Genomic DNA, 454,535 nt, shown 5'->3' with positions numbered 1-454,535 from the left:
ACAACGCCGAGCTGCACGCCGCGATCATCGCCGCGGCCCGGCACGAGACCGCGGCCCGGCTGATCGCCGGACTCCGCGCCCAACTGGTCAGATACCAGTTCCGCACCATCCTGGTGCCCGGGCGGGCGGCCCGGTCCCTCGCGGAGCACACCGCCATCGTCGAGGCCATCGCCGACGGCGATCCGGACGCCGCCGAAACGGCCATGCGCCGGCATCTCGGCAGCGTCGAGACCAACCTCGCCAACACCGCCACCATGGCCGGAGCCCGAAGGACCGAGAATGTCTGACCACCCCGTCCCCTCCGCCCGCGCCCGCGCCCTGGTCCGCGGCGCCTACGACACCCACGTACACGTGGCGCCCGACGTGATGGAGCGCCGGATCGACGACCTCGACCTGGCCCGGCGCTGCGCCGAGGTCGGCATCGCCGGCTTCGTCCTCAAGTCGCACTACGTGGCGACCGCCGAGCGGGCGGCGGTGGTCCGCAAGGTCGTCCCCGCGGTCGACGTGCTCGGCGCAATCACGCTCAACGGCTCGATGGGCGGGATGAACCCGACGGCCGTCGAGATCGCCGGCCGGCAGGGCGCCCGGATCGTCTGGATGCCCACCGTGGACTCGGGTAACCAGCGCCGCAGCAGCGCCCAGGACCTGCCCGGTTCGAAGCCGGCGATGTGGGGGGCGCTCCAGGCCGACCTGCACGCCCAGCAGATCGTGCCGGCGCCCGTCGAGGTCGTCGACCCCGACGGGCAGGTGCTCGACGAGGTACGGAAGGTCCTGCGGGTGATGGCCCGGCACGACCTCGTGCTCGCCACCGGACACCTCGCCGGCGCCGAGATCCTCGCCGTCGTCCGGGCCGCCCGCCAGGAGGGCGTACGCCGGATCGTCGTCACCCACCCCGAGTTCACCTCGCAGCGGCTGCCGGTGGCCCAGCAGCGGGAACTGGCCGACGCCGGTGCCCTACTGGAACGCTGCTTCACCACCCCGCACAGCGGCAAGGTCTCCTGGGCCGACCTCTTCGCCAACATCCGGGCGGTCGGCCCGGAAAACTCGATTCTCTCCAGCGACCTGGGGCAACCCTTCAACCCGCCGGTCGAGGACGGTCTGGCGCTCTTCGCCGATCGGCTCCTCGACGCCGGCTTCACCGAGCAGGAGGTACATACCATGGCGGTGGTCAACTCACGGCGGATCGCGGCGGCGAGGGCGGAGGTGCCGGCGTGACCGGGCGCAGGATGCTCGTCGTCGGCGCCCACAGCGCCGACTTCGTCTGGCGGGCCGCCGGGGCGGTGGCCGCCCACACCGCCGCCGGGGGCGAGGCGCTCGTGCTGGCCCTGTCGTACGGCGAACGCGGCGAATCCGGCGAGCTGTGGAAGGACCCGAACCAGACCATCGAGAACGTCAAGCGGATCAGGCACGCCGAGGCGGAGCAGGCGGCAGCCGCGGTCGGCGCGAAGTTCGAGTCGTTCGACCTGGGCGACTATCCGCTGCGGGTCGGTGACGAGCAGGTCGAACGGTTGGCCAGCCTGCTGCGGACGTTCGCCCCGCAGGTGGTCCTCACCCACCCCGATCGCGATCCGTTCAACCCGGACCATCCGGCCGCGCACGCCGCGGTCGCCCTGGCCCGGCAACTCTCCGCCGGTGCCGGCGTGGCCAGCGGCTTCGCCACCGCACCGCCGTCGGAGTTTCTGGCCTTCGAGCCGCACCAACCCGAACTGTGTGGCTTCGTGCCGACCGTCTTCGTCGACATCACCGCGGTGATGCCGGCCAAGCGGGAGGCGATGGCGGCGATGTCCGCCCAGGGCTACCTGCGGGAATACTACGACCAGCGCGCGGACCACCGCGGCAATCACGCCCGCCGGGTCAGCGGCAACGCCGCCATCCGGCAGGCCGAGGCGTTCCAACGTCTGATCCCGAACGTGGTGGGTGCCCTGTGAACTCCGGGGCGGGCGCGCTGCTGGCAGACGCCGGGGTGGCCACCGTGTACGAGGCGGCGGGACGGCGTGGTCTGATCGACGTGGAGCTGACGCAGGTGGTGCCGGGCAGTCGGGCCGGCGGCCCGGCCCGCACCGTCCGCTGCGGGCAGGACGACAACCGCGCGGTACACGAGGCGATGACCCGGCTCCGTCCGGGCGAGGTGCTGGTGCTGACCATGCCCGAGCCCACCCCGGTGGCGCTGATCGGTGAGCTGCTGGCGACCCAGGCCAAGGTGGCCGGGGCGGTCGGGGTACTCGTCGACGCGGCGATCCGGGACTTCGACGAACTGCGCGAACTCGGCCTGCCGGTCTGGTCCCGCTGGCGCCGGGTACGCGGCGCGACGAAGCGGGTTCGGGGTTCGCTGGATGTGCCGGTGACGGTGGGCGGGGCGGCCATCAGCCCCGGGGACCATGTCGTACTCGACGCCGACGGTGCCGTGGTCGTCGGCCGGGACGACGTCGACACCGTCGCGGCCGCCTGCACGGCCCGGCTGGAGAAGGAGGCCGGTCTGCGGGGCCGGTTGCTGGCGGGTGCCTTCAGCTACGACCTGCACGGCCTGCGGGCAGCCGACGAACAGGACGGTTGAACCTGGACGGAGGCCGGTCGCGCCGGTCCCGCCCGCCGGGGGATGTCCGCGATCGACCCGGTCAGCCGACCGGCGTCGGGTACCCCCGGCCGTGCTCGGCCTGCAGCATCGCCATCGCATGCTGCACGACGTTCACCAGCACCTGCTTGACCGACTCCCGGTTGCGGGCGTCGCACATCACCAGCGGGATGTGCGGCGCGATCGCCAGCGCCTCGCGGATCTCCTCCGCCTCGTACCGGGGGGCGTCGTCGAAGCAGTTCAGCGCCACCAGGTACGGCAGGTTCCGGTTCTCGAAGTAGTCCAGCGGGGCGAACGCGTCGGTGATCCGCCGGGTGTCGACAAGCACGGCCGCGCCGACCGCACCCCGGATGATCTCGTCCCACATGAACCAGAACCGGGTCTGCCCTGGGGTGCCGAAGAGATAGAGGATCAGATCCTCCGCCATCGTGATCCGGCCGAAGTCCATGGCGACCGTGGTGGTCTCCTTGCCGGGCACCTTGGACGGATCGTCGATGCCGACCCCCGCGGAGGTCATCACCGCCTCGGTGGTCAGCGGGGTGATTTCGGAGACGGCGCCGACAAGCGTCGTCTTACCCACTCCGAAGCCACCCGCGATCACGATCTTCGCGGAGGTAATCTCCCCACCGCTCCGGCGCGCCCTGGCCGGGTCATAGCCTGCGAAGTCCACTTAGCACCCTCTCAAGCAGTTCCATCCGCTCCTCGTACGCTTCAACGGGAGCGGCACTGTGCAGCGTCAACAGGCTGTCCGCCACCATATCGGCGACGAGCACCCTCGTCACACCCAACGGCAGCCGAGCGTACGCGGCGATCTCCGCCAGCGACTGGGCTCGGCCATCGCAGATGATGGCGATCCGGTGCTTGTCGTGCCCGGCGAACCGCGACTCGGCGACCGCCGCCGGGGTGGCCACGAGCACCGCTTCGAGGGCGATGTCCCGGCGTGGCTCGGTTCGACCGCGGGTGACCGCGTACGGCCGAACGAGGGCACCACGCGGATCCTCACGGCGCGGATCCATGCTGCGGTCACCTCCTTCGGGTCAGTTCGCGGTGGCACCGATATCCAATCCTTTGCGATCCCGCCCGCTACGGGCGCGACGCGGCCTCACGTGGCAGTGGGACGAGAGCCGCGCCGACGCGCTCCACGAGCAGCGCCATCTCGTACCCCACCTGCCCGACGTCGCAGCTCCGGGCGGCCAGCACCGCCATCGAGGAGCCGTCGCTGATGGACATCAGGAACAGGTAGCCGCTGTCCATCTCGATCACCGTCTGCAGGACCCCACCGGCACTGAACATCCGGGACGCGCCGTCGGTCAGGCTGACCACGCCCGAGGTGATCGCCGCGAGCTGGTCCGCCCGATCCTGCGGAAGGTCGCGCGACGAGGCGAGCAGCAACCCGTCGGCCGAGACTGCCACCACGTGCGCGATGCCAGCCACGCTGTCCGCGAAGTTGCTGAGTAGCCAACCCATGTCCTGCATAGCCGCCGGCCGGTTCATCCGCTGGTCTCCTTGGTTGAGGTGGTGCCGTGCTGTTCGACGCCGGCCGATCGGCCGCGCTGGACCCCACGGTGGTAGGCCGACAACAGGCCCCGCACCTCGTCCGGCGTCCGGCGGCTCGTCTCCCGGGCCTTGGTCTCCACGCCGCCCGGGACCAACTGGGCCTGCGGCACCCGCTTCGGCAGGCCGGAACGGGTGGTCCCGGCGGCGGTCGGTTCCGCCGCCCGGGTGGCGCGCGCCCAGCCCTCGTCGGCCGCGGTGCGCCACACGTCGCCGCCGCTGGACGGTCCGCGGGCGGCCGGCTGTCGAGCCGGCGGGACATCCGAGGGCGGGGCGGCCGGCGGCGGGGCGGTCGCGGGCGGGGCGGTCCGGGGCGGGGCGTAGGCCGTCGGCGGCGGGGCGTAGGCCGCGGGCGGTGGGGCGTACGCCGCCGGTGGCTGGGCCGGCGCCGACGACATGGCCGCGCTCTGCGGGGTCCGGACCGGCAGTGCGGTACGCCCGGCGGTCGGTGCCCGGTCCGGTGCCGCGGCGGCCGGTGCCATCGACTGGGCCGGCGGCGCCGAGCTGGCCGGTGGCGGGTATCCCGCCGTCGGCATGGTGAAGATCTCGGTCGAGTCGGAACCGTGCGAGCGGAACCAGACCGCCTCCATCTCCCGGAAGATCGGCGCCTCCCGGGGGTCCTCGGCGCGGGGCGCCGGGGTGGCCGGTGGCGCGCTCACGGCGCCGTGACCGGCGACCGGACCGGCGGGCAGCCCGCTGCCGGGCTGCTGCTGCCCGGCCAGCGACGCGGGGGCGGTCTCCCCCAGCCGCTCGCCCAGCGGCCGGACCGTCGGGTACGCCATGGTCGGCGCGCCGGCGCTGGCCTCGGTCTGGAAACCGGGGCTCTGCTGCGCGTGACCGGCCGACTGGTGGGCCGCGGTCACCGGCTGCCGCAGCGCCGAGGGGAAGCCGCCGGTCTGCTGCACCGGCGCCGGGAACCCGGTGCCCCGCTGCGGTGGCAGCTGCTGCTGGGCCGCGCTGGCCTGCTGCCCGGCGCCGACCGGCTCGGCGGTGTTCGCCCATTGCGGGGGCGCGGTGCTGCGCAACTGGCTGGCCAGGGTGGCCGCGGAGTTGCGCGGGATAACCGGCGCCGACTGGTCCGACCAGCCGTTGTGGCCGACCGGAGCCGGCGACTGCGGACCGGACTCCACGGCCAGCGGCTGACTCGGCCGCCGCAGCGACTGGCCACGGCCGCGGGTCATCGGCAGGACCACGATGTGGCTGGGCAGGGTCACCTGGGCGACCGTGCCGCCGTCCACGTTCCGCCGCAGGTCCACCCGGATGTCGTAGCGCGCGGCGAGCCGGCTGACCACGGCCAGACCCATCAGCCGGAAGGCGGCCACGTCGACGGTGGGTGGGGCGGAGAGCCGGCGGTTCAGGGCGTCGAGCTGGTCGTCGGCCAGGCCCAGGCCCCGGTCCTCGACCTGGACCAGCACGTAGTCACGGATCCGGCGGGCGTCGGCCACCACCACGGTGTTCGGCGGCGAGAACCGGGTCGCGTTGTCCAGCAGCTCCGCGATCAGTCGTACCACGTCGTTGACCGCGGCCGCGGCCACCGAGATGTCGGTGTCGACCGTGCCGAACTCGATCCGGTTGTACGCCTCGACCTCGGACTGGGCGGCGCGCAGCACGTCCACCAGGAGGGCGTCCTCGCGCCTCGGCGCGGTGGAGTCCGCACCCGCGAGCACCAGCAGGTTCTCGTCGTTGCGGCGCATCCGGGTCGCCAGGTGGTCCAGCTCGAAGAGCTGCGCCAGCCGCTTCGGGTCCTCCTCGCCCCGCTCGATGGCGTCCAGCTCGCCGATCATCCGGTCGACGAGTGCCTGACTGCGGCGGGCCAGGTTGAGGAACATCGCCGAGATGCTGGTCCGCAGGGCCGCCTGCTCGGCCGCGACCCGGACGGCTTCCCGGTGGACCACGTTGAACGCGGCCGCGACCTCGCCGACCTCGTCCCGGTTGGTCATCCGGATCGGGTCTCGAACCTCCCGGACGATCTCCTCCACCGCACCGTCGCCGACGTTCCCGACGTCGCGCAGCCGGCGGACCGCCTCCGGCAGGTCGTGGTTGGCCACCGAGAGGGCGCCCAGCCGCAGCCGGCGCAGCGAGTGGTTGAGGGAGCGGGCCAGCACGACCGCGAGCACGACCGCGACGATCAGGGTGATCAGCAGCAGGACGGATTCGAGGATCGCCTGCTCGACGACGTCGGACCTGGCCTGCTCGGCGAGGGTGAGAAGGTCGCTCTCCAACTGCAGTTCGGCGATGCGCATCAGGTCGTTCACCGCACCCACCGGCCGGGCGCCGGTGGCCGCGGTCAGCCCGGAGGGTTGGCCGACGGAGCGGGTGACGTCGGCTGCGACCTGGTCCGCGAGCACCACCGCGTCACCGGCCACCAGCCGATCCACCACGGCCTCCTGGGCGGAGGAGGCGGCCAGGGAGAAGCCGAGCAGCGCCTCCTGCTGGCTGGTCAGGGTGGCCAGGAACGAGGAGAACTGTTCTTCGTCGAGTTGCCCCGCGGTGAGCGCGGAGAAGATCACCGCCTCCTCCTCGGCGGTGGCGGCCTTGGCCTTGGCGAAGGCGGCGACCGCCCGCAGGCTCTCCGCGGTGGCGCCCTCACCGGCGATCTGGCCGAGCGTCTCGCCGTAGGAGACCAGGTCGGCCAGGACGACTCCGTAGCGCAGCACGGCTTCGGCGACCGGCATCCGGTTCCGGTCCAGGATCTGCTGGCGGGTGCTGTTCAGGGTGGCCAGGTGGTCGTCGATCACGTCGAGTCGGCTCTGGACGGACTCGGGGACCTCACCGACGTCGCCGAGCCGGCTGTCGTACGCCGCGATCCGTTCGTCGGTGCGCCGGACGTGCAGGTTGTAGGTGTCGGCCTTGGACGCCGGATCGGCCAGGTAGGCCGCCGCCGCCATCCGCTCCCGGTGCAGGTCCTGGGTGAGTGCCGACACGTCCGTGGAGAGCTGGGTCAGCGAGCGGATCGTGGTCGCCTGGTAGGCGCTCTGGCCGATGTCGACCAACCGGGCCGTCGCCAGCGCGATCACCGCCGCGACCGGAACGACAAGGATCAGCGCAAGTTTCGACCGGATCCGGGCGTCCCCCAACCGCGGCAGCCAGCGCCGGGCTTTGCCGTGCTCCGGCACGCCGCTCTCGGGCAGGGTCGTAGGTCCGGTGCTCACGACATCGCCTCCGTCGTCTTCTCCACATGTGACCTGCCGGGGCCGTTGCCTGTTGCAGCGGACAGCGGCCGCATGCGGCACGGCCGCGATTTCATCAGAGAAAGGGCTCTTTGGGAAGCTGCCCAAGGAACCAATCTGTCCGGAATATCGGGCAATCACTTGCCGAACCCCGGAGATCGATAGTGGAACACGGCCCTGATCAGGGGAATTCTGGGGGGTGACCGAACGCGCCCGACCAGCTAAAGTTTCTCGATGCGTCACCTGATCAACATGTGGGATGGCGGCCCGTACGCCCCGCTTGACCGGAGGCGCCCACCGTTGGCAGGGTCTTGCCCGGGTTCGCGGCGTCCCGCGACCGCCCATCCTGACCGGACGCCACCGCTGGCTTGGCGACGATCCGGCCGCCGGACCGACCAGGCAGGTCCGCCCGGGGCCGCACATATGGAGGACTGAGTTGAGGCGCATCCGCTCCACAACCATCGGGGTACTCGCTTCGGCCCTGCTGGCGACGTCCCTCGCGGGCTGCCAGTTCGGCGACTCGGCGGACGGCGAGGCAGTGGCCGGCGAGATCGTCATCGCCGCTGACCTGGAACTCTCGGGTGCCCTGGCTCCGGTGGGCACCGCCTACCAGCGGGCGCTGGAGCTCAAGGCCGAGCAGATCAACCTCTCCGGGGTGCTCGGTGACCGCCGGGTCCGCCTCGACGTCAAGGACAACCGTTCGGACCCCAGCGAGTCCTCGCGCAACATCAGCGACTTCACCAGCAACCCGTCGGTGAGCGCGGTCATCATGGGCAGCTGCAACGAGTGCGCGATAAACGCGGCCAAGACGATCGACGAGCGCCGGGTTCCGGCCATCGCGCTGGCCCCGGCCAGCCAGGGCGCGACCCCGGCCGACCAGCGGCGCTACATGTTCAAGCTCGCACCGAACGCCGAGGACAGCGCCGCCGCGCTCGTCGCCGAGCTGCGCGATCTCAAGATCAAGCGCGTCGCGCTCCTGCACACCGACGACGCGTACGGCCTGGAGGGGGTGGCCGCGATGACCAGCCAGCTCGAGAAGGCGAACATCCAGCTCAGGCAGGTCGAGTCGGTGAAGGTCACGGACACCGATCTCGGGCAGGCCGTCGCCTCGGCGACGGAGATCCGGACCGATGCGCTGATCCTCTGGACCTCGGCCGAGCAGGCCATGTCCGCCGCGGAGAACGCCCGGGAGGCCGAGTACACCGGCCGGATCTACTTCGACGCGGCAGCCGCCGGGGACCTCTTCCTGGAGGGGGCCCGATCCTCCGACAACCTCCACCTGCTCTTCACCCAGACGATGGTCATCGACGACGTGATCGCCACCAACCCCGCCAAGGCCGCGCGGAAGCAGTGGTTCCGCGACTACACCGCCCGGTACGGCGGCTACTACGGGTTCTCCTCCTTCGCCGCGGACGCCCTTCAACTCCTCGTCAATGCCGCCACCGGTTCCGCCACCGTGGACGAGCCCACCAATCGCGACGGGCTCCGCGATCTATTGGAGACCTCTCAGATGGACGGCCTCTCCGGACCGATTCGCATGACGCCCGACAACCATTCCGGACTGATGCCGCAGGCGTTGACCATGCTGGTTTCGCGGGGCGGTCGGTGGCGGCTCGCGGGCTGACCGGCGTCGCAACCGGCCGGTCGGCGCGACACCGAGCGACAAAGACAGTGATAAATGTCACTTTATCGCCAGTGGCGCCTATCGGCCGGCCGGCGCCGAGCCGCGCACCGAACCACGTCGATGGCCGGCCCGTCCACCCCGGCCCGGCTCGGCTTTCCGGCTGGGCAGGGCCTCCAGGCAGGGCAGACAGGCGGCGACCGAGGCCGCGCCGACCGGCGCTCGGGCGTCCGCCGCAGGCGACCGGACAACGGTACGGGTGATTCGCGCGGCACCGGCACGGACGGCCCTCGCCTGCCGCCGGTCGGCGGGAAACAGGGACAGAACGCCAGAGAAGCCTCCGCCTGCTCAGGGGGTGACCCGGCGCCCGCTTCCGGATAGCCTGGCTCGGTCTGCAGGTCAGCGCGAACAGGGGGTCCGTTGGATGATCCGACTGTCTGGGGTGTCCCGCACCTTCACCGGGCGATCCGGCTCCGTCGAGGCGCTGCGCGGTATCGATCTACACGTCGGAGACGGCGAGTTCGTCGCGGTCGTGGGCCGCTCCGGTTGCGGAAAGTCCACCCTCCTGCGCCTCGTCGCCGGCCTGATGCAACCCACCAAGGGCGAGATCACCGTCGCGGGTGAGCGGGTCACCAAGGCCCGCCGGGACATCGCCATGCTGTTCCAGCGGCCGGCGCTGCTGCCGTGGCGGTCGGTCCTCGACAACGTCCTCCTACCCACCGAGATCTTCGGCTGGCCCAAGTCGAAGCACCGGCAGCGGGCCCGGCAGCTGCTGGAGATGGTCGGCCTCGACGGATTCGAGGAGCGGCTGCCACACGAGCTCTCCGGCGGCATGCAGCAGCGGGTGTCCCTGTGCCGCTCGCTGATCAGCGAGCCCCGGGTGATGCTCATGGACGAGCCGTTCTCCGCGCTGGACGCCCTCACCCGCGAGGAGCTGTCGGTGGAGCTGCAGCGCGTACACATGGAGAACTCCGCGACGATCGTCTTCGTCACCCACTCGATCGACGAGGCCGTGCTGCTCGCGGACCGGGTGGTGGTGCTCAGCCCGCGGCCCGGTCAGATCCGCCAGATCGTCGAGATCGACATCCCGCGCCCGCGCAGCCTCGGCCGCAACGCGCACGCCGAAGAGGTTGCCCGATGCAGCGCCGAACTGCACGAACTGCTGATGGAGCGGGAAGCTCCGGTACCCGCCGGGGGCGGCGGACACTAGCTTGGGCGACCCGCACCGGCCGGAGCCGGCGCGGTCGACCGCACGAAGGGTGGCGGGGGTCCGCACCGGGCCGTAACGTGCCCCGCATGGCCTTTCGGACCTTGGGCAGGGCGCTCGGGATCGCGCTCGGTGTCGGGGCGCTGGCCGGCGCGGCCCAGCTGGGCATCGCGTACGGGCTCGACATCCTGCGCTTCGGCCGGGACTTCGAGGCGGCCACCGTGAACGAGTGGCCCGCCCACCTCGCCTGGGTGGGCTGGTTCGCCATGGTGGCCGCGGTGACCGGCGCGCTGGTCGGGGAGCAGACCGCCCACCGGGGCGGCCACCGCCCGACCCTCGGTGGCCGGCTCGCGCTGGCCACCGCCGCCGGGCTGGGCGGCTCGGTGGTGGCGCCGCTGACAATGCTGCCGGCTCGGGCCGCCGAGGTCCCCGGCGTCGAGGCGGTCCCCATCGTCGGCCTGCTGGGCGGTCTCGGCGCGCTGATCGGAGTCCTCGCGGCGCTGGCCGCGCTCACCCTGCGGCCGGTCGTGTGGAACCTGGCGGCGGTCATCGGCGCGGTGTGGCTGCTGGCACTCATCTCGGTGCTCCCGTCGCTGGGTCCGGCCGACCCGCCGCCGATGGTCCGCCTCGGCGTACTCGACCCGGTCTGGATCGACGGCGGGGCCGCACAGCGACTTGCCGTGGTCACCATGGCTGCCCTGGCCCTGATCGCGGGCGCCGCCACCGGTGCCCTGGCCCGCTGGCTGGACCGGCCGAAGCCGGTGGTGGCCACCACCGGGCTCGCCGGGCCGCTGCTGCTGGCCCTCTCCTATCTACTGGCCGGCCCGGGCGATCCGGTCGACCGCTTCCAGGCCGCCCCGTACTGGGGCGCGTTGCTCGCGACCGCCACCGGGGCGCTCGGCTCGGTGCTCGCCGCCACCCTGCGCTGGCCGTCCCCGACGGCCGACCCCGGGTCCGGGTCGGCGACACCGGCCCCGGCCGACGCCCCCACCGAGCAGATCCCCCTGACCGAGCCCGGCGCCCGCGCCGAACCGGAGGCCCTACCCGACTCCGACTCGTCCTGGTCGGCCACCCCATCCGGATCGGGCACCGCATACGGGCCGGACACCTCGTACGGGCCGAGCACCTACGACTCGGACAGCTCGTACGGATCGGACACCTCGTACGGATCGGACACCGCGTACCGGTCGAGCGGCTCGGACGCCTCGGAAGGGTTCGGATCGGAGGGCAGGTCCTGGACCTCGGCCGAGCCCGGCCACGGGGCCGGCGGCAGATCCTCCGCCGTTCCCGGGCGCCCGGCCCCGGGCGGGTACGCCGCCTACCCGCCGGACAACTGGACGACCGCGTCGGCTACGCCCGACCCGGCTGCGCGCCCCGTCCCGACCACCGAGGACTTCTGGCCCTCCACCCCGGCACCCGTATCACCGGCACAGACACCGCAGGCACCGGCACCGGCACCGGCACCGGCACCGAGTGTGCGGGAGCGGGCCTGGAACGCCTTGAAGCCGCTTCGCCGTGCCAAGCGGCGCACCGATGCCGAACCACAGCCGGCACCGGATCCGAAGACCGAACCAGATTCGTCAGCCAAGCCCAGCCCGACCACCCCCGAGCCGTCCCTGCCCGAGTCCGACATCCGCAAGCCCGACACCAACCGGCCCGACACCAACCGGCCCGACACCAACCGGCCCGACACCAACCGGCTCGGAACCAGCCGGCCTGGGATCAGCCAGCCCGGGATCAGCCAGCCCGGGACCGGGCAGTCTGCCGGCACCAGCGAGGTCGATCGCACCTGGTCCACACCCGCCAGCGCCAGCGCCGGTGCCACCGGGACCGATACGGGACACAGCCGGTCCACCAGTGGCAGCCCGGCCGGATCGGAGCACACCCGGTCGACGAGGCACAGCCCGATCGGATCCGACCCAGCCGAATCCACCGCCGCCAAGCCCAGCCGAGGCAAGCCCACCCCGAGCGCAGCCAGCCCGGGCACAGCCACCCCGAGCACGCCCGCCCCCAGCTCAGCCAGCCCGGGCACAGCCAGCCCGGGCACAGCCAGCCCGGGCACAGCCAGCCCGAGCACGCCCGAGCCGGTGAAGTTCAACCGGTTCCGGCCCCGAGCGGTCAAGCCCGCACCGGTCACACCCAGCCCGACCCAGCCGGACCCGGTCGCACCTGCGCCGGTGGCACCGGCACCGGTCGCCCCGCTGCCGGTCACTCCCGGGCTGGCCCTGCCGGATTCGATCAAGCCCGGACCAGCCGCTCCAGGCACGCCCAGTTCTGGCACCACCCGGACGACCGACGACCAGGGCCACGACCGGCCCGCCCACAACAGTCCCGCCCACAACAGTCCCGCCTACGACAAGCCGGCCGACGACAAGCTCACCGACGATGGAACGGGTGATGCCAGAGAGTCCGGCGATAGAAGCAGAGGCGACAGGAATCCTGACGGCAGGCCCACCGGAACCAGGAACCCTGACCGAAAGTCCCGGGGCGACGGGAACCCAGAAAACAAGACCTCTGGCCGTAAGACCTCCGGCGCCAGGACCAGCAGCGGCAAGAACAGCACCAGCAGGGACACCGGATACCAGGACAGCAGGACCACCGGCGACCGGGACACCGACAGTCGGACCACCGCCAGCAAGCCCACCCGCAGTGAGGCCCCCGACAGCGAAACCAGCGGCAGTGGACCTACGGACAGCGGACCCACCGGCAGCGCTTCCACCGACGGTGGGGCCACCGACGACGCGGCGACCGGGAGCCGGTCGGGCGCGGACGGCGTACCGGAGTCGGATGGTCGTGGTGAACGGCCCCGGCGGCGACTCTTCCGCCGGAACCGGTCGGCCGACCAGGAGGCGGAGCCGAAGACGGCCGTTCCTCGTCAGCGCACGCCGGAGCGCGGCCAGGGTGCCATCCCGGCCAAGGACGAGGAGTACGTCGACTGGGTCACCGGGCTGGCCAAGCCGGCACCGCCGCAGAGCCGGCCGGTCAGCGACGAACCCCTGCGCTCACTGCGCTCCCCCGGCCGCCCCGAAAACTCCTGAGCAGCCACCCACCCGACCATGCCGGCGCACGGTGATCGTGGCGCACTCAGCCGTTCCAGAACCGCCATTTTCAACGGCTGAGTGCGCCACGATCTTGGAGAAAGAGGGGCAGCGGGGGTGGTCAGGCGAGGGGTAGGTAGACGCGGGCGCCTGACTCGACGAACTCGGCGGACTTGTCCCGCATACCGCGCTCCGCGTACTCCTTGAGTTCCTGGCTGATCTTCATGGAGCAGAACTTGGGGCCGCACATCGAGCAGAAGTGGGCGGTCTTGGCGGGGGCGGCGGGCAGGGTGGCGTCGTGGTAGGAGCGGGCGGTCTCCGGGTCCAGCGACAGGTTGAACTGGTCCTCCCAGCGGAACTCGAACCGGGCCTTGGAGAGCGCGTCGTCCCACGCCTGGGCACCGGGGTGCCCCTTGGCCAGGTCGGCGGCGTGCGCCGCGATCTTGTACGCGATGACCCCGGCCTTGACGTCGTCGCGGTCCGGCAGCCCCAGGTGCTCCTTCGGGGTGACGTAGCAGAGCATCGCGGTACCGAACATGCCGATCATGGCGGCGCCGATGGCCGAGGTGATGTGGTCGTACGCGGGCGCGATGTCGGTGGTCAGCGGGCCGAGGGTGTAGAACGGCGCCTCGTGGCACAGCTCCCGCTGCAGGTCCACGTTCTCCTTGATCTTGTGCATGGGCACGTGTCCCGGTCCCTCGATCATCACCTGCACGTCGTGCTCCCATGCCACCGAGGTCAGCTCGCCGAGGGTGCGCAGCTCGGCGAACTGGGCCTCGTCGTTCGCGTCGGCGATCGACCCCGGACGCAGGCCGTCGCCGAGGGAGAACGTGACGTCGTAGCGGGCCAGGATCTCGCACAGCTCGGCGAAGTTGGTGTAGAGGAAGTTCTCCTCGTGGTGGGCCAGGCACCAGGCGGCCATGATGGAGCCGCCCCGGGAGACGATCCCGGTGACCCGGTCCACCGCCAGCGGCACGTACGGCAGCAGCACCCCGGCGTGCACGGTCATGTAGTCGACGCCCTGTTCGGCCTGCTCGATGACGGTCTCCCGGAACACCTCCCAGGACAGCTTCGTCGGGTCCCCGTCGACCTTCTCCAGCGCCTGGTAGATCGGCACCGTCCCGATCGGCACCGCCGAGTTGCGGATGATCGCCTCCCGGGTCTCGTGGATGCGCCGCCCGGTGGAGAGGTCCATCACGGTGTCCGCGCCCCAGCGGGTGGCCCAGGTCAGCTTCTCCACCTCCTCGGCGATCGAGGAGGTCACCGCCGAGGTGCCGATGTTGGCGTTGACCTTCACCAGGAACCGGCTGCCGATGATCATCGGCTCGGTTTCGGGGTGGTTGACGTTGGCGGGCAGCACCGCCCGGCCGGCGGCGATCTCGTCGCGTACCAGCTCGGCCGGGAGCCCTTCGCGGACCGCCACGAACTCCATCTCGGGGGTGATCATTCCGGCCCGGGCGTAACCGAGCTGGGTCGGCCGGCGACCGGCCAGCGGGGTCCCGGCGCCGCGCACCGGCGCGACATCGCCGCGTTCGGCGATCCAGGCACCGCGCAGCGGCGGCAGCCCCACCTCCGGGTCGGACCCCGGACCGGAGGTGTCGTAGAGCCGGACCGGCGGGTTGTCACCGGCCAGCCGGACCTCCGCGAAGGGCACCCGGACGTCGGGACGCGTCCCTTCGACGTACACCTTGCGACGAGCCTCCATCAGCAACCTCCTGGGTTTCGGTCCGACCACCCGAAGTGGTCGAGCGGGCCATGGCCGGTGCCCAACCGCCAGCCGCTGCCACCGGCGAGCGCGCGACCGACGTACTCCTTCGCCGCCCGCACGGCCGCCGGCACGTCGTCGCCGAGCGCGAGCCGGGCGGCGATCGCGGCCGACAGCGAGCAGCCGGTGCCGTGGGTGTTGCGGGTGGCGATCCACGGACCCCGCAGCAGGATGCTCCGGGTCCCGGTCCAGAACGCGTCGACGGCCTCACCGGGGGTGGTCCCGTCGGCCCCCGCGTCGCCGCCGGTGACCAGCACGAACCTCGGTCCGCCCGCGGCCAGGTCGCGGGCGGCGGCGGCCATCTCGTCGGGGGTGTCCACCGGGCGTCCGAGGAGCGCCGCGGCCTCCGCGCGGTTCGGCGTCGAGATCAGCGCGTACGGCAGCAGCCGCTGCACCGCCGTGGCCGCGCCGAGCCGGTGTCCGCTGGTGGAGACGAGTACCGGGTCGACGACCAGCGCCGGCAGCTGCCCGGCCCGGACGCGGGCGGCGACGGCCGTGGCGATCCGCTGTGAGCCGAGCATGCCGGTCTTGGCCGCCCGGACCGGAAGGTCGTCCAGGACGGTGTCGAGCTGCCCGGCGACCATGGTGGACGGGACCGCGTGCACACCGGTGACGGCCCGGGTGTTCTGCGCGGTGACGGCGGTGATGACCGAGGTGCCGTAGACGCCGAGCGCGGCGAAGACCTTCAGGTCGGCCTGGATCCCGGCGCCGCCGCCGGAGTCGGAGCCGGCGATGGTGAGCGCGACCGCCGGGGTCACCGGTCCCCCTCCCCACCCTGGCCACCCACCGACCGCCCGGCCGCCAACGGGCTGGCCGCTGCCAGACCGGCCGCCAACGGGCTGGCCGCTGCCAGACCGGCCGCCAACGGGCTGGCCGCTGCCGGTCGACGCCGCCGGCTGGGGCGGGCCTGGTCGGCAGCGGCCAGCAGGGTACGGGCGAGTCCGCCGGGGTCGTCGGCGCGCATCAGCGCACCCATCACCGCCACCCCGGCCGCCCCGGCGGCGACGCAGGCGGCGACCCGCTCGGGCGTCTCGACGCCGCCCAGCGCGAGCACCGGCACCCGGCTGCGCCCGCTCAGTTCGGCCAGCCCGGCCGGGCCGAGTGCCGGACCGTAGCCCGGCTTCGACCGGCTGGCGAAGACCGGTGACAGCGTCACGTAGTCCTCGGTGGTGACCCGGGCCAGCTCCGTCGCGTCGTGGCAGGACCGCCCGACGAGCAGGCCGCCTCCCAGACCAGGCTGGCCGGCCAGAGCCGGCGGGCCGCCCAGGGCCGGTGCCGGCAGGTGTACGGCGGTGCCGCCCAACGGGTCGGGGCCGGCCACGATCAGCCGGCCGCCGACCGGATCGAGGATCGTCCGTAGCCGGTCGGCGAGGGCCCGCCGCCGGTCACCCGGCAGGTCGCGTTCCCGCAGCAGCACCCACCGGACACCGGCCCGCACCACCGCCGCGACCTGCGATGTCAGCGACCGGCGGGCCTGGCTCCGGTCGGTGACCAGCAGCAACCCGGTCGGCACCGGCCCGGTCACAGGTCCGGCCGCCCGTCGTCCGGGGTGGAGGCGAGCGCGTGGAAGCGGCGCGGGATGCGCCCGGCCCGCGCCGCCAGCCGGCCCGCCTCGACCGCGTACCGCATCGCGGTGGCCATCCGGGCCGGCTCGGTGGCCCGGGTCACGGCGCTGGCCAGCAGCACCCCGTCGCAGCCGAGCTCCATCGCCAGCGCCGCGTCCGAGGCGGTGCCGATCCCGGCGTCCAGGATCACCGGCACCGACACGCTCTGCCGGAGCAGCCGGATCTGGTGTGGATTGTTGATGCCGAGGCCGGATCCGATCGGCGCGCCGGCCGGCATCACGGCCGCGCAGCCGAGGTCGGCCAGTCGCCGGGCGAGCACCGGGTCGTCGGTCGTGTACGGCAGCACGGTGAACCCGTCGGCGACCAGCTCCTCGGCGGCCCGGACCAGCTCGACGGCGTCCGGCAGCAGGGTGCGCTCGTCGCCGATCACCTCCAGCTTGATCCAGTCCGTCTCGAAGGCGTCCCGGGCCAGCCGGGCCACCTTCACCGCCTCGGTCGCCGTGTAGCAGCCGGCGGTGTTGGGCAGCAGCTTCACCCCGCACCGGTCCAGCACGTCCAGCAGCCCGCCGGGGGTGCCGGCCGAGTCCACCCGGCGCAGGGCGACGGTCACCAGCGCCGCACCGGAGGCGCGGATCGAGTCCTCGATGGCCCGCATGCTCGACGCGCCGCCGGTGCCGAGGATCAGCCGGGAGCCCAGCACCTCGCCGCCGAGCAGGAACGGATCGTCAGCCCCGGGGGCGTCGGCTGCCGCGACGGCGGGACCGCTGTCGGCGGCCGGCGTGGGTGTCGACATCGACCTCACCCGCCCTGCGCCGCGGTCAGCACCTCGACCCGGTCGCCGTCGCGCAGCGCCGTCGCCGGCCATCCGGCCCGCGGGACCACCTCACCGTTGACTGCCACCGCGACGCCGCGGACCTGCGCGGTCACCTCGACGACCAGCTCCGCCACCGTCAGCGCGCCGGGCAACCGGCGTTGTTCACCGTTCACGATCAGCTCCACCACCGCTCCCTCCGTCGGTCGGTCCGGTCCGCGTGGCCGCGCGGCCGGTCAGCTCAGGGTCGGGTGAACCGGTCGGGCGCGAACGGCGCCAGTGCCGGATCCGGTACGCCGGTGGCCACCAGGTCGGCGACCAGCTCCGCGGTCACCGGGGTGAGCAGGACCCCGTGCCGGTGGTGACCGGTCGCCACCACCAGGGCGGCGGCCCCCTCGGGCCGGTCGGGCAGCGCACCGATGATCGGGGCGTTGTCCGGCGTACCCGGTCGCAGCCCGGCGCCCGCCTCGACCAGGTCGTACTCGGCGAGCTCCGGCAGCAGGTCGGTGGCGGCGCGGAGCAGACCCAGCACTCCGCCCGCGGTGACCGCCTGGTCGGACCGTTCCTCGACGGTGGCGCCGACCACCACCTCACCGTCCCGCCTCGGCACCAGGTAGACCGACCGGCCGTCGGCGTACCCCCGGATCACGTGCCGGAAGCCCGGCGCGGCGCCATCGGGCGCCCGGAGCCGGAGGATCTGGCCCTTCACCGGCCGGACCGGCAGCCCGGTCAGCTGGCCCGCCGCGTACCCGGCCGCCACCACCACCGTGCCGGCGTCCAGGCTCGCCAGGTCCGTCACCGGGGCCGGCACGAACCCGACCCCGGCGGACTCGGCGGCGGCCCGCAGCGCGGCCGACAGCCGGCGGGGGTCGACCTGGTGGTCGTCGGGCGCGTAGCCGCCGCCGGCCAGCCGCGGCGCCAGCAGCGGCTCGCGGTCCCGCAGCTCCGCCGGCGTCTGCCGGGTGATCGGCAGTCCCAACTCCCGCTGGTACGCGACCAGCCGCCGCGCCTCGGCGATGTCGTCGGCGGTGAGCGCCACCACGAGCGTGCCGTCGGTCCGGTAGCCGATGTCCTGCCCGGTGCGGGCGGACAGCTCCTCGGCGAACGCGGGCCACCGGGCGGCCGAGTCGAGCATCAGCCGGGTCAGTTCGGCCTCGCCGAAGTGCGACTCGGCGACCGGCGAGAGCATCCCGGCAGCGACCGCCACCGCGCCGGAGCCGGGCGCCGGGTCGTGCACGGTCACCCGCAGCCCCCGGGCCGCGCACCGCCAGGCGGTCGCCAGCCCGATCGGCCCGCCACCGACCACCAGCACATCCGGCCGGCCAACCGACCCCGCCCCAGGCCCGGTCGCAGACCCCGGCGCACGCCCGGACCCCGGCGCAGGTCCCGGGCCGGTCAGCATTGCAGTGCTTTCAGCAGGTCGGCGACCGCGGCCGCCGGGTCGGCGGCGGCGGAGACCGCGCTGATCACCGCGACGCCGTGGGCGCCGGCCGCGGTCAGGGCGGGCACCGTGGCCAGGGTGACCCCGCCGATGGCGACCACCGGGAGGTCGACCGTGCCGGCGACCCGCCGGACGCCGTCCGGCCCGATCGGCGGGGGCAGTCCCGACTTGGTGTCGGTGGCGAAGCAGGGGCCGACGCCGACGTAGTCCGCGCCGGCCGACGCGGCGGCGACGGCGTCGGCGGGGGTGCGGGCGGTGGCACCGAGCACCGCCTCCGGGCCGAGGACCCGACGGGCCACCGCGACCGGCAGGTCGTCGGCCCCGACGTGGCCGCCGGCCGCGCCGGCCGCGAGCGCGACGTGCAGCCGGTCGTTGACCAGGCACCGGGTGCCGGTGCCGGCGAACAGGGCGACGACCCGGGTGGTCAGCGCGTATGCCTGCCGGTCGGTGGCGGTGTCCGGGACCCGGACCTGGATGACGAGGTCCGGGCCGGCGAGTGGGCGGACGGCGCGGAGCAGGGTGAGCGGATCGTGGCCCGGCCGGCCGTCGGTGATCAGGTGCAGTCGTCCCAGAGTTGGCACGGTGGCACTCCTCCCTGCGCCGGCATTACCCGGATCAGGTTCGACGGTCGGAGGCCGTGTCAGCCTCCCTCTCAGCCCGGTGCGCCGGGCTCCCGTGGGTTACTCGTACCGCCGAGGGTACGGGGCGGGTCACGGTTCCGTAAAGGGCCGCGCCCGCTGGCGTCCCTCGGGTCAGAGGATGGTCCGCAGCTCGGCCAGGTCCGCCGGGGTCGGCTGCCAGCGGCCGGCGGCCGCGTTCGCCCGGACCTGCTCCGGGGTGGTCGCACCGGCGATCACGGAGGTCACGGCCGGCTGGGCGGCGAGCCCGCCGATCGCCACGTCCAGCATGCTGAGCTCCCGCTCGGCGGCGTACTTCCGCAGCGCCTCGATGGTGTCCCAGGGCGCGGCGGCGAGCCGTTCGGCGTACCGTCCGCCGCCGGCCAGCCGGCTGCCGGCCGGCGGCGTCTCGCCCCGCCGGTACTTCCCGGTGAGCAGGCCGTTGGCGAGCGGGAAGAACGGCAGCAGGCCGAGCCCGAACCGCTCACAGGCCGGCACCACCTCGGCCTCGACGTCTCGTTGCAGCAGGCTGTAGTGGTTCTGGGCGCTGATGAACGGGGTACGCCCGGTGGTCCGGGCCCGCCAGTCGGCGTCGGCGATCTGCCAGCCGGCGAAGTTCGAGTTGCCCAGGTAGCGGACCTTGCCGGCCCGGACCAGGTCGTCCAGCGCGGCCAGCGTCTCCTCGATCGGGGTGCCCGGGTCGGGCTGGTGGAACTGATAGAGGTCGATGTGGTCGGTGCCGAGCCGGCGCAGGGACGCCTCGACCGCCCGGGCGATGTACCGGCGGGATCCGCGGGCGCCGTGGTCCGGGCCGTTCATCCCGGACATGTCCATGCCGAACTTGGTCGCCACCACCACGTCGTCCCGGCGGCCCCGCAGGGCCACGCCCAACTGCTCCTCGGAGCCGCCGTGCGGCTCGCCGTAGATGTCGGCGGTGTCGAAGAAGTTGATCCCGGCGTCCAGGGCCGCGTCGACGACCGCGGTGGTGCCGTCCTGGTCGAGCTTGCGGCCGAAGTTGTTGCAGCCGATTCCCACCACTGACACCACGAGTCCCGAATCGCCCAGCCGGCGATAGATCATCTCAGTCACCGGTTTACCCTATGCCGGCACCGCGCCGGCCGGCGCTGCAACCGGGCGTCAGAAGCGGGCGCGCGAGGCGGGCGGCGGGATGTCGGAGACGACACGAGACTGCTATATGGTGGGCACGATTCCGGCGGCTCCTTACGTTACCCCAATCCGCCGGCTACTCCAGGAGTGTGGGTGAAATGACAGTGACAGGCCATGTCGACGGACCCGGCGCTGCGGTGGCGACGGTACCGGCCCAGGCCTCCAGGGACGACGACGCGCGCTTGGACGTGACGGTCGTGCTGCCCTGCTACAACGAGCAGGATCACCTCCTGAAGGAGATCGAACGGATCTCCGAGTCGATGGACCGCAGCGGCTACCGCTACGAGCTGCTCGCCATCGACGACAAGTCCACCGACAACACCCTGCAGATCCTGCAGGAGGCGTCGCTGCGCTTCCCGCACCTGCGGGTGCTCCCGTTCGCCCGCAACGGTGGTTCGGGCACGGCCCGCCGGATCGGCACCCAGCAGGCCCGCGGCGAGATCGTGGTGTGGACCGACGCGGACATGACCTACCCGAACGAGCGGATCCCCGAGTTCGTGCAGCTGCTGGAGAAGGACCAGTCCATCGACCAGGTGGTCGGGGCCCGGACCAGCGAGCAGGGTACGCACAAGATGCTGCGGGTGCCGGCGAAGTGGCTGATCCGCAAGATCGCCGAGCGGCTGGCCGGGACCAAGATCCCCGACCTGAACTCCGGTCTGCGGGCGTTCCGCCGCGAGGTGTCGCTGCCGTACCTGCGGCTGCTGCCCCCCGGATTCTCCTGCGTCACCACGATCACGATGGCGTTCCTGCACAACCAGCACACCGTGCAGTACGTGCCGATCACCTACTCGAAGCGCTCCGGCTCCTCGAAGTTCCATTTCGTCTCGGACGCCTACCGCTACATCCTGCAGGTGCTGCGGATGGTGATGTACTTCAACCCGCTCAAGGTGCTGATGCCGCTCGCCCTCTGGCTGCTGGCCATCGGCGGCGGCAAGGTGATCTACGACGTGATCGCCAACCCGGTGCGGATCGCCACCAACACCATCATGATCGTGATGACCGGCCTGATGATCGGCGCGGTCGCGCTGCTCGCAGACCTCATCGTGCGCTCCCGGGCCGACTAGCACCCGCTCCTTACGGATCGCGCTCCAACCCGGTACGACCTGCCTGGAACTAGCCAGAGAGATCGCCCATGAGCGGCCAGCTTTCCTCTGCACCGGACACCCGGCACACGCCCGACGCGGACTCCGCGTCGGGCGTGGCCCCGGTCGACCCGAACCCGGACGCGGCCGGCACGGGGAACGGCCCGGACCGCGCCGACCGCTGGGGATGGCTGTCGGTCGGCGCGATCACGGCCGTGATCGCGGTGAGCTGGCTGCCGCTGATCACCGCCCCGTTCGGCGACAACCACCTCGGCCGGATCATCGGGCGGTACGCCCTGCACCTGCGCAACCTGCAGGAAGACGGGCTGGTCGGTTCGTCGTTCAGCGCCGACTGGCTGCCGTACGCCTCGGCGTCGTACGCGCACCACCCGCCGCTGCTCAACGCGCTCACCGCCCTGTTCGGGCTGTTGCCCGGCGACAGCGAGGCCGAGGTGTGGCTCGCGCCGTACCTGTTGGCGCTGCTGGTCATCCCCGCCGCCGCCGCGCTGCTGCGGGGCTTCGGGATCAGCTGGACCAGCACCCTGTTGTCGATCGGGCTGACCGTGGCGACCACCTTCTTCTGGGTGTACAGCCCGTTGATGTTCGACCTCGGCCCGATCCTGGCGCTCTCGGCCGCCGTGGTGCACCTGCGGCGCCGGCCGGATCCGCCCCGCTGGCTGGTGCTGTCGGCCTGCGCGGCGGCCCTGCTCGCCTGCCTGGTCTCCTGGCCGGGCATCGCCCTGTCGGCGGTGCTCGGGCTGTGGCTGTTCGCGGCCCGCAGGCTGGACCGGGTGACGGTGGCGGTCGGCGCCTCGATGGTGCTCGGGGTGGCGCTCAGCCTCACCTTCGTCGTCGGCATCAGCGGCATCAGCAACCTCAGCAACCAGACCGACACCCGGACGGCGGGTGGCGACTACACGGCACTGGAGTTCCTCCGCCGGCAGTGGCAGTACGCCGACCTGATGCTGCCCAAGTGGTACCTGTTGCTGCTGCCGATCGGGGTGGTGATGGGGTTGCTGGTCCGGCGCACCCGGTTCTACGTCGCGGTGGCGACGGCCTTCACGCTGGGCTGGATGCTGGTGCTCAACAACGGGGCGTTCATCCACTCGTACTGGTCCTACCCGGCGCTGATCCTGGGGCTGGTCGGCATCGGCGTTCTGCTGGACTGGGCCGCCGCCCGGGTGCCGACCGCGTTGACCGCCCGGTCGGTCGCGGCCGGGGTGCTGCTTGTCGCGTACCTCGCCTTCCTGATCTTCGGGCCGACGGAGCGCAAGCACGTCGCCGAGCCGATCGACGCGGGTCGGCTGGTCGCCGAGCACGGCCCGGCCAGCGGCCAGCGCTCCGCCTGGACCGTCGGCGGCGGCCTGAGTACGCCCCGCTGGCTGGCCTACTACTGGGACCTGACGCCGCGGGCGCTCAACGAGGAGCTGGTGCTGGGCACCGATCCGGCGGCGGTGCACCAGCCCCGCCCGGAGGATCTGGTCCTGATGAACATGAACCGCAAGCCGGAGTGGCTACCCGAGTCGATCAAGCAGCAGGCGGTCGCCGAGGAGGGCTACTACGGACTGTTCCGGGTGGCCGACCTGCGGGCCGCCGCCCAGGGTTGATCCGGCCACCCACACAGAACCGCGCCCGCCCGTACCGGAGATCCTCCGGCCCGGGCGGGCGCGTCGTCGTTTCGGTCCGGCCCGGTCGATCAGGCCGTCGGGCGGGCGGCCAGGGCGACCAGGCCCGGCCCGCGGCTGGGGCGCATCCGCTGCAGCGCGACGAACGGCGAGACCGCAAGCTTGATCATGCCGCCGGCCAGCGCCCCGGTCGGCTGCAGGATCCGGCCGGAACCGGAGGTGCGCTCCTCGGCGGTCTCGGCCGCGCCGTCCTCCCGCTTGCCGGCCATCTTGTCCCGGACCGAGTCGAGCAGGTAGCCGAGCGGCCAGCCGTAGTGCACCAGGCGCGGCTCGGCGGTGCCCGCCTCGACCAGCCGTTCCCGCAGCTGCTCGGCCGAGTAGCGCCGGTAGTGCCCGACCAGGGTGTCCCAGGCGTTGAACCGCTCCGGGTCGGACGGCACCGACAGCAGCAGGTGACCGCCGGGCTTGACCAGCGGCAGCCAGTCGGCCAGCGCGGCGGCGTCGTCGGCGATGTGCTCCAGCACCTCGAACGCGCAGACCAGGTCGTACTGGGTGCCGGTCGGGACCTTGTTGTGGTCGCCGTGGATGACCGTGCCGCCGACCGACTCGATCCGCTGGCGGGCCGTCTCGAAGCTGCCGTCGTCCGGTTCCACGGCCGTGTAGCCGCCCGGGGCGAGTTGCGCCAGCCGCATCCCGAAGCCGCCCATGCCGCAGCCGAGTTCGAGGATGCTGTGCGGGCGGATCTCCGCCACGGTCCGGCGGACCACGTTCCAGCGCAGCGCCGCCCTGGGGGCGAGCGGCGGATCGGACTGCTTGCTCATCGGGCTGAGGTCCTCGCTTCCGGCGATACGGAGGGTTCTGCGCCTGGGGGCGGCGCGGTCGGTGGTGCGGCGGCGGCCGCCGGGGATGACGCGGCCAGCCGGTCGCGGACCGGGGCGACCACGGTGGCGGGCGCGAACCGTTCGGCGGCCCGGGCCGCCGCGGCGGTCTTGAGCTGGGCCAGCCGGGCCGGGTCCGCGGCCAGTTCACGCAGGGCGTCCGCCAGCGCGTCGGCGTCCCCGGGGGGTACGAAGAGCGCCGCGTCGCCGAGCAGCTGGCGCTGCGGCGGGGTGTCCGAGGTGACGATCGCGCAGCCGGCGGCGGCTCCCTGGAAGACCTTCGTCGGCACCACGTTGCGCGCCTTGGCGGTGGTGCCGAAGATCCCGAGCGACACGTCGTGGCCGGCGACCAGGGCGGGCAGCTCCCCGCCGGTCACCCAGTCGATCCAGGTGATCCGGGGGTTCGCGGCGGCCAGCGTCCGGCATCCCGCGTGGTCCTGCCCGGTGCCGACCATGGTGATCTCGATCCGCTCGTCGCCGGTCAGCTGGGCCAGCGCCGCGCCGAGGGTGGTCGTACCGTGCAGCGGGGTGAAGAGCCCCACGAAGATCACCCGGAGTGGGCCGTCGGCGCGTTCGCCGGCGGACCGGGCGGCGGCGTACCATTCGGCGCCGGCGCCGACCGGCGCGATCACTCCCCGGTCGGCGGCGTTGGCGGGCAGCGCGGCCAGGTGCTCGGCGGTGTCCACCACGATGAGGTCGGCGCTGCGCAGTGCCCCGTCGTCGATGGCCCGCATCAACCTGCCCTTGATTCCGCCGCCGTCGGCCAGGCCGCGGTCCCGCGCGGTGCCGGCGGCGGAGATCAGATGATCGAGCACGATCGGGGTGCGCCGGAACAGTCGCCGGGCCAGCCGGACGTCGAAGTGCCCGAGGTAGCCGACCAGGACGGCGTCCACCGGCTCGTCCCGTCGCCGCCGCGCCTGGCGGATCAGCGAGGTCCAGCAGGCCGCCAGCTTCCAGGCCAGCACCGGCAGCCGCCAGGGCTGCTTGAGCATGGCGACCCGGGCCGCGGTGTCCAAGGGCAGCGGGGCGTTGACCTCGACGACGTCGTCACCGCTGTCCCGAAGACCTTCGATGAGTACGCCGACGCGGGGGTGCCGCCGAACGTCATAGGTGCCAAAAGCCAGCCAGCGCACCGCAGCACTGTAGCGCAGCGTAGAACCGCGTCAGGCTGAGGCGGGGGTCTGCGAGGTCTCTGCCGTGGCGGCGGGATCGGGATGGTTTGCCGGTTCCTCGGCGGTGTCGGCCGCGCGGCGTTGGCGGCGGCGTTCGGCGAGCACGGCGACCGCCGGCCAGACCAGGTCGGCGACGGTCATCAGCAGCCGGGACACCACCACCGCGACGAGCGCGGCGGGCTCGCTGACGGTGGCGCCGAGCAGCACGGTCAGCGCCGCCTCCCGGGGGCCGAGCCCGGCCGGCGCGACCGAGAGCAGGAACCCGATCGCCCACGACCCGGCGAACGCCCCGATCGACCGCAGCAACAGGTCTCCGCCACTCCCCCCGAGATCCAAAAGCAAGGCCCACAGGTGTACGCCGTAGCAGAGCCAGGTCGCCACCGCCCAGCCGACCGACCGCCCGATCCCGCCCAGGGTCAGCGGTCGGGGCATCGGCTCGCGTCGGGCCAGCTTCATCGCGTACCCGAGGGCGCGGTTGAGCACCGGCGGCCAGAGCGCGACGGCGGCCAGCGGCAGCGCCAGCAGGACCCACCAGTACTGGTCGAGGGCCCGGCCGCCGAGCACCGGCAGTGTGACGGCGGTCAGCAGCAGCCCGGTGCCGAGGGTGATCGCCATGGTCAGCAGCACGGCGGCGGCCGACGACCGCCCCGGCACCTGGTAAGCCTTGCCGAGCCGGGCCTGGGTGACGATCGGCCACACCTTGCCGGGCAGGTACTTGCCGAGCTGCCCGACGAAGAAGATCTTCATCCCGCCCCGGACCGGCACCTGGCTGCCGAAGTCGGCCAGGATCGCCCGCCAGCTCAGGAAGCTGCACCAGATCGCGGCGAGCGCGGCCACCCCCGACAGCGCCAGCGCCGGGACGGACAGGTCGCCGATGACCCCGGTGACCTCCGACCAGCGGCCGGCCACGGACCAGACGATGAAGCCGACGAACGCGGCGGTGATGACGATCTCGGCGACCCGGCGGACGATCGACTTGGCGGACTTGGACACGCCACGCACCCTACTCGGCGACCATCCTCAGCCGACGTCCCAGACCGGTTCCGGGGTCTCGACCACCTCGCCGTCGCCGCGGAACAGGACGAACCGGCCGAACGACCGGGTGAACCAGCGGTCGTGGGTGACCGCGATCACCGTGCCCTGGAAGGCGTGCAGCCCCTGTTCGAGGGCTTCGGCCGAGGCCAGGTCGAGGTTGTCGGTGGGCTCGTCGAGCAGCAGCAGGGTGGCGCCGGAGAGTTCCAGCAGCAGCACCAGGAACCGGGCCTGCTGCCCGCCGGAGAGGGTGCCGAACCGCTGGTCGCCCTGGCCGGCCAGCTCGTACCGGTTGAGCACCTTCATGGCCGCGTGCCGGTCCATCCCGGCCCGGTGGTCGTCGCCCCGCCAGAGCACGTCGACGAGGGTCTTGTCCATCAGTTCGGGCCGGTCGTGGGTCTGTGAGAAGTGGCCGGGCCGGACCCGGGCGCCGAGCCGGGCGGTGCCACCGTGCTTCACCGGGGCGAGCGCGGCCAGCCCGTCGACCGGCAGCTCGGCCGGGTCGGGGTCGGTGCCGCCCCGGGCCAGCAGCCGCAGAAAGTGCGACTTGCCGGTGCCGTTGGCGCCGAGCACCGCCACCCGGTCGCCGTACCAGATCTCCAGGTCGAACGGGAACGTCAGGTTCTCCAGCTCCAGTCCTTCGCAGATCACCGCCCGTTTGCCGGTCCGGCCGCCGTCGAGCCGCATCCGGATGTCCTGGTCGGGCGGCGGCACCGGCGGCGGCCCGGCCTCCTCGAACTTGCGCAGTCGGGTCTGCGCGGCCTGGTAGCGGGAGGCCATCCCCGAGTTGTACGCCGCCTTCTGCTTGTACATCAGCATCAGCTCGCGCAGTTTCTGGTGCTCCTCGTCCCAGCGGCGCCGCTGCTCGTCGAGCCGGTCGTGCCGGGCCACCCGGGCCGCGTGCCAGCTGGCGAATCCGCCCGGGTGCACCCAGGCGCCGCCGCCCTCGACGGTCACCACCCGGTCGGCGGTCTGGGCCAGCAGCTCACGGTCGTGCGAGACGTAGAGGACGGACTTCACCGATTCGCGCAGCCGCCCCTCCAGCCACCGTTTGCCGGGCACGTCGAGGAAGTTGTCGGGTTCGTCGAGCAGCAGCACCTCGTCGCTGCCGCGCAGCAGCAACTCCAGGGCGAACCGTTTCTGCTGCCCGCCGGAGAGGGTGCGCACCGGCCGTTCCCGGCTGGTCTCCCAGGGCAGGTCGAGCACGATCGTCGAGACGGTGTCGAAGAGGACCTCCGCCTCGTACCCGCCGGCTTCACCCCAGGCGGCGAGCGCGTCCGCGTACGCCAGTTGGGCCTTGCCGGCGGCGGTGCTGAACTTGCCACGGGCCTCGACCGCCCGCAGCGCCGTCTCCGCCCGGGCGAGTCGTTCACCGGCGGCCCGCACCGGCGGCGGCGCCAGCGAGAGTACGAGGTCGGCAAGCGTCGACTCGTCGCCGATCATCCCGATGAACTGGCGCATCACGCCGAGGCCGCCGGAGCGGGCGATCCCGCCGACCTTGGTGGGCAGGTCCCCGGCGACCATCCGCAGCAGCGTCGTCTTGCCGGCCCCGTTCGGCCCGACCAGGGCGATCTTCTTGCCCTCGCCGACCCGGAACGAGACGTCGGCGAAGAGCTGCCGCCCGTCCGGCAGGGTGTACCCCACCCCGGCCACGTCCACGTATCCCACGCCGGCATCCTCCCCGACCGACGCCGCCGCTGAACAGCCGATTTCGCCGTTACCGGGTCCTGGCGAGGTCGACGAAGGCCCGCCAGGCAGCCGGCTCGAAGGTCAGCGTGCCACCGTCCCGGTCCTTCGAGTCGCGAATCAGCACCCGCCCCGGCACATTGTCGGCAACCTCGACACAACTGTTGCCGCCGTTCTGGCTCCGGCTCGACTTGCGGAACCTCGGTAAATCGACGGTCATAGCTCGTCCACCAGCTTCAGAATGAGGTCTCGGGACAGGTCGCGCGGCAGCGCGACCGCTCTCACAGCGTCCCACTTGCGGTTCAGGCTGGCAACGCTCTTCGGATCCACGACCGCCCGGCCTTGGAGCTGATCGTCCACATAGCCGACATCGTCCCCATCGTGGAAGCTGGCCAACGCGAATGCGCCAGCCTGTCCGAGGTAGAGCCCGGTGCCGTCTGGCACCACCTGCACAGAGACCCGCAGTTGATCGCTCAGCTTGGCGATGTGTTGCAACTGCTCGCGCATCACTTCGGACGGTCCCCTGAGCAGCGCGTTCTGGTCGATGACGAACATGCACAGCGGCGGGCGGTCGCGGTGCAGCACGGCGACCTGGCGGCCCATCCGAATAGCGAGCCACTCTTCGATCTCCACGTCGTCGAGCAGCGCGCTGGCCAGAAGATGGCGGGCGTAGTGCTCGGTTTGGAGTAGGCCGGGAACTACGGCGAATTCGACCGAGCGCAGGGCGGTGGCCCGCTTCTCGTAGTCGAGCCAGGGCAGCAGCCAGACCGGGGTCGGATCGTCCTTGACGCATTCCAGGTAGTAGTCGACGAGATCGGTGCCGAACTCCCGGTCGACGGCCTCCAGGTAGTCCGGCAGCGCCGGACGTTTCCCCAGCTCGACCGCGCTGACGTGCTGGCCCGTGTAGTGGAGCCGGGAACCCCATTCGTCCTGGGTCAGCCGGAGCCGTTCCCGGCGGCGGCGCAACTGACGGGCCAGGTACTCCGACGGCGACATGGCCATGGTTTCGCGTCCTCCCGTTCTCACCAACCATTCACCAAACTCCGGACGGCAATCATTCACTTACGCTGAGCAGCCAACCGGACTGCCGAACATCTTCCACCCGCCGGCCTCCACAGTCCAGGGTGGATTGCAGCGCGATGCCCGGGAGGTATCCCATCCGTGCGGTTCCATCGGCATCCCGGGCGTCGCGCGCCAACCGCCCGCCGGGGAATTCCCGATCTGGCCGGGGCCCCGGCGGGCCCTCAATCCCGGTGTCCGGGGCGTGATCCAAGGGGTGGTCCGCGCCCCGGGCACCGGCCGACCCAGGACAGGCGGCCCGACATGCGCAGACGCCCGAAGCCGGTTCCCTACGCTCCCCGCCACTGCCGCGACTGGCGCCGACTCTGGCGCTACTGCCGGTGCGGCCTGCGGTGGCCCTGCCCCGACACCCTGCCCACCATCCCGATGCCCTACCCACCCATCCTCTACCGACACGAGTCGAATCAAGCTCGTCCGATGAACCGGGGGCCGCGTTATCCGGATCGGATTCACGGATCAACCGAGCCGGCGGCCAGCAATCGGGTCCGGGTCCGGCCGTGGAAACGCTGAGCCACCAGCCGAGGCGGCCGCTCTGGCTCTGCCGCGACTGCTCGGCCGACTGGCCCTGCGGGCCTGCCCGCCTCGCCCTACTTCGCGAGCATGCGGACGACCTGACCTGGCTGCGGGTCTACCTGGCCGGCCTGATGCATGAGGCGCTCCGCGACCTGATCAGGCTGAACCCGCACACCCCGCCCGCCCCTGCGGAGATCTGGTCCCGCTTCCTCGCCTGGGCCGCCCCACCCACCGCCCACCACCCAGAACACATATAACCAAGCGGCAATATACAACCGAGTCATAATTATGCCTCTGAGTCATATCGAAAAAGGGCTTTGTGTCTTCCAGATGGTCCCGAAGGGCTGAGACGGCCTAGGCGGCAGTGGCAGGCGACCCGCCGTGAGCCAAGTCAGACCACACTGGGCCGGCAAACCAGACCGGGCCACACCGGGCCAGGCAAACCAGACCGGGCCGGGCCGGGCAGACCGGGCCGGGCCGGGCCGATACGGGCCGGGCCGGGCCGATACGGGCCGGGCCGATACGGGCCGGGCCGATACGGGCCGGGCCGAGACGGGCCGGGCTGAAGGCCGGCGCCCGCAGAGCCGGTGCCGGCGGAACCGGTCGCCTAGGCGGTGGCCCGGGGGGCGGCCGTCACCCGCAGGACCCGGTAGCCCTTCTGGCTGGCATGGCGCTCGACCTGCCAGCCGGACTCGGTCAGCCACCGCTGCAGCGAGTCGCCGCCTAGGTGGCGGGCCACCACCAGCCAGCCGACCCCGTCGGGGGCGAGCCGAGCCAACCAGCGCCCCAGCATCTCGTGCAGCTCGGCCTTGCCGATCCGGATCGGCGGGTTGGACCAGATCTGCGCGAACGTCATCTCCGCCGGCACCTCGTCGGGCGCCGCCACCCGGATCCGGTCGGCCGCCCCCACCCGGGTCGCGTTCTCCTCGGTCAGTTCCCGGGCGCGGGCATTGACGTCGACCGCCCACACGTTCGCGGTCGGGGCGACGGTGGCCAGCACGCAGGCGATCGGCCCGTACCCGCAGCCCAGATCCAGCAGCGGGCCGGCGCTGGCCGGGCCGGGCAGCTCCGCCTTGCGCAGTAGGACGGCGGTGCCGGCGTCCAGCCGGTCCGACGAGAAGACCCCGGCCGCCGACGCGAGCGAGAATTCCCGGCCGGCGACGGTGAATGCGACGTCCCGACGATGGCCGGCGCTGCCGGGCTGGACGCTGAAGTAGTGGTCACCGGTCACGCCTGGCATTGTCGCCCACGCCCGACGGCCGGCCGCCAGCCGGACCCGACAGTCGCGGTTGGAGGATCTTGTACTAACTCGGCATGGTGAACGGGTAATTATCCGCAATGTCCGTTAGCCTCACCGCCATGGGGTATGTGGAGCCTCCCGGACCACCACCGACCCCGCGCGCCGTCATCCCGGTCGGCGACGCTCCCACCCGACGCCGCCACAACCCCAGACCGGGGTACGACGAACCAGCCGGACCGGCACGCCGCTCCCGCAACTCCGGCCGGCACGCCGCACCCGATCTACCCGTCCTACCTCCCCGGCCTACCCAACTCGCCCCGCCCACTCCCGCCACCACAGCCAGCGCTACCCACGCCAACCTCCCCACCCACGCCCACCGCAGCCCTCACGCCGACCGCACTCCCCGGGCCGACCGCACCGACTTGGACGCAGACCGAACCTCCCGCGCCAACCGCGACGCAGACTGCGCCAAGCGCCGCAATCGCGCCACCCGACCCCGCCGAACCGCCCGGGTCGACCGCACGGCCCGCACAGGACATACCTCCAGGACCGTCGGGGACGACTCAGCCGGCAGGGAAGGCACCACCCGCGCGGAGCGCCGCGGCCGGGTGCGGTGGATCGGGTGGGGGTTGCTTGGGCGTAACGCCGGGCTCCCGTGGCTACGGGCCGGTCGGCTCCGGCTGCCGACCGGTGCCCGCTGGCGCTCGGCGGGTCGGCGACGGCGTCGCCCGGCGACTCCCCGGTGGCCGGAAGCTCCCCGTCGCCCGGCGGCTCTCCGGTGGCCGGTGCCGCAGGTCGGTGCCTGGGGCAGGGCGGTGTGGAGTTGGCGGCCGCTGCGCCTGCAGTCCTGGCAGTGGCTGGTGGGGGCGTTCGGCACCGTGACCCTGCTCGCCGTCTGCGGGCTCAGCTCCTTCTTCATCCTGGTCGACGAGCGACGCGGCCAGGGGGCGACGGCGACCGAGGTGGCGCCCACCCCGACCGCGCTGCCGCGCGACATCAGCTCCCGGCTCGTCGATCCACTACCGCTCACCCCGGCGGAGGTGTTCCCCGAGCCGCAGATCACCATCAACTCCGGCGAGGCGCCCTATCGGGTGCTCAAGACGCAGGAATCCCCCGACTGCCGGACGGCCGCCGCCGGCGAACTCGGCCGGCTCCTGCACGGGTTGGGCTGTGACCAGGTGGTACGCGGCACCCTGCGGTCTCCCAACGATGCGTACCTGGTCACCGCCGGCATTTTCAACCTGGCCGACGCGGACGGGGCGGACCGGGCGCACCGGGAGATCAAGTCGATGATGCCGGACGGGCGGGGCAGGTTCCAGGGGATGGCCGCCGGCGCCGGCACCGAACCGGTGGTGCTCGCCTCCGCCCAGGTCGGCTGGCATGTCCGGGGGCACTTCCTGGCGTACTGCGTGATCGCCCGGGCCGACGGCGGTGAGATCGCGGCCGACGACCCGTTCGCCCGGCAGATCCTCTACGACATGGTCGAGCTACACCTGCGGAACGGGATCCTCGGCCGGCGGGCCATCGTGGCGGTGGACGATCCTGCCGTGATGACCGCCGCTCCGGCGGTCAGGACGACGAGCTGACCCGCAACCGGCGGGTCAGCTCGGCCCGCCGGGCGAACTCGGCCGGGTCGGCCGGATAGCCCACCTCCACCAGGGTCAGCCCGTGGGCCGGCGCCACCGTCACCGCGCTCGACCGTTCCCGCAGCGACAACAGCCCCGCCGGCCAGTCCGCCGGCCGGCGCCCGTCACCGACAAACAGCATCGCGCCGACCAGACTGCGCACCATCGCCTGGCAGAACGCATCGGCCTGCACGGTCGCCACCAGCACCCCACCGCCGGTCCTCGCCGGATCTCCGTCGTCAGACAGGCGGCGCCAGTCCAGGCGGGTGATCGCCCGCAGGGTGGTGGCGTTCTCCTTGCGGCGGCAGAACGCGGCGAAGTCGTGCTCTCCGACCAGTCCGGCCGCGGCCGCGTTGAGCGCGGCCAGGTCCAGCGGCCGGGGCCAGGCCAGGGTGTCGTGCCGGCGCAACGGATCGGCGCCGTACGGGGCATCGGTGACCCGGTATTCGTACCGGCGGAACGTCGCCGAGAACCGGGCGTCGAACTCCGGCGGGACCGGCGTCGCCGCGCGGACCCGCACGTCCGGCGGCAGCACCCCGGCCAGCCGGCGAATCAGGCTGCCGGCCAGCTCCGCCCAACCGTCCGCGGCCAGCTCGACGTGGCAGACCTGGCCGGTGGCGTGCACCCCGGCGTCGGTTCTGCCGGCGACGGTGAGGCCGGTCGCCCCGGCCGGGCCGAACAACCGGGCCAGCCCCTCGGCCAGCACCCCGGCCACGGTACGGCGACCGGGCTGCACGGCCCACCCGGAGAAGGCGCTGCCGTCGTACCCCAGATCGAGTTTGACCCGGACGGTCGGCCGCGCCGCCTCCCGCTGCTGCACGTGGTCCTCCCGGATGCGGGTCGGGCCCGGCACCCCGTGGGGTGCCGGGCCCGACACTGTCTGACCTTCCGCCGTACGGCGGAACCCGCTCAGCGGGTCTCGGTGCTCTCGTCGCTGTCCGCGCGGGCAGCCGCGGTGTCACCCGAGGCCGACTCGGGCGCGCCCGCGTCCTGGTCGGCGTCGCTCGACCGGGGAGCCGGCTCGTCGTCGCGGGCGAGCGCCTCGACCTTGTCCTGCTGGGCGGCCTTGCGGGCGGCCTTCTTGGCCGGCGGCGCCGCCGGTGCCGCGACCGCCAACTCCTCGACCAGCTCGATGATCGCCATCGGGGCGGCGTCGCCCTTGCGCGGACCCTTCTTCACGATCCGGGTGTAGCCGCCGTTGCGGGTGGCGAACCGGGGCGCGATCTGGTCGAACAGGGTGTAGACCACGTCCTTGTCCCGCACGACGGTCAGCACCCGACGCCGCGCGGCGAGGTCGCCCCGCTTGGCCTTGGTGATCAGCTGCTCCGCGAACGGGCGCAGCCGCTTGGCCTTCGACTCGGTGGTGGTGATCCGGCCGTGCTGGAACAGCGAGGTGGCCAGGTTGGCCAGCATCAGCCGCTCGTGCGCGGGGCTGCCGCCGAGGCGGGGGCCCTTGGTGGGCGTGGGCATGGTTGGTGCTCCTCGATTCTTCTGCGCGGACTACAGTTGTTCGGTCTCGCGGTAGTCGTCGATGTCGTAGTCCGCCTCACCGAAGGAGTCCACGACGTGGGCGGGGTCGAAGTTGGGCGCCGAGTCCTTCAGACCCAGGCCCATCCCGGCCAGCTTCATCTTGACCTCGTCGATGGACTTCTGACCGAAATTCCTTATATCGAGGAGGTCGGCCTCGGTGCGCCCGATCAGCTCGCCGACGCTGTTGATGCCCTCGCGCTTGAGGCAGTTGTAGGACCGGACCGTCAGGTCCAGCTCCTCGATCGGCAGGGCCAGATCGGCGGCGAGCTGGGCGTCCTGCGGCGACGGGCCGATGTCGATGCCCTCGGCGCTCTCGTCCAGCTCCCGGGCCAGCCCGAAGAGCTCGACCAGGGTGGAGCCGGCCGAGGCGAGCGCGGTCCGCGGGCCGATCGACGCCTTGGTCTCGACGTCGATGATCAGCCGGTCGAAGTCGGTCCGCTGCTCGACCCGGGTCGCCTCGACCCGGTAGGTCACCTTCAGCACCGGCGAGTAGATCGAGTCGACCGGGATCCGACCGATCTCGGCGCCGGACTGCTTGTTCTGCGCGGCGGTCACGTAACCGCGACCCCGCTCGACGGTCAGCTCCATGTCGAGCCGACCCTTGCCGTTGAGGGTGGCCAGCTTCAGGTCGGCGTTGTGCACCGACACGCCGGCCGGTGGCTGGATGTCACCGGCGGTGACGTCGCCGGGGCCCTGCTTGCGCAGGTACATGCTGACCGGCTCGTCGTGGTCGGAGCTGACGCAGAGCTCCTTGACGTTCATGACGAGCTCGACCACGTCCTCCTTGACACCGGGGATCGTGGTGAACTCGTGCAGCACGCCGTCGACCTTGATCGAGGTGACCGCCGCGCCCGGGATGGACGACAGCAGGGTCCGCCGCAGCGAGTTGCCCAGGGTGTAACCGAAACCCGGCTCAAGCGGTTCGATGGTGAACCGGGAGCGGGTCTCGCTGATCGACTCCTCGGAGAGGGTCGGCCGCTGGGTGATGAGCACTTCAGTTCTCCTTGTGTTGGGGCGCCCGCTATATGACGCCCAAACGGGTACGACTACTACTTCGAGTAGAGCTCGACGATCAACTGCTCCTGGACCTGGGTGTCGATCACCTGGCGGGCCGGCAGCGAGTGCACCAGCACCTTCATCTGGCTCGGGATCGCCTCCAGCCAGGCCGGCACCGTCTTCGAACCGGCCTCGGCCTGCGCCACGATGAACGGCGTCAGCTCCTTGGACTTGGTCCGGACCTCGACGATGTCGTGCTCCTTGACCCGGTACGACGGGATGTCGACCTTCCGGCCGTTGACCATGAAGTGCCCGTGCTTGACGAGCTGCCGGGCGTGGTCGCGGGACTTGGCCAGGCCGGCCCGGTAGACCACGTTGTCCAGCCGCGACTCGAGGATCTGCAGGAGGACCTCACCGGTCTTCGCCTGCTTGGCCACCGCTTCCTCGTAGTACCCGCGGAACTGCTTCTCCAGCACGCCGTACACCCGGCGGGCCTTCTGCTTCTCGCGGAGCTGGAGCAGGTACTCGGTCTCCTTGGTCCGACCACGGCCGTGCTGGCCGGGCGGGAAGGGCCGGGACTCGAACGGGCACTTCGGCCCATCGCACTTGCTGCCCTTGAGGAACAGCTTCATCTTCTCCCGACGGCAGCGACGGCAGTCGGGACCGGTGTAACGAGCCATCTCTTTCCTCTACCTCTCAGACCCGACGACGCTTCGGCGGACGGCACCCGTTGTGCGGCTGCGGGGTGACGTCGGAGATCTGCCCGACCTCCAGCCCGACGGCCTGCAGCGAACGGATGGCGGTCTCCCGGCCGGAGCCGGGGCCCTTGACGAACACGTCGACCTTGCGCATGCCGTGCTCCATCGCCCGGCGCGCGGCGGCCTCGGCGGCCAGCTGCGCGGCGAACGGAGTCGACTTGCGGGAGCCCTTGAAGCCAACCTGGCCGGCCGAGGCCCAGGAGATGACCGCACCGGTCGGGTCCGTGATGGACACGATGGTGTTGTTGAAGGTGCTCTTGATGTGCGCCTGCCCGTGGGCGACGTTCTTGCGTTCCTTGCGCCGGACCTTCTTGACGGCGGCCCCAGCGCGAGCCTTCGGTGGCATAAGTCTTCTGCGCTCCTAGTTACTTCTTGCCGGGCTTCTTCTTGCCGGCGACGGTCCGCTTCGGGCCCTTCCGGGTGCGTGCGTTGGTCCGGGTCCGCTGTCCCCGGACGGGCAGCCCCCGGCGGTGCCGGATGCCCTCGTAGCAGCCGATCTCGACCTTGCGGCGGATGTCAGCGGCGACCTCGCGGCGCAGGTCGCCCTCAACCTTGTAGTTGGCCTCGATGTGGTTCCGGAGCTGCAGCAGCTCCTCGTCCGTGAGGTCCTTGGCGCGCTTGTCCGGGGAGATGCCGGTGGCGGTGAGTGTCTCGACCGCCCGGGTCCGACCGACCCCGAAGATGTAGGTGAGCGCGATCTCCAACCGCTTGTCGCGGGGGAGATCAACGCCGGCTAGACGTGCCATCTGTGGGCGTACTCCTCATGCTGGTGTCGCGGAGGTCTGTACCCGCCCCACCCCGTCTGCCCAAAACCACGACGGGCCCCGGCCTCCGACCGGGGGTCAGCCACGATAGGCGTACGCGCTGCGCGCCTCGCCGCTCGTGGCTGGGACGAGCTTGTTCTGGATGGAGCGGTTCAGCCCTGGCGCTGCTTGTGGCGCGGGTCGGTGCAGATCACCATGACCCGGCCGTGCCGGCGGATCACCCGGCACTTGTTGCAGATCCGCTTGACGCTCGGCTTGACCTTCACGGTTGCCTTACTTCCCATCTGGGTCCGCCCGCCGCGCCTCGGCACGACCGGCGAACTATGAAGACGGACACGGGATTTCCCGGCCGCCGTCAGGCGACTACTTGTAGCGGTAGACGATGCGCCCGCGGGTCAGGTCGTACGGCGAGAGTTCGACGACGACCCGGTCCTCGGGCAGGATGCGGATGTAGTGCTGCCGCATCTTGCCGCTGATGTGAGCCAGCACCTTGTGGCCGTTGGCGAGCTCCACCCGGAACATGGCGTTCGGCAGTGGCTCGATGACCCGACCCTCGATCTCGATGGCTCCGTCTTTTTTCGGCATGTCCTCCGCTGTCCTGACGTCGGTTACTCCGGACGGCCCACAACGTCTTACACCGGATGGAGGACCATCCGGGCCAGCCGCGGCTCCGGCCCCACCGAAGCGCAGGGTGGGCATGCCGGAGTGGACGCTGTGCGCCGATCTGCCAGTGTACGCGCGCACGCGTACCGACGCCAAACCGAGGTCCCGTCGGCATGTTGGATCGGGCGAAGTGGTGGAAACAGGCGAAATTTCTTCCGTAGGACGAAGACAGCATAGCCGACACCGCCGGCCCGCCGCCCTCAGTTCACGACGACTCCCCGCCGCGCTCCAGGCGGCGGCGTTCCCGCCGCTCGAGCTTCTCCCGCTCCCGGTGCGCCCGCTTGGCCGCCCACTTCTGCGGCTCCCCGTTGAACAGGCCGCTCACCGTGAGCACCACCAGCACCGCGCCCCACGGCCCGGCCACCCAACCCGGCCAGAAGTAGATCAGATCCTGGACCATGATGCAGATCACCGCCCAGATGGCCACCGTGATCCCGACCGCCCCGAAGTAACCGTCCCAGGTGTCGGCCAGCCAGGCCCGGGTCGCCCCCGGGTACTTCCCGTCCGGGCCGGGTCGCCACTTCGCGGCGGGAGCCGCCGGGTCGAGCGGCGCCAGCTGCGCCTGGCCGGGCGGCACGGTGCCGGGCAGGTCGTCCAGCAGGCCCTTCAGGTCGGCGTAGGTGCGGGCCGCGTAGGTCCGCTGCAGCCGCTCGTCGTACTCGCCGAGATCGAGCCGCCCCTCGTTCAACGCCGCCCGGAGCTGATCGGCCACCGCCTCGCGATCGGCGTCGGCCGCCCGCATCTCGTCCCGCCGGTCCATGGCTAAGAGCATGCCACCGCGACGCCAGAGCGGCGAGGGGTCACCGGTCAGCGCGGCGTCGAGGTGGCCGGCTGGCGGGCGGTGACCAGGTCACCGAGTCGGCTCCGGCCGCCGTCCTCGGCGGTCAGCACCCAGACCCCGTCCGGCAGCAGGGCCATCGAGTGCTCGACGTGCGCGGCGACCGACCGGTCCCGGGTCACCACGGTCCAGCCGTCGGCCAGCTCCTCGGTCCGCGGCGAGCCGAGGGTGATCATCGGCTCGATCGCCAGCGCCAGCCCCGGCACCAGCTTCGGCCCCCGGCCCGGCCGGCCGTGGTTGAGCACGTGCGGGTCCTGGTGCATCTCGGTGCCGATGCCGTGCCCGCCGTACCCGTCGACGATGCCGTACCGGCCGCCGCGCCGGACCGCCCGCTCGATCGCGTACGAGATGTCGGTGAGCTTGCCGCGTCCGGTGGCCGCGCCGCGGGCGGCGGCCGCGATCCCGGCCCACATCGCGTCCTCGGCGACCTGCGCCATCCGGAGCAGTTCCGGGCGCACCTCGCCGACCCCGACGGTGATCGCCGCGTCGCCGTGCCAGCCGTCCAGCACCGCGCCGCAGTCGATCGAGATCAGGTCACCCGCGCGGAGCACCTGGTCGGCGGCGGGGATGGCGTGCACCACCTGCTCGTTGACCGAGGAACAGATCGACGCCGGGAAACCGTGGTAGCCCTTGAACGACGGCACCGCGCCGGCATCCCGGATCACCGACTCGGCGATCGCGTCCAGGTCGGCGGTGGAGACGCCCGGGGCGACCGCCGCCCGCATCTGGGCGAGCGCGGCGGCGACGACCAGCCCGGCGGCCCGCATCCGGTCGATCTGGTCAGGGGTCTTCAGCTGGATGTCCAGCTGGTGACGGCGCATGAACCGAGCCTATCCGCCGTACGAGCGCAGCGCGTCGATGGCCCGGACCGTGACGTCCTCCACCGGCCCGGTGGCGTCGATGCCGACCAGCTTGCCCTGGGCGCCGTAGTAGTCGACGAGCGGCGCGGTCTTGTCGGCGTACTCCCGGAGCCGCTCGGCGATCGTCTCGGCCTTGTCGTCGTCGCGCTGGAACAGGTCTGCCCCGCACCGGTCGCAGACACCCTCGGTGCTGGGGGCGTCGAACTCGACGTGCCAGATCTTGCCGCAGCCCCGGCAGGTCCGCCGGCCGGAGAGCCGGCGAATCACCTCGTCGTCGTCGACCACCAGCTCCAGCACCAGGTCGAGTGCGGTGCCCAGGTCAGCCAGGAGCTTGTCCAGGGCAGCCGCCTGCGGGGTGGTACGCGGGAAGCCGTCCAGCAGGAAGCCCTCGCCGGCGTCCGGCTCGGCGAGCCGGCTGCGGACCATGTTGATGGTGACCTCGTCGGGCACCAGCTTGCCGGCGTCCATGTAGCGCTTGGCCTCGACTCCCAGCGGCGTGCCCTGGGAGACGTTGGCCCGGAAGATGTCCCCGGTCGAGATTTTGGGCACGGCCAGGTGGGCGGCGATGAACTCGGCCTGGGTCCCCTTTCCCGCCCCGGGGGGACCGACCAGAACCAGTCGCATCTACCGCAGGAACCCTTCGTAGTTCCGCTGCATGAGTTGGCTCTCGATCTGCTTCACCGTCTCCAGACCGACGCCGACCATGATGAGCACCGCGGTGCCGCCGAAGGGGAAGTTCACGTACTGGTCGCTGTCCAGCCAGATGAAGAAGAAGTTCGGCAGGATCGAGACCAGGCCCAGGTAGAAGGCGCCGGGGAGGGTGATCCGGCTGAGGATGAAGTCGAGGTAGTCCGCGGTCGGCTTGCCCGGCCGGATGCCCGGTACGAAACCGCCGTACTTCTTCATGTTGTCCGCGACCTCGGTCGGGTTGAACGTGATCGACACGTAGAAGTACGTGAAGAAAATGATCATGAGGAAGTAGACGACGATGTAGATCGGGCTGCGCGGGTCGGCGAGGTTGTTCTGCACCCAGGCCTGCACGTCGCCCGGGTCGTTCGGGTCGAAGAACTGCAGCGCCAACTGCGGCAGGTAGAGCAGCGAGGAGGCGAAGATGACCGGGATCACACCCGCCTGGTTGACCTTCAGCGGGATGTAGGTGGAGGTGCCGCCGTACATCCGCCGGCCGATCATCCGCTTCGCGTACTGGACCGGGATCCGGCGCTGCGACTGCTCGATGAAGACCACCAGGGTGATGACGACCAGCACCAGCACGATCACCAGGCCGAACATGTCCCAGCCGTGGGTGGTCTTGATCGACCAGCCCTCGCTGGGGAGCCGGGCCGCGATCGAGGTGAAGATCAGCACGGACATGCCGTTGCCGACGCCGCGGTCGGTGATCAGCTCGCCGAGCCACATCACCATGCCGGTGCCGGCGGTCATGGTGACCACCAGGATCGACACCGTCAGCCACATCGGCAGCCCGGTGCCCTCGGGGATGATCGGGAACTCGTCGCACTGGCCGTTGAAGAGCTGGCCGGACCGAGCCAGCGCCACGAACGCCGACGCCTGCAGCACACCGAGGCCCAGCGTCAGGTAGCGGGTGTACTGGGTGATCTTCGCCTGGCCGGACTGGCCCTCCTTGCGGAGCTGCTCCAACCGCGGGATGACCACGGTGAGCAGTTGCAGGATGATCGACGCGGTGATGTAGGGCATGATGCCCAGCGCGAAGACCGACAGCGACAGCAGCGCACCACCGGAGAAGAGGTTCAGCAGCGTGAACACGCCCTGGGTCTCGACGGTGTCGATGCATCGCTGCACGTTGCCGTAGGAGACGCCCGGGCTGGGCAGCGTCGCGCCGAGCCGGTAGACCGCGATGATGCCTACTGTGAACAGCAGCTTCTTGCGCAGGTCAGGCGTGCGGAACGCACTGAGAAAGGCGGAGAGCAACTTCTTCCTCCTGCGCGAAGCGGGCCGCCGGTGGTTCGTGGCGGGGTGGGGTGGTTGTCGGGCGGTGAACCCGATATCCCTAGCTGGGATCGGACTCTAACAGTCCGGCGCGTTCCGGGGCAGGTGCGCCCGGAGAACATACACCGGCTCCGATGTTACCGATACCGCAGGGCCGCTGCGTAGGCCGTGGCGCCCGCCGATCGAGACCGGCCGAGCGCCACGGACCCACGTGAGACCTAAAGCTCGGTGGCGGAGCCACCGGCTGCGGCGATCTTCTCCTTCGCCGACGCGCTGAACGCGTGCGCCGACACCTGGAGCGTCACACCACCGAGGTCACCGGTGCCGAGGACCTTGACCGGCTGGCCCTTGCGGACCGCGCCGGCGTCGACCATCTCCCGGGGACCGACCTGTCCGCCGTCGGGGAAGAGCTCGGCGAGCCGGTCCAGGTTGACCACCTGGTAGACGACCTTGAACCGGTTCTTGAAGCCCTTCAGCTTCGGCAGCCGCATGTGCAGCGGCATCTGACCACCCTCGAAGGCCGCGGAGATGTTCTTGCGGGCCTTCGAGCCCTTGGTACCCCGGCCGGCGGTCTTGCCCTTGGAGCCCTCACCACGACCGACCCGCGTCTTCGGGGTCTTCGCCCCGGGCGCCGGACGGAGATGGTGCACCTTGATCGTCATCAGTCGACCTCCTCGACCGTCACGAGGTGGTTCACCTTGAAGATCATGCCCCGGATCTCGGGACGGTCCTCCTTGACCACCACGTCATTGATCCGCTTGAGCCCGAGCGAACGCAGCGACTCCCGCTGGTTGTGCTTGGTCCCGATGTTGGATCGGACCTGCGTGACCTTGAGCCGTGCCATCAGGACGTCACCCCCGCCCGGGCCGCCAGCATCGCGGCCGGCGCCACGTCCTCGACCGGCAGGCCACGACGGGTGGCCACCGCCTCCGGCGACTCGAGGCTCTTCAGGGCCGCGACGGTCGCGTGCACGATGTTGATCGCGTTCGACGACCCGAGGCTCTTGGAGAGCACGTCGTGAATTCCGGCACACTCCAGCACGGCGCGCACCGGACCACCGGCGATCACACCGGTACCGGCGCTGGCCGGCTTGAGCAGTACCACTCCGGCGGCGTCCTCGCCGAGCACCGGGTGCGGGATCGACGCGGCGATCCGCGGCACCTTGAAGAAGTGCTTCTTGGCCTCCTCGACGCCCTTGGCGATCGCCGCCGGCACCTCCTTGGCCTTTCCGTAGCCCACGCCGACCGTGCCGTCGCCGTCGCCCACGATCACCAGGGCGGTGAAGCTGAAGCGACGACCACCCTTCACGACCTTGGCAACTCGGTTGATCGCGACGACCCGCTCAAGGTGCGGGGTCTTCTCGACGGGCGCGTTTCCGCGGCCGCCCTCACGGCGGTTGTCGCGGCGACCACCCTCGTTGCCACCGGACCCGCCGCCACGGCGCTGTTGACCTGGCATCAGCAGCCTTCCTTCTCTCTCGTGACGGGGTTACTAGAACTCGAGGCCGGCTTCGCGGGCGGCGTCCGCCAGGGCGGCGAGCCGCCCACCGTACCGGTTGCCGCCGCGGTCGAAGACGACCTTGCCGACGCCGGCGGCCTTGGCCCGCTCGGCGACCAGCGCACCGACCTTGCCGGCCAGGGCACTCTTGTCGCCCTCGGTGCCGCGGATCGACGCGTCCAGGGTCGACGCCGACGCCAGGGTGTGCCCCTTGGTGTCGTCGACGATCTGGGCGGTGATGTGCCGCAGCGAGCGGGTGACGACCAGACGGGGCCGCTCCGCGGTGCCGCTGACGTTCTTGCGGACGCGGAAGTGCCGACGCGCCCGCCCGATGGCGCGCTTGGCGGCGACGCCGCGGCGGCGCTTGAGCAGCGTGGCGGTCACTTCTTACCTGCCTTTCCAGCCTTGCGGCGGATGACCTCGCCCTGGTACTTGACACCCTTGCCCTTGTAGGGCTCCGGCGGGCGGATCTTCCGGATGTTGGCGGCCACCTCGCCGACCAACTGCTTGTCGATGCCGGCCACGTGGAACAGCGTCGGCCGCTCCACCGTGAAGGTGATGCCGGCCGGCGCGGGCACCTGCACCGGGTGCGAGAAGCCGAGCGCGAACTCCAGGTCGCTGCCCTTGGCGGTGACCCGGTAGCCGGTGCCGGCGATCTCCAGGGTCTTGCGGTACCCCTCGGTCACTCCGACGATCATGTTGGCGACCAGGGTCCGGCTCAGCCCGTGCAGCTCCTTGGCCCGGCGCTCGTCGTTCGGGCGGTTGACGTGCACGTGCCCGTCGTCACCGCGCTCGACCGTGATCGGCTCGGAGAGCGTCTGGGAGAGCTCGCCCTTCGGGCCCTTGACCTTGACGGTCCGCCCGTCGATGGTGACGTCGACACCGGAGGGCACCGGGATCGACTTGCGTCCAATTCGCGACATTATCGATTCTCCGTTACCAGACGAAGGCGAGGACTTCCCCGCCAACGCTCCGCTTGCGGGCCTGCCGATCGGTGAGCAGCCCCTGGGACGTCGAAATGATCGCCACGCCGAGCCCGCCGAGCACCCGCGGGAGCCCGTCCGACTTCGCGTACACCCGCAGGCCGGGCTTGGACACCCGCTTGATGCCGGCCAGGCTCCGCTCCCGGTTCTGGCCGTACTTCAGCTCGACCACCAGCCGCTTGCCGACGACACCCTCCTCGGGCTCCTCGACCGACCAGGTGGCGATGTAACCCTCGGTCTTGAGGACCTCGGCGATGTTCGCCTTGATCTTCGAGTAGGGCATCGTCACCTGGTCGTGGTACGCCTGGTTGGCGTTACGCAGACGGGTGAGCATGTCTGCGATCGGATCGGTCATAGTCATGGGTTCTTCGTCAGCCTTTCTCGCCGGGGTTCCCGGGGCGCGCGGCCCGGGGCCTACGGCGTTGCGATCCTCGTTCCGACCCGCGGCCGGAACGCAGCTGGGCCTCAACCGGGTTACGATCCCCGCCCCGCCGGTTGCCGGGGCACGCCCTCACCAGGAGGCCTTGGACACGCCGGGCAGCTCGCCGCGGTGGGCCATCTCCCGGATGCACACCCGGCAGAGGCCGAACTTGCGGTAGACCGCCTTCGGACGTCCGCACCGCTGGCAGCGGGTGTAGGCGCGAACCGAGAACTTCGGCTTCGCGGCCGCCTTGAGGATCAGCGCCTTCTTCGCCATTGCTCAGTTCTCCTTGCTCGGGTCCGCTTTGAACGGGAAGCCGAGAAGCTTGAGCAGCGCCCGACCCTCGTCGTCCGTCTTGGCGGTGGTGACCACCGTGATGTCCATGCCCCGCTGCCGATCGATCCGGTCCTGGTCGATCTCGTGGAACACCGACTGCTCGGTCAGACCGAACGTGTAGTTGCCGTGCCCGTCGAGCTTGCGCCCGTCCAGACCGCGGAAGTCGCGGATCCGGGGCAGCGCGATCGACAGCAGCCGGTCCAGGAACTCCCACATCCGGTCGCCCCGCAGGGTGACCTTCGCGCCGATCGGCATCCCCTCGCGGAGCTTGAACTGCGCGATGGACTTGGTCGCCCGCCGCACCTGCGGCTTCTGGCCGGTGATCGTGGTGAGGTCGCGGACCGCACCCTCGATCAACTTGGCGTCCCGAGCGGCCTCGCCGACGCCCATGTTGACGACGATCTTGACCAGGCCGGGGACCTGCATCGGGTTGCCGTACTCGAACTGCTCGCGCAGCTTCGCCACGACCTCGTTGCGGTACCGCTCCTTGAGGCGCGGCAGGGTCTTCGTTTCGGTTGCCGTCGTCATCACAGGTCCTTACCGGTGCTGCGCGCGATGCGGACCTTCTGGCCGCTGTCGTCGATCCGGTACCCGACCCTGGTCGGGTTGCCGTCGGAGTCCAGGACCTGCACGTTCGAGACGTGGATCGGGGCCTCCTGGGTGACGATGCCGCCGGTCTTGGCACCGCGCTGGGTGGTGCTGATGCGGGTGTGCTTCTTGACCCGGTTCACGCCCTCGACCAGGACCTTGTCCTGCCGCGGGTAGGCCGCGATGACCTTACCCTTGGCACCCTTGTCCTTACCGGCGATGACGACAACCGTGTCACCTTTCTTGACCTTCACGGTTACAACACCTCCGGCGCGAGAGAAATGATCTTCATGAACCGCTTGTCCCGCAGCTCCCGCCCGACCGGGCCGAAGATACGGGTGCCGCGCGGGTCCCCGCCGTCCTTGATGATGACGGCGGCGTTCTCGTCGAAGCGGATGTACGAGCCGTCCGGGCGCCGCTTCTCCTTGGCGGTGCGGACGATGACGGCCTTGACCACATCGCCCTTCTTCACACCTGCGCCGGGAATGGCGTCCTTGACCGTGGCCACGATGACATCGCCGATGCTCGCGTAGCGCCGACCGGAACCGCCGAGAACCCGGATGCACAGGATCTCCCGGGCACCCGTGTTGTCGGCGACGCGCAGTCGCGACTCCTGCTGAATCACGTCTATCTCCTATGTCTGCCAGTTCTCGGAGGGCATCCGAGCTTGGCGGAACCCCATCCGAGCTTGGCGGAACCCTGAGCCTTCTGGTTCGGCGAGGTGTCTTACTTGGCCTTCTCGAGGATCTCCACTACCCGCCACCGCTTGGTGGCCGACAGCGGACGGGTCTCCATCAGCAGCACCCGGTCGCCGATGCCGCACGCGTTCTGCTCGTCGTGCGCCTTCAGCTTGCTGGTGCGCCGTAGGACCTTGCCGTACAGCGCGTGCTTGACCCGGTCCTCGACCTCGACCACCACGGTCTTTTCCATCTTGTCGCTGACCACCAGGCCCTCGCGCACCTTGCGCTGGGCCCGTGGCTTGGCAGCAGTGTTCTCGCTCATCACGCAGTCACCTCAGTCGGCGCGGCCGAGAGCCCCAGCTCACGCTCACGCATGATCGTGTAGATCCGGGCGATCTCCCGACGGATGACCTGCAGCCGACGGTTGTTGTCGAGCTGGCCGGTCGCGGCCTGCACGCGGAGGTTGAACAGCTCCGCCTTGGCCTCCCGCAGCTTCGTGACCAGCTCCTCCTCGGAGAGCTCACGCAGCTCGGAGGCGGCAACGCCCGCCGCCATCAGCTTTCACCCACTTCGCGCGTCACAATGCGGCATTTCATCGGGAGCTTGTGGATCGCGCGGCGCATCGCCTCACGCGCGATCTGCTCGTTGGGGAAGGACATCTCGAAGAGCACCCGCCCCGGCTTGACGTTCGCGACCCACCATTCCGGTGAGCCCTTGCCGGAACCCATCCGGGTCTCGGCCGGCTTCTTGGTGAGGGCCTGGTCCGGGAAGATCGTGATCCAGACCTTGCCACCACGCTTGATGTGCCGGGTCATCGCGATACGCGCCGACTCGATCTGCCGGTTCGTCACGTACGCGGGCTCAAGCGCCTGGATTCCGAACTCGCCGAACACCACCCGGTTACCGCCCTTCGACGCGCCACTGCGGTCGGGGTGGTGCGGCTTGCGGAAGCCCTTCGGGGGCTTGCGCGGCATCAGCATCTGTCAGCCCTCCTGCGCTGAGCTGTCCGTACCGGCGGCGTCCGCCGCGGGGGCGGGCGCGGCCGGACTGGCCTGGTTCGCCGGCGCGGCAGCGGCCGGCGCGGCGGTCTCGGTGGGGGCGTCGGCCGGGCCGCTGGAGATCCCCGCCGCCGCGGCCCGACCGGCCTCGGTGCCGCCGGCCGTGGTGCCCGACGAACCGGACCGACCACGACGCGGACGCTCCGGACGGTCGCCCCGCTCGCGACGCGGCCGGGCCGGGCCCGTGTCGGCCGGGGTCTCCCGACCGGGTACGGCGTCACCCTTGTAGATCCACACCTTCACGCCGATCCGGCCGAACGTGGTACGCGCCTCGAAGAAGCCGTACTCGATGTTGGCCCGCAGCGTGTGCAGCGGAACGCGACCCTCGCGGTAGAACTCGGTACGGCTCATCTCGGCGCCGCCGAGGCGGCCGGAGACCTGCACCCGGATGCCCTTGACGATCGGGTTCTTCATCGCCGACTGCATGGCCTTACGCATCGCCCGCCGGAAGCTGACCCGGCTGGAGAGCTGCTCGGCCACGCCCTGGGCGACGAGCTGGGCGTCCGACTCGGGGCTCTTCACCTCGAGGATGTTGAGCTGCACCTGCTTGCCGGTCAGCTTCTCCAGCTCGCCGCGGATCCGGTCGGCCTCCGCACCCTTACGGCCGATCACGATGCCCGGCCGGGCGGTGTGGATGTCGACCCGGACCCGGTCCCGGGTCCGCTCGATGTCGACCTTGGAGATGCCGGCCCGCTCCAGCCCCTTGGACATCATCCGGCGGATCTTGACGTCCTCGCCGATGTAGTCCTTGTAGAGCTTGTCCGCGAACCAGCGCGACTTCCAATCGGTCGAGATGCCGAGCCGGAACCCGTGCGGGTGAACCTTCTGCCCCATTACTCGGCACCCTCCGTCTTGCTCTTGCTCTGCGTGTCGGTCTCGGCGGCGTCGGGCGTCTCGGTCGCCGTGGCGTCCGACTCGGTCGCCTCCGACGCCTTCGCGTCCGACGCGGTGGCCTCCGACGCCTTGGCGTCCGCCGGCGCGGCGGCCTTCTTGGCCGGCGACGCCTTCTTGGCGGCCGCCTTGCGCGGCTGCGTGGCCGGCGCGACGGCCTCCACCACCACGGTGATGTGGCAGGTGCGCTTGCGGATCCGGTACGCCCGGCCCTGCGCCCGCGGCCGGAACCGCTTCATCGTCGGGCCCTCGTCGACGAACGCCTCGGCGACGAGCAACGCGTCGGGGTCCAGCCGCTCGTTGTTCTCCGCGTTGGCGATCGCGCTGGCGAGCACCTTGTAGACCTGCTCGCTCGCCGCCTGCGGCGCGAACTGCAGCACCGTGAGCGCCTCCTTCGCGGGCAGACCGCGGACGAGGTTGACCACCCGGCGCGCCTTGGTCGGCGAGATGCGCACGTGTCGCGCAATCGCCCGCGCGCCCGGAAGCACCGGAGCGTCGCCCTTTACTGGCATCGCTGTAACCCCTTGATCCTTATCCGTACGACTTTGTTCGGCCGGCTTCGTCTGGCAGTCAGCCCGCCGGCTGGCGGGCCGAACAAGAGTCGGCCACTAGCGGCGGCGGCTCTTCCGATCGTCCTTCTCGTGACCCTTGAAGGTGCGGGTCAGCGCGAACTCGCCGAGCTTGTGCCCGACCATCGCCTCGGTGACGAACACCGGGACGTGCTTGCGTCCGTCGTGCACCGCGATCGTGTGCCCGAGCATCTCCGGGATGATCGTCGAGCGCCGCGACCAGGTCTTGATCACGTTCTTCGAGCCCTTGTCGTTCTGCGTCTCCACCTTCTTGAGCAGGTGGTCGTCGATGAACGGGCCCTTCTTCAGGCTACGAGGCATCTCAGTTTCTCCCTCAGCCGCGCTTACGCGTGGCGTAGCGGCGGCGCACGATCAGCCGGTCACTCGGCTGGCCCTTACGACGGGTCCGCCCCTCGGGCTTACCCTGCGGGTTGACCGGGTGGCGACCACCGGAGGTCTTACCCTCACCACCACCGTGCGGGTGGTCGACCGGGTTCATGGCCACGCCGCGGACGGTCGGGCGCTTGCCCTTCCACCGCATCCGGCCGGCCTTGCCCCAGTTGATGTTTGACTGGTCGGCGTTGCCGATCTCACCGATGGTGGCCCGGCACCGCACGTCGACCCGCCGGATCTCGCCGGACGGCATCCGCAGCGTGGCGTACGCGCCCTCCCGGCCGAGCAGCTGGATGCCGACGCCGGCCGAGCGGGCCAGCTTGGCGCCGCCCCCCGGCCGCAGCTCCACCCCGTGGATCGTGGAACCGACCGGGATGTTGCGCAGCGGCAGGTTGTTGCCCGGCTTGATGTCCGCGCTCGGCCCGGACTCGACCGCGTCGCCCTGCTTGAGGTCCTTCGGCGCGAGGATGTAGCGCTTCTCGCCGTCGGCGTAGTGCAGCAGTGCGATCCGCGCGGTGCGGTTCGGGTCGTACTCGATGTGGGCGACCTTCGCCGGTACGCCGTCCTTGTCGACCCGCTTGAAGTCGATCAGACGGTACTGGCGCTTGTGCCCGCCGCCGTGGTGCCGCGTGGTGATCCGGCCGTGCGCGTTGCGCCCGCCCTTCTTCGGCAGCGGAGCCAGCAGCGACTTCTCCGGCGTCGACCGGGTGATCTCGGCGAAGTCGGCGACGCTGGAGCCACGGCGGCCCGGCGTCGTCGGCTTGTACTTACGGATAGCCATTGTCTATACCCCTCAGCTGACCGGGCCGCCGAAGGCCTCGATACGGTCTCCGTCAGCCAGCTTCACCATCGCCCGCTTGGTGGCCTTGCGCTGGCCGAACCCGGTCCGGGTCCGCTTGCGCTTGCCCTCGCGGTTGAGGGTGTTCACCGTCAGGACGCGGACGTTGAAGATCTGCTGGATCGCGATCTTGATCTCGGTCTTGTTGGCGTCCGGGTGCACCAGGAAGGTGTACCAGTTCCGGTTCAGCTCGCTGTAGCTCTTCTCCGAGACGACCGGCGCCACGATGATGTCGCGCGGATCGGCGACGGTGCTCATTCCCCACCCTCCTCGGCGGTCTCGGCAGGCTCGGTGGCCCGGCCGAGGAACTCGTCCAGCGCCGCCCGGCTGAACACCACCGCGTCGGACACCAGCACGTCGTACGTGTTGAGCTGGTTGGACTTGATCAGGTGCACGCTCGGCTCGTTGCGCAGCGACACCCAGCTCAGCTCGGTCGGGCTGGAGAGCACGACCAGCACCCGGGTGGCGTCGGTGACCTTGCGCAGCGCGGCGATGGCGGCCTTGGTCGACGGCTTCTCGCCCTCGACGAACGCCTCGACCACGTGCACCCGGCCGGCGCGGGCCCGGTCGGAGAGGGCACCGCGCAGCGCGGCCGCCTTCATCTTCTTGGGGGTCCGCTGGCTGTAGTCGCGCGGGACCGGGCCGTGCACCACGCCGCCGCCGGCGAACTGCGGAGCGCGGATCGAGCCCTGCCGGGCCCGGCCGGTGCCCTTCTGCTTGTACGGCTTCTTGCCGCCACCGGCGACCTCGCCGCGGGTCTTCACCTTGTGGGTGCCGCTGCGCGCAGCCGCGAGCTGCGCCACCACGACCTGGTGCATCAGCGAGAGGTTCGCCTGCACGTCGAAGACGTTGTCCGGCAGCTCGACCGAGCCGGCCTTGGCGCCTTCGACGTTCAACACGTCAACCGTGGTCACTTGGCTGCACCGCCCCTCTTCACCTGGGCCTTGGCGGCGGTCCGGACCAGTACCAGCGCGCCCTTGGGGCCGGGGATGGCGCCCTTGACCAGCAGCAGGTTGTTCTCGGTGTCGACCGCCTGGACCGTCAGGTTCTGCACGGTGAAGCGCACGCCACCCATCCGGCCGGCCATCTTGACGCCCTTGAAGACGCGACCCGGGGTCGCGCAGGCGCCGATCGAGCCGGGCGAGCGGTGCTTGCGCTCGACACCGTGGCTGGCGCGCAGGCCGTGGAAGCCGTGCCGCTTCATGACGCCGGCGAAGCCCTTGCCCTTGGTCCGGCCGGTCACGTCGATCGCCGCACCGGGCGCGAACGCCTCGACGGTGACCTCCTGGCCGAGTTCGTAGTCGGTCGCGTCGGTGGTGCGCAGCTCGACGATGTGCCGCCGCGGCGCCGCGCCAGACTTCGCGAAGTGCCCGGATTTCGGCTTGTTGACCTTCCGCGGGTCGATCGCGCCGTACGCCAACTGGACCGCGGCGTAGCCGTCCGTGTCGGCGGTACGGACCTGGGTCACGACACACGGGCCGGCCTGCACCACGGTTACCGGGACAACGCGGTTGTTGTCCCAGAGCTGGGTCATGCCGAGCTTGGCGCCCAGGATGCCCTTCACTTGCCTGTCCATTCGTCCGGTCCCTAACTCTCTATAGACCGCCCGCTTGACCGCGGACTTCATCGCTTCCGTCCGCAGGCGGTCGGGCTACAGCTTGATCTCGATGTCGACGCCAGCCGGCAGGTCGAGGCGCATGAGCGAGTCGACCGTCTTGGGGGTCGGGTCGATGATGTCGATCAGACGCTTGTGGGTGCGCATCTCGAAGTGCTCGCGCGAGTCCTTGTACTTGTGCGGCGAACGGATCACGCAGAAACGGTTGATCTCCGTGGGCAGCGGCACCGGGCCCGCGACCTGCGCCCCGGTTCGCGTCACCGTCTCGACGATCTTGCGCGCCGAGGAGTCAACGACCTCGTGGTCATAGGCCTTGAGCCGGATGCGGATCTTCTGTCCCGCCATGGTGCCCTCTGTTCCCTCTCTCGCCTTGCGCTTCTTCTTCTCTGCTCCGTCGGAGTGAGCCTCCAGCGGGCTGTTCCAGGCCGGGCACCGGCACCGCCGGATTCCGCGCTGCCGACCCCCGCGGTCGGGCGTGTCGCGATGTCGAGCCAGGCTCCGCCCCGAGAGATTCTGGCGGGTCCGGCCCTGCGAACGGGGGTCCGGGCACCGGGCCCGCGCTCAACGCGGCTCCGGACGCCCTGCGAGGGTGGCTGGCTCACGAGCAGCCAGCCACCCCGCCGGTACGCAACCTGACTAGTATGCCGTACTAGCGCACGGCAACGCTAATCGGGGTCACCTGTCTACTTGAGGATCTTGCTCACGAAGCCCGCGCCGACGGTCCGGCCGCCCTCGCGGATGGCGAACTTGAGGTTCTCCTCCATCGCGATCGGCTGGATCAGCTTCACGGTCATCGCGGTGTTGTCGCCCGGCATGACCATCTCGGTGCCCTCGGGCAGCGTGACGACGCCGGTGACGTCCGTGGTGCGGAAGTAGAACTGCGGACGGTAGTTCTGGAAGAACGGGGTGTGCCGGCCGCCCTCCTCCTTGGAGAGGATGTAGACCGTCGCCTCGAACTCCGTGTGCGGGGTGGTGGTGCCGGGCTTGACGACCACCATGCCGCGCTCGACGTCCTCGCGCTTGATACCGCGCAGCAGCAGGCCGACGTTCTCACCCGCGCGGGCCTCGTCCAGCACCTTGCGGAACATCTCGATGGCGGTGCAGACCGTCCGCTGCGACTTCTCGCGGATACCGACGATCTCCACCTCCTCGTTCGGCTTGAGCACGCCACGCTCGGCGCGACCGGTCACCACGGTGCCCCGACCGGTGATCGTGAAGACGTCCTCGATCGGCATCAGGAACGGCCGCTCGGTCTCGCGCTCCGGCTGCGGGATGGCGGTGTCGACCGCGCTCATCAGATCCATGAGCTTGTCGGTCCACTCCGGGTCGCCCTCCAGCGCCTTCAGCGCCGAGACGCGGACCACCGGCAGGTCGTCGCCCGGGTACTCCTGGTTCGACAGCAGCTCCCGAACCTCCAGCTCGACCAGCTCCAGCAGCTCCTCGTCATCGACCATGTCGCTCTTGTTGAGCGCCACCACGATGTAGGGAACGCCGACCTGCCGGGCCAGCAGCACGTGCTCACGGGTCTGCGGCATCGGACCGTCGGTCGCCGCGACCACCAGGATCGCGCCGTCCATCTGCGCCGCACCGGTGATCATGTTCTTGATGTAGTCGGCGTGCCCGGGGCAGTCGACGTGCGCGTAGTGCCGCGCCTCGGTCTGGTACTCGACGTGCGCGATCGAGATCGTGATGCCGCGGGCCTTCTCCTCCGGCGCCTTGTCGATCTCGTCGAACGGCGTGTACGGGTTGAGGTCCGGCATCCTGTCGTGCAGGACCTTCGTGATGGCCGCCGTCAGCGTCGTCTTACCGTGGTCGATGTGACCAATGGTGCCGATGTTGACGTGCGGCTTAGTCCGCTCGAACTTCGCCTTCGCCACTGGTGTCCTCCTGTGGACTTCTTGGTTCGTACGCCCGGCGCGCCATCTGACGCTTAGGACTCTGTCGACAGCCTTTCCGGCCCGTGGAGACCGGGAAGCTCTTGTGCCTCTGCCGGCCTGCACAATCCAGGCCGACGGAAGCTCTTGGGTCTTGCGGCGGTGAAACCTTCAGGCCCGGTCGTGCAGCCCGGCCCGTGACGGCCGCGGGGCGAGATTACTCGCCCGCGGCCCTCGCGATATCACCGACCCGGCACCGGGTGAGCTTCGCGTTTCCGCTCACTCACCCGTCGCCTTCGCGATGATCTCCTTCGCCACGCTCTGCGGAACCTCGGCGTAGGAGTCGAACTGCATGCTGTAGCTAGCCCGGCCCTGAGTCTTCGACCGCAGGTCGCCGACGTAGCCGAACATCTCCGACAGCGGCACCAGAGCCTTGACGACGCGAGAGCCGCTGCGCTCCTCCATCGCCTGGATGATCCCGCGCCGCGAGTTGAGGTCGCCGATCACGTCGCCCATGTTCTCCTCGGGCGTCGTGACCTCGACGGCCATCATCGGCTCGAGCAGTGCCGGGTCGGCCTTGCGGGCCGCCTCCTTGAGCACCATCGAACCGGCGATCTTGAAGGCCATTTCCGACGAGTCGACCTCGTGGTACTGGCCGTCCAGCAGGGTCAGCTTGAGACCGACCAGCGGGAAGCCCGCCAGGATGCCGTACTGCATGGCGTCCTGAGCGCCGGCGTCCACCGACGGGATGAACTCCCGCGGCACCCGGCCACCGGTGACCGAGTTGGCGAACTCGTACGTCGCCGACTCGTTGTCCAGCGGCAGCGGCTCCAGGCTCACGATCACCCGGGCGTACTGACCCGAGCCACCGGTCTGCTTCTTGTGGGTGTACTCGATCTTGTCCACCTTGCGGCGGATTGTCTCGCGGTACGCCACCTGCGGCTTACCGAAGTTCGCCTCGACGTTGAACTCGCGGCGCATCCGGTCGACCATGATGTCCAGGTGCAGCTCGCCCATGCCGGAGATGACCGTCTGACCGGTCTGGTCGTCGAGCTTGACCCGGAACGTCGGGTCCTCCTCGGCGAGCCGCTGGATGGCGGTGCTGAGCTTCTCCTGGTCGGCCTTGGTCTTGGGCTCGATCGCGACCTCGATGACCGGCTCGGGGAAGGTCATCGACTCCAGGATCACCGGGCTCGCCGGGTCGCAGAGGGTGTCGCCGGTGGTGGTCTGCTTCAGACCCTGCACCGCGATGATGTCGCCGGCCTGGGCGGAGCCGCGCTCCTCCCGCTTGTTGGCGTGCATCTGGTAGATCTTGCCGATCCGCTCCTTGCGGTCCTTGGTGGAGTTGATCACCTGGGACCCGGTCTCCACCACGCCGGAGTAGACCCGGACGTAGGTGAGCTTACCGAGGTGCCGGTCGGTCTGGATCTTGAAGGCGAGGCCCGAGAACGGCTCCGACTTCGACGGCTTCCGCAGCATCGGGGTCTCGCCGTCGGTGGCCGTACCCTCGATCGCCGGAACGTCCAGCGGCGAGGGCAGGAAGTCGACCACCGCGTCCAGCATCGGCTGCACGCCCTTGTTCTTGAACGCCGAACCGCAGAGCACCGGGTTGGCCTTGCCGGCGATGGTGGCCCGCCGGATCGCCGCCCGCAGCTCCTCGACCGGGACTTCCTCACCCTCGAGGTACTTCTCCATGATCGAGTCGTCCACGTCGGCGAGCGTCTCCACCAGCTTGTCGCGCCAGAGCGCGGCGTCGTCGGCGAGCTCGGCCGGGATCTCCTCCAGGGTGAAGTCCTCACCCTTCTGGGTCTCGCCGCGCCAGGTCAGCGCGCGCATCCCGATCAGGTCGACGACGCCGATGAAGTCGGCCTCCGACCCGATCGGGAGCTGCAGGACCAGCGGCGTGGCGTTCAGCCGGTCGATCATCATCTGGACGCAGCGGAAGAAGTCCGCCCCGGTGCGGTCCAGCTTGTTGACGAAACACATCCGGGGGACGTTGTACTTGTCCGCCTGGCGCCAGACGTTCTCGGTCTGCGGCTCCACGCCGGCGACCCCGTCGTAGACCGCGACGGCGCCGTCGAGCACCCGCAGCGACCGCTCGACCTCGACGGTGAAGTCGACGTGACCGGGCGTGTCGATGATCTGGATCGTGTGATCCTTCCACTCGCACTTGGTGGCGGCGGAAGTGATCGTGATGCCCCGCTCCTGCTCCTGCTCCATCCAGTCCATGACGGCACCGCCGTCGTGGACCTCACCGATCTTGTACGTGATGCCGGTGTAGAACAGGATCCGCTCGGTGGTCGTGGTCTTACCAGCGTCGATGTGCGCCATGATGCCGATGTTGCGTACGTTGGCGAGCGCGTCTGCGGCGGCCACTTCAATCCCTACTTATCGTCGTCTCGACAGCCCGGTCACGCCGTCAACCCCGGCGCGGGCCACATCTTCGAATTACCAGCGGTAGTGCGCGAAGGCCTTGTTGGACTCGGCCATCTTGTGGGTGTCCTCACGCCGCTTGACGGCGGCGCCGAGGCCGTTGCTCGCGTCGAGCAGCTCGTTCATGAGCCGCTCGATCATGGTCTTCTCGCGGCGGGCCTTCGAGTACGTGACCAGCCACCGCAGCCCGAGCGTGGTGGCCCGGGCCGGCCGGACCTCGACCGGCACCTGGTAGGTGGCGCCACCGACCCGGCGGCTGCGCACCTCCAGCGTCGGCTTGACGTTGTCCATCGCCCGCTTGAGGGTGACGACCGGGTCGGTGCCCGACTTCTCCCGGCAGCCCTCCAGGGCGCCGTACACGATGCGCTCGGCGAGCTGGCGCTTGCCACGCAGCAGGATCTTGTTCACCAGCTGGGTGACCAACGGCGAGTTGTACACCGGGTCGGCGACCAGCGGCCGACGCGGAGCGGGACCCTTACGCGGCATGTCAGCTCTTCTCCTTCTTCGCGCCGTAACGGCTGCGCGCCTGCTTGCGGTTGCGGACGCCCTGGGTGTCCAGCGAACCGCGGACGATCTTGTAACGCACGCCGGGGAGGTCCTTCACCCGGCCGCCGCGGACGAGCACGATCGAGTGCTCCTGCAGGTTGTGGCCGACACCGGGGATGTAGGCGGTCACCTCGATCTGGCTGCTCAGCTTCACACGAGCGACCTTGCGCAGCGCCGAGTTGGGCTTCTTGGGGGTGGTGGTGTACACGCGCGTGCACACGCCGCGCCGCTGAGGACTCCCCTTCAGCGCCGGCGTCTTGGTCTTGCTCGTCTTCGCCTGGCGGCCCTTGCGGACCAACTGCTGGATCGTGGGCACCGGGTTTCTCCGCTCCCTTTCCCGTCCGGACCCGACCTGCGGTCCGAAGCCATCTCCGGGGCCGCCACTTGCGGCCGGCCGTGTCGCCATAGCCACCCTGGTGGGCGGCTCTCCTACATTCCAACCAGGGCCACCTTGCGGTGGTCCCGGCACCCGCGGTCGGGCGTGTCGCCCTCCCCCGGTCCGGTCGCACGAGCTCGCACGCTCCCGGATTCCCGCCGCTGGCGGGACCTGCCACCCGGCGGGCGTGTGCACACCGGGCCCTGTTCGACTTTGTCGCGACGGCGCTCGAACACCGGACACCGGCTCGGGCGCACGCACGAGTTGCCCGGGCATGCCCGGGCACGAGGGGAAAGACTACCCACCCTGAGCGCGCTGGTCAAAACGGGTCTTCCAGAGGCCCCGCCGCACCCTCCGGCGTTCGGCCCCTCTTCCGTCCCGGCGCCCCAGTTCACTCGCGGCTAGCAGCTCCGATGCTCCAGTGTACCGGCTCGACCGCGAAACGGCTCGGCGGCCCGGAACACCCACCCCGGACCACCCGGGTGCCGCTGCCCGCTGGTGCCGCCGCTCGGGTGGAGTCGCCCGGACGCCGGCGCCGGGTGCCGGCGGCTCGTCAGGAGATCTGGAGCAGGAGGGCGGTGCCGAATCCGATGATCGTGAGCACCAGCCCGACCGCGGCGCAGATCAGCCCGGACAGGGCCATCCCCCGGCCGGTGAAGCGGACCGCCGGCGGCGGCGCGGTCCGGCGGATCTGGCGCCGCCCCAACTCGCCCAGAATCACCCCGGCCCCACCGGCGACGCCGGCCAGCAGCGCGAACGCCCCGGCCGCCCAGCCACCCCAGCCGCCCTGGGCACCGGCCACGCCGAAGCAGATCACCAGCAGCGAGACGATCAGCGAGGCGATCCCGGCGGCCAACGCCCCGACCGCCAGGCCGGAGGTGACCGGTTGAACGTCGAGATAGACCACTCCGAACGGCGTACCGGTGACCCGCTCCACCCGCCGCGGCGGCCGCCAGCTCTCGCGCGGCGGTGGCGGCACCCCTACGGTCACGGACCCTCCCTGAATCGCCTGCGGCCAGGCTACCGTCGAGTGGCCAACCGCCGGGTTGCGCGGCCAGAGCCGGCTAGTTGACGCCCGGGGCGAAGTCCTGGCCCGGAGCGCCGGCGAGGTGGCGGATGCCGATGATCAGCGCCAGCACCAGCACGGCGGCGGCGAGCAGCAGGCCGACCCGGGCCAGCCGAACGCCGCGGCCGATCCAGACCGCGCCGGTCAGATAACCGCCCGAGGCGTACGCCTCCCGGCGGGCCTGCCGGGCGAGCAGCAGCGCGACGGTGGCCGGCACCACCCCGCCGACGAGTGGGCCGGTCAGCACGGCCACCAGTCCGAGCGCGAACACCGTGCCGGCCTTGCTGGACCGGACCGCGTCCGGATCCTGCGGGTGCCGGTGCGCCGGGCCGGCTCCGGTGACCGACGTCGTTTCCACGATTCCACCCTACAAAGCGCCGGGGGCGCCCCGCTCGTCGCTGCCGCGACGGGTGGGGCGCCCCCGGGTCGAACGTGACCGCGACTACCGGTACGAGCCGAAGTCGAAGTCGTCCAGCGGAACCGCCTGGCCGCTGGCCGGGCCGAAGCCGTAGTCGGTCTCCGGGTATCCGGTCATCGAGTAGACCTTTGCCTTCGCCTCCTCGGTCGGCTCCACCCGGACGTTGCGGTACTTGCTGATGCCGGTACCCGCCGGGATGAGCTTTCCGATGATGACGTTCTCCTTCAGGCCGATCAGCGAGTCGCTGCGGGCGTGGATCGCCGCGTCCGTCAGCACCCGGGTGGTCTCCTGGAAGGAGGCCGCCGACAGCCACGAGTCGGTGGCCAACGACGCCTTGGTGATACCCATCAGCACCGGACGTCCGGCGGCGGGCTCACCACCCTCGGAGACGAGCCGGCGGTTCTCCGACTCGAACAGCGCCCGGTCGACGAGCACCCCCGGCAGGAACTCGGTGGCCCCGGAGTCGATCACCGTGACCCGCTTCAGCATCTGCCGGATGATGATCTCGATGTGCTTGTCGTGGATCAGCACACCCTGCGACCGGTAGACCTCCTGGACCTCCTGGGTCAGGTGGACCTGGACCGCCCGCGGGCCGAGGATCCGCAGCAGCTCGTGCGGGTCGATGGTGCCCTCGGTGAGCTTCTCGCCGACCTCGACGTGATCGCCGTCGTGGGCCCGCAGCCGGACCCGCTTGGAGATCTTGTCGTGGACGATCTCGTCGCTGCCGTCGTCCGGCACGATGATGATCTTCCGCGACCGCTCGCCGTCCTCGATCCGGACCCGGCCGGGGGTGTCGGCGATCGGCGCCTTGCCCTTCGGCACCCGGGCCTCGAAGATCTCCTGGACCCGGGGCAGACCCTGGGTGATGTCCTCACCCGCGACACCACCGGTGTGGAAGGTCCGCATCGTCAGCTGGGTACCCGGCTCACCGATCGACTGGGCGGCGATGATGCCGACCGCCTCGCCGATGTCCACGGTCTTGCCGGTCGGCAGCGAGCGGCCGTAGCACGCACCGCAGACGCCCAGCTTCGACTCGCAGGTCAGCACGCTGCGTACCCGGACGTTCTCGACGCCCGCGGCGACCAGCTTGTCGACCAGGATCGAGTTGAGGTCCGCGCCGCGCTCCACGACCAGGTTGCCGTCCGGCCCCTTGATGTCGTCGGCCAGGGTGCGGGCGTGCACGCCGGTCTCGGCGTGCTCGTGCACCACCAGCTTGCCGTCGAGGGTCTCGCCGACCTGCATCGGGATGGCCCGGTCGGTGCCGCAGTCCTCCTCGCGGATGATCACGTCCTGGGAGACGTCCACCAGACGCCGGGTCAGGTAACCCGAGTCGGCGGTCCGCAGGGCGGTGTCCGCGAGGCCCTTGCGGGCGCCGTGCGTGGAGATGAAGTACTCCAGTACGGACAGACCCTCCCGGTAGCTCGACTTGATCGGCCGCGGGATGATCTCACCCTTGGGGTTGGCCACCAGGCCACGGATCGCGGCGATCTGGCGCAGCTGCAGCAGGTTACCGCGGGCGCCCGAGTGGATCATCTTCCACAGCGGGTTCTCCTGCGGCAGGGACTGCTCCAGGTCCTTGGCGACCTCGTTCGTCGCCTTGGTCCAGATCTCGATCAGCTCGCCCCGGCGCTCCTCACCGGTCATCAGACCGCGCTGGTACTGCTTGTCGATCCGGTCGGCTTCCTTCTCGTACCGCTCAAGGGTTTCCTGCTTGTTCGGCGGTGCGACAACGTCTTCCATCCCGATCGTCACGCCGGACCAGGTGGCCCAGTGGTAGCCGGCCTCCTTGAGCCCGTCCAGGGTGGCGGCGAGCGCCACCTTCGGGAACCGCTCGGCGAGGTCGTTGACGATCGCCGAGAGCTGCCCCTTGCGGATCTCGTAGTTCACGAAGCGGTAGCCGACCGGCATCGCCTCGTTGAACAGCACCCGACCCAGGGTGGTCTCGACGGTCAGCGGCTGACCGGGCGCCCAGCCCTCCGGCTCGGTCCACGGTGCGCCGCCGGCGCCGTTGTCCACCTCGGTGACGCCGTGCAGCCGGATCCGCACCGGCGTCTGCAGGTGCAGCTCACCGTTGTCGAAGGCCATCCGCGCCTCGGCGTCCGAGCTGAACGCCCGGCCCTCGCCGATCCCTCCCTTGGTCAGGTGGGTGAGGTGGTACAGCCCGATGATCATGTCCTGGGTGGGCATGGTCACCGGCTTGCCGTCGGACGGCTTGAGGATGTTGTTCGACGACAGCATCAGGATCCGCGCCTCGGCCTGCGCCTCGGCCGACAGCGGCACGTGCACCGCCATCTGGTCACCGTCGAAGTCGGCGTTGAACGCGGTGCAGACCAGCGGGTGGATCTGGATCGCCTTGCCCTCGACCAGCTGCGGCTCGAAGGCCTGGATGCCGAGGCGGTGCAGCGTCGGTGCCCGGTTGAGCAGCACCGGGTGCTCCGCGATGACCTCCTCCAGCACGTCCCAGACGACCGGCCGCTGCCGCTCCACCATCCGCTTGGCGGACTTGATGTTCTGCGCGTGGTTCAGGTCGACCAGGCGCTTCATCACGAACGGCTTGAACAGCTCCAGCGCCATCTGCTTGGGCAGGCCGCACTGGTGCAGCTTGAGCTGCGGGCCGACCACGATGACCGACCGGCCGGAGTAGTCGACGCGCTTGCCGAGCAGGTTCTGCCGGAACCGGCCCTGCTTGCCCTTGAGCATGTCCGACAGCGACTTCAACGGGCGGTTACCCGGGCCGGTGACCGGCCGGCCACGGCGGCCGTTGTCGAACAGCGCGTCGACGGCCTCCTGCAGCATCCGCTTCTCGTTGTTGACGATGATCTCGGGCGCGCCCAGGTCGATCAGCCGCTTGAGCCGGTTGTTCCGGTTGATCACGCGGCGGTAGAGGTCGTTCAGGTCCGAGGTCGCGAACCGGCCACCGTCGAGCTGCACCATCGGGCGCAGGTCCGGCGGGATCACCGGTACGCAGTCGAGCACCATGCCCAGCGGCGAGTTGCGGGTGTTCAGGAACGCCGCCACGACCTTCAGCCGCTTGAGCGCCCGGATCTTCCGCTGCCCCTTGCCGGACCGGATGATCTCGCGCAGGTTCTCGGCCTCGCCGTCCAGGTCCATGTTCTGGACCAGGGCCTTGATCGCCTCGGCACCCATCCCACCGGTGAAGTACTCACCGAACCGGTCGCGCAGCTCCCGGTAGAGCAGTTCGTCGGTGACGAGCTGCTTCGGCTCCAGCTTGCGGAAGGTGTCGAGCACCTCGTCGAGGCGGTCGATCTCGCGCTGCGCCCGGTCGCGGATCTGGCGCATCTCGCGCTCGCCGCCCTCTTTGACCTTGCGACGCACGTCGGCCTTGGCGCCCTCCGCCTCCAGCTCGGCCAGGTCGGCCTCCAGCTTGGCGGCCCGCTTCTCGATCTCCGAGTCACGGCTGTTCTCGGCCTGGCGCTTCTCGGCGAGGATCTCGTTCTCGACCGTGGAGAGGTCGCGGTGACGCGCCTCGGCGTCCACGCTGGTGACCACGTACGAGGCGAAGTAGATGATCTTCTCAAGGTCCTTGGGGGCCAGGTCGAGCAGGTAGCCCAGCCGACTCGGGACGCCCTTGAAGTACCAGATGTGGGTGACGGACGCGGCCAGCTCGATGTGGCCCATCCGCTCCCGGCGCACCTTGGACCGGGTCACCTCGACGCCGCAGCGCTCGCAGATGATGCCCTTGAAGCGGACCCGCTTGTACTTACCGCAGTAGCACTCCCAGTCCCGCTGCGGACCGAAGATCTTCTCGCAGAAGAGCCCGTCCTTCTCCGGCTTCAGGGTGCGGTAGTTGATCGTCTCGGGCTTCTTGACCTCGCCGTGCGACCACTGACGGATGTCGTCGGCGGTCGCCAGGCCAATGCGCAACTCGTCGAAGAAGTTGACGTCGAGCACGTTAAATGTCCCCTATGTCGTCGTCCACACTGCTAATTCCCTGGCCGGGGGGTCGGGGCGGGGCTGAGCCGCCCCAACCCCTATCCCAGCCTCATACTTCCTCGACCGAGCTCGGCTCCCGCCGGGACAGGTCGATACCGAGTTCCTCCGCGGCCCGGAAGACCTCGTCGTCCGTCTCGCGCATCTCCAGGGCCACGCCGTCGCTGGAGAGCACCTCGACGTTGAGGCACAGCGACTGCAGCTCCTTGAGCAGCACCTTGAACGACTCCGGAATACCGGGCTCGGGGATGTTCTCGCCCTTGACGATCGCCTCGTAGACCTTGACCCGACCGAGCACGTCGTCGGACTTGATCGTCAACAGCTCCTGCAGGGCGTACGCGGCGCCGTACGCCTGCATCGCCCAGCACTCCATCTCGCCGAACCGCTGGCCACCGAACTGCGCCTTACCACCCAGCGGCTGCTGCGTGATCATCGAGTACGGACCGGTGGAGCGGGCGTGGATCTTGTCGTCGACCAGGTGGTTGAGCTTGAGGATGTAGATGTAGCCGACCGCGATCGGGTCGGGCAGCGGCTCGCCGGAACGTCCGTCGAACAACTGCGCCTTGCCCGAGCCGCCGATCAACTGCACCCCGTCCCGGTTCGGCAGGGTGCTGCTGAGCAGGCCGGCGACCTCCTCCTCCTTCACCCCGTCGAAGACCGGCGTGGCCACGTTGGTGTTCGGCTCCGCCTCGTCGGCGTCGATCGAACGCAGCGCGGCGCGCCACTCCTCGCCCTGTCCGTCGGCGTCGGTGTCGACCTTCCAGCCGGTCTTGGCCACCCACCCGAGGTGGGTCTCCAGCACCTGGCCGATGTTCATCCGGCCCGGCACACCCAGCGGGTTCAGCACGATGTCGACGGGCGTCCCGTCGGACAGGAACGGCATGTCCTCGACCGGAAGGATCTTGGAGATGACGCCCTTGTTGCCGTGCCGGCCGGCGAGCTTGTCGCCGTCCTGGATCTTCCGCTTCTGGGCGACGTAGACCCGGACCAGCTCGTTGACGCCCGGCGGCAGCTCGTCGCCGTCCTCGCGGGAGAAGGTCCGCACCCCGATGACCGTGCCGGTCTCGCCGTGCGGCACCTTCAGCGAGGTGTCCCGGACCTCCCGCGCCTTCTCACCGAAGATCGCCCGGAGCAGTCGCTCCTCCGGGGTCAGCTCGGTCTCGCCCTTCGGCGTGACCTTGCCGACCAGGATGTCGCCCGGCACCACCTCGGCGCCGATCCGGATGATCCCCCGCTCGTCCAGGTCGGCGAGCATCTCCTCGCTGACGTTGGGGATGTCGCGGGTGATCTCCTCCGGGCCGAGCTTGGTGTCCCGGGCGTCCACCTCGTGCTCCTCGATGTGGATCGAGGTGAGGGCGTCCTGCTGGACCAGGCGCTGCGACAGGATGATCGCGTCCTCGTAGTTGTAGCCCTCCCACGGCATGAACGCCACGAGCAGGTTGCGCCCGAGCGCCATCTCGCCCTCGTCGGTGCAGGGACCGTCGGCGATGACCTGGCCGGCCTCGACCCGGTCCCCCTCGAAGACGACCGGCTTCTGGTTGACGCAGGAGCCGGCGTTGGAGCGGCGGAACTTGTGCAGCAGGTAGGTACGCCGGTGGCCGTCGTCCTGGTGCACGGTCACGTAGTCGGCGCAGAGGTCCTCGACCACGCCGCCGACCTCGGCCACCACCACGTCCCCGGCGTCGACCGCGGCGCGGTACTCCATGCCGGTGCCGACCAGCGGCGCCTCCGCCTTGACCAGCGGCACGGCCTGACGCTGCATGTTCGCGCCCATCAGGGCGCGGTTGGCGTCGTCGTGCTCCAGGAACGGGATCATCGCGGTCGCGACCGAGACCATCTGCCGCGGCGAGACGTCCATGTAGTCGACCGCCGACGGGCCGACGTAGTCGACCTCGCCGCCCTTCCGGCGGACCAGGACCCGGTCCTCGGCGAAGGTGCCGTCGGCCATCAGCGGCGCGTTGGCCTGCGCCTTGACGAACCGGTCCTCCTCGTCCGCGGTCAGGTAGTCGATCTGGTCGGTGACCCGGCCGTCGACGACCTTGCGGTACGGCGTCTCGATGAACCCGAACGGGTTGACCCGCCCGAAGGTGGAGAGCGCGCCGATCAGGCCGATGTTCGGGCCCTCCGGCGTCTCGATCGGGCACATCCGGCCGTAGTGGGACGGGTGCACGTCGCGGACCTCGAAGCCGGCCCGCTCCCGGGACAGACCACCCGGGCCGAGCGCGCTCAGCCGGCGCCGGTGGGTCAGGCCCGCCAGCGGGTTGGTCTGGTCCATGAACTGGGAGAGCTGCGAGGTGCCGAAGAACTCCTTGATCGCCGCCACCACCGGGCGGATGTTGATCAGGGTCTGCGGCGTGATCGCCTCGACGTCCTGGGTGGTCATCCGCTCGCGGACGACCCGCTCCATCCGGGACAGGCCGACCCGGACCTGGTTCTGGATCAGCTCGCCGACGGTACGCAGCCGCCGGTTGCCGAAGTGGTCGATGTCGTCGGCCTCGTAGACCCGGCCGTCGGTGCCCTCCTCGCCGGCGTGCAGCCGGCAGAGGTACTCGACGGTTGCGACGATGTCCTCTTCGGTGAGCGTGCCCTTGTTGATCGGCACGTCGAGCTGGAGCTTCTTGTTGAACTTGTATCGACCGACCTTGGCGACGTCGTACCGCTTCGGGTTGAAGAAGAGGTTGTCGAGCAGGGTCTGCGCGTTCTCCCGGGTCGGCGGCTCACCCGGCCGCAGCTTCCGGTAGATGTCCAGCAGCGCCTCGTCCACCCCGGCGATGTGGTCCTTCTCCAGGGTGGTCATCATCAGCTCGGACCAGCCGAACCGCTCGCGGATCTGCTCGGCGCTCCAACCGATCGCCTTGAGCAGGACGGTGACCGCCTGGCGGCGCTTGCGGTCGATGCGGACACCGACGGTGTCGCGCTTGTCGATGTCGAACTCCAGCCAGGCACCCCGGCTCGGGATGACCTTGACGCTGGACAGGTCGCGGTCGGACGTCTTGTCCGGCTGCTTGTCGAAGTAGACGCCCGGGGACCGGACGAGTTGGCTGACCACGACGCGCTCGGTGCCGTTGATGATGAAGGTGCCCTTCGGCGTCATCATCGGGAAGTCCCCCATGAACACCGTCTGGCTCTTGATCTCGCCAGTGGTGTTGTTGGTGAACTCCGCGGTCACGAAGAGCGGCGCGCAGTAGGTCAGGTCCTTCTCCTTGCACTCCTCGATCGAGGCCTTGACCTCGTCGAAGCGGGGCGCGGAGAAGGACAGGGACATGGTGCCGGAGAAGTCCTCAATGGGACTGATCTCTTCAAGGATCTCGGCGAGACCCGATCGGGCGTGCGGGTCGCCAGCCGACCGGCCCTGCCAAGCCTCGTTGCCGACCAGCCAGTCAAAGGACTCGTTCTGGATGGCGAGGAGGTTGGGGACCTCGAGGTGTTCGGTGATCCGGCCGAATGAGATTCGACGGGGCGCGAAAGCGCTCGACGTACGACTGGTCTTCGCAGGGCGGGAAGCTGCCAAGATGCGTCCTTCCGAGGACCGGTGCTGCAGAACGGCTGTTACGCGTGCACTCCAATGGCCCCACTCCAAATATCCATAATCGGACATTCCGAGCAGGGGTCAAGTCGGAAGGCAGCGCAAACTAGCAGTGTAGCCGAGCGGCTAACCGCTGTCCAGCCCATCCAGGCAGGGCGCTGCAGAACGTGTCGCGGACCAGAGCCGCCGCGCGTAGAACCGCGCTCCCACGTCCTCGCACGCATCCCGCTGGGGCCACCTCGGCTCCGGCGGCGGGTGGTGCTGTTGCCGCCAATACCCAGGTGATGGCCGTCGCAAGCGCGGAAGGTCTTGCAGAACCCAGCGTGCCTGTACGTGCCGGGCCACGTCAAGACTTGACGGCCGGGTCAGCCAACGACTTGTCCGTTCGCGGGGCGTACTCGACGCGTCGCAGCGCGCTCCCGGCCGTCCGGACGGCCGGGCCAACCGCCTGGTCACCCCGAGTTAGCCCTGATCACGGCGTGTCGCGCCGGGACACGACGCGAGCGGGCGGGAATCCGGTTGTCGGATCCCCGCCCGCTCGGCGGAACTGTGCCGCAGCTCACTCCGGAACCCGGAGTCGGCCGCTTCACCGGGTCGCCGGCAAGACCGGCGACCGGCACTACTTCAGGGTGACCTTGGCGCCCTCGCCCTCGAGCTTGGCCTTGGCCTTCTCGGCGGTCTCCTTGTTGGCCTTCTCCAGGACGGCCTTCGGCGCGGCCTCGACCAGGTCCTTGGCCTCCTTGAGGCCCAGGCCGGTCAGCTCGCGGACGACCTTGATGACCTGGATCTTCTTGCCGCCGTCGGCGTCCAGGATGACGTCGAACTCGTCCTGCTCCGGCTCGGCCTCGGCCGGCGCGGCCGCGCCACCGGGCGCCGCCATCGCGACCGGCGCGGCGGCGGTGACGTCGAAGGTCTCCTCGAACTGCTTCACGAACTCCGACAGCTCGATCAGCGTCATCTCCTTGAACGCGTCGAGCAGCTCGTCGGTGCTGAGCTTCGCCATGGCTGGCGTCCTTCCTTCTTACTTACGTGGGTCTGGGGATGTATCGGGGATGTTCGGGGTGGGCCGGCCGTCAGGCCTGCCCCTCCTGCTCGCGCTTGTCCTGCAGAGCGGCCGCGAGGCGGGCGGTCTTCGACAGCGGCGCCTGGAACAGGGCCGCGGCCTTGCTCAGGCTCGCCTTCATCCCGCCGGCCAGCTTGGCCAGCAGAACCTCGCGCGACTCCAGGTCGGCCAACCGGCTGACCTCTTTGGCCGTGATCGCCTTGCCCTCGAAGACGCCGCCCTTGATGACGAGCTTCGGGTTGGCCTTAGCGAACTCGCGCAGACCCTTCGCCGCCTCGACGACGTCGCCGGAGACGAAGGTCAGCGCGGTAGGACCGGTGAACAGCTCGTCGAGGCCCTGGATGCCCGCGTCCGTCGCGGCGCGCTTGGCCAGCGTGTTCTTGGCCACCGCGTAGGTGGTCTCCTGGCCGAGTGAACGCCGCAGCTGGGTGAGCTGGGCGACCGTGAGGCCACGGTACTCGGTCAGCACGGTCGCTCCCGCGTTGCGGAAGTGCTCGGTGAGCTCGGCGACGGCCGTGGCCTTGTCGGCCCGAACCGGCTTGTCCGCCATGTCCCTCCTCTCTCATTGCTGCAGGCTGGCCACCGTCGAGGCCGGAGCCTTGCGGACGGGTGGTGAAGGAGCGCGACAACGAGAAAGCCCCGGCGCAGGGCGCACGGGGCGAGCACAGCTCAATGATCACGGCCCGGGGGCCGGTAGCACTGCCGGGTTTCGCTTACCGCCCTGCGCGGGCCGCCCCGTCGAAACGGAACCTTCGACCGTGCCGGAGCACGGTGACCAGCGGTCTCTGGGTGGAACTTCGACCAAGAGTACGCGACCGGCCAACCGACCGCCAACTCGCCCCGGAACGACCGGGGCGCCGCCACCTCGCGGTGACAGCGCCCCGATCGGACCGTTCAGGCAGTTCAGGAGTCCGCGGACTCCTCGGTGAAGTTCTTGATCACGTTCGGGTCGACCGGGACACCCGGACCCATGGTCGTGGTGAGGGTGACCTTCTTGAGGTACTTGCCCTTGGCCGCCGACGGCTTCGCCCGCAGCACCTCGTCCAGCACCGCCGCGTAGTTGTCGACCAGCTGCGACTCGGAGAAGGACGCCTTACCGATGATCAGGTGCAGGTTGGAGTGCTTGTCGACGCGGAAGGTGATCTTTCCGCCCTTGATGTCGGTGACGGCCTTTGTCACGTCCATCGTCACGGTGCCGGTCTTCGGGTTCGGCATCAGGCCGCGCGGGCCCAGGATCCGCGCGATCCGACCGATCTTCGCCATCTGGTCCGGGGTGGCGATGGCGGCGTCGAAGTCCAGCCAACCCTCCTGGATCCGGGCGACCAGCTCGTCGCTGCCCACCTCGTCGGCACCGGCGGCGACGGCCTCCTCGGCCATGGCGCCGGTCGCGAAGACGATCACCCGGGCCGTCTTGCCGGTCCCGTGGGGCAGGTTCACCGTGCCGCGCACCATCTGGTCCGCCTTACGCGGGTCGACGCCGAGGCGCATCGCGACCTCGACCGTGGCGTCGAACTTGACGGTGCTGGTGTCCTTGGCGAGCTTGACCGCCTCGGCCGGACCGTACAGCTTGTTCCGGTCGATAGCCTCGGAGGCCTTGCGGTAGCTCTTGCTGCGCTGCATGTCTGAGTTCTCCTGTGGTGTCTGGCGGGGCGCGCCGCGCCCCTCCCACGACGGCGGTCCGGCCGGACCGCCGCGGTTGTCATTCCTTGATCGTGATCCCCATCGACCGGGCGGTGCCGGCGATGATCTTCTCGGCCTGGTCCAGGTCGTTGGCGTTCAGGTCGGTCATCTTCTTCTCGGCGATCTCCCGCAACTGGGCGCGGGTCACCGAGCCGACCTTGTCCTGGTGCGGAACGCCGGAACCCTTCGGCACCCCGGCGGCCTTGATCAGCAGACGGGCGGCCGGCGGCGTCTTCAGCACGAAGGTGAAGGTCCGGTCCTCGTAGACGCTGATCTCGGCGGGAACGATGTCGCCCCGCTGCGACTCGGTCTGCGCGTTGTAGGACTTGCAGAACTCCATGATGTTGACGCCGTGCTGGCCCAGCGCCGGACCGACCGGCGGCGCCGGCGTGGCCTGGCCCGCCGGCAACTGGAGCGTGAAGGTCTTGACGAGCTTCTTCTTCGGAGGCATGTCTCTTCCTGGGGCTTGATCCGGTGAGGTGCGGCCGACCCGATGCGGCGCACCCGAGGTGACCCGCGGAGCGCGCACGGTCAAGCGCGACCCGCGGGGGTCGACGTTCTAGGCTAGCGCAGGGCCGGATCCGGCAATCGAGCGGGCGACGCTAGATCTTGGCAACCTGGTTGAAGTTGAGCTCGACCGGCGTCTCCCGGCCGAAGATCGACACCAGTACCTTGAGCTTCTGCTGGTCGGCGTTGATCTCACTGATCGTCGCCGGCAGCGACGCGAACGCGCCGTCGGTCACGGTGACCGAATCGCCGACCTCGAAGTCCAGGACCTTGACCTCGGGCTTCGCCTTCTTCTGCTCGGTCTCCACCGCCGGGGCCAGCCACTTCAGCACCTCGTCGAGGGAGAGCGGCGCCGGCCGGTCGGCCCGGTCGGTGGCGCCGACGAAGCCGGTCACCCCGGGGGTGTTCCGGACGCAGGAGTACGACTCGGGCGTCAGCTCCATCCGGACCAGGATGTAGCCCGGGAAGACCTTGTTCTGGACCTGCAGGCGCTTGCCGTTCTTGACCTCGACCTCTTCCCGGGTCGGCACCTCGACCTGGTAGATGAACTCTTCCATGTCGAGGCTGGTGATCCGGGTCTCGAGGTTGGTCTTGACCTTGTTCTCGTAGCCGGCGTAGGAGTGCACCACGTACCAGTCGCCCGGCGCGTAGCGCAGCTTCTGCCGCAGCTCCGCGACCGGGTCGAAGTTCTCGTCGGGCGCCGAACCGTTGGTGGCCTCGAACTCCGGCTCGCTGGCGGCCTCGACCGACTCGTCACCCGCCGCCGTCGCGACCGCGGACTGCTCGTCCGCGGTACCGGCGGTCTCGTCGTACTCAGGCACGCTCGCTCACTTCCGTCACTATCAGCTGATCACGTCGTCAGCTCGGATTGCCGAAGACCCACAGCATGGCCCGCGCGAACCCGTAGTCGAGCAGGACGACGATCGACGTCATCACGGCGATGAACACGACCACGACCGTGGTGTAGGTCAACAGCTCCTTGCGGGTCGGCCAGATGACCTTACGCAGTTCCGCCACTACCTCGCGGAAGAACCGTCCGACGCGCCCGAATATTCCGACCCGCCCGGTTTCCGACTTCGACTTCGGCTGGCTCTCGGTGGACTCCGCCTTCTTGCGGGTGGCGGTGCCGCCCCGGGAGAGCTCCCGGTCGTCGTCCTCGACGACGTCGTCGTCCGCCGGGTCGTCGAGGCGGTCGTCGACAGCCTCGTCGTCCAGGCGGTCGTTCGCGTCGTCCTCACCGCGCCGATTCTTGTCGGCCACTTCGACCTCCGTCGCCAATTGGTTCGCACGTCGGTGGACGCACGCTCGCTGGTCACGCCGGCCGAATCCGACCCCCCTTGGAACGGTCAGGCCTCAGGCGCAGGGGTGACAGGACTTGAACCTGCAGCCTGCGGTTTTGGAGACCGCTGCTCTGCCAATTGAGCTACACCCCTAGGTAGGACAGCCGAACCCACTCCGGCACGCAGGCCAAAGCAGGGCCACTTGCCCCACGGCGGACCAGTGTACGGGTACCGGCCCGAGTTTCCCAACCGGACCGCCCCGGTACGCCGGCCACGGCTCAGCCCGGTGTCGGCCGCGCCGTCCGGATCGTCGCCCGAGCCTGGGACAGCACCCGCTCGCCGGCACAGGTCGCAGTCAGATCGAGCTGCGTCGAACCGTCGTCGGCCACCGCCCGCACCTTGGCGCGTACCTCGATCTCGGTTCCGGTGTCGTCGTCGGGTACCACCACCGGCCGGGCGAACCGGACCCCGTACTCGATCACCGCGTCCGGCGAGCCGGCCCACCCGGTGACCGCCCGACCGACGAGCGCCATCGTCAGCATGCCGTGCGCGATGACGCCCGGCAGCCCGACCTTCGTCGCGATCCGGTCGCTCCAGTGGATCGGGTTGAAGTCACCCGAGGCGCCCGCGTAGCGGACCAGGTCCGCCCGGGTCACCCGGAACGTCTGGACCGGCAGCTCCTGTCCGACCGTCAGCGTGCTCTGGGTCTCCAACCGGATCAGCCCTCCCCCCTGATGACCAGCCTCGACCAGACGCTCACCACCGGCTCACCGGCCACGGTCGCCACGTCGGTCCGGAAGGTCACGAAGTCGTGCCCGCCCCTGGAGATGATCTCCTCGATGCTGCTGGCGCAGGTCAACTCGTCCCCGGCCACCACCGGCCGGGTGTACGCGAACCGCTGGTCACCGTGCACCAGCCGCTCGGCGTCGGCGCCCAACGCCGGATCCTCGATGATCTGCTGGATCGCGGGAATTGTCAGCACCACCGGGAAGGTGACCGGCGCCACCACGTCCGGATGCCCCATCGAGCGGGCTGCGGCCGGATCGTTGTGCGCCGGATCGCCGGCCCCGATCGCCGCGGCGAACTCACGGATCTTTTCCCGGCCCACGAGGTACGGCGGCGTCGGGGCGAAACTGCGCCCGACGAAGGAGGAGTCCATCGGCATGCCGAGAAACTACACGCCCGCCACCCGGCCCGGAACCGACGGCCGGTCGGGACGGTGCACCCGTCCCGACCGGCCGTGGTCCGCAAGCTCAGCGGGTCTCGCGGTGCAGGGTGTGCTTGCCGTCCCGGGGGCAGAACTTCTTCAGCTCGATGCGGTCCGGGTCGTTACGGCGGTTCTTACGCGTGATGTAGTTGCGCTCCTTGCACTCCACACACGCCAAGGTGATCTTCGGACGGACATCGGTCGCCTTAGCCACGGCGGAGTGCCTTCCTCGATAACGGATCAACTACGACGTACCAGCGTAGACGCCCGGAGGGCGGACACGCAAAGTGGGCGCCTGCCGGCGCCCATCCGATCGGGTCCCCGGGACCGACCCGGCGACCGGAAGTAGCGGTGGCCGGACTTGAACCGGCGACACAGCGATTATGAGCCGCTTGCTCTGCCATCTGAGCTACACCGCCGTGGGCGGGTCACAAGAACCCTCTGAGCCCCCTTACGGAATCGAACCGTAGACCTTCTCCTTACCATGGAGACGCTCTGCCGACTGAGCTAAGGGGGCGCACGCGATCTTTCCTGCGGACGCGCAGGGGTAAGAGTACACGGGCGCGCGCGCGAGGTGAAATCAGATCCCCGCCGGCCGCCTGACCCCGCTGGGCCAGTTCTCGGCGCCCGTCGCCGGGACCGCCCGCAGCCGGCGTACGTCCGGCGCCAACGGCGTCTCGGACTCCGCCTGGGCACCGAACCAGGCCTCCAGCCGCTCGTACGGCAGCGGCCGGCTGAACAGGAACCCCTGGCCGATCTCGCAGCCGATGTCCTGCAGCAGCTCCAGGGTCAGCTCGCTCTCCACCCCCTCGGCCACCACCGCGAGGCCGAACTGCTGGGAGAGGGTCACCACCGCGTTCACGATGGCCAGGTCCACCGGGTCGGTCGCCATCCCCTGGACGAACGACTGATCGACCTTCACCTCGTTGACCGGCAGCCGCCGCAGGTGGGACAGGGACGAGTAGCCGGTGCCGAAGTCGTCCACGGAGAGGCGTACGCCGATGTCCCGCAGCCGGCGCAGGATCGGCACCGGCCGGTCCGTGCCGTCCAGGACGCCGGCCTCCTTGATCTCGAAGGTGACCAGCTCGGGCGCCACGCCGTACTCGGTGAGCAGCTCCTGGACCCGGGCGGGGAAGTGCGGGTCGGTGAGCGTACGCGAGGAGAGATTGACCGCGACGGCGAGCGGGTGCTCGGCGTCGGTCCAGTCCCGGCTGCGCCGCAGCCCCTCCCGCAGCACCGCCTCGGTGAGTCGGCTGAGCTGGCCGGTGTGCTCGGCGACCGCGACGAAGTCCTCTGGCGCGACCGCGCCGTGGGCGGGGTGTTCCCAGCGGGCCAGGCACTCGACGCCGACCAGCCGTCGTTCGCCGAGGGTGACCTTGGGCTGGAAGTAGACCTCCAGCTCGCCGTTGTCGAGCGCGTTGCGCAGGTCACCGGCGAGCCCCAACCGGTGCATTGACCGGGATTCCAGCGCCGGGTTGAACAGTTGGATGCCGTCCGGGGTGGACTTCGCCGCGGTGGCCGCCAGGTCGACCCGCTGCAGCAACGTCGCCGGGTCGCTGCCGTGGTCGGGATGCACCACCACGCCGACGACCGTGTCGACGTCCAGGACCAGGGAGTCGAAGACCATCTGGTCGCGGATCTGCTCGCGCAGCTGCGCGGCCAACTCCAGGGCCGCGTCCGCGCTCTCCACCCGCAGGGTGACCGCGAACTCGTCGCCGCCGAGCCGGCCGACAAGGGCGGCGGCCGGGGCCGAGTCGCGCAGCCGGGTCGCCACCTCGGTCAGCACCTTGTCGCCGGCGGCGTGCCCGAGCGACTCGTTCACCTGCCGGAGCGCGTCCACATCGAACAGCAGTACGGCGATCACCTCGCCAGGGGCGCGGACCCGGACCGCCTCCTCCAGCGCCGCGGTGATCCGGCGCCGGTTCGGCAGGTTGGTGAGGCCGTCGTGGTGGGCGTCGTGGCGCAGCCGGTCGACCAACCGGGAGTTCTCCAGGGCCACCGCGACGTGCGCCGCGATCGTCTCGAAGATCTGCACGTCGCTCGGGAGGAAGTGGCTGCTGTCGCTCAGCCGGTTGACCACCTCCAGGGAGCCGATGACGGCCTGCCCGGAGCGGAGCGGAACGGCGATCACATCCTTGGCGGAGCCGGCCCGCAACGCGACCCGCAGGCTCTCCTCGCCACCGAGGCGGTTACCTGCGGCGATGGTCCGTCGTTGGCCGACGGCCCGTTCCCGGACCAGCGACGGGGTACGGGCGAAGTCCAACAGGCCGGGATCGTCGACCCGGGCGGTGAGCAGCACCTCGGGGTGCCGGCCCTGGGCGGGCAGCCAGAGGGTGGCGTACTCGGCCTGCATGAGCGCCCGGACCCGGCCCAGCATGGCATCGGCGATGGCGCCGTCCTGACTCTCGGACATCGCCCGGGTCAGGTCGTACATGCCGGCCAGTGACCGGTGTTGCCGGAAGAACTGGGCATAGGAGCGGTAGACGAAGAGCAGCCCACCCACGAGCGCCCCGATCAGCACCACGGACCACCAGGTGGTGACGAGCGCGATCAACACGATCAGGCCCACCGACACGTTGACCGCGGCAGTGATCAAGTTGGGGGCGGCGGTGCGGATCATCTCCCTGCCGGCCTGCCAGCCATGCACGAGGGTGATCACCCCGGCCACCGCGGCGAGGGTGGCGAGGGTGATCGTGCTCACCGCAGCGAAAAGGATGCCCCAGGTGCCGGGTCCCACCCCCTCCATCGGTGGGAGCCCCAGCAGCAGCATGCAGGCCAACGAGGTCGCCGCGCCGGTCTTGGCGACGTTGAACCAGAACTTCGCCGGGCTGAGCTTGCGACGGACCTGGGTGATCAGCGAGGCGAGCGTGTAGACCACCACCACCATCAGGGGCGGAAGGTAGAACAGCGCCAGGACCAGCGGAATCTCGGTGATGGTGACGCCGAACGACTGGCGGCGGATCACGAAGTGAAGCATCGACCCTTCGGTCACGACCATGACCAACAGGAGGATGGCAGCGATCAGCCACTCGCCGACGGGTTCGTCGATGAGGATGCTCAGTGCCGTCGACCAGATGACCGTCACCAGCGCCAACGGCGCAGTGATGAACCAGGCGAGGTCGGCAGATCTGCGCGGCGAGCGTTGCCGCCTGGCCATACCGCTCCCTCGGGTCGCGTGCCTAGACGGAAGCGCCGTCCACCGTGCCGGCGATCTCGTCGAGCTGCCCCGGCACGGTCAGCCCGTCCACGGATCCGCCGAAGATGTCGGCCGTCCATTCGAAGGTCAGGGGGGTGAAGAGTAGGGGCTCGTCGGCGATGACGGCTCCCGCGGCCAGCGCGGTGAGCGCCACGACCGAGCCAAGCAGCCGGCCCAGCCGTCGTGCAGACATCGTTGGCTCCTGTCGGGAGGATGACGAAGAGAGGTGGAGGTTCCATGATGGTGCCACAGTCTTGGGAACGAGCAAAGCGTTACCTCCCCGCCTGGGCCATCGTTCAGGTCAAGTCCAACCGTTCGGCAGGAACAGGTCCGCCGGCCGGTGGCTAAGTGATCCCCACAGACCATCGATTTCATTCGCAAATCGTCGATTGGACGGGCGCCGCAAGTGACGTCACGCTGCTAAACACTGCTATCCCCAGTTGTCCGAAAATGCGCTACATATAACCTTCTTCTTCTCATTTCGGACGTAGCCGGGCACTGCCCGGCGACGGGATGGCCTGCGCAGCGGGCACGTCCGAGCGGCGGGCCGATACCCTGACCCACCGCTCGCCTGGAGCGCTCGGCCGGCCAGCCACGCCGCGCCGACTCGCCGTAGCACCGAATCCTTTTTCGTCAGGCTTAGCTGCACGTGCAAATGCAAGCCTCAGTTTCTAAACGACGATCACGTTCGGTGAACGGTGGCTCCGGAAAGTAGTAATTAATCGCATCGAGCGGGGCGCAATCCGCACACCGCGCGACTCGACTTGTTACCTGCACTCTCATTCGTATTCGCCGGGGCGGCGACACCCGCAACGAGGCACCCGGTTTAGCGGCCTATGCCGTATTAGAGAGATATGCCGCTTTCAGCGCCTTCGGCTGCTCGGTCGCGCCACTCGCGTCTGACCGAACTGTGTCGAATCCAGGTTCGCAGGCAGAGCGGCTTCCTTGATCGTGGCGCACCCAGCCGTGCTCAAACCGGCCTATCCGAACGGCTTACTGCGCCAGGATGGGGCCAATGTGGAACGCCATCGCTCGCGGGTACGGGTCATGACCGCCACTGCCCTGTCCGCCCTGGTCGACCGCGCCCGGTTCCTGCTGCTCGACTTCGACGGCCCGGTCTGCGCGGTCTTCGCCAACCACCCCGCCCCCACGATCGCGGCCGAGCTGCGCCGGCTCCTGGTCGACCAGGGCGTGCCCCTGCCCGAGCACATCCGCGCCGAAGCCGACCCGCTCGCCGTGCTGCGCTTCACCGCCACCCTGGGCAAGCGGCAGCTCGTTCACCGGGTCGATGACGCCTTGCGGTCGGCCGAACTCACCGCGGCCCGGACCGCCGAACCGACACCGCACGCGCGTGAGGTCATCGTCGCGGCCCAGCACAGCGGCCGACGCGTCGCGATCGTGTCGAACAACTCCGCCGAAGCCGTCCGCGCCTACCTCCTCGCGCACCGCCTCGACGGCTACCTACACCCAATCATCGGCCGCGCCTATGCCGACCCGGCCCAGATGAAGCCCAACCCGGCCCCGGTGCTGGCCGCCGTCGCCGAGTTGCACGCCGACCCCGGGACCTGCCTCATGATCGGCGACTCCGCCAGCGACATCACCGCTGCCCACACCGCCCGGGTCCCCGCTATCGGATACGCCAACAAGCCAGGCAAGGCCACCCACCTGGACACGGCCGACGCAGTCATCACCTGCATGGCCGACCTGGTCACCGTGCTCGCACCCGATGGGCCGTAGTCCAGCGCCACCCCGCACAACGCCCCGGCCCCGCATCCGGATCCGAGGCGGATCGAACCGGAAGAGGTGGACCTACAAGTCGGCCCCCGACCAACTTTGGTTTGGTCAGGGGCCGCTCTCGCACTGTGGCGGGTAGAGGATTCGAACCTCTGTAGCTTTCGCGACGGATTTACAGTCCGCTCCCATTGGCCGCTCGGGCAACCCGCCATGGCGCACCACCACGTCGCGACGCGGCGGCGGAAGCAAGGATAGCGGTCGCACGGGCCTGCCCCGCAACCGGGTACGGTCGGCATGTCGTACCGCTGACCGGCGGTGCTGGAGACCCACGTAGTCACACAGCAGGAGCGGATTTCATGGCAGCCAACCCGTCGTTCGACATCGTCAGCAAGGTCGACCGGCAGGAGGTCGACAACGCTCTGCGCCAGGCCGAGAAGGAGATGTCGACCCGCTTCGACTTCCGCGGCACCGGTGCGGAGATCTCCTGGGCCGGCGAGGAGGCGGTCACCCTCAAGGCCGAGACCGAGGAGCGGGTCAAGGCGGCGCTGGACGTCTTCAAGGAGAAGCTGGTGAAGCGCAGCGTGTCGTTGAAGGCACTGGATGCTGGCGACCCGCGCGCCTCCGGCAAGATCCACCGGATCGACTGCAAGATCATCCAGGGTATCGAGATCGACAAGGCCAAGGCGATCAGCAAGAAGATCCGGGACGAGGGGCCGAAGGGCGTCCAGGCGCAGATCCAGGGCGACCAGCTCCGGGTGACCGCCAAGAAGAAGGATGACCTGCAAGCGGTGATCGCACTGCTCAAGGCCGAGGACTTCGGCATCGCCCTGCAGTTCATCAACTACCGCTGACCGCAGCCGAAGGGCCGCGCGGACACCACCGCGCGGCCCTTCGTCGTTGTCAGGACTGCGGGCGGACGTACGTGCCGCGCTGCGGGATCGTCACGACCAGCCCGCGATCCACCAACTGGGCGACCGCTCGGCGCGCGGTCCCGCGCGCGACGCCGTACTCCTGCTGGATGCGCGACTCGCTCGGGATCAACGTCTCCGGCGCCAGCTCTCCGGATGCGATCCGCTCCGCGATGAGATCTGCCACCTGCACGTACAGCGGTGTGGGTGAATATGGGTTGACCATTGGGGCGGCCCTAGGTCTGGCGCCGGACGTAGGTTCCCTTGCCCTGCACGACGTAGGCCAGTCCTTCCTCGACCAGCACCCGCACGGCGTGCAGGGCGGTGCCGCGGGCGATCCCGTGCTCCTGCTGCAGCCGGGCCACGCTGGGGATCGGCCGGTCCGGCGGCAGCTCACCAGCCGCGATCCGCTGGCGCAGTATCGCGGCGACCTGCTCGTAGAGCGGCACCGGGCCGTCAGCATCGATGACCATTGGCAGACCGTAGGCTTCCCCGATTTCCCGTGATCAACCATGGCAGACCATGGACTGCCATGTACCAGTTGAGCTAGCGTGACCTCACCATCACTCGCAGCCGCTGGAGGTGCCGCTGTGCGCGTTCCGCCCTGGCTACCCGTTGCCGTACCGCCGACGCTGCCGCCGCCTGACCAGCCGGTCACCGTCTGGGTCGACACCGGCAGCTCGGGTGGGTTGGAGCTGCGGGTGCCGCCCGAGGAGCGGTGGCGGGTCTGGGATGCGGGCGGCCGGTACTGCCTGTTCCTCGGGCCCACCGCACCCGAGGACGCCAGCGCCGCCGCCATCATCGCGGCGGTGCGTTCGATCTGGGGTCGCGCGCACGCTGACCCGGACGAGCACGACCAGCCGTGACCGACAACCCCGGCCAACGGAAGGAACTCTGGGCACGGGCAACCGAGACGGCTGAGCGGACGCGCGCGGAGACGATCCGGCGACTGCGGCGGCGGGGGCTGCTGCCACCCGATCCCGTCGAGGCGGAAGTCGAGGCGGAACGGGTGGGATCAGGCCGGGCCGGGGGCCAATGAGCCTTCGGCGCGGGCGATCGGACCTGCCGGCAGCGCCGCCACCGTCGCCGAAACGGCCACCGCCGCGCCGCCGAACAAAAACGCCCACGGTACGCCGACATGGTCGACAAGCAGCCCGGCGACCGCCCCGCCGGCCGCGCTGGCGGCCACCGCGACGGTCACCATCCAGGTGTACGCCTCGTTCAGCATCCCGCCCGGAGCGATCCGGCCCACCATGACGTTCTGCAGGGTCAGCGCCGGAGCGATGGCGATTCCGCCGACCAGCAGGGCGGCGCCGAGGGCAGCCGGGGCGGGCATCACCGCGTACACCAGGAAGCTGGCAGCGACCGCGGCCAGGAAGCCGGCGAACTGGCGGGTGGCGGTGCGGGCCGGCGGGCGGGTGCCGAACCAGATGCCGCCGGCGGCGCTGCCGAGTCCCCAGACCGCCAGCAGCACCCCGGCCAGGGTGCCCGGGTCAGCGGCGCCGTGCGCGGTCGCGTACGCCGGCACGGTGACGCCGGCGGTGCCGAAGGCCAGGCCGAGTCCGGCCACGCAGAGCAGCAGGGTGGGGATGCCGGCCACCCGCAGCGGTCCGAGTCCCCGGGCGGGGGTCTGATCGGGGTGCGGGCGCCAGTTGCGGATCACCGTGCCGAGTGCGACGGCGGTGGTGCCGACCAGGGTGGCCGCCGCCGCGCCGAGTAGCGCGGCGGCGGCGTCGGCGACCAGCACGAACCCGGCGACCAGCAGCGGGCCGAGCACGAAGACCAGTTCGAAGAGCGTGGTCTCGGCGGCCAGGGCGGTGTTGCGCAGCGGGTACCGGCCGGAGTCGGGGGCGGTGAGCCAGTTCCAGGCGCCCCGCAGCGCTGCGGTCAGCGGCGGGTAGCTGGCACCGGCCAGGCCAGCGGTCAGATAGATCGCGGGCAGCGCGTCGGCGCCGCCCCGGCTGACCAGCAGTAGGCCGACCAGGGCGAGCGGGTGCGCCACGGCGGTCACCAGCAGCACCGGTCCCGGACCGGCGCGGTCGGCGAACCGGCCGGCGATCGGGCTGAGCGCGGCGCCGCTGAGGGCGTAGACGCCGCCGGCGATGGCGGCGGGGGCGTACCGGCCGGTGGCCTGCTCGACCAGGAGCAGCAGGGCCAGCGGGGTCATTCCGATGCTGAGCCGGCCGATGATGCCGGCCAGCAGCAGCGTGGGTGCCCCGGGGATCCGCCAGACCGCCAGATACTGGCCCAGGGCGGCCATCGCCGAACCCCCGTTCCGGTAATGGGTGGTAAGCCTGTCGACCCTAACGCTGAGGGCGGACAGACGGCGAGGGCCGCCCGAAGGCGGCCCTCGCGCGATTCAGTGGGACGGGGTCAGCGCTGGAACTGGACCGGGCCGCTGTTGGCGGCCATCTGCTCCAGGCGCCGGACCCGCTCCTGCATCGGCGGGTGGGTGGAGAAGAGGTTCGCCATCCCCCGGCCCCGGAACGGATTGTCGATCATCAGGTGGGCGGTGCTGGTGAGCCGGTTGTCGGCCGGCAACGGCAGCGACTGGGTGCCGGCGTGGATCTTCCGCAGCGCGCTGGCCAGGGCCAGCGGGTCGCGGGTCAGCGACGCGCCGGACGCGTCCGCCTGGTACTCCCGGTTGCGGCTGATCGCGAGCTGGATCACGCTGGCGGCCAGCGGGCCGAGGATCAGCATCAGCAGCAGCGAGGCCGGGTTCGGCCCGTCGTCGTCGCTGCTTCCCATCGGGAGGAAGAACGCCAGGTAGGCCAGCGACGTGATGATGCCGGCGAGCGCGGCGGCGACGCTGGAGATGAGAATGTCCCGGTTGTAGACGTGGGACAGCTCGTGGCCGATCACGCCGCGCAGCTCGCGGTAGTCGAGGATCTGGGTGATCCCCTCGGTCACGCAGACCGCCGCGTTCTGCGGGTTGCGGCCGGTCGCGAACGCGTTCGGCTGGCTGGTCGGGCTGACGTAGAGCCGGGGCATCGGCTGCCCGGCCTCGGTCGCCAGCTCGCGGACCATCTGGTAGAGCGCCGGGAACTGGGCCTCGCTGACCGGTTGCGCCCGCATCGAGCGCAGCGCCAGCTTGTCCGACCAGAAGTAGGTCGCGCCGTTCATGGCCAGCGAGAAGAACACGGCGATCACCAGACCGCCGCTGCCGCCGAACCAGTACCCGATGGCGAGAATCATCGCGGTGAGCAGCCCCAGCAGGGCGGCCGTCTTGAGGCGGTTGTGTTGGCTGTGCACGATCACTCCTTCGGTGCACGGGTGTGTCGACCCGCTGACCGGTTCAACACCGTGGTACCCCTCAACAATCCAGATATTGCTGAGAATCGCCTGGGAGCGGGCCACCGGCGGGGCTGGAGTGACAGCTGGTGCGTGGGGGCTACCAGCCGGCGGCGTCCAACACGAGCTGCGGGGCGAACCCGACCAGCACCGCGATTCCGGTCGCCACCGCCAGCGCGACCGGCACCGGCCACGGCGACCGCCCGGCACCCTCCGCGTCCGCGTCCGGAGACGCAGGCACAGCCGCGGGCGCGTACAGGGTCGCGGCGACCCGGACGTAGTAGGCCAGGCCGATCACCGCGTTGATCGCCACCACCAGGGCCAGCCAGCCGGCCCCGCCGACCAGCAGCGACCGGACCACGGCCGCCTTCGCGAACAGCCCGGCCAGGCCCGGCGGCAGGCCGGCGAGCCCGATCAGGGCGAGCACGAACGCGGCGCCCACCCACGGCCGGCGCCGGGCCGCGCCCCGGTAGTCGTCGAGGTCGCCGCCGTCGGCGCCGGCCGGCCGCAGCGCCACCACCGCGCCGAACGCCGCGAACTCCATCACCACGAAGAAGATCGCGTACGCGACGGTCGCCGCCACCGCCGCCGCGCGGGCGTCCGGGGTCCGCCCGGCGGCCAGCGCCAGCGCCCCGAGCGGGGCGAGCAGGTAGCCGGCCTGGGCCACCGACGACCAGGCGAGCAGCCGGATCATGCCGGTCTGCCGGAGCGCGACCAGATTCCCCACGGTCATGGTGAGCGCGGCCAGGATGGCCAGCACCGGCCCGGTGACGGTGGCCGGCAGCGCCGCCGAGGTCACCGCCAGCAGCGCCACCACACCGCCCAGCTTCGAGGCGGTCGACAGGTACGCCGCCACCGGCACCGGCGCGCCGTCGTAGGTGGCCGGCGCCCAGGCGTGGAACGGCACCGCCGCCACCTTGAACGCCAGCCCGAGCACCACCAACCCGACCGCGGCGGCGGTGAGCGGCACCTCCAGCAGCCCCGGGTCAGCTCCGAACGCGTCGGCCAGGGCGGTCAGGTGCACGGTGCCGGTGACCGCATAGAGCAGCGCGGCGCCGAGCAGGGTCAGCGCGGTCGCCACCACGCTGACCACGAAGAACGTCATCGCCGCCTCGGCGCTGGCCACTGACCTCCGGCGCAGCCCGACCAGCACGTACAGCGGCAGGGTGAGGGTCTCCAGGGCGACGATCAGGGTGATCAGGTCGCCGGCCGCGCCGAGCACCACACCGCCGGTCATCGAGCAGGCGAGCAGGAAGCAGTACTCCCCCACCGGCACTTGCCCGTTGCGCAGGATCGCCGCCGACAGGGCCAGCACGCCGACGGTGAGCAGCGCGAACAGGACGGCGACCAGGGCCGACCGTCCGGTCGCCAGATAGGAGCAGGCATCGGCGACGCAGAACGTGCGCCGCTCGCCGCCGCGACCGACCACGATCGCGCCGATCCCGGTGGCGGCGGCGCCGGTGACCAGCGCGGCCACCGTCGCGCCGCGCCGGCCGACCAGCAGGTCGGCCAACAGCACGAGTACGGCGGTCCCGGCCGCCAGGTACGCCGGCAGCAACGCGAGGTTGTCCACCGACTGGGTCAGGCTCTGCTCGGTCACCGGACCACCTCCAGCAGCGCCCGGACCGGCTCCTCGGCCATCCCCAGCACCAGGGTCGGCAGCAGCCCGACGGCGAGCGCCAGCAGCACCAGCGGCGACCAGGCGGCCAGTTCGGCGCCGGCCAGCCCGGCCGGGACCGGCTCGACGGCGGCGCTCGGCGGACCGTGGGTGACCCGGCGCAGCAGCCGCAGCAGGTAGCCGGCGGTGAGCGCCCCGCCGACCGCGGCCAGCACCCCGAGGGTGGTCCAGAACGCCCCGCCGACCTGCACCGCCGCGACGACCGCGAACGCCTCGCCCCAGAAGCCGGCCAGCCCGGGCAGGCCCAGCGACGCGATGGCGGCGAAGGCGAGCAGCCCGGACAGTCTCGGGGCGCGCTCGCGCAACCCGCCCAGCTCGGCCAGCGAGCCGGTGTGGGTCCGGTCCTTGACCGCGCCGGCCAGGAAGAAGAGCAGCCCGGTGATGACGCCGTGCGCGACGTTGCCGATCAGCGCGGCCTGGATCCCGGTCGCGGTGAGCGTGGCCACCCCGAGCAGCACGAACCCCATGTGCCCGACGCTTGAGTACGCGATGAGCCGTTTCAGCTCGGTCTGGGCCAGGCAGACGAGCGACCCGACGATGATCGCGGCCACCGCGAGCGCGCCGAGCACCGGCGCGGCCCACCGGGCGCCCTCGGGCGCCACCCCGACGGCGACCCGGATCAGGCCGTAGGTGCCCATCTTCAGCAGCACCCCGGCCAGGATGACGCTGCCCACGGTGGGCGCCTGGGTGTGCGCGTCGGGCAGCCAGCTGTGCAGCGGCCAGAGCGGGCTCTTCACCGCGAACGCGACGGCGAAGAGGGTGAACGCCGCGAGCTGGGTCCCCCGGGACAGGCCGGTGCCGCCGGTGAGGGCGACGAGGTCGGCGGTGCCGGCGGCGGCGACCACGGTGAAGACGCCGACCAGCAGCAGCACCGAGCCGAACAGGGTGTAGAGGGCGAACTTGCGGGCCGCCGCCCGGTGCGCGCCGCTGGGCCGGCCGGCGTCACCACCCCAGACCGCGATGACCGCGTACATGGGCAGCAGGACGACCTCGAAGAAGAGGAAGAACAGCACCAGGTCCAGGGCGAGGAAGGTGCCGAGGATGCCGACCTCGATCACCAGCAGCAGCGCCACCAGGGTCCGGCCCCGGCCGGGCGACGGCACGTGCCAGAGCGTGTACCCGCAGCAGAGCAGGGTGAGCAGCGCGGTCAGCACCACGAGCGGGTAGGAGACCCCGTCCACTCCGAGGTGGAACCGCAGCTCCAGACCCGGCACCCAGGGCAGGTCCAGGTCGTGCCAGGGGCGCACCGCCGCCACGCCGCCGGGTTGGTGGTCGAACCAGCCGCCGCCGTCCGGCACCGCGAGCAGGACGGCCGCCAGCAGGGCCGCCGCGGCGCACCCGACGCCGACCGTCCGGGCGGCCCGGTCGAGGCGGGCGGGCAGGGCGGCGACCACGACGGCGCCGACCGCCGGCACCGCCAGCGTGGCCATCAGGGCGAGCTGCCCCCCGGTCATCGCGACCCCCCAACCTGGTCCGCGCGCGGGCCGGTCTCCACGCCGCCGGTCACCGGCTGGTCCACACGCAGGCCGTTCCCCACGCAGCCGGTCACCGTGGGACTCCGATCAGGACGGCGGCGAGGCCGAGCAGGAGCGCGCCGGCCAGCACCGCGGCGGCGGCCCGGGGCAGCGCGGCCCGGTGCAGGAGCGACAGCAGCCCGCCGAGCCCGAAGGTGCCGCGACCGGTGCCCTCGACTGCCCCGTCGATCACGGTCCGGTCCGCGTCGCTGGTGGCGGTCGCGAGCGCGCGCACCGGGCGTACCACGAGATTGTGCTGGAGGTCGTCGAGCCAGAACGCGCGGGCGAAGGCCGGCCGCAGCGGACCCAGCGCGGCGGCCGGATCGGCCGCCGGGTCGCGGCGCCAGCCGGCCAGCACCGCGCCCGCGCCCACCGCCAGCGCGGCCAGCGGCAACAGGGTGGCCGGGCCGAGATGCACCAGCTCGGCGCCGGGCAGCAGCCGGTCGGCGAAGCCGTCCCAGAACGCGGCCAGCCCCAGCAGCGCGCTCGGCACGGCCAACAGCAACACCGGCACCGCCATCATGGCGGGCGGCTCGTGCGCCGCTTCCGCCGCCGCACCGCGCGGCGCCCCGAAGAAGGTACGCAGCCAGAGCCGGGTGGCGTACCAGGCGGTGATCGCCACGGTCAGCAGGCCGACCCCGTAGACCAGCCAGGGCAGCCAGCCGGAGTCGGCGGCCTCGGCGGCGTGCAGCACCGCCTCCTTGCTCCAGAAGCCGGCCAGCGGCGGCAGCCCGACCAGCGCGCCCAGGCCGATGGTCATGCACCAGAAGGTGACCGGCATCCGGTGCCGCAGGCCACCCAGGTCGGCCATCGAGTTGCTGCCGACGGCATGGATCACCGAGCCGGCGCAGAGGAAGAGCAGCGCCTTGAACGCGGCGTGGGTGAGCAGGTGGAACAGCGCCACCTCGGGGGCGCCGACCGCGAGCGCGCCGGCCATGAAGCCGATCTGGGAGACGGTGGACCAGGCGAGCACCCGCTTGATGTCGTCCTGGGCGGTGGCCGCCAGCCCGCCGAGCAGGATCGTCGCGGCGGCCAGCAGGCCGAGCACCAGCAGCGCCGGGTCACCGGCGGCGAAGACCGGGTCGAGCCGGGTGACCACGTAGACACCGGCGGCGACCATGGTGGCGGCGTGGATCAGCGCGGAGATCGGGGTGGGGCCGGCCATCGCGTCCGGCAGCCAGGTGTGCAGCGGGAACAGCGCGCTCTTGCCGGCCACCCCGGCGAGCAGCAGCAGGGCGGCGGCGGTCAGCGTCGGGCCGGAGAGTTCACCGGCGGTGACCGCGTCCAGCACGTCGGCGATCCGGAAGCTGCCGGCGCCGACGCCGAGCAGCGCGATGCCGAGCAGGAAGCCGATGTCGCCGACCCGGGTCACCAGGAACGCCTTGACCGCGGCGGCCGGCGCCTCGGGCAGCCGTCGGTCGTGGCCGATCAGCAGGTACGAGCAGATGCCCATCACCTCCCAGCCGACCAGCAGGGCGATCAGGTCACCGGCGACCACGACCAGCAGCATCGCGGCGGTGAAGAGGCTGACCTGGGCGGCGTACGGGGCGTAGCGGTCGTCGTCGGCGAGGTAGCCGACCGAGTAGACCTGCACGGCCAACGCGACCGCGGTGACGGCGACCGCGACCAGGGCGGCGGCCGGGTCGACCCGGATGCCGGCGGTGACCGTGATCCCGCCGAAGTCGATCCAGGTGCGGGCGGTGTCGGTGGATCCGCTGCCGACCTCCACCATGGTCAGCAGCGCCACCGCCAGGACCAGCGCCGCGCCGGCCCCGGCGATGCCGAGGGCGGCGGCGACCGCCCGGGACCGCTGCGGCAGCAGCAGCCCGACCAGCGCGACCCCGAAGGGTACGGCCGGCAGCAGCACCGCCGTCGACGCGACCGCGCTCACCGGGCACCCCCACCGGCCGGCGCCGCCGGTCCGGGACCGGCCGGGCCGGTGGCCCCCCGGTCCGGAACGGCCGCCGGGTCAACAGCCGCGCCTGGCACAGCGGCCGGGTCGACGGCGGGATCCGGGGCGGCGTCGGGCGGGTGCCGGTCCAGGGGCACCTCGTCCACGCCGACGCTGCCGCGCAGCCGGTAGAGCTGCAGCACGATGGCCAGCCCGACGCCGATCTCGGCGGCCGCGATCACGATGATGAACAACGCGAACACCTGCCCGGTGTGGGGCAGCAGCGCCGCCGCCGTGCTGTCGGCCGTGATCAGGATCAGGTTTACCGCGTTGAGCATCAGCTCGACCGCCATCAGCACCAGCACCGCGTTGCGCCGGCGCAGTACGCCGTAGACGCCGAGGCCGAACAGCAGCGCGGCGGTGACGTACGGGATGACCGGCCTCACGAGCGCCGTCCCGGGATCCGCACGCTGATCACGATCGCGCCGACCAGCGCCGACAGCAGCAGCACGGAGAGCACCTCGAACGGCAGCACCCAGGCGCCGAAGATCTGCGCCCCGATCCGGTCGGCGGTGCCGGCCTCCGGAAGGTCCACTTTGGACCAGCGGAACGCGTCGACAAGCAGGGCGGACAGCCCCAGGCCGGTGCCGGCGCCGATCAGCGCGGCCGGCCAGCCGGGCCGGTCCAGGTCGTCGGAGGCGCCGATCGGGGCGCGGGTCAGCATCACCGCGAAGAGCAGCAGCACGACCACCGCGCCGACGTAGATCAGCACCTGCACCCAGGCCACCAGTTCGGCGGCGAGCACCAGGTAGCTGCCGGCCACCGCCCCGAGGCAGACCACCAGATAGAGGCCGGCCCGGACCAGGTGCCGGGTGGCCACCACGAGCGCGCCGGAGCCGACCGCGACCGCGCCGAGCGCCAGCAGCAGCACGTCCGCAGCGGTCACCGCGGCTCCTCGGGCGACGGCGAAGGGGGGCCGGCGTCCGGGGCGGGGCCGGCGTCCGGGGCGGGGCCGGCGTCCGGGGCGGGGCCGGCGTCGCGAGCAGGGTCGGCATCCGGGGCGGGGCCGGCGTCGCGAGCAGGCCTGGTCGGCCGAGTGGGACCGGCCGCGCGGGCGGGTCGGGCCGGGCGGGTTGTCGGGCGGGCCGCCGGGTCGGCGGGGGTGGCGGCCTTGCGGGCGGCCGCGGTCTCCTCCTTGGCCGGCTCGCCCATCGGGTCGTGCGCGGGCGGCGGCGGGACGGTGGCCATCCACTGCCCGAGGTGGTCCTTGTCGTGCAGCAGGTCGCGGATGTCGTACTCGGCGTACTCGAACTCGGGCGACCAGTAGAGCGCGTCGAACGGGCAGACCTCGATGCAGATGCCGCAGTACATGCAGAGCGAGAAGTCGATGTCGAACCGGTCCAGCACGTTGCGCTGCCGGGGCCGGGCGGCACCCGGGACGACGACCTCCTCCTTGTGCGAGTCGATGTAGATGCACCAGTCCGGGCACTCGCGGGAGCAGAGCATGCAGACAGTGCAGTTCTCGGCCAGCAGGGCGATCACGCCGCGCGAGCGGGGCGGCAACTCGGGTGCGACATCCGGGTACTGCTGGGTGGTGGAGCGGCTCACCATCGTCTTGAGGGTGACCGCCAGCCCCTTCGCCAGCCCTTCGCCGGGAACGTTCATCGCGCCGGCCCGCCGCGCTCGGTCATCCGCCCATCCTGCCCTGTCGGCCCGCCGCGCGCGACCACCCCCCGACACTTCGTCACCTCGCTACCATCCGGAGCGTTCAACACCGGACGGAGGTGAGGTCCGATGACTGCCGCGCTCAGCGACGACTTTCCGGCGGCTGGCAGCTGGACCACGGACGACCTGGAGTCCCTGCCCACAGATGGCCAACGCCGCGAGTTGATCGACGGAGTCCTGATCGTCTCCCCCTCCCCCTCCCGGCCGCACCAGACCATCGCGGGCCTGCTGATGGCCGCACTCCGCGAAGACTGCCCGGCCACCTACGACGCCACCCAGGCCATCGAGATCCGGATGAGCCAGCGTCGCTCGTTCATCCCGGACGTACTCGTCACCACAGCCGAGGCCGCCGAGCGCAGCGGTGGATGGTGCCGACCGCATGAGGTCGTGCTGGCGGTGGAGATCGTTTCGCCGAGCTCCGAGGCGATGGACCAGATCATGAAACCGGCGCTGTACGCGAAGGCCGGCATCCCGCACTACTGGCGGATCGAGATCGACGACGGGCTCACCGTGCACACCCACCGGATCGACCCGCTGGCCGAGGTCTACACCGAGACCGGCCAGTGGACGAAGTTCGTCGACGTCGGCGAACCGTGGCCGATCAACCTGCCGCTCGACCGGATCACGCCGAGATTCCTGTGGCCCGTGTCATCCGCGCGGGCCGGTCGTTTCCCACGGTGGTAGTCGGGAGCGACCCCCACGGCCGGGAGGAGACCGGGCGATGACATCCGCCCTCAGCCACCATGTCCCGCCGCCCGACGGGTGGAGCACCGAGGACCTCGACGCCATGCCCGAGGACGGGCGTCGCCGCGAACTGCTCGACGGAGTTCTCATCATGCCCCCCTCCCCGACCGTCGCCCATCAGACCATCACGATGCGGCTCGCCGCCGCGCTGGCGGACGGCTGCCCGGACGGGTACGACGTGACCCACGGCGTCGAGATCCGCTTCGATCAGCACCGGGCGCTGATCCCGGACGTGCTCGTCACCACCTTCGAGGCGGCGAAGCGGCAGCCGCACTGGTACCACCCGCACGAGGTGGTGCTGGCCGTCGAGGTGGTCTCGCCGGGCACCCGGGTCATGGACCGGATCACCAAGCCGGCGATCTACGCCCAGGCGGGGATCCCCTTCCACTGGCGGATCGAGACCCACGAGGCCTTGGTCGCGTACACCCATCAGCTTGATTCGGTGACCGAGGAGTACGTCCCGACCGGCCGGTGGACGAAGGTGATCGAGGTGCCGGAGCCGTGGCTGATCACCCTGCCGCTGGCCCGGATCACCCCGCGCTATCTCTGACCGGTCAGGCGATCGCCAGTTTGATGGCGGCGGTCAGCACCAGCTGGCCGAGCGCGATCGGGACCAGCACCAGCCAGCAGATCCGTTGCAGCTGGTCCTCGCGCAGCCGGGGGTAGCTGACCCGGAACCAGATGATCACGAACGACACGGCGAAGACCTTGACCAGGGTCCAGAGCCAGCCGAGCTGGTCGTCGCCGAACGGCCCCTGCCAACCGCCGAGGAAGAGCACCGTGGTCAGGGCGGCGATCACCACGATGCCGACGTACTCGGCGAGCAGGAAGAAGGCGAACCGCAGGCCGGTGTATTCGGTCAGGTAGCCGAAGACCAGTTCGGAGTCGGCGATCGGCATGTCGAAGGGTGGCCGGCGGATCTCGGCCAGCCCGGCGACGAAGAAGACGATCATCGCGGGTGCCTGCCAGAGCAGCCACCAGGGCTCCCACGCCTCGACGATGCCGGGCAGGCTGAGCGTGCCGGCGGCCATCGCGACGCTGGCCGCCGCGAGCACCAGCGGCAGCTCGTAGCCGAGCAGTTGGGCGGCGCCGCGCAATCCGCCGAGCAGGCTATATTTGTTCGCCGACGCCCAGGCCGACATCAGCACCGCGACCACCCCGACCCCGACCACCGCGAGGACGAAGAAGAGCCCGATGTCCAGCGGCTGCCCGACCAGGTCGTTGGGGCCGAGCGGGATGACCAGCAGGACCAGCAGGTACGGCACCAGCGCGACGGCCGGCGCGAGCCGGAACACCGACCGGTCGGCCTCGCGCGGGGTGATGTCCTCCTTCTGCACGAACTTGACCCCGTCGGCGATGAGCTGCGCCCAGCCGTGGAAGCCGCCGGCGTACATCGGGCCTAGCCGGCCCTGCATGTGCGCCATCACCTTGTGTTCGACCTGGCCGACGATCAGCGGCAGGGTGAGGAAGGCGACCACCACCCCGCCGATCCGGATGACAAGTTCCAGCCAGAGCGGCATCAGGCGCCACCCGCGTCGGGCTCGCCGTCCGCCGGCCGCCGCGCGGCCGGACCCCATTCACCAGGCGCGGGTACGCCGGGCGGCCGCATCGCCTGCCGCCGGGTGCCGCCGCCCTCGGACTCGCCGGGCTCCTTGGCGCCGGGCCACGGCTTGGCGACCCGGGAGGCGAGCACGAACTCCTTGCGCAGCGGGTGTCCCTCGAACTCGGGCGGCAGCAGCAGCGGGGCGAGGTTGGGGTGGCCGTCGAAGTCGATGCCGAACATCTCGTGGGTCTCCCGTTCGTGCCAGCCGGCCCCGGGATACAGGTCCACCACGGACGGTACGGTCGCCGCCGCGCGCGGCACCCGGGTGCGCAGCAGCACCCCGTGCCGGTGGGTGGTCGACCAGAGGTGGGCGACCACGTCGAAGCCGTCGTCCTGCTCGTCCACGGCGGAGAGCCAGTCGAAGAAGTCGCAGGCCAGGTCGGTGTCGTCGCGGGCGGCCCGGAGCGCGGCCCGCCACTGCGACAGGGGCACGTCGACGGTGGCCCGGGCGTACGCCTGGCCGCCGGAGATCCCGGCGGTGACCTCGGTCGGGGTCAGCAGCGCGCCGAGCCGGGCGCCGATCTCGTCCGGCGTCATGTCTGGTCCGGTGTGATGGTCCGCGCCTCCGGGCTCATGACCGCGATCCTATGGCCTCGCGGACCCCGCCGGCCGGCCCGGCGGGGTCGCCGCCAGTTCGAGCGCCCAGTTCTGCTCGACGACGTCGTGGCCGTACGCCCTGGTGGGGTGCTCGTCGACGAGCTGGAACCCGGCCCGCTGGTAGATCCGCCGGGCGCCGGCGAGCACCTCGCAGGTGAAGAGCACGATCCGCTGGTATCCGGCGTGCCGGGCGAATCGCAGGCACTGATCGACCAGCTGGGCGCCGACGCCCATTCCGCGGGCGGCCGGCTCGACCAGCAGCACCCGCAGCCGCGCGGTCCGATCGTCCTCCCGGGTGCAGAGCACCGACCCGACCGGCTCTCCGCCGAGGTCGGCGATCCAGGCCGCCTCCCGCCGGGGGTCGTGGTCGGTGGCGTAGTCGGCCACGATCCGGGCGACGAAGGCTTCGAAGGTCTGGTCCCAGCCGTACTCGCGGGCGTAGAGGACGCCGTGCCGTTGCACGATCCAGCCGAAGTCGCCCGGGGCCGGTGGGCGCAGCACCACCTGGTCCGCCCGGTCGCGGTCGGCGTCGAGCATCCTGCGGATGCTGCTCATGGCGCTGAGCAGCCGTCGCTGGCCGTCTTCATCGAGCCGGCCGAGCAGGGCGGCGACCTCGGCGGCGGACCGCTCGTCCAGGCTCCGCCAGGTCCGCCGGCCGGCGTCGGTGAGGGTGATCACCTGACGGCGGGCGTCGGAGGCCGAGCGGGTCCGGGCGATGAGCCCGTCAGCCTCGAAGCGGGCCAGGATGCGACTGAGGTAGCCGGCGTCAAGGTCGAGGCCGCGGCGTAGCCGGACCACCTCGGTGGCCGGCTGCTGGGCCAACTCGAAGATCACCCTCGCCTCGGTGAGGGTGTACGCGGTGTGCAGCATCCGTTCGTCCAGCACGCCGATGACGGCGGTGTAGAAGCGGTTGAAGGCCCGCACCGCGGCCACCCGGTCCGGTCGGGTCACCGGAGCTGTCACGTCGATCGTCCGCGTCATCTCGTCCCCCGAGCATTTGTTGACTGAGTCAAAGTATCGTCGGGCGCCGGCGGCTCGCGCAAGGCATCGGGCGAACCCGATTTGCGGGCCGATGACGAAGGGAAGGCGGAAGAATACCCAGCGTGCGCGCCATCACCGTCGTTCCCGGCCGGCCCGACTCGCTGCGACTGGTGCCCGACTTCCCCGAGCCCGCCAACGACGAGGGCGCGATCCTGGTCGAGGCGCTGGCGGTCGGCATCTGCGGCACCGACCACGAAATCATCGGCGGGGGACACGGCGAACCGCCGCCGGGCTGCCACACCCTGGTCCTCGGGCACGAGTCCCTCGGCCGGGTGATCGCCGACCCGAGCGGCACCCTGCACCCCGGCGACCTGGTCGCCGGCATCGTCCGGCACCCCGACCCGGTGCCCTGCGCCAACTGCGCGATGGACGAGTGGGACATGTGCCGCAACGAGCGGTACACCGAGCACGGCATCAAGGGGCTGCCCGGCTTCGCCCGGGACCGCTGGCGGATCGGCCCCAAGTTCGCGATCGGCCTCGACCCGGCCCTGGAGCGGGTCGGTGTCCTGGTCGAGCCGACAAGCGTGCTGGCCAAGGCGTGGGACCACATCGACCGGATCGGCGCCCGGGCGGTCTGGCAGCCACAGACCGTGCTGGTCACCGGCGCCGGACCGATCGGCCTGCTCGCCGCGCTGCTGGCCACCCAGCGCGGCCACACCGTACACGTGCTGGACCGGGCCGTCGGCGGTCGGAAGCCGGCGCTGGCCGGGGCGCTCGGCGCCGCGTACCACACCGGGTCGGTGAGCGAGCTCGACTTCGCCCCGGACGTGATCCTGGAGTGCACCGGCGCCCCGGCGGTCGTCCTGGAGGTGATGTGCAAGGTCGCCCCGACCGGCATCGTCTGCCTGGCCGGGGTCTCCACCGGCGGCCGGACCATCGACTTCGACGCCGGCGCGCTCAACCGTGACCTGGTGCTGGAGAACAACGTGGTCTTCGGTTCGGTGAACGCCAACCGGCGGCACTGGGACCTGGCCGCGGAGGCGCTGACCACCGCCGACCCGGGCTGGCTCGACTCGCTGATCACCCGCCGGGTGCCGGTCGGCTCGTACGCCGAGGCGTACACCTCGGCCGACGACGACATCAAGGTGGTGCTCGAATTCGGCGACTGACCGGCCACGCCGGTGCCGGACCGGCGACGGCCGGGCAGCTCACCGACCGGGGACGGCCGGGCCGCTCCAGGCCGGCGGCCGGGCCGCTTACAGGCCGGGGAGTCGGCCGTTGCGGAACAGGTCGACGAAGGTCTGGTGGTCCTGCCGGGCCCGCGCGCCGTAGGCGTGCGCGAACTCCACCAGGTGCACCGCGAAGCCCGACTCGTCCGCGCCCACCGCCGCGACGATCGCCTCCTCGGTCGAGTAGTCGACCAGGTCGTGGCTGGACTCGTCGTCGGCCACCGAGTGCATCCGGGCCACCGCCCGACCGAGGTCACCCACCACCCCGGCCAGCTCCTCCGGCTCGTTCACGTCCGCCCAGTCCAGATCAGCCGCGTACGGGGAGACCTCGGCGACGAGCTGACCGACCCCGGCCAGCTCGGTGAAGCCCAGCCACGGGTCGGCGTGCGCCTGCAGGGCGCGCTGCGATTCCACCGTACGGTGGCCCTGGTGCTGGAAGTAGTCGCGGACGCCCTCGTCCGCGACGTGCCGGGCCACCGCGGGCACCTGGGCCTGTTTCATGTAGATCACCACGTCGTTCTCCAGCGCCTGGGTGTTCCCCTCCAGCAGCAGGTTGTACGACGGCAGCCCGGCCGAGCCGATGCCCACCCCCTTGCGCAGCACCACGTCCTTGATCTGCGCCGCGACCTCCCGCTCGCCGCCCGACGCGCCCGGCAGCGTGGCCAGGTACCGGTGGAAGGCGTCGATCACCTCGGCCCGGGTCGCCTCGTCGACCGGGTAGACGCCGTCGCTCACCGAGAACCGGCGCTCGTACCGGTCGATGGTGGTCTGCGCGGCGAGCAGGTCCACCCGGGTGTTCAGCCGGGCCTGCTGGAGCACCCGCAGCAGCACCCCGTCCGCGTTGTCCAGGGTGATCGAGCCGATCGCGTCGTCGCCGCCGGCCGCGATGGCCCGCAGCTCGGTCAGGTACGCCGTCGCGAACCGCCCCACCAGGTCGCCGATCACCCGGTCGGAGAGCGCCTTGCCGTACCCGATCAGGGCCACGCTGGCCGCGAACCGCTTCAGATCCCAGGAGAACGGCCCGACGTACGCCTCGTCGAAGTCGTTGACGTTGAAGACGAGCTGCCCGGAACCGTTCATGTAGGTGCCGAAGTTCTCCGCGTGCAGGTCACCGTGGATCCAGACCCGGCTGGTCTGCTCGTCCAGGAACCGGTCGTCGGCGAAGTCGCCGGTCACGTCGTGGTAGAAGAGCGCCGCGCTGCCCCGGTAGAAGGCGAACGGGGAGGCGGCCATCTTCCGGAACTTGCGGCGGAACGCGGCCGGGTCCAGCGCCATCAGCTCACCGAACTCGGCGAGCAGGACGTCGACTATCTGGTTCGCACGCTGTTCGTCGTTCATGGCCGGCAGGCTAGCCACCCCCGACCACCATGATCGAACGTCCATGCCCAGCTCACCGAGGTGGCGGACGGGCCGGTCCGGTCGGTGCGACCGACCCGGCCGTTCGGTCGGCGTCAGTCGGGGCGGCGGCCGACCGGCCGGCGCGGGCGAACGATCAGGAGTCCGCCCGGGCCGGCGGGTGGACCAGTGGGGCGGTCAGCGACTCGACGGATCGGGTCCCGGCCGGGTCGTCGGCCGGCGGCGCCAGCGGGTCCACCCGGGACACCCCGCCGAGGCCGGACTGCTCGGCGGCGATCTTCTCCTGCAGCCGCAGGATGCCGTGCAGCAGTGCCTCCGGCCGGGGCGGGCAGCCCGGCACGTAAACGTCGACCGGGATGATCTGGTCGACGCCCTTCGTCACCGAGTAGGAATCCCAGTACGGGCCGCCGCAGTTCGAGCAGGCGCCGAACGAGATGACGTACTTCGGCTCCGGCATCTGGTCGTAGAGCCGCTTGATCGCCGGGGCCATCTTGTCGGTCACCGTGCCGGAGACCACCATCAGATCGGCCTGGCGCGGCCCGTGCGCGAACGGGATCACGCCGAGCCGGATGAAGTCGTGCCGTCCCATGCTGGTCGCGATGAACTCGATCGCGCAGCAGGCCAGGCCGAAGTTGAACACCCAGAGCGAGTAGCGCCGCCCCCAGTTGAGCACGAACCGGATGGGTTCCCCCAGCACCGCCGGCACCTGCACGGTCGTCCCCCTTCCCGGGTCGCTGCCCGCACCACCAGACAGTCAACCACAGCCTCAGTGGTAGCTCGGGCGCTGCAACAGGCTCAGGAACTCGGTCAACAGCGCCGCCCGCAGCTCCGGCGGTACGGCGTTGAGCAGCGTGTTCACCGTCGCCAACCGGTCCGGCAACGGCCCCGCCCCAGCCGAGCCGCCGGCAGAGTCACTGCCGCCCGCCGGACCGTCGCTCGCGGCCAGGCCGAGGCCGGCGGCGAGGCCGGCGACCAGCTCCGGAGTCAGCGCGGCCGGGGTCAGCCCGGCGGCCACCGCCAGCAGTTCGGCGGGCAGCCGCACCGGCCCGAGCGCCCGCGCGGCCCGGGCCGCCGCGGCGAGGTCGGGGCCGAACTCCGCCACCCTCGGCGCCACCGCGGCGGTCACCGTCAGGTGGATGCTGGCCGGCAGTTCGGCGTACGCCATCTGGGGTTGGGTGTGCCACCCCCGCGCGGTCAGCTCGTCGGCGAGGACGAACAGGTCCAGGTCGGGGTCGTCGGAGGCGAGGCAGACCACCGTCGTCTCCGGCTCGGCCAGCAGCCGCAGCCCGTCGACCGCCGTGACGGCGGCGGCCAGCCCGGCGACCGCCTCCCGGGTGCGGGCGGCCAACGCCAGGTAGCCGGCGTCGCCGAGGTGCCGCAGCGTCGCCACGGCGGCGGCGATCGGCCCACCCGAGCGGGTCGACGAGAGCACCGGGTTGACAAGCGGATAACCGGGCCAGTCGGCGTACGCGAAGTACTGCGGCCGGCGCAGCGCGGGATCGCGGTGCAGCAGCACCGACACCCCCTTCGGGGCGTACGCGTACTTGTGCAGGTCGACCGAGATGGAGGTGACGCCCGGCACGGCGAAGTCGAACGGCGGCAGGTCGGCGCCGAGCCGGCGCAGGTAGGGCAGCGTCCAACCGCCGAAGCAGGCGTCCACGTGGCAGCGCGTCCCGGCCGCCGCGGCGAGCGCGGCGATCTCGGTGACCGGGTCGACCACCCCGTGCGCGTACGACGGCGCGGAGCAGGCCACCAGCACGGTGTCCGGCCCGATGGCGGCGCCGATGTCGGCGGCGGCCGGGCGCAGCGTCTTCGGCGACACCGGCACCAGGTCCAGCCCGACGCCGAGCAGGTGCGCGGCCTTGGCGAACGCGGCGTGCGCGGTGACCGGGGCGACCAACCGGGGCGCGGTCACCTCGGGCCGGGCGTTGCGGGCCGCCTGCACGGCCAGGATCAGCGACTCGGTGCCACCACCGGTGACGCTGCCGACCGCCGCCGGCGCGGCGCTGCCCGGTCCGCCGCCGAGCAGCCGGGCCGCGGCGGCGACCAGCGCGTTCTCCATTGCCAGCAGGGATGGGAACGCGGTCGGGTCGAGCCCGTTGACGGCCGCCGAGATCGCGTACGCCGAGCCGGCCAGCTCGTCCAGCCCCGGCACCGCCGGGTCGTAGACGTAGGCGAAGAGCCGCCCGCCGTGGGTCGGCCGGTCCGCGCCGCGCAGGGCGCGCAGCTCGCCGAGAACCTGCTCGGCCGGTACGCCCTCGGGCGGCAACGCGTCGATCATTCCGGTCACGCTATCCCCTCCGCCGATGCCTCGGCTTCGGCCAGCCGGTCGGCGGTGAGGTCGTAGCCGCGCAGCAGCAGCACCGCCAGTCCGACCAGTGCGGCCGGCAGCACCGTGAAGCCGAGCAGCACGCCGAGCCGGGCGCTGGCCGGCTGGTCGGCCGCCGAGCCGGTCGACGACGAGACATAACCGGAGACCTGCAGCACCAGCCCGTAGAGGCCGGGGCCCAGCGCCAGCCCGAGGGTCTCCCCCGCGGTCCAGACGCCGGTGAAGACGCCGGCCTGCCGCCGGCCGGTGCGGGCGGTGTCGTACGCGATGCAGTCGGGGAGCATGGCCAGCGCGAACACCTGCTGTCCGGCGTAGCCGCAGCCGATCACGGCCACCACCAGGTAGACCACGACGGCGGGTACGGCGGGCGCCACCACCAGGGCCAGCGCCCCGGCGGCGAAGAGCAGTGACGCCGCCACGAAGGCCCGCAGCTTGCCGAGCCGGGCGCCGACCCGGCTCCAGAGCGGCATCACCAGCAGCGCCGGCCCGACGAAGCAGGCGAAGAGCAGCGTCGGCCCGGCGTCCGGGCTGGCCAGGATCTGCTCGGCGAAGTACTGCACGCCGGCCAGCACGGTGGCGACACCGGCCGACTGGATGACGAAGCAGATCAGCAGCACCCGGAACGGCCGGTTCCGGGCGGCGACGGCGAGCTGCGCCCGCAATGTCGGCTCGCTCTCGCCGACCGTGCCGGTGGGGGCGTCCCGGGTGCCGACGAAGGCGCCCACCGCGCCGACGACGATCAGCGCGGCGACGAAGAGCCCCATCCAGCGGTGCCCGGCGATGCCGTCGCCGCCGACCGTGACGACCAGCGGGGCCAGCGCGCCGGAGACCAGGATGGCCAGCGCGAGGACCGCGATCCGCCAGGTCATCAGGCGGGTGCGTTCCTGGTAGTCGGCGGTCAGTTCGGCCGGCATCGCCACGTAGGGCACCTGGAAGAAGGCGAACGCGCTGGCGGTGGCGAGGAAGGCGACCGCGACGTAGGCGGCGGCGCCCGGCCCGGTGCCGAACGGCGCCGCGAAGATGGCGGCGAAGAGCACCGCCATCGCCAGCCCGCCGGCCAGCAGGTACGGCCGGCGGGCGCCCCAGCGCGACCGGGTGCGGTCGGAGATCCGGCCGGCGACCGGGTTGAGCAGCACGTCCCACGCCTTCGGCAGCAGCACCAGCAGCGCGGCGACTCCGGCGGCCACCCCCAGGCTGTCGGTCAGGTACGGCAGGAGCAGCAGCCCGGGCACGGTGCCGAACGCCCCGGTGGCCAACGACCCGAGCGCGTACCCGACGTGCACCTTCCGAGGCAGCGCGACAGCCGACGGCACGGTCATGAACATGAACCATATCCGCGTTCCCCGCCCGCCAAAGCCACCCGTTCCGGTGAGTTCCGGCCCGCTCCCGCGAGCACCCAGGATCGTGGCGCGCTCAGCGGTGCTGAGAGGCCGAATCCAACGGACAGCTGCGCCACGATCATGGCCCGACGGCTCCGCGAACTGGACGGCGACGCTGCTCAGGGATCGTCGGGGGACCAGTGGGCGGCGGGGAGGTCGACACCGTCGCCGCGCAGCGGGGCGCCCTCGGCGCGCAGTCGGGCGCGGGCTTCCCGCTCGTGGCCGGGCGGGAGGCGACCGGCGGCGTTCACCACCCGGTGCCACGGGACGCCGCCGCCGTGCCGGGCCATGATCGAGCCGACCAGCCGCGGCGACGCCCGGCCGGAGCGCTCGGCCAGGTGATCCGCGATCGCCCCGTACGACATCACCCGCCCCGGCGGGATGCGCTCGACGAGCGCCAGCACCTCTTCGACGTACTCCTCGGGTGTCATCGGACCTCAAGATATGGGATCTCAGCGTGATCTTGGGAAGCCGACCGCGCAGAATGGGCGGGTGCGTGAAGCAGTCACCGCAGCGCGACGGATCGTCGTCAAGATCGGGTCGTCGTCGCTGACCACCGCCGCCGGCGGGCTCGACCCGGCCCGGGTCGACGCCCTCACCGACGCCATCGCCGCCTGGCTACCAGCCGGCGGGACCGGCGGACAGCCGACCGGCGGGAGCGGGCGGCAGCCGGCGGGTCGGGAGATCGTGCTCGTCTCCTCCGGGGCGATCGCGGCCGGGCTGGCCCCGCTCGGACTCCCCCGCCGCCCCCGCGACCTGGCCACCCAGCAGGCCGCCGCGAGCGTCGGGCAGGGGCTGCTGATCGGCCACTACGCGACCAGCTTCGGCCGGCACGGCCGCACCGTCGGGCAGGTGCTGCTCACCGTCGACGACGTCACCCGCCGGGTGCACTACCGCAACGCGTACCGGACGCTGCGCAAACTGCTCGACCTGCAGGCGGTGCCGATCGTCAACGAGAACGACACGGTCGCCACCGAGGAGATCCGGTTCGGCGACAACGACCGGCTCGGCGCGCTTGTCGCCGCCCTGGTCCACGCCGACCTGCTGGTGCTCCTCTCCGACGTGGACGCCCTCTACACCGGCGACCCGGCCCGCCCCGGCACCACCCGGATCACCGACGTACGCGGCACGGACGACCTGGCCGGGGTGGCGATCGGCCGGGCCGGCCGGGCCGGCGTCGGCACCGGCGGCATGGTCACCAAGATCGAGGCGGCCCGGATCGCCACCGGCTTCGGCATCCCGGTGGTGCTCACCGCCGCGCCGCTGGCCGCCCTGGCGCTGGCCGGCGCCGAGGTGGGCACCCTGTTCCACCCGGTCCGCCAGCGACCCGCCGCCCGGCTCTTCTGGCTGGCCCACGCCACCGCACCGCGCGGCCGGCTGCACCTGGACCCGGGCGCGGTGCAGGCCGTCGTCGGGCGGCGCAAGTCGCTGCTGCCGGCCGGCATCACCGCCGTGGACGGCGCCTTCACCGCCGGTGACCCGGTGGACCTGGTCGACGTCTCCGGCGCCCCGGTGGCCCGCGGCCTGGTCAACTACGACGCGGTCGAGCTGCCCGGCCTGCTCGGCCGCTCCACCGGCGAGCTGGCCGCCGCGCTCGGCCCCGGCTACGAACGCGAGGTCGTGCACCGCGACGACCTGGTACTGCTGTGAACCCCACCACCACCCGCTGAGGAGTTGACTGATGAGCGTCACCGAACAGGCGCAGCGGGCCCGCGCGGCGGCCGAGGTGCTGGCCACCGCCACCCGGGCCGCCAAGGACGCCGCGCTGCACGCGATGGCCGACGCGCTTGTCGCGCGTACCCCGGAGATTCTGGAAGGCAATGCGGCGGACCTGGCGGCCGGGCGCGAAGCCGGCCTGTCCGCGGCGATCCTCGACCGGCTCACCCTCACCGACGCCCGGATCGCCGGCATCGCCGACGCGCTGCGGCAGATGGCCGCCCTGGCCGACCCGGTCGGCGAGGTGCTGCGCGGCTCCACCCTGCCCAACGGGCTGGAGCTGCGGCAGATCCGGGTGCCGTTCGGGGTGGTCGGGATCATCTACGAGGCCCGGCCGAACGTGACCGCCGACGCGGCCGGCATCTGCCTCAAGTCCGGCAACGCCGCCCTGCTGCGCGGCTCCTCGTCGGCCGCCCGATCCAACGCGGCGATCGTCGCAGTACTGCGGGACGCCGTCGCCGCCGCCGGGCTGCCCGCCGACGCCGTGCAGCTGCTCGACGCCACCAGCCGCGACTCGGTCAAGGAGCTGATGCGCGCCCGGGGCCTGGTCGACGTGCTGATCCCGCGCGGCGGGGCGTCGCTGATCAGGACGGTGGTGGAGGAGTCCACGGTGCCGGTGATCGAAACCGGGGTCGGCAACTGCCACGTCTACGTCGACGCCGCCGCCGACCTGGACAAGGCGGTGGCGATCGTCCTGAACTCCAAGACCCAGCGGCTGTCGACCTGCAACACCGCCGAGTCGCTGCTGGTGCACGCCGACATCGCGGACGCCTTCCTGCCCCGGGTGCTGGACGCGCTCGCCGAGGCCGGGGTGACCGTGCACGGCTCCCCCGAGGTGGCCGCGTACTCGCCGGCCGTGCAGCCGGCCACCGACGCCGACCACGGCACCGAGTACCTCTCCGCGGACATCTCGGCCGCCGTCGTCGACTCGCTCGCCGCCGCGGTCGAGCACATCCGCCGGTACGGCTCCGGACACACCGAGGCGATCGTCACCGACTCGGTCGCCGCGGCCCGGGAGTTCGTCGCCCGGGTCGACTCGGCGGCGGTGATGGTGAACGCCTCCACCCGGTTCACCGACGGCGGCGAGTTCGGCTTCGGCGCCGAGATCGGCATCTCGACGCAGAAACTGCACGCCCGGGGGCCGATGGGCCTGCCGGAGCTGACCTCCACCAAGTACGTCGTGACCGGCGACGGCCACCTGCGGAGCTGACCGCCGGCTACCGGGCGGCGCGGATCGCGGCGAGGGTGGTGTGCACGTCGAAGGCATCGCCGTCGTCACTGGGCCACCCGCCGTCGCTGCGCTGGGTCTCGGCCAGCCGGCGGCGGGCAGCGACCAACAGCCAGTCGTCGGCCTTGACGCCGACCCGGCGCAGCGCCGACCCCATGGCGGCGACGTTGGCCGGCGACATCTCCGGCAGCCGGTCGGTGAGCACACCCTGGATCCGGGCCGACTCGTAGAACATCTCCCGCCGGTAGAGCATCGCCGCGCCGAGCCAGCCGGCGGCCAGGTACGACGGCCAGGTGCCGTCCGGCCGCACCTGGGCCGCGACCGCCTGCGCCGCCGCGTGCACCACACCCGCGTACGCGCCGCCGACCCGCTCGTCGCGCGGGCCGGCGGAGCGGGCGTCCAGGCCGGCGACGGTGAGCCAGAACCCGGCGCAGGCGGTCAGGTAGAGCACCGCCTCCGGGTCGCCCGGCTTCGCCCAGGCCGGCGCGTCGCCGGCCAGCGACGCGTCCTCCTCCCAGGTGCCGTCCGGCCGCTGCCGGCTGGCCAGCCAGTCCAGCGCCTTGCGGGCCGCCGGGCGGCCGAGCGCGCCGAGGTCGTCCAGCTCGGCCAGCCGGAAGCAGGTGGCGTCCACCGAGGCGACGTCGCCGCCCCAGAAGGCCGGCCAGCCGCCGTCCGGGGCCTGCCCGATCTCCGCGTTTGCCAGGATCTCCGCCGGCGGCAGCGCCCCGGTACGCAGCCAGGAGAGCCGCGCACGATCCACCGTGTCGCCGTGCGCGACGACGAACCCGATCGCACCGTCCATGTCGACCACCTGCGAGACGCTACCGGCGCGGCCGGGGTTACGCCTCGGTAGGTCAGCCAAGGTCAACTGTCCGGCCGGTGACCGGACCGGCGGCTGGTCCGGTCAGTACGCGGGCAGCGACGGGTCGACCTGCTTCACCCAGGCGAGCACCCCGCCCTGCACGTGTACGGCGTTGGCGAACCCGGCCGCCTTGATCGCCGCCAGCGCCTCGGCCGACCGGACGCCGGACTTGCAGTGCAGCACGATCTGCCGGTCCTGCGGCAGCCGGGCCAGCGCGTCGCCGGAGATGATGTCGCCCTTGGGGATCAGCGTCGCGCCCGGGATGCTGACGATCTCGTACTCGGCCGGCTCCCGGACGTCGACCAGGAAGAAGTCCTTCCCGGCGTCCTGCCACTCCTTGAGCTCGCGGGCGGTGATGGTGGCGTCCAGGGTGGCCGCCTCGGCCTCCGGCGAGACCGCGCCGCAGAAGTCCTCGTAGTCCTCCAGCAGGTCGGTGACCGTCGGGTTCTCGCCGCAGAGCGCGCAGCCCGGGTCCTTGCGGACCTTGATCTTCCGGTACGTCATGTCCAGCGCGTCGTAGACGGTCAGGGCGCCGACCAGCGGCTCCCCGATGCCGGTGAGCAGCTTGATCGCCTCGGTGACCTGGATCGAGCCGATCGAGGCGCAGAGCACCCCGAGCACCCCGCCCTCGGCGCAGGACGGCACCATGCCGGGCGGCGGCGGCTCCGGGTAGAGGCAGCGGTAGCAGGGGCCGTGCTCGGCCCAGAAGACCGACGCCTGCCCGTCGAAGCGGTAGATCGAACCCCAGACGTACGGCTTGCCGAGCAGCACCGCCGCGTCGTTGACCATGTACCGGGTGGCGAAGTTGTCGGTGCCGTCGACGATCAGGTCGTACTGGCTGAACAGCTCCCGGACGTTGTCCCGGTCCAGGGCGGTGTTGTGGATCTCCACGTTGACCAGCGGGTTGATCTCCCGGACGCTGGCGGCGGCCGACTCGGCCTTCGACCGGCCGATGTCGGACTGGCCGTGGATGATCTGCCGCTGCAGGTTCGACTCGTCGACCGTGTCGAAGTCGACGATGCCGAGCGTGCCGACGCCGGCCGCGGCCAGGTACATCAGCGCCGGCGAGCCGAGTCCGCCGGCGCCCACGCAGAGCACCCGCGCGTTCTTCAGCCGCTTCTGCCCGGTCACCCCGACGTCGGGAATGATCAGGTGGCGCGAGTAGCGGCGGATCTCGTCGACGGTCAGCTCGGCGGCGGGCTCCACGAGCGGGGGCAGCGACACGGTGAACTCCCGGTGCGATCCTCGTCCAGCCGGCCGGCTGGACGTCACGGCGAAACATGCCGTGCCATTGTTGCTCGACGATCGGCCCGCCGGCCATGAGGTGGAACACCAGCCCGTCATGCGGGAGCGGGAATACCCGCCGGCCGGTGGCACCGGTCACCCGACAGCGGGGCCGGCGTAGCGGCGGCCGGCCCGGTACGGCCAGGCGTATGCCCGGCAGCCGTGCAGCCCGTAGGTCTGCTGCTGCATCACGGGCGCGGGCCGGCCCGCACCGGGGCACGCCTCGTGCCCGTGGCCGAGCTGGTGCCCGACCTCGTGGTTTATCGCGTACGCCTGATAGACCTCGACCGGCGCGCCGTAGCCGGGCACCGCGCCGAACCAGCGGGCGGCGTTGATGATCACCTGGCCGGGCAGCCGGCAGTTGGTGAAACGTTCGGTGCGCAGCCCGCCGGTCGCGCAGATCCGCTCGGAAGTGCCCGGGGTGGCCAGGAAGACGGTGAACTCGGCGCTGGCGACCCTCGGCACCCGGCGCAGCCGCAGCTCGCCGCTGGCGGTCCAGCCGTCGGGGTGGCCGAGGATGCCGTCCACGGTGCCGGCGAAGCCGGCCGGGTCCTGGTCGATGCCCCGCTCCACCGCCACCCGGTACCGGCGCAGGGTGCCGGCGCGGCCCAGCACGGCGCTCTGGCCGGTCGCGTACCCGAAGTCGCCGGCGCCGGTCTCCGGGTAGGTCGGCGGCGGCCGGTCGGCGGGCGCCGGCCGCTGGGCGGCCTGACCCGACGTCGGCACCGCCGGTGGGGCAACCGACGGCGGCTCGGCGGCCGGGGCGATTGCCGGCGTGGTGGCGCCCCGCTCCGGCGTGGGGTGGGCCACCCGGTCCGGTTGCTGCCGGGCCTCGGAGTGGCCGACCAGGTCGAGCGCGACCAGGCCGGCCGAGGCGAGCAGCAGGCAGGCCATCAGGGCCCGCTGGCGGCGGCGCCGGCGCCGGGTCGACAGGGTCATCGGCTGAGGTTTGCACGCGCGGCGGGGGAACCCTAGCCGGCGCGCCGATGCCCATATTTCGGACTATAAGCCCCGGGTCGCCGCCCGTTGCCCCGGGGCGGCGGTCAGAGCGCCGGCCCGGTGTACCGGCGGCCGTCCAGATACGGCCACGGGTTCGCGACGCAGCCGTCGAGAAAGAGCGTCTGCTGCATCATCACCGGCGCCGGCCGGCCGCGGCCGGGACAGCGCTCGTGGCCGTTGCCCAGCTCGTGGCCGACCTCGTGATTGATCACATAATCCCGGTAGGTGTCCAGCGGCACCCGGGCCTCGACGAAGTGGTCGACCGACCGGCGCCACCGCTCCAGGTTGATGATCACCTTTCCGGTCGCCCGGCAGGACGTGTACGGCCGGCCGTCGATCCGGATGTTCACCCCGCCGGCCGCGCACATCTCACCCGCCGTCCCGGCGGTGGCGAGATAGATCGTGAAGTCGTGGCCGGCACCGTCCGGCACCCGCTGCAGCCGCAGCCGCCGGGACGCCGGCCAACTTCCCGGATCACCCAACGCCCGCTCCACGGCGGCGACGAACCCGGCCACCTCCTCCCCCGCGCCCTTCTCCACCGCCACCCGGTACCGGCGCAGCGGCCCGGCCCGGCCGGCGACCCGCCCCTGGCCGGCGGCGAACGCGAAGCTGCCCGACCCGGTCGCCGGGAACGACCCGGTCAACCGCAGCGGCGGCGGCCCGGGGGTCGGCGTACCGGTCGGGGTGGGGGTGGGCGCGGCGGTCGGCGTCGGATCCGGGCTGGCGACGGCACCGGCCCCGGACAGTCGGGCACCGTCGGGATCGGCCGGCCCGAACCTGGGCGGCAGGATGGCGGCGGCCAGGCCGAGCAGGCCGGCCGCGGCCACCGACAGGACGGCCAGGGTGGCCCGGCGCCGGGCCCGACGGCGACGGGCGCGGGCGGCGCGGTAGGGGCGCGGTGACCGGCGGGCCGGGCCGGCCCGGCCGGCGGCGAAGTCTGAAGATGGCATCGCCAACTAAGTACGCCCGACAGCCGGATTCCGTTGCTCCATCGCGGAGCCGGAATACTCGGCGCCGGCCACCTCGTCGAGCAGCGCCAGGGTGGCGCGGGCCACCGTCCGCGGCACCTCCAGTTGGGCGACGTGCCCGACGTCCGGCAACATCAGCAGCCGGCTGTCCGAGAGCACCTTCGCGACCTGCGGCGACACCCGGGGGTCGACCAACCGGTCCCGCCGGCCGCCGATCACCAGGCTCGGCGCGGTCACCAGCCGGGCGATCCGCCACAGCGAGTTCGACCCGGGCAGGTACGCGCGCAGGAAGCTGCCCACCAGGCCGCGCAGCGTACGCAGGTAGGCGGTGGCGTAGTGGTCGAGCGTGTACCGCAGCCGGATCTCCTCGATCGCCTCCTGCCGGCGCTGGTCGCAGATCCGGGTGATGTCCGCCACACACGCCTCCAACACCTGGCTGGCCATCTCCTCGGGGGCCAGTCGGGTCAGCAGCCGGCCGGCCAGCAGCTCCGCCCGGGGGATGGCCAGCAGCGGCAGCATCCGGCCCTGCAGCGAGCGGCGCGGGTCCAGGAACGGCATGGCCGGCGAGATCAGGGTCAGGGTCCGGACCAGGTCCGGCCGCAGGGCCGCGATCCGTATCGAGATCGCCCCGCCGAGCGAGTTGCCGATCAGGTGCACCGGTCCCCGGTCGCTGTGCTCCAGGTACCGCACCACCCGGTCGGCGAACGCCCGGATGGTGTAGCTGACCCCGGGGTCGCTACGGCCGAAGCCGGGCAGGTCGATGGCGTGGGCGGCCAGCCGGCCGGAGAGCAGGCCGGCCAGGTCGGTCCAGTTCTGCGAGGAGCCACCGAGGCCGTGTACGAACAGCGCCGGCTCGGCGTTCGGACCGGTGGCGGGGGTCTCGCGCACGTACGTCACGGTGCCGTCGAGGGTGACCGGTCGACCCGGCCAGGGCGGTGGCACCGCACCTCCGGTGAGCAGCTCCTCGGGGCCCAGCATCGCGCGCTTCATCAGTCCAGTGTCACCGATCCGGGCCGCGCGTCACCGGGTAATCGACCCGGGCTCAGGCCAGCAGGGCCTCCAGCCGGCGGTTGACGGCCGCCAGCGTGGCGCGTACCACAGCCTGGCGCGGGTCGCCGGCGACCAGCGCGGAGCCGGCGAGCTGCTCCACCCAGCCGTCGCAGACCAGCAGCACCACGACGGTGGCCACCTCGCAGCTGCCGAACGGCACCACCGCGGCGTGCTCCACGAAGCAACGTCCCCGCCCGGTGACCTGCGCCGAGGACCGGAGCAGTTCGTCGACGGCGGCGGCGGCCGAGACCGCGCAGAGGCGCAGCACGTAGCCGTCCACCGCCGGGCCGGTGGCCAACCCGGTGGCCTGCTGCTCACCGGCGGCGAGCCGGACCTCGACGGTGGCGTCCAGCCCGAACGTGCTCACCTGTACGTGGTCGATGAGCACCCGCGGCCCGGGTGTCTGGCCGGCGGGCAACGGCCGGGACGGCGCCGCCTCCGTCGTGGTGATCTGCCCACCCGAGTACGACGTACCGGTCGTCTGCGGACCCGGCCCGGACGGCAGCGCGGTGAGCACCGCCGGATCGCCGAGCCGCTCGTCGACGGCGGCCCGGCCCTGCGGCCCGGCACCGCGGCGCCGACGCGGCGTTTCGTCCGGCGCCTCGGTGGGCTCCTCGTCCGCTGCTGCGGCCGAGGGCTCGGCGGCGGGCGCCGGCTTGGTGGCCGACCGCTGCTGGGGGGCCGTCTCGAACGGCCGCGGTCCCCGGCCGACCGATCCGGCCCGTTCGCTGCGTTCGGTCCGCGCGACACTTTCCGGCAATTCGTCCTTCTTGGACAACTTGTCGGCGTCGGTTCGGGACTCCACCGGGGCGGCGGCCGCCGGCGCCGCACCGGGAGCCGACGGCATCGCGGCCGCGACCCGGCCGGGCGACTGCGGCTGGCCGCCGGACGGCTGGGAAGGAGCGGAGGTCGGCTGCGAGCCGGGCGACTGCGGCTGGTCGTCGGAGGCCGGCGCGGACGAAGCGGGTGCCGGGCCGGGCAGGTTCTGCGGTGCCGCGGCCAGACCCATCCGATCCTGCAACAGTCGGGCGACCTGCCGGCTCACCTCCGCCGGGTCCGCCCCGTCGGCGAGATCCAACCGGAGGCTGTGGGCACCGGCCGGCGTGGTCCGCAGGGACGCCTCCCGCACCCCGTCGACCCCGTGCACAGCCGCCAGGATCGCGTTGACGTCGAAGCCCTCCGGGCGCTCCTGCACCTCGGCGGCGTCGTCGTCCCGGCGCAGGTGAGTGGCGATCCGGGCCAGTTCTGGCGTCTCGGCGGGTGGATCCACGGCTGGCGGCTCCGGCACGGTCGGCACGTCCGGCGCGGCGGGGACGCGCTGGGGCAGTGCCTCGGTAAGCGGATCGGCCGCACGGCTCGCCGAGATGGGGTCCGCTGGGGCCGGTTCGTCGGGCCGGTACGGGTATCCGGATTGTGACGGGTTGGGCGGGTTCGCCCGGGAGAGCTCCGCGGGCTGGTACGCCGGAAGCTCGTTACCCGTAGCGTACGTCGGCGCGATGGGTTGCCACGGTGGCCGGGCCGCCGCCGGGTCCTCGATCCTTGCCCGGCCGGACCGGCTGTACGGCGCCGGGGCGTCGGCCCAGGCCGGCCGGACGGGCCGGTCGTCGAGCGGCGCGGTCGGGCGGTCGGCCGACTGATCGGCCAGCTCGGACGGCTCGGACGACTCCTCGGCGGTCGACCGGTCGGCCGCCGGCGAACTGGACCAGCTCGGCGACCAGTCGTCCCGCAGGCGATCGGGACCAGGGCTGTTGCCGGTGTCCGGGCCGGGTTCGGCGAGGCTGGCCCACGGCGGTGCCCAGCCGGACGACCAGGCGCTCGGCCCGGGTGGCGACGGCGCGCCGAGCTCCGGCTCGGTCTCCGCCGGCTCGCCCGACCGCGGGTCGGCTCCGGTGGACGGCGGGTCGGCGTCGCGATCCTGGCGGGGGCGACCCGGCCGGGGCGGCTCCGCCGACATCCGCTCGGGCGGCCGGTAGCTGCTCGGCAGCGCCCGGAAGTTGGGCGGGGTCTCGACGCCCCCGGAGCCCGCCGGTGGCGCCGACCGGGGACGCGCCGAGGTGGGCGGCGCGGAGATCGGGTCGAGCCGGCCCCGGTCCTGCCATCTGGGCGGCTGGGTCGGCGGGACGGGCGGATCGTCGTACGAGTGGCGGGCCGAGCCGAACGGGTCGGCTTCCAGGTCGGACGCCGGACCGGCCGGTTGGGCGGACGACGGGTACGGCGCGGACGCGTACGGCGACTGGTAGGCACCGGCCGAGGAGTACGGGGCGGCGGACGACACCGGCGGGGCGGAGGTCGGATAGGGCGACGGCTGGTCCAGCGGCACCGGCTGGTCGGCGAACCGGGGTTGCACCCGCTCCGCCGTCGGCACCGGTCGGGGCGCCGGCACGACCAGCCGCTGCCCGTCGGCGCTCTCCGCCAGGTCGTCGTCGTTCTCGTTGCCGACCTCGTCGTGGCCGGCGGCCGACCGGCCGGTGGTCGGCTCCGGGTAGCTGGCCCCGTTCGTCACCGGGCGACCCGGCCGGGCGGCACCGGGGAAGGCGACCGGGCGGGTGCCGTACCGGGGCAACGGGTCGGTCCAGGTCCGCACGCCGACCGGCTCGACCGGTGGCCCCCACTGCCGCGGGGTCGGATCGGGCCCGGCCTCGGCACCGGGGGTGGCGGCACCGGACCAGGCGGCATCCGCCGTGGCCCAGCCGCTGTCCGGACGGACGATCTCCCCCTCGGTACCTGCCCCGTTGCCGTTCTCACCCGGTGCGGCGGCCCCGGGTTGCCCTGTTTCGTCCACCGTGCGCTCCTTGGTCGCCCCCGCTGAGGCTACCGTGTGGTGTGGGTGGCGATAAGTTACAGCGGCGGGCTAATTCGACGACCAGGTCAGGTGCACACCGCTCGGTTCCGATTCGAGGTCGATAGCGTGCAAGCGAAAACGGAGGTCACGATGACCGCTGCGGGCAGTGGAGTGCCGACGGCGGGTCGGCCGACCCGGCTGCCCCGCTCGGCCCGGCGCAAGCAGTTGCTTGCCGCCGCGCAGGAGGTCTTCGTGGCTCAGGGTTACCACTCGGCCGCGATGGACGACATCGCGGAGCGGGCCGGCGTCTCCAAGCCGGTCCTCTACCAGCACTTTCCCGGCAAGCTGGAGCTCTACCTGGCGCTGCTCGACCGGCACTGCGACGCGATCGTGGCGAAGGTGCACGAGGCGATGCAGGCCACCACGGACAACAAGGAGCGGGTCAGCGGCGCGGTCCGGGCGTACTTCGACTTCGTCGACCACGAGAGCGAGGCGTTCCGGCTGGTCTTCGAGTCGGACCTGCGCAACGATCCGGCGGTCCGGGAGCGGGTGGAGCGGGTCGAGAAGGGCTGTGTGGCGGCGATCACCGACACCATCATCTCGGACACCGGGGTGAGTCGGGCGCACGCCGAACTGCTGGCCTCCGGCCTGGTCGGGGCGGCCGAGACGGCGGCCCAGTTCTGGCTGGCCAGTGGCCGGACGGTGCCGAAGGCCGAGGCGGAGGCGCTGCTGGCCAGCCTCTCCTGGCGGGGCATCGCCAGCTTCCCGTTGCAGGGTGAGTCGCAGGGCGAGTCGGCCTGACGACGCTGCGCGCCGATCGGATAGCCTTCCAACGGCGCAGTTTTCGCGCGGATTGAGGAGGCCACGTGGAGGTCAAGATCGGCGTGCAGTACGCGCCGCGGGAACTGGTGCTGGAGAGCTCGCAGACGCCGGCCGAGATCGAGCAGATCGTCACCGACGCCATCGCCGGAGACGGGACGCTCTCCCTGACCGACGAGCGGGGTCGGCGGGTGATCGTGCCGGTCAGCAAGGTCGCCTACGTGGAGATCGCCGAGGCGTCCCCCCGGGCGGTCGGCTTCATCGCCCGCTGACCGGCGGGCCGGCCCGGTCCGCTTCCAGGTGCTCAGTTGTTCAGGCCGACGGCGGCCATCCGTCCGGTGTGCGCCGCCGTCAGCCGCTTGAACAGGGCCTGGGCCGCGCCGGGGTCGCCGGTCGGGGCGACCAGCAGGGTGGTCAGCGCGGCCCGCTCCGCGGCCACCCGCCCGGCGTGCGAGAGCGCCTCGCCGACCAGCCGGCGGGCCCACATCGAAAGCCGGTTGGCGAGCCTCGGGTCGGCGACGATCGCCGCTCTGATCTCCCGGCCGGCGAACTCGTCGTACCGGGAGTCGTGCAGCACATCCAGGACCAGTTGCCGGTCCGGTTCGGCCAGCTGCCCGGCGATCTCCCGCAGGAAGTCGTCCGCGACGGCATCGCCGACGTACGCCTTCGTCAGCGCCTCCAGCCAGTCCTTCGGCTGGGTCGAGTCGTGGTACGACTGCAGCGCCGTCACGTACGGCCGCATCGCCTCTTCGGGCCGCATCCCCAGTTCGGTCAACCGGTCCGCGAGCCGCCGATAGTGGGTGATTTCGCGCGCCGCCATCTCGCTGAGCAGCGCGCGGCGGGTCAGGTCGGGGGCGAGCCGGGCGTCGGCCGCCATCCGGTCGAAGGCGACGAGTTCGCCGTACGCGACCAGGCCGAGCAGGTCGGTGAGGGCAGCGGGGTCGGACACGGGGGCAGGCTACCGCCCCCAGGCCCGATAACGGACGCCGTTCCGACCCGAGACGACATTTGCCCGGGTCAGGTAGCATAGAGCAGTTGCCACAGGCCATGGGGTCATCAATTCGATTCCGGGAGCCGCCTGCGGCGCGCGTGTGCGGCCCGGTTCGCTCCCCGGCGGTAAGCCGACGAACCGTGTGGCCCGCGCCATACCGACACCGCGCCCTACGACCGACGGGGCGCACCCACGAGAGGGCACCCCCACAATCACATGAGCGATTACATCGAAGAAGCACTGGCTGGCCAGGAGCTGGCGGCCGACGCACCCGTGCGCCCGGAGGCACCCACCTTCGCCGATCTGGGCGCCCGACAGGAGACCGTGGATGCGCTCGCCGCCGTCGGCATCACCCGCGCGTTCGCCATTCAGGAGTACGCGCTGCCGATCGGCCTGCGCGGCACGGACATGATCGGCCAGGCGCCGACCGGCACCGGCAAGACCCTCGGCTTCGGCGTACCGCTGCTGGAGCGGGTCTTCGACCAGAGCGAGGGCAGCGACGGGGTGCCGCAGGCACTTGTCGTGGTCCCCACCCGGGAGCTGGGCCTGCAGGTCGCCAAGGACCTCGCCGCCGCCGGTAAGACCCGGGGCATCCGGGTGCTGCCGATCTACGGCGGGGTGGCGTACGAGCCGCAGATCGACGCGCTGCGCAAGGGCGTCGAGATCCTGGTCGGCACCCCCGGCCGGCTGATGGACCTGGCCAAGCAGAAGCATCTGCGGCTGGACCGGGTCCGGGCGCTGGTGCTGGACGAGGCCGACCGGATGCTCGACCTGGGCTTCCTCGACGACGTCGAGAAGATCCTGGCGATGCTGCCGGAGGACCGGCAGACGATGCTCTTCTCGGCCACCATGCCGGACCCGATCGTGGCGCTGTCCCGGCGGTTCCTGCGCCATCCGGTGACCATCCACGCCGGGCACACCGCCGAGACCGGGCCGTCGCCGCAGACCCAGCAGCTCGTCTACCGCACCCACTCGATGAACAAGGTCGAGATCGTCGCCCGCATCATGCAGGCACAGGGCCGCGGCCTGACCATGATCTTCACGCGTACGAAGCGGGCCGCCGACCGGGTCGCCGAGGATCTCGACTTCCGTGGTTTCGCCGTGGCCGCCGTACACGGGGATCTGGGCCAGGGTGCCCGGGAGCGCGCGTTGCGCGCGTTCCGGACCGGCAAGATCGACGTGCTGGTCGCCACCGACGTCGCGGCCCGCGGCCTGGACGTCACCGGCGTCACCCACGTGATCAACTACGACTGTCCGGAGGACCAGGACACCTACACCCACCGGATCGGCCGGACCGGCCGGGCCGGCGCGACCGGCGTGGCGGTGACCTTCGTGGACTGGGACGACATGCCGCGCTGGCGGATCATCGACAAGACCCTCGGGCTGGAGATGCCGGAGCCGCCGGAGACCTACCACACCTCCCCGCACCTCTACACCGACCTGGAGATCCCCACCGACGCGCCGGGCACCCTGCCGACCGCCTCGCGTACCCGGGCGGGCCTGTCGGCCGAGGTCGAGGAGGACCTGGGCGGCCGGTCCCGCACCGGTGGCCGGCGCGGCGGCGAACGCGGCGGCGGCGACCGGGGAGGTCGGGGTGGCCGGTCGCGTGGCCGGCGGGGCGGCTCCGACCGGTCCGCACCACCCGCCGACTCCCCGGTGGGGTCCGAGGACGCCGGGTCCGAACAACCCAGGCGCGATCGGGTACGCCGGCGGCGCCGGGCCGGTGAGCTGGTGGCCGGCGAGTCCGGTGCGGTCGAGCAGACCACGCCGACCGAGGGCGGATCCGGGCGGACCCCGTCGACCGGCGGCGGCACCGGGCAGGCCCCGTCGACCGGGGGTGCCGGGCAGGCCCCGGCGACTGGCGGCGGCGCCGGGCAGTCCCCGGCGAGGGCCAGCGGGTCCCGGCAGCCGGTCTTCATGACCGGTGTGGCCGGTGGCGACGAGTCGGCGGCGGAGCAGTCGTCCGGGCGCCCCCGGCGGCGGCGCCGGCGGCGCGGGTCGGGTGGCGGTGCGGGTGCCGGCGGCGGGGCCGCTGGTGGCGACGGCGCCGCGTCAGCCGACTGACTCTGACAGACAGCGGAACCCCTCCGCCGACGGCGTGGTCGGCGGAGGGGTGTGCGCGCCCCGGTTGTGGAGGCAGGGGGCCGGAGCGCGCTGACCGGTTCTACCGGCGGGTGCCGGTCAGCTGGCGGAGCTGACCGCGCAGGTGCCGAGGCCGTCCAAACCGGACACCACCACACCCTGCCGGTTGAACGCGATCCGAATCCGGTCGATGGTCGCGTCCCGCTTGCTCTTCAGTGGACCGAGGATGGCGTTCTGCACGAAGTTCGGGCCGCCCTGGCCGACGGTGCTGACGAGCCGGTTGTTCGCCTCGCCGATCTGGGTGTCGAGCAGCGCCAGGTTCCGGGTCACCTCGGCCTGGGCCGCAGCCGGTGCGGCCGGCAGCTTGTCGGCAACACTCGGGCAGCTGATCGTGCCGACCGCGGCGGCGCCACCGTCGGCGTTGCCCCCGTCGGCGTTTCCACCGTTGCCGTTGCCGCCGGCAGCCGGCGGCACGTCGGTCGGTTCGGCCGGTGCCGCGGCACCGCCGCCGCTGGCGAGCGAGCAGGTGTCCAGGCCGTCCAGGCCGGAAACCACGACGCCCTGGCGGTTGAAGGCGATCCGGATCCGGTCGATGGTGGCGGCCCGCTTGTCGGCCAGCGGGCCGAGAATGGCGTTCTGCACGAAGTTCGGGCCGCCCTGGCCGACACTGTTGGCGATCCGGTTGTTCGCCTCGGCGATCTGGGTGTTCAGCTGTGCCAGGTTCCGGGTCACCTCCGCCTGGGCGGCGGCCGGCGCGGCCGGCAGCTTGTCGGCGACGGTCGGGCAGGAGACCGTACCGGCCGAGGCCGACGAACCCGACTCACTGGTGGTCGCCGCCGCGACGCCGAGGCCGCCACCGACGATGACCGCCGCGGCGGCCACGATGCCGACGACCTTCCACCTACCGCTGCCGCCGGCCGGTTCGCCGCCGTACATGCGGCGACGACGCATCGAGGACTTCGAGATGAATGACATGCGCTGACAACCCAACCCTTCTCGGGAAGCTGGTGGCCGGTTTGCCGCGCGCTCGATCGCAGGCTGGCCGGTGGGTCCGGGTGACCCACATCCATGGAGGCGCCCGAGCGTGGCCCCTCCCCGGATGCTCCGGAGACTTCGTTGTGAGGCGGTGGTGGCGACGGGAGCCGCCGGCCTCGACCGTGCATACGGGTAGCGCTCCCACGTGGTTCAACCAGATTTTCCGCCGGTTTCGGCGACGCCGGGCGTGGTGACGGATCGGGCCGGCCACCGGGCGGTATACCCTTCCCGCGGTCTGACGGAGGGCGCGACCGGAGGAGTCGAGCGAGGATGACGGCAAGGCCGCCGATGCCCAGACAGGACGACGTGCTCGGCTACTTCGACACACTGTCGAACTGGGGGCGGTGGGGTGACGACGACGAGCTCGGCACCCTGAACCACATAACCGACGAGGTACGGGTGGCGGCGGCGCGGGCCGTGCGGCACGGCCGGAGCGTGTCGTGCGGGTGGGAGGTCGCCGCTCCGGCGGAGCTGGAGCGGTCGACGACGACCTGCCCGTGCGCCGCTGACATGCCGGGGGCCGAGAACATGCCGTTGCCCGGGTTCCGAGCCGACCGGCGCTGGGGCTTCTCGACCGAACGGATCGGCCTCACCTTCCACGGCAACACCGTCACGCATCTCGACTCGCCGTGCCACATCTTCTGGGAGGGCACGATGTACAACGGGCGGCCGCACTCGTTCGTCGACGCCGAGACGGGGTCTGCCTGGGCGGCCGTCACGGCGGCGGCGGACGGGATCGTCACCCGCGGTGTCCTGCTGGACATCGCGGCGGTCCGGGACGTGCCGTGGTTGGAGCCGGGGCAGGGCGTGTTCCCCGACGACCTGGAAGCGGCCGAACACCGCCAGGGTGTACGGGTAGGGACCGGCGACGCGGTGCTGCTGCGTACCGGCAACGGCCGGCGCCGGCACGAGACCGGTCCGGCCGGCGGCGCCGAGCAGGCGGGCTGGCACGCGTCCTGCCTGCCGTGGCTGCGGGAGCGGGAGGTCGCGCTGATCGGTGCCGACACCCCGCAGGAGGTTCAACCGTCGGGGTACGACGAGGTGCTGATGCCGGTGCACGCCGTCGGCCTGGTCGCGATGGGGCTGTGGCTGCTGGACAACTGCGACCTGGAAGCGTGCGCGGCCACAGCGGCCGAACTCGGCCAGTGGGACTTCCAACTCGCCGTCGCGCCGGTCCGCCTGGCCGGCACGTCCGGCAGCCCGGTCAACCCGATCGCCACCTTCTGACCAGTGCTGTCACCCCGGGTAACCTCGCCCACCACACACATAACCAGTTGGCGATATACCACCGAGTCATTTTCATGCCTGAGAGTCATAACGCACTTTGAGATCCTGTCGCCTACGCCGCGTCAAACGCCCGGTATGGACCGATCAGGACGGATCGAGATGGTCGGCGGGCGCCGCGTTCAACAGCCATTCGAGCGGAAGCTTGCGGACCACGTCGTACTCGTCGGCGGGTCGAGATGGCGCAGAGTGACGGTCTGTGCCTGACGCTGCGCGGTTGCGGCCGGGACGAGGGGGGGGTCGGGTCCGGAATCCCGCCGCCGTCACCCCGGCCGCCGGCCTAGCTCTCGGCGATCTTCCGCTCCAGTTCGGCGCGGAAGCGCTCAATCAGGAGGCGCTTCGGGTCCGTGCCGGGTGGATGGCCGGATGAGCCCTCACCGACCGGCGACCGTGAGGACGGCTGACACGGGAAGGTGGTCGGAGGCCGCAACTGCGGCCGGGTCGTTGTGAACCCTCGCCGTGCGGACCCGGACGGTCGGTGAGGCGAGGACGTAGTCGATCCGCACGGTCGGCAGGTCACTCGGGTACGTGTGGCCGGCGCCAGTGCCGGCAGCAGCCCAGGCGTCCGGCAGCAGCGCCGTGAGGGTGGTCATCTCCGGCGTCTCGGGGGTCGCGTTGAGGTCACCAAGCAGCACTGCCGGGCCTCGCCACCCGCCCACCAACTCCCGGATCGCCTCGGCCTGCAGCAGCCGCTCAGCGGCGTCGTTGTGCTGCAGATGCGTCGTATACACCTGAACCGGCACCCGACCGACGACGATCCGGGCGCGCAGCAACCCACGCTGCTCGTGCCCCGCCACCTTCGGCAACAGGGTGTTGTCCCAGTCCAGAATCCGGTAACGCGACAGCAGCGCGGTGCCGTACTGCCGGCGCGGCGCTCCCGGTGTGAGCGGGTCGAGGTCCAGGTTGGCGCCGTAGACCAGGTGCATCTTCAGCCGCCGAGCCAGCTCGGTCGCCTGGTCGGCGAAGCCGCTCCGCTCACTCCAATGCCGGTCGACCTCCTGAAGACCGACCACGTCGGCACCGGTCGACCGCACCACCCGGGCGATCCGGTCCAGGTCGACGAGACCGTCGGCCCCCGCCCCATGGTGGATGTTGAACGTCAACGCCCGGAACGAGTTCTTCGGCGCGGCGGCGGCCGGTGCCGTGGCCAGCACCGCGCCGATGACGAGGCCCAGGCAGGTCAGCGCCCGTATGGTCCGCATGGGACGGAGCTTCGCAAGGCAGGATGGCCGGAACGCGAACCATCGACGACGATCACATGGCCGGATGACGCGGCCGGGCTCACCCCTCGCCGTCACTCCCGGCGGAGCGGTCGAGCATCGCCTCGTACAGCCGTTTCTGGGCTTGGCGGCCGTAGTAGCAGAGGCCGGTCTCCTCGCCGAGCGGCTGGCCGCACCGGCAGACGTACTCGTCGGACGGTTCGTGCCGGGCGAGCAGCATCCGCAGCGTGTCCAGCTCGACGTGGCTGGGGATGGCGTCCGGGACCACCGCCTTGCCCGCCGCGCCGGAGAGGGTGCCGGTCGGGAACGGCGGCACCGGGATGCGGTTCGGCGGCTGCGCCTCGGGAAGCCGGCCGCCGATCCGCCGCTCGTTGATGGGCCGCCATCGACGTGCGGGGGGTCGTCCCTCCGGCTCGTCGGCCGCACCTTTGTCGTTCATCACGCCTCCAGTCCTGTCATCGGTTGGGACCGGCGCCCGGGGTACGCGTCGGGGCAGCACCCCGGACACCGGATTTCGGAATCCCGCCGTCGCCACCAGGGGAGGGCGAGGCTCGGGCGGGCACTCCGCCCCAACTCCACCCCGTCCAGGATTGGCACATCCCACCCGGGGCGAAGTCAGTACGCGAATCCCAGAAATGCAATCCCTGCTCATTCAGACCGCCACTCTGACGGCCCCTAGATCGCGCTTAATCCACTCTGGACCACGCCGCCGAAACGGTGCAATATAAGCACACGGCAACACGGTCCGAATCAGTCGAGAAAGCTCGGGGAAGGATCAGGAATGTCGAGTCATGTTGGTGGTCTCGGAAGAATTCTCAAGTTTGCCCGCGCCAAGTCCGGGCTCACCCAGGATCAGCTCGCCGAGCGCATGCACGTGTCGACGTCGTTGATCGCCAAGTTCGAGACCAACCGGCTCCTCCCACAGCCAGACACCGCCCGCCGCCTCGACGCCGTGCTCGAAGCCGGCACCCTCTTCCAGGAGTTGACCGCAGAAGGCCGCGCCTTCGTCGGCCACCCCCTCTGGATCCGCCCCTGGCTGGAACTCGAAAGCAACGCCACCATGGTCCGAAGCTTCGAGCCCCTGATCGTGCCCGGCCTGTTGCAGACTCCCGAGTACGCCCGGGCCATTCTCACCGATGGAAACACCCGGCTCCGCAACATCGACGACGCGGTCGCGGAGCGCCTGGGCAGGGCCGACATCCTGCACCGACCCGAGGACGAATGCCGGCTCGCCGCCATCGTCGACGAGGCGGTGCTGCGGCGGCCGGTCGGTGGCCCGAAGGTCATGGCCGATCAGCTACACGCGATCGCCCGGGCCTGCGCGCTGCCGAATGTCGGCGTCGCCGTGGTGCCCTCGTCGGTGGGCGCCTATCCGGGCGTCAACGGGCCACTGGCCATCGCGACAGTCGGCGGGCGCAATGTGGCGTTCATGGATGGCCCCCTCGGTGGCGAGGTGACCGAGGACCCCGAGCGGGTTGCCGCGCTGGAAGAGGTCTGGGAGTTGATCCGCGAGTACGCTCTACCCAGGACGCAATCCCTCGAACTCGTCATGGAGGTAGCGGAATCATGGAGCTGACCGACACTCCGCGTTGGCGCAAGTCCTCCCGCAGCAACGGGCAGGGCGGCAACTGCGTCGAGGTCGCCGACAACCTCCCCGGCCGAGTGCTCGTCCGAGACTCCAAGGACCAGGCCGGCCCCTCCCTCAGCTTCACCCCCACCGCTTGGCGGCACTTCCTCCACACCGCCAAACGCTGATCGGCACCAGCCGAACCGCGATTCGAAACGCCCCGTTGCCGCTCAGCGCAACGGGGCGTTTCATTCCCAGTACCCATGATCATGGCGCGCTGAGCCGTCGAAAACGACGGCAAATCAACGGCTGACTGCGCCAGGATCATGGACACGGCACTTTGCGGGTACGGCTTTCGGTTGTGGCAGGCGATTGAGCAGGGTCGGGCGGGTGGTGAGGGCTGGTTAGGGTGGGCCGGTGGTGATCCAGAACGAACCTGAACCCGTTGTGCCCGGATGGGTGCGGTGGCCGGTGCGGGTGGTCGCGCTCGTCTTCGTGGTGCCGGTCCAACTGGGCTGGACGGCTCTGGCCGCGTTCGGCAGGTACGTGCTCGCTCCGATCGGCCGGTTCCTCCACCGGTATCTGCTGCGGCCGGTCGGCTGGTTCATCGATCGGTGCCTGCTGCGGCCGGTGCGCTGGTTCCTGGACCGGGTCGTCTGGCAACCGGTGCGCTGGTTGTTCATACACCTGCTGTGGCGGCCACTCGGCTGGCTCGGGCACCACCTGCTGGTCGTACCCGTGGGGTGGCTGTTTCGCGTCTGCCGGCCGGTGTTGCGGGCGGTCGGCGTGGGTCTGCTCGTCGCGCTCGGTTGGGCCGCCACCGGCCTGCTGGCGGTGGCGTACTGGATCGGTCGGGTGCTGCGGGCCGGTTGGGAGGCGGTGCGACCCGGTGTCGTACTGGTCGGCCGGGTGCTCTGGGCGGCGGTGCGGTGGGCCTGGCGAGTGGTCGAACTGGGGCTCGGCTACGTCTACCGGCTGCTGCTGCGCCCGGTCGGGCGCGCGCTGCGTTGGCTGTGGCGGCACACGGCAGTGCCGATCGGCCGGGCGGTGCGCTGGGGCTGGCGGGCGACGGTCGCACCGGCCAGCCGATGGATCCGCGACGCGATCTGGCAACCAACCGCCGCCACCACCCGGAGCGTCCTGATAACCCTCGGCCTACGCCACCCCGGCCGCCCGGCACAACCGCAGCCTCCCACCCGACAGCCATAGACGTCAGTCGCTGAGCAGTGGAAATCGACCGGGTTCCCACTGCTCAGCAACTAACGATCTTGATGCCCCAGCTCCGGCCACAGGTCGGGTCGGTGTGCGGCGACCGCGGCGGCCATCCGTTCCACCACCTCGCCGGCCGGCGCGGGAGCGATCCGGCGACCGTCGCGCAACCGCAGTGCCACGGCGCCGGTCGCCGCCTCCCGCCCGCCAACCACCACCTGGTACGGCACGAGCCGCGCCGCCCTGATCCGGGCGCCCAACGAGCCACCGTCCGACGGCCCGTGCACCTCAACTCGCAGCCCGGCCTCCACACACCGTGCGGCCACCGCCGACGCCGCCGGCAGCTCAGCGTCGGAGATCGGCAGCACCACCACCTGCACCGGCGCCAACCAGGGCGGAAACGCCCCGCCGTGCGCCTCGATCAGGTGCGCGACGGCCCGCTCGACGCTGCCGACGATGCTGCGGTGCACCATCACCGGCCGGTGTTTCGCACCGTCCGCACCCACATAGGACAGGTTGAACCGCTCCGACTGGTAGAAGTCGACCTGGACGGTGGAGAGGGTGGACTCCCGGCCGGCACCGTCCACCACCTGCACGTCGATCTTCGGGCCGTAGAACGCCGCCTCCCCCTCGACCGCCTCGTAGGCCAACCCGGCGGCGTCCAACACCTCCCGGAGCAGCGCGGTCGAACGCCGCCACAAATCCGGGTCGGCGACGTACTTGCCGCCCGCCCCGGGCAGCGAGAGCCGGTAGCGCGCCGGGCTGATCCCCATCGCCCGGTACGCCCGCCCGATCAGCTCCAGCGCTCCCCGCGCCTCCTCGGCAACCTGGTCCAGGGTGCAGAAGATGTGCGCGTCGTTGAGCTGGATGGCCCGGACCCGGGTCAGCCCGCCGAGCACCCCGGACAGCTCGGCGCGGAACATCCCGCCCAGCTCCGCCATCCGCAGCGGCAGCTCCCGGTAGCTGTGCGCCCGGGACCGGAAGATCACCGCGTGGTGCGGGCAGAGGCTCGGCCGCAGCACCACCTGCTCACCACCCTCGCCGTCCAGCTCCATCGGCGGGTACATGTCGTCGGCGTAGTGCGACCAGTGCCCGGAGATCTCGTAGAGCTGCCGCTTGCCGAGCACCGGGGAGTAGACGTGCCGGTAGCCGGCCCGCCGCTCCTGCGCCCGGACGTAATCCTCCAGTGCCTGCCGCACCGCCGCGCCGGCCGGCAGCCAGTACGGCAGACCCGAGCCGATCAGCGGGTCGGTGTCGAACAGATCCAGCTCGCGGCCGAGCCGGCGGTGGTCGTACTCCATGGGGGTCTCCTCGCGGGATCAGGGCGAGCGACCGCAAGCCGAAGCCCCGGGGCACTCGCCCCGGGGCTTCCGATGACAACTGTCAGCGCGCCGGGACACTCTCCGGCGTCGTCGTGCTGACGGCGTGCGACATGCCAACGACCATACCGCCGGCACCCCGGTGCCCGCCCGCATTTACCGGCCGGCGCCGGGGCAGAATGGGCCCATGCCGGAACAGCTCGACCTGGCGCTCGCCCAGCTCCGGGAGCTGCTCCTCGACCCGGGTCTGACCAGGGCGGTGGCCGCCGGCCGCCGCCGAGGGCAGGCCCCGTCCGTGGTACGCGCGGAGCTGCGCCCGGTCGCGCTGAAGTCCGGGTCCCGCCTGCAGATCGTCACCTTCGACGGCGCCCGGCCGTACACCCGGAACGTGGCGCCCGGTCCGGAGGCCGGCGGCGCGGTCGACGCGCTGCTGGCCCAGCCGTTCGGCAACTGGCACGTGCAGACCGCCTCGACGACCGTGCAGCTGCGGGTGACCAAGAAGGGCGAGGCACAGGTGCACCGGACCGACACCCCGGGCGGCCCTCCCGGCGGGCCAGGAACCGGCAACGGGCCAGGAACCGGCGGTGGCTCGGGCGCTGCGGGCGGGCACGACCGGGAGAAGGAGCATCTGCTCGATCCCGGTGATCCGCTCTTCACCGCGATCGGGGCGAACGCGGCCAAGCGCCGGCAGGTGGACGCGTTCCTGCGGTCGCTGGCCGCCACCCTGCCGGCCGAGCTGCCGCAGCCGCTGCGGATCGCCGATCTCGGCTGCGGCAACGCCTATCTGACCTTCGCCTCGTACCGGTATCTCGCCGCCCGGGGGATCGACGCCGAGCTGACCGGGGTGGACGTCCGCGAAGACCAGCGGGAGCGCAACACCGAGCTGGCCGGGCGGCTGGGCTGCGCCGACCGGGTCCGGTTCGTGGCCGGCACGATCGCCGAGGTCACCGTCGAGCCCGCACCCGACCTGGTGCTCGCCCTGCACGCCTGCGACACCGCCACCGACGAGGCGCTGGCCCGGGGGGTGCGCTGGGGCGCCCGGTGGATTCTCGCCGCGCCGTGCTGCCACCACGACCTCGCCGCGCAGCTGCGCACGAGTCCCGCCCCGGAGCCGTACGAGCTGCTCACCCGGCAGGGCATTCTGCGGGAGCGGTTCGCCGATGTGCTCACCGACGCGCTGCGGGCGGCGCTGCTGCGGCTGCACGGCTACCAGGTCGAGGTGGTGGAGTTCGTCGACTCCCGGCACACCCCGCGTAACCTGCTGCTGCGCGCCCGACGCACCGGCGCCGCCCCGACCGACGAGCAGCGGACCGGGTACCACCAACTGCTGGCGCAGTGGCGGGTCACCCCACGGCTGCGGGCTCTGCTCGGCGACCCGCACTCCTGACCGGCTCCGACCGGCGGCCCGCTACCGGCGGCGGTCGCGGTCGCCGTGGTCGCCGGTCAGCCGGCCCAGGTCGCCCGGCAGCCGGCCGATCGGGTGGTCGTGGCCGGTGCTCGGGAACGGGACGACGTTCGACCGGCCCTCCGGTTCGCCCGCGTTGCCGGCGGCCGTGAACGCGTTCCAGGAGATGTCCACCAGCAGCCGCTTGAGGTCGGCGTGCCGGTCGGCGGCGTTGCGCTGCAGGGCCAACCGGGCGCCGAGCAGCACCGACACCAGGGTGGTGGTGATCGCGCCCGCGGCGGCCACCAGGTGTGCGCCGGAGACCGGGTCGGCCTGGATCGCCAGCACCAGCAGCCAGGCCCAGAAGCCGGCCGCGAAGACGGCTGCCTTCGCGACGAAGAAGAGGCTTACCGGTCCGGGCCGGTGCGCGGGTGGTGGGACGGCTGGTGTCGCCATGATCGCCCTGTCGCTCGTGATGGTCGGAGTCTGCCTTGATCGGATCGGTCCCCGACTCAAGCTTAGGCCCCTTGACCTGGGATTTCAGGCACCGTGACGGCCACCTTACCCGGCTGCGGCAGGGTCCGCCCGAGGGACCGACGGGGAGGGGTCCTGGGCGAGGGCATCGGTCCCACGGGGTTGACTCAACGGTAAGGAGTCCCGTCGATGAGACTGAATCGGTCGATCGGGCAACTTGCGTCGAGCCGCCTCCGTATTACTCTCAGGAGAGCACTCTGGACTACTCACAGGGCAGCGCCCGGTCCGGAGGCGGGGCGAAAGGGCCAACCCTGACCATGGGCGCCGCACCGGACACGCCGCAGGCGGCATTCGCCCGCTTCGTGCGGCGTGCCATCGACGACGCACGGGACCAGCGCGGCTGGACCGTAACCGATCTTGCCACCCACACCGGAGTCGGCCGCTCCACGGTCTTCCGCTGGCTCGCCGGCGACTGGCAGGACTACCCCGAGCTGGCCAAGGTACGCGGCTTCTGCGCCGCGCTCGACGTACCGGTGACGGCGGCCTTCCGGGCGCTCGGCCTGCCCAACGGCGAGGCCGGGCCGGGCGGGACGACAAGCGACGACCAGGTGGACGCCGACATCCGGGTGATCCTCGGCCGGCTCGCCGATCCCGGGGTGCCGGTCGAGGAGAAGAAGCTCATCCGTGACCTGCTGAGCTACCTCGCCAGCCGCCCGGTCCGTCGCCAGGATCAGCCGTCCCGCCGGATCACCCGCCGCGCCGGCTGAGCCCCGCCGGCCCGGGGCTCACGTCACGGCACGATCAACGTGAACTCCGCGGTCCGGACCACCCCGGCCACCTGGAAGTCGAAGAAGAGCCGGTAGCTGCCGGGGCTGGGCGCGGCGACCCAGAACTTGACCGCCCCACCCGGATCACGCGCCTCCTCCGGATGCACGTGCAGATAGCCCAGGTCCCCGGCCCGCACCGCCACCAGGTGCCCGTACGCCCCGAGGTAGGGCTGCAGGTCGGTGACCGGGCTGCCGTTGGCGAACACCCGGAACACCAGCGGCGAGGTCGCACCCACCTGAGGGGTGCCCTGGTAGGCGACCGTGAACCCGCCGTCGACGGTGGCCTCCCGGGCGGCCGCCGGCAGCGGGCGCGGCCGGTAGTCGCCGGCCACCACCAGATCCACCCCGAGGGTCGCCGGGATCTGGCCGCCGTCGGCGTCCAGGGCGGCGAAATCGGCGTACGCCCGCCAGATGCCCGGCTCGGACAGGGACACCGGCACGCGCCAGGTGCCGTCCGGCGCCATCGTCGGGTGCAGGTGCTGATAGCCGGAGAGATCCCGGCGGACCACGATCAGGTGCATCGGCTTGTCGTGCACCACGGCGTACCGGGTCACCGGCTGGCGTTGCGGGTCGAGCACCCGGAAGGCGAACTCCTGGCCGGTGCCGACCGGGAACGACGAGGTGACCGGCACCAGCGTGTGGCCGGCGGCGCTCAGCGAGAGCCCGCCGACGGCCCCGGCCGCCGCGGGCTCGGCGCCGTGGGCGTGCCCGTCGTCCGCGGCGGCCGGATCGTCGCCGCCCGGTTCGTGCCCGGCCGCGTCGTGGCCCGGCGAGCCGGCGCTCGGCCCGTGGTCGTGCGGGCCGACGCCCGGCTCGTGGGTGTGGTCGGCGACCGCCGCGCCCGTCAGGGTCTGGTCGTCCTCGCCGACCAGCCGGCCGATGCCGAACCCGGCGATCAGCGTCGCCGCCAGCGCGCCGATGAACAGGCCCAGCCGCAGGGTGCTCCGATCCGGGCCGCCGGACAGGGTGCTCCGGTCGGGGCCGCCGGGCAGGGCGCTCCCGTGGCGGCCACCAGACATGGCGCTCCGGTCCGGTTCGTCAGGCATCGGCATCGGCGAGCTGGTAGCCCGCCTCGTCCACGGCGGCCCGGACCTCGTCGAGCGGCAGCGGGGCGTCGCTGGTGACGGTGACGGCGCCGGTCGGCAGGTCGATCCGGACGTCCCGGACGCCGGTCAGCGCGGTCAACTCGCCGGTCACCGCCTGCACGCAGTGGGAACAGGTCATACCGGACACGGTATAGGTGTTGCTGACGGACATACTGGTGAACTCCTATGAGCGGACGAGACGGGCGATGGCGTCGGACGCCTCTTTGACCTTGGCGGACGGGTCGCTGCCGTCCCGGCCGGCCTCCATCACGCAGTGCGCGATGTGCCCTTCGAGCAGCCCGACCGCGACCGCCTGCAGCGCGCGGGTGGCGGCCGAGATCTGGGTGAGCACGTCGATGCAGTAGGTGTCCTGCTCGACCATCCGGTGCAGGCCGCGTACCTGGCCCTCGATCCGGCGCAGGCGACCGAGCAGCGCCTGCTTGTCCGCCGCGTACCAGTAGGGGCCGGCCTCGTCGGCGGTGGCCGGCGCCGGTGGCTGCTCTGTGGTCATGCCGCCAAGGATACCCCCCTGCCGTATCCAGGGCCGGTGCCCCGCGGCCGGCGTCGCCTTCCGGCGGCTCGCTCGTTGAAAACGTCGTGCCGACCTCCACCCTGCCGCGCCTGGTCGCGGCCGTCGCCGCCGGGGTGACCGCCGGGCTCGCCCTGACCGGAACCCCCAGCCGCGCCCAGCCGTCGGACGATCCGATCGCCCGACAGATCGCCGCCGCCGAGGAGCAGCTCGAAGTCGTCATCGAGGACTACAACGACCTGCGCGAGGAGCTGCGCGCCAACCTGCGCCGGGCCGACGAGCTGGGCGTCGAGATGGCCGAGCTGGAACGCGCGATGGACCGGCACCGCCAGGAACTCGGCGCCATGATGGCCACCGCGTACCGGACCAGCAACACCCAGTCGTTGGTCACCGTCGCCGCCCTGCTCGAGGTCGCCTCGACCGACGGACTCGTCGACTCACTGCTGCTGCTCAGCCGGCTCAGTCGGGAGCAGCAGAAGGTGATCGGCCAGCTCACCGACTCGCGGGACCGGCTGGCCGCCGCCCGACAGAGCGCCCGGCAGCTCGCCGACCAGCAGCGCGGTCACCAACGGCAGCTCGGCAACCGGAAGCAGCAGATCGAGGCCGAACTCAGCCGGCTGATCCGGCTCCGGGACGCCACCGGTGACCGCGACGACGCTCCCACCGTCGCCCCCGGCGACCTGCCCAAGCCGCCACCCGGCGCCGCCGGGACCGCGGTCCGGTTCGCCGTCGCGCAGCTCGGCAAGCCGTACCAGTGGGGTGGTTCCGGACCGGGCGGGTACGACTGCTCCGGGCTGACCTCGGCCGCGTGGGCGGCGGCCGGCGTGCAGCTCCCGCACAACGCGGCCCGGCAGTGGAGCGTGGTCAACAAGATCAGCCGTGCCGACCGGCGCCCCGGCGACCTGGTCTTCTACTACGCCGACATTCACCACGTCGCCATCTACGTCGGTGCCGACCGGATCGTGCACGCCCCCCGCCCCGGCAAACGCATCCGGATGGACCGCTTCGACTACCAACCGATCCACAGCCTCGGCCGCCCCGGCTGACCCATTCCGGCTCAGCCGGCGACCGCGAGCGCGAGCGGGAGTACGGCGGGGGCGTCGGCCCGGCGCAGCAGGCGGGCCACCATCGTCATCGTCCAGCCCGAGTCGACCAGATCGTCGACAAGCAGCACCGGACCCGCCAGGCCGGGCAGCGCCGCCGCCAGCTCCGCCGGGACGACGAACGCGTCGTGCAGCGCGCGTACCCGTTGGGCGCTGTTGCCGCGCGCCCCGCCGTCACCCGACCCGGCTGACCCACCCGACCGGGCCGGCACCGTGCCGAGCAGCGGCAGGCGCCCGACCTCGGCGATCCGCTCGGCCAGCTCCCGAACCAGGCGCGGACGGCGGTGCGACCCGACGGCGACCACGCCGACCGGCCGGGCCGACCACGGGTCGTCGCCGTGCGCCCAGGACTTGAGCACCTCGATCACCGCGCCGGCCACGTCGTCGGGCAGCGGCCCGTCCGGGGCGTCCGGGCCGGTCAGGTCCCGCAGCCGGCCGCCCCAGCCGAGGTCCGACAGCCGCCCCACGGCCCGGCCCGGCAGCGCCGTCTCGTCCGCGCCGAGCTTGCCGCGCAGCGGCACCCCGACCGCCTCCAGGCCGGTCGGCCAGAGCTTCTTCGGCGCGATCTCGACCCCGGGGCGGCCGAGGAAGGCGTGCGCGGCGGCGAGCGCCGGGGCCGACACGTCGGCGGTGTAGCGGGGCTCGGCGCACCGGTCACAGCGCCCGCAGGCGGTCGCCGCCTCGTCGTCCAGGCAGCGGCGCAGGAACTCCATCCGACAGCCGACGGTGGTCGCGTACTCGCGCATGGCCCGCTGCTCGGCTGTCCGCGCGGTGGCAACCCGCTCCAGCCGGGCGGTGTCGTAGCTCCACGGTTCGCCGGTGGCCAGCCAACCGCCGCGCACCCGGCGGACCGCGCCGTCCACGTCGAGCACCTTGAGCATCATCTCCAGCCGGGCCCGGCGCAGGTCGACCACCGGTTCGAGCGCCGCGGTGGAGATCGGCCGGTCCGGGCGCAACGCCGCGAGCACGGCCCGGACCTGCTCCTCCGGCGGGAAGGCCAGCGAGGCGAAGTACCGCCAGATCGCCTGGTCCTCGGCGCCGGGCAGGAGCAGCACCTCGGCCTGCCGGACCGCCCGCCCGGCCCGGCCGACCTGCTGGTAGTAGGCGATCGGGGACGGCGGGGCGCCCAGGTGCACCACGAAGCCCAGATCCGGCTTGTCGAACCCCATCCCCAGCGCCGAGGTCGCCACCAGCGCCTTGACCTTGTTGTCGAGCAGGGCCTGCTCGGCGGCCCGCCGGTCGGCGTCCTCGACCTGCCCGGTGTACGCGGCCACCTGATAACCCCGGCCGCGCAGGAACTCGGCGGTCTCGCCGGCCGCCGCCACGGTCAACGTGTAGATGATGCCGGAACCGGGCAGCCCGTCCAGGTGGTCGGCTAGCCAGCCGAGTCGGTGGGCCGGGCTCTCCAGCTCCAGCACCGCCAGCCGCAGCGACTCGCGGTCCAGCGAACCGCGCAGCACCAGCGCCTCACCGGCCGCCGGTCCGCCGGCCGCCGCCCCACCGGCCGCGCCGCCGGTGACCGCGCCGCCAAGGGCTGGGCCACCAAGGGCTGGCGGGCCGGCTTCGGGGGCCGGGGTGCTGAGCTGCTCGGCGACGTCGGCGGTCACCCGGCTGTTGGCGGTCGCCGTGGTGGCCAGCACCGGGGTGCGCTCCGGCAGCCCGGCCAGGAAGGTACGCAGCCGCCGGTAGTCGGGGCGGAAGTCGTGCCCCCAGTCCGAGACGCAGTGCGCCTCGTCCACCACCAGCAGCCCGGTGGTGGCGGCCAGCCGGGGCAGCACCGAGTCCCGGAAGTCCGGGTTGTTCAGCCGCTCCGGGCTGATCAGCAGCACGTCCACCGCCCCGGCGTGGATCTCGGCGGCGATCTGCTCCCACTCGTCGAGGTTTGCCGAGTTGATGGTGCGGGCCCGGATGCCGGCCCGGCCGGCGGCCTCCACCTGGTTGCGCATCAACGCCAGCAGCGGCGACACGATCACGGTCGGCCCGGGCTGCCCGACCGGCTCGGTGTCCCGGCCCGCCGCACCGTCCAGGCCCGCCGCACCGTCCAGGCCCGCCGCATCGTCCCGCCCTCGCAACAGCGCAGTGGCGACGAAGTAGACCGCAGACTTGCCCCAGCCGGTCCGCTGCACGCAGAGCACCCGACGGCGATCGACCACCAGCGCCTCGATCGCCGCCCACTGGTCCTCCCGCAGCCGGGCCTGCTCGCCGGCGAGCCGACGCAGCACCGCCTCGGCCCGCCGGCGTACCCCGTCCCGGTCGCCGGCCTCCGCACTGCCGGCCGCCGCGCCACTGGCCGCCGCGTCGTCGGCCGGCCGGTTGGCGGTCACCCCGTAGCTGTCCATCCGGCCTTTCTACCAGCGGACGCTGACCGCCACCGGGCGCGGACCGCCGGGGTCAGCCCAGGCCGAGTCGGGCGGCGACGGCGGTGTCCGGGTGGTCGCTGAAGACGCCATCCAGGCCGAGACCGTAGAAGAGTTCATATTCGGCCTGGATGGCGCCCCGGGCGTTGGGATCGGTACCGATCCGGAAGTCGGCCGGCAGGAACTGGTTCTCCGCCCGGAACGTCCAGGCGTGCACGATCAGCCCGGCCCGGTGGGCGTCCCGGACCACGGTCGACGGGGCGCGCAGATTCCCGGCCGCGTCCCGGGGCACCAGCAGGTTCTTGTTCGTCCCGATCCCGTCCGCGTAGGTGCTGATCCACTTCAGGCCGGCGGGCCGGGCCAGGTCGGCATAGCTGCGCGGGTCCCCGGCAACGGTGAAGTCGTACGGGCGGCCGGCGGCGTCGAGCAACTGCACCAGCCGGACGTCGGTCAGCCGGCTGAGCCGGCGCAGGTTCGCGGTCTCGAACGACTGGATGATCACCGCGTCCCGGCGGCTGGTCAGCCCGTTGCGCCGCAGCACCGCCACCAGCGGCTCCTCCAGCGGCAGGCCGATCGACCGGAAGTAGGTGGGGTGCTTGGTCTCCGGGTAGATGCCGATGGTGCGGCCCAGCCGCCGGCTCTCGGCCCGGGCCAGCTCGATCACCTCCTGCAGGGTGGGCACCTGGAACTGGCCGTCGAACGCGGTGTTCGTCGGCCGGACCTGCGGCAGCCGCTCCTTGGCCCGCAGCGTCTTCAGTTCGGCCAGGGTGAAGTCCTCGGTGAACCAGCCGGTCACCGAGACCCCGTCGATGCTGCGGGTGGACCGGCGGTCGACGAACTCCGGGCGGTCGGCCACGTCGGTGGTGCCGGAGATCTCGTTCTCGTGCCGGGCGACCAGCACCCCGTCCCGGGTGGCGACCAGGTCGGGCTCGATGAAGTCGGCCCCCATCCGGATCGCCAACCGGTACGCCTCCAGGGTGTGCTCCGGGCGGTAGCCGCTGGCGCCCCGGTGCGCGATCACGATCGGCCGATCGGTGGCGCGCGGACGGTCCCGGGCCGCCTCGCCCCGGGCGGAGGCGGGGGTGGTGGGGGCCGACGCGACCGTCGCCAGCAGCACGCCGGCCAGGCCGAGGGTGGAGAGGGTACGTCGCAGCGTCATCTCCGGTCGTCTCCTTCTGTTGGTGCGGACCTGTCGGTCGGGATCTGTTCGCCAAGATCGACCGCAGCGGTCGGGATCGGTCCGAGCCAACCGGGGGTCGGCGACGGGCGGTGGGGCGGCGGCTGTCCGTCCGGTGAATGTCTCGGTAGTGGCGAATGACCACGCGACATCGGGCAACAGCCAGAAAATGGGGCAATGCGACTGCGACTGCGCCAGCCCGAGCGGGCCATCCCGCTGGCGTTCCTGGGCGCCATCGCGGTCGGCACGGTGCTGCTGCTCCTGCCGGTCTCCCGGCAGGACCCGGACTCGGCCCCGGTGGTGGTGGCGCTCTTCACCGCCACCTCGGCGGTCTGCGTGACCGGCCTGACCGTGGTCGACACCCCGAGCTACTGGTCCACCACCGGGCTGGTCCTGATCACGCTGCTCACCCAGCTCGGCGGCTACGGCATCATGGCGATGGCGACGCTGCTCAGCCTGTTGGTCTCGCAGCGGCTCGGGATCCGCGGCCGGCTCATCGCCCAGGCCGAGAGCAGCGCGGTCGGGATCGCCAACCCACGCCGACTGCTGATCCGCATCGCGGTGACCATGCTGGGCTGCGAGGTGGTGATCGCCGTCTTCCTGGCGGCCCGCTACTGGGCGGCGTACGACTATCCGGTCGGCCGGGCGATCTGGTACGCGATCTTCCACGCCATCCAGGCGTTCAACAACGCCGGCTTCGCGCTCTACCGCACCAGCATGACCGAGTTCGTCGGGGACTGGTGGATCTGCGTACCGCTGATCCTCGGGGTCTTCGCCGGCAGCCTGGGATTCCCGGTTCTGTTCGAGCTGCAGCACCGGTTCCGCCAGCCGTTGCGCTGGTCGACGCATACCCGGCTCACCGTCTGGGGCTCGCTCGGGCTGCTGGTCTTCGGCTCGCTGTTCATCCTGCTCTTCGAGTGGACCAACCCGCACACGCTCGGCGCGCTGGGCACCCAGGAGAAGCTGCTGGCGGCGGTCTTCCAGGACGTGATGAGTCGGTCCGGCGGACTGAACAGTGTCGACATCGCCGCGATGAACAGCGAGACGCTCACCATCATGACCGCGCTGATGTACATCGGCGGCGGCAGTGCCAGCACCGCCGGCGGCATCAAGGTCACCACCTTCCTGATCCTGGCCTTCGTGATCTGGGCGGAGGTCCGCGGCGAGCCCGATGTGGTGGTACGTGAGCGGCGGATCGCGGAGAGCACCCAGCGCCAGGCGACCACGGTGGCGCTGCTCGCCACCGCGGTGATCGGCACCGGAGCGCTAGCCCTGGTCGCCCTGACGGACGACGTGATCTTCTACCGGGTTCTGTTCGAGGCCACCTCGGCCTTCGCCACCACGGGGCTGACCAGCCTGCCGACGTCGACGCTGCCGGAGTCGGCGCAGCTGGTGCTGGTCGTGCTGATGTTCGTCGGCCGGGTCGGCATCATCACGGTCGCCTCCGGCATCGCGCTGAACACCCGGCGCCGTCGGTACCGCTACCCGGAAGAGAGGCCCATCGTTGGCTGACCAGCGACGAAGACGCGAGCCGAGCGGCAATCGGGCGCAGGCCCAACTCGACGGCAACACCCGGCAGCCCGGCCCGGTGTCCCGGGCCCCCACCGCGGGCGAGAACGTCGCCGTGATCGGGCTCGGCCGGTTCGGGGGGCAGGTGGCCGAGTCGCTGCTGCGGCTCGGCCACGAGGTGCTCGGCATCGACCAGGACCCGCACACCGTCCAGTTCTGGGCCGACCGGCTGACCCACGTGGTGCAGACCGACTCGACCGACAACGAGTCACTGCAGCAACTCGGGCTGGCCGAGTTCGGCCGGGCCGTGGTCGGCATCGGCACCGACCTGGAGGCGAGCGTGCTGACCGTACTCACCCTGACCGAGGTGGGGGTGCAGGAGATCTGGGCGAAGGCGATAAGCGTCAAGCACGGGAAGATCCTGGCCTCGGTCGGCGCCGATCACGTCATCTATCCCGAGGCGGCGATGGGTGACCGGGTGGCGCACCTGATCACCACGAAGATGCTCGACTTCATCGAACTCGACGAGGGGTTCGCGATCGCGAAGACCTGCCTGCCGGCCGAGCTGACCGGCCAGACCATCGGGCAGTTCGCCATGAGGAACCGGTACGACGTGACGGTGGTCGGGATCAAGAGCCCGACGGGCGAGTTCCTGCGCCCCGACCCGGAGACCGTGCTGACCGGCGACGCCATCCTGATCGTGGCCGGTGCCACCGACCAGGTGCAGCGGTTCGCCACCGAAACCTGACGGCCCCGCCCATCAGCGGTGTTTGGCGGGCTTGCCGGGCTTCGGTGGCTTGCCGGGCTTGGGCGGCTTGGCCTCACCCTTCGCCTTCGGTGCGGCCGGACCGGCCCGTTCCGGCCGGACGGCCGGGGCGCCGGCGCCCGACGCCTTCGCCGACGAGCGCGTCACCGCCACCGCGCCGTCGGGCGTGGCGGCGGCCATTCCCGGTACGCCGGTCACCCGCGCCTGGCAGGCCAGCCCGCCGAGCCGGAACTCGGTGGGCAGCGCGTTCGTCGTACGGTACTGCCCGGCCAGCGCGATGGTGGCCGCAGCACCGGAGGCCAGCGCGGTCGGACCGCCGTCGGCGGGCTCGATGGTCAACTTCCGGCCCTGCTGCCGCCAGCCGACCCCGGCCGCATCGGCCGCGGCGTGGGCCACCGTCTGGTCACCCGGTAGCGCGAACGTCAACGCCCAGTCGGCAACGGGGTCGGGGCCGGTGTTGGTGACTGTCACCCCGGCCTCGAAGTCGCTGCCGGTGTCCCGGCGCAGCGCGTACTCGACCTGGCAGCCGGCCGGTGAGCCGACGCCGGCCGTCACCTCGGTGAGCCCGTCGGTGCCGTCCGCCGGGGCGGCGCTGACGCCGGCCCAGACCGCGCCGGTGAGCGCGACCAGCCCGAGGCCGACCGCCGCCACCTCGACCCTGCGCCGCCGCTCCCCGGTTGCGCGCAGCCGCCCGGCCGTCGCGCGCAGCCGCCCGGCGCGACCGGCCGGGGCCGGGCCGCCCGGGTGACCGCCGCTGCGCCGGCTGCCTGCCCGGCTGCCGCCACCGGTCGAGCGGACCGACAGCGACAATGCGTCGGTCTCCACCGACCACGGCAGGATCACGGTGCCGGCGTCGGCGTAGTGATCGGCGTCGGACGGGAGGGGCCGGTCGACGGCGGACGGGAGGGGCCGGTCGACGGCGGGCCGCCCGGTCCGGCCGGGGGCGGCGGCGTGGGCCAGGCCACGGGCGAGCTCGGCGCTGGAGGGCCGGCGGGCCGGGTCCTTGGCCAGGCACCGGGCGCATAGCTCGACCACCTCGGCCGGCAACCCGGGAATCGACGGCAGCGCATCCGGCTCGGTGAACATGTGGGCCCGGAGAAACTCGGTCGTGGTCTTCGCCGCCCACGGATACCGCCCGGTCAGAGCGCGGTAGAGCAGCAGGCCGAGCGCGTAGACGTCGGCCGGCGCGGCGACCGAGCCGCCGTCGAGCCGCTCCGGCGCGAGATAGGCGGGGGTGCCGAGCAGCTGTCCGTCCGGCCCTACCTCGCGCTGCCCGACCAGGGCCGAGATCCCGAAATCGACGACCTTCGCCCCGTTCGCGGTGAGCATCACGTTGCCCGGGTGGACGTCCCGGTGCACGATCCCTCGCGCGTGGGCGGTGGCGAGCGCGGCGGCCACCTCGGCACCGACCGTCACGGCCCGCCGCCAGGGCAACCGCCCGGACCGGGCCAGTCGGGCCGCCAGGGATTCGCCGTCGACCAGCTCCATCACCACGTACGGCACCGGGCTGCCGGCCAGCGACGCCTCGCCGTAGTCGTACACGTTCGTGATGTTGGGGTGGCAGAGCCGGGCGGCGGCCTGGGCCTCGATTCGGATCCGGTGCCGGAACACCCGGTCGCCGGCCAGCCGGGGCGCGAGGACCTTCACCGCCACCTGCCGGCCGAGCACCTCGTCGTAGCCGCGCCAGACCACCGACATGCCACCGGCACCGAGCTGTTCGATCAACCGGTACCGGCCGCCGAGCGGACCGTCCGAGTCCACCGACCCGGGCAGCGCCCGCCCGGCCGTCGCCTCCCCACCCATGGCCCGGTTACTTGCCCAACCCGGGTCGGGCTACACCCGAAATGGCGAAATCGGTCAGCAGACGAAACCCCGGTCAGCCGGTGGCGAGGAGCTGGTCGACCGGGGCGTACTCGTCGGTGAGCACGAGGGCGTCGTCGACGAACTCGGCCAGCTCGGTGCCGGACAGCAGCGTGACCGGCGCGTCGACCGAGGTGGCCAGCCGGTCGCGCAGGGCGGCCAGCGGCAGCGGCGCCGCGGAGGCGACGATCACGAAGTTCGCCCCCCGCTCGCCGGCCAGACCGTCGGGCGGCGCGATCAGCGCGACGTGGGCGAACTCGGCGGCAACCGTGGCGAGCTCCGCGCGGATGAACCGCAGCGGCGGATAGTCGATCACGTTCTGGGCGTAGACGCCGGTGGGCCGGACGATCCGGTGCACCTCGGCGGCCATCTCACGGGTGGCCAGGTGCCAGGGCACCACCAGGTGGCCGAACGCGTCGCCGACCACCAGGTCGGCCCGGTCGTCGGGCAACCGGCCGATGAGCATCCGGGCGTCGCCGATCTGCGGTCGCAGGTCCGGGCCGGGCCGGACGTCCAGCTCCCGGCGACCCAGGTCGACAAGTTGGCCGTCGATCTCGTACACCAGGTTGTCGGTGCCGGGCCGGGTCGCGGTGAGGTAGCGCGGCATGGTGAAGCCGCCGCCACCGAGGTGTACGGCGTCCAGCCGCTCGCCGGCCGGTGCCATCACGTCGGCCACCGCGCCGATCCACTGGGTGTACTCGAACTCCAGGTGGGTCGGGTCGGCGAGGTCCACGTAGGAGTGCCGGGCCGAGTTGAGCACCAGCGTCCGACCGGTCGAGTTGTCGGGATCGGTCACGATCGACGCGCAGTGGTACTCGGTCTCCACGTCGCACGGGTTCGGGGCGACCACGGTGAGGGCGGCCCCGGCCAGCGCCAGCACGGCGACCGCGGCCTTCACCTTCGGCCGGCCCGGCACCGCCGTGTGGTCGCGGCGGCGCAGGTAGACCCCGAGGGCGATCCCGGTGCCGCCCAGCAGCACCGCCAGTCCGGCGATGATCACGCTGCTGGGCAGGGTGGCGACCAGCACGAAGCCGGTGCCGAAGGTGGCGGTGATGGCGCCCAGGGTGCCGATGCTGGAGAGTTTGCCGACCACCTGCCCGGTCCGTCGCAGGTCGGCGAGCTGCAGCTTCACCACCAGCGGGGTGACCGCGGCGAGCAGCGCGGCCGGCAGGAAGATCGCCAGCGCGGTGAGCAGCACGATGCCGGCGGCGGCCCCGCCGCGCAGCACCTCACCGGCGTACCGGACGATCGGCAGCGTGATGGCGGTGGTGACACCGGCCAGCACCAGCGCCGGGGCCAGCAGGGTACGCGGGTCACGTCGATCGGCGATCCAGCCGCCGAACCACGCACCGTAGGCGATCGCGGCCAGCGCCACCCCGATCACCGAGCTGGTCACCTGCAGGGTCACCCCGACGTACGGGCCGACGAGCCGCAGCGAGGCGGTCTCCAGTACCAACACCGCGCCGCTGGCCAGGAAGACCAGCGCGGCGGCGAGCCCGTTCGGCAGTGCGTGCGGCACCACGACGGCCTCGTCGGTCGGCTCGGTCGGCGGTGGGCCGCCGGTCACGTCGGGTGCGGGAGATTCCATCGCCGCAATGGTACGCAACCGGCGGACCGGACCTGCCTAGATCATGGAGAGATGAACGTGGTTCGTGTGCGCCCCGGCCGGACTGCTGCCGCCGCTGTATGACCGCCAGCCGGTGCCGGGCATCCAGATCTGCCGGTACCAGATCACGTACAGCACACCGAGTCGGTTGGCGTTCTTGATGTAGAACGAGGCCAGGTTGTTGCCGTAGGTGCGGTCGCCGCCGGTGGCGTGGGAGTTCTTGAAGCCCTCCGCCCCGGAGGAGAAGTCGCAGGCCTGCCCCTTCGGATGCTCACCGCCGCCGCCGCTGCGGTGACAGGAGGTGTGCCGCTTGAAACCGGCCGCCCTGGCCTGGTTGTACGCGTGCAGCGTCCGCGGGGTGATGCAGCCGCCGGTGGTCGGGTCGTCGATGGTGCAGGACTCGTTCGGCCAGGAACCGTCGGAGTTGCGCGGCGCCGGCTTGGCCAGCGGCGAGTTGGCGTTGATGAACCCACCACTCGGCGAGCCGCCGACGGTGGCCAGCGCCCGCTCGGCGTCCTGCTTCTTCTTCGCGATGACGGCGAGCTGCTTCTTCTGCTCCTTGACCTCATTGTCGATGGCGGCCTTGGCCCGGTCGGCCTGGTCCCGCGTCTCGATCAGCTCCCGGAGCTTGCGGCCGTCCCGCTGGGCGAGCACGTCCAGCCCGGCGGCCCGCTCCAGGAACGCGTCCGGGGAGGCGCTGTTGAGCAGCATCGACATCGGGGTGAGCCGGCCGAGCCGGTACGACTCGGCGGCCACCGTGCCCAGCTCGGCGCTGAGGCTCTGCACCCGGGCCTCGATGAGTTCCAGCTGCAACCCCAGGTCGGACTGGCGCTTCTTGGATTTCTCCAGTTTGTTCGTGGCCTCGATGTGGCCCTTCGAGGCCGCCTCGAACACCTCACGCAGGCTCTTGCCGCCCTCGTCGCCGGGGGAACTCGGCGCGGCGGCGACGGGGCTGACCGGTACGGCCGCGGGTGCCGCCAACGCGGCGACCAGCGCGACGACCAGCGTCAGGGCCCGCTGTCGGGTGAAGCCCGTCTTGCGCACGTAAAGCCGTCTCCTCTGTCGGCCGCCGACCCCACGCCGAACGTCGTGATCCCCCGCGCCGTACCCGTTCCGGCGACAACCGCATTCTCGGCAGCAGCCCGCGCCGGCGCCCTTCGGACGCCACCCTGGCGTGGACCGCCGGTCAGCCTACCGAATCGGGGGCCGGCCCGTCGCCCCCGACCACGCCGTCGGGCGGAGCCGTCGGGTCCACTCCGGAGAAAAGCGTTTCGCGTACGGTGTGCCAGATCTCCTCATTGGCCGCGACCAGCAGCCCGGCCCGCCCGTCAGCCGGCTGGTACGGGCTGCCGTCGAGCCGGCGGGCCACCCCGCCGGTCTCGCCCACCAGCAGCGCGCCGGGTGCGTGGTCCCAGGGCAGGGTGCGCCAGAAGAGCGCGAAGTGCTGGATCCCGGCGACGATGTCGGGGTACTCCCGGCCGGCGCAGTGGTGGCCGGCGAGCACCTCGCCGAGGCGCGCGGCACGGGCCTGCACGGCGGCCCGGACCGGCGGCGGCAGGAACCGGGTCGGCAGCACGCCGCGCAGCGCCGCCACCGGCGGCGCGCCGGCCGGCGCCCGCAGCTCGACCCCATCGGCGTACGCCCCCACGCCGGCTCGGGCCACGGTCAGCCGGTCGGCCATCGGGTCGAGAATCCAGCTCGCCTCGGTGACCCCGTCCCGGCGCAGCGCCACCATCACCGCGAACGGCTCCCGACCGGAGGCGAAGTTGGCGGTGCCGTCCAGCGGGTCGACGAGCCAGACCGGTCCGGGCAGGTCGAGCCGGGCCAGGGTGGCGGGGTCGTCGGCCACCCCCTCCTCGCCGACCACCTGCGAGTCGGGCAGCAGCCGGGTCAGCCCGTCGGTGAGGATCCGCTCGGCCTGCCGGTCGGCGACCGTCACCACCTCACCGGGCGCCTTCTCGGTCACGTCGTCGGCGCCCAGCCGTCGGTAGGCGGGGAGGATGGCGCGGGCCGCCGCCTCCCGCATCAGTGCCCCGACCTCGTCAATCATGATCAACCGCGCGGCGGGAGTTTCACCACGCTGACGAAGAACTCGTCGATCTGGCGCACCACCGCGATGAACCGCTCGAAGTCGACGGGCTTGGCGACGTACGCGTTGGCGTGCAGTTGGTAGCTGCGCAGGATGTCCTCGTCGGCCTGCGAGGTGGTGAGCACCACCACCGGGATGCGGCAGAGCTGCTCGTCGTTCTTGATCTCGGCGAGCACCTGCCGGCCGTCCCGCTTCGGCAGGTTCAGGTCGAGCAGGATCAGGTCGGGGACCTCGGCGTCGGCGTACTCGCCCTCGCGGCGCAGGTAGGCCAGCGCCTGGGCGCCGTCGGAGACGACGGTGAGGCGGTTGCGGAGCTTGTGCTCCTCGAACGCCTCCTTGGTCATCAGGACGTCGCCCGGGTCGTCCTCGACCAGCAGGACCTCGATCGGACTCTTGCCGTCGGCCGGCGCCGTCATGTCACCGTCTCCTTCACGCCTTCGCTCTCCGGTTGCTGCGACTGCTCCCCGCCGGCCGGCTCCTGATCACTCACCACCGGCAGGGTAAATCGGATCGCCGTACCCTCGCTCGTTTCCTGGTCAACCCAGACCCGACCGCCGTGGTACTCGACGATCTTCTTGACGATCGCCAGGCCGATCCCGGTGCCGGGGTAGGCGTCCTTGGAGTGCAACCGCTGGAAGATGACGAAGATCTTGTCGGCGAACTCGGCCTCGATGCCGATGCCATTGTCCTGGCAGGTGATCTCCCAGTCGTCGTCGACCCGGCGGGCCGAGATCCGCACCACCGGCGCGACGTCCGGGCGGCGGAACTTCAACGAGTTGCTGACCAGGTTGACCAGCAGGTTCGTCAGCAGCGGCTCCTCGCCACGCACCACCGGCAGGTCCGACCAGATCAGCTCGCCCTTGGCGTACTGCCGGGACGCCTCGGTCTGGGTCGCCACGTCCCCCATTACCTTGTTCAGGTCGACGTCGGTGAAGCCGGTGGTGAGTCGACCGATCCGGGAGAAGGCCAGCAGGTCGTTGATGAGCCGCTGCATCCGCTGTGCGCCGTCCACCGCGAAGGCGATGTACTGGTCGGCGCGCTCGTCGAGCTGGCCCGCGTAGCGGCGCTGCAGAAGCTGGCAGAAGCTGGCCACCTTGCGCAGCGGCTCCTGCAGGTCGTGCGAGGCCACGTAGGCGAACTGCTCCAGGTCCCGGTTCGACCGGACCAGCTCCTCGGCCTGCTTCTCCAGCTGGCTGTTCACCCACTCCATCCGGGTCCGGGCCTCGCGTACCTCGGCCAGGTCGGCGGCGATGCGTTGCCGCATCCCGTCCACGTCGCCGGCGAGCTGCGCCAGCTCCGGCGGGCCGACCCGTTCGATCTCCCGCTGGTAGTCGCCGTCGGCCACCGCCCGGACCTGGCCGGCCAGGTTCGTCACCGGCCCGATGACCAGCCGGTTCAGTGAGGTGATCAGGGCCACCCCGGCGACGATCACCACGCCGGCCGCGATGAGCAGCAGCAGCACCAGGGTGTTGCCGGTCTGCCGGGCGTTCTCGGCGAGCTGGTTGCGCAGCGCGAAGATCGACTGCTGTAGCTCGTCGGTGGAGCCGCGCAGCGCGTCAAACTGTCGCCGGGCGGCGTCGTCGAGCAGCGGCTGCGCCGCCTCCGGACCGCCCGCCGCCACCGCCGCGATCACCGGCTCGGCCACCGCCACCCGCCAGGCCGCCGCCTCGTCGGCCACCTCGGCCAGCTCCCGCTGGATCTCCGGCTCCCCGTCGAGCAGACCGGTCATCCGGTCGACCAGTTCGCGCTCCTGCTGCAACCCGGTCTGGTACGGCGCCAGGTCGGCCTGGTCGCCGGTCACCGCGTACCCGCGGACGCCGGTCTCCTGGTTGACGAGCGCGGCGAGCAGGGCCTCCGCGTCGACCCGCAGCGGGCCGGCCGTGGTGAGGATGGCGTCGATGTGGTCGCGGTTGTCGTTCGCCACCACCGCCTCGGCCACCGCGACCAGGGCGAGCATCGAGCCGACCACCGCGCAGAGGATGCCGACCCGCCGCCGCAGGCTCCAGTTCGTCCTCATCGGCCGGCACCCCGGCTGACCAGCAGCATGGCCACGTCATCGGCGAGCGGCCCGCCGTTGACCTCCTCCGCCCGGCCGACCAGCCAGCCGGGCAGGTCACGCAGCGGTACGCCCCGATTCCCCGGATCCGCGACCAGGCCGCGCAGCCCGGAGACGTCGAGCCGCTCGTCGCCGTCGCCGACCCGCCCCTCGATCAGCCCGTCGGTGTACATCAGTAGCGACCAGTCATCAGTGTCGAACTCCAGCTCGAAGGCGGCCGGGGGGCGCGGGCGCACCCCGAGCAGCAGCCCGCCCGGGGCCGCCACCGGCGCGACCCTACCGGCCGAGAGCAACAGCGGCGGCGGATGCCCGGCGAGGCGTACCGTGGCCCGGTTGGCGGCCAGGTCGAGCCGTACGCTCGCCACCGTCGCGAAGATCTCCCGTAGCCGGCGCTCGCTCATCAGCACCTGCTCCAGCGCCGGGAGCACCTCGTTGTCGGGCACCCGGGCCAGCACCAGGGCCCGCCAGGCGACCCGCAGCTCGACCCCGAGCGCGGCCTCGTCCACGCCGTGCCCGCAGACGTCCCCGACGATCAGGTCCACCCGGCCGGGCGCGGTCTGCACCACGTCGTAGAAGTCGCCGCCGATCAGCGCGGCGTGCCGGCCGGGCCGGTAGAACGGGTGCACCTGCACCTGGTCGGTGTCCATCAGCGGCTTCGGCAGCAGCCCCCGCTCCAGCCGGGCCGACTCGGCCTGGCGCAGCTCCACCTCGCGCAGCCGGCGGGCGTTCTCGTCGGCCCGCTTGCGCTCCACCGCGTAGCGCAGCGCCCGGGCCAGCAGCACGCCGTCGACCTGGCCCTTGACCAGGTAGTCCTGGGCGCCCTCCGCGACCGCGGCGATGCCGAGGTGCTCGTCCTGTCGGCCGGTGAGTACACAGACGGCCGCCCCGCTGGCCGCGGCCAGCACCTGGCGCAGCCCGTCGAGCCCCTGCGCGTCGGGCAACCCCAGATCCAGCAGTACGCAGTCCACCCCGGCGAACCGGGTCCGGGCCTGGTTGAGGCTGGTCGCCACCGCCAGGTCGATCGCGGCGTCGGTCTCGGCGAGCAGCTCACCGACGAGGAAGGCGTCCCCCTCGTCGTCCTCGACCAGCAGGACCCGCAGCCGCTCGCCCTGCGGCAGGTTGGGGTGTCGCCCCAGGCCACCGTGCGAGTACGCCGGTAGCGGCGCCACCGAGGAGCCGGTCATACCGATCCTCCCTGACGTCGGGCCCCCACCCAGCTCGGCGCCGGGCTGCTGCCGGCAGGCGCCGTCGCGGTCAACCCGCTGATCCTGTACCAGCGGCCGGCACCGCACAAGATGCCCGCGGCCCGGGCCGGGCCGGTCACTCGACCCCCTCCGACCGGGCGGCCGCGGCCTCGGACCGGACCCGCGCCGCCCGCTGCGCGATCACCTCGCCGAGCACTCCGTGCAGCCGACCGCAGGCGGGGCAGTGCAGGTTGTCGTCCAGCCGGCCGCCGCAGTCGGCGCAGCCGCCCCGATCAGCCGGGTCGCGGTAGCCGGCAAGCGCCCGGACCAGCGCATCGACCAGGTACGGGGTGAGCGTGACCTGGTCCGTGGCGTGGCCGGAGCGGATGCCGACCGTGGCGACCGGCCGGGCGGCCGGGTCGGGGTCGTACGGCGCGACCCGCGACACGAACGCGCGGAGCGCCTCGGCCGGGTCGGGAACGGGGGCGGCGGACATGGCCCTAACGCTAGGCGACGGGCCGGCTGGGCTGGCGGTCGGGCGGGCGGGATGATGGCCTGCACGTCACCACCACCCTGGGAGGCAGACCGTGCGCGTATCCCTGCAACGGCCGGCGGACCGGGCGCTGCTCCGCCCGCGCCACCGCGCCCTGGCCGCCGCCGCGGCGCTCGCCGCGCTGGCGGTGCTGGGGGCGGTGGCGCTGGCCGGTCTGCGCGCGCCCGACCCGCTCGGCCCGGACGCCCCGGCCGACCGGTTCAGCGCCGGCCGGGCGTACCAGCACGTCCGGGCCGTCGCGGGAGCCGGGCCGCACGCCGCCGGCAACCCGGCCAACGACCAGGTCCGGGCGCACCTGGTGGGGGTGCTGCGCGGGCTGGGCCTGGAGACGTCGGTGCAGGACACCGTCGCCAGCGAGGCCGGCCAGCTCAGCGGCGCCGCCGCCGGCGCCACCCTGGCCCGGGTCCGCAACGTGGTGGCCCGGCTGCCCGGCACCGACCCGACCGGCCGGGTCTTCCTGGTGGCGCACTACGACTCCGCGCAGGTCGCCCCGGGCGGCAACGACGACGGCGCGGGCACCTCGACGGTGCTGGAGGTGGCGCGGGCGCTGGCGGACGGGCCACGCCCCCGCAACGACATCGTCTTCGTGCTCACCGACGCGGAGGAGGCGTGTCTCTGCGGCGCTGCCGCGTTCGCGGCCGACCATCCGCTGGCCGCCGACGGCGGGGTGGTGCTCAACCTGGAGGCCCGGGGCAGCACCGGCCCGGTGATCATGTTCGAGACGTCGCCGGCGAACGCCGGGCTGGTGGCGGCGTTCGCGCGGGCCGCGCCGCACCCGCTCGGCACCTCGTTCGCGGTGGAGATCTACCGGCTGCTTCCCAACGACACCGACTTCACCGCGTTCCTCGCGGAGGGGTTCGCCGGGCTCAACGCGGCCTACCTGGACGGCGCGGCCGTCTACCACACCCCGCTGGACACCCCGGAGTCGATGGACCGGGCCAGCCTGCAACACCACGGCGACAACACGCTCGCGATGGCCCGCGAGTTCGGGGCGGTCGACCTGGCCGGGCTGGCCGTCGACGGCGACGCCACCTACTTCCCGGTGCCCGGCGGCCTGGTCCGCTACCCAGGCTGGCTGACCTGGCCGCTGGCCGGGTTGGCGCTCGCCGCGGTCGGCGCGCTGGGTTGGCTGGCCCGCCGCCGGGGCCGGGCCACCGGCCGGCAGTTGGCCGCCGGCTTCGGCCTCGCCCTGCTGCCGGTGCTGGTCGCGCCGGTCGGCGCCCAACTGCTCTGGTGGGGGATCACCGCGGTCCGGCCCGGCTACCACGAGCTGGTCGACCCGTACCGGCCGCAGTGGTACCGGCTGGCCGTGCTGGCGCTGGCCGCCGCCGTCCTGTTCGGCTGGTACGCGCTGACCCGCCGCCGGTTCGGTCCGGCCGCGCTGGCGGTCGCCGGGTTCGGCTGGCTGGCCGTGCTGGGGCTGGTCCTGGCGGCGGTGATGCCCGGCGGCGCGTACCTGGTGACGCTGCCGGCGCTGGGCGGCGCGGTCGGCGGCCTGGTCGCGCTCGCGGTCCGGCCGGACGGCCCCTGGGGCGTGCTGGCGGTGACGGCCGGCGCGGCGGTGGGCCTGGTGATCCTGCTGCCGACGGTGGTGCTGCTCTTCCCCGCGTTGGGGATGGCGATGGGCGGCGCGGCGGCGCTCTTCGCGGTGCTGCTCGGCCTGGCCGCGCTGCCGGTGGTGGATCTGCTGCATCCCGAGGCCGGCGGTCAGCGCGGGCTGGTCGCGCTGCGCGCCCGCCGACTGGGAGCGGTTCCAGTGCTGGCGGCGGCGCTCGCCACCGGGCTCTTCGCCGGGTTGGGGCTGGCGGTGGACCGGTTCGACGCCGAACACCCGGCCCCGACCCACCTGATGTACGCGCTGGACGCCGACTCCGGCTCGGCCCGCTGGCTCAGCCACGAGACGGACCCGCTGCCGTGGACCGCCGGCTACGTCGACGGGGAGGTGTCGGTCCGGGACGACTTCCCGGGGATCGGCACGGCCCGGCTGCGGGCCGGTCCGGCCGAGCCGGCCACCCTGCCGGCCCCGGTGGTGGAGACGGTCGCCGACAACGTCGACGGCGGGACGCGCACCCTGACCGTCCGGCTGGTCCCGCAGCGCCCGGTCCGGTTCGCCTCGCTGCACGTGGCGGCGGCCGACGCGGAACTGCGGGCAGCGGTGGTGGCCGGTAAGCCGGTCACCGTGCCGGACCCGCCGGAGGGCCGGTGGGGCTTCGGGGTGGTCTTCCACGCCCCGCCAGCGGAGGGGGTCGAGATCACCCTGGTGTTCCGGCAGCTCGGTGCGGAGGTTCGGCTGCGGGCGATGGATGCCAGCGACGGTCTGACCGGGCTGCCGGGTTTCCGGCCCCGCCCGCCGGAGGTCGGGGTGGCCGGCACGCACAGCTCGGAGCTGGTGGCGGTCGCCCGGACCTATCCGCTCTGACGGACCGGGGTCCCCGCCCGGGTGGGCGGAGACCCCGGCACGCGGGGTTCGGCTCAGAAGAGGCGACCCCGGGCGTCGCCGTTGTCCTGGTCGGCGATGAACGCCGCGATCCAGGAGAGCGGAGCGTTCCAGTTGATGGTCAGCTCGTTCGTCGCCCACGACTCGATGTCGTCGATGTAGCAGAACTGCGCCACGCAGCCCTGCAGCTTCTGCTGGGCCACCGGGTCCTGGATCGCCGAGTTCGGCCCGCCCGCGAGCGTGCCGACCGGCGGGTTGGGCAGGTCCGGATTGAGCTGCCGGGCGTACCAGCGGCTGTGCTGGTTCTTCGACGCCACCTCGCCGTAGCCGGTCACGTAGGACTGGTTGAGGGCGTTGCGGCCGAAGATGTAGTCCATCGTCTCCAGGACACCGTCGCGGTACTTGTCCTTGCCGGTGATGTCGAAGGCGGTGGCGATCACGATGGCGTTGTTGATGATCCCGCTGTTGGAGCCCCAGTCGAACTGGTTGTTGGCCGGCGCGTACGGGATGCCGTACGGGTGCGCCTTCAGCGTCGCCAGATACCCGTCGGCGCCCTTGACGACCGATGCCCGTACCTTGTCGCGTTCGTGGCGGGGCAGCTTGTTCGGCAGGGTGGCCAGCGCGAGCCGGCCGAGCGCCGCGGTGCCGCCCCAGTACATGCCGCCGGCGGTGAAGATGTCGCCGGTGTGGTGCGGCGAGGCCAGCAGGAAGTCGCGGAACTCCTTCTCACCGGTGGTGATGAAGAGCTCCACGGCGGCCCAGTAGAACTCGTCGGTGACGTCGCTGTCGTCGTACGGCCCGCCGCCGTTGGCGTCGTTCGGGCTGGCGTAGATCTCCGGGTTGGCCTTCGCGGCGGCCCAGGCCCGCTTCGCCGCCGCCAGGTTGCGGGCGGCGAAGTGCCGGTCGTACGGCCGGTAGACCCGTGCCGCCTGGGCGGCCGTGGCGGCCAGGTTCAGGGTGGCGGCGGTGGACGGCGGGTGCAGCTCGCGCCGCTTGTCGTCCAGGTGCGGCAGCAGCGGCAGCCCGGTCCACGACTCGTCGTGGATCTTGTGGTGGGCCATTCCGGCCAGCTCCTCGCCGGCCGGCACCTGCATCTTGAGCATGAACTCCTGCTGCCAGCGGGCCTCGTCGAGGATGTCCGGGACCTTGTTGCCGCTCTCCGGCAGGTTCAGGGTCCGGTCCCACAGCTTCCAGGGCTCGCCGGTGCGGGCCAGCCAGGAGCGCTCGTACTCGCTCATCAGCTGGTGCACCGAGATGCCGCCGTTGACGACGTACTTGCCGTGGTCACCGGCGTCGTACCAGCCGCCGGAGACGTCCAGGGTGTAGTCGCAGACGCCGGGCTGGCACGGTACCTCGGTGTCGCCCTGGTTCGGCGCGACGCCGACGTGGCCGGCCGGGCGGCCGTAGCCGGGGCGCAGGTCGTCGCGAATCTCCACCCCACTGCGCTGGGTGTAGTAGAACTTCAGCGCGTCGGTGCGGAGCTTCTCGTAGAAGTCCGATCCGATGTCGAACGGCCGGCTGGTCTCGCCGTCGGCGACCAGCGTGTAGCCGGTCCCGGACCGGGTGTACGAGCCGAACTCGACCGTGTGCACGTTCTGCCCGGACGAGGCGTCCACCCCGCGCGGCTTGGTCCGGCCGTGGCGTACCACCTTGCCGTTGCGGTCCTTGAGCTGCCACGGCAGGGCGGTGGTGGCCTCGGTGACCACGGTGGCGTTCTTCGGGCCCTTGGGCAGGTAGCCGACCTGGTTGACCCGGACCCGCGGGCCGGTGTCGGGAACGTACTGCTCGGGCTCGGCCCCGCCGCGCAGGGAGACGTTGTCCAGGCAGATCGTCCAGGCGGTGGCGCTGCCGCCGATCTGGAAGGCGACCTGTGCGTTGGGCAGGTCCACCGGGGAGGTGAAGGTGTAGCGGTAGTCGTTGCCGGAGACGCTCAGCTCCGGGTTGGCGGCCAGGTACTGGGTGTACGGGTCGACCGGAAGCTGGATCAGGGCCTTGCCGACCCGGGCCGGGCTGGCGCTGCCGAAGAACCGGAACTCGTACGTCTCGCCGGCGACCAGCGGGATGTTGTCCTGCCCGATGATGGCGTCCCAGGGGTTCACCGTGCCGGCGGGCACGTCGGCGCAGAGCTGGCCGCTGCTGGAGTCCAGGGTCAGGTTGGGGGTGCCCCACCAGGGGGCGTGGCCGTCGTCGAAGCCGCCGTTGACGATCTGCTCCGGAGCTTCCGGCTCCTGCCCGTGGGCGGCGCCGCCGGTCAGGCCGACCGTGGCGGCCAGCGCCGCCGCGGTCACAACGGCGAGCGGGACCGCCCGCCGGGAGAGTGTCGTGGTTGGTGGGAACGGAAGCATGGTGCGTAGTGGGAACACGGAAGTCCTTTCAATGGAGGACACGTGCCGGGTGTGCCGGGCAGCGCGAATGGAAGCGCTCCCACGGGCTAACGCGATATTGACAGCGCGTTTCAGGCGTGTCAATGCGTCGATCACCTGAGGCGGATGTCCGCCCCCCGGGCCGGTGGGGCGCCGACCGAGTCCAGGTACGCCTGCGCGGTCAGCAGCGCCTGGCATCCGGCGAACCGGCAGACCGGACAGCTCCCGTCGACGGTCGGCCGGTGCTCAGCGACGATGTACCGGGCCGCCAGAATCAGGCGGTTACGGACCTGGGTGGGGGACGGGTGCGCCGGCCTCACTGCGCCGCACCGTCCGTCAGCCGCGCCAGGACCCGGTCGGCCCAGTCCACCTGGTTGCAGCCATCCGGCCGGCACTGGGCACACCGGCCGGTCAGTCGCCCGTCGACCGGTGGTTCCCGGTGCTGGGCCAGGATCCGCCGAGCCGTCCAGACCAGCGTCGCCCAACTCGGGGCCCCGTCATCCATGGCCGTCACGAAACTGACGGTAAAGGCTCGCTGACAGGATCGCGGGACTCACGGTGGGTCACTCACGCCGAACCACCAGGCGGCTTGGCGCTACCTGTGCCTGAAGTGGATGAAGAGGCGACCGAAGTTCTTCGAGTCCTTCTCCACCCGGTGGTAGAGCTGCTTGATCTCCTTCTGGTCCAGGAACCGGAGCACCCGCTTCTTGAGCTGACCGGAACCCTTCCCGGGGATGATCTCCACCAGGGTGGCCCTCTTCGCCACCGCCTCGTCGATGATGCCGCGTAGCGCCCGGTCGATGTCGTGGCCCCGGTTGTAGATGTCGTGCAGGTCGAGCTTCAGCTTCACCCTCGCCTCACCGCTGCCCGTTGACCCGGGACTCGACCCGGCGCAGTGCCGTCAGGTAGTCGTCATTCTCCGCCCGCATCGCGGCCGCGATGCGCAGGTACCGCAGCGCGTCGGACGGCCGGTTGAGCCGCTCCAGGGTCCGACCCAGCACGTGGTGGGCGTAGTGGTCGCTCGGATCGCGGTCCACCAGCGCCCGTAGCTGCTCCTCGGCCCGCCCGAGCTGGGCCGACTGGAAATAGGCCCGGGCCAACAACTGCCGTACGGAGGAGTTGTCCGGCTCGGCCTCGACGATGGGCTCCAGCAGCCGCACCGCGCCACCGGGGTCGCCGGCCTCGAAGAACATGACCGCCCGCCGGTATTCGGCCAGAAGATCCATCAGGTCCCTCCTCCTGTCGAAACCGTCCCCAACCGACGCTTCCACAACAACGGCGGTCAGGCGACTCTTCCAGGGCCTGGCCCGGAGTGCCACAGAACGCGACAGGACGCCACCGCGCACGCGGTCCCGTCGGCTTGAGACTGTGGACACAGAGGTGCTTCCCAAATTGGGAGTTCTATTTTAAGGTTACTCCTGCCCGGCTCCGCTGAGGCCGAACGTCTGAGCTCGTCTCGAATGGAGGTCTGCCCGTGTCCACGTTCTTCCTCGCTTTCCTGTTGGCCCTGACCGGCTCGTCGGCCTACGCCGCGGGCCGCATGCACGGCCTGCTCGGCTACCGCAGCGGCTACCGGCAGGGTCACGTGGATGGAGTGAAAGAGCAGTTCCAAGCGGGTGTCCATGCATTACAGGACGCATCCAGAAGAAACCGGGGCCCGGTGTTCGCGCGGACCGGGGTAGCGCGCGCCCGGGTGCCGGTGGGTGCGGGGGTCGGCCGCGACGGGGGGGCACATCGCCGCGGCTGAACCGAGGGATAGGGAGGCCCTCCGGAAATCCATTCCGGGGGGCCTCTCTATCCGTCGTCCCACATCCGCTCCTCGATCCTCGCCAGGCCCGCTTCGATCCTGGTGCGGTAGCGCGGAGAGACCGGCGCCGACAGCCGGCGCGCAACGTACTCCCGGAGCCGGAAGTCAGCGTCCTCGTCACCGCGGAGCAATCGGTCCACCAGTCGGCGTAGCGCCGGATCGTCGGTGAAGCCTCGAATTCGGCTGGACATGGCCGGACTCCAGGCGTGGGTTTCTTGCAGGATGGTGGCCAGCCGGTGTACGGCCATGGCCGACGCCAAACCGCAGTCGTCGGTGCCGTGCTCCCGATCTCCAGCCTCGGACAGGTCCGCCCGCATCTTCTCGATGGCGTCGATGGTCACGTGCATAACCGCGGAAGACGGCGACATCGCTAGGGACCTGACCGGCGTTCCGGACCGGCTGCGGCCAGCCGCGTGAGATCACGCCGTAGGACCCGGCAGGTCCGGAGCGGCTGTCGGTCTCTCATTCTTCCTCCGATCGGGTACCGGCCCGACCATCCGAGGTACGGGTAGCGCCGTCGCGGACTCGACTCACAGATACTGGCCGATGGGCAGGTCTCCCGGGCACGAGCCGTCCGTGCCCTCTGGCATGGACATCGAATCCACGAACGCTTCGGACATCAGACGCGCCCAGGCGGGCCCGAAAACGTCTACGCCCCCCCGCATGAGGTGCAGAATCGTCGCCGTGAGCGCGGGGCCGGTAAAGAGCAGGGTCGCGGCGGACGGCACTCCCGCCCGGAAGTCGCTCCCCTGAAACTCGCCATAGAGATACCGGTCCTCACGCCCGTTCTCGGCGCCACCGACACCAAGCCCGGTTCGGAGGCGGTCGGTGAGGATGACGATCTCGCACTCAGGAACGCCGGACTCGCCCACTGCTGCTTGCTCGGTCGCAGGGATGTTGCCGCTCATCAATGCCCCCAGATCGTCGCGATTGCCGCCCGCCGAGCCCGCGGTCGATCCCGGTCCCACCCGGGCGAGGCCGTCGGCCCGGATGGCCGTCGGTCCCGCCGGGTGCTCGTCACCCGGCAAGAGGCGCTCGGGTCAACTTCGTTCCATAGTGGGAAATACAAACAGCAACTTCCACCCCTGTCACGGAGGCTGGCACAAGTAACGGTATGACGTAGATCACAGTATCTCTCGCGCCCCCGACTCGTTCCTCTAAGCACAAACACGGGCGGACCACTGCAGCCAAGGCGACTCGGTCACCGGAGACCGGCTTTTTCGGGATTCTCAAACTGGTAGTTCTGATATAGTGGGGGCGCAACACCGTCGCGGACCGGCGGCACCCCTCGGTCCCGGACCGCGCGGCGCGGAGCCAGGACCGCCAATCACCATTTTCGGACATCAATTTGATTGGACTTCCACGGAATACCCGAAGCGACGATTCGGTATCGATTAGCGGCCCGGGTTCAATCCGGTCCGGCACCCGGAGCGGCCGTCGCTGATGACACGTCACGGCGCCGGCGAGCAGCCGGCACGACGGCACCGGCCGCGCGCAACGCAGAGTTACCACGAAAGTACCAGTTTGGGAGTTCCTACTTTGCTCGTCAGGCAGGCGTGTCCCCTGCATTAGGCCGTGCCGGACCATGTCAGACTGTCTGCCATGACCCGACCGCCGGTGGCCCTCAAACGCCGCATCGCCACGGAGTTGCGCTCTCTCCGTGAGCAGAAGGGTCTGACCCTTGAGGCGGCCGCGGAGCAGGCGGAGGTGACCAAGTCGTCGCTCTCCAGGTTCGAAAACGGGCATTCTGCCCCAAAGATTCATACAATGCGCGCCTTGATGACCCTCTACGGCGCCTCGGCGGAGAAGCGCGAGGAATTGGAGAGACTCGCCAAGGAGGCCGCCCGGCGAGGGTGGAGCACGTCCATCTTCGGTGAGGGCAGCTCGGTTCCCGACTGGCTACGCACCTACGTCGGCTTGGAGGCGACAGCCACCTCGCTGCACACCTACAGTCTTTTCGTGCCCGGCCTTCTCCAGACCCCCGAGTATGCACGGGCGGTCATATCGGCCGGCGGACGCGAGGGCGATGAACTGGAGCGGCGGGTCCGCCTGCGAATCGCCCGACAGCAGCTGATAACCGACGGGAAATCCGCACCCGCCATTCACGCGGTCCTTGACGAGGGCGTCCTACACAGGCAGATGGGAAGCGCCGACATCACCCAGGAACAGCTTGCTCACCTGGTCGAACTTGCCGACGAGCCCAACGTGACCATCCAGATCCTTCCATGGACGGCCGGCGCGGCGTCGGCCTCCGTCGGCAACGGATTCGTCATCCTCGGGCTCGATCCGGACCCACCGCTGGTTTATCTCGAATCATATGAAGTGGCACACTACATCGAGAGCGAGTCAGAGACGCAGAGATTCAGAGCCGCCTTCGACAGGCTCGCGTCGAGCGCCCTTGACCCGGACGAGACGAGATGCCTACTGGTGGCGGCGAGCAAGACTCCGAGAGGTTGATCAGGCCCATGGAACCGACTGCGGCCAGCTGGCGGAAGAGCGCCCGTAGTGGCGGAGCGGACAACTGCGTCGAAGTCGCCGACGAGCTACCCGGCCTCGTGCAGTTACGGGACAGCAAGGACCGCGAAGGACCGGTGCTGGCATTCGCCCGGCCAGCCTGGCTGGCCTTCCTCAAGGGGCTGCGGACCGGCACTCAGGCGGCGCCCATTGCCCACGCTCGGACGCCACCCACGATGCCCGCCGTGTTCGGCACCACCACCACGTCGTCGCCCATCCGGGCGAGTTGCTCTGGCCGGAGCAGCCGCGCGTTGCCACCGCCCAGGTAGAGCCGGTCCCAGAGGAAGACCGGCCGCAGACCCTCCACCACGCCCCGCACCCGCCGGGACCAGAAGCCATCACCGAGGCGGCGCCGCTCGTGCTCGCCGACATAGGTGTCGTAGCTCATCCGCCATCGCACCGGCGCCTGGGACAGCTCCAGGTGCGGGGCCAACCGCCCACCGTCGAACACGGCACAGCCCAGCCCGGTGCCGAGCGTCAACACCAGCTCCAGCCCGGTGCCGGCCACCACGCCTGCGCCGTGCACCTCGGCGTCGTTGAGCACCAGCGCCGGCAGCCCGAACGCCGTGCTCAGCGCGCTGCAGGCGTCGAAGCCCGTCCACTGGGTGACCAGGTCGGGGTCGACCCGGGTACGTGGACCGCTGCGGGTGACGTAGTGCGGGGTCGCCACCACCACCCCGTGCCGCAGCATGCCCGGCATGCCGACCGTGACCCGGTCGGCCGTCGGGAGTTGTCCCCCGAGTTCCACCAGGGTCTTGACGAACAGCGCCGGCGGGAATGGATACGGCGTCGGCACCCGCAGCGGCCGAGCCCGCATCGTGCCGGCCTCGTCCAGCACCGACGCCTTGATCCCACCACCACCGCAGTCGATCGCGAGAGTCGTTCCCACCCGCCCAGTCTGCCCCGCCCGGCCCGACCGTGCTGGTCGGGCCGACCGGATACCATCGCCTCCTCATGACCGCCACGATGATCGCCAAGGGACTCGCCGCCGGCCACGGTGACCGCGTCCTCTTCACCGGGCTGGAGCTGGTCGTCGCGCCCGGCGACGTGGTCGGGCTGGTCGGCGGGAACGGCGCCGGCAAGTCGACCCTGCTGCGCACGCTGGCCGGCAGCCAGCCCGCCGAGGAGGGCTCGGTGACGCTGACCCCGCCCACCGCGACGGTCGGCTACCTGCCGCAGGAGCCGGACCGGCGGGCCGGGGAGACGATCTCGGCGTTCCTGGAGCGGCGGACCGGGGTGGCGGCCGCCCAGGCGGCGTTGGACGCCGCGACCGAGGCGCTGTCGGTGGGCCGGGCCGGCGCCGACGAGGCGTACTCGGTGGCGTTGGACCGCTGGCTCGGGCTCGGCGGCGCCGACCTGTCCGAACGGGCCGGGCAGGTGGCCGCCGACCTGGGCCTCGCGGTCGACCTGGACCGGCCGATGACCGACCTCTCCGGCGGGCAGGCGGCCCGCGCGGCGATGGCGTCGTTGCTGCTCAGCCGCTACGACATCTTCCTGCTCGACGAGCCCACGAACGATCTCGACCTGGCCGGGCTCCAGCGGCTGGAGGAGTTCGTCGGCGGGCTGCGGGCTGGCACGGTGCTGGTCAGCCACGACCGGGAGTTCCTGACCCGCACGGTCACCCGGATCGTCGAGCTGGACCTGGCCCAGCAGCAGGTCCGCCAGTACGGCGGGGGTTACGCCGCCTACCTGGAGGAGCGGGAGGTGGCCCGCCGGCACGCCCGGGCCGACTACGAGGAGTACGCCGACACCCGCGCCGCGCTGGAGACCCGGGCCCGGACCCAGCGGGCCTGGATGGAGAAGGGGGTCAAGAACGCGCGGCGCAAGGCCACCGACAACGACAAGATCGGCCGGAAGTTCCGGTCCGAGTCGACCGAGAAGCAGGCCGCCAAGGCCCGGCAGACCGAACGGCTGATCGAGCGGCTGGAGGTGGTCGAGGAGCCGCGCAAGGAGTGGGAGCTGCGGATGGAGATCGCCGCCGCGCCGCGCGCCGGGGCCGTCGTCGCGGCGCTGCGCGGCGCCGTCGTACGCCGGGCGGCCTTCACCCTCGGGCCGCTCGACCTGCAGATCGGCTGGGGTGACCGGGTCGCCATCACCGGCGCCAACGGGGCCGGCAAGTCGACGCTGCTGGCGGCCCTGCTCGGCCGGCTGCCGCTGGCCGCCGGGCACGCGTCACTCGGCCCCGGGGTGGTGGTCGGCGAGATCGACCAGGCCCGTGGGTTGTTCCTCGGCGACCAGCCGCTGCTGGACGCGTTCCGGGTGGCGGTCGCGGATCTTCTCTCTCCGGCGGACGCCCGGACGCTGCTGGCGAAGTTCGGCCTCCGCGCGGGGCACGTGCTGCGCCCGGCCGCGACCCTCTCCCCCGGCGAGCGGACCCGGGCGGCGCTCGCCCTGCTGCAGGGTCGGGGGGTCAACCTGCTGGTGCTCGACGAGCCGACCAACCACCTGGACCTGCCGGCGATCGAGCAGTTGGAGTCGGCGCTGGCCGGCTACCCGGGCACCCTGCTGCTGGTCACCCACGACCGGCGGATGCTCGACACGGTGCGCACCACCCGGCGGCTGCGGGTCGACGCCGGCACGGTCCGCGAGGACTGACGTGGGGTGCGCACAGCCGATCGCCGGACCACAATATGTCCATGGTGAACTGGGAGTACGCCCTGCTGGTACGGCGACGGCAGCCGCGACTTGAGGACTCCGGGTGGGAACTGACCTTCACCTGGTACGGGCCGGATGGCGTGGTGCTCGACGTGACGCCGAACGGGGACACCGCCCTGGCCCATCTCAACCTGGCCGGCGCGCAGGGTTGGGAGCTGGTCTCGGTGACCGAGGACTTCACCCAGCAGGGCAGCAGTGAGCTGCACCGCTACCACCTGAAACGACCGTTGGCCGCGCCGGCGCCCCGGCAGCGGGTACGGGCCGTGGGCCGCACCGCCCGCCGCCCACTGCCCCGTTGACGCCGCGCCCGCTGACGCCACGCTCGGCGGCCAGGAATAACCACCCCCGAACCGGGTAGCCCGGCACCCGGAGGTGACCCATGGTCGCGTTGGCACCCACGGCCCTGTCCGGTGACCGGCTCCGGGCGCGGGACGACTTCCTGACCGGGGCGTACGCCGACCTCGCCAAACACGACGACCGGCTGGGCCGGCTGGCCGTCGAGGTCCGGTTCGACCGGGGGGTGGCGCACCTGACCGGCGAGGTCGCCGACCCGGCCGACCTGCGCCTGGTACGGCAACTGGTCGGGCAGCTCGACGGGGTGCTCGCGGTCTGGGCGCGGGTCCGGGTCGGCGGGCTGGCCCCGGTCGTGCTCGACCTGGGCTGCGGCCCGGCCAAGCAGTACCCGGACAACCTCGGCCTGGACCTGCGGCTGGCGCCGGGGGTGGACGCGGTGGCCGACCTGTCCCGGTCGCTGCCGATCGCCGACGACTCGGTCGACGTGATCTTCACGGTGCACATCCTGGAACACCTGATCGACTTCCTGGTCCTGGTCGACGAGTGCCACCGGGTGCTGCGGCCGGGCGGCGTGCTGCACGTGATGAGCCCGTGGTGGGGGCACGTCAACGCGGTCGCCGACCCGACCCACGTCCGGCTGCTGGACGTCCAGACCATCAAGGGCATCTGCCAGCGGCCGCCCGGGACGCCCCGGTGGTATCCGCTGCACGCCGGTTGTGACGGGGCGTCGATCTTCGCCGACCTCACGCCGCTGGGCCCGGACGACCCGGCGCCCGAGGCCAGCCACCTGGCCCGCTTCTTCGACTGACCGCGACGCCCGACCCCCCGGCCGTGCGCGGCCGGGTCGACGTTGCCCGCCTGTGCCAACTGTCGGCTTGGCGCTTGTGACCAAGCATCCCACCGGCGCCCACTCGGTTGGGCGGGGGTGTGAGCTTGGAGGACCTGGCATGAGCAAGTACGACAACGAACCGGCCGCCCTGACCATCGCGCCGACCAGCGGGGAGGGCGTCCCCGCCGCCGAGGCGGAGCGGTTCGGCGAGCCGTACCGCCGGTTGCTGGCCGGCCGCCGAGGGCTGCCGGTGCCGGCCGCCCGGCCGACCGCGATCGTGCCCGGTGGGCTGTACGGCACCGACGGCGCCAACCTCTACCTGATCGACACGGCCAGCGGCACCGCGGCCCTGATCGGCCCGCACGGCCCGGTCGAGGTCTCGATCGGCGCGCTCGCCTTCAGCGACAGCGGCATCCTGTACGGCATCAGCCTGACCTCGGCGGCCCAGCTCTACACGATCGACGTGACGACCGGCGCGGCCACCGCGGTCGGGCCGCTCGGCATCGGTTTCATCTTCGAGGGCGGCCTCACCTTCGACTCCACCGGGCGGCTGGTCGGCGTCGACCAGGGCGACGCGGGGGCCGCGACCACCTTCACGATCGACACCGCGACCGGCGCCGCGACGGTGATCGGCCCACCCAACGGCCAGCCCCGCGATCTCAACGGGCTGACCCGGGCCGGCGACGTCGTCTTCGGCATCGACCGGCCCACCGACAGCCTCGGCCGGCTGGACGTGACGACCGGGAGCTACTCGGTGATCGGGGTGACCGGCGTACCGATCGGTGACACCGGCGGGCTGGCGTACGACCCGGCCGACGGCAGCCTGTACGCGACCTTCCAGGCCGACGGCGGGTTCTACCGGATCGACCCGGCCACCGGGGCGACCACCCTGATCGCCGTCAACCGGGTCGACCATGGACTGGCCTTCGCGCCCGCCGACGAGCCCCGCGAGCTGACCACCTACAGCGTGAAGTTCGTCTGCGGCGTACAGCAGGAGGCCGAGCCGGTGCGCACCGTGCTCCGGCCGGGCGAGTACGCCACCGAGATCAACATCCACAACCCCAACAACCGGCCGGTACGCGTCCGCAAGTACCTGCTGCCGCTGGTGGTGAAGGACACCGTGATCGGCCGGGAGCCGGAGTTCTCGCGGATCTGGGCCAAGGACGAGATCACCCTGCCGCCGGACACCGCCACCCTGGACGACTGCTACCGGATCGGCGAGCTGCTCTACGGCAGCCCGCCCCCGCAGCCACTGCCGCTGACGGTCGGCTTCCTGGAGCTGGTCGCCACCGCGCCGGTGGTGGTGACGGTGGTCTACACCGCGAACGCCGCGGACGGGCGGACCCTGACGATGGACGTCGAGCGGGTGCCGGGACGACCGAAGGTGACCGGCCAGGACTGACCGGCCGCTACCGACCGGCGGGAGCCCGGCCGGTCCGGAAGGGCCGATGCTGGGTCGCACGGGGGAACGCCCAGCATCGGCTGGCAAGATGCTACCGCCCCGGGCCGGTCGGCGCTGCCCCGGCATGGACATCCATAAATTGAATCCGTCTCCGGTCACGGCTTCGCCGCGGACCGGCGGCGAACTCAGCCCGGTGGATCGGCCGGCCGGTGCTCGGCGAGCAGCAGGGCGATGTCGTCCTGCGGCCGGCCGCCGACGTGACCGAGCAGCCGGTCGAGGATGTCGTCCAGGCTCTGCTGCCGGTCCGGCACGGCGAGGCGGGACTGGATGGCCGCGATCGGCAGCACGTTCCCGGTGCCGTCCCGCGCCTCGACCAGGCCGTCGGTGTAGAGCAGCAGCCGGTCCCCCGGCCGCCAGTCGTACTCGACCAGGGCCGGCCGGGCGCCCCGGGACAGCCCCAGCGGCGGGGTGGTCAACGCCGGTTCGAGCGCCTCCACCTCGCCGCCGGCCGGTCGCCGCAGCGGCGCCGGGTGGCCGCAGTTCGCGATCCGCATCCGGTCGCGGTCGGTGCCGACGCCGAACTCGACGAGCACGGCGGTGACGAAGCCGGGCCGGCCGGCGATGCCGAGGTCGCGTTCGACGGCCAGGTCCAGGTCCTCGGCGACGGTGAGCAGGTCCGGCCGGACGAACGCGGACTGCCGGAACGCCCCCATCACCGTCGTCGCCAGCCGCACCGCCTCCAGACCCTTACCGCAGACGTCCCCGACGATCATCCGGACGCCGTACGGCGAGTCGACCACCTCGTACAGGTCCCCGCCGACCTGGGCCGCCTCGTACGCCGAGACGTACCGGGCCGCCAGCGCCACCCCGCCGACCTGCTCCGGCACCTCCCGCAGCACCGCCTGCTGGGTGACCCGGGCGATCTCGGTGACCCGCCGCAACCGCTCCTCCCGCAGCCCACGGGCCCGGGCCACGTAGATCGAAACCACCCCGACCGCGATCACCACGGCGACCCGCAGCAGATGGTCCAGGCTGCCGAACCGGGCGCCGAAGAGCCCCGAACTGAGCGCGGCCAGGGCGGCCAGCGCGGCCACCAGCGCGGTCCGCCGGGCCCGCTCCACGGCCGCCGCCAGCAGCGGCGCCAGCGCGAGGAAACCGATGAGTACGGCACGGGCCTGCGCCGCCACGTCGATCGCCCAGACCAGCGCGATGAACGCGATGGCCAGCGGCAGGCCGCGCCACCGGTGCCGGACCGCGTCGAGGCGGATCATCGCTAAACCCGGTCGACGGCACCGGCCGGACCGGCCGAGCCGGCCGGATAGTCGAGCAGCGGCACGGCGCCGTCCCGCCAGGCGGCCAGCACCGGCTCCACGATCCGCCAGCTCTCCTCGGCCTCCTCGGCCTGCGCGGAGAGCCGGGTGTCGCCCTCGATGATGGCCAGCAGCAGCTGCCCGTACGGGCTGGGGGCCTGGGTGGCGAGCTCGGCGTCCAGCTCGACCGGGTCCAGGTCGAACGGGTCGCCGATCCCGTTCACGTTCAGCTTCAGCGACATCCGGTCCGGGTCGAGCTGCAGCCGCAGTTCGTTGCATTCGCCCCGGTCCGCGAAGACCGGGTGCGGGACGTCGGCGAACCGGATGATGATCTCGCGCCGGTCGCGGGCCAGCGCCTTCCCGGTCCGCAACCGGAACGGCACCCCGGACCAGCGCCAGTTGTCCAGGAAGAGGGTGATCTCGGCGTACGTCTCGGTCTGCCGGGCCGGGTCGACGCCGGGCGCCTCGGCATAGCCGGCGACCGGCCGCTCGCCGTCGCGACCGTGCACCGTGCCGGCGGTGTAGCGGCCCCGGACGGTGCGGGCCGCGACGTCCGTCGGGCTCAGCGGCCGGACCGCCCGCAGCACGTCGACCTTGCGCCGGGCCAGGTCGGTGGGCTGGGTGGTGAGCGGCGGTTCCATGGCGACCAGGGTGAGCAGCTGTAGCAGGTGGTTCTGCACCATGTCGCGCAGCGCACCGGCCCGGTCGTAGTAGCTGGCCCGGGTCTGCGCGTCGACCGTCTCGTCGAAGACGATGTCGACGGCGGCGATGTGCGAGTTGCTCCACAACGGTTCCAGGATCCGGTTGGCGAATCGCAGGCCGATCAGGTTCAATACCGTCTGCTTGGCCAGGAAGTGGTCGACGCGGAAGATCCGGTTCTCCCGGAACACCCGGCCCAGCGCCGCGTTGAGCCGCTGGGCGCCGGCCAGGTCGGAGCCGAACGGCTTCTCCACCACGATCCGCAGGCCGGCGGGTATCTCGCAGCACTGCAGGGCGCCGATGACGTCGGGGAAGAGCACGTGCGGCAGGGCCAGGTAGAGCACCACCGGGTCGTCCGGGCCGGTGCCGAGGTCACCGGCGAGCCGCAGCGCCGAGGCGATGACCTTCGGGTCGGTCACGTCGCCGGTGAGGTAGTGGGCGTCGTCGGCGAGCCGGTCACGGGCCGCCTCGGCCACCTGTCCGGCGCGCTCCCTCAGCGCCGCCCGGACGTGGGTCCGGAAGCCGGCCTCGTCCAGTTCGTCGCGGGCCACCCCGACCAGGCGCAGGCCGCCGGCGGGGGTGCCGAGCTCCAGCAGTTGGGCCAGTCCGGGCAGCAGGTAGCGGCTGGTCAGGTCGCCGGTCGCGCCCAGCACGATCACGGTGGCGGTGGTGGTGGTCATCGCGGTGTCCTCTCCGGTTCCCCGCCCCGGGCCCGGGCGAGGTTGACGGCGCTGCTGATCAGACCGATGTGGCTGAATGCCTGCGGGAAGTTTCCCAGGAATGCCCCGGTCCCCGGGTCGATCTGCTCCGGGAGCAGCCCGACGTGGTTGGCCCGGTCGCAGAGCCGGTCGAACAGTTCCTCGGCCCGCTCCCGGCGGCCGCTGAGCACCAGGTTGTCCACCCACCAGAACGAGCAGAGCAGGAAGGCGCCCTCGTGGCCGGCGAGTCCGTCGGGCGACTCGTCGGGCAGGTAGCGGTAGAGCAGGTCGCCACCGGCGCCGAGCCGGTGGTGCACCGCCTCGACCGTGGCCACCATCCGCGGGTCGCTGGCCTCGATCACCCGGCGCAGCGGCAGCGCGAGCAGGCCGGCGTCCACCGTCCCGGGCTGCCCGAGGTGCTCGGTGAGGTGGCCGGCGGCCGGGTCCCAGGCCTCCGCCAACAGGGCGCCCCGGATGGTCTCCGCCAGCCGTCGCCACCGACCCGCCTCGGCCGCCCGGCCGCGCATGCCGGCCAGCCGGGCCAGCCGGTCGACGGCCACCTGGCACATCGCCACCGAGTAGGTGAACGGCCGCCCCGCCTCGCGGATCTCCCAGATTCCGTGGTCGGGCGTCCGCCAGTTGAGCTCGGCGGCTTCGCCGAGCGTGGTCAGGCTCGCCCAGCGCAGGTCGTCGATCTGGTTGCCGGCCCGGGCCCACTGGTACGCGCAGTCCAGGATCTCGCCGTAGACGTCGTGCTGGATCTGGTCGGCGGCGGCGTTGCCCCACCGGACCGGCGCCGAGCGCCGGTAGCCGGCGAGCTCCGGGTCGATCCGTTCGGGTGCCGGTGGCGTGCCGTCGAGGGTGTAGAGCACCCTCGGCTGCCCGTCCCGGACGCAGGCCCGCAGCACCCAGGAGAGGAACGCGTCCGATTCGGCGACCATGCCGATGCGGCGCAGCGCGTACACGGTGTAGGCGGCGTCCCGGACCCAGGTGAAGCGGTAGTCCCAGTTGCGTTCCCCGCCGATCGCCTCGGGCAGCGAGGAGGTGGGGGCGGCGACCAGCGCGCCGCTGGCGTGGTGGTCGCAGAGCTTCAACGTGATGGCGCTGCGGCGGACGAGTTCCGCCCGGGGGCCGTGGAAGTCGAGCCGGTCGCTCCACTCCCGCCAGGCGGCCGTGGTCCGCTCCAACGCGTCGACGACGTCGTCGACGGTCTGCAGCCGGGTCGGCCCGGCACCCCAGCGCAGCACCAGTCCGAGCCGGTCGCCGGCCCGCAGCCGGATCGTCGCGTCGAGCGCCGTCCGGCCGTCCACCTGCAGCGGACCCCGGCTCGCGCCGGTCAGTCCGTCGACCGGGCCGGTGGTGTGCAGTCGGGCGGTGCCCTGGCGGCCGGTCAGCCCAATCCGCAGGTCGACCTCGCCGTGCACCACCGTGACCAGGCGGACCAGCTCGCCGGTCCCCGATTCCCGACCCGAGTCGAGCGGTCCGTCGACGATCATGGCGTCGATGACGCGTACGACGCCGGCGTCGGCGTGCAGGTCGGTGGCGAGTACGGCGGTGCCCGGCAGGTAGTGCTGCGCGACCTCGCGCAGGCCGGCCGGTCGCAGCAGCCACTGCCCGCCGCGTTCGGCGTCGAGCAGGGCGGCGAAGAGCGCCGGCCCGTCGAACCGGGGCAGGCACAGCCACCGGATCGTGCCGTCGGTGCCGACCAGCGCGGCCGTTCCGCCGTCGCCGATCAGCCCGTGGTCGGCGATCGGCGGATACCCGTCGACGGTCGCCCCGACCGGGACGGACCTGCCTGCCGTCTGCCCACCGAGCACGTACCGCACCTCCCTGACCGGATGACCACCCTCTCCTGCCCCTCCAGGAGGAAGCCCAACCTTCCTCCTGGCAGAAGCCCGACCTTCCGGTCCCGCATCGGGGTCTCCATGATCCCCGGGTTCGCCGGTGATCGGACGGCAACCCGGCGGGTTGGCGGCGAAAGTTTCTCGATCAGTGGGTGGTCGGTTCAGGTGGTGATCTCGCCGTCCGGCACCAGCCCGTGCCACCAGCGGGTCAGGTCCCGTTCGGCGGCGGCGAACTCGGCCGCGGGAAGCCCGTAGGTGTTGACCGTCACGGAGAGCTGGCCGGGCCACCCGGCGGAGAGCGGGATCTCGGCGGCCAGCAGCGCCAGCGCCCCGCCGAACCGGGTGGTGACCAGGCCCCGCTGGTAGCGGGAGGCGTGCCAGGGCCGGCCGGGCAGCTTGCCGGCGAGCGCGGTGGCCACCGCGGCGGGCACGGCGGTGCCGGCGAGGTGGATGGTGCGCCGGTCCACCCCGGGGTGGGCGGCGAGGTAGTAGCGCAGTTGCTGCAGGAAGGCCCGCCAGCCCTCCTCGATCACGTCGTAGCGGTCGTCAGGGACCGGTGGCAGGCGGCCCAGCACGGCCCGGACGACGGTCTGGGTGCCCCGGTCCGCCAGTTCGATGGCGTGGCCCGCACCGCCGGTCAGTTCGATCCGATCCCGGCGCAGGTGGCGGGCGTTGTCGAGGTAGATCTCCTCGATCTCGTGGGTCAGGCCCTTGTAGTCCCAGCCGTGCCAGCGGTGGATCTCGACCGGGTCGGTCAGCGCGGTCCAGACGGCATCCCGGGGAGCGTCGACCGCGACCTCCACCCGGAACGCCTTCTGCTCGATCATGTGTTCTCCGATCCGGGAGCGCTCGGCCCCCATCAATGAATATGACTAATAGTCATACTAGGCGATGCGGCCGGTCCAGCCGGCTGGCAGGTTGTTGCCACTTCAGCCCGGCCGCCGACCGATCCCGGGGCCCAGCGCCCGCAGCGCGTTCAGGATCACCGCGACGTCGATGACCTCCTGGAGGACGGCACCGGCCACCGGCGGCAACAGACCGGCCGCGGCGGCGAGCATGCCGAGCACCGCGAGACCCATCCCGGCCGCGGCGCTCTGCACCGCGATCGCCCGCGACCGGCGGGCGATCTGCACCGCGTCCGCCAGCCGGTCCAGCCGGTCCACCGACAGCACCACGTCGGCCACGTCGGCCGAGGCGGTCGCCCCGGTGGCCCCCATCGCCACCCCGACGTCGGCGGCGGCCAACGCCGGGGCGTCGTTGACGCCGTCGCCGACCATCACGGTCACCGCCCGGTCCGACTCGGCCCGCACCCGGGCGACCTTCTCCGCCGGGGTGCAGCGGGCCAGCACGTCGTCGACGCCGACCGACCGGGCCACCTGGTCCGCGGTCGCCGACCGGTCGCCGGTCACCATCACGATCCGGCCGAAGCCGGCCCGCCGCAGCCGCTGCGCGGTCCGCCGGGCGTCCGGGCGTCCGGGCGTCCGGGCGTCCGGGCGTCCGGGCGTCCGGGCGTCCGGGCGTCCGGGCGTCCGGGCGTCCGGGCGTCCGGGCGCACCGGATCGTCGATCAGCAGTACGCCGGCAAGCATCCCGGGACCCGAAAAGTCCACTCTGGTGACCGTTACGCCGTAAGGGCTTCGAAAGAGATCAACAACTGGTTGGCCGACGCCGCGCACCTAGGCTTGACCACATGTGGACGCGTGCACTCAGATCACCGCTGACCTGGACCTTCGTCGTTGCCCTCGGGATCGCCGGGGCGTTCGGCATGTACTGGTTCCAGCCCTGGAAGCTGGTCACCGACCAGACGGTCACCGAGGCGCTGCCCACCATCGAGACCCCGCCCGCGACCGCCCCACAAGCCGATCCGTCCGCCTCGGGACCGCCCGCCGCCGGTGGACCGGCGACCTCCGCCGCCCCGCCCGCCGGCAACACCCTGCTGGCGAAGGGCGAGTTCATCACCCATGAGCACAAGACCACCGGCACCGCCCAGCTGATCCGGCGACCCGACGGCCGGCACCAGCTCGTGCTGCGGGACCTGGCCACCTCCAACGGACCCGACCTGCGGGTCTGGCTGACCGACCAGCCGGTACTTGAGGGCACGGCCGGGTGGCGGGTGTTCGACGACGGCGAGTGGGTGGAGCTGGACCGGCTCAAGGGCAACCGGGGTGACCAGGTCTACGACCTGCCGTCCTCGGTCGACCCGGCCGACTTCAGCAGCGTCTCGATCTGGTGCAAGCGCTTCTCGGTCTCGTTCGGGGCGGCCGAGCTGACCGCGGCGTGACCGGACCGGGCAGCATGGGCCAGGTGACCACCCCGCGCCGGATCCTCGTCGTCGACGACGATCCCACCGTCAGCGACGTACTGCGCCGATATCTGGAACGGGCCGGCTACGCCGTCGAGCACGCCGCCGACGGACCCGCCGCGCTGGCCAGCTTCGCCGGCACCCGGCCGGACCTGGTGCTGCTCGACCTGATGCTGCCGGGCATCGACGGGTTGGAGGTCTGCCGCCGGCTGCGCGCCGACGCGGAGGCGGTGCCGGTGATCATGTTGACCGCCCTCGGCGACGAGGCGGACCGGATCACCGGGCTGCGGCTCGGCGCCGACGACTACGTGACCAAGCCGTTCTCCCCCCGCGAGCTGGTGCTGCGGGTGCAGTCGGTGCTGCGCCGGGTGACCGGTGCCGGTGGCCCGGCCCGCGCCACCGACCCGCTCGCCGCCGGCGGCCCACCCGCCGGCGGCCCACCCGGCAACGGCGGGCCAGCCGGCAACGGTGGCGGTGGCCTGCTCGTCGACGGTGATCTCGTCGTCGACCGGCAACGGCGGCTGGCCCGCCGCGGCGGCGAGGAGCTGGCGCTGACCGTACGCGAATTCGATCTTCTGGTTTTCTTTCTGCGGCATCCGGGGCGCGCCTTCGGCCGGGCCGAGCTGCTCGCCCAGGTGTGGGGCTGGACCTTCGGCGACCAGGCGACGGTGACCGTGCACGTCCGGCGGCTGCGGGAGAAGATCGAACCCGACCCCGCCGGCCCGCGCCGGATCGTCACCGTCTGGGGTGTGGGCTACCGGTACGAGACCGGCAATGCCTGACCTGCCGCTGCGGGACACCGTCCTGATCCTGGCGGTCGCGCTGGCCGGCGCGGTGGCCATCGGGCTGCCCGGCGCGGTGCTGCTGCGGGCGCTGCGCGGCCGGTCGATCACCGCGCACATCTTCGGGCTGCTGGTGGTCACCGTGACCGCGGTGCTGGCCGGGGTGGTCGGGATCGCGCAGGCCATGTTCATCTCCCCCCACGACCGAGACGTGCTGCTCATCGTGCTGGCCGGCTCGGCGCTGGTGAGCCTCGCGCTGGGCTGGTGGCTGGGGCGCCGGCTGGGTCGGGAGGCGGTCTGGGCCGAGCAGGCGCGGGAGCGGGAACGGCGGTCCGAGGCCAACCGGCGCGAGCTGGTCGCCTGGGTCTCGCACGACCTGCGTACGCCGCTGGCCGGGCTGCGGGCGATGGCCGAGGCGCTGGAGGACCGGGTGGTCGCCGACCCGGCCGGGGTGGCCGACTACCACCGGCGGATCCGCACCGAGGCGGACCGGATGACCGAGCTGGTCGACGACCTGTTCGAGCTGTCCCGGATCAACGCGGGCGCGCTGCGGCTGTCGCTGACCCGGGTGCCGCTCGGCGACGTGGTCTCCGACGCGCTCGCCGCCGCCGAACCGGTCGCCCGGGCGCACCGGATCCGGCTGGTCGCCACCGAGCACGGCTGGCCGGTCGTGTCGGCGAGCGAGCCCGAACTGGCCCGGATCGTGGCCAACCTGCTGCGCAACGCGATCCGGTTCACCCCGTACGACGGCACGGTCGAGATCGTCGGCGGACGGGATCGCGACGGCGCCTGGCTGACCGTCGCCGACTCCTGCGGTGGCATCCCGGAGCCGGACCTGCCCCGGGTCTTCGAGGTGGCGTTCCGGGGCGAACCGGCGCGCAGCCCGGAGCGCGGCCGGCCGCGCGGGTCCACCGGCGGCGGCCTCGGGCTGGCCATCGTGCGCGGCCTGGTCGAGGCGCACGGCGGCCGGGTCGAGGTGGTGAACGCCGGGGCGGGCTGCCGCTTCACCGTCCGGCTTCCGGTCGGCTGACCTGCGCCGGAGAAGTAATCTCGGCCTGGGTGTCGATCCGGGCGCCCCTCGATCGTCGTCATCCCGTACGGCAACGGAACCGGCGACAGGGAGTCCCAGATGAAGTACATGCTGTTGTTCATGAGCCCGCCGACGAGCAACCCGGCCGAGCTGGCCGAGGGGTGCGACTTCGAGGACTGGGTCCGCTTCGACAAGGCGATGAAGGAGGCGGGGATCTGGGTGTCCGGGCACCCGCTGCAGGACCTGACCACGGTCACCACGGTCCGGGTCGACGCGGACGGCGAGCGGACCGTCACCGACGGCCCGTTCGTCGAGACCCGGGAGATCCTCGGCGGCTACGACGTCATCGACGTGCCGAACCTGGATGTCGCGCTGGAGTGGGCCGCCCGCTCCCCGGGCGCCCGGGACGGGTCGGTCCAGGTGCGGCCGATCGCCGACTTCGGGGGCTGACGAGCGGTGGGCGGGGCGGCGGCAGCCGGCGACGCCGGCCGGACGGGGGCCGACCGGGACGATCCGGGAGCCGAGGGGGACGGCTCGGTCGGGGCCTCGGTGGCGGCGGTCTTCCGGGAGGAGCGCGGTCGGCTGCTCGCCGCCCTGGTGCGCCGCTTCGGCGACCTCGACCTGGCCGAGGAGGTGACCGCCGAGGCGATCGAGGCGGCGCTCGTGCACTGGCCGGTCGACGGGGTGCCGACCCGGCCCGGCGCCTGGCTGCTGACCACCGCCCGGCGGCGGGCCGTCGACCGGCTGCGTCGGGACCGGGTGCTCGCCACCCGGCTGGCGATCCTGCAGGCCGAGGCCGACCGGGCCGACCCCGCCCCACCCGCCGACGCCGACCGCGACCTGCCCGACGAGCGGCTCGCGCTCTTCTTCACCTGCGCCCATCCGGCGCTGCCCGCCGACGACCGCGGCGCGTTGACGCTGCGCTTCCTCGCCGGTCTGAGCACCGTCGAGGTGGCCCGGGCGTTCCTGGTGCCGCCGGCGACCATGGCGCAGCGGATCGTCCGGGCGAAACGGAAGATCCGCGACGCCCGCATCCCGTTCCGGGTGCCGGGGGCCGACGAACTCGGCGACCGGTTGCCGGGGGTGCTGCAGGCCGTCTACTCGATCTTCACCGAGGGGTACGCGGCCAGCTCCGGACCGGACCTGCAGCGCCCCGACCTGGCGGCGGAGGCGATCCGGCTGGCCCGGATCCTGCGCCGGCTGCTGCCCCGGCAGCGCGAGGTCGCCGGGCTGCTCGGGCTGCTGCTGCTCACCCACGCCCGCCGGGCGGCGCGGACCGGCCCGGCCGGCGAGGTGGTGCTCCTCGACGACCAGGACCGCGACCGCTGGGACCGGACGATGATCGACGAGGGGCTGGCGCTGGTGCCCGTCGCGCTGACCGGCGGCCCGCCCGGCCCGTACGGCCTGCAGGCCGCGATCGCCGCGCTGCACGCCGAGGCGCCCGATGTGGCCGGCACCGACTGGCCGCAGATCGTGGCGCTCTACGACGTACTGCTGGCGCTGTTGCCGTCGCCGGTGGTGGCGTTGAACCGGGCCGCGGCGGTGGCGATGCGCGACGGTCCGGAGGCGGGCCTGGCGCTGCTCGACGAGCTGGCCGACGAGCCCCGGCTGCGCGGCTACCACCCCTATCCGGCGGCCCGCGCCGACCTGCTCAGCCGGCTGGGCCGGGACCGGGAGGCCGCCGCGGCGTACCGGCAGGCGCTGGAGCTGGTCGGCACCGAACCGGAACGGGCCTGGCTGCGTCGCCGGCTCGCCCTGGTCGAACCGCCCGGCCCGACCACCGGCTGACCGGTCACCCACCGGTCACGAGACCAGCCGACCACGAGGCCAGCCGGTCACCCCGGCCGGCTAGGAGGCCAGTCGCTCGCCCGGGATGGTGAACTCGGGCGCGGCGTCGGCCCGGTCGAGTTCCGACCGCTTGAGCTCGGACCAGACGGCGTCGAGGGAGAGGCCGAGCACGTCGGCGATCGCGGCGATGGTCGGGAAGGCGGGGGTGGCCACCCGACCGGATTCGATCTTCCGGAGGGTCTCCGGCGAGACGCCGGCGCGCAGCGCGGTGCCGAGCATCGACCGGTCTCCCCGGGCGCGCCGGAGGAGGGCGCCGAGGCGCTGCCCGCGTTCGACCTCCGCGGGGGTGAGCGGCAACCTGACCATGCCTGCGATTCTAGTACCGGGATACTATGACCGGGATACTTATTGGTCGTCCGAGTAGGTGCCGCATGATCGAGATCCTCAACCCCGCCCAACTGCTGCGCGCGCGGGACACCGGCGCCCTGGTCGCCGAGATCCTGCAGAGCCTCAAGAGCCGCAGCACGGTCGGCACCAACCTGCTGGAGATCGACGGCTGGGCCCGGCAGATGATCATCGAGGCCGGCGCGGTCTCCTGCTACGTCGACTACGCGCCGTCCTTCGGGCGCGGGCCGTTCGGCCACTACATCTGCACCTCGGTGAACGACGCCGTGCTGCACGGACGGCCGTACGACTACCAGCTCGCCGACGGTGACCTGCTCTCCCTGGATCTCGCGGTCAGTCTGGGCGGGGTGGTCGCCGACTCCGCCATCAGCTTCGTCGTGGGCGGGACGCGGCCCCCCGAGAGCCTCGCGCTCATCGACGCGACCGAACGCGCGCTGGCCGCCGGGATCGCCGCGGCCGGCCCCGACGCCCGCATCGGCGACCTCTCGCACGCCATCGGCTCGGTCCTGCGGGCGGCGGGCTACTCGGTGAACACCGAGTTCGGCGGCCACGGCGTCGGGTCGACGATGCACCAGGACCCGCACGTGTCCAACACCGGGCGCCCCGGCCGCGGCTACCGGCTGCGCCCCGGGCTGCTGCTGGCGCTGGAGCCGTGGGTGATGGCGGACACCGCCACCCTCGTCACCGACGCCGACGGCTGGACCCTGCGCAGCGTGACCGGCTGCCGGACGGCGCACAGTGAACACACGATCGCGATCACCGACGACGGCGCCGAGATCCTCACCCGGCCCGTCGCGGTCGCACCCGTGAACTGAGCCGCCCCCGCCCCTGGTCACAGTCCACTGTCCCGACCGGACGGCTGATGTTGCCGGGCGCCGGCCGGGCTCTAGCGTCTGGGGCTGACCCAAGATCCACGGTCGGCGATGGTCGGTTACCCCGGCCCGGGCGGCGACGTGGTTCACGACGGCGCCCAAGGAGACAACTTGAGGAACCCCCCGACCTCCGCCGGCCGGCCCCGCCGCCGGCGGATGGCCGCCCTGCTCGCCGCCGTACTGGCGGCTGTTCTGTTGCCCGCGCTCCCGCCGACGAACGCCGCCAGCGCGGCCCCGGACGGCCCCTGGCAACTGCTCGAAGACGGCCCGTCGGCGAACCGGTCCGGCCGGCCCGCCGACATCGAGGCCCGCCGGCTGGCGGCGTACACCCTGGACCGGTCGATGATCGCCGGCCAGCTCGACCGGGCCCCGGACGAGTCCGCCCGCCCCCGGTCCACACCGTTGGTGCTCGCGGTGCCCACCCCCGAAGGCGGGTTGCAGCGCTTCGAGGTCGTCGACTCCCCGGTGATGGAATCCGGCCTGGCCGCCGCCCACCCCGAGATCAGGACGTACGCCGGCAAGGGGCTCGACGACCCGACCGCGACGATCCGCGCCGACCTCACCCCGCTCGGCTTCCACGCCTCGGTCCGCTCCACGAACGGCGCCTGGTACGTCGACCCGTACCACCGGGACCAGAGCGTCTACGCCAGCTACTACGCGCACGACCTGGTCAACCGGCACGGTGACCTGATCGAGCGGGAGGACGTCGAGCACGCCGTCGCGGAGCTGGAGGCCGCCCAGCCGGAGGCCGCCGCCGGCCCGGCGGTGCGGCTGCGCACCTACCGGCTGGCCCTGGTCACCGACCCGTCGTACGCGACCTACTTCGGACCGGAGAACGTCACCGCGGCCAAGGTCACGCTCGTCAACCGGGTCACCCAGATCTACGAGGACGAGACCGCGATCCGGCTGGTGCTGGTCAACGACACCGACAAGACCAATCTGAACACCGCCGCCCTGGCCAGCGAGCCGAACGGCCCCTGCGGCGCGTCGCCCTGCTACACCGAGGCCCAGTTGACCGGCTGCACCGGCAGCACGCTGAACCGCAACCGGATCGTCCTCGGCCAGCTCATCGGCGCCTCCGCGTACGACGTCGGGCACATCGGCTTCGGGCTGCCCGGCGGCGGCGTGGCCGGGCTCGGCGTGGTCGGCGGCGACGGCAAGGCGCGCGGCTGCACCGGCCTGCCGAACCCGATCGGCGACTTCTTCGCGGTCGACTACGTGGCGCACGAGATCGGCCACCAGTTCGGCGGCAACCACACCTTCAACGGCACCCAGTGGAACTGCTCCGGCGGCAACCGCAGCGCCGCCAACTCGTACGAGCCGGGCAGCGGCTCGTCGATCATGGCGTACGCGGGCATCTGCCAGCAGGACAACCTGCAGCCACACAGCGACCCGTACTGGTCACAGCGCAGCTACACCGAGATCACCACGGTGGTCAACGCGGTCCGGCCGGCGATCAACGAGGTGCAGACGGTCTCGTTGCGCGACTTCGACACCGACGGCGACGCGTTCGCCGTCCGGTACGCGGGGCAGACCTCGGCGCCGATCGTCCGGGGCGGCAACTACACCACCGACGGCATCAAGGCCGCCATCGAGGGAATCTCCGGCTGGCCGGCCGGCGCCACGGTGACGGTGGCGGCGTTCGGCGGCTCCGGCGCCCTCACCGACGTCGGCTTCCAGGTGACCTTCAACGGCGGCCCGCTGGCCGCCACGAACGTCGGCGCGCTCGGGCTGGCGAACCTGGTCGGCGCGGCCGGTTTCGTCGGTGAGACCGCCAAGGGCGGCCCGGTCGACAACGGTGGCTGGCGGGTCGAGGAGTTGGCCAACCGGGCGCCGGTGGTGGCCGTGCCGGCGGCGTACACGATTCCGGTCCGGACGCCGTTCGCCCTGACGGGCAGCGCCACCGACGCGGACGGCGACCCGCTCACCTACCTGTGGGAGCAGAACGACCGGGGCGGGATCAGCGGCGTCAGCAACGCGGGCACCGCCCTGGTGGACAACGTGAAGACCAACGGCCCGCTGTTCCGGGTCTTCGGGCAGGCCGCGATCGTGGGTCCGGAGGACACCCAGCAGTACTACTCCCCGGGCCTGAACGCGGTCGGCACCGACCCGACCCGGGTCTTCCCGGACACCGCCCAGATCCTGGCCGGCAACACCAACGCCAAGACCGGTACCTGCCCGGCCGCGCCGGCGCCGCCGGCCAGCGGCAGCGCGTCGAACGTGCCACCGGCCGTGGTCGACTGCTATTCGGAGTTCCTGCCGACCGCCGACTGGGTCGGCTACGACAACGACCGCACGATGCACTTCAAGCTGACCGCCCGCGACAGCCGGCCGGGCGGCGGTGGCATCGGCAGCGCCCAGACGGCGCTCACGCTGGCCCCGGAAGCGGGTCCGTTCCTGGTCACCTCGCAGCCGAGGCCGGCGTTCCTGCTCGGCGGCAGCAGCCAGGAGATCACCTGGGACGTGGCGAACACCGACGTCGCCCCGGTGAACGCCGCGCAGGTGAAGATCTCACTGTCGACCGACGGCGCGAAGACCTTCCCGTACGTGCTGGCCGAGGCGGTGCCGAACAACGGCAGCGCCACGGTGGTCCTGCCCAACATCGAGACCACCACCGGTCGGATCAAGATCGAGGCGGTCGGGAACGTCTTCTTCGACCTCAACGACGCCGACATCCGGATCAGCCAGGTCCGGCCGGCGACGGTGGCCTACACCGGCGACACGCAGGCCTTCGCCACCTCGGAGGGCGCGCTGGCGGCGGAGGTTCTGCTGCGCGCCAGCGTGACTGCCGAGGCCGGTGACGTGCGCGGCGTGCAGCTCACCTTCAAGGAGGGCGACACCACGCTCTGCTCGGCCGAGGTGAAGCTGTGGGGTGCGGCCGGCACCGACGGTTCGGCCAGTTGCCGGGCCACCCTGCCGCTCGGGGTGCACCAGGTGGCCGCGGAGGTCACCGGCCGCTACACCGGCAGCGCCACGGCCGAGGTGGTGGTCACCCGGCCGGGCGGGCTCGCCCTGGTTGGCGACGGCTACCTGCGCAGCGACGCCACGGCGGGCGCGTACCCGCTGGATCCGGACCACCGGGTGGAGCTCGACCTGGACGCCCGGGTCAGCCGGGCCGGCGAGCTGCTCGGCAAGGTCAAGGTCGGCTACCGCTCGGGCGACAAACGCTACAAGTTCCAGGGTACGCAGGCAGCGTCCTTCGCCACCTCCGGTTCCCCGGGCAACGGCCAGGCGCAACTGCGCTACCTGGTGACCCTGTACGACATCTCCACCCCGCAGAGCCCGGTGCCGGTGGCGACCGACCTGACCATGCGGGTCACGCTCACCGACCGGGGCGCCGGTCAGCGGGATTCGATCGGGATCACGGTCTGGGAGGGTGACCGGCTGCTCTTCTCGTCCGGCTGGAACGGCTCGGCCACCGAGGAGGTCAACCTCACCGCCTCCGGCGGCAACCTGATCCTCTACTGACACCGCACCTGATCGAGGGGCGCCGGGCCACCAGCCCGGCGCCCCTCGCCATGATCAGAGGCGGCGGATGACCAGACCCGGTTGGATGTCCAGGGCGGCCGACAGCGGGACGCCGTCTTCTTCACTGCCATACGAACACACCATACGTCGAACCGACGGATCCGAGCCGCGTCATCCGCCGACGAGAGGTGACGTTTGGAGCTGGCGGGGTAGGGGGTGGCAGAGGGACGACGAAAGGAGACCTCATGAATGTGGCCTTCCTGCGACCGCTGTTCGACCAGCCCGGCCCGTGGGTGTCGGTCTACCTCGACGCCAGCCGCGACGGCGCGAACGCCGACCACGAGGTGGGGTTGCGCTGGCGCGCGCTGCGTTCGGACCTGGCCGGCCAGGGCGCCGACCCCGCCACCCTGGACGCGCTCGACCAGGCCGTCCGTGACCAGCCGGCCCGACCCGGCCGGCACGGGTTGGTGCTGTTGGCAAGGGCCGGGCGGGTGGCGTTGGCCGAGCCGCTGCCCGCTCCGCCCCCGAGCGACGAGGCGCGGCTCGGGCCGCTGCCGCACGTCATGCCCTTGCTCGCCCACCGTGGTGAGGAGGTCACCCACGTCCGGGTGCTGGCCGACCGCACCGGCGGTGACCTGGACGGGATCACCGCCGACGAGGTGCCCCGACAGCGCACGGTCGACGGCGGCGAGACCTTCCCGCTCCGCAAGGTGCAGGCCGGCGGCTGGTCGCACCGGCGCTACCAGCAGGCGGCCGAGGTGTCCTGGGAACGCAACGCCGGCGACGTGGCCGCCGCCACCGTGGACCTGGCCGAATCAATCGGCGCCGAAGTGATCGTCGTCGGCGGAGACGTCCGTGCGGCGCAACTGTTCACGCAGCGGCTCCCCGCCCGATGGCGGGAACGCACCGTCCGGACCGACCTCGGCTCCCGACACGCCGGCGCCGACAACACCGCGCTGGACGACGCGACCGGGCGGGCGATCGCCGAGGTGACCGGACGCCACACCCGGGAGGTGATCGACCGCTACCAGGCCCAGGCCGGCGAGGGCACGGCGCCGACCGGACTCGCCGAGGTGGTGGCGGCCCTCCAACGTGGCCAGGTCGACACCGTGTTGCTGGTGAACGACAACTCCTCCACCGACACCCTGTGGGTCGGGCCGGACGACCCCACCCACCTCGCGGTCGACGAGGAGTCCCTGACCGCCCTCGGCGTGCGGGACCCGCAACGGGTACGCGCCGACGCCGCCCTGCTGCGCGCCATCGCCGGCACGGACGCCCAACTCGTTCTCGTCGAACCCGACGACGCGCCGCTGGAACACGGCATCGGCGCGGTCCTGCGCTACGCCGACGCCACCACCTCCTGAGCAGACGCGCTGGGCGCCGCCGCCGACCCGGCCGTGTCGTTGCCGGAGCCGGATGAGGGCGGCCCCGGCGCTCGTCGTCACGTGACCGGACGTTTCCGCCGGACCTACCGGGTTACCTCCGGAGGAAGGGGAAACGATCGCAGACCATCGAGGGGACCCGTCATGGCCCGACCGAGGATCGTCATCGTCGGCGCGGGATTCGCCGGTTTCCACGCCGCTCGCCGCCTGGCCAGGAAGGCCCGGGGCGCCGCCGACGTGGTGCTGGTGAACCCGACCGACTACTTCCTGTACCTGCCGCTGCTGCCGGAGGTCTCCGGCGGGGTGCTCGACCCGCGCCGGGTCACCGTGCCGCTGGCCGACACGCTGCCCGGGGTGCGGATCGTGCTCGGCGAGGTCGACGGCATCGACCCCGCCGGCCGGGCCGTCACCTACGTCGATCCGGAGGGGCGGCCCGGCCGGTTGTCCTACCACCGGCTGGTCCTCGCCGCGGGCAGCGTCAACAAGCTGCTGCCGATTCCCGGTGTCGCCGACCACGCGCACGGCTTCCGGGGCATTCCGGAGGCGCTGCACTTGCGCGAGCGGCTGATCCAGCAGATCGAGATGGCCGACGCCGCCGACGATCGGGCCGAGCGGGAGGCCCGCTGCACCTTCGTCGTGGTCGGTGCCGGTTACACCGGCACCGAGGTCGCCGCCCAGGGCCAGCTCTTCACCGACGAGATCGCCCGCCGCCATCCGAGACTCGACGGGATCCGCCCACGCTGGCTCCTGCTGGACGTCGCCGACCGGGTCCTGCCCGGCCTCTCCGACCGGATGTCGAAGGTCGCCGGACGGGTGCTGCGGCAACGGGGGGTCGAGGTGTGTCTGGGCACATCCGTCGCCGAGGCCACGGCCGACGGGGTACGCCTGTCGGACGGACGGTTCGTCCCGTCCCGCACTCTGGTGTGGTGCGTCGGGGTACGACCCGACCCGCTCGTCGAGGCCACCGGGCTGCCCACCACCGCGGGCCGGGTCACGGTCGACGAGTATCTGGCCGTGCCGGGCCACCCGGAGATCCTCGCCTGTGGCGACGCCGCGGCCGTACCGGATCCGACCCGGCCGGGCGAGCTCACCCCGATGACCGCCCAGCACGCCGTACGGCAGGGCCGGCTCGCCGCCGACAACATCGCCGCCTCCTACGGGGTCGGCCGGCGCCGCACCTACCAGCACCGGGACCTGGGCTTCGTGGTCGATCTCGGCGGCTGGCAGGCCACCGCGAACCCGCTGCGGGTCCCGCTGTCGGGGCCGCCCGCCCGGGCCGTGGCCCGCGGCTACCACCTGTGGTCGCTGCCCGCCAACCGCGCCCGTACCGCCGCCGACTGGTTGTTCGCCGCGGTCGGCTCCCGACCGAGCGTGCAACTCGGCCTCGTGCCCGGCGCCGAGGTGCCACTGGACACCGCGGCACCGGAACTCATCCGTCGTTGACCCAGGTGTTGCCGGAGGTGAGAGATGAGAAAGAACTATGTCAGATTCGGCCTGGTCCTGCTGATCAGCCTGGGGGTCATGTTCGTGCTGACCCTTTCCCAGATCCGCAGGTGGTCGGACTTCTACCTGAACCTGAGCAACTTCTACATGTCGGTCATCATGGTGGCGATCATGGGCATCATCATGATGGGCGTCATGCACCAGATGTTCACCGACAGGCGCCTCAACATCGCCCTCTACGCCGTGTTGGGCGCTCTCTTCGTCGGCGGGTTCGCCGCCGTCCGCACCGAACCGCTCGTCGGCAATGAGGACTTTCTCAAATCCATGATCCCCCATCACTCCCGCGCGGTCCTCGTCTGCCAGGAGTCCAACATCACCGATCCGGAGATCGTCGAACTCTGCGACCAGATCGTGGAATCCCAGGAGGAGGAGATCACGCAGATGAAAAGGATTCTTGACGACCGGTACTGATCGACGAGGCCGGACAGCCGCCGGCAAGGACCGTCGACCGACCGAAGGTTCGGCCATTCCAGCATATCCGCCGGATGGTCCGCTTATGGTGATAAATGGGATGGGTCGCGCCGGCGGTAGCGGGTGGTGCCGGCCCGCCGAGGCGAGATGGGTGCGGCGGTAAATGGACCAGATGCTCGAGCTGCTGTGGGACACCGGCAGCGTGGCGGGACGTGCCGCCACCAGCGGCGCCCTGATCGGGCTCGCCGTCCTGGTCGCCATCCTCGGCGGGCGGCTGGTCACCATCCGGGTGGGGGACACCAACAACCGTTACTACCTGCGCAAGGCGTTCCACTACCTGACCGTGCTGGCGCTACTGATCGCGCTCGCCCTGCTCTGGCGGCCGTTCGCCGGCCGGATCGGGGTGGTCTTCGGCCTGCTCGCGGCCGGTCTGGCGCTGGCCTTGCAGGAGGTGATCGGTGCCTTCGCCGGTTGGATCAGCATCCTGACCGGCCGGACGTTCCGGGTCGGAGACCGGATTCAGATCTGCGAGGTACGCGGCGACGTCCTCGACATCACCCCGCTGCGAACCCAGATTCTGGAGAGTGGCTCCTCCTCGGACCCGCAGTCGTGGATCCGGGGCCGGCAGTACACCGGGCGGGTGGTGTCCGTCTCCAACCGGTCGGTCTTCACCTCTCCCGTCTACAACAGCAGCTCGGTCCTTGATCACCTGTGGGAGGAACTCACCCTGCCGGTGCCCTACCACGGCGACTGGCAGCTCGCCGAACGGATCCTGCGCGAGGAGGCCGAGGCCGCCTCGTCCACGGCCGAGGCGGAGCGGGCGATCAACGAGATGCGGCACCGGTATCCGGTGGCGAAGGCAGAGGTCGACCCCCGGGTGTTCGTCCGGGCCACGCCGAACTGGATCGAACTGTCGGCGCGGTTCGTGGTGCCGGTGCGGGCCGCCCGGCAGACCAAGGACCGGGTGACCCGGCGGGTGCTGGAGCGCTTCGCGGAGCACGGGTTGCGGGTGGCGTCGGCGACCCAGGAGATCACCGTGCACCCGGCCGAGCCGGAGCAGACCCGGCGAGAACCGGGTTGACCCGACGCCGCCCAGGCCCCGCCTACCGCCCAACCGCCCGGACGAAGTCCCGCCAGGCCGCCGACCCGAAGGCCAGCGCGGGTCCAGCCGGGTCCTTCGAGTCCCGGACCAACACCCGCCCGGGAAGATTGCCAGCCACCTCGACACAGGTCGTGGAGTCGGTCCGAGTGCTCTTGCGCCAGATCGGCTTGATCGTCGTCAGATCCCCCAGCCCGGCGGTGCAGGACGCTCTCGTCGATCACCGCGACCAGACGGCAGGGGTCCGGCTGCCGACGCAGGATCTCCTGCCGTCCGAGTCGGGTCAGCAGCACAGCGTCCGCCCGATCCCCCGGCAAACCGAATGTCGCGATGACCGCTCGCGCGTACTCCTCGGTCTGCAGTAGGCCGGGGATGACGAGTGGCTGGAACGCGCGAATCAGGGTGGCTTTCGCCTCGTGTTCGATGAAGGGGCGGTACCAGACCGGGGCTGCCTCGCCGACGACGAACTTTCGGTAGAAGGTCATGAGGTTCGTTCCGAAAGCGCGGTCCACCGCTTTGAGATAGTCCGGCAGGGCGGGGCGTTCGCCGCGCTCGATGGCGCCGACGTGCTTGGCCGAGAAGTGGATCCGCTCGGCGAACCCCTCCTGCGTCAGCCCCAGTAGTTCGCGGATCTTGCGGAGATCGCCTATCAGATACTCGCTCGCAGACATAGTGTTTCACGTCCCCCAAATCACTCGACTGTGCCGGGTCGCCGCCGTCCCGGTGCCGATCGCATTCCGTAGCCCTCAGGGCATCTTCCGTCAACCGAAACCGTCAGTCCAGGGTGGATAGCACATCCGATTCATGGCTGTGCCACCTCCGACCGGACGGGAGCGAGAATGGACCGCGACCCCAGCGACAACCGGCGTCCCGGCAGGTGGCGTCCCATCAACGCGCGCCGAATCGGCGGCCACCACAATTCCCCGGGCTGGACCGACACCGGCAGTGGGCCGGGCTATGAGGACCCGAATCGCCTGTCGCCGCCGGACACCATCCCCCTCGGCGTCCAGGCGGACACACTCCGGATGATGCTCGCCCGGCACCAGCCTGGCGACGACCACACCTGCCGCTGCGGACAGCGGCTCGGCGAGGAGATCGGGCTGTGCTGGTACGGCCGGCAGGCCCAACAGCGGCTCTACGAGGTGCTGCTCGACCAGCAGGCGGCCGACGAGCCCCCATGACGGCCGACTGCCCGCGAGCAAACCGCCGGGGTCAGCTCACGAGGTGAACAACAGTTACCCTAAAACTCCGAGGTAGGGTAACTGGCGTTCAACTCGTGAAGCGGCACAGGTATAGCGTGCTCGTATGGCGACGCACTGGACGCTCGGCTGCGACGCGGCCGACCCGCACCGGATCGCCGCGTTCTGGGCACTCGCGCTCGGGTACGTGGCCGAGCCCGGCTACGACGACCCCGACGGCGCTTCGCTCGTCGACCCGGACGGGACCGGACCGGCGATCAGTTTCCTGCGGGTTCCCGAGGGCAAGGCCGCCAAGAACCGGATGCACATCGACATCCGGGTGGCCGGCGAACCACCGTGGGAGCCGGCCGAGCGCGAGCGACTCATCCGCGCCAAGGTGGCCGACCTCGTCGCGGCCGGCGCCACCGCCGTACACGAAGAATCCTATGGCCCACACCTGGGCCATGTGGTGATGTTCGATCCGGAAGGCAACGAATTCTGCGTCGCGTAAGCCGCCATCTCCACCACCGATCCGGCTCTTGGGCGCGGCGCGGGTAGCGTCAAGCCATGCCAGTACTCGATGTCGAGATCGACGCGCTCGCGGGCGGGTCCGCACACCTCACCCAGTACCGTGGCCGCGCGGTGCTCATCGTCAACGTGGCCTCCCGGTGCGGGCTGACCCCGCAGTACGCCGGCCTCCAGGCGCTCGCCGACCGGTACTCCGACCGCGGGCTGACCGTGCTGGGCGTGCCCTGCAACCAGTTCCACGGGCAGGAACCCGGCACCGCCGGGGAGATCGCCGAGTTCTGCTCGACCACCTACGGCGTGACCTTCCCGCTCACCGAGAAGGTCGAGGTGAACGGCTCCCACCGGCACCCGCTCTACCGCAGGCTGGTCGACACCCCCGACGACGACGGATACACCGGTGACATCCGGTGGAACTTCGAGAAGTTCCTCGTCGCGCCGGACGGCACGGTGGCGGCCCGGTTCGGCCCTGAAGTGGAGCCGGAGTCCGCGGACCTGGTCGCGGCCGTGGAAAAGGCGCTGCCACCGGACGCCGGCAGTCCGGGCCAGGGCGGCGGCGCGGCGCGGTAGGGCTGGCCATACCGTCAGGTGTAGCCGCAGACGGCTGGGAGCCGGCCACCGTCGCGCATAGCGTCACCGGCGTGGACATTCAGAACCCGCTACAGGCCATGCGGAGCCGACGATTCCTGCTCGGTAGCTGGCCGTGGCGCTCCGCCGGTTACCTGCTCACCGCCGTACCCGTGATGGGGGTGGCCGGACCGCCGCTGACGCTGCTCGGGCTGCCGTGGCTCTTCGTGCTGGTGCCACACAGCCGCAACGAGCAGTCGCTCGGCACGACCGCGCTGCTGGTGCTGATCGGCGCGCTCCTGGTCGGCGCGTTCGGTCCGCTGGTCGCCGTCCCGCTCGGCGTGGTCGAACGCGCCCGGCTGCGGTTCGCCGACGACCGGCCGGTCAGCTCCGGGCACCGGCCGGCCCGCCTCGGGTCCTGGCTGCGGACCCGCTACACCGAGGAGGCCACCTGGCGGGCGTTGGCGTACGCGCTGCTGCTGGTCACCGTCGGCACGGCGGTGCTGGCGGTGCTGGCCATCCTGGTGCTGACAATCATGGGGCTGGTCGCCGCACCGTGGCTGGTCGGCACCGGGGACGCCATCCAGCTCGGCGTGGTGACGGTCGACGACCCGGCGACCGCGCGCTGGTGGGCGCTGGCCGGCGTGGCGCTGCTGCCCGCCGTACCGTATCTGGTTGGTCTGGTCGCCGGCGGCCACGCGGCGCTGGCCCGGGCGCTGCTGCACCGGCCACCCGACGAGCGGCTGCGGACCGAGCTGGTCGAGGTGACCCGGTCCCGGGCCCGGATGGCCGACACCTTCGAGGCCGAGCGGCGGCGCATCGAACGGGACCTGCACGACGGCGCCCAGCAGCGGCTGGTCAGCCTCACCCTGCAGCTCGGCATGGCGCGGCTCGACCTGCCCGCCGACTCGCCCGCCGCGGCCAGCGTGGATTCCGCCCACGAGCAGGCCAAACAGCTGATGGACGAGCTGCGGGAACTGATCCATGGCATCTATCCGCAGGTGCTGGGCGATCTCGGGCTGCCGACCGCGCTGCGTGAGCTGGCCGAGCGGGCGCCGATCCCCGTCGAGGTCGACACGGACCTGCCCGCCGCACCCGCCCGACCGGCCGAGGTGGCCGCGTACTTCATGGTCGCGGAGGCGCTCACGAATGTGGTCCGGCACAGCGGGGCCACCGAGGCCCGGGTCACCGTGCGACGCTCGGGCGGGACCATCGTGGTCGAGGTCGGCGACGACGGCCGGGGTGGCGCCGATCCGGCGGGCGGCACCGGCCTGACCGGGCTCGCCGACCGGGCCGCCGCGGGCGGCGGGCGGATGCTGCTCTCCAGCCCGCCCGGCGGCCCCACCCTGCTGCGACTGGAGTTGCCATGCGGGTAGTACTGGCCGAGGACGGCATGCTGCTGCGCGAAGGCCTGGCCGGGCTGCTCAACCGGTTCGGCTTCCAGGTGGTGGCGGCCGTCGGCGACGCCGAGGCGCTGCTGGCCGCCGTCGCCGAACACGACCCGGATCTGGTGGTCACCGACATCCGGATGCCGCCGGGCTTCACCGACGAAGGGCTCCGGGCCGCGGTACGACTACGCGCCGACCGCCCCGAACGCCCGGTGGTGGTGCTCAGCCAGTACGTCCGGCAGCGCTACGCCGCCGACCTGCTCGACTCCGGCAGCGGACGCGGGGTCGGCTACCTGCTCAAGGACCGGGTGGTCGACATCGCCGAGTTCGTCGACTCGCTGCGCCAGGTCGCCGCCGGCGGCACGGTGGTCGACCCCCAGGTGGTACGCCAACTGCTGCGCCGCCGCGTCGACCCGCTCGCCCGGCTGACCGCCCGGGAACGCGACGTGCTCGCGTTGATCGCGGAGGGGCACTCGAACGCCGCGATCGCCCGGCGGCTCACCGTCACCGACGCGGCCGTCGGCAAGCACGTCGGCAACATCCTCGCCAAGCTGGACCTGCCGCCGACCGACGACGCCAACCGGCGGGTGCTCGCCGTCCTCGCCTACCTGCGCGGCGGCGACGGCCCGGCCGGGCTCAGCGACGACGGCGGGACCGGATGACGGCCCAGATCACCCCGCCGGTCACCAGCCCGGTCGACAGCAGACAACACATCATCAGGATCAGCGCGTGCCACGGCTTGACGGCTCCCATGTCCGAAGAGGATAGGGGTGGCGGCCACCGGCCCGTCAGCGACCCAGCAGGGTATGGCCGATGCTGTACGCCCCGACGTCCGGGCCGGTCCACCAGGTGACCGGGGTCAGGCCGACGAGGGTCCGGGTCGTCGGCGCACCTCCGACGCCCGGCCGGCGTGGCACGTCGAACCGGGGAGCGATCTGCACCGCTATTCCCCCTTCGCCCTCGAAGCCGCTGGCGGCGAGCATGTCCAGCGGGCCGGTGCCGTCGAGATTGAGAATGGCGGTCGCCTCGCCGAAGTAGTCACCCTCCTGGGCCGGCCCGAAGCTGTGTACCGGCTTGCGCCCGTCGGAGCCCGGCGGTGCCTGGGTCAGCAGCACCGAGCCGGCGCCGGTCAGGCCCTGGGCGGTGCCGGGGATGAGGAACACCGCGCCCGCGTCCCGCACCTCGCCCACGTCGTAGGCCAGCGCCCCGATGAGCACGTCGGCGCGTCCGTCGCCGGTGACGTCTCCGACGGAGAGACTGGACCCGAAGTGCGCGTACGTCCAGCCGTCGACCACCTGGTCGTCCGGATCACCGGGGACTCCCGGGGTCTCCAAGCCGACCACCCTGGCCCGCGCGACGTCCAGACCGGCCGGGGTACCCGGCACGTAGGCCAGGTAGCCGACCCAGCTGCGCGGGGCGGCGGCGACCAGGTCACCGTCCCCGTCGCCGTCGATGTCGGCGATCGCCATGCCCTCGCCGACAGCCGAGATGCCCAGGCTGTCGCCGAGGAAGGAGGTCACGCCGGTGACGGTGACCCCGCCGGGGCCGCCGCGCAGCAGCATCACGAGTCCACCGTCGAACTCGTCGGTCCCCGCACCCTCCGACGGCGCGCTCACCGCCAGGTCGGCGTACCCGTCGCCGGTCATGTCGCCGATTGCGACGTCCGCACCGAAGGTGTCGCTGGGCTCGGCGGTGCCCGGCACGCCGGCCGTGTCCTGGGTCAACAGGTGAACGCCGGTGGTGGTCAGACCGGTCGCGCCACCGTAGAGGACGGTGACCGAGCCGGCGTTGGCGGCGCCGCTCACGGTCTCGCCGGGGGCACCGATCGCCAGATCGTCCCGGCCGTCGCCGTTGAGGTCACCGGCGGCCAGGCCGGAGCCGAAGAACTCGTACTCGGCCATCTCCCCCGGTACCCCGGCGGTGTCCTGGTTGACGTGCTGCAACCGGCTCAGGTCGATCCCCTGCGGGCCGCCGTAGAGGATCCAGACCGCGCCACCGAAGGCGGCCCCGGTCGGGGTGAACTCGCCCTCGTTGGCGACCGCGAGGTCGGCGTACCCGTCCGCGTCGAAGTCGCCGGAGGTCAGCACGTCGCCGAAGTTGGGCCGGGTGGGCGAGGTGATCGGCGCGGTGATGTGATCGCGGTACGGCAGCCCGGAGTAGTCGACGACGATGCCGTAGCCGCCCGGGTGGAACCAGCCTCCGACGACGGTCTCGTCGATGCCGTCGCGGTCCAGGTCCAGAGCGGACGTCGCCGCCGTGGCGGTCAGCTTCGGTGCGGCCGTACCCGAGGAGGTATGGCGCGCGACGACGAGCTCGGCGCCGTCCCGGCTGATCCTGGTCCCGGTCGTGGTTGGTACCGGCTCGGCCGGCGCCGCGGCGGCGGCTCCCGGCAGCAGACCGGCCAGCAGGACCGCACCGGCGGACGCCGCGCACCAACGCGTCAGGACACTCATGCGAACTTCTCCCCCGCACTCGAAGTCGCAACATCATGACAGGCGCATCGGCGCCGCGCCTCGGCCGTCCGGCCGACTCCCGGCAGGCCGGTCACAGGTGACCCAGCGCCACCTCCGGGTCGACGTCCAACGCCAGGGCCTCCAGCACGGTGAGCAGTTGGCGCTCCTCGTACCGGAAGTGCGACTCCATGATGGCCCCGACGCCCGCCAGGTGCCGGGCCAGCTCCTCCGGTGCGGCGGCCCGGTCCACGGCGGCCTGCAGCCCGCCCAGCAGGTGCCCGATCATCGAATGGTCCTGCCGCAGGTAGCGCAGCGTCTCCCGCAGCTGCGGATGCTGCTGCGCGATCGCCGGGAACAGGTCCCGGTCCTCGCCCTCGTGATGGCTGGTGAGCGCCGCGCAGAACCCGTGGCAGAACAACAGCAGTTCCCTGGTCGCCGCCTGGGCCGGCTCACCGGCGGCCACGGCGTCCTGGGTCACCGCCAGCGCTTCGCGCAGCCGGCCATGGACCCGGCGCAGTTCCTGACTCCAGGCGATCAACCTGGACTTCTCGCCCTCACCCACGGGTGACGAGCGAAGGGACGACTGTCACGTCGTGCTCCCTTCGGTCCGACGCCTCCATGTCTGACACGGCCTGCCACCGACACGCGACGCTGCGGCCACCTTATCGCGCCGCCGCGCCCCGCGCTGCTGCCGGCCCGGGTCCCGCGGCGGCGTGTGAATGCGCCGACGGTCAGGTGCTGGTGCTGAAGATGTTGCGGGACGCGGCGAATCCGAGCACGGTCGCGACGACGACGACCACGCCCACCGTGCCGACGCCCGCCAGCGCCACCAGGGCGCCCACCGCGATCGGACCGGTGGTCTGGCCCACGCTGCGGGACAGGCTCTCGGTGGCGGCGGCGGTCGCGCGCAGCTCCGGGTTCCAGTGCACGCTTATCGCCACCGACAGCGGCATCAGGGCGCCCAGGCAGGTGCCGAGGAGAACCAGCGTCAGGGCGACGACCGCGACGTCCAGCCCGGCCAGGGCCACCGCGGCGTAGGCGCTGGCCGCGAGCGGAATGACCAGGTACAGCCGGGTGAAGAGCAGCTCGCGGGTGATCCGCTTCAGGGACAGCCGGTTGATGAAACTGCCGGTGAAGACGCCGCACGGGATCAGGATCGAGATGCCGACCCGGGCCAGCGTGCTCAGGTCGTCGGAGAGCCGGTCGAGCAGCACGCTGACGCCGAAGTGGCTGCCCTGCATGGTCATCCCGATCCCGATGCTGGAGAGGATCAGCCACTGCCGCCGCCGTTCCCGCAGCATCGCGCGGATCGCCGACCCGGTCAGCCGGATCCGCTGCCGGAACGGAACGCCGGGCGCGTGCGCGGCCGGCGGACGTTCCCGTCCCAGCCGGGCGATCACCACGACGCCGAGCAGGATGCTCGCGTAGACCGCCCCGACCGCGAAGACGACGACCGGCCGGTCCAGCGCCGCCGCGAACGCGCCCAGCGCGAGCGCCGAGGCGGCGCCCATGCTGACGAACGTCTGCAGCAGCGAGTAGCCCCGGTCGCGGGCCTTCGGGTCACCGACGGTCAGGTCCGCCACCAGCGCCTGCCCGCAGAGCGCGATGGCGCCGCTGGCGAGGCCGGTGAGCAGCCGCCCGACGGTGAGGACGGCGTAGTTCTGGTACAGGCAGAGCAGGACCGACACGACGGTGTTGACCACCATGCCCGGCACCAGGATCCGGCGGACCGGGACGAGGTCGAGCAGCGGGCCGGCGAACACGCCGGCGGCCGCGGTGGCCACGCTGTGCACGCCGATGGTGATCCCGATCTGGGCGGCGCTGAGGTCGAGGCTGCGGCCCAGCCCCACCGAGATCGGGATGTAGGCGAGCTGGGTGAGCGGGTTGAAGAAGACCAGCAGTCCGGGGACGGCGGTGGCCAGCCGGGGCCGGTGGTCCGCGCCGCCGGTCACCGCCCGCCGCCGATCAGGCGCGGCGGGTACGGCCTCAGTCGGTCGGCCGGTTCTCCAGGAAGGCTTCCATCTCGTCGAAGGCGACGGAAGAGTGGGTCCGGAAGATCGTCTCCGCCGCGTCGAGGTCCCGGTCGCGGCAGGCCTTCAGGAAGCGTCGGTGCTCGTCGAGGCCGTCGAGCCGGCGCTCCTTCGACCGGGTGAACGCGACCGAGAGCATGCCCGGCGTGGCCGACCGCAGGGACAGCAGCATCTGGGTGAGCCGCGGCGACCGGGCGGCCTGGTAGAGCAGCAGGTGGAACGCCCGGTTCAGCTCGACGTACTTGCCGAGGTCCGGATCGCGCTCCATCTCCTCCTGCATCCGTTCGGCCTCGGCCAGTTCCTGGGCGGTGATCCGTTCCGCGCAGAGCCGGGCGGCCAACGCCTCCAGCGTCTCGCGCAGCAGCCGGATGTCGCGCAGTTCGTCGGCGTCGATGGCGGTCACCGTGGCGACCTTGCGGGCATGAACCTTGATCAGACCCTCGGCGGCCAGGTCGCGCATCGCCTCGCGTACCGGGGTGGGGCTGACGCCCAGCATCCGCGCGATGTCGATCTGCACGATCCGCGAGCCGGGCTTGAGCGTGCCGTTGGCGATCGCCGAACGCATCCAGTCCCGAACCCGTTCGTGGACGGTTCCGGAGATCCCGGCGAAGGACGTCACCTCGTGGTCCCCGAACGCCACAGTCCTGCCCTCGATTCTCCTCGCACCGCGGCGCACCCTCCGGAACGCCGGCGAATGCCTCGATTCTACAGAATCGAGTTGACGATGGGTGACCCTTCGATGCGCCGTACGCCACCATCTCAGGCCCGACCCACCCGACGCCCGGCGTCGGCGCCAACATCGGCATCGGCCCCAGCAGCGTCGGCGTCGGCGAGTGTCCAGCGGCGCAGCGCCGTCAACCGCCAGCCCAGGAAGGCCATGATGACCGCGCTGGCCAGACCGCCGGAGACCATCGCGAACGCCGGACTGGTGACGCTCGCCGTCACCCCGGCCCGGGCGTCCCCGAGCAGCGGTCCCCCGGTGACCACCCCGATGTGCACGGCGGAGAGCCGTCCGCGCAGGTGGTCCGGGACGCTGAGCTGCAGGACGGTCTGCCGGAACACCGCCGACACCACGTCCGCGACGCCCGCCACCATCAGCAGCGCGATCGTCAGGGGCAGCCAGTGCGACAGGCCGAAGCCGGCGATCGCCAGCCCCCACACGATTATCGAAATGATCACCGCGCGCCCCTGCCGGGTCACCGAACTGACCCAGCCCGAGGTGAGCGCCCCGATCAGGGCACCCGCACCCGGGGCGGCGTGCAGCAGCCCGACGGTCACCGCGTCGCCGCCGAGCTGGTCGAGGGCGATCGCCGGGAACAGCGCGCGGGGCATGCCGAAGAACATCGCGTTCAGGTCGGCGAGGAAGCACCCCATCACCGCACGCTTGCTCCGCAGATACCGCAGCCCCTCGATCACCGACTGCAGGCCCGGCCTGGTGACCGCGTGGGCGGGCGGCATCGGGCGCATCCGGCTGAGCACCGCGACGGAGAGCGCGAAGGAGAGCACATTCAGGCCGTACGTCATCGACAGCCCGAGCGTCGCGATGATGACGCCCGCGATCGCCGGCCCCACGATCGCGCCGACCTGGGTGAGGGTCTGGTTCAACGCGAACGCGGACGGCAGGATCTGTCGGCGGACCAGACCCGCGACCGAGGCGCTGCGTGCCGGACTGTCCAACGCCGACAACCCGGCCGTGATCGCCACCAGCACGAAGATGGCCCAGATCGGCGGTCGGTCCAGCAGCGCCAGCAGGGCCAGGCCGCCGACCACGGCGGCGAGCAGGCCCTCGGTGACCAGCAGCAGCTTGCGGCGGTCGACGGCGTCCGCTACCGAGCCCCCGAACAGCGAACAGGCCATCAGCGGAAGCAGCTGCGCGAGGCTCGCCAGACCGACCATCAGGGTCGAGTCGGTGAGCACGTAGACCTGGTAGGGCACGGCGACCCGGGTCATCTGGGTGCCGAGGATGGCGATCGCGTGCCCGGTCCAGAGTCGCCGGTAGTCCGGTGACTCGCGCAGCGGGGTGATGTCGATGACCAGGCGGCGCCGGACCGACCCCCGGTCCGGGCGCCCCCGGTTCTCCGTGGCCGTCACGAGGTCAGCCGCACCGGAAGAACGCCCGGGGCACCGCGTGCAGCGATTCCAGACCGGTGGCGGTGACCTGGAACATCTCGCCGTACTGGACGCCGGCCAACCCGTCCGGGGTCACCACGTTCGGCTGCACCACCAGACACATCCCCTCCCGGTAGACGAAGCCCTCCGGCTCACCGCGGTAGGTCTGGTGGGTGCGGACGATGGCGGGCAGCTGCGCGCAGCCGTGCACCAGATCGTCGTAGATCGTGAAGCCCAGCCGGTCGGCGACGTCCGCCGCGTCGAGGATGTCGGAGACCGTCGAGCCGGGTCGGATGACCGCGCGGACGGCGTCGAAGACCTCCAGCGCGGCGTCGTGCATCCGGGCGTACAGCGGGGTCGGGTCGGCCCCGATGGTGTAGCTGCGCAGCACCTGGGCGGAGTAGCCGGCGTAGTTGGTGCTGAGCTCCACCACCAGCGCGTCCCCGGCCTGGAGCCGGCGGTCGGACTGGTGCTGGCACGGGATGCCGCCGCGCGGGTCGGACATCTGGGTGGCGACCATGAAGTGGATGCCGTTGATCCCGCCGTCGGCGAGGTAGCTGTCCTCGACGATCCGGGCGAGTTCGTGCTCGGTCAGCCCCGGCCGGGCCTGTTCGGCGATCGCCAGCGCCGAGGCGTCGCACATCCGGGCCGAGACGGCCAGCCGGGCCAGCTCCTCCGCGCTCTTGACCTGGCGCTGGTCGACCAACTGCCCGCCGAACTCCACCCACTGCACGCCGGGGAGGGCCGCGGTGAGGCGGGCGTGCTCGCGCCAGGTGATGGTCCCGGCCAGCCCCACCCGCCCCGACGAGATGCCGCGTTCCCGGAGACAGTCGATGAGGGTGGGGACGGTGTCGACCGAGCCGGTCGGGGCCGAGCCGCCGAAGCGTACGTCGGGGAACCGGGCCATCCGGCGGGCCAGCGGCAGGTGATTGGAGAGCTGGATCAGCATCGTCGGCTCACCATGGCGCGGATAGAGCACCCACGCCTCGCGGGTCGACCACCAGTCGCTGAGATACAACACGTTCGGGTCCCGCCCGCCGCGCCCGCAGACGACGACGAGTTGCAGGTCGAGGGCGTCCATCCTGGCCCGGACCTCGGCGTCACGGCGGTCGAACTCCGCATCGGAGAAGCGGGGATAGTCGCGGTCGGTGAGCGGCTCCTGGGTGATGGTGGTCATGAAGATCCCAATCTTTCGGGGGTACGGGAGTGGTTCAGAGGCCGCCGTCGAGTCCCATCCGGGCGTTGAGGCGGTTGTAGCCGACGAGGCCCACCAGCAGTACGGCGAAGGTGACGATGCCGAACGCGGCCAGGGTGGAGAACTGTCCGTCGCCGGCCATGTCGAACATGACGACCGCCGCGGTACGGGTCTGCGGACCCGCCAGGTAGAGGGTGGTCTGCAGCTCGCGGAAGCTCATCACCATCGTGATCAGCGCACCCGCGAGCAGGGCCGGCGACAGCAGCGGAACGACGATCGTCCAGATCGCCCGCATGAAGCTCGCCCCGGCCACCTGCGCGGCCTCCTCCAACTCGGAGCTGATCTGCAGCATCCGGGCGCTGACCAGCCGCGACACCACCGCGATGATGAGCGTGATGTACGCGATCACCAGCGCCGAGTGGGTCGCGTAGATCGGCAGCGGCAGGATCAGGAAGATCCACAGGAAGCTGACCCCGACGATCACGTTCGGCAGCGCCATCGGCACCGAGGTCAGCAGATAGAGCAGCCGGCCGCCGGTGACCCGTCGGGCCGAGTACCACGCGGCCAGGGTCGACAGGGTGAGGACCCCGAGGCTCGCGAGCACCCCGACCAACAGGCTGTTGGCGAACCCCTGGGCGATGTTCGGCGCCTGCAGCGCGGACACGTAGGACTGCAGCGAGAGCGACGTGACCGACTCCAGGCTGAACTGCCGGAAGAACGGGTTCAGCGACATCCAGAGCAGCATCAGCAGCGGCAGCAGGATCACCACCGTGAGGACCAGGAAGGCGAGGATCCCGACCGGCACCCGCCACCGACCCAGATCGATGCGTACGGAGGAGAAGTTCTTGCCGCTGATCACCGCGTACCGCTCCCCCGCCTGGTTGAACCGGTCGTACCACCAGATCATCAGCACGGCTCCGGCCAGCATGAAGACCGCGTAGGTGGAGACCAGACCGACGTTGCTCGGCGGTGTACTCGTCCGCAGGTAGATCTCCGAGGCGTACGTGAAGATCCGTTCGTTGACCCCGAGGAACCACGGGATCTCGAACGCCTCCCAGGCCCGCATCAGCGCCATGATCGCGACCGCGGCGATGCCCGGCGCCGCCAGCGGGAGCGAGATGTCCCGCACGGCGCGCAGCTTCGACGACCCCGCCACCTCGGCGGCCTCCTCCAGGGAGGAGTTCATCGACGAGAAGACGGTCACCACGAACAGGTAGACCATCGGCACCATGGTGAGGCCGTTGACGAGGATGAGGCCCTTCATCGAGTAGACGTTGAAGAGGGTGCCGTCGGTGCCGGTGAGGTTGCGCCAGGCCACGTTTATCGCCCCGATGCTCGGGCTGGCCAGGAACGTCCAGGCGATCGGAACGAGAATGCCGGGCACCGCCATCTGGACGATGGTCAGCACCCCCACCAGGTTCCGGAACGGCACGTTGGTCCGCGCGACGATCCAGGCCAGGAACGTGCCCAGCACCAGGGCGACGAGCGTGGAGCCGCCGGCGAACTGGACCGTGGTCCAGGTGACGCTCAGCAGCCGGCCGGAGCTGAGCGCGTCGCGGAAGTTGTCCAGCGTGAAGGTGAGGGAGAAGAAGTCGGCGTCGGTGGGCCGGGCGTCCTTCACGCTGGTGAACAACAGGATGGCGATCGGCAGTGCGACCTGGGCCAGCAGAATGACCAGAACCAGCCCGTACACCGCCCCGCGGAGGGAGAGCACCCCCCGCAGGGCGGCGAACCGGGTGGTCCGGCCGGTGATGCGTCGAGCCCGGCCTTCCACGAGAGCTGTCATGTCGGTCAGCCCGTCACGAAAATCGACTGGTGCTGCTCGACCCGGGTCTCGTAGTCACCGAAGTTGTCGGTGGTCTCGAAGAACAACTCGCTGCTCAGGATGCCCTCCGCCGACGAGGGAATCGGGGCACCCGGCTTGATCGGCACCTTCACGACGGCCTCGCCGACCTTGTTCTGCCAGTCGTCGCTCATCAGCCACTCCAGGTAGAGCCGCGCGGTCGCCGGGTGCGGCGCGTTCCTGAGCGCGAAGTACATGTCCGGCTGGGCGATCGTCACCGGGGTGGTGACGATGTCGACAGGCGCTCCGTCGGCGATCATGTCCCGGATGGTCCGCGTCGCGCTCTGCGGCAGCGCGACGTCGAACTCGCCCGCCGCCAGCTTCTCCAGGCCGTCCGCGCCCGAGTAGACGACCGGCTCGTTGGCGGCGATCGCCTTCATCAGATCCAGGCCCGGCTGCTCACCCCGCTCCGCCAGCATGCCGGCGAACCAGTCGAGCTGATCGATGTTGATGCCGAACCGGCCCTTCCACGTCGGGTCGGTGAGGTCCTCGTACGTCTTCGGCGCCTCCGCTGCGGTGACCTTGTCGGTGTTGTAGACGATGTGGAACGTGAAGAAGTCCGCCACCGAACAGACGCAGTCCGGGTAGGCGCGGTCGGCCGGCAGGCCGGCCTCGCCACGCGGGTCGTACGCCAGGCAGAGGTCCTCGTCCCGGCAGAGGGTGTTGTCCTCCAGCGGGCCGCCCTGGATGATGTCGGCGCTGGCGCGACCGGCGGCGTCCTCGGTGATGATGCGCTCGATGAGTTCGAGCGTGCCGCCGGAGGTGTACTCCAGCTTCACCCACGGGTACTTCTCGATGAAGAGGTCGATCTGCTTCTGGGCGGCGGCGGCTGGGGCGCTGAAGTAGTAGCTGAGCACGCCACCCTCGGCCTTCGACGCCTCCTGAAGCTTGGTGAGGTATTCGGCGTACTCCTCGTCGGTCATGTCGATCGTCGACGCCACGGCGAGTTCCTCGGGCAGCGCCGCCGCCTCGGCCTCGGTGTCGCCGCCGCACGCCGACAGCGCCAGTACCAACGCGGTAAGCGGCGCCGCGATCTTCGCGGCGTTCGGGGTCCCTCTCATGTCGCCACCTCCGTCGACGCGGTCTGCAGCTTGGCCGCGAGTTCCGCCAGGGTGAGCACCCAGCCCTGGCAGCGGCCGAGCTGCTGGAGCCCCAGCTCCTGCAGGTCCTCGCCGAACCAGGTCGCCACGCACTCGCTCACCGTGATCACCTTGTACGCCTTGCAGCTCGCGTCGTAGGCGGTGGACTGGATGTCGGCGTTGGTGTTGGCGCCGGCGAGAATCAGCGTGTCGACGCCGAGCGCCTTGGTGAGCCACTCCAGGTCGGTCTGGTAGAACGCGCTGAGCGACTTCTTGGTCTTGATGATGTAGTCGGTCACGGCGACCGACACCGCGAAGTCCGGCTCGAACGTGCCGTCCTGCACGTCGATCGACTCGTCCGGCACCGGGCCGTACGGGCTCGGCGACTCGCCGACCGCGGCCCACGCCCGGTTGACCCGGGTGTTGGCGCTGGCCTGCGCCTCGACCGGCCGCAGCGCCGACAGCACGTGGATGACCGCCGTGCCGGTCTGGCGGGCCAGCGTCAGCAGCCGCTCGGTGTTGGCGAGCAGCTCGTCGCGTACGCCGGGCGGGAAGGGCGCGGTGGGGGTGAGCCGGCGCTCGGTCATCTCGACCGTCAGCACCGCGGACCTGGCCGGGATGATCGGAACGGCGTCGTTGATGACCTGGAGGAATTCCTGGCGGTCGTAGACGTCGATCGTGGGTCCGGTAAGCATGTGGGGGTGATCCCTTCGCTGGTTGAAGCGGGGTCGGGGGTCAGACGCCCGCCATCGCGGGCGCGGCGGCGGCAGCCTTGGCGGCGGTGAGCCGCTCGACGGACTCGGCGGCGGACATCGCGAAGCCGATGGTGCGGGGGTAGTTCTGCAACGCGAACTCGTGCAGGTCCTTGCCGTGCGTGGAGCCGACGGCGTCGGTGACGATGATCGGCGTCCAGAGCCGGTTGTAGGCGTCGAACGAGAAGTTGGAGACACAGTTGTTGGTGTTGATGCCGACCACGAAGAAGGTGTCGACACCGAGGCAGCGGATCAGGTGCTCCACGTCCGTCGACAGGAAGCTGCTGGTCATCTGCCGCTTGGTGTTGATGATGTAGTCGCCCTTCTTGGGGCCGAGGATGGGCATCACGTCCCACTCGAAGTAGCCCTCGGGGGCGTCCGGGTGATAGCCCGGCCTGGGTGGGGTGCCGTAGGGCGTGCCGGGCCGGCCGGTGCTCTGGACGATCGCGGTGCGCGGCTGCATGCCCCGCTCGACCGGGCGCTGGTAGACCATGACGTGGATGACCGGCAGGCCGAGCTCCCGGCCGGCGTCCAGGAAGGCGGCGGCGTTCGGCAGAATCCGGTCCGCCACGTTCTGCGGGAACGACGACCAGTCCTTGTCGATCTGGCGGACGTGCATGTCGATCTGCACGACGGCGGTCTTGGTGAAATCGAGTTCCAGCGCGTCGTTCATCCTGGCCAGGGTCGCGCCGCGGTCGATGACCTCGACGGCGTGGCTCTTGGGGTGGACCTGGTTGTAGGTCATGCGTTTCTCTCCTCTGATCTGGGTGTTGAGGTCACTGCCCGGCCGTGCGGATCGGGTGCAGGACGACGTGGTCCGGTTCGATCCGCACGTGCACGGGGGCGCCGGGGGTGGCCCCCGCGCTGCCGCTCACCCGGGCCGTCACCAGGTGGCCGGATTCCAGCTCGACGACCAGTTCGGCGAACGGGCCGAGGAAGGACGTCGACTTCACCGAACCGGCGAGGGTCGGCGTCGCCGGGTCGGGATTTCTGAGCTGCAAATGCTCCGGACGGACGGTGAGTACGACGGCTTCGGAGACGCGTACCGTGTCGTGCGGTCGGCGCGCGACGTGCAGCCGCCCGATGTCGGTCTGCACCAGCCAGTGGTCGTCGTCGGCGTTGACGACGGTGCCGTTGAGGGTCTCGCTCTCGCCGACGAAGTTCGCCGCGAAGACGTCGGCGGGCCGCGAATAGACCCGGGCCGGGGTGCCCTGGTCCTTTATCTCGCCGCCCTCGAGCACCAGAATCCGGTCGGAGACCGCCATCGCCTCCTCCTGGTCGTGGGTGACGTAGAGGACGGTGATGCCGAGCCGCTGCTGCAGGTCGCGGATCTCCTGCCGGACCTCCTTGCGCAGCTTCGCGTCGAGGTTCGACAGCGGCTCGTCGAAGAGGATGAGGTCGGAGCGGGACACGAGCGCGCGGGCGACCGCCACCCGCTGCTGTTGGCCGCCGCTGAGCTTGGTGGCCGAGCGCTGCGCCGCGTGGTCGAGGCCGAGCAGCTCCAGCACCTCGGTGGTCCGGGCCTTGATCTCCTGCTTCGACAGCCGGCGACGGCGGAGCGGGTAGGCGACGTTGTCGAAGACGGTCATGTGCGGCCAGATCGCGTACGACTGGAACACCATGCCGATCTGGCGTTGCGCGGGGGTCAGCCGGACCCGCCGCTCGGAGGAGTAGACGACGCGCCCACCGATGGAGATGTCACCGGAGGTTGGGGTTTCCAGCCCGGCGACCGAGCGCAGGATGGTCGTCTTGCCGCAGCCGCTGGGGCCGAGCAGGGTGACGAACTCCCCCTTGGCGATGTCGAAGCTGACCCCGCGTACGGCGTGCACGTCGCCGTCGCTGGTGCGGTAGTGCTTGTGGAGGTCGACGATCGACACCATCGGCGCGGGCTCAGGGGTACTTGGCAGCAGCACCTCGTTGAGGGGTTCGGCTACCTCCACGGGAGGCGCGCTCTGCGTCACGGTCATCTCACTCCCTTCTCTATAGACTAGAGACGACCTTAGGTAGACCTTGTTACGCCAGAGCGGCCCTGAGTGTTGCGGTGCGGTTAGCGAGCCATTGCGGTCCCGCTACACAACGAGGTCAGCGACTCGCCGCCCCTCCCGCGCGACACCTGCCTCCACGGCCGGCCCCGGCCCCCCGCAGCGGGCCTTCCATCGACGGGGTAGCATCCCGCTGTTTGTCTGACACGGGGAGGAAATAGATATGCGTTGGAAGATTCCGGCCGGCATCCTCATGGCGCTGGCCTTCGTCGTTCCGGCGGCACCGGCGGCGGCCCAGCCCGAATCACCCGGGTACGACGAGTCCTGCCAGATCGTCGAACGCAAGGTTTACCAGGACGTCCGCGAGCTCCTGACCCTCGACCTGGACACCGCCGACGACGCTGAGGTCGAGGCGCTGGCCCAACAGCTCCTCGCCATGGCCGAGGCCGACGCGCTGCCCGTCCTGTCGCGCGAGCTGCAGGAGCGGTCGGACAGCGTTGCCGATCTGCGGGAGTTCCTGAGGTCGGACGTGCGGGCCGCCTGGACGGCGGATCTGCGGATCACGGTGACCCGGACGCTGACGGACGCCGGCACCAACGTGCGGGCGGCCGCAGACGAGGCGCTCAGGGCCGGCACCATCGACGCCTACCTGGCCTACCTGAACGACGGCCTGTACGCCGCGCGTGAGCTCGACTGCGCGACCCAGCCCAGTCCGACGCCGGGCGCGACGACCCCCGCGCCGACCCCCACCTCGTCGGCCAGCCCGGGCGCTTCCGACGGCGCGGGCGGCGGCCTCCCCGTGACCGGTGCCGACACCGGGACCGTGGCGGTCATCGGTGCCGTCCTGCTGCTCCTCGGCGGCGCCGGCTACCTGATCGGACGCCGCCGCCGTTCCCGCTTCGTGGCATAGCCCACCCGACGCGCCCGGCCCGATGCTCCATCGGGCCGGGCGCGATCGTCTGCGACCGATCACTGGCACGGTGGCAGGACATCCAGGCGGGCGATTCCGCCGTACGAACTTCGTCTCTTTCCGGACGGGGGTTGTCGTGCCGTTCCTGGTGTTCGTCCTCGGCGTGGTGCTCGCCGTCGTGGGCCTGATCGCCGACAGCAGTGGCGTGGGGTGTCTGGGTGCGGTCGTCGCCGGCCTAGGGGTCCTGTGGTTACGCCGCCGGTATGTCACAGCACGTCCACCGGGCGCGGCCGGATTCGACGCGCTGCGGGCGCAGTCGGTATCGGCCAAACGTCGTGGTGACTTCGCCGAAGCCGAACGGCTGCTGATGCGCGCGGTCGACGCTGGCGATCCGGAGGCGATGTTCGACATGGGGCGCCTGATCGAGGAACGCGACGGGATCGAGGCGTCTGAACGATGGTTCCGAATGGCCGCCGAGCACGGTCACAAGGTTGCCCGCACCGCATTCCAGCCCGGCGCGATGTTCAACCGTGACGGCACGACCCCGCTCGACCACTAGCGAGGTTCTCGCTTGTCAACCGAACTCGTTGACGGCTGTGCAGCGTCGCACGAGCGCAGGGTCACCGAAAACGGTTACGCCGGCGATGCCGTCCCGGCGAGCGTCGAGCACCGCGATGCCGAACGGTTGCCCGCACAGATGGGCGGTGACCCCGGGCTGGCCGTTGACGATCACGCGGTCCATCCGCCAGTCGCCGGGGCGACCAACCGCCATGGCGAACACCCGGGAACAACCAGCCACGCCGGCGAACCACCGGCGGTCAGGCAGCAGCTCCAGCGCGACATCCACCCGCAGGACGGTCATCAGGGCATCGATGTTCGCCGTCTCGAACGCGGTCACGTACGCGTCGAGCAGCCGCCGCGCCTGCGGGGAGGTGGGCTCGACGACGTCGTCGGGATCGAAATCGACCTCGGTCAGCCGGGCACGGGCGCGTTGCAGGCTGCTCTTCACAGCGGCGACCGACATGTCCATCATCTCGGCGACCTGGGCGGCGGGGAACTCCAGCACGTCGCGGAGCAGCAGCACGGCCCGCTGGGCCGGTGGCAGCGTCTGCATCGCGGCGACGAACGCCAGCCGCAGGTCGGCGCGGTCGCCTGGAAGCGGCTCGATCCACGTCTGCGGCGGCAGCACGTCCGGTTGCCCGGCCACGTCGTCGGTGGGCGCACCGATTCCCGATGGCAGGGCGCGCCGGCCACGATCCCGGGCGACGTTGAGGCACACGTTGGTCGCGATGCGGTGCAGCCACGTCCGCACCGACGACCGCTCCTCGAAGCCGCCCCAGGCACGCCAGCCGCGCAGATAGGTCTCCTGGACCGCGTCCTCGGCCTCATGCCAGGACCCGAGCATCCGGTAACTGTGCGCCAGCAACTCGCCGCGCAGCGGGGCCGCCACCTGCTCAAAATCGCTCATTTGACCAGTGTCGACCGCAGCCACGATCCCGCCTCACCAACCGCCTCATCGGCCACCCTCGTGCGACCGGCCGCCATCTGAAATGTGTGCACCTGGCCCGGGAACTCGTCCAGACGGACCTCGACACCAGCGGCCCGCATCCGCCGAACCAGCCGCCTGCTGTCGTCCAGCAGCGCCTCCTCCGCTCCGACCTGAAGATACGTCGGCGGCAACCCGCGCAGATCGGCGTACACCGGCGCCGCCAACGGATCGTGCGGGTCCGCCCCGGCCAGGTAGCCGGCAGCCAGCCCGCGGACCAGTTCCCGGGTGAAGAACGGATCGCTGCCCTTGTCGTACGAGGTGCCGTCGGCGTCGAGATCGGCCCATGCCGACATCAGCATCAACGACGCCGGTATCGGCAGACCCTCCTCCCGGACGCGTACCGCGAGGCCGATCGCCAGCGTCGCACCGCAGGAGTCGCCGGCCACGGCGATCGGACCGACTCCGCTGCCGAGCAGCCACCGGTAGGCCGCCGTCACGGTGTCGAGCTGACTGGGGAACACGTGCTTCGGCACGAGGCCGTACTCAACGGCGAACGTGTTCACCCCGGCCGCCCGCGCGAGGTGACCGAACATCCTGCGATGAGTGGTCCCCGACCCGCTTATGAAGCCGCCGCCGTGGATCGCCAGGATCACCGGCCCGGCCGGGGCATCCGGCGGACGCAGCCACAGTCCGGCCGGCTCGTCGACGCGCACGGTCTCTACGCCATCCGGCTCCGTGGCCAGCGTCTCCCAGGCCGGGGTCTGCTCACCCCGTGCCCACGCCTCCCACAGGGCGCGGTTAGGGTCCCTCGTCGTTGTCGTCATGACGGATAGACCCCGGGCGAGCCGGAAAGGAATCGGTACCGTCGGAAGATGGTCGACGGCGGTGCGGCTGCTGTAGGTGGCTCTTGCCCGGTCGGCCCTGTCGATGTCGTTTCCCGCAGAAGGGACCGAGCCTCCGCAATGAGAGAAATCTGGTCACGCCGCCCGGATCCGGTCGCACGTCCCGGCGCTGACCCGGATGACCCCACCGGCGCACGGAAACCACCGTGACGCACGGACGACGTTCAGGCCAAGGGAGATCCCGCGACCGGATCGAGCAACAGTTCCTCGGCTCCGATGATGTCGTTGAGGTCGAAGCCCTGCATGTCAGCCGCGAACTCCGGGCTCGCCACGAAGGCGGCGGTGAACTCGGCGGGGTCGACGCCCTCCCGGAAGGAGAGCAGGGCGACCAAGCGGTGCGCGTCACGATCGTGAGCGGTCCACAAGCCACGCACGGTGACGCCGAACTGCGGCATGCTGGCGATGTGCCGCGACCAGTACACAGTGGCGTACCTCTCGAGCGCCTCTGTCGTACGCAGGGTATAGATCCTGGTTTGGTACATGGTCAGAACTCCGTTCGAGCGGTGGACCGCCGGCGGACGCCGTGGGGTGGTGTCTACGCGGCGGTGGCGACGGTCTTGGCGGCCTTGATTGCCGACTCGAAGTCGGGGCTGGCACCGATCTGGGCAAGCCACACGTTCGCCGCGTTGTAACAGTTGAAGGTCTCGATCTTTCCCTCACGCAGGTACCAGAAATCCGCCGTCGGAACATCGATTCGGTGACCAGTCGGACCGATCTCCCCGATCGGAGTCGGGAACCCGCCAAGGTGCGTTCCCTGGATCCGCAGCTCGACGGCCACGACGTCACCGATCGCATGCACCGCGAGGAGCTCACGGTGGATGTCGGGAAAGGCGCTGGCGAGGCCAGCCAACGCCTGCGGGATCTCGTTCCCCCGGAAGGTGAGCGCGTTCGGCACATCGTTGAACGTTCCGTCCACGGCGAACAGGGCACGGAAACCCTCGCCGTCCAGGACGCTCCCTTCCGCCAGCCGGTAGGCCTCCCGGACGATTTCTTCGTTGCTCGTCATTTCAGCTCCAGGTCTCGTCGACTCATCTTCACGTCGCAACGGCCGTTGTTGACCGATCCGTCCCTAACGGTAGAGGTTATGGACCGATCCGTCAAGTACCGGTATCCTCGGGATGTGGCCAGGCCGAGGGAGTTCGACGAGAAGGCGGTCCTCGACGCTGCCCGAGAGCAGTTCTGGGCCAAGGGGTACGCAGGAACGAGCATGGACGCCATCGCCGCCGCGACCGGCCTGGGCAAAGGCAGCCTGTACGGCGCCTTCGGCGGCAAGAGGCAGCTGTTCCTGCGGATCTTCGACGCCTACTGCGCGCGCATCGCAGATGCCGTGACGAGTGGGCTGACCGGGCCGGACGACCAGGCCTACGCCCGACTGTGTGCCCACATCCGCGCCGCAGCGGCCGGGGTCGCCGCCGACAGCAGGCATCGCGGATGCCTACTCGCCAAGGGCGCGGCCGAGCTCTCCGAGCACGACCTCGACGTCACCACCCGATCCCGCCGCACACTGGAGGGGATTGCCACGGCCCTGGCCGACGACATTCGCATCGCGCAGCGTCGCAACGACCTCGATCCGGCCGCCGACGCCGACCAACTCGCCGCGCTCGTCGTGGCGGTGCTTCGAGGCATCGAGGCCCTCGGCAAAGCCGGGATCGACGCCGACCGACTGGAGGGCATCGCCGAGACCGCCATCGCCCTCCTCCCGCGGACGGACAAGGAGCGCGAGACAGATGTCCCCACCGGCTCGGTGCTTCGGATGCCACAGGGCGGTCAGGGCTGATGCTGCTGGCGTCTGAGCCCTCGGCTGTGACCCCCGCGGTGACCCCAAACGGTTCCAACGACCCGATAGTTGATCTCTGTTTGTGCTGGTGCCCCCGGCAAGATTCGAACTTGCGACACACGGTTTAGGAATGGAGTACGGCTCAGGTCGCGTACCGGTCTCTGAGCTGCGGCCGCGGGTCACGCGCCGGCATCTGCCGCCCAGATCAGTCCGTACATAGTCCGCGTGGAGGTGACACAGCTTGGGGCCCCGTACGTGAGAGAATGGGAGCCGCTGTGAGCTGGAGGAGGTGAGCCGCGATGTCGAGCAATGCCGAAAGTCTCCCCGAGTGGCCAACCGCTGAGCACGTACCGGCGGCGGAGTTGGCTCGGCGTCAGGGCGTCCGCCCGGTCGCCTCGGTTGACGACCTCGCCCGGCCGGACCTGTTCGAGTCTGACGCCGAGCTGGATGACTTCCTCACCGACCTGTACGCCTCTCGTCGAACCGGCGCCGCGTGAGCCTGGTCGTCCTGGACACCGACGTCGCGTCGGCGATCCTGCGTGGTCGGCTACACGACCGGCTCCGTGCCCGGCTAGCCGGAAAGACCCTGTGCATCACCTTCGTCACGCTCGGGGAGCTGACCAAGTGGACCGCGCTCCGGAGCTGGGGGCCCCGCAAGCTAGCCGACCTCGCCCAGTGGCGGTCCGGTGTCGTGCTGCTGCCCTTCGACGAGGCGGTGGCGACGACCTGGGGGCAGCTCCAGGCACGGGCACAGCATCGCGGGCGGCCCCGACCGACGAACGACTCATGGATCGCGGCCTGCTGCCTGGTCGACCGGCTGCCGTTGGCGACCTTCAACGGCAAGGACTACGCCGACTTCGCCGAGTTCGACGGCCTTCATCTCTTCGACGTCTCGTAGCGCCTGACACACCACCAGTTTGGAAGATCGTTCTCGGCTGCCCTGGTCTGTCCGAAACGCCTTTTCGTCGGCGGTGTCGCGGTGCCCGATCACGACCGCTGGCGACCGCCTACGGCACCGGCTTATGGCACGCGGATGGCACGACCAGGAGGGCGCGGCCGACCGGTGTCGTACGGCTTCCCGCCCCGGCCCTCGGGCCGGGGCGGCTCCCCGTGGCGCCGGCTCACCGCGACCCGGACCACGTTCATCGAGGGCAAGCCGCGCAGCGGCGCGGCAGCCGATCGCCCCGTCCTCGGCGGTGGCTAACCACCTACGCGATCGTCACGGCGTCAGGGAGGTTGGCGCAGCGGTGCGGGCCGTCCGAGGACGGCCGGAGGCCGCCCGCAGCGGCGGCCCGCACCGTCGCGCCAACCCACATCCGAGAGGCGTCCTTTCCGACCCGGCCGCGCGAGTCGGGGATTTGAACCCCTTACACCCACGGTAGCGAGCGAACATCATCAATCGGACCGATCGATGCTCCGACCAGCGCGGGACCTGCTGACGCCTGCCAACGCGTGGCGCCGCTGGTTGCTCTCGGGTGTACCGGATCTGTACCCGACGATCTTGCTGGCCACCTGCCGGTCCGCCACGTTGAACCCCTTCCAGCGGTGTTGATCAAGCTCACGGGGATAGCTGATCAATGCAGACACTGTGCCGTCTGGGCTGCCCGCCCACAGGCCATCGAGCGGCAACGGTGAACTCGCACGGCTGCACCGGGGATCGGGTCAGGTCCCATGTGGCCGGTGCCAATCTCCGCAGCCGTCGGAAAGCCGCTAGTGACCGAGCCCGGATGCACTACACTCCGTGCCTCGCCGACACAGCGGGAGAAGCCAGGTGGCCGAGCTGGAACATGAAGTGCGTAACATCACGCGCTACGTCGAAGGTCAAGCACGCGGTGAAGAGGTAACGCATGCTGAACGGTTGATCAGCACCAAGGTGCTCAGCACATCCCACGAGGTCTGGGACGTCCGCACTACAACCGACCGGTACTGGGTGGTGACGAACCCAACTAACTTGTACTCGCAGGACGAATTCAGATCGGCAGACTACGCTCTCACCTTCCACGTTGGGATACGAGTTCGCTTGTCCGAGCGAAGCCGTTCAGAGCCGCAGGGCGACGAAGAGCAAGAGAGCTACGTAGCCGTCGCCTGGCGCAAGTACAAGCAAGCAGTCGACGCCTACAACGGAGCGGACGAAGCCGAGGCGTACCAAGCGGTCGGGATTCACTGCCGGGAGTCGCTGATCGCGCTGGCGCGGCACGTAGCTGCGGCGCTGCCACCCGAAACAATCGCTGATGCGCCGAAAGCCTCCAATTTCAAAGCATGGTCAGAGCTGGCGGCCGAGCATCTAGCAACCGGACGGCTTCGCTCATACCTCAAGGCCATCTCGGATAAGAGTTGGGACCTAGCCGTCTGGCTGCAGCACTACGAGTCCGCCACGCCCTGGGACGCGGAGTTAGTGCTAGACGCGACCTCCCACACCATCGGCATCTTTGGCATGGCTTTTCACCGTCACCACAAGGGCCAACCGGACCGCTGCCCTCGCTGCGACTCTTACCGGGTCGACTTCGACAACGACATCTTGGACGATAACCCCGACGTTCAGTGGACCCAGCGAATCTGTGCCGCATGTGAACATGAATGGGATTATCAGATCATCCGTTGGGACGATGAGGCCGGCAAGTGGGTCGAGGAGCCGCCAGAGCGCGCTGATGCTCTCAGGCTGCCTCGACATTCAGAATCAGAAGACGCTACCGCCACAACGGAACCGATCGCTTAATACTCCAACGTCACTTGGCTTCGGCGTTGGGCGTGGCGTGGGGATGAGGGCGGCCACCGCGTTGATCATCGATGGTTTGTGAGGACAACCGAAGATCGCGCGATGGCCGTGGGCCACAGCGTAGACCCCGCCCGGTGGCGGGTCATCCTGGATGAGGCGGTGACGCGTGTTGCTGATCGGTTCGTGCGGGCCGAGCCGCGGGCGACGGCCGGGCAGTTCGTGGAAGGGCTGCTGTCAGACACCGAACGGAAGACGTGCTGGTCGCTTGCGGAACGGGCGGGTAACGCTGATCCGCAGGCGATGCAGCGGCTACTGCGCACAGCGGTGTGGGACGCCGACGCCGTCCGCGACGATGTGCGTTCCTGGTTGATCGAACAGCTCGGCCACCCCGACGCGGTGCTGGTCGCCGATGAGACCGGGTTCCTGAAGAAAGGGGTGTGCTCGGTCGGGGTGCAGCGGCAGTACACCGGCACCGCCGGCCGTGTCGAGAACAGTCAGGTCGGGGTGTTCCTGGCCTACGTCACCCCGCGCGGGCGGGCGATGATCGACCGTCGGCTCTACCTGCCGGAGACGACCTGGTGCGACCGTCCCGACCGCCTGGCCCTCGCCGGCGTCCCCGACCAGGTCGGGTTCGCCACGAAGCCTGCCCTGGCCCGGCAGATGATCGTCGCCGCGATCGCCGCTGGTGTCCCATGCGGGTGGGTGACCGGCGACGAGGTCTACGGCGCCGACCCGGGCCTGCGCGCTGAGCTGGAACAACGCGAGATCGGCTACGTCCTGGCGGTCGGCTGCGACCGACGCGTGGCCGTCAACGACGGCCGCACCCTGATCCGCGTCGACGACCTCGCCGACCGGGTCCCCACCCGCGAGTGGCAGCCGCACAGCTGCGGCCCCGGGGCCAAAGGACCACGCGAGTACCTGTGGGCCTGGATCACCACCGCCACCAGGCCAGACGAGTACCGGTGGCTGCTGATCCGCCGCAACCGCACCACCGGTGAGCTGGCCTTCTACCTGTGCTGGTCACCCCGCCCCGTCCCGCTGCACACACTTGTGCGAGTGGCCGGCTCCCGATGGAGCATCGAAGAGCTGTTCCAGACCGGCAAAGGCCAGGTCGGCCTCGACCACTACCAGGTCCGCGGTTGGACGGGCTGGCACCGCCACGTCACCCTGGCCATGCTCGCCTTGGCCATCCTGACCATCCTCGCCGCACAACAGCCCGACCCCGACCCTGACCCCGATCCGAAGATCATCGCGTTGACCGTCGCCGAGATCCGCCGACTCCTCAACGCCTTCCTCCTCGCCACATCGCCACCATCAGCGCACACCCTGCACTGGTCAATCTGGCGACGAACATCCCAAGCCCGCGCCCGACGAGCCCACTACCAGCGCAGACAAGCCAAATGACGTTGGAGTATTAACCCTCCACTCCTCAGCCATCCCGTCGGCCTTCGTCCGCACACCGTGGAGTTGGTGGGGCCTGCCCGGTCAAGGTGGAGCACACCACCGTCTGAACGACCTTGACCGGGCAGGCCCACCTGCTCGGCTCTGCCCGGACGGAGGGTGTCGGGATGGCGCGCCACCATCCCAGAGCGCCCGAGCGCCCCACTGGAGGCACTGCCTGTGTCTCGACCAATGTGAAGCCCCGGAACTGCCTTCGATCATGGCGGCCGGGGCTTCTTCGTATGTCGCGCCGCCGGCGGGCTATCACCGTCGCGCTGGCGGCCGAAGGCCAGAGGCGTGGCGGCGGGCCTTCGGCCCGGCCCAGGTTCGGCGGCGCGAGCGGCCTGCGAAGCGGGCCGCCTTGATCTTATAGAGAGGCTTTCGGCAGTTCAGCACCTATGGATTCCGGCGAGACAGGAGACAGGGTTGCTGACGGTCCAGTACGGAAAGGTCCGCCGGTTCGGCCCGGTTCGCTGCGTGTTGGAAGACTTTGTGGCGGATCGTTAATTCCGTGCTGTATGGCGATCACGATCCAAGACGGTCGGCCGCTGCCAGCTGGTGGGGCCAACAGCGACGAACGGGTGCCGAGCCAGGGCCCCCGCAAAGGTGCCACCGTCCGGCGTGGTTGCTGGCGACAGCCATTGCGCGCAGGCAGCCCGGCACGCTGGGGCCGATCGAGGTAGCCAGTAGCAATGCGTCGTCGCTTGCGCGCACACCGACCACCCCTCTCTGCCAACAGGAGTCGGGGTATGCCTGTGGTAATATGGGGGGCATACCCGCTCCCGCAACCGAGCCGGGCAGGCATCTTGAGAACTCAACAGGGGTCGAGCAGGTCCGAGGCCGACAGGCCTGCGGCAGTCTGAGCATGCTTCCGAGCACGGAGCAACCATGCAAAAGGGATATCAAAAGATTTCCGCCAACCTCTCTGACGAGGTTCTTGGTGTCTTGAAGACGACTGCCGAGCGAGAGAACGTCACACTTACCGAGGTACTTAGGCGAGCCGTCTCGGTATTCAAGGTAGTGGACGACGCCCTTAAGGAAGGGCAGCAGATCCTTATTCGGGATCCGCAAACGAAGGAAGTCGAAAGAGTAGTTTTCTACTAGAGAAGTGGATGGCGCTGCCATGAATACCGACGGCCTAAGGCGCCCCGATCGGATCAGAGGTGGGAGTGAATGTCCCGGTCACCCGGGTTCAACGGAGCTAGCTCCGGCTCGCATCACTGATCGGGGACCCGTACCAGCCCATAATGAACCTCCTAGCGCTTCGTCCGTAATGGGGATCGAGCGTTACGAAAGGGTTTCATTTCAAGAAGAGCTAGATGCCAACACCCGCAGGTCGTTCACGACGTTTGCCTTGGTTCTGCTCGGACTCTTCGTTGTCCTCGGCCTAACGGCACTCGTTACACTTTCAATAAATGGCGCCCCGACTGGAGCCACCGAGAAGTTCTTGGACGGGCTAAAGACTCCGCTTTTCAGTATCGTATCGCTCATCGCGGGGTACTTTTTCGGACGTTCGGGATCGAGCCGTAGGTACGTTAAGCAACAACGGTAATCGAAAGGGCTGCGCTGTCCCAGGGGATTGCGCGGCCCTTTCTCTTGCCGCCGCACACGCCTTTGATCTCTCGAAACTTCCGCGACCTCCCGACCGTGCCTACCTCCCGCTCGTGGCGGGCTGCTCCTGCTCGAAGGGCACGAGAGTGCGTGTCAATCCGATTTGGTGGAGTTTGAGAGTGTGGCAGCCGTACGCGGTCATCAGGGTGCGGGCGGCGTTCGGTGGCGCAGCCGCGTTCCCAGTGGTCGGCGTGGATGGCGTAGCCGAGTTTGGCTGCCTGGACTCCGTTGAGGCCGAGGCGGGCAACCCGATCATCTGGTCGGTCTTGTCGGTGACGGCTAGGTAGTACTCGGTGCGAGGGGATCGTTCTGGGCACGTTGAATGCCGCCTTCGATTATGGTGATGGCCTGGGCCATGCCGCGGGTGTCGTAGGAGAGCCACCGGGTGACGCGGTCGTCACCGACGATGGCATGCACGGCGGGGATGTCGTTGGCCCAGAAGTCGCGTAGGTCGACCTGGTGGCCGGTGATGGTGATCGGGTACATGCCGCTGATGCTGCCTTACCGGGACGGGTGTCGGAGGATGCGCATCAAGGAATGACACCGTGTTCGGTGTATGTGGGGCTTCCTTCGCGCCGGGCGTTGACGGCGGTCTGAATGCGGCGGGTAAGCCGGTCGGGAGTGTACTCGGGTAGGTCATCGGGAGCGACAAGGCGCCACTCGGCAAGTTCTCCATCGCGGAAGGCGACGCGCTGCTGCATGTCGGCATCAAAGTGCCCTGCGTTGAACACGAAGAGGATCTTGTCTCCTTCGTTGTTGGCGGGCGCCCAATCGACTACGAGCAATGGGCCAACGTGAACCGTGAGGCTGAGTTCTTCGCGGATCTCGCGGATGCAGGCGGCGCGGGGTGATTCTCCGGGTTCGACATAGCCACCGGGGATGTCCCAATGGGGTTTGTAGGTGGGTCGTACGAGGAGTACGCGGCCTTCGTCGTCGAAGAAGAGAGCGCCTGCGGCGACGCGGGGGGTGGCCATGGGGGGCGTCTCGGATGCCGTCACTCGGGCAGCGTAGATGGGGCTGGTCAGTCGAGCACGTTGAGGCGGCGGGCGAGTCCGACGAGTTGGGTGGAGGGTTTGCCGCGTTGGCGGCGGATCCAGGTGAGGGCGAGTTGGCGGCTGAGGAAGTGGTGGCGGACCTGTTCGGGGGCGAGTTGTTCGGCGTCGAGGAGGGCGGCTTGGGCGTCGTCGGGGCGGTTCCAGGAGTTGTAGGCGCGGGCGACTTCGAGGGCGTGGCGGATGCGGCGTTCCATGGGTAGGGCGGTGGTGTCGACGCGGGGGCCGAGGTCGACGGCGACCTGCACGTCGCCGAGTTCTCCGGCGGTGGCGACGCGGTGGATGGTGACGTTGGTGGGGCCGAAGGCGGTCCACAGATGGTTGGCGTCCGCACCGAGCCGGCCGGCGGTCTCATCGGCGACGCCGAGGAAGGTTCGGGTGGTGGTGGGGTCGTTGGCTCGGGCGGCGGCCATGGCTCCGGACAGGAACAGGGTGCCGTAGACGGACAGCAGGGCGGGTGTCGGCTTGTCGAGGTGGGGTTCGAGGTAGGCGGCGGCGTCCTCGGTGAGTCGGACGGCTTCGCGGTAGCGGCCGGTGGAGTGCAGGGCGTGGCCGACGGACCGCAACAGGGAGCCGGTGACGAGCGGGTCGGCGGTTGGTCGGACGGCGGTGAGGCCGCGGTCGGCGGCGATCCAAGCAAGGTCGGTCTCGCCGAGTTTGGTGAGTTGGGTGGCGGCGAGTTGGTAGGTGAGGCCGAGGAGTCGGCGGGCCTGGTCCTGGTCGTCACCGTCGAGCTGGTCGGCGGCGGCATGGGCGCGGCCGAGGAGGTCGGGTAGGCGGGCGACCACGTAGCCGAAGCGGGAACCTTGGTAGGCGTCCCAGAGGTCCCGGACTTCGCGCTTGAGGTCGTCGGGACGCGCCGGCGGGCTGTCGGTGCCGCTGTGACGGAATGGCGTGATGGTCTGGTAGTTCATCAGGGCGGTGCGCAGTGCCGGCACGGTGTCGTTGCCGGTGTCGTCGTTCCAGTCGAGCAGGGACGGTTCGGCGAGGAGATCGCCGAGGGAGACGTCCAGGACGTCGGCGAGTGCCTTGATGACGGAGAGCCGGTCCAGCTCGATCCGGTTGTTCTCGATCTTGCCGAGCCAGTCGGCGGTACGGCCGATGAGTCCGGCGAGGACTTCTTGGGACAGTCCGCGTCGGCGGCGGTACCAGGCGACGCGTTCGCCGATCGTCAGGTTGTTGGTCATGCCGCGCACCGTGGGGCCTCCCCTCGGGGTCGGTAGACCCCGGAATCATTTTCCGGGTTGAGCGTCGGTTCGTGCCACAACCTGTGTCCATGGTCGAGCACAACGTGTCAACCGATTGTCCCTCCTGCGCCGGTGCCGGCTGGAAGTACGTGATGCGGCGGGCGGCGCTGCGGGCAGCCGCGGTGGCGGGCGGGCCTTCTCGTGGTGTGGCGCGGCGGTCGTGTCTGGACTGCGGTGGTCGGGGCCGGGTGGCCGTTTCCTGAGCTGGCACCGGGGCGGGTGCCGGCGCTTGGCCGTCTGGTCGACTGCGGCCTCCTGAATGCCCGCCCGCCTCGGTGCCCTCCAACCGTGGGGGTGACTGCCGGTGGTGCCGAAGCCGGGTGACGTGCTGCTGATCGATGGGCGGGCGTCGGTGCAGTTCGCCGGGGACCGGGCGCTGCGGATGCGGGTGACGTCGGTGTGCGGCAGGCCAACTTACCGGGGTTGGTGCTGGCTGACCGGCTACAGCCTCGACCCGTTCGGCAACGCCGAGGAGCGGCGTGAGGTGTTCGTGCAGGTCGCCGGCTTGCAGGTGTTGCCGATGGTGAATCGGGCCAGGCTGCCGGTGCAGCCGTGGGCCGTCCAGGCGGCGAGGAGGAACGGTGTTTGACGTTCGCGTTCAGCTTGGGTCGATCGTGCGGATCGACGCCAGTGAGCGGGTCAGGCCGACGGACGGGCCGGTGTCGTTGTGGGTGACCGGGGTGCGGCTGGTGGCGAACCGGCCGGAGAGCAACGAGTGGGTCTGGCTGGAGGGCGTGAAGATCCTGCACGACGGTCAGTCCGGCGACCATGCACAGATCCTCGTGCGGGCGTCCCTGCTGTCGGCGGACGGGCTAGGGCGGTGAGCGTCTATCTGTCGGTGACGGCGTACGAGGAGCTGCACGCCGCGCAGGACCAGCTTGATCGGCACACCCCGAACAGCGGCAACGGGCTGTGCTCCGGCTGTGAAGCGGTGGCGCCGTGTGGCTGCCGTCGGGCCGCGTTGCGGGTCTTCGGCCGGTACGGGGTGCTGCCCCGGCGGTGGCCGGGGGCCACCCGGCCGGATCTGATCGGCCGGTCCGGACCGTGGGCGGGTTGGCTGCCGGCGGTGGATGGGGCTAGTGGACCGAACGGCTGACCATGGTTGTCCTGTCATGCTGGCAGGCTCTAGGCTGCTGTCTTGACATAACGTGAGCTTCCGTGACGTGAGGCTCTGGACCCGGTGGGGAGAGCCCGCGATGGCGTACGAGATTCCGACGCCGAAGTATCTGCGCGTGTTGAACGCGTTGCGGCAGCGCATTGAGGACGGCGTTTACGGGCCGGGAGCGGCGCTGCCGTCGGAGAGCCAGTTGTGCACGGAGTTCGGGGTGTCTCGTCCGACGGTCCTCAAGGCGTTGGGGATCTTGAAGCAGGACGGGTGGATCGAATCCCAGCAGGGCAAGGGCAGTTTTGTGCGGGGGCGTCCGCCGTCGGGGCGCACGTCGCCGGAGTACGCGCGGGATGTGCTGGAGCTGGATGAGACCGCCGAGGTGGAGATTCTGCACGTCGGGCCGGTGCTGGCGTCGCCTCGGATCGCTGCTGAGCTGGGCATAGCGGAGGGGACTCCGGTGTATGAGCGGCGGCGGCGGACGGTCTCTGCGTCGGGGCCGGTGGACCTGGTGGCCACGTTCGTGCCGGTTGACATCGCGGTGGGTACGGCGGTGATCAAACCGGAACCGATTCCGGGCGGGCTGCTGGATCACATCGGACGGATCAAGGGCCTTCGGGCGGACTACGCCACGGAGCGGATGACCGCCCGGCGGGTCGGCCCGGACGAGGCCGAGGCCCTGGAGGTGCCGGCGGATGAGCCGGTGTTGAGTGTTGTGCTGACGCTGCACCAGGCGTCCGGTGAGCCGATTCTGACGTCGGTGCTGGTGATGCCGGGTAGCCGGCACGAGATCGAGGACACCTACCCGGTTTCCTGAGGGCGTCGTCGTCCACAGTTTGCGAAGTCTCCTCGCAACCCCCTTGCCTGTGTTTACAAGCTGACGTAACTTGTTAGATCAAGCGGATGTCAGGTTGGCATCTGGTCAGGCTAGGAGGGTTCGTTGTGGTTCCGCTGACGTTGAAGGTGCCGGTCCCGTTCGAGTACGTCTTTCCCGCCGGGGTGCTCTGCCTCGGCGTCGGTCCGCAGGTCGACTTCGATCGCCGGGGCGAGGCGGACAACCAGGCGCGCGACAAGGAGACCGGCGAGCGGGTCTGGCTGGTCCGGGTGATGGATCTCGACCCGGAGGCCGGGCGGTTCGGTCGGTCCACCGAGGTCAAGGTGAAGGTCGTCGCGCCGGTCCAGCCGGTCCCGCCGCCGTCGACCGTGCCGGGCTATCCGCCGGCCGTCGCGTTCGAGGGCTTGACCCTCACCCCGTACGTGGATTCCCAGCGGTGCAAGACCTCCGGGCAGTGCAAGGCCCGGATGGCGTACTCGCTGCGCGCTACCGCTCTCGTGCCGGCCGCTGCCCTCGCCGCGGCCTGAATCCGAGCAGTCACACGCGGGGCGGGCCGTTTCCCCGCCAAGAGTCCCGGCCTGCCCCGCGCCGTAGCCCACCCCTCACCTTCAAGGAGGGCCTTGTGCCCACGGTAGTTCCCCCTGCCCTGAACCCGCTCTCACCCACCGACCGGGCGACGTCGTTCGCCACAGAACTGGCCGCGTTGCTGCGGTCGATGCCGGGCCTGTTCGCCCCTGCCGTCGAGCGGGCGGACTGGTACGACCGTAAGGCCGACCTGCTGGACCGGGTCGCCGCTGAGGATCCGGGCTGCGACCGGATCCAGATCGAGGAATCGGCGCAGACCGCTCGGGAGCGGGCTGAGTCGCTGCGGCGGGGGTGTTCCTGATGCGCCGGCCGGCTCGCTTCTTCCGGCTGCGTGATCTCACCTGGTACCTCCGGGCCGGACTGCGGCGGCTGGTGGGTCTTGCGCCGGCTGCGGTGTTGGTGGATGAGATCCGGTGCCCGTGGTGTCACGTCTGGGTGAAGCCGCGCCGGTTCGATCTGCGGCACATGGCGTGCCGGACCTGCATGGCCACGTTGGCGCGGCCGTCGCAAAGGCGAGGGCTGCTGTGGTAGCCGGCGTCCGGCTCGGCACCGCCTCGGGCGGTGACTGCTGATGCCGTTGATCAATGTGATTCCGGGGGAGAAGATCCCGGTTGCGCCGATGAACATGCGGCTGCCGGCGTGGCGGGTGCCGGGCTGGCTGCTCGTCTTGTGGTGGCTGGGTCGGGGTCTGGTCCGGGTCGCCGTGTGGGCGGTTCGGCACTGGTGGTTGACCGGCCCGGTCGGGCTCGGCTGGTGGATCGGGGCCGAGTACGGCTGGCTGGTCTTGGTCGGCGTCGTCGCGGCGGTTGCGGCGGGGTGTGTCGGCTGGTGGCGGTGGCATCCGGCCTCGTGGCTGCGGTTCGGCTGGTATCCGGCCGTAGCCAGGTGGCGGCGGTTGTGGGTGTACCGGCGAGGGTGGGCGGCCACGATGGCAACCTGTGGTCTGGCTACCTCGTTCGCCGGTGACCGGTTCGTTCCCCGGCTGGTGTCGGTGCGCTGCGACCGGTTCACCGATGTCGTGACGGTGCGGATGCTGCCCGGCCAGCTTCCCGACGACTGGGGCCACGCCGCCGACCGGCTCGCGTACGCGTTCCGGCTCCGGGAAGGCCGCGCCTTCTCGACCGGGCGCCCGGATCGGGTGGTGTTGCACTTCCGCCGCCGCGACCCCCTCGCCGCAACCGTGAAGCCGTTGCCAGTACCGGTAGTCCCGGACTTCACCGGTCTGGAGTTGGGGGTGGCCGAGGACGGGCAGCCGTACCGGCTGCGGCTGGCCGGCACTCACGTCCTGGTAGCCGGGGCCACGAACTCGGGCAAGGGCTCGGTGCTGTGGTCGCTGATCCGATCCCTTGCCGGCGGGGTGCGCTCCGGGCTGGTGGAGCTGTGGGTGTTCGACCCCAAAGGCGGCATGGAACTGGCGGCCGGCAGGGCGCTGTTCGCCCGGTTCGCCTACGACGACCCGGACAGCATGGCCGGCGTCCTGGAGGAGGCCGTCAAACGCATGCGCCAGCGGGCCGCCCGGCTACGCGGGGTGTCCCGCCAGCACACCCCGACCGTTGATGAGCCGCTGATCGTGCTGGTCGTCGACGAGCTGGCCGCGTTGACGGCGTACCTGTCCGACCGCAAAGTCAGGGACCGGATCAAGGACGCGCTCGGGCTGCTGCTGTCGCAGGGCCGCGCGGTCGGGGTGCACGTCATCGCCGCGTTGCAGGACCCCCGCAAGGACGTGCTGCCGTTTCGGGACCTGTTCCCGACCCGTATCGGGTTGCGGATGACCGAACCGGAACAGGTCGACATGGTCCTCGGCGACCACGCCCGCGACCGGGGCGCCACCTGCGACCTGATCCCGGAAACCGCGCCGGGGGTCGGGTTCGTCGCTCTCGACGGCATCCGGGAACCGGTCCGGGTCCGGTTCTCCTACCTCACCGATGACGACATCCACGACCTCGCCCACACCCACCACCGGTCCGACATCGAGGAGGAGAAGCCGTGACGACCCGCACCGAACGGGCTGAGGGGGTGGTCCTGGTCGCGATCCTGCTCGTGGTGGGTGGGCTGGCTGGGGCGGCGTCGTTCACCCACGTCCACGACTGGACCATGGCTAACTCTCCGGCCGGTACCGGTGACTGGTTCGGCTGGGCCAACGCCGCGATCTCCGAACTGATCCCCCTCGCTGCCCTGCTCACCATCCGACGCAGGCGACGCACGGGCGGCCCGATCGGGTACCCGATGTTCCTCCTCGTCGCCGCGGTGGCCCTGTCCCTGTCCGCGCAACTCGCCGTGGCCAAACCCGGCCCCTCCGGCTGGCTGCTGTCCGCCGTGCCCGCCCTGGCGTTCCTCGGCCTGTCCAAACTCGTCCTCACCGTCCCGTCGTCCCCGGCGGCGGTCCCGGCCGGACCGCACCCGTCCCCGGCCGTCCCGACCGAGGACGGCGAGCGTCCCGGCCTCGTACCCGCCCAGGTCAGCGACCGGGACGGCACCGGCCGGCGGGACGGCGCGGACGACGAGCCGGACGGCGACCAGGCGGCCACCGTCGATCTGGTCCAGCTTGCCCGGCGGCGTGCCGTCGAGCATCGGGCGGCGACCGGCCGGCCCATCACCCGTGACGAGTTGCGGGCCGCGTTGCGGGTCTCCAACGGCGCGGCCTCGGAACTGCTGCGCCAGATCCGCGACCCGGACCGGCCCGCCCTGGTTCCCGTTCCCGCCGCCGCGTTCGCCACCCGCAACGGCACCAGCCACCCGGCAACCGCCACGGAGGCCACCCCGTGAACCAAACCCAACCCATCCCCACCACCGTGACCCAGAACCCTGCCCACCCCCCGCAGAGGCAGCCGGACACCCAGCCCCGGCCCGGGTCCCGGGCCGACCGGATGCGCAAGCCGTTGGCCAAGGACGCGCTCAAGAAACTGGCCGAGGACAACGGCGTCTGCACCCGTCCGCTGGCCCTGCGCCGGACCGACACGGTGACCGGAGCGACCGAGGTCGTGGAGGTGCCGTGCGGGGCGACCCTCGCGGCGAAGTGCAAGCCCTGCGCGGAGCGGGGGCGGCGGCTGCGTATCCAGCAGATCCGGGAGGGCTGGCACCTCGCCGACGAACCCGCTATCCGCCCCGACCCGGCCGGTGAGGAAGCCCTCGCCCTGGTCCGGGTCCGGGCGCACATGGAGTTCGAACGCGAAGCGCTGCAGTACCAGCCCATGCACCCCGACGAGCGGGCCGCGCAGCTCGCCGACCTGGATGCCGGGATCGCCGAGTTGGACGAAGCACTGTCCACCACGGACCTACGCGGGCACCTGACCCCGAAGGAACGCGACGACCGGCCGAGGCGGAAGCGGTCGACCCGGCGGCGGCAGGACGCCCCGGATCTGCCCCGGCTGCCGGTCGACCCGCGCACGGTGGGCCGCGCCTACACCGGCCGGCAGGGTCAGACTTACCGGCCGTCCATGCTCGTCACGCTGACCCTGGGCTCACATGGGCCGGTGCACTCCCACCTACGCCGGGGCGCCTACATCGCGCCGTGCGAGTGCGGGCAGCGCCACGGGCCGCATGACGACGTGCTCGGCACCCCGGTCGACCCGGCCGGCTACGACTACCGCCGGGCGGCGCTGGACGCGATCCACTTCGCCCGGATCCTCGACCGGTGGTGGCAGAACCTGCGCCGCGCCGCCGGCTGGAACGTCCAGTACGCCGGGGCCGTCGAGCTGCAACGCAGGCTGGCGCCACACGCACACTTCGCGATCCGCGGCACCCTGCCCCGCCGGCTGCTCAAGCAGATCGCGGCGGCCACCTACCACCAGGTGTGGTGGCCGTCGTTCGACCACCCCGTCTACCGGGTCGACAAGCCGCCGGTGTGGGACGTCGACCGGCAGGCATACGTCGACCCCAAGACCAGGGCACCGCTGACGTCGTGGGCGGTCGCTCTCGACGAGCTGGAGGAACCCGACAGCCGACCCGCCTACGTCGCCCGGCTCGGCCGGATCGACGCCCGGGGCATCGACCACGGCACCCGCGACGCGGAACGGTCGATCCGGTACGTGACGAAGTACGTCACCAAGGACCTGACCGACCAGGCCAAGCCGCGCAGCAACCCGCAACGGGCGCACTTCGACCGGCTCCACGCCGAACTGTCCACCCTGCCGTGCTCGCCCACCTGCGCTAACTGGCTGCTCTACGGAATCCAACCCGACGGCGCCAAAGCCGGGCTGACCCCCGGGCGGTGCACCGGCAAGGTCCACCAGCGCTCCACGCTCGGCTTCACCGGCCGGCGGGTCCTGGTCTCCCGACAGTGGTCCGGCAAGACCCTGGCCGACCACCGGGCCGACAACCGGGCATGGGTCCGCACGATCCTGGCCGGCGGCATGGCCGACACCGTCGAGCACGACCAGGCCGACACCGCCGAACCGGACGGGCCGAACCGGTACCGCTTCGAACTCGCCCGACCGGAAGACCCCGACGTCCTACCCGTCGAACACCGCATCCTGCGCGCCGTATCCGCCCGCATCCGCTGGCGAACAGACCTGGATGCCGCCCGACAACGCGCACCCGGACCGCTTTCGGCAACCGCTTCTCTGCCCCTCGCAGCCTGAGCCTTTCGGAGGACGACACCCCTATGGATGACGAGCTGTTGACCGTTCCTGAGGTGCTTGCCGCGCTCAACGGCGTATCCCGGCGGACCTTCTACCGCTGGCGAGAGCTGGGAATCGCGCCGGAGTGCATCAAGCTCCCGAACGGTGAGCTGCGCATCGGTCGGCGCGACCTGCGGGTCTGGCTGGAACAACACCGGGAGGCGGCATGAAGTCGCGCGCGGTCCGGGTCTGGGACCTGCGCATCAACAAGGGCGGCAAGAAGAAGACCTACACCGTCCGGTGGACCGTCGAGGGCCGGGAGAAGTCGCGCAACTTCGCGACCCGTGCTCTGGCGGACAATTTCCGGTCCGACCTGATGCAGGTGATCAACCGGGGCGAGGCGTTCGACTCGGCGACCGGGTTGCCCGACTCGATGATGGCGGCCAAGGGCGCGCAGACGTGGCTTGAGTTCGTTCAGGCGTACCTCGATATGAAGTGGCCCGGGGCGGCGGCCAAGACGCGGGCGAGCCTGGTCGACGCGCTCGCCACCGTCACCCCGGCGTTGGTCCGGGACGTGTCGGGCCGGCCGGAGGTGGCAGAGTTGCGCCGGTTACTGGTCGACCACCTGCTACCGCCGGCCGTTCGGCAACGGGACGTCCCGCCGGAACTGGCACCCGCGTTGCGGTGGTTGCGCCGGGCGTCGCTGCCGCTCGCCGAGGTCGGCCAGGCGGCGACCGTCCGGGGAGCGCTCGACGCCCTGGCGCTGACGCTCGACGGCCGCGCGGCGGCGGTGACCACGGTGCGGCGTAAGCGATCGGTGTTCTACAACGTGCTGCAGTACGCGGTCGAGCTGGAGGAGTTGGAGTTCAACCCGGTCGACAAGCTGCGGGTGCGGTCGACGCGCAAGAAGCTCGCCGTGACGGTGGATCGTCGGGTGGTGGTGAATCCGCGGCAGGCGGGGGAACTGCTCACGGCGGTGTCGTACGTCGGGCGGCGCGGCCGGGTGCGCAAGGGTGAGCGGCTGGTCGGGTTCTTCGCCTGCCTCTACCTGGCGGGCCTTCGTCCGGGTGAGGCGCTGGGACTGCGGGAGCAGGACTGCCACCTTCCGGCAAAGGGGTGGGGGCGGCTGACGCTTGTCGACAACCGGCCGCAGTCCGGCAAGCGGTGGACCGACAGCGGCGAGGCTCACGACCTGCGCGGGCTCAAGCACCGGGCCGACTCGGAGCCGCGGGGCGTGCCGATCCCGCCGGTGCTGGTCGAGATCCTGCGCCAGCACATCGACCGGTACGGCGTCGCCGAGGATGGCCGGCTGTTTCGCAGCGAGCGGGGCAGCGTGGTGGCGGCCTCGACGTACTCGCGGGTCTGGGAGGAGGCTCGGGCGTTCGCGCTGACTCCGCACCAGTTCGCCTCGCCGCTGGCGGGTCGGCCGTACGACCTGCGGCACGCGGCGGTGTCACTCTGGCTGAACGCCGGTGTTCCGGCAACCGAGGTCGCGGAGCGGGCCGGGCACTCGGTCGACGTGCTGTTGAAGGTCTACGCGAAGTGCATCGACGGCCAGGAGGCGACCGTCAACCGCCGGATCGAGGATGCGTTGCGGGGTTCCGGTGGCTAGCCTCGGTGTGCTGGCGCCAGTCCGGATCTTGCTCCGGGCACCGTGGCTGACCTGGGTAAACGCCTTCAAGATCAATCCGTGCATAGTCCGTGGACAGCGACAAACGGCGGCCTCCGGCGGCATTCGACTGCACACGGAAGGCCATCGATCACGATGTGTTTGCACTGCTCAGACGGTGTTTCCGCTGATCTTTGAGGTGCCCCCGGCAAGATTCGAACTTGCGACACACGGTTTAGGAAACCGATGCTCTATCCCCTGAGCTACGAGGGCGCGAGGGCCTAGTCTAGCGACCTGGGGGTTCACCTCGGGTGGCAGGGAGTGGCCCACGTTCACCCACGTCACCCGGACCGTCGTTCGCCCGGCCCAGGACCACACCTGGACGAAACACACGCAGCCATACCCACCGCTCCCGGGCATCAGGGTCTACGGCCCGGTGGCCGCGCCCGTTCAACCCACCCCGCCCGCGGAGCGAGAAGTGGGTGGCACCTCGAGGCTCAGCCGTCGCCGTGGTCGAGGACGAGCCGGTGGACTCGGCTGCTGACCCTGCCGCTGACGCTGATGTCTCCACCGTCGAACTCGGTGGAGGTCGGCAGCAGCCGCTGCACCGGCCCGGGCAGCAGGTCACCGTGCCGCCACGACTCAGTGGCGCCCCGCCGGACTCCGGGGTGTTCCCGCCCACTCCACGTCGCAGGTGGCGTAGCCGACGTCGTTCATGAACAACACCAGCGCGCGGTCACCTCGCTCGGTGGCCACCGCGAGGTCGGCCAGTGACACCGGGACGCGTTGCTCACCCGGGTTCTGCCGGGTCTGTCGTTGCGGGGAGTTCCACTGCAGGCACCGCTCGGCCGCGCATCCCGTCGTTCCGCACGGCGCGCAAACATGCACAAGGTGGTACTCACCGAAGCCAGCATCGTCGAGGACCCGAACACCTGGCTCGACGCCGACCTCCTCCGACGGCTCTGGCCCACCCTCTGGCTGCCATCCCAGCTCCGCCAGCGCTGGGAGGACACCTTCCCCCGAACTCGCCACTACCCGCAACAACGTGACATAGCGGTAGACCCTCGCGAGAACGCCCCAGAGGCCGCGCAAATCGAACACCGAGCCGCCGCATTTCGAACGCATACCTACCGCAAATCGAATGCGAACGCCTCGCAGATCGAAACCTCACTGGCTGTCATGGTGTCGTGCCGACATCGCACCTGATTCCACGTCGGGCCGCCGCGCAGGTCGACGCCGCACTGACCGACACCCGCGTCGTCCTGATCAGCGGAGCACGCCAGACAGGCAAGAGCACGCTGGTCCGCATCGTCGCCGGCGATCGTCTCGCCGAGCGCCGCGATCTTGTTTCGGGCTCAGGACCGGGCGGCGGCGATCGCCGATCCAGTCGGGTTCGTGGACTCCTCCGAGCTCTTGGTCATCGACGAGATCCAGCGCGCTCCGGAGCTCCTGTTGGCCATCAAGGCCGCCGTCGACGTGGATCCCCGTCCTGGCCGGTACCTGCTCACCGGATCGTCTCGGCTGTTCGGAATGGTGGCTGCGCCGGACGCGCTGCCCGGCCGGATGGAAACGGTCGAGCTCTGGCCATTCTCCCAAGGCGAACTCGACGGAGCACTGGACGGATTCATCGACGCCGTCTTCACGCTCGGCCCGGACCTGCGACACGAGTCGGACGTGACCCGCGCCGACTACGCAGCCAGGATCGTGCGCGGCGGCCTACCCGAGGCCACCACCCGCACCGACCCACGCCGCCGCCAACGATTCCTCGACGCCTACGTCCAGGCGCTCATCGACCGCGACGTCCGGCAGCTGTCCGACATCCAGCACAAGGGCGAGCTACGCAAACTGGTACGCCTCCTCGCGGCCAGGTCCGCGACCGTCATCGCCGCCAACTCCCTCGAATCCGCCCTCGGACTGAGCCGGCCGACGATCGCCCGCTACCTCCAGGCGCTGGAAGAGATCTTCCTGATCAAACGGATTCCCGGCTGGTCCCGCAACATCGGCACCCGCGCCACCGCGGCGCCAAAGCTGATCTTCGTCGACTCGGGCATCGCCGCCAACGAGACCGCGACCGACGCCCGGGCACTGCTCCGGCCGGGAGCACCGTTCGGCCCGCTGCTCGAATCATTCGTCCTGTCCGAACTCTCCCGCCAGCTCACCTGGTCCGAGCAGCCCGTCGACCTGTCCCACTACCGCGACCAGAGCAGGTACGAAGTCGACGCGGTGCTCGAGAACCGAGCTGGTCAGGTGGTCGGGATCGAGGTCAAAGCAGCCAGCACCGTCGGACCCGACGACTTCCGCGGCCTACGCCGACTCGCCGACCGCCTCGGCGACGATTTCATCGTCGGCATCGTCCTCTACACCGGAACCGCCACACTGCCGTTTGGCGACAGACTCCGCGCCATGCCAGTCAGCGCACTATGGCAGATTCCCGCCTCGACAGCAGACTGACCTCGCTCGCAGGCCCGCTCTTCAGCCGGTCGTCGGGTCAACAGCACTCCACCACCGGATCACCGTTCATCGGATCACGGTCAGCCGCGGATGCCGGCCGCTTCCAGGATCGCGCCGGGTCCGGCCGGGCTGCCGGGCCAATGCCGACGCAACGCCGGCGCCCCCGGCGCGGCGGGCCACCGACCGCAACGCCAGAGCTACGATGATCGCGTCATCAGCGTAGCCGATGACTGGAATGACTTCGGGAATCAGGTCGATCGGAACGGCAGGATAAGCCAGCAACGCCGCGATCAGCGCCAACCACACCAGAAGCAGGCCGGCGGCGGCACCCCCAGCGATCTTGCACACCGCGTCCATCAAATGCCGACTGTACGGTGCGGCGGGGGCGGCAGCTCGGCTATGGCTGCGCCGGCGAGCAGGAGATTACCGGCCATAGTCGGCTGGGTCGGTGGCATCCGGACGCGGCCGGTGTTGCCGGCGGCATCCGCCGCCCGATGGTCAGTGCCGTCAGGTCGCGTCTGCGGAGCAGCAGGAGCAGCCCGGCCGGCACCCGCACGCGTCACTCTCACCAGCACCGTTTCCCGCTGCGGCGGTACCGGCGGGGGTGTCGGCGAGGGGCGCGGTCGGCGGGACGGCGCAGCAGGCATCACCGCGCCACGCCGCCCGGCCCTCCTTCACCGCCACGGCGGCGATGACCAGCGCCGCGACCGGGTCGGCCCACGACCAGCCGAACAGGCTGTTCACCCCCAGGCCCACGAGCAGGACCGCGGACAGGTACGTGCACAGCAGGGTCTGTTTGGAATCGGCGACCGCTGAACGGGAGCCGAGTTCACGCCCGGTGCGGCGCTGTGCGTAGGACAGCACCGGCATGATGGTCAGCGACAGCGCGGCCAGCACCAGACCGATGCGGGAGTGCTCGGCGTCGGCGCCGCCGACCAGTGCCCGCACCGACTCCACCGTCACGTAGGCGGCGAGCGCGAAGAACGACCCCGCGATGACCCGCAGCGCCACCTTCTCCCGGGCCTGCGGGTCGCGGCCGGCGAACTGCCACGCCACCGCCGCCGCCGAGGACACCTCGATGACCGAGTCCAGGCCGAAGCCGACCAGGGCGGTCGACGACGCGATCGTGCCAGCGGTGATCGCCACCACCGCCTCGATGACGTTGTAGGTGATCGTGGCGGCCACCAGCAGCCGCACCCGGCGGGCGAGCACCTTGCTTCGCGCCGGCGACGGCCCTGCCGGTGCCAGATCGATCAGGGGCAGGCTCATCAGCAGCAGCCCTTCTCGTCCGAGTCCGGGCAGGCGGCCGGGTCAACCGCCAGCACGAGACCGAGCAGGTCCGCCAGGGCATGGGCCAGCCGGGCGTCGGCCAACTCGTAGCGGGTGCGGCGACCCTGCGGCACGGCGACCACCAGCCCACAGCCGCGCAGACACGACAGATGGTTCGACAGGTTCTGCCGGGTCGTGCCCAGCAGTTCTGCCAGCTCCGCCGGATAGCCCGGGCCGTCGCGCAGGGCCAGCAGCAGCCGCGCCCGCGTCGGGTCGGACAAGGCGTGGCCGAAGCGGGCCAGCACCTGCCCATGCGTCAGCGTCTCCACCCCCAGATAGTACATCGGATGATGTACTAAGAACGATGACCAGCTTCTCACCCGACGCCCTGGCGGTCGTGCGCCGGCGGCGTCGTGATGATCGACACGTCCGCCCAACTCTTCCCCTACGGAAGGGTAGGTTCGGTGCCGGTAAACCCGGCATGGCCGGGAGAGCCTGCGTCGGCCCTGACGAGGCCGGGCGATGAGCCCGAAGGCCGTCCAGACCGACCGTCACCGATCTGTGAGTAGTTGCTTCCGCCGTGGTCCGGGGCGGGAGCTGTGCGCGCCCCCGAGGCGCCCGAGTGGAAATGGCTGTATGTCTTCTGTGCTGTCCGCGGTCAACCGGCCGCGTCCGTCCCGTCCGTCCTGGCTCTCGCCGAAGGTATTCCGCACCGAGGTCCTGGCTGGCCTGGTCGTCGCGCTGGCGTTGATCCCGGAGGCGATCTCCTTCTCCATCCTGGCCGGGGTCGACCCGCGAGTGGGGCTGTTCGCCTCGTTCACCATGGCAGTCGCGATCGCGATCTGCGGCGGCCGGCCGGCGATGATCTCCGCCGCGACCGGCGCGATCGCCCTGGTGGTGGCGCCGCTGGCGAAGGAGCACGGGCTGGACTACCTGATCGCGGCGGTGATCCTCGGCGGCGTGATCCAGGTGCTGCTGGCGGTGCTCGGGGTCGCGAAGCTCATGCGGTTCATCCCGCGCAGCGTCATGGTCGGCTTCGTCAACGCCCTCGCGATCCTGATCTTCACCGCGCAGGTACCCCACCTGCTCGGCGTACCGTGGCTGGTCTACCCCCTCGTCGCCGTCGCCTTGGCGATCATGGTCGGCCTGCCCCGGCTCACCCGCGCCGTCCCGGCACCCCTTGTCGCCATCGTACTGCTGACCGTGATCACCGTCTTCGCGAGCGTGGCGGTGCCGACCGTCGGCGACGAAGGGGCACTTCCGGACAGCCTGCCCACCCTCGGCCTGCCGCAGATCCCCTGGACCACGGGCACCCTCACCCTGATCGCTCCCTATGCCCTGGGGATCGCGCTGGTCGGGCTGATGGAGTCGCTGATGACCGCCAAGCTGGTCGACGACATCACCGACACCCCGTCCAGCAAGACCCGCGAGTCCTGGGGCCAGGGTGTCGCCAACATCGTCACCGGCTTCTTCGGCGGCATGGGCGGCTGCGCGATGATCGGTCAGACGATGATCAACGTGAAGGCGTCCGGTGCCCGCACCCGGTTGTCGACGTTCCTGGCCGGCGTGTTCCTGCTGGTCCTGGTCGTGGCGCTCGGTGACGTGGTCGCGGTGATCCCGATGGCCGCCCTGGTCGCCGTGATGATCATCGTGGCGGTGTCGACGTTCGACTGGCACTCTGTCGCCCCGGCCACCCTCAAGCGGATGCCGTACGGCGAGACGATCGTCATGGTGGCCACCGTCGGCACCACCCTGGCCACCCACAACCTGGCTGTCGGCGTCGTCGCCGGCGTGCTCACCGCCATGGTCATCTTCGCCCGGCGGGTCGCCCACCTGGTTGAGGTCACCAGCGTCCTCGACCCTGACGGCGGCACCCGCATCTACTCCGTACACGGGGAACTGTTCTTCGCCTCCAGCAACGACCTCGTCGGCCAGTTCGACTACGCGAACGACCCCGACAACGTGGTGATCGACATGACCCACGCCCACGTCTGGGACGCCTCCTCCGTGGCCGCTCTCGACGCCATCACCACCAAGTACGCCAGCCGCGGCAAGACCGTCGAGATCATCGAGCTGAACAGGCCCAGCGCCCGCATCCACGACACCCTCGCCGGTCGACTCGGCGTCGGCCACTGATGGCCCCTGCCGCCGGTCACGACAGCGGGCCGGAGCAACCCGCCGCCGGCCGTCTCATGCAGATCGGCGAAGCCGCCGAACGGGTCGGGCTCAGCATCCGCACCATCCGCCACTACGAGGAAGCCGGCCTGATCGTCCCGTCCGCGCGCAGCGAGGGCGGCTTCCGCCTCTACACCGAACCCGACCTCGACCGCCTCGCCGTCGTCAGGCGCATGAAACCGCTCGGCTTCACCCTCGACGAGATGCGCGACCTCCTCGCCGTCCTCGACGCCCTCGACACCGCCACCGGTGCCGACCGCGCCGAGCTTCTCGGTCGGCTCGGCAGGTTCCATGCCGCCGCCACGACCCGGGTCACCGCCCTACGTGACCAACTCGCGATGGCCGAGAGCTTCGCCACCACTCTCCGCGACAAACTCGACCACCACGGCAGCGCTGCGGGCTGAGAACCACACCGGACGGTGATCGTCCAGGCGAACCTGCGCGGACCGGGGCAGCACCCGCGCCAGGAATGCGAGCAGCGCCCGGGTGACGCCAGCGGGCACGCCTACGCGCCCTGTCCCTGGTTCTGCATGAGGCCACCGTCCATGAAGTACGTCGACCCGGTGACATAGTCGGCGTCGTCGCTGGCCAGGAAGACGGCGAGTTTGGCGATCTCCGCCGGCTGCGCGGCCCGCTTCCACGGGATCGACTGCACCTGCTCCGCCAGGTACTGCGGGTCGTCGATCGCCCGCTGGTTGAACGGCGTGAGCACCATGCCGGGCCCGATGTTGTTGACGTTCATGTGCATCGGGGCCACCTCCAAAGCGATGCTCTTGGCCAGCTCCAGCATGCCGCCCTTGCTGGCGTCGTAGTCGGAGCCGCCGGCCCGGGCCACCTCCTGGTGGATCGAGGTGATGTTGATGATTTTCCCGTGTCCGCCCTGGTCGCGGCGGTGCCGGATGAAGCGCCGGCAGCAGAAGAACATCCCGTACAGGTTGGTGCGGATGGCCCGGTCCCAGGTCTCGGTGTCCAGGTCGGCGACCGGGATGCCGGAGGCGTCCACCCCCGCGTCGTTCATCAGGATGTCCAGCCGCCCGAACTGCGCCAGGGCCTCGTCGAACATCGCCTCGACCTGGTGCTCGACGCTGATGTCGCCCTGCACCACGACCGCCCGCTGGCCGACCTTCTCGATCTCGGCCTTCGTGTGGTTCGCCCCGGCATGGTCCTTCAGGTAGTGCACCACCACGTCGGCGCCCTCCCGGCCGAACTCGATCGCGGTGGCCTGACCGATGCCCGAATCCGAGCCGGTGATCATCGCGGTCCTGCCCGCCAGCCGTCCGGTCATCTGCGTGCCCCCTCCGTGGCTGCGACGTCGGCCGGCTTACCCGCTCGTTTCGGTTCTAACCGGGCGGCACGACAGGGGCAGCAGCCGGCGCAGCGCGGCATTCGCACCAGGGTCGAGGACGGCGTGCTGCACGCAGGCGGGGACGAGACGGTCCTGGTCCGGGTGGGCCATGGCGTAGGAGCAGGCCAGCAGCCGCTCCTGAACGCCCCGCGTCTCGGGGTCGTCGCTGCGGACACCCTGCTCCAACAGGGTCCAGGCGGGGCGGACCCGGTCGGCGTGGATGAAGCTGTGCATCACGAAGGTCATCGGGCGGATCCGGTGGGTGAGCAGCCGGAAGCCCGTCCGGCGGGCCAGTCCGGCCGCCCAGCGCAGCCCGGTCCAGGTCGCGGCGGGGTGGGAGACGAGGGCGCGCAGCAGTCGGACGGCCAGCAGCCGGGGCGGGGTCCCGCCGACGTTGACGCCGCCGAGGTGGCGCAGGAACGCGTCGCGGGCGGCGAGGTCGACCGGACGCCGGTCGTCGATCAGGGGAAACCAGCGGTCGCCGAGGTAGAAGCCGAAGGCGGTACGGTTGCAGCGTTCGTCGCCCATCTGCAGCGCCCGCCACGGCAGTCGGGTGCCGGCGCCGCGTTCGATCTCGGTCCACACCTGGTCGCCGGTGAGCGCCCGGTAGTTCTCCTTCCAGCGACGTTCGTCGCCGACGGCGGCGGCGGGTTGGAAGGACATCATGGCGTAGCCCATGGTCCGGGTTTCGCGGATCACCTCGGCGAGCTGGCCGACGTTGCGCGGGGTGACGGTCATGTTGTGGGCCAGGTAGGAGCGCACCCCATGTTCGCGGCGCAGTCGGCGGAACATGGCGGCGAACTCGCGGCGCGCCGGCGCGAGCTCGGCCTCGGTGCGGGGTCGGGGCGCCGCGCGCCGGCCGCGCATGAGGGAGTCGATGTGCGCGGCGAACGACAGCCGCCGCAGCCGCGGCCGGCCGTCCGGGCCGAGCGCGACGGCGCGCAGGTAGTCGTAGTCGAAGTCGCCGTGGGTCATGCTCATCGGCTCCCGGCCGTACTCCCGCATCACCTGCAGCGCGGCGGCGTGGTCGTCGGGCGGCAGGAGGCTGACCTCGCCGCCGATGAGCTGGGCGTGGCCCCGGGGTCCGCGTACCCGCCGCAGGTAGGCCAGCTGCCGGCGGACCTCGGCCACGGTATGGGCGCCGTCGACGCGGACCTTGTTGGCGTCGGCGGAGTGGTAGCAGGGGGTGCAGGTCAGGTTGCAGCGGGGGAAGACGCCGTGGGTGCCCTCGCAGCCGACCGCGTTGCGGCCGAGCAGTTGGGCCGGGGTACGCGCCCGTTCGGGCAGTTCTGCCCACCGGCGGGCGAGCGCGGCGGCCAGTTCGGGGTCGACCGGTCGGGTGGCCCGCTCCCACCGGCGCAGCGCCCGCCACCAGCGGCGCTCGCCGCTGCTCCGCCTGTCGACCGCGGCACCCATCGCTCGCCTCCCGCACTGAACCTTAAGCGCCCGGCACATCCGATCGGGTCCGAGGCGTGCCGGTCCGGGACAGAATGACTCCGCTGGCGTGACACCAGGCCCGATCGGACAGCCTGACCGTACGGGTGGCGTCGACGACGAGGAAGGGACGTGCGTGGACGAGTGCGATCTGGCGATCATCGGCGGCGGCACCGCGGGGATCGTGGCGGCCAAGACCGCCGGCCGGTTCGGTGCGCGGGTGCTGCTGGTCGAGTCCGAACGAACCGGGGGTGACTGCCTGTGGACCGGATGCGTGCCGAGCAAGTCGCTGATCGCCGCCGCGCACACCGCACACACCGTCCGCACCGCCGCCCGGCACGGGGTGCACACCGGCGCGCCACGGGTCGACGACGCCGCCGTGCTGGCGTACGTGCGGGCGGCGATCGCCCGGATCGAGCCGGTCGACTCCCCGGCCGCGATCGCCGCCGACGGCGCCCGGGTGGTGACCGGGCGGGCCGAGTTCACCGGCCCGTCGACCCTGCGGGTGACCGGCGCCGGGGGCGGGTGGGCGGTGCGGTTCCGGTGGGCGCTGATCGCCACCGGCTCGGCGCCGGCCGTGCCGGCGGTGCCCGGCCTGGTCGACGCCGACCCGCTGACCACCGAGACGCTGTGGGACCTGGCGTCGCTGCCCCGGCGGGTGGCGGTGCTCGGTGGTGGCCCGGTCGGCTGCGAACTGGCCCAGGCCCTGGCCCGACTCGACGTCGAGGTGACCATCGTCGAACTGGCCGACCGGCTATTGAGCAAGGAGGAACCCGAGGTCAGCTCCCTGATCGCCGAGCGGCTGCGCGCCGAGGGGGTGAGGGTGCTGACCGGGACGGGTGTGGACCGGGTCGACGGCGGCGCGCTACACCTGAGGGGTGGGGACAGCATCGCGGTCGACCGGATCCTGGTCGCCACCGGCCGCCGGCCCCGTACGCACGAATTGGGCCTGGCCGCCGCCGGGGTGCGCTGCGACGAGCGGGGACACGTGGTGATCGACGACCGGCTGCGGACCAGCAACCGGCGGATCTTCGCCGCCGGTGACGTCACCGGGAAGCTGCCGTTCACCCACGTGGCCGGGGTACAGGGCGGCTACGCCGCCACCAACGCGCTGCTCGGGCTGCGCCGCCGCGTCGACTACCGGGCCGTGCCGTGGGTGACCTTCACCGATCCGGAGGTGGCACACGTCGGGGCGACCCTCGCCCAGGCCCGCCGTCGACACGGCGACCGGGTCCACGCGCGGCGACTGACGCACGAGCACGTCGACCGGGCGGTCACCGACGGCCGCCCCGACGGGTTCACCCACCTGGTGATCGGCCCCGGCGGCCGGCTACTCGGGGCCACCGTCGTGTCGCCCCGGGCCGGCGAGTCGATCGCCGAGCTGGCCGCCGCGATCCGCCGCGGCGCGAAGGTCCGCGACGTCGCCGGCACCGTGCACGCCTACCCGACGTACGCCGACGGGCCGTGGAACGCCACCCTCGCCCAGGTCCGCGCGGACCTCGCCGCGCCACTGCCGGCGCGGGCCGTCGCCGCACTGCGCGGGCTGCGTCGTGCCCTGCACCCGGTCCGGGGGGACGGCCGGTGAACCGGAACGAGACGCCCCCCGCGGCGGTGTCCCGGCTGGTGCGGATCGTCGCCTCGCCGTGGCCGAGGCTGGCGGTGCTGGTGATGTTCCTGGCCGGAGCGGCGACGCTGCTCGCCACGCGGGGCACCCCGGACGTGGACGCCCTGCGCGGCCGGGTCGCCGACGCCGGGGTGTGGGGTCCGGTGCTGTTCGCCGCCGGCTACGCGGTCGGCACCGTGCTGCTGGTGCCCGGCGTGCTGTTGACCGCGGCGGCGGGCGCGCTGTTCGGGGTGGTCGGCGGGTCGGTGGTGGTGCTGGCCGGAGCGACCGTCGGTGCGGTGGCGTCGTTCCTGCTCGGCCGGTGGCTGGGCCGGCCGGCGGTGGAACGCCTGGTCGGCGGCCGGCTGGACCGGCTGGACGGCTTCCTCGCCCGGCGTGGACTGGTCGCGATCGTCGGGCTACGACTCGCCCCGCTGGTGCCGTTCGCGCTGCTCAACTACGGCTCCGGCGTGACCGCCGTGCGGCTACGCGACTACACGCTCGGCTCGGCGATCGGGATGACACCCGGAATCGTCGCCTACACCGCGGTCGGTGGCTCGCTCACCGACCCCACGTCGCCGCAGTTCCTCATCGCCCTGACCGGGCTGGGCGTCCTCACCGTGACCGGGTTGCTGGCCGCTCGACAGGCCCGCCGCCGCGCGGCGAAGGTGGCCGCCGGGTGATCGACGCGCAGCTGCGCCCGGTTGTCGCCGGGACGCTGGACCGCCTCGCCGCCGCCGTCGACCGGCCGTGGGTGTCGCCCGGCCGGCTGACCGCCGCCGGCCTGGCGCTGGGCCTGGCCGCGAGCGCCGCCGCGGCGGCCGGCTGGTGGTGGCCGGCGCTGGTGGCGTGGCTGGTGTCCCGGCTCGCCGACGGCCTCGACGGGCCGCTGGCCAGGCGGCGCGGCAGCGCCTCCCCGTTGGGCGGGTTCCTCGACATCGTCGCGGACTTCACCGTGTACGGGGCGTTCGTCGCCGGGGTCGCCGTCGGCGTCGACGGACCCGCCACCCCGTTCCTGGTGCTGCTGGTGACCTACTACGTCAACGGGGCCGCGCTGCTGGCGTACTCGTCCATTGCCGAGCGGCAGGGTCGCGAACGCGGCGATGAACGGTCCCTGCACTTCCTCGGCGGGCTGGCCGAGGGCGCCGAGACGATCGCCGTACACAGCCTGTTCTGCCTGCTGCCCGGCGTCGCCGGTCCGATCGCCTGGGGGTGGGCCGCGGTCGTGGCGGTCACCGCCGGGCAGCGCGTCGCGCACGCCGTCCGTACCCTGTCCGAACCCACCCGGAGGCGCACCCGATGAACCGACGACCCGGGCGTACGCTGGCGGCGCTGACCGCCGCCGGCCTGCTCGCCGCCGCCTGCACCGCCGACGCCGGCGACGCCGACCCCGCACCGGGCGACTTCGCGCAGGTGCAGCGCGAGGCCCGCGGGCAGACGGTGAACCTGTTCATGTACGGCGGGGACGACGGCGCCAACCGCTACCTCGACGAGGTCGTCGCCCCGGCCGCCCGGGACCGGCTCGACGTGCGGATCAACCGGGTGCCGGTCACCGACACCGCCCTGGCGGTCAACAAGGTGCTCGGTGAGAAGCAGGCCGGCCGCAACTCCGGCGGGTCGGTGGATCTGGTGTGGATCAACGGGGAGAACTTCCGCACCGGCAAGCAGGCCGGGCTGTGGCAGTGCGGACTGGTCGAGCTGCTGCCGAACATGCGCTACGTGGACTGGTCCGATCCGGCGGTCGCCAACGACTTCGGCACCCCCGTCGAGGGCTGCGAGGTGCCGTGGAGCCGCGCCCAGTTCGCGTTCGTCTACGACTCCGCCCGGGTCAGCGACCCGCCGGCCAGCCTCGCCGGCCTGCTGGACTGGGTCCGCACCCACCCCGGCCGGTTCACCTACCCCGCCCCGCCGGACTTCACCGGCTCGGTGTTCGTCCGGCACGCCCTCTACGCGCAGGCCGGCGGACGTGCCCAGGTGCCGGACGGCTTCGACCAGGCCGCCTACGACCGGCTCACCCCGCCGCTGTGGCAGACCCTGCGCGACCTGCGGCCCGCCCTGTGGCGCAAGGGCGAGACGTACCCGGCCAACGAGAAGGAACTCAACGACCTGTACGCCAACCGGCAGGTCGACTTCACCATGACCTACGGCCCGGCGCAGGTCACCAGCCTGGTCGACCGCGGCCAGTTCCCGGCCACCACCCGCACCCTGCTGCTCGACGAGGGCACCATCGGCAACACCAACTATCTGGCCGTACCCGCCAACGCCGCCAACCGCTCCGCCGCCCTCGCCCTGGCCGACCTGATGCTGTCGCCCGAGTTGCAGTACGAGAAGGCCAGGCCCGGCGGATGGGGCCAGTACCCGGCGATCGACCTCGACCGGCTCGACGCCGAGTGGCGGGACCGCTTCGCCGCCCTGCCGACTTCCGCCCAGGTCCCGCCCTACGACCAGCTGTCCCGCAACAGCCAGCCCGAGCTGCGCGCGGACTGGCTGCCCCCGCTGGAGGAGGGCTGGCGGCGGGAGGTGCTGCAGTTGTGAACCACCGCCGTACCGGGCTGCTGTTGATCCTGCCCGCGCTGGCCGCCGTCGTGCTGCTCTTCGGCGGCGGCCTCGGCTACGGGTTCGCGCAGAGCCTCGGTCTGGCCGGGTTCACCGACACCCCACCGGGCCTGGCCGCGTACCGGCGGGTGACCGCCGGGCCGGCGTTCACCGACGGGCTGCTGCTGAGCCTGTGGATCTCGGGGGTCGCCACCGCCCTGGCCGTCGTCATCGGCGTCGCCGCCGCCCTGACGCTGCGCCGCACCACCCGTGGCCGGCGCACGGCGACCTTCCTGGCCCAGCTCGGGCTGCCCGTGCCGCACCTGATCGGGGCGATCGCGATCGGGCTGCTGCTGGCCGACTCCGGCCTGCTGGCCCGGACCGCGCACGCGGTGGGCCTCGCGTTGCCCGCCCTGGTCGCCGACCCGCACGCGGTCGCCGTGATCGTCGAGTACGTGTGGAAGGAGGCCCCGTTCGTGCTGATCGTCGTCCTCGCCGCGCTCGGCGGACCGGTCACCGAACACGAACGGGTCGCCGCCACCCTGGGCGCCCGTCCCCGGCAGGTGCTGCGGCACGTGACCCTGCCGCTGATCGCCCCGTCCATCCTGGCCGTTGCGGTGCTGATCTTCGCGTTCACCCTCGGCGCGTACGAGGTGCCCGCCCTGCTCGGCCGCGCCTACCCGCAACCGCTACCGGTGCTGGCCTACCAGCGGTTCACCGCGGCCGAGCTGTCCGGCCGCGCCGAGGGCGTCGCCGTCGCGCTGCTCATCGCGGCCATCGCGGTCGCGGCGGCACTCGCCTACACCTGGGCCAGCCGGCGGGCGGCGGGTCGGGTGGCCGGAGCGCGGCGGTGACGGGCCGGCCGCTCGGCGCGGCGCTGGCCCGCCCCACGGTGCTGGTCCTCGCCGCCCTGTGGGTCGCGGGACCGCTGCTGCCGCTGGCCGTGCAGGCCTTCACCGACCGGTGGTTCTACCCGGACCTGTGGCCGGCCCGCTGGTCCCTGACCGGCTGGCGGCAGGCCCTCGGCCCGCAGTCCCGCCTCGCCGAGGCCGTCGCCACCTCCGTCGGCATCGGCGCCGCCGTCGCCGCCCTCGCCACCGCCCTCGGCGCCGCCGCCGGTCGTGCGCTGGCCTGGTACCGGCTGCCGGGCCGGCGGCTGATCGAACTGATCCTGCTCGTCCCGGTCCTGGTGCCACCGTTCGCCGTCGCCATGGGCGCGCAGGTCGTCTACCTGCGCGCCGGGCTCGCCGACTCCGTCACCGGCGTGGTGCTGGCCCAACTCCCCGCCGCCACCGCCTACGCCACCCTGCTCATGTCCGGCGTGTGGGCCGGCGTCGACCCCGCCCTGGAGCGGCAGGCCCGCACCCTCGGCGCCGGTCCGTGGCGGGCGTTCCGCGAGATCAGCCTTCCCCAGCTACGCGGCGGCCTGACCGTCGCCGCCATGTTCGCCTTCCTCATCTCCTGGAGCGACTACCTGCTGACCCTGCTCATCGGCGGCGGCGTCGTCAGCACCGTGCCGCTGCTGCTGTTCGCCACCGCCGCCGGCAGCGGCAACCAGGCCGCCACCGCCGCCATCGCGCTGGTCGCCATCGCCCCGCCCCTGCTGCTCACCGCCCTCGCGGCCCGGCAGCTCGCCGGCCGCGACACCGCCCTGCTCGGCGTCGGCCGATGACCGCCGACGTCGTCGTCGCCGACCTCGACCACACCTACCCCGGCGCCGCCGCGCCGACGCTGCGCCGGGTGACCCTGCACGTGCCGGCCGGCACCCGCACCGCCATCCTCGGCCCCTCCGGCAGCGGCAAGTCCACCCTGCTGGCGATCGTCGCCGGGCTGACGGCACCCACCGGCGGCGACGTCCGGCTCGCCAACCACAGCGTGCTACGGCAGCCGCCACACGACCGCGACCTCGGCGTCGTCTTCCAACGGCCGCTGCTCTTCCCGCACCTCACCGTCGCCGAGAACATCGCCTTCGGCCTGCGTATGCGCGGCACCGACCGGGCCGTCATCCGGCGGCGGGTCGCCGACCTGCTCGACGCCGTCGCGCTACCCGGCTACGGCGCCCGGCGCAGCACCGAACTCTCCGGCGGCCAGCAGCAGCGCGTCGCCCTCGCCCGCGCCCTGGCCGCCCGACCCGCCGTGCTGCTGCTGGACGAACCGTTCAGCGCCCTCGACCCGCAGCTGCGCGGCGACATGCGCGCCCTGCTCGCCGACCTGCACCGTCGGGAGGGCACCACCACCCTGTTCGTCACCCACGACCGGGACGAGGCCACCGACGTCGCCGACCACGTCGCCGTCCTCCTCGACGGCCGCGTCGGCCAGCACGCCCCACCCGCCGACCTGTTCCGCCGACCCGCCACCCTCGCCGTCGCCCGGTTCCTCGGCGGCGCCGCCAACGCCATCCCCGGCACCGCTCACCCCGGCCGCTTCGACTGCCCCCTCGGCAGCCTGCACCTCGACACCGACCACCGGGGACCCGGGCTGCTGCTCATCCGGCCGGAGGCCGTCATGGTCGGCGAACCCGCCGGCCAGAACGTCATACCGGCGACCATCACCGCCGTCACCGACCGCGGCACCCACCTCGACGTCCAGGCCACCAGCTCGGGTCTCACCCTGCACCTCACCGCCGGACCGGCGACGCCGCTGCGCCCCGGCGACCGGACCGCCCTTCACCTGCCGGCCAGCCACCTCAGCGTCGTCACCCCGTAGCCCGCCCACCGCGACGGCCCACCGGGCCCTACGGTTCCGAGCGGCGGGCCGGGACCTGGGTCCGGTCATCGGCAGCCGGCGGCCGGCCGCCGGCGCGAACCGGGAACCGGCGGCCCGGACGTCGCCACCACCAGAGCACGCCGGCCACGGCGAGCAGCCCGACCAGCACCGCCGCCAGGAAGGCCGCGCCGGTCCGGGACAGCGCGTCGGCCAGCCGATGCTGCACCACGGCCGCGCCGTCCACGATCACGTCACCGGAGACCGCGCCCCGCAACACCCGGATCTCGTACCAGCCGTACCAGGCCACGTAGCCGCCGGCGACCACCAGCAGGAGGCCGCCGGCCCGGGACAGCAGCGGGGCGGCCCGCCTGATCCGGCGGATCAGGCCGTCCCGGGCCAGCGCGACCGCCACCGCCGCGACCGCCACGGTCAACCCCATGCCCGCCGCGTACGCCACGAACAGCCCGGCGCCGGCGGCGACGGAACCGGCCCGGAAGGTGGTCACCACGATGGCCAGGAACGGCCCGACGGTGCAGGACAGGGACGCCACCGCGTACGCCGCGCCGAAGCCGGCCATCGACGGCAGTGACCGGGTCACCGCCGGCCCCCGACCGGCCGCCAGGCCCAGGCCGGGCAGGGTCCGACCGGCCAGCAGCCAGCCACCGAGGCCGAGCAGCAGGACGCCCATGACGACGGTCACCCACGGCAGGTGCCGCTGGATGGCGCCGCCGGCCGGCGCCACCAGCAGGCCGAAAACCCCGAACACGGCGACGAATCCCACGGTCATCGCCGCCGTGGTGACCAGTGCGCGCAGCACTGCCGCCCCCCGTCCGGCACTACCGTCACCGACGACCAGGAACGACAGGTACGCCGGCAGCAGCGCGAATCCGCACGGGTTGACCACCGCGAGCATCCCGGCGGCCACCGCCAACGCGAAGGGTGTCTCATCCACGGGTCAGCCCACCGCTCCGTCGATCGCCAGCGCCGCTCTCGACTGTCATTCTGGCCGGCTACCCGACCATTGGTCGAGCCCCGGACGGCCGGCTGCGGGATGATTCGGCGGTGAGCACGACACGGACCCCCCGGCTCGGACGGTGCCCGGAGGGCGTCCGATGACGTGGCGACCTCGCCGTTACAGCGGCGGCGCCCGCTACTACGACGTGCTGTCGCTGGAGCGGCCCGTCTACCGGCCCGGGCGGTTGGCGGGCATCCGGGCGCTGGGCCTGCGCCCCGGTCACCGGGTCCTCGATGTGGGCTGCGGTACCGGCCTCAACCTGCCAGCTCTGCGGGCCGGCGTGGGTCCGGACGGGTCCGTTGTCGGGGTCGACGCCAGCCCGCAGATGCTGCGGCAGGCGCGCGCCCGCATCCGCCGCGCGGGATGGGCGAACGTGGCGGTGCTGGCGGGCGACGCCGCGAACCTGCCGGCCCCGGTGCGGGCGTACGGCTTGGTCGACGCGGTGGTCTTCACCTACTCGCTGAGCGTGATCGACGACTGGCGTCGGGCCTGGGCACAGGCCGTGGCGATGCTGCGCCCGGGCGGGCGGGCCGCCATCGTCGACCTGGCGCTCCCGGTGGGCCGCTGGCGGGTCTTCTCCGCGGCCGCCCGGCTGGCGTGCTTCACCGGCGGGTCGGACCCGCACCGGCATCCGTGGACGCTGCTGGAACAGGACACCGTCGACGTGTCACATCAGGTGCTGCGCGGCGGTCACGTCCACGTGGTGGCCGGCACCCGCCCCGACGAGCACCAACGAGAATCCGGCGGATGACACGAGTCGGATTCGGCGGGCCGATCTCGGGCATAGCGTGAAGGTACCCGCACCGAGAGGGGAGACCGTGATGACCGAACCCGACGAGAGCCAAGAGAAGACCCCAAAGACCGACCAGGTGTTGTTCTCCCCGGACGGGGACCCGCACCACACCCTGGCGCAGGCCCCGCAGCCCGACGAGCACCTGGAGCCGACCGTCACCCGGGACGGCCGCACCGAGGCCGTCGACGACGAGCAGTAGAGGAGTCGCGGATGAACCGGCGCCCGAGCCCGGTGCGACCGCCGGGCGAGTCGACCAGCCTGTGGCACCAGGGGTTGTCCCTCGGCGCCAAGGCGTTACAGGACACCGCGCCCCTGAAGGGTTTCGACGCGTACGTGGTGGGGTTCCACCCGGCCAAGGACGATCCGTCGATGCAGATGGAGGCGCACCACTACTGCCGGCAGGTCAACGACGACTTCCTGCAGTGTGTGCTTTTCGACGGCAACACCGCCGAGGCCAACCTGATCGGCATCGAGTACATCGTCTCGGAACGGCTGTACGGGACCCTCCCGGCGGCCGAGCGCGGCTACTGGCATCCGCACAACTTCGAGGTGCTCGGCGGGTCGTTGATCGCGCCGGGGCTGCCGGAGCCGGCCGAGCGGGCGTTGATGGCGATGCTGATGAACAGCTACGGCAAGACCTGGCACACCTGGCACACCGGCCGACTGGACACCGGACCGGGCGATCCGCTGCCGCTGGGCGAGCCGGTGCTGATGTGGTCGTTCAACCGCGAGGGGCAGTGCGACCCGGGGCTGGAGCAGCACCGCAACGAGGCGATGGACGTCGACCGCGCCGAGAAGGTGCGCGCTCGGTCGGGCCTGCGGGAGCGCGCGCATCCGCAGGACGGGGTGGCGCTGCTTGACGGAGCCTTCCCCGCGGGCGAGTCGATACCGGGGGTGGTCGACCGGTCGACCGGCCGGTAGCCGACGAGGCGTGGCAGGCCGTCGGCGGGAGACCGCGGACCTCGCCGGCATTCAGTAGCCGAGGGCGGCGCCGTCGCCGCGCGGGTCCGCGCCGGCCGCCAACAGTCCTCGTTCGTGGTCGATCCGGATGGCGTGGGCGTGGCCCATGTTGTCGTCCCAGTTCGGCAGCATCCGCACCGGCTGCCGGCGGCGTTGCAGTTCGCGGGCGACCTCGTCGCCGATGCGGCCTTCGAGGGACAGGTCCTGGGCGGTGGTACCCCAGGTGCGGCCCATCAGCCAACGGGGTGCCTCGATGGCCTGCTGTACGTCGTACCCGAAGTCGATGATGCGGGTCAGGAGCGCGACGTGGGTCTGTGGCTGGCCCTCCCCGCCCATGCTGCCGAACGCCAGCCAGGGTCGGCCGTCCCGGCAGGCGAGACCCGGGATCAGGGTGTGGAAGGTGCGCTTGCCCGGCTCCATCCGGTTCGGGTGGTTGTCGTCGAGCGAGAAGAACGAGCCGCGGTTCTGCGGGATGATGCCGGTGTCCCCGGCGACCATCGCGCTGCCGAAGTCGTGGTAGATCGACTGGATCGTGGAGACGACGAGGCCGTTCTCGTCGACGGCGCTGAACGCGCAGGTGTCGCCCTGCGGGGCCCGGCGCCGGGTCTGCGGGCCGAACCGGAGACCGGGCTCGACATCGGCCATCACCATTGCCCGCTCGCCCCGGATCAGCTCCCGCCGCCGCGCGGCGTAGTCCCGGTCGAGCAGTTGGGCGACCGGGATGTCGACCCAGTGCCTGTCGGTGAGCCACTCGTCGCGGTCGGCGAAGGCGAGTTTCACCGCCTCCGCGAGGTGGTGGTAGTAGTCGGGGGTGCCGTCACCCCAGGCGGCCACATCGTAGCCGGAGATGATGTTGAGGATTTGCAGGGCGGCGAAGCCCTGCGTGTTCGGCGGGAGTTCGTAGACGGTGTGGCCCCGGTAGTCGGTGCAGATCGGGTCTTCCCAGTGCGCCCGGTAGGCGGCGAAGTCGTCGGCGCGCAGCGGTGATCCGGTAGGGGCCAGCGCGGCGCAGATCCGCTCGGCGAGGTCTCCCTCGTAGAAGCCGTCGCGGGCACCGTCGGCGGCGATGGTCGCCAGTGACCGGGCCAGGTCCGGCTGGACGAGCCGGTCGCCCTCCCGGGCGGCCCGCCCGTCTGGTGCGAAGATCCGGGCCGTGGAGTCCTCGCCGGTGAGCAGGTCCAGGTCGTCGACGAGCCAGTCGGCCAGCGATCGGGACACCGGAACCCCGTGCCGCGCGTAGTGGATGGCGTCGGTGAAGAGGTCGGGCCAGGGCAGTTCTCCGTAACGTTCGTGGGCCACCCGCCAGCCGTCTACGGCGCCGGGGACGGTCAGCGCGGCCAGCCCTCCCCGGGACGGCACCTCGTCGGTGTGTCCCCGGTCCCGGTAGTAGTCCCGGGTGGCGGCGGCTGCGGACGGGCCGGAGGCGTTCAGGCCGCGTACCGTGCCGTCGGGTTCCGCGATCAACCAGAAGCCGTCGCCGCCGAGCCCGGCCATGTGCGGGTAGGCGACGCAGAGCAGCGCGTTGACGGCGATCGCGGCGTCGACCGCGCTGCCTCCGCGGCGCAGGGCGTGCAGGCCGGCCTCGCTGGCCAGGGTGTGCGGCGAGGTGACCGCGCCGCGGTCGGCGCGGGTGGGCGGCCGGCCGGTACGCGGGCCGTGCGGGGCGGTCATGTCGATCCCCCCGATGACGGTCGATACGGCTGCGGGTCGGCGAACCGGTCGGTGGTGGTGACGAACCCCCAGCACTGCCGGGTGTTGAACAGCACGGCGTCCTTGCAGTACGACGGGCTGGAGGTGGCGGTGGCGTCGGCGATGAGCACCGGGTTGTAGTCCCGGAAGTAGGCGTCCTCCAAAGTGGTGCTGACGCACTGGTCGACGTTCACCCCGCAGACGAAGAGGGTCTGGATGCCCTGGGTTCGCAACACCTGGTCCAGGTGGGTGCCGTAGAAACCGCTCATCCGTACCTTCTCGACGTGGATGTCGTCGTCGCGCATCTGGCTCTTCAGCTCGTCGACCATCTCCGCCCCCCACGACCCCGCGGTCAGCACGGACCCGTTGTCCAGTTCCTGGCCGATGCCCTGCTGGTCCCGGCGGTGCTTGAAGGAGTAGAGCGTGGGGGCACCGAGGTTGCGCAGGTCGGGCCGGTTGTGCCAGTAGATCCAGATGATGAACATGCCGTGTCGGCGGGCGGCCTCGATCGCCCGCCGGACGCCCGGTATCGCTTCCCGGCAGGCCCGGTAGTCCAGGCCGGAGCGGTAGGTCCAGCCGCCTGGGGCGCAGAAGTCGTTCTGCATGTCGACCACGGCGAGCGCGCCCCGGTTGAGGTTGTCCACGAACGGCAGCAGCTCGGCGTCGAAGCGGACCAGCTGCCCGTCGGTGTGGTGCGGGGAGAGGTGCACATGATCTTCGTAGAGGTGCCACCGGTCGGCGCTGGCACCCAGTTGTACGCCTCCGTCCCCGGTGTCGGCGTAGATCTCGCGGAACCGACCCATCACCCCTCCTCGTTCCCGTCGCCGGCGGGTGCGAACCTCAGCACGATCGGTATCGCGCCGGCGACCCCGACGAGCGCCAGGCCCGCCCACCACACCGGCGGGGTGCCGGTGTCGGTGCCGATGCTGAGCGCCGGCAGTGCCACCAGGAACAGCACCAGCGCCAGCAGCAACCAGCGGAGCTCGGTCATCACGTCCTCCCGGCATCAGACGAACAGCAGCGTCAGCAGACCGATCACGACCGCCGCGGCGAGCGTCCACGGCAGTGTCTTGCGCAGTACCTGGCCCTCCTGGCCGACGATGCCGGCGGTGCCGGTGCCGAGCACGATGTTGGCCGGGGCGATCGCGTTGCCGACCGCCCCACCAGCGCTCTGCGCGGCGATGATGGCGTTGCCGGACAGCCCCGTACCGCTCGCCACGCCCTGCTGCAACTGGCTGAACAGCACGTTGGACGCGGTGTTGCTGGAGGTCATGAACGCGCCGAGGAGCCCGATGAAGTTCGCCACGAAGGCGTAGACCAGCGGCGGGGAGACCGCCTCGATCCCCTGCGCCAGCACGTCGGTCAGGCCGGAGTGTTCCATCACCCCGGCGAGTACCAGGAACGACAGGATCGCCACCGACGCCGGTGCCGCGTTGTCGGCCAGGGAGGACCAGATCGGCTGCCCGCCGGCGCGCCCGCGCTGCGCCGCGAAGAAGCCCCGGGCCCGGAAGGCCAGCCAGGTGACCGCCGTCGCGACGATGAGCGCGAATCCCGGGTGGGTGAACGGCGAGATCGGCGAGTACGGCGACTCCCCCTCGCTCGACACGTCGTAGCCGGTCGTCACGTCGGGGAACGGGAAACCGAACTCCACCTGGTCGAGCAGGTTCTCCACCGGCGGGATGGCCAGGGTGAGCACGGCCACGGCGGTCAGCGCGGCGTACGGCAGCATCGCCCACGCCAGGCTCATCGTCGGCTTCGCGGCATCATCTTCGGCAGCGTCCCCGGCATCCTTGTTCATAGCCGGCCGCCGCTGGATGTCGCGCGCCGGCTCGCGGTAGCGCGCCCACCTGGACAACGGGTAGAGGGCGACCAGGGCCACCGTGGTGGCGAGGAAGTTCGAGAGCAACGGCTCCCAGTACATGATCACGAATTGCAGGCCGGCGTGGATCGCCGAGATGATCAGGATCAGCGGCCAGGCCAGCCGGACCGCCGCGCCGCGGCCCGCCATCCAGGCGATCGTGACCCCGGCCATCAGGGTGACCGGCGCCAGCAGCACCGCGGTGACCAGCGCGGTGGTCAGCTCGTCGTCCAGCTCCACCACCTGCAGGGTGGCGAGCCAGCCGACCGCCAGCGTGCCGAACATGTTCGCCCAGGCGTGCCCGATCAGCGGTATCGCCACCGCGTACACGGCCCGTACGCCGATCGCCAGCAGCAGCGGCGCGACGATGGCGATCGGCGCGCCGAAGCCCGCGATGCCCTGCACGAAGGAGGCGAACACCCAGCCGAAGGCGAGCACCAGGAAGACGTGGTTGCGGCTGTAGCGGGACAGCCCCCGACGCAGGGCGTCGAACGCCCCGGCGGCGGTGCCGATCCGGTAGAGCAACAGCGCCGGCCAGATCACCAGCAGGATGAAGATCGCGTCCCAGATCCCCTTGCCGGCACCGACCGCGACCGTCTGCCACGGCGTACGGAAGAACACCAGGGCGAGCAGGACGGCCAGGAACATGCCGACCGGTCCGGCCTGGGGCGCTTTCCAGCGCAGCACCGCCAGGAGCACCAGCAGCAGCACGATCGGGCTGATGGCCAGCAGCCAGCTGCCGATGTTGATGGGCAGCGTGGTGTCGTTCATGTCGGCCGTCGCGGCACAGGTGACGCCCGGGACCGGCAGGTCGGTACGGCCATGCTCCTGTTCTATCCCAGATAGCTATAGAAAGCAGTAATACTGGCATTTCGACCAGCCGACCCGGCACCGGTCCAGCCGCTGACGCCAGCGGGCGGTGCCGGCGCCCAGAGCGGGCACCGGCACCGTCGCGCGGGGTGGTCGGGGGTTCAGGTGGCGAGGGCGACCTTCAGCCAGCCGGGGTCCCGATCCTGGAACTGGCGGTACGCCGAAAGCACATCGCCCATCGGTTCGTGCCTGGTCAGCAGCCGCGCCGGGTCGACAGTGCCGCTGGTGACCAGCCGCAGCAGCTCAGGAATGTACTTCCGGTGGTGGCAGTTGCCGCTGCGGATGGTCAGGTTCTTCATCATCGCCTCCCCGAACGGCCAGCTGGTGACCGTCTGCGGGTAGACGCCGATGATCCCGACCGTGCCCGCCTTGGCCACCGCCCGCACCGCCCACTGGGCGGCCAGGCTGGGCGCGTCGCCCGGCGCCCAGGCCGGGTCGGTCTCCGGGGCGACCTGCTCGACCTCACGATCGAACTGCTGCGCCTGCTGATCCACCTCCTCGGTGGCCGGGCCCGCGGCGGGCCGTTCCGCGTCGACGCCCACGGCGTCGATGACCTTGTCGACGCCGATGCCGCCGGTCATCTCGACGATCGTGGACACCGGGTCCTCGGCGTTGAAGTTCACCACTTCGGCGTGCTGCGCGCGGGCCATGGCGAGGCGGTCCTCCAGCCCGTCCACCACGATGACCCGTCCCGCCCCCTGCAAATGGGCCGAGAGGACGGCGAGTTGGCCGACCGGTCCCGCTCCGAACACCGCGACGGTCTCACCGGGACGGACGTCGGCCAGTCGGGCGCCGAACCAGGCGGTCGGCCAGATGTCCGACATCATGATCGCCTGGGAGTCGGTAACCTCGGCGGGAATCGGCACCAGGCCGACGTTGGCGTACGGCACCCGGGCGTACTCGGCCTGCAGGCCGTCGAATCCGCCGGCCGCCTCCGGCCCGCCGAAGAACGCGGTGCCGGCCCGCCGGCCGCCGGGGTTGGCATTGTCGCACTGGGCGAAGTACCCGGCCCGACAGTAGGAGCAGTATCCGCAGGCGATCGTCGACGGGACGATCACCCGGTCCCCGGGTACGAGGTTACGGACCCCGGACCCGACCTCGACGATCTCGCCGACCGCCTCGTGGCCGAGGATGATGCCGGGTCGCAGGCCGGGCATGGTGCCCCGGATCATGTGCAGGTCGGTGCCGCAGATCGCGCTGGTGGTGACCTTCACGATCGCGTCGGTCGGGTCCTGGATCTTGGGGTCGGTCACGTCGGAGAACCGGATGTCCCCGACACCGTGCCACGTGACGGCCTTCATCGGATGTCCCTTCGTAGGCTTCCCTCTTGACGTACCCGGGCTGGTCCGACGAAACCGAACGATTCAACAGTGGTCTGGCGGGTATGCGCTGGCGGGTCGGACCCGGGCAGCCCGGCGCCGCTGGTAGTGCTGGCGAGCCGGCTGCGTGGCCTGGTTGCCGGGGGCCGTGGTCGGACCAGCCGGGCGGGACGGTTGCGGTTACGCCAGTTGGAGATCATCCCGCTGATCGCGGTGCAGGCCGGTCTGGCGGGCACTCGGGGTGGCCCTCGGACTCGCCGGCCGGGGTGGCACCGTGGTCAGCCAGGTGGGTGGCGCGCGGCGGTGCTGATCGCCACCTCGTCATCGGCGGTAGCGCCGGATCCTTCCCGGACCGGTCGGCTTCGAGTGGCAGGCCACTGATTGACGCTCCAACCCGGGCTCCCGGCATCGACCGCCGGACGGGTCGGCGAAACCGCCCGACGGTCGGTGCCGGGAGAGCTGAGTCGATGGGCAGTGTATGACGTATGACGTCTAACGTGGATTCACGTTAAGCGGAAGTTGCCACCGTGTCAAGCGACTGTTGTCGATCAGGTGTCCGGGTTCCGGTCGATCCACCGGAGGACCGCCCGAAGGTTCGCCAGACCCTCCACCGCGAGCTGATCCTGCGACCGGGCGAGGGGCCGCCAGATCGACGCCGCGGTCGCGATGGTCTCGTTCTGCGCGGTGAACGACTCGATGCAGACCGCGCCCGGGTAGCCGGTGGCCCGCAGCGCGGTGAAGAACCGGCGCCAGTCGAAGTGGTCCGCCCCGGGCGCGCCCCGGTTCGTGCCGCTGACCTGGACGTGCTTGATGTGCGGTCCGGCCGCGGCGAGGGCCGTGTACGGGTCGGCCTCCTCGATGTTCAGGTGATAGGTGTCGATCATGAGACCGACGTTCGGGGGCAGCCCGTCGATCAGGTCGACCGCCTGTTCCAGGGTGTTGACCACGCTCGTCTCGTACCGGTTGAGCGCCTCCACCCCGATGCTGACGCCGCGCTCGCCGGCGTGGTCGGCCACCGGGGCCAGCGCCTTGCGGAAGTCGGCGTAGCAGGCCGAGCGCTGCGGTCCCGACATCCGCCAGGTGCGACCCACCGAGGCGTAGACCGGGCCGCCGACGGCGGGCGCCCCGACGGCGGCCGCGGCCTCCACACAGGTGCGCAGGTACGCCACCGTCGACTCCACGACCGCCGCCGGGGCGTCCACCAGCTCCCGCCCCGGCGGGGTGACGGCGCAGACGGCGGCCGGGGCGAGGCGGTACGACGCGAGCAGGTCCCGGGTCCGGACCGGGTCCCAGTCCCCGGGTTGCTCGATCGGCAGCTCGACCGCCTCGAAACCGAACGCGGCGATCCGCGGGATCAGCTCGGCCAGGGCCTCGTCGTCGACCGGCGAGGCCCAGACCCACGGGTTCACGCCGATGGCGTACACCGGCACCTACTTCCAGCGTTGCGGATAGCCGGGTAGGTCGGTGCAGCCGCACATGGCGTAGTGCAGCGGCGGCATGTCCGCGTCGAGGAAGGTGTCCAGGTTCTCGGCGGTGATCGTGGGCTGCGGCAGCTTCCACGGGTTGGAGACCTCCTCGCCGCCCAGCACCTTCAGCGCCGCGATCACCGGGGTCCGCCACTGGTAGGTCGGATAGGTGGGCGCGATCGCGGTGAGGTTCTGCTCCTTCCACAGCTTCAGGAAGTCCAGCTGGTCCTCGCCGTTGATCGGCGGCACCGGCTGGCCGGCGTCCTGGAACGCCTCGACCGCCGCCACCGCGACCGCCCCGGCGTCCATCCAGACGCCGTCGATGGTGCCGTACCGCTGCAGGTAGTCGTCGACGATCTTCTTCGTCTTGGCCGGATCGCCGTCGGTGAACTCGACCCCGACCACCTCGACCCCGGCCTTGTCGAAGGCCAACTTCGCGGCGGACCACCGGGTCTCCAGCACGTCCACGCCGGGCAGGATGCGCAGCGCGAGCACCTTGCCGCCCGGCTTCATCCGCTGGCTGACGAACTCGGCCGCGACGTGGCCGAAGCCGTAGCCGCCGATCGGGTTGATGAAGGTCACCGGGCAGGTGGTCTGGACGCCGCGGTCGAAGACGATGACCGGCAGCCCCTGCTGGCAGGCCGCCTCGACGGCCGGGGTGAGCGTGGCGGTGGTGTTCGGCGAGACGATCAGCGCGTCGCAGTCCTTGCCGAGCAGGTCGTTGATGTCCGCGATCTGCTTCTGGTCCTTACCCTCGGCGTCGACGTGCACGAACTCCCGGATGTGCTCGCGGTGCACCTCCACCTCGGCCTGCATGGTCTTGTAGCCGACCTGGCGCCACGGGTTGTTCAACCCGGCGTTGGAGAAGCAGATCTTGTACGGGCCGGGCTTCTTGAACTTCGCGGTCGACACCATCGTCGGGTTGAGCACCTGCTCCCACGGCTTGTCAGCCGGCCCGGTCGGGGTGACGTTGAGCAGCGCGAGCTCGTTGTCGTAGTCGGCCTGCACGAAGAACTTCGACTGCTCCCCGGTACCCGACCCGGCCGCCTCGGAGGCGGTGCTCGACGCGGTGGGGGTCGGTTCGTCGGTGGCGCAGCCGGCCAGCATCAGCATGGCGCCGACCGCCACGACCGCTGTCTGACGTCTCATGTGGTCTCCCTTATCTGGACGAGGAACGCGCGGACGAGACCGCCACGGCGAGCAGGATGATCGCTCCCTGGACGGTCGACTTGAGAGCGCCGGAGACGCCGTAGAAGTTCATGAGGGCGAAGAGCGTCTCCAGGGTCAGAGCGCCGAGCATTGCGCCGATCACCGAACCGCGGCCGCCGCCCAGGGCGACGCCGCCGAGCACCACCGCGGTGATGGCGCCGAACTCCAGCCCGACGCCGGCCTGGAACGACACGCCGCTGTATCCGCCGAGCAGGATCGCGGCGAGCGCGGCGGCGAGGCCGCTGAGCACGAACGCGGTGGTCTTGGCCCGCCACACCCGCACCCCGCTCAGCTCGGCGGTACGCGGGTTGTCGCCGACGGCGACCAGGGTCCGGCCGAAGTCGGAGCGGGACAGCAGCACCGCCAGGCCGGCCACGGCCAGCAGGATGAGCAACGCGTACGGGATGCGTCCCAGGCCGGGAACGTCCTCGACGGCCCGCCGGCCGAACCGCCGGAACTCCTCGGAGAGCCCGCCCTTGGGGGCGCCGTCGGACCAGTAGTACACCGCCCCGACGAGGATCAGGTACATGCCCAGGGTGGTGATGAACGAGGGCACCCGCAGCCGGGTGGTGACCAGGCCGTTGACCAGCCCGACGATCGCACCGCCCGCGAGCAGCAGCGCGACCACCGGCCAGGTGCGCGACGGCTCGCTGTCGATGAGCCGGGCCGCGACGACGACCTGCGCGGTGACGAGCGAGCCGACGGAGAGGTCGAACTCGCCGGAGACGATCACGAAGTACTGTCCGGCGGCGAGCAGGATGATCGGCGCCGACCGGCCGAGGAAGGACATCAGCGACGGCGGGGCGAGGAACTCGGGCTGCCGGAAGGCGATCAGGACCACCAGCACCGCGAGGATCACCACGATCGGCAGCACGCTGCCGGAGCGGACCCGCAGCGGCGAGAACGGCCGACGCTCGGCGAGTCGCATCACCGGGACGCCGCCTTCCGCATGACCCGGCGGGCGTAGAGGGCGACCGCCACGATGATGATCAGGCCGCGGATCACCTGTTTGAAGAAGGCGTCCACTTCGAGCTGGTTGAAGATGGCGTCGATGCTGGCCAGCAGCAGCACGCCGCCGATGGTGCCGGCGACGCCGCCGCGGCCGCCGGCCAGCGCGGTGCCGCCGAGGACCACCGCGGCGATCGACTCCAGGTCGTAGAGCCCTTCGGTGCCGACCCGGGGGGCGCCCGAGCCGAGCCGGCTGGCGAGGTAGATCCCGGCGAGGCCGGCGCAGAGCGAGCAGAGCACGTGGGCGGTGACCAGCACCCGGTGGTTGCGTACCCCGGAGAGCCGGGCCACGTCGGGGTCGCCGCCGACGGCGACCAGGTGGTGGCCGAAGCGGGTGCGGGCGAGGGCGATCCAGACGGCGGCGGCGACGGCGAGCAGCAGCAGGAACGACACCGGGATCGGGCCGAGGCGCTGATAGCCGAGGCTGCGGACCAGCGCCGGCGCGGTCTCGCCCGTCGGGCCGTCGTAGCCGTTGTCGAGATATCCCTTCAGCAGCAGCCCGACGCCCACGGTGGCGATGAACGCGTTCATCCGCGCGGTGGTGACCAGCAGCCCGTTGAGCAGTCCGATCGCGGCGCTCACCGCGAGCGCCAGGCCGATTCCCGGCAGCAGCGCGCCGTCGCTGCCGGCCATCGTCTCGGCCGCGACGAGGGTGCTGAGGCTGACCACGTACGCCACGGAGAGGTCGAGCGAGCCGCCGAGGATGACCAGGGTCTGGCCGATCGCGACGAGGCCGAGCCCGGTGGCGACGTGCAGCAGGCTCACCGTCGTCGAGAGGTTGAACAGCTGCCCACCGTCGATCGTGACGACCAGCCAGCCGACCGCCAGGGTGGCGGCCAGGGCGGCGAAGACGCCCGGCGGGGTGCGCCGGGCCGACAGCGGCACGGAGAGCGTCATGCCGCCGCCACCGGGTCGGTGCCCAACGCCAGCGCGAGGACCTCCTCCTCGGTCGCACCGGCGGGCAGCTCCCCGACGGTCCGGCCGTCGCGCATGACGACGATCCGGTCGCTCATGCCGAGCAGCTCCGGCAGCTCGGAGGAGATCATCAGCACCGCCGCGCCCTCGCGGGCGAGGCGGCGGACCAACCCGTGGATCGCCGACTTGGCGCCCACGTCGATGCCCCGGGTCGGCTCGTCGAAGAGCAGCACCTTGGGGTCCACGGCGAGCCACCGGGCCAGCACCACCTTCTGCTGGTTGCCGCCGGACAGGAAGCGGATCTCCTGGTCCTCGCCGGCCGACCGCACCTGGACCGCGGCGAGCAGGTCGTGGACCCGGATGGTGCGGTTGCGGCGGCCGGTCCAGCCCGACCCGACGGCGCGGCCGGCCAGCAACGCGTTGTCCAGCACCGACTGCCGGGCGACGATGCCCTCGCCCTTGCGGTCCTCGGTGACGTACGCGATGCCGAGCCGGATCGCGGCACGCGGTGAGCGCAGCCGGACCGGTACCCCGTCGACGGTGACCTCGCCGGTGCGCAGCGGCGCGACCCCGATCAGCGCGCGGGCCAGCGCCGACCGGCCGGAGCCCTGCAACCCGCCGATCCCGACCACCTCACCGGCGCGCAGCTTGAGGTCGACACCGCGCAGTTTCCGGTTCCCGCCGTCGCGGACGGTGAGCCGGACCGGCCCGATCTCGTCGGGGTCGGCCCGATCGGGATAGTAGCTGGACAGTTCCCGGCCGACCATGTGCCGGACCAGCTGCTCCGGGTTGGTGTCCGCGGTCGGCAGCGTGGTCACCCGGCGGCCGTCCTTGAGCACGGTGATCCGGCCTGCCAGGTCGAAGACCTCGCGGAGCCGGTGCGATACGTAGAGCACGCCGATCAGCCGCTGCTGCAGCCGCCGGACCAGTGCGTAGAGCTGTTCGACCTCGTGGCCGGCGAGGGCGGCGGTCGGTTCGTCCATGATGAGCAGCCGCGCGTCGAGGGCGAGTGCCTTGACGATCTCGACGACCTGCTGCTGCGCGACGCCGAGCTGCCCCACAGGAGCGTCTGCCGGGATCGCGGCTTCGCCGATGGCGGCGAGGTGCTCCTCCGTGCGGTCGAGCATCGTGCGCCGGTCGACGAGCCCGCGGCGGACCGGCTCGTGGCCGAGGTAGACGTTCTCGGCCACCGTCCGCTCGGGCAGCAGGTTGAACTCCTGGTGCACCATGCCGATGCCGACCCGTTGGGCGTCGCGCGGGCCGTGGAAGCTTCGCGGCGTGCCGGCGAATTCGACCGTGCCCTCGTCGGGCGCGTACACCCCGGACGCGATCTTCATGAGGGTCGACTTGCCGGCGCCGTTCTCACCGACGACGGCGTGCACCTCACCGGGCGACACGTCGAGGTCGATGGCGTCGAGAACCCGCACACCGAGGAACGACTTGCCGATGCCCCGGAGTGCGAGCAGCGGGGACGGCGAAGAGGCGGGCATAGGGGATCCCTACGGAGGGTAGTCACGGACCTTGCCGAGCGCGAAGGAGCTTCGCACTGAGGAGGGTAAATGATCAGATGTATCACTGCAATCCCGTCGCGCCCACGATGGATCGACCGCCGCCGCCCACCCGCTCCGCCCCTGATCAACCGCTTGCAACCCTGGCAGCGGGCGCCTTCGAACCGATTCCATCAGCACGTCCCCGTAACAACATATTGACTTTTTGCGATGTCACACGCATGCTGACCGAGCAGACCACGGGCCAGGTACATCAGATAAATCTCTGTGTCACAGCCCCGCGGACCTGACTGCCCGTCGCGGCGGACGGCATGACGATCTGACCGGCACACGTGCACGCCATCGGCACACCTCGGCACGGTTCGACACCGAGGTGAGTCGTCCCGTGCCCGTGGTCGCAGCCTCGTTGCCCGCCGAAAGAGGAGACGGCATGCGTCGCAAAACATTGATCATCGGCACTATCGCGGGCCTGTTGCTGTCGCTCGCGGTCGTCGTCCCGCCCGCGTCGGCGGCCCCGGCCTTCCGCGCTCTGCTGTTCACCAAGACCACCGGCTACCGGCACGACTCGATCCCCGCCGGTATCGCGATGTTCCAGGAACAGGCCGCCGCCAACAACTTCGAAGTCGTCCACTCCGAGGACTCGTCCGTCTTCACCGCGGCCAACCTCGCCACCTTCGACGTCCTCATCATGTTCCAGACCTCGGGGATGGTGTGGACCTCGACGGCCCAACGGCAGACGGTGGAGGGCTACCTCGCCAGCGGCAAGGGCATCGTCGCCGTCCACAACGCCACGGACATGGGGATCGAGAACGAATACCCGTGGTGGGACCAGACCATCAACGCCGGCGCCCACATGCCGGAGCACTCCCCCGGCGTACTGCCCGGCACCGCCATCGTCGCGGACAAGAAGCACCCGTCGACGGCCAGCCTGCCGGACCGGTGGAACCGCAGCGAGGAGTGGTACAACTTCGACCGCAACCCGCGCGGCGACGTCCACGTGCTGGTCACCGCCGACGAACGCACCTACAACCCCGGTCCCCGGGCGATGGGCCCCGACCACCCGATCTCCTGGTGCCGCAACACCGGCGGCGGCCGGGTGTGGGCCACCGCGATGGGCCACGCGATCGCGTCGTACAGCGAGGCCAACTTCCGCAACCACGTGCTCGGCGGCGTCAAGTGGGCCGCCGGCAACGAACCCGGCGACTGCGGCGGCACCGTCTGGAGCAACTTCGAGAAGCGCACCCTCGACAGCAACACCGTCGACCCGATGTCGCTGGCGGTGGCACCCGACGGCCGGGTGCTCTACGTCCAACGCGGCGGCCAGGTCAAGATCTTCAAGCCGAGCACCAGCAGTACGGTCACGGCCGGCACGCTGAGTGTCTACACCGGCGGCGAGGACGGACTCACCGGGCTCGCGCTCGACCCGAACTTCGCCAGCAACGGGTACGTCTACCTGTACCACTCGCCGGCCAACAGCTCGACCGACGTCAACCGGGTCTCCCGCTACACGCTGAACGGCGACACGCTGAACATGTCCAGCGGGGTCACCATCATCGACATCCCGGCGTACCGGGACCGAACCTTCCCGGAGCCCGGCCACACCGGTGGGTACCTCGACTTCGGGCCGGACGGCAACCTCTACATCGGCACCGGTGACGACGTCGCGCCGAACCTCGACCCCAACTGGCAGGGCTACGCTCCGCTGGACTGGCGCCCGGGCAAGCACATGCTCGACTCGGCCCGCACCGCCGGCAACACCAACGACCTGCGCGGCAAGCTGCTGCGAATCCGCCCCTCCGCCGGCGGCGGCTACAGCATCCCGTCGGGCAACCTCTACCCGCAGGGGACGGCGCAGACCCGGCCGGAGATCTACGCGATGGGCTTCCGCAACCCGTTCCGCTTCTCGATCGACCCGGCCAACGGCTGGGTCTACCTGGCCGACTACGGACCGGACCGGAACCCACCGACCACCAACCGGGGGCCGGAAGGGCTCGTCGAACTCAACGTGATCAAGTCGCCGGGCAACTACGGCTGGCCGTTCTGCCACGGCGACAACCAGCCGTACGCGCCCTACAACCCAGACACCGGCGCCGTCGGCGCCAAGTTCAACTGCAACTCGCCGGTCAACAACTCGCCGAACAACACCGGCCTGACCAACCTCCGGCCGGTCGTCGCGCCGAACATGTGGTACGGCTACGGCACCTCGCCGACCTTCCCCGAACTCGGCTCCGGCGGGTCCGGGCCGATGGGCGGGCCGGTGTACCGCTACGACGCCGCCAACCCGTCCCAGACGAAGTTCCCGCCGTACTACGACGGCGTGCACTTCTTCTACGAGTGGTCACGCAGCTACATCAAGGAGGTGCACTTCGACTCCGCGACGGCGGTCACCCGCACCAACCCGTTCCTGCCCGCCGGTGGCTTCAACAAGCCGATGGACCTCGAGTTCGGCCCGGACGGCTCGCTCTACCTGCTGGAGTGGGGCACCAACTTCGGTGGCGGCAACAGCGACTCCGGCCTCTACCGGATCGACTACGTGCAGGGCGGCCGGTCCCCGATCGTCCGGGCCACTGGCACGCCCACCAGCGGCAACGCCCCGCTGACCGTGCAGTTCTCCAGTGCCGGTACGACCGATCCCGATCCCGGCGACACGCTCAGCTACCAGTGGACGTTCGGCGACGGCACCACCTCGACGGCGGCCAACCCGTCGAAGGTCTACACCAGCAACGGCAACTACACGGCGCAGCTACGGGTGACCGACAGCGGCGGCAAGACCGGCTTCGCCAACGTGCAGATCACCGTCGGCAACACCGCCCCGGTGGTCACCATCACCACGCCGGCAAACGGTGGCATGCTCACCTTCGGCGACCGGGTCTCGTACCAGATCACCGTCTCCGACCCGGGCGGCGCCCCGATCGACTGCAGCAAGGTCTTCCTGAACCCGGCCCTCGGGCACGACGACCACGCGCACGAGACGACCGACTACGCCGGCTGTTCGGGGACCATCCCCACCGACCTGCTCGGCGGGCACCCGGACGGCGCCAACCTGTTCTACGTGCTCAACGCGCGGTACACCGATGACGGTGGATCGGGCGGTGCGGCGCCCCTCACCGGCCGTGCCCAGATAATTCTCCAGCCCAAGCACAAGCAGGCGGAGTACTACAGCAGCCAGTCCGGCACCCGGGTCGTCGACCAGGCCGGCGCGGAGAGCGGCAAGCGGGTCGGGGACATCTCCAACAACGACTGGCTGGCGTTCACCCCGATGAGCCTGTCGAACATCACCAATGTCAGCTACCGGGTCTCCTCGCCGAACAGCGGGGGTTCGATCGAGCTGCGCGCCGGCTCACCGACCGGCACGCTGCTGGCGACGACGCAGGTCCCGAACACCGGCGGCTGGGACAACTACCAGTCGACACCGGCGGTGACCACCGCGGCCCTGGCCGGCACGCACACGCTGTATCTGGTGTTCAAGGGATCCGGCAGCAGCATGTTCGACCTCGACTCCGTCCGGTTCGGCGGCGATGGTGTCGGTGTCGGCACGCCACCCGACCCCGGCGGCATCGCCGGCCGGACCTGGACCCTCACCGCCCAGCACAGCAACAAGCTGATGGACGTCAGCGGCGTCTCCACCGCCGACGGCGCCCAGATCGTGCAGTGGGCGGCCACCGGCGGCAACAACCAGAAGTGGCAGGCCACCGACGCCGGGGGCGGCGCCGTGTACCTCCGGGCGCTGCACAGCAACAAGTGCCTGGAGGTGACCGGCGGCTCGACCGCCCAGGGCGCCTTCCTCCAGCAGGCCACCTGCAACAACGGCAACGCGCAGAAGTTCCAGGTGGCCGCCACCAGCACGTCGGGCATCTACACGGTGCGGAACACCGGAAGCGGGCTGTGCGTGGACGTCAACGGCGCCGCCACCACCGACGGCGCGCGGCTGCTGCAGTGGTCCTGCCACACCGGCAACAACCAGCGGTGGCGGTTCACCGCCGCCTGACCGATCCGGCACCTGTCGCTCCGGTGCGTGCAACCGCGCACCGGAGCGACCCATCCGCCACCCCGGGAGGTACCTGATGGCCGATCCGATACCGCGGCGTCGCCGGCACAACCGGCTGGTTGTCCTGGGCGCCGCCCTTCTCCTGGTCCTCGTCACCGGCAGCGCGGTGGCGGCGGCGACCATCCAGCCGGGGCAGACCGCCCCGATCCGCAGCGTCCTCTCCGGACGCTGCCTGGACGTGGCGGGTTCCAGCACCGCCAACGGCACCCGGGTGCAGCTGTGGGACTGCACCGGCGGGTCCGGTCAGACCTGGACCTACACCGCCAGCCGGCAGCTCATGGTGTACGGCAACAAGTGCCTGGACGCCTACGGGCAGGGCACCAGCAACGGCACCGCGGTGATCATCTGGGACTGCAACGGCCAGGCCAACCAGCAGTGGACCGTGAGCGCCGCCGGCGCGATCACCGGCGTCCAGTCCGGGCTCTGCCTGGACGCCGAGGGCGCCGGGACGGCCAACGGCACCCGGACCATCCTCTGGAGCTGCCACGGCCAGCCCAACCAGCAGTGGAACTCGCCGTCGACGACGCCCACCACCCCGCCACCCACCACGCCGCCGACGGCCTCTCCGCCGCCGGCCGGCGCCGGGACCTGCGACATCTACGCGTCGGGCAACACGCCCTGCATCGCCGCGCACAGCACGGTCCGCGCGCTCTACGGCGCGTACAACGGCAACCTCTACCAGGTCCGGCGGTCCTCCGACAACACCACCCGCAACATCGCGGTCCTGGCGGCCGGTGGGGCCGCGAACGCGGCGACGCAGGACTCGTTCTGCGCCGGCACCACCTGCGTCATCACCGTCATCTTCGACCAGTCGGGGCGCGGGAACGACCTCTGGTACCAGGGGTCGAGCGTGGTCCCCGGCTCGACCCAGAGCCGCCCGGCGATCGCGACCTCCGAGTCACTGACCATCGGGGGGAGCAAGGCGTACTCCCTCTACATCAACCCGGGCAACAGCTACTGGCGCGACGGCCACCTGACCGGCGTGCCGACCGGTAGCGCCCCCGAGGGCATGTACATGGTGACCAGCGGCACGCACGTCAACAGCGGCTGCTGCTTCGACTACGGCAACAGTGAGACGACCCGGTCGGCCGACGCCGCCGGGGCGATGGACGCCATCAACTTCAGCACCCAGTGCTGGTTTGGTGGCTGCTCCGGCACCGGCCCGTGGGTCCAGGCCGACCTGGAGTGGGGGCTCTACCCGGGTGGCAGCCAGACCTGGAATCCCAACCAGCGCTCGTTCACCAGCAAGTTCGTCACCGCAACCCTCAAGAACAACGGATCCACCCGGTTCGCCATCAAGGGCAGCAACGCCCAGTCCGGCAACCTCTACACCCTCTACGACGGGGCGCTGCCACCCGGCTACAGCCCGATGAAGAAGCAGGGCGCCATCATCCTGGGCAGCGGCGGGGACTGCTGCAAGCCCGGCGGTGGCGCCAACCTCAGCGCCGGCACCTTCTACGAGGGCGCCATGGTGTCCGGCTACCCGTCCGACGCCACCGAGAACGCGGTACAGGCGAACATCGTGGCCGCCGGCTACCGCTGAACCACACCACCGCCACACCACCACCACTGATGGGAGCACCTCCATGAGACACCGATGGCGCAGCCTGATCGCCGTCGCCGCGACCGTCGTCCTCGCCAGCGCCGGCCTGGTCGGCGTACGCCTGGTCGCCGCGGCCGCCGACACCGTCCCGCTCGCGGCGACGGCCGGTTGCGGCCGGGCGCCGGGGCTGAACAGCGGCACGCACACGATCCAGAGCAGCGGCCAGAACCGCAGCTTCATCCTGCGGGTGCCGGCCAACTACAACAACAACAATCCGTACCGGTTGATCTTCGCCTTCCACTGGCGGGGCGGCACCATGAACGACGTCTCGTCGGGCGGCAGCAGTGGCAGCGTCTGGTCCTACTACGGGATGCAGGAGCAGTCGAACAACACCGCGATCCTGGTCGCGCCGCAGGGCATCGGCAACGGCTGGGCCAACTCCGGCGGTCAGGACGTCACCTTCGTCGACGACATGATCCGGCGGATCGACGAGGCGCTCTGTGTGGACACCACGCAGCGGTTCGCGTTGGGCTTCAGCTACGGGGGCGGCATGAGCTACGCGCTCGCCTGCGCCCGGGCGAACGTCTTCCGGGCGGTCGCGGTCTACTCCGGCGCCCAGTTGAGCGGCTGCAGCGGCGGCACCCAGCCGATCGCCTACTTCGGCCTGCACGGCATCTCCGACAACGTCCTCAACATCTCCGCGGGCCGGTCGCTGCGGGACACCTTCGTCCGCAACAACGGCTGCGCCGCCCAGAGCCCGCGCGAACCGTCGCAGGGCAGCGGGCAGCACTTCACCACTCTCTACTCGTGCCGGGCCGGGTACCCGGTGCAGTGGGCCGCGTACGACAGCGGCCACGGGCCGGCTCCGGTGGACGGCTGCTCCGGCTGTGAGGACGGCGCCCGGACCTGGACCAGGGCGGAGGTGTGGCGGTTCTTCGCGCAGTTCCAGGGCGGCAGCCAGCCGACCCCGACCCCGCCGGGTCAGACCACGCCGCCGCCGACCGACCCGGGCGGCAACCGGCTGCGCAGCGAGGCGTCCGGCCGCTGCCTGGACGTCAGCGGCGCCAACTCGGCCAACGGGGCCCAGGTGCAGATCTGGGACTGCCACTCCAACGCCAACCAGCAGTTCGTCCAGAACGGGCAGGCGCTGCAGGTGATGGGGAAGTGCCTGGACGCGCCGCCGAACGCGGCGGCCGGCACCCGGGTGCAGATCTGGGACTGCAACGGCGGCGCCAACCAGCGCTGGACCCTCAACGGCAACGGCACGATCAGTAACGTCCAGACCGGGCTCTGCCTGGACGTCAATGGGGCCGGCACCGCCAACGGCACCGGCGTGGTGGTCTGGAACTGTCACAGCGGGGCCAACCAACGGTGGTCCCGGGCCTGAGTTCAAGAAGACGGGTACGGGTGCGGACCGTTCGGTCCGCACCCGTACCCTTTGGGGTTTCCCGGTTAGCTTCGAACCCAGCGTTGGTTCGCGCCGGTGTGACAGCCCCAGAGGATCGCGGCGGTGCCGTTGGCGGTGCCGGCGCCGTTGACGTCCAGGCAGAGCCCGTTCTGGACGTTACTGATGGTGCCGTTGCTGTTGAGGTTCCACTGCTGGTTGGCGCCACCGTTGCAGTCCCAGATCCGGGTCGCGGCGCCGGCGGTGGCGTTGCTCGGCACGTCCAGGCACTTCCCCAGCACCTGCAGCGCCTGCCCGTTGCGGGTGAACTGCTGGTTGGGGTTGGTGTGGCAGTCCCAGATGATCATCGCGCTGCCGTTTGCCGAGTTCGCGCCGTTGACGTCCAGGCAGCGGCCGGCGGACTCGCTGCGCAACCGGAACGTGGTCGACGGCGGCGGCGGGGGTGGTGCCTCGCCGCCGGTGAAGAACCGCCACACCTCATCCTTCACCCAGCTCCGGGCGCCGCTCTCGCAACCGGCGCAGCCGTCCACCGGACCCTGCTGGTGCCCGCCGTCGAAGGCGGCCCAGACCACCGGGTAGCCCGCGCGGCAGCCCGCGTACGCGGTGCTGATGTGGGTCCGGCTGCCCGACGTGGGCTCGGGCGGGTTCTGCGGCGTGCAGCCGTTGTTGCGGACGAAGGTGTCCCGCATCCCCCGCCCGGCGTTGATGTTGTCCCCGATGCCGTGGATACCCATGTACGCGACGGGCTGGGTGCCGCCGTTGCAGCCGCTGATCGGGCCGGGAGTCGCGATGACGGCGACCGCCCGGATCGCGGTCGGCCGGGCACACGCCAGCGCGTAGCTCATCGAGCCGCCGTAGCTGAAGCCCAGCGCGAAGCGCTGCGTGGTGTCGACGCAGAGCGCCTCGTCGAGCCGCCGGATCATGTCGTCGACGAAGGTGACGTCCTCGCCGCCGGAGTTGGCCCAGCCGTTGCTGATGCCCTGCGGCGCGACGAAGATCTCGCTGTTGTTGGAGAGCCGCCGGAGTCCGTAGTGGGCGTAGACGTCGCCGTCGCTGCCGCCCGAGGCGACGTCGTTCATGGTGCCGCCCCACCAGTGGAAGCCGAAGAACACCCGGTGCGGACGGTTGTTGTCGTAGTTCGGGGGGATGCTCAGGATGAAGGAGCGGCTCTTGCCGCCGCTCTGGATCGTGTGCGTGCCGCTGGTGAGCCCGGGGGCTCGGCCGCACCCGGCGGTCGCCGCGAGCACGCCGGCTTCGGCCGGCTGTGCCGCGATGCTGGCCCCGGCCGGTTCCGCCGCCGCGCCGGGGCCGCGCGCCTGCGCGGCGGCGCCCGTGGCGAGGACGAGCGTCGCCGCGATCGCGACCGCCACTGGATAGGATCGATGGTTCACCATCAGCCTCCTCAGCTGCTCGGTGTGGTGGTTCGAAAACGGGGCGATGACCGGCTAGCGCCGGAGCTGGAACCGCTGATTCGCGCTGCCGGTGACGGTCCACTGGGAGATCCGGGCGCCGTCGGCGGTGGAGGCCTGCCACACGTCCATGGCCAGGCCGCTCTGCCGGTTGACCAGGCTGACCACGCCACCGCCCTGATCGACCACCCGCCACTGCTGGCTGGTCGCGGTGGAGGCGGGCTGCTGGGTGATGTCGGCACCGGTGCTGTTGCCGGCGACCTGCAGGACCAGACCGCTGTGCCGGGCCCGGATCCGATAGTGGCCGCCGTCGGTGGGCACGAAGTCGAACTGCTGGTTGGCGCCGCTACCGGCCGGCCACTGGATCAGGGCGGCACCGGCGGCTGTCGACGCGCCGTTGATGTCGGCGGCCTTGCCGCTGTGCTGGGCCACCAGCCGGTAGTGCACGCCGGTCTCCACCGGCCCGGTCCGGGCCGCCGCCGCCCGGTAGGTGTGGCCCGCCTGCGCCGTGAACTCGATCAGGTCGGTCTCCGGCCGCGCCGGCTGGACCGCGGCGCCGCTGGTCTCGTCACGCAGCTCGAACGCACCGGTGAAGATCCGGTTGCGGATCCGGACCGCGCCGGACCGGTCGGGGGTGACGACGAGCTCGATCCGGCTGCTGCTCCAGGTGGCGCCGACCGTGTATCCGCCGCGCCCGCGCAGCCCCGTCACGCTGCCGGTCGGCCAGGCCGCCGGCAGCGCGGGCAGCAGGTGCAGCTCGCCGTTGTGGCTCTGCAGCAGCATCTCGGCGATCCCGCCGGTGGCGCCGAAGTTGCCGTCGATCTGGAACGGCGGATGCAGGTCGAACATGTTGGGCGCGAGCCGGTCGGGGGTGATGAGGAAGCGGATCAGATCGTGCGCTCGGCCGCCCTCCTCCATCCGCGCCCAGAAATTGATCTTCCAGGCCAGCGACCAGCCGGTGCCGGCGTCACCGCGCAGCTCCAGGGTCCGGCGGGCGGCCGTGAACAGCTCCGGCGTACCCCGTCTGGTGATCTGGTTGCTGGGGTGCAGGCCGTACAGGTGGGAGATGTGCCGGTGGTTCGGCTCGGTCTCCACCCAGTCGTGCAGCCACTCCATGATGTTGCCGCGGGAGCCGATCCGCATCGGCGCCAGCCGCTGCCGGGCGGCCCGGACCTGGCTGCGGAGGTCCGCGTCCACGCCCAGCACCTCGCTGGCCTGGGCGCAGCCGTCGAAGAGGTCGCGGAGGATCTGCATGTCCATCGTCGGCCCGGCGCAGACGCTCACGTTCGGGTGGTGGGGCAGCTCCGGCGAGTTCGACGGGTTGGTGACCAGCCACCGCTGGCTCGGCTCCTCCACCAGGGTGTCGAGGAAGAACTGCGCGGCACCCTTGAGCGCCGGGAAGTTCGCCCGCAGGTGGTCGACGTCGCCGGTGAAGCGGTAGTGGTCCCAGATCAGGGTGGCGAGCCACGCCCCACCGGTCGGCCACATCCCCCACACCGCCCCGTCGACCACCGAGGCTCCCCGCCACCCGTCGGTGTTGTGGTGGGTGACCCAGCCGCGGGCGCCGTACTGCAGGCTGGCCGTCCGGGCACCGGTCACGGTGAGATCCCGGATCATGTCGAAGACCGGCTGGTGGCACTCGGCCAGGTTGGTCGGGCCGGCCGGCCAGTAGTTCATCGGCAGGTTCGCGTTGATCGTGTACTTCGACTCCCACGACGGGCTCATCTGGTCGTTCCAGATGCCCTGCAGGTTCGCCGGCTGGCTGCCCGGCCGCGACGAGGAGATCAGCAGATACCTGCCGTACTGGAAGAGCAGGGCGGAGAACTGCGGGTCGGTGCTGGTGTTGTGTTGGGCGATCCGGACGTCGGTGGGTTGGTCGGCCGCCGCGGTCCGCCCCAGGTCCAATGTGGTACGCCCGAAGAGCCGCTGGTAGTCGGCCAGGTGCCGGCTGTGCAGGGTGGCGTACCCGGTGCCGACGGCGGCGTTGAGGTGTCGCCGGGCGATGCCCTGGTAGTCGCCGCCGACGTTGCGGTAGTCGACGTAGCTGGTGCCGATCGAGATCAGCAGGGTCACGCTGTTGGCGTTCGACACCCGCAGCGTGCCGCCGGAGCTGCTGGTGCTGCCGCCGTCGGCGACCGCCCGGGCGAGCGCGAGGAACCGCACCGAGCCGGCGATGCCCCGGAAGTCGCCGGAGACGCCGTCCAGCGCGATCGTCGTGCTGTCGGGGCTGGCGGCCGAGGCCCGCTGCGGGGTGGTGAACGAGGCCGAGAAGGAGACCGACCCCGGCGACTCGGCGGTGAGCCGTACGACGATCACCTGGTCCGCGGCGCTGGCGATGACCTCCCGCCGGTACCGCACGTTGTTCGCCACGTAGGTGACCACGGTGGTGGCGGTGGTCAGGTCGAGCCACCGCTGGTAGCCGGAGATCCCGCCCGTGCCGGGCAGGGTGAGTCGGAGGTCGCCCACCGGCTGGTAGGCGAGCTGGCCGGCTGGGTTGCCGAGCATCGCCTGGTTGATCAGGTCCTGCGCCGGCCCCCACTGGTTCGCGAACACCATCCGCCGGATGTCGGCCAGCGCCGCCGCCCCGCGCGGGTTGCTGTAGTCGTGCGGGCCACCGGCCCAGACGGTGTCCTCGTTGAGCTGCAGCCGTTCGGTGTCGACGTTGCCGAACACCATCGCGCCGAGCCGGCCGTTGCCGATCGGCAGCGCGCGGAGCCAGTCCGCGCCGGCCGGCTCGTCGTACCAGAGCGCCAGGTCGCCGCCGGCCTGCACCTCGGCCGGCGCGGCCGACCCGGCGCGGGCGGTCGCCGTCCAACCGGTCGAGGCCAGCGCGGCTCCGGTCGCGCCCGCCGCCCCGAGCTTCATCACCTGCCGTCGCGTCAGGTCAGACATCCCGATCCTCCACTGTTCGTCGATGGGTGCGTGATGTTGTCCGGACCGCTCAGGGCAGGGTCCAGCGTTGGTTGGTGCCGCCGTGGCAGGACCAGATGATCAGTTGGGTGCCGTCAGCGGTGCTGCCGCCGTTGGCGTCCAGGCACCGGCCCGACTGGGAGTTGACCAGCGAGCCGTTGGCCCCGGCGGCCCAGTTCTGTGCGCCGCTGCCGTTGCAGGTCGCCAGCTGCACCAGGCCGCCGTTCGCGGTGCTGCCGCCGGCGACGCTCATGCATTTGTTGAGCGAACGCAGGGTGCTTCCAGTCACCGTCCACTGCTGGTTGGTGCCGCCGTGGCAGCTCCACAGTTGGATCTTGGTGCCGTCGGCGGAGCTGGCCCCGCTGACATCGACGCACTTGCCGGCGGCGCCGGTGATCGGCCCGACCCGGGGCGCGGTGCCGCCCGCCTCCCTGATCCGGATGTTGCGGAACGACACGTCGTCGCCGGTGCCGTGGTTCTGGATGCCGATGTGGCCGGAGGTGAGCGACCGGACCGGGTCGGTGTTGGTGAAGTCGTTGATCCGCACGCCGTTGAGGAAGACCTGCAGCCGCTCGCCCTCCACCAGCAGTTCGTAGGTGTTCCACTCGCCGGGCGGGTTCAGTGCGGCGTCCCGGGCGGCGAGGTCGGCCGACTGGAACCCGTACACCGATCCGGTGGTCCGTTCCGGCACGTCGGTGGCGTCGATCTGCACCTCGTACCCGTTGGTGATGGCCGAGTTGGGATCGTTGCTCGCCGGGAAGCCGAGGAAGACGCCGGAGTTGTCGTCGCCGTGGGCGTTCCAGTCCAACTTGAGTGAGTAGGAGCGGAACTCCCGGGCGCTGTACCAGAACAGGCCGATCCCGCCGGTCGAGGTGAGGGTGCCGTTGCTGTTGGTGAAGGCGCCGGGCCCGGCCTGCGACCAACCGGTGGTGGCGCCGTTGTAGAGGGTGGTGTAGCCGGTCTCGGGGCGGCAGTCGGCCTTGGTGCGGTTGGCCGCGTACCGGATGCCGCCGAGCAGCAGCGACCGGAAGCCGGACTCGGCGTAGCTGGCCTGGGTGTGGCCGGAGCCGGTGTAGAAGGAGCGGCCGCCCTGCATGGTCTTGCACCAGGTGTGCGGGTGGTCGGCGCCCATCGTGCCGCCGGAGTAGGTCGACTCGTCGAGGGTGGCCAGCACCCGGGCCGACGACCGGGGGTTGGTCCGGAAGTTGTACCACTCGTCGGTCCGCGGCCAGGTCGGGTTCAGGCCGGCGGTCGCCGCGTGCGCCCGGTTCTCCACCCGGACGGTGGCCTGCTGGATGGCCGGGTGCGAGGCGAAGTACGCCCCGACCAGCTCGCCGTAGAACGCCCAGTCGTATTCGGTGTCGGCGGCCGAGTGCACGCCGACGTAGCCGCCGCCGGACCGGATGTAGTTCTCGAAGGCGGTCTGCTGGCCGGCGGTCAGCACGTCGCCGGTGGTGTTGAGGAAGACCACCGCCTCGAACTGGGCCAGGTTGGTGGCGTTGAACTGGTTCGAGTCCTCGGTCGCGGTCACCGTGAAGCTGTTGGCCGCCCCCAGTTCCCGGATGGTCTGGATGCCCACCGCGATCGAGTCGTGCCGGAAGCCGACGGTCTTGGAGAAGACCAGCACGTCGTACGGCGCGTCCGCGGCGTGCGCGGGCGAGCCGCCGAGGCCGGTGCCGGCCAGGATCACCAGCGCCGCCGCCGCGGTACGCAAGGCCGTGCGCATTGTCTGTCGCATGACGAGGTTCCCTTCCGGGGGCAGCCGGTTTACATGGTTGTAACCTTTGCGAGACGTCATACGTTAGACGAATAATTAGGCGGGAGTCAATACTTATTGACATCGATACGTAGGATTCGGCCCCCGCGGCGGGTAGAGTTCGCCCGACTGCCGCACTACCAGGTGTCGAGGTCCGAGGTTGGTATGTCACGCACTGACGACGTGATCAGCAGCATCAAACGGATGATTCTCGAAGGTGCGCTGAAGCCCGGCGACCGGCTCCCCGTCGAGAAGGAACTCGCCGAATCACTCGGCGTCTCCCGGGGTTCGCTGCGCGAGGGAATTTCGGCGCTGTCACTGCTCGGCGTGGTCACCACCCGGCAGGGCGACGGGACCTACATCACCAAGCTGGACGTGACCCAACTGCTGGCACCGATGGGCTTCGTGGTCGACCTCGAAGGCCGGGGCAACGCCCGGCACGTCAACACGATCCGGCGGGTGCTCGAGTGCGAGGCCGCCCACTCGGCCGCATCGAGGATCACCGACGAGGCACTGGCCCAGGCCCGGGCCCTGCTGGACGAGGCGACCCGGGCCATCGGCCAGCCGCCACCGGACCACGAGCGGATCATCGAGATCGACATCCAGTTCCACCGGATCATCGCCGCGCACAGCGGCAACCCGGTGCTGGCCGGGCTCATCGACGCCTTCGCGGGGCGGACCGTACGCGCCCGGTTGTGGCGCAGCCTGCACGAGGAGGGCGCCGACCGGCGCACCCACGAGGAGCACCTGGCGATCTGGCAGGCACTCGCGGCCCGCGACCCCGAGCGGGCCCGAATCCGGATGGCCAGCCACCTGCTCAGCGTCGAGGAGTCGCTGAACACCCTGCCCGCCGACGACTGACGGGTCAGTCCTCGTCCAGCGGGGTCAACCGCACCCGGCCGGCGAGCTCCCGGACGGCCTCCCCCCGACCCGTGCCGAGACCGTGCCGGGTGACGTTCAGCGCGCCGGCCGCGGCGCCGATCCGGATCGCCTCCCGCAGGTCGCCGCCGCGGGCGAGCACCGCGGCGACCCCGGCGGTCATCGAGTCACCGGCCCCCCGGTGGTCGGCCAGCTCCAGCGGCGGCGCCTGCACCTGCAGGGCCGTGCCGTCGTCGAGCAGGGCCAGCCCCGGGTCACCCGCCCGGCTGATCAACACCGACCCGGCGCCCTTCCCCTGCAGGCGTCGACCGGCCTCCGCCAACGCCGCGACGCTGTCGTCGTCGGCGAGCCCGTCGTCGAGCAGCTCCTCGTGGCTGACCTTGAGTACGGCCACCCCGCCCTCCAGCACCGCCGTCAGGTAGGCGCCGGACAGGTCCGCCACCACGGTCCCGCCGTTGGCGGTCAGGTCCGCGGCGAGCCGCCGGTAGATGTCCGGCTCCACCACCTCCTCCGCGGCGGGACCGCTCAGCAGGCTGACCGGCGCGCGCAGCCCTTCGGTCAGGGTCACCGTGTACAGCTCGTCGATGTCGTGACGGACCATCGGCGTACCCGGGTCCTCGGCGATCTCCGCGCGGGAGCCCTCCCGGCGGTCGTGCACGTACCACCCGGTCCCGGAAGGCCGCTCGACCACCCGGACCGTCACGTTCTCCTCGACGAGCAGCTTGCGCAGCGCGTCGCCGACCTCGCCGCCCAGCGACACGCAGAGGGTGACCGGGGTGCCCAGGGCCGCGATCATGCGGGTCTGCCACACCCCCTGGCCGCCCGGGTGCAGGTGCAGTTCGACCGCGTCGGCCTGCTGTTCGATGGTCACGGTCAACAACGGGGCCGGGGCGAACACCATCACCTGTTCATCCATTGCCGGGTAATGCCCCGAATCCGCACCGCCGAACCTGTCGAACTCGCGACGGCCACCCCTCCTTGACAGCCGCCGGTCGGGCGCTGGCATTGTCGGAGGGTGACTCCGCCGATGGGCTGGAACAGCTACGACGCGTTCAACTGGAGCGTCACCGAGGCCGACGTACGGGCGAACGCCGACTACCTGAGCGAGCACCTGCTCCGGTACGGCTGGCAGTACGTGGTCGTCGACTGGGCCTGGTACTACCCGGGCCGGCACGACGACAGCCCGAACCAGGACGCGGACCTGCGACCCCGGCTGCGGATGGACCGCCACGGCCGGCTGCTGCCCGACCTCACCCGGTTCCCGTCGGCCGCCGGCGGCAACGGCTTCAAGCCGCTCGCCGACTACGTCCACGCGCGCGGCCTGAAGTTCGGCGTCCACCTGATGCGCGGCATCCCGCGGCAGGCGGTGGCCGACCGGGTGCCCATCCTCGGCTTCGCCGGCCGGGCCGACCAGATCAACAACACCACCACCGCGTCCTGGCTCAACCTCATGTGGGGCCTGGAGATGACCAATCGAGGCGCCCAGGCTTACCTGGACTCGGTGTTCCAACTGCTGGCCGCCTGGGGCGTCGACTACGTCAAGGTGGACGACATCGCCGCGCCGACCTACCGGCAGGCGGAGGTCGAGGGCTACCGGCTGGCCATCCGACGCAGTGGCCGCCCGATGGTGTTGAGCCTCTCCCCCGGCCCGACCCCGCTGGCCAGCGGCCCGCACGTGCGGGCCAACGCCCAGCTGTGGCGGATCGTCAACGACCTGTGGGACGACTGGCCTGGTGTGGACGCCCTCTTCGACCAGCTGCGGGACTGGACTCCGCACCGGACCGAGGTGTCCTGGCCCGACCCGGACATGATCCCGATCGGCCGGCTGTCGAAACACGGCCCGGTCGGCCCCCCGCGCTACAGCGCCCTCACCCCGGACGAGCAACGCGCGCTGATGACACTGTGGGTGATCAACCGGGCGCCGCTGATGTGGGGCGGCAACCTGGTCGAGAACCGAGCTGCGGAGCTGGCCCTGATGTCCAACGCCGCGGTGCTCGCGGTGCAGCAGCACAGCACCGGCAACCGCCAGCTACACGGGGGCGACCGGCAGGTCTGGACCGCCGATGTCCCGAACACCGACCACCGTTACCTGGCCCTGTTCAACCGGGGGGACGCCCCGGCGGAGGTCACCGTGGACCTGGCCGACCTGGGCATCGCCACCGCCGGAGCGACCGACCTGTGGTCCGGCGCGAACCTCGGCCCGGTGAGCGGCTCGCTCACCCGACCCATCCCCGCCCACGGCGCCGGGCTCTACCGGATGGCACCCCGACCGAGCTGAGCGGGGCCGGCGCCACCGGCGCCGACCCCGCTCTCCTCCAGTGGCTCAGCTGCAGCCGGTCCCGGGGCTCAGCGGAAGAAGGAGCACTGGAAGACCATGTCGTCCACCCGCACCGGAGCACTGCCGCCGAGCAGCGACACCCGCATGAACACCTGGGTCGGACCGTTCTGGTAGCTGGCCACGTCGTGCCGCCGCCAGGCGGTGTCGGTGACGCGTACGGTGCGCAGCGCGAGGTACGTCCAGCTCGCCGGATCGATCACCTCGACGTTGAGCACCGCCGGCCCACTTGTCGCCTGGACGAAGAACCCGCCGCCGCAGGTGGTGGCGTGCCCGGCGGTGCGTGGCCGGACGGTGAGCAGCTTGCCCACCCCGGACCAGCCGCCCGCGGAGGTGCTGAGGAGGGCGTTGTTCGAGCCGGACCGGGCCGTTCCCTGGCCGATCTGGAAGCTGCCGCTGCCAGCGCCGGAGCGGTGGAACTCCCAGACCGCCGCCGGATCCCCCTCGAACCCGTCGGAGTGCTGCCAGAGGTCCGCGTGGGCGGGGCTGACCGCCACGGTCAGGGCCACCGCCGTCGCCACGGCGGCCGCCGCGGTGAGGCGTACGAATCTGGTGATCGCGGTTCTCATCGCTGTCTCCTTCGCTCGTCGCCGGCCGTCACGGCGCGCCGTAGATGACGACGCCGTACGCGTTGATCGCCTCGCCCACCGGCTGGTGCCAGGTCCGCGGGGTCGAGTTGCACTGGTTGCCGTTCCGGTTGGCGTGCGAGTTGAGCCCGTACCCGGTGTTGGCGCTGAACAGCGGCCCGCCGCTGTCGCCGCCGAGGGTGCAGATGTTGGTCTCCACCATCTGGCGGACGGTGCCGCCGGTGCCGTTCACCGTCACGTTGGTCCGCAGCACCGAGCCGCACCGGAAACCGGTGGTCCGGCCGGAGTTGCAGACCGAGAGCCCGGCCACGGCGGTCGCCCAGCCGTGGATGCTCCGGTTCGTGCCGTTCCACAGGTTGATCATGCCGGTCGCCCAGACGGACGGGCCGTTCATCCAGATCAGCCCGTAGTCGTCGGTCGGGTAGTTGCTCTCCAGCGACGGCCCGACGTCCTGCCCGTTGGGCAGCGTCCAGTGTGGGAAGCCCTGGGTGCAGTGGCCGGCGGTGATGATGTAGTTGAAGGTGAAGTCGGTGGCGGTGAAGCCGACCGAGCAGCCGCCGAGGGAGTCTCCACTGGAGATCCCGACGTTCGGCTGGATCTTGCCGTCCGCGCGCTCGAACCGGACCGCCGCGCCGAACCTGCGGGCCGCCGAGCGCTGCGCGTCGTTCTTCGCCCCCGCCGCCGGGAGGCTCACCACCACCTGGTTGGTCTGCGGGTCCACCCCCCAGGTCGTGTTCGGCTCGCTCGGCGCCGCCTCCAGCGTCCGCTGGATCGTCTGGAGCTGCCGCTCGCCGCGGGCGACGAGGCGGGCCTTCGCCCCGGCGGCGGTCACCTTCGCGGCGGCCGCGGCGTCGGTGACGTTTACCACCAGCGCGCCGTCGGAGAGGTACGCGCCGCCGGAGCTGGCGCCCAGCTGGGTGGTCAGCCGGTCGGCGAGCCGGACGTTGGCGTCCTCGGCGCGGAGCAGTTTCTCGGCGGCGGCGCGGCTGATGCCCCGCTGCTCGGCGATCGCCCCGGCGATGTCGGCGCCCCGGTCGGCACCGGCCCGGGTCGCCGGGCCGGCGGTCCCGGCCGCGATCGCCGTACCGGAGGTCGGGGCCGGCTGGTCGACCGGGGCGGCCGCCGCGGCGGTCGGCACGAACGCCATCGGCGCCATGACGACGAGCGCCGCGGCGAGCACGGACCGCCTGGTCCTACGTGGGTGGCTGACAACAGTTTCTGACATGCACCGCTCCCATCACAGGGGGACTGGTGTGGCTGCACCGGGCGGAACGGCCCGGCCGAGCGGTAATCGTCGCAACGGGGTCCGCGGGGCGGGCCCGATGCTGGACACGGTTGGACGCGGTTGGACACGACCGCGCCCAACCCGCCGCGGCGGCCGTCACTCCGGGCGCCCGACCGCCGTCCCGATCGCCGCCATCAGCTCGGGCGACAGCCTGCCGGCGGACGCCGCCGCCAGGCACTCCCGCAGTTCCACGCGGTTCTTGACCCCGAGCACCAGGGTGTCCACGCCGGGCATCGAGAGCGCGTACCGGTGGGCCAGCGAGGAGGGCGACTCGCCGTACCCGCGGGCCAGCTCGCGCAGCGGCGCCGCCCGCCGGAAGTCGACGGTCGTGGGGTGCCCGGCCGGCAGCTCCCGGTCGACCGCGTCGGTGAACGCGCCGGCCCCGACGGCTCGGATGCCCATCACGCCGACCCCGTGCCGGCTGGCGGCGGTGAGGATGTCCCGGGTACGCGGTGCCGGCCCGTTCGGCACCAGGTCGCCGGGCGAGTCGAGCAGGTTCGTCACGCACTGGGCGACCGCGGGGGCCGGCTCTTCCCCGAGCGCCCGGATGACCGCCTCCGACTCCTGGATGGCGGTTATCCCCCAGGCTCCGATCCGGCCCCGCCGGACCAGGTCCGCAAGCGCGGGCCGCACGACGTCGGCGAAGAGGCTGGCGGACGTCGGCCCGGTCCGGCCGGGCTCGGCCCGCGCCGCGAGGTGGCTGTGCAGGAAGAAGATGTCGGCGAAGTCCAACCGCATCCGCGCCAGGCTGTCGTCGAGGGACTTCTCCAGGATGGCCCGCACGTCCCCGGGGTCCGGGGTGCCGAGGGCGCACTTGGTGGACATCCGGACGCCGGCCGGCAGCCTGCCGGCGAACGCCTCGCCCACCACAAGTTCCGCTTCGCCGTCGCCGTAGCCGGGCGCGACGTCGATCAGGTCGATGCCGGCGTCCACCGCCTCCCGCAGGGTGGCGACGGCCTCCGCCCGGGTGGTCGCTCCCCACACCTGCCCGAGCCCGCCGCCGCCCAGGGTGAGGACGCTGACATCCCCGATGCTGCCCAGGGTCCGCTGCTCCATTGTCGTGCGCTCCTTCGCGTCGGCTCATCCGCCGCCCGCGAGAGTTCCACTGCGAGTGCACTCGAAGTCAAGCGTCGACCGGCTAGCGGGCCGCCCGGAGTCCGAAGGGGTCCACGTAGTCGAAATCCACCGCCAGTTCGACGGCGAGGTGCAGGCTCAACCCGAGCAGGGTGAGGCCGGCGAGGGTGTTCACCGTCCGGGCGGCCACCGGTCGCCGCAGGAAGCCGCCGGCCCGGTCGACCGTCACCGCGAGCACGGGATACCAGAGCACGGCCAGCAACACGATAAGTAGCGCCAACAGCGCCGTACGCGGCACCGCCGGCACTCCGGTGGGAACGAACTGCGGGATCAGGCTGGCGAAGAAGACGAAGACCTTGGGGTTCGTCACGTCGGTCACCAGGCCCTGCCGGTAGGCGCGCCAGAGGCCGCCGCCGGCGATCCGCCGGTGACGGCGCACGTCGATCCCACGCCAGTCCAACGGCTCGCCCATGCCCGGTGGGCTGCTCAACAGCCGGATTCCCAGATAGAGGAGGTAGCCCATCCCGACGAACTGGATCACCCGGTACGCCGTACCCGAGGTGACCATCAGCGCCGCGATTCCGAGGGCGGCGAGCGACGAGTGCACGAGCAGCCCGCTGACCACGCCGCCGGCCGTGGCCAGGCCGAGTTTCCGGCCGTCGAGGGCGTTGCGCACCACCACGGCGAAGTCCGCTCCGGGAAGGACCACCATCCCGGCCGCCACGCCGACGAACGTGACGAGTTCCGCGCTCACCAAACGAGGTGCCGATCGGGCTGGGGAACAGGTCGCATAGCCGCATACCTCCTGATGGACGCGGCCACGCGGATAGCTGGGAGCGCGTGGCCATGAGTCACATCCGGGTGTGCGCCGCCCGCCGCATTGCCACCCGGGGAAGAGATCGACAAGACCCTACCCCGGCGGATGCATCCCCCAAAAGGGGACAGCTGGCGAAATTCCGACGATGTGTCGGCCCGACGCGCGGTATCGACGACCGATGGAGCCGGGTGCCTGCGACCGTGTGTCGCAGGCACCCGGCATCGTTTCAGCTCGCGCTGCAGGTGGGGGTCATTCCGGCCGCGCTGCCGGTGCCCTGGAATCCGAATTCGGTGGTCTGCCCGGCATTGACCCGGCCGTTGTAGCTGACGTTTGTGAACCGGACGCTGCCGGTGCTACCACTGGCCGAGGCGTTCCAGGTGTTGGTGACCGCGGCACCGGACGGCAGCGTCATGGTGACGTTCCAGCCGTTGATGGCCGCGGAGCCGGCGGTCACCCGCACCGTTGCCACGAAGCCACCCGTCCACGAGTTCAGCGACACCGAGGCGGTGCAGCCACCCTGGCCGGGCGGCGGAGTGGTGGTCGGCGGCGGCGGGGTGGTGGTGGGCGGCGGCGGGGTGCTGGTCGGGGGCGGCGGGGTGCTGGTGGGCGGCGGGGGCGTCGCGCTGGCGAACTGCGAGAAGAAGCGCCACACCTCGTTCTTGGTCCAGGTCTGCGCGGCGTTGTCGGCGGTGGAGCCGTCCACCGGCGAGAAGATGTGACCGCCGTCGAACGCGGCCCACTGGACCGGGTAGCCGGCCCGGCAGCCGGAGTAGACGGTGGTGATGTGGGTCCGGCTCCCCGACGAGGGCTCGCGCGGGCTCTGCGGGGTGCAGCCGTTGTTGCTGACGAACCGGTCCCGCAGCGACCGCCCCTGCGAGATGTTGAGGACCGAGTCGCTGATGCCGTGGATGCCGAAGTACGCGACCGGCTGGGTGCCGCCGCTGCAGCCGCTGAGCTGGGCACCGCTGAAGACGGCTACCGCCCGGAAGACGTTCGGCCGGGAACAGGCGAGCGAGTAGCTCATGCCGCCGCCGTAGCTGAAGCCGAGCGCGAACCGCTGGCTGGTGTCGATGCAGAGGTCGTTCTCGAGCCGGGTGAGCATGTTGTCGATGAAGGTGACGTCCTGGCCGCCGGAGTTGGCCCAGCCGGCGTTGAGACCCTGCGGCGCGACCAGGATGGCGGTGTTGTTCGACAGCTCCTGCAGCCCGTAGTAGCCGCCGTTGGCGACATTGCTGGCCGAGCCGTTGAGCCAGTGCAGGCCGACGATCAGCCGGTACTGGGTGTTGTTGTTGTAGTTGGCGGGGAGCCGCAGGATGAAGCTGCGGTTCTGGCCGCCGCTGGAGATCGTGTGGGTGCCGTTGGTGAGGGTGGGGTTCCGGCCACAACCGGCGGTGGCGGCGAGGGTGCCGACTGGATCATTCGTGGCGGCTCCGGCTGCCACGGTCGCCGCGCCGGTGGCCAGGACGAGTGCTCCCGTCACCGCCAGCGCGCCGAACCACGATCGGTGCTTTCTCATCGGGGTGGTGCCTCCGTTCCAGGTGAAAACCGTTGTGTGCCCGCTCGGTGGATCCTCGGGTCCCGTGTGATCTGCGTGCCCTGGCGCAGCGGTGTGTGCCGGCAGACAGAGAGCAGGGCTGCCCGGTGTCCCGGCCCTTCGTCGCCGCACATCGACAATGAACGATCTGTTCGGGTTCAGTCAAGTGCAGACGGTCGTTCGAGATGCGTTGACCCTGGCCGGCGCCGGCGCGAGAGTGGTGCCGTGAAGCGTGCCTCGACGCGTTGGCCGCGGCCTCGTTCCTGACCACGGCCGTCGGCCTCGCCAACGCACAACACCCGGTGGGCACGTGATCATGCTGCCGGCGATGCTCGTCGCGATGCTGCTGCGACCCCGGGAGTACCGGCACTGATCATCCGACCCGGTTGATCAGGGCAAGTAGCCGGGTTCGCATGACCGCCGCGTTCCATCTCGACGGGCTCACCAAGGACTTCTCCGGCCGGCTGGCCGCCGACCACGTCACGCTGCGGGTGCCGGCCGGGTCGCTGACCGGGCTGGTCGGCCCGAACGGCGCCGGCAAGACCACCTCGCTGGCGATGGCCGTCGGCCTGCTGCGCCCCGACTCCGGGACCGCGTACGTGCACGGCGTCGACGTCTGGGCCGAGCCGGTCCGGGCCAAGGCGATGCTGGGGGTGCTGCCGGACGGGTTGGCGCTGCCCGAGCGGCTGACCGGCGGCGAGCTGCTGCACTACTGGGGGACCCTGCGCGGCATGGAACCCGGGCACGTCCGGGAACGGGCCCGGGAACTGCTGACGGTGCTGGAGCTCGACGAGGCCGACGACCGGGGCGTGCTGGTGATCGAGTACTCGACGGGCATGCGCAAGAAGATCGGGCTGGCCACCGCGCTACTGCACAACCCGAAGGCGCTGGTGCTCGACGAGCCGTTCGAGCCGGTCGACCCGGTGTCGGCGCGGGTGCTGCGCCGCATCCTGCGCCGGTTCGTGGCCGCCGGCGGCGCGGTGGTGATCTCGTCGCACGTGATGGGCCTGGTCGAGGAGATCTGCGACCGGGTGGCGATCATCGCCGAGGGGCGGGTACTGGCCGACGGCACCCTCGACGAGGTACGCGCCGGGTCGCGCCTGGAGGACGTGTTCGTGGGGCTGGTCGGCGAGCGCGCCGCGACGGAGGACGAGCTGACGTGGTTGGGGAGCTGATCCGCCTCACCTTCGCCATCCGGCGGCACAGCCCGAGCCTGAAACGCACCTGGGGCGCGGTGCTCGGCCTGGCCGCCGCCGCGCTCACCTGGGCCGCGGTGCTACTGGCCGCGCCGACCGCCCGCGCCGACGTGCTGACGCTGCTGCTGGTCGGCTGGTTCGTCGGCTGGCTGGTCGGGCCGATCCTCACCTCCGGCGCCGCGGTGCTGCGGCCGGAGTACTTCACCCTGCTGCCGCTGCCCCGCCGCCGGCTCGCGGCGGGACTGCTCGCCTCCGCGTTCGTGGGGGTCGGTGGCGCGGTCACCGCGCTGGCCGTGCTGGCACTGATCGGGCACGGCGTCCGGTCCGGGTCGGTGGTCGCGACCCTCGTCGCGGTCCCGGCCGTGGTGCTGTTCCTGGTCCTCTGCGTGGCGGTCTCCCGCACCGCGTACGCGCTGCTCGGCGCCGCGATGCGCACCCAGCTCGGGGTGGAGATCGCGGCGATCCAGTACGGGCTGCTGATCGCCAGCCTGATGGTCGGCTGGTTGATCATCTCGCCGGTCGTCAACGCCGTGCCACGGTTCCTGGACGAGGGCCTGCCCGGCCCGGCGAGCACCGCACTCGGCTGGTCGCCGGCCGGCTGGCCGATCCGGGCGGTCGACGCGGCGGGCTCCGGTGCCTACGGCTCGGCAGCTGGTTGGCTCGGGCTGCTCGCAGTCGGTGCGGGGTTGGCGGTGCTGGCCGCGTTGGCGCTGCTCACCCCGTACGTCGGCAACCGCACCGCGCGGCGCAGCCGGCGGCCGATCGGCGCCCGGGTGCTCAACCGGCCCGCCGTGCTGCCGCCCGGTGAGCTGGGCGCGGTCGTCGGCAAGGAGCTGCGGACCTGGTGGCGGGATCCGTGGCGGAGCCTGGAGATCCGCTCGTCGATCTGGTTCGGGCTGTTTCTGGCGGCGTACGGCTACCTTGCCGGGATACCGCAGTTGGCGACCCTGGCCGGGGTCGGGGTGGCGATGATGGTGGGGCTCAGCGGCGCCAACCTGTACGGCCAGGACGGCACCGCCCTGTGGCAGCTCGTCGTCGGCCAGCACCCGCGCGCCGTGCGGGCCGACGTACGCGGCCGGCAGATCGGCCTGGTGATCTTCTTCGGAATCCCGGCGGTGGCGCTCTCGGCGATCATGATCATCGTCACCGGCGGCCACCACCTGGCACTGCCGGTATTCGCCGGGCTGCTGGCGCTGATCTGCACCGGTAGCGGGCTGGCGGTGCTGCTGTCGGTGCTGGGCGTGACGCCCGGGGTGGACCCGCACCGCCGGATCAACGCCACCGACGCGGGCGAGAACCAGTTCGTCATCCAGCTCGCGCTCTGGCTGAACGGACTGATCGCCGCGCCGGCCATCGCGGCGGCGATCCTGCTGGCGGTCGGGCCGGACTGGCTGCCGGGCTGGTTCCCGGTGGCCACCGTCGTGGTGGCGGTGCTGAACGCCGGACTGGTGGCCTGGGGGTTGGGCGCGCTGGCGATCGGCCAGTTGTCGCGGCGGCTGCCGGAGACCTTCGCCCGGCTGCGCTACCCCGGGCTGGGCCGGCCGCGCGGCGACGGCGGCTGGCTCGACGAGTTCGCCGGCCGAGCCGAGACCGAGGCGCTGAAGGCCGCTGCGGAAAAGGCCAAGTCCCGAGGCTGACTGCTACTCAGGTGACCGGTTGGCCGGCGGTCAGGATGGCGAGGGCGGTGCGGGTGGGGGCGTCGATCTGGACGTAGTGGCTGGCGTCCTCGATCAACTCCAGGTTCGCCGCCGGGAAGAGGTTCGCGAGCCGCCGGGCGACCCGGGGGCTGAGGTAGCGGTCCCGGGCGCCGAAGACGATCCGGACCGGGCGGTCGAAGCGGCGCAGGTCGGCGAGTCGCCGTCTGCGGGCCAGCAGGGTGCCGAACAGGTCGGTGTTGAGCCGCCAGAAGGCCGGCTGGGCTGCGGCGAACTGCTCGTAGAGGGCGGGCACCACCTCGTCCCGGCGCTGCCGGTCGGTGATGAACCGGCCGACCTGCCAGCGGTAGAGGCGCCGGTCGGCGGCCCGCCACCGGCTGACCACCCGCCGGGCGGCGACCCGCAGCACCGGCGTGGAGAAGAGCGCGATCGCCGGCGGCCGGCGCAGCCCGAGGGTCAGGTGATAATAGGTGTTGAGCAGGACCAGGGCCTTTATCCGGTACGGATGCAGCAGCGCCCAGTCGATCGCCGGTGGCCCGGAGGCGTCGTGGGCGACGAGTACCACGTCGCGCAGGTCAAGGTGGTCGAGGACGGCGGCCAGGTCGCCGGTCTGGTTGTCGGCGGTGTACGGGTATCCGGCCGGCTTGTCCGAGCGGCCCCAGCCGAGGAAGTCGAACCGGACCACGGGCCGCTGCCCGAGGTGCGGCATCAGGTCGTCGTAGAGATGCAGGTTGTCGGGGAAGCCGTGCAGCAGGACGATCGGGTCGCCGGTGCCGGGGGTCAGCTCGGCGTGGATCCGGTGCCCGGCGCGCGGCACCCAGGTCGTCGAAGCTGAACTAACTTCGGAGATCGCCATGGCCGCCCCCTGGTCCTGTCGCATCCGTCGAGGGCATTGTGTCGGGCATTTCACGGCTGGGTGGGTGATATCAGTAATTGGCCATTATTCCGCGCCTAATGTGAGAACCATTCGACGGACTCGTTGACCGTCTCGTTGTCGGTCCGTCCACATAGGTTGCTGATATGCCCAGTGGTGAGCACGAGTCGCCGATCGCATTGGCCAAACTGGACCCCGGCCTGGTCACCTGGCTACTCGCGCATCTGTTCGACGTCAAGGTTCCCGACTACCATCACGCCCGCACCCACCCGACCGACGTACGGGTCCTGGTCCCCCGCACCTATCACGCCGACGGGATGCTGCTCTACTGCGACGCGGCTGACCAGCCGGTCCTCGCGGCCGTGATGGAGGTGCAGCGCCGCTGGGACCCCACCAAGCGCTGGACCTGGAAGCTCTACGTCGCCCAGCTCGAAACCGAACTCAAAGTCAACGCCGCGTTGATCGTCTTCTGCCCCGATCCGGGTATCGCCCGCCGCTACCGGGGGATGTTCGAATTCGAGGGGCTCAGCCTGCCGCTGCGGCCGTTCATCTTCACCCCGACCGACGTACCCCTGTTGATCGAGATCGACGTGGCCCGCACCCACCCGGCCCTGGCCGTTCTCTCCGCGATCTGCCACGGCGGCGACCCGGAGGTGGACGCCGTCTTCCCGGCGCTGGCCGAGGCACTGCAAACACTCGGCCCGAAGAAGGCGATCTTGTACTATGACATAGTGCTGGCCGGGCTGCCCCAGGCACCCCGTGCTCGATGGGAGGCATTCATGAGCACCGCTGTCGACCCCAGATACCACAGCGAACTCTTCCAGCGCATCGACGCCCAAGCCGAAGCCCGAGGGAAGGCTGAAGGCAAGGCGGAGGGCAGGGCTGAGGGCGAAGCCCTCGGTGAGGGTCGGTCGGTCATCAGGGTGCTGGAGACGCGTGGAATCGTGGTGCCCGACGCGATCCGTGAGCAGATCCTCGCTTGCACCGACCACGACCGGCTCGACACCTGGCTCCAACGCGCCGTCACCGCCACGACCACCGACGAGGTCACCCGCCCGTAGTCCACTTACGCTCGTCAAGGCATGAGGCAAGCCGTGCGCAATCAACGTGGGATGTATCCGTTTGCGGAGTAAACCAGCAGCCGGAAGCCCATCGGCACCTGCTGGTGGCGAGGCACACCGAGCATCTCGTAGGTGACCCCGAGGCTGTCGATCGAGAGTCCTGACCCGGAGGACATCTGCACGTCCGGGATCGTGAGCGTGACGAAGACCGGCAGCTCCTCGCCGGCGTCCACCTTGACCGAGCTGAACGACGTCGCCGCAACCGGGTCGAACACGGCCGCGCCGGCCTCCTCGGCCTGGTTCACCGCCAGCCGTGTGACCTTCAGCGGACCCTGATCAGCAGGTTCGCCACCGACACCGGTGATCGTCACCGGCCACGGACCGGGATTGCGAATGGAGAAGCCGAACGTGATCTGCCCTCGCGGCCTGAAGGCAAAACGAAGCTCCGTCCCCGACCCATCGGCACGGGACTCCGCATCAGCTCCATGCCACCAACGACGAGATCGTGCTGGCCAAGCTTTGCCCCAGGCACCCGCGCCCGATAGGAGGCATTCATGAGCACCACCGTCGGCTCCGGGTACCACAGCGAACTCTTTCGCCGCCTCTACGCGCAGGCCGAAGCCCGGTGCGTTCTCACGGTGCTCGACTCCCGGGGAGTACAAGTCTCCGAGGCCGTCCGCGAGCAGATCCTCACCTGCACCGATCACGACCAGCTCGACACCTGGCTCCGCCGTGCCAGCACCGCCACCGCCGCCTACCAGGTCACCCGCCCGCCAATCACGACCACCGCACCCACCTTCTACAGCGAGAAATTCCGCCAGCTCTACGCCGAGGCTGAGGCGAGAGCGAAGGAACGTGCCAAGGAACGAGGCGTGCTGCAAGGCACTGCAGGGTCCGTGCTCATCGTGCTCGACGTCCGGGGAGTGCCGGTCCCCGAGGCGATCCGGGAGCAGATGCTCGCCTGCACCGACCTCGACCAGCTCAACACCTGGTTGAAACGCGCCGTCACCGCCGCCACCGCCGAAGAGGTCACCCGCCCGTAGCGCGACCGATCACCACGAGTCGGAAGGCTGCCATGCGACGGCGGTGGGCCGGCGCCCGCCCGTGGTGAGGAATTCATGCAGTGAGCGGCGAATGTCTTCGATGGGTACGGCAGCGTCTGCCGGATACGGGGTCGCGCTGTCGATGTCGCGTCGCAGCATCGCCGCTGATGGCACCGGGTCGGCAGCCCGGGTCACCCACGGCCCGGCGTGCCCGTCCTCTGGACCGCCGAAGTAGAACATCGCACCGACGCCGTGTTCGGGTCGCAGGTCCAGCTTGAGCCCGTGGTCGGGGATACCGGCCGGACCGATCCGAGGCCGCTCTCGGATGAACGCGGTGGGATTGTGCAGCAGGGGGTCGGCCGCCAAAATGCGATTGAAGGCACCATCGACCTCCTCCGCGCTGCGCGCGACGATCGGCCCACGATCACTGCCAGCCTGCAACCCGAACTCGATGCTGAACTCGGCCATCAGCTTGTGCCTCGTGGCGCAGTGGCACTTCCCTGCTCTCGAACGGCTTCCATGGCGAAACGCAGCGCCACCCAGACGTCATCAATGGTCAGATCCGGAAGCTCCGAAAGGATCTCGTCCGCGCTCATGCCGTCCGCCACCATCGCCACGACCGTCGCCACCGGGATGCGTAACCCGCCAATACACGGCGCCCCACCCATCTGGACGGCGTTGACGGTGATCCGTTCGAAGTTCATAACGGCACCGTAGACCGTCGTAACCCAGCCCAACCGCCATCGACGTGCTTGGCCATACCGTACACGGCGAACCCACTCCGGCTCCGGCTCACCGTCGCCGGTTCGAATCAGCCGATCCACCAGTCGCCACGGGGCCGAGCCATCCCGACCATGGTTTTGGGTCGCCGATTAGATCCGGGCGGGTCGCGCCGGGCCACCGTCGAGGTAGCACCCTGTACCGGCCGAAGACTCGCAACGCTGCACGTCGGCACCCGCACGGCGACTCGTCGCCGCAGCCGGCACAGAGCCCACTCCCGCTGTTTGGTGTGTGCCGGTCGAGCTGGTCCTGCGCCGCACGCAGTTCCTCGTACGCCATGACCGACAGGTAGGTGCTCACCGGCGCGCCTGATCGGCGGCGAGCAGGCAGGCGCGGACGAGGATCTGCGCCTGGTCACCGGAGCGGCCGTCCTGGAGGATCTTCACGCCTTCCAGCCAGACCCACTCGTTGCTCTCCGGCCGGTTCGCCACCAGCCGCACCCCGGTTACCCACAACGTCACCGGCCCGTCGGTCGGCCGTACCCGTTCGTTGGCGTCGATCCGCACGACCGACCCGAGCTGAACCCGTACGTCAAACACCACGCGTCCTCACCTTCCGGTTGGCCCACGGCTGCACCGGCCGACCGGCCCGGCCCCGTGGGAGCAGCTTCTGAAGACCGGCGACCCGGACGAACACCTCACGCCGCTCGCTGGCGTTGCCGTCCGCGTCCAGGCAGTAGCCGGTCACCCAACACCAGCCCCGGTACGTCGGCCGCTCGCACACCCAGATCACCCGCAACCGCAACGCCCGGTCCCCGGCAAACTGCACCGACGCCCGACCATCGATCAGCAGCACGTCACCCGGCTTCGGCACCATCGGCAGTCACCCCTCGGTTGGAGGGCACCGAGGCGGGCGGGCATTCAGGAGGCCGCAGTCGACCAGACGGCCAAGCGCCAGCACCCACCCCGGTGCCAGCCTCACCCCGCCGCAGAACCGCCTCGGCAGGAAGCACATGAATCGGTCGTACGTCGACCACGGCGATCCGGACAGACATCCAGTCGACGCCCTGCCGGTAACCTGAAGTCATCGAGCGTTGCTATGTGTAAGCGACTCATGAGAGAGATGGTCTATCGACACGTGCAGACACATCGAGGCCCGGACCGACACACCTTAAGGACCTGGGGCGGACATCCGGTGGACCTGCATTGCCGCAAGGACCTCAGCTAGACCAGCGTGGACGGTGAGCCCACAACCAGGGGGAGGCGGGCGGCAATGTCCCACCAGCGGCGCGAACCTCGCACGGTGCTGGAGCACCTGATCCAGCAGAGCGACCGCACGTACGAGGAACTGGCCGAGGAGTTCTCCCGGGTCGACGCCCGCGCGGCGATCAGCGCTCGGCACCTCGGCCGGCTCGCACGCGGCGAACGGGACTTGACCTCGTGCACCCCGGCCACCCGCCGCGCGTTGCAAACCCTCTTCGGCCGGCCGGTCGACGAGCTGCAGCGCCCCTGGGTCGCTGACCCCTCCACCACCGCCGGACCCGCCACCGAACTGGCGCTACCCGGCACCGGCCCCGAAAGGACCCTCATCGCCATGGCCGCGCAACGTGCCCGCACCTACGCCCTACTCGCCGCCGAAGCCACCACCCCCGCCGCCATCACCGGACTCGCCGAAGAGGTCCAACGCCTCGCCCTGGCCTACCCGCAGCAACCCGTCAGCCACATCCTCGGCGACCTCGCCGAAACCCAAGACACCCTGTTCACCCTCCTGGAGCGCCGCCAACCACCGAACCGGTCCCGAGACCTGCACTTCCTCGCCGGCATCACCAGCGGCCTACTCGCCAAGGTCTCCCACGACCTCGCCGACCCCCACTCAGCCATGTTGCAGGCCCGCACCGCCGTGCTCTGCGCCGAACAGGCCGCACACCCCGGACTGCAAGCCTGGCTACGTGGCCTGCAATCCCTGGTCGCCTACTGGGCCGGCCGATACGCCGAAGCCGTCCGCTACGCCGACGCCGGACGCGAACACGCCACCCAGGCCGGCGGCACCACCGCGGTATGGCTCCCCGTCAGCGCCGCCCGCGCATACGCCGCCCTCGGCAACGCCACCCAGGCCAAAGCCGCCATCACCGAAGCCGAAGACGCCTGGACCCGCGTCCAACCCGACGAGATGGACGCCATGGGCGGCATCTGCACCTTCAACCAACCCCGCACCCTCTACTACGCCGCCGACGCCCTCGCCTGGCTCCCCAACGAGGCCGCCAGCGCCGAGGAGTACTCCACCCGCGCCGTCGACGCCTACGCCGACACCCACGACCCCGCATGGGCGTTCGGCGACCAGGCAGGCTCACACGCCGACCTCGCCATAGCCCGCATCGCCGGCCGGGACCTGGACGCCGCCGCCGACGCGATCGCCCCCGTCCTCGACCTGCCCACCGAACAACGCATCAACGGCATCGTGCACTCCGTCCGCCGCGTCCACCAGGCCATCACCCGTGCTGGACTCGCCAACGACGCCCGCGAACTCATCGACAACATCGAAGCGTTCACCCACACCCCCGCCAGCGCCCTGCCCCGGTAAGGCAGCATCAGCGGCATGTACCCGATCACCATCACCGGCCACCGGGTCGACCTACGCGACTTCCGACCCGACGACATCCCCCAAGCCCTCGCCGTCTTCGGCGACGACGAGGTAACCCGGTGGCTCTCCTTCGACAGCCGCGACCACGACCAAGCAACCGCGATGATCAACGGCGCGATCGAGCGTGCGCAGGCCGAGCACCGCACCGAGTACTACCTAGCCGTCACCGACAAAACCGACAGGATGATCGGATTCGCCCGCCTCGGCCTAAGCGGAGTCAAAGCCGCCAAACTCGGCTACGCCATCCGGGCAGACCGATGGGGCCACGGCTACGCCACCGACGCCGCCCGCACCCTCACAACCTACGGCTTCCACACCCTCGGCCTACACCGCATCACCGCCGCCATCGGTCCTGACAACACCGCGTCCATCACCGTCGCCAAACGCCTCGGCATGACCTACGAAGGCCGCCTCCGCGACCACGTCCATACCAACGGCGCCTGGCGAGACTCACTCCTCTACTCCGTCCTCACCCACGAATGGACGGACCACGCGGCAACGCTGTAGCACCCAGGGACGGAGGGTCCGGCGGACCCCTTGCCACAAGATCACGCGCTGTCGATACGCCGGTACCATGCGGGACGATCCAACCACCCCGAGCCGGCAACCCCGACCCGAAGCCCGGCACCCGCTCACACATCAGCAACGCGCCGATCAGCCTTTTCTACCGGCGCTGCTTACTGATGGCTGGGTGGCAGTGGGCGAGGTTGTGGCGAGTGTTCAGGGTGTGGGGGTGGTCGGGTCCGAGTACCCGCAGGTAGTCGGTGAGGAGCTGCTCGAAGGTGGCGGCGGCGCCGGCAGGATCACCGGCCTCCCACCGCCACCGAGCGAGGTTGTGGCGGGTGGTCAGGGTGTCGGGGTGGTCGGGTCCAAGCATCCGCAGGTAGTCGGTGAGGAGCTGCTCGAAGGTGGCGGCGGCGCCGGCAGGATCACCAGCCTTCCCCCGCCAGTGGGCGAGGTTGTGGCGGGTGGTCAGGGTATCGGGGTGGTCAGGTCCAAGCACCCGCAGTCGGTCTGTGAGGAGCTGCTCGATGGCGGCGGCGGCGCCGGCAGGATCACCAGCCTCCCCCCGCCAGGAGACGAGGTTGTGGCGGGTGGTCAGGGTGTGGGGGTGGTCAGGTCCAAGCACCCGCAGTCGGTCTGTGAGGAGCTGCTCGATGGCGGCGGCGGCGCCGGCAGGATCACCAGCCTCCCCCCGCCAGTGGGCAAGGTTGTGGCGGGTGGTCAGGGTGTGGGGGTGATCGGGTCCGAGCACCCGCAGGTAGTCGGTAAGGAGCTGTTCGGCGGCGGCGGCGGCGCCGGCAGGGTCCCCGGCCTTCCCCCGCCAGTGGGCAAGGTTGTGGCGGGTGTTCAGGGTGTGGGGGTGGTCGGGTCCGAGCACCCGCAGGCAGTCGGCAAGGAGCTGTTCGGTGGCGGCGGCGGCGCCGGCAGGGCCCCCGACCTCCTCCCGCCAGGGGGCGAGGTTGTGGCCGGCGTTCAGGGTGTGAGGGTGGTCGGGCCCGAGCACCCGCAGGCAGTCGGCAAGGAGCTGTTCGAAGGCGGCGGCTGCTGAGGCAACCTGACCCGCTTCGCCGAGACTTCTGATGTTGCGGAACAACAGCGCGTGACCGTCGGGCTGTAGCAGGCTGTCGCCGCTGTTGGCGCGCAGAGCAGCCGTGTTCGCGCGCAGCACCACCGGAGTGCGTTCAAAGTCACGGTCAGCGGCGGGCCAGATGGCAAGCAGCGCATCGGCAACGGTCCGGGCCATGGTGGTCAGGTGGGTGGCGTCGAGGTGGTCGCGGGTAGCGCGTTGGACCAGGGCATGCACGCGGACACTGCCCGTGGTCGTGTCGTGGGTGACGAGACTAAGCCGGTGCAGATTCCGCAGCGCATCCCGAACCTCTTCCGCGGAGATGTCCCGCCCGCATACGTGGGAAAGGTGCTCGACGATCACCGGGGTGGTGAACAGGGCTTCGGGAATGCCGTTCGGGTCCAACAGCGCGGCCAGGTTCAAGACCGGCCGGGCCAACCCATACGGTGAATGGCTATCGGCGGCATCCACCGACAACGACCAGGTAGCCGCGACCGCTGTCCGGTAGTCATCCGGCAGCGCATCGTCAGGCGGGACAAGATCGGCGAACCGTTGCCGACGATCGGCAAACCGATCCCGGTAGGCGGCGGCATCGATACCACGGTCCAGTATGAATGCGGCAGCCTGCGCCACCGCCAACGGCAGAAAGCCAAGATCAGCAGCGAGGGCGGGAGTGTCGGCACGCCGGTCGATGCTGGCACCGATGGCGTGACGGAGATAGCCGGCAGCCTCTGCCGGAGTGAACAGATCAACCTCAACGAGGACGCGGCCGTCGGTGTGTAGGACCGGATCACGGCGACGGGTGGTCACGACAGTCCGACCGTTACGGTTCCTCGGCGGCCACCAGCCAGCAGCGTCAGCCGGGGCGTCGAGGTTGTCCAGAACCACCAACCACCGCTTGTCGGTGCGTTCCAGCCACACCAACAACCGCCCCGCCGCGGACTCCACATCCAGGCCAGCGTCAGGAACGACACCGACCGCATCAGCAGCCTCGGCGTAAGAGGCAACGATCGCATCTCGACTGGACGCGGTCACCCACACCAACACGTCCAGCTCACCACAAGCGTCGAGGCCGCGGGCGAACTGGGCCGCCAACTGCGTCTTTCCTACACCGCCCATCCCGGACAACACCTGCGTGAATACCGCCGTCCGGCCCGCCTTCGCCGCCCCCGCTAGATCGACACGGGTACGCCGGTCCTGAAACCACGCCGCCGGTTGCGGTACCCGACCGACCCGCACCACGCCATCCGCCCCCGACGGCCGCTGGCCGCCCTTACGCCGGGAGTCGACCCGATCAAAGACGAACGAGGCCAGCGCGAACAGTCCGCCGAGGATCCCCACAACCCAGCCAGCCTGTTCCATTCCCTTCCAGCTCAGTTGAGGAAACCGCCACCCGGGCGGATTCCACCAGGCCCAGACCACGAACAGGACACACCCGACAGCCAGCACCGCCAACACCACGGTGCGCCGCTGCCACCGACGCCGGAACACACGAGTCACCCCACCATCATCGACATGCCCCGCACGCAACGCCACCGCACGGGTCAGTGCAATATCAACAAGGCCTACCAACGAAAGCGGAACCACCGCAACGACATCCGCCATCAATGAAGATCAACAATTACAACCCCAGTACAAGGCGGCGACAAAGATGTGAAACATCGAGGGGCGCCGCCCAATCAATGGCAGGTCTGAACGGCGACGTGTCCGGTTCGACCGGATCAGATCAGAGGCCCGTACGCGACCCGAGCCGTACTCCATTCTTAAGCCACTTCGATGAGGCCACGTCGACCCGGATAGTCACCGGCTCCGGCAACTCCCGGTGGGGCGAAGAAGTAGCCGCCGCCGAAGGTGAGGACGTAGCGGTCAAGGGCCTCGCCGACCAGGCGACGCTGGACGGTGACGAAACCGCGTTCCAGGTCGGCCTGGAAGCAGACAAAGATCAACCCCTCGTCCGGGTGGCCGGCGCCGGCACGCGGCCGACGGTAGGAGTAACCCCGGCGCAGGATCCGGTTCGCCTCGCTCTCCGGGGTACGCGGGTTCGCCCGCCGGACGTGCGCATCCAGCGCGATCACCCGCCCGTGCGGGTCGTCGGCGTACCTGGGTTCGTCGGTCTCGTGGGTCATGCCGAGCGGGGCGCCGGAGTCCTTGCGGCGGCCGAACACCGCCTCCTGCCGCTCCACCGGCTCGGTGTCCCAGATCTGGGTGGCCAGCCGGATCAGCCGCACCACCTGGTACGTCCCGCCGACCGCCCACGCCGGCTCACCGTCACCGGCCCAGACCAGCCGGTCCATCAGCGCACGATCATTCGCCGCCGGGTTACTGGCACCCTCCCGGAAGCCGAACAGGTTCCGATCCACGAACGAACCCGACGCGGTGGTCTGGTTCTCGGCCCGGAAGCCGTCCAACGACCACCTCGGGGCCAGCCCGCCGCCGGCCGCCGTCGCCAACTCGCGACCGATCCGGGCGACCTCCTCCGGCCGCCCGGCGCAGATCTGCACCAGCAGATCACCGTGGCACTGCGCCGGATCGAGTACGTCGTTGGGAAAGCTCCCCATCGGCACCAGCCTGCGCGGCCGGGCGTCGGCCAGCCCGAACCGCCCGTCGAAGAGCGACGCCCCGAACGCCACCGTCACCCCGGCACCGCCGCCGCCGTTGACCCGCCCGGCCATCTCACCGACCCGGCGCAGCACCTCGGCCAACCCGGCCCGGTCGGCGGCGCGGACGTCGTACGCGGCGAACCGGGCCGCGGCCGGCGGCGCGTCGACCACCCCGACCTGGTGCGCGACCGGCGGCCCGTCCGAGACCGGGCCGTCCACTGACGGCGACGGCGCCGGAGCACCCGCCGCATCACACCCGGCGGCCAACAGACCGGCACCACCGGCAACGCCGGCCAGCAGGCAACGCCGCCGCAAACCCCCATCGGGTACGCCGACAGCGCGCCTCCCGTCCACCAGGCCGTCGTTCCGGCTCACCAGCTCGTCAGCCCGGCTCTCCGACCAGCCATCCCGGCGCGAAGTCATCAGCCGGCCGTCCCACGTCGGGGGCGGCGGAGGCGGGCGGTCAGCCGGTCGTACTCCTCGGCGAAGGAACTCACCTCCGGGTCGTCGGCCGCGATCGCCGCGTCCAGCGCCGCCGGATCGGCACCGGCTCGGCGGGCGGCGGCAGCGGCTGCGAGCAGCCGGACCGTCCGGTCGTCGTCGGCGAGCCGGGCGATCAGGTCGGCGTCGGGGAGGGCGAGCAGCGCGCCGATCCGCTGCCCGACCGGGCCGCCGATCGCCGTGACCTGCGTGTCGGTGGCCCGCGCCAGCAGGTGCATGGTCTTCCAGCGGACCGCGTCGTCGGGGTCGCCGATCAGCTCGGCCGCCCGGGTGAGCACCGCACCGTGCCGGGTGTCGGCGGCGGCTAGCACCGAGTCCAGGGCGAAGAACCGCACGTACCGGGAGGAGTGGTCGAGCAGGCCGGCGACGTCGTCGAGCAGGTCGACGCCACGTTCCCCCAACTCGGAGACCACCCACATGCCGGCCCGGACCGCCTCCGGTCGGCCGCTGTGCAGCAACGGGCGGAGGCGGTCGATCGGGTAGCCGCCGAAAACCTGGCTCAACAGGTCGCTGGCGGCGGCGTCCGGGTCCGCGACCGCGCCGTCCAGCAGCCCGGTCACCAGGTCATCGCCGCGCACGAACAACTCCTCACGTACCGCTCAGGATTCTCTCGATCTGGCGGAGCAGCTGCTCCTCCTCGCCGATCCGGCGCCGGTGCGGGCCGTCCTCGCCGAGCCGGAGCTGCTCCGCCTTCCGGGTGTCGATGCTGGTCCGCAGGTCCTCGGCCAGGTCGACCAGGTCGTCGGTGGTCCAGTCGTCCGGCACGTGGGCGGGCAGGTCGCCGTGCACCTTGCCGGTGGAGTCCAGCCGGGGCATGCTCCGGCAGTTGTGCACCAGCACCGGGGTGTCGCCGGCCTGGACATGATAGGTGTGCAGGCCCTCGACGGTCAGGTTGAACACGGGCTGGTCGACCGCGACGTACCGGCGGACCTGGTCGACCTCGACGGTGCCGGACGGGGTCGACAGCCGGTCGCCGGCGGTCACGTCCTCGGCGTCGACCCAGCGGCGCTCGTCGGCGTCGTAGAACGGGTGCTTGTCGGTGGCGGTCACCACCTCGCCGTCGATGGTGAGGTCGACCAGGTTCTTCTCGCCGTCGCCGGTGATCACGTCGGTGACCCGGCGCGGACCGGTCTCGCCGGTCGCCGGGTCGGTGGCCAGCACCAGGTCACCGACGCTGACCTCGGAGATCGGTTTGCTGGTGCCGTCGGCCATGGTGACCCGGGTCTGCGGCGTGAAGCTGTTGCGCCGGCAGTACCGGGCCACATCCGCCACGTCGTCGACCAGGGTGAAGCCCTTGCCGAAGCCGGCGGTGGCGGCGTTTATCGCACCGCCGACGACCGCGTCGCCGAGCACACCGTTCCAGCCCCAGTCGACCTTGCGACCGGAGAGCCGCTGGGTGCCCCAGCTGATCCCGCCGTCGATAACCGCGCCAACGACGAAGGCTCCGGCGATCACCACCAGGAACGGCAGGTGGCCGGTCGGGTCGGTGTAGTTGGTCGGGCTGTTCGACGCGTACGCGTAGAGGTTGCCGCCGCCTTCGTACCCGATCGGGTCCTGGCTGATGAAGCGCTGCAGCGCCGGGTGGTAGTAGCGGGCCCGGTGGTAGTACAGCCCGGTGCCGTCGTTGTCCCGGGCGGTGAACTGGGTGCTGTTGTCGCTGGTAGCGCCGTCGGCACTTGCCGCGCCAAACGGCTCGTAGGTGTAGCTGGTGGCCACCGCACCGGCCGCGTCGGTCAGCCCGACCACACTGCCCAGCCCGTCGGTGAGCACGTCGTGCTGACCCGAGGCGTCGGTGCGGGCGAAGTGCACGTCGGTGCCGCCGGTGATCATGTTGGCGGTCGGTCCGCCGCCGTTCAGCTCCTGGATGGCGTTCTCGCCGTCGTACAGGTAGCGGGTCAGGGCGCCGTTGACGGTGCGGGCGGTGCGCCGGCCCAGCCCGTCGTAGCTGAAGCTCGCCGAGGTGCCGGTCCGTGACAGCGAAGCCAACTGGCCACGGGCGTTCCAGGTGTACGCGGTGGCGCCGTCGCCGGTCAGGTTGCCCTCGTTGTCGTAGCTGAACGCGGTGCCGCCGAGGCTGGTCAACCGGTTGGCATCGTCGTAGACGGCGCCGGTGAGCGCCGCCGGCAGGTCGGTGCGGGCGTAGCTGCCGCCCACCGAGGAGCGCCGGCCGGCGGCGTCGTAGCTGTAGGTCAGGTCGCCGAGGGTGGTGCCGCCCCGGGTGTAGGTGATGCCGGTGAGCTGGTCGGCGTCGTCGTAGGAGTAGGTCTGCGCGGTGCCGCCCGGCAGGGTGCGGGTCAGCGGCCGGCCGGCGTCGTCGTAGCTGAGGCCGACCGTGGCGCCGCCGCGGGTGATGCTGGTGAGCTGGTTGGCGTCGTTGTAGCCGTAGGTGAGGTCCGGCTGGCCCGCCACCCGCATCCCGGTCCGCCGGCCGGCGTCGTCGTAGTCGTACCCAATGGTGCCCTCGGCGGTGGTCACCTCGATCAGCCGGTCGAGCCGGTCGGGTTCCTGGCTGATGGTGCCGCCGGTCGAGTCGACGATGCCGGTCATCCGGTTCCCGGCGTCGTATTCGAGGGTGACGGTGCTCTCGGCGGTCGAGCCGGTCACCCCGTACGCCATCGTGACCAGCCGGTCCAGCGCGTCGTAGTCGTAGCGGGTGACCTTGCCCCGCCGGTCGGTGATGGTGTGGACGTTGCCGTTCGGGTCGTAGGTGCGGCTGCTGGTGCGGCCCAGCGGGTCGGTCACCGTCTCGATCCGGTCGGCGTCGTCGTAGCCGAACGACGTCGAATGGGTACGGGGATCGGTGCGGGTCTCCAGGTTGCCGTTGTCGTCGTACCCGAAGGCGGTGGTGTTCCCCAGTGGATCGGTGGCCGAGGTGAGCAGGTTGCGGGCGTCGTAAGCGAACCGGTAGCGGCCACCGGCGGCGTCGAGGCGTTCCAGCACCCGGCCGGCGGCGTCGCCGTGTTGCCGGCCGGTGCGGCCGAGCGGGTCGGTGGTGGTGACCAGGTCGTCGAGCTGGTAGCCATAGCTGGTGGTCTTGCCGCGCGGGTCGGTGACCGTGGCCGGTTGCCCGTCCGGGCGGTAGGTGAAGGTGACCGCCCGGTTCTCCGGGTCGATCATCCGCTGGACGTTGCCGGCGGCGTCGAACTCGTACCGGGTGATGTGGCCCAGGCCGTCGGTGACCGAGCTGATCTGGTTGGCGGGGCCGCCGAAGCTGCGCCGGGTGGTGACCGCGTCCGGCGTACCGGCGAGCAGGGTGACCTGTTCGACGTTGCCGGCGGCGTCGTAGCCGAAGGTGGTGCGCCGGTCGAGCTGGTCGACCACGGCGGTGACCCGGTTGGTGGCGGGATCGCGTTCCATGGTCTTGGTCTGGGCGAGCGGGGTGCCGTGGGCGGCGGTGTCGGTGACGGCGAACCCGGCGGCGTTGAAGGTGACCCGGCGGACCCGGTCGTTCGGGTCGGTCACCTCGGTCGCGGTGATCCGGCCCTCGGCGTCGGTCTCGTAGTCGAACTCGTAGACGGCGCCCTCGGGCAGGGTCTGCCGCTGCACCCGGCCGGCGGCGTCGTAGACGTTCGTCAGGTAGGTGATGCCGCGCGGGTCCTGGATGGAGGTGAGGCGGCGGCTGCCGTCGTACCCGTAGGTGGTGGTTTTTCCGCCGGGGTCGGTGACGGTGTGCAGCCAGCCGGCGGGGTTGTAGGTGTAGGAGACGCTGCGGCCGATGTTGTCCTCGACCCGGCTGACCCGGTTCGCGGAGTCGTACTCGAAGGCCAGCCACTTGCCGCCGGGCGAGGTGACCCGGGTGATGTTGCCCCGGTGGGCGTTGCTGCCGGAGCCCTGCCGGGTGATGGTGACCTGGTTGCCGTGCCGGTCCCGGATCGCCTGCAGTGGACTCTCGTCTCCGAAGATGTAGGTCATCCCGTCGCGCCGGGTGAGGTTCCAGCCGTTGCCGTTCCAGGTGATGGTGGAGCGGTACCAGTCGGTGGCCGAGGTGTCGTTGCGGAACACCGCGTCCGTGAAGCCGGAGCCCGACGAGATCCGCTCGTAGTGCACCTTCGCCCCGTCGGGCAGCACCAGGTCGGCCTCGGTGTACTGGTTGGCCGACTGCAGGAAGATGCCGTACTCGTGGTTCTGGCCGGTGCCGAACGGCCGGATCACGTCGTCGGCCTGCCGGTAGGTGCGGGTGACCGAGATCGGCAGCACGTCGGGCAGGGTCAGGTCGGTGCGCTGGTCGACCATCAGGCCGGTGCCGAGGTCGACCGGGTCACCGGAGATCCAGTCGATGAAGTCCTGGTTCGGCCCGAACGCCGGGCCGTTCAGACCCGCGTTGATCATCGAGCCGGTGAACGAGTAGACCCGCACGTCGGGGTCCGGCACGACCTGCCGGCCGTCCCGGGTCACCGTGCCGTGGCCGTAGACATACCAGCCCCGGCCGGCCGGCTCGTAGTTCCAGAACTCGACCCGGGTGCCGGGCGCCTCGTCGGTGTAGTTGGGGTAGATCACCTGCGCGCCCTGCGGGAACAGGTAGCTGCCGCCGGGCTGCACGGTGAAGTACACCGGCACCCGGATGTGCCGGGGCAGCGGGAACGGCGGCCGGTCGACCGGGATCGCGGTGAGGCTCAGCTCGCGGATCACCCGCCCGGTCGCGTCCCGGACCACCGACCCGGCCGGCAGCCGTACCTCCAGGCCGGGGATCTTCGGCGTGGTGAGCACGACCTCCCGGGTGGTCGGCGAGGGGAACCGTGCGGTGCGCTCGCGGTCCAACCGGGTCAACCAGATCGGGTACGCCAGCTCGGTGGTCTGCCCGGCGGCGACCTCCACGCCGATCTCGTACCGGCCGTAGTCGCCGACCGGTCGGCCGGCCCGGTGTCCGTCCACGACCAGCTTCTGGTTGCCGGCGGGCGGGTTGGTGACCAGGAACCGGCCGTCCGCGTCGGTGCTGGCCCGGGCGTCGCCGATGGCGACGGTCACGCCGCGCAGGGGCAGCCCGTCGATGGCCCGGACGTGCCCGGCCAGCGCGGTGACTCCCCGGTCGGCGCGGGCCGGCTCGGGCGCCGGTGCCGGCCGGGGCAGCCGGGTGTTCCAGTCGACGCCGCGCACGTTCGCCTTGTCCGGGGTCCAGCCGTCGGTGCGGCCGTTGCCGTCCAGCTGCGGCGCCGGCCGAACCCCCGGCCGGTCCAGCTCCGCGGCCGGAATCGACCCCGATCCGGGTATGCGGGCAGGGCGCGGGCCGCCGGCCCACCTGCCCGCCTTGCCGAGTACGGCCGGCATCTGCTCGGTGAACTGCCGGTCCCGGACGATCGCCCGGTCCCGCTCCGGATCGCCGGTCGCCGGCTCCCGGTCGCCGGCGCCCTGCTCGCCGGCCGCCGACTGGCCGTTCGCGGCCTCGGTACTCGCGGACCGGCCGCTTCCCCGTTGACCCGACGCGGACTGGCCCGACGCGGACTGGCCCGACGCGGACTGGCCCGACGCGGACTGGCCCGGCGCAGACTGGCCCGGCGCAGACTGGCCCGGCGCAGACTGGCCCGGCGCAGACTGGCCCGGCGCAGACTGGTTCAGCGCCGGCTGGTCGGCGGCGCGGGCGGCCGGTGCGGTCAGGGCGACACTTACCGACCCGGTCCGGGCGGACTGCGGGTCGATGATCACGGTGTGTTGGCCGGTGACGGTCAACGCCGCCAGGGTGGTGCTGGTGTTGCCGTTGAGCAGCCGGCCGTTGAGGTGCCGGGTGCCGTCCGGGCGGACCACGGAGAGCTCGTAGTAGCCACCGAAGGTGGCGCCGCTGAAGGTGAAGGTCAGCACCTGACCGCTGGTGCCGGCGAACCGCAGCACCCCGTCCTGGCCGGATCGGGCGATGGTGACCGGCACGGCGGCGCCGCCGACGGTGAGGGCACCCGCGTCGGTGGCGGCCGAGAAGGTGACCGTCATCGCCCCAGTTCGGGTCCCGTAGTCCAGGATCACCGCGTAGGTGCCGGCGACCGTCAGATCCAGGTCGTAGTCGTTGGTGCCGGCGGCGAGGTAGGTGTGGTTCACCATCGTCGTGCCGTCCGGCCGCAGCACCGTCAGGTAATACGCCGACCCGAACGTCGACCCCGTGAACCCGAGACTGACCCGCTCACCAGCCGTACCGTCGAACCGGAAACCGACGTTCTGCCCCGGCCGGGCGACCGACACCGCCGACCCGGCCGCCGTCGGGCTCAACGCCCCGCCGTCGACCTGCCGGGAGAAGGTCACAGTCATCCCGCCGGTCCGGTAGCCGTAGTCCAGCCGCACGTCGTACTGGCCGGTCAGGGTCAGCGGGGCCAGGTCGTAGTCGTTGTCCCCGGCGGCGATGTAGCTGTGGTTCACCATCGTCGTGCCGTCCGGCCGCAACACCGTCAGGTAGTACGCGGCACCGAACGTCGACCCCGTGAACCCGAGACTGACCCGCTCACCAGCCGTACCGTCGAACCGGAAACCGACGTTCTGGCCCGGCCGGGCGACCGACACCGCCGACCCGGCCGCCGTCGGGCTCAGCACCCCGCCGTCGACCTGCCGGGAGAACGTCACAGTCATCCCGCCGGTCCGGTAACCGTAGTCGAGGACCACGGTGTAGGTGCCTGTGGCCGGCAGGGTGGCCAGGTCGTAGTCGTTGTTGCTGCCCGCGGCGAGGTAGGTGTGGTTCACCATCGTGGTGCCATCGGGGCGCAACACCGTCAGGTAGTACGCGGCACCGAACGTCGAACCGGTGAACCCGAGGCTCGCCTGGTCGCCGGCCGTGCCGTCGAACCGATACCGGGCGTTCTGCCCCGGCCGGGCGACCGACAACGCCGAACCCGGAGCGGCCGGCTCCAGCGCACCCCCGTCGATCTCCTCGCCTAGGGTGACCGTCATCGCGCCGGTCCGCATCCCGAAGTCCAGCCGGACCGTGTACTGGCCGGTCAGCGTCAACGCGGCCAGGTCGTAGTCGTTGTCGCCGGCGGCGAGGTAGGTGTTGTTCACCATCGTGGTGCCATCGGGGCGCAGCACCGTCAGGTAGTACGCGGCACCGAGCGTCGAACCGGTGAAGCCGAGGCTGAGCCGCTGCCCGGCGGTGCCGTCGAAGCGGAACTCGACGTTCTGCCCCGGCCGGGTCACCGACACCGCCGCGCCCGCGCCGGTCAGGCCGAGCGTCCCGCCGTCGATCTGCCGGGACAGCGTCACCGTCACCGAGCCGGTGCTGGTCGCGGCCGGGTCGATGACGAGCTGGTAGGTCCCGTTCTGCGGCAGCGCCGCCAGGTCCAGGTCGGTGTTGCCGGAAAGATACTGGTTGGCGACCACCGTGCCGTCCGGGGCGAACAGGTAGCCGTAGTAGGTGCCGGAGAGGGTGGAGCCGGTGAAGCCGAGGCTGATCCGTTCGCCGGCCGCGCCGTCGAAGGTGAGCCGGGCGTTCTGGCCGAACCGGGTGGTGCTGGCGACCACACCGGGACCGGCCGGGTCGAGGACGCCGGCCGACACGTCGGCCGCCAGGGTCACCGTCGCCGATCCGGTGGCCGTGCCGCTCGGCGCGACGATCATGTCGTACGTGCCGGTGGCCGGCATCCTGGGCAGGTCCACTTCGGTCGCGGCGCCGGAGAAGCTGTACGAGCCGAGTTGGGCGCCGTCGGGGCCGAGCACCCGGACCGTGCCGGAGCCGAGGGTGCTGCCGGTCAGCGCGATGCTGCGCAGCTCGCCCTGGGTGGCGTCGAAGCGCAGCCGGGCGGACTGGCCGGCCAGCGTGGTGGTGACGACGGTGCCGGCGCCGGTGAGGCTGAGCTCGCCGAAGTCGAGCGGACCGGCCACGGTGACGGTGAACGAGCGCGCCGCCAGCGTCGGCGCGACGATTACCACCTGGTAGTTGCCGGTCACCGGCGCTGCTCCGGTGGCCAGCACGCCGTTGCCGTTGGAGAAGGTGGCCGAGCCGAACACCACCGCGCCGTCCGGTCGGAACACGGTGATCTGGTGGCTGCCGGTGCCGGTGCTGCCGGTGATCCCGATCGAGTACGACCGACCGGCGGTGGCCGCCAGCCAGAGCCGGATTCGCTGGCCCGGCAGGGTGTTCTCGACCGCCGTGCCGGCGTTCTCCGGCAGCACCCCGCCGACCACGTCGGCCACCACCCGGGCGTCGATGCTGCCGGTTCGGCCGTTCGGGTCCACGACGATCTGGTAGGTGCCGGTGTCCGGCAACTCCGGCAGGCCGATGCTGGTGTTGCCGGAAACCTGGTAGGCGGCGTTGAACTGGTTGCCGCTCAGCTCGGTGTTGGTGGCGGTGAACAGCCGCACCGACACCGAGCCGCCGTAGGTGTTGTTGGTGAGCACGAGGCTGACCCGCTGCCGGCGTACCCCGTCGAAGCGCAACAGGCCCACGTCGCCGGCGGTGGCGACGGTGACCGGTTGGGCGGCGCCGTCGACGGCGAGGTCGACCGTGGCGCCGACGTCGGCGAGCGGGATGCCGGTGGGTCCGACGGTGAACCGGGCCTCGCTGGTGGCGACCCCGCCGGGGGTGCGGACGGCGATCCGGCCGGAGCCGGTGCCGGGCACGACGGCGGTGAGGCTGCCGGCGGTGGCGGCGGTGACCCGCGCCCGGACGCCGTTGAACTCGACGACGTTGTGCGCCGGCGCCGGGTCGAAGCCGGTGCCGGTGATGGTCACCGAGGCCCCGGCCGCGCCGCTCGCCGGGCTGAATCCGCTGATCGTCGGGGCCGGGCGGCTCTCCACAGTGAACTCGTCGGCACTGGTCGCGGAGCCGGCCGCCGTTTCGACGGTGACCGGGCCGGTGCCGGCGCCGGTCGGTACGGTCACCACCAGTTGGGTGGGAGTCGCGTCGGTGACGGTGGCAGCGGCGCCGCCGATGGTGACGTCGTTGTCGGCCGGGTCCGGGTCGAAGCCGGTGCCGGTGATCGTCACCTCGGTGCCGGGAGCGCCCCGGGTCGGCGTCAGGCCGAGGACGGTGACCTGGGCGGCGGTCCGTCGGGTGATGCCGGTCAGGTTGCCGGCCGGGTCGTAGGCGTAGCCGGCGGCGTCGCCGGCCGGGTCGCTGACCCCGGTGAGGCGGCCGGCGGCATCGTAGGAGTAGCGGATCGGCTCGGGTGTCTGCGCCGCGGCGGGGGCCGCCGGGACCGTCAGCCCGCCGACCGCGAGCGCGGCCACCAGCGGGTAGCACAGTCTCCGGCGGGCACGCTTGACGAACGGTAGACCACGGCGCATGACGATTCCCCCGTCTCATGCTCACGGCCTGAGTCCGCACCCACACCGTCCGTCCAGAATGCTAAGTCCACCCCCACTCCCCCCGCCACCCCCTTCACCACCACAGATAGATCTTGGTCGACATTGGCCCTATAAGGGCCGAAAGTTCACCGGCTCCGGGTTTGGCGCGGGGTGACGGAGGGCGGGGGCGGCGGAGGTGGCGGCAAGCGCCGCCGCAATCGCGGAGACCGCCAGTCCCGCGCGGATGGCATCCAGCTCGGAGCCGTCGACCGCCCGGATGGCCGCCACCGCCGTCACCGCCGAGAGCCCGAGCGCCGTTCCGAACTGGATGGAGGTGTAGAGCAGACCACCGGCCAGACCGTGCTCCCCGTCCTCGACACCCTCGGTGGCGGCCATCGTCAACGGCCCATACACCAGCGAGAACGCCAGACCGATAAGCAACAGGCTCGGCAGCATCGCCGCGTAGGTCCAGTCCGACGCCACCGGCAGGAACAACGCGTACGCCAACGCGCCGAGCACCATCCCCACGAACAGCACCCGACCGTTGCCGAACCGGTTGACCAGCCACGGCGTGACCGTCGGGGCGAGCGCCACGTCGATGGCGACGACCACCATCGCCAGGCCGGTCTGCAGCGGGCTCCACCCACGCAGTTCCTGCAGATAGAGCGTCAGCATGAACTGGAAACCGGCGAACGCCATCATGAACAGCAGGGCGCCGAGGTTGGTCCGCACCAGCGGCGCCGACCGCAGGATGCCCAGTCGCACCAGCGGGTCGGCCGACCGGCGCTCGATCACCACGAAGAGCGCGAGCAGCGCCACCCCGGCCGCGAGCACCCCGCTGGTGCCGGCCAGACCGGCCGCGCCATGTTCGAGCCGAACCACGCCGTACGCGAGCAGCAACATCGCGCCGGTGATGGTGACCGCACCCGGCAGATCGAACCGCTTGCCGGATTCGCCGGGCCGGGTGGGTTGAGCGGTCCGGGGTGCGTGGGCGGGCTCGCCGGTCGGGCGGGTGGGGCCATCGGCCGGGCGGGTGGGCTCCTCGATGAGCGGGATGGCGGCCAGCAGGATGGCGGCCGACATCAGCACCGGGGCAAAGAAGACCCAACGCCAGCCCACCGACACGAGCAGACCGCCGGCGACCAGGCCGAGCAGAAAGCCGCCGGAGGCGATGCCGGCGTACACGCCGAGGGCCCGGGTGCGTAGCGGACCCTCGGGGAAGTAGCCGGTGATCAGCGCCAGCCCGGCCGGCGCCAGGAACGCCGCGGCGACACCGGTGATGAACCGGGCCACCAGCAGCAGCCAACCCTCGGTGGCGAACCCGCCGAGGCCGGAGAAGACCAGGAACACGACCAGCCAGGTCAGGAACATCCGGCGGCGGCCGAGCAGGTCGGCGGCCCGGCCGCCGAGCAGCATGAAACCGCCGTAGCCGAGCACGTACGCGCTGACCACTCCGCTGAGCATGCCGGTCGACAGTCCGAGATCCGCCCGGATCGCCGGCAACGCCACGTTGAGCATCGCGACGTCGATCCCTTCCAGGAAGATCGCTCCACAGAGCACAACCAGCACCCCCCACGCCCGACGGTCCGTTCGGGCCTGTGCCGAAGACATCGCAGACTCCTCCCCGTGGTTCTCGCTGCGCAGGTCGGTTCCTTCTTGTAACCAGGAGGATCGTCGGGCACCATCGGTGACCATGGAAGACGGAACTTCGCCGTCCCTCGGTAACTGCGGGGATACCGACACCGACTACGACGTGTTCCAGTGGGACACCCGCGAGGACTGCGAGGTCCGGCAGATTCTGGATCGGGTCGCCGACAAGTGGTCCCTGCTGGTGATCGCGCTGCTGGAGCGCCGGAGCCTGCGCTTCACCGAGCTACGCCGGATGATCGACGGCATCAGCCAACGCATGCTCGCCCGGACGCTGCGCCATCTCGAACGCGACGGACTGGTCAGCCGGACCGTGTATCCACAGGTCCCGCCCCGGGTCGACTACGAGCTGACCGCGCTGGGCGCGACCCTGCACGACACCATCAAGGCCCTGATCACCTGGACCGAAACCCACCAGAACGAGATCGCCTCGTCCCGCGCGGCGTACGACGTCCGGGCGGCGCAGGAGCGCCGGCAGGCCGAACAGGCCGCCGCCGACCGGGCCACCATCGCCCGCGACGCCCTGACCCGCCGCCCCTGACCGGCCCCGCCCCTGACCGAGCGGCCCTGACCCGCCGTCCCTGACCGGCTGTCCCCGACGGAGCAGCGCTGGCCGGCTGACGCTGGCCGAGCGGCGCTGGCCGGCTGACGCTGGCCGAGCGGCGCTGGCCGGCTGACGCTGGCCGGGGCCGTGGTCAGCCGGTCAGCCCTTCGCCTCGGCCAGTACCGCCTCGGCGGCCTGCCGGTCGCGGGCCACCCGGACCAGCGCCGACAGCAGTCCGGGCAGCTCCGCCGGCCCGACCAGCCCGGCGAGGCCCTCGGCCGAGCTGGGCAGCCCCAGTCGCCGCGCCCCGTCGGCGGCCCGGCGGTCGACGAACGGCGCGACGTCGGCCCAGACCGCCTGCGACTCCCGCAGGAAGATGTCCGCCCCGGTCGGGCCGATGCCGGGAAACTCGGTCAACAGCCGACGCAGCCCACGCACGTCACCAGGCGCGGACTGGTGCAGGCGGCGCAGATCGCCGCGCCACCGGTCCAGGCAGAGTTGTGCGCCGTCGCCGAGCATGGTCGCGGTGCGCTCGTCGTACCGCCGGTAGTGGCCGCGACCGAGCGCGTCGACCCGGTCCTGCCAGCTCGCGTCGCGCATCGCGGCGGGGGTCCGGTAGCTGGCCCGGAACAGCTCGCGGGCCGCGGCGACCGCGATGCCGGCGGTGATCCGGGCGCTGAGCAGCGTGGCGAGCACCAGCAACTGGTACAGCGGCGCCGGCTTGTCGGCGAGAGTGATGCCGGCCTCGTCGGCGAAGGTGCGGCCATACCGGTCGACCAGAACGGAGACGGTACGAGCGTCGTTTCGCGCCATGACGGGCAGGTGCCCGATGAACCGGCCGGCAAACCCGCGGCCCGGCCCCGTCAATCGACCGGCCGGACGGGCGCCTGCCCGGGTGGCGGGTGGGAACCGGCGGCGCCTCGGCCACCCGGTGATTCTGTCGCACCCGACGGGCAGGATGCGGCTCGACAGCCGTACCAGGCGCACAGGGGAGTGCTCGATGATCGGAAAGCTGGAAATGGTCGTGCTCGACACGACTGAGATCGCCCGTCTGTCGGCCTTCTACCGGGAGCTGGCCGGGTGGACGGAGCGCGACGCGGACGACGAGTGGATCGCGCTCGACACCCCGGACGGCTGGCTGATCGGCCTGCAGGCGGTCCCGGAGCACCAGCCGCCGCAGTGGCCAGGTCAGGACCGGCCGCAGCAGGCACACCTGGACCTGCGGGTGCCCGATCTGGAGGCCGGCCTGGAACGCGCCGTCGCGCTCGGCGGCACCCTGCTAGCGCGGGGCGAGACCTGGCACACCGTCGCCGACCCGGCCGGGCATCCGTTCGACCTCTGCCTGAAGGCTGACAATCCGGGCACCACTCTGATGGGCGTGACGCTGGACTGCCCGGACGCCTCGGCGCTGAGTGCCTTCTACGCGGAGCTGCTCGGCAAGCCGGTCACCTACGACGCCGACGGGATGGCGATGATCGGCAACGACGGCGAGCAGCCGGTGCTGTTCCAGCAGGTGGCCGACTACACGGCGCCGCGCTGGCCGGACCCGGCGCACCCCCAGCAGTTCCACCTGGACGTGGCGGTCGACGACATCGACGCCGCCGAACCGGCCACGCTCGCGCTGGGCGCCACCAGGCTGCCCGGCGGCGGAAAATCCTTCCGGGTGTACGCCGACCCGGCCGGCAAACCGTTCTGCCTCACGACCAGCTGACCGATCTTCGCCGGGCGTCGACCACCTCGCCCTGATCGTGTCCAGCCTGGTGACGTCGGTTTCCTGTTGCGTGAAGTCGCCAACCTGTTCGCCGTCGGGCGGCAACCGGCACCGCCCGGTCGATACTTGTCCGTATGGTGCGGCAGGTGGTGGTCGTCGGTGCCGGCGTCTACGGCGCGGCGGTGGCCGACACGCTGACCCGGCGCGGCGCCCGGGTCACCGTCGTGGACGCAGGCGCCGCGGCGGGCGGGACGTCCGGCGCGACCTTCTCGTGGCTCAACTCCTGCGGCAAGCAGCCGCGGGCGTACCACGATCTGCGCGTCGCGGGGATGGCCGCCCACCGCAGGCTGGCGGCCGAGGTGCCCGCTGGCGGCTGGTACCACGACGGCGGGAACCTGGAGTGGGCCGCCGACCACGCCGGGGCGGAGCGTCTCCGCCGCAAGGTCGCCGGGGTCCTCGGGTATGGGTACGAGGCGCGCTGGCTCGATCGGGCCGAGGCGCTGCGCCTCGAACCGGACCTCGCCCCTGCCGAGCTGCCGGCCGACGGGATCGCCTGGTTTCCGGCCGAGGGGTGGGTCGACCCGATCCGGCTGATCGGGCACCTGCTCTCCGCGTCGACCGGGCGCGGCGCCGAACTGGTCGACGGCGACGCCGTCACCGACCTGGAGGTGGCCGGCGGGTTGGTGCGCGCGGTCCGGCTCAGGTCGGGGCGGCGACTCGTGGCGGACGCGGTCGTCAACTGCGCGGGGCCGCAGGCCGCCGGCATCGCCGCCCTCGCCGGGCTGGCCCTGCCGATGCGCAACACCCGGGGCGTGCTCATCTACACGGCGCCGGCACCGGTCGCGGTGTCCCGGGTCGTACACGCCCCACGGGTGCACCTGCGCCCGGACGGCGGCGGGCGGCTGCTGCTGCACAGCCCGGACGTGGACGACGCGGCGTACCCGTCGGAGACCGGCGAGTTCGCCGTCGACCGGTCGGCCGTCGAGGCGGTGCTCGATGCCGTCCGGGCGCTCCTGCCGGGGCTGCGCACGATGCCGGTCGAGAGCATCAGGCCGGGACCGCGGACCGTAACGGTCGAGAGCGTCCGGGTGGGTGAGCGGCCGATCCCCGGCGACGGGCTGCCGGTGCTGGGGCGGGTGGTCGAGCTGCCGAACTTCCACTTCGCCGTGTCACACAGCGGCGCGACACTGTGCCTGCACGCCGGCGACCTGGTCGCCCGCGAGGTGCTCGGCGAGGACGTCGACGACGCCCTGGCAGCGTTCCGCTTCGAACGGCTTGCCGTCGATCCGGATCACAGTCCCAAGATCCAGTGATGAAAACGGTCGCTACGGCCCTCCATAGCGACCGTTTTCATCATTCGATCTTGATCGCTCGCCCACCCGCCCGGCGCCGAGGGCGGCGGTCAGGCGCCCAGGATCTCCTCCGGGCGGCGGTGCGTCACCGCGTCCGGGTAGCCGGCGTCGACCGAGCGCAGCAACGCGTCGAGGTCGCCATCGTGGTCGGCCGCCGCCATCCGGAGGACCTGTTCGACCAGAACCCGCCCGTTGACCAGCACCAGCGGGTACTGGTCGTCGATCACCTCGACCTGGGCCTGCTTGGAGAAGGTCCCGGTGGTGACGAAGACGCCGATCCAGCCGCGCCGGAGCCGGGCGACCACCCGGGCCACCTCGTCCGGGCTGATCGACCTGCCGAGCTGGACGCACTTTGCCTGGCCGAGCACGACCAACGGGGTGTTGCTGGCCGGTGAGCCGACGTCGAGTCGGCCGACGAAGTCCATCCCGCCGTCGCCGCCGGCCCGGGTCAGCCAACCGTCCCGGTAGACGGCTCCCGACCCGCCGAGCAGTTGGGCGGCCACCCGCGACGCCAGCAGCTCGAACGCGTGCTTGCGGTGGTCGAAGAAGGCGTGGATGCGGCGCAGCGCCTCGTACTCGGCGGAGCCCGGCTCCGGGAGCTGTTCGGCGGTGGTCCTGACCCGGGAGGAGACCACCCGGCGGCGGACCCGGGGGATCGCCGCCCGACCCTCCCGGACCCACCGCTGCCACGACTCCGGCGCGCGCGACTGGGTCTGTTCGGTGGTGAGCTGCTCGTCGCGCCGGTCGTCGATCCAGCGCGGGTCCAGCGTGTCGCCGGTGTCGGCCAGATCGAGTACGGCGAGATCCAGCACCAGATTGGGGAAGCTCTGGCCCGACTCGGGATCGCGCTGCACGATGTGTTCCAACCGCTCGATCACGGCCACGCCGCAGAATTCAACGTGTCCCTTGACGATGCGTTGGCCACCCCGGCGCACGGTCGTCGAGCGGAACACCAGCAGCGGCGGCGCCAGCGACCGCTCGTACGCGCTGGTCCCGGCATGGTGTCTCCACGCCTCCAGTAGCGCCTGATTGCCGACGGTGGTGCCTACCCGGGCGTTCGTCGAGGGCTTGTGGTCGCCGTAGTACCGCACGTGCCCGTGGTCGAGGTCGAACTCGTCGTGCCACGGATTGGATGCCTGCCCGGCCTTCCACGGGCTGGACCGGATGGCGATCACCGGACGCCGTACCTCGTCGGGAGCCCGCACCATCCGGACCGGGTTGATCCCCGCCTCCAGCATCACCATCGGCCAGTCCCGACCCGGCGCCGCCATGACGTGGTGATAGTTCGGGTATCCGTCGATCATGACGGCGACCGGGCTGGCGCCTTTCGGATAGCGGTAGGTGTCCAGCATCATCAGGCGGCGGGGGTCCACCGTGGCATCATGCCGGGTTGCCCGCGTGCCGCCTATCGGCCGTCACGCCGTCGGTGACAGCACCGCGACGAGGAAGTCCGCGTCGTCGCCGAACGGGCGCAGGTCCCAGGTCGACAGCAGCAGGTCCGGTGCGAGCCCGCCGGCCCGGGCGTCGGCGAGGAAGTCGGCGAACTCGTAGCCCCGGCCGGCGCCGAAGCCGATCACCACCCGGCCGCCGTCGCGCAGGTGCGCCCGCATCCGCCGCAGGATCTCCCGGCGGGTGGCCGGAGCGACGAACGTCATCACGTTCCCGGCGCAGACGATCGCGTCGAAGCCCTCGGCGATGCCGCGGGCCGGCAGGTCCAGCTCGGCCAGGTCGCCGACCAGCCACTGCGGGCCGGGGTGGTCCTGCCGGGCGGACTCGACCAGGAGCGGGTCGAGGTCCACGCCGACCACCTGGTGGCCGGCGGCGGCGAGGTGTCCCCCCACCCGGCCGGTGCCGCTGCCCGCGTCGAGCACCCGCGACCCGCGCGGCAGCATCGCGTCGACCAGGCGCGCCTCGCCGGCCAGGTCCGAGCCGCCGTCGGCCAACGCCCGGAACCGGTCGATGTACCACTGCGAATGGCCCGGGTTGCTCTCGGTGAGTTTCACCCACCCGTTGTCCCCGCTCACGTGATCATTGTTGCACCGCACCATGGGTGAGCTCGGGCGAGATCAGCCCGCCGACTGCATGATCGCGCGTTGTCGGCGACGATGAGCGGGTGACCGAGTCGAGCACCAGCACCTGGCACGCCCGGCCGGCGGCCGACGCCGCCCGCGAACTCGACGTCGACCCCGGGGCCGGCCTCTCCTCGGCGGAGGCGGCCCGGCGGCTGGAGCGGTACGGCCCGAACCGGCTCGCCGAGGCCGCCCGGGAGCCGCGCTGGCGGGCGTTCCTGCGGCAGTTCCAGGACCTGCTGATCCTCATCCTGCTGGCCGCCGCCGTGGTCAGTCTGGTGGTCAGCCGGGAGCTGGAGACGCCGATCGCGATCGCGCTCGTGGTGCTGCTCAACGCCACCATCGGGTTCGTCCAGGAGTCCCGCGCCGAGGCCAGCCTGGAGGCGCTGCGGCGGATGAGCCACACCACCGCGACCGTACGCCGCGACGGCCGGATCGTCCGGCTGGACGCGGCGGACCTGGTCCCCGGTGACGTGGTGGAGCTGGAGGCCGGTGACCGGGTGCCGGCCGACGGCCGGCTGCTCTCCTCGGCCTCGCTGGAGATCCAGGAGTCGATGCTCACCGGCGAGGCGCAGCCGGCCGACAAGGCGGCCGACGCGACGGTGTCCGAGGACGCCCCGCTGGGCGACCGCACCACCTCGGTGTTCATGAACACGGCGGTGACCCGGGGTCGGGGCGAGGCGCTGATCACGGCCACCGGGATGGGCACCGAGACCGGCCGGATCGCCGACATGCTGCACTCCGCCGAGCCGGGTCCGACGCCGCTGCAGCGTCAGATCGACACCCTCAGCCGTACGCTGGCGATCATCGCCGGGGTGGTCATCGTCGTCGTGTTCGGGCTCGGACTGATCCGTGGCCAGGAGTTCGGCGACCTGTTCATCAGCGCGGTCTCGTTGGCGGTCGCGGCCATCCCGGAGGGGCTGCCGGCGGTGGTGGCGTTCACCCTGGCGATGGGGACCGGCCGGCTAGCCAGACGGGGTGCCATCGTCAAGCGGCTGGCGTCGGTGGAGACGCTGGGCAGCACGTCACAGATCTGCACCGACAAGACCGGCACCCTGACCCTCAACCAGATGACCGCCCGGGAGCTGGTGGTGGCGGCCCGCCGGTTCACCGTCTCCGGGGAGGGATATTCGACCGACGGCCGGCTGCGCACCACGGACGGATCACCCCGGCCGGACACCGTCAACGACGCGCTGATCGCGATGGCGCTCTGCACCGACGCGGTGTTGCGGGACGGGGAGGTGGTGGGTGACCCGACCGAGGGCGCCATGGTGGTGCTCGCCGAGAAGGGCGGCATCGACGTGGCGGCGCTGCGCCAGGAGCGGCCCCGGGTGTTGGAGATCCCGTTCGACTCGGACTACAAGTTCATGGCGACGTTCCACCGCTGGACAAACGACGACGGCGCCGAGATCGTCCGCTGTTTCGTCAAGGGCGCACCCGATGTGCTCACCGAGCGCAGCGACCGCTACCTCGGCCAGGACGGGGTCCTACCGCTGGACGACGACGCCCGGGAGCGCTTCGACCGGGCCAACGCGGGCCTGGCGGAGCAGGGCATGCGGGTGATGGCGGTCGGGATCGAGGACTTCCCGGCGGCGGACTTCGACCCCGCCGACGACCCGAAGGAGATGCTCGACCGGGTGGTGCTGGTCGCCCTGGTCGGCATCGTGGACCCGCCCCGCCCAGAGGCCCGGCAGGCCATCGACGAGTGCCGGCAGGCCGGCGTCCGGGTCCGGATGCTCACCGGCGACCACGCGGTGACGGCCGGCGCGATCGCCCGCGAGCTGGGTATCCCGGGCGAGGCGGTGACCGGGACCGACCTGGACCGGATCGAAGACGACGACGAGCTGGCCCGCCGGCTCGACGAGGTCGGGGTGGTGGCCCGGGTCTCCCCCGCACACAAGATCCGGATCGTCCGGGTGTTGCAGGCGCGGGGCGACGTGGTGGCGATGACCGGCGACGGGGTGAACGACGCACCCGCGCTGCGCCGGGCCGACATCGGCGTGGCGATGGGGGTCACCGGCACGGAGGTGACCAAGGAGGCGTCGACGATGGTCCTCACCGACGACAACTTCGCCACCATCGTCTCCGCCGTCCGCGAGGGCCGGGGCGTCTACAGCAATATCGTCAACTTCACCCGGTTCCAGGTCTCCACCGCGCTCGGGTTCGTGCTCACCTTCCTGGTCGCGTCGCTGACCGGCATCGCCGGCGGCACCCCGTTCACCGCGTTGCAGATCCTGTTCGTCAACCTGATCATGGACGGCCCGCCGGCGATGTCGATCGGCGTCGACCCGGTCAGCCCCGACGCCATGCACCGGCCGCCCCGCCCGGCCCGGGAACGGATCCTGAACCGGCCGCGGCTGCTGCGCATCCTGCTCGGCAGCGCGGTGATGGCCACCGGCACGCTGGCCGTGCTGGTCTGGGCGCCCGGCCCGGAGGCCCAACTGGGCGAGCCCACCACCGCCGGCACGATGGCGTTCGTGACGTTCGTCTTCTTCCAGGCGTTCAACCTGCTCAACGTGCGGCACGACACCCGCAGCGTGTTCAGCCGCGAGACCCTGGAGAACCGCTCCGCCTTCGTCGCCACCGGCGCGGTGGTGGCGCTGCTGGCGCTCGTGGTGCAGCTGAACCTGCTGCAGGGGCTCTTCAACACCACCGGCCTGACCGGCGGGCAGTGGCTGGTCTGCGCCGGGGTCGGCGCCACCATCCTGGTCACCGGCGAGATCGTCAAGGCGGTACTGCGGGCACGGGCGCGACCCTGATCCCGCGGCGAGGGCCGGTGCCACCGTCCCCATCGGACGGAACGCACCGGCCCCGTGGCGGTCGCTGCTTCAGAACAGCGGCAGCACCCGCTGGGCGATCGCCCGACTGGTGTTGCGGGTGGCCTGGTCCTGAGCCACCGCGAAGTGCTGATCGGTGGGCGCCTGTGGGTACGGCAGGAACACCGAGTGGGAGCCGCCGTCGTTGTTGTACGCCCAACAGTAGAGATGGTAGGTAACTATCTGGCCGGGACTCGGGAGCGGAAGCTCCGGGTCGAAGTCGTACGAGTACACGGTGCAGGACGGAGCCAGCTTCGGGATGATCGCGACGTTCGCGGCCCGCAGGGTGTTCTCCAACGCGTCGGTGGTCAGCCCGGTTCTGGCCCGCGCGACCAGGGCGATCGGGGCGACCACGTTGAGCGCGATACCGAGCTGATCGACCCGGGCCTTGTCGGTGATGGCCGGCAGCAGGCTGTCGATCCGCACCGCGCAGCCGGTCGCGTCCTGCGCGAAGCGCTGCATGTTGTCGGGGGTCATCCGCTCGATGTCGATGAACTCGATGACGGCGTGGTTGGCGCAGGAGCGGGCATCCGCCACCGCGATCGTCTCCATGTGCGCCAGGATGTCGCTGCGCGCCGTGTTCACCGCCGCCAGGATCTGCCGGGTCGCCTCCTGGATCGCCGCCTGGGTACCGTTCGATCCCAGCCATGAGCCGATCGCACCGATCGCCGCGGTTATCACCTTGCCCCAGTCGATCGCCGCGTGCACCGGCCGCGCGCCGAGCGGCAGTGTCACCACGACCGACAGCAGCGCCGCGGTGGCCACCCGCAGCAGTCTTGACCGCATACCTTCTCTCCTTTCACCAGGGGACACCACTGTGGTGTTTGCAACGGGTGCCACGCGCTATCCCGGACGGACAACGATCGATACCGTGTCGACGCCGGTAGCGGAACCGTGCCGACAATGGCGGCCGGACAACACCGGACAGCATTCGGACGTTCGGGGGATGGTGATCGTCAATGGTCGACGACGGACCGGACGAACTCCTGAAACAGCTCTGCCAGGACCTACGTCTGCTGTGGACCCAGGCCGGTGGGCCGAGCCTGCGGATCCTCAGCGCCCGGATCGGGCTGGGGAAGAGCCAGGTCGGGGCCATCCTGAACGGGGAGATCCGACGGCCACCGGACTGGCGGGTGGTGCGCACCCTGATCGAGAGCTGCCGCGACCACGCGCGTGACCACGATCGGATGGCCCGCGTTTCGCTCCGTACCGGAGTCGACGAATACTGGCGCCCGCGCCACGCGATGATCGAACACGCCTTCCGGCAGCCGCGCACCGACGGGCCGGGCCGGGCCACCGGTACGCCCACCCCGGTCCGGCCCGGGTCGGTGCCCCGTCAGCTACCGCTCTCCGTCCGGCAACTCGCCGGCCGGACGGGCGAGCTGGCCACCATGGACGCGCTCGCCGACCGGAACCTCGATCCCGGTACCCCGGCCACGGTGGTGACGATCGACGGGACCGCCGGGATCGGGAAGACCGCGCTCGCGGCCTTCTGGGCGCGCCGGGCGGCCGGGCGGTTCCCGGACGGGCAGCTCTACGCCGACCTCGGCGGGTTCACCCCCGACGGGGGACCGGTCCCGCCGCACGACGTCGTCCGAGGTTTCCTCGGTGCCCTCGGCGTGCCGCCGGGCCGGATTCCGGACGGGCCGGCCGAGCAGGTTGCGCTTTACCGCAGCCTGCTGGCCGATCGGCGGGTGTTGGTGGTGCTGGATAACGCACGCGATTCGCGGCAGTCCCGCCCGCTCCTGCCCAGCGGGACCGGCTGTCTGGTCGTGGTCACCAGCCGGAACCGGCTCACCGGCCTGGTCGCCGCCGAGGGCGCGCACCCGATCACCCTGGATCTGCTGGCGCCCGACGAGGCCCGGGAGTTGCTGGCCAGGCGGATCGGCCCGGACCGGGTGGCCGCCGAACCCGCCGCGGTCGACGAGATCGTCGAACGCTGCGCCCGGCTGCCGCTGGCGCTGGCCATCGTCGCCGCCGGGGCGGTCACCAGACCGGCCCTCCCGCTGGCCGCCTTCGCCGCGCAGTTACGCCAGGCGCCCGACCCGCTGGCCGAGCTGGCCGGTGCCGACCGGGAAGATCCGCGCACGGTCATCTCCTGGTCGTACCGGGCGTTGACCGCCCCGGCGGCACGGTTGTTCCGACTGCTCGGTCTGCACCCCGGGCCGGCTGTCACCCCACCCGCGGCAGCCAGCCTGGCCGGCGTGCCGGTCGAGCAGGTCCGGCCGCTGCTGGCCGAGCTCACCGACGCCCACCTGCTCGCCGAGCAGGACGACGGCCGCTACTGGCGACACGACCTGCTCCACGCGTACGCGATCGAGCTGACCCGCAGCCGCGACGGCGGCGAGGTGCGGGCGGCGGCCCTGCGGCGGCTCCTCGACCACCTGCTGCATTCCGCGTACGCCGCCGCGACGCTCGTTGATCCGAACCGGAGCCCGATCGAGCCGGTCGTCGCCGCTCCGGGCGCCGTGACGCTGCGCTTCGCCGACCTCGACGAGGCACTGGCCTGGTCCGTCCGCGAGTTGCCGGTGCTGCTCGCCGCCGTCCGGCGGGCCGCGGAGTCCCGGCTCGACGCGCACGCCTGGCAGCTGACCTGGGCCTGTGAGCCCGTGTTGCAGCGGCAGGGCGGCCGGCACGACTGGGTGGCGCTGCAGGAGGTGGCACTGGACGCCGCCCGGCGACTCGACGATCCACTCGCCCTCGCGCACGCCCATCGCGGGCTGGCCCGCGCCCACACCGGTCTCGACCGGCACGCGGACGCCCACGCCCACCACCGGGCCGCACTTGACCTGTTCGAACGGATCGGACAGCCGGCTGACGAGGCGTACACAAACCTGAGCCTCAGCCTGGTTTATGAGCGGCAGGGCCGGCACCGGGAGGCGTTGCGGCACAGTCGGCGTTCACTCGTCCTGTTCCGGCGGGCCGGGCACCGCCCCGGGCAGGCCCGCGCCCTCAACGGTCTCGGCTGGCAGCACGCCCTGCTCGGCGAGTACGAACAGGCGCTGGCCTGCTGCCAGCGGGCACTGACCCTACTGACGGAGGTGGGGGACGTGATCGGGCAGGCGCAGACCTGGGACAGCATCGGCTTCGCCGAGCACCACCTGGGCCGACAGCAGCGCGCGATCGACTGTTTCCTGCGGGCGCTGGAGCTGATCCGCGCGGTCGGTGACCGGAACAACGAGGCCGAGATGCTGGTGCACCTCGGCGACGCCCAGTTCGCCGACGGCGCCACCGGGGCCGCCCGCACCTCCTGGCGGCGGGCGCTGCACCTGCTGGACCACCTCGACCACGCCGACGCCGACGCGGTCCGCGCCAGGCTGCAGCGGTCGCCCGGCGACGCTGAGTAGCCGACCACCGCAGATTGCCAGAGTGACCGCATGACCGGTCCTGCGACGACCTGATCGCCGAGCGCTGATCCCGCGCCGGTCTAGCCGAGCCGGACGGAGAGCCCCTTCCCGCCGAACTCGGCGCACACGAAGGCCGGCTGACCTGGTGTGCTGAGCGCCTCGTCATACCGGTAGCCGATGTCGCGGAACTCGCGCAGCGCCGCCTCCGTGTCGGCGACCCGCTCGGTGACCAGCCAGCGGGCGAAGGCGCCGCGGGCGATCTTCGCGTGGACGACGACGAACTTCGGCTGACCCGAGGCCGGATCGAGGGTGAGGAACCGCGGCGTCACCACCCGGGCGGCGTCGACGTGGGCGGTGACGGTGCGGCTGTACTCGTTGGCCGCGAGGTTGACGATGGGACCGGTCGCCGGCAGCGACTCGGCGATCGAGGACCCCCAGAACCGGTAGAGGTTCGCGTACGGGCCGGGCGGCAGCCGGTAGCCCATCTCCAGCCGGTACGGGCTGATCCCGTCGAACGGGCGCAGGATCCCGTACAGGCCGGAGAGGATCCGCAGGTGCCGGTCGGCGTAGCCGCGGTCGGCCGGGGTGAACGAGTCGACCTGCAGGCCGCTGTAGATGTCGCCGACGAAGGTGGCGGCGGCCGGCGTGAGCTGCCGGCCCCAGTCGGCGTACTGCTGACGGGTCTTCGTCGCCAGGTCGGCGGAGACGGTCATGACCCGGGCGAGCTGGTCGCCCGACAGGGTCCGCAGGTAGGTGACGAGTTCCTCGGCGCGGTCAAGCAGGACCGGCACGCCGTTCGGCCCGGCGCCACCGGCCGGCGGGCGCATCGTCTTCGAGCTGTGCACAAGAATGATCATCGGAGTCCGGTGCTGGTCGTCAGGTCTGCCGCCAGACCTGGAAGGTCTGTTGCAGTCGCCAGTCGCCGTCGGGTTGCCGGGCCTCGTTGCGCCAGCGGAACGTGTCGGTGGCGATGTCGGAGAAGGTCCAGCGCAGGTCGCCGCCGTCGAGCACGATCCCGTCGCCCACCTGGGCGGCCAGGAAGGTGTGCACCCGGCGCTTGCCCGGCCCCACCCACGTCGAACGCCACACCCCCGCCCCGGCCGCCGGGTCCGGGAACCGCACGCTGACGCCGTGTTCGACGCCGGGCAGGATCCAGACGTCGGTGGTGGCCAGCCCGCCCAGGGCGTACCCGAAGTGCCACTCGCCCCGGCGGGTGGTGGTGGAGCCGTCGGGGTCGTGGTCGGTGCAGTCCAGCCACCAGGAACCGGCGAACTGTCCGAACAGCCGCAGATCGACACCTTCGGCCGGGCCGTCGGCCTGGAAGGCGGCACCAACGGACGATCTGATCGTCATGCGGAAACGATAGCGAGGCGGCCGGCGGCGTCAGCCGAAGGTGGGCGGCTGGCCGGTCGCCTCCAGCACGGAGAGCCACAAATCGCCGTCCGGGTCGACCTGGTTGCGGGAGCCCACCACCAGCGGCATCGGCACGTGCACGAACCGGCCCCGCCACCGGCCGACCACCAGCTCCGTCCGGCCGGCCATCGCCGCGTGCACGGCGGCGTGCGCGAGCCGGATGCAGTAGACGCTGTCGTACGGGTTCGCCGGCACGCCCCGGATGGTGTAGCTGGGGTCGATGTACTTCAGGCTCGCCTCGACCCCCGCCCCCGCGAACTCGTCGATGATCCGCTGGCGCAGGTAGCGGCCGAAGTCGTGCAGGCGCTGGTTGCCGGAGGCGTCGTGGCCGGCCGGCCCGGTCGCCAGGTGCTCCTGGCCGGCGCCCTCGGCCACCACGATCATCGCGTGTCCCCGGTCGCCCACCCGACGCCGCAGGTGGGCCAGGAATCCGTCCGGGCCGTCCAGCGCGAACGGCACCTCGGGCACCAGGACGTAGTCGGCGTCGTGCGTCGCCAGCGCGGCGTAGCAGGCGATGAAGCCGGAGTGTCGGCCCATCAACTGGACCAGGCCGATCCCGCCGGGAAACGCCGTCGCCTCCACGTGCGCGGCGCGGATCACCTCGGTCGCCTGCCCGACCGCGGTCTGAAAACCAAAACTCTGATCGATGTACGGAATGTCGTTGTCGATGGTCTTCGGCACCCCGACCACGGCGATCCGCCGGCCCCGCCGGGCGACCACCTCGGCGATCCGCACCGCCCCCCGCATCGACCCGTCGCCGCCGATGACGAAGAGGATGTCGATGCCGAGCCGGTCCAGGTTGTCGACGATCTCGTCCGGGTCCTGGTTGCCCCGGGAGGTACCCAGCACGGTGCCGCCGTACTTGTCGATCAGGTCGACGTAGGCCGGGGTCAGCTCCACCGGCGGGTGGTCGTAGCGGGGCACCAGGCCCTGGTAGCCGTTGCGGAAGCCGAGAATGCGGTGCACCCCGTAGTGCGTGGTCAACTGCAGCACCAGCGCCCGGATCACGTTGTTCAGGCCCGGGCAGAGCCCGCCGCAGGTGACGATGCCGACCCGGGTCCGCGCCGGGTCGAAGAAGATCTTCTGGCGCGGGCCGCCGGGCTCGAAGCTGGGCAGCTCCTCGACCGGCACCCCCCGGCCGGACACCATCGTCACGGTGTCGTCGAGCAGCACCCGGTCGGACTCGTCCACATAGTGCTGGCTGGTGTTGCGCCGCTGCAGCAGCCGGGCCAGCGGCGAGTCGATCCGGCACTCGCCGAGGGCGGCGATCTGAAGGCTCGACATGTTTCCATGATCCGGCCGCAGGTTTCACCCGCGTTACCGTCATAGACCACGCCAGCAACCCGTGGAGGTTCGATGCCCGAGCTTCGCAGTAACCAGTGGTACGCCGGCCAGGACCGCAACGCGTACCTGCACCGGGCCTGGATGCGGCGGGGGGTGCCGGGTTCGGCGTTCCAGGGCCGGCCGCAGATCGCGATCGCCAACACCGCCTCCGACCTGACCCCCTGCAACAACCACTTCAACGAGGTCGCCGAGAGCGTCCGGCAGGGGGTCTGGGCGGCCGGCGGCGTACCGCTGAATCTGCCGGTGGTGTCGATCGGCGAGACGCAGGTCCGGCCGACCGCGATGCTCTGGCGCAACATGGCCGCGATGGCCGCCGAGGAGATGCTGCGGGCCAACCCGATCGACGGCGTGGTGCTGCTCGGCGGCTGCGACAAGACGATCCCGGCGCTGCTGATGGCCGCCGCCTCCGTCGACCTGCCGGCGGTGGTGCTGCCCGGTGGCCCGATGCTCACCGGCACCTTCCGGGGCGTCCCGCTGGGCTGCGGCACCGACGTCTGGCGACTCAGCGAGGAGGTCCGCGCCGGCACCCTGACCGAGCAGGCGTTCCTCGACTCGGAGTCGTCGATGATCCGCAGCCGTGGGCACTGCAACACGATGGGTACGGCCTCCACGATGGCGCTGCTCGCCGAGGCGCTCGGCATGGTGCTGCCCGGCACCGCCGGCATCCCCGCCCCGGACAGCCGGCTGCTGGCCCGCGCCCACGACACCGGCCGGCTCGCCGTCGAACTTGTCGAACGGGACGCCCGCCCCAGCCACCTGATGACGACCGGTTCGTTCCACAACGCGATCGTGGCGCTGGCCGCCATCGGCGGTTCCACCAACGCCGTGGTGCACCTGCTCGCCATCGCCGGCCGGCTCGGCGTACCGCTGGGGTTGACCGATTTTGACCGGATCGGCGCGGACGTGCCGCTCCTGGTCGACCTGCAGCCGGCCGGCCGGCACCTGATGGAGGACCTGCACCGGGCCGGCGGGCTGGCTGCCGTACTGCGCGAGGTGGTCGACCTGCTCGACCCGGACGCGCGCACCGTCTCCGGCCAGCCGCTGGTGGCGCACCTGACCGAGGCACAGATCTGGGACCGCGAGGTGATCCGCCCCCGGGCGGAACCGCTCAGGCCGCAGGCCGGCATCGCCGTCCTGCACGGCAACCTGGCCCCGGCCGGCGCCATCATCAAGCCGGCCGCCGCCTCCCCGCACCTGCTGCGGCACCGGGGCCGGGCGGTGGTGTTCGACTCCGTCGAGGACTTCCACGAGCGGATCGACGACCCGGACCTGGACGTGGACGCCGACTCGGTGCTGGTGCTGCGCGGCTGCGGCCCGAAGGGCTACCCGGGGATGCCGGAGGTGGCGAACCTGCCGCTGCCGGCGAAGCTGCTCCAGCAGGGGGTCCGCGACATGGTCCGGATCTGCGACGGGCGGATGAGCGGCACCGCGTACGGGACGGTGGTCCTGCATGTCAGCCCGGAGGCGGCGGCCGGCGGGCCGCTGGACCGGGTCGCCACCGGCGACTGGATCATCCTGGACGTGGAGGGGCGGCGGCTCGACGTGGACGTGCCGCAGGAGGAGCTGGACCGGCGTCCGCCGTCGGCGGCGATGACCGAGCGACTGGCCCGGCCGCAACGCGGCTGGGAGCAGCTCTACGTGCGTACCGTGTTGGGCGCCGACACCGGCGCGGACCTGGACTTCCTGCTGGGTTCCAGCGGCGACCGGGTGGCCCGCGAGTCACACTGACCGCGCGCCACACCGGCCGCCACTGGATCAGAAGTCGTCGGGAGTACGGATCCGGTCCCGGATCCAGGCGCCGGCCGGCTTGAGGTTGGCGGTGCCGGAGAACGCCCCGTCGGCGCAGGTGCCGGTCGTGAAGACGGCGCCGGAGCGGAAGTCGTCGGAGTAGTTCCAGTTCACCCAGCTGATCTTCCGGGCGGCCAGCAGGTCCAGGTAGCGCTGCGCCATCACGAAGTCGTTCGGCCCGTCGCCGGTGTACTCCTGGGTGCCGAACTCGGTGACGAAGAGCGGCAGCCGGTCGGCGGCCGACGAAAGGGTGTCGTAGTAGTAGTCGTCGTGTGAGGCGGCGTAGAAGTGGAAGACGTACATGACGTTGCCGGCGGCCACCGGGTTCGCGGCGATCACGTCGGCGCCGCCACCCGAGCCGGAGGCGCCGAGCGAGGACCAGTCGGGGGTGCCGACCAGGACCACCGCGTCGGCGTCGCGGGTGCGGATCACCGGGATGATCTGGTCCGCGTACGTCTTGATTGTCGCCCAGGTCACGCCGCTCGGCTCGTTGGCGATCTCGTAGAGGACGTTGGGCTTGTCGCGGTGCCGCTCGGCGATCTCGGCGAAGAAGGTGCGGGCCCCGGCGAGGTTCGCGTTCGGGTCGCCCGGGGTGAGCATGTGCCAGTCGACGATGGCGTACATGCCACGCTCGGTGGCGAGTTCGATGTACTCGTGCACCAGGTCGGTGAACCCGCGCGGGTCGGTTTCGTAGCCGCCCTCCTGGATGTACATCGAGATCCGGAGTACGTCGGCGTTCCACTCGTCGGCCAGCACGTCGAGCGAGTCCGTGGTGGCGCAGTTGGCGTACCACTGCAGGCCGTGGGTGCTCATGCCGCGTAGCTGGATCGGCTTGCCGTTGCGGTTGCAGAGCTGCCGGCCGCAGACCCGCAGTTGCCCGTTGGCGGCGACCGGCGTGCCAGGTTGGGCGGTGGGGGTCGGGGTCGGCGGCGGGGTCGCGGTCGGGGTCGGGGTGGGTGGCAGGGTCGGGGTCGGCGGCGGGGTGGTCGGGGTGGGGCCGCCGGCGCAGGGCTGACCGTTGAGTAGGCAGCCGGTGGGGCTGCCGGGGCCGCCGCCGATGAACCCGAAGGTGACCGAGGCGCCGGGCGCGAGGTTCCCGTTCCAGCCCAGGTTGGTGAAGGTGTAGCGCTGCCCGCTGCGGGTCATCGCCGCTTCCCAGTGGGACCCGATGGTGGTGCCGGCCGGCAGGTCGAACTGCACCCGCCAGGAGCTGAACGTGCTGGTCCCGCCGTTGGTGACGGTGTAGCGGCCCTGCCAGCCCGATCCCCAGTCGGAGACCTTGACGAAGGTGGCGGTCGGCGTGGTCGCGGCCGCCGCGGCGCCGGTCAGCGGCACCGCCGCGAGCGCGGCGAGCAGCCCGGTCGCCAGCAGCGCCTTGCCTGTGCGCAACACGTTCCCCTCCAACAGCGTATGCAGAGATTAACCGTCATCGAACTATAAGGACGCTTAACAATCTTCGCAACGGGAGCGGCGCGGCGGGGAACCTTTCGGGGCGCCCGGGAGTGGGATGGGTGGAGAGGGGAGGCGCCGTTGTCCCGGGAGAGCGTCGTCGGCGAGGTCTACAGCGGATGTTTCCGCCGGCTCGTGGTGCAACTGTACGCCGTCACCGGCGACCTGAACGAAGCCCAGGAGGCCGTTCAGGAGGCGTTCATCCGGGCCCTGAACTCGCCCCGGCGCTTCGCCGACCTCGACAACCCCGAAGCCTGGCTGCGCCGGGTCGCCGTGAACGTCGCCCGCAGCCGGCACCGCCGACGCCGGACGCTCGACACGCTGCTGCGCCGGCTCGGCCCACCGCCGGTCGTCGCCGACATGTCGCCCGACCATGTGGCCCTGATGACCGCGATGCGCGCGTTGCCGCTCGGCCAACGACACGCCCTGGCCCTGCACTACCTGGCCGACCTGCCCGTGGACGAGGTAGCCCGGTCGCTCGGCGTTTCCGCGGGAACCGTCAAGTCTCGGCTGTCCCGGGGCCGGCGGGCACTCGCCCTGCTACTCACCGATTCCACCCTCGCTGGGAGTACCGATGTCCGATCCTGACACCTGCCCGGCCCGGTTCCGTGCCAGCGCATTCGATGCGGAGACCATCGGGCGGACCGTCCGGCAGCCGCCACTGGACGACCTGCAACGGTCCGCGACGAAACGCCGGCGACGGCGGGTCTCCGCCGCCGCCCTGACCGTTGTCGTCGGGCTGCTCGGAGTCGTCATCGTTCCGCTGGCCGCCGGGCCCGGTGCGAACTGGACCGGCCCGAAGCCGACCGTCGGTCCACCGGCCCGGGACGGCGTCAGCGACCTGATCGTGTTGGACGCGACCACGGCAGTCGCTGTGATCGAGTACGACTGGTGCGGGATGAGCTTCGCCGTCACGCACGACCGTGGCGTCACCTGGTCGGACTGGCGCCAGTTCGACCGCCGGGCGGCGTGCCGCCGCAACGAAAAGGGCGACTTCGCCTCGGATGTGCGGTACCACCCCCTCGACGCGCGCACCTTCCTCGTCTCCATCGACGGAAGCTCCTATCTCTCCCGCGACGCCGGCCAGACGTGGCTGGACGCCGACTCGTCCATCACCACCGTCGACGCGTTCCCGCCCTCGGCGGTACCCGTGGCCTGCCAGGTCGGCTGTCACGGCGTACCCGAGCCCCTCGCCGTCGACCCGGTGACGGCGGCGGTCTACCGGCTACGCGGCGAACCACCGTCACCGCACAAGCTGATGAGCATGTACGTGAGCTGGGATGGAACGCTCTGGGCCAGCTACTACCCGGGCGCCATCGACAAGTCGTCTGTGATAGCACGCAGCGCCGACCGGGGTGCCACCTGGCGGTCCTTCACCGCACCCGAGGGGACGAACACGATCGGCGTGGCGGCCAGTGACTACCTGGTCGCCTACCTGCTGGTCGAGCCCCGCCCCGATCCGGCGAGCCAGCAGGGCGGGGACCGGACGGGTATCCGGTCCCGACTGCTGCGAACCACCGACGGGGGTCGCAACTGGGAGGAAATCACCACCGACCTACCCTCGACCAGCCTGGTCCGCCCGTTCACCCTTGGCCTGAACCAGTCACTGCTGGTCGGCGACATCGCCGGGCTCGGTGGTGTCCTCTGGACGAGCCGCGACGGTGGCCGGCACTTCGAGCGGGGCCCGGTGACGACGGCCGCCTACTTCAGCGCCGCGCCCGGCCGGATCTGGCTGATGTTGAGAGACGAAGCACTGGTGAGCATCGACGGAATCAACTGGGACACGCTGCCGCTGCCCGGGTAACGGCCGGACCGAGCCCGCCGTCAGACGTCCGCCGGTCTCGCCACGTCGGTGGCGGCGTTCGCGGCCCGTTCGTCCCAGGGCGACACCGGCCCGCCGCGCGGGCGGGGGGCGGCGACATCGGCCAGCGGCACGTACACCCGGGCGTCCACCGCCTCCCCCCAGAGCAGCGCCGCGACCAGACTGGTAGGTCGCTGGTCGGGATCGCGGGACAACGACCGGCGGCACATCTCGGCCACATCGGCCGGCAGCCCGTCGATCGACGGCAGCGGATCGGGGGCAAGATGTTGCGGCGGTCGGAACTGGCCGGGCTCGATGGGCCACGGCAGCCGGCCGGCGAGGCAGAGGTGCAGCAGCACCCCGACGGCGAAACTGTCACTGGCCGGGGTGGCCGGACCGCCGTCCCACCGTTCCGGCGCGACGAACGCCGGCGTGCCGGGCAGGGTGCCGTTCGGGTCGGTCTCCTCCCAGCCGGCGGCAGCGGCGATCCCGAAGTCGAGGACCTTCGCCCCGCTCGGGGTGAGCATCACGTTGGCCGGCTTGATGTCGCGGTGCACGATGCCGTGCGCGTGCGCGGCGGCCAGCGCGGCGCTGACCTCGGCGCAGATCCGGACGGCGATCCGCCAGTCCAGCGGTCCCGCCACAAGGTGCGCCGACAGGGTCTCCCCCTCGACCAGCTCCATCACGATGTACGGCACCTCGGTGCCCGACGGGCGGGTGGCCAGGCCGAAGTCGTGCACACTCGCCACGTTCGGATGAACCAGCCGGGCCGCCGCCCGCGCCTCCCACCGCACCTGCTCCAGCGTCACGCCGTCCGCCTGGTGCGGGGCGATCAGCTTCACCGCGACCGGTCGGTCCAACACCAGGTCGTGGGCGCGCCAGACCTCCGACATCCCGCCGACACCGATTCGCTGTACGAGCCGGTAGCGCCCGCCCAGCGTACGCATGACCAAATCCCCCTCGCCGCCATCCCCTGGGGATCTTCGGTACCCCGGCGGCAAGCTGGCGAAACCGTCACCCGGTCGCGGTGGCCACCTGCCGGACGCTGCTGAGCACCGCGTCGATGATGCCGTACTCCTTTGCCTGTTCCGGGGTGAACCAGCGGTCCCGGTCGGAGTCCCGCTCGATCTCCTCGACCGACCGCCCGGTGTGGAAGGCGATCCGCTCCCGCAGCGTCCGCTTGGCGTGCAGCAGGTTCTCGGTCTGGGTCCGGATGTCGCTCACCGTCCCGCCGAAGCCGCCGGACGGCTGATGCATCATGATCCGGGCGTGCGGCAGGGCGTACCGCTTGCCGGCCGTGCCGGCGCAGAGCAGGAACTGCCCCATCGAGCCGGCCGCGCCGACCGCGATGGTGGCGACGTCGTTGCGGATGAACCGCATCGCGTCGTAGATGGCCAGCCCGCCGCTGACCGAGCCGCCGGGCGAGTTGATGAAGAACTGGATGTCCTGTGCGCCGTCGGCGGCGAGCAGCAGCAGCTGCGCGCAGATGGCGTTCGCCACCGGCTCGGTGACCTCGCCGCGGAGGAAGATGATCCGCTCGCGCAGCAGCCGGTCGAAGATCTCCTCGTCGAACGGTGACGGCGCCTCGGCCACCGCCCGGGCCGTCGGGCTGCCGACCAGGAGCGGAAGCGCCGACACCCGTGCGGTTCTCGACGGGTTCGCGGGGGTCTTCGGCGGGATCGCAGGGGTTCTCGTCGGGATCGCGCGCATCGTCACGCCCTCCAGTCAGCCGGTGGGCGAGCGGGCGCTCACCCGGGGATCGACCCCGCAAGCGTCCGGCCGACCAGGGCTCCGGATGGCACGATTCTCCGCGGGGCAGATCTGCCGTCAGCAGACCCGCAGGTGATCTGGTGGCTGACCAGCAGATCGGTGCGCGGCCGACGGTCCGGGACCGGCTGGGCCGGTGGCGGCTGCTCGGGTGCCCGGAAGCCGATCAGCATCGGCGCCCGGCTGGGCGTGGAGCGCAGCAGCTCCTCGCGCGCCTGGTCGAGCAGGTCGGCCAGGGTCAGGCCGAGGGCCCGGCAGATGCCGGCCAGGATCTCCGAGGAGACCTCCTTGCGGCCCCGCTCGACCTCGGAGAGGTACGGCACCGAGAGCCCGGCGTCGTCGGCGACCTGCCGCAGGGTGCGTCCCTGCCGCAGCCGCGCCCGCCGGAGCACCATCCCGATCACCCGCCGCAACAGCGCCATCCCGGCCTCCTGTCCGCCGCTCCCTCGGCGACGTGCCAACCCCGATCGTGTCATCCCGACGTCGATTTCCCCACCCCCGACGCCTACCGCACCGCAGCAGGCGCGGATACCGCCCGAATCGCCGACGGTGAGACGCTGCGATGCCGCTGGAGCGACGATAGAACGTCTCAACACTTGCGCTAACCCCAATCGAGGGGTGCGGGGCCATGGGGGCAGACAAGGAGGGGCCTGTCGATGTCCGCGCGTCCTCGACCTGGTTGTGACGCACGCTCATCGAACCCAACTCCGGGCGAATGGTTGATGATCTGAGCGCCACTGCTGTTAAACGTCACCGATAACAGCAGTGGCGCTCAGATCATCGAGGGATCGCGGCGGGTGGCTGGGTGAGTTGTCGATTTGCGGCTTTTGCGCACTGGGGTATCGGACGGTGGGCCTGGCGGTGGCGGGCCGGGCTGGCCTGCGGTCGGTCGGCGAACAGCTGGTCAATGGCCGCCGATGCTGCGGAGGATGCGGGCGACGGCGCCACCGACTCGGGGACGGCGGACGAGCTGGCCGGTCCAGCGCTGTGCCCAGTCGAGCTGGTGGCAGCTGCCGTCGGGGTCGCACTCACCGCACCGGCGCCCGTCGCGGTGCGCGTTCAGGGTCCTCGCCGCCGCTTCGGCCAGGGCTGCCGGTGACGGTGGCCCGTCGTCCATGCCGGTCATCAGATGACCTCGATCTCGACCTGGCGGCCATCGCGGGTAAGCAGGACGACGGCGCCGCCGGCGTCGGCGTACCGGGCCAGTCTGCCGGCGGTTCGCAGCGCCCGGTTGATGGCGTCGGTCTTGCTCTGCGGGCCGGCGGCGGCCAAGGCGTCGAGGGCGGTGACGGCGCGGGGTGTCAGGTTCACGGTGACCCTGGTCAGGCCGTCAGGTTCCGGGCCGCTCACGTCGGCTCCTCGGTGAGCACGCGAATCTGCTCGACGGTGCGGTCGGACCAGGCCCGAAGCCGGCGCATCGTGTCCTGCCGCGCCCGCTCGACCTCCGGCCGCAGGAGGGCGTGGTCGAGCCATTCGCGGACAGCCGCGTCGTCCAGGTCGGCGCGGTGCCGTTCAGCGGCGGCACGCAGCTCGTCGAGCGTGCGTGGCCGGCGAGCGTCCAACGGGTCCATCGCGCCTCCCTGGTCGGGGGCGCGGTGCCGGGTGGATCTCAGGGGGAGGCCCGGCACCGCGCCGCTCGTGCGGGACGCGGTCACGCGGCGGGTCACTTGCCGATGAAGCCGCGCTAGCATCGCGCCCTGACCCGTAGCCTTGCCCTCACGCAATGCAATGGGCAGTAGGGCGGCGTCCTCTGACCGTCCGCACCGGCAAACCAGGGTGTCCGCGGACAGCGGCGCGACCGCTAACAGGCTGAGTGGGCGATGATCTCGCGTAACTCGGCCACGCACGGCAGGGCTGCGTGTGGCTCAAGTCGGGCGGCGAGCGACTGGATGCGCTGGACCGGCCGGATCGACCCGAGTCCACCACCCAGCCGGACCGCCCGCGCTGCCGTAACGCACGCCTGCTCCACCTCGTTGGCGTCGAGATAGGCGTCCGCAAGCCAGGACAGGTACAGCGCCTTCTCGCGTGCCCGGAGGTCTTCGTACTCGGACAGGACGGTTTCGAGGATGGGGATCGCGCGCAGTGGACGGCGTAGCACAGTCCAGCATCGACCGGTCATGATCTCGGCCTCGGCCCGGTCGACCCAGTACACCCAGTCCGGTTCGGGCCGGCCGTTGACCTCGGTCAGGCGCATCGACCCGATGTCGAGATGCCGCTCGACCTCGCCCGGCTGGCCGTTCATCGCGCTCACCCAGGCTCGCCGGAAGGCGAAGAGTGCGCGCACTCCAGGGGTCGCCTCCGCGCCGGCGGCGTCGTCCGCCGCGCTGGCGAGCTCCGCCGCCGCCGGTAGGTCGGTGGTGTCCTGGTAGGCAAGGCACGCCAGGGCGTTGCCGGCCAGCGACCGGTCCCCAGCGTCTCGGGCCGCAGCGAGGCTGACCCGATTGAGGCGATCGGCATCGCCGCTGCGGCCGGAGTCGAACGCGGCCCAGGCCGCGAGCTGCGCCAGTTCGCCCACGACCGTCAGCAGCGCTCGGCGGGTCTCGTCGGTGTGCGTGCCGTCCTGGACCAGCCGGACCGCCGAGTCCAGCTCAGCGACGTACATCCCGTACGTGTCCGCCCCGCCGAGGTAGTCGTCGAGTCGCCGCAGGCGCGCCGTTCGCTCGGCCAGTTGGCGCGGCACCTCAGCGCCGACCTGGCGGCCGTGAGCAAGGATCGTCCCCGGCATGGCGGCAGCGAGGCTGGCCCGGGCGATCACTTCTCGGCGGCGCAATCCAGCCGGCACCAACGCGGCCAGTTCGCCGCGCGCGTCAAGAGCTTCGTCGATGCGCTCCGCCGCCTGCTCGGTCGGCTGCTTGGCGCCGGTCTCCAACTCGTGCAGGTAGCTCTTTCCGTAGATCGCGATCCGCGCCAACGTGCGCAGCGAGAGGCCGCGCTCAATTCGTAGTGCGCGCATCCGGGCGGCGAACGACTGCTCAATGTGCGACATGGAGGACGCTCCCAGGTAGAGGCTGGGCGGCGGTGCGCCGGGGCCTCTACTCCCGGCGCCCGCCAGGTTCGACGGTACACCGAGCAAGACGACGGTTACGCAGCGCCATCACGACCCAACACCCGCCTGGGCATTCCCGTTGCTCGGGACGCTCAGGACGTTCTCGCAGGTAGCGGGCTATTTGAGCCCCCGGCCGGGCTCGAACCGGCGACATCTCGCTTACAAGGCGAGTGCTCTGGCCAACTGAGCTACAGGGGCGCGTGTGGTGGCCAGCATAGCCATTACCCGTACGAAGGCACGGGAAGGACCGATCCCGAGGTGGGGATCGTGGCGACACTGAAGGCGTTTGATGTCTCGCCGTGCCCGGATGACCGAAATGTACACGGGATCTGATCTCAAGAACAGGGCCCCGGCCTTGGCAGGGTGAGCAAACCCGTTTACCGTGGCGTGACACGGGCGACACCCGTGCCTGCCGTCGGCAGGCCGGGAGACGCTCGCCGGGCCGGCGCGACACGCGCCGGTCGCTCCTTCACTCGGATCGTCCGGCACGTTCCTGCCGGTGAAAGGAAGCCCCTCAGCATGGCTACGGTCACCTACTCCCAGGCCACCCGGATCTATCCGGGTACCGAGCGTCCCGCGGTGGACCACCTCGACCTCGAGATCGGCGACGGCGAGTTCCTCGTCCTGGTCGGCCCCTCCGGTTGCGGCAAGTCCACCAGCCTGCGGATGCTCGCCGGCCTGGAGGACGTCGACGACGGCTCGATCTACATCGACAACCGCGACGTCACCCACCTGCCGCCGAAGGCCCGCGACATCGCGATGGTCTTCCAGAACTACGCCCTCTACCCGCACATGACGGTGTACGAGAACATGGCGTTCGCCCTGAAGCTGCGCAAGACCTCCAAGCCGGAGATCGAGCGGCGGGTGAAGGAGGCGGCGGCCCTGCTGCAGCTGGAGGACTACCTCTCCCGCAAGCCGAAGGCGCTCTCCGGCGGTCAGCGCCAGCGGGTCGCGATGGGCCGGGCGATCGTCCGGGAGCCGCAGGTCTTCCTCATGGACGAGCCGCTGTCGAACCTCGACGCCAAGCTGCGGGTGCAGACCCGTACCCAGATCGCCACCCTGCAGGCCAAGCTCGGCATCACCACCGTCTACGTCACCCACGACCAGGTCGAGGCGATGACGATGGGCCACCGGGTGGCGGTCATGCTCGACGGCGTGCTGCAGCAGGTCGACACCCCGCGGGCGCTCTACGACACCCCGTCGAACGTCTTCGTGGCCGGCTTCATCGGCTCCCCGGCGATGAACATCAAGACCGTGCCGCTCACCGAGCAGGGCGGCCTCTTCGCCGACATGACCATCCCGCTGACCCGGGAGCAGATCGCCGCGGCCGACGGCGGCAACGGCAAGGTCACCATCGGCTTCCGGCCGGAGGACTGCGACATGGTCGGCGCGACCGAGGGCGGCATGCCGGTCGTCGTCGAGCTGGTCGAGGACCTGGGCTCGGACGCCAACGTGTACGGCCACGCCGCGATCGAGGGCACCTCGGAGCGGTTCGTGGTCCGCACCGACCGCCGGCACATGCCGAGCATGGGCGACACGGTCTTCGTGAAGCCGCGGCCCGGCCAGAACCACGCCTTCCACGCCGTCAGCGGCGCCCGGATCTGATCTGGTCATCCTGTGACCGCCCGAGGGGCGGCTCCGCCACTGGCGGGGCCGCCCCTCGGTTTATGGGGTGGTGCCGGTCGACCTGACCGGATCAGACCGGGAGTCGGTTGGCCCCGGCCAGGAGCGGGACGGTGACCGGGATGAGGGCGGTCGGCAGGACCGGCCCGTGGCGCAGGGTCGGCTGCCAGCCCGCGTCGGCGCCGAGCGCGGTCTCGTTCGCCGCGTTGTAGGCGGCGAGCAGGCTGGTCGGCCGGGCGGGACCCCGGTAGGTACGCACCCAGCTGCCCTTCTCGGTGAGGGCGGTGCCGCCCCAGTCGTAGAGCAGCGTGGCGGTGTCGACCCCCCGGTCGAGCACGAAGAAGTTGTTCTCCGCGTAGATCGAGGACTGGACGCCGACGCCGATGGCGTACTGGAAGCCCTCGGCCGGGATCCGGTAGTAGTTGTTGTAGAGGTCGATCTGGCCGAACCGGACCCGCGGCAGGCGCTGCAGTCCGCCGTCGAAGACGTTGTGCCGCAGGGTCACGTTGAGCCGGCCGACGTCCGGTCCGACGGTGTTCGACGAGCCGATCAGCAGCATCTTGTCGCGCTCGGCGAACCGGTTGTGCGAGACGGTGACCAGGCTGGCGGTGTGGGTGATGTCCAGGGCGCCGTCGTGCACCTGGTAGGGCCGGCCGAAGCGGAGCGGCTGGGCGCTGTCCGGGTTGTCGCCGTCGCTGAAGGTGTTGTGGTCGACCCAGACGTTCTCGCTGCGGCGCACCGAGAGCAGGTCGAACTGGGAGTTCCAGTTGCCCGCCTCGCCGTCGGTCGGCGACCAGGCCGGGAAGCAGTCCCGGGCGTCCGCGAAGTTGATGTTGCGGACGATGACGTTGTTCGCGGTGTCGACCATCAGGGTCAGGCCGGTGACGGTGGCCCCGCGCAGCCCGATGAGCGTGGTGTTCGGCCCGACGTTGATCTGCGTGTGCCGGGTCTGGTTCGCCACCGACCGCACCCGGGCCTGCTCCAGCGGCCCGCTCGGCGCCACCCGCCCCCAGACCGCCGGGTCGTAGGTGGCCAGGTAGGCGTCCAGACTGTATTCGGGATCGGCCAGTCCGGCGCAGCCGTCGACCCCCTCGAAACCGTCGATGGTGCCCTTGAGATAGATGATTTTCGGGGTGGCGTTGCTCCGGTTGGTGGCGTTGTCGCCGCCGAGGGCGGCCACCAGTTCGGCGCGGCTGCCGACGATGTGGACCTGGTCGGCCGCCGCCGCCGAACCACCGGTCGTGCCGGGGCCGGCGGCGGCCCAGCCATCGTTGGCCGGCAACGCCTGCCGGCCCAGCAAACGAGCTCCCCAGGACAGGCGGTCCCGGTCCCCGCCCGCGGTGACGGCCGTCGCCGGCACCACCGCGAGGACCGTTCCCACCAGCACGGCAGTCAATCTGCCAAATCGCATCGCACTCTCCGTGTCTGCCTATCGTTCGCTGGATCTCGTAACGAGTACGAAATCTTCGAGACAATCAGAACGTTAGGTATCAACGATGAAGAGTGTCAATAATCTGCGTTTGCAGATAAGTTGCAGTGAATGCGGGCGATCGCCATTACCTCGGCCGTCTTTTGCCGGGTAGCGGGGCGCTCTGTCCGATTCCTGCCGAACGAATTCCCCCACAATTTGCAGTCCGTTTTCAGTCGCTGTCCGGTACACCCACCCCCAGTGCGACCCGGTACGGTTCGACCGCCCACGGAACCGCCAACTCCGACAGCAGCGCCAGGCCGTCCGCGGCCCGCCGCAGGGCATCGTTGACTCCCCGGATCGATACCACCCGGTCCGCGCCGCCGGCGGTCACCCGGTCGCCACTCACCAGGGTCGGCTCGGGACCCCCGGCGACCACCTCCATGACGGCGGTGAAGCCGGCGGTCCGGTCCAGCGGCACCACGAGCGGCACCGAGGCGGGATCGGCCCGGTGCGCGATAAGGTTCGCCAGCAACCCGGTCCGCCCCGGCACCCGGCGCAGCTCCCGCTCCCCGGGCAGCATCAGCCGGTCGGTCGGATACTCCAGCACCGCCCGGCCGGCGGTCCCGTGCACAATCACCTCGCCGGCGACGAAGTCCTCGCCGGCAAGCGTGACCGCCGCCACCACCGGCAGGCCGGACGGCAGCGTCACCCGCATGGTGGCGGTGTCGTCCACCTCGATCGGCCGTACCCGGTAGCGTTCCAGCTCCACCCGCACCGGCCGGCCGGCATCGGTCGGGTGGGTCGCCCCGGCCACCGCCAGGCACTGCATCACCGCGTGCGCCAACGGGTTGGCCAGCGCCCCGTCCAGCACCGGACGACCGTCCAGGCTCCGCCGCCCGGCCCACGCCGACCGCCGATAGTAGCTGTCCGCCCGCTGCCAGCAGGCCACAGTGGAGATCCCGGTCAGCTCACCGAGCCGGCCGTCGGCGATCGCGACCAGCAACTCGTCGAGCGCCGCCGACCCGAGCGCCTGGAACCCGACCTGGCAGACCCGACCGGCGGCGGCCAGCGCGTCGGTCAGCTCCCGATGCTCGGCCAGCGACAGCACCGGCGGCTTCTCCAGCAGCAGGTCCGCGCCGGCCGCCACCGCGTCCAGCGCGATCGGCAGGTGGGTGTGCGGCGGCGTGCAGATCACCACCACGTCCGGGCGGGCCGACCGCAGCATCTCCCGGTGATCGGTGAAAACCCCAACCTCATCGGGTACGGGAGCGTCCGGCGCCGGCTCGACCGGGCGTACGTCGACCAGGCCGACCAGCTCCAGCCGGCCGGCGGCGTGCAGCCCGGCGATCACCCGGCGGTGCCACAGCCCGTGCCCGCTCGCCCCGACCAGGGCCACCCGGGGTGGTGCCGCGGCGGTCACGCCGCACCCGCCAGCGTCGCCGCCACGCCGTGCCGCTCCAGCGCGGTCAGCCACTCGACCACCAGTTCGCGGATCTCCTCGTCGGCGGCGAGCTCCGGCGGGAAGACCTCGGTCAGGCCGAACAGCGCCGTCACCACGTCCGACGGGCTGCCGCCGGTGGCGGCCAACGCCGCGGTGATCCGGTCGGCCAACGGGTCGTCCAGCGGCAGCGGCGTACCGTCGTCGGCCCGGCCCTGCGCGAACCGCATCCAGGCCGCCACCACCAGCGCGGCCCACCGCGGCCGGGCGCCGGCCGCGCGCAGGTCGGCGATGGTGTGCAGCACCCGCTGCGGCAGCTTCTGCGAGCCGTCCATCGCCACCTGGTTGGTGCGGTGCCGGATCACCGGGTTGGCGAACCGCGCCAGCACCTCGTCGCCGTACTCGACGACGCTGACGCCGTCCGGCGGGGTGAAGCTGTGCGCCACGTCCTCGGCGATCAGCCGGCGCAGCACCGTGGTCAGGTGCGGGATCTCCAGCGCCTCGGCGATGGTCTCCCGCCCGGCCAACGCACCCAGGTACGCCGTCGCCGAGTGCACACCGTTGAGGCCGCGCAGCTTCAGCCGCTCCCACGGGCTGGCGTCCTCGGTGAGCACCGCCCCGGCCCGCTCCCAGGCGGGCCGGCCGCCCGGGAAGTGGTCCTCGATCACCCACTGCCGGTACGGTTCGCCCGCCACCGCCGCCAGGTCCACCACCCCGAGCGCGGCCTCGGCGTCGGCCAGGGTCTGCGCGGTGCTGGCCGGAACGATCCGGTCCACCATCGTGCCCGGACAGGTCACGTTGCTCTTGATCCAGTCGACGGCGCCGTCGGTGGAGCCCGCCTGCGCCAGCTCCAACGCCTGGCTGATCATGCTCTGCAGCCGTCGCCCGTTCGACGGCAGGTTGTCGCAGCTGACCAGCGCCAGCGGCCCGGCCTGCGCCGCGGCCCGGGCCAGCAGGCCGCGGACCAGCAGCCCCGGCACGGTCTGCGGTGGGCGGTCGCCGAGCAGGTCGGCGGTGACCGCCTGGTCGGGCCGGAACCGGCCGCTGGCCGGGTCGAGCTGGTGCGCCTTCTCGGTGACGGTGAGGGTGACCACCCGGATCGCCGGGTCGGCCAGCAGGGCCACCACCGCCGCCGGGTCGCTGGCGGCGTGCCGCACCCCGGCGAGCGCCCCCACCACCTGGGTCCGCGATCCGGTCCCGGAGAGCGTGGTGACGCTGTAGAGGCAGTCCTGCGCGGCCAGCTTGGTGATCACGTCGGTGCTGCGCGGCGCCACCCCGATGATCCCCCAGTCGCCGCCGGCCGCGGCGATCGCCGCCTCGGTGTAGACGGCCTGGTGGGCGCGGTGGAAGGCGCCGAGCCCCAGGTGCACGATGCCGGCCGGGACGGCGCCCGGCCGCACCAGCGGGCGGCAGGCCACCGGCAGTTGGCGCAGCGCGTCGAGGCCGAGCCGGGAGGCGCCCACGGTCACCGCCATGCCGGGCCGTCCGGGAACGCGAACCGCGCGATCGAGTCGGCCTTCATGGTCGAGCTGTAGCCCGGCGCGGTCGGCACCAGGTACCGGCCGCCCCGGGTGCGTACCGGGTCGACGAAGTGCTCGTGCAGGTGGTCGACGTACTCGACCATCCGGCCGTCCAGCGACGTGCCGACCCGCAGGTAGTCGAAGATCGCCAGGTGTTGGACGTATTCGCAGAGCCCGACGCCGCCGGCGTGCGGGCAGATCGGCACGCCGAACTTGGCCGCCATCAGGATCACCGAGAGCACCTCGTTGACCCCGGCGATCCGGCAGGCGTCGATCTGGCAGACCCCGATCGCGTCGGCCTGCATCAACTGCTTGAAGATGACCCGGTTGGCGGCCACCTCGCCGGTGGCGACCCGGCACCGGCCGCCGGACAACGTCTCCACCGCGCGGGCGATCCGGGCGTGTCCGAGCACGTCGTCGGCGTGCGTAGGCTCCTCGATCCAGTACGGGTCGAACTCCACCAGCCGGGCCATGTTCGCGATCGCCTCGTCGACGTCCCAGACCTGGTTGGCGTCCATCATCAGCAGCGCGTCCGGGCCGATCTCCTCGCGGATGATCCGGGCCCGCCGCACGTCGTCGTCGATCGGCCCGCCGACCTTCATCTTCATCGCCCGCCAGCCCTCGGCGTACGCCTGCCGGGTCAGCGCCCGGACCTTGTCGTCGGGGTATCCCAGCCACCCCACCGAGGTGGTGTACGAGGGAAAACCACTCTGCTCGACTTGCGCCAACCGTTCAGACCATCCGACAAATCCCTTGTCGAGGATGGCGGCCGCCTCGTCCGCGGTGATGGCGTCGCTGATGTGGTGGAAGTCGACGCTGCGTACCAGTTCCTCGGTGGGCAGTTCGGCGAGCAGCCGCCAGAGCGGCTTCTGGTCAAGCTTGGCCCGCAGGTCCCAGACCGCGTTCACCAGCGCCCCGGTCGCCATGTGGATGACGCCCTTCTCCGGCCCGACCCACCGCAGCTGCACATCGGCGGTGAGCGAACGCCAGAACGCCACCGGCTCGGCGACGATCTCCGCCATGCTGCGGCCGACCACGTGGTGGGCCAGCGCCCGCACCGCCGCGCAGGTCAGCTCGTTGCCCCGGCCGTTGGTGAAGGTGAACCCGGCGCCCGTCGGGCCGGCGCCGCCGTCGGTGACCAGCTCGACGTACGTCGCCGAGTAGTCCCCCCGGTTGATCGCGTCCGATCCGTCACCGGCCGCGGCCGTCGGGAATCGCACGTCGTGTACCTCGACGGCGGTGATGGTGACCGTCACGGTCCCTGCCTCTCGTTCGCTAGAGCTGTTCGCCGAGTTTGAAGACCTTCTTCGGCAGGTGGTACGCGAGGTCGACGATCGTCTCGGCGGCCTCGTCGAGCGGCAGCCGGTGCTCGGCCACCAGCCGGGCGAGGAAGCCGGCGTCGATCCGCCGCGCCACGTCGTGCCGGACCGGGATCGAGCAGAACGCCCGGGTGTCGTCCACGAAACCGGCCGTGTTGTAGAAGCCGGCGGTCTCGGTGACCGCCTCCCGGAACCGGCGCAGCACCTCGGGCGCGTCCAGGAACCACCACGGCGCGCCGAGGTAGAGCGCCGCGTATCCGCCGGCCAGCGGGGCCAGCTCGCGGGTGAAGGTGTACTCGTCGAGGGTGTAGACGACCACCCGCAGCCGCGGGTCGTTGCCGTATGCGTCGAGCAGCGGGGTCAGCGCGTGCAGGTATTCGGTGGCCTGCGGGATGTCGCCGCCGACGTCGCGCCCGTGCCGCCCGTAGAGCCACCGGTTGTGGTTGCGCACCGAACCCGGGTGCAGCTGCATCACCAGACCGTCCTCGATGGACATCCGGGCGTATTCCAGCAGCATGTGCGCGCGGAACGCCTCCGCGTCCTCGGGGGTCGCGGTGCCGTCCAGGCCACGCTGGTAGAGGGTGGCCGCCTCCGCCTCGGTCAGGTTCAGGGTCAGTGCGGTGGGGTGGCCGTGGTCGGTGCAGGTGGCGCCGGCGGCGATGAACGCCTGCCGGCGGCTGGCCAGCGCCGCCAGGTAGCCGGGGTAGCTGCCGGTGTCCTCGCCGGTCAGCTCGCCGAGCCGGGCGACGTTCTCGGCCCAGCCGTCGAACTCCATGTCGGTGACGTTGTCCGGCCGGAACGTGGTGATGACCCGGCCGCCGGGGCCGCCCCAGCCGTCGGCGGCGAGCTTGGCGTGCCGGCTGAGGTCGTCCAGCGGCGACTCGGTGGTCGCCAGCACCTCGATGTTGAACCGCTCGAACAGCGCCCGGGGCCGGAACTCCGGCCGGCCGAGCTGCTCGGCGATGGCGTCGTAGATCTCGTCGGCGGTGGCCGCCGAGAACGCGGTGGTCACGCCGAAGACGTCGGTGAAGGTGCGCTCCAGCCAGAGCCGCGACGGCGTCCCCCGGAACAGGTGCCAGTGCGCGGCGAACCGGCGCCAGATGGCCCGTCCGTCGGTCTCCACGGGTGAGCCGTCGACCGCCGGTACGCCCAGGTCGGCCGGGGGTACGCCCTGGCTGAGCAGCATCCGGGTCAGGTAGTGGTCGGGGACGATGATCAGCCGCGCCGGGTCCGGGAACGGCTCGTCGTCGGCGAGCAGGGCGGGATCGACGTGCCCGTGCGGCGAGAGCAGCGGCCGGTCCCGGGCGAGCGCGTAGAGCTCCCGGGCGATCGCCCGCTGGGTCGGCTCGGCCGGAAAGAGCAGATCGGACATGGTTCCTCGGCTCCTCGCGGTCAGGGAATGGTGAGCAGGTCGGCGACCCGGACCGGTTGACCGGTCTCGAAGGAGCGGTTCGCCGCCAACCCGGTGAGCAGGGCGAGGGCGCCGTCGCGGGCGGTGGCGGCCCGGTGCATCGGGTCCTGCACGCCGCCGAACAGCACGCCGGTCATCCGGGCGTCCGCGCCGCCGTGCCCGGTCCGGGTGTAGCCGGCGACCGGCACCTGGCGGGCCTGTTCCCAGAACGGCCGGACGGTGAGCTTGGCCCAGCCCTCCTCGACCGCCGCCTGTACGCCGTGCAGCGCGGCGCCCTTGAGCTCCCCGGCGGCGTACGGGCTGACGAAGTCGCTCTCCACGACCTCCAGCTCCAGCCGCCCCCGGCTGCCGTTGATCATGACCCGGTAACCCTCCCAGGGCGCGTACGCGGTCAGGTGGTAGGTCATGGTGGCACCGGTCGAGTAGCGGGCCAGCACGGCCATGTCGTCTTCGATGGTCACCCCGGGGGCGAAGACGTTCTGGTCCCGCCGGTAGCCGTCCTCGGCCTCGGCCTCCAGATAGAGCGCCCGCAGCTTGGGGTGGTTCGCCAGGTGCAGGGCGAACGGGTCACCGGCGGCCTCCGGCGAGCCGTGCGCCCGGTCGTAGTCGCGGGCGTAGCCGTGCCGGCGCCCGGCCTGGCCGTAGAAGAACAGCCGGCCGGCCGCGTACACCTCGACCGGCGCCGCGTCCAGCCACCAGTTGACCAGGTCGAAGTGGTGGCTGGCCTTGTGCACCATCAGACCGCCGGAGTTGGCCTTGTCCCGGTGCCAGCGCCGGAAGTAGTCGGCGCCGTGCCGCACGTCGAGCAGCCACTCGAAGTGCACCGAGCCGATCTCCCCGATCGCGCCCTCGGCGAGCACCTCCCGGACCCGTTCGTGCAGGGGGTTGTACCGGTAGTTGAAGGCCACCGACACCTGCCGGCCGGTCTCGGCGACTGCGGCCAGGATGCGTTCGCAGCGCGGCACGTCGATGGTCATCGGCTTTTCGGTGATCACGTCGCAGCCGGCCTCGACGGCCGCCACGATGTACTCGTCGTGGGTGCGGTCGACGCTCGTCACCAGGACCACGTCCACCCGCTCCTTGGCGAGCATGGTGCCGAAGTCGGCGGCCCGGTAGGTCGGCACGGCGTCGAAGCCGAGCTCCTCCAGCCAGTCGTTGTGCGCGTCCATCCGGGCCTGGTTGACGTCCGCGAAGGCGACCAGTTCGGCGGTGGACGGGTGGTCGAGAACCAGCGCCCGGACGAACATCTCCGCCCGCGCACCCGCGCCGACGACCGCGTACCGAAGCCGCTTGCCGGGTTCTGCTGCCATCCCGCTCCGCCTCCCGTGCCCGTCGATGGTATCCGGTCGATGTGGTGGTCATCGATGTAACTGCAAAGGTTTGCAGCAGAAGTAACCACGTTTGCGGCGAGCTCGTCAACGGCTGCCGCGAAAGCTGCCCGGAAGATTCGGTTATGTGAAGATATCCCAGCTCACCGGGAGATCCCCTGCAACAAAGCCGTAATCCACGGCCGTTGACACGTGAGCAACCGTTTGCATTAATTGGCCATCCATAGTGACCGCAGCCACAGGAAGGAGCCCGCGTGCCAGCCACCATCAGGGACGTCGCGCGGGCCTCCGGCGTGCACATCTCGACGGTCTCCCGGACCTTCTCGGCGCCGCACCTGGTCAATCCCGAGACCAGGAGCAGGGTGCTGGCCTGCGCCGAGGACCTGGGCTACCGGCCCAACCGGGCGGCGCGGGCCCTCATCACCGGGCGCACCCACAACATCGGGCTGATCATCGCCGACATCGCCAACCCGTTCTTCCCGCCGCTGATCAAGGCGGCCGAGAGCCAGGCCCGGCAGCGCGACTACCACGTCTTCGTGGCCGACACCAACGAGGACCCGGCCGCCGAGGAGGACCTGGTGCACGCGCTGGCCAAGCAGGTCGACGGCGTGCTGCTCTGCAGTCCCCGGATGAGCAACAGCCTGATCGAACGGCTCAGCCGGGAGGTGCCACTGGTTGTCATCAACCGGCAGGTCACCGGCCTGCCCGCCGTCGTGATGGACGTCGGGCAGGGTGCCCGGCTCGCCATCGAGCACCTGACCGGCCTCGGTCACCGCGACATCGCCCTGCTCGGCGGCCCCCGCGGCTCCTGGACCAACCGGGAGATCCGCCGGGCCGCGACGGCCGCGGCCCGCTCCGCCGACGCCACCCTGACCGTGCTCGGCCCCAACCCACCCACCGAGGGCGGCGGCATCGCCCAGGCCGAGCAGGTCCGCCGGGCCGGGGTCACCGCCGTCCTCGCCTACAACGACCTGATGGCGATCGGCCTCATCGAGGGGCTGGACGCGCTGGGGCTTCAGGTCCCGCGGGACATCAGTGTCGTCGGCATCGACGACATCGCCCTGAGCCGGCTGACCCGGCCCAAATTGACGACGGTGGCCACACCAACCGCGGCCGCCGGCCGGACGGCCGTCGACATGCTCCTGCAGCACGACGGTTCGGTACCCGCCCGCGTGGGACGCGGCGCGGGCCGGACCACCGCAGGTGACGACCGTCGCACCACCGCACAGGTAACGCTCCAGACCGAGTTGGTCATCCGCGACTCGACGGGGGCCGGCCCAGCAGCCCCGGGCGGCCGAGCCGGCGCCACCGGCCCGGCCGCAGCCGACAGTGGTGGCCCGGACCCGCATCGCCTTGCGGGTCCGGGCAGCGCGGCTGCCGCCAACCCCGAGACCGTCGCCTCCTAACGCCAAGGAGTGAGCGCAATGCACCCCGCTTCAACCCCGAAGGTTGCCGCGCCCGCCACGCGCGGCCACCGTACCCCTTCCCGGCGCCGCCGGCTGCTCAGTGGCCTCGCCGCCACCGCGGTCGCCCTTCCCCTGGTCCTCGGCGCCGCCGCCTGCGGCGACGACGAGGCCACCGACCCGGACGCCCCGGTCACGATCGAGTTCTTCTGGTGGGGCGGTGAGGCCCGGGCCGCCATGACCGAGCAGGCCCTCGACCTGTACGAGTCGAAGAACCCGAACGTGACGATCAACGCCACCTGGCAGGCGTTCGACGGCTACTACGACAAGCTGGCCACCATCTCCGCGGGCGGCAACGCCCCGGACATCTTCCAGATCGACGACAACGGCCTGGCCGAGTACGCCGGGCGCAACGTCACCCTCGACCTGACCGACCTGGTCGAAGAGGGCAAGATCGACCTGAGCGAGCACAACCAGGGCCTGGTCGAGTACGGCCAGCTCGACGGCAAGCAGGTCGCGGTGGCCACCGGCGAGAACACCCCCGCGATGATCTACGACAAGACCAAGCTCCAGGAGCTCGGCGTCGGCGAGCCGCAGGAGGGCTGGAGCTACGACCAGTTCTTCACCTGGGCCGCCGAGGTGACGCAGAAGGCCGGCGGCGACTACTGGGGCTCGATGGACACCAGCTCCGACTACAAGGCGCTCTGGCTCTGGCTGCGGGCCCAGGGCAAGGAGTTCTACGACGGCAACAAGCTGGCCTTCACCGAGGCCGACCTGGCCGCCTGGTTCCAGCTCTGGCTGGACGCCCGGGCCCGCAACGCGGTCCCGCCCGCCGACGTGGTGCACGAGGCCGTCACCGGCAGCGTCGCCACCCAGCTGGTGGTGACCGGCAAGGCCGCCACGTCGTTCATGTGGTCCAACCAGCTCGGCGAGCTGCAGAAGGCCACCGAGAACGAGCTGGGCATGGTCGCCTACCCGGGTGACCCCAAGGGGCAGTGGGCGCGCGCCTCCCTCTACTGGGCCGGCTCCCGCAGCACGGACCACGAAGAGGTCGTGGCCGACGTCATCAACTTCCTGGTGAACGACCCCGAGGTCGCCAAGATCTTCGGTGTCGACCGCGGTCTGCCGGCCAACATGGAGACCCGGGCCGCCGTCGAGAGCACCCTGACCGACCCCGCGTTGAAGACCACCGTTGCCTTCGAGAACGGCCTGGCGGAGAAGTTCGGCCCGGCCCCGGCGCCGCCGCCGAAGGGACACAGCGGCCTGCGCAACAAGCTGCGCGACATCGCCGAGAGCGTCTCCTACGGGCGCGCCACGCCGGCGGACGCGGCCAAGCAGTTCTTCGCCGAGGCTCAGGCGGCCCTCGCCGGCTGAGCCCCGGCGCCCCCGGTGCGGGCCCGCTCGGCGCGCGGGCCCGCACCCCGGTTGTGGAAAGGAGCACCGACCGTGGCTGTATCCACGGCCGCCGAGCCGCGTCCGGGCGATGCGGCAACGGCAGGTACCCCACCCGGTCGGCCGCGTGGCAGACCGAAGACCGCCCGTAGCGAAGGGGTGGCCGGCTACGTCTTCCTGTCGCCGTGGCTGCTCGGTCTGATGGCCATCACGGCCTTCCCGATGCTGTTCTCGCTCTACCTGAGCTTCACCAACTACGACGTGCTCTCCACCTGGGACCAGATCGAGTGGCTCGGGTTCGACAACTACCGGCGGATGTTCACCGAGGACCCGGCCTACTGGCACGCGGTCCGGGTGACCCTGACGTACGCCTTCGTCGCGGTCCCCCTCAAGCTCGCCGCCGCGCTCGGCGTGGCGCTGCTGCTCAACCGCGAACGGCGCGGGGTGGGGCTGTTCCGCAGCCTCTTCTACCTGCCCTCACTGCTCGGCGGCAGTGTCGCGCTCGCCCTGGTCTGGCGGGCCATGTTCGGTGGCGACGGCGCCTTCAACAGCTTCATCGGCCTCTTCGGGTTCGAGGGCGCATCCTGGGTGAACGACCCGAAGTGGGCGCTGGAGACCCTGATGGTGCTGGCCATCTGGCAGTTCGGCGCCCCGATGGTGATCTTCCTGGCCGGGCTGAAGCAGGTGCCGACCGAGCTGTACGAGGCGGCCTCGGTGGACGGCGCGGGCCGGTTCCGACAGTTCTGGAACGTGACGCTGCCGATGCTCTCCCCGGTCATCTTCTTCAACCTGGTGCTGGAGACCATCAACGGCTTCCAGGGCTTCACCTCCGCGTACGTGATCAGCAACGGCACCGGCGGCCCGGTCTACTCCACCCTGCTCTACACCCTGCACATCTACGACCAGGGCTTCGGCGAGTTCCGGATGGGCTACGCCTCGGCGCTGTCCTGGGTCTTCCTGCTCGCCATCGCGCTCATCACGGTGGTCTTCTTCAGCACCGGCCGGTTCTGGGTGCACTACTCGGACGGAGACGACTGATGACCGTCCAGACAGTATCGACCGCGCCCGCCCCGCGGCGTTCGAAGGGCGTCGTGCGGGTGCTCATCCTGGTCGTGGTGCTCGCCTTCGTGCTCTACCCGCTGCTCTGGATGGTCGGCTCGTCGCTGAAGTCACCGACCGAGGTGGTCAGCAACCTGTCGATCCTGCCCACCGAGGTGACCTGGGCCAACTACCCGGACGGCTGGAACTACATCCGGGGACTCAGCTTCGGCCGGTTCTTCCTGAACAGCACGATGATCTCGCTGGCCACGGTGGTCGCGAACGCGCTCTCCTGCCTGGTGGCCGCGTACGCGTTCGCCCGGCTGCGGTTCCGGTTGCGCAAGGTGTGGTTCGCCGTCATGATCGGCACCCTGCTGCTCCCCAGCCACGTGCTGATCGTGCCGCAGTACGTGATGTTCAACAGCTTCGGCTGGGTCGACACGCCACTGCCGCTGATCGTGCCCAAACTGCTCGCCACCGAGGCGTTCTTCGTCTTCCTGATGGTGCAGTTCATGCGGGGCATCCCCCGCGAACTCGACGACGCGGCGAAAATCGACGGCTGCTCGCCGTACGGTGTCTTCCGGCACGTGATCCTGCCGCTGAGCCGGCCGGCACTTGTCACAACGGCGATCTTCTCGTTCATCTGGACCTGGAACGACTTCTTCACCCAGCTCGTCTACCTGCCCAGCCCGACCAGCTACACGGTGCCGATCGGCCTGCGACTGTTCATCGACTCCAGCGGACAGACCTCGCTCGGCCCGATGTTCGCCATGTCGGTGCTCTCGCTGCTGCCGGTGTTCCTGTTCTTCCTGGCCTTCCAGCGGATGCTGGTCCAGGGCATCAACACCAGCGGACTCAAAGGGTGAATCGGAGGGTCACGGCGGGCAGGTCGGCGGTCGGGCCGGCTAGTCGGCGTGGGTGGGGGGAGGAGGTACCTCGTCCCGAGCAGACGGGTCGGCGTGGGTGGGGGGAGGAGGTAGCTCGTCCCGAGCAGACGGGTCGGCGTGGGTGGGGGGAGGAGGTAGCTCGTCGTGGGGCGGTGTGGGGGCCACCGGCGCCGTCGTCCGGGACGCCTGCTGTGGCGCCGGACGACGACCCCCGTTCCCCGGTGGCCCCGGTCCGGCTGGACTGGCGGGACCTGGTGCGCAACGCCGCCGACCTCGCGCTGCTCGGCATCGTCGCCACCCTGGCCGCGGTGCCGGTGGTCACCGCCCCGGCCGCGGTGGCCACCGCCAGCGCCGCCGTCCGGTTCTGGATCGAGCACGGCCACTGGCCCGGGGTGCGGCCGGCGCTGCGCGGCTTCGCCCGGGCCCTGCTGCCCGGGCTCGGCGCCCTGCTGGTCGTCGCGGTGGTCGCCGGCCTGCTCGGCCTTAATCTGCTCGCCCTGCTGAACGGGGTGGTGCCCGGCGGCACCCCGGCTGCCGTGCTCACCGGCGCACTGGCCGCCCTGGGCGCAGGTCTGGGCGGGCTCATCGTGGTGCAGATCGGCGGCCAATCGAGTCGGGGTTGGCGGGCGGCGGCCCGGACCGCCGGGCGGCGGGCGGCGGAGCGTCCGCTCGCGTTGCTCGCGGTGACCGGCGTGCTGGCCCTGGCGGCCGTCCTCTGCACCCTGATCCTGCCGCTGCTCACCCCGATCTTCCTCGGCTACCTGTTGTTCGCCCTGCACGCCGTGACCCGCCGACTCGACCCGCCCCTTCCCGCCCGCGCGTCCCCAGGTCATGGCGCAGTCAGCCGTCGTACAAGGCGGATTCACAACGGCTGACTGCGACATGACCTGGGACGCGGGCCTTGACCCGCCGCCGGGTCAGTCGGTCGGCCGGGGCCGGCCGAGCAGCCGGCCGCCGGTCTCGGCCAGTCGGTCCCGGCGGCCCCAGGCGACCAGCGCGGCCAGGGCGAGCAGCACCAGCGGGAAGACCGGGCTGCCCTCGATGATGAAGGCGTCGGTGAGCACCGCGCCCAGCATCACGCCGGCCAGCCCGAGCGCGGCCAGGCCGGCCAGCGCCGGGATCAACAGTCCGATCGCGCCGGCCACCTCCAGCGCGCCGGTGAGGTAGCGCAGCCACTGGCCGAGCCCGATGTCGTCGAAGAGCTCGACCTGCTGCTCCTGGCCGGCGAGCTTGCTGGCCCCGGCCATTCCGAAGGCGAGGGCGAGCAGCACCTGCAGGATCCAGAGCCCGACATTGGCCAACCGACCCGTGGGCCGGACCGGTGCCGCGGTCTCCGGCGTGGTGACTTCCCCGTTCGTGGTCATCAGAGTCCTCTTGTTCTGGATGGTTTAGAAGGTAAACCGTTGTCCGAGCCGACCATACGACATAGAAGTTTGGTGAGTCAACGATTGATACGCTGAACAGTGCGACAAGAGAAGGGGCGGTGCCGGCAATGAGCGGACCGGAGCAGGTGGCGACCGGGGTCCAGCTCGACCCCGACCGGATCGAGACGGTCGAGCTGATCCTGGACCTGTCCCAGGCGATGACCGCCAATCTCTGCGCCGCCGCCAGGGAACACGGCCTGACGCCGCCGCAGGCCCGGGCGGTGCTCGGGCTCGGGGCGCCGGCCCCCATGCGCGACCTGGCCAACCATCTCTCCTGCGACAAGTCACACGTGACGGGCCTGGTCGACGGTCTGGAGCGGCTCGGTCTGGTGGACCGGCAGCCCGACCCCCGGGACCGGCGGGTCCGGCACCTGGTGCTCACCCCCGCCGGCCAGCGGGTACGCGACCAGTTGCGGGTCCGCCTCTACGTCGACGCCCCGGCCGTCGGCAACCTGACGCCGACCGAGGAGGAGCAGCTGCGCGCGCTGCTCCGCCGAGCCCTACAGCCGACCGACTGACACTCGGGCACCGACCGTCGGACGGTCGACGGCCGGCGATCAGCAGCCGGGCGGTCGGCGGCGGGCTGACAGTCTGCCGCCGGCCGCCAGCCCGGTCAGTCCTGCGCGAACCGTCGGAGCACGAAGTCGGACTCGGAGGGGCAGACGATCACGGACTCGTTCCACGAGCAGCCCGCCGCCCGTACGCCCTTGAGCTGACCGAGCTCGACCGGGCTGGCCGAGCCGACCCCCACCCCGGCCACGCTGGCGTCGTCGGGAAAGGTCGACGGGCTCTCGGCGAAGGCCAGCAGATTGCCACCGTTGACCCGGACCGCCACCCCGTCGCGCCGCAGCAGCTCGCCACCATCCGGCCGGAAGATCGTGAAGCGGTACTCGGACATCGTGTTGGCGGTCAGCACATGGTCGCCCACCGGCATCAACACCTGCGCGTCCGGCACCGGCCGGCGCCAGCGCGCGCCCTGCTTCTCGGTGTCCACCGCCACCAACTCGGTGGTCGCCCGGTCCAAACCAACCGACTCCAGCAGGCACACCTGCCGCTTCCCGCACGGCACCAGGCCACCGACCCGCCGCCGGTCGTCCGGTGCGCGGTAGACGTTGCGCGGCTCGCCCATGCTCGCCAGGTCGTACTCGGCCAGCCAGTAACCGCCCTCGGCCAGGGCGGCGTAGAGCCGGCCCTCGTGCGCCAGCACCACGTCGTCCGGGTCCGCCACGTTGGTCCGGCTCCGCACCACCTCGCCGTCTGTGACGTCGATGACGCGGGCCGACCGGTCCGCGCCGATCTGCACTATCCGCTGGTCGTCGTCGCGGACCGGGGCCAGCGCCACGCCGGCCACGTCGCCCGGCCCACCCAGGTCGGCATCGGTGGTGACGGTGTAGACGGCGGTGTCGGTCGACTCGTACTCGCCGACCGGGGTGGGCAGCGTCCACCGCTCGTCACCGTCGCGCAGGTCCCGGCCGACCAGCCGATTGGCGGTCCGGTCGACGAAGACCAGCACCTCGTCGAAGACGCGTACCTCGTCCTCGCCGCGCATGCTCAGGCTCCACAGCCGGCGGCCGTTCGCCGGGTCGAAGGCGATCATCTCGCGCGGGGTGTCGGTGCCGATCGCATCGGCGAAGGCGAGCAGCGCCCTCGGGGTGGCACTGAGGTGGCTCCACCCCTCGGGGCTGGCGGCGGTCTGAATCCGCCACAGTTCCCGCGCCGTATCGGCCTCCACGGCGGCCACGTCCAGCCGCTGGTCGGCCAGCTCGGTGGCGACGTACGCCCGGTTGCCGAGCACGGCGGTGTAGGTGTCGGAGGGCCGCTCGGCGCCCGCCGGAACCCGGCCGATGTCGGCGAACGTCTGGAACTCGAGGTCGTCGTAGCCGCCGCGGTTCAGGTACAGCACCGCCGCCGCGACCACACCGGCCAGCGCGACCACCGCGGCGGTGGCGATCCAAACTGCCCGCCGTCGCCACCACGCACCGACCGCTCCCCGACCCGCCAACCCGTCCGCAGCCGGTCGGCCGGCCGGGCTGCCGGGCGGCGGCGCGAAGCCGGTCCGCCCACCTTCGGCCGGGTAGCCAGGCTGGCCGGCCGCCCCGGGGAAGCCGGGCTGCCCGGAGGCGGGAAAGCCGGGCTGCCCGGTTGCCGGGAAGCCATGGTGCCCGGCCGCTCCGGGGAAGCCGGACTGCGCCCCGGCCGGGAAGCCGGGCTGCCCGGGCACCGCGCCGGCGCCGGACGCGCCGCCGGAGGTCGGTGCGCCGGAAACCGGTACGGCAGAACCGGGCATACCCGAAACCGGTGCGGTGGAAGCGGGTGCGGCAGAACCCGGCGCGGTCGGGGCCGGGGCGGTGAGCGGGGTGGCGCCGCCGGACATGGCGGGCACCGGCGGCGCGGACGTCGGATGCGGCTGGCCTGGTGGCCGGACCGCCTCCGCCAGCGCGCCCTCCGCCACCGGCAGCTCCGGCTGTTCCAGGACCGTCGGGGCGACCCCCAGCTCGGCGTGGAGCATCCGGGCCACCAGCGGCACCCGGGACGAGCCGCCGACCAGGAAAAGCCCGGCGAGCTGGTGCGGCGCCAGCCGGCAGTTCGCGATCACCGTCGCGGTCTCGAAGACCGCGCGCCGCAGCAACGGGCCGGCGACCCGCTCCAACTCGTCCCTAGTCAGGTGCACGGCCTGGTCGACGCCGGGCACCGGGACCGGCGCCACGCTGGCCCGGGAGAGCATCTCCTTGGCTCCCCGGACGTCGTCCCAGAACTGCCGACGGTTGCGCCACTGGGTGGCGCCGGCCGGTTCCCGCAACTGCCGCCACACCTGGGGCGCGGCGGCGCTGATCGGGCCGGCCAGGTGCTCGACAAGAGCCGCGTCCAGGTCGAGACCGCCGAGCTCCGCGATGCCACCGGACCCGATCACGGCGAACCGGGCCCGGCCCGCACTGTCGACGCCCTCGTTGCGGACCACCGCGACGTCCAGGGTGCCGCCGCCGAAGTCGAAGACCGCCAGCGAGGCACCGACCGGCACCGGGCGGCGCAGCACGTCGGTGAAGTACCGGGCCGCGGCGACCGGCTCGGGCACCAGCACGGTCCCGGCGGCCGGCGTCGCCGCGGTGCGCACCGGCGGCCAACCGGCCCGGCTGACCGCCGCGACGAGCACGTCCCGCCGGCGGGCGCCCCAGCCGGCCGGGTAGGTCAGCACGGCGGGCGGCAGGAAGCCGACCGCCTCGACGGCGGCGCCGGCCACCGCGCGCAGCAGCGCGGCGAACAGCTCCACGGTCGGCACCTCACGGTCGCCGAGCAGCACCCCGGGCTCGTCCACCCGGCGCTTCGGGTTGGGCTCGAACCGCGCCGGATCGCCCTGGGCCAGCCGCTGGGCGTCCCGGCCGACGTGCGGCCGACCCGACCCGTCGACGAAGACCCCGGAGGGCATGATCGGCTGGCCGTCGAAGAGCAGCGCCCGGGTCCGGCCGTCCGGCCAGCTCAGCACCGCGACCGTGTTGGAGGTGCCGAGGTCGACACCGATCGCGTACCCGCCGCCCTGCCCTGCCATCTGCCGCCTACCTTCACCGGGCGAGGGGGTGCCCGGCCCTGCATGTTACGGGGGCCGCGCCGCCCGCCTCCCGCTCGACCGCAGGCCGGCGGGGGTGTACGGAGTCAGGCGGCGCGGCGGCGGGCGACCTCGGCGAGGGTGACGGCGGCGGCGACGCTGGCGTTGAGCGACTCGACCGAGGAGATCATCGGGATGCTGACCCGGAGATCGCAGGTGGCCCCGACCAGTCGGGAGAGCCCCCTGCCCTCGGAGCCGACCACCACGACCAGCGGTCCCACCGCGGCCTCCAGGTCGTACAGGTCGGTCTCGCCGTCGGCGTCCAGCCCGACCACCAGGAAGCCGGCCTCCTGGCAGGCCTTCAGCGAGCGGGTCAGGTTGACCACCTGGCTGACCGGCAGCCGGGCCGCGGCGCCGGCGCTGGTCCGCCACGCGGTGGCGGTGATGCCGGCGGCCCGCCGTTCCGGTACGAAGATGCCCTGCGCGCCGAACGCCGCCGCGGACCGGATCACCGCCCCGAGGTTGCGCGGGTCGGTGACCCCGTCGAGCGCCACCAGCAGCGGCGCGGTCTGCTCCAGCGCCGCCGTCAGCAGGTCGTCGAAGGGCTGGTACGCGAACGGCGGCACCTGCAACCCGACGCCCTGGTGCAGCACGCCACCGGTCATCCGGTCCAGCTCGGCCCGGCTGACCTCGAGGATCGCGATCCCCCGGTCGGCTGCGGTGCGGACCAGCTCGTTGACCCGGTCGTCGATGTCGATGCCCTGGGCGACGTAGAGCGCGGTGGCCGGCACCTGCGCCCGGATCGCCTCCAGCACCGGGTTGCGGCCGACCAGCAGCTCCGGCGCGTCCCGGGGCGGGGTGGACTTGCGGCCGGGTGCCACCCGCGGGCCGGACCGCGCCGGCGGCTTGCCGCCGGATCGGGTCGCGCTGACCCGGGCGGCGCCGGCCCGACCCGCCTTGCCGCCGCCACCGGCGCCCCAGGTGGTGTCCTTCGACCCGGGCTGGCCGATCTTCGGGGCGCGCCCCTCGGCCGCCGCCGCCTTGCGCTCCTTCTCCTGCTTCCAGGCGGTGCGCTGGGGCAGCTTCTCGGTGCCGGAGTAGCCCTTGTGCCAGGGTCGCTCGTCGGCCGGCAGGGTCCGTCCCCGGCCCGCCAGGCTGGACCGGTTCTTGCCGCCGGAACCGCTGGTGGCGCCCTTCTTCGGGGTGGCCCGTCGGCCCCGTCGCTGCGAGTTGCCCGGCATCAGTGCTGCTCTCCGATCGTCCAACGCGGTCCGTGCGGGGTGTCCTCGACGACCACGCCGGCGTGCTTGAGCTGGTCGCGGACCGCGTCCGCGGCGGCCCAGTCCTTGCGGCCCCGGGCCTGGGCCCGCTGTTCCAGGGCGAGCGCCACCAGCGAATCGACCACGCCGCGCAGGTCGCCGCCCTGGTCGCCGCCGCTCCACGCCGGGTCGAGCGGGTCGACGCCGAGGACGTCGAGCATCGCCCGGACCGAGCCGAGCGCGACCCGGGCCGCGGCGTCGTCGCCGTCGGTGAGCGCGGTGTTGCCGTCGCGCAGCACGTCGTGCAGCACGGCCAGCGCCGCCGACGTGTTGAGGTCGTCGTCCATCGCCGCCCCGAAGGCGGCCGGCAGCTCGCCCGGTTCGCCGGCACCGACCCGCTCCACCGCCCGCGCGACAAAGCCCTCCAACCGCCGGTACGCGACCGCGGCCTCCCGCAGCGCCTCGTCGGAGTAGTCGATGCGGGACCGGTAGTGGGCCGACACGATGTAGTAACGCAGCTCGACCGGGCGGACCCCGATCGACGCCAGGTGCGCCAGGTCGATCACGTTCCCCAGCGACTTGCTCATCTTGGCCTCGCCGAGGTTGAGCATCCCGTTGTGCACCCAGTACCTGGTGAACGGCAGGCCGGCCGCGGTGGACTGGGCCAGCTCGTTCTCGTGGTGCGGGAACATCAGGTCCAGGCCCCCGCCGTGGATGTCGAACTCGGCGCCGAGGTAGCGCCAGCCCATCGCCGAGCACTCGATGTGCCAGCCCGGCCGGCCCGGCCCCCACGGCGACGGCCAGGCCGCCTCCGCCGGCTCGTCCGGCTTGACACCCTTCCAGAGGGCGAAGTCGCGGGGGTCGCGCTTGGCCCGCTCCGGGCCGTCCGGCGCGGCCTGCATGGCGTCCGGCCGCTGCCCGGAGAGGGCGCCGTAGCCGGGCCAGGAGAGCACGTCGAAGTAGACGTCGCCGGAGTCGTCGGCGGCCGGGTAGGCGTGACCGTCCGCGATCAGCTTCCCGATCAGCTCGATGATCTCCGGAATGTGCCCGGTCGCCCGCGGCTCGTAGGTCGGCGGCAGGACGTTCAGCGCCCGGTACGCCGCCGCCAGCGCCAGCTCGTTGGCGTACGCGATGGCCCAGAACGGGCGGTCCTGCTCGATCGCCTTGGCCAGCACCTTGTCGTCGACGTCGGTGATGTTGCGGATGAAGGTGACCGCGTAGCCGGTGCGCGCCAGCCACCGCCGCAGCACGTCGTAGTTGACCCCGGAGCGCAGGTGGCCGATGTGCGGCGCGGACTGGACGGTGACGCCACACAGGTAGACCCCCACCTTGCCGGCTTCCCGGGGGACGAAGTCCCGGACCGATCGGGTGGCGGTGTCATGTAGGCGAAGCGTCACCGTACCAGGGTAGCGGTGCCGGGACCCGGCGGCCGACCGCCGGTCGTACCCTGCCAGGTGTGGAGAACGCGGCCGGACGGCCCGGCGAGACCGCGCAGACCCTGGACCGTGGGCTACGGCTGCTGCACCTGGTCGCGGAGGCGCCGGGCGGGCTGACCGTCACCGAGGCGGCCAGCCGGCTCGGTGTCGGCCGGGCGGTGGTGTACCGGCTGGTCGGCGCGCTCACCGCGCACGGGATGGTGCGCCGCGACGGCGGTGGCCGGCTACACCTGGGCGTCGGGGTGCTGCGGCTGGCCCGCCGGGCGCAGCCGTTGCTGGCCGAGGGGGCCGTGCCGACCCTGCGGCGGCTGGCCGAGCAGTCCGGGGCCACCGCGCACCTGACCGTGGCCGACGGCGGCGAGGGGGTGGCGCTGGCGGTGGTGGAGCCGAGCTGGACCGCGTTCCACGTCGCGTACCGGGCCGGGTCGCGGCATCCGCTGGAGCTCGGCGCCGCCGGCCGCGCGATCCTGGCCGGCCGGACCGGGGAACCGGGTCCGGTGGCCACCGCGGGCGAGCTGCAGCCCGGGGCGTACGGGGTGGCCGCGCCGGTGCTCGGCGTGGCCGGCCTGGAGGCGAGCGTCGGGGTGGTGGCCCTCGCCCCGCTCGCCGACCCGTCGGTGGGCGACCACGTACTGGCCGCCGCCGCCGCCATCTCGGCCACCCTCGCCTGAGCGCGGCAGCCGGCCGGATGCGGTGACGCCCGCCCGGGAGAGTTCCCGAGCGGGCGTACCGGTGGAGCTGTCGATGCGACCTGGGTCAGCGGCGCATCGGGACGGTGACGGCGGCGTAGGCGTCGACGATGCCGTGGCCGTAGAAACCGTTGAAGTTCCGTCCCCCGGCGCAGTACGCGTCGTAGGTCTCGTCCCGGCCCTCGTCCGCGTAGGACAGCAGCCGGGGCTCCGGGCAGGCGTGCTCGGCGGCGGTCCGCAGGAGCTGGCTCTCCACCTTGTCCGGCGCCAGGGTCAGCCCGCCGCGCCGGTAATCCCGGCTGCCATACTTGCTGACGATCAGGGCCGCCACTCCGGAGGCGTGCGGCGACGCCATCGAGGTGCCCTGCAGGTAGGTGTAGTAGCCGCAGACGCCGGACCGGGTGCAGTCCTTGAAGATCACCGCCTCGTTGCCGGGGGTGATGTTGCCCTCCTCGTCGACCAGCCCTTCCTCCTGCGCCACGTGCTTCGGGTAGGTCGACAGGATCATGTTGGCGTCGGTGCGGAAGCTCGGGGTGCCGAACCCGTCCCGGTACCAACCGCCCGGCGCGGCCACCGAGATCTCCTCGGTGCCGTAGTTGGAGTAGTCGGACTTCGTCTTCGACGGACCGACGGCCGAGACGCCGATGACGTGCGGCCCCTCGACCGGCAGGTCCCAGCAGCTGCTGTTGTCGATGATCCGCTCGCGCGGCGTGCCGCCGTAGTTCGGGCTGGACGAGTCCGGCCGGGGGTCGCCGAGGTCCTCGTGGTTGTTACCGAGCGAGCCGACCAGGGTGACCCCGCGCCGGTGGGCGTACTCCAGGGCGCGGTTCATGGCCCGGATGGTGGCTCGCTGGGCGGCCTGCTCCTCGGGCGAGTCGGCCGGGTTGTCCACGCAGTTGTAGAGCCACGGGTCGACGTAGAACGACATGTTGACCACGTCGAGGCCGACCTTGCCGGCGTGGACCAGCGAGTTGACCACCGAGTCGAGGAAGAAGTAGCCGGAGTCCTGGCCGCCCTTGAGCCCGACCAGGGTCACCTTCGGCGCGACGCCGGACAGGCCGAGGCCGTTGGCGGCGGCGCCGATGGTGCCGGCGACGTGGGTGCCGTGGCCGTTGTCGTCGGTGCCGACCGGGTCGAGGCAGCTCGCGACCTCACACGGCCCGTCGATCTCCTCGATGTCCGGGGCGAAGTTGCGCGACAGCGCGGCGCTGAAGTTCGGCGCCAGGTCGGGGTGGCTGGCGTCGACACCGGTGTCCAGGATGCCGACGGTGACGCCCCGCTCGCCCGGCTCGACGCGGCGGGACTTGTCCGCCCGCATCATGGTCAGGCCCCAGAGCTTCTCGTCGAGCGGGTCCATCTTCGCGCCGTGCTTCGGGCCCTTGCCGCGGCCCCGGTCGCCGGCGAGCAGGTTCTCCCGCTCGACCCGGTCGTGGCGCTGCCGGGGGGCGTACCCGATGGCTTCCTTCTCGGCGGCGCCGATCAGGGCGGTGCTGGCGGTGGCGCGGGCGGCGAAGTCGGTCCGGTCACTCACCACCTGGTACAGGCCGACGTCGTCGGTGCGTCCGACCACGGTGCCGCCGGCCGCCTCGATCGCGGCGACGGCCGTCGCGGCGGCGACACCGTCCTCGGCCACCACCGTGTATTCGGCGGCGGTGTCGGTGGGCGCGGCGGTCGCCGAGCCGGCCGGCACGGTCGCCAGAAGTGCCAGTGCGGTCGCGGTCGCGACGGCACCGGCGGTGAAGCGTCTGCTCACTCCAAGTTCCTTCCGTTGAAGGGATCGGAGTCATCACACCCGATGTTGCGACGCCGCGCCAGTGGGGGACGGAATTGACGCAGCTCGACCGGCATGACTTTCCGTAATTTCACTGAGGACATCCGGTAGCTCGGTGAGCGACTGCACCTCGGCGTCGGGGCGCAGGCCGGGCGGTCGGGGCAGCCCGGCCCGGTTGAGCCAGATCGCACGCAGTCCGGCCGCCTGGGCGCCGACCACGTCGTGGCTGGGCGAGTCGCCGACGTACACGATGGAGGCCGCCGGCACCGCGCCGACCGCCGCCCGGACGGCGGCGAAGAAGCCGGGCGCGGGCTTCTTCGGTACGCCGTCCTCGTGCGCGTACACCTCGAAGGCGAACTGACCGGCCAGGCCGACGCGGTCGGTGCGGCTGTTGCCGTTGGTGGCGTAGCCGAGCAGGTGGCGTTCGCGCAGCACGGCCAGGGCGGGCAGCGCGTCGGCGAACGGCCGGGTCAGCGCGAACCGCCGGGCGAAGAACAGCTCGGCGACCCGGTCCAGTTCGGCCCCGAGCCCGACCCGGTCCAGGGAGCGGGCCAGCGCCGCCCGCCGGATCCGCATGACCGGCTCGGCCGCCATGGCGCCGAAGACGGCACCCCAGTCGGACTCCAGGTCCGCGAGGGAAACCTCGGCCGCCGCCGGGGTCAGCCGCCGCATCTCCCCGAGTACGACCTCCAGCCCGGCCGTCACCGCCGGTCTGAGGTCGACAAGCGTCTCGTCGGCGTCGAAGACGACAGCGGTCAGCACCGCTTCAGGCTAGGCGGTCAGGGGTGGGTCATGCGGAGCACGTCGAGCGCGGTTTCGAGTTCCTCCTGGGTCAGCCGGCCCTCGTCGACGTGGCCGCGGGCCAGCACCACCTCGCGGATGGTCCGGCCGGAGGCGAGCGCCTCCTTGGCGATGGCGGCGGCCTCGTCGTAGCCGAGGTGCCGGTTCAGCGGGGTGACGATCGACGGCGAGCCTTCGGCGTACGCGAGGCAGACCTCGACGTTCGCGACCAGGCCGGCCACGCAGCGGTCGGCCAGCAGTCGGCTGCCGGCGGCCAGCAGCCGGATGGACTCCAGCAGGTTGCGGGCCAGCACCGGCAGCATCACGTTGAGTTCGAAGTCGCCCTGGGAGCCAGCGAAGCCGACCGTGGCGTCGTTGCCGACCACCTGGGCGGCGATCTGCCGGACCGCTTCGCAGACCACCGGGTTCACCTTGCCCGGCATGATCGAGGAGCCGGGTTGCAGGTCGGGCAGTTGCAGTTCGCGCAGGCCGGCGACCGGGCCGGAGCCCATCCAGCGGATGTCGTTGGCGATCTTGTAGAGGCCGATGGCGATGGTCTTGAGCTGCCCGGAGGTCTCCACCAGCGCGTCCCGGGCGCCCTGCGCCTCGAAGTGGTTGCGGGCCTCGGTGACCGGCACGTCGGTCAGCTCGCGCAGCTTGGCGATCACCGCCGGGGCGAAGCCGGCCGGGGTGTTGATGCCGGTGCCGACGGCGGTGCCGCCGAGCGGCAGCTCGGCCAGCCGGGGCAGCGCCGACTCCACCCGCTCGACGCCGTAGCGGACCTGGGCGGCGTACCCGGAGAACTCCTGACCGAGGGTGACCGGGGTGGCGTCCATCAGGTGGGTGCGGCCGGCCTTCACCACCGTCGCGAACTCCTCGGACTTGGTGTCGAGGGTGTCGGCGAGGTGGGTCAGGGTGGGTACCAGGTCGTGCAGGACGGCCTGGGTGGCGGCCAGGTGGATCGACGACGGGAAGACGTCGTTGCTGGACTGGGAGGCGTTGACGTCGTCGTTGGGGTGCACCGGCCGGCCCAGCTCGCGGGCGGCCAGGGTGGCGATCACCTCGTTGGCGTTCATGTTCGAGGAGGTGCCGGAGCCGGTCTGGAAGACGTCGATCGGGAACTGGTCGTCGTAGCCGCCGGCGGCGACGTGCGCGGCGGCGGTGGCGATCGCCCCGGCCACGTCGGCGTCGAGCACCCCGAGGTCGGCGTTGACCATCGCGGCAGCGCCCTTGATCTGGGCCAGCGCCCGGATGTGGGCGGGCTCCAGGCCGCGTCCGGAGATCGGGAAGTTCTGCACCGCGCGCTGCGTCTGCGCCCGCCAGAGCGCGTCGGCGGGCACCTCCACCTCGCCCATCGTGTCGCGTTCGATCCGGTAGCCGGTCGCCTCGGGTGTCGTCACGGGTTCCATCCTGCCCCGTGCTCAGCCCACCCGCAGATGATCTGCGCCACCGGCCAGCCGGGAGGCGACCCGGACCTGCTCCGGGCGGTCCAGCTCCCGGTAGGTGCGCAGCGCCTCCTGCCAGTGCCGCCGGGCGGCGTCCGGGTCGGTGGCGGCGAGGCAGTCGCCGACCCCCTCCAGCGCGCGGGCCCGCTCCAGCGGGTACCGCCCGGTCGCCGGTTCGGCGAGCACGTCCAGGAACAGCCGCAGCGCCTCGTCCGACTCGCCGACCTGACGCAGCGCCGTTGCCAGCGAGTTGCGCAGCTCGGTGAGGCGGCAGTGGTTGCCGACTCCGCGAATCGTCTCCAGCGCCTCCCGGTACATCCGGACCGCCTCGTCGGGGCGGCCCAGGCCGTACAGCGCCAGCCCGAGGTCGTGCAGGACCTCACCCTCGCCGAACCGGTTGCCGCTGCGCCGCATGTAGATCAACGCCGCCCGCAACAGCCGGTACGCCGGCCGGTAGTGGCCGAGCCGGACCCGGGCCGCTCCGACGTTTGTCAGGATCACCCCCCGGTGCGCGGTCACCCTCAGCTCGCAGGCGAGTTGCAACGAACGCCGTCCCCAGGCCAACGCCACGTCGAACCGACCCATCCGCAGGTTGGCGTCGGCCAGGGCGGTGAGGGCGTGCGACAACCCGGGCATGTCCTGGGTACGCCGACGGAGCTGGAGCGCCGCCGTGCAGTGCCGCAGCGCGGTGTCGAACTGCCCGAGATAGGTGTACGGGATGGAGAGGTTGAGCAGGGTGCGGGCCAGTTCGGCCTGGTCGCCGTCGCGCTGGTGCACCTCCAGCAGGGCGATGAGCTGCTCGATCGCCAGTTCCTGCTGGTCGGCCCGGAAGTAGCCGCTGGCCAGGAAGTTGCGCATGGTGGCCACCGCCCGGGCGTCCCCGAGTTGCTGGGCGGCCGCCAGCCCGCGCCGGTGGGTGTCGATCAGGTCGTCGTGGTAGCAGCGCTGGTAGTAGAAGCGCCACGCGGCGCGGGCGATCAGGTGCGCGTACCGGAGTTGATTCTCGGCGACCGCGAACCGGACCATCGCGGTCAGGTTCGGCCGCTCCACCTCCAGCCACTCCAGCGAGCCGGCCAGGTCGGCGCTGACCAGGTCAGGCCGGCCGGGCTCGCCCGGTTCGAAACCCTGCCGGGACGACGGTGACTCCAGCACGGCGGTCACCGTGGCGGTGGCGTGCAGGTAGTAGTCGAGCAGCCCGGTGACGGCGGCCGTCCGCTCCGCCGCCGGCAGCTCGGCGATCAGGCCCTCGGTGTACTCCCGGACCAGGTCGTGCAGCCGGTACCGGCCAACCACCGGTTCCTCCAGCAGGTGCCGGTCGACGAGTTCGTCGAGCAGCCGGCGGGCCTCCGGCAGCGGCAGGCCGGCCAGCGCCGCCGTCGCGTAGGCGTCGAAGCGGTCGCCGGGGTGCAGGCCGAGCAGCCGGAACAGTCGGCGGGCCGGCTCGGGCAGGTGGTCGTAGGAGAGTTGGAAGGCGCCGGCCACCGACCGGTGTTCGGCGGTCAGCTCGCCGAGCCGCTGCCCGTCCAACCGGAGCCGGGCGGCCAGGTCGGCGACCTGCCAGCTGGGGCGGTGCGCCAGCCGGGACCCGGCCAGCCGGATGGCCAACGGCAGCCGGCCGCAGCGGTGCACCACCAGCGCGGCGGCCTCCGGCTCGTGCCGGACCCGGTCGCCGACGATCCGGGCCAGCAGGTCGACGGCCTCCTCGGTGGTGGGCAGCCGCAGCGACTCGGTCCGCACCCCGTCCAGTCCGGACAGCCGGTGCCGGCTGGTGATCAGGGTGAGGCAGTCGCCGGTGGCCGGCAGCAGGTGGCGTACCTGGTCGGTGCCGGCGGCGTTGTCGAGCACCAGCACCGCCCGCCGGCCGCCCAGCTCCGAGCGCCAGAGCGCGGCCCGTTCGTCCAGGTCGGCGGGGATCGCCTCGCCGGCGACGCCGAGCTGGCGCAGCAGGGTGGTGAGCGCCGCGCCGGGCTCCAGCGGGCCGCGTTCGCTGTGCCCGTGCAGGTCGACGAAGAGCGAGGCGTCCGGGTAGCGCGCCGAGACCAGGTTGGCGATGTGCACCGCCAGGGTGGTCTTGCCGCTGCCGGCCATCCCGTCGATGACCTGCACGGGTGCCGTCGCGTCGGGCGAGGCGGTCAGGGCGAGCACGCGGTCGAGCACGTCCCGCAGGCCGGTGAAGTCGCCGACCGCCCGGGGCAGGCAGCGGATCCGCCGGCCGGTGCCGGGGTCGGGCGCCGCCGCCCGCGGGTCGCCGGCCAGCACCGCCTGGTGCGCCTCCCGCAGCTCGGGGCCGGGTTCGATGCCCAGCTCGTCGACGAGCAACCGCCGGCCGTCCCGGTACGCCGCCAGCGCGTCCGCCGGACGGCCGGCCTGGTGCAGCGCCCGGATCAGCCGGACCCGCAGCCGCTCCCGCAGCGGCTGCTCCTCGACCAGTTGGCTCAGCTCGCCGACCAGTTCGCGGGCCAGGCCGAGGGCGAGTTCGACGTCCACGCACTCCTCGGTCGCGACCAGCCGGCGCTCGTCGAGCAGGGCGGCGCCGTGCCGGATCCGGTGGCCGCCGATGCCGGCCAGCGCCGGTCCGCGCCAGAGCGCCAGCGCCGCGCGGTAGCGTTCCCGGGCCATCCGCAGGTCGCCCGCGGCTGCCGCCGACCGGCCCTCGTCCGCCAGCCGGTCGAACACCCGGGCGTCGAGTTCGTCGGGTCCGAGGTCGCACCGGTACCCGGCCGGGTCGGTGCCGATCACGGACGCCGGGATGCCGGCCGCGGTCAGCACCCGGCGCAGCCGGGACACGCAGGTCTGCACCTGGCCCCGGGCGGTGGTCGGCGGGTCCACGCTCCAGATCGCGTCCACCAGCTCGTCGACGAGCACCATCCGGCCGGCGTGCAGGAGCAGCATGGCGAGGACCACCCGGTCCCGACCAGCCGTGACCGTCGCCTCGCCACCGCCGATCAGCAGCGGGCCGAGGATCCCGAATCGCATCTCAGCTCCCGACCGGATCCGCATCGATGCCGAGCGTATCCCGGTGTCCGCGGAGACGAGGAACCGGACGATAGCGAGGTGGCAGCGAAACGAGAGCGCGGTCGTCGATGATCGGGTCGGGTAAATGGCAACTCGGTACCGCAGGCACGACGGGGGCGGTGCGCCTGCCGGCTCAGCCGGTGGTCGCACCGGTCGAGCAGCATTCGCCGCCAGACACGGGCGACAAGCGGAGCGGACCTCGGGCAGGTCCGGGGAGGCCAGGATGGACACACGACAGCCGGCCCGGCCGGCGACCATGCCCAGAGTCGGGGACGTGCTCCGGCTCCGTGAATCCGACTACTGCTACGGCAGCGGTCCGCTGACTCTTCGGGTCACCGAGATGGCACCGGAGACGGCCCTGCATCCGGCCCTGGAGTGGCTCTCACTGCGCGGCGTCGAGCTCGCCGGCGACGGCGACCCGGGTCCCGAACGCCAGGTGCTGGTCCGGATGGCGGCGCTGGCCGGCTACCGGTATCGGATCTGACGTCTGCTAGCCTGATTTCTGTGTCGATCGATACAGAAAAGGGCCCACTCGCCAACAAGGTCGCGCTGGTGACCGGGGGCAGCCGCGGCATCGGCGCGGCGATCGCCCTCGGGCTGGCCCGCGACGGCGCCGACGTGGCGCTCACCTACCTCAATCGCGCCGACCGGGCCGACCGGGTCGTCGACCAGATCACCGCGCTCGGCCGCAAGGCGGTCGCGATCGCCGCCGACAACGCCGACCCGGCCGCCGTGACCGCCGCCGTCGACCAGACCGCCGGCACCCTCGACCGGCTGGACATCCTGGTCAACAACGCGGGCGTCTTCCCGTACGGGTCGATCGAGGACACCTCGCTGGCCGAACTGGACCACACGCTCGGCGTACACGTGCGGGGGGTTTTCGTGGCGACCCAGGCCGCGCTGCGGCACCTGGCCGACGGCGGACGGGTCATCAACATCGGCAGCTGCCTCGTCGAACGGGTCCCCTACCCCGGGGTGGCCCTCTACGCGATGAGCAAGAGCGCGCTGGTCGGGCTGACCCGCGGCCTGGCCCGGGACCTCGGCGGACGCGCCATCACGGTCAACCTGGTCCACCCCGGCTCCACCGACACCGAGATGAACCCGGCGGACAGCACGGAGGCCGCCGCCGAACGCGACTTCATCGCGCTGGGCCGGTACGCGGAACCGGCCGAGGTGGCGGCGACGGTGCGCCACCTCGCCGGCCCCGGCGGCCGCTACATCACCGGCGCCTCGATCTCCGTCGACGGCGGCTTCGCGGCGTGACGGCGGCGGCGAACCGGGGACGGCCGCGCGGCTTCGACCGCGCCGTCGCCCTGGAACGCGCGATGGAGGTCTTCTGGCGACGCGGCTACGAGGGCGCCTCGCTGGGCGACCTCACCACCGCGATGGGGATCGCCTCCCCCAGCCTCTACGCCGCCTTCGACAGCAAGGAGGCCCTCTTCCGGGCGGCCGTCGCGCACTACAACGAGGTCGAGGGAGCCATCCCCCGGCAGGTGCTACGGGACGCCCGCACCGCCCGCGCCGCGATCGCCGGGCTGCTGCGACACTTCGCCGCCGCGTACGTGCGGCCGGACCGACCGACCGGCTGCCTGGTGGTGCTGGCCGCGGCCACCATCAGCGCCGGGAACGACCCGGTCCGCGCGTTCCTGGCCGACTGCCGGCGGGCCGACCGCGCCGACCTGCGCGACCGGCTCGACCGCGGCGTCACCGACGGCGATCTGCCGGCCGGCACCGATACCGAGGCGGTCGCCGAGTTCTACCACGCGGTCACGCTCGGGATGGCGATGCGGGCCCGCGACGGCGGGACCGGCAAGTCCCTCACCGCCATCGCCGAGGCCGCCATCGCCGCCTGGGACCGGGTGCTGACGGCCGACGCCCACCCCGGCGCCCGACGGTGACAAGTACACGGCGGACGGTCGGCTTCAGCCGGCCCCGGCCTGCGGGCGGCTCGGCAGTCACCGGGCCTGGCCCGGTGATCGGGCGGCGGCCGGCTCGGTGGTCAGCCGGTCCCCGGCGGCGTCAGCTCGGCGATCCGGCGCCGCACCGCCGGCCGTTCCGGCGAGCAGATCTGCTCGAAGAGCACCAACGCCCGGACGTAGTGGGAGCGGGCGGTCACCGGGTCGGTGCCGCGCAGGCAGGCGCCGATGCCGGCCAGTGCCCGCGCCTGCTCGCGCGGATGCTGGATCGCCGTCGCCCGCCGCAGCGCCTGGCGGTGCATGTCCAGCGCGGTGCCCACGTCACCGAGGTCGAGCAGGGCAGCGCCGAGTCCGTTGTAGGAGGCGCACTCGCCCGCCACGTCGATGGTGCGCATGATCACCAGCGCCTCCCGGTACCGGGCCAGCGCCTCCTGCGGGCGGCCCAGCGCGCACTCCAGGGCACCGATCTCGTTGAGCAGCTCGGCGGCACCGAACCGGTTACCGATCGTCCGCTGCAGCCGCAGGGCCAGCCGCAGCCGCGGCCCGGCCCGCCGGTGGTCACCCAGCCGGGCGTACGTCAGCCCCAGCTCCCCCAGCGAGTTCGCCAGACCGGCCCGGCTGCCCAGCTGCCGGTACAGGAACAGCGCGTGCCGCAGCACGGTGAGCGCCGCCAGGTGCCGGCCGACCTCGTTGTAGAAGCCGCCGACGTTCCGTAGCGCCTGCGGCATCCCCGCCGTCTCGGCGCCCCGCCGGGCCAGCTCCATCCCCCGGTCCAGCGCGGCCTCGGCCTCCGCCATCCGACCCAGCAGAATCCAGGAGATGGCCACGTTGTGCAGCGCGCCGACCTGCCCGGCCTGGTCACCGAGCCGCTCCCGGATCGCAACCGCCGGCCGGAGCAGGTCGATCGCCCGCTGGTACTGGCCGAGCCGGTAGTAGGCGGAGGCCAGATAGTTGCGCATGCTGGCGGTCGCCCGCTCGTCGCCGAGGACCGCGGCGGCCCGCAGCCCCTCGGTGTGGGTGGTGATGATCTCGTCGAAGTGGCCCGACACGAACAGGTGCCGCCAGAGCGCCCGGGCGAGTTGCCAGGCGTACTCGGGAAAGCCGTGCTCGGCCGCGGCGGTGACCAGCGTGACCAGGTTGACCCGCTCGGCGCCGAGCCAGTCCCGACCGACGCACGCGGCCCACCCGTCCACCAGTTCCGGCCGCAACGGCGCCACCGAGACAAAGGGCGCCTGCCCTGTCTCCGGTTCCAGCACCCTGCTGAACCGGGCCGCGACGTGCAGGTACAGGTCGAGAAGGTGATGCCGGGCGATTCGCCGCCGCCCGTCGTCCGGGTCGCCGCTGACCAGCTCGGCGGCGTACGCCCGGACCAGGTCGTGCAGCCGGAACCGACCGGCCGCCGGTTCGTCCACCAGGTGCGCGTCGACGAGTTCGGTGAGCGCCTCCCGGGTGGCCGGCAGCGTCAGGCCGGTCAACGCGGCCGGCACCGGTGCCTCGAACTCCGTACCCGGGAAGCAGCCGAGCAGCCGGAACGTCCGCTGGGCCGGCTCGGTGAGCTGCGCGTACGACAGCGCGAAGGCGTCCACCAGCCGTCGGTGCTCGACCGCGAACTCGGCCAGCACCGGCCCGTCGTCGCCCAACCGGGCCAGCAGGTCGGCGACCAGCCATTGTGGACGGTGCGCCAGCCGGGCTCCGGCCAGCCGGATCGCCAGCGGCAGGTAGCCGCAGCGGCGCACCACCTCAGCGGCCGCGGCCGGCTCGGACCGGACCCGGTCGGTGCCGGCCACCCGGGCCAGCAGCTCCACCGCCTCGGTCGGCGCCAGCACCGCCAGCGACCTGGGCCGCACGCCGTCCAACCCGATCATGCGCCGCCGGCTGGTGACGAGCGTCAGGCAGCCCGGTCCGGTCGGCAGCAGCGGACTGACCTGGGCCGGGCTGGCCGCGTTGTCCAGCACCAGCAGCACCCGGCGGACGGCCAGCTCACCGCGCCACAGCAGCACCCGGTCCTCGAGGCAGGCCGGGATCCGGTCCCCCGGTACGCCGATTTGGCGCAGCAGCGCCGCGAGCGCGGCGCTCGGCGACAGTGGGCTGTCCCGGCTGTGGCCACGCAGGTCGAGGTAGAGGTGCGCGTCCGGGAACCGGTGGGCCAGCAGCCCGGCGACGTGCAACGCGAGGGTGGTCTTGCCGCTGCCCGGCATCCCGTCGATGGCCTGGACGACGCTGCCGTCGACGCCGGCCTCGTCGACCTCCTTGGTGAGCCGCGCCACCTCGTCGTCGCGGCCGGTGAAGTCCGAGATGGACCGGGGCAAAGCGCGTACCGGCGGGTGTTCCCGACGGTCGCCAGCCACCCCGATCTCCCCGGCCAGCACCCGGCGGTGGGTCTCCTGCAGCAGCGGACCCGGCTCGACGCCCAGCTCCTCGCGGAGCAGTTCCCGGCCGCGCCGGTAGACCGCCAGCGCCTCCGCCTGCCGGCCCGCCCCGCACAGCGCCCGCATCAGCTGGCTGCGCAGCCGTTCCCGCAGCGGTTGCCGGTCGACCAGATCGGTCAGCTCGCCGAGCAGGTCCCGGTCCCGGCCGAGCCGCAGCTCCACCTCCAGCCAGTCCTCGACGGCCAACAGGCGCTGCTCGTCGAGGGCGGCGGCGGCCCGGCGTACCGCGGCGGCGGTGATTCCGGCCAGGGCCGGTCCGCGCCACAGGTCCAGGGCGGTACGGAACAGGTTGGCCGCCTCGGCCAGCCGGCCGGCGCCCTCGGCGTCCTGCGCCCGGCGGACCAGCCCGGTGAAGGTGAGCGCGTCGAGGCTCAGCCCGGGTTCGAGTCGGAGCAGGTAGCCGGCCGGGTCGGTGGCGATCGCCCCGGCGGGCAGACCCGCCGCGGCCAGCGTCCGGCGCAGCCGGGAGACGCAGGTCTGCAGTTGGCCGCGGGCGGTGTCGGGCGGGTTGTCCTCCCAGACCGCGTCGACCAGGTCGTCGATCGGCACCACCCGGTCGGCGCGCAGCAGCAGCATCGCGAGCACGACCCGGTCCCGACCGGCGGTGATGCGCGCGGCACCGTCGCCGATCAGCAGCGGGCCGAGGATCCCGAGACGCATCACCGCTCCGATCGAGTCCGCATCCGGGCACCCAGGGTAGCCGAGTGCTCATCTCCGGGCGTACTCGATAATTCGTCGGCCGACCTGTCAGTCCAGCCGGCCGGCGGCCGTACCCCGGGCGCCCGGCGGGCATGTCGCCATGCCCGTCGGGCGCTCAGGTTGGCGGCGGGTCAGGGTGTCACCGGGCGGCCGCCGAAGGTCACGACGAGCCGGCCGTCGGAGGCGAAGGACCAGCCCAGGGCGCCCGAGTACTGGGAGCACCGGGATCCGTTGGAGCCGGACCAGAACTGGTTCGAGCTGTCGGAGTTGCCGACGATCCGGTCGGTCGATCCGCTGTTGCACGACGTGTTGTTCCGGAAGACCGAGGAACCGCCGTCGAAGTTGAAGTTCCGTTCGGTGTTGCCGATGCCGACGTTGTTCGACACCGTCATCGTGCCGAGGTTGCGGTTGTAGGTGAACCCGTGCTTGCCGTTGTGGTAGGCGACGTTGCGGCGGATCGTGTGGTTGACCCCGATGTCCTCGCCGCCGAGCTTGTAGCCGTTGCGGTCGCCGTTGCCGGCCTGCCCGCCGTTGCTGAGCGTGCCGTTGTCGTACGCCAGGGAGTCCTCGATGGTCACCGCGCCGATCGGCCCGGTGTCGGTCTTGGTGTAGAGGTCGTAGCCGTCGTCGATGTTGTTGTGGGCCACCGTGTAGCGGAAGACGTTACCGGGACCGACGGTGAGCTTCGGGGCGAAGCCGTCCGCGTCCTCGCCGTCGGAGTCGACGTTGTCGTGTGACACGGTGCTGACCACGAGGTTGTTGGACGGCCACTGGCTGCTGGGCGCGCCGGCCACCAGCCGCGACAACTGGAGCCCGGAGTCGCGGTTGTGGCGGGTCACCGTACGTTCGATGATGTTGTTGTTGCCGGCGAGGAGAATGCCGTTGTCGCCGGCGCGCTCGACGACGATGCCGTTGACGTGCCAGAACGAGCCGCCGAGGGCCAGCCCGCGGTTCGCCGGGTCCTCGGACTGGGCCGAGAAGTTCAGCACCGGGGTCTCGCCCTGGTAGGCGAAGATCTTCTTGCGCGCGCTTGACGTGCCGTTGTTGCCCGGTTCGATGGTGATGGTCTGCGAGTAGCGGTAGGTGCCGCCGCGCAGGTAGATCGTGCCGCCGGGGGCGATCCGGGTGATCGCGGAGGTTAGCGTGGTCGGGTTCGAGACCGTGCCGGCCGCGCCGTCGGTGCCGGTCGGCGAGACGTACAGCGCATTGCTCGACGGTGGGGGTGTGGTCGGTGGTGCCGTGGTCGGTGGGGGCGTGGTCGGCTGCCCGGTCGTCGGCGGCGGCGTGGTCGGTGGGGTGGTCGTCGAGGCGTAGGTTTCGAACTCGCCAACCCGCGGTGTGCCACTTGAGCTGGTGATCTCGAAATTGATCTTGCGCAGCGAGGTGCCGGTGAAGGTGATGGTGCCGGCCCCGCTGCCGGTGGCCAGGACGGCGCCGTTGTCGTTGTTGACGACCCGCCAGGACCCGATGGCCCCGACAGCGCCGGCCGCCTCGCGGATGTTGATCGCGCCTACGGTGGTGGCCGAGCCCCACTTGACCGAGATGCGGCCGGTCGAGCCGTTCGGTGACCAGTAGCTGCTCATGTCGCCGTCGATCACGTTGCCGTAGCTGGTTCCGCTGGCCTTGCTGGAGCCGTCGGCGCCGGCACCGAGGCTCAGGTTCGTCTCGGCGGCCGACACCTGGGTCATCGGCAGGGTCGCGACGACCGCGGCCACCGTGACCACCGCGGCGCCACCGGCCAGGAGCTTGAGCTTCACTCTCTTTCCCACTTCGAACTCCTCAGGAGTTGAGCGCGCGGCGGGACAGTGGCCACGCCGCGCAGGTCTGCATCCCCGACCGGCCATGGGACCGAAACAGCTGTGAAACATCAGGTTAGGAAAGCGCTTACCCATGACGCAAGGGTCGAGACATGCAGATTTGTTGCAATGCGCCAGCACGGCTCGCAGCCGCCCACCACCACAGGATCTACTGGATCCTCAGCAAGCGATATGCGACTGGGCCGACGGGGTCAAGGCGTTGCGTCAGCGCCTTCCGGTGGTGCCGGTGGGCGCTGGCGAGATGGGCGCGGACCGGCGGCGCTGGTCCTGGACGGCGCCGACGATGACGTCCGTGACCAGGAAGACGGCCAGCGGAATACCGAACATCGGCAGCGCCCAGCCGAGGGCGACGATCACCGGTACGCCGACCACGATCGCCCACGCGGGCAGCCCGATCCAGCCGCCCCGGGCCGGTGCGGTGCCGACCAGGGCGCGACGGTCGGCGCGGGTGGGGCGGCGCTGCCACCACATCCGGTAGCCCCAGACGATGAGGCAGATCAGCCCGATGGCGAGCGCGGCGAGCAGGAGCTGGTTGACCACCCCGAACAAGACGCCCATGTGCGCCTGGATGCCGAGGCTGCTCAACTGCGCGAGCAACGGCCAGTCCGCGAAGTCGCTGCGGGACACCACCTGGCTGGTGGCCGGGTCGACGGCGATCCGGTCCAGGTCGACCGGCCAGCGGTAGTCGATGCCGGCGACCGACCAGGCCGACCCCGCCGACTCCGGCGGCGAGATCTCGATGGGTCCGGTGAAGCCGTTGTCGCGGGCGACCGTCAGGACGGTGTCGGCCTGCGCCAGGTCGACCGGCGCCTCGGTGCCGGGTTCAGCGCCGCCGCCGTGGTGGCCGCCGGACGCGGGTGCCGGTTCCGCGCCGTCGATGGCGGTCGGCAGGACCGGCGTACGGCCGTCAAGCGCGTCGAGGGCGAGGCCGAAGTTGGCGCCGGCGTACTGCGACCAGGTGAGGCCGGTGGCCGAGAGGATCAGCATGCCGACGACGAGCCACACGCCGACGGCGCCGTGCCAGCCGCGGGTGCGGCGTACGCCCTTCTTTGCCGACAGCTCGGGTGCGAACATCTTCTTGACGCTGCGGCGCCGGCGCCACCACAGGACCAGGCCGCCGAGCGCCAGCACCCAGAGCCAGCTCGCCGCGAACTCCGAGTACAGCCGGCCGGGGTCGCCGAGTTGCAGGCCGGAGTGCAGGTCTCCCAGCCAGGTGGAGGTGGGGGCGCCGCCGAAGACGGTCGTCAGGGTGCCTTTGACGTCGCCGCTGTAGGGGTCGACGTAGACGGTGTGCTGTTTGCCCTCCATCTCGGGGACCGAGAAGACCACTCTGGTGGTGGTGCCGTCCTGTCCGGGTTGGACGGCGGTGAAGGTGCCCTCCGGGTGGGCGTCGATCGCCCTGGCGACCTGGTCGGCCACCGGCAGCGCGGTCGCGCCGGCCGGGGCGTCGACGTAGAGCTGCTCGCCGTGGATGGCCCGGTCCCACTGGGGGGCCGTCGAGTAGATGAGGCCGGTGAGCGCCGCGACCGCGATGAACGGGGCGACGAACACCCCCGCGTAGAAGTGCAGGCGGAGCAGCAGCGCCCCGAAGGCTCCGGTAGGACGCCGGCTCGGCGCCCGGGCCGGGATCGTGCTCGGCTGCGGCTCGACTACGTCGGTGACGGTCATCTGCTGTTCCTCGAAGGTGTCGGTGGCACGCGGGCGGCCGACACCCGCGGTCCCCACCGACCGAAGCGTCGACGGACGTCAATGCAGAGCAGTGGCGTCCGTATGAGTAGTCGGCCGGATCGGCTTGCCGGTTCCCGGGAACTTTTCAGATCTCCCCACCGACTACTCCCGGACCGACCTGATCGACGACAAGGACCGATTCATGCGCCGCTCTCTGCTCCTACGCGCGACCGTCATCGCGGGCATCACCGCCACCGTCGTCCTCGGCTCCGGTGGCCCGGCGTCGGCACACGTCTCGGTCACCGCGACCGACGCGACCCCGGGCGGCTACACGAAGGCGGCGTTCCGGGTGCCGAACGAGAAGGAGGACGCCGGCACCACGGTCGTGGAGATCAACCTGCCCACCGACACCCCGATCGCCAGCGTCTCGGTCAAGCCGTTGCCCGGCTGGACCGTGGTCACCACCCGGGGCGCGCTGCCCGCGCCGGTCGAGACGGCCGACGGGGTGGTCACCGAGGCGGTCACCAAGATCGTCTGGACGGCGGCTGACGGCGTCGCGATCGGGCCGGGCCAGTTCGAGGAGTTCGAGGTGTACCTCGGGCCGCTGCCGGAGGCCGAGCAGGTGGTGTTCAAGGCCCTGCAGACGTACGAGGACGGCGATGTGGTGCGCTGGATCGAGGTCCCAGTGGCCGGTGGCGAGGAGCCGGCGAACCCGGCGGCCGTGCTGCAGTTGGCGGCGGCGACCGACGAGGCCGTCGAAGCCCCGGCTCCCGAGGCCGTCGAGGCGCCCGCCGAGGACGGAACGAACCGAACCGGCGTGGCCGGCATCCTGCTCGGGGTCGCGGGTCTGGTCGCGGGCCTGCTCGCCTACCGCAAGGCCGCGCTGCAGAGCACCTGATCGGGCAGGCCTGCCGGCCGGCGGTGGTCAGCGTCGCCAGACGGTGCCGCGCCGCTGGTACTCCAGCACCTGTTCGACCTGGACGGCGAGGTCGGCGCCGAGGAACCGCTCGACGAGCCAGAGCGCCAGGTCGAACCCCGACGTGACGCCACCGGCGGTGACCAGATCGCCGTCGTCGACGACCCGCGCCTCGGTGATGACACCGCCCTGGGCGCGCAGGTCCTCGACCGCCCGGTGGTGGGTGATGCACGGCCGGCCGGCGGTCAGGCCGGCGGCGGAGAGCAGCATGGTCCCGGTGCAGACGCCCGCGATGGTCAGCCCACGTCGTTCGGCGGCGGCGATCGCGGCGGGCACGACCCCCCGCTCGATCTCGTAGAGCACGCCCGGCGTGTCAGCCCGGCGATAACCACCACCGGGTACGAGCAGCACGTCCGCCTGGCGCGGCGCCCACCGCTCGACCGGTCCGACCTGGCAGCCGTGGAAGGCGGTGACCGGGTCGTCGCCGTCGACCGTCACCATGCTTGTGGTGATCGTCCCGCCGCCGATGCCCTTCGCCATGCCGAACACCTCGATCGGGCCGATGAAGTCCATCTCCTCGACTCCGCCGAACGTGACGATCTGCACCCGCAGCGGCCGGGTGGGGGTGAAGCGTGGCGCAGCCGGGGCGGTTTCCGGCATCAGTACCGCACCTCCCGCGACCGCTCCGGCGGTGACCGTGGCCCGAAGTACGTTCCGGCGATCCATCGGCTGCTCCTCATCGTTGGTGTCGCCCACGCGGGCCGACTCGCAGACATAGTCGTCCGCCGATACGCGCTAGTTCCCGGCCGGGCGGGTCATTCGGTGAGGGCGGTGCGGTGGCCGGTGGGGTCGAGGCGGATGGTGGCGAGCCGGCCGGGGTAGTGGGCGGCGAGTTGGCGTACCCGGGGGATGAGGCCGGCGGGGTGCGGAGCGGGACCGGTGGTCGTGGGTTGTTGGGGGACGCGGATGGGTTGTTCGGGGTCGGTGGGGGTGACCGCGTCCAGGGCGCTGGCCAGGGAACGCAGGCAGGACGCGACGGCGGCGGCCGGTCCAGGGCTGGTGGGGACGGGGTCGGGTTCGATCGGCTGGTCGGGGTCGACGATGCGGACGGACCAGCTCTCGCCCTGCAGCAGGTGTGGTTTGCCGGTGTTGTGGCGGTGGTCGACGGCGGTGATCTCGATGCCGAGGCCGAGGCCGACGACGAACCGGGCCAGGTCGTCGAGTCCGGGTCCGTCCCAGTCGTTGGCGCGCACGATGACCCGGGCACCGGGCCGACCAACCGTCGCCTTGGCGAGGTAGCTGGTGACCGGGTCGGTGGCGGGGGCGAGGACGTGCACGATCCCGTCGCGTAGGTGCTGGTCGAGGACCCGTTCACCGTCGATGTCGGTGAGGTCGGTGGGGCGTACGTCGAAGGTGGCCGCCAGGGGTCCGACTCGGTAGTGGGTGGGGAGTTGGACCACGGGTGAGCCGGAGGTGCCGTAGCTGGCCACCACCGCGCCCGGTGGTGTCTGGTCGTCGGGTCGCCAGTTGCGGTGCAGGCACCGGCCGCGCAGGTCGGTGATGGTGAGGACGGCGCCGAGCCGGATCTGGCCGGTGCCTCGGCAGTCGGGGCAGTAGGGCCGGTCGTCGCCGCCGTCGTGGCCGGGTCCGCCGGGGCAGCGCGGGCAGGCGGCGGTGGGGATCGGGTCGCCGCGGTGCTGGGGTACGGGTGGTTCCCAGCCGCGTCGTAGGGTGTCGCCGAGCCGGTGGGCGATCTGCCCGGTGGGCAGCTCGACCTCGGTCGGCTCCGGCTGGTCGGGTTGCAGGGTGACGTGCCACCAGTGCCGGTTGCGCCAGATCGCCTGGGCGCCCAGCCCGCGCCCGACGTCGGCGATGATCCGCCGTTCGAGTTGGTCGACGTCGTGCGCACTCAGGTAGCCGTTGATCCCCACGGCCGGGCGGGCCGCCACCGCGTCGGTGTGCAGGAAGTGCGCGGGGGTGTCGGGGGCGGCCCGGGTCAGTGCGGCGGCGGCCTTGTCCGGCGTGACGGCCGCGAGGGCGTCGTCCAGCAGAGCGGCCCAGTTCGACGGGTTGGCCGGCACCCCGCCGCCGGGCAGCTCGAACCGGACGTCCCAGTTCAGCCCGGTACGGGTGGCGTCCGAGCGCCGCGCCTCGATCACCACGTCGAGGTGGAGCTGATCGGCCAGGGCGCAGAGCCGGCCGAGCATCCGGGCGTGGTCGGGCGGCTCCGGCGGACTGGTCTGGCCGAGCAGCACCCGCCACGGCGGGCGGCCGGCGGCGGCGATGGCGGCGGCTTCGAGCTGATGCCGGCGTTCGGTGGGCAGGTCGGGCCGCCAGTCGCGGGGCAGCACCACCCCGGCCGTGGCCAGCGGATCGCCCAGGTCCGGCCCGCCGGCCACACGCAGGGCGCCGGCGGCCACCCCGACCCGATCGGCGAGTTCGGTGACGGTCAGCCCGAGCGGCAGCCACCACCGCCCGTCCGGGGTGGGCAGCGGTTCGACCGCCCCGGGTACGACGTTCACCGACGCCACCTGCCCGGTGTCCAGGTTCGCCACGGTGTAGACGAGCTGCGCGCGCCGCCGCCCGACCTGCCCGCAGTCCACGCACGGCTGGCTGTAGGTGCCCACACCCCGGCACTGCCGGCAGCCCGCCCACGGCCGCCGGTGCTCCCGCGTCGGCAGCGTCAGCCCGGTGTAGTCGACCCGTTCGCCATCGCCGTCGCGGCAGTCACACGGCCGCTGCACGAAGGTCAACCCGTGGCAGCCGCCGCACACCACCGTCGTCACCGCCGCGCTCACGCACACGCTCCCGGCCGCCGGAACTGGCCCTGCCAGTCGCGCAACGCCTGCTTGATCCGCAGGTTCTCATCCCGGGTAGTGGCCAACTCCCCCCGCAGCGCCGCCAGCTCGTCGGCGACCAGGTCCAGGAAGGCACCCACCTCCCGAGGGTCGCACCCACGCCGGGTCCGATCCGGGAACCGCCGGCCCCGCACCTGCCCCGGACTGATCACCGGCCGGTCATACCGGTAGTGGCCACCCACGTTCGGCATCCGCCGCACCGAGGCCGCGCCGGCAGGTCGTTCCGGCCGCCGGGCCCGCCCGTCAAGAGCGGAGATCTTTCGGGTACGCCGCCAAACGCGGCCGGGTATCAGCAGGTCAAGCAGTCTGCGCACGGTAGAGACCACCCTTCGAGGTCACGGAACGTGCAACGGATCACGGGTCGAAACGGGGTGGAAGGGCGGCCCGACCCCGGATAGGGGGAAGGCGAGGTCGGGCCACCCGCCCTGCGACCGCAGCCTCAATCGGCGAGTACGACCACAGAGCCGCTCAGTTGGGGGCGGTTCTGGACGAGGCGGTGGTGTTGGTACCCACCAGGATGACAGCGCCGTAGTCGTAGGTCAACTCATAACGACAACGACTTACGTTCATGACGTGAGCAATGATCACGATCTTGTCGGCGTAGGCGAAATTCGCCGCATGCTCGGCGGCGTGAGCCGGCAGCGCGCCTACGTGGTAACCCGCTCGCGCACCTTCCCCACACCGCTCGCGGAGTTGGACCAGGGACCGATCTAGCGCCGCTCGGACGTCCAGGCGTGGATCCGGGAGCACCGCCCGAACCTCGCGGGCGACTGACCGGAGGAACCCGCCGGTCCCGCCCTTCTACTCCCCTCCCGTGCTGTAGCTCTCCTGTGTTGCCGGGCTCGCCGAGTGACGCCGGTCGAGGGCCAGGGGCGGGCCGACCACCACCCCGGAGCACCGACGCCACCCCGACCCATCCAGACGCGGCACGCCTGGAGCCCACTCGCGCTGCCACACTCCCCGCGTTCCGATGCTGCTCATGGCGCCGAACAGCACCGGAACGCGAAGCCGTCCGGGCAACAGCGCGAGTACCACCCGAACGGGGCCGACCACCGGTTTGCCGAACCAAGGGGGCCTGGCCGCCACCAACATACGTCAGATTGTTCCGTAAGTGAACCCCCAACTTTATGCACCTACGTCACTTGCTGCACAAGCTAGCCGCGTGATCGAATAGCAGAGCCGAACCAAGGGGGTGTCATGCCCACAGGACCTGCCGAATACAGACGGATCGCGGACGAGATCACCGCAAAGATCAAGAGCGGAGAGCTGCCGAACGGCACGAAGCTGCCCAGCACCAAGGAACTGGCCGACCAGTTCGACGTGAGCGTGGCGACCGCCTACCGCGCCGTCTCGATCTTGCACGAGCGCAACCTCGTCCACGGCCAGCAAGGCCGAGGTGTCTACGTCAAAGCCGAGTCCTCCGAATAGCCGCTCGTCTCACCGCTCCCGCCGACGCTGGGCCTGTAGCGCCTGGCCGATGTCCGATAGTGTGCGTCCGGTGACGGGCAGCAGGATCGGTCGCGATGAACATTGACGAGGTCAAGCAGACGATCAGCCGAGGCAATACGGCCGCCAAGCAGGGACGCGAGACCCTGGAACGCGGCGTCACCGAGGCCCGCGACGCTGGCATGCTCGCCCAACGAGTGACCCATGACAGCGCCCACGACCACGTCACGCAAATGTCCAGGAAGCTCAATGAGCTGCGGCTTGAGCTGGAGCGAACCGTCCGCCGGTACGAGTCCGCGATCGAGCACGCGAACAGCTACGCGGCGAGAATCTGATGGCGACGGGAAGCATCGGCGACATCGTCGCCCAGCTCCGAGCCGCCCAGGACCAGCTCGCCGCGTCGGCCGTCACCGCAGGACGCGCTCAAGCCGACGCGCTCGAAGCCTTGTCCCGCTACACGGAGGCAGGTCGCGGCAGCGAGCACCCGGAGATCAAGGCCGCGATCTCTGAGATCCAGATCGCCGGCGCCAAGTCGGGCAAGATGGCCCGCCTGATCAACGAGATCCGGCAGCACATCATCGACTACGCCAACCACATCGCCCCCGGTTCGGTCTCTCCCGCTGACGCACCTTCCGCGATGCCAAGCGGGGAACAACTGGTGCAGGACGCCGCCCGACGCTCCAACGCCTTCGGCAAGGGCGCACGGGCCGTGACCAACAACGCGGAGAAGGCCGGCAACGCTGGCAAGAAGATCATCGACTTCATCCAGGAAGCCCGTCCCAAGGGCACGACAGCGACATCCCAGCCGTCCAGCACTCCCCCGACCGCACCGCAGCAGGGGACCGGGAACTTCGGTGACGCCGCCTCAGCCGTGATCGTCGGCGGCGCCATCGTGATCGCGGCCGGCCTGAAAGCGCTCGACGCAGGACGCAAGAAGAACGAGGAGAGACGTGACAGTCCAGACAGCCCATCTTGACCTGATCCGACTCATGATCAAGGGAGACGCAGAGACCTACCGCGAGCGCTGCGCGGCGCTCGACCAGGCCGGCTGGGATGGCTTCGGGCTGGTCGTCTCCGCCGCCTTCTACAACGCCGTCCAGGACCGCTTCGGCCCATCGAGCACCACCAACGACGTGATCCGCTTCGTCGCCGACGCCCGCCAGAACATCGGACACACCAACTTCGACGTCGACCCCGTAGCAGCCGAGACCCTCATCCAGGCCGCACGCTCCGGCAACACCGAGGAGATGGAGAAGCTACCGACCGAGACAGTCATCGAGACAGAGATGCTCCTAGTCTGGAACCTCCTGGAAGGCGTCACTGACGATGGCCTAGAGACATTCCTCTCAGCCGCCGAGCACCTAGCCCGCCAATGGGAGCGTGCCTCATAGCCCAATGCCGTTCAGATAAGGCTCTTGGGGCAGGCCAGGATGGGTGCGGGTGGTCCGGAGTGGCGGATGATCTTGTCGGTGAGTCGTTTGACGCGGTAGGAGTTGTGTCGGCCGCGTTTGATGGCTCGTTGGCAGGTGCGGTGCCGGCGTTCGGGCAGCGGGTGACGCAGGATCGCGGGGTGGGCTGCCGTTCGGGGCCTCAACGGGCTACCCCTGCCATGCCCGCGAGGGAGGTCAGCAAGCTGGCTACGAAGGGCGACCGAACCGGCAGTGGCGAACATCGGGCTTCACGTGAATAATCTTCGCGGTGAAGGCCTTCGTAGGAGTTACGGACGGGAACTGGCATCGCTTCCTCGCGGCACGTCCGCACCTGGACGAAGTCAACTTTTGGCGACCTTCTGGCGGTGGATTTCACGCGCTCCAAATTGGCGAGCCGTTCCTTTTCAAGTCGAAGTATCCGCAGAATCGGATTGTTGGTGGAGGATTCTTTAGCGGAGCAACCAAGCTTCCGATTTCCAGAGCCTGGCAGATCCTTGGCGAGGCCAATGGGATGGCGAGCCTCGAAGAGATGCGCAGCAGTATTGCTAGATACCGCAGACTGCCTCTTGGCCCTAATGACGATCCCGATATTGGCTGCATATTCGTGCGCGATGTCAAGTTCTTCACCGATGGCGCAACAGCCGATCCGCCACCGGATTTCTCGTCCAACCTCACCCAAGGCAAGACCTACGATCTTTCAACCGGAGGTTACCGGGAGTACTTCGACATGCTCCTTGGTTGGTTGACTGGAACGGCAGTTGAAGTCGACCAGAGTGAGCCATGGCACCGCCCTGGCCCGGTCTACAGTGACCCTCGACTCTCACGCCAGCGGCTCGGTCAAGGTTCTTTCCAGGTGGCGGTAATCGAGGCGTACCAGAGGCGATGTGCTGTAACCGGGAGCCGCCTACTGCCAACTCTACAAGCTGCTCACATTCGCTCCCTGAACAAGGGCGGAGAGCATCGAATCGACAACGGCATCTTACTTCGAGCGGATGTACATATCCTTTTCGACCGCGGTTATCTCGCCATAAGCCCGAAGAAGCGGCTGATGGTGAGTACACGACTCCGCGAAGAGTTCGGAAACGGCACCTACTTCTACACGATGGAAGGTAAGAGCATCGCTCTGCCGGAGCGGCAAGTCGATCAACCGAGCAACAAATTCCTTGAGTGGCACCTCGACACCGTCTTCAAAGCATAGATGCGTCGAGCCCCATGCGTGTCGCTTAACTGATGGCCACGTGGGACCGTTAGGGCGCATCGCCGACCTTCTCCAGTTGGGCGCGAGCGAGCTCCCGCACCTCGTGGTAGTCCTGCGAGAAGTAGCCGTGTGGCCAAGCGTCGTCCAGATTGCCGAGGCTGTCGAGACCAACCCGACGGACACACGAAACTCCGTCGCTCTGCTCCACAACGTAGATTGCAATGTCCTCCGGACTTATACCGTTAGCTCCTTCGGCAACTCGGCGACGCAACCGCAGTAGCAGCGTCTCACTGTGCGTTTCAACGAGCAGCCGGGTTCCGGTCTCTCGGGCGACCGCCAAGTAGAGGTCGGCCAGCTCGGCATGAGCCGCAGGATGCAGATGCGCCTCCGGCGCTTCAACGATCTGCAAAGAAGCCATCCTGCCGGCACCGGCCAACTCGTCAGACGCGCATTTGATTAGAATCGGCAGGACCTGATTGAGGCCACTACCCGCGTCAGCGAGATTGAGCTGAGACCGAGAGCCGTCACGGATCAAGATTGGGGACCAGAGTGGCCCGCGCCGAACCCCGCTGATGCGCCATCCCGGCACGACTTTTGTCAACTTATCATTCACCAGGTCAAGCAGTTGAGCATCCGGGAGATCCTTTTCAGGATCGCTCGTGGCGGGCGACCCTCCGTGCTGATTACCTAATCCGACCGGGGTCTCGGTCGTTCGCCTACACTGTTGAAACACCGGCTTCCGGTATGGTCCCAGATAGCTGATCGGACCAGGGTCTAGTTCGAATAGCTCTTGCAATCCCGCCAAGGTTCCAGGAGCCGGAAGCAGTCCGGAAAATGGAACCCGAGCCACGCGGGGAGGCAGACCAGTAGCGCGGATCTCGTACTCCTCGGGCTCCCTCGGCGAGACATGTCTCGTCGGACCTTTCAGAGTGCCGTCGAGGGCTGGTGCGGGCCTCCTATTCTCACTGAGTAGCCGCGTGGAGATCAGTTCCACCGTTTCGGCCTGCTCAGGATCCCCTCGCGGATGGTCGATGCGGAGCGAAACGACGACTGCATCACCCAACTCGTCGACGTACTGGAGGTCCGCGCGCATAGTAAAGGGCCGTGATCCGTCCACACTGATACCCAGCCGGAGTAGGCGTCTCAAGGTGTGCTGATCAAAGTAGAGGTCCCGGGTAGTGCCCACGCCGCCCACGCCAAAGCGGGCCATGTCCAGCGGAGCCGGTGAGCTGTTGTTGAAGCCGGAGGCGACTACGAGCGGGACGCGAACCAGTGCGCTCTTGCCCGAGTTGTTCTTGCCGAGCACGATCGTGACCGGCGCCAGTTCAATCTCGTGCTCTTCGCGAAACGACCGGTAGTTTCCAAAGATCAGCCGTCGAATTGACATGCCACAGTCATAGCAGAAGTGACGGTGAGCAAGCTAATCCACACCGATAGCGGCGAAGGTGCGAGGGATTGCGCGGCGGCCGCGGTCAGCGTGTCGCGCAGGCTCGGCAGCCCGGATTCCAGCATGTCCTGCAGACCATAGCTTGCCCCGATTGGGTTCGTGAGCCGAAACCCGGGCTGAACGTCACAGTCCCCGCTGGCGCAGTGCGGCGAGGAAGTTTCGCTTGCGGCTGTGCGTCGATTTCAGCCGGACCACCTCCGCCTCGAAGTCCTGGCCGGCTCGGGCGAACACGCCCCTGAGCGTGACCAGCAGGTCAGCGGCCCGCTCGTAGCCCGCCCCGCTGCCCTGGGCCACGGCTTCCTCGATGATCGGGAGGTAGATCGTCAGCGCCTCGGCCGGGTGGGTCGCCGACCGTCGGTGGGTGACCGACAAGCGGGTCTGCGGATCGCAGCGGTACCGGCTGATCGCCTCCCAGGCGGCCTCGTCCTCATCCTCCAGCAGCAGCACGCGCACGTACACATTGCCGGAGCCCCAGAGAGTGGCGTCGTCGGCCCTACGCCGCAGCAGCGACCATGCCTGTTCACGCTCATGCGGCCAACGCCCGGAGTCCGCAGCGAGAATGGCCTCCCGTAGTGCCCGGTAGGTTTCGACGCTGCCTTCCGACCGGAACCGTGCCTGCAACAGCGCGATGACGTCCTCGGTACGGCCGGCGTCGGTGTACAACTCCACCAGCAGATCCGCCAGGCCACTCGCGTGGTAGTCCCAACGGTCGACGCTGGCGCGACCCAGCTCCAACCACTCGGTCGCGTCGGCCGTCCGGCCTTCGTTCAGCAGCAGCCGCGCGATCTCGACATAGCGCTGTGGGCTGGACAGATCCTCGGCGTAACAGGCCACCAGCGCGTCGAGATCCCCGGTCGCCCGGATCAACTCCTGCCGCAGCCTGCGTACCGTCCAGTCCGACGGCTTGGCGGCCTTGGCGGTCTCCAGCACCGCCCAGTAGGCGTCCAGGCCCTCGTCGCCCAGCAGGTCACCGATGTCGGTGATGCTGACGTCCGGACTATCGGACTCAGCCAGCCGGAACTCCGCGAACCACTCGCCCAGTTCCTTCGGGTCGGGCGGTGCGATCTCGCACGCCTGGAGGTAGACGTCCCACGCTGCGCCGGCCGACTCGATCGCGGCGCCGCTGTGCTCCTCCGACCGCTGAGCGGCCTGGCAGAGCAGGCAGAACGCCCGTCGCAGCAGGGGTTGCACCTCGGGCGCATGGTCGGGAACCAGCGCGGCGAGGGCGTCGATGACCGCGTCGGCGCCCTCGGCGTACTCGTCCTCCTCGCCGTAGCCGATCCAGTCGACCGCCAGCCGCTCGACCTGCTCGGCCAGGAGTCCGAGGTCGACGGTTTCCGCACCGGCCAGCGCGCGGAGCAGCATCCGCTGGTACATGGCCGGGTCATCGCTGGCCTGCTGCCACACCAGATCGACCAGCTCGCCGTGCCCTAGGGTGGCGATGAACGTCCGAACATCGACCTCGGATGCTCCGCTGGTTCGGACGTTGCCGGTGGTCCGTTCCCGACCCAGCAACCGCAGGCCGACGGCGACGCAGTGCTTGCAGAAGTTGCCCTCCTCGCCGTACGGGCAATTGCAGTCGCCGTCCAGCTCACCGTCGGCGTCGTAGAGCCGGACCTGGTACCGGTCGGTGCCCGACACGGTGGCGACCACCCCGTCAGGCAGGTCCCGCAGGTTGCTCACCACCTCGACATACCCCTGCCCCCGACTGAACGAGCGCTCGCCGGCCAGGTCTTCGAGGTCGGCTTCCGTGAACCACGCCATGGCCGGCACCGTACCCGCCCCCACAGTCCCAATGAGACATGCCAGCACCACCTCACGCCGAGTGTCGGTGCGGTCTCGTATGGTGTCCGGCATGCCGAGTGCGGAACACGAGTCCCCGGTGGCTCTGGCCAAACTGGACCCCGGCCTGGTGGCCTGGCTGCTGACGAACGTCTTCCAGGTGAAGATGCCTGACTACCACCATGCCCGCGTCCACTCGACGGCCGTTCAAGGGCTGGGCCCGCGGGTGTTTGACGCTCACAGCACGCTGCTGTTCTGCGATCTTGACGACCGGCCGCTGCTCGCCGTCGTGTTCAAGATCCAGCGCGGCCGGACCAACACCACCCGGCGCACCTGGAACCTCTATGTAGCCCGCATCGAGGCCGAGCTGGTGTCGACGTCGCGCTGCTCGTCTACTGCCCCGACGCCCGGGTCGCAGGCCGGTACCGCGACCTTTTCGCGTACGACGGGCTGAGCCTGACCCTACGGCCGTTGATCTTCACGCCTACGGATGTGCCCCTCGTCCTGGACGTGAAAAAGTCCCAGGCCAATCCCGCCCTTGCCGTGCTCTCCGCCATCTGCCACGGCCACGACGCCCAGTTCGAGGCCACCTTCCCGGCGCTGATGGAGGCCCCTGCGATCACTGCCCCCGAGCACGGCAATGCCGTACCACGACATTGTGCTGGCCGGGCTGCCGCCAGCCGCCCGCGACCGTTGGGATGAGTACATCTCCAGGACCGTCGGCCACGAGTACCGCAGCGAGCTGTCGCGGGCGATTGCCACCCGGCGCGAGGCCCGCGGCGAAGCACGTGGCTGGGCCCGATCGATCCTGATCGTCCTCAAAGCGCGGGGCATCCCCGTGCCCGCCCAGACCAGTCAGCAGATATTGGCCTGCACCGACCTGGACCGACTCCAATCTTGGCTCGATCGAGCCAGCACCGCCGCCACCCTGGAGGATGTCCTCCACGGCTGATCAGCCGGCAGCCTTCCGTACGAGGTCAGCGATCTGCTTCTCTTCGGCGACACCGAGCGGGCCGGTGATCGCGTACGACGTCGGCCACATCACCCCTTGGTCGAGCTGGGCTGCCTCATCGAAGCCAAGGCTGTTGTAGCGGGTGCCGTACTTCGCGGCGGACTGGAAGAACACCACCACCTTGCCGTCGGCGTTCGCCCAGGCGGGCTGTCCGTACCAGGTCTTCGGTCGGAGGCCCGGTGCGACCTCGGTGACGATGACGTGGACGCGCTCGGCGATGACGCGTTGATCGTCCGGCATCGCCTGGATGCTCTTCAGCAGGTCGTCGAGCCCGGCCGCGGCCTTCTTGCCGCCCTTCTCGGCGCGCAGTTCTGCGGCGCGCTCCCGCATCGCAGCGCGCTCGACATCGGTGAACCCGCCGGATCCGTGCTTCGCCATGACTTCCTCCTCAGGTGGCCAGTCACACGCTAGAGCGGCAGGCCGCGGGTTACTTCTCGAATCCTGATCAATGCCCCCCTGCGAGGGGCCGTCGCCATGAGGCCGAAGTGCGGCGTCAACCAGCGGATGGCGTACGGATCAGCAGCGTCGCCTCAACCGCCACGGGGCCGGCGGTGGCGTACAGGTGTGGGGTGTCGGCTGTCCAGGAGACGTGCTCGCCCGGCCCCGCCGACAGCGGTGCGTCGATCGGGCCGACCCGGGCGTGGCCGCAGAAGACGGTGAGGTGTTCCGTCACGCCGGCCGGGTGGGCGGGAGAGACCTGTTCGACGTCGGTGATGATGCGCAGCGCGAACAACTCGTACGTGGCGGCCGGCTCCTCGAAGACCTCCAGCAGCGTCGACATCACCGCCTCCCCGCGCACCGGCGCGGCGGCCGAGGCGGGGGCGCCGCGCTCCAGCGTCAAAGCACTCATGGGTACGCCGAGCGCGGCGGCGATCGCGTAGAGGGTCTCCAGCCGGGGGTCACGGGTGCCGTTCTCCAGCCCCGACAGGGTCGCCTTGCCCACCCCGGCCTGGCGGGCCAACTCGGAGAGGGTCAGGTCCCGCGCCTCACGGAGTTCGCGCAACCGCCGACCCACCGCCGGCCCGTGCTGCTGGGGGCTTGTCGGACGCGCGCTCATCTGCGTATCGTGCCACCCGGCGGCTCGTTCCGTAAACGGAACGGCGGGGAGGGTGGCTGTGGGAGACCTGGCGCGGCCGGTCGTAGCCGGCCTGCTCAGCGCGGTCGTGGGCTACGCGAGTTCGTTCACGCTCGTGCTCGCCGGGCTGCAGGCCGTGGGCGCCAGCCCTGCCCAGGCCGCCTCGGGTCTGCTCGCCGCCTGCCTCGGCATCGGGGTCGCGGGCGCGGTGCTGAGCCTGCGCTACCGGATGCCCATCGCCATCGCCTGGTCCACGCCGGGCGCGGCCCTGCTGGTCGGGGCCGGGCCGGTGGCGGGCGGCTTCTCCGCGGCCGTCGGCGCCTTCCTGGTCTGCGCGGCGCTGACCGTCGTCGCCGGCCTGGTGCCATGGTTGGCGCGGGCGATCGCGGCCATCCCGCGACCGCTGGCCGGTGCGATGCTCGCCGGCATCATCGTGCCGCTCTGTACCGCCCCGGTCCAGGCACTTGTCGACATCCCGGCGCTGGCCGTACCCGTGATTGCGACCTGGGCCGTCCTGCTGCGCGTCGCGCGGAGTTGGGCCGTGCCCGGCGCGCTGGTCGCGGCCGTTGCCGCCATCGTCGTGACCGGGCCGGACGCGGGGCTCGGCGGCGCTGAGCTGCGGCCCGCGCTGGCCTGGACCGCCCCCACCTTCGACCTCGGGGCCGTCGTGGCCATCGCGGTCCCGCTGTTTCTGGTCACCATGGCGGGTCAGAACGTGCCGGGCGCCGCGGTGCTGGCCAGCTACGGGTACCAGGTGCCGCTGCGGCCCGCGCTGGTCACCACCGGTCTGGTCAGCGCCGCCGGAGCCCCGTTCGGGGGGCACCAGGTCAACCTGGCCGCGATCACCGCCGCGCTGACGGCTGGCGCCGAGGCGCACCCCGAGCCGCGCCGGCGTTGGATCGCCACCCTGGCCCTGGCCGGCGGCCAGGTGCTGCTCGGGCTCGGGGCGGGCGTGGCGACCGCGCTCGTGCTGCTCTCCCCACCCGTCCTGGTGATCGCCGTCGCCGGCCTGGCCCTGCTGCCCGCCCTCGGCTCGTCACTGGGCAACGCCGTCGCCGACCAGGAGATGCTGCTGCCGGCCGTCGTGACGTTCGTCGTCACCGCGTCGGGAGTCGCCGTGCTCGGCATCGGCGCCGCGTTCTGGGGCCTGCTCGCCGGCCTCGCCGCCCTGCTCCTGCTCCGCCGTCGGCGGGTGACGACCGACGCTGCGCTCCACCCGGACGAGGTGCCTGCCAACCAGCAGGGCTAGTGGCCTTGCGTCCACGCGGATGACGGGGCGGGGCATGCGCCCCGCCCCGTCTCGCGCAGATTCGCGGTCTTCGTTACCTGATCCCAGCCGCGAGCTGCCTCCGGGTCGGTTGGCAGATCGTGCTGGGCGAGAAGCATGGCCACCATCGGCCCATCCCGCCAGACGCCGTTGTCCAACAAAGCACGAATCGCCGTTTGCCGGGCCTCGGTATCGCACCCCCGTCCTGCCTCAGCCTGCTCTGGGAAGGCCGCTTCCAACAGCGCGCCCACCAGCGTGAACCGCTCTGGGCCGGACTCCGTGCCGGCGATCCGCCGCGCCAGAATCGCTACCCGATCCAGCGCGACCTCGGGACTCAGCCGCGACAGGGTGAGCGCCGCCAGTCCTGACATGTCCCCACTGAGGAACGGCCAGTTGGGCACAGGTTCGGGCGCCTCCAACAGACAGGCGTAAAGCTCTTCGATGATCGGACGCGGCGGTCGGGTGGACAGCCGCGCCGACCCCAGCACCGCCGACCAGCGCTCGACGCGGCTCGAGCCAGCCCGCCTGCGCGACAACGCCTCAACCAACTCCGCATCGTTCTCGGTAGCGCCACACAGGCCAGCCGCCACGCAGGCGGTCGACGCCACAATCGGTTCCGGTTCCTCGTTGATCAGGCGCGTCAGGGCGGGTACGAGCTGGTCGCGCTCCTCAGGAAACCAGGCCAACAGGTGCGCCGCGTGCAGCCGTACCGCCGGGTTGGCCGAGCGCAACGCCGCCACGTAGACCGCAACACCAGACCGGACGGCGTCGTACGCCGCCAGATCCCACTGCTCCGTACGCCGATCGGCCTCCACATCCACGTAGCGGGCGGTCCATTCCCGTGCCCGCCGTTCACCCTCGCTGGCGGCGGCGACCCACATCGATCGCTCCCGATCCAATTCCTGCAAGGTCATGCTGGCCTGGCGGGCTACCCGACGCCGAATCGCGGCGATGTCCGGCGACTCGATGAGCCAGTAGCCTTCGTCGCCAATCGCGATCATCCTCAGCACCTGGCAGGCTGCGAACCGGTCGGGCGCCTGCGGATCCGCCACAACGTCGACGAGGAACCCGGCGGCGACGGCACTCGCGTCGAACCGCGAGCCCTGGTGCACCAGGCGCCGCGCCAGCGTCTCGTACGCCTTCCGGCGGGTTCCCGCGTTTTCCGACCAGACTGCGTGCAGAAACTGTGGAAGATCACCAGCCGGCCCGTAGACGTCAACCAGCGATGCCCAGTCCACGATGCGTAGCGCTTCACTGCGTTCAGGCACATGTCACCGTACGCCGGCTCGGATTCGCAGATGAGCTTCGGTGCTTGGGCCTACCATGTCCGCAGCGGCCGAGGCGAGGACGGTGCGAGGTTGCGGCAGCGGGGCGGCGGGGCGACGTGGACGCTTGCGGTGGCGATCGCCTTGGTCCTGGCGTGTGGGCTGTCGATCAGATCCACGCGAAACTCCCACGACAAGGAGTCGCGCGACTCGGCCCGCGAGATCAACCAGTACCTGACTCTCGTCCAGCGACGCGATCGCTTGGGTGCTGACGGAATGCTGTGTGGCGGCGACGATTCAGGCCCTGCCGAGCTACCTGTCGGATTCCCCGACGATGGACACGCGGCGGAAGTCGAGTCCTACACGATCGTCCGGACCTGGAATTGGTCGTCGGTCACCGACGGCCACGGTACGGGCTACCTGGCTCGGCTGACGTTCGCTGACGGGTCGGCCGCCGACATCGAGCTCGCCGTAGAGGTGATAGGCGACCACCCATGTGTCGCCACATCGGTCCCGATAGTGGCGTCGAGCGGCTCGGCCGACGACTGACGCTGGCCCGCGTACATCCTTGGACGGTAGGGAGCCGGCTGCGGCTGTCACGAATCACGGAGCTGTCCGGTCGAGGTGGTGACCGGGGCGAACTGGCGCCCTGGCGACAACGCACCAGGGAGTCGGGATGAAGATCGTCGTCATCGGGGGTAGCGGGCTGATCGGCAGCAGGGTCGTGGCCGGCCTCGCCGGGCAGGGTCATCAGGCGGTCGCGGCCTCGCCGAGTACCGGGGTCAACTCGGTGACCGGTGAAGGACTGGCCGAGGCGTTCGCCGGCACCGACGTGGTGGTGGACGTGACCAACTCGCCGTCGTTCGCGCCGGACGCGGTACGGGAGTTCTTCGAGACCTCCACCGGGAACCTGCTCGCCGCCGAGGCGAAGACCAGGGTGGGTCACCACGTGGCCCTCTCGGTGGTCGGGGCGGACCGGGTGCCGGACAGCGGCTACCTGCGGGCGAAGGTCGCGCAGGAGGCGCTGATCGCCGCCGGTCCGGTCCCCTACTCGATCGTCCGCGCCACCCAGTTCTTCGAGTTCATCGGCGCCATCGCCGACACCGCCACCCAGGAGACCAAGGTTCACGTGCCGCCGGTCTCGTTCCAGCCGATCGCCGCCGACGACGTCGCCGCCGCCGTCGCGGAGGTCGCAATCGGTACGCCGGTCAACGGCATCGTCGACGTGGCCGGTCCCGACCGGTTCCGGTTCGACGAGGTGATCCGCGAGATTCTCGCCAGCAACGGCGACCCCCGCGAGGTGGTGACCGACCCGACCGCCCGGTACTTCGGCGCCCTGCTGGGCAACGACTCGCTGGTCCCGATCGGCACGGCCCGCACCGGCGAAGTCCGACTCGCCCAGTGGCTCGACTCGCAAGGCAAAGGCCGGTAGCCACCCTGTACGCCCACCCCCGCCGCGCCATAGATTCATCGGCGTGGCGGGGGAATCGCGGCAGGACGACCACTCATCCAGCGACGCGGGCCTCGCCGGGTTCACCTCGGTCCGGCCGCGCCTGTTCGGGATCGCGTACCGGATGCTCGGCAGCGTCGCCGAAGCCGAGGACATCGTCCAGGACGCCTGGGTCCGCTGGCAGCAGGCCGACCGGTCGGCGGTCCGCAACCCGGCGGCCTTCCTCACCACCACCACGACCCGGCTCGCGATCAACGCCGCCACCTCCGCCCGGGTACGCCGGGAGACCTACCCCGGCCCGTGGCTGCCGGAGCCGATCGACACCACCGCCGACCCGACACTCGGCGCGGAGCGGGCCGAGGCACTGGACCTGGCCGTCCTGCTGCTGCTGGAACGGCTCGCCCCGACGGAGCGGGCGGCGTACGTCCTGCACGAGGCGTTCGACTACCCGTACCGCCAGATCGCCGAAGTCCTCGACACCTCCGAGGCCAACGCCCGGCAGCTGGCCAGCCGGGCCCGCCGGCACCTGGCCGCCGAGCGGTCCGCGCCGGTCGACCGGGCCGAACACCGGCGGCTGGTCGAGGCATTCCTGGCGGCGGCCCGGGGCGGCGATCTGGCCGCGTTCGAGCGGCTGCTCACCGCGGAGGTGGTCGCCCGGTCGGACGGCGGCGGCCGGGTGCACGCCGCCCGCAAGGAGTTGCACGGCGTGTCGCGGGTGACGAACTTCCTCGACAACGTGCTGCGGAAATACTGGCGTGCCGCGGCGATCCGGATCGTGCCGGTCAACGGCGCTAGCGGCCTGCTGGTGCCCTCCGCGACCGGCACCCCGCAGGCCCTCATCGTCCTGGACGCCTCACCGCACGGCATCGAGCGCCTCCTCATCGTGACCAACCCCGACAAACTTCACGGGTACGCGAACCACGCGTAACTGACCCCGCCGGTCAGTCGGCCGGCTTCTCGATCCGTTCCATCCGGTTCCAACCGGACCAGCCCCGCTCGCGCATCAGTGCCCGCAACTGCTCCGCCCTCGGGGCGAACTCGTCGGCGAGCGCGTCCAGCAGGTCGAACGGCAACTCGTCCTGAATGCCCTCGTGGAAGTTGTGTGCCCCTGCGGCGTGCGCCTCCTCGGCCAGTTCGGCCAGGATGTCGGCGGCCTCCTCCAACAGCGCGCGGTTGGCCCCGTCGCTGTCGAGCAGTTCCGACAGAACCCGGTAGAGCCGGACGGTTCGCGGGTCCTCAAGCTCCGCGAACTTCGCGGGCATCCATTCGCGTACCTGATCGGGCCAGCGGGCCACGACCAGGGTCCAGCCGTCCCGCTCGGCCTGCACGATCCGCTCCGACGCACCGATCTCCCGGAGCCGGTCGAGATAGCGGACGATATCCGGCGGGAGCGTCAGGCTGTCCCCGGCGGCGAGTTGGGCGATCTGTTTGCGGCTGGTCTCCAGCCGTTCGATCTCCTCGCGCAGGTGATCGTCGATCCGCGCGATCGCCTCGGCGAAGGTAGCCGCGTCGGCTTCGAGCAGCCGGCCGATCTCCGCCAACGGCACGCCGGCGCCCGCGAGCGTACGGATCTTGATGAGCGACACCACCGCTCTGGCGCCGTACCGCCGGTAGCCCGAGCCGTCCCGGTCCGGCTCGGGCAGCAGCCCGACCTGGTGGTAGTGCCGCACCGCCCGCACGGTGACCCCGGCGTACGCCGCCAGTTGACTGATCGTCAGCATGCCCTGATCCTCCCCCCAACTCGCCCGGCCCGGTCGAACCCGGCTCAGGAGATCCGGCGCCGGTAGGTCAGATTCGCGAACAGGTAGGCGACGACGAGGATGCCGACGCACCAGGCCAGCGCGATCCAGATGTCGGAACCCACCGGCTGCCCGGTGAACAGGCTCCGGACCGCGTTGACGATCGAGGTCACCGGCTGGTTCTCGGCGAAGGCCCGCACCGGACCGGGCATGGTGTCGGTCGGCGCGAAGGCCGAGCTGACGAAGGGCAGAAAGATCAGCGGGTACGAGAAGGCGCTCGCGCCTTCCATGGTCTTCGCGGTGAGTCCGGGAATCACCGCGATCCAGGTCAGCGCCAGGGTGAGCAGGATCAGGATGCCGCCGACGGCGAGCCAGGCGAGCACGCCCGCGCCGGAGCGGAAGCCCATCAGCAGGGCGACGCCGACGACGATCACGAGGGCGATCACGTTGGCGACCAGCGAGGTCAGCACGTGGGCCCAGAGCACGCTCGATCGGGCGATCGGCATGGACTGGAAGCGCTCGAAGATCCCGCCCTGCATGTCCATGAAGAGGCGGAACGCGGTGTACGAGATGCCCGACGCGATCGTGATGAGCAGGATGCCGGGGAGCATGTAGTTCACGGACGGGACCGACCCGGTGTCGATCGCGCCGCCGAAGACGTAGACGAAGAGCAGCATGATGGCGATCGGGGTGACCGCGGTCGTGATGATGGTGTCCACGCTGCGGGTGATGTGGCGCATGGTGCGTCCCGTGAGGACGGCGGTGTCTGCGAGGAAGTGCGTGGCCATCAGTTGTTCTCCTGACCGGTGTCGCCGACGACGGCGAAGAAGATGTCTTCGAGGGAGGGCTGCTTCTCGACGTACTCGACCTTGGCCGGTGGCAGCAGTTTCTTGAGCTCGGCGAGGGTGCCGTCGACGATGATCCGGCCCTGGTGCAGGATCGCGATCCGGTCGGCGAGCTGTTCGGCCTCGTTCAGGTACTGGGTGGTGAGCAGCACGGTGGTGCCGCCCTTGGCGAGTTCCTTGACGGCCTGCCACACCTCGACGCGGGCCTCCGGGTCGAGCCCGGTGGTCGGCTCGTCGAGGAAGATCACCGGCGGGTTCCCGATCAGGCTCATCGCGATGTCGAGGCGCCGCCGCATGCCGCCGGAGTAGGTCGCCGCCCGCCGGCCGCCCGCCTCGGTCAGCGAGAAGCGCTTCAGCAGGTCGTCCGCTATCTTCCCCGGCTCGGCGAGGTGCCGCAGCTTGGCGACCAGGACGAGGTTCTCCCGTCCGGTGAGGATCTCGTCAACGGCCGCGAACTGCCCGGTCAGGCTGATGGATTCGCGTACCTGGGCGGCCTGGGTCGCGACGTCGAAGCCGTTGACCCGGGCGGTCCCGGCATCGGCCTTGAGCAGCGTGCAGAGAATCTTGACGGCCGTGGTCTTGCCGGCCCCGTTCGAGCCGAGCAGCGCGAAGATGCTGCCCCGCGCCACCTCAAGATCCACGCCGCGCAGCACGCGCAGCTCCTTGTACGACTTCTCCAGGCCCCGCACGTGGATCGCGGGCCCCTGGCCCTGTGTTTCGCTCATGACCGGAAGCATGGAGGGTTGACGCAGCGTCAGGGTCAAGCCCGATTTTGAGACCAGCTTCGTGGGCTACCGCGGGTGTACGGCGTAGGTCAGGTGCGTGGCGCGCGGGGACGGCTCGGAGTGGATCTGTTCCAGTGCCACCCGGGACGCGTCCACGCCGTCGAAGAGGTGGGTGCCGGCGCCGAGCAGCACGGGTGAGAGCGCGATCGAGAACTCGTCGACCAGGCCGGCGTTGAGGTATTGCAGGATCGTCTCGCTGCCGCCCGCGATCCGGACGTCCCGGTCGCCGGCGGCCTCGCGGGCCTGGTCCAGCGCGCTGTGGATGCCGTCGTTGACGAAGTGGAAGGTGGTCCCGCCCTTTCGTTCCCAGGGCTCACGTTGCTGGTGGGTGAGGACGAAGACGGGAGTGTGGAAGGGCGGGTTCTCCGGCCAGGCCCGCTCGCCCAGGTCGAACATGCGCCTGCCCATGACGCTCGCGCCGGTGCGCTCGAAGGTTTCCCGGGCGATGTCGTTCGCGCGCCCTTCCTCGCCGCCTTCGCCCAAGTGGAGGTTCTCCCGGAAGAACCGCAGCGGGAAGATCCACGCCTGCAGCTCCATCCACTGGGCCAGCCAGCGGTCCAGCCTCGGGTCCTGCTTCCGCCGCTCGGGCGTGGCGAGGAGACCGTCCATCGACACCGGGGCGCTGAAGCCGTCCAGCGACATCGACACGCTGAAGAACACCTTGCCGGCCATCAGCTGGCCTCCCGGCCCTGGTCCTGGGTGATCTCGGCGACGTAGGCCGCCAGGTTGGCGAGGGTCTGCTCGCCGCCCTCGATCGCGTGGTACTTCTCCACGGCCTGGTCGCGCAGTTGCCTGGTGGGGAAGACCGTGCGCATCTCGATCCGGGTCGCGGTGCCGTGCGACGCGAAGACCAGGGTCGACTCGAAGGCGTTCGGGTCGTCGCTGGACTCGCCGTGCAGCAGCGCGATCCGCTCCGGTGGGACGATCTCGGTCCAGGTGATCCACTCCTGGAAGTCGGTCCCGTCCGGCCCGTGCATCACGAAGTCCCAGACGCCGCGCTCGCGGAACTCGAAGGACCGCGTGGTGGTGGTGAACCCCGCCGGCCCCCACCACCGCGACAGGTGCCGGACCTCGGTGAACGCCTCGAAGACCAGCTCCCGAGGGGCGTCGATGACCCGGGAGATGACGATCTCCCGGTCGGCCGTCGCCGACTCCACCTGCTCTGCCCCTGCCATCGGTCACCCCTCCTGTCGGGTCTGCTTGAGGTCCTGCACGTAGCTGTCCAACCGGTCGAAGCTCTCGTTCCAGAACTGCTCGAACCCGCCGACCCACTCGTGGACCGGCCGCAGCCCGCGGGCGTCCAGGCCGTAGAGGCGCTGCTTACCCGCCTCGCGGACCCGCACCAGCCCCACCTCCCGGAGCACCCGCAGGTGCTTGGACGCCCGCGGCTGGCTCATCCCCAGCTCCCGGGCCAGGTCGGTCACCGGCCACTCACCCGCCCGCAGCAGCGCCAGGATGTCCCGGCGCTGCGGCTCGGCGATCGCGTTGAACGCGTCCGACGTCGTCGCTGCTCGTGCCATGGCCCGATCATATTCCGATAACGGAATGCGTCAAGTCCGGCGGGGAGCAGGATTCGCAGGCAGGTCAGGGTCGGCCCGGTCGATCAGGCGGAGTCGCGCAGCACCAGTCTCGTGGGCAGGATCAGGGGTGCGGCTTCCCGCCCCGCGATCAGTTCGATGAGCACCCGGGCCGTCTCCCTACCCAGGGACCGGACGGACTGGTGGATAGTGGTCAGCGGCGGATTGGTTCGTTCGGCTATGCCCAGGTCGTCGAAGCCCACCACCGCCACGTCCGCCGGTACGGACCGACCGGCCTCGCTCAACACCCGCAGCGCCCCGGCCGCCATGTTGTCGCTGGCGGCGAAGACGGCATCGAGATCAGGGTGGGCGACGAGCAGGGTCTTCATCGCCGCGACGCCGCTGGCCTCGGTGAAGTCGCCTTCCGCCACGCCGTACGGCGTCAGCCCCGCCATGATCATTGCCTCGCGGTAGCCGCGCAGGCGGGCCGCACCGGCTTCGGTGCGAAGCTCGCCGGTGATGCTGACGATCCGGGTCCGACCGCTGCCGATGAGATGCTCGGTGGCGAGCCGTGCCCCACCGAGGTTGTCGGAGTCGACGTACCACTGCGGTTTGAAGTGCAGCGGCCGGCCGCCGTAGACGGCCGGGAGGCCGGCGCGGCGCACGATGTGGGTGAGCGGGTCGTCCCCCCGCAGCGCCATCAGCATGATGCCGTCGACGCCCCGGGTGTCCAGCAGGTTCGTCAGCCGGGACCGGCCCCGCCCGGAGCTGGCCAGACACAGCAACAGGTGCAGCTCGGTCTCCTCCAGCGCCGCGGAGACACCGACGATGGCCTGACCGAAGAACGGGTCCGCGAACAACTCGGGGTCGTCGTGGGAGATGGCGAGCGCGACGAATCCGGTCCGCCGGGTGGCCAGGGCACGAGCGGTGCGGTTGGGCAGGTACCCGAGTTCCTTGATGGCCTTCTCGACGGCGTCGCGCGTCGCCCGGCTCACGTGTGGCGCCTTGTTGAGAGCCCGGGACGCGGCCGAGCGGGACACACCGGCGCGCGCGGCCACCTCATCGAGGGTGGGCTGACGCCGAGTGGTGTCTGTTGCCATCTGCTGCCGGGTCCTTCGTGGGGTGCGTAGGGGACAGGGCCGGCGTCGGTGCTGACGTCGCCGGTCGATGGTATCGGCCCTCGACGACCATCCTGACCCCCCGTCAAGCTGGAAGCGCTTCCAGTTCTTCCAACTGCGAGTCCGTCGGCGCACGCAAGCCCGGGGAAGCACCCTTGACTCCTGCTCCTTACATACTCGACACTGAATCGACATCTTTAGATTATGGTGCCCGGAAGCGCTTCCAGAGGGAGCGGCCTCCGGTGCATGTCGAGGCACTTCTCAAGGCTCTAGGAGACCCCGGATGAAACGACCCCGCCCGCTACTCGCGCTCGCCGCCACGCTGGCAGTGGCGGTCCCGACCATCCTGTTCGGCTCGTCCGCCGCGCACGCCGACCCGATCAGCCAGACCAGCGGCTTCTACGTCAATCCGCAGTCCAGCCCCGCGCGATGGGCCGCCGCCAACCCCGGCGACGGCCGGGCCAACGCGATCAGAACCCAGATCGCCCAGAAGCCGATGGCCTCCTGGTTCGGCAACTGGAGTGGCGACATCACCAGCGCGGTACGCAACTACGTCTCAGCGGCCGACGCCGCCGACAAGCTTCCCCTCCTGGTGGCCTACAACCTGCCCGGCCGGGACGCCTGCGGCGGACACTCCGGTGGGGGCGCCGGGAGCGTCGCCGCCTACGACGCCTGGACTTCGGCCTTCGCCGGCGCCATCGGCAACCGGCCCGCGGTGGTGGTCCTCGAACCAGACGCACTCGGCGACTTCAACTGCATGAGCCAGGCGCGGATCAACGAGCGCGTCGGCATGCTCTCCCGCGCCATCAACCAGTTCCGCTCCAGGGCAGCCAACACCTGGGTGTACCTCGACGCCGGCAACCCCGGCTGGGTCGACGCGTGGACGATGTCACAGCGCCTCAACATGGCCGGCGTCGGCAACGCCCGCGGCTTCGCGCTCAACGTGTCCAACTACGTGACCACCGGCGAGAACACCAACTACGGCAACACCGTCTCGAACAACCTGCGTAACAGCTTCGGGTACAGCAAGCCCTTCGTCATCGACACCAGCCGCAACGGCAACGGTTCAAACGGTCAGTGGTGCAATCCGGGCGGCCGTCGAATCGGCACCCCGACCCAGCTCGGCGGCGGCGCCGAGATGCTGCTGTGGCTCAAGACGCCGGGCGAGTCCGACGGCAACTGCGGCGTCGGAGGCGGCTCCTCCGCCGGACAGTTCCTGCCCGAGGTGGCATACAAGATGATCTTCGGCTATTGAGCTGGACAGCGTAAGTGCCCCTCCCGCAGGCGGATCCGACCTCATCGGCCATCGGAGGCTCCTGCGGGAGGGCACTTCCCAGGTCGGGCCAGGGGGGCCCACGGACGGGCGCCCGTCAGCGACGACGCCGGCGGGCGCCCGTCAGCTACGCAGTTGGTGTCGATCAGCCACGGCGGTGGGTGTTGAGGCGGGCGGCCTGGCGGGTGAGGTGGTCGCGCTCGGCGAGGTTGGACGCCTTCCGGGCGGCCTCCGCGTAGAGCCGGGCCGCCGTGGCGAGATCGCCGTCCCGTTCGTGCAGGTAGGCGGCCACCGCCGTGTGCCGGGGCAGGGTGTCATCGAGTACGGCGAGCGCGGCCAGGCCGGCGCGCGGTCCGTCGGCCTCGCCAACGGCGACGGCCCGGTTCAGCCGGACCACGGGACTGTCGGTCAGGCGGGCGAGTTCGTCGTACCACTCGACGATCTGGACCCAGTCGGTCTCGGCCGCGACCGGCGCGTCGGCATGGAGCGCCGCGATGGCCGCCTGGGCCTGGAACTCGCCGAGCCGGTCGCGGGCCAGCGCCGCCTGCAGGATCTCGACGCCCTCGGCGATCAGCCCGGCGTCCCACCGGCCCCGGTCCTGCTCGGCGAGCGGCACCAGGCTGCCGTCGGGTCCGGTGCGGGAAGCCCGCCGGGCGTGGTGCAGCAGCATCAGGGCGAGCAGCCCCGCCACCTCCGGGTGATCGATGGCGGTCGCGAGTTGCCGGGTGAGCCGGATCGCCTCGGCCGCCAGGTCGACATCACCGGAGTACCCCTCGTTGAAGATCAGGTAGAGCACCCGCAGCACCGTCGCGACGTCGCCGGGCTGGTCGAACCGGACGCCGGAGACCGTGCGTTTGGCCCGGCTGATCCGCTGCGCCATGGTCGCCTCGGGCACCAGGTACGCCTGGGCGATCTGGCGGGTGGTCAGCCCGCCGACCGCGCGCAGCGTGAGCGCGACCGCCGACGACGGCGTCAGCGACGGGTGCGCGCACAGGAAGTAGAGCCGCAGCGTGTCGTCCACCTCCGGGACGGCCCCGGGCGCCGGCTCCTGGTCGACCAGGTCCTCCCGGCGGCGCCGGGCGGCCTCCGCCCGGGTCGCGTCCAGGAACCGGCGCCACGCCACGGTGACCAGCCAGCCCTTGGGATCCCGGGGCGGGTCGGCCGGCCAGGCGCGGACCGCCTCGACCAGCGCGTCCTGCACGGCATCCTCGGCCGCCGCGAAGTCAGCTCCGCGGCGGACGAGGATGCCGAGCACACCCGGGGTGAGGCTGCGCAGCAGTACCTCATCCACCGGCAGCGTCATTCCGTGATCGTCGGCGGCTCGGTCAGGAACGGGCGCAGCTCCAGCCACTCGTGGATCGGCTTCCCGCCGGCCCCCGGAGCGGCCGACAGCTCCCCGGCCAGCTCGACGGCCCGCTCGTAGCTGTCGACGTCGATCGCCATCCAGCCGGCGATCAGGTCCTTGGTCTCGGCGAACGGACCGTCGACGACCGGCGGGCGCCCCTCGCCGTCGTACCGGACGAAGGTCCCCTCGGGGGAGAGCGCCTGCGCGTCGACGAACTCCCCGGTCCCCTCCAACTTGGCCGCGAAGTCGTTCATGTACGTGATGTGCGCCGAGACCTCCTCCGGCGTCCACTTGTCCATCGGCACGTCGTTGACCGCCGCCGGAGCGCCGCGGTAGTGCTTGAGCAGCAGGTACTTCGCCATCGTCGATCTCCTCAGCTCCTGGTGCGACCCATTCTGGCCACATCCACCCCAGGGACGGAGCCGCTCCCCACTTCTCGACACCACCGGCCAAGAAAAGTTGGGCCGAGTTCATTCCCGCACGGACGTGCGGAATTCGCCGGATCGGAGTGGCTCAGTCAGCCAAGCTGGCCCCTATCCCGCACGATCGTGCGTCCAGGAGGACCGGAGTTGACGAACACCTCATGACAACCCCTGAGGAGGCCGACCTCCAGCAACTAAGACAGGTGCCGCTTCAGATGGCGATCGGGCAGGTCGGCTGGCGGCCAGTTCGATGATCAAACGGCGTTGATGATGTTCAAGACCCTACGCGCTGCGAAAACGCGCCCGTACTTCCGGCCTGTGCGTTCCTCTAGGATGCCCAACCGGACGAGGCGCCTGATCGCCGTGTTCGCCGCCTGGTAAGAGACCCCATGTCTTTCGGCGGCGGCCGTCGCCGTAATCAGCGGGTACCCGAGCAGGTCCTCGACGATCCGCACAGCCACCCCACGGACGTCAGCATCGAGCAGCTGGGTCAGCGCCTCATCTCGCCAGTCGTGTAGTGCGTCGATCTTCTCGACCCCGCGAACCGCCTGTGCACGTACGGCCTCGGAGAAGAACCGGATCCACGGTTCGAAGTTGCCGGTGGCGCTGACCGACAGCAGATGGTCCTGGTACTGACGCCGTCGGCTTTCGAGCCAGGGAGAGAGATTCAGCACTGGCACACGCAACTCGCCTTGGTGGGCCAGTTGCAGGACACAGACAAGGCGTCCGAGCCGGCCGTTGCCGTCATTGAAGGGATGCAGGGTCTCGAACTGGTAGTGGCCGAGAGCCATCGAAGTTCTCGTTGAACCGAGGATCCCACCCGGTAATCCGGACAAGTGATCACACAGGGGACGATCGGAACGTAGCATCCTCCATGATTTGAAGTAAACCATGAGAAACTTGAAAACGAGGCTCGACTTTTCAAGTGGGGCCCCCACGGCGCGCAGCCCACGTCCACGTCCACTCAGCGCCACGTTAAATCACACTGACGAAATTCAACCACCCTCAGTGACGCCACTGTAGATCAATGGTTACCTGGTCACTGTCGGGCGCCGATCTGAAAGACACTCTTAGGACGAGTGACCTCGGCGAAGAAGTCGTTGCCCTTGTCGTCGACGACGATGAAGGCGGGGAAGTCGACCACGTCGATCTTCCAGACCGCCTCCATGCCGAGCTCCGGGTACTCCAGCACCTCGACGTGCTTGATGCAGTCCTGAGCCAGCCGGGCCGCCGGGCCGCCGATCGAGCCGAGGTAGAAGCCGCCGTGCTCGTGGCAGGAGCGGGTCACCTGCGCCGACCGGTTCCCCTTCGCCAGCATCACCTGCGAGCCGCCGGCCGCCTGGAACTTCGCCACGTACGCGTCCATCCGGCCGGCCGTGGTCGGGCCGAACGAGCCGGCCGCGTACCCCTCGGGGGTTTTCGCCGGCCCGGCGTAGTAGACGGCGTGGTCGCGCAGATACTGCGGCATCGGCTCGCCCGCGTCCAGCCGTTCGGCGATCTTGGCGTGCGCGATGTCGCGGGCCACCACCAGCGGGCCGGTCAGCGACAGCCGGGTCTTCACCGGGTACTTCGACAGCTCGGCGCGGATCTCGTCCATCGGCCGGTTCAGGTCGATCCGCACCACCTCGGCGGCGTGGTCGAGCTGGGCGTCGGTGACCTCGGGCAGGAACCGGGCCGGGTCGGTCTCCAGCTTCTCCAGCCACACCCCGGACGGGGTGATCTTGGCGATCGCCTGCCGGTCCGCCGAGCAGGAGACCGCGATCGCGACCGGGCAGGAGGCGCCGTGCCGGGGCAGCCGGACCACCCGCACGTCGTGGCAGAAGTACCGGCCGCCGAACTGGGCGCCGATGCCGAAGTTGCGGGTCAACTCCAGCACCTCGGCCTCCAGCGCCAGGTCCCGGAAGCCGTGCGCGGCCATCGAGCCGGCGGTGGGCAGCGCGTCCAGATACTTGGCGCTGGCGTACTTCGCGGTCTTCAGGGCGTACTCGGCGCTGGTGCCGCCGATCACGATGGCCAGGTGGTACGGCGGGCAGGCGGCGGTGCCGATCAGCCGCAGCTTCTCCTCCAGAAACTGCATCATCCGGGTCGGGTTCAGCAGCGCCTTCGTCTCCTGGTAGAGGTACGACTTGTTCGCCGACCCGCCACCCTTGGCCATGAAGAGAAACTTGTACGCGTCCGGGTGCCCGTCCGGGTCCTCGGCGTAGAGGTCGATCTGGGCGGGCAGGTTGCTGCCGGTGTTGCGCTCCTCCCACATGGAGATCGGAGCGAGCTGCGAATACCGCAGATTCAACTTCGTGTACGCCTCGTACACGCCCTTCGCCAGCGCCTCCGCGTCGGTGCCGTCGGTGAGCACGTGCCGGCCGCGCTTGCCCATGATGATCGCGGTGCCGGTGTCCTGGCACATCGGCAGCACCCCGCCGGCCGCGATGTTGGCGTTGCGGAGCAGATCCAGCGCCACGAACCGGTCGTTCGGGGAGGCGGCCGGGTCATCGATGATCGCGCGTAGCTGGGCCAGGTGCGCCGGGCGCAGATAGTGAGCGATGTCATGCATCGCCTCGGCGGTCAGCGCGGTGAGCACGCCCGGGTCCACGGTGAGGAACCGGCGCTTGCCCGGCCCATTGACCACGTCCACGCCCTCGTCGCTGACCAGGCGATATTCCGTCGTGTCGGCGCCGACGGGCAACAGCGGGGCATAGGTGAACGGCGCGACACTGCTCATGACCGGCAAGCCTAGGCCAGGGGTTCCGGACCGGCGCAACCGTCCCTCCCGGCCCACCCGCACCACGCCCGACGACCCAGCGCGCGCCCGACGACCCCAGCGCGCCCGCCGCTCCAGCCCCGGGACCGCGCCGCGCCGCGCCGGTCAGCCGCAGCTCGGCTGCTTGGGTCCGCCGCAGGTCGGGCCGATGTCGCCGTCGTCGGGCGCCGGGCCGGCCGGGCCGGGCGGGGCCGGATTGCCGACGGCGCCGGTGAACGCGACATAGCCGATGTCCCGGCCATCGCCGATGATCATGCCGGCCGGGCCGACGGCGAGCACCTCCGCCGCCGAGCGCAGCACCACCAGCTCCCGGCCGGTGAGCGGGTCGAGGGCGATGATCCGGCCCGGCTCGCGGTCCACGATCACCGCCGCGTAGCGGGTCAGCGCCGCGCCGCCGTCGGGGTGCACCGGCCGGCTCCAGCGGGCCTTGTCGACGGCGAGTTCGTAGCCGGAGACCGCCTTCTTGTCGGGGGACCGGGACAGCGCGTACCGGTCGTCCACGGCGAGCAGCCGTTCGTCGTCGGCACCGGTCCAGAGCACCCGGCCGTCGTACACGTCGAGGATTGCCTCCCGGGCGTCGGGGGTGACGCCGACGACGACGTGCTGGCCGCCCTGCGGGTCCTCGCGCTGCACGCAGCCGGCGCCGTCGGCGGTGCGCAGGTTGATCCCGGACCGGCTCCAGACCTGCTGGCCGCTGGCCGGGTCCCGGCCGGAGAGGTCGAAGTAGCAGGTGCCGTCGGCGGAGGTGGCCTCGACGGTGAGCATCCGGCCGCCGATCACCACCAGCCGGTCGTCGTGGTCGGGCTCGACCTCCTGGACCACCCGGCCGGTGGCGGTGTCCACGATGTGCACCTTGCCGTCGATGGGGAAGCCGATCAGCGGGGGCATCCGCTCCGGGCCGACGGCGGCCGGGTCGACCTGCTCGGTGGTGAGCCGGCGGGTGCCCGGCACGTCCGGGTTGTCGGCGAACAGCCCGGCCCGCACCCCGGGCAGGAACGCCGACCAGAGCGGCGCGGTGCCGCGCGGTTCCCAGGCGGTGAGGGTGCACTCCTTGGCGTCGGTGCAGCCCACGTCGAGCAGCCCGTTGTGGTAGGTCCAGACGCCGACCGCACTGGTGTCCTTGCGGCGGACCGCGCCGGTCTTCGGGTCGAGCAGCTCGTACCCCTTGGTGAGCAGCTTGCCGACCGCGACCACCGGGTCGGCGGCGTCGCCGGCCACCGCCGACCAGTCGACCTTGCGCTCCCAGAGCTTGCTGCCGGTGGCCAGGCTGAGCGCCTCGACCCGGGTGCGGTGTTCGACGATGACGGTGTCGCCGGCGATGGTGACGCTCTTCGGGGTACCGCCGACGCGCTGCTGCCAGACCACGTCCGGTTCGGAGAGGGGGCGGCTGCGGTTGACCCACTCCCAGACGCCGGGGAACGGGTTCCACACCCCGGTGAGGGCGAGCACGACCACGGCGACCAGCGCGAGTGCCAGGTAGCACTTCACGCACGGGCCGCCGGCGCTCCCCTTCGCCATCGCGCTACCGTAACGACGCAGGTGGCACTAGGGCTGTTATCGAGATTCGCCCGTGTCATCCCCTTTGAGGGGTTTTGTCCGAAGCTGTCGCCAGAGCAGCACCGTCGCCGCCACCGACGCCGCCCCGGCCAGCGCCATCACCAGCCCCGGCGCCAGCACCTCGGCCAGCGCCCCCGCGCCCCCGGCCGCCAGCCCCTGCCCGGTCATCATCCCGGTCATCGACAGCCCGAACGCCTGCCCACGCCGCCGCTCCGGCACCGCCGCCAGGAACCGCCGGGCCAGCCCCAGGTGATACGCGAACCCCGCGGTCGCGAGCGCGAACAGCGGCGCCGCCACCGCCAACCCCGGCCCGGCCAGAAAACCGAGCATGGGTACGCCGAGCAGCAGCGCGAGCCACGGCGTCAGCCGCTCCCGGGTGGCCGGCGCAACGAACCGCCCGACGATCAGGTCACCGACGAGCATGCCGAACGCGGCCGCCATGAACAGCACCCCGGCCGCGTCGCCCCCGCCGGCCCCGTCACCCCCGGCGCCCAGCCCGGCTGTGTACGGAACAACCACCCCCTCGGCGCCGACCAGCAGCGAGCCGGGCAGCCAGTTGGCCAGCAGCAGCCCCCGGATCTTCCGGTCGGCCAGCAACTCCCGGTTCACCCGCCAGGTCTCCCGGACCGCCCCGGAACGCGGCGGGACACTCGCCTCCGATCGCACCGCCGTCCCGGCCGCTACAACTCCCTCCGTCCCGGCCGCTACGGTCGCCGCCGCTCCGGGTGTCCCGGCGGCCGAGCGGGCCGGGTGGTCGGTCAGGCCGAACCTGATCAGCAGAGCGGAGAGCAGGCAGGTGCCGGCGGTGAGCCAGAGCGCCCCGTACGGACCGACCAGGCCGATCAGCAGGCCGCCGACGGCGAAGCCGAGCACCTGGGTGCCGCCGGCGGCCACCGTGAACAGCGACCGCCCCAGCACGTAGGCGTCCCCGGCCAGCAGGTCCGGCAGCAGCGCGGTCCGCACCGCGCCGGTGACCGGGGCCAGCATCCCGACCGCGAAGACCAGGCAGAGCATCGCCCCCGGCGACAGCACCCCGACCGCGAGCACCGCCACCATGACCAGCCGGACCAGGTCGTACCCGACCATCAGCCCGCGCGGTCGCCAGCGGTCGGCCAGCGCCAGCAGGAACACCCCGCCCAACGCGTGCGGCAGGAACCCGGCCACGTACGCGATCGCTGCCAGCAGCGACGACCCGGTCCGCTCGTAGATCAGCACCGACAGCGCCAGCATCTTCACCGTCTCGCCGACCAGGAACACCGAGTAGCCCGCGAAGATCACCCGGAACTCGGCCACCCGGAAGACGTCGCCGAACGTCGCCCCCCGCTCCCCGACCACCACCCCATCACCGGTCACCGTCCCACCCTGCGCCCCCACCCACTCCCCGTCGAATGTTTCGCCCGACGCCGAAAAGTCCTGGCGAACTGAGGTCCCGGGCCGATCGGCTCCGCAGATCGGGCTAGCGTTCTCAGGGTGCGGATCGAGGTCGGGTCGGGCGATGTGGCGGCCAGCCGGTTCGCCATCTCGCCCCTGGGGGAGACGATGACGGCGTTGCGGCTGTTGGGGCGGGACGACCGGGCCGGGTTGCTGGTGCCGTGGGTGCGCCGGCATCGGGAGAGTTACCGGGCGCTAGTGCGGCGGTGGCCGGCGATCGGGGCGATCCGGTCGCTGTACCGGCGGCGGGCCTACAACGCCGACTTCATCCACCCGCCGCCGGCCGGGGTCGGGCTGAGCTTCGTCGAGGAGCTGGCGCTGTTCCGGGCCACCCCGCTCGACCAGGCCCGTGAGGAGCTGGCCCGCAACCTGGCCGGGCACCGCCCCCCGCCGGAGTACGCGCGCCGGATCCTGGACTCGCCGGACGTGGTGGACCGGCTCGCCGACGCCGTCGAGGCCGCCTGGGTCACCCTCATCGAACCGGACTGGCCGAGGCTGCGGGCGGTGCTGGAGCGCGACGTGGTGCAGCGGGCCGGCCGGCTGGCCACCTACGGCTGGGCGGCCGCGTTGGCCGACCTGGATCCCGGGCTGAGCTGGGAGTCCGACGGCCCGACCGGCACCATCGTGGCCATGCCGCACGACCCGGAGACGCACCGCCTCAACGGGCGCGGACTGCTCTTCGTGCCGACCGTCTTCGGCACCCTCAGCATCTCCGTCGAACTGCCCTGGCCGCCCGCCATCTGCTACCGGGCCCGCGGGGTGGCCGACCTGCTCGGCCCGCCGCCGGCCGACCGCACCCCGGACGGGCTGGACCGGCTGGTCGGGCCGACCCGGGCCACCCTGCTGCGGGCGCTGGCGGTGCCGGCGACCACCAGCCAACTGGTCGCCCAGCTCGGGCTGGCGCTCGGCACGATCGGCGACCACCTGGCCGTGCTCCGCGACGCCGGCCTGGTCCGTCGCACCCGGCTCGGCCAGGCGGTCCGCTACGAGCGCACTGTCGTGGGCGACGCACTCGCCGCCGAACTGCCGTCGGACCCGACCGCGGAGCGGCCAGCCGATGCGACCGCCGAGCGGACCAGCGGCAGCACCCGGTAGGGGATCTGCTCGGCCAGCGCGATGATGGTCGAGGCGCGGGCGATCCCCTCGTACGCCACGATCTGATCGATCACCCGCTGCAGGTCACTGTTGGAGCGGGCCACGATCCGGCAGAGCAGATCGCCGGAGCCGGTGATGGTGTACGCCTCCAGCACCTCCGGGATGCCGCGCAGGTGCTCCGCCACCGGCTCGTGCCCCTGCCGCTGGCTGATCTCCAGGGTGACGAACGAGGTCACCCCGAACCCGATCGCGGCCGGCGAGAGCTGTGGCCCGAAGCCCTCGATCACCCCCCGGGCCTGCAGCTTGTCGAGGCGGGACTGGACGGTCCCGCGGGCCACCCGCAGCCGCCGGGAAGACTCCAGCACCCCGATCCGCGGCTCGGCGGCGAGCAGCTCGATCAACCTCGCGTCGAGCTCGTCGAGCTGTACATCCTGTCCAGGGATCATGGGCTGTAACCATACCGAATGCGCAACCTGAACAGCCAGATCGGCGACGGTTGCCCAGCAGGGCTCCGGGTCGGGATCCTCGGTGCCAGGACACCGGCTCACGAGGCCGGCAACCGCGCCATCCGGAGGGAGCACGACGATGACCCAGACGCTCGGGACCCACGACACGACCGGCACCACCCCCGATGTCGATGTCGACCGGCTGGTCGGCGCCGTGGAGCACGACATCGCGGCCGACCCGTTCCCGGTCAAGGGCATCGACCACCTGCGGTTCCTGGTGGGCAACGCCAAGCAGGCCGCGCACTACTACTCGACCGCGTTCGGGATGACCTGCGTGGCGTACCGGGGTCCGGAGCAGGGCTACCGCGACCACGCCGAGTACGTGCTGACCAGCGGTTCGGCCCGGTTCGTGCTGGTCGGCGCGGTGCACGCGGACGCGCCGGGCGCCGAGCACGTCACCCAGCACAGCGACGGCGTGCAGGACATCGCGCTCGCCGTACCGGACGTGGACGCCGGCTACGCCCACGCGCTGGCCCAGGGCGCCACCGGGCTGGTCGAGCCGCACGACGTCACCGACGAGCACGGCACCGTCCGGATCGCCACCATCGCCGCGTACGGCGACACCCGACACTCGCTGATCGACAGGTCCCGCTACGACGGGCCGTTCCTGCCCGGCTTCGCCGCCCGGGCGCCGATCGTGGACCGGCAGCCGATGATCGACGCCGGCCTGCAGCCGAAGCGGTTCTTCCAGGCCGTCGACCACGTGGTGGGCAACGTCGAGCTGGGCCGGATGGACGAGTGGGTGGAGTTCTACCGCCGGGTGATGGGCTTCACCAACATGGCCGAGTTCATCGGCGACGACATCGCCACCGACTACTCGGCGCTGATGTCGAAGGTGGTCGCCAACGGCACCCGCAAGGTCAAGTTCCCGCTCAACGAGCCGGCGATGGCCCGGAAGAAGTCGCAGATCGACGAGTACCTGGAGTTCTACGGCGGACCCGGCGCCCAGCACATCGCCGTCGCCACGAACGACATCCTGGCCAGCGTCGACGCGATGCGGGCCGCCGGGGTCGAGTTCCTGGCCACCCCCGACTCGTACTACGACGACCCGGAGCTGCGGGCCCGCATCGGCGAGGTGCGCGCCCCGATCGAGGAGCTGAAGGCCCGCCGGATCCTGGTCGACCGGGACGAGGACGGCTACCTGCTGCAGATCTTCACCAAGCCGGTGCAGGACCGGCCGACGGTCTTCTTCGAGCTGATCGAGCGGCACGGGTCGCTCGGCTTCGGCAAGGGCAACTTCAAGGCGTTGTTCGAGGCGATCGAGCGGGAGCAGCAGGCTCGCGGCAACCTGTAAGACTGTCCGCGTGACTGAGCAGCCTCCGTACCCGGTCCGGCCCGACGCCCCGCCGCCCGCCGGGCCGCCGATCCCGCACCAGTACGGCCCACCGCCCGGTGGCGGTCAGCCGCCACCGGGCGGTGGCCCGCCGCCGGGATACGGCCCAACCCAGCCGGGGTACGGCCCGCCGCCGGGCCACCGACCCCCGCCGCCCGGGTTCGGTCCCCCGCCGCCGGGGCAGCCCCGGTTCGTGCCGCCCGCGCTCGCGCCGAACGGCCAGCCGCTGGCCAGCTTCGGTGACCGGTTCCTGGCCTTCCTGATCGACGCGGCCGTCATGACCGGCGTCGCCCTGCTGCTGATGATCCCGGCGACGATCCTGATGTTCGCCGTGATCATGCCGAACGCGTTGGGCGTGGGTCCGGACGGCAGTTACGCCGAGCCGGACGTCTTCGCCTTCGTCCTGCCGATACTGGCATTGCAGTTCGGCCTGGTGCTCGTGCTCCTCGCCGTCTACTACGTCTATTTCGTGGAGATGATGTTCCGGACCGGCCAGACGCTCGGCAAGCGGGTGATGAAGCTGCGGATAATCCCGCTGGACCCGCGGCTCTCCCTGGATCGGGGCATCGCCACCAGGCGCTACCTGGTCCAGTACCTCGCCGGCAGCTTCGTACCGTTCCTCAACTACCTCGACGGACTCTGGCAACTCTGGGACAAGCCGTACCAGCAGTGCCTCCACGACAAGTTCGCCCAGACCGTGGTCGTTAAGGTGCCAGGGTGACCTGGAATGCCACGGCCAACCGGCCGCACCCCGCGACCCGCCCCGGGCCGACGAGATGACGGTGCAACCCGGCTGGTACGCCGACCCCGCCGAGCCCACCACCCAGCGCTACTGGGACGGTGAGGGCTGGATCGGCGCACCGCTGCCCGCCGACGCCACCCCACCCCCGGGGCCGCCCGAGGAGGAACCGGAGCCCGCCGGCGAGGCCGCCCCCGCCGCACCGTCGGACTCGACCGGGTCGGCCGCCGGTAGGCCGGCCGGGGACCTCGGTGCCGCGGCCGGCGACCGCCCGGCAAACGGCACGCCGGCAAACGGCACGCCGGCGACCGGCGGGCCGTCGCAGCCGTCCGGGCAGCCGGGGTCGGACCTCCCGGCCGGCGGGATCGCCGGCTGGCCACCGGCCAACGGGGCACCGGGCGCAACCCCGCCCCCGGGCTGGGTCTACCACCAGTACGGGTTGCAGCCACCGCCGCCCCCCCGCCCGCACGGCCTGCCGCTGGCGCCGTTCGGCCCCCGACTGGCGGCGCGGCTGATCGACATCGGCGTGCTGCTGCTGCTCAACGTCGCCGTCAACGGCTTCTTCGTCTGGCGGCTGGTGCAGGACATCCGGCCGTTCGCGGACGAGCTGGTGCGGCGTTCGATGGCCGGCGAGTCGACGGCCGAGGGAATGCCGGCCACCGGGCAGGCGGAGGGGCTGCAGGTGGTCATCCTGCTGATCGCCGCCGCGCTCTGGTTCGCGTACGAGGTGCCGGCGCTGGCCAACGGCGGCCAGACGTTCGGCAAGCGGCTGATGGGCGTCAAGGTGGTGCCGCTCGCCGCCGACGAACGGCTCGGTTTCGGGCGCTCGCTGCGCCGGTGGAACCTGCTCGGCCTGCCCACCTTCCTCTGGGGCTGCTGCGGCGTCGGGCTGCTGCTGCAGCTGGTCGACTGCGCGTTCCCGCTCTTCGACCGGCCGCTGCGGCAGGCCCTGCACGACAAGCGCGCCCAGACCGTCGTGGTCGCGGTACCGAAGGCGTCCGCCGCGACGCCGCCGGCCGGGGACAAGGACGGCGCCGACACCCCCACCTCCGGAGGTACCGACCGATGACCGACCCGAACCGCCCCGGTCCGGCTGAGTCCGACCAGGCCGCCGGCCGGCGGTTGACCCGCTCGGACCTGGCCGCGCTGCCGAACTACGTGCCCGGCCGCAGCCCGGCCGACCTGGCCCGCGAACTCGGCCTGCCCGAGGCGATCAAGCTGGCCAGCAACGAGGTGCCGTACGGTCCGCTGCCCGGCGTGGTCGAGGCGGTGGCCGAGGCGGCGGCCGGGGCGCACCGCTATCCCGACATGGGTGTGGTGGCGCTGCGGGACACGCTCGCCGACCGGTACGGCGTGGACGCCGAGCGGATCGCCACGGGCTGCGGGTCCGTCGCGCTCTGCGAACACCTGGTCCGCGCCGCCTGCCTGCCTGGCGACGAGGTGATCTACTCGTGGCGCTCCTTCGAGGCGTACCCGATCATCGCGGCGACCAGCGGCGCGACGAGCGTGCGGGTGCCGAACGACGCCGGCCACGGGCACGACCTGGCGGCGATGGCCGCGGCCGTGACCGAGCGGACCCGGCTGGTGCTGGTCTGCAACCCGAACAACCCGACCGGCACCAGCGTGCGCCGGGCGGAGCTGGACCGGTTCCTGGACGCGGTGCCGTCCGACGTGCTGGTGGTGCTGGATGAGGCGTACCGGGAGTTCGTCACGGACCCGCAGGTGCCGGACGGCCTGGTGTCCTATGGCGACCGGCCGAACGTGGTGGTGCTGCGGACGCTGTCGAAGGCGTGGGGGCTGGCCGGGCTGCGGATCGGCTTCCTGGTGGCGCAGCCGGAGGTGGCCGCCGCCGTCCGCAAGGTGGTCACCCCGTTCTCGGCCAGCGCCACCGCGCAGGCCGGTGCGCTGGCCGCCCTGACCCAGGCCGACGAGGTACGCCGCCGCTGCGACCTGGTGATCGCCGAGCGGGACCGGCTGACCGAGGCGCTGCGCAAGCTGCTGCCTGGCGTCCCGGAGAGCCAGGCCAACTTCGTCTGGCTGCCGCTGGGCGACCGGTCGCTGGAGTTCGGCCGGGCGTGCGAGGCGCGCGGCGTGATCGTCCGGCCGTTCCCCGGCGACGGGGTACGCGTCACCGTCGGCACCCCGGCCGAGAACGACGCCTTCCTGGCCGCCGCGGAGGCGGCCCTAGAGTCCGGAAGCGGCTAGGCGGAACGGGCTTCGTCACAGCTCGTAGCGGTGCTCGTTGTATCTGGCATGCGTTTTCTAGCTGTCCCGATCGGACTGTCTCTCCTGGTGACGGCGGCGGTGCCGGCGGGGGCACTGCCCGCCGGGCACAGCGTCACCAACCTGGCCGCGCAGGCGGCGTTGACCATCACGGTGCCCGCCAGCCGCAACCTCGGCAACGTGTTCCCGGGCTCATCGGTGAGCGGGCAACTCGGCACCGTGATCGTCAGCGACACCCGCGCCATCAACCCGAACACCTGGACGGTGACGGTCTCCTCGACGGCCTACACCACCGGGGGAGCGAGCCCGGCGGAGACGATCGCGAACAGCCGGATCTCCTACTGGTCCGGCCCTCAGACCGCCGGGACCGGCGGCGGGAACCGGGTGCCGGGTCAGCTCACCAGCGCGCAGGCGCAGACGCTGGGCGTGCCACGGGTCGCGTTCTCGAAGACGTCGGGTAACCAGAACAACACCTGCCGGTGGAACCCCACCGTGATCGTCAGTGTGCCCGCCGGTGCGGTGGCGGGGTTATACACCGGGCGGATCACCCACTCGGTCGCCTGACGATTTGCTGGTTTTGGCGCTGATATCGCCACTTTCGGCCACTTGTTTCCTATCATGGGCGCTATGAGAAAGCTGTTGCTGCTGTCAACTGCCGTGCTCGCCACCCTGGTGGTCGCAGCACCGGCCTCCGCCCAACCGTCCGGGGACACGATCGTCACGTTCACGGTCGGCACGTCGAACCTGTCGATCGCAGTGCCCGCGGCGGCCAACATCGGCAACGCCTTCCCCGGCAGTTCGACCTCCGGTCAACTCGGTCCGGTCCAGGTCACCGACGCGCGGGCCGCCGCCACCGCAACCTGGACCGCCTCCGTCGTCACCACCTCCTTCACCACCACCGCCGGGACGCCGGATGAGACCATCCCGATCAACGCGATCTCCTACTGGTCCGGCCCGGCCACCGCGACCACCGGCACCGGCACCTTCGTGCCGGGCCAGCTCACCGCCGCCGACGCGGTCGTGCTCAACGTGCCGCGGGTCGCGTTCTCCAAGACCTCGGGTGCCGGCAACAACTCGGCCACCTGGAACCCGACCCTGCGGGTGGACGTGCCGCCCGGGGCGGTCGGCGGCCTCTACACGGGCACGGTGACGCACTCCGTTGCGTAACGTGCTGGCCGCGTCGGCGGCCCTGTCCCTGCTGCTCGCGGTGCCGACAGGCGCGGCCGCCGCCGGACCGTCGGACCCGTCGTGGTCGGACGAGCCGGCGGCGGTCGGCATCCGGCTGGTGGACGCGCCGGTCAGCCGCCGCGACGACCCGCGCGCACGGCTCTACATCGTGGACCACCTCAAGCCCGGCGAGATCATCCGGCGCCGGGTCGCGGTCAACAACCCGTCGTCGCAGCCGCAGACCATCTCGGTCTATCCCGGCGGCGGTGCGGTCGGCAAGGCCGGCTTCCAGTTCGCCGCCGACCGCGAGCAGAACGACCTGGCCAGCTGGATCCGGCTGGACACCCAGGAAGTCAGGCTCGCGCCCGACGAGTCCGCGCTGGTAGAGGTGACCCTGATCGTCCCGCCGGACGCGACACCCGGCGAGCGCTACGCCGTGATCTGGGCGGAGTCGGCCGGCAAGCTGAACAAGCTGACGAACGTCCGCAACGTCGGTCGGGCCGGCGTGCGGGTCTATCTCTCGGTCGGTCCCGGTGGCGAACCGGCCACCGACTTCGACATCGGCGGGCTGACCGGCGAACGGCGCCCGGACGGGGTACCGGTCGTCAGCGCACGCGTGACGAACACCGGTGGCCGAGCCCTCGATCTCGTCGGCGAGCTGCGGCTCTCCGACGGACCTGGCAAGCTCTCCGTGGACCCGGTTCAGATCCGAGTCGACAAGACGGTCGCGCTCGACGGCGAGGCGGTGGTGAGCGTTCCGCTCGACCCCGCCCTGCCGGACGGCCGATGGACCGCCGAACTCAAGCTGGCCAGCGGCACCACGGAGCGCCGGATCAGCGGGGAGGTGACGTTCGGCGGATACCGGATGGACGAGGCCACCTTCCACACCGGTTCCCGGCTAGCCGTCGGTGTGGTGCTCTCGGTGCTGGTCCTGGCGGCCCTCGGCGGTCTGGCCTACCGGGCCCGGCACCGGTGACGGCCGCCGGCCGGGAGCCGGGTCAGGTGGCGGCGAGGATGACCGGCTGCGCGGCCAGGTAGTAGCGCGAGTTCGGGGCGTCGGGCTCGACCGGCTGGGTGAGCCGCTCGACCGCGAGGAACCCGTCGCTGGCGTAGGCGAAACCCGGCGCCCAGGTCGTGGAGTCACGGCCCTGGGTGAGCGGGTAGCGGGACAGTTCCGCGCCGGTACGCGGGTCGAGGTTGACCAGTTCGCGGGACTCCGGCCGCAAGTGCACCCGCCCCGGCTGGACCGCCAGGATGCGCGCGGCTCCGGGGCGGCGCCACAGCTCGTCGCCACCGGCCGCCGGCCGCCCCACGACCGCCCCGTTCTCCGGAACAACCGCCACGCCGTCGACCACTGTGGATGCCGGATCGTCCAGCTCGGGTGACCGGACCGGCTCGGCCGCGTCGGCTGTCAGCCAGCCGGTGACAACGCCCTGCCGGACACCAGCCGGGGCGGCGCCACCCGCGGTGCCGGCCGGGCCCGTCGTACCGGCCGCGGCGATCCGGAGGGCGTGGCAGTCCGAGCGGGCGACCCGGCAGCCGACCGGCTCGACGGCGAGTTCCGGGGCGGCGTCGGCCGGCCGCCACCGGCCGGTCACCTCGCCGGAAGCCGCGGCCCGGAACTCGACGACCTGGGGCGAGGCGCACCGGTCCACGGTGACGAACTGACCGGCGGCGGTGGTCAGCGGGTCCGCCCGGCAATTGGGCTCGCCGTCGTACCGCCAGAGCTCCCGCCCGGTGGCCGGGTCGAACCCGCGCGCCACGGAATCGTCGGCCAGCAGCAGCACCGCCCGGCCGTCGTCGGTGCGCGCCGTGTGCAGCCCGGCCGGGGCGTAGACGGTGCTCGCCCCGGTGCGCCGGCCCGCGTACCCCTGGTCGGTGGGCGGCCCGGCCGCCCGCCAGGCGATCCGGCCGGTCCGGGCGTCCAGCCCCACCAGCTCGCCGTCGGACCACCGGCTGACCACCGTCGTTCCGGTCACGGCCACCCCGACGAGCTGCGCCGGCCAGCGCCGGTACGCCCAGTACGGGGTACGCCGGGTGGCCGCGTCCACCGGTTGGTCGGCCCAGACCCGGCGGGTGGTGGCGTAGACCCGCAGTCGCCCCTCCACCAGCAGCGGCGCGGCGTTCAGAGTGCCGATCACCCCGGCCGGGGCGGCCGGGGCGGCCGGATAGGCGGTGGTGGCCGGGGTGAGCACCTCGGCCGGGGCGAGCACCCGGTACCCGACCACGGCGACGGCCACCAGGGCCAGCACCGTCGACACCGCGGCCACGGCGAGCCACCGGACCTTGGCAGTCGTCATCGGACACCTCCGCCGGGCACCCTACCGGCGCCGGATCGGACGGAACCTGCCAGGTGACCATGGTTCGGGCCGGCTCGGCCGACCCGTCGTCGGCGGTCCGGCGCTTCCGCTCGGGGAGGCGCCGGGCCGCCGCTGCGAGCGGTCAGGTCACCCCCGCTCGAACCGGTCGGCGGCGGCCGCCGCCACGAAGGCCGCCCACCCCGGCGGGCTCACCGCGAGCACCGGGCCGCCCGGGTCCTTGGAGTCCCGGACTCCCACCACGCCGACCAGGTTGTCGGCCACCTCGATGCAGAGCCCCTGGTCGTTCGAGCGGCTGCTGGTGCGCCATACGGCGCCGGAAAAGTCCATCATCGCTAATACCTTTCGACACGAAAAAACGCCCGTTGTACGGACGTATGCGGCTTTCAACCGCTAGATGTACCACAAAGAGCGCATCACCATACTGTGATTGCGCCGTGACTCTCCGTCGGACAGCCGGTGCGATCAGGCCGCGCGGGCGGGCCGGACAGTTCCGGTGACCGCACCGAGCCCGACGGTCGTACCGTCCGGGCCGGGAGCCGTGCCGCTTATGGTGACGGTGTCGCCGTCGGCCAGGAAGGTCCGGGTGGAACCGTCCGACAGGGTCAGCGGCTCACGGCCGCCCCAGGTCAGCTCCAGGAAGGAGCCGACCTGGTCCCGGCGTGGACCCGAGACGGTGCCGGAGGCGAACAGGTCGCCGGTGCGCAGGGTCGCGCCGTTCACGGTGAGATGGGCCAGCTGCTGGGCCGGGGTCCAGTACATGGTGGCGAACGGCGGCTCGCTGACCCGGTCACCGTTCCAGTCGACGGCCAGCCGCAGGTCGAGACCGAGGTGCGGGACGTCACGCAGGTAGTCCAGCACCGGCGGCTCCGGCACCGGCGCCGGCACCCAGGCGTCGGCGAGCGCGTCCAGCGGCACCAGCCAGGGCGAGACCGAGGTGGCGAAGGACTTACCGAGGAACGGCCCGAGCGGCTGATATTCCCAGGCCTGGATGTCCCGGGCCGACCAGTCGTTGACCAGCAGCAGCCCGAAGACGTGGTCGTGCAGATCCGCGACGCCGACCGGTTCACCCAACCGGGTGCCCGGCCCCACCACGAACCCGACCTCGGCCTCGATGTCCAGCTTGCCGGAGGGGCCGAAGACGGGCGTCCCCGCTCCGGTCGGAAGCTGGCCGCACGGGCGTACCACCGGGGTGTCCGAGACCACGACGGTGCCGGCTCGGCCGTGGTAGCCGATCGGCAGGTGTTTCCAGTTCGGCGGCAACGCCGGCTGGCCGGGCCGGAAGATCTGCCCGACGTTGCTCGCGTGCTGCTCCGAGGAGTAGAAGTCGACGTAGTCGGCGACCTCGATCGGCAGCCGCAGGGCCACCTCCGTCAGCGGGATCAGCAACGGCCGCACCGCCGCCTCGTGCTCCGGCTCGGTGAGCAGCTCGACGATCCGGTGCCGCACCGCCGTCCACTGCGGCCGGCCGAGCGCCAGGAACGCGTTCAGGGTGGGTTCACGCAGCGCGCCGCCGGCCAGGATCAGCCCGGCCTCCTCGGCGCCGGCCAGGTCCAGCACGGCGTCGGCGATCCGGACCCCGATCCTGGCCGGGCGGCCGGCGTGGGCGAAGACGCCGTACGGCAGGTTGTGGATCCCGTACGGCGATCCCGCCGCGGCCGTCAGCCAGCTCATGCCTCGAATCCCCCGTCCACCAGCCCGAGTCGGACCAGATCGGTGAGTGGTTCCACGATGCTGCACGAGCCGAAGCCGGCCCAGAGCGGGCGGTCGGCGGCCCGCCCGCCGCGTACCCGCTCGACCAGCACCAGTGGATCGGTGGCGGCGAGCAGTTCCGCGACGTCGGCCACCTCGCCGCCCTCGTCCGCCGCCTGCACTCCCACCAGTACGTTGACGAACCCGTGGTGGGTGAAACCGGTCTCCGGGTCGACGTGCCGGATCGCGTGGTGCAGCCCCGCGGTGAGCTTGAACGGCAGCTCCCGGTCGCGGCAGGCGCAGATCACGGCGGCCAGCTCGACCGGCGTCGGGAAGAGCTCGGCGGCCAGCCCGCCGGTGCGGAACTTCGCCGCCACCCGCTTCCCACTCGCCCGCTCCCGGGCCAGCGTGTCCAGGGCGCGCAGCAGGCCCCAGGTCAGCGGGATCTCGGCGTAAACGTCGGCGTCGTCGACGTGGGCCGGCAGGCCCATCAGCTCGGCCAGGCCGAGTTGCGGGTCCTCGCCCCGCTTGGCCACCGCCGCCTCCACCTGGCGGACCCGGATCCGCGGATCGAGGGCGTCCCGCAGTGGGTACAGCCGGGGGATGGGTACGTCGCCGACCACCCCGATCTCGATCCGCTCGTCGTCGTCGAGCAGCACCGGCAGGGACCGCAGGTCCGAGGCCGGGACCAGCAGCGGTCCGACCAGGTTCGCGTACCAGGAGGTGCGGTGCCGGCGGTGCGCGGCCACCGCCTCGGGCAGCGGGACGCTGCCCGGCGGGAAGACGGCGGCGTCGTCGACGAGGCTGTCGAGCAGCCGGGGCACCTGCGTTGACACGACTACAGAACTTACGGGACGCTACGAGTAGCGGACAACAGCGTCCGATTATCGGGCATTGCCGGCCGCTGACTGGGACAAAACGGAGGTGGACATGCCGTACTACCGCAGCGTCGGCGAGGTGCCCCGCAAACGCCACACCCAGTTCCGCCAGCCCGACGGCAGCCTCTACGCGGAGGAGTTGATGGGCCAGGAGGGCTTCTCCGCCGACTCCTCCCTGCTCTACCACCGCCACCTGCCGACCGCGATCCTCTCCGCCGAGGAGTACCCGGCGCCGACCTGGACCCGGCTGCCCAACCTCCCCCTCAAGCCACGGCATCTGCGCACCCACAAACTCGACGGACACGCCGGCGGCGCCGATGCCGTGCTCGGCCGGCAGCCGCTGCTGGCAAACGACGACGTCCGGATCTCGTACGTCGTCGCCGACCAGCCCTCGCCGCTGTACCGCAACGCCGTCGGCGACGAGTGCCTCTACGTCGAGTCCGGCGCGGCGCGGATCGAGTCGACCTTCGGCGTGCTCGGCGTGACCGCCGGCGACTACGTGATCATCCCAACTTCGGTGGTGCACCGGGTGGTCCCGATCGCCCCCGACCCGGTCCGCCTGCTCACCGTCGAAGCCACCGGCCACATCGGCCCACCCAGGCGCTACCTCTCCGTACGTGGGCAGTTCCTCGAACACTCGCCCTACTGCGAGCGCGACGTCCGGGGGCCGACCGCGCCGCTGCTGGCCGACGAGGACGAGGAGGCCGAGGTCTACGTCCGGCACCGGCGGGGCTGGACCCGCTACGTGTACGCACACCACCCGTTCGACGTGGTCGGCTGGGACGGCCACCTCTACCCATGGGCGTTCTCGATCCACGACTTCGAGCCGATCACCGGCCGGGTGCACCAGCCGCCGCCGGTGCACCAGACCTTCCAGGGCCCCAACTTCGTGATCTGCTCCTTCGTGCCCCGCAAGGTCGACTACCACCCGCTGGCCGTCCCGGTGCCGTACAACCACCACAACGTCGACTCCGACGAGATGCTCTTCTACACCGGCGGGAACTACGAGGCCCGGCGTGGCTCCGGCATCGAGCAGGGCTCGATCTCGCTGCACCCGGCCGGCTTCACCCACGGCCCGCAACCGGGGGCCGCCGAACGGGCCATCGGGGCCGACTACTTCGACGAGCTCGCCGTCATGGTCGACACCTTCCGCCCGCTCGACCTCTGCGAGCCGGCCCTGGCCTGCGAGGACACCGGGTACGCCTGGACCTGGGCCCGCGACCCGCGGACCTGACCGGCGGCCGGCCGGTCAGGAGATCGGCGGCGGCATCGGGCGGCGCAGCACCACGAGCTGGGCGATCGCCGAGGCGGCGATCGCCAGCACCAACGGCCACGGCGTGCCGACCAGGGCATAGAGGAGGACCAGGCCGGGTCCGGCCAGCACGGCGTAGATCGACAACCCGAGCCCGCGGTCCCGCCGCACCAGCGCCGGCAGCAGCGTCCCCAGCAGGCCCGGCAACCGCCGGCCCACGCTCCACAGCAGGACGAAGCCGGCGACCGCCGCCAGCACCGCGAAGAGCCGGGAGATGGCCGCGTTGCCGGCCGCCAGGCAGGCGACCAGCACGGTCGCCGCGACCGCGTAGCCGGCCCCGTACCCGACGAGCTGCCGCAGGCCCTCGGCGACCGGGGGCCGCCCGACCGGCGCGCCACCGGCCGATCGGCCCGGCGCCCCGGGCGGCGGCGGCCCGGGACTCACCGGCGACCCTGGGCTGAAGGGCGTCCCTGGACTCACGGGCGACCCCGGAGTCACCGGCGGCCCGGGACTCGCGGGGGGCGCCGGACTCACCGGGGGCGCCCCGGCGGGTGGCGGCGGGGGCGGTGGGGGTGGCAGCAGGGCTGCCGCCTCGGCCAGTTCGGCCAGCGCCAGCGAGTAACGGCGCGACTCCAGCCGGATCACCCCGACGTCGCTCGTCACCTCGGCGAGTTCGGGATCGAGCCGCAGCGCCTCCCGGTAACCCCGTTCAGCCAGGTCGAACAGGCCCAACCGGGCCGACACCAGGCCGAGCACCAGATGGTTCTGCGCGTCCGCCGGCCCGAGTTCCACACTGCGCCAGGCCGCGTTGAGCGCGACCTGTCCGTTGCGCGCCTCGGCCAGGATCGCCGCCGCGCTGCGCTGGGCGTACGGGTCCGCGGGACCGGTGGTGAGCAGGAGGTCCGCCAGCTGAGCCGCCTCGCCGAACCGGCGCAGATCGATCAGGGCGAACGCCCGGGTGACAAGCGTCGCCGGCTCGGCGGGCGCGGCGGCCAACGCCGCGTCCACCGCGGCGAGCGCGTCGGCGGGCCGGTCACCGGCGAGGTGCACCCGCGCCAACAGCACGGCGGCCGCGCCGTCGCCGGGCGACAGCGCGAGCGCGAAACCGAGTTCGGCGGCCGCCTCGTCGTAGCGGCCCAACTCGGCGAGGAGCCCGGCCCGCTGGAGGTAGCCGTCGAAATCGGCGGGTGGGTCGGCTTCGCTGGACACGGCCCGAGAGTAGCCAATGACGCCCGCCGCCGACGCCACCACCGGCCCCGCCGACGCCGGTCCAGGTTGTCGGCCGGCGTCGCCTCGGTGCCGGCCCCGCCGACGCCGGCCCAGGTGGTCGGCCGGCCGGCGTCGGCCCTGCCGATGCCGGCCCGGGTGCCGGCCGCGCTGCCGGATCGGGTCAGGACCCGGTGGGGACCACCAGGGCCACCGCCACGCCCGCCAGTCCCTCGGCCCGGCCGGTGAGGCCGAGTCCGTCGGTCGTGGTGCCCGAGACCGCCACCGGGGCGCCGACCGCTTCGCCGAGCAACCGCTGCGCCTCGGCCCGCCGCGGCCCGATCTTCGGCCGTACCCCGATCACCTGGATCGAGATGTTGCCGATCTCGAAGCCGGCGGCCCGGACCCGGCGGGCGGCCTCGGCCAGCAGCAGCACCCCCCGCGCGCCGGCCCACTCCGGCTCGGCGACACCGAAGTTGGCGCCGAGATCGCCGAGCGAGGCGGCGGCGAACAGCGCGTCGCACGCGGCGTGCGCGGCCACGTCACCGTCGGAGTGCCCGGCCAGCCCGGTCTCGCCCGGCCAGTACAGGCCGGCCACCCAGCACTCCCGGTCGGGGGCGAACGCGTGCACGTCGGTGCCCACACCGACCCGGGGAACGATCACCTCGGCAGCCTACGCGGCCGATCGGGTCAGCCGGTGGCGAGCAGGTGCTCGGCCAGCGCCAGGTCGAACGGTTGGGTGATCTTCATGGCGTACGCCGAACCGGGCACGCACTTCACCCGTACCCCGTGCTTTTCGACCAGGCCGGCGTCGTCGGTGAGCGGGCCAGCGGCGGCGGCGTGCGCCGCGGCCAACACCGACCGGCGGAAGCCCTGCGGGGTCTGGACGGCGCGCAACGTGCCCCGGTCCACGGTGCCGAGCACCATCTCGTCGGCCGACACCTCCTTGATGGTGTCGACCACCGGCAGCACCGGGATGACCGCGTCGGTGCCGGCGCGGACCGCCGCGCCGACCGACTCGAAGAGCAGCGTCGGGGCGAGCGCCCGGGCCGCGTCGTGCACCAGGATGATCTCCGGACCCGCCGGCACCGCCCGCAGGGCCGCCGCCACGGACTCCTGTCGGTGGGCGCCGCCGGGTACCACGGTCACGTCGGCGACCCCGGCCAGCAGCTGCCGGACGGCGCCGGTCTCGGCCGGCGGGGCCGCCACCACGATCACCCGCACCGACGGCGCGGCGGCAATTCGCCGAACGGCGTGGACCAGCAGCGATTCACCGGCCAGCGGACGGAGGGCCTTCGGCGCACCCGGGCCGAGCCGGACCCCGGCACCGGCGGCCGGAACGAGGACCGCGACGTCACCGCACGGATTGAGCTGCGCGGTCACGTCGCGGTCCTTGGATTTTTCACGTGGTACGTGTTTCACACAGAGGGTTGGGCGGTCGCCTATGCCTCGGTGAGCACCTTGTCGAGAAGCGATTCCGCCTCGTCCTTGGTGCTCTTCTCAGCCAGCGCGACCTCGCCGACCAGGATGTCGCGGGCCTTGGCGAGCATCCGCTTCTCGCCCGCCGACAGACCCCGCTCGCGCTCCCGACGCCACAGGTCACGAACGACCTCGGCGACCTTGAGCGGGTTGCCGGAGGCCAGCTTTTCCAGATTCGCCTTGTAACGCCGCGACCAGTTGGTCGGCTCCTCGGTGTGCGGGGCACGAAGAACATCGAAGACCTTGCCCAGGCCTTCCTCGCCGACCACCTCGCGCACACCGACGATCTCGGCATTCTCGGCCGGCACCCGCACCGTCAGGTCACCCTGAGCGACCCTGAGGACGAGGTACTGCTTCTCCTCGCCCTTGACGACCCGAGTCTCGATTGCCTCGATGAGTGCGGCCCCGTGGTGGGGGTAAACAACGGTCTCGCCGACACTGAAAACCATAGGTTCGAAACCCCTTTCGCTGTGTCTAGCGTAACACGGGCAGGCCCTGGTGTCCCACCACAGGCCCGACCGTAAGCGCAGCTCAGAGGCCCTGTGAGAGGTCTTTCTCCGGCTTGACAGGACACGGAACCCCGGAAACCGACACTCTGCGTAACTTCTAGGTCACCAGCTGGCAAGGCCGGGACGGAAAAATCCGATCTAGGGCGTTCCGGCGGTTCAAGCATATCTCTCCCCCTTAAGGGTTGGCGGGCACTAGCGGTACGAGCGGCCTTACGGGACGCTGGAGGGACAACACGATCGATCGGTGGACGACCAGGGGGGCGCGATGAGCACCTCGGGCAACGGCGACGGATGGCCCGACGGCGGCGCATCTGACGGCCTGCCCGAGTTGCCGGCCGACTGGGGTCCGATCGTCATTCCCGACGATCCCGCCGAGCTGGCCGAGGAGTCCAGCCAGGTTCGGCACGAGCTGCGGCGGATCGCCCGCCGACGGCGCTGGCGACGGCGGCTGGGACTGTCCGGCGACGGCGGACCCTCCTCGCTGCGACTCTCGCTGCTGATCATGTCGATCGCGGTGCTCGCCACCCTGACCAGCCTCTTCGCCGCCGTCTGGTCGGGCCAACCCCGCCAGGGTCCGCCGCGGACGGCCCCCACCGGCCAGCCCGGCCGGCTACTGCCCGCCCTCGACGTGGTCGGCGAAGGAGGCGAGACCGTCCCGCTGCGCAGCCTGCTGCCTGCCATGATCATCTTCATCGACGACTGCGACTGCGTGGACGAGGTGAACACCGCCGCCCGGGTCGCGCCCCCCGGCGTGACGGTGGTGGCCCTGATCAGCGGCCAGGCCGTGCCCAGCCCGGTGCCCCGGCAACCCAGCATCGTCGCCGCGCCGGTCCGGTCACTCGCCGACCCCGCCGGCGGACTGCGCGGCTGGCTGCCACCGACCCCGGCACCCGGCAGCGCCAGCGCGATGCTGGTCGGCCCGGCCGGCCAGGTGGTCCGGATCGTGCCGACGGTCACCTCGGTCGACGACTACCGGACCGACCTCGCCGAACTGGCCACGCGCTGAGGTTAGGCGGCGCGCTGGAGCAGCGCTGCGTAGAGGGTCAGCCCCGGGCCGAACGCCAACATCACGATCCGTTCCGCCGGTCGCGTGGCCCGGCGCAACCGGTCCAGGATCAACAGGCTGGTCGGCGACGAGCAGTTGCCGTGCTCCGCCAGGGTCGCCCGGGACGCCGCCAACCCGTCGGCAGCCAGCCCCAACTCCCGCTCCACCACGTTGAGAATCCGGGGACCCCCGGGATGGACCGCCCAGCCGTCCACCTCGGACCGGGTCAGTCCGTGCCGGTCGAGGACCCCGTCCACCAGGCCACCGACGTGCGCGGCCAGCACCTGCGGGACCTTCGACGACAGCCCCATCCGGAATCCCCGGTCGGTGACGTCCCAGGTCATGTGGTCGGCCGTCGAGGTGTCGGTGACCGCGGCCACCTCGCGGACCGCGTAACCAGCGCCCACCCGGGCACCCGCGCCGGGTCGGGCCGGGCCACCCGCCGCCGGTGCGACCACCACGGCCACGGCCGCGTCGGAGAAGAGCGCGTGCGAGACGATCTGCTGGGTGTCCATCCGGGTCGCCGAGGGCTGGAGGTGCAGGCTGGTCAGCTCGGCGCAGAGCAGCAGCGCCGCCCGGCCCCGGGCGGTGACGAAGTCACCCGCCGCGCCCAGCCCGGGCAGGGCCGCGTAACAGCCCATGTGCCCGACGAACATCCGCTGGGTGTCCGGGCTCATCGCCAGATCCCGGGCGAGCAGGATGTCCAGGCCCGGAGTGGCGTACCCGGTGCAGGAGCAGACCACGAAGAGTCCGATGTCGCCGACGGCCAGCCCGGCGTCGGTGAGCGCCCGGCCGACCGCCTCCTTGCCCAACGGCAGCGCCTCGACCAGATAGCGGCGCATCCGCCGCTCGGTCGGCCACTCCGACACGTCCTCCAGCAGCGGATTCACGGCCGCCTGCCGGGTCTGGACCCCCGAGTTGGCGAAGATCCGCTCCGCCAACCCCCGGGTGGCCCCCTGGAAGTGCCGGGAGAAGAAGCCGTCCCAGAGCTCCGCCTGCGACGCCCGGGGCGGCAGCGCCACGCCGATGCCCGCGATCACCGGTGACCCGTCCACCATCTCCACCTTCCGGTCCGCCTGCCGTGCCGATGAGAAGTCAGCCGATGAGAGGTCACCGGATCGGGAAGGGGTCACCATCGGGGCGCCGAACCGTCCCGGTCCGGGTCGCCACCCAGGGCGGCCACCCCCAACCAGTCGGCGCAGACATCGGAGGTCGCCGGGTGCAGCGACCCGCACCGGGCGTCGCGGTACAGCCGCTCCAGCGGGTGTCCCCGGCGGGTCGCCGAGGTGCCCGCCGCCTCCAGCATCGACGCCGCCACCTCCGCCGCGGTCGTACCGGCCAGCAACTTCGCCCGCCACACCCACCGGTTCGTCTCCGCGTCGCCCGGGTTCTCGTCCACCCGACGCGCCGCCTCCTCGACCGTGAGTTGGGCCGCCGCCACCGCCGCGTCCGCCCGGCCGATCCTCGCCCGGACCGCCGGCAGACCGGTGAGCCCGCGCGCCGTCAGGTGCTCGACGGCGGCGTCCACCGCCGCCCGGGCCACCCCGACGTAGACCGCCGCGTAGCTGGCCACCAGCCAGTGCGGCATGAGCTGGGCGACCACCAGAGCCAGGCCCTCCACCCCACCGAGCAGCCGGTCCGCCGGCACCGTCACGTCCAGATGCAGATCGTGCGAGGCGGTGGCACGCATCCCGAGGGCGTCCCAACTCGGCTCCACCCGTAGCCCGTCCACCGTGGCGGGCACCAGAAACTGCGAGACCACCGACTGGTCTGCGGCACTGCGGGCGGCCACCAGGTAACCGTCGGCGTGGCCGGCGCCGGAACAGAAGGTCTTCGCGCCGGTGATCCGGTAGCCGTCGGCAACCGGTTGATAGCTGGTCGTCAACTGGGAGAGTCGGGAGCCGGCGCCGCGTTCGCTCATCGCCACCCCGTACCAGGATCCGGCGGCGGCCTCGGCGAGCAACCGGTCCCGGGCGGCCAGGGCCTCCTCCGGTACGCCGAGCGCCTCGGCCACCTCCTCGGTCACCGCCCCGAGCGCACCCGTGACCGAAGCGTGCATGTTGAACACCAGGGCGGTCGCGCCGTTTCCCCTGGCCAGCTCGGTGGCGACCGCGGCGTACTCGGCGAACCGCGCGCCCAGGCCGCCCAGTTCGGGCGGGACCATCAGGCCGAACAACCCGGCCGCCCGCAGGTCGGCGAAGTCCGCCACCGGGAAGCTGCCGTCCCGATCGTGCTCGGCGGCCCGGGCCGCCAACCGAGGCGCCAACCGGCGTGCCGATTCGAGCGCGTCCTGCCCCATCCCTGCCACCCTTCTGCCCGTCATCCGGCAACCGCCCGACCGGAACAACCCGCAGGTCAGCCCACCCGAACGCCCCAACCCTGGTACAACACCGCCGTCGACCAGGTCGGTACGACCCGCGGCCGACCCGCCGACCGGACCGCACCCGCACCGGCACGACCCGAAGCACCCGCCGCCCGCCGGGCCAGCCACCTCAGCGCCGGCCCGACCGCCGGCCTGATCCCCCGCACCCGCAGCGGCACCCCATGCCGGGCGCACTGCGCGACAAGCGCCGCCGAGTCCACGAACAGCCCCGGGTCGTGAATACCCCGGGGCACCCCCGGCAACCGCTCCGCCACCCGGACGGCCAGCAATCGACTCAGCGCGGTCGCGTTGAGCGTGTCCAGGACCAGCGTCCCGCCCGGCCGCAGCAGCCGGCACGCCTCGGCCACCGCGGCCCGCCAGTCCGGCACGTGCTCCAACAGCTCCCCCGCGCTCACCACGTCGGCGCAACCATCCGCCAGCGGCACCGCCGTGGCATCGCCCTGCACCGCGGCCACCCCGTGCGCCGCGGCCTGGTCCAACCCGGACCGAACCAGGTCCACTCCGACGTGCCGGTAGCCCTTGCCGGCCACGTGCGGGGCGAGCAGACCGCCGCCGCAGCCCAGGTCCACCAGCACCGCGCCCGGGCGGGTGGCCGGCGGGATCAGCCCGGCCCGGGCCTCGGCCAGCCAGTGCAGCACCGCGAACGCGCCGTCCGGCCGCCACCATTCGGCGGCCAGATCGTCGTACTGCCCCGGGTCGTTCGGCGCCCGCCGCCGGACCCCGGACCGGTCGGGCCGGCCCGCCGTCGTTCCCGAGTCCGCCACCCACATGGGATCGAGCGTGGCACGACTCCCCGGTAACAGCCAGACTTCCGGCTATGTCGCGCTTGCTGTGGGGGCTGGTCCGGGCGAGTCATCCCGAACCGGCGGTGGCGGTCACCACCATCGCCGGACTGCTCGCCTGGGGAGTGGGCCACCGACCGGCCGGGATCGCCGCGGTGGCCGCGACGGTGCTCGCCACCCAGCTCGCGGTGGGCTGGACCAACGACTGGCTGGACGCCGACCGGGACGCCCGGGTCGGGCGGGCGGACAAGCCCATCCCCGGTGCCGCCGTGCGTCGCCGCACGGTCGGAACCGCCGGGCTGCTCGCCGCCGCGGCGACCCCGGTGCTCGGGCTGACCACCAACCCCACCGCAGCGCTCTGGATCACCCTGGCGCTGATCTCCGCGCTGCTCTACAACTGGCCGCTGAAGTTCACCCCCGCCTCCGTCCTGCCGTACGCGTTCTCGTTCGGGACGTTGCCGGCCTTCGTCGTACTCGCGCTGCCCGGCGTGCCGACGCCGCCGGCCTGGCTGATCGCGGCGGGTGCGCTGCTCGGAGCCGGTGCGCACTTCGCCAACGCGCTGCCCGACCTGGCCGACGACGCCCGGACCGGCGTCCGGGGCCTGCCGCACCGGGTGGGGCCGGCCGGGTCCCGGGCGGCCGCCGCCGGGCTGCTGCTGGCCGCCACGGCGGTGCTGGTCCTCGGACCACCGGGCGCGCCCACCTGGGCGGGCGTCGCGGCGATCGGCGCCGCCGCGGTGGTGCTGCCCGTCGGCTGGTACGCCGGCCACCGGCAGGACCGCCCGGTGGCCATCTTCCGGGCGGTGATGCTGGTGGCGCTCATCGACGTGGCGCTGCTGGTCGCCAGCGGCCGCGGCCTTCAGCCCTGACCCGTGGCCAGCCCTGACCCGCGGCCCGGACCTGGCGACCGCGGCCGACTCCCCGGGTCGGCGTACGAGGGCTGATCAGCCACCACTACCCTGGAGCCCGGTCTGCGCGGGTATGGCCACCGTGCCCGGGGTCCGTCCCCGGAGCGGGGATTCGCTACGAGGAGGACCGACGTGACGCGCTCGATCAGGGGAGCCCGGCGAGGCGCCGTGCTGTTGGCCGGCGCGGCCACCACCGGGCTGCTGATGTCCGGGTGCGGGGCCGGGCAGATCGCCGAGACCGCCAACATCCGGCCGGCCGTGCCGGGCGTGAACGTGGAGACAACGGACGGACTGTTCAAGGTCCGCAACGCCATAGTCGAGTACTCCGACCCGCTCGGCTACCCGTCCGGTGGTGACGCCCCGCTGTCAATGGCCCTCTACAACGACTCGGCCCAGCCCATCACCGTCACGGTGACCACCGACAGCGCCGAGGCCGTCGTCCTGGTCGACACGACCGCGACCCCGGCTGCCACCCCCAGCCCGACCACCGCGGCCAGCCCGGACGCCTCGCCCGACCCGACCGGCGAACCGCCGGCCACCCCCACCGTCGAGCCCAGCCCCGGCGCGAGTGGCCGACCCGACCCCTCGGCCAGCCCCGGCGTGCCCGCCACCCCGGACCCGACCGTCCCCGCCACTCCCGCGCCGCCGGCCGGCGCACCGGCCCAGGTCGAGATCCCCGCCCTTGGTTACCTCCTGCTCAACGACGAGACCGGTCGAATCCTGCAACTGGTCGGGCTGGACACCGCGCTGGCCCCGGGCCGGTCGGTCAACCTGACCTTCGAGGTCAACGGGGAACGGCTGGAGACTCCGGTGCCGGTGGCGGTGCCGCAGAGCCCGGCCCCGCGCGGCTCGCTGCCGGTCGGCGACGAGGGGCACGGCGGCTGACCGGACCGCTGGAGGCGGGTCGCCGGGAATCCGTCGTACCCGTTGGCTAGCGTCGGGTGGTGAGCACCCGACCCGCGCCCCGGGGCGCGACCGCCCGCGTTCGTGAACCCCGCCCGGCGTACCAGTGTGACGCCTGCGGGCACCAGCCGCCGAAATGGGTCGGGCGGTGCCCCGAGTGCGGCGAGTGGGGCGCGGTCGTCGAGTCGACGCTCACCGGGCCGACCGTCTCCGGACGGGTGGTCAGCTCCCGCGCCCCGGCCGAACCGGCCCGGCCGATCGCCACCGTCAGCGCCGCGCCGGCGCGGGCCCGGCCCACCGGTGTCTCGGAACTCGACCGGGTGCTCGGTGGCGGGCTGGTGCCGGGGGCGGTGGTGCTGCTCGCCGGTGAGCCGGGGGTGGGCAAGTCGACCCTGCTGCTGGACGTCGCCCAGCAGTGGGCGGCCGGCGGCGGGAGCCCGTCCCTGGTGGTCAGCGGCGAGGAGTCGGTGAGTCAGGTGCGGCTGCGCGCCGAGCGGATGGGCGCCCTGCACGACCAGCTCTACCTGGCCGCCGAGAACGACCTCTCGGCGGTCCTCGGCCACCTTGACGCGGTCAAACCCGGCCTGCTGGTCCTGGACTCGGTGCAGACCATCTCGACGCCGGGCACAGACGGGGTCTCCGGCGGCGTCACCCAGGTTCGGGCGGTGACCGCCGCCCTGGTCGCGGTGGCGAAGGAACGCGGCATCGCGACCGTGCTGGTCGGCCATGTCACCAAGGACGGCCAGGTTGCCGGCCCCCGGGTGCTGGAGCACCTGGTGGATGTGGTGCTGCACTTCGAGGGCGACAAGCACTCGTCGCTGCGGATGGTGCGCGGCGTCAAGAACCGGTTCGGCACCGCCGACGAGGTCGGCTGCTTCGAGATGCACGAGGGCGGAATCAGCGGCCTGCCCGACCCGTCCGGGCTGTTCCTGACCCGTTACTCCGAGCCGGTCCCCGGCACCTGCGTGACCGTCGCGATGGAGGGCCGCCGCGCGCTCGTCACCGAGGTGCAGGCCCTGATCGGTGCGACCGTCGCCGGCTCGCCGCGACGGACCGTCTCCGGCCTGGACAGCGCCCGGCTGGCGATGGTCCTCGCCGTCCTGCAGCGCCGCACCGAGCGCCTCACCCTGCACGACAAGGAGGTCTTCGCGGCGACCGTGGGCGGCATCCGGGTGGTCGAGCCGGCCGCCGACCTGGCCGTCGCCCTCGCGGTCGCCTCCGGCGGGCTCAACCTCGCCATCGCTCCGACCCTGGTGGCGATCGGCGAGGTGGGGCTGACCGGTGAGGTGCGTCGGGTCGGCGCGGTCCCCCGCCGGCTCGCCGAGGCGGCCCGGCTGGGATTCCGGTACGCGTTGGTGCCCAGTGGTTGCGGGCCGGAGGCGACCGGCGTCGCGCCGGGGAACGTCCGCGTGATGGAAGTCACCGACGTACGATCTGCCCTGCAGAGCGCAGCGCGCGTATCAGTTGAGTAGTCGAACGGTCACGGATTTGCCAGAGCCCTTCCCGCCAGCCGCGCCGAAGGTTACAAACTGGACACTTCAGGGTCTGGCCGGCCGTCGGGACGGTCGGCCGCGGGCAGAGGAGTGAACGCATTGGCACGCGACAGTAACCGCGACAGCACCCAACGCAGGTCGGTCCGTAGAATATCCGCGTGCCCATCGACCGCGACGCGAACCGAACCGCCAGCGCGAGTCCCCAGGTGCGCACCAGCGCCGTGGGGCCGCCGGCGCGACCCGTGGGCGCCGGCGTGACCGTGACCGGCCCCGGCCTCAGCGGTGACCCGCTGCGGGCGAACCTCGCGCTGATGGCACCGGGCACCGCCCTGCGGGACGGCCTGGAGCGGATCCTGCGCGGTCGCACCGGCGCGCTCATCGTCCTCGGCTACGACAAGGTCGTCGAGACCCTCTGCACCGGCGGCTTCCCGCTCGATGTCGAGTTCTCGTCCACCCGGGTCCGGGAGCTGTGCAAGATGGACGGCGCAGTGGTGCTCTCCAGCGACGGCACCCGGATCGTCCGGGCCGCGGTGCATCTGATGCCCGATCCGTCGATCCCCACCGAGGAGTCCGGCACCCGGCACCGGACCGCCGAGCGGGTCGCCCGACAGACCGGCTACCCGGTGATATCGGTCAGCCAGTCGATGCGGATCATCAGCCTCTACGTCAACGGCCAGCGGCACGTGCTCGACGACTCGGCCGCGATCCTGTCCCGGGCGAACCAGGCGCTGGCCACCCTGGAGCGCTACAAGCTCCGACTGGATGAGGTCTCCGGCACCCTGTCGGCACTGGAGATCGAGGATCTGGTCACCGTCCGCGACGCGGTGGCCGTGGTGCAGCGGCTGGAGATGGTCCGCCGGATCGCCGACGAGATCGCCGGCTACGTGGTCGAACTCGGCACCGACGGCCGACTCCTCGCGCTGCAGCTCGACGAGCTGATGGCTGGGGTGGACGCCGACCGGACCCTGGTGATCCGGGACTATCTCCCCACCGGCCGCAAGGCGCGTACCCTCGACGAAGCCCTGGTCGAGCTGGACCTGCTCACCGCCACCGAGCTGATCGACCTGGTCGCGGTCGCCAAGGCGATCGGCTACGCCGGGGCGTCGGACGCCCTCGACGGCGCGGTCAGCCCACGCGGCTTCCGGCTGCTCGCCAAGGTGCCCCGGCTGCCCGGCACGGTCGTCGACCGGCTGGTCGGCCACTTCGGCAGTCTTCAACGGCTGCTCGGGGCCACCGTCGAGGACCTGCAGGCGGTCGACGGGGTCGGCGACGCCCGGGCCCGCGGAGTCCGGGAGGGCCTATCCCGGCTCGCCGAAGCGTCCATCCTGGAACGCTACGTCTGACCGGCTACCCGGGCCGGCCCAGGCGGCTAGCCGGTGAGGGTGAGCTGGACGGGCTCGCTGCGCTTGGTCCCGAGCCGCCCGAAGACCTGGTAGTCGCCGGCCGCCGGGACCGGCCCGTTGGCAACCCCGTCCGCGCAGCGGGTGACGTCCTTGCCGTTCCAGGCCACCCGGTACTCGTGCGCCAGCCCCGGCGTGAAGGTCACCACGTTCGACTCACCCGGCGGGCTGCAGGTGTCCGACGACCAGACGACCTGTGCGCCGATCCGGATGTAGACCTCCTGGAGCTGGGACCCCACGTCCCGCTCACAGGTGCGGTCGGAGGCGTTCCTGATCTTCAGGCGCACCTCGATGGTTGCCCCGCGCTTGATCGACGACTGGGACGGCACCGGAACGACCGACATCTCCTCGTCGGTGCAGGAGCCCGCAGCGGGCGGCGGAATCACCGGGACGGTGGCATCGCCGGCGGGTGGGGCCGCCGGCCCACCACCGGCCGGCGGCTCGCCGCCCGGATCCTCCCCGGCGTCGCCGGCCGCCGGCGGGCCGGTCTCCGGGGTGAGCAGGGGGCCGCCGGCCCCGGACTCCGGCGGGTTCGCGGTCGGGGTCGAGGTCGGTGCGGAACCGGGATCGGCACCCGAGCCGCCCGGGCCGGTGCAGGAGTAGACGAGCACGATCAGGAAGAGCAACGCGGCACCGAGTACGACCGCTCGACGCCGCCAGTAGACGGCGGGGGGCAGGGGGCCAACCGTCAGACGCATGGTGTCCCACCGTATCGGGGCCGGCTCTGTTGATCGTCACGACGCGCCGGCCGTACCGGGCCGACGCCCACCGCCGGCGTCACAGGTACGTCTTCCGCTGGTGCACGGCCCGCGCGCCGGAAACCCGGTCCAGAAAGAGCAGGCCGGCACAGTGATCGATCTCGTGCTGCAGCGCGCGGGCCTCGAACCCGTCGGTGACCAGCCGCACCGGCCGGCCGGTCCCGGGCAGCAGGCCCTCGACCACCAGCCGGGTCGCCCGCTTCACGTCGCCGGTCAGGTCGGGCACCGACATGCAGCCCTCCCGGCCGGGCCGCCACCGGGTGGCTTCGACGATCCGGGCGTTGCAGAGCGCGAAGGTGCCGTGACCGGTCACCGTCTTGGGGTGTCCGGTCACGTCGACCGCGAAGAGCCGGGCGCCGACGCCCACCTGTGGCGCCGCGAGACCGACGCAGCCCGGGGAGACCCGCATCGTGGCGATCAGGTCGGCCGCCAGCCGGACCACCTCCTCGGCCTGCGGGTCCACCTCGGGTCCACCCTGGCTGAGCACCGCGTCCGGCGCGGTGATCACCTTCCGGACCTGGCCGGGCGCACCGAGCATCGCCGGGGTCCAGTCACCGAGCCCGGACTCCTGCGGGGTCAAAGCAGATCCGAATCGACCGGCCGGAGGGTGACCTCCACTTCGAGGCCGGTCGCCACCTCGGCCAGCCGGGCGGCCAACGCGTCGGCCGTGTTGGGGGGCAGTTCCACCTCGGCGATCAGGACGTAGAGCGGGCCGGAGAGCCGGGTGGTCAGGTCGGTGACGTTCCCGCCCGCTTCGGCGACCACCCGGGTGACGGCGGCCACGATGCCGAGCCGGTCCGCGCCGTGCACGGCCACCAGGTACGGCTCACCGACCGGCGGCGACGCGGCCTCCTCGGAGTCGACGGCCCGGACGGTCGCGAGCAACTGGCCGTCGGCGGCGAGCGGGGCGAGCACGGCCTCCGCCTCCCCGACCGTCGGTCCGGTACAGACCAGGGTCATGGCGAAGTGGCCCCGCAGCCGGGTCATTGTCGAATCGGTGAGGTTGGCGCCGACCCGGGCGAGCAGTTCGGCGACGTCCGCCACGATGCCGGGCCGGTCCCGGCCGATCACCGTGATCGCGAGGTCGTCCATCCCGGAATTGTCCCGGATCCCGCCGGCCGGGGTACCGGCGGGCGGTGGGGTGGCCAAAGGTCGGGATGCCCGCCGGAGTGGGCCCGTGCGGCCGTGACAGGATCGACGGCGCGATGACCGAGACGATGCGATGACCGAGACGTACGGCGCCGAGCCGCGGCAGACACTGGCCGCCACGGCGATCAGGTGGTTCGACGAGCACGCCCGGGAACTGCCGTGGCGGGAACCGGGCGTCGGCGCCTGGGCGATCCTGGTCAGTGAGATCATGCTGCAGCAGACCCCGGTGGTCCGGGTGTTGCCGGTCTGGCGGGCCTGGCTGGAGCGCTGGCCCACACCGGCCGCGCTGGCCTCGGCCAGTCCGGCCGAGGCGATCCGGCTCTGGGGCCGGCTCGGCTACCCGCGCCGGGCCCTCCGGCTGCGGGACTGCGCGGTGGCGGTGGTGGAGCGCCACGGCGGCGAGGTGCCGGACGATCTGGACGCCCTGCTGGCGCTGCCCGGGGTGGGCAGCTACACAGCCAGGGCGGTGGCGGCCTTCGCCTACGGCCAGCGGCACCCGGTCGTGGACACCAACGTGCGCCGGCTGGTGGCCCGCGCGGTGGCCGGCGAACCGGACGCCGGCCCGACCACCCGTCCCGCGGATCTGGTTGCCACGGCCGAGTTGCTCCCGGCGGAGCCCGCGGTGGCGGCCCGGGCCAGCGCGGCGTTCATGGAGCTCGGGGCGGTGGTCTGCACGGCCCGCAGCCCGCGCTGCGCGGACTGTCCGTTGATCGCGGACTGCGCCTGGCGGGCGGTCGGGCGGCCGGCATCGACCGGCCCGAGTCGCCGACCCCAGGCGTACGCGGGAACCGATCGCCAGGTACGCGGAATGCTGCTCGCGGTGCTGCGGGAATCCACCGGCCCGGTCCCGGCCGACCGGCTGGACCTGGTCTGGGCCGATGACGTCCAGCGGCGCCGGGCGCTTGCCGGGCTGGTCGACGACGGGTTGGTGGAACCGGTGGCCGGCGGTTACGCGCTGGCCGGCGACCGCCCGGCTTAGCGCCGGGACGCTGTCCCAACCGGCCCGGGCAACAACCGGCCCGGGCAACGGCCGAGGGCCGGGGTCAGCGGCGTCTGCCGCTGACCCCGGCCCTCGGGTCGTACTCGCCTGCCGTGCCGGTGGTGGCTAGGCCGCCGGCTGTTCGTCGGCCCCGGCGGCTGCCGTGCCACCGAGGTCGGCCGGCACCGCGTCGGGCACCTCGACCGGCTTCTCCGCGCCCCGGAACACCAGCTTGGACTTGTCGGTGTCGGTCGGGTCGCCCTCGCAGTCCACGACCACGATCTGGCCGGGCGTGAGTTCGTTGAAGAGGATCCGCTCGGAGAGGTTGTCCTCGATGTCGCGCTGGATCGTCCGGCGCAGTGGCCGGGCGCCCAGCACCGGGTCGAAGCCCTTACGTGCCAGGTACCGCTTGGCGTTCTCGGTCAGCTCCAGCCCCATGTCCTTGTTGCGGAGCTGGGTCTCGATCCGCTGGATCATCACGTCCACGATCGACAGGATCTCCACCTCGGTGAGCTGGTGGAAGACGATCGTGTCGTCGATCCGGTTCAGGAACTCCGGCCGGAAGTGCTGCTTCAGCTCGTCGTTGACCTTCTGCTTCATCCGCTCGTAGTTCGACTCCGAGTCCTCGGATGCCTGGAAGCCCAGCGACACGGCCTTGGCCACGTCGCGGGTGCCCAGGTTGGTGGTCAGGATGATGACCGTGTTCTTGAAGTCCACGATCCGGCCCTGACCATCAGTGAGCCGCCCGTCCTCCAGGATCTGCAGCAACGTGTTGAACACGTCCGGGTGGGCCTTCTCGATCTCGTCGAACAACACCACCGAGAACGGCCGCCGCCGCACCTTCTCCGTCAGCTGACCACCCTCGTCGTACCCCACATACCCGGGAGGCGCACCCACCAGCCGCGACACCGTGTACCGGTCATGGAACTCCGACATGTCCAACTGGATCAACGCGTCCTCGGACCCGAACAGGAACTCCGCCAGAGCCTTCGACAACTCCGTCTTACCCACACCCGACGGACCCGCGAAGATGAACGAACCAGACGGCCGCTTCGGATCCTTCAACCCGGCCCGCGTCCGCCGGATCGCCTTCGACACCGCCTTCACCGCGTCTTCCTGGCCGACGACCCGCTTGTGCAGCTCGTCCTCCATCCGCAGCAGGCGGGCGGTCTCCTCCTCGGTCAACTTGTACACCGGGATACCGGTCCAGTTCGCCAACACCTCAGCGATCTGCTCATCATCGACCTCGGACACCACGTCCAGATCGCCGGCCTTCCACTCCTTCTCCCGCTGCGCCTTCTGACCCAGCAGCTGCTTCTCCTTGTCCCGCAACTGCGCAGCCCGCTCGAAGTCCTGCGCGTCGATCGCCGACTCCTTGTCCCGACGCACCTGAGCGATCCGCTCATCAAAATCACGCAGATCCGGCGGCGCGGTCATCCGACGAATCCGCATCCGCGCACCCGCCTCATCGATCAGATCGATCGCCTTGTCCGGCAGGAACCGATCCGAGATGTACCGGTCGGCCAACGTCGCCGCCGCCACCAACGCCGCATCCGTGATGCTCACCCGATGATGCGCCTCATACCGATCCCGCAGACCCTTCAGAATCTCAATGGTGTGCGCCAGCGACGGCTCGCCCACCTGGATCGGCTGGAACCGCCGCTCCAGGGCGGCGTCCTTCTCCAGGTGCTTGCGGTACTCGTCGAGGGTGGTGGCCCCGATGGTCTGCAGCTCGCCGCGGGCCAGCATCGGCTTGAGAATGCTCGCCGCGTCGATCGCGCCCTCGGCGGCACCGGCACCGACGAGGGTGTGGATCTCGTCGATGAACAGGATGATGTCGCCGCGGGTCCGGATCTCCTTGAGCACCTTCTTCAGCCGCTCCTCGAAGTCACCGCGGTAGCGGGAACCGGCGACCAGCGCGCCCAGATCCAGCGTGTAGAGCTGCTTGTCCTTCAGCGTCTCGGGCACCTCGCCCTTGACGATCCGCTGGGACAGCCCCTCGACCACGGCGGTCTTGCCGACGCCGGGCTCACCGATCAGGACCGGGTTGTTCTTGGTCCGGCGGGAGAGCACCTGCATCACCCGCTCGATCTCCTTCTCCCGCCCGATCACCGGGTCGAGCTTGCCCTCGCGGGCGGCCTGGGTCAGGTTGCGGCCGAACTGGTCCAGCACCAGGCTGGTCGACGGCGCTGCCTCACCAGGCGCGGCACCGGCGGCGGCTGGCTCCTTGCCCTGGTAGCCGGAGAGGAGCTGGATCACCTGCTGACGGACCCGGTTCAGATCCGCACCCAGCTTGACCAGCACCTGGGCCGCGACACCCTCACCCTCCCGGATCAACCCCAGCAGGATGTGCTCCGTACCGATGTAGTTGTGGCCGAGCTGCAACGCCTCACGCAGGGACAGCTCCAGCACCTTCTTGGCCCGCGGCGTGAACGGAATGTGCCCGCTCGGCGCCTGCTGACCCTGACCGATGATCTCCTCAACCTGCTGACGCACGCCCTCCAGCGAGATCCCCAGACTCTCCAGGGCCTTCGCCGCGACGCCCTCACCCTCATGGATGAGACCCAACAGGATGTGCTCCGTACCGATGTAGTTGTGGTTGAGCATCCGGGCTTCTTCTTGAGCCAGGACGACAACTCGCCGCGCTCGGTCGGTGAACCGCTCGAACATGCCCTCGTGCTCCTCACGTGCCGTGCGCACTCGATCTTGATGGTCCAAGTATCTTGGCGGGGCCGGTGCCCGGCCGCCCCGGACGGACGACCGTGCTTCCTTACTCTATCGTCGCGAACCGACTCATCCGAGGCCCTGTGTGCTGGACCGAGCCACGTCGCACGATGTTTTGACCAACCACCCGCGCTCAACCGCTGTTCCGGACCCCTGCCCTGTACGCGCAGAGCGAAATCCGCCAGCGTGGGCGACCCTGCCCCGCCGGACCCTCGGCTGTCCACAGGCTGTGGAAAATCTCGTCCACTGGTTGTGGATAACGCCGCCGGAACCACCTTCGTTCCCGGTCGAACCACGGCAAGCCGGGCGTGTCGGGCAATCATGCCCCGCCCGAGCCACGGCGACCACCTCTCGGGCGGTCAGCGGTTTCGCCGGCCACGGTATAACGCCCAAAGCACCCAAGGGGCTCGAAAGGCGAAGAAGTACGCAGCGACTCACGCGGTCGCGCCGGGCCGGGAGGGCATGCCCCCGACCCGGCGCGCAACCGCGCCAGCGTCCGACGGCCACCAGGCCGTCAACCGCGGAGCCTCAGCGGCCGGCCTTGGCGTGGTACTCGTCGACGATCTCCTGCGGGATGCGGCCCCGGTCCGAGATCTCCCGGCCCTCCTTCTTGGCCCACGCCCGGATCGCCTTGTTCTGCTCGCGGTCGGCGGTCGCGCCGCCTCGGCCGCGAGCCGCCCGGCCACCCACCACCACGCCACCCCGGCCCACCCGGGAGCCGGCGGCCACGTACGGGGCGAATAGGTCCCGCAATTTACCGGCGTTCTTCTTCGACAGGTCGATCTCGTACTGAACGCCGTCGAGCGAGAACTTGACCGTCTCGTCCGCGTCGCCGCCGTCGAGGTCATCGACCAGCTTGTGAATGATCTGCTTAGCCACGTGCCGCCAATCCTCTCGCGCAGGTCCTAGGTTCCCCCGTAAACAAGAGCACAATAGCGCTTAAGATGCTTGCCTCGTCAATAGGACCCGGAAATTACTCATGGAGAACGGCCCGACTACTCCGCGCGGACCAACGGGAAGAGGATCGTTTCCCGAATTCCCAGGCCGGTGAGGGCCATCAGGAGCCGGTCGATTCCCATTCCCATGCCGCCGGCCGGTGGCATTCCGTACTCCATCGCGCGCAGAAAGTCCTCATCCAGGCGCATCGCCTCGTCGTCGCCGTTGGCCGCGAGCTGCGCCTGGGCCAGCAGCCGCTCCCGCTGCACGACCGGGTCGACCAGTTCAGAGTAGGCGGTGCCGAGCTCGAAGCCCCGGACGTAGAGGTCCCATTTTTCGGTCAGCCCCGGCTGGTCCCGGTGGCCGCGGGTCAACGGGCTGGTCTCCTCCGGGTAGTCCCGCACGAAAGTCGGCTGCTGCAGGCCCGGCACGACCAGCTCCTCGAAGAGCTCCTCGGCCAGCTTGCCCGGTCCCCACTTCGGGTCGACCGACAGGCCGACCTTTTCGGCGTACCGCACGAGCTGCGCCCGGTCGGTCCCAACCGTCACTTCCTCCCCGAGCGCCTCGGAAAGCACCCCGTAGAGCGTCACCGACCGCCACTGCCCGCCGAGGTCGAACTCGCTGCCATCGGCGTGCGTCACCACGTGAGACCCGGCGACGGCCTGGGCCGCCGCCTGGACCAGTTCCCGAGTCAGGGTCGCCATGGTGTCGTAGTCGCCGTAAGCCTCGTAGACCTCCAGCATCGCGAACTCCGGCGAGTGGGAGGAGTCGACGCCCTCATTGCGGAAGTTCCGGTTGATCTCGAAGACCCGCTCGATGCCGCCGACCACCGCCCGCTTGAGGAAAAGCTCCGGGGCGATTCTCAGGTAGAGATCCGTACCCAATGCATTGCTGTGCGTAACGAATGGCCGGGCCGCCGCGCCCCCGTGCAGGAGCTGCAGCATCGGCGTCTCCACCTCCAAAAACGCACGTCGATGCAGCGAGTCCCGCAGCGCCCGCACCACGGTGGCCCGGGTACGGACCGTCTGCCGGGCCAGCGGCCGGGTGATCAGATCGACGTAGCGTTGCCGGACCCTGGCCTCCTCGCTGAGCGGCCGGTGCGCCACCGGCAGCGGGCGCAGCGCCTTGGCGGTGGTCACCCAGCCGTCCGCGAGCACGGAGAGCTCCCCCCGCCGGCTGGTGATCACCTCGCCGGTCACCCCGACGTGGTCACCCAGGTCGACGAGCCGCTTCCAGTCGGCGAGCCGATCCGCGCCGACCCGGTCCAGGGAGAGCATCGCCTGCAGCTCGGTGCCGTCGCCCTCCCGCAGGGTGGCGAAGCAGAGCTTGCCGGTGTTCCGGATGAAGATCACCCGCCCGGTCACCGAGACGAGGTCACCGGTGGCGGTGTCCGTTGGCAGGTCGCCGTAGCGGGCGCGGAGCTCCGCGAGAGTCGCCGTCCGGGCGAACCCCACCGGGTACGGCTCGACGCCGTCGGCGATCATCCGGTCCCGCTTCTCCCGGCGGACCCGCATCTGCTCGGGAAGATCGTCGACGGGCTCGGCGGGGGCGGGGGTCTGCTCGGTCACGGCACGCTTCCTCAGGAGAACGATTGTCGGAGTTCGGCCCCGAGCGTACTCAAGTGCCGAGCCGGCAGTTACCGGATAACCTCCCGGCCATGGTCGAGCACACCCACGCCCGGTCGTTCGGGACGGCCGCGTCCGCCTACGACCGGTACCGGCCCGGCTATCCGGCCCCGGCCGTCGAATGGGCAGCTGGGGACCACCCGCCCGGGCGGGTCGTCGATCTCGGCGCGGGCACCGGCATCCTGACCCGGGTCCTGCTGGAACTCGGCTACACCGCCGTACCGGTGGAGCCGGACGAGGAGATGCGGGCGCAACTGGCGCTCGCCACCCCGGGCACGACGGCGCTGGTCGGCACCGCGGAGGACGTCCCGGTCGCCGACGGCAGCGTCGACGCGGTTCTGTCGGCCCAGGCGTACCACTGGTTCGATCGGGAGCCGGCGCACGCCGAAGCCGCCCGGGTGCTGCGCCCCGGCGGCACCCTCGCCGCCATCTGGAACGACCGCGACCCCACCGTCGCCTGGACCGCGACGCTCACCGCGATCGCCGAGGAGATCGTCGGGGGTTGGGGGCTCGGCGGGACACAGGACGGGGTCGACTCCTTCGGCGTCGAGTTCGGACCGGTCGAGCGGGCCGAGTTCCGGCACTCCACCTGGCACACGCCCGACTCGCTGGTCGCGCTGATGGCGACCCGCTCCTACTACCTGACCGCCGCGCCCGACGACCAGCGCGCGATGGACGCGGCGGTACGCGAACTCGCCGCCAGCCACCCGGACCTCGCCGGCCGGGACCGTTTCGAACTGCCGTACCGGACGAGCTGTTACCGGGCCCGCCGCCGCTGACCGTCAGAGGTTGCGCTCGTACACCATCCGCAGGCCGATCAGGGTGATCATCGGTTCGTGGTGGGTGACCGTCCGGCACTCGCCGATCACCAGCGGCGCCAGGCCGCCGGTGGCGATCACCGCCCGCACCTGCCCGAGCTCCTCGGTCATCCGCTCGACGATGCGGTCCACCTGACCGGCGAAGCCGAAGTACATCCCGGCCTGCAGACACTCGACGGTGTTCTTCCCGATCACCGAACGCGGCTTGGTCGCCTCCACCTTGCGCAGCTGAGCGGCCCGGGCCGCCAGCGCGTCGAAGGAGATCTCGATCCCGGGCGCGAACGCGCCGCCGAGGAACTCGCCGCGCGCACTGATCACGTCGAAGTTGGTCGTCGTACCGAAGTCGACCACGATGGACGGCCCGCCGAACAGGTGGAACGCCGCCAGCGTGTTGACCACCCGGTCCGAGCCGACCTCCTTGGGGTTGTCGATCGCCAACTGCACCCCGGTCTTCACACCGGGCTCCACCACCACGTGCGGAATGTCCTGGTAGTACCGGCTCAGCATGGCCCGCAGCGAGCGCAGCGCGGCCGGCACGGTGGAGCAGGCCGCCACCCCGGTGATCTCGACCGCGTCCCCGGCGAGCAGCCCCCGGAACATCAGCCCCAGCTCGTCCGCGGTGGACCGGGCGTCGGTCTTGACCCGCCAGGAGTGGACCAGCTTCTCGCCCTCGAAGGTCGCCAGCACGGTGTTGGTGTTGCCGATGTCAATGCAGAGCAGCATCTGTCAGTCCCGGTCGGAGTCTCGGAGATCCAGCGCGATGTCGAGGATCGGCGACGAGTGGGTCAACGCCCCGACCGAAAGGTAGTCCACGCCGGTGGCCGCGTACCGCGCCGCGGCCGCCAGGGTCAGCCCGCCGGTGGCCTCCAACTCGGCCCGGTCACCGACCGCCGCCACCACCTCGGCCAGCAGCTCCGGGGACATGTTGTCGCAGAGCAGGAAGTCGGCGCCCGCCCCGACCGCCTCCTCGGCCTCGCCGACGGTGGTCACCTCGACCTGCACCGGCACGTCCGGGAACCGCTCCCGGACCCGCCGGTACGCCGCCCCGATGCCGCCGGCCGCCAGCTTGTGGTTGTCCTTGATCATCGCGACGTCGTAGAGGCCCATCCGCTTGTTGCCGCCGCCACCCGCGCGCACCGCGTACTTCTCCAGGATCCGCAGCCCGGGAGTGGTCTTGCGGGTGTCCAGCACCTGCGCCTTCCCGCCGGCCAGCGCCTCGGTCCAGGCCCGGGTGTGGGTGGCCACCCCGGACATCCGGGTGAGCAGGTTCAGCGCGGTGCGCTCGGCGGTGAGCAGCGCCCGGGTGGGGCCGGTGACCGTGGCCAGTACCGCGCCGCGGGCCACCGCCGCGCCGTCGCGGGCGGTGCGGACCACCGACACGGTACGCCCGCCCACCACGTCGAAGACCGCCGCCGCGACGGTCAACCCGGCCACCACGCCGGCCTCGCGGGCGACCAACTCGGCGGTGTCGACCTGGTCCGCCGGGATGGTGGCCACGCTCGTCACGTCCAGCCCGGCCGGCCCGAGGTCCTCGGCCAGCGCGGTACGCACGATCCGCTCCACCTCGACCGGGTCCAGCCCGTCGGCCCGCAACGCCTCGATGATCGCCGGTGTCATCCCAACGCCTCCCAGTCCTGCCGCAGTACGCCGGCCGGCCCGAGCGAGCCGACCAGATGCCCGAGCCAACGCGGGTCTGGCTCCGGATGGTCCTCCCGCCAGTGACAGCCCCTGGTCTCCCGGCGGGCGTACGCCGCGTCGACCAGGGCCGCCGCCACGGTGACCAGGTTCGTCGCCTCCCAGCTCGCGGTCTCCGGCCGGCCCCGGGTGTCGCCCAGCCCGGTCAGGGCCGCGCCGGCCCCGCGCAACGACTCCGCCGACCGCAGCACCCCGGCGCCGCGCGACATCGCCGACCCCAATCCGGTACGCACACCCGGGTCGACCACCCAGCCGACGCCCCCGGTCCACGCCCCGCCCGGTGCAGGCTCAACCGGTGCCGGCAGGTCCCGGGCGATGTCCTCGGCGATCCGGCGGGAGAAGACCAGCCCCTCCAGCAGCGAGTTGCTCGCCAGCCGGTTCGCGCCGTGCACGCCGGTGCAGGCGACCTCGCCGCAGGCGTACAGGCCGGGGATGGAGGTCCGGCCGTGCCGGTCGGTGCGGACGCCGCCGGAGGCGTAGTGGGCGGCCGGCGCCACCGGGATCGGGTCGGTGGCCGGGTCGATCCCGGCGGCCAGGCAGGAGGCCACGATGGTCGGGAACCGGCTGGCCAGAAACTCCGCGCCGAGGTGCCGGGCTTCCAGGTAGACGTGGTCGGAGCCGGTGGCCAGCAGCACCCGGTGAATGCCCTTGGCCACCACGTCCCGTGGGGCCAGTTCGGCCTGTTCGTGCTGGCCGACCATGAACCGCTTGCCGTCGCCGTCGACGAGGTGGGCGCCCTCCCCGCGCAGCGCCTCCGAGACCAGCGGCTGCTGGCCCTGCCCGGCCCCGGGCACGAGCAGCGCGGTGGGGTGGAACTGGACGAACTCGATGTCGGTGACCGCCGCGCCGGCCCGCAACGCCAATGCCACGCCGTCGCCGGTGGAGACGGTCGGGTTGGTGGTGGCGGCGAAGACCTGGCCCATCCCGCCGGTGGCCAGCACCACCGCCCGGGCCAGGACGGCGCCGACCCCGTCCGCGCTGCCCTCGCCGAGCACGTGCAGGGTCACCCCGCACGCCCGGCCGGTGCCGGCCGGGCCGGGGGCGCGCAGCAGGTCCAGCACCAGGGCGTGCTCGACCAGCCGGATCCACGGGTCCCGGCCGACCGCCGCGTGCAGCGCCCGCTGCACCTCGACGCCGGTGGCGTCGCCGCCGGCGTGCACGATCCGGTCGGCCCGGTGGCCGCCCTCCCGGGTCAGCATCAGCGTCCCGTCGGGGTGCCGGTCGAACTCGGCGCCCAGCCGGACCAGCTCCCGCAGCCGGGTCGGCCCCTCCTCGACGAGCAGCCGGACGGCCTCGGGGTCGCAGAGCCCGACCCCGGCGATCTCGGTGTCCCGGGCGTGCGCCGCCGGGGTGTCCAGCGGGTCCAGCACGGCCGCGATCCCGCCCTGCGCCCACCGGGTGGAGCCGTCGTCGATGTTCACCTTCGTGACGACGGTGACGTGCAGGCCGGCTTCCCGCAGGTGCAGCGCCGCGGTGAGGCCGGCGATCCCGGACCCCACCACCACCACGTCGGTGGTCTCCACCCAGCCGGGGGCCGGCGCGGCGAGCAGCGCCGGAAGGCTCGGCAGGGGCGGTCGCGGTGCTGGCTGATCCATTCCCACAGTCAACCGCGCCGGGTGGCCCCGGCGCAGCGCGGGGCGTAGAGAAGTGGGCCAGGCCGCTCGCTCAGGCCCGCCGGACCGGTAGGCCGGCCGGTCCGGCGCCCTTGGCCGATCGGGTGAACGTCGTGTCGTTGCGCCAGAGATAGCACCGCACCCCACGGTTGCCGGCCCGCCACTCCGCCTCGCTGGCCGGCAGGACCACCACCCCGGCCCGGGCCCGCAGGTTCCGGTCCTTCGGCACCTGGGCGTACCCGGCGAGGACGTTGTAGCACTCGGTGTAGAACCGCGCCCACTCGCCGTCCCGGGCCGGATAGTCGAGGTCCGCCGGCGCCCGCCAGACCCCGACGAACTCGCCGTTGTGCCGCTGGTCGCAGCCGACCGGCGACATCTTCTCGATCCGGCCGGTCCCGGTCAGGTCGACCGTGTAGCAGGTGAGTCGCAGCGGTGAGGACTCGACAAGCGCATCGCGCAGGCTGGCCTCCCGGGCGGCCGGCCTGGCCCGCCCCTCGATGTCGGTCATCTCCCGCAGGTCGCAGCGGAACCACCGGGCACCGGCGGTCCAGGCCACCGGCGTCGGCAGCGCCACGCCCAGCCACAGCCGGCCGTGCCGCCACTCGTCGCCGACGTACTCCCGGGCTTTGCCGTCGCACTCGGTGTAGGCGGCGGCGAGCTCGGCCGAGTCGCGGGCCGGCGGCGCGGGCAGCCCGGCCGCGGCGTCGGCGAAGGTGCCGACGTGCACCGTCTCCACCTGGTGCGGGCTGACGCACTCGACCGGCTGGTGGTCGGCCAGGGCCACCGTCTCGGCGAAGGCCCCGGGATGGCAGACCCCGGCGGCCGGCACGAACGGTCCCGCCTCGGGCAGCGCCGGCCAGTCGTCGATGAGTGCTCCGTCCACCCCGGCCGGGTTGCCGCAGCCGGTAAGCGCGATCCCGGCCGCGACGGTCAGCGCCACGGCGCTCAGCCAACGACGCATCGCGTCCCTCCCCAGGGCACCGAGATTCCGGCTCGACGCCCTCCAGGTTACGCGGGCGGACCGGAAAAGTTACCCACGCGAACCGGTGAGCAGGCCGCCCGGCACCGGGTCACCAACCATGCCGGGGACCGCGCCGGCCGGGTCGGCACCCAGCTCGATGATCCGGTTGGCCGCGTCCACATGCACCACCCGGGGACGGTAGGCGGCCGCCTCGGCGTCGTCGAACTGGCCGTACGCGATCAGGATGACCAGATCCCCGGGGTGCACCAGGTGCGCCGCGGCACCGTTGATGCCGATCACGCCACTGCCCCGCTCGCCCGGGATGACGTACGTCTCCAGCCGGGCGCCGTTCGTCACGTCGACGATCGCCACCTGTTCGCCGGGCAGCAGGTCGGCCGCTTCGAGCAGCTCGGTGTCCACGGTCACCGAACCGACGTAGTGCAGGTCGGCCTGGGTCACGGTGGCCCGGTGGATCTTCGACTTGAGCATGGTGCGAAGCATCGGTTTCCTTCCCTGGATCACGACGTGGCGGCGGCCAGCCGCAGGCCGATGTTGTCGATCAGGCGGGTGTCGCCGACCCAGCCGGCCACGAGCAACCGGGCCGGCCCGGCGACCGGGTCCGGTCGCAGCTCCGGGTCGGTCAGCACCAGATAGTCCAGCCGCGCGCCGCCCTGGTCGGCGTCGAAGGCCCGCTGCGCCGCGGCGAGCACGGCCGCCGGGTCGAGCCCGCGGGTGGCCGCGTCGGCACCCGCCCGCAGCGCGGTCGACAGCGCCAGCGCCCCCTGCCGTTCGAGACCGGCCAGGTAACGGTTCCGGCTGGACAGCGCCAGACCGTCCGGCTCGCGGACCGTCGGCACCCCGACGATCTCGACGTCCAGATCCAGATCCCGCACCATTCGCCGGACCAGGGCGAGCTGCTGGTAGTCCTTCTCGCCGAAGAAGGCGTAGTCGGGGCTTACCAGGTTGAACATCTTGAGCACCACGGTGAGCACACCGTGGAAGAAGCCGGGCCGGCTGGCGCCCTCCAACTGGGCGCCGAGCGGGCCGGGGTCGACCCGTACCAGCGGGTCACCGGCCGGGTAGACCTCCGCCGGCCCCGGTGCGTAGACCAGGTCGACCCCCGCCGCGCGGCAGATCTTCAGGTCGGCCTCGAAGGTGCGCGGATAGCGGTCCAGGTCCTCGTTCGGACCGAACTGCAGGGGGTTCACGAAGATGGTCGCGACCACCAGGTCGGCCCGTTCCCGGGCCGCCACCAGCAGCGCCTCGTGCCCGGCGTGCAGGGCACCCATCGTCATCACCAGCCCGACCCGACCGGTGGCCGGGCCGAGGGCCGCCGCCAGTTCGGCCCGGGTCCGCAGCACGTCGGTCACGCCGGGGCCTCCCCCGCCGCGAACGCCGGCCCGCGCTGCCGGTCGGCGAGCACCTCCAGCAGCGACACCGCGTCCACCGGCCGGAGCCGGCCGGCGTCGATCGCCCGGTCCGCGGTCCGCCGGGCCAGGGCCAGATAACCGGGTACGGACTCCGGCGCGACCTGCGCCAGCCGGTCCAGGTGCCGGGCCACCGTGCCGGCGTCGCCCCGCGAGACCGGGCCGGTCAACGCGGCGTCGCCGAGCCGGAGCGCGTTCTCCAGGGCCGCCCGCAGCAGCGGACCCAGCACCTTCTCGGGCTGGCCCACCCCGGCCTCGCGCAACCGGTCCGTGGCCTCGTTCACCAGCGTGACCAGGTGGTTCGCCCCGTGTGCGAGGGCGGCGTGGTAGAGCGGCCGGTCCGACTCGGCGACCCACTCGGGCACCCCGTCCAGATCGGCGACGAGCCGGGTGGCGAACGGGCGCAGCGCGGGCGGCGTGGTCACCCCGTAGGAGATGCCGGGCAGGTTGGCCAGGTCGGCCGGCGTACCGGTGAAGGTCATCGCGGGGTGCAGGGCCAGCGGCCGGGCGCCCACCGCGGCGGCCGGGCCCAGCACCGCCAGCCCGTGCGCGCCGGAGGTGTGCGCCACCACCTGGCCCGGGCGCAGCGCGCCGGTGTCGGCGAGCCCGGCCACCACGGTGCCGAGAGCGTCGTCGGGCACGGCGAGCAGGAGCAGGTCGGTGGCTGCCCGGGCCACCTCGTCGGCGGGCCGGTTGACGGCGGCCGGGAGCAGCTCGGCGATCCGGGAGCGGGTGGCGGCGGAGACGCCAGCGGCGGCGACCACGTGATGGCCGGCCCGGCTCAGCGCCGCGCCGAGTACGGCGCCCACCCGGCCGGCGCCGACGACGCCGACGGTGAGCGGGGGGCGCGTCGATGCGCTCATCTCAACGATCCAGTCCTCGAAGTGGGGTACCGGTCGGGGCAAGTATGCGCCGCCGTTACGCAGGGGTGACAAGAAGGTGTGAAAACCTTCACCGGCGCCCCGACCGCGGAATGCCGGCGTCACCGCCGGCGGCCCGGGGCGCTCCGCATAACCTCTGTTGATGGCCGTTGGCTGGCGGGCCGCGATGGCGGCGGCACTCTACGGACCGGCCGGGTTCTTCGTCACCGGGTCCGGCCCGGCGGCGCACTTCCGGACCAGCGTGCACGCCTCGCCGGTCTTCTGCGCGACGCTGCTGCGCCTGGTCGAGCAGGTCGATCTGGCGCTCGGCCGGCCGGACCGGCTGGATCTGGTCGACATCGGCGCGGGCCGGGGCGAGCTGCTGCGCGCCCTCTGCGCGCAGGCGCCGCCGGACCTGGCCCGGCGGCTGCGACCGGTCGCCGTCGAACTCGCCCCCCGGCCGGCCGATCTGCCGCCCGAGATCGACTGGCGGACCGAACCACCGGTCCACTCGACCGGGCTGGTAGTGGCCACGGAATGGTTGGACAACGTGCCGCTGGACGCGGCCCAACTGGTGGAACCCGATCGCTCGGCTCCACCAGCTGACCCGGCGGAACCGGCGAACCCGGCGGGACCGGAGGGCCTGGCTGGGCCGGCTGGGCCGGTCAACTCTGCGGAGTCGTGGGGGGTGCGGTGGCGGCGGGTGCTGGTGGACCCGGCGACCGGAGCCGAATCGCTCGGCGGGGCGGTCGAACCGGCCGAGGCGGCCTGGCTGGCCCGCTGGTGGCCGCCGGCCCACAGCACCCGGGCCGAGATCGGGCTGCCCCGCGACCTCGCCTGGGCCGGCGCGGTCGGCACCCTGGAGCGCGGGCTGGCGCTCGCCGTCGACTACGGCCACCTGGCCGACGACCGGCCACCCCTGGGCACCCTCACCGGGTTCCGCGCCGGCCGGCAGGTGCCGCCGGTGCCGGACGGGACGTGCGACATCACCGCCCACGTCGCCGTCGACTCGGCCGCCGCCGCCGGATCGGCCGCCGCCGGTACGCCGTACACGCTGGTCCGGCAGCGGATGGCGATGCGCGCGCTCGGGGCCGACGGCGGCCGACCGCCGCTCGCCCTGGCCGCCACCGATCCCGCCGGTTACCTGCGTGCGCTGGCCGCCGCGTCGGCTACCGCGGAGCTCACCGACCCGGCCGGCCTCGGCGGTCACTGGTGGCTGCTCCAGCCGGTCGGCGCACAGGTCGCCGCGGTCGTGGCACGATGGCCGACATGACCACCGAGGCGGGCGCGTTGCGGGAGTTGACCGTCGGCACCGGAGCGGGCCTGGACACCGCCGACATGGTGCTCAACATCGGACCGCAACATCCGTCCACGCACGGCGTACTCCGGCTCAAGCTGGTGCTCGACGGCGAGCGGGTGGTCTCCTGCGAGCCGATCGTGGGCTACATGCACCGGGGTGCGGAGAAGCTCTTCGAGGTCCGCGACTACCGGCAGATCCTGGTGCTGGCCAACCGGCACGACTGGCTCTCCGCGTTCTCCAACGAACTCGGGGTCGCGCTGGCGGTGGAACGGCTGATGGGCATCGAGGTACCGGAACGGGCGGTCTGGCTGCGGACCGCACTGGCCGAGCTGAACCGGGTCCTCAACCACCTGATGTTCCTCGGCTCCTACCCGCTGGAGATCGGGGCGATCACCCCGATGTTCTACGCCTTCCGCGAGCGGGAAACGCTGCAGACGGTGATGGAGGAGGTCTCCGGCGGCCGGATGCACTACATGTTCAACCGGGTCGGCGGCCTCAAGGAGGAGGTCCCCGCCGGCTGGACCCGCCGGGCCCGGGAGGCGATCGGCGAGGTCCGGCGGCGGCTACCGGACCTGGACAACCTGATCCGCCGCAACGAGATCTTCCTGGCCAGGACGGTCGGGGTGGGCGTGCTGCCGGCCGCCGACGCCGCCGCGTTCGGCGCCTCCGGACCGGTCGCCCGGGCCTCCGGGCTCGACTTCGACCTGCGCCGCGACGACCCCTACCTGGCGTACGGATCGCTCACCGTGCCGGTGGTGACCCGGCGCACCGGCGACTGCCACGCCCGGTTCGAGGTCCTGCTGGACCAGGTCCACGTCTCGCTCGACCTGGCCGAGCAGTGCCTGCTCGAGGTGGACCGGATCAGCGGGCCGGTGAACGTCCGGCTGCCCAAGGTCGTGAAGGCCCCGGAGGGGCACACCTACGCCTGGACCGAGAACCCGCTCGGCATCAACGGCTACTACCTGGTCTCCCGGGGCGAGAAGACACCCTGGCGGATGAAGCTGCGAACCGCGTCGTACGCGAACGTGCAGGCGCTTGCCACCCTGTTGCCGGGCTGCCTGGTGCCGGACCTGATCGCCATTCTCGGCTCGATGTTCTTCGTGGTCGGCGACATCGACAAGTAGCTTCGGCCACCGTCAGCGGCGGTGCAGGTCGGTCACCGCCAGCGGTCGTCGTCCGACCAGCGGGTTCCACCGGCCCGGGGAACGTCATCCGCCGGCGGGTAGCCGTACCTCGGCTCGTCCCGGTGCCGCCGGCCGCGTACCGGCTCGAGGTCCGGGGACGCGTCGTCGGGGTCCGGGCCGCTCGACCCCCAGCCGGACCCGGTCCGTTCCCAGCCGGAGCCGGCCGACTCCCAACCCGAGCCGGCCCGCTCCCCGTAGGCCGGCTCCCCGGGTCCGCCGGAATGCCGGCCGCCCCGGTCGGACCCAATGTCGCCGCCCGACCAGGCGTCGCCGCCCGAATCAACATCGCCGCCCGACCAGGCATCGCCGCCCGAATCAACATCGCCGCCCGACCAGGCATCGCCGCCCGACCCGGCCGGCAACGCTCGTCCGCCCCACGCGGACTCCGACCGATTGTCGCTCCCCCACTCCCGGTCACCGGCGGCCGGTGCAATTTCCTGCCGGCCGGCCCAGGGTTGATCGGTCCAGGGTTGGTCGGTCCAGGGTTGGTCGGTCCAGGCTTGGTCGGCGCGTTCGGACCAGTAGCCGCCGACGGGGCGCGGCCCGGCACGGTCGCCAACCCGGTCGGCGCCCGCCACGGGCTGCTCCTGGCGGACCGCGGCCCACCGGTTCTCGACCCGCAGTTCGGTGCCGGATCCGTCGGCGCGTACCGCCGCGTGCCGTTCGCCCATCCGCACCTCGCGGCTACGATCGTCGGCGCGCGCCGCGGCCCACCGGTCGCCCGCCTCCGCACCCGACCAGCCCGCGGCGGATCCCGGGTCGGCGGCCGATCGATCGGAACGGGGCCGAACATCGCTCGGCTGGCCGCCGGCGGGATACGGACCATCGACCGGGTAACGACGCTCTTCCTGCCCCGAATCGCGGCCCGGGCGACGGGGTGGCGGTCCGGACCAGTCCGGCGGACCGACCCGGTCGCCGTACCCGGTCCGCGGGTAACCGGCGTCGCCATATCCGGAGCGCGGGTAACCGGCGTCGCCGTACCCCGTCCGCGGGTGCCCGGTATCGCCGTACCCCGTCCGCGGGTAACCGGCGTCGCCGTACCCGGAGCGCGAGTAACCGGCGCCGCCGTACCCGCTCTCGGGGGGACCGTCATCCGGCTCTTCGTCGCGGCCGCCACCGCCGTAGATGTTGCCGGTGCCGTAGATGTTGCCGGAGCGGGGCTCCTCGTGTGGCCCGACAATCGTCTGCCGGGTGGTCACCTTGACGGTTTCGGTGTGCCGGACCACACCGGCCGGCAGGTGCGGGGGGCCGCCGGCCGACCTGGCCGCCCACTCCCGCCCGGCCGGCCCCGATTCGCGCCGGTGACCGCCGGACCCGCCCCGCCGTCCGGCGTCCGCCGCCGGCTCGTCGAACCGACCCGGCTCGTCGAGCCACCCCTGGTAGCCGCGCGCCCGGTCATCGGGCCGACGCTCTTCGTCGCGCCGACGTCCGTCGTACCCGCGCTCTTCGTACCCGCGCCCGTCGTCGCGCCGGCGGGCGTCGTCGTGTCGGCGGCCGTCGTCGTACCCGCGGGCGTCGTCGTGTCGGCGGCCGTCGTCGTACCCGCGTCCGTCGTCGTGCCGGCGGCCGTCGTCGTACCCGCGGCCGTCGTACCCGCGCTCTTCGTGCCCGCGCCCGTCGCCGTCTCCGCGGCCGTCGTGTTCCTGGTCGGCGTCGTGTCGACGTCCGTCATGCCGGCGGTGTCCGTGGTTGCCGGCCTCGTCACGCTCGTCGCCGGCGACCCGGCGGCGTCGGTCGGAGCCGGCCCTACCCGCGCGGCTGCGCTCGTGGTGTCCGAGGTCGTCGTGATGGCCGTCGCGGTCGCCGATCCACCGCCGTGCGGCCGCTTCCGGCTCGTCCGCTCCCGGGGAGTCATCAGCTACGACGGCGTCGGGGGTGGTGGTGATCAGCCGCAACCTGGGCGGCCCGGGTGAGCCCGACGACCGATCGGCCCGGTCGCCAGCGGAGACGACCGGTACCGCAGCTGCTGCCACCCGGGCGGACCCGGAGGGCACCGACCCGGACCGCGCGGACCCGGAGGGCACCGACCCGGACGACACCGGCCCAGGGTCGGGGCGGGCCGGGTCCCGATGCCCGACCGGCGCCGCGGCTCCGGCCACCGGTCGGGTCGCGGCCGCGGTGGACTGGGCGGCCGTCAACTGGCCGCGCAGTGACTCCACACTGTTCTGCAGGACCTGTAGCTTCTCGCCGAACGCCTTGTGGGTGGCGCGGGCCGCGGTTGCGACGTCGTTGCGCACATCCGCGCGCAGCTCGTCGATCTCCTCGGCGACGATCTCCTCCAGGTCTGCCCGGATCGCCTCCGGATCACCACGGAGGGTGATGGACAGTCCGATCAGGACAACCGCCAGGATCGCCAGCACCGCGGCGATCCGCAATGGCCCGTTCCCCCGCGCCACCAGCAGGAGCAACGCGGCGAGCGGGGCCAGCCCGACCCCACACCAGAACAGCACGGTGGCCAGCGGCCGGCCGCGCCGTGGTTCCGGGGCCTCCTCGGCTGGCATGGCTGTGCAGCCTACCCACTGTCGCCGTACCGCGAAACGGCGGCGGACGGCGCGGGGCCGGCGCCGCAGATGCGACGCCGGCCCCGGACGGGCCCGGTGGACGGCTCAACTGGTGGCGATCGCGCCGTCTGACGAGAAGACCAGACCGACGCTGATCTCACCCTGGTTCAGCGCGCCCTTGGTCAGCGGTCCACCCGGATCGAGCGAGCTGAACGAGCCGGCCTGGAAGCCGTACACGTCGGCCAGGCCGACCTGGCACTTCGGACGCTGCGGGCACTCCGGCGGGCCACCGAGTACGGTCGCCTGTCCGGAGCACTTCTCCGCCAGCTCCGACAGGGTGCGCACGCCGTACTTGTCGGCGAAGTCGCGGGTGACCGCGAAGGCGTTCTGGTTCTGCGCCGGTGACGGCTCACCGAAGGCCAGCCCCGACTGCTCACCGACCGTCCGCAGGCCCTCCGTGGTCTTGGCCAGGTCCGGCGAGGAGATCTCCGGCGGGTTGGCACCGTTGACCTTGCCGTTGAGGAACTCGGCCAGGGTGGCGGCGTACTCCGGCACCACCTGGATCTCGCCCTTCTCCAACGCGGGCTCGTAGAGCTCCCGGTTGCCGATCTGCTGGACGCGGACCTCGTAGCCGGCCGCGGTCAGCACGATCCGGTACAGCTCGCCGAGGGTCTGGCTCTCGCTGAAGTTGGCCACCCCGACGACCAGCGACCCGCTCTGACTGGCCGGAATGCCGGCGGTGAGGTTGTTCGCCGTGGCGAACTCCTCGGCCACCACCCGCGGCGTCTTCCGCTCGATGTCGACCGCCCGGTTCAGCGCGATCAGCTTGCTGGTGTCCAGCGCGGCCGAGACCTTGTTCAGGGCCGCGATCATCTCGGGGTTCGCGGCCTTCGCGTTGATCGCCGGGATGATGTTGTCGGTGTTCTGCAGGGCCTTGTCGTCCTCGAGCACGATCAGCTCGCTGCCGGCCACCGGGGCGCAGCCCGGGCCGGACGCGCCGGCCGCCGGGGCTTCGGTGCCCGACGAGCCGGCGTCCCCGCAGCCGGCGAGGATCCCCGCCGCCGCGACGGCCCCGACCGCGCCAAGTGCCAGACGTGTACGTGCGCGCATGACGCCCGCCTTCCGTGTCCCGGCGCGACCCCCACGGGCCGGCCGCGTGTCCGACGGGCGATCTGTCTGATGAACGCCCGCGACTTCCACCCAACATCCTCCGGCTCGGACCGACAACCTGGGCCTGATGTTGTCACCAGATCGTCACGCGGTCCCTGGGTTCGGCCCGATCCCCGGGCGCTCAGGTGCCGGATACCGCGTCCGCGGCGCGGCGGCGGGCGCGCGACCGCACGCGGCGCAGCGGCCGCGGGGTCACCGCCCGCTCGACCGTGGCGAGAATCACCTCGACCAGCAACGCGAGCAGGGCGACGAGCAGTCCACCGGCCAGGATTTGCCCGGCCCCGGTGGCGATGTCGAGCCCGAAACCGGCGCTGATGATCTGGCCGAGACCACCGCCGTTGACGAACGAGGCGAGCGCGGTGGTGGCAACCACCTGAACGGCGGCGGTCCGGAAACCGGCGGCGAGGTACGGGATGGCCAACGGCAGCTCGACCTGCCGCAGCAGCTGCCCACCGGAGAGCCCCATCCCCCGCGCCGCGTCGCGGGCCTGCGGGTCGGCCTCCCGCACCCCGGTGTAGGCGTTGGCGAGCAGCGGCGGGATCGCGAAGATCGCCAACGCGATGATCACCGGCGGCCGGCCCAGCCCGAGGAAGGTCAGCGGCAGGATGGTGAGCAGGGCCAGGGTGGGGATGGCCAGCGTCACGTTGGAGATCAGCACCACCACGCCGCCACCGCGCCCGGTGTGCCCGAGCCAGAGCCCGATCGGCCAGGCCACCAGGCAGCCGAGCGCGACCGCGGCCGACGAGATGATCAGGTGCTCGCCCAACCGGTCCAGCACCCCACCCGGGTTGGTCCAGTTCAGCGGATCGTTGAGCCAGACGATCGCCTGCTCTACCGGGTTCACGACGCGCTCCGGCGGTTGGCCCAGGGGGTGAGCAGCCGGCCGACCCCGGCCAGCAACAGATCCAGCACCAGCGCCAGCCCGACGCAGAGGATGGTGCCGGTGACGATCTCCGCCCGGTACAGGTTGTTGCGGAATCCGCCGATGATGAGCTGACCGAGACCGCCGTGGCCGACCAGCACCCCGACCGTGGTCAACGCCACCGTGGAGACCGTGGCCAGCCGCAGACCGGTGAGGATGCCCGGCAGGGCCAGCGGCAGGTCGATCCGGATCAGGCGGGCGAACCGGCCGTACCCCATGCCCGCCGCGGCCTCCCGGACCTCCGGCGGCACCTGGTTCAGGCCGGCCAGCGCGTTCCTGATGATCAGCAGCAGCGCGTAGAGGACCAGACCCAGCAGCACCGTCCGGGTGCCGGTGCCCAGGTAAGGCGCCACGAAGGCGAAGAGCGCCAGCGACGGAATCGTGTACAGCACCCCGGAGAATGCGAGAATCGGCCCGGTGAGGGACCGGAACCAGTACGCCAGTACGGCCAGCGGGATGGCCACCAACGCGGCGAGCACCACGGCCCGTACGGTGAGTGAGGTGTGTTCCCGCAGCGCGGTCAGGATGGTCTCGGAGTTGTCCCGCACGTACTGCCAGGAGAACCACGGATTGCCCGGGTCTTCCCGGTAGATCTCGCGGAAGGACATGTGTGGACGCTACCCCGAAGGCCACTCCCGCCGCCGGCTCGCAGCCGGCGAGTGCCGCCTCGATCACCCTGGACGGCATCCGCAAGCGGTTCCCCGACGGCACCGTCGCCGTCAGTGGCCTCAGTCTGGAGGTCAAGGCCGGTGAACTGATGGTGCTGATCGGCCCGTCCGGCTGCGGCAAGTCGACGGTCCTTCGCATGATCAACAGGCTCATCGAGCCGACCGGCGGCCGGATCCTGCTCGGTGACGAGGACGTCACCGAGGCCGATCCGGTCCGGCTGCGCCGCCGCATCGGATACGTCATCCAGAACGTCGGGCTCTTTCCGCACCAGACCGTCCGGGCCAACGTCGGCACGGTCCCCCGCCTGCTCGGCTGGTCCCGGGCGCGGATCGCCGAGCGGGCGGACGAGTTGCTGGAGGTGGTCGGCCTCGACCCGGCGCGGTTCGGCGGGCGGTACCCGAGTGAACTCTCCGGCGGCCAGCGGCAGCGGGTGGGGGTGGCCCGGGCGCTGGCCGCCGACCCGGTACTGCTGCTGATGGACGAGCCGTTCTCCGCCGTCGACCCGATCGTCCGGGCCCGGCTGCAGGAGGAGTTCCTGCGCCTGCAGGCCGAGGTACGCAAGACCATCGTGCTGGTCACCCACGACCTGGACGAGGCCGTCCGGCTCGGCGACCGGATCGCCGTCCTCTCCGAGGGCGGCAAGCTGGAGCAGTACGCCAGCCCGGCCACCCTGCTGGGCGAGCCGGCCTCCCCGTTCGTCCGCGAGTTCGTCGGCGCGGACCGGGCGATCCGCCGGCTCGCCGTCACCCCGATCACCGCGGAACTGCTCGACCCGATGCCGGCCGAGGTGGCCGGCGGCCGACCGACGGTGCCGATCGGCGCGTCGCTCTACGACGCGCTCGCCGTCCTGCTCACCGCGAACGCCGACGAGGCACGGGTGGTCGACGGTGATCGACCGGCGGGCTTGTTGAGCCGGCACCGGATCCTCAGCATCGACTACCCGGCCGACCCCGTCGAGTGACCCCACCGGGGCCGCACCCGCCGGCGCGGCCGGGCCCCGGGGGGAGGGCCCGGCCGCGCCTTCTCGGGGGTGCGGTATCGGGGGGATGGTCTACCGGCGGCCCCGCCAGCCACCGAGGGCGGCGATGCCGATGATCCAGCCGACGAAGAATCCGTAGCTGGTGCCGCTGCCGGCCGCCCGGAAGGCGCCGAGCAGCGACGGGTTGGCCTGGATCAGGGCGGTGAACAGGGCGGCGAAGGCACCGGCGAAGATGAACGCGGCCCAACCGGCGAAGAACTGGCTGAGCGTGCCGCGGGCCCGGGCCAACTGCGAGCCGGGCAGTAGGTAGAGGAAGAGCGCGGTGAGCGCCACGACCAGGATGGCCTTGAGGTCGGCGGCGATCAGATCCTGGATGGAGTCGTCGGTGTCGAACCGCCAGGCCGGCCAGGCCAGCAACTGGAGGAACCAGCCACCGGCGGTGTTCTCGTTGGTGTTGTCCCGGGCCCAGTCCGCGTACCACGGGCTGCCGAAGACCAGGACCAGTATCAGCGCGGCGAACGTGCCCGCACCCGTTGCGGTCTTGTAGCGGTTGGTGAGAGCCATGGATCCGCTATTTCCCAACGCATTCAGGTTCGCAAACCTGACCGGTCGAAAGGCCCCTTTCGCGGTGGTTACTCCGATGAATGCCTGGTCAGGTAGTCGATGAACGCCGCCCGCAGCAACGGCTCCGACTCCTCGTAACCGTGGCCGGTGAACTCCCGCCAGAGCGCGACCGCCTCGTCCACGGTCGGGCCGACGGAGTTGGGGGAACCGTCCAGCATCGCCGCCTCGTCGGCGTTCGGCAGGTGCCGCAGCACCGACCAGAAGAACCGCACGTCCAGCCGTTCCCGGGCGAGCGCGAAGGCCCGCTTGCGCAGCTCCTCAGTGGAGAGCGCGTCGAGCTCGGCGAGGGTCGGCGTGCCGTGGCCGTTGGCTGGCGAATCGGTCATACCGCGAGCCTAGCCGGGGGTTCGGCCGGCGGCGCGGCGACCGGCGGATGACCGACCGATCAGCGGTCGGTCCACCGGTCGGTGGTCCACGGGTCGACCCGGCTCTCCGGGACCTGACCCGGCAACGTCGACCACGTGTCGGTCCGTTCGGGACCCGCGTGGCTCCAGGTCGGGGTGGCCGGCGGCTCCGGCTCGTCCTCCCACTCCTGCCCCACCTCGATCGCCGACCTGGGCCGGCCGTACGCCTCGACCAGCCGGGTCACCACCAGCCCGGCGGCCAGGGTCACGGCCGCCACCGCGGCCAGCGCGATGTCCAGGCCCCGCTCGTCGTCCAGGCGCAGGAAGAGGGTCAGCGCCACCACCGCCAACAGGGTGCCGAAGACGCCGCCGCGCCGACCGAAGGCGCTCGTCCCGCCCAGCAGCGCGGCGCCGATCGCCAGTCCGGACCACTCGAACCCGGTCGACGGCGCCACGCTGTCGCTGCCACCGGCGGCCAGCAGCACCCCGGCGGCCATGGCGAACAGCATCGAGGCGACGATCGCCGCGGCGGTGATGGTCGCCGCGGCCCCGCCCCGCCGGTGCGCCGGGTCGCCGGTCGGCCGGAACCGACCGACCGTCCGACGGACCGTCTTGATCGATCCGAACATTCCGCCGAGGGCCGCCAGCGCGGCGAACCCACCGAACAGGTAGAGGGCGTGCACCGTCGGGTCGTACCCGCCCTGCACGTCGACCGGCGCGGTCCGCAACTGGATGAAGACCACGGTCCCGAGGCCCGCGGCCAGGCTGGCCGCCCAACCGGGTACGTGGAACACCACCACCAGCAGCGCCAGGACGAGCCCGGCCCCGGTCGCCGCGACCATGGCGGGCAGCATCGAGGTGACCACTCCCTGATCGCCGTTCTCGGCGAAGTGCAGGGCCGCCGCGATCGCGACCGGGCCGAGCGCCAGATTCGGCGCTCCGGTCCGCAGCGTCATCCCGGCCCCCAGCACGAGCAGACCGAGGGCGGTGGCCGAGACCAACAGGCCGTCCAGCTGCGCCGCCCGGACCGCGTCCGGATTCTCCCGGTAGAGCAGGTAGGCCAGGCCGGCCGCGACGGCGAGCAGCAGGATCTCGATCACGGCGTGCACCGCGAGCCGGTCCCGGCCGGGCTCGCCGTGGGTCGGGTCGTCGAAGACGTCGTCGAGGACCGCCGGCGAGACGCTGCGGTGCCGTGCCGTGTTCCGGCGCTCGCGCTCCGGCTCCGGGTCCGGATCCGGGTAGTCGCTGGTCACGAAGCGCCCCGCCTGGTATCCGGGGGACCGGACCCCGGAGTCCTCGGGGTAGCCGCTGTCGTCGTCGAACCTGGCGTCGGCGTACGAACCCGTGCCGGTCGGGTCCGCGCCGCCGGAATCGCGGCGCCGATAGATCGAGTCGTCGTACGACATGTTGCGCGCCTCCTGTGGTCGTCCAGCCGACCACCCCAGCCCCGCGACGGTCTCCGGCATCCGGACCGGCGGATCACCCGGTCCGGTCGGCGAAGCTTATGGATTCGACCGGTCGGACGCACCGTACCCGCGACAGGGCTCGGTAGTCACCCCCCGTATCCGCGCGACCATGATCCGCGCGATCCCGGCGGGTCGGCTACGGCTGTGGCTCGCCCGGGTCCCGCTCGTCGTCGGGGCGCTCCGGCACCCGGCAGGCCCGCTCCAGCCAGAGCGCCGCCACCACCAGCGTCAAGGCCGCCACCAGGCCGGCCACGGCGGCCGGCAGATCCTGGTTGGCCGCCCGGGTCTGTTCGATGACAAGCCAACCGGCGAGGCCGGCGTAGAAGCCGGCGAATATGGCGCCGGCCAGCGAGGACGCCTTGGCCAGCACGACGAACCGGGCGACGGCGAGCGGATCGACCGGGTCCCGGCCAGGCTTACGCTCCACCCGGCCACGGGTGTTGATCGCCGCGTACGCCTCCAGCACCGCGAGCGCCGCAATAGTCACGGTAGGTAACCATGGGAGGGTGGGGAAGCTGCCGTAGAACCCGCTGATCAGCAGCCAGGCCACCGCCGCGGCGGCGAGCCCCGCGACCACCAGGGTGGCCGGCCGGGTCGGCCCCATCCGCGGCCGGTCGGGGGCAGGCTTCGGAGCCCGGGGTGACGGGTCGGTCATGCCACCAGCCCGCCCGGTCGGCTCCCGACTCGCACGCTCACCCCGTCGACTCTAGTCGCAGATCCGGGCACGGGCGCAGCTCCAGCACGTCCGTGGCCAACGGTTGCGCGCCGAGCAGGTCAGTGAGCGCACCATGCCCCGGTAGCCTGCCGAACGGTTCGATGTCGATCCACGGCCGCAGCACGAAGGCCCGCAGGTGGGCGCGGGGGTGCGGCAGGGTCAACTCGGGGTCGTCGCTGATCACCGGCGCCCCCGCGTCGTCCCAGACGCAGATCACGTCCACGTCCAGCGGACGGGGGCCGTACCGGCGCTCCGGGTCGCGGACCCGGCCGGCGGCCTCCTCGGCGGCCCGGGCCCGCGCCAGCCAGTCGTTCGGGCCGGCCGCCGGGTCGCGGACCAGCAGCACCGCGTTCAGGTACGCGGGCTGGTCCGGATCTCCCCAGGGTGGCGTCTCGTACACCCCGGACACCGCCAGCAGCTCGCCGCGCAGCGCGTCGGTCGCGGCGCGCAGCCGGGCGTACCGGTCGCCGAGGTTGCTGCCCAGCGCGAGCACCGCCCGGGTCATCCGGCAGCACCGGGCGGACGGCGCCGGGTGACGGTCACCGCGACGTCGGCGAAATCGTGCGGGATGGGCGCTCCCGGCTTGTGCACGGTCACCGTGGCCACCACGACCCGGGCCTCGGCGAGGCAGACCGCCGCGAGCCGCTCGGCCAGGGTCTCGATCAGGTTGACCGGCTCGCCGGCCACCACGGCGACCAGACGGTCGGCGAGCTCCCCGTAGTGCACCGTACGGGTGACGTCGTCGAACCGGGCCGCCTCGGCGAGGTCGAGCTCCAGCACCACGTCGACGACGAAGTCCTGCCCGGTGGCCCGCTCGAACTCGTACACCCCGTGCCGGCCCCGGGCCCGCAGCCCGGTCAGCACGATCCGGTCGGTCATCGCGTCCCGGCCTGTCCGGCCGGACCGCTCGGGTTGCTCGGGTCGGTCGGGTCGGTCGGGTCGGGGGTGGCGAGTCGGGGGCGGCCGCTGGCCTGCCAGACCGCGAGCGCGTCGACGGTGCCCCGGACGTCGTGCACCCGGACCCCCCAGGCACCGGCGGCGACCGCGAGCACGCTGGTGGCGATCGTGGCCGCCTCCCGCCCCGCGGTCGGTCGCGGCGTGCCGTCCGCCCCGGCCAGCAGGGCACCCAGGTACGACTTGCGGCTGGCTCCGAAGAGCAGCGGATAGCCGAGCGAGAGCAGGTCGGGCAGACCGGCGGTGAGCCGCCAGTTCTCCGTCGCGCCCTTCGCGAAACCGAGGCCCGGATCGATGATGATCCGGTCCGCCGCCACCCCGGCGGCGAGCGCGTCGGCGATCCGCTGGGCCAGCTCGGCCCGCACATCGGCCACCACGTCGTGGTAACTGGCCAGTTCCCGCATCCGCTTGGCGTGTCCACGCCAGTGCATCAGGATCCACGGGCAGCCGGCGTCGGCGGCGACCCGGGCCATGTCCGGGTCGGCGAGACCACCGGAGACGTCGTTGATCACCGAGGCCCCCGCCGCCAGCGCGGCGGCCGCGACGCTGGCCCGGTAGGTGTCGATGCTCATCGGCACACCGAGCGCGGCGAGTTCCCGGATGACCGGCAGTACCCGGTCGGCCTCGGTCGCCGCGTCCACCCGGTCCGCGCCGGGCCGGGTCGACTCGCCACCGACATCGATCAGCCGGGCCCCGTCCTGGTGCATCCCGACCCCGTGCCGCACCGCGGCGGCCAGGTCGGCGTACCGGCCGCCGTCGGAGAAGGAGTCAGGTGTCACGTTGAGGACTCCCATCACCACCGGCTCGGCGGCGGGGAGCAGATCGGGCGGCGCACCGGGCGGCCCGGCGTCGGCGGGCCGGTTCCCGGCCTGGCCACCAGCGGCGTCCTGGCTCCTCTCACGCACGGCTAGACGGTACCCATCCCCCCGTCGCGGCTCCGCCCGGCCTGCCGGGTGAGAACCCCGACAGGCGGGTACTCCAGGTGCGACCTGGCGCGGCTTGTTCGAAACAGGACCGCGCCGTACGCTTTTGGAATTGCGCATCATTCCGATGTTGGAGTCTGAGGAGATGGGCCAAAACGTGACAAAAACGCCCAGGAGCCATCACCGCACGCGGTGAACGTGGAACGCAGGGTCAATCCCCATCGCGCCTGACCCAGGGTTCCCGAGGGTTTGACAACTGCGGTGCGGCCGCCCACCGGGCGCACCGGGGAGGATTCCGATGATCGCCATAGAGCTCGTGGACACCGCGTGGGCAGGCGCCACGCAGGTCCTCGACACGCTCGCTTCCATACCGTTGGCCGCGGAGCCCGAGCCCACGGGCATCAACACCGAAGGCGTGGTCAGCTTCTTCGCCAGCAAGATCGCGCCCATCCTGCTCGCCGTACTCGGAGTGATCTTCATCGGCCGCGCCAGCCGCGGCGAGATCTCCAAGGTGCTCACCAGTTCGGCGATCGCGATCGTCGGGCTGGCCTTCATCGCCGGTGCCGCCACGCTCTTCTTCGTCGGCGACTACCTGATCAACCTGATCTTCGAATAGGGCGCGGAGCACGAGATGCGGCTGCGCACCGACGACGACATCTATCGGGCCCGCCTGGTCTATCTCGGGCCGCCCGGCTACACCCTGCCCGTGCACCTGCCGTACGCCCAGTACGGCCTCTTCATGCTGCTGGTACCGCTCTACGTCTTCATCCACTGGCTGTTCACGCTCAAAGTCGAGCTCTTCCCGGCCTGGGAGATCGCGCTCGCGATCGTCACCACATCCTTCGTGTTCCGGTACGTCGACCCGGACCGGCCGGCTCGGATGGTCATCCGTACCGCGCTCACCGACTGGCGACGCACCCGCGAACCCGCCACGGAGCAACGCGACCCCCGCCTGATCGCGACCCGCATCCGGATCCGGGAGGAGCTGGCATGACCAAGCGGCACTACTGGAACCGCCGAGGAGCCGGGCCCGCCGCGGGTGCCGGCACAGCCGCCAGGCCGGGCGGGGCGACAGCATGACCCGCCGATATCCGCCGGGTTCCGACCCGGCCGGCCAGTCGGGCGAGAGCGCCGGTAACGGTAAGCAATCGATCGGCTACGTCGAGTCTGATCTTGATGACGAGCTGCCGGTGGAGGATCCGCTGGTCACCGGCACCGGAAGCGGTGGCGTGGCGGTGTTCCAGGCCCCCCAACCGGCCCGCGGTCGACAGCCGGCCCCGACCGGGCGGTCAGCCCGGCCCGCACCGAGACCGGTCGAGCACCCCGACATCGACTCCCCCTTCCTCGATCTGTTCGGCAGCGCGCCCCTCCCACCGGCCCCCCGGTCCGGCCCGGTGAGCGGTCCGGCACCGATCCGGGATGGCTGGGGGCACGACACCGCCGGCTCGGACCGCCCTTCCGGCCGGGGAGCCGTGCCGGCCGATCTTCCCGGACCCCGAGCGGCCGACCGCCGGCCCGCCACACCGAATTGGCCCGCCGACGACCTGCTGGCCGAAGCGGTGCCGGTCACCGAACTCAACCACCCCCGGCAGCCCGCGCACCCGCCCGGCGACGGCCAGCCCGGACCGGCGACCGGCCCCGATACCCGCAGCGGCCCGGCCGCGCCCGACCGGAACCGGATCTCGGACCAGCCGGCCAGACTTCCGGCGCCGCGGGGACCGGCCACGCTGGAACCAGCCACCCAGCCGCCCCGGACCGGCCCCGCCGTGAGTCCGCGTAGTCCGGCCCCTCCCGCGCCGCCGACACCTCCCACCCGGCCAGCGCCTCGGACATCAGCGGCGCCTCCCACCCAACCGGTCACCGCCGCCCAGCCGGCGAGCGGCGCGCTGCCAGCCGGTGGCGCGCTGCCGGCGGATGGCGCGCCACCCGGAGCGCCGGCCACCGCGCCGCCCGGACCACCGGCCCCGACCGGCGCCGCAGCCCGGCTGGCGACCGCACCCCCCATTGCCTCTCCACCGCCGTCCCCGACGGACCGGATCGGGCCGCGGGAGGCGCCGGCTACGCCGGATCCGACCGGTCCGGGCACCCCGGTCGGCCCACAGCCGCTGGACTGGCCGGATGAGTTCGATGCCGAACCGGCCGGCCGGCCCGATCAACCGTTGCCGGGTCAGCGAAGTTCCCAGGGCCACCGCAGCCGGTCGGACCTGCGGACGGTCGACGATCCGCCGGTCGACCAGGTCGACCAGACCGCGAACCGGGCCCTGCGACGTACCGAGAAGGCGCCCGACCGTCCGGGCCGGGCGCCGGCCCGCGCCGGCCGGGACCGGAAGCGGGCGGTCGACGCCAGCAAGCCGATCCGGGTCCGACCACCGAAGATCAAGTTCGGCGACCGGGATCCGGCGGTCGAACTGGCCATCACCGAGATCGCCGGCCACCTGACCTTCACCCCGAACACCGTCACCGCCTGGTACTGGCTACCGGAGGTGCGGTGGGCGTTCCGCCCGGACGCCGAACGCGAGGCCCTCCTGGCGGCCATCTCGGAGCAGTACGCGGGCCTCGCCGGTTTCCGGCTGCACCTGCGCCGGACCACCCGCCCGTTCCCGGCCGACGAGTGGGCCCGCACGGTCGACGCGCACACCCCGCACCCGCTGGCCACCGTGCCGGGTTCGGTGAGCTGGTCCGACCACCTCGTCGCCGCCCAGCGCCACCTGCTGTCGGTCAACCACGCCGAGGGCCAGACCTACCTCGGCGTCACCTTCGCCCGCCGGTCCCTCGGCGACTCGTTGACCGAACGCCTGCTGCGCACCTTCGGCCGGGGCACCGCCGAGGGTGAGCGCCGCAAGCTCGGCCGCACGGTCGAGCAGTTCGACGAGGTGCTTGGCGCGTTCGGCATGCGCGGGCGCCGGGTCACCGCCCAGGAACTGGAATGGCTGCTCTACCGGTCGGTCGCGCTCTGCATGGCGCCGCCCGGCACCCTCTCCCCCGTCACCAACGGCAAATGGGAACGCGGCGACCTGCTGGCCCTGACCGAGCAGGTCGAGCGCTACCGCACCCCGTACGGCTCGACGGTCAAGCTGGTGAACCGGATGACCGGCGAGGAACGGCACGTCGCCGTGCTCGCCGTCGGCCGGATGGAGCCGCTGGAGATCCCGGAACGGCACGAACCCTGGCTGCACTTCCACGAGCGGCTGCCGTGGCCGATGGAGCTCTCCACCCGGGTGGACGTCCTCGGCTCCGGCGATTCGTTCCGCAACCTGGAACACCGGCTCCGCATGATTCGCTCACAACAACTGGACTACCACGAACACGGCATCGACGCGCCGCCCGAACTGGAGCGGCTGGCCAAGCGGGCGCTGGTCATCGGCGACGAGATGACCACCGGGCTGCCGGTCGACTCGGCCCGGGCACACGGCTGGCACCGGATCGCGGTCGGCGGACGCAGCCGGGAGGAATGCCTGGAGCGGGCCAGGCGGCTGATCCAGCTCTACTCGCGGGAACTGCGGATCTCCCTGCAGCATCCCAAGAACCAGGACTGGCTGGCCCGGGAGTTCATCCCCGGCGAGCCGATCGCCAACACCGGCTACCTGCGCCGGATGCCGGTGCCGCTGCTCGCCGCCGCGCTGCCGCAGGCGGCATCCACGGTCGGCGACCGGCGTGGCGACCTGATCGGGCGTACCGCCGGCACCTGCCGGCGACCGGTCTTCCTGGACCTGCACTTCCCGATGGAGGTCCGGGAGCGATCCGGGCTCGCCGTCTTCGTCGCCGAGCCGGGCGGCGGCAAGTCCACCCTGCTCGGCGCGCTGGGCTACCTGGCCGCCCGGCGCGGCGTACAGGTGACCCTGCTGGACCCGTCCGGCCCGCTGGCCCGGCTCTGCGCCATGCCCGAGCTGCGGCCGTTCTCGCGGGTGCTCAACCTGACCGGCTCCGAGCAGGGCACCCTGGCGCCGTACTCGCTGATCCCCACCCCACTGCGCAGCGAGTTCCCGGTCGGCGCCAGCGGCGACCGGGAGTTCGAGATCGCGGTCTCCAACGCCCGGGCCGAGCGGCGGATGCTGGTCCAGGACATCTGCATGATGCTGGTACCGCCGCAGGTGGCCCGGGAGGCCTCCACGGCCACCCTGCTGCGACACGCCGTCCGGCAGGTGCCCGCCGAGGAGACCTCCACCCTCGACGACGTCGTCGTCTGCCTCTCCGGCCTGGACAACGACGAGGGCAGGGAACTGGCGAACCTCCTGCTCGACACCGCCGAGATGCCGCTGGCGCTGCTCTTCTTCGGGCGCCAACCACCCGGACTGCTCGGTGCCGACGCCGCGCTCACCGTCATCACCATGGCCGGCCTCCGGCTACCCGACCTGAAGATCGAACGAGAGTACTGGTCGGCCGAGGAGGCGCTGGCCCTGCCGATGCTGCACACCGCACATCGGCTTGCGGTGCGCCGCTGCTACGGCGGGCTGATGTCGTCGCGGAAGATGGTCGGGCTGGACGAGGCGCACTTCATGGAGGGCTGGCGCTCCGGCCGATCGTTCCTGGTCCGGCTCGCCCGCGACTCCCGCAAGTGGAACCTGGCCGCGCTGGTGGCCTCGCAGAACCCCCGCGACATCCTCGGTCTCGACGTCCAGAACCTGGTCTCCACCGTCTTCGTCGGGCGGATCGCCGAGGACACCGAGATCGCCTCGGAGGCGCTGCGGCTGCTCCGCGTCCCGGTCGACGACGGCTACGAGGCGACCCTCGCCTCGCTCTCCGCGGTGGACGCCTCGTCCGCCGCCCGGCTCGGCTTCCGCGAGTTCGTGATGCGGGACGTGGACGGCCGGGTGCAGAAGGTCCGGGTGGACGTTTCGTACGTCCAGGGCCTGCTCGAACATCTCGACACCACCCCGGCCACCGCGGCGGCGATCCAGTCGAACCTCCCGACCAACATCCCGGAACTGGAGGAGTGACGTGACGCGGACCGGATCGCGCCCCGCCGCGCTGCTTCTCGCCGTCGCCCTGTTGGCGATGGCGACGGTCTCCTGGCCGGCCTTCCGGGGCGGACCGGCCGTCGCCGCGCCGCCGGTCACCGCGCCACCGGTCTCGGCGCAGCCCGCTGGCCTGTGTAGCACGGAGGAGTGGCGGGCGAACTTCCGCGCCTGCGTGGACCGGCTGGAGGACGTCGGCTCCGCGGAGTTGCAGTGTCTGGAGGCCCCGACCCCGGCCTCTCCGGAGTCCGGCCTGCCGGGTTGGTTCGGCAGCCGGCCCGATCCCTCCACCGGGTCCGGGGTAAGCGGTCTTTACAGCCAGTACGGCTACGCCGGCTACAGCTTCGAGACGTACGACGACGACGGTGGCTGCGCCAGTGGGGTGCTCGATCCGGGCACCCGGGCGATCAACAAGATCGCCTCCGTCGAGATGACGATCGCCACCGGGGTGATCGGCGCCTCGAACGCGGTACGGGAGCGGGCCTGGGATCCGCAGAGCATGTGGTCCTGGGCCGATCCGCTGGTCGAGCAGGCCACCGAGGCGGTCTACGAGAAGGTCTTCGGCGTCTTCGGCATCATCACCCTCTGCGTCGTCGGGCTCTACCTGCTCTGGCGCTCCCGTCAGTCGGACATGAGCAGCGCGATGACCACGGCCGGCTGGGCGGTGCTGGTGATGGTCGCGGTGACTGCCATCGCGGCCTGGCCGGTGAAGTCCGCGAACATCGCCGACGGCACCCTGATGACCTCACTCACCGTGATCCACGAGGCGGTCGGCCCACGACCAAAGGAAATCCCACCGGACCAGTGCGACGACCCGGGCTCCTGTGGCGACAACCGGCTGCCCGCCGTCCGGGCGAGCGACACCTCGACCGAGACCATGCTCTACCGCAACTGGCTGCGCGGCGTCCTGGGCTCCTCCGAGAGCGAGACCGCGCAACGGTACGGCCGGGCGCTATACGACGCCAAGGCACTGACCTGGGAGGAAGCCGAACGGCTTCGGTCCAACCCGGCGGACCGCGAGGCGACCATCAAGGCCAAGCAGAACCAGTGGATGAAGGTCGCGCGACAGATCAAGTCCGAGGACCCGGAGGCGTACGACCATCTGCGCGGGGCCCGGGACATGGACCGCCTGGGCTCGGGCTTCATCGCGCTGCTGGCTTCGGTCCTGTTCGCCATGTTCGACCTCACCGCCGCGCTGCTGGTGCTGCTCGGGTTCCTGATCTTCCGCTGGGCGGTGATCGCCGCCCCGATCCTCGGCACCATCGGCCTGCTCAGGCCGGCCAGCGCGGGACTGCGCCGGCTGGGCAACGCCGTGGTGGCGGCCGTGTTCAACATCGCCATCTTCGGTACCGGCGCCGCGATCTACCTCTTCGCCGTCGATCTGATCATGAGTACGGCCACCCTGCCGGGCTGGCTGCAGGTGGTGCTGGTCTGGCTGACCGGCGTGGTGGGTTGGCTGTTGCTGCGGCCGTACCGGCGGATCACCCAGCTCGGCGGTAAGGACGGCAGCGAGGCGCTCGGTTCGGCCGGTTCGTGGCACCGGCGCTTCTTCCTCGACCTGCGCACGTCCGCCCGGCTCGGCCCCGCGGAGCCCGGCGGCACCGCCGAGCCGAAGATGGGACGCCGGGCTCCGGCGACGGCCGAGCAGAGCCGGCTGCGCCCGGAGGCCCGGCTGGAGGACCCGAGTCACTCGGTCGCCTCCCGTCCCGACGGCAGGGAGGCGCCCGAGCCCGGCGACACAGCCGCTCCGGGCGGCGGGCCGCAACGGAACACGGGCGGTACCGCCCGGCCGGCGCGCCGGCGAGCCGCCGAATGGACCGAGCCGGACGTGCCCGAGGAGGCGCCCTCCTACGTGGTCTACCGACCCGACTCCGCCCGGCGCTTGCCCAGCCAGTCAACGCCGACGCAGTCGTCGGCGCCGCCCCGGGTGCGTTCCGAGGCCAGGTGATCCCGGGTGCGACGAGCGATCGAATTCCTGTTCACCCGGCTGCTGCGGTCCCGGGTCGGGATCGCGCTCGCGCTGGCGGTGGTGGTGCTGGGAATCATCGGTACGGCTCGGCTGGTAACCGGCCCGTTCGGGTCGGAATCCGGGGTGACCGGCGCGCCGGTCGAGCCGATCGCCACCGTGCACCCCAGCGCGGGCGATGACGGCGTGCTCGGCACCGGACCGCCGCCGGAGCCGAGCACGAGTCCCGGCGCGGCGGAGCCGGAGACCGTTGCCCGGCAGTTCGCGGCCGCCTGGCTCGATCACCAGAACACGACCGCGGAGCGGTGGCATGCCGCGCTGCGCCCGCTGGCCACGGACGAACTGGCCGAGAACCTCGCCGGGGTGGACCCGTCCGCGGTGCCCGCCGACCGGCTCACCGGCGACCCGGTGGTGATTCCACAGACCGCCCGGCTGGTCGAGGTGACCCTGCCGGTCGACTCGGGCCGACTCCGGCTGGAACTGGTGGCGCCCGAGGGGCGATGGCTTGTCGACACCGTGGACTGGGAGCGGGGATGACCACGACGCAGACCGGGCCACCGCGCCCACCACGCCGACTGGCCGGTCTGGCGATGGCCCTGACCGGGGCGTTCCTGCTGCTCTGCTGCACCGGTGGCAGCGGCGCCTTTCTCCTCTCCGAACTGCAGGAGGAGTTGGACAACCCGGTGGCCAGCACCTTCGGCTGCGGCGAGGACGGCCCGGTCGAGTTCCGGGACGAACTCCCCCGGATCGGGCCGTACGGCGACGCCCAGATGCGCAACGCCGCGACCATCATCCGGGTCGGCGCGGAGATGAAGATTCCCCCTCGCGGCTGGGTGATCGCGATCGCCACCGCGATGCAGGAATCCAGCCTCTCCAACCTGCCGCACCTCGGCGCCCGCAACGACCATGACTCGGTGGGGTTGTTCCAGCAGCGCCCGAGCCAGGGCTGGGGGACGCCGGCCCAACTGCAGGATCCCGCCTACTCGTCGCGCAAGTTCTACGAGAAGCTGAAGACCATCCCCGGCTGGCAGACCTCGACGGTGACCCGGGCGGCCCAGCGGGTCCAGATCAGCGCCTATCCGGACGCCTACGCCAAGCACGAACGGCTGGCCACCGAGATCGTCAACGCGTTGACGAACGGTGCCGCCCGAGCGGTCGGCGGTGGCGGCGAGGAGTTGCGCTGCGCCCGGGCCGGGGAGATCGCCGCGTCGGGCTGGACCGCCCCGATCCCGGGAGGCGTCGGCTCCGGATTCCGCACGGCTCAGCGCCCGTCGCACAACGGAGTGGACATCGCCGCGCCGAAGGGCACCCTGATCCGGGCGGCCGCCACCGGGCGGGTACTGGTCTCGACCTGCGACGAGGACCGCCGAGGCCGGCACAGCTGTAACGTCGACGGCTTTCCGGGCAAGGGCGGGTGCGGTTGGTTCGTCGACATCAAGCACGCCGGCAACGTGATCACCCGTTACTGCCACCTGGTCAGGAAGCCACGGGTTAACGTCGACGACATGGTCCAGGCGGGCGAGGTGATCGGCGAGGTCGGTTCGAGCGGCAACTCGTCGGGCCCGCACCTGCACTTCGAGGTGCATCTCAACGGCGACCGGAGCAGCCGGGGCGCGATCGACCCGGCCCCGTTCATGCGCGACCGGGGCGCTCCGCTGCGAGGGGTCGGATGACCAGCCAGGGCGTGCGGTGACCGGCGATCCGCTGCCCGATCCGTTCGCGGGGCAGCCCGACTGGGCGCCCCGCCCGCCCCGGCCGGTGGTGATCGTGCCCGCTGCCGACCGGATCGACCTGCGCGGCCGGCGCGTGCTGGTCGGCTTGCCGGGGCACGGCTGGCGTTCGGATCTGCGGGCGGATGAGCGGGTGGTGCAGAACAGCCGGACCTACGTGCCGGTGATCCCGGAGCACGAGTGGTACCGCGCCGAGTCGGAACAGATTGAGGTCTTCGCGCCGCTGGTACCCGCCGATCGGGTCTGGGTGGAGATCCCGGGCGAGCGGCCGGACACCAGCCCACCGGGCCGGGCGGACGTGCTGGCCCGGCTCGTCTCGCTGGACGCGCCCGCCCACCCCGACCCGGTCCCGGTGGTGGACGCCGACGCGGTATCGGGCCGTCGGGTGGTCCAGGTCGTCGACGGCGAGGAGCGCCGCGACCTGCGGGCGGTCACCGAGGTCTACTCGGGCACGGACGGCGACATCTGCGTCCGGGTCACGGCGGAGTTGGAGTGGTACCGCTGGGCCTGGAGCGGCCAGCCGCCGACCACCCTGGAGGTACCGGTCCACCTGCTCTGGATCGAGTGACGGCCCGCGTCCAGGTCAACCTAACTCGCGAGCTCCGCACACCCGCCAACCATCCTGCTCCACCACCTCGAACTCCCACCGTTCCTGTCGGCTACTGCGCGAGGTGCCGTCCGTTGCCGAGTACCCGCCGATTCTCAATGTGGTCTGCACGGTCTCTCCCCGCTCCGTCGCGGCGCGGTCAAGAGCACCCCAGACCACCCGGACATTGACGTCGAATTCCCGTTCTCGACGCTCCGCCTCGGCGCGAAGCGCCCGCATCGGTTCGAGGCCTGGCGCATCGCCGTTGCAGACGTAGAGGTTCGTCTGTGCCTCGTCCCGGTCGACGAGGTAGGCCCGGAGGTAGTTGCTGACCACGACGTCGGGTGCGCTCCGGTCGGGGGCAGTGGCCTTGTCGTAGATGACGTAGGCCGTGACGGCGCCCATCAGGCCGAAGACAGCGAACCCGGCCGCGGCAATGATGATCACCCGGCGGAGCAGGCGGCGGGGGCGGGTGGGGGCGGGTGGGGGCTGCGCCGGTGGAGCGTCGGCCCCGACGGGCGGAGTCCGCTGCGCCGGTACGCGGGACACCTGGGAGCCGACGGGAGGCTGCCCTGATTCCACCCTTCGAGGTTATCGGTTCCGGCGTCGACGCCCAATGGGTCAAAATCCCGGATTCATAACGCAAAGGTGTCGGGAGGTGACGATGCGCAGTTGGCGCAAGATCCCGGCCGGGACCGGCCGGAGCGGATCCGACGAACCGGGCCCGACAGGGGCTACCGTCTTGGTCCAGACGGGTCGCCAGCCACGACCACACGCAGAGGGGGTGGCCAGCGTGGACGCCCGGATCAACCAGGCCGCCGCCCTGCATCGGCAGGCTGCCGCCATCGCCGCCGCCGCCGAGGCCGCACTTGACGCCGCTCCGCCGGCGGTTCCGGACCTGCGCGAGCAGCGCGAGGTGGCCCGCCGGCTGCGGGCGGCGGCCGCGCTGCTCGCCCCCGGATGGCTGGGCGCTCCGCTGGCCAGCCGATTTGCGAGGACCCCGCTGAATGGCCCTGGAACGCCGATGTTCGTCCGGATTGGCACCGCACAGCCGCTCGACGACGCACGCTTTCCCGCGCTGGTGCCGCTGCTCGGAGCCGGCCACCTGAGCATCGACACCGACGGCCGGGATCCCCGGGTGGCCGCCCTGCTCCGAGCCCTGCTGGTTCGGCTGCTGGCCGCCACACCCGCCGGTTCGCTGCTGGTCCGGGCCGTCGCGGGCGCTGGCACGGGACCGGTCTTCGCTCCGTTCGCGCCGCTCGCCGACGCCGGGCTGCTGCCCCCGCCGGCCACCGACCTGGACTCCCTCCGAACCCTGCTGACCGAGGCCGAGCAGTGGATCCGTCCGGCCCGGTCGGGCGCCACCCGGCGGGACCGGCATGACCGCACCCTGTTGCTGGTGGTGGCCGCCCTACCCGAACCGATCGGGGCCGCCGACCTGGCCCGGTTCGGTTCCCTCGCCCGGCACGGTCCCGAGGCGGGTCTGAACCTGGTCGTCGCCGGTTGGCCGCCGGCGCCACCCGCTGCCGGGCGCGGCCCGGCCGACGCGCCGGCCGAGGTCCGCACGGCAGTGCCGGCGCTGCCCCGGGCCACCGCGATCGCCGTACGCGAAAAGCATGCCCTGCTGGGGAATCCACCCGGCGGCTCGTTCGCGGACCCGGCCCGGGGGCTGGCGGTCACCGGCCTCAACGCCCCGGTCCTGCTGGACGGTGACCCGCCGGCGCGGTTGCTGGCCGGGGTCTGTGCCGAACTGGCCGCCCGGTCCCTCGCCGGTCCGCGGCACAGCCTTGCCGATCTGCTTCCGGAGCCGTCCACGGGGCTCTGGGCGGAGACCGGCTCGGCGGGACTCACCACGACCGTCGGCCATGACGGGGCTCGGCCGGTGACGCTCCGGTTCAGCGAACTCACTCCGCACTGGCTGCTGGGTGGACGGTCCGGTTCGGGGAAGACCGCGTTCCTGGTGAATGTCGTCTACGGGCTCTGCGCCCGGTACCGGCCGGCGGACCTCGCGTTGTACGCGACCACGTTCGCGGCCACCGCCCCGCTCGCCGACCTGCTCACCCTGGACCGGGACGGTACCCGGCTGCCGCACCTGTCCCGGGCCGGGACCGGTCCGGAACACGCGCTGGCAGTGCTGCGGGAGCTGGGGGACGAGTTGGCGCGTCGGCTCGCCGCCTGCCAGGCCGCCGGCGTGCGCCGCCTCGTCGAGTTGCCCGGCGGTGGGGACGTACCCCGGGTGCTCTGCGTCATCGACGATCTCCACGCGCTGCGCGGGCGGTCGGACCCGGTTGCGGTGGAGGCCGTCCAGCTCTTGGCGACGCTCGCCCGAGGTGGCCGCAATCAGGGGATGCACCTGCTGCTCGCGGGCGCACCGGTCGGCGGGGCGGGTCGATCCACGAACGGCGCGGTGGTGCCGACCCAGCAGTCCGGTGACGGTTGGGAGGCGATCCACGGCCAGTGTCCGGTCCGGGTGGCGTTGCCCGGTGGCGCCGCGGTGCTGGAGCCGGCGAACGATTCAGCGGCCGGCCTGCCGCTCGGCACGGCGGTGGTCAACACCGCCGGTGGCCTGGGCGGCCCACGGGGCGCCACCCGAGGGCACGAGCGTCTCATCCACTTCCCGGACCCGCACGCCGAGCCGGAGACGCTCTGGCGGATCCGGCAACGGCTGCGGGACGCGGGCGAACGGGCGGCCCGATGACCGGCGACAGCAGTACCGCCGGCACCGGGAACGGTACCGGCACCGGCACCAGGGGTGGCAACGGCCGGACCGCGGACGGCACCACCGCCGGTACGGGTCGATTGCTGGCTGGCGAGGAGGTGGACTGGCAGGACTACCTGGCCGCGGCGCAGCGGCTGGACGCCGTCCGGCGGGGGTCGGAGCCGGCGGGCAGCGGACCGGCGGGCAGCGGACCGGCGGAGACGATCCGGGCCGCCCGTGACGAGTTGGCCCGGCTGCGCGCCCGGCTCGCCCTGCAGCACGCCCAGCTGCGCGCCCTTGGCGTACCCGAGGACGACCTGCGGCCGACGGCGGCCGAGCTGGCGGCGGTGGCCGAGCCGATGGCGGCCGGGCCGGAGCCGGTGCTGGCGGCGTTGCGGCAGGCCAGGACCACGGTCGCGGCGACCGACGGCCGGATGGTCGGCGCGGGCTGGTCGGTCCGGCTCGGTGCGGCCATCCGCCGTCGAGCCGCGGCACGCCACCTCGTCCTGCTGGCCGTGATCGTGGTCGCCCTCGTCGGCTGCCTGGGCGTCGCCGCAGTCACGCTGCTGAGCTGAACCGACGGTCGGTACGCATCTGGGCCCGACCGGGTCAGGAGTGGATGATCAACGACATCGCCTCGGCGCGGGACTTGGCGTCCTCCTTGAGCAGGCCGCGTACGGCCGAGGTGATGGTCTTCGCGCCGGACTTCTGGATGCCCCGCATCGCCATGCACATGTGTTCGCACTCCAGCACGACCACCACGCCGCGCGGGTCGAGCCGGGCCATCAGCAGGTCGGCGACCTGGGCGGTGAGCCGCTCCTGCACCTGGGGGCGGCGGGCGTAGACCTCGACCAGGCGGGCCAGCTTCGACAGGCCGGTGATCCGGCCGCTGGCACCGGGGATGTACCCGACGTGGGCGGTCCCCCGGAACGGCAGCAGGTGATGTTCGCAGAGGCTCATCACGTCGATGTCCCGGACCACCACGAGCTCCTCGTGGTTGGCCTCGAACGTGGTGGTGAGCACCTGCGCGGGGTCGACCCGCAGTCCGGCGAAGAGCTCGGCGTACGCGCGGGCCACCCGGGCCGGGGTGCGGACCAGGCCGTCCCGGTCCGGGTCCTCACCGACGGCGATCAGGATCTCCCGGACCGCCTTCTCGATCCGCGGCAGGTCGACGGCCTGCTCGACCGGGGTGCCGGTGAGCTTGCCGTCGACCAGCCGCGCGGCGAGGTAGTCGAGCGTGTCGTCGCCGTCCGGTTCGGTCGCCGAGGCGGACACGGTCAGTGCGGACCATCCGAGTTGGCGGAGTTGGCCGAGCCGCCACCGACCGTCGCCTCCGCACCGTCGGCCTCGGCCTGCGCCTTCAGCGTCTCCTTCTCGGCGGGCGTGAGCACCGGCGGCTCGGTGGACGGCTGCCGCTTGCCGAAGCCGTTGTACGGCGCCATCGGCGGCCGCTTGGCCACCCGGGCGCAGATCCGGGCCATGTCGCCGGTGGAGAGGGTCTCCTTCTCCATCAGCTCCAGCACGATGTTGTCCAGCACGTCGCGGTACTCGACCAGGATCTCCCAGGCCTCGTCGTGGGCGAGCTCGATGAGCGCCCGCATCTCGGCGTCGATCTCGGCCGCCACCGAGTCGGAGTAGTCCCGTTCGTGCCCCATGTTGCGGCCGAGGAACGGCTCGTCGCCGCTGGTGCCGTACTTGATCGCGCCGAGCTTGGAGCTCATCCCGTACTGGGTGATCATCGCCCGGGCGAGCGCGGTGGCCTTCTCGATGTCGTTGCCGGCGCCGGTGGTCGGCTCGTGGAAGACCAGTTCCTCGGCGGCCCGGCCGCCGAGGGCGTACGCCAGGGTGTCGACCATCTCGGCCCGCGTCTGGGTGTACTTGTCCTCGGTCGGCAGGACCAGGGTGTGTCCGAGCGACCGCCCACGGGAGAGGATCGTCACCTTGTGCACCGGTGCGGCGTGCGGTAGCGCCCAGGCCACCAGCGCGTGGCCGCCCTCGTGGTAGGCGGTGATCTTCTTCTCGTTGTCGCCCATCACCCGGGTGCGGCGCTGCGGGCCGGCGACCACCCGGTCGATCGACTCCTCCAACGCCTCGTTGCTGATCGCCCGCTTGTCCTTCCGGGCGGTGAGCAGCGCCGACTCGTTGATCACGTTGGCCAGGTCGGCTCCGCTGAAGCCGGGCGTACGCCGGGCCACCGCGTCCAGGTCGACGTCGGGGGCGAACGGCTTGCCCTTGGCGTGCACCCGCAGGATCGCCTTGCGGCCCTCCATGTCGGGGGCGTCGACCGGGATCTGGCGGTCGAACCGGCCCGGGCGCAGCAGTGCCGGGTCGAGGATGTCCGGCCGGTTGGTGGCGGCGATCAGGATGACGCCGCCCTTGGTGTCGAAGCCGTCCATCTCGACCAGCAGCTGGTTGAGGGTCTGCTCCCGCTCGTCGTGGCCGCCGCCCATGCCGGCGCCGCGGTGCCGGCCGACCGCGTCGATCTCGTCGACGAAGACGATCGCCGGCGCGTTCGCCTTGGCCTGCTCGAACAGGTCGCGGACCCGGCTGGCGCCGACACCGACGAACATCTCCACGAAGTCGGATCCGGAGATGGAGTAGAACGGCACTCCGGCCTCACCGGCCACGGCCCGCGCCAGCAGCGTCTTGCCGGTACCGGGTGGGCCGAAGAGCAGCACGCCCTTCGGGATCTTGGCGCCGAGGGCCTGGTACTTGGCCGGGTTCTGGAGGAAGTCCTTGATCTCGTGAAGCTCCTCCACCGCCTCCTCGGAGCCGGCGACGTCCGCGAAGGTGGTCTTCGGGGTGTCCTTGGTGATCATCTTCGCCTTGGACTTGCCGAAGTTGAGCACCCGCGACCCGCCGCCCTGCATCTGCGACATGAACAGCAGCAGCAGGATCACCAGGATGGCGATCGGCAGCAGGTTGACCAGCAGGGTCACGAAGACGCTGTCGCTGGAGACCTCGGCGTTGGCCGGGCCGGTCACCCGGTTGGCCGCCTTGGCCGCCAGCACCTGGTTCCAGATCTCGTCGCTTACCTCGTACGGGAACTGGGCCTCGATCTTGTCGGTCTCGGTGTCGCCGAAGGTCTCCGGCTGAGCCAGGTCGAGCTGGAGCATCTGCTCCTTGTCCTGGAAGTTGACCTTTTCGATCTCGACCGTGTTCAGCCTGTCGAGGGCGATTGTCGTGTCGACCTTGTGATAGCTCGGCCCGCCGGTGAAGAACGAGCTCAGCGCGATGGCACCGATGATCACCAGGATGATCCAGACCACCGGGCGGCGGAAGAAACGCGTACGTTCCATGCTGTTGTCGAGCGCCGAGCGCCCGGACCCTCCTGATCGACGTCCTGACCGTCTGAATGACTTGTCGCCGCCGTGGCCGGCGTTGCGCCGGCCCCGACCCCGGAGCGCGTCCACGTACCCGCGCCACGGTTATTCGACGGTACACCTTGAGTACCCGCGGCGAGCCCGCGAGCCCCGCAGTCGCGATCGAGAGGCATGCCCCGCGAACGCCACCTGACCGATACGGTAGCCGGGATTACTGAGAATGGGCTGTACGTCCGCTTGACGGACGCCCGGCTGGGGCTCAGCCCGCTCTCAGGCCCGGGCGTATACCTCGGGCTTGAGTACGCCGACGAAGGGCAGTTCGCGGTACCGCTCGGCGAAGTCGAGGCCGTGCCCGACGACGAACTCGGTCGGGATGTCGAATCCGACGTAGCGCACCGGGACCGGGACCTTCACCGCCTCCGGCTTCCGGAACAACGCGACCACCTCCACGCTGGCGGCCGATCTCGATTCGAGGTACCGCAGCAGCCAGGAGAGGGTCAGCCCGGAGTCGACGATGTCCTCGACGACCACCACGTGCCGGCCGGCGATGTCCCGGTCCAGGTCCTTGAGGATGCGGACCACCCCGGACGAGGTGCTGCCGTGCCCGTAGGAGGAGATGGCCATG

Annotated in this window: 431 protein-coding genes, 6 tRNA genes, 6 pseudogenes and 1 riboswitch (2 of these 444 running past the window's edge); of the genes and pseudogenes, 160 read left to right on the top strand and 283 right to left on the bottom strand. The window is 71.6% G+C overall.

Annotation, left to right across the window (positions count from 1 at the left end):
- The 4 genes in view from O7627_RS04055 to O7627_RS04040 are tightly spaced (each overlapping or abutting the next) and all read left to right on the top strand, a layout consistent with a single transcriptional unit that may run on beyond the window.
- Positions 1–287: the final stretch of a GntR family transcriptional regulator gene (locus O7627_RS04055; RefSeq protein WP_278092151.1), read on the top strand. The gene continues 409 nt to the left of window position 1, outside the view; the window shows 287 of its 696 coding nt (coding positions 410–696); the start codon falls outside the window, past its left edge; the stop codon is at positions 285–287.
- Positions 280–1,215, top strand: a complete 936-nt coding sequence (locus tag O7627_RS04050; RefSeq protein ID WP_278092150.1) for a DUF6282 family protein — start codon at positions 280–282, stop codon at positions 1,213–1,215. The genes O7627_RS04055 and O7627_RS04050 overlap by 8 nt, the downstream gene beginning before the upstream one ends.
- Positions 1,212–1,928: a PIG-L family deacetylase gene (locus O7627_RS04045; protein WP_278092149.1), complete on the top strand. Its 717-nt coding sequence runs from the start codon at positions 1,212–1,214 to the stop codon at positions 1,926–1,928. The genes O7627_RS04050 and O7627_RS04045 overlap by 4 nt, the downstream gene beginning before the upstream one ends.
- Positions 1,925–2,554: a 4-carboxy-4-hydroxy-2-oxoadipate aldolase/oxaloacetate decarboxylase gene (locus O7627_RS04040; protein WP_278092148.1), complete on the top strand. Its 630-nt coding sequence runs from the start codon at positions 1,925–1,927 to the stop codon at positions 2,552–2,554. The genes O7627_RS04045 and O7627_RS04040 overlap by 4 nt, the downstream gene beginning before the upstream one ends.
- Before the next feature lie 61 nt (positions 2,555–2,615).
- Here the strand turns inward: O7627_RS04040 and O7627_RS04035 are convergent, their stop codons facing one another.
- The 4 genes from O7627_RS04035 to O7627_RS04020 all read right to left on the bottom strand — a co-directional run bounded on the left by O7627_RS04035 (position 2,616) and on the right by O7627_RS04020 (position 7,278).
- Positions 2,616–3,242, bottom strand: coding sequence for an ATP/GTP-binding protein (locus O7627_RS04035; protein WP_278092147.1), 627 nt, complete (start codon positions 3,240–3,242; stop codon positions 2,616–2,618).
- Complete coding sequence (locus tag O7627_RS04030; protein WP_278092146.1) at positions 3,223–3,588, bottom strand: DUF742 domain-containing protein; 366 nt, start codon at positions 3,586–3,588, stop codon at positions 3,223–3,225. The genes O7627_RS04035 and O7627_RS04030 overlap by 20 nt, the downstream gene beginning before the upstream one ends.
- Positions 3,589–3,655: 67 nt before the next feature.
- The gene (locus O7627_RS04025; protein ID WP_278092145.1) at positions 3,656–4,066 is read right to left on the bottom strand and encodes a roadblock/LC7 domain-containing protein; all 411 of its coding nucleotides are present in this window, start codon (positions 4,064–4,066) and stop codon (positions 3,656–3,658) included.
- Positions 4,063–7,278 (bottom strand): nitrate- and nitrite sensing domain-containing protein, encoded by a 3,216-nt coding sequence (locus O7627_RS04020; RefSeq protein WP_278092144.1) that lies wholly within the window; start codon positions 7,276–7,278, stop codon positions 4,063–4,065. Before O7627_RS04020 ends, O7627_RS04025 begins: the two co-directional genes overlap by 4 nt.
- A gap of 454 nt (positions 7,279–7,732) precedes the next feature.
- Between O7627_RS04020 and O7627_RS04015 the strand changes: the two genes are divergently transcribed.
- The 3 genes from O7627_RS04015 (at position 7,733) to O7627_RS04005 (ending at position 13,162) form a co-directional block, all read left to right on the top strand.
- Complete coding sequence (locus O7627_RS04015) at positions 7,733–8,920, top strand: ABC transporter substrate-binding protein (protein WP_278092143.1); 1,188 nt, start codon at positions 7,733–7,735, stop codon at positions 8,918–8,920.
- 421 nt (positions 8,921–9,341) lie between these two features.
- Positions 9,342–10,127 carry an ABC transporter ATP-binding protein gene (locus O7627_RS04010; RefSeq protein WP_278092142.1) on the top strand — a complete coding sequence of 262 codons (786 nt, stop codon included), beginning with the start codon at positions 9,342–9,344 and terminating at the stop codon, positions 10,125–10,127.
- 86 nt (positions 10,128–10,213) lie between these two features.
- Positions 10,214–13,162: a hypothetical protein gene (locus O7627_RS04005; RefSeq protein WP_278092141.1), complete on the top strand. Its 2,949-nt coding sequence runs from the start codon at positions 10,214–10,216 to the stop codon at positions 13,160–13,162.
- 121 nt (positions 13,163–13,283) lie between these two features.
- Here O7627_RS04005 and thiC read toward each other — a convergent pair whose 3' ends face one another.
- From thiC to O7627_RS03965, 8 genes are all read right to left on the bottom strand, one after another.
- On the bottom strand, positions 13,284–14,867 hold the full coding sequence (gene thiC / locus O7627_RS04000; protein ID WP_278092140.1) for a phosphomethylpyrimidine synthase ThiC: 1,584 nt from the start codon (positions 14,865–14,867) through the stop codon (positions 13,284–13,286).
- The gene (gene thiD / locus O7627_RS03995; protein WP_278092139.1) at positions 14,867–15,685 is read right to left on the bottom strand and encodes a bifunctional hydroxymethylpyrimidine kinase/phosphomethylpyrimidine kinase; all 819 of its coding nucleotides are present in this window, start codon (positions 15,683–15,685) and stop codon (positions 14,867–14,869) included. The genes thiC and thiD overlap by 1 nt, the downstream gene beginning before the upstream one ends.
- Positions 15,682–16,452 carry a thiamine phosphate synthase gene (locus O7627_RS03990; protein WP_278092138.1) on the bottom strand — a complete coding sequence of 257 codons (771 nt, stop codon included), beginning with the start codon at positions 16,450–16,452 and terminating at the stop codon, positions 15,682–15,684. The genes thiD and O7627_RS03990 overlap by 4 nt, the downstream gene beginning before the upstream one ends.
- Positions 16,449–17,147: a thiazole synthase gene (locus tag O7627_RS03985; protein WP_278098145.1), complete on the bottom strand. Its 699-nt coding sequence runs from the start codon at positions 17,145–17,147 to the stop codon at positions 16,449–16,451. Before O7627_RS03985 ends, O7627_RS03990 begins: the two co-directional genes overlap by 4 nt.
- 143 nt (positions 17,148–17,290) lie before the next feature.
- A complete protein-coding gene (thiS, locus tag O7627_RS03980; RefSeq protein ID WP_278092137.1) occupies positions 17,291–17,491 on the bottom strand; it encodes a sulfur carrier protein ThiS in 201 nt (66 codons plus the stop codon).
- 53 nt (positions 17,492–17,544) lie between these two features.
- A complete protein-coding gene (thiO, locus tag O7627_RS03975; protein ID WP_278092136.1) occupies positions 17,545–18,705 on the bottom strand; it encodes a glycine oxidase ThiO in 1,161 nt (386 codons plus the stop codon).
- Positions 18,699–19,325 carry a thiamine phosphate synthase gene (thiE, locus tag O7627_RS03970; protein WP_278092135.1) on the bottom strand — a complete coding sequence of 209 codons (627 nt, stop codon included), beginning with the start codon at positions 19,323–19,325 and terminating at the stop codon, positions 18,699–18,701. Before thiE ends, thiO begins: the two co-directional genes overlap by 7 nt.
- Positions 19,320–19,431: riboswitch (TPP riboswitch) on the bottom strand. (Overlaps the previous gene by 6 nt.)
- A 65-nt stretch (positions 19,432–19,496) precedes the next feature.
- Entirely contained in the window at positions 19,497–20,441 is a 945-nt protein-coding gene (locus O7627_RS03965; protein WP_278098144.1) for an aldo/keto reductase, read from the bottom strand.
- 185 nt (positions 20,442–20,626) lie between these two features.
- Here O7627_RS03965 and O7627_RS03960 point away from each other — a divergent pair, with 185 nt between their 5' ends.
- Positions 20,627–21,592, top strand: coding sequence for a glycosyltransferase family 2 protein (locus tag O7627_RS03960; protein WP_278092134.1), 966 nt, complete (start codon positions 20,627–20,629; stop codon positions 21,590–21,592).
- Positions 21,593–21,660: 68 nt separating this feature from the next.
- Complete coding sequence (locus tag O7627_RS03955) at positions 21,661–23,217, top strand: hypothetical protein (RefSeq protein ID WP_278092133.1); 1,557 nt, start codon at positions 21,661–21,663, stop codon at positions 23,215–23,217.
- Positions 23,218–23,306: 89 nt separating this feature from the next.
- Here O7627_RS03955 and O7627_RS03950 read toward each other — a convergent pair whose 3' ends face one another.
- From O7627_RS03950 to O7627_RS03925, 6 genes are read right to left on the bottom strand one after another with little or no spacing between them, the layout of a single operon-like run.
- Positions 23,307–24,056 (bottom strand): class I SAM-dependent methyltransferase, encoded by a 750-nt coding sequence (locus O7627_RS03950; RefSeq protein WP_278092132.1) that lies wholly within the window; start codon positions 24,054–24,056, stop codon positions 23,307–23,309.
- Positions 24,053–25,246, bottom strand: coding sequence for a glycosyltransferase (locus tag O7627_RS03945; protein ID WP_278092131.1), 1,194 nt, complete (start codon positions 25,244–25,246; stop codon positions 24,053–24,055). The genes O7627_RS03950 and O7627_RS03945 overlap by 4 nt, the downstream gene beginning before the upstream one ends.
- Before the next feature lie 30 nt (positions 25,247–25,276).
- Positions 25,277–26,278 carry a lysylphosphatidylglycerol synthase domain-containing protein gene (locus tag O7627_RS03940; RefSeq protein ID WP_278092130.1) on the bottom strand — a complete coding sequence of 334 codons (1,002 nt, stop codon included), beginning with the start codon at positions 26,276–26,278 and terminating at the stop codon, positions 25,277–25,279.
- Positions 26,279–26,305: 27 nt separating this feature from the next.
- On the bottom strand, positions 26,306–27,985 hold the full coding sequence (locus O7627_RS03935; protein ID WP_278092129.1) for an ATP-binding cassette domain-containing protein: 1,680 nt from the start codon (positions 27,983–27,985) through the stop codon (positions 26,306–26,308).
- Between the two features lie 49 nt (positions 27,986–28,034).
- Positions 28,035–28,223 carry a DUF397 domain-containing protein gene (locus O7627_RS03930; RefSeq protein WP_278092128.1) on the bottom strand — a complete coding sequence of 63 codons (189 nt, stop codon included), beginning with the start codon at positions 28,221–28,223 and terminating at the stop codon, positions 28,035–28,037.
- The gene (locus O7627_RS03925) at positions 28,220–29,005 is read right to left on the bottom strand and encodes a DUF5753 domain-containing protein (protein ID WP_278092127.1); all 786 of its coding nucleotides are present in this window, start codon (positions 29,003–29,005) and stop codon (positions 28,220–28,222) included. Before O7627_RS03925 ends, O7627_RS03930 begins: the two co-directional genes overlap by 4 nt.
- Before the next feature lie 575 nt (positions 29,006–29,580).
- On the opposite strand from O7627_RS03925, the gene O7627_RS03920 reads away from it, so the two are divergent.
- Positions 29,581–29,853, top strand: a complete 273-nt coding sequence (locus O7627_RS03920) for a hypothetical protein (protein WP_278092126.1) — start codon at positions 29,581–29,583, stop codon at positions 29,851–29,853.
- Positions 29,854–30,203: 350 nt separating this feature from the next.
- Here the strand turns inward: O7627_RS03920 and O7627_RS03915 are convergent, their stop codons facing one another.
- Positions 30,204–30,827, bottom strand: a complete 624-nt coding sequence (locus O7627_RS03915; RefSeq protein WP_278092125.1) for a methyltransferase — start codon at positions 30,825–30,827, stop codon at positions 30,204–30,206.
- Between the two features lie 794 nt (positions 30,828–31,621).
- Between O7627_RS03915 and O7627_RS03910 the strand changes: the two genes are divergently transcribed.
- A complete protein-coding gene (locus O7627_RS03910; protein ID WP_278092124.1) occupies positions 31,622–32,422 on the top strand; it encodes a hypothetical protein in 801 nt (266 codons plus the stop codon).
- Here the strand turns inward: O7627_RS03910 and truA are convergent.
- The 55 genes from truA to O7627_RS03635 all read right to left on the bottom strand — a co-directional run bounded on the left by truA (position 32,406) and on the right by O7627_RS03635 (position 74,020).
- Positions 32,406–33,281 (bottom strand): tRNA pseudouridine(38-40) synthase TruA, encoded by an 876-nt coding sequence (truA, locus tag O7627_RS03905; RefSeq protein WP_278098143.1) that lies wholly within the window; start codon positions 33,279–33,281, stop codon positions 32,406–32,408. The two genes, O7627_RS03910 and truA, sit on opposite strands and share 17 nt — an antisense overlap.
- An 89-nt stretch (positions 33,282–33,370) precedes the next feature.
- Positions 33,371–33,931: a 50S ribosomal protein L17 gene (gene rplQ / locus O7627_RS03900; RefSeq protein WP_278092123.1), complete on the bottom strand. Its 561-nt coding sequence runs from the start codon at positions 33,929–33,931 to the stop codon at positions 33,371–33,373.
- A gap of 30 nt (positions 33,932–33,961) precedes the next feature.
- The gene (locus O7627_RS03895) at positions 33,962–34,984 is read right to left on the bottom strand and encodes a DNA-directed RNA polymerase subunit alpha (RefSeq protein WP_278092122.1); all 1,023 of its coding nucleotides are present in this window, start codon (positions 34,982–34,984) and stop codon (positions 33,962–33,964) included.
- Between the two features lie 56 nt (positions 34,985–35,040).
- Positions 35,041–35,667 (bottom strand): 30S ribosomal protein S4, encoded by a 627-nt coding sequence (rpsD, locus tag O7627_RS03890; RefSeq protein WP_278092121.1) that lies wholly within the window; start codon positions 35,665–35,667, stop codon positions 35,041–35,043.
- Between the two features lie 16 nt (positions 35,668–35,683).
- On the bottom strand, positions 35,684–36,091 hold the full coding sequence (rpsK, locus tag O7627_RS03885) for a 30S ribosomal protein S11 (protein ID WP_007073011.1): 408 nt from the start codon (positions 36,089–36,091) through the stop codon (positions 35,684–35,686).
- A gap of 19 nt (positions 36,092–36,110) precedes the next feature.
- The gene (gene rpsM / locus O7627_RS03880) at positions 36,111–36,491 is read right to left on the bottom strand and encodes a 30S ribosomal protein S13 (RefSeq protein ID WP_278092120.1); all 381 of its coding nucleotides are present in this window, start codon (positions 36,489–36,491) and stop codon (positions 36,111–36,113) included.
- Positions 36,492–36,661: 170 nt separating this feature from the next.
- Positions 36,662–36,775 (bottom strand): 50S ribosomal protein L36, encoded by a 114-nt coding sequence (rpmJ, locus tag O7627_RS03875; RefSeq protein ID WP_012184307.1) that lies wholly within the window; start codon positions 36,773–36,775, stop codon positions 36,662–36,664.
- Between the two features lie 97 nt (positions 36,776–36,872).
- Positions 36,873–37,094: a translation initiation factor IF-1 gene (infA, locus tag O7627_RS03870; RefSeq protein ID WP_007073013.1), complete on the bottom strand. Its 222-nt coding sequence runs from the start codon at positions 37,092–37,094 to the stop codon at positions 36,873–36,875.
- 283 nt (positions 37,095–37,377) lie between these two features.
- Positions 37,378–37,932 carry a DUF1707 domain-containing protein gene (locus tag O7627_RS03865; protein ID WP_278092119.1) on the bottom strand — a complete coding sequence of 185 codons (555 nt, stop codon included), beginning with the start codon at positions 37,930–37,932 and terminating at the stop codon, positions 37,378–37,380.
- A 47-nt stretch (positions 37,933–37,979) separates the two neighbouring features.
- Entirely contained in the window at positions 37,980–38,831 is an 852-nt protein-coding gene (gene map / locus O7627_RS03860; RefSeq protein ID WP_278092118.1) for a type I methionyl aminopeptidase, read from the bottom strand.
- Positions 38,832–38,840: 9 nt separating this feature from the next.
- On the bottom strand, positions 38,841–39,494 hold the full coding sequence (locus O7627_RS03855; RefSeq protein ID WP_278092117.1) for an adenylate kinase: 654 nt from the start codon (positions 39,492–39,494) through the stop codon (positions 38,841–38,843).
- A complete protein-coding gene (secY, locus tag O7627_RS03850) occupies positions 39,495–40,817 on the bottom strand; it encodes a preprotein translocase subunit SecY (protein WP_278092116.1) in 1,323 nt (440 codons plus the stop codon).
- 236 nt (positions 40,818–41,053) lie between these two features.
- The gene (gene rplO, locus O7627_RS03845) at positions 41,054–41,497 is read right to left on the bottom strand and encodes a 50S ribosomal protein L15 (RefSeq protein ID WP_278092115.1); all 444 of its coding nucleotides are present in this window, start codon (positions 41,495–41,497) and stop codon (positions 41,054–41,056) included.
- A complete protein-coding gene (gene rpmD, locus O7627_RS03840; protein WP_278092114.1) occupies positions 41,497–41,679 on the bottom strand; it encodes a 50S ribosomal protein L30 in 183 nt (60 codons plus the stop codon). Before rpmD ends, rplO begins: the two co-directional genes overlap by 1 nt.
- Positions 41,679–42,293, bottom strand: a complete 615-nt coding sequence (gene rpsE / locus O7627_RS03835) for a 30S ribosomal protein S5 (protein WP_278092113.1) — start codon at positions 42,291–42,293, stop codon at positions 41,679–41,681. Before rpsE ends, rpmD begins: the two co-directional genes overlap by 1 nt.
- A 33-nt stretch (positions 42,294–42,326) precedes the next feature.
- Positions 42,327–42,704, bottom strand: a complete 378-nt coding sequence (gene rplR / locus O7627_RS03830) for a 50S ribosomal protein L18 (protein ID WP_347404701.1) — start codon at positions 42,702–42,704, stop codon at positions 42,327–42,329.
- Between the two features lie 8 nt (positions 42,705–42,712).
- A complete protein-coding gene (rplF, locus tag O7627_RS03825; protein WP_278092111.1) occupies positions 42,713–43,255 on the bottom strand; it encodes a 50S ribosomal protein L6 in 543 nt (180 codons plus the stop codon).
- Between the two features lie 13 nt (positions 43,256–43,268).
- A complete protein-coding gene (rpsH, locus tag O7627_RS03820; RefSeq protein ID WP_278092110.1) occupies positions 43,269–43,676 on the bottom strand; it encodes a 30S ribosomal protein S8 in 408 nt (135 codons plus the stop codon).
- A 150-nt stretch (positions 43,677–43,826) separates the two neighbouring features.
- The gene (locus tag O7627_RS03815; RefSeq protein WP_007073023.1) at positions 43,827–44,012 is read right to left on the bottom strand and encodes a type Z 30S ribosomal protein S14; all 186 of its coding nucleotides are present in this window, start codon (positions 44,010–44,012) and stop codon (positions 43,827–43,829) included.
- 3 nt (positions 44,013–44,015) lie between these two features.
- The gene (gene rplE, locus O7627_RS03810) at positions 44,016–44,600 is read right to left on the bottom strand and encodes a 50S ribosomal protein L5 (protein WP_278092109.1); all 585 of its coding nucleotides are present in this window, start codon (positions 44,598–44,600) and stop codon (positions 44,016–44,018) included.
- The gene (rplX, locus tag O7627_RS03805; protein WP_278092108.1) at positions 44,600–44,914 is read right to left on the bottom strand and encodes a 50S ribosomal protein L24; all 315 of its coding nucleotides are present in this window, start codon (positions 44,912–44,914) and stop codon (positions 44,600–44,602) included. The genes rplE and rplX overlap by 1 nt, the downstream gene beginning before the upstream one ends.
- Before the next feature lie 2 nt (positions 44,915–44,916).
- Positions 44,917–45,285 (bottom strand): 50S ribosomal protein L14, encoded by a 369-nt coding sequence (gene rplN / locus O7627_RS03800; protein WP_015619002.1) that lies wholly within the window; start codon positions 45,283–45,285, stop codon positions 44,917–44,919.
- A 101-nt stretch (positions 45,286–45,386) separates the two neighbouring features.
- Positions 45,387–45,662, bottom strand: coding sequence for a 30S ribosomal protein S17 (rpsQ, locus tag O7627_RS03795; protein ID WP_278092107.1), 276 nt, complete (start codon positions 45,660–45,662; stop codon positions 45,387–45,389).
- Positions 45,662–45,895, bottom strand: a complete 234-nt coding sequence (rpmC, locus tag O7627_RS03790; RefSeq protein WP_278092106.1) for a 50S ribosomal protein L29 — start codon at positions 45,893–45,895, stop codon at positions 45,662–45,664. The genes rpsQ and rpmC overlap by 1 nt, the downstream gene beginning before the upstream one ends.
- Positions 45,895–46,320 (bottom strand): 50S ribosomal protein L16, encoded by a 426-nt coding sequence (rplP, locus tag O7627_RS03785; RefSeq protein ID WP_007465292.1) that lies wholly within the window; start codon positions 46,318–46,320, stop codon positions 45,895–45,897. The genes rpmC and rplP overlap by 1 nt, the downstream gene beginning before the upstream one ends.
- A gap of 3 nt (positions 46,321–46,323) precedes the next feature.
- Positions 46,324–47,232, bottom strand: a complete 909-nt coding sequence (rpsC, locus tag O7627_RS03780) for a 30S ribosomal protein S3 (RefSeq protein WP_278092105.1) — start codon at positions 47,230–47,232, stop codon at positions 46,324–46,326.
- A complete protein-coding gene (gene rplV / locus O7627_RS03775; RefSeq protein ID WP_278092104.1) occupies positions 47,232–47,801 on the bottom strand; it encodes a 50S ribosomal protein L22 in 570 nt (189 codons plus the stop codon). Before rplV ends, rpsC begins: the two co-directional genes overlap by 1 nt.
- A 96-nt stretch (positions 47,802–47,897) precedes the next feature.
- A complete protein-coding gene (gene rpsS, locus O7627_RS03770; protein WP_088647003.1) occupies positions 47,898–48,179 on the bottom strand; it encodes a 30S ribosomal protein S19 in 282 nt (93 codons plus the stop codon).
- A gap of 13 nt (positions 48,180–48,192) precedes the next feature.
- A complete protein-coding gene (gene rplB, locus O7627_RS03765; protein WP_278092103.1) occupies positions 48,193–49,032 on the bottom strand; it encodes a 50S ribosomal protein L2 in 840 nt (279 codons plus the stop codon).
- Between the two features lie 12 nt (positions 49,033–49,044).
- Positions 49,045–49,347 carry a 50S ribosomal protein L23 gene (rplW, locus tag O7627_RS03760; protein ID WP_278092102.1) on the bottom strand — a complete coding sequence of 101 codons (303 nt, stop codon included), beginning with the start codon at positions 49,345–49,347 and terminating at the stop codon, positions 49,045–49,047.
- On the bottom strand, positions 49,344–50,003 hold the full coding sequence (gene rplD / locus O7627_RS03755) for a 50S ribosomal protein L4 (RefSeq protein WP_278092101.1): 660 nt from the start codon (positions 50,001–50,003) through the stop codon (positions 49,344–49,346). The genes rplW and rplD overlap by 4 nt, the downstream gene beginning before the upstream one ends.
- Positions 50,000–50,665, bottom strand: a complete 666-nt coding sequence (gene rplC / locus O7627_RS03750; protein ID WP_278092100.1) for a 50S ribosomal protein L3 — start codon at positions 50,663–50,665, stop codon at positions 50,000–50,002. The genes rplD and rplC overlap by 4 nt, the downstream gene beginning before the upstream one ends.
- Positions 50,666–50,740: 75 nt before the next feature.
- Complete coding sequence (gene rpsJ, locus O7627_RS03745) at positions 50,741–51,049, bottom strand: 30S ribosomal protein S10 (protein WP_007073037.1); 309 nt, start codon at positions 51,047–51,049, stop codon at positions 50,741–50,743.
- A gap of 338 nt (positions 51,050–51,387) precedes the next feature.
- The gene (gene tuf / locus O7627_RS03740) at positions 51,388–52,581 is read right to left on the bottom strand and encodes an elongation factor Tu (RefSeq protein WP_278092099.1); all 1,194 of its coding nucleotides are present in this window, start codon (positions 52,579–52,581) and stop codon (positions 51,388–51,390) included.
- Between the two features lie 276 nt (positions 52,582–52,857).
- Positions 52,858–54,954, bottom strand: coding sequence for an elongation factor G (fusA, locus tag O7627_RS03735; protein WP_278092098.1), 2,097 nt, complete (start codon positions 54,952–54,954; stop codon positions 52,858–52,860).
- 72 nt (positions 54,955–55,026) lie between these two features.
- On the bottom strand, positions 55,027–55,497 hold the full coding sequence (rpsG, locus tag O7627_RS03730) for a 30S ribosomal protein S7 (RefSeq protein WP_121158400.1): 471 nt from the start codon (positions 55,495–55,497) through the stop codon (positions 55,027–55,029).
- 1 nt (position 55,498) lies between these two features.
- Positions 55,499–55,873, bottom strand: coding sequence for a 30S ribosomal protein S12 (gene rpsL, locus O7627_RS03725; protein ID WP_014440718.1), 375 nt, complete (start codon positions 55,871–55,873; stop codon positions 55,499–55,501).
- Positions 55,874–56,486: 613 nt separating this feature from the next.
- A complete protein-coding gene (locus O7627_RS03720) occupies positions 56,487–56,924 on the bottom strand; it encodes a DUF4190 domain-containing protein (RefSeq protein WP_347404634.1) in 438 nt (145 codons plus the stop codon).
- Positions 56,925–56,997: 73 nt separating this feature from the next.
- Positions 56,998–57,357, bottom strand: a complete 360-nt coding sequence (locus tag O7627_RS03715; protein ID WP_278092097.1) for a hypothetical protein — start codon at positions 57,355–57,357, stop codon at positions 56,998–57,000.
- Positions 57,358–57,441: 84 nt separating this feature from the next.
- On the bottom strand, positions 57,442–61,329 hold the full coding sequence (locus O7627_RS03710) for a DNA-directed RNA polymerase subunit beta' (RefSeq protein ID WP_278092096.1): 3,888 nt from the start codon (positions 61,327–61,329) through the stop codon (positions 57,442–57,444).
- Positions 61,330–61,420: 91 nt separating this feature from the next.
- On the bottom strand, positions 61,421–64,879 hold the full coding sequence (locus O7627_RS03705; protein WP_278092095.1) for a DNA-directed RNA polymerase subunit beta: 3,459 nt from the start codon (positions 64,877–64,879) through the stop codon (positions 61,421–61,423).
- A 634-nt stretch (positions 64,880–65,513) separates the two neighbouring features.
- A complete protein-coding gene (gene rplL / locus O7627_RS03700; RefSeq protein WP_278092094.1) occupies positions 65,514–65,897 on the bottom strand; it encodes a 50S ribosomal protein L7/L12 in 384 nt (127 codons plus the stop codon).
- 70 nt (positions 65,898–65,967) lie between these two features.
- Positions 65,968–66,507 (bottom strand): 50S ribosomal protein L10, encoded by a 540-nt coding sequence (rplJ, locus tag O7627_RS03695; RefSeq protein ID WP_278092093.1) that lies wholly within the window; start codon positions 66,505–66,507, stop codon positions 65,968–65,970.
- 353 nt (positions 66,508–66,860) lie between these two features.
- Positions 66,861–67,577, bottom strand: coding sequence for a 50S ribosomal protein L1 (rplA, locus tag O7627_RS03690; protein WP_278092092.1), 717 nt, complete (start codon positions 67,575–67,577; stop codon positions 66,861–66,863).
- A gap of 79 nt (positions 67,578–67,656) precedes the next feature.
- Positions 67,657–68,088 (bottom strand): 50S ribosomal protein L11, encoded by a 432-nt coding sequence (gene rplK / locus O7627_RS03685; RefSeq protein WP_278092091.1) that lies wholly within the window; start codon positions 68,086–68,088, stop codon positions 67,657–67,659.
- 151 nt (positions 68,089–68,239) lie between these two features.
- Positions 68,240–68,965, bottom strand: a complete 726-nt coding sequence (gene nusG / locus O7627_RS03680; protein ID WP_278092090.1) for a transcription termination/antitermination protein NusG — start codon at positions 68,963–68,965, stop codon at positions 68,240–68,242.
- A gap of 37 nt (positions 68,966–69,002) precedes the next feature.
- Complete coding sequence (gene secE, locus O7627_RS03675; RefSeq protein ID WP_278092089.1) at positions 69,003–69,404, bottom strand: preprotein translocase subunit SecE; 402 nt, start codon at positions 69,402–69,404, stop codon at positions 69,003–69,005.
- Positions 69,405–69,504: 100 nt separating this feature from the next.
- Positions 69,505–69,577: transfer RNA gene (locus O7627_RS03670), tRNA-Trp, on the bottom strand.
- Positions 69,578–69,702: 125 nt separating this feature from the next.
- Positions 69,703–70,137 (bottom strand): MaoC family dehydratase, encoded by a 435-nt coding sequence (locus O7627_RS03665; protein ID WP_278092088.1) that lies wholly within the window; start codon positions 70,135–70,137, stop codon positions 69,703–69,705.
- A gap of 5 nt (positions 70,138–70,142) precedes the next feature.
- Positions 70,143–70,589 (bottom strand): MaoC family dehydratase N-terminal domain-containing protein, encoded by a 447-nt coding sequence (locus O7627_RS03660; protein ID WP_278092087.1) that lies wholly within the window; start codon positions 70,587–70,589, stop codon positions 70,143–70,145.
- Positions 70,590–70,677: 88 nt separating this feature from the next.
- Positions 70,678–70,845 (bottom strand): 50S ribosomal protein L33, encoded by a 168-nt coding sequence (gene rpmG, locus O7627_RS03655; RefSeq protein WP_046567246.1) that lies wholly within the window; start codon positions 70,843–70,845, stop codon positions 70,678–70,680.
- 132 nt (positions 70,846–70,977) lie between these two features.
- Positions 70,978–71,050 (bottom strand) — tRNA-Met (locus tag O7627_RS03650).
- Positions 71,051–71,075: 25 nt separating this feature from the next.
- Positions 71,076–71,148: transfer RNA gene (locus O7627_RS03645), tRNA-Thr, on the bottom strand.
- A gap of 63 nt (positions 71,149–71,211) precedes the next feature.
- Complete coding sequence (locus O7627_RS03640) at positions 71,212–73,788, bottom strand: EAL domain-containing protein (protein WP_278092086.1); 2,577 nt, start codon at positions 73,786–73,788, stop codon at positions 71,212–71,214.
- 22 nt (positions 73,789–73,810) lie between these two features.
- Positions 73,811–74,020, bottom strand: a complete 210-nt coding sequence (locus O7627_RS03635) for a hypothetical protein (RefSeq protein WP_278092085.1) — start codon at positions 74,018–74,020, stop codon at positions 73,811–73,813.
- An 854-nt stretch (positions 74,021–74,874) separates the two neighbouring features.
- On the opposite strand from O7627_RS03635, the gene O7627_RS03630 reads away from it, so the two are divergent.
- A complete protein-coding gene (locus tag O7627_RS03630; protein ID WP_278092084.1) occupies positions 74,875–75,564 on the top strand; it encodes an HAD-IA family hydrolase in 690 nt (229 codons plus the stop codon).
- A gap of 126 nt (positions 75,565–75,690) precedes the next feature.
- Here O7627_RS03630 and O7627_RS03625 read toward each other — a convergent pair.
- Positions 75,691–75,771, bottom strand: a tRNA-Tyr gene (locus tag O7627_RS03625).
- A gap of 146 nt (positions 75,772–75,917) precedes the next feature.
- On the opposite strand from O7627_RS03625, the gene O7627_RS03620 reads away from it, so the two are divergent.
- Entirely contained in the window at positions 75,918–76,412 is a 495-nt protein-coding gene (locus tag O7627_RS03620) for a YajQ family cyclic di-GMP-binding protein (protein ID WP_278092083.1), read from the top strand.
- Between the two features lie 49 nt (positions 76,413–76,461).
- Here the strand turns inward: O7627_RS03620 and O7627_RS03615 are convergent, their stop codons facing one another.
- Complete coding sequence (locus O7627_RS03615; protein WP_347404633.1) at positions 76,462–76,662, bottom strand: winged helix-turn-helix domain-containing protein; 201 nt, start codon at positions 76,660–76,662, stop codon at positions 76,462–76,464.
- A gap of 43 nt (positions 76,663–76,705) precedes the next feature.
- Positions 76,706–76,942 (bottom strand): winged helix-turn-helix domain-containing protein, encoded by a 237-nt coding sequence (locus tag O7627_RS03610; protein ID WP_278092081.1) that lies wholly within the window; start codon positions 76,940–76,942, stop codon positions 76,706–76,708.
- A gap of 117 nt (positions 76,943–77,059) precedes the next feature.
- Here O7627_RS03610 and O7627_RS03605 point away from each other — a divergent pair, with 117 nt between their 5' ends.
- Positions 77,060–77,335 (top strand): hypothetical protein, encoded by a 276-nt coding sequence (locus O7627_RS03605; RefSeq protein ID WP_278092080.1) that lies wholly within the window; start codon positions 77,060–77,062, stop codon positions 77,333–77,335.
- 149 nt (positions 77,336–77,484) lie between these two features.
- Here O7627_RS03605 and O7627_RS03600 read toward each other — a convergent pair whose 3' ends face one another.
- The 8 genes from O7627_RS03600 to O7627_RS03565 all read right to left on the bottom strand — a co-directional run bounded on the left by O7627_RS03600 (position 77,485) and on the right by O7627_RS03565 (position 86,508).
- Positions 77,485–78,729 (bottom strand): MFS transporter, encoded by a 1,245-nt coding sequence (locus tag O7627_RS03600; protein WP_278092079.1) that lies wholly within the window; start codon positions 78,727–78,729, stop codon positions 77,485–77,487.
- 113 nt (positions 78,730–78,842) lie between these two features.
- A complete protein-coding gene (gene htpX, locus O7627_RS03595) occupies positions 78,843–79,727 on the bottom strand; it encodes a zinc metalloprotease HtpX (RefSeq protein WP_278092078.1) in 885 nt (294 codons plus the stop codon).
- A 133-nt stretch (positions 79,728–79,860) separates the two neighbouring features.
- A complete protein-coding gene (locus O7627_RS03590) occupies positions 79,861–81,360 on the bottom strand; it encodes an NADH-quinone oxidoreductase subunit N (RefSeq protein ID WP_278092077.1) in 1,500 nt (499 codons plus the stop codon).
- On the bottom strand, positions 81,357–82,892 hold the full coding sequence (locus O7627_RS03585; protein WP_278092076.1) for an NADH-quinone oxidoreductase subunit M: 1,536 nt from the start codon (positions 82,890–82,892) through the stop codon (positions 81,357–81,359). The genes O7627_RS03590 and O7627_RS03585 overlap by 4 nt, the downstream gene beginning before the upstream one ends.
- 91 nt (positions 82,893–82,983) lie before the next feature.
- Positions 82,984–84,843, bottom strand: a complete 1,860-nt coding sequence (locus tag O7627_RS03580) for an NADH-quinone oxidoreductase subunit L (protein WP_278092075.1) — start codon at positions 84,841–84,843, stop codon at positions 82,984–82,986.
- The gene (nuoK, locus tag O7627_RS03575; RefSeq protein ID WP_278092074.1) at positions 84,840–85,289 is read right to left on the bottom strand and encodes an NADH-quinone oxidoreductase subunit NuoK; all 450 of its coding nucleotides are present in this window, start codon (positions 85,287–85,289) and stop codon (positions 84,840–84,842) included. The genes O7627_RS03580 and nuoK overlap by 4 nt, the downstream gene beginning before the upstream one ends.
- Complete coding sequence (locus O7627_RS03570; RefSeq protein WP_347404632.1) at positions 85,286–85,789, bottom strand: NADH-quinone oxidoreductase subunit J; 504 nt, start codon at positions 85,787–85,789, stop codon at positions 85,286–85,288. The genes nuoK and O7627_RS03570 overlap by 4 nt, the downstream gene beginning before the upstream one ends.
- The gene (locus O7627_RS03565) at positions 85,786–86,508 is read right to left on the bottom strand and encodes a 4Fe-4S binding protein (protein ID WP_278092073.1); all 723 of its coding nucleotides are present in this window, start codon (positions 86,506–86,508) and stop codon (positions 85,786–85,788) included. Before O7627_RS03565 ends, O7627_RS03570 begins: the two co-directional genes overlap by 4 nt.
- A 129-nt stretch (positions 86,509–86,637) precedes the next feature.
- Here O7627_RS03565 and O7627_RS03560 point away from each other — a divergent pair, with 129 nt between their 5' ends.
- Together O7627_RS03560 and O7627_RS03555 are read left to right on the top strand one after the other, a co-directional pair.
- Positions 86,638–87,252: a Uma2 family endonuclease gene (locus O7627_RS03560; protein ID WP_278092072.1), complete on the top strand. Its 615-nt coding sequence runs from the start codon at positions 86,638–86,640 to the stop codon at positions 87,250–87,252.
- Between the two features lie 37 nt (positions 87,253–87,289).
- On the top strand, positions 87,290–87,862 hold the full coding sequence (locus O7627_RS03555) for a Uma2 family endonuclease (RefSeq protein WP_278092071.1): 573 nt from the start codon (positions 87,290–87,292) through the stop codon (positions 87,860–87,862).
- 4 nt (positions 87,863–87,866) lie between these two features.
- On the opposite strand, the gene O7627_RS03550 is transcribed toward O7627_RS03555, so the two are convergent.
- From O7627_RS03550 to O7627_RS03540, 3 genes are read right to left on the bottom strand one after another with little or no spacing between them, the layout of a single operon-like run.
- Positions 87,867–88,832, bottom strand: coding sequence for a complex I subunit 1 family protein (locus tag O7627_RS03550; protein ID WP_278092070.1), 966 nt, complete (start codon positions 88,830–88,832; stop codon positions 87,867–87,869).
- A complete protein-coding gene (locus O7627_RS03545; RefSeq protein WP_278092069.1) occupies positions 88,832–89,452 on the bottom strand; it encodes an NADH-quinone oxidoreductase subunit C in 621 nt (206 codons plus the stop codon). The genes O7627_RS03550 and O7627_RS03545 overlap by 1 nt, the downstream gene beginning before the upstream one ends.
- 48 nt (positions 89,453–89,500) lie before the next feature.
- On the bottom strand, positions 89,501–90,493 hold the full coding sequence (locus tag O7627_RS03540; protein WP_278092068.1) for a helix-turn-helix domain-containing GNAT family N-acetyltransferase: 993 nt from the start codon (positions 90,491–90,493) through the stop codon (positions 89,501–89,503).
- A 122-nt stretch (positions 90,494–90,615) separates the two neighbouring features.
- On the opposite strand from O7627_RS03540, the gene O7627_RS03535 reads away from it, so the two are divergent.
- A complete protein-coding gene (locus tag O7627_RS03535) occupies positions 90,616–91,662 on the top strand; it encodes a glucose 1-dehydrogenase (RefSeq protein ID WP_278092067.1) in 1,047 nt (348 codons plus the stop codon).
- A gap of 87 nt (positions 91,663–91,749) precedes the next feature.
- Here O7627_RS03535 and O7627_RS03530 read toward each other — a convergent pair whose 3' ends face one another.
- From O7627_RS03530 to O7627_RS03510, 5 genes are all read right to left on the bottom strand, one after another.
- Positions 91,750–93,060: a DUF2252 domain-containing protein gene (locus O7627_RS03530; RefSeq protein WP_278092066.1), complete on the bottom strand. Its 1,311-nt coding sequence runs from the start codon at positions 93,058–93,060 to the stop codon at positions 91,750–91,752.
- A gap of 154 nt (positions 93,061–93,214) precedes the next feature.
- A complete protein-coding gene (locus O7627_RS03525) occupies positions 93,215–93,790 on the bottom strand; it encodes an NADH-quinone oxidoreductase subunit B (protein ID WP_278092065.1) in 576 nt (191 codons plus the stop codon).
- 54 nt (positions 93,791–93,844) lie between these two features.
- Positions 93,845–95,359: an aminotransferase class V-fold PLP-dependent enzyme gene (locus O7627_RS03520; protein WP_278098141.1), complete on the bottom strand. Its 1,515-nt coding sequence runs from the start codon at positions 95,357–95,359 to the stop codon at positions 93,845–93,847.
- A gap of 5 nt (positions 95,360–95,364) precedes the next feature.
- Positions 95,365–96,726 carry an MFS transporter gene (locus O7627_RS03515; protein WP_278092064.1) on the bottom strand — a complete coding sequence of 454 codons (1,362 nt, stop codon included), beginning with the start codon at positions 96,724–96,726 and terminating at the stop codon, positions 95,365–95,367.
- Positions 96,727–96,905: 179 nt separating this feature from the next.
- The gene (locus O7627_RS03510) at positions 96,906–97,217 is read right to left on the bottom strand and encodes an MGMT family protein (protein ID WP_278092063.1); all 312 of its coding nucleotides are present in this window, start codon (positions 97,215–97,217) and stop codon (positions 96,906–96,908) included.
- A gap of 13 nt (positions 97,218–97,230) precedes the next feature.
- Between O7627_RS03510 and proB the strand changes: the two genes are divergently transcribed.
- Together proB and O7627_RS03500 are read left to right on the top strand one after the other, a co-directional pair.
- Complete coding sequence (gene proB / locus O7627_RS03505) at positions 97,231–98,436, top strand: glutamate 5-kinase (RefSeq protein WP_278092062.1); 1,206 nt, start codon at positions 97,231–97,233, stop codon at positions 98,434–98,436.
- A gap of 31 nt (positions 98,437–98,467) precedes the next feature.
- Positions 98,468–99,712, top strand: a complete 1,245-nt coding sequence (locus tag O7627_RS03500) for a glutamate-5-semialdehyde dehydrogenase (protein WP_278092061.1) — start codon at positions 98,468–98,470, stop codon at positions 99,710–99,712.
- A gap of 7 nt (positions 99,713–99,719) precedes the next feature.
- Here O7627_RS03500 and O7627_RS03495 read toward each other — a convergent pair whose 3' ends face one another.
- The 6 genes from O7627_RS03495 to O7627_RS03470 form a co-directional block, all read right to left on the bottom strand.
- Complete coding sequence (locus O7627_RS03495; protein ID WP_278098140.1) at positions 99,720–100,532, bottom strand: prenyltransferase/squalene oxidase repeat-containing protein; 813 nt, start codon at positions 100,530–100,532, stop codon at positions 99,720–99,722.
- 102 nt (positions 100,533–100,634) lie between these two features.
- Positions 100,635–101,864: an adenylyltransferase/sulfurtransferase MoeZ gene (gene moeZ / locus O7627_RS03490; RefSeq protein WP_347404631.1), complete on the bottom strand. Its 1,230-nt coding sequence runs from the start codon at positions 101,862–101,864 to the stop codon at positions 100,635–100,637.
- Between the two features lie 108 nt (positions 101,865–101,972).
- Positions 101,973–102,815 carry a DUF3152 domain-containing protein gene (locus O7627_RS03485; protein WP_278092059.1) on the bottom strand — a complete coding sequence of 281 codons (843 nt, stop codon included), beginning with the start codon at positions 102,813–102,815 and terminating at the stop codon, positions 101,973–101,975.
- 104 nt (positions 102,816–102,919) lie between these two features.
- Positions 102,920–103,825 carry a DUF3152 domain-containing protein gene (locus O7627_RS03480; protein ID WP_278092058.1) on the bottom strand — a complete coding sequence of 302 codons (906 nt, stop codon included), beginning with the start codon at positions 103,823–103,825 and terminating at the stop codon, positions 102,920–102,922.
- A 6-nt stretch (positions 103,826–103,831) separates the two neighbouring features.
- Positions 103,832–104,833 carry an alpha/beta hydrolase gene (locus O7627_RS03475; RefSeq protein ID WP_278092057.1) on the bottom strand — a complete coding sequence of 334 codons (1,002 nt, stop codon included), beginning with the start codon at positions 104,831–104,833 and terminating at the stop codon, positions 103,832–103,834.
- A 52-nt stretch (positions 104,834–104,885) separates the two neighbouring features.
- Entirely contained in the window at positions 104,886–107,675 is a 2,790-nt protein-coding gene (locus tag O7627_RS03470; protein WP_278092056.1) for a hypothetical protein, read from the bottom strand.
- A 150-nt stretch (positions 107,676–107,825) separates the two neighbouring features.
- Between O7627_RS03470 and O7627_RS03465 the strand changes: the two genes are divergently transcribed.
- Together O7627_RS03465 and O7627_RS03460 are read left to right on the top strand one after the other, a co-directional pair.
- Positions 107,826–108,476, top strand: coding sequence for a TetR/AcrR family transcriptional regulator (locus O7627_RS03465; protein WP_278092055.1), 651 nt, complete (start codon positions 107,826–107,828; stop codon positions 108,474–108,476).
- A 65-nt stretch (positions 108,477–108,541) separates the two neighbouring features.
- Complete coding sequence (locus tag O7627_RS03460) at positions 108,542–108,766, top strand: DUF3107 domain-containing protein (RefSeq protein WP_278092054.1); 225 nt, start codon at positions 108,542–108,544, stop codon at positions 108,764–108,766.
- Positions 108,767–108,798: 32 nt separating this feature from the next.
- Here the strand turns inward: O7627_RS03460 and O7627_RS03455 are convergent, their stop codons facing one another.
- The gene (locus O7627_RS03455) at positions 108,799–109,443 is read right to left on the bottom strand and encodes a ferritin-like fold-containing protein (protein WP_278092053.1); all 645 of its coding nucleotides are present in this window, start codon (positions 109,441–109,443) and stop codon (positions 108,799–108,801) included.
- Positions 109,444–109,701: 258 nt separating this feature from the next.
- On the opposite strand from O7627_RS03455, the gene O7627_RS03450 reads away from it, so the two are divergent.
- Positions 109,702–111,549, top strand: coding sequence for a DEAD/DEAH box helicase (locus O7627_RS03450; RefSeq protein WP_278092052.1), 1,848 nt, complete (start codon positions 109,702–109,704; stop codon positions 111,547–111,549).
- Positions 111,550–111,666: 117 nt separating this feature from the next.
- Here O7627_RS03450 and O7627_RS03445 read toward each other — a convergent pair whose 3' ends face one another.
- Complete coding sequence (locus O7627_RS03445) at positions 111,667–112,542, bottom strand: hypothetical protein (RefSeq protein ID WP_278092051.1); 876 nt, start codon at positions 112,540–112,542, stop codon at positions 111,667–111,669.
- A gap of 330 nt (positions 112,543–112,872) precedes the next feature.
- Here O7627_RS03445 and O7627_RS03440 point away from each other — a divergent pair, with 330 nt between their 5' ends.
- A complete protein-coding gene (locus O7627_RS03440) occupies positions 112,873–113,829 on the top strand; it encodes a cyclase family protein (protein ID WP_278092050.1) in 957 nt (318 codons plus the stop codon).
- 431 nt (positions 113,830–114,260) lie between these two features.
- On the opposite strand, the gene O7627_RS03435 is transcribed toward O7627_RS03440, so the two are convergent.
- Positions 114,261–115,088: an endonuclease/exonuclease/phosphatase family protein gene (locus O7627_RS03435; protein ID WP_278092049.1), complete on the bottom strand. Its 828-nt coding sequence runs from the start codon at positions 115,086–115,088 to the stop codon at positions 114,261–114,263.
- 79 nt (positions 115,089–115,167) lie between these two features.
- Positions 115,168–115,545, bottom strand: a complete 378-nt coding sequence (locus tag O7627_RS03430) for a hypothetical protein (RefSeq protein WP_278092048.1) — start codon at positions 115,543–115,545, stop codon at positions 115,168–115,170.
- Positions 115,546–115,887: 342 nt separating this feature from the next.
- Between O7627_RS03430 and O7627_RS03425 the strand changes: the two genes are divergently transcribed.
- The 3 genes from O7627_RS03425 to O7627_RS03415 all read left to right on the top strand — a co-directional run bounded on the left by O7627_RS03425 (position 115,888) and on the right by O7627_RS03415 (position 117,882).
- Positions 115,888–116,682 (top strand): helix-turn-helix transcriptional regulator, encoded by a 795-nt coding sequence (locus O7627_RS03425; protein WP_278092047.1) that lies wholly within the window; start codon positions 115,888–115,890, stop codon positions 116,680–116,682.
- Entirely contained in the window at positions 116,673–116,861 is a 189-nt protein-coding gene (locus O7627_RS03420; RefSeq protein ID WP_278092046.1) for a DUF397 domain-containing protein, read from the top strand. The genes O7627_RS03425 and O7627_RS03420 overlap by 10 nt, the downstream gene beginning before the upstream one ends.
- Before the next feature lie 229 nt (positions 116,862–117,090).
- The gene (locus O7627_RS03415; protein ID WP_278092045.1) at positions 117,091–117,882 is read left to right on the top strand and encodes a hypothetical protein; all 792 of its coding nucleotides are present in this window, start codon (positions 117,091–117,093) and stop codon (positions 117,880–117,882) included.
- A 50-nt stretch (positions 117,883–117,932) separates the two neighbouring features.
- Here O7627_RS03415 and thrS read toward each other — a convergent pair whose 3' ends face one another.
- On the bottom strand, positions 117,933–119,183 hold the full coding sequence (gene thrS, locus O7627_RS03410; RefSeq protein WP_278092044.1) for a threonine--tRNA ligase: 1,251 nt from the start codon (positions 119,181–119,183) through the stop codon (positions 117,933–117,935).
- 205 nt (positions 119,184–119,388) lie between these two features.
- On the opposite strand from thrS, the gene O7627_RS03405 reads away from it, so the two are divergent.
- Positions 119,389–120,588, top strand: coding sequence for an SAM-dependent methyltransferase (locus O7627_RS03405; protein ID WP_278092043.1), 1,200 nt, complete (start codon positions 119,389–119,391; stop codon positions 120,586–120,588).
- Between the two features lie 21 nt (positions 120,589–120,609).
- On the opposite strand, the gene O7627_RS03400 is transcribed toward O7627_RS03405, so the two are convergent.
- On the bottom strand, positions 120,610–121,041 hold the full coding sequence (locus O7627_RS03400) for a hypothetical protein (RefSeq protein WP_278092042.1): 432 nt from the start codon (positions 121,039–121,041) through the stop codon (positions 120,610–120,612).
- 335 nt (positions 121,042–121,376) lie between these two features.
- Between O7627_RS03400 and O7627_RS03395 the strand changes: the two genes are divergently transcribed.
- Positions 121,377–121,826 carry a helix-turn-helix transcriptional regulator gene (locus O7627_RS03395; RefSeq protein ID WP_278092041.1) on the top strand — a complete coding sequence of 150 codons (450 nt, stop codon included), beginning with the start codon at positions 121,377–121,379 and terminating at the stop codon, positions 121,824–121,826.
- A 23-nt stretch (positions 121,827–121,849) separates the two neighbouring features.
- Here the strand turns inward: O7627_RS03395 and O7627_RS03390 are convergent, their stop codons facing one another.
- Genes O7627_RS03390 through O7627_RS03380 form a run of 3 tightly spaced genes read right to left on the bottom strand, consistent with a single transcriptional unit; the run spans position 121,850 to position 123,482 of the window.
- Positions 121,850–122,938, bottom strand: a complete 1,089-nt coding sequence (locus O7627_RS03390) for a hypothetical protein (protein ID WP_278092040.1) — start codon at positions 122,936–122,938, stop codon at positions 121,850–121,852.
- A complete protein-coding gene (locus tag O7627_RS03385) occupies positions 122,925–123,143 on the bottom strand; it encodes a heavy metal-associated domain-containing protein (RefSeq protein ID WP_278092039.1) in 219 nt (72 codons plus the stop codon). The genes O7627_RS03390 and O7627_RS03385 overlap by 14 nt, the downstream gene beginning before the upstream one ends.
- Positions 123,144–123,155: 12 nt before the next feature.
- Complete coding sequence (locus O7627_RS03380; protein ID WP_278092038.1) at positions 123,156–123,482, bottom strand: metal-sensitive transcriptional regulator; 327 nt, start codon at positions 123,480–123,482, stop codon at positions 123,156–123,158.
- Positions 123,483–123,568: 86 nt separating this feature from the next.
- Here O7627_RS03380 and O7627_RS03375 point away from each other — a divergent pair, with 86 nt between their 5' ends.
- The gene (locus tag O7627_RS03375; protein ID WP_278092037.1) at positions 123,569–124,546 is read left to right on the top strand and encodes a C40 family peptidase; all 978 of its coding nucleotides are present in this window, start codon (positions 123,569–123,571) and stop codon (positions 124,544–124,546) included.
- A gap of 11 nt (positions 124,547–124,557) precedes the next feature.
- On the opposite strand, the gene O7627_RS03370 is transcribed toward O7627_RS03375, so the two are convergent.
- Positions 124,558–126,942 (bottom strand): DEAD/DEAH box helicase, encoded by a 2,385-nt coding sequence (locus O7627_RS03370; RefSeq protein WP_278092036.1) that lies wholly within the window; start codon positions 126,940–126,942, stop codon positions 124,558–124,560.
- A gap of 52 nt (positions 126,943–126,994) precedes the next feature.
- Entirely contained in the window at positions 126,995–128,113 is a 1,119-nt protein-coding gene (locus tag O7627_RS03365) for a glycerophosphodiester phosphodiesterase (RefSeq protein WP_278098139.1), read from the bottom strand.
- 201 nt (positions 128,114–128,314) lie between these two features.
- Here O7627_RS03365 and O7627_RS03360 point away from each other — a divergent pair, with 201 nt between their 5' ends.
- On the top strand, positions 128,315–129,649 hold the full coding sequence (locus O7627_RS03360) for a potassium transporter TrkG (protein WP_278092035.1): 1,335 nt from the start codon (positions 128,315–128,317) through the stop codon (positions 129,647–129,649).
- A gap of 76 nt (positions 129,650–129,725) precedes the next feature.
- Positions 129,726–130,394 carry a TrkA family potassium uptake protein gene (locus tag O7627_RS03355; RefSeq protein ID WP_278098138.1) on the top strand — a complete coding sequence of 223 codons (669 nt, stop codon included), beginning with the start codon at positions 129,726–129,728 and terminating at the stop codon, positions 130,392–130,394.
- Between the two features lie 12 nt (positions 130,395–130,406).
- Here the strand turns inward: O7627_RS03355 and O7627_RS03350 are convergent, their stop codons facing one another.
- From O7627_RS03350 to O7627_RS03315, 8 genes are all read right to left on the bottom strand, one after another.
- Positions 130,407–132,215 (bottom strand): serine/threonine-protein kinase, encoded by a 1,809-nt coding sequence (locus O7627_RS03350; RefSeq protein WP_278092034.1) that lies wholly within the window; start codon positions 132,213–132,215, stop codon positions 130,407–130,409.
- 73 nt (positions 132,216–132,288) lie between these two features.
- On the bottom strand, positions 132,289–133,860 hold the full coding sequence (locus O7627_RS03345) for a fused MFS/spermidine synthase (protein ID WP_278092033.1): 1,572 nt from the start codon (positions 133,858–133,860) through the stop codon (positions 132,289–132,291).
- Between the two features lie 36 nt (positions 133,861–133,896).
- A complete protein-coding gene (locus O7627_RS03340; protein ID WP_278098137.1) occupies positions 133,897–134,859 on the bottom strand; it encodes a hypothetical protein in 963 nt (320 codons plus the stop codon).
- Between the two features lie 205 nt (positions 134,860–135,064).
- Entirely contained in the window at positions 135,065–135,928 is an 864-nt protein-coding gene (locus tag O7627_RS03335; RefSeq protein WP_278092032.1) for an inositol monophosphatase family protein, read from the bottom strand.
- 2 nt (positions 135,929–135,930) lie between these two features.
- Positions 135,931–136,383 carry a response regulator gene (locus O7627_RS03330; RefSeq protein WP_278092031.1) on the bottom strand — a complete coding sequence of 151 codons (453 nt, stop codon included), beginning with the start codon at positions 136,381–136,383 and terminating at the stop codon, positions 135,931–135,933.
- Positions 136,380–137,984 (bottom strand): sensor histidine kinase, encoded by a 1,605-nt coding sequence (locus O7627_RS03325; protein ID WP_278092030.1) that lies wholly within the window; start codon positions 137,982–137,984, stop codon positions 136,380–136,382. Before O7627_RS03325 ends, O7627_RS03330 begins: the two co-directional genes overlap by 4 nt.
- Positions 137,981–139,207: a SpoIIE family protein phosphatase gene (locus O7627_RS03320; RefSeq protein ID WP_278092029.1), complete on the bottom strand. Its 1,227-nt coding sequence runs from the start codon at positions 139,205–139,207 to the stop codon at positions 137,981–137,983. The genes O7627_RS03325 and O7627_RS03320 overlap by 4 nt, the downstream gene beginning before the upstream one ends.
- Before the next feature lie 136 nt (positions 139,208–139,343).
- Positions 139,344–139,703 carry a hypothetical protein gene (locus O7627_RS03315; RefSeq protein ID WP_278092028.1) on the bottom strand — a complete coding sequence of 120 codons (360 nt, stop codon included), beginning with the start codon at positions 139,701–139,703 and terminating at the stop codon, positions 139,344–139,346.
- 91 nt (positions 139,704–139,794) lie between these two features.
- Between O7627_RS03315 and O7627_RS03310 the strand changes: the two genes are divergently transcribed.
- Positions 139,795–142,179: a M28 family peptidase gene (locus O7627_RS03310; protein ID WP_278092027.1), complete on the top strand. Its 2,385-nt coding sequence runs from the start codon at positions 139,795–139,797 to the stop codon at positions 142,177–142,179.
- A 53-nt stretch (positions 142,180–142,232) separates the two neighbouring features.
- Here O7627_RS03310 and O7627_RS03305 read toward each other — a convergent pair whose 3' ends face one another.
- The 5 genes from O7627_RS03305 to O7627_RS03285 all read right to left on the bottom strand — a co-directional run bounded on the left by O7627_RS03305 (position 142,233) and on the right by O7627_RS03285 (position 145,786).
- On the bottom strand, positions 142,233–144,542 hold the full coding sequence (locus tag O7627_RS03305) for a glycoside hydrolase family 9 protein (RefSeq protein WP_278098136.1): 2,310 nt from the start codon (positions 144,540–144,542) through the stop codon (positions 142,233–142,235).
- A gap of 131 nt (positions 144,543–144,673) precedes the next feature.
- Complete coding sequence (locus O7627_RS03300) at positions 144,674–144,880, bottom strand: hypothetical protein (RefSeq protein WP_278092026.1); 207 nt, start codon at positions 144,878–144,880, stop codon at positions 144,674–144,676.
- A complete protein-coding gene (locus O7627_RS03295; protein ID WP_278092025.1) occupies positions 144,877–145,074 on the bottom strand; it encodes a hypothetical protein in 198 nt (65 codons plus the stop codon). Before O7627_RS03295 ends, O7627_RS03300 begins: the two co-directional genes overlap by 4 nt.
- Positions 145,075–145,155: 81 nt before the next feature.
- Positions 145,156–145,410 (bottom strand): Smr/MutS family protein, encoded by a 255-nt coding sequence (locus O7627_RS03290; protein ID WP_278092024.1) that lies wholly within the window; start codon positions 145,408–145,410, stop codon positions 145,156–145,158.
- A gap of 7 nt (positions 145,411–145,417) precedes the next feature.
- Positions 145,418–145,786 (bottom strand): tetratricopeptide repeat protein, encoded by a 369-nt coding sequence (locus O7627_RS03285; RefSeq protein WP_278092023.1) that lies wholly within the window; start codon positions 145,784–145,786, stop codon positions 145,418–145,420.
- A gap of 248 nt (positions 145,787–146,034) precedes the next feature.
- Here O7627_RS03285 and O7627_RS03280 point away from each other — a divergent pair, with 248 nt between their 5' ends.
- Positions 146,035–146,307: a hypothetical protein gene (locus tag O7627_RS03280; RefSeq protein ID WP_278092022.1), complete on the top strand. Its 273-nt coding sequence runs from the start codon at positions 146,035–146,037 to the stop codon at positions 146,305–146,307.
- Between the two features lie 47 nt (positions 146,308–146,354).
- Here the strand turns inward: O7627_RS03280 and O7627_RS03275 are convergent, their stop codons facing one another.
- Positions 146,355–146,708, bottom strand: a complete 354-nt coding sequence (locus tag O7627_RS03275; protein ID WP_278092021.1) for a hypothetical protein — start codon at positions 146,706–146,708, stop codon at positions 146,355–146,357.
- Positions 146,709–146,897: 189 nt separating this feature from the next.
- Positions 146,898–147,395, bottom strand: a complete 498-nt coding sequence (locus O7627_RS03270) for a hypothetical protein (protein WP_278092020.1) — start codon at positions 147,393–147,395, stop codon at positions 146,898–146,900.
- Between the two features lie 574 nt (positions 147,396–147,969).
- On the opposite strand from O7627_RS03270, the gene O7627_RS03265 reads away from it, so the two are divergent.
- Both O7627_RS03265 and O7627_RS03260 read left to right on the top strand, forming a co-directional pair.
- Positions 147,970–148,824, top strand: a complete 855-nt coding sequence (locus tag O7627_RS03265; RefSeq protein WP_278092019.1) for a helix-turn-helix transcriptional regulator — start codon at positions 147,970–147,972, stop codon at positions 148,822–148,824.
- An 8-nt stretch (positions 148,825–148,832) separates the two neighbouring features.
- Positions 148,833–148,997, top strand: a pseudogene (locus tag O7627_RS03260) (DUF397 domain-containing protein); the annotation flags it as partial.
- 20 nt (positions 148,998–149,017) lie between these two features.
- Here the strand turns inward: O7627_RS03260 and O7627_RS03255 are convergent.
- The gene (locus tag O7627_RS03255; RefSeq protein ID WP_278092018.1) at positions 149,018–149,770 is read right to left on the bottom strand and encodes an ROK family protein; all 753 of its coding nucleotides are present in this window, start codon (positions 149,768–149,770) and stop codon (positions 149,018–149,020) included.
- A 65-nt stretch (positions 149,771–149,835) separates the two neighbouring features.
- Between O7627_RS03255 and O7627_RS03250 the strand changes: the two genes are divergently transcribed.
- The 4 genes and pseudogenes from O7627_RS03250 (at position 149,836) to O7627_RS03235 (ending at position 154,061) form a co-directional block, all read left to right on the top strand.
- Positions 149,836–151,476, top strand: a complete 1,641-nt coding sequence (locus O7627_RS03250) for an ABC-F family ATP-binding cassette domain-containing protein (protein WP_278092017.1) — start codon at positions 149,836–149,838, stop codon at positions 151,474–151,476.
- A gap of 41 nt (positions 151,477–151,517) precedes the next feature.
- A pseudogene (locus tag O7627_RS03245) lies at positions 151,518–151,766 on the top strand (hypothetical protein); the annotation flags it as partial.
- A gap of 149 nt (positions 151,767–151,915) precedes the next feature.
- On the top strand, positions 151,916–152,638 hold the full coding sequence (locus O7627_RS03240; protein ID WP_278092015.1) for a methyltransferase domain-containing protein: 723 nt from the start codon (positions 151,916–151,918) through the stop codon (positions 152,636–152,638).
- Between the two features lie 139 nt (positions 152,639–152,777).
- Positions 152,778–154,061 carry a hypothetical protein gene (locus O7627_RS03235; protein WP_278092014.1) on the top strand — a complete coding sequence of 428 codons (1,284 nt, stop codon included), beginning with the start codon at positions 152,778–152,780 and terminating at the stop codon, positions 154,059–154,061.
- Positions 154,062–154,246: 185 nt separating this feature from the next.
- Here O7627_RS03235 and O7627_RS03230 read toward each other — a convergent pair whose 3' ends face one another.
- The 5 genes and pseudogenes from O7627_RS03230 to O7627_RS03210 all read right to left on the bottom strand — a co-directional run.
- Positions 154,247–155,332: a PP2C family protein-serine/threonine phosphatase gene (locus tag O7627_RS03230; RefSeq protein ID WP_278092013.1), complete on the bottom strand. Its 1,086-nt coding sequence runs from the start codon at positions 155,330–155,332 to the stop codon at positions 154,247–154,249.
- A gap of 2 nt (positions 155,333–155,334) precedes the next feature.
- Positions 155,335–156,750, bottom strand: a complete 1,416-nt coding sequence (locus O7627_RS03225) for a glucose-6-phosphate dehydrogenase (protein WP_278092012.1) — start codon at positions 156,748–156,750, stop codon at positions 155,335–155,337.
- Positions 156,747–158,594, bottom strand: coding sequence for a glycoside hydrolase family 15 protein (locus O7627_RS03220; RefSeq protein ID WP_278092011.1), 1,848 nt, complete (start codon positions 158,592–158,594; stop codon positions 156,747–156,749). The genes O7627_RS03225 and O7627_RS03220 overlap by 4 nt, the downstream gene beginning before the upstream one ends.
- A gap of 179 nt (positions 158,595–158,773) precedes the next feature.
- The gene (locus O7627_RS03215) at positions 158,774–159,439 is read right to left on the bottom strand and encodes a hypothetical protein (RefSeq protein ID WP_278092010.1); all 666 of its coding nucleotides are present in this window, start codon (positions 159,437–159,439) and stop codon (positions 158,774–158,776) included.
- A gap of 102 nt (positions 159,440–159,541) precedes the next feature.
- Positions 159,542–160,090 (bottom strand): annotated as a pseudogene (locus O7627_RS03210) (HAD-IC family P-type ATPase); the annotation flags it as partial.
- Between the two features lie 211 nt (positions 160,091–160,301).
- Between O7627_RS03210 and O7627_RS03205 the strand changes: the two are divergent.
- The 5 genes from O7627_RS03205 to O7627_RS03185 all read left to right on the top strand — a co-directional run bounded on the left by O7627_RS03205 (position 160,302) and on the right by O7627_RS03185 (position 164,513).
- A complete protein-coding gene (locus tag O7627_RS03205; RefSeq protein ID WP_278092009.1) occupies positions 160,302–160,892 on the top strand; it encodes a DM13 domain-containing protein in 591 nt (196 codons plus the stop codon).
- A gap of 14 nt (positions 160,893–160,906) precedes the next feature.
- Complete coding sequence (locus tag O7627_RS03200; protein ID WP_278098135.1) at positions 160,907–161,695, top strand: response regulator transcription factor; 789 nt, start codon at positions 160,907–160,909, stop codon at positions 161,693–161,695.
- A gap of 7 nt (positions 161,696–161,702) precedes the next feature.
- Positions 161,703–162,725: a HAMP domain-containing sensor histidine kinase gene (locus O7627_RS03195; RefSeq protein ID WP_278098134.1), complete on the top strand. Its 1,023-nt coding sequence runs from the start codon at positions 161,703–161,705 to the stop codon at positions 162,723–162,725.
- Between the two features lie 99 nt (positions 162,726–162,824).
- Complete coding sequence (locus O7627_RS03190) at positions 162,825–163,175, top strand: YciI family protein (RefSeq protein ID WP_278092008.1); 351 nt, start codon at positions 162,825–162,827, stop codon at positions 163,173–163,175.
- A 99-nt stretch (positions 163,176–163,274) separates the two neighbouring features.
- Positions 163,275–164,513 carry a DUF6596 domain-containing protein gene (locus O7627_RS03185; protein ID WP_278098133.1) on the top strand — a complete coding sequence of 413 codons (1,239 nt, stop codon included), beginning with the start codon at positions 163,275–163,277 and terminating at the stop codon, positions 164,511–164,513.
- A gap of 60 nt (positions 164,514–164,573) precedes the next feature.
- Here O7627_RS03185 and O7627_RS03180 read toward each other — a convergent pair whose 3' ends face one another.
- Positions 164,574–164,879, bottom strand: coding sequence for a helix-turn-helix transcriptional regulator (locus O7627_RS03180; protein ID WP_278092007.1), 306 nt, complete (start codon positions 164,877–164,879; stop codon positions 164,574–164,576).
- A gap of 65 nt (positions 164,880–164,944) precedes the next feature.
- Here O7627_RS03180 and map (O7627_RS03175) point away from each other — a divergent pair, with 65 nt between their 5' ends.
- The 6 genes from map (O7627_RS03175) (at position 164,945) to O7627_RS03150 (ending at position 173,635) form a co-directional block, all read left to right on the top strand.
- Positions 164,945–165,733, top strand: coding sequence for a type I methionyl aminopeptidase (gene map / locus O7627_RS03175; protein ID WP_278092006.1), 789 nt, complete (start codon positions 164,945–164,947; stop codon positions 165,731–165,733).
- 168 nt (positions 165,734–165,901) lie between these two features.
- Positions 165,902–169,258 (top strand): M12 family metallo-peptidase, encoded by a 3,357-nt coding sequence (locus O7627_RS03170; protein ID WP_278092005.1) that lies wholly within the window; start codon positions 165,902–165,904, stop codon positions 169,256–169,258.
- A 245-nt stretch (positions 169,259–169,503) separates the two neighbouring features.
- A complete protein-coding gene (locus O7627_RS03165) occupies positions 169,504–170,622 on the top strand; it encodes a Vms1/Ankzf1 family peptidyl-tRNA hydrolase (protein ID WP_278092004.1) in 1,119 nt (372 codons plus the stop codon).
- 162 nt (positions 170,623–170,784) lie between these two features.
- Entirely contained in the window at positions 170,785–172,083 is a 1,299-nt protein-coding gene (locus O7627_RS03160; RefSeq protein ID WP_278092003.1) for an NAD(P)/FAD-dependent oxidoreductase, read from the top strand.
- A 24-nt stretch (positions 172,084–172,107) separates the two neighbouring features.
- Complete coding sequence (locus O7627_RS03155) at positions 172,108–172,554, top strand: DUF305 domain-containing protein (protein WP_278092002.1); 447 nt, start codon at positions 172,108–172,110, stop codon at positions 172,552–172,554.
- 163 nt (positions 172,555–172,717) lie between these two features.
- Positions 172,718–173,635 (top strand): mechanosensitive ion channel family protein, encoded by a 918-nt coding sequence (locus O7627_RS03150; RefSeq protein WP_278092001.1) that lies wholly within the window; start codon positions 172,718–172,720, stop codon positions 173,633–173,635.
- A gap of 22 nt (positions 173,636–173,657) precedes the next feature.
- On the opposite strand, the gene O7627_RS03145 is transcribed toward O7627_RS03150, so the two are convergent.
- Positions 173,658–173,846, bottom strand: coding sequence for a DUF397 domain-containing protein (locus O7627_RS03145; RefSeq protein ID WP_278098132.1), 189 nt, complete (start codon positions 173,844–173,846; stop codon positions 173,658–173,660).
- 646 nt (positions 173,847–174,492) lie between these two features.
- Here O7627_RS03145 and O7627_RS03140 point away from each other — a divergent pair.
- From O7627_RS03140 to O7627_RS03120, 5 genes are all read left to right on the top strand, one after another.
- Entirely contained in the window at positions 174,493–174,834 is a 342-nt protein-coding gene (locus tag O7627_RS03140) for a hypothetical protein (protein WP_278092000.1), read from the top strand.
- A gap of 124 nt (positions 174,835–174,958) precedes the next feature.
- Positions 174,959–175,342 carry a VOC family protein gene (locus O7627_RS03135; RefSeq protein WP_278091999.1) on the top strand — a complete coding sequence of 128 codons (384 nt, stop codon included), beginning with the start codon at positions 174,959–174,961 and terminating at the stop codon, positions 175,340–175,342.
- Positions 175,343–175,398: 56 nt separating this feature from the next.
- Positions 175,399–175,926, top strand: a complete 528-nt coding sequence (locus O7627_RS03130; RefSeq protein WP_278091998.1) for a glutathione peroxidase — start codon at positions 175,399–175,401, stop codon at positions 175,924–175,926.
- A gap of 71 nt (positions 175,927–175,997) precedes the next feature.
- Positions 175,998–177,299, top strand: coding sequence for a sensor histidine kinase (locus O7627_RS03125; protein WP_278091997.1), 1,302 nt, complete (start codon positions 175,998–176,000; stop codon positions 177,297–177,299).
- Complete coding sequence (locus O7627_RS03120) at positions 177,290–177,973, top strand: response regulator transcription factor (RefSeq protein WP_278091996.1); 684 nt, start codon at positions 177,290–177,292, stop codon at positions 177,971–177,973. The genes O7627_RS03125 and O7627_RS03120 overlap by 10 nt, the downstream gene beginning before the upstream one ends.
- Before the next feature lie 126 nt (positions 177,974–178,099).
- Here the strand turns inward: O7627_RS03120 and O7627_RS03115 are convergent, their stop codons facing one another.
- From O7627_RS03115 to O7627_RS03065, 11 genes are all read right to left on the bottom strand, one after another.
- Positions 178,100–179,764 (bottom strand): hypothetical protein, encoded by a 1,665-nt coding sequence (locus O7627_RS03115; protein ID WP_278091995.1) that lies wholly within the window; start codon positions 179,762–179,764, stop codon positions 178,100–178,102.
- 91 nt (positions 179,765–179,855) lie between these two features.
- Positions 179,856–180,326, bottom strand: coding sequence for a hemerythrin domain-containing protein (locus O7627_RS03110; RefSeq protein ID WP_278091994.1), 471 nt, complete (start codon positions 180,324–180,326; stop codon positions 179,856–179,858).
- Between the two features lie 169 nt (positions 180,327–180,495).
- Positions 180,496–181,716, bottom strand: a complete 1,221-nt coding sequence (locus tag O7627_RS03105) for an MFS transporter (RefSeq protein WP_278091993.1) — start codon at positions 181,714–181,716, stop codon at positions 180,496–180,498.
- Between the two features lie 34 nt (positions 181,717–181,750).
- A complete protein-coding gene (locus O7627_RS03100) occupies positions 181,751–182,413 on the bottom strand; it encodes a GntR family transcriptional regulator (protein WP_278091992.1) in 663 nt (220 codons plus the stop codon).
- A 140-nt stretch (positions 182,414–182,553) separates the two neighbouring features.
- A complete protein-coding gene (locus O7627_RS03095) occupies positions 182,554–183,885 on the bottom strand; it encodes an MFS transporter (protein WP_278091991.1) in 1,332 nt (443 codons plus the stop codon).
- A 4-nt stretch (positions 183,886–183,889) separates the two neighbouring features.
- A complete protein-coding gene (locus O7627_RS03090; protein ID WP_278091990.1) occupies positions 183,890–185,080 on the bottom strand; it encodes a M24 family metallopeptidase in 1,191 nt (396 codons plus the stop codon).
- 34 nt (positions 185,081–185,114) lie between these two features.
- Positions 185,115–186,884 carry an iron ABC transporter permease gene (locus O7627_RS03085; protein WP_278091989.1) on the bottom strand — a complete coding sequence of 590 codons (1,770 nt, stop codon included), beginning with the start codon at positions 186,882–186,884 and terminating at the stop codon, positions 185,115–185,117.
- Between the two features lie 5 nt (positions 186,885–186,889).
- Positions 186,890–188,002, bottom strand: coding sequence for an extracellular solute-binding protein (locus O7627_RS03080; protein WP_278091988.1), 1,113 nt, complete (start codon positions 188,000–188,002; stop codon positions 186,890–186,892).
- Positions 187,999–188,715 (bottom strand): cysteine hydrolase, encoded by a 717-nt coding sequence (locus O7627_RS03075; RefSeq protein ID WP_278091987.1) that lies wholly within the window; start codon positions 188,713–188,715, stop codon positions 187,999–188,001. Before O7627_RS03075 ends, O7627_RS03080 begins: the two co-directional genes overlap by 4 nt.
- Before the next feature lie 40 nt (positions 188,716–188,755).
- Positions 188,756–189,517 (bottom strand): isochorismatase family cysteine hydrolase, encoded by a 762-nt coding sequence (locus tag O7627_RS03070; RefSeq protein ID WP_278091986.1) that lies wholly within the window; start codon positions 189,515–189,517, stop codon positions 188,756–188,758.
- A 31-nt stretch (positions 189,518–189,548) separates the two neighbouring features.
- Positions 189,549–190,739 carry an ABC transporter ATP-binding protein gene (locus O7627_RS03065; RefSeq protein WP_278091985.1) on the bottom strand — a complete coding sequence of 397 codons (1,191 nt, stop codon included), beginning with the start codon at positions 190,737–190,739 and terminating at the stop codon, positions 189,549–189,551.
- Positions 190,740–190,977: 238 nt separating this feature from the next.
- Between O7627_RS03065 and O7627_RS03060 the strand changes: the two genes are divergently transcribed.
- Both O7627_RS03060 and O7627_RS03055 read left to right on the top strand, forming a co-directional pair.
- Positions 190,978–191,664, top strand: a complete 687-nt coding sequence (locus O7627_RS03060) for an ALF repeat-containing protein (RefSeq protein ID WP_278091984.1) — start codon at positions 190,978–190,980, stop codon at positions 191,662–191,664.
- A gap of 136 nt (positions 191,665–191,800) precedes the next feature.
- Positions 191,801–192,223 carry a hypothetical protein gene (locus O7627_RS03055; protein WP_278091983.1) on the top strand — a complete coding sequence of 141 codons (423 nt, stop codon included), beginning with the start codon at positions 191,801–191,803 and terminating at the stop codon, positions 192,221–192,223.
- A 15-nt stretch (positions 192,224–192,238) separates the two neighbouring features.
- On the opposite strand, the gene O7627_RS03050 is transcribed toward O7627_RS03055, so the two are convergent.
- The 4 genes from O7627_RS03050 to O7627_RS03035 all read right to left on the bottom strand — a co-directional run bounded on the left by O7627_RS03050 (position 192,239) and on the right by O7627_RS03035 (position 195,061).
- The gene (locus O7627_RS03050) at positions 192,239–193,132 is read right to left on the bottom strand and encodes an RNA polymerase subunit sigma-70 (protein ID WP_278091982.1); all 894 of its coding nucleotides are present in this window, start codon (positions 193,130–193,132) and stop codon (positions 192,239–192,241) included.
- A complete protein-coding gene (locus O7627_RS03045) occupies positions 193,129–193,977 on the bottom strand; it encodes an alpha/beta hydrolase (RefSeq protein WP_278091981.1) in 849 nt (282 codons plus the stop codon). The genes O7627_RS03050 and O7627_RS03045 overlap by 4 nt, the downstream gene beginning before the upstream one ends.
- A 242-nt stretch (positions 193,978–194,219) precedes the next feature.
- Entirely contained in the window at positions 194,220–194,537 is a 318-nt protein-coding gene (locus O7627_RS03040) for an NIPSNAP family protein (protein WP_278091980.1), read from the bottom strand.
- 53 nt (positions 194,538–194,590) lie between these two features.
- Entirely contained in the window at positions 194,591–195,061 is a 471-nt protein-coding gene (locus tag O7627_RS03035) for a nuclear transport factor 2 family protein (protein WP_278091979.1), read from the bottom strand.
- A 78-nt stretch (positions 195,062–195,139) separates the two neighbouring features.
- On the opposite strand from O7627_RS03035, the gene O7627_RS03030 reads away from it, so the two are divergent.
- The 6 genes from O7627_RS03030 to O7627_RS03005 all read left to right on the top strand — a co-directional run bounded on the left by O7627_RS03030 (position 195,140) and on the right by O7627_RS03005 (position 199,952).
- The gene (locus tag O7627_RS03030) at positions 195,140–195,832 is read left to right on the top strand and encodes a TetR/AcrR family transcriptional regulator (RefSeq protein ID WP_278098131.1); all 693 of its coding nucleotides are present in this window, start codon (positions 195,140–195,142) and stop codon (positions 195,830–195,832) included.
- Between the two features lie 299 nt (positions 195,833–196,131).
- Positions 196,132–196,329 carry a hypothetical protein gene (locus tag O7627_RS03025; protein ID WP_278091978.1) on the top strand — a complete coding sequence of 66 codons (198 nt, stop codon included), beginning with the start codon at positions 196,132–196,134 and terminating at the stop codon, positions 196,327–196,329.
- On the top strand, positions 196,326–196,730 hold the full coding sequence (locus O7627_RS03020) for a type II toxin-antitoxin system VapC family toxin (protein WP_278091977.1): 405 nt from the start codon (positions 196,326–196,328) through the stop codon (positions 196,728–196,730). The genes O7627_RS03025 and O7627_RS03020 overlap by 4 nt, the downstream gene beginning before the upstream one ends.
- 135 nt (positions 196,731–196,865) lie before the next feature.
- On the top strand, positions 196,866–197,036 hold the full coding sequence (locus O7627_RS03015) for a hypothetical protein (RefSeq protein WP_278091976.1): 171 nt from the start codon (positions 196,866–196,868) through the stop codon (positions 197,034–197,036).
- A gap of 567 nt (positions 197,037–197,603) precedes the next feature.
- Positions 197,604–198,548, top strand: coding sequence for a hypothetical protein (locus O7627_RS03010; RefSeq protein WP_278091975.1), 945 nt, complete (start codon positions 197,604–197,606; stop codon positions 198,546–198,548).
- Positions 198,549–198,650: 102 nt separating this feature from the next.
- Positions 198,651–199,952 (top strand): IS701 family transposase, encoded by a 1,302-nt coding sequence (locus O7627_RS03005; RefSeq protein WP_278091974.1) that lies wholly within the window; start codon positions 198,651–198,653, stop codon positions 199,950–199,952.
- Between the two features lie 1,926 nt (positions 199,953–201,878).
- On the opposite strand, the gene O7627_RS03000 is transcribed toward O7627_RS03005, so the two are convergent.
- From O7627_RS03000 to O7627_RS02990, 3 genes are read right to left on the bottom strand one after another with little or no spacing between them, the layout of a single operon-like run.
- Entirely contained in the window at positions 201,879–202,085 is a 207-nt protein-coding gene (locus O7627_RS03000) for a hypothetical protein (RefSeq protein WP_278091973.1), read from the bottom strand.
- A gap of 44 nt (positions 202,086–202,129) precedes the next feature.
- Complete coding sequence (locus O7627_RS02995) at positions 202,130–202,597, bottom strand: NUDIX hydrolase (RefSeq protein ID WP_278091972.1); 468 nt, start codon at positions 202,595–202,597, stop codon at positions 202,130–202,132.
- A 23-nt stretch (positions 202,598–202,620) separates the two neighbouring features.
- On the bottom strand, positions 202,621–203,838 hold the full coding sequence (locus tag O7627_RS02990; RefSeq protein WP_278091971.1) for a helix-turn-helix transcriptional regulator: 1,218 nt from the start codon (positions 203,836–203,838) through the stop codon (positions 202,621–202,623).
- 364 nt (positions 203,839–204,202) lie between these two features.
- On the opposite strand from O7627_RS02990, the gene O7627_RS02985 reads away from it, so the two are divergent.
- From O7627_RS02985 to O7627_RS02935, 11 genes are all read left to right on the top strand, one after another.
- A complete protein-coding gene (locus O7627_RS02985) occupies positions 204,203–204,487 on the top strand; it encodes a hypothetical protein (RefSeq protein WP_278091970.1) in 285 nt (94 codons plus the stop codon).
- Entirely contained in the window at positions 204,480–204,722 is a 243-nt protein-coding gene (locus tag O7627_RS02980; RefSeq protein ID WP_278091969.1) for a hypothetical protein, read from the top strand. Before O7627_RS02985 ends, O7627_RS02980 begins: the two co-directional genes overlap by 8 nt.
- Positions 204,719–204,994, top strand: coding sequence for a hypothetical protein (locus tag O7627_RS02975; RefSeq protein WP_278091968.1), 276 nt, complete (start codon positions 204,719–204,721; stop codon positions 204,992–204,994). Before O7627_RS02980 ends, O7627_RS02975 begins: the two co-directional genes overlap by 4 nt.
- Positions 204,995–205,094: 100 nt before the next feature.
- Positions 205,095–205,820, top strand: a complete 726-nt coding sequence (locus O7627_RS02970) for a GntR family transcriptional regulator (protein WP_278091967.1) — start codon at positions 205,095–205,097, stop codon at positions 205,818–205,820.
- A gap of 125 nt (positions 205,821–205,945) precedes the next feature.
- Positions 205,946–206,365, top strand: a complete 420-nt coding sequence (locus O7627_RS02965) for a hypothetical protein (protein WP_278091966.1) — start codon at positions 205,946–205,948, stop codon at positions 206,363–206,365.
- A gap of 95 nt (positions 206,366–206,460) precedes the next feature.
- Positions 206,461–206,724, top strand: a complete 264-nt coding sequence (locus O7627_RS02960) for a hypothetical protein (protein WP_278091965.1) — start codon at positions 206,461–206,463, stop codon at positions 206,722–206,724.
- A gap of 270 nt (positions 206,725–206,994) precedes the next feature.
- Positions 206,995–208,413: an FtsK/SpoIIIE domain-containing protein gene (locus O7627_RS02955; RefSeq protein ID WP_278091964.1), complete on the top strand. Its 1,419-nt coding sequence runs from the start codon at positions 206,995–206,997 to the stop codon at positions 208,411–208,413.
- Complete coding sequence (locus tag O7627_RS02950) at positions 208,410–209,189, top strand: DUF2637 domain-containing protein (RefSeq protein ID WP_278091963.1); 780 nt, start codon at positions 208,410–208,412, stop codon at positions 209,187–209,189. Before O7627_RS02955 ends, O7627_RS02950 begins: the two co-directional genes overlap by 4 nt.
- Before the next feature lie 26 nt (positions 209,190–209,215).
- Complete coding sequence (locus tag O7627_RS02945; RefSeq protein ID WP_278091962.1) at positions 209,216–211,003, top strand: replication initiator; 1,788 nt, start codon at positions 209,216–209,218, stop codon at positions 211,001–211,003.
- A gap of 23 nt (positions 211,004–211,026) precedes the next feature.
- Positions 211,027–211,212 carry a helix-turn-helix domain-containing protein gene (locus O7627_RS02940; protein WP_278091961.1) on the top strand — a complete coding sequence of 62 codons (186 nt, stop codon included), beginning with the start codon at positions 211,027–211,029 and terminating at the stop codon, positions 211,210–211,212.
- Complete coding sequence (locus O7627_RS02935) at positions 211,209–212,594, top strand: tyrosine-type recombinase/integrase (protein WP_278091960.1); 1,386 nt, start codon at positions 211,209–211,211, stop codon at positions 212,592–212,594. The genes O7627_RS02940 and O7627_RS02935 overlap by 4 nt, the downstream gene beginning before the upstream one ends.
- A 197-nt stretch (positions 212,595–212,791) precedes the next feature.
- On the opposite strand, the gene O7627_RS02930 is transcribed toward O7627_RS02935, so the two are convergent.
- Positions 212,792–212,864: transfer RNA gene (locus O7627_RS02930), tRNA-Arg, on the bottom strand.
- A 369-nt stretch (positions 212,865–213,233) separates the two neighbouring features.
- Entirely contained in the window at positions 213,234–213,368 is a 135-nt protein-coding gene (locus O7627_RS02925) for a hypothetical protein (RefSeq protein ID WP_278091959.1), read from the bottom strand.
- A 105-nt stretch (positions 213,369–213,473) separates the two neighbouring features.
- Between O7627_RS02925 and O7627_RS02920 the strand changes: the two genes are divergently transcribed.
- Together O7627_RS02920 and O7627_RS02915 are read left to right on the top strand one after the other, a co-directional pair.
- Positions 213,474–213,797, top strand: a complete 324-nt coding sequence (locus O7627_RS02920) for a hypothetical protein (RefSeq protein ID WP_278091958.1) — start codon at positions 213,474–213,476, stop codon at positions 213,795–213,797.
- A pseudogene (locus O7627_RS02915) lies at positions 213,779–215,042 on the top strand (ATP-binding protein). Before O7627_RS02920 ends, O7627_RS02915 begins: the two are co-directional and overlap by 19 nt.
- Positions 215,043–215,108: 66 nt before the next feature.
- On the opposite strand, the gene O7627_RS02910 reads toward O7627_RS02915, so the two are convergent.
- The 3 genes from O7627_RS02910 to O7627_RS02900 form a co-directional block, all read right to left on the bottom strand.
- Entirely contained in the window at positions 215,109–215,399 is a 291-nt protein-coding gene (locus O7627_RS02910) for a DUF1232 domain-containing protein (protein ID WP_278098130.1), read from the bottom strand.
- A 150-nt stretch (positions 215,400–215,549) separates the two neighbouring features.
- A complete protein-coding gene (locus O7627_RS02905) occupies positions 215,550–216,311 on the bottom strand; it encodes a cation transporter (RefSeq protein ID WP_278091956.1) in 762 nt (253 codons plus the stop codon).
- Positions 216,311–216,646, bottom strand: coding sequence for a metalloregulator ArsR/SmtB family transcription factor (locus tag O7627_RS02900; RefSeq protein ID WP_278098129.1), 336 nt, complete (start codon positions 216,644–216,646; stop codon positions 216,311–216,313). The genes O7627_RS02905 and O7627_RS02900 overlap by 1 nt, the downstream gene beginning before the upstream one ends.
- 301 nt (positions 216,647–216,947) lie before the next feature.
- Between O7627_RS02900 and O7627_RS02895 the strand changes: the two genes are divergently transcribed.
- The gene (locus O7627_RS02895; RefSeq protein WP_278091955.1) at positions 216,948–218,447 is read left to right on the top strand and encodes a SulP family inorganic anion transporter; all 1,500 of its coding nucleotides are present in this window, start codon (positions 216,948–216,950) and stop codon (positions 218,445–218,447) included.
- Entirely contained in the window at positions 218,447–218,890 is a 444-nt protein-coding gene (locus O7627_RS02890; protein WP_278091954.1) for a MerR family transcriptional regulator, read from the top strand. Before O7627_RS02895 ends, O7627_RS02890 begins: the two co-directional genes overlap by 1 nt.
- A 101-nt stretch (positions 218,891–218,991) precedes the next feature.
- Here the strand turns inward: O7627_RS02890 and O7627_RS02885 are convergent, their stop codons facing one another.
- Positions 218,992–219,771 (bottom strand): SDR family oxidoreductase, encoded by a 780-nt coding sequence (locus tag O7627_RS02885; protein ID WP_278091953.1) that lies wholly within the window; start codon positions 219,769–219,771, stop codon positions 218,992–218,994.
- A 36-nt stretch (positions 219,772–219,807) separates the two neighbouring features.
- Positions 219,808–221,247 (bottom strand): hypothetical protein, encoded by a 1,440-nt coding sequence (locus O7627_RS02880; RefSeq protein ID WP_278091952.1) that lies wholly within the window; start codon positions 221,245–221,247, stop codon positions 219,808–219,810.
- Between the two features lie 154 nt (positions 221,248–221,401).
- On the opposite strand from O7627_RS02880, the gene O7627_RS02875 reads away from it, so the two are divergent.
- The 7 genes from O7627_RS02875 to O7627_RS02845 are packed head-to-tail and all read left to right on the top strand — an operon-like array spanning position 221,402 to position 228,109.
- A complete protein-coding gene (locus tag O7627_RS02875) occupies positions 221,402–222,850 on the top strand; it encodes an FAD-dependent oxidoreductase (RefSeq protein WP_278091951.1) in 1,449 nt (482 codons plus the stop codon).
- The gene (locus O7627_RS02870) at positions 222,847–223,551 is read left to right on the top strand and encodes a TVP38/TMEM64 family protein (protein ID WP_278091950.1); all 705 of its coding nucleotides are present in this window, start codon (positions 222,847–222,849) and stop codon (positions 223,549–223,551) included. Before O7627_RS02875 ends, O7627_RS02870 begins: the two co-directional genes overlap by 4 nt.
- Complete coding sequence (locus O7627_RS02865; protein ID WP_278091949.1) at positions 223,548–224,171, top strand: CDP-alcohol phosphatidyltransferase family protein; 624 nt, start codon at positions 223,548–223,550, stop codon at positions 224,169–224,171. Before O7627_RS02870 ends, O7627_RS02865 begins: the two co-directional genes overlap by 4 nt.
- Before the next feature lie 20 nt (positions 224,172–224,191).
- Positions 224,192–225,403, top strand: a complete 1,212-nt coding sequence (locus O7627_RS02860) for an ABC transporter substrate-binding protein (protein WP_278098128.1) — start codon at positions 224,192–224,194, stop codon at positions 225,401–225,403.
- Complete coding sequence (locus O7627_RS02855; RefSeq protein ID WP_278091948.1) at positions 225,400–226,257, top strand: ABC transporter permease subunit; 858 nt, start codon at positions 225,400–225,402, stop codon at positions 226,255–226,257. The genes O7627_RS02860 and O7627_RS02855 overlap by 4 nt, the downstream gene beginning before the upstream one ends.
- The gene (locus O7627_RS02850; protein WP_278091947.1) at positions 226,254–227,075 is read left to right on the top strand and encodes an ABC transporter permease subunit; all 822 of its coding nucleotides are present in this window, start codon (positions 226,254–226,256) and stop codon (positions 227,073–227,075) included. The genes O7627_RS02855 and O7627_RS02850 overlap by 4 nt, the downstream gene beginning before the upstream one ends.
- Positions 227,072–228,109 carry an ABC transporter ATP-binding protein gene (locus O7627_RS02845; protein ID WP_278091946.1) on the top strand — a complete coding sequence of 346 codons (1,038 nt, stop codon included), beginning with the start codon at positions 227,072–227,074 and terminating at the stop codon, positions 228,107–228,109. The genes O7627_RS02850 and O7627_RS02845 overlap by 4 nt, the downstream gene beginning before the upstream one ends.
- A 28-nt stretch (positions 228,110–228,137) precedes the next feature.
- On the opposite strand, the gene O7627_RS02840 is transcribed toward O7627_RS02845, so the two are convergent.
- Entirely contained in the window at positions 228,138–229,061 is a 924-nt protein-coding gene (locus tag O7627_RS02840; RefSeq protein ID WP_278091945.1) for a cytochrome c biogenesis protein CcdA, read from the bottom strand.
- A gap of 160 nt (positions 229,062–229,221) precedes the next feature.
- On the opposite strand from O7627_RS02840, the gene O7627_RS02835 reads away from it, so the two are divergent.
- The 3 genes from O7627_RS02835 to O7627_RS02825 all read left to right on the top strand — a co-directional run bounded on the left by O7627_RS02835 (position 229,222) and on the right by O7627_RS02825 (position 230,838).
- A complete protein-coding gene (locus O7627_RS02835) occupies positions 229,222–229,875 on the top strand; it encodes a methyltransferase domain-containing protein (protein ID WP_278091944.1) in 654 nt (217 codons plus the stop codon).
- A gap of 70 nt (positions 229,876–229,945) precedes the next feature.
- Positions 229,946–230,116 carry a hypothetical protein gene (locus tag O7627_RS02830; protein WP_278091943.1) on the top strand — a complete coding sequence of 57 codons (171 nt, stop codon included), beginning with the start codon at positions 229,946–229,948 and terminating at the stop codon, positions 230,114–230,116.
- Positions 230,117–230,127: 11 nt separating this feature from the next.
- Positions 230,128–230,838, top strand: coding sequence for an OBAP family protein (locus O7627_RS02825; protein ID WP_278091942.1), 711 nt, complete (start codon positions 230,128–230,130; stop codon positions 230,836–230,838).
- Between the two features lie 51 nt (positions 230,839–230,889).
- Here the strand turns inward: O7627_RS02825 and ggt are convergent, their stop codons facing one another.
- The 10 genes from ggt to O7627_RS02775 form a co-directional block, all read right to left on the bottom strand.
- Positions 230,890–232,548: a gamma-glutamyltransferase gene (ggt, locus tag O7627_RS02820; RefSeq protein WP_278091941.1), complete on the bottom strand. Its 1,659-nt coding sequence runs from the start codon at positions 232,546–232,548 to the stop codon at positions 230,890–230,892.
- Positions 232,545–233,369 (bottom strand): isochorismatase family cysteine hydrolase, encoded by an 825-nt coding sequence (locus O7627_RS02815; RefSeq protein WP_278091940.1) that lies wholly within the window; start codon positions 233,367–233,369, stop codon positions 232,545–232,547. The genes ggt and O7627_RS02815 overlap by 4 nt, the downstream gene beginning before the upstream one ends.
- The gene (locus tag O7627_RS02810; protein WP_278091939.1) at positions 233,369–233,557 is read right to left on the bottom strand and encodes a hypothetical protein; all 189 of its coding nucleotides are present in this window, start codon (positions 233,555–233,557) and stop codon (positions 233,369–233,371) included. Before O7627_RS02810 ends, O7627_RS02815 begins: the two co-directional genes overlap by 1 nt.
- A 15-nt stretch (positions 233,558–233,572) precedes the next feature.
- Positions 233,573–235,195 (bottom strand): L-lactate permease, encoded by a 1,623-nt coding sequence (locus tag O7627_RS02805; RefSeq protein WP_278091938.1) that lies wholly within the window; start codon positions 235,193–235,195, stop codon positions 233,573–233,575.
- Between the two features lie 200 nt (positions 235,196–235,395).
- The gene (locus O7627_RS02800) at positions 235,396–236,595 is read right to left on the bottom strand and encodes a zinc-dependent alcohol dehydrogenase (protein WP_278091937.1); all 1,200 of its coding nucleotides are present in this window, start codon (positions 236,593–236,595) and stop codon (positions 235,396–235,398) included.
- Positions 236,596–237,161: 566 nt separating this feature from the next.
- A complete protein-coding gene (locus tag O7627_RS02795; RefSeq protein WP_278091936.1) occupies positions 237,162–238,037 on the bottom strand; it encodes a sugar phosphate isomerase/epimerase family protein in 876 nt (291 codons plus the stop codon).
- Between the two features lie 6 nt (positions 238,038–238,043).
- On the bottom strand, positions 238,044–239,228 hold the full coding sequence (locus tag O7627_RS02790) for an ABC transporter substrate-binding protein (protein WP_278091935.1): 1,185 nt from the start codon (positions 239,226–239,228) through the stop codon (positions 238,044–238,046).
- A gap of 10 nt (positions 239,229–239,238) precedes the next feature.
- Positions 239,239–240,216 carry an ABC transporter permease gene (locus O7627_RS02785; RefSeq protein ID WP_278098127.1) on the bottom strand — a complete coding sequence of 326 codons (978 nt, stop codon included), beginning with the start codon at positions 240,214–240,216 and terminating at the stop codon, positions 239,239–239,241.
- Positions 240,216–241,193 (bottom strand): ABC transporter permease, encoded by a 978-nt coding sequence (locus O7627_RS02780; protein WP_278091934.1) that lies wholly within the window; start codon positions 241,191–241,193, stop codon positions 240,216–240,218. Before O7627_RS02780 ends, O7627_RS02785 begins: the two co-directional genes overlap by 1 nt.
- Entirely contained in the window at positions 241,190–242,701 is a 1,512-nt protein-coding gene (locus tag O7627_RS02775) for a sugar ABC transporter ATP-binding protein (RefSeq protein WP_278091933.1), read from the bottom strand. The genes O7627_RS02780 and O7627_RS02775 overlap by 4 nt, the downstream gene beginning before the upstream one ends.
- 448 nt (positions 242,702–243,149) lie before the next feature.
- Between O7627_RS02775 and O7627_RS02770 the strand changes: the two genes are divergently transcribed.
- From O7627_RS02770 to O7627_RS02760, 3 genes are all read left to right on the top strand, one after another.
- On the top strand, positions 243,150–246,707 hold the full coding sequence (locus tag O7627_RS02770; RefSeq protein WP_278091932.1) for a ThuA domain-containing protein: 3,558 nt from the start codon (positions 243,150–243,152) through the stop codon (positions 246,705–246,707).
- A 76-nt stretch (positions 246,708–246,783) separates the two neighbouring features.
- Positions 246,784–248,310 carry an arabinofuranosidase catalytic domain-containing protein gene (locus tag O7627_RS02765; RefSeq protein WP_278091931.1) on the top strand — a complete coding sequence of 509 codons (1,527 nt, stop codon included), beginning with the start codon at positions 246,784–246,786 and terminating at the stop codon, positions 248,308–248,310.
- 43 nt (positions 248,311–248,353) lie between these two features.
- Positions 248,354–249,697 (top strand): RICIN domain-containing protein, encoded by a 1,344-nt coding sequence (locus O7627_RS02760; RefSeq protein ID WP_278091930.1) that lies wholly within the window; start codon positions 248,354–248,356, stop codon positions 249,695–249,697.
- A 65-nt stretch (positions 249,698–249,762) separates the two neighbouring features.
- On the opposite strand, the gene O7627_RS02755 is transcribed toward O7627_RS02760, so the two are convergent.
- Genes O7627_RS02755 through O7627_RS02745 form a run of 3 tightly spaced genes read right to left on the bottom strand, consistent with a single transcriptional unit; the run spans position 249,763 to position 255,772 of the window.
- Complete coding sequence (locus tag O7627_RS02755) at positions 249,763–251,109, bottom strand: RICIN domain-containing protein (RefSeq protein ID WP_278091929.1); 1,347 nt, start codon at positions 251,107–251,109, stop codon at positions 249,763–249,765.
- Positions 251,110–251,160: 51 nt separating this feature from the next.
- Positions 251,161–254,016, bottom strand: coding sequence for a glycoside hydrolase N-terminal domain-containing protein (locus O7627_RS02750; protein ID WP_278091928.1), 2,856 nt, complete (start codon positions 254,014–254,016; stop codon positions 251,161–251,163).
- Positions 254,017–254,065: 49 nt separating this feature from the next.
- A complete protein-coding gene (locus tag O7627_RS02745) occupies positions 254,066–255,772 on the bottom strand; it encodes a ThuA domain-containing protein (protein WP_278091927.1) in 1,707 nt (568 codons plus the stop codon).
- 183 nt (positions 255,773–255,955) lie between these two features.
- On the opposite strand from O7627_RS02745, the gene O7627_RS02740 reads away from it, so the two are divergent.
- Positions 255,956–256,651 carry a FadR/GntR family transcriptional regulator gene (locus O7627_RS02740; protein ID WP_278091926.1) on the top strand — a complete coding sequence of 232 codons (696 nt, stop codon included), beginning with the start codon at positions 255,956–255,958 and terminating at the stop codon, positions 256,649–256,651.
- Between the two features lie 4 nt (positions 256,652–256,655).
- Here O7627_RS02740 and O7627_RS02735 read toward each other — a convergent pair whose 3' ends face one another.
- Positions 256,656–257,585 carry a PfkB family carbohydrate kinase gene (locus O7627_RS02735; protein ID WP_278091925.1) on the bottom strand — a complete coding sequence of 310 codons (930 nt, stop codon included), beginning with the start codon at positions 257,583–257,585 and terminating at the stop codon, positions 256,656–256,658.
- A gap of 99 nt (positions 257,586–257,684) precedes the next feature.
- Here O7627_RS02735 and O7627_RS02730 point away from each other — a divergent pair, with 99 nt between their 5' ends.
- The gene (locus tag O7627_RS02730; RefSeq protein ID WP_278091924.1) at positions 257,685–258,947 is read left to right on the top strand and encodes a glycoside hydrolase family 27 protein; all 1,263 of its coding nucleotides are present in this window, start codon (positions 257,685–257,687) and stop codon (positions 258,945–258,947) included.
- Positions 258,948–259,015: 68 nt separating this feature from the next.
- Here the strand turns inward: O7627_RS02730 and O7627_RS02725 are convergent, their stop codons facing one another.
- The 5 genes from O7627_RS02725 to O7627_RS02705 form a co-directional block, all read right to left on the bottom strand.
- Entirely contained in the window at positions 259,016–259,573 is a 558-nt protein-coding gene (locus O7627_RS02725) for a hypothetical protein (RefSeq protein WP_278091923.1), read from the bottom strand.
- Positions 259,574–259,601: 28 nt separating this feature from the next.
- A complete protein-coding gene (locus O7627_RS02720) occupies positions 259,602–260,816 on the bottom strand; it encodes a S1 family peptidase (RefSeq protein ID WP_278091922.1) in 1,215 nt (404 codons plus the stop codon).
- 156 nt (positions 260,817–260,972) lie between these two features.
- Positions 260,973–261,932: an aldo/keto reductase gene (locus O7627_RS02715; protein ID WP_278091921.1), complete on the bottom strand. Its 960-nt coding sequence runs from the start codon at positions 261,930–261,932 to the stop codon at positions 260,973–260,975.
- Between the two features lie 82 nt (positions 261,933–262,014).
- A complete protein-coding gene (locus O7627_RS02710) occupies positions 262,015–262,704 on the bottom strand; it encodes a LysE family translocator (protein ID WP_278091920.1) in 690 nt (229 codons plus the stop codon).
- Positions 262,705–262,993: 289 nt separating this feature from the next.
- Positions 262,994–264,283 carry a cellulose binding domain-containing protein gene (locus tag O7627_RS02705; RefSeq protein ID WP_278091919.1) on the bottom strand — a complete coding sequence of 430 codons (1,290 nt, stop codon included), beginning with the start codon at positions 264,281–264,283 and terminating at the stop codon, positions 262,994–262,996.
- A 431-nt stretch (positions 264,284–264,714) separates the two neighbouring features.
- On the opposite strand from O7627_RS02705, the gene O7627_RS02700 reads away from it, so the two are divergent.
- Together O7627_RS02700 and O7627_RS02695 are read left to right on the top strand one after the other, a co-directional pair.
- On the top strand, positions 264,715–265,476 hold the full coding sequence (locus O7627_RS02700; RefSeq protein WP_278091918.1) for an ABC transporter ATP-binding protein: 762 nt from the start codon (positions 264,715–264,717) through the stop codon (positions 265,474–265,476).
- On the top strand, positions 265,461–267,134 hold the full coding sequence (locus O7627_RS02695) for a hypothetical protein (RefSeq protein ID WP_278091917.1): 1,674 nt from the start codon (positions 265,461–265,463) through the stop codon (positions 267,132–267,134). Before O7627_RS02700 ends, O7627_RS02695 begins: the two co-directional genes overlap by 16 nt.
- A 7-nt stretch (positions 267,135–267,141) precedes the next feature.
- Here the strand turns inward: O7627_RS02695 and O7627_RS02690 are convergent, their stop codons facing one another.
- Entirely contained in the window at positions 267,142–268,032 is an 891-nt protein-coding gene (locus tag O7627_RS02690) for an alpha/beta hydrolase (protein ID WP_278091916.1), read from the bottom strand.
- A gap of 140 nt (positions 268,033–268,172) precedes the next feature.
- Here O7627_RS02690 and O7627_RS02685 point away from each other — a divergent pair, with 140 nt between their 5' ends.
- On the top strand, positions 268,173–269,087 hold the full coding sequence (locus O7627_RS02685; protein ID WP_278091915.1) for a hypothetical protein: 915 nt from the start codon (positions 268,173–268,175) through the stop codon (positions 269,085–269,087).
- Positions 269,088–269,128: 41 nt separating this feature from the next.
- Here the strand turns inward: O7627_RS02685 and O7627_RS02680 are convergent, their stop codons facing one another.
- Positions 269,129–269,458: a hypothetical protein gene (locus tag O7627_RS02680; protein WP_278091914.1), complete on the bottom strand. Its 330-nt coding sequence runs from the start codon at positions 269,456–269,458 to the stop codon at positions 269,129–269,131.
- A 183-nt stretch (positions 269,459–269,641) separates the two neighbouring features.
- Here O7627_RS02680 and O7627_RS02675 point away from each other — a divergent pair, with 183 nt between their 5' ends.
- Positions 269,642–270,130: a hypothetical protein gene (locus tag O7627_RS02675; RefSeq protein WP_278091913.1), complete on the top strand. Its 489-nt coding sequence runs from the start codon at positions 269,642–269,644 to the stop codon at positions 270,128–270,130.
- A gap of 9 nt (positions 270,131–270,139) precedes the next feature.
- On the opposite strand, the gene O7627_RS02670 is transcribed toward O7627_RS02675, so the two are convergent.
- From O7627_RS02670 to O7627_RS02655, 4 genes are all read right to left on the bottom strand, one after another.
- A complete protein-coding gene (locus O7627_RS02670) occupies positions 270,140–270,598 on the bottom strand; it encodes an Imm1 family immunity protein (protein WP_278091912.1) in 459 nt (152 codons plus the stop codon).
- Complete coding sequence (locus O7627_RS02665) at positions 270,598–270,834, bottom strand: DUF433 domain-containing protein (protein WP_278091911.1); 237 nt, start codon at positions 270,832–270,834, stop codon at positions 270,598–270,600. Before O7627_RS02665 ends, O7627_RS02670 begins: the two co-directional genes overlap by 1 nt.
- A 372-nt stretch (positions 270,835–271,206) precedes the next feature.
- Positions 271,207–271,452 (bottom strand): hypothetical protein, encoded by a 246-nt coding sequence (locus tag O7627_RS02660; protein ID WP_278091910.1) that lies wholly within the window; start codon positions 271,450–271,452, stop codon positions 271,207–271,209.
- Positions 271,442–271,726 carry a hypothetical protein gene (locus tag O7627_RS02655; protein ID WP_278091909.1) on the bottom strand — a complete coding sequence of 95 codons (285 nt, stop codon included), beginning with the start codon at positions 271,724–271,726 and terminating at the stop codon, positions 271,442–271,444. The genes O7627_RS02660 and O7627_RS02655 overlap by 11 nt, the downstream gene beginning before the upstream one ends.
- Before the next feature lie 396 nt (positions 271,727–272,122).
- Here O7627_RS02655 and O7627_RS02650 point away from each other — a divergent pair, with 396 nt between their 5' ends.
- Positions 272,123–273,430, top strand: coding sequence for a hypothetical protein (locus O7627_RS02650; protein ID WP_278091908.1), 1,308 nt, complete (start codon positions 272,123–272,125; stop codon positions 273,428–273,430).
- Positions 273,431–273,445: 15 nt separating this feature from the next.
- Positions 273,446–273,997 (top strand): GNAT family N-acetyltransferase, encoded by a 552-nt coding sequence (locus O7627_RS02645; protein WP_278091907.1) that lies wholly within the window; start codon positions 273,446–273,448, stop codon positions 273,995–273,997.
- Between the two features lie 157 nt (positions 273,998–274,154).
- Here the strand turns inward: O7627_RS02645 and fxsT are convergent, their stop codons facing one another.
- From fxsT to O7627_RS02620, 5 genes are all read right to left on the bottom strand, one after another.
- Positions 274,155–276,665, bottom strand: a complete 2,511-nt coding sequence (gene fxsT / locus O7627_RS02640; protein ID WP_278091906.1) for an FxSxx-COOH system tetratricopeptide repeat protein — start codon at positions 276,663–276,665, stop codon at positions 274,155–274,157.
- A 158-nt stretch (positions 276,666–276,823) separates the two neighbouring features.
- A complete protein-coding gene (locus O7627_RS02635; protein ID WP_278091905.1) occupies positions 276,824–277,879 on the bottom strand; it encodes a Dyp-type peroxidase in 1,056 nt (351 codons plus the stop codon).
- 203 nt (positions 277,880–278,082) lie between these two features.
- Positions 278,083–278,739 carry a hypothetical protein gene (locus O7627_RS02630; protein ID WP_278091904.1) on the bottom strand — a complete coding sequence of 219 codons (657 nt, stop codon included), beginning with the start codon at positions 278,737–278,739 and terminating at the stop codon, positions 278,083–278,085.
- Between the two features lie 10 nt (positions 278,740–278,749).
- Complete coding sequence (locus tag O7627_RS02625) at positions 278,750–287,356, bottom strand: RHS repeat-associated core domain-containing protein (protein WP_278091903.1); 8,607 nt, start codon at positions 287,354–287,356, stop codon at positions 278,750–278,752.
- A gap of 129 nt (positions 287,357–287,485) precedes the next feature.
- Complete coding sequence (locus tag O7627_RS02620) at positions 287,486–288,967, bottom strand: MFS transporter (protein WP_278091902.1); 1,482 nt, start codon at positions 288,965–288,967, stop codon at positions 287,486–287,488.
- Positions 288,968–289,049: 82 nt separating this feature from the next.
- On the opposite strand from O7627_RS02620, the gene O7627_RS02615 reads away from it, so the two are divergent.
- The gene (locus tag O7627_RS02615) at positions 289,050–289,544 is read left to right on the top strand and encodes a helix-turn-helix domain-containing protein (RefSeq protein ID WP_278091901.1); all 495 of its coding nucleotides are present in this window, start codon (positions 289,050–289,052) and stop codon (positions 289,542–289,544) included.
- A gap of 162 nt (positions 289,545–289,706) precedes the next feature.
- On the opposite strand, the gene O7627_RS02610 is transcribed toward O7627_RS02615, so the two are convergent.
- Positions 289,707–290,360 (bottom strand): hypothetical protein, encoded by a 654-nt coding sequence (locus O7627_RS02610; protein ID WP_278091900.1) that lies wholly within the window; start codon positions 290,358–290,360, stop codon positions 289,707–289,709.
- A gap of 187 nt (positions 290,361–290,547) precedes the next feature.
- Here O7627_RS02610 and O7627_RS02605 point away from each other — a divergent pair, with 187 nt between their 5' ends.
- Together O7627_RS02605 and O7627_RS02600 are read left to right on the top strand one after the other, a co-directional pair.
- Complete coding sequence (locus O7627_RS02605) at positions 290,548–291,258, top strand: VOC family protein (RefSeq protein ID WP_278091899.1); 711 nt, start codon at positions 290,548–290,550, stop codon at positions 291,256–291,258.
- A 134-nt stretch (positions 291,259–291,392) separates the two neighbouring features.
- Positions 291,393–292,571, top strand: coding sequence for an FAD-dependent oxidoreductase (locus O7627_RS02600; protein WP_278091898.1), 1,179 nt, complete (start codon positions 291,393–291,395; stop codon positions 292,569–292,571).
- 89 nt (positions 292,572–292,660) lie between these two features.
- Here the strand turns inward: O7627_RS02600 and O7627_RS02595 are convergent, their stop codons facing one another.
- Both O7627_RS02595 and O7627_RS02590 read right to left on the bottom strand, forming a co-directional pair.
- Entirely contained in the window at positions 292,661–293,983 is a 1,323-nt protein-coding gene (locus tag O7627_RS02595; RefSeq protein WP_278091897.1) for a restriction endonuclease, read from the bottom strand.
- Positions 293,984–294,025: 42 nt separating this feature from the next.
- The gene (locus O7627_RS02590) at positions 294,026–294,634 is read right to left on the bottom strand and encodes a class I SAM-dependent methyltransferase (protein WP_278091896.1); all 609 of its coding nucleotides are present in this window, start codon (positions 294,632–294,634) and stop codon (positions 294,026–294,028) included.
- 89 nt (positions 294,635–294,723) lie between these two features.
- On the opposite strand from O7627_RS02590, the gene O7627_RS02585 reads away from it, so the two are divergent.
- A complete protein-coding gene (locus O7627_RS02585) occupies positions 294,724–297,438 on the top strand; it encodes an HAD-IC family P-type ATPase (protein WP_278091895.1) in 2,715 nt (904 codons plus the stop codon).
- A gap of 69 nt (positions 297,439–297,507) precedes the next feature.
- Here the strand turns inward: O7627_RS02585 and O7627_RS02580 are convergent, their stop codons facing one another.
- Positions 297,508–298,281, bottom strand: a complete 774-nt coding sequence (locus tag O7627_RS02580) for a hypothetical protein (protein WP_278091894.1) — start codon at positions 298,279–298,281, stop codon at positions 297,508–297,510.
- A 173-nt stretch (positions 298,282–298,454) separates the two neighbouring features.
- On the opposite strand from O7627_RS02580, the gene O7627_RS02575 reads away from it, so the two are divergent.
- The gene (locus tag O7627_RS02575) at positions 298,455–300,842 is read left to right on the top strand and encodes a tetratricopeptide repeat protein (protein WP_278091893.1); all 2,388 of its coding nucleotides are present in this window, start codon (positions 298,455–298,457) and stop codon (positions 300,840–300,842) included.
- An 80-nt stretch (positions 300,843–300,922) separates the two neighbouring features.
- Here the strand turns inward: O7627_RS02575 and O7627_RS02570 are convergent, their stop codons facing one another.
- Genes O7627_RS02570 through O7627_RS02560 form a run of 3 tightly spaced genes read right to left on the bottom strand, consistent with a single transcriptional unit; the run spans position 300,923 to position 303,539 of the window.
- Entirely contained in the window at positions 300,923–301,699 is a 777-nt protein-coding gene (locus O7627_RS02570) for a YaaA family protein (RefSeq protein ID WP_278091892.1), read from the bottom strand.
- A gap of 19 nt (positions 301,700–301,718) precedes the next feature.
- Positions 301,719–302,195: a hypothetical protein gene (locus O7627_RS02565; RefSeq protein WP_278091891.1), complete on the bottom strand. Its 477-nt coding sequence runs from the start codon at positions 302,193–302,195 to the stop codon at positions 301,719–301,721.
- 30 nt (positions 302,196–302,225) lie between these two features.
- Positions 302,226–303,539 (bottom strand): ATP-dependent 6-phosphofructokinase, encoded by a 1,314-nt coding sequence (locus tag O7627_RS02560; RefSeq protein ID WP_278091890.1) that lies wholly within the window; start codon positions 303,537–303,539, stop codon positions 302,226–302,228.
- 72 nt (positions 303,540–303,611) lie between these two features.
- Here O7627_RS02560 and O7627_RS02555 point away from each other — a divergent pair, with 72 nt between their 5' ends.
- Positions 303,612–305,327, top strand: coding sequence for an IlvD/Edd family dehydratase (locus O7627_RS02555; protein WP_278091889.1), 1,716 nt, complete (start codon positions 303,612–303,614; stop codon positions 305,325–305,327).
- 27 nt (positions 305,328–305,354) lie between these two features.
- Here O7627_RS02555 and O7627_RS02550 read toward each other — a convergent pair whose 3' ends face one another.
- Positions 305,355–306,743 carry a cellulase family glycosylhydrolase gene (locus O7627_RS02550; RefSeq protein WP_278098126.1) on the bottom strand — a complete coding sequence of 463 codons (1,389 nt, stop codon included), beginning with the start codon at positions 306,741–306,743 and terminating at the stop codon, positions 305,355–305,357.
- Between the two features lie 174 nt (positions 306,744–306,917).
- Between O7627_RS02550 and O7627_RS02545 the strand changes: the two genes are divergently transcribed.
- Both O7627_RS02545 and O7627_RS02540 read left to right on the top strand, forming a co-directional pair.
- Positions 306,918–307,424: a sigma-70 family RNA polymerase sigma factor gene (locus O7627_RS02545; RefSeq protein WP_278091888.1), complete on the top strand. Its 507-nt coding sequence runs from the start codon at positions 306,918–306,920 to the stop codon at positions 307,422–307,424.
- Positions 307,411–308,640 (top strand): hypothetical protein, encoded by a 1,230-nt coding sequence (locus O7627_RS02540; RefSeq protein ID WP_278091887.1) that lies wholly within the window; start codon positions 307,411–307,413, stop codon positions 308,638–308,640. Before O7627_RS02545 ends, O7627_RS02540 begins: the two co-directional genes overlap by 14 nt.
- A gap of 20 nt (positions 308,641–308,660) precedes the next feature.
- Here the strand turns inward: O7627_RS02540 and O7627_RS02535 are convergent, their stop codons facing one another.
- From O7627_RS02535 to O7627_RS02500, 8 genes and pseudogenes are all read right to left on the bottom strand, one after another.
- Complete coding sequence (locus O7627_RS02535) at positions 308,661–309,584, bottom strand: serine/threonine-protein kinase (protein ID WP_278091886.1); 924 nt, start codon at positions 309,582–309,584, stop codon at positions 308,661–308,663.
- Positions 309,585–309,651: 67 nt separating this feature from the next.
- Positions 309,652–310,230 (bottom strand): ATP-dependent Clp protease proteolytic subunit, encoded by a 579-nt coding sequence (locus O7627_RS02530; RefSeq protein WP_278098125.1) that lies wholly within the window; start codon positions 310,228–310,230, stop codon positions 309,652–309,654.
- 368 nt (positions 310,231–310,598) lie between these two features.
- A pseudogene (locus O7627_RS02525) lies at positions 310,599–310,826 on the bottom strand (helix-turn-helix transcriptional regulator); the annotation flags it as partial.
- A 482-nt stretch (positions 310,827–311,308) separates the two neighbouring features.
- The gene (locus tag O7627_RS02520; RefSeq protein WP_278091885.1) at positions 311,309–311,530 is read right to left on the bottom strand and encodes a hypothetical protein; all 222 of its coding nucleotides are present in this window, start codon (positions 311,528–311,530) and stop codon (positions 311,309–311,311) included.
- Positions 311,530–311,754, bottom strand: a complete 225-nt coding sequence (locus O7627_RS02515) for a hypothetical protein (protein ID WP_278091884.1) — start codon at positions 311,752–311,754, stop codon at positions 311,530–311,532. The genes O7627_RS02520 and O7627_RS02515 overlap by 1 nt, the downstream gene beginning before the upstream one ends.
- Positions 311,751–311,975, bottom strand: a complete 225-nt coding sequence (locus tag O7627_RS02510) for a hypothetical protein (RefSeq protein WP_278091883.1) — start codon at positions 311,973–311,975, stop codon at positions 311,751–311,753. The genes O7627_RS02515 and O7627_RS02510 overlap by 4 nt, the downstream gene beginning before the upstream one ends.
- Before the next feature lie 230 nt (positions 311,976–312,205).
- Entirely contained in the window at positions 312,206–313,390 is a 1,185-nt protein-coding gene (locus O7627_RS02505; RefSeq protein WP_278091882.1) for a helix-turn-helix domain-containing protein, read from the bottom strand.
- Positions 313,391–313,574: 184 nt separating this feature from the next.
- A tRNA-Thr gene (locus O7627_RS02500) sits at positions 313,575–313,648 on the bottom strand.
- A gap of 321 nt (positions 313,649–313,969) precedes the next feature.
- Here O7627_RS02500 and ugpC point away from each other — a divergent pair.
- Entirely contained in the window at positions 313,970–315,055 is a 1,086-nt protein-coding gene (gene ugpC / locus O7627_RS02495) for a sn-glycerol-3-phosphate ABC transporter ATP-binding protein UgpC (RefSeq protein WP_278091881.1), read from the top strand.
- Between the two features lie 91 nt (positions 315,056–315,146).
- Here the strand turns inward: ugpC and O7627_RS02490 are convergent, their stop codons facing one another.
- The 6 genes from O7627_RS02490 to O7627_RS02465 form a co-directional block, all read right to left on the bottom strand.
- On the bottom strand, positions 315,147–316,484 hold the full coding sequence (locus O7627_RS02490) for a pectate lyase (protein ID WP_278091880.1): 1,338 nt from the start codon (positions 316,482–316,484) through the stop codon (positions 315,147–315,149).
- A 229-nt stretch (positions 316,485–316,713) separates the two neighbouring features.
- Complete coding sequence (locus O7627_RS02485; RefSeq protein ID WP_278091879.1) at positions 316,714–317,904, bottom strand: Gfo/Idh/MocA family oxidoreductase; 1,191 nt, start codon at positions 317,902–317,904, stop codon at positions 316,714–316,716.
- Positions 317,901–319,397: a mannitol dehydrogenase family protein gene (locus tag O7627_RS02480; protein ID WP_278091878.1), complete on the bottom strand. Its 1,497-nt coding sequence runs from the start codon at positions 319,395–319,397 to the stop codon at positions 317,901–317,903. The genes O7627_RS02485 and O7627_RS02480 overlap by 4 nt, the downstream gene beginning before the upstream one ends.
- A complete protein-coding gene (locus O7627_RS02475) occupies positions 319,388–320,698 on the bottom strand; it encodes an enolase C-terminal domain-like protein (RefSeq protein ID WP_278091877.1) in 1,311 nt (436 codons plus the stop codon). The genes O7627_RS02480 and O7627_RS02475 overlap by 10 nt, the downstream gene beginning before the upstream one ends.
- 19 nt (positions 320,699–320,717) lie before the next feature.
- Positions 320,718–322,133 carry a glucuronate isomerase gene (gene uxaC / locus O7627_RS02470; RefSeq protein WP_278091876.1) on the bottom strand — a complete coding sequence of 472 codons (1,416 nt, stop codon included), beginning with the start codon at positions 322,131–322,133 and terminating at the stop codon, positions 320,718–320,720.
- Positions 322,134–322,153: 20 nt separating this feature from the next.
- Positions 322,154–323,482 (bottom strand): Gfo/Idh/MocA family oxidoreductase, encoded by a 1,329-nt coding sequence (locus tag O7627_RS02465; RefSeq protein WP_278091875.1) that lies wholly within the window; start codon positions 323,480–323,482, stop codon positions 322,154–322,156.
- 272 nt (positions 323,483–323,754) lie between these two features.
- On the opposite strand from O7627_RS02465, the gene O7627_RS02460 reads away from it, so the two are divergent.
- The 5 genes from O7627_RS02460 (at position 323,755) to O7627_RS02440 (ending at position 329,095) form a co-directional block, all read left to right on the top strand.
- Complete coding sequence (locus tag O7627_RS02460; RefSeq protein ID WP_278091874.1) at positions 323,755–324,906, top strand: LacI family DNA-binding transcriptional regulator; 1,152 nt, start codon at positions 323,755–323,757, stop codon at positions 324,904–324,906.
- Positions 324,907–324,924: 18 nt separating this feature from the next.
- Positions 324,925–326,277, top strand: coding sequence for an ABC transporter substrate-binding protein (locus O7627_RS02455; RefSeq protein ID WP_278091873.1), 1,353 nt, complete (start codon positions 324,925–324,927; stop codon positions 326,275–326,277).
- 177 nt (positions 326,278–326,454) lie between these two features.
- A complete protein-coding gene (locus tag O7627_RS02450) occupies positions 326,455–327,333 on the top strand; it encodes a sugar ABC transporter permease (RefSeq protein WP_278098124.1) in 879 nt (292 codons plus the stop codon).
- Positions 327,333–328,199 carry a carbohydrate ABC transporter permease gene (locus O7627_RS02445; RefSeq protein ID WP_278091872.1) on the top strand — a complete coding sequence of 289 codons (867 nt, stop codon included), beginning with the start codon at positions 327,333–327,335 and terminating at the stop codon, positions 328,197–328,199. The genes O7627_RS02450 and O7627_RS02445 overlap by 1 nt, the downstream gene beginning before the upstream one ends.
- A 212-nt stretch (positions 328,200–328,411) precedes the next feature.
- Entirely contained in the window at positions 328,412–329,095 is a 684-nt protein-coding gene (locus O7627_RS02440) for a hypothetical protein (RefSeq protein ID WP_278091871.1), read from the top strand.
- Between the two features lie 42 nt (positions 329,096–329,137).
- Here O7627_RS02440 and O7627_RS02435 read toward each other — a convergent pair whose 3' ends face one another.
- Positions 329,138–329,584 carry a DoxX family protein gene (locus tag O7627_RS02435; protein ID WP_278091870.1) on the bottom strand — a complete coding sequence of 149 codons (447 nt, stop codon included), beginning with the start codon at positions 329,582–329,584 and terminating at the stop codon, positions 329,138–329,140.
- A 128-nt stretch (positions 329,585–329,712) separates the two neighbouring features.
- On the opposite strand from O7627_RS02435, the gene O7627_RS02430 reads away from it, so the two are divergent.
- Positions 329,713–330,162: a MarR family transcriptional regulator gene (locus O7627_RS02430; RefSeq protein WP_278091869.1), complete on the top strand. Its 450-nt coding sequence runs from the start codon at positions 329,713–329,715 to the stop codon at positions 330,160–330,162.
- 95 nt (positions 330,163–330,257) lie between these two features.
- On the opposite strand, the gene O7627_RS02425 is transcribed toward O7627_RS02430, so the two are convergent.
- From O7627_RS02425 to cysS, 3 genes are all read right to left on the bottom strand, one after another.
- Complete coding sequence (locus O7627_RS02425; protein WP_278091868.1) at positions 330,258–333,188, bottom strand: Hsp70 family protein; 2,931 nt, start codon at positions 333,186–333,188, stop codon at positions 330,258–330,260.
- 104 nt (positions 333,189–333,292) lie between these two features.
- Positions 333,293–334,426 (bottom strand): 23S rRNA (guanosine(2251)-2'-O)-methyltransferase RlmB, encoded by a 1,134-nt coding sequence (rlmB, locus tag O7627_RS02420; RefSeq protein ID WP_278091867.1) that lies wholly within the window; start codon positions 334,424–334,426, stop codon positions 333,293–333,295.
- The gene (gene cysS, locus O7627_RS02415; RefSeq protein WP_278091866.1) at positions 334,426–335,841 is read right to left on the bottom strand and encodes a cysteine--tRNA ligase; all 1,416 of its coding nucleotides are present in this window, start codon (positions 335,839–335,841) and stop codon (positions 334,426–334,428) included. Before cysS ends, rlmB begins: the two co-directional genes overlap by 1 nt.
- Positions 335,842–335,891: 50 nt before the next feature.
- Between cysS and O7627_RS02410 the strand changes: the two genes are divergently transcribed.
- Positions 335,892–336,551, top strand: coding sequence for a helix-turn-helix domain-containing protein (locus tag O7627_RS02410; protein ID WP_278098123.1), 660 nt, complete (start codon positions 335,892–335,894; stop codon positions 336,549–336,551).
- Between the two features lie 85 nt (positions 336,552–336,636).
- Here O7627_RS02410 and O7627_RS02405 read toward each other — a convergent pair whose 3' ends face one another.
- Genes O7627_RS02405 through O7627_RS02390 form a run of 4 tightly spaced genes read right to left on the bottom strand, consistent with a single transcriptional unit; the run spans position 336,637 to position 343,541 of the window.
- Positions 336,637–338,322, bottom strand: a complete 1,686-nt coding sequence (locus tag O7627_RS02405) for a S8 family serine peptidase (protein WP_278091865.1) — start codon at positions 338,320–338,322, stop codon at positions 336,637–336,639.
- Positions 338,323–338,355: 33 nt separating this feature from the next.
- Positions 338,356–339,102, bottom strand: a complete 747-nt coding sequence (locus O7627_RS02400; protein ID WP_278091864.1) for an HAD family hydrolase — start codon at positions 339,100–339,102, stop codon at positions 338,356–338,358.
- Positions 339,103–339,119: 17 nt separating this feature from the next.
- Positions 339,120–340,529, bottom strand: coding sequence for a class II fumarate hydratase (locus tag O7627_RS02395; RefSeq protein ID WP_278091863.1), 1,410 nt, complete (start codon positions 340,527–340,529; stop codon positions 339,120–339,122).
- A 12-nt stretch (positions 340,530–340,541) separates the two neighbouring features.
- Positions 340,542–343,541, bottom strand: a complete 3,000-nt coding sequence (locus tag O7627_RS02390) for a BTAD domain-containing putative transcriptional regulator (RefSeq protein WP_278091862.1) — start codon at positions 343,539–343,541, stop codon at positions 340,542–340,544.
- Between the two features lie 262 nt (positions 343,542–343,803).
- Between O7627_RS02390 and O7627_RS02385 the strand changes: the two genes are divergently transcribed.
- Genes O7627_RS02385 through O7627_RS02375 form a run of 3 tightly spaced genes read left to right on the top strand, consistent with a single transcriptional unit; the run spans position 343,804 to position 345,478 of the window.
- Positions 343,804–344,064, top strand: coding sequence for a hypothetical protein (locus O7627_RS02385; protein WP_278091861.1), 261 nt, complete (start codon positions 343,804–343,806; stop codon positions 344,062–344,064).
- A gap of 26 nt (positions 344,065–344,090) precedes the next feature.
- Positions 344,091–344,843: an SDR family oxidoreductase gene (locus tag O7627_RS02380; RefSeq protein ID WP_278098122.1), complete on the top strand. Its 753-nt coding sequence runs from the start codon at positions 344,091–344,093 to the stop codon at positions 344,841–344,843.
- A complete protein-coding gene (locus O7627_RS02375; RefSeq protein WP_278091860.1) occupies positions 344,840–345,478 on the top strand; it encodes a TetR/AcrR family transcriptional regulator in 639 nt (212 codons plus the stop codon). The genes O7627_RS02380 and O7627_RS02375 overlap by 4 nt, the downstream gene beginning before the upstream one ends.
- 101 nt (positions 345,479–345,579) lie before the next feature.
- On the opposite strand, the gene O7627_RS02370 is transcribed toward O7627_RS02375, so the two are convergent.
- The 3 genes from O7627_RS02370 to O7627_RS02360 all read right to left on the bottom strand — a co-directional run bounded on the left by O7627_RS02370 (position 345,580) and on the right by O7627_RS02360 (position 352,166).
- The gene (locus O7627_RS02370) at positions 345,580–348,585 is read right to left on the bottom strand and encodes a BTAD domain-containing putative transcriptional regulator (protein ID WP_278091859.1); all 3,006 of its coding nucleotides are present in this window, start codon (positions 348,583–348,585) and stop codon (positions 345,580–345,582) included.
- A 170-nt stretch (positions 348,586–348,755) separates the two neighbouring features.
- A complete protein-coding gene (locus tag O7627_RS02365; protein WP_278091858.1) occupies positions 348,756–350,393 on the bottom strand; it encodes a cellulose-binding protein in 1,638 nt (545 codons plus the stop codon).
- A gap of 252 nt (positions 350,394–350,645) precedes the next feature.
- The gene (locus tag O7627_RS02360) at positions 350,646–352,166 is read right to left on the bottom strand and encodes a PepSY domain-containing protein (RefSeq protein WP_347404630.1); all 1,521 of its coding nucleotides are present in this window, start codon (positions 352,164–352,166) and stop codon (positions 350,646–350,648) included.
- Positions 352,167–352,311: 145 nt separating this feature from the next.
- On the opposite strand from O7627_RS02360, the gene O7627_RS02355 reads away from it, so the two are divergent.
- Entirely contained in the window at positions 352,312–353,007 is a 696-nt protein-coding gene (locus O7627_RS02355; protein ID WP_278091857.1) for a YcnI family protein, read from the top strand.
- Positions 353,008–353,034: 27 nt separating this feature from the next.
- Here the strand turns inward: O7627_RS02355 and O7627_RS02350 are convergent, their stop codons facing one another.
- The 3 genes from O7627_RS02350 to O7627_RS02340 form a co-directional block, all read right to left on the bottom strand.
- Complete coding sequence (locus O7627_RS02350; RefSeq protein ID WP_278091856.1) at positions 353,035–353,751, bottom strand: DJ-1/PfpI family protein; 717 nt, start codon at positions 353,749–353,751, stop codon at positions 353,035–353,037.
- An 89-nt stretch (positions 353,752–353,840) separates the two neighbouring features.
- The gene (locus tag O7627_RS02345) at positions 353,841–355,823 is read right to left on the bottom strand and encodes a hypothetical protein (protein ID WP_278091855.1); all 1,983 of its coding nucleotides are present in this window, start codon (positions 355,821–355,823) and stop codon (positions 353,841–353,843) included.
- Positions 355,820–356,197, bottom strand: a complete 378-nt coding sequence (locus O7627_RS02340) for a DivIVA domain-containing protein (protein WP_278091854.1) — start codon at positions 356,195–356,197, stop codon at positions 355,820–355,822. The genes O7627_RS02345 and O7627_RS02340 overlap by 4 nt, the downstream gene beginning before the upstream one ends.
- 259 nt (positions 356,198–356,456) lie before the next feature.
- Here O7627_RS02340 and O7627_RS02335 point away from each other — a divergent pair, with 259 nt between their 5' ends.
- The 6 genes from O7627_RS02335 (at position 356,457) to O7627_RS02310 (ending at position 359,957) form a co-directional block, all read left to right on the top strand.
- Positions 356,457–356,597: a hypothetical protein gene (locus O7627_RS02335; RefSeq protein WP_278098563.1), complete on the top strand. Its 141-nt coding sequence runs from the start codon at positions 356,457–356,459 to the stop codon at positions 356,595–356,597.
- A gap of 483 nt (positions 356,598–357,080) precedes the next feature.
- Positions 357,081–357,311, top strand: coding sequence for a winged helix-turn-helix domain-containing protein (locus O7627_RS02330; RefSeq protein ID WP_278091853.1), 231 nt, complete (start codon positions 357,081–357,083; stop codon positions 357,309–357,311).
- Between the two features lie 95 nt (positions 357,312–357,406).
- Positions 357,407–357,664, top strand: a complete 258-nt coding sequence (locus O7627_RS02325) for a hypothetical protein (protein ID WP_278091852.1) — start codon at positions 357,407–357,409, stop codon at positions 357,662–357,664.
- A complete protein-coding gene (locus O7627_RS02320) occupies positions 357,664–358,305 on the top strand; it encodes a hypothetical protein (RefSeq protein ID WP_278091851.1) in 642 nt (213 codons plus the stop codon). The genes O7627_RS02325 and O7627_RS02320 overlap by 1 nt, the downstream gene beginning before the upstream one ends.
- On the top strand, positions 358,280–358,720 hold the full coding sequence (locus O7627_RS02315; protein ID WP_278091850.1) for a hypothetical protein: 441 nt from the start codon (positions 358,280–358,282) through the stop codon (positions 358,718–358,720). The genes O7627_RS02320 and O7627_RS02315 overlap by 26 nt, the downstream gene beginning before the upstream one ends.
- Before the next feature lie 307 nt (positions 358,721–359,027).
- Positions 359,028–359,957, top strand: coding sequence for an HNH endonuclease (locus tag O7627_RS02310; RefSeq protein ID WP_278091849.1), 930 nt, complete (start codon positions 359,028–359,030; stop codon positions 359,955–359,957).
- Positions 359,958–360,006: 49 nt separating this feature from the next.
- Here O7627_RS02310 and O7627_RS02305 read toward each other — a convergent pair whose 3' ends face one another.
- Both O7627_RS02305 and O7627_RS02300 read right to left on the bottom strand, forming a co-directional pair.
- A complete protein-coding gene (locus tag O7627_RS02305; protein ID WP_278091848.1) occupies positions 360,007–361,344 on the bottom strand; it encodes an AAA family ATPase in 1,338 nt (445 codons plus the stop codon).
- A 183-nt stretch (positions 361,345–361,527) separates the two neighbouring features.
- Positions 361,528–363,168: a DUF6880 family protein gene (locus tag O7627_RS02300; protein WP_278091847.1), complete on the bottom strand. Its 1,641-nt coding sequence runs from the start codon at positions 363,166–363,168 to the stop codon at positions 361,528–361,530.
- A 91-nt stretch (positions 363,169–363,259) separates the two neighbouring features.
- Between O7627_RS02300 and O7627_RS02295 the strand changes: the two genes are divergently transcribed.
- Both O7627_RS02295 and O7627_RS02290 read left to right on the top strand, forming a co-directional pair.
- Complete coding sequence (locus tag O7627_RS02295; RefSeq protein WP_278091846.1) at positions 363,260–363,640, top strand: hypothetical protein; 381 nt, start codon at positions 363,260–363,262, stop codon at positions 363,638–363,640.
- Positions 363,641–363,844: 204 nt separating this feature from the next.
- The gene (locus O7627_RS02290; RefSeq protein ID WP_278091845.1) at positions 363,845–364,138 is read left to right on the top strand and encodes a hypothetical protein; all 294 of its coding nucleotides are present in this window, start codon (positions 363,845–363,847) and stop codon (positions 364,136–364,138) included.
- Here O7627_RS02290 and O7627_RS02285 read toward each other — a convergent pair whose 3' ends face one another.
- On the bottom strand, positions 364,139–364,576 hold the full coding sequence (locus tag O7627_RS02285; protein WP_278091844.1) for a hypothetical protein: 438 nt from the start codon (positions 364,574–364,576) through the stop codon (positions 364,139–364,141). It abuts the gene before it with no gap.
- A 115-nt stretch (positions 364,577–364,691) separates the two neighbouring features.
- Positions 364,692–365,255 carry a helix-turn-helix transcriptional regulator gene (locus O7627_RS02280; RefSeq protein ID WP_278091843.1) on the bottom strand — a complete coding sequence of 188 codons (564 nt, stop codon included), beginning with the start codon at positions 365,253–365,255 and terminating at the stop codon, positions 364,692–364,694.
- A 58-nt stretch (positions 365,256–365,313) separates the two neighbouring features.
- Here O7627_RS02280 and O7627_RS02275 point away from each other — a divergent pair, with 58 nt between their 5' ends.
- Positions 365,314–366,522, top strand: coding sequence for a benzoate/H(+) symporter BenE family transporter (locus O7627_RS02275; protein ID WP_278091842.1), 1,209 nt, complete (start codon positions 365,314–365,316; stop codon positions 366,520–366,522).
- Here O7627_RS02275 and O7627_RS02270 read toward each other — a convergent pair.
- Positions 366,519–367,808: a HEAT repeat domain-containing protein gene (locus O7627_RS02270; protein ID WP_278091841.1), complete on the bottom strand. Its 1,290-nt coding sequence runs from the start codon at positions 367,806–367,808 to the stop codon at positions 366,519–366,521. The two genes, O7627_RS02275 and O7627_RS02270, sit on opposite strands and share 4 nt — an antisense overlap.
- A gap of 129 nt (positions 367,809–367,937) precedes the next feature.
- Between O7627_RS02270 and O7627_RS02265 the strand changes: the two genes are divergently transcribed.
- The 3 genes from O7627_RS02265 to O7627_RS02255 all read left to right on the top strand — a co-directional run bounded on the left by O7627_RS02265 (position 367,938) and on the right by O7627_RS02255 (position 370,183).
- Positions 367,938–368,354 (top strand): hypothetical protein, encoded by a 417-nt coding sequence (locus O7627_RS02265; RefSeq protein ID WP_278091840.1) that lies wholly within the window; start codon positions 367,938–367,940, stop codon positions 368,352–368,354.
- Between the two features lie 127 nt (positions 368,355–368,481).
- On the top strand, positions 368,482–369,237 hold the full coding sequence (locus O7627_RS02260; protein WP_278091839.1) for an SDR family oxidoreductase: 756 nt from the start codon (positions 368,482–368,484) through the stop codon (positions 369,235–369,237).
- 43 nt (positions 369,238–369,280) lie between these two features.
- Positions 369,281–370,183, top strand: coding sequence for an RNA polymerase sigma-70 factor (locus O7627_RS02255; RefSeq protein ID WP_278091838.1), 903 nt, complete (start codon positions 369,281–369,283; stop codon positions 370,181–370,183).
- 13 nt (positions 370,184–370,196) lie between these two features.
- Here the strand turns inward: O7627_RS02255 and O7627_RS02250 are convergent, their stop codons facing one another.
- From O7627_RS02250 to O7627_RS02220, 7 genes are all read right to left on the bottom strand, one after another.
- Positions 370,197–370,976, bottom strand: a complete 780-nt coding sequence (locus O7627_RS02250) for a MerR family transcriptional regulator (protein WP_278091837.1) — start codon at positions 370,974–370,976, stop codon at positions 370,197–370,199.
- Between the two features lie 44 nt (positions 370,977–371,020).
- Positions 371,021–371,782 carry an ABC transporter permease gene (locus O7627_RS02245; protein ID WP_278091836.1) on the bottom strand — a complete coding sequence of 254 codons (762 nt, stop codon included), beginning with the start codon at positions 371,780–371,782 and terminating at the stop codon, positions 371,021–371,023.
- Entirely contained in the window at positions 371,782–372,576 is a 795-nt protein-coding gene (locus O7627_RS02240) for an ATP-binding cassette domain-containing protein (RefSeq protein ID WP_278091835.1), read from the bottom strand. The genes O7627_RS02245 and O7627_RS02240 overlap by 1 nt, the downstream gene beginning before the upstream one ends.
- Positions 372,577–372,630: 54 nt before the next feature.
- Complete coding sequence (locus O7627_RS02235; protein WP_278091834.1) at positions 372,631–373,296, bottom strand: dihydrofolate reductase family protein; 666 nt, start codon at positions 373,294–373,296, stop codon at positions 372,631–372,633.
- Positions 373,296–373,799: an SRPBCC family protein gene (locus O7627_RS02230; protein ID WP_278091833.1), complete on the bottom strand. Its 504-nt coding sequence runs from the start codon at positions 373,797–373,799 to the stop codon at positions 373,296–373,298. The genes O7627_RS02235 and O7627_RS02230 overlap by 1 nt, the downstream gene beginning before the upstream one ends.
- Before the next feature lie 3 nt (positions 373,800–373,802).
- Positions 373,803–374,144 carry a metalloregulator ArsR/SmtB family transcription factor gene (locus O7627_RS02225; RefSeq protein ID WP_278091832.1) on the bottom strand — a complete coding sequence of 114 codons (342 nt, stop codon included), beginning with the start codon at positions 374,142–374,144 and terminating at the stop codon, positions 373,803–373,805.
- Between the two features lie 83 nt (positions 374,145–374,227).
- Positions 374,228–375,241, bottom strand: coding sequence for a LacI family DNA-binding transcriptional regulator (locus O7627_RS02220; protein WP_278091831.1), 1,014 nt, complete (start codon positions 375,239–375,241; stop codon positions 374,228–374,230).
- A gap of 301 nt (positions 375,242–375,542) precedes the next feature.
- Between O7627_RS02220 and O7627_RS02215 the strand changes: the two genes are divergently transcribed.
- The gene (locus tag O7627_RS02215; protein ID WP_278091830.1) at positions 375,543–376,514 is read left to right on the top strand and encodes a glycoside hydrolase family 6 protein; all 972 of its coding nucleotides are present in this window, start codon (positions 375,543–375,545) and stop codon (positions 376,512–376,514) included.
- Between the two features lie 163 nt (positions 376,515–376,677).
- Here O7627_RS02215 and O7627_RS02210 read toward each other — a convergent pair whose 3' ends face one another.
- The 6 genes from O7627_RS02210 to O7627_RS02185 form a co-directional block, all read right to left on the bottom strand.
- Positions 376,678–377,823 carry a DUF6596 domain-containing protein gene (locus O7627_RS02210; RefSeq protein WP_278098120.1) on the bottom strand — a complete coding sequence of 382 codons (1,146 nt, stop codon included), beginning with the start codon at positions 377,821–377,823 and terminating at the stop codon, positions 376,678–376,680.
- Between the two features lie 8 nt (positions 377,824–377,831).
- The gene (locus tag O7627_RS02205) at positions 377,832–378,239 is read right to left on the bottom strand and encodes a YciI family protein (RefSeq protein WP_278091829.1); all 408 of its coding nucleotides are present in this window, start codon (positions 378,237–378,239) and stop codon (positions 377,832–377,834) included.
- A 314-nt stretch (positions 378,240–378,553) separates the two neighbouring features.
- Positions 378,554–379,090, bottom strand: a complete 537-nt coding sequence (locus O7627_RS02200; protein ID WP_278091828.1) for a Fic family protein — start codon at positions 379,088–379,090, stop codon at positions 378,554–378,556.
- A gap of 248 nt (positions 379,091–379,338) precedes the next feature.
- Complete coding sequence (locus O7627_RS02195; protein ID WP_278091827.1) at positions 379,339–381,018, bottom strand: fumarate hydratase; 1,680 nt, start codon at positions 381,016–381,018, stop codon at positions 379,339–379,341.
- Positions 381,019–381,162: 144 nt separating this feature from the next.
- A complete protein-coding gene (locus O7627_RS02190; RefSeq protein WP_278091826.1) occupies positions 381,163–382,575 on the bottom strand; it encodes a PQQ-binding-like beta-propeller repeat protein in 1,413 nt (470 codons plus the stop codon).
- Between the two features lie 36 nt (positions 382,576–382,611).
- Entirely contained in the window at positions 382,612–383,967 is a 1,356-nt protein-coding gene (locus O7627_RS02185; protein WP_278091825.1) for an MFS transporter, read from the bottom strand.
- A 117-nt stretch (positions 383,968–384,084) separates the two neighbouring features.
- Here O7627_RS02185 and O7627_RS02180 point away from each other — a divergent pair.
- Positions 384,085–385,062 (top strand): annotated as a pseudogene (locus O7627_RS02180) (DUF5937 family protein); the annotation flags it as partial.
- Here the strand turns inward: O7627_RS02180 and O7627_RS02175 are convergent.
- Positions 385,029–385,586: an Lrp/AsnC family transcriptional regulator gene (locus O7627_RS02175; protein ID WP_278091823.1), complete on the bottom strand. Its 558-nt coding sequence runs from the start codon at positions 385,584–385,586 to the stop codon at positions 385,029–385,031. The pseudogene O7627_RS02180 and the gene O7627_RS02175 overlap by 34 nt on opposite strands.
- A gap of 139 nt (positions 385,587–385,725) precedes the next feature.
- On the opposite strand from O7627_RS02175, the gene hppD reads away from it, so the two are divergent.
- From hppD to O7627_RS02140, 7 genes are all read left to right on the top strand, one after another.
- Positions 385,726–386,940: a 4-hydroxyphenylpyruvate dioxygenase gene (gene hppD / locus O7627_RS02170; RefSeq protein ID WP_278091822.1), complete on the top strand. Its 1,215-nt coding sequence runs from the start codon at positions 385,726–385,728 to the stop codon at positions 386,938–386,940.
- Between the two features lie 10 nt (positions 386,941–386,950).
- Complete coding sequence (locus O7627_RS02165; RefSeq protein WP_278091821.1) at positions 386,951–387,700, top strand: RDD family protein; 750 nt, start codon at positions 386,951–386,953, stop codon at positions 387,698–387,700.
- A 55-nt stretch (positions 387,701–387,755) separates the two neighbouring features.
- On the top strand, positions 387,756–388,787 hold the full coding sequence (locus O7627_RS02160) for an RDD family protein (RefSeq protein WP_278091820.1): 1,032 nt from the start codon (positions 387,756–387,758) through the stop codon (positions 388,785–388,787).
- A complete protein-coding gene (gene hisC / locus O7627_RS02155; RefSeq protein WP_278091819.1) occupies positions 388,784–389,923 on the top strand; it encodes a histidinol-phosphate transaminase in 1,140 nt (379 codons plus the stop codon). Before O7627_RS02160 ends, hisC begins: the two co-directional genes overlap by 4 nt.
- A gap of 48 nt (positions 389,924–389,971) precedes the next feature.
- Positions 389,972–390,505, top strand: a complete 534-nt coding sequence (locus O7627_RS02150) for a hypothetical protein (RefSeq protein ID WP_278091818.1) — start codon at positions 389,972–389,974, stop codon at positions 390,503–390,505.
- Between the two features lie 63 nt (positions 390,506–390,568).
- Positions 390,569–391,108 carry a hypothetical protein gene (locus tag O7627_RS02145; protein ID WP_278091817.1) on the top strand — a complete coding sequence of 180 codons (540 nt, stop codon included), beginning with the start codon at positions 390,569–390,571 and terminating at the stop codon, positions 391,106–391,108.
- Positions 391,101–392,084 (top strand): hypothetical protein, encoded by a 984-nt coding sequence (locus O7627_RS02140; RefSeq protein WP_278091816.1) that lies wholly within the window; start codon positions 391,101–391,103, stop codon positions 392,082–392,084. Before O7627_RS02145 ends, O7627_RS02140 begins: the two co-directional genes overlap by 8 nt.
- Before the next feature lie 22 nt (positions 392,085–392,106).
- Here the strand turns inward: O7627_RS02140 and O7627_RS02135 are convergent, their stop codons facing one another.
- The 4 genes from O7627_RS02135 to O7627_RS02120 all read right to left on the bottom strand — a co-directional run bounded on the left by O7627_RS02135 (position 392,107) and on the right by O7627_RS02120 (position 395,954).
- Positions 392,107–393,408, bottom strand: a complete 1,302-nt coding sequence (locus O7627_RS02135; RefSeq protein ID WP_278091815.1) for a PQQ-binding-like beta-propeller repeat protein — start codon at positions 393,406–393,408, stop codon at positions 392,107–392,109.
- 147 nt (positions 393,409–393,555) lie between these two features.
- The gene (locus O7627_RS02130) at positions 393,556–393,759 is read right to left on the bottom strand and encodes a DUF397 domain-containing protein (protein WP_278091814.1); all 204 of its coding nucleotides are present in this window, start codon (positions 393,757–393,759) and stop codon (positions 393,556–393,558) included.
- Between the two features lie 132 nt (positions 393,760–393,891).
- Complete coding sequence (fahA, locus tag O7627_RS02125) at positions 393,892–395,100, bottom strand: fumarylacetoacetase (protein ID WP_278091813.1); 1,209 nt, start codon at positions 395,098–395,100, stop codon at positions 393,892–393,894.
- A complete protein-coding gene (locus O7627_RS02120) occupies positions 395,097–395,954 on the bottom strand; it encodes a hypothetical protein (protein WP_278091812.1) in 858 nt (285 codons plus the stop codon). The genes fahA and O7627_RS02120 overlap by 4 nt, the downstream gene beginning before the upstream one ends.
- A gap of 94 nt (positions 395,955–396,048) precedes the next feature.
- Here O7627_RS02120 and O7627_RS02115 point away from each other — a divergent pair, with 94 nt between their 5' ends.
- Positions 396,049–397,230, top strand: a complete 1,182-nt coding sequence (locus O7627_RS02115) for a homogentisate 1,2-dioxygenase (protein ID WP_278091811.1) — start codon at positions 396,049–396,051, stop codon at positions 397,228–397,230.
- Between the two features lie 15 nt (positions 397,231–397,245).
- On the opposite strand, the gene O7627_RS02110 is transcribed toward O7627_RS02115, so the two are convergent.
- The 4 genes from O7627_RS02110 to O7627_RS02095 all read right to left on the bottom strand — a co-directional run bounded on the left by O7627_RS02110 (position 397,246) and on the right by O7627_RS02095 (position 400,382).
- Positions 397,246–398,457 (bottom strand): tetratricopeptide repeat protein, encoded by a 1,212-nt coding sequence (locus O7627_RS02110; RefSeq protein WP_278091810.1) that lies wholly within the window; start codon positions 398,455–398,457, stop codon positions 397,246–397,248.
- 181 nt (positions 398,458–398,638) lie between these two features.
- Positions 398,639–399,118: a 2-C-methyl-D-erythritol 2,4-cyclodiphosphate synthase gene (gene ispF, locus O7627_RS02105; RefSeq protein ID WP_278091809.1), complete on the bottom strand. Its 480-nt coding sequence runs from the start codon at positions 399,116–399,118 to the stop codon at positions 398,639–398,641.
- A gap of 26 nt (positions 399,119–399,144) precedes the next feature.
- Positions 399,145–399,837 carry a 2-C-methyl-D-erythritol 4-phosphate cytidylyltransferase gene (ispD, locus tag O7627_RS02100; RefSeq protein WP_278091808.1) on the bottom strand — a complete coding sequence of 231 codons (693 nt, stop codon included), beginning with the start codon at positions 399,835–399,837 and terminating at the stop codon, positions 399,145–399,147.
- Positions 399,838–399,896: 59 nt separating this feature from the next.
- The gene (locus O7627_RS02095) at positions 399,897–400,382 is read right to left on the bottom strand and encodes a CarD family transcriptional regulator (RefSeq protein ID WP_278091807.1); all 486 of its coding nucleotides are present in this window, start codon (positions 400,380–400,382) and stop codon (positions 399,897–399,899) included.
- Positions 400,383–400,686: 304 nt separating this feature from the next.
- Between O7627_RS02095 and O7627_RS02090 the strand changes: the two genes are divergently transcribed.
- Positions 400,687–401,448, top strand: a complete 762-nt coding sequence (locus O7627_RS02090) for a hypothetical protein (protein WP_278091806.1) — start codon at positions 400,687–400,689, stop codon at positions 401,446–401,448.
- A 2-nt stretch (positions 401,449–401,450) separates the two neighbouring features.
- Here the strand turns inward: O7627_RS02090 and O7627_RS02085 are convergent, their stop codons facing one another.
- The 3 genes from O7627_RS02085 to O7627_RS02075 all read right to left on the bottom strand — a co-directional run bounded on the left by O7627_RS02085 (position 401,451) and on the right by O7627_RS02075 (position 404,640).
- On the bottom strand, positions 401,451–402,545 hold the full coding sequence (locus O7627_RS02085) for a type III polyketide synthase (protein WP_278091805.1): 1,095 nt from the start codon (positions 402,543–402,545) through the stop codon (positions 401,451–401,453).
- A gap of 71 nt (positions 402,546–402,616) precedes the next feature.
- The gene (locus O7627_RS02080) at positions 402,617–403,786 is read right to left on the bottom strand and encodes an acyl-CoA dehydrogenase family protein (protein ID WP_278091804.1); all 1,170 of its coding nucleotides are present in this window, start codon (positions 403,784–403,786) and stop codon (positions 402,617–402,619) included.
- A gap of 56 nt (positions 403,787–403,842) precedes the next feature.
- Positions 403,843–404,640, bottom strand: a complete 798-nt coding sequence (locus O7627_RS02075) for a methyltransferase domain-containing protein (protein WP_278091803.1) — start codon at positions 404,638–404,640, stop codon at positions 403,843–403,845.
- A 47-nt stretch (positions 404,641–404,687) separates the two neighbouring features.
- On the opposite strand from O7627_RS02075, the gene O7627_RS02070 reads away from it, so the two are divergent.
- The 4 genes from O7627_RS02070 to disA all read left to right on the top strand — a co-directional run bounded on the left by O7627_RS02070 (position 404,688) and on the right by disA (position 409,299).
- Positions 404,688–405,521 carry a UbiA family prenyltransferase gene (locus O7627_RS02070; protein WP_278091802.1) on the top strand — a complete coding sequence of 278 codons (834 nt, stop codon included), beginning with the start codon at positions 404,688–404,690 and terminating at the stop codon, positions 405,519–405,521.
- A gap of 171 nt (positions 405,522–405,692) precedes the next feature.
- Positions 405,693–406,445, top strand: a complete 753-nt coding sequence (locus O7627_RS02065; RefSeq protein ID WP_278091801.1) for a hypothetical protein — start codon at positions 405,693–405,695, stop codon at positions 406,443–406,445.
- 59 nt (positions 406,446–406,504) lie between these two features.
- Positions 406,505–407,935: a DNA repair protein RadA gene (gene radA / locus O7627_RS02060; protein WP_278091800.1), complete on the top strand. Its 1,431-nt coding sequence runs from the start codon at positions 406,505–406,507 to the stop codon at positions 407,933–407,935.
- 179 nt (positions 407,936–408,114) lie between these two features.
- Positions 408,115–409,299 (top strand): DNA integrity scanning diadenylate cyclase DisA, encoded by a 1,185-nt coding sequence (gene disA, locus O7627_RS02055; RefSeq protein WP_278091799.1) that lies wholly within the window; start codon positions 408,115–408,117, stop codon positions 409,297–409,299.
- A gap of 26 nt (positions 409,300–409,325) precedes the next feature.
- On the opposite strand, the gene O7627_RS02050 is transcribed toward disA, so the two are convergent.
- From O7627_RS02050 to O7627_RS02040, 3 genes are all read right to left on the bottom strand, one after another.
- Positions 409,326–410,054, bottom strand: coding sequence for a hypothetical protein (locus O7627_RS02050; protein WP_278091798.1), 729 nt, complete (start codon positions 410,052–410,054; stop codon positions 409,326–409,328).
- 79 nt (positions 410,055–410,133) lie between these two features.
- A complete protein-coding gene (locus tag O7627_RS02045) occupies positions 410,134–410,694 on the bottom strand; it encodes a peptide deformylase (RefSeq protein WP_278091797.1) in 561 nt (186 codons plus the stop codon).
- Positions 410,691–411,206: an ACT domain-containing protein gene (locus tag O7627_RS02040; RefSeq protein WP_278091796.1), complete on the bottom strand. Its 516-nt coding sequence runs from the start codon at positions 411,204–411,206 to the stop codon at positions 410,691–410,693. Before O7627_RS02040 ends, O7627_RS02045 begins: the two co-directional genes overlap by 4 nt.
- A 130-nt stretch (positions 411,207–411,336) precedes the next feature.
- Here O7627_RS02040 and O7627_RS02035 point away from each other — a divergent pair, with 130 nt between their 5' ends.
- Positions 411,337–412,242: an A/G-specific adenine glycosylase gene (locus tag O7627_RS02035; RefSeq protein WP_278091795.1), complete on the top strand. Its 906-nt coding sequence runs from the start codon at positions 411,337–411,339 to the stop codon at positions 412,240–412,242.
- Positions 412,243–412,368: 126 nt separating this feature from the next.
- On the opposite strand, the gene O7627_RS02030 is transcribed toward O7627_RS02035, so the two are convergent.
- The 3 genes from O7627_RS02030 to lysS all read right to left on the bottom strand — a co-directional run bounded on the left by O7627_RS02030 (position 412,369) and on the right by lysS (position 417,470).
- On the bottom strand, positions 412,369–414,912 hold the full coding sequence (locus O7627_RS02030) for an ATP-dependent Clp protease ATP-binding subunit (RefSeq protein WP_278098119.1): 2,544 nt from the start codon (positions 414,910–414,912) through the stop codon (positions 412,369–412,371).
- A 582-nt stretch (positions 414,913–415,494) separates the two neighbouring features.
- A complete protein-coding gene (locus O7627_RS02025; RefSeq protein WP_278091794.1) occupies positions 415,495–415,845 on the bottom strand; it encodes an Lsr2 family protein in 351 nt (116 codons plus the stop codon).
- 116 nt (positions 415,846–415,961) lie between these two features.
- Positions 415,962–417,470 carry a lysine--tRNA ligase gene (gene lysS, locus O7627_RS02020; RefSeq protein WP_278091793.1) on the bottom strand — a complete coding sequence of 503 codons (1,509 nt, stop codon included), beginning with the start codon at positions 417,468–417,470 and terminating at the stop codon, positions 415,962–415,964.
- 89 nt (positions 417,471–417,559) lie between these two features.
- Between lysS and O7627_RS02015 the strand changes: the two genes are divergently transcribed.
- Positions 417,560–418,306, top strand: coding sequence for a class I SAM-dependent methyltransferase (locus O7627_RS02015; protein ID WP_278091792.1), 747 nt, complete (start codon positions 417,560–417,562; stop codon positions 418,304–418,306).
- Positions 418,307–418,309: 3 nt separating this feature from the next.
- Here O7627_RS02015 and O7627_RS02010 read toward each other — a convergent pair whose 3' ends face one another.
- The 7 genes from O7627_RS02010 to O7627_RS01980 all read right to left on the bottom strand — a co-directional run bounded on the left by O7627_RS02010 (position 418,310) and on the right by O7627_RS01980 (position 424,904).
- Positions 418,310–419,068: a type III pantothenate kinase gene (locus O7627_RS02010; protein WP_278091791.1), complete on the bottom strand. Its 759-nt coding sequence runs from the start codon at positions 419,066–419,068 to the stop codon at positions 418,310–418,312.
- Positions 419,069–419,071: 3 nt separating this feature from the next.
- A complete protein-coding gene (gene nadC, locus O7627_RS02005) occupies positions 419,072–419,962 on the bottom strand; it encodes a carboxylating nicotinate-nucleotide diphosphorylase (RefSeq protein ID WP_278091790.1) in 891 nt (296 codons plus the stop codon).
- The gene (locus tag O7627_RS02000; RefSeq protein ID WP_278091789.1) at positions 419,959–421,635 is read right to left on the bottom strand and encodes an L-aspartate oxidase; all 1,677 of its coding nucleotides are present in this window, start codon (positions 421,633–421,635) and stop codon (positions 419,959–419,961) included. Before O7627_RS02000 ends, nadC begins: the two co-directional genes overlap by 4 nt.
- A gap of 70 nt (positions 421,636–421,705) precedes the next feature.
- Positions 421,706–422,614, bottom strand: a complete 909-nt coding sequence (locus O7627_RS01995; RefSeq protein ID WP_278091788.1) for a septum formation family protein — start codon at positions 422,612–422,614, stop codon at positions 421,706–421,708.
- Between the two features lie 69 nt (positions 422,615–422,683).
- A complete protein-coding gene (gene panD, locus O7627_RS01990) occupies positions 422,684–423,115 on the bottom strand; it encodes an aspartate 1-decarboxylase (RefSeq protein ID WP_278091787.1) in 432 nt (143 codons plus the stop codon).
- Between the two features lie 17 nt (positions 423,116–423,132).
- Complete coding sequence (panC, locus tag O7627_RS01985; RefSeq protein WP_278091786.1) at positions 423,133–423,984, bottom strand: pantoate--beta-alanine ligase; 852 nt, start codon at positions 423,982–423,984, stop codon at positions 423,133–423,135.
- Positions 423,981–424,904 (bottom strand): Rossmann-like and DUF2520 domain-containing protein, encoded by a 924-nt coding sequence (locus O7627_RS01980; protein ID WP_278091785.1) that lies wholly within the window; start codon positions 424,902–424,904, stop codon positions 423,981–423,983. The genes panC and O7627_RS01980 overlap by 4 nt, the downstream gene beginning before the upstream one ends.
- Before the next feature lie 160 nt (positions 424,905–425,064).
- On the opposite strand from O7627_RS01980, the gene O7627_RS01975 reads away from it, so the two are divergent.
- On the top strand, positions 425,065–426,174 hold the full coding sequence (locus tag O7627_RS01975) for an SAM-dependent methyltransferase (RefSeq protein WP_278091784.1): 1,110 nt from the start codon (positions 425,065–425,067) through the stop codon (positions 426,172–426,174).
- A complete protein-coding gene (locus O7627_RS01970) occupies positions 426,171–427,325 on the top strand; it encodes an NADH-quinone oxidoreductase subunit D (protein WP_278091783.1) in 1,155 nt (384 codons plus the stop codon). Before O7627_RS01975 ends, O7627_RS01970 begins: the two co-directional genes overlap by 4 nt.
- Positions 427,326–427,357: 32 nt before the next feature.
- Here the strand turns inward: O7627_RS01970 and O7627_RS01965 are convergent, their stop codons facing one another.
- The 4 genes from O7627_RS01965 to O7627_RS01950 all read right to left on the bottom strand — a co-directional run bounded on the left by O7627_RS01965 (position 427,358) and on the right by O7627_RS01950 (position 432,586).
- Positions 427,358–429,886 carry a hypothetical protein gene (locus tag O7627_RS01965; protein ID WP_278091782.1) on the bottom strand — a complete coding sequence of 843 codons (2,529 nt, stop codon included), beginning with the start codon at positions 429,884–429,886 and terminating at the stop codon, positions 427,358–427,360.
- Positions 429,887–429,991: 105 nt separating this feature from the next.
- The gene (locus tag O7627_RS01960; RefSeq protein ID WP_278091781.1) at positions 429,992–430,996 is read right to left on the bottom strand and encodes a glycine betaine ABC transporter substrate-binding protein; all 1,005 of its coding nucleotides are present in this window, start codon (positions 430,994–430,996) and stop codon (positions 429,992–429,994) included.
- Between the two features lie 181 nt (positions 430,997–431,177).
- On the bottom strand, positions 431,178–431,900 hold the full coding sequence (locus O7627_RS01955; RefSeq protein WP_278091780.1) for an ABC transporter permease: 723 nt from the start codon (positions 431,898–431,900) through the stop codon (positions 431,178–431,180).
- Positions 431,897–432,586, bottom strand: coding sequence for an ABC transporter permease (locus O7627_RS01950; RefSeq protein WP_278091779.1), 690 nt, complete (start codon positions 432,584–432,586; stop codon positions 431,897–431,899). Before O7627_RS01950 ends, O7627_RS01955 begins: the two co-directional genes overlap by 4 nt.
- A 2-nt stretch (positions 432,587–432,588) precedes the next feature.
- On the opposite strand from O7627_RS01950, the gene O7627_RS01945 reads away from it, so the two are divergent.
- Positions 432,589–433,608 carry an ATP-binding cassette domain-containing protein gene (locus O7627_RS01945; RefSeq protein WP_278091778.1) on the top strand — a complete coding sequence of 340 codons (1,020 nt, stop codon included), beginning with the start codon at positions 432,589–432,591 and terminating at the stop codon, positions 433,606–433,608.
- A gap of 90 nt (positions 433,609–433,698) precedes the next feature.
- On the opposite strand, the gene O7627_RS01940 is transcribed toward O7627_RS01945, so the two are convergent.
- The 7 genes from O7627_RS01940 to folP all read right to left on the bottom strand — a co-directional run bounded on the left by O7627_RS01940 (position 433,699) and on the right by folP (position 438,523).
- Positions 433,699–434,190: a hypothetical protein gene (locus O7627_RS01940; RefSeq protein WP_278091777.1), complete on the bottom strand. Its 492-nt coding sequence runs from the start codon at positions 434,188–434,190 to the stop codon at positions 433,699–433,701.
- 68 nt (positions 434,191–434,258) lie between these two features.
- Positions 434,259–434,576 (bottom strand): hypothetical protein, encoded by a 318-nt coding sequence (locus tag O7627_RS01935; RefSeq protein ID WP_278091776.1) that lies wholly within the window; start codon positions 434,574–434,576, stop codon positions 434,259–434,261.
- 59 nt (positions 434,577–434,635) lie between these two features.
- A complete protein-coding gene (locus tag O7627_RS01930; protein ID WP_278091775.1) occupies positions 434,636–436,000 on the bottom strand; it encodes an ABC transporter permease in 1,365 nt (454 codons plus the stop codon).
- A gap of 196 nt (positions 436,001–436,196) precedes the next feature.
- The gene (locus tag O7627_RS01925) at positions 436,197–436,664 is read right to left on the bottom strand and encodes a DUF3180 domain-containing protein (RefSeq protein WP_278091774.1); all 468 of its coding nucleotides are present in this window, start codon (positions 436,662–436,664) and stop codon (positions 436,197–436,199) included.
- A gap of 88 nt (positions 436,665–436,752) precedes the next feature.
- Positions 436,753–437,280, bottom strand: a complete 528-nt coding sequence (gene folK, locus O7627_RS01920) for a 2-amino-4-hydroxy-6-hydroxymethyldihydropteridine diphosphokinase (protein ID WP_278091773.1) — start codon at positions 437,278–437,280, stop codon at positions 436,753–436,755.
- Entirely contained in the window at positions 437,277–437,654 is a 378-nt protein-coding gene (gene folB / locus O7627_RS01915) for a dihydroneopterin aldolase (RefSeq protein ID WP_278091772.1), read from the bottom strand. The genes folK and folB overlap by 4 nt, the downstream gene beginning before the upstream one ends.
- The gene (gene folP / locus O7627_RS01910; protein WP_278098118.1) at positions 437,651–438,523 is read right to left on the bottom strand and encodes a dihydropteroate synthase; all 873 of its coding nucleotides are present in this window, start codon (positions 438,521–438,523) and stop codon (positions 437,651–437,653) included. The genes folB and folP overlap by 4 nt, the downstream gene beginning before the upstream one ends.
- Before the next feature lie 427 nt (positions 438,524–438,950).
- Here folP and O7627_RS01905 point away from each other — a divergent pair, with 427 nt between their 5' ends.
- From O7627_RS01905 to O7627_RS01875, 7 genes are all read left to right on the top strand, one after another.
- The gene (locus tag O7627_RS01905) at positions 438,951–439,268 is read left to right on the top strand and encodes a hypothetical protein (RefSeq protein ID WP_278091771.1); all 318 of its coding nucleotides are present in this window, start codon (positions 438,951–438,953) and stop codon (positions 439,266–439,268) included.
- 15 nt (positions 439,269–439,283) lie between these two features.
- Positions 439,284–439,646: a hypothetical protein gene (locus O7627_RS01900; protein WP_278091770.1), complete on the top strand. Its 363-nt coding sequence runs from the start codon at positions 439,284–439,286 to the stop codon at positions 439,644–439,646.
- A gap of 82 nt (positions 439,647–439,728) precedes the next feature.
- Positions 439,729–443,589 carry an ATP-binding protein gene (locus tag O7627_RS01895; RefSeq protein ID WP_278091769.1) on the top strand — a complete coding sequence of 1,287 codons (3,861 nt, stop codon included), beginning with the start codon at positions 439,729–439,731 and terminating at the stop codon, positions 443,587–443,589.
- Positions 443,590–443,647: 58 nt separating this feature from the next.
- Positions 443,648–445,555, top strand: coding sequence for an MFS transporter (locus O7627_RS01890; protein ID WP_278098117.1), 1,908 nt, complete (start codon positions 443,648–443,650; stop codon positions 445,553–445,555).
- Positions 445,556–445,561: 6 nt separating this feature from the next.
- Positions 445,562–446,110 (top strand): hypothetical protein, encoded by a 549-nt coding sequence (locus O7627_RS01885; RefSeq protein ID WP_278091768.1) that lies wholly within the window; start codon positions 445,562–445,564, stop codon positions 446,108–446,110.
- Positions 446,107–447,246: a M23 family metallopeptidase gene (locus O7627_RS01880; RefSeq protein ID WP_278091767.1), complete on the top strand. Its 1,140-nt coding sequence runs from the start codon at positions 446,107–446,109 to the stop codon at positions 447,244–447,246. The genes O7627_RS01885 and O7627_RS01880 overlap by 4 nt, the downstream gene beginning before the upstream one ends.
- 16 nt (positions 447,247–447,262) lie before the next feature.
- Positions 447,263–447,871 carry a hypothetical protein gene (locus tag O7627_RS01875; RefSeq protein ID WP_278091766.1) on the top strand — a complete coding sequence of 203 codons (609 nt, stop codon included), beginning with the start codon at positions 447,263–447,265 and terminating at the stop codon, positions 447,869–447,871.
- Positions 447,872–447,886: 15 nt separating this feature from the next.
- On the opposite strand, the gene O7627_RS01870 is transcribed toward O7627_RS01875, so the two are convergent.
- On the bottom strand, positions 447,887–448,336 hold the full coding sequence (locus O7627_RS01870) for a hypothetical protein (RefSeq protein ID WP_278091765.1): 450 nt from the start codon (positions 448,334–448,336) through the stop codon (positions 447,887–447,889).
- A 346-nt stretch (positions 448,337–448,682) separates the two neighbouring features.
- Between O7627_RS01870 and O7627_RS01865 the strand changes: the two genes are divergently transcribed.
- Positions 448,683–450,587 (top strand): FtsK/SpoIIIE domain-containing protein, encoded by a 1,905-nt coding sequence (locus tag O7627_RS01865; RefSeq protein WP_278091764.1) that lies wholly within the window; start codon positions 448,683–448,685, stop codon positions 450,585–450,587.
- Positions 450,584–451,162: a hypothetical protein gene (locus O7627_RS01860; RefSeq protein ID WP_278091763.1), complete on the top strand. Its 579-nt coding sequence runs from the start codon at positions 450,584–450,586 to the stop codon at positions 451,160–451,162. Before O7627_RS01865 ends, O7627_RS01860 begins: the two co-directional genes overlap by 4 nt.
- Before the next feature lie 34 nt (positions 451,163–451,196).
- On the opposite strand, the gene folE is transcribed toward O7627_RS01860, so the two are convergent.
- The 3 genes from folE to hpt all read right to left on the bottom strand — a co-directional run.
- Positions 451,197–451,862: a GTP cyclohydrolase I FolE gene (gene folE / locus O7627_RS01855; RefSeq protein ID WP_278091762.1), complete on the bottom strand. Its 666-nt coding sequence runs from the start codon at positions 451,860–451,862 to the stop codon at positions 451,197–451,199.
- 2 nt (positions 451,863–451,864) lie between these two features.
- Positions 451,865–453,886, bottom strand: a complete 2,022-nt coding sequence (gene ftsH / locus O7627_RS01850) for an ATP-dependent zinc metalloprotease FtsH (protein WP_278091761.1) — start codon at positions 453,884–453,886, stop codon at positions 451,865–451,867.
- Positions 453,887–454,180: 294 nt separating this feature from the next.
- Positions 454,181–454,535 carry the 3' portion of a hypoxanthine phosphoribosyltransferase gene (gene hpt, locus O7627_RS01845; RefSeq protein WP_278091760.1) on the bottom strand. It continues 221 nt past the right edge of the window, so 355 of the gene's 576 nt are visible here — the last part of the coding sequence; its start codon lies beyond the right edge, outside the window — the gene reads right to left on this strand; the stop codon is at positions 454,181–454,183.

Source organism: Solwaraspora sp. WMMD1047 (assembly GCF_029626155.1).
Classification (GTDB): domain Bacteria; phylum Actinomycetota; class Actinomycetes; order Mycobacteriales; family Micromonosporaceae; genus WMMD1047.
This window is presented reverse-complemented; position numbering and strand designations above follow the sequence as displayed.

Excerpts from the sequence above, each read along its gene's own strand:
- O7627_RS02830 (WP_278091943.1), top strand. The coding sequence starts at position 229,946 with ATGACCGAACCCGACGAGAGCCAAGAGAAGACCCCAAAGACCGACCAG.
- O7627_RS03120 (WP_278091996.1), top strand. The coding sequence starts at position 177,290 with ATGCGGGTAGTACTGGCCGAGGACGGCATGCTGCTGCGCGAAGGCCTG.
- O7627_RS03235 (WP_278092014.1), top strand. The coding sequence starts at position 152,778 with ATGAGCAAGTACGACAACGAACCGGCCGCCCTGACCATCGCGCCGACC.
- O7627_RS02600 (WP_278091898.1), top strand. The coding sequence starts at position 291,393 with ATGGTGCGGCAGGTGGTGGTCGTCGGTGCCGGCGTCTACGGCGCGGCG.
- O7627_RS02540 (WP_278091887.1), top strand. The coding sequence starts at position 307,411 with ATGTCCGATCCTGACACCTGCCCGGCCCGGTTCCGTGCCAGCGCATTC.
- O7627_RS03000 (WP_278091973.1), bottom strand. The coding sequence starts at position 202,085 with ATGTACCCGATCACCATCACCGGCCACCAGGTCGACCTACGCGACTTC.
- O7627_RS01960 (WP_278091781.1), bottom strand. The coding sequence starts at position 430,996 with ATGCGCGCACGTACACGTCTGGCACTTGGCGCGGTCGGGGCCGTCGCG.
- rplJ (WP_278092093.1), bottom strand. The coding sequence starts at position 66,507 with ATGGCGGACAAGCCGGTTCGGGCCGACAAGGCCACGGCCGTCGCCGAG.
- O7627_RS02625 (WP_278091903.1), bottom strand. The coding sequence starts at position 287,356 with ATGCGCCGTGGTCTACCGTTCGTCAAGCGTGCCCGCCGGAGACTGTGC.
- rplE (WP_278092109.1), bottom strand. The coding sequence starts at position 44,600 with ATGACGACGGCAACCGAAACGAAGACCCTGCCGCGCCTCAAGGAGCGG.
- rpsD (WP_278092121.1), bottom strand. The coding sequence starts at position 35,667 with ATGGCTCGTTACACCGGTCCCGACTGCCGTCGCTGCCGTCGGGAGAAG.
- O7627_RS02800 (WP_278091937.1), bottom strand. The coding sequence starts at position 236,595 with ATGAAGGCCGTCACGTGGCACGGTGTCGGGGACATCCGGTTCTCCGAC.
- rlmB (WP_278091867.1), bottom strand. The coding sequence starts at position 334,426 with ATGCCGGGCAACTCGCAGCGACGGGGCCGACGGGCCACCCCGAAGAAG.
- O7627_RS02235 (WP_278091834.1), bottom strand. The coding sequence starts at position 373,296 with ATGGCCGGCAAGGTGTTCTTCAGCGTGTCGATGTCGCTGGACGGCTTC.
- rplF (WP_278092111.1), bottom strand. The coding sequence starts at position 43,255 with ATGTCGCGAATTGGACGCAAGTCGATCCCGGTGCCCTCCGGTGTCGAC.
- O7627_RS03485 (WP_278092059.1), bottom strand. The coding sequence starts at position 102,815 with ATGACCCTGTCGACCCGGCGCCGGCGCCGCCGCCAGCGGGCCCTGATG.
- O7627_RS02245 (WP_278091836.1), bottom strand. The coding sequence starts at position 371,782 with ATGGCCACGCACTTCCTCGCAGACACCGCCGTCCTCACGGGACGCACC.
- O7627_RS02220 (WP_278091831.1), bottom strand. The coding sequence starts at position 375,241 with ATGGCAACAGACACCACTCGGCGTCAGCCCACCCTCGATGAGGTGGCC.
- infA (WP_007073013.1), bottom strand. The coding sequence starts at position 37,094 with ATGCCGAAAAAAGACGGAGCCATCGAGATCGAGGGTCGGGTCATCGAG.
- O7627_RS03480 (WP_278092058.1), bottom strand. The coding sequence starts at position 103,825 with ATGCCATCTTCAGACTTCGCCGCCGGCCGGGCCGGCCCGGCCCGCCGG.
- O7627_RS02990 (WP_278091971.1), bottom strand. The coding sequence starts at position 203,838 with ATGACCAACAACCTGACGATCGGCGAACGCGTCGCCTGGTACCGCCGC.
- hisC (WP_278091819.1), top strand. The coding sequence starts at position 388,784 with ATGACCGACCCGAACCGCCCCGGTCCGGCTGAGTCCGACCAGGCCGCC.
- O7627_RS02740 (WP_278091926.1), top strand. The coding sequence starts at position 255,956 with ATGTCACGCACTGACGACGTGATCAGCAGCATCAAACGGATGATTCTC.
- O7627_RS01895 (WP_278091769.1), top strand. The coding sequence starts at position 439,729 with ATGACCCGCCGATATCCGCCGGGTTCCGACCCGGCCGGCCAGTCGGGC.
- O7627_RS02570 (WP_278091892.1), bottom strand. The coding sequence starts at position 301,699 with ATGATCATTCTTGTGCACAGCTCGAAGACGATGCGCCCGCCGGCCGGT.
- O7627_RS03045 (WP_278091981.1), bottom strand. The coding sequence starts at position 193,977 with ATGACGACAACGACGAGGGACCCTAACCGCGCCCTGTGGGAGGCGTGG.
- O7627_RS02080 (WP_278091804.1), bottom strand. The coding sequence starts at position 403,786 with ATGGGGCAGGACGCGCTCGAATCGGCACGCCGGTTGGCGCCTCGGTTG.
- rplP (WP_007465292.1), bottom strand. The coding sequence starts at position 46,320 with ATGCTGATGCCGCGCAAGCCCCCGAAGGGCTTCCGCAAGCCGCACCAC.
- O7627_RS03400 (WP_278092042.1), bottom strand. The coding sequence starts at position 121,041 with ATGGCGACACCAGCCGTCCCACCACCCGCGCACCGGCCCGGACCGGTA.
- O7627_RS02785 (WP_278098127.1), bottom strand. The coding sequence starts at position 240,216 with ATGCGACTCGCCGAGCGTCGGCCGTTCTCGCCGCTGCGGGTCCGCTCC.
- O7627_RS03240 (WP_278092015.1), top strand. The coding sequence starts at position 151,916 with ATGGTCGCGTTGGCACCCACGGCCCTGTCCGGTGACCGGCTCCGGGCG.
- O7627_RS02085 (WP_278091805.1), bottom strand. The coding sequence starts at position 402,545 with ATGGTGGACGGGTCACCGGTGATCGCGGGCATCGGCGTGGCGCTGCCG.
- O7627_RS03015 (WP_278091976.1), top strand. The coding sequence starts at position 196,866 with ATGGCACGACCAGGAGGGCGCGGCCGACCGGTGTCGTACGGCTTCCCG.
- ugpC (WP_278091881.1), top strand. The coding sequence starts at position 313,970 with ATGGCTACGGTCACCTACTCCCAGGCCACCCGGATCTATCCGGGTACC.
- O7627_RS03950 (WP_278092132.1), bottom strand. The coding sequence starts at position 24,056 with ATGAGCAAGCAGTCCGATCCGCCGCTCGCCCCCAGGGCGGCGCTGCGC.
- O7627_RS03150 (WP_278092001.1), top strand. The coding sequence starts at position 172,718 with ATGGACCAGATGCTCGAGCTGCTGTGGGACACCGGCAGCGTGGCGGGA.
- thiC (WP_278092140.1), bottom strand. The coding sequence starts at position 14,867 with ATGGAGGCTCGTCGCAAGGTGTACGTCGAAGGGACGCGTCCCGACGTC.
- fahA (WP_278091813.1), bottom strand. The coding sequence starts at position 395,100 with ATGAGCTGGCTGACGGCCGCGGCGGGATCGCCGTACGGGATCCACAAC.
- O7627_RS02605 (WP_278091899.1), top strand. The coding sequence starts at position 290,548 with ATGATCGGAAAGCTGGAAATGGTCGTGCTCGACACGACTGAGATCGCC.
- O7627_RS03420 (WP_278092046.1), top strand. The coding sequence starts at position 116,673 with ATGGAGCTGACCGACACTCCGCGTTGGCGCAAGTCCTCCCGCAGCAAC.
- O7627_RS03200 (WP_278098135.1), top strand. The coding sequence starts at position 160,907 with ATGGGCCAGGTGACCACCCCGCGCCGGATCCTCGTCGTCGACGACGAT.
- O7627_RS02260 (WP_278091839.1), top strand. The coding sequence starts at position 368,482 with ATGAAGATCGTCGTCATCGGGGGTAGCGGGCTGATCGGCAGCAGGGTC.
- rpsC (WP_278092105.1), bottom strand. The coding sequence starts at position 47,232 with ATGGGGCAGAAGGTTCACCCGCACGGGTTCCGGCTCGGCATCTCGACC.
- O7627_RS01940 (WP_278091777.1), bottom strand. The coding sequence starts at position 434,190 with ATGGCTCTCACCAACCGCTACAAGACCGCAACGGGTGCGGGCACGTTC.
- rpmD (WP_278092114.1), bottom strand. The coding sequence starts at position 41,679 with ATGGCACGGCTCAAGGTCACGCAGGTCCGATCCAACATCGGGACCAAG.
- O7627_RS02810 (WP_278091939.1), bottom strand. The coding sequence starts at position 233,557 with ATGACCGAGCTCCGCTGGTTGCTGCTGGCGCTGGTGCTGTTCCTGGTG.
- O7627_RS02225 (WP_278091832.1), bottom strand. The coding sequence starts at position 374,144 with ATGGCACGAGCAGCGACGACGTCGGACGCGTTCAACGCGATCGCCGAG.
- O7627_RS02955 (WP_278091964.1), top strand. The coding sequence starts at position 206,995 with ATGCCGTTGATCAATGTGATTCCGGGGGAGAAGATCCCGGTTGCGCCG.
- O7627_RS03330 (WP_278092031.1), bottom strand. The coding sequence starts at position 136,383 with ATGACGGCGCCGGCCGACGGCAAGAGTCCGATCGAGGTCCTGCTGGTC.
- rpsQ (WP_278092107.1), bottom strand. The coding sequence starts at position 45,662 with ATGAGCGAGAACACTGCTGCCAAGCCACGGGCCCAGCGCAAGGTGCGC.
- O7627_RS01880 (WP_278091767.1), top strand. The coding sequence starts at position 446,107 with ATGACCACGACGCAGACCGGGCCACCGCGCCCACCACGCCGACTGGCC.
- O7627_RS02190 (WP_278091826.1), bottom strand. The coding sequence starts at position 382,575 with ATGGCGAAGGGGAGCGCCGGCGGCCCGTGCGTGAAGTGCTACCTGGCA.
- O7627_RS01925 (WP_278091774.1), bottom strand. The coding sequence starts at position 436,664 with ATGGGGCCGACCCGGCCGGCCACCCTGGTGGTCGCGGGGCTCGCCGCC.
- rplW (WP_278092102.1), bottom strand. The coding sequence starts at position 49,347 with ATGAGCACCGTCGCCGATCCGCGCGACATCATCGTGGCGCCGGTCGTC.
- panD (WP_278091787.1), bottom strand. The coding sequence starts at position 423,115 with ATGCTTCGCACCATGCTCAAGTCGAAGATCCACCGGGCCACCGTGACC.
- O7627_RS02030 (WP_278098119.1), bottom strand. The coding sequence starts at position 414,912 with ATGTTCGAGCGGTTCACCGACCGAGCGCGGCGAGTTGTCGTCCTGGCT.
- O7627_RS02790 (WP_278091935.1), bottom strand. The coding sequence starts at position 239,228 with ATGAGACGTCAGACAGCGGTCGTGGCGGTCGGCGCCATGCTGATGCTG.
- O7627_RS03540 (WP_278092068.1), bottom strand. The coding sequence starts at position 90,493 with ATGACGCGGACGATCGACGTGACAGCTCCGGTGACCCGACCGGACCGG.
- O7627_RS03385 (WP_278092039.1), bottom strand. The coding sequence starts at position 123,143 with ATGTCCGTCAGCAACACCTATACCGTGTCCGGTATGACCTGTTCCCAC.
- O7627_RS03250 (WP_278092017.1), top strand. The coding sequence starts at position 149,836 with ATGACCGCCACGATGATCGCCAAGGGACTCGCCGCCGGCCACGGTGAC.
- O7627_RS02010 (WP_278091791.1), bottom strand. The coding sequence starts at position 419,068 with ATGCTGCTCTGCATTGACATCGGCAACACCAACACCGTGCTGGCGACC.
- ggt (WP_278091941.1), bottom strand. The coding sequence starts at position 232,548 with ATGACCGCCCCGCACGGCCCGCGTACCGGCCGGCCGCCCACCCGCGCC.
- rpsK (WP_007073011.1), bottom strand. The coding sequence starts at position 36,091 with ATGCCACCGAAGGCTCGCGCTGGGGCCGCCGTCAAGAAGGTCCGGCGC.
- O7627_RS01935 (WP_278091776.1), bottom strand. The coding sequence starts at position 434,576 with ATGACCGATTCGCCAGCCAACGGCCACGGCACGCCGACCCTCGCCGAG.
- O7627_RS02395 (WP_278091863.1), bottom strand. The coding sequence starts at position 340,529 with ATGGAACCCGTGACGACACCCGAGGCGACCGGCTACCGGATCGAACGC.
- O7627_RS01930 (WP_278091775.1), bottom strand. The coding sequence starts at position 436,000 with ATGTCGTACGACGACTCGATCTATCGGCGCCGCGATTCCGGCGGCGCG.
- O7627_RS03545 (WP_278092069.1), bottom strand. The coding sequence starts at position 89,452 with ATGACGCCGGACGAGATCGGCGCCCGGCTCGGCGCGCTGCTGACCCCG.
- O7627_RS01860 (WP_278091763.1), top strand. The coding sequence starts at position 450,584 with ATGACCGGCGACAGCAGTACCGCCGGCACCGGGAACGGTACCGGCACC.
- O7627_RS03475 (WP_278092057.1), bottom strand. The coding sequence starts at position 104,833 with ATGAAGCGCGCGATGCTGGGCCCCGAGGAGCTGCTCACCGGAGGTGCG.
- uxaC (WP_278091876.1), bottom strand. The coding sequence starts at position 322,133 with ATGTCCGATCTGCTCTTTCCGGCCGAGCCGACCCAGCGGGCGATCGCC.
- rplV (WP_278092104.1), bottom strand. The coding sequence starts at position 47,801 with ATGCCAGTAAAGGGCGACGCTCCGGTGCTTCCGGGCGCGCGGGCGATT.
- O7627_RS01970 (WP_278091783.1), top strand. The coding sequence starts at position 426,171 with ATGACCACCGAGGCGGGCGCGTTGCGGGAGTTGACCGTCGGCACCGGA.
- map (WP_278092006.1), top strand. The coding sequence starts at position 164,945 with ATGATCGAGATCCTCAACCCCGCCCAACTGCTGCGCGCGCGGGACACC.
- rpmC (WP_278092106.1), bottom strand. The coding sequence starts at position 45,895 with ATGGCGGCGGGCGTTGCCGCCTCCGAGCTGCGTGAGCTCTCCGAGGAG.
- thiO (WP_278092136.1), bottom strand. The coding sequence starts at position 18,705 with ATGCTGACCGGCCCGGGACCTGCGCCGGGGTCCGGGCGTGCGCCGGGG.
- rplO (WP_278092115.1), bottom strand. The coding sequence starts at position 41,497 with ATGACGATCAAGGTGCACCATCTCCGTCCGGCGCCCGGGGCGAAGACC.
- O7627_RS02645 (WP_278091907.1), top strand. The coding sequence starts at position 273,446 with ATGTACCCGATCACCATCACCGGCCACCGGGTCGACCTACGCGACTTC.
- O7627_RS03930 (WP_278092128.1), bottom strand. The coding sequence starts at position 28,223 with ATGACCGTCGATTTACCGAGGTTCCGCAAGTCGAGCCGGAGCCAGAAC.
- O7627_RS02350 (WP_278091856.1), bottom strand. The coding sequence starts at position 353,751 with ATGGATCGCCGGAACGTACTTCGGGCCACGGTCACCGCCGGAGCGGTC.
- O7627_RS02490 (WP_278091880.1), bottom strand. The coding sequence starts at position 316,484 with ATGCGATTTGGCAGATTGACTGCCGTGCTGGTGGGAACGGTCCTCGCG.
- O7627_RS03430 (WP_278092048.1), bottom strand. The coding sequence starts at position 115,545 with ATGAACGACAAAGGTGCGGCCGACGAGCCGGAGGGACGACCCCCCGCA.
- O7627_RS02070 (WP_278091802.1), top strand. The coding sequence starts at position 404,688 with ATGTCGCGCTTGCTGTGGGGGCTGGTCCGGGCGAGTCATCCCGAACCG.
- fxsT (WP_278091906.1), bottom strand. The coding sequence starts at position 276,665 with ATGGCGGATGTCGTTGCGGTGGTTCCGCTTTCGTTGGTAGGCCTTGTT.
- O7627_RS02095 (WP_278091807.1), bottom strand. The coding sequence starts at position 400,382 with ATGGTTTTCAGTGTCGGCGAGACCGTTGTTTACCCCCACCACGGGGCC.
- O7627_RS02130 (WP_278091814.1), bottom strand. The coding sequence starts at position 393,759 with ATGATGGACTTTTCCGGCGCCGTATGGCGCACCAGCAGCCGCTCGAAC.
- O7627_RS03315 (WP_278092028.1), bottom strand. The coding sequence starts at position 139,703 with ATGTCCGCCGCCCCCGTTCCCGACCCGGCCGAGGCGCTCCGCGCGTTC.
- ftsH (WP_278091761.1), bottom strand. The coding sequence starts at position 453,886 with ATGGAACGTACGCGTTTCTTCCGCCGCCCGGTGGTCTGGATCATCCTG.
- O7627_RS02050 (WP_278091798.1), bottom strand. The coding sequence starts at position 410,054 with ATGCGTCTGACGGTTGGCCCCCTGCCCCCCGCCGTCTACTGGCGGCGT.
- O7627_RS02575 (WP_278091893.1), top strand. The coding sequence starts at position 298,455 with ATGGTCGACGACGGACCGGACGAACTCCTGAAACAGCTCTGCCAGGAC.
- O7627_RS02560 (WP_278091890.1), bottom strand. The coding sequence starts at position 303,539 with ATGTCGAGCCTTCAGATCGCCGCCCTCGGCGAGTGCCGGATCGACTCG.
- O7627_RS02215 (WP_278091830.1), top strand. The coding sequence starts at position 375,543 with ATGAAACGACCCCGCCCGCTACTCGCGCTCGCCGCCACGCTGGCAGTG.
- rpsJ (WP_007073037.1), bottom strand. The coding sequence starts at position 51,049 with ATGGCGGGACAGAAGATCCGCATCCGGCTCAAGGCCTATGACCACGAG.
- O7627_RS02195 (WP_278091827.1), bottom strand. The coding sequence starts at position 381,018 with ATGAGCAGTGTCGCGCCGTTCACCTATGCCCCGCTGTTGCCCGTCGGC.
- O7627_RS03585 (WP_278092076.1), bottom strand. The coding sequence starts at position 82,892 with ATGACCGGGGGGCAGCTCGCCCTGATGGCCACGCTGGCGGTGCCGGCG.
- O7627_RS02240 (WP_278091835.1), bottom strand. The coding sequence starts at position 372,576 with ATGCTTCCGGTCATGAGCGAAACACAGGGCCAGGGGCCCGCGATCCAC.
- O7627_RS01975 (WP_278091784.1), top strand. The coding sequence starts at position 425,065 with ATGGCCGTTGGCTGGCGGGCCGCGATGGCGGCGGCACTCTACGGACCG.
- O7627_RS03265 (WP_278092019.1), top strand. The coding sequence starts at position 147,970 with ATGACCCGACCGCCGGTGGCCCTCAAACGCCGCATCGCCACGGAGTTG.
- O7627_RS01900 (WP_278091770.1), top strand. The coding sequence starts at position 439,284 with ATGCGGCTGCGCACCGACGACGACATCTATCGGGCCCGCCTGGTCTAT.
- O7627_RS03600 (WP_278092079.1), bottom strand. The coding sequence starts at position 78,729 with ATGGCCGCCCTGGGCCAGTATCTGGCGGTCTGGCGGATCCCCGGGGCA.
- O7627_RS03445 (WP_278092051.1), bottom strand. The coding sequence starts at position 112,542 with ATGTCATTCATCTCGAAGTCCTCGATGCGTCGTCGCCGCATGTACGGC.
- O7627_RS03660 (WP_278092087.1), bottom strand. The coding sequence starts at position 70,589 with ATGCCGATGGACTCCTCCTTCGTCGGGCGCAGTTTCGCCCCGACGCCG.
- proB (WP_278092062.1), top strand. The coding sequence starts at position 97,231 with ATGGGATCTCAGCGTGATCTTGGGAAGCCGACCGCGCAGAATGGGCGG.
- map (WP_278092118.1), bottom strand. The coding sequence starts at position 38,831 with ATGCGCCGTCACCAGCTGGACATCCAGCTGAAGACCCCTGACCAGATC.
- O7627_RS03425 (WP_278092047.1), top strand. The coding sequence starts at position 115,888 with ATGTCGAGTCATGTTGGTGGTCTCGGAAGAATTCTCAAGTTTGCCCGC.
- O7627_RS02015 (WP_278091792.1), top strand. The coding sequence starts at position 417,560 with ATGGTCGAGCACACCCACGCCCGGTCGTTCGGGACGGCCGCGTCCGCC.
- O7627_RS02580 (WP_278091894.1), bottom strand. The coding sequence starts at position 298,281 with ATGCGGTCAAGACTGCTGCGGGTGGCCACCGCGGCGCTGCTGTCGGTC.
- O7627_RS02230 (WP_278091833.1), bottom strand. The coding sequence starts at position 373,799 with ATGGCAGGGGCAGAGCAGGTGGAGTCGGCGACGGCCGACCGGGAGATC.
- O7627_RS02370 (WP_278091859.1), bottom strand. The coding sequence starts at position 348,585 with ATGCGTCTCGGGATCCTCGGCCCGCTGCTGATCGGCGACGGTGCCGCG.
- O7627_RS02745 (WP_278091927.1), bottom strand. The coding sequence starts at position 255,772 with ATGCGACAGACAATGCGCACGGCCTTGCGTACCGCGGCGGCGGCGCTG.
- hppD (WP_278091822.1), top strand. The coding sequence starts at position 385,726 with ATGACCCAGACGCTCGGGACCCACGACACGACCGGCACCACCCCCGAT.
- O7627_RS03390 (WP_278092040.1), bottom strand. The coding sequence starts at position 122,938 with ATGCCGATGCCTGACGAACCGGACCGGAGCGCCATGTCTGGTGGCCGC.
- O7627_RS02700 (WP_278091918.1), top strand. The coding sequence starts at position 264,715 with ATGACCGCCGCGTTCCATCTCGACGGGCTCACCAAGGACTTCTCCGGC.
- O7627_RS02665 (WP_278091911.1), bottom strand. The coding sequence starts at position 270,834 with ATGAACTTCGAACGGATCACCGTCAACGCCGTCCAGATGGGTGGGGCG.
- O7627_RS02615 (WP_278091901.1), top strand. The coding sequence starts at position 289,050 with ATGGAAGACGGAACTTCGCCGTCCCTCGGTAACTGCGGGGATACCGAC.
- O7627_RS03815 (WP_007073023.1), bottom strand. The coding sequence starts at position 44,012 with ATGGCGAAGAAGGCGCTGATCCTCAAGGCGGCCGCGAAGCCGAAGTTC.
- O7627_RS02285 (WP_278091844.1), bottom strand. The coding sequence starts at position 364,576 with ATGGCGAAGCACGGATCCGGCGGGTTCACCGATGTCGAGCGCGCTGCG.
- O7627_RS02825 (WP_278091942.1), top strand. The coding sequence starts at position 230,128 with ATGAACCGGCGCCCGAGCCCGGTGCGACCGCCGGGCGAGTCGACCAGC.
- O7627_RS02940 (WP_278091961.1), top strand. The coding sequence starts at position 211,027 with ATGGATGACGAGCTGTTGACCGTTCCTGAGGTGCTTGCCGCGCTCAAC.
- O7627_RS03040 (WP_278091980.1), bottom strand. The coding sequence starts at position 194,537 with ATGTACCAAACCAGGATCTATACCCTGCGTACGACAGAGGCGCTCGAG.
- O7627_RS02035 (WP_278091795.1), top strand. The coding sequence starts at position 411,337 with ATGACCGAGACGTACGGCGCCGAGCCGCGGCAGACACTGGCCGCCACG.
- O7627_RS02670 (WP_278091912.1), bottom strand. The coding sequence starts at position 270,598 with ATGGCCGAGTTCAGCATCGAGTTCGGGTTGCAGGCTGGCAGTGATCGT.
- O7627_RS03165 (WP_278092004.1), top strand. The coding sequence starts at position 169,504 with ATGAATGTGGCCTTCCTGCGACCGCTGTTCGACCAGCCCGGCCCGTGG.
- O7627_RS03620 (WP_278092083.1), top strand. The coding sequence starts at position 75,918 with ATGGCAGCCAACCCGTCGTTCGACATCGTCAGCAAGGTCGACCGGCAG.
- O7627_RS02280 (WP_278091843.1), bottom strand. The coding sequence starts at position 365,255 with ATGAGCGCGCGTCCGACAAGCCCCCAGCAGCACGGGCCGGCGGTGGGT.
- O7627_RS03115 (WP_278091995.1), bottom strand. The coding sequence starts at position 179,764 with ATGAGTGTCCTGACGCGTTGGTGCGCGGCGTCCGCCGGTGCGGTCCTG.
- O7627_RS02705 (WP_278091919.1), bottom strand. The coding sequence starts at position 264,283 with ATGAGAAAGCACCGATCGTGGTTCGGCGCGCTGGCGGTGACGGGAGCA.
- O7627_RS02510 (WP_278091883.1), bottom strand. The coding sequence starts at position 311,975 with ATGGACCCGTTGGACGCTCGCCGGCCACGCACGCTCGACGAGCTGCGT.
- O7627_RS03925 (WP_278092127.1), bottom strand. The coding sequence starts at position 29,005 with ATGGCCATGTCGCCGTCGGAGTACCTGGCCCGTCAGTTGCGCCGCCGC.
- rpsM (WP_278092120.1), bottom strand. The coding sequence starts at position 36,491 with ATGGCACGTCTAGCCGGCGTTGATCTCCCCCGCGACAAGCGGTTGGAG.
- O7627_RS03035 (WP_278091979.1), bottom strand. The coding sequence starts at position 195,061 with ATGACGAGCAACGAAGAAATCGTCCGGGAGGCCTACCGGCTGGCGGAA.
- O7627_RS02755 (WP_278091929.1), bottom strand. The coding sequence starts at position 251,109 with ATGGTGAACCATCGATCCTATCCAGTGGCGGTCGCGATCGCGGCGACG.
- O7627_RS03630 (WP_278092084.1), top strand. The coding sequence starts at position 74,875 with ATGACCGCCACTGCCCTGTCCGCCCTGGTCGACCGCGCCCGGTTCCTG.
- O7627_RS01950 (WP_278091779.1), bottom strand. The coding sequence starts at position 432,586 with ATGTCCTTCCGCGAGATCTACCGGGAAGACCCGGGCAATCCGTGGTTC.
- O7627_RS02520 (WP_278091885.1), bottom strand. The coding sequence starts at position 311,530 with ATGACCGGCATGGACGACGGGCCACCGTCACCGGCAGCCCTGGCCGAA.
- O7627_RS03345 (WP_278092033.1), bottom strand. The coding sequence starts at position 133,860 with ATGGAATCTCCCGCACCCGACGTGACCGGCGGCCCACCGCCGACCGAG.
- O7627_RS03135 (WP_278091999.1), top strand. The coding sequence starts at position 174,959 with ATGGCGACGCACTGGACGCTCGGCTGCGACGCGGCCGACCCGCACCGG.
- O7627_RS03640 (WP_278092086.1), bottom strand. The coding sequence starts at position 73,788 with ATGGCCAGGCGGCAACGCTCGCCGCGCAGATCTGCCGACCTCGCCTGG.
- O7627_RS03565 (WP_278092073.1), bottom strand. The coding sequence starts at position 86,508 with ATGAACGTTCCCGGCGAAGGGCTGGCGAAGGGGCTGGCGGTCACCCTC.
- O7627_RS03070 (WP_278091986.1), bottom strand. The coding sequence starts at position 189,517 with ATGACCTACAACCAGGTCCACCCCAAGAGCCACGCCGTCGAGGTCATC.
- O7627_RS03520 (WP_278098141.1), bottom strand. The coding sequence starts at position 95,359 with ATGATCGACGCGTTGCCGCCCGAGGGCGTACCGGCCGAGCAGGTTCTC.
- O7627_RS03205 (WP_278092009.1), top strand. The coding sequence starts at position 160,302 with ATGTGGACGCGTGCACTCAGATCACCGCTGACCTGGACCTTCGTCGTT.
- O7627_RS02200 (WP_278091828.1), bottom strand. The coding sequence starts at position 379,090 with ATGGCTCTCGGCCACTACCAGTTCGAGACCCTGCATCCCTTCAATGAC.
- O7627_RS04005 (WP_278092141.1), top strand. The coding sequence starts at position 10,214 with ATGGCCTTTCGGACCTTGGGCAGGGCGCTCGGGATCGCGCTCGGTGTC.
- O7627_RS02675 (WP_278091913.1), top strand. The coding sequence starts at position 269,642 with ATGAGCACCACCGTCGGCTCCGGGTACCACAGCGAACTCTTTCGCCGC.
- O7627_RS04050 (WP_278092150.1), top strand. The coding sequence starts at position 280 with ATGTCTGACCACCCCGTCCCCTCCGCCCGCGCCCGCGCCCTGGTCCGC.
- rplQ (WP_278092123.1), bottom strand. The coding sequence starts at position 33,931 with ATGCCCACGCCCACCAAGGGCCCCCGCCTCGGCGGCAGCCCCGCGCAC.
- O7627_RS03450 (WP_278092052.1), top strand. The coding sequence starts at position 109,702 with ATGAGCGATTACATCGAAGAAGCACTGGCTGGCCAGGAGCTGGCGGCC.
- O7627_RS02325 (WP_278091852.1), top strand. The coding sequence starts at position 357,407 with ATGAACATTGACGAGGTCAAGCAGACGATCAGCCGAGGCAATACGGCC.
- O7627_RS02725 (WP_278091923.1), bottom strand. The coding sequence starts at position 259,573 with ATGAGAACCGCGATCACCAGATTCGTACGCCTCACCGCGGCGGCCGCC.
- O7627_RS02920 (WP_278091958.1), top strand. The coding sequence starts at position 213,474 with ATGCACAAGGTGGTACTCACCGAAGCCAGCATCGTCGAGGACCCGAAC.
- O7627_RS03350 (WP_278092034.1), bottom strand. The coding sequence starts at position 132,215 with ATGGGTGGGGAGGCGACGGCCGGGCGGGCGCTGCCCGGGTCGGTGGAC.
- O7627_RS02750 (WP_278091928.1), bottom strand. The coding sequence starts at position 254,016 with ATGTCTGACCTGACGCGACGGCAGGTGATGAAGCTCGGGGCGGCGGGC.
- O7627_RS03005 (WP_278091974.1), top strand. The coding sequence starts at position 198,651 with ATGGCCGTGGGCCACAGCGTAGACCCCGCCCGGTGGCGGGTCATCCTG.
- rplB (WP_278092103.1), bottom strand. The coding sequence starts at position 49,032 with ATGGCTATCCGTAAGTACAAGCCGACGACGCCGGGCCGCCGTGGCTCC.
- O7627_RS03560 (WP_278092072.1), top strand. The coding sequence starts at position 86,638 with ATGACTGCCGCGCTCAGCGACGACTTTCCGGCGGCTGGCAGCTGGACC.
- O7627_RS02720 (WP_278091922.1), bottom strand. The coding sequence starts at position 260,816 with ATGTCAGAAACTGTTGTCAGCCACCCACGTAGGACCAGGCGGTCCGTG.
- O7627_RS02425 (WP_278091868.1), bottom strand. The coding sequence starts at position 333,188 with ATGGCAGGGCAGGGCGGCGGGTACGCGATCGGTGTCGACCTCGGCACC.
- thrS (WP_278092044.1), bottom strand. The coding sequence starts at position 119,183 with ATGGAGTACGACCACCGCCGGCTCGGCCGCGAGCTGGATCTGTTCGAC.
- O7627_RS03985 (WP_278098145.1), bottom strand. The coding sequence starts at position 17,147 with ATGCGGGCCATCGAGGACTCGATCCGCGCCTCCGGTGCGGCGCTGGTG.
- O7627_RS02330 (WP_278091853.1), top strand. The coding sequence starts at position 357,081 with ATGCCCACAGGACCTGCCGAATACAGACGGATCGCGGACGAGATCACC.
- O7627_RS02145 (WP_278091817.1), top strand. The coding sequence starts at position 390,569 with ATGAGAAAGCTGTTGCTGCTGTCAACTGCCGTGCTCGCCACCCTGGTG.
- O7627_RS03025 (WP_278091978.1), top strand. The coding sequence starts at position 196,132 with ATGTCGAGCAATGCCGAAAGTCTCCCCGAGTGGCCAACCGCTGAGCAC.
- O7627_RS03550 (WP_278092070.1), bottom strand. The coding sequence starts at position 88,832 with ATGCCGCTCTGGCTGGAACTTGTCATCCGGATCGGCGGGGTGGTGGTC.
- O7627_RS03130 (WP_278091998.1), top strand. The coding sequence starts at position 175,399 with ATGCCAGTACTCGATGTCGAGATCGACGCGCTCGCGGGCGGGTCCGCA.
- O7627_RS02655 (WP_278091909.1), bottom strand. The coding sequence starts at position 271,726 with ATGGTGCCGAAGCCGGGTGACGTGCTGCTGATCGATGGTCGGGCGTCG.
- O7627_RS03965 (WP_278098144.1), bottom strand. The coding sequence starts at position 20,441 with ATGATCTATCGCCGGCTGGGCGATTCGGGACTCGTGGTGTCAGTGGTG.
- rplC (WP_278092100.1), bottom strand. The coding sequence starts at position 50,665 with ATGGACAGGCAAGTGAAGGGCATCCTGGGCGCCAAGCTCGGCATGACC.
- O7627_RS02880 (WP_278091952.1), bottom strand. The coding sequence starts at position 221,247 with ATGGGTGCCGCGGTCGACAGGCGGAGCAGCGGCGAGCGCCGCTGGTGG.
- rpsH (WP_278092110.1), bottom strand. The coding sequence starts at position 43,676 with ATGACTATGACCGATCCGATCGCAGACATGCTCACCCGTCTGCGTAAC.
- O7627_RS02300 (WP_278091847.1), bottom strand. The coding sequence starts at position 363,168 with ATGGCGTGGTTCACGGAAGCCGACCTCGAAGACCTGGCCGGCGAGCGC.
- O7627_RS03230 (WP_278092013.1), bottom strand. The coding sequence starts at position 155,332 with ATGATCCGCCTCGACGCGGTCCGGCACCGGTGGCGCGGCCTGCCGCTG.
- O7627_RS02505 (WP_278091882.1), bottom strand. The coding sequence starts at position 313,390 with ATGTCGCACATTGAGCAGTCGTTCGCCGCCCGGATGCGCGCACTACGA.
- O7627_RS02535 (WP_278091886.1), bottom strand. The coding sequence starts at position 309,584 with ATGCGTACGCTGGGCGGGCGCTACCGGCTCGTACAGCGAATCGGTGTC.
- O7627_RS02895 (WP_278091955.1), top strand. The coding sequence starts at position 216,948 with ATGTCTTCTGTGCTGTCCGCGGTCAACCGGCCGCGTCCGTCCCGTCCG.
- O7627_RS02385 (WP_278091861.1), top strand. The coding sequence starts at position 343,804 with ATGGACACACGACAGCCGGCCCGGCCGGCGACCATGCCCAGAGTCGGG.
- O7627_RS02320 (WP_278091851.1), top strand. The coding sequence starts at position 357,664 with ATGGCGACGGGAAGCATCGGCGACATCGTCGCCCAGCTCCGAGCCGCC.
- O7627_RS03140 (WP_278092000.1), top strand. The coding sequence starts at position 174,493 with ATGGACCGCGACCCCAGCGACAACCGGCGTCCCGGCAGGTGGCGTCCC.
- O7627_RS02075 (WP_278091803.1), bottom strand. The coding sequence starts at position 404,640 with ATGTGGGTGGCGGACTCGGGAACGACGGCGGGCCGGCCCGACCGGTCC.
- rpsG (WP_121158400.1), bottom strand. The coding sequence starts at position 55,497 with ATGCCGCGTAAGGGTCCCGCTCCGCGTCGGCCGCTGGTCGCCGACCCG.
- O7627_RS01905 (WP_278091771.1), top strand. The coding sequence starts at position 438,951 with ATGATCGCCATAGAGCTCGTGGACACCGCGTGGGCAGGCGCCACGCAG.
- O7627_RS02445 (WP_278091872.1), top strand. The coding sequence starts at position 327,333 with ATGACCGTCCAGACAGTATCGACCGCGCCCGCCCCGCGGCGTTCGAAG.
- O7627_RS02735 (WP_278091925.1), bottom strand. The coding sequence starts at position 257,585 with ATGGATGAACAGGTGATGGTGTTCGCCCCGGCCCCGTTGTTGACCGTG.
- O7627_RS03285 (WP_278092023.1), bottom strand. The coding sequence starts at position 145,786 with ATGGATCTTCTGGCCGAATACCGGCGGGCGGTCATGTTCTTCGAGGCC.
- O7627_RS03090 (WP_278091990.1), bottom strand. The coding sequence starts at position 185,080 with ATGACCACCATCACCCAGGAGCCGCTCACCGACCGCGACTATCCCCGC.
- O7627_RS03030 (WP_278098131.1), top strand. The coding sequence starts at position 195,140 with ATGGACCGATCCGTCAAGTACCGGTATCCTCGGGATGTGGCCAGGCCG.
- O7627_RS02775 (WP_278091933.1), bottom strand. The coding sequence starts at position 242,701 with ATGCCCGCCTCTTCGCCGTCCCCGCTGCTCGCACTCCGGGGCATCGGC.
- O7627_RS02610 (WP_278091900.1), bottom strand. The coding sequence starts at position 290,360 with ATGGCGCGAAACGACGCTCGTACCGTCTCCGTTCTGGTCGACCGGTAT.
- O7627_RS02150 (WP_278091818.1), top strand. The coding sequence starts at position 389,972 with ATGCGTTTTCTAGCTGTCCCGATCGGACTGTCTCTCCTGGTGACGGCG.
- O7627_RS03555 (WP_278092071.1), top strand. The coding sequence starts at position 87,290 with ATGACATCCGCCCTCAGCCACCATGTCCCGCCGCCCGACGGGTGGAGC.
- O7627_RS04030 (WP_278092146.1), bottom strand. The coding sequence starts at position 3,588 with ATGGATCCGCGCCGTGAGGATCCGCGTGGTGCCCTCGTTCGGCCGTAC.
- O7627_RS02885 (WP_278091953.1), bottom strand. The coding sequence starts at position 219,771 with ATGACCGGACGGCTGGCGGGCAGGACCGCGATGATCACCGGCTCGGAT.
- O7627_RS02780 (WP_278091934.1), bottom strand. The coding sequence starts at position 241,193 with ATGACGCTCTCCGTGCCGCTGTCGGCCCGGCGCACCCCGCCGGGCGTC.
- folK (WP_278091773.1), bottom strand. The coding sequence starts at position 437,280 with ATGACCCGGGCGGTGCTCGCGCTGGGCAGCAACCTCGGCGACCGGTAC.
- O7627_RS03085 (WP_278091989.1), bottom strand. The coding sequence starts at position 186,884 with ATGACAGCTCTCGTGGAAGGCCGGGCTCGACGCATCACCGGCCGGACC.
- O7627_RS03530 (WP_278092066.1), bottom strand. The coding sequence starts at position 93,060 with ATGAACGACGAACAGCGTGCGAACCAGATAGTCGACGTCCTGCTCGCC.
- O7627_RS03865 (WP_278092119.1), bottom strand. The coding sequence starts at position 37,932 with ATGGACCGGCGGGACGAGATGCGGGCGGCCGACGCCGATCGCGAGGCG.
- O7627_RS03510 (WP_278092063.1), bottom strand. The coding sequence starts at position 97,217 with ATGACACCCGAGGAGTACGTCGAAGAGGTGCTGGCGCTCGTCGAGCGC.
- O7627_RS03050 (WP_278091982.1), bottom strand. The coding sequence starts at position 193,132 with ATGAGCGATTTTGAGCAGGTGGCGGCCCCGCTGCGCGGCGAGTTGCTG.
- O7627_RS02205 (WP_278091829.1), bottom strand. The coding sequence starts at position 378,239 with ATGGCGAAGTACCTGCTGCTCAAGCACTACCGCGGCGCTCCGGCGGCG.
- O7627_RS03180 (WP_278092007.1), bottom strand. The coding sequence starts at position 164,879 with ATGGTCAGGTTGCCGCTCACCCCCGCGGAGGTCGAACGCGGGCAGCGC.
- O7627_RS03955 (WP_278092133.1), top strand. The coding sequence starts at position 21,661 with ATGAGCGGCCAGCTTTCCTCTGCACCGGACACCCGGCACACGCCCGAC.
- rplK (WP_278092091.1), bottom strand. The coding sequence starts at position 68,088 with ATGCCTCCGAAGAAGAAGCTCGTCAAGACCTTCACGCTCCAGTTGCCG.
- rpsS (WP_088647003.1), bottom strand. The coding sequence starts at position 48,179 with ATGCCTCGTAGCCTGAAGAAGGGCCCGTTCATCGACGACCACCTGCTC.
- O7627_RS02650 (WP_278091908.1), top strand. The coding sequence starts at position 272,123 with ATGTCCCACCAGCGGCGCGAACCTCGCACGGTGCTGGAGCACCTGATC.
- O7627_RS01890 (WP_278098117.1), top strand. The coding sequence starts at position 443,648 with ATGGCGACGGTCTCCTGGCCGGCCTTCCGGGGCGGACCGGCCGTCGCC.
- folB (WP_278091772.1), bottom strand. The coding sequence starts at position 437,654 with ATGACCGACCGGATCGTGCTGACCGGGCTGCGGGCCCGGGGCCGGCAC.
- O7627_RS03060 (WP_278091984.1), top strand. The coding sequence starts at position 190,978 with ATGCGTTGGAAGATTCCGGCCGGCATCCTCATGGCGCTGGCCTTCGTC.
- O7627_RS03080 (WP_278091988.1), bottom strand. The coding sequence starts at position 188,002 with ATGAGAGGGACCCCGAACGCCGCGAAGATCGCGGCGCCGCTTACCGCG.
- O7627_RS04010 (WP_278092142.1), top strand. The coding sequence starts at position 9,342 with ATGATCCGACTGTCTGGGGTGTCCCGCACCTTCACCGGGCGATCCGGC.
- O7627_RS02305 (WP_278091848.1), bottom strand. The coding sequence starts at position 361,344 with ATGTCAATTCGACGGCTGATCTTTGGAAACTACCGGTCGTTTCGCGAA.
- O7627_RS02770 (WP_278091932.1), top strand. The coding sequence starts at position 243,150 with ATGCGTCGCAAAACATTGATCATCGGCACTATCGCGGGCCTGTTGCTG.
- O7627_RS03075 (WP_278091987.1), bottom strand. The coding sequence starts at position 188,715 with ATGCTTACCGGACCCACGATCGACGTCTACGACCGCCAGGAATTCCTC.
- O7627_RS02465 (WP_278091875.1), bottom strand. The coding sequence starts at position 323,482 with ATGGCAGCAGAACCCGGCAAGCGGCTTCGGTACGCGGTCGTCGGCGCG.
- O7627_RS03065 (WP_278091985.1), bottom strand. The coding sequence starts at position 190,739 with ATGACCGTGACGCAGAGCGCGCCTCCCGTGGAGGTAGCCGAACCCCTC.
- O7627_RS03440 (WP_278092050.1), top strand. The coding sequence starts at position 112,873 with ATGACGGCAAGGCCGCCGATGCCCAGACAGGACGACGTGCTCGGCTAC.
- O7627_RS02890 (WP_278091954.1), top strand. The coding sequence starts at position 218,447 with ATGGCCCCTGCCGCCGGTCACGACAGCGGGCCGGAGCAACCCGCCGCC.
- O7627_RS02135 (WP_278091815.1), bottom strand. The coding sequence starts at position 393,408 with ATGACGACTGCCAAGGTCCGGTGGCTCGCCGTGGCCGCGGTGTCGACG.
- O7627_RS03160 (WP_278092003.1), top strand. The coding sequence starts at position 170,785 with ATGGCCCGACCGAGGATCGTCATCGTCGGCGCGGGATTCGCCGGTTTC.
- folP (WP_278098118.1), bottom strand. The coding sequence starts at position 438,523 with ATGGGAGTCCTCAACGTGACACCTGACTCCTTCTCCGACGGCGGCCGG.
- O7627_RS02715 (WP_278091921.1), bottom strand. The coding sequence starts at position 261,932 with ATGGAGCAGCGGACCCTGGGCAGCATCGGGGATGTCAGCGTCCTCACC.
- O7627_RS02565 (WP_278091891.1), bottom strand. The coding sequence starts at position 302,195 with ATGACGATCAGATCGTCCGTTGGTGCCGCCTTCCAGGCCGACGGCCCG.
- O7627_RS03635 (WP_278092085.1), bottom strand. The coding sequence starts at position 74,020 with ATGTCTGCACGACGGCTGGGCCGGCTGCTTGGCTCGGTCGTGGCGCTC.
- O7627_RS03305 (WP_278098136.1), bottom strand. The coding sequence starts at position 144,542 with ATGCTTCCGTTCCCACCAACCACGACACTCTCCCGGCGGGCGGTCCCG.
- O7627_RS02040 (WP_278091796.1), bottom strand. The coding sequence starts at position 411,206 with ATGGACGACCTCGCGATCACGGTGATCGGCCGGGACCGGCCCGGCATC.
- nadC (WP_278091790.1), bottom strand. The coding sequence starts at position 419,962 with ATGACACCGGCGATCATCGAGGCGTTGCGGGCCGACGGGCTGGACCCG.
- O7627_RS03320 (WP_278092029.1), bottom strand. The coding sequence starts at position 139,207 with ATGACCGGCTCCTCGGTGGCGCCGCTACCGGCGTACTCGCACGGTGGC.
- O7627_RS01980 (WP_278091785.1), bottom strand. The coding sequence starts at position 424,904 with ATGAGCGCATCGACGCGCCCCCCGCTCACCGTCGGCGTCGTCGGCGCC.
- O7627_RS02000 (WP_278091789.1), bottom strand. The coding sequence starts at position 421,635 with ATGGATCAGCCAGCACCGCGACCGCCCCTGCCGAGCCTTCCGGCGCTG.
- O7627_RS02845 (WP_278091946.1), top strand. The coding sequence starts at position 227,072 with ATGACCGCCGACGTCGTCGTCGCCGACCTCGACCACACCTACCCCGGC.
- O7627_RS01995 (WP_278091788.1), bottom strand. The coding sequence starts at position 422,614 with ATGCGTCGTTGGCTGAGCGCCGTGGCGCTGACCGTCGCGGCCGGGATC.
- O7627_RS03610 (WP_278092081.1), bottom strand. The coding sequence starts at position 76,942 with ATGGTCATCGATGCTGACGGCCCGGTGCCGCTCTACGAGCAGGTCGCC.
- O7627_RS02815 (WP_278091940.1), bottom strand. The coding sequence starts at position 233,369 with ATGGGTCGGTTCCGCGAGATCTACGCCGACACCGGGGACGGAGGCGTA.
- O7627_RS03370 (WP_278092036.1), bottom strand. The coding sequence starts at position 126,942 with ATGGACAGCTACGGGGTGACCGCCAACCGGCCGGCCGACGACGCGGCG.
- O7627_RS02760 (WP_278091930.1), top strand. The coding sequence starts at position 248,354 with ATGAGACACCGATGGCGCAGCCTGATCGCCGTCGCCGCGACCGTCGTC.
- O7627_RS02435 (WP_278091870.1), bottom strand. The coding sequence starts at position 329,584 with ATGACCACGAACGGGGAAGTCACCACGCCGGAGACCGCGGCACCGGTC.
- O7627_RS02835 (WP_278091944.1), top strand. The coding sequence starts at position 229,222 with ATGACGTGGCGACCTCGCCGTTACAGCGGCGGCGCCCGCTACTACGAC.
- O7627_RS02250 (WP_278091837.1), bottom strand. The coding sequence starts at position 370,976 with ATGCTGACGATCAGTCAACTGGCGGCGTACGCCGGGGTCACCGTGCGG.
- O7627_RS03395 (WP_278092041.1), top strand. The coding sequence starts at position 121,377 with ATGGGCGCCGCACCGGACACGCCGCAGGCGGCATTCGCCCGCTTCGTG.
- O7627_RS02805 (WP_278091938.1), bottom strand. The coding sequence starts at position 235,195 with ATGAACGACACCACGCTGCCCATCAACATCGGCAGCTGGCTGCTGGCC.
- O7627_RS03405 (WP_278092043.1), top strand. The coding sequence starts at position 119,389 with ATGCCGGAACAGCTCGACCTGGCGCTCGCCCAGCTCCGGGAGCTGCTC.
- O7627_RS02355 (WP_278091857.1), top strand. The coding sequence starts at position 352,312 with ATGCGCCGCTCTCTGCTCCTACGCGCGACCGTCATCGCGGGCATCACC.
- rpsE (WP_278092113.1), bottom strand. The coding sequence starts at position 42,293 with ATGCCAGGTCAACAGCGCCGTGGCGGCGGGTCCGGTGGCAACGAGGGT.
- O7627_RS02765 (WP_278091931.1), top strand. The coding sequence starts at position 246,784 with ATGGCCGATCCGATACCGCGGCGTCGCCGGCACAACCGGCTGGTTGTC.
- O7627_RS03155 (WP_278092002.1), top strand. The coding sequence starts at position 172,108 with ATGAGAAAGAACTATGTCAGATTCGGCCTGGTCCTGCTGATCAGCCTG.
- O7627_RS03500 (WP_278092061.1), top strand. The coding sequence starts at position 98,468 with ATGAGCGTCACCGAACAGGCGCAGCGGGCCCGCGCGGCGGCCGAGGTG.
- O7627_RS02430 (WP_278091869.1), top strand. The coding sequence starts at position 329,713 with ATGAGCGGACCGGAGCAGGTGGCGACCGGGGTCCAGCTCGACCCCGAC.
- O7627_RS01965 (WP_278091782.1), bottom strand. The coding sequence starts at position 429,886 with ATGCCAGCCGAGGAGGCCCCGGAACCACGGCGCGGCCGGCCGCTGGCC.
- O7627_RS03515 (WP_278092064.1), bottom strand. The coding sequence starts at position 96,726 with ATGACCGTGCCGTCGGCTGTCGCGCTGCCTCGGAAGGTGCACGTCGGG.
- O7627_RS03325 (WP_278092030.1), bottom strand. The coding sequence starts at position 137,984 with ATGAGGACGAACTGGAGCCTGCGGCGGCGGGTCGGCATCCTCTGCGCG.
- O7627_RS04025 (WP_278092145.1), bottom strand. The coding sequence starts at position 4,066 with ATGAACCGGCCGGCGGCTATGCAGGACATGGGTTGGCTACTCAGCAAC.
- O7627_RS02455 (WP_278091873.1), top strand. The coding sequence starts at position 324,925 with ATGCACCCCGCTTCAACCCCGAAGGTTGCCGCGCCCGCCACGCGCGGC.
- O7627_RS02690 (WP_278091916.1), bottom strand. The coding sequence starts at position 268,032 with ATGCGACAGGACCAGGGGGCGGCCATGGCGATCTCCGAAGTTAGTTCA.
- O7627_RS03435 (WP_278092049.1), bottom strand. The coding sequence starts at position 115,088 with ATGCGGACCATACGGGCGCTGACCTGCCTGGGCCTCGTCATCGGCGCG.
- O7627_RS02480 (WP_278091878.1), bottom strand. The coding sequence starts at position 319,397 with ATGGCGGTGACCGTGGGCGCCTCCCGGCTCGGCCTCGACGCGCTGCGC.
- O7627_RS03225 (WP_278092012.1), bottom strand. The coding sequence starts at position 156,750 with ATGACCACCACCACCGCCACCGTGATCGTGCTGGGCGCGACCGGCGAC.
- O7627_RS02905 (WP_278091956.1), bottom strand. The coding sequence starts at position 216,311 with ATGAGCCTGCCCCTGATCGATCTGGCACCGGCAGGGCCGTCGCCGGCG.
- O7627_RS02620 (WP_278091902.1), bottom strand. The coding sequence starts at position 288,967 with ATGTCTTCGGCACAGGCCCGAACGGACCGTCGGGCGTGGGGGGTGCTG.
- O7627_RS02910 (WP_278098130.1), bottom strand. The coding sequence starts at position 215,399 with ATGGACGCGGTGTGCAAGATCGCTGGGGGTGCCGCCGCCGGCCTGCTT.
- O7627_RS03360 (WP_278092035.1), top strand. The coding sequence starts at position 128,315 with ATGCGACTGCGACTGCGCCAGCCCGAGCGGGCCATCCCGCTGGCGTTC.
- O7627_RS02555 (WP_278091889.1), top strand. The coding sequence starts at position 303,612 with ATGCCCGAGCTTCGCAGTAACCAGTGGTACGCCGGCCAGGACCGCAAC.
- O7627_RS02295 (WP_278091846.1), top strand. The coding sequence starts at position 363,260 with ATGCCGAGTGCGGAACACGAGTCCCCGGTGGCTCTGGCCAAACTGGAC.
- O7627_RS03855 (WP_278092117.1), bottom strand. The coding sequence starts at position 39,494 with ATGCGACTGGTTCTGGTCGGTCCCCCCGGGGCGGGAAAGGGGACCCAG.
- O7627_RS02935 (WP_278091960.1), top strand. The coding sequence starts at position 211,209 with ATGAAGTCGCGCGCGGTCCGGGTCTGGGACCTGCGCATCAACAAGGGC.
- O7627_RS03335 (WP_278092032.1), bottom strand. The coding sequence starts at position 135,928 with ATGATTGACGAGGTCGGGGCACTGATGCGGGAGGCGGCGGCCCGCGCC.
- O7627_RS02175 (WP_278091823.1), bottom strand. The coding sequence starts at position 385,586 with ATGATCCCTGGACAGGATGTACAGCTCGACGAGCTCGACGCGAGGTTG.
- O7627_RS02160 (WP_278091820.1), top strand. The coding sequence starts at position 387,756 with ATGACGGTGCAACCCGGCTGGTACGCCGACCCCGCCGAGCCCACCACC.
- O7627_RS02685 (WP_278091915.1), top strand. The coding sequence starts at position 268,173 with ATGCCCAGTGGTGAGCACGAGTCGCCGATCGCATTGGCCAAACTGGAC.
- rplA (WP_278092092.1), bottom strand. The coding sequence starts at position 67,577 with ATGCAGCGCAGCAAGAGCTACCGCAAGGCCTCCGAGGCTATCGACCGG.
- O7627_RS03190 (WP_278092008.1), top strand. The coding sequence starts at position 162,825 with ATGAAGTACATGCTGTTGTTCATGAGCCCGCCGACGAGCAACCCGGCC.
- O7627_RS03215 (WP_278092010.1), bottom strand. The coding sequence starts at position 159,439 with ATGATCGAGCAGAAGGCGTTCCGGGTGGAGGTCGCGGTCGACGCTCCC.
- O7627_RS03495 (WP_278098140.1), bottom strand. The coding sequence starts at position 100,532 with ATGGACGGTGCGATCGGGTTCGTCGTCGCGCACGGCGACACGGTGGAT.
- O7627_RS03465 (WP_278092055.1), top strand. The coding sequence starts at position 107,826 with ATGACCGCTGCGGGCAGTGGAGTGCCGACGGCGGGTCGGCCGACCCGG.
- O7627_RS02390 (WP_278091862.1), bottom strand. The coding sequence starts at position 343,541 with ATGCGATTCGGGATCCTCGGCCCGCTGCTGATCGGCGGTGGCGAGGCG.
- O7627_RS02970 (WP_278091967.1), top strand. The coding sequence starts at position 205,095 with ATGGCGTACGAGATTCCGACGCCGAAGTATCTGCGCGTGTTGAACGCG.
- O7627_RS02115 (WP_278091811.1), top strand. The coding sequence starts at position 396,049 with ATGCCGTACTACCGCAGCGTCGGCGAGGTGCCCCGCAAACGCCACACC.
- rplL (WP_278092094.1), bottom strand. The coding sequence starts at position 65,897 with ATGGCGAAGCTCAGCACCGACGAGCTGCTCGACGCGTTCAAGGAGATG.
- O7627_RS03960 (WP_278092134.1), top strand. The coding sequence starts at position 20,627 with ATGACAGTGACAGGCCATGTCGACGGACCCGGCGCTGCGGTGGCGACG.
- O7627_RS03380 (WP_278092038.1), bottom strand. The coding sequence starts at position 123,482 with ATGACCACAGAGCAGCCACCGGCGCCGGCCACCGCCGACGAGGCCGGC.